Below are 461373 nucleotides of genomic sequence, written 5' to 3'. Positions count from 1 at the left end.
CCCTGCGCGAATGATCCCGAAGCAGCGGACCTGACCGGCGGCATGTTCGAACGCGCAGCGATCGCCCTGCTGCAGCATTTCCCGGTGTATCGCACCCACGGGTTGCGCTCGGCAGCCGACCAGCAGTGGCTGGACCGCGCCGCCACGGCAGCCGCTGCGCAGCTGGGTGAAGGTGATCGCGCGGCGCTGCGGCATGTCTGCACGTGGCTGGGCGAGCACCCGGCCCTGCGCACCCGGTTCGAACAGCTGACCGCGCCGCTCAACGCCAAGGCGGTCGAGGACACCACCTTCTATCGGTACGCGCGGCTGCTGTCGCGCAACGAAGTAGGCAGTGACCCGGACCGGATCCACCTGCCGCTGGAGCAGTTCCTGGGATGCGCAGGGCAACGCGCGCAGCACTGGCCGCAGGCCCTGCTTGCCGTGGCCACCCACGACCACAAGCGCGGCCCGGATGCGCGCTGTCGGCTGGCGGTGCTGAGCTGGAACGTGGCGTACTGGGCAGGCCAGCAGCGCCACTGGAATGCGCTGGCGGTCGCGGCCGGGCATCCGTGCCCGCTGCCGGGTGGCGAAACCAGCATGCTGTGGCAGACCTTGGTCGGCAGCTGGCCACTGCAGGCGGAGGCGGTGGATGCTGCGTTCATCGCGCGCGTCGGTGGCTGGTTGCAGAAGGCCCTGCGTGAAGGCAAGCGGGTGAGCAGCTGGAGTGACCCCGACCCGGTCCTGGAGCAGGCGGCGGCCGACTGGTTGGCGTGGTTTGGCGGCAGCCCGGAGGCGGCGGTGCTGCGTTCGGCCGTGGAGGCGTTCGTGCATGGCATTGCGCCACATGCGGCGCGCCTGGGACTGGTCCAGCTGGCCCTGCAGCTGTGTTGCCCGGGGGTGCCGGACATCTACCAGGGTAACGAGGGCTGGGATACCAGCATGGTCGATCCGGACAACCGCGGCGCGGTGGACTACGCGCAACGGCGTGCATGGCTGGCCGCTGCACCGGACTGGCAGCAGGCACTGCGGGCTTGGTCCGATGGCGCGCCCAAGGCGCTGCTGCTGGCTACCCTGCTGCGCTGCCGCGCCGCCATGCCGGACCTGTTCGGTGCCGCCCCGTTGACGGCGCTGGCCGCGCACGGTGCGGTATGGGCGCTGGGGCGGCTGGCCGGCACGCACGGCATGGTACTGGTGGTCGATGCCGCCGCGTCGGTGGACGTGGAGCTTGCCGGCCCCGGCCTGTTGCGGCAGGGCGCCGGCCACGCCGGCCGCGTCACGTTGCCAGTGGGACACTGGCGCAGCCTGCTGGATGCACGGCGGTGTGAAGGAGGGCAGGACGTCGATGCGTCCTCGCTGCTCGATGGGGCCCCCGTGGCGATCTGGGTTCTGGATAACGGAGATGAGGATGGATGCTGAACAACGCCGGGCGCGCACCGCTGCGCTGGCCCACCAGATATGGGAAGCCGAAGGTCGTCCCGATGGGCAGCAGCAACGGCACTGGCAGATGGCCGAACGGCTGGTGCTGGCCGACATAGCAGCCGCCCATGAAAGGGACCCGGAGGCAGGCAGTGGCCCTTCGTAAATGGACGCAGACGTCGCGTGTCCGCGAAGGGCTGCCGTATCCGCTGGGTGCCAGTTGGGACGGACTGGGGGTCAATTTCGCGCTGTACTCCCGGCATGCCACCCGCGTCGAGCTGTGCCTGTTCGACGAACGCGGGCGCGAAAAAGAACGCATCGCGCTGCCCGAATACACCGACGAAATATGGCATGGCTACCTGCCTGATGCGCGTCCGGGCCAGCGTTATGGGTACCGCGTGCATGGCCCCTACGCGCCGGATGCGGGGCATCGCTTCAACCCCAATAAGCTGCTGCTTGACCCCTATGCCAAGCAGATCGTGGGCGAACTCAAGTGGGCGCCCCACCTGTTCGGCTACACCATCGGCCATCGCGACCGCGACCTGAGTTTCGACAAGCGTGACAGCGCCGCCTACATGCCGCGCTGCGCGGTGATCGACCCCGCGTTCAGCTGGGGCAGTGAACGGGCGCCGGCCACCCCGTGGGACCGCACCGTGATCTACGAAGCGCACGTGCGCGGGCTCACCATGCGCCATCCGTCCGTATCCAAGGACGAGCGCGGCACGTTCTCCGCGCTGCGCCACGATGCGCTGGTGGGCCATCTCAAGCACCTGGGCGTGACCGCGATCGAGCTGCTGCCCGTGCATGCCTTCGTCGATGAGCAGCACCTGCTGCAGCAGGGCCTGCGCAACTACTGGGGCTACAACTCGATCGGCTTCTTCGCCCCGCACCCGCGCTATCTGTCGCTGGGCACGGTGGCCGAGTTCAAGCAGATGGTCGCGCGCATGCACCATGCCGGGCTGGAAGTGCTGCTGGATGTTGCCTACAACCACACCGCCGAAGGCAATGAGCTGGGCCCGACGCTGTCGTTCAAGGGCATCGACAACACCAGTTATTACCGGCTGGGCGATGACCGTCGTTACTACATCAACGATACCGGGACCGGCAACACCTTCGACCTGACCAACGCCGGTGCGCTGCGCATGGTGATGGATTCACTGCGGTACTGGGTGACGGAAATGCGCGTGGATGGTTTCCGCTTCGACCTGGCCACCATCCTGGGCAGGGAAAGGCATGGCTTTGATCCGTCCTGCAGTTTCCTGGACGCAGTGCGCCAGGATCCGGTGCTGAGCCAGGTCAAGCTGATCGCCGAGCCGTGGGACATCGGTCCGGGCGGCTACCAGTTGGGGGCCTTCGCGCCGGGCTGGGCGGAATGGAACGATCGATTCCGTGACACCAGCCGTGCGCTGTGGCGCGGTGATGGCGGGCAGCTGCCGGGCTTCGCCGCGCGCTTCACCGGTTCAGCGGACCTGTTCGACCACCACGGCCGACGTCCATCGGCCAGCATCAACTTCGTTACCGCCCACGATGGGTTCAGCCTGCACGATCTGGTCAGTTACGAGCACCGGCACAACCTTGCCAACGGGGAAGAGGGGCGCGACGGACACGGCAACAACCTGTCCAGCAACCACGGCGTGGAAGGACCGACCGAACAGCCGGCGATCCTGGCGTTGCGGGCGCAGCAGATGCGCAACCTGCTCGCGACGCTGCTGCTGTCACAGGGCACCCCGATGCTGCTGGCCGGCGATGAGTTCGGCCATACCCAACAGGGCAACAACAACGTCTACTGCCAGGACAACGAGCTGGCGTGGATCGACTGGGAGCGCGCCGAACAACCGCTGGCGCAGGCCCAGCTGGCCTTCGTCCGCCGCCTGCTGCTGCTGCGTCGCCGCTATGGACTGCTGCGCCGCAACCGCTTCCTGCGCGATGCAGGACAACGCAGCGGCGATATCCACTGGTTCACCCCGGAAGGACACCGGATGCAGGAGGTGCACTGGCATGACGGTGAGCGACGGGCGCTGACCATCGTGCTCGATGGCCGCAGTCCGGACAGTGGCCTGCAGGAGCCGGGCCGGCATGTCAGCCTGGCGCTGTTGATCAACACCGGCACCACGCCGCAGGCCTACCGCGTGGAACTGGACGGCATGGAGTTCCGCAAGGTCCTGCTGCAGACCCCGGAAGCGCCGTTGCAGCAGGACCCCGACGGTCAGTGGCAGCTGCCCGCCCACAGCCTGTGCCTGCTGGCGGCAAGCAGCAGCTGACGGGGCTGCGCGGGGCAGGGCAGCCGCTGCCGGTGCCTCAGCCCTGCCCGGGCCGGCGGATGCGCGCCAGGCGGGCAACCAGCTCGGCGTGCAACTGCGGATACTGGTCATCGCTGAAGGCGGCGGCCATCGGCGAACCGGCCAGCTGCCGCGCTTCGTCGGCGCGTGCGGCATCGAGCGCATCGCTGCGCGCGGCCAGGTCGGCCAGCACGATCACCTCGCCGGGTTGCACTTCGACGTAGCCGCCGGACACATGCAGGTACAGCGGCCCGCCGCCCGGTTCCGGGAACAGGTGGATGAAGCCTTCCACCAGCGGCGCCAGCAGCGGCAGGTGGCCGGCCATGATGCCGAACCGGCCGTCCGCACCGGGCAGGCTGGCTTCGCGCACCCGTCCTTCCCAGCACAGGCCGGCCAGGCTGACCACGCGAAGGGGAAAGCCTTCGCGGGTGGCGGAAATGATCGGGGGAACGTCGGCCGGGTTCATGTAGCGGGCCTGGTGGTGGGGCCTCCAGCTTCCTACGTTGCCGCGGCTGCCGCTGTGACGTAGCGCAATTGCCATGTCAAAGGCCTACAAACCTTCCCGTCACGTTGCGTTGCGGTGCACTACGCTCATCATCTGGCTGTATTCATGGCCGCCGCGACGAGGCGGGGCTACCTCTGGAGGCGATGTGTGACGGTAACGAACGTGGACAATGGCGGGCTGGCGGGCAAGCGGGTGCTGGTCGCCGAAGACGAATACAACATCGCCATGTTCCTGGTGGAATATCTGCAGATGAAGGACGTCGACGTGGTCGGTCCTGCCGGCAACCTGAAGGCGCTCGATGCATTGGTGGACGCGCATGCCATCGACGGTGCGCTGCTGGACATCAACCTGGGCGGTGAGCTGGTGTATCCGCTGGCGGACCGCCTGCTTGAACGGAACATTCCCTTCGTACTGACCTCCGGCTACGACGACAACGTTCCGGAGCGTTTCGCCGATGCACCGCGCTGTGGCAAGCCGTACCGGCTGGAGGCGCTGACCCAGGCGCTGGAGCAGGCATTACAGGCGCGCGGCGTGCCTGGCAGCGGCTGAGGTGACCATGGCCAGTCGATTGGACCCGCGCAGCGCATCGCAGGGCCGCCTGGCCGGCGCTGCCGGTGCACTGGCGGCCTGCGCGCGCTCCGGCATGGCCGAACGCATCCGCGGTCACGACTGGTCGGCCTCCTCGCTGGGGGGCATGGGCAGCTGGCCCCCGCACCTGCGTGCCAGCGTGGACCTGATGGCCGCCCATGGCTTCCCGATGATCCTGCTGTGGGGTCCGGAGCTGCTGCAGATCTACAACGACGGCTATGCCGAAGTGATGGCCGACAAACATCCGGCCGGGCTGGGCCAGCCAACGGCCGAGTGCTGGCCCGAAGTCTGGCACATCAACGAACCGCTCTACGCCAAGGTATGGCAGGGCCAGACACTTACCTTTTCGGACAAATGCTATCCCCTGCAGCGGCACGGTCGCCTGCAGGACGTCTGGTTCACCATCACCTACAGTCCGGTGCGTGACTGCGATGGTGCGATCGAAGGCGTACTGGTCACCATGTTCGATACCAGCGCCGAGCACGTCGCGCGGGTGGCGCGCGAGCGCACGGAGCGGGAGTTGCGCCGCACCAATGCCTCGCTGCAGGCCAACGAGGAACGTTTCCGCCAGTTCGCCGCCGCCTCTTCCGATGCGTTGTGGATCCGCAACGCCGATACCCTGGAAACCGAACTGCTGAGCAGCGCATTCGACGGGGTGTACGGGCTGTCGCCGGGGCAGGCGTCCGGCGCGCTTTGCTGCTGGGCCGCCCGGGTGGTTCCCGATGATCGCCAGGCGGCCATCGACAGCGTGGCAAGCGTGCGCGACGGCACCCCGCGCGTGCACGAATTCCGCGTGCAGCGCGAGGACGACAGCCAGTTCCGCTGGGTGCGCGACACCGTGTTCCCGCTGTTCGACGAGGACGGACGGGTAAGCCGCATCGCGGGCATCGCGCGCGATGTCACCGACGAACGGCGCTGGGCCGAGCACCAGTCCGTGCTGGTGGCCGAGCTGCAGCACCGGGTGCGCAACATCATGGCCACCATCGGCTCGATCACGCTGCGCACGCGCGAATCGGCGACCAGCGTGGAGGACTATGCACAACGCTTGTCCGGCCGGGTGATGTCACTGGCGCGCACGCAGACGCTGCTGACCCGTGCCGGCAATGTCGGAATCGATCTGCGCGGCCTGTTGAACGACGAACTGTCCTCCACTGCTTACGGTGAAGGCCGGTTCCTGTTGCACGGACCCGCGGTCATGGTGCCCCCGAAGGCGGCCGAGGTGATGTCGCTGGCGATCCATGAGCTGGCCACCAACGCGCTGCGGCATGGCGCCCTGCGCGACCCGGACGGCAGGCTGGACGTGACGTGGGAGCTGCGCGAGGACGCACAGATGCAGCGCTGGGTGGACCTGCGCTGGGTCGAAACCCACGCCACCCGTGCTGGCTGGCAACCGCCGGCGCGCCGCGGGTTTGGGACGTCGCTGGTCGAAGACCGCATTCCCTACGAACTTGAAGGCGAGGGCCACCTGCAGGTCGCCGCCGATGGCACCGAGGCCTGCATCTCCTTTCCGCTGCGGCACCGTGACAGCATCCTGCAGACCGATGCCCCGCAGGGCACGGCGATCGGTGGCGGCTCTGTCGATCTGGGCGACGCCGGGCTGCTTGCCGGCCATCGGGTGCTGGTGGTGGAAGATGATTTCTACCTGGCCCATGACACCGCGACCGCGCTGCGCAGCGCCGGTGCGCTGGTGCAGGGACCGTGTTCGACCGTGCAGGCTGCGCTGCAACAGCTGGACGGCGGTGCGGTGGATGCGGCGATCATCGACATCAACCTCGGCAACGGGGCGCGGACCGGGATCATCGTCGCGCTGCAGCGCGCCGGGCTGCCGTTCGTGGTGGTCACCGGCTACGACGAAGGCGCGGTGCCGGTCGATGGCGGCCGGTTCGTGCGGCTGCAGAAGCCGGCCACGCCGGCCGGTATTGCGCGCGCGCTCGCCCAGCTGGTGCAGGCCGGCACGGGCTGACTGCCGCCGGGATTGTGTTTGCGCGAAACCTGAAAGCCATTCGACCTGTGCTTTGTTTCAATTGCCCTGCGCCGCCGATACGGGGCGCGCCCGGATCCAGTCGTTGGCAACGGGTTATGGCTGTACGAAGCAAGGAGGAGGCGTTGCGGACGCGGGTTCGAGTCCCGCCAGCTCCACCACCTGGGTATTGGGGGGCCAATGGCCAGGTGAAGGGGCTGTACTGGTTTCGACGTGGCGAGCAATCGGCGTGGACAGCCCGGGAGGCGACCGACGTTATCGGCGCAAAAACCATAATCGCCAATCAAGACGATTATCATCAGGCCCTCAAAGCGGCCTGATCCACGCAAGCGCACGTGGTCATCGAACGCGCGACACCCCGCCGGCGACGGCGGGGTGTTTTCGTTGAGGCGGCAGGCTCAGGCCGGGCGCGCAGTGTCAACGCTGTCGGCAGCCTGCAACGAGGGCACGCTGGCATCGACCGTCACCGGGGTCGTGCCGCGCAGCAGGGCGCGGGCTTCCTGGTCACTGGCCACTGCCGGCGGCGAACCCCGCAGCGGCAGGCCGGCGGTCTCGCGTACGAACAGCATCGTGACCAAGCCGATCACCGCTGCGCCCATCAGGTAATAGGCCGGCACCATCGGGTCGCCGCTGCGTTCCACCAGCCACGCGGTCACCAGCGGGGTGGTGCCGCCGAACAGCGAGACCGATACATTGAAGGTGATCGACAGCGCGCTGTAGCGCACCGGCGTGTAGAACAGCGCAGGCAGCGTGGAAGGCATGGAACTGGTGAAGCAGACCAGCGCGATGCCCAGCAGCATCAGCCCCAGGAAGATCAGCCCGTCCTCGCCGCTGCGCACCAGCAGCAGGCAGGGGATGGCCAACAGCAGCAGCGCGATGCAGGCGCCGATGATCATCGGGCGGCGGCCGAGTCGATCACTGAACAGCCCGCCGACGATGTTGAGCGGCATCATCACCAGCATCACGATGATGATCAACAGCAGGCCCTTGCTTTCGGCATAGCCCAGGGTGACGGTGAGATAGCTGGGCATGTAGGTCAGCAGCATGTAGTCGGTGACGTTGAACACCAGCACCAGGCCCATGCAGATGAGCAGCTGGCGCCCGTGCACGCGCAGCAGTTCGCCCAGCCCCGGCCGCTCATGGTCGCGCTTGGCTGCTTCTTCGGCATACGCGCGGAACGCCGGCGTTTCCTCCAGCCGCATGCGCATGTACAGGCCGAGCAGGCCCAGCGGACCTGCCACCAGGAACGGAATCCGCCAGCCCCAGTCGAGCATCTGCGCGCTACTCAGCAGCAGGTGCAGGGTGGTGACCGTGGCCGCACCGGCGATGTAACCGCCGAGCGTACCGAACTCCAGCCAGCTGCCCATCAGGCCGCGGTTGCGATCGGTGGCGTACTCGGCGATGAACGTCGCCGCGCCGCCGTACTCGCCGCCGGTGGAAAATCCCTGCACCAGTCGCGCCAGCAGCAACAGCACCGGCGCCCAGATGCCGATGCGCTCATAGGAGGGAATCAGGCCGATGGAGAAGGTGCCCAGCGCCATCAGGATCATGGTGAATGCCAGCACTTTCTGCCGGCCGTAACGGTCACCCAGCGGGCCGAACACCAGTCCCCCGAGGGGGCGCACCAGGAAGGCGACGGTGAAGGTGGCGAAGGTGGCGATCAGCTGCGCGGTGGGATTGCTGGCGGGGAAGAACACCTGGCCCAGGGTCACCGCAAGGTAGCCGTAGACACCGAAGTCGAACCATTCCATGGCATTGCCCAGCGCAGCGGCGCCCACCGCGCGGCGCAGCATGGGTTTGTCGACGACGGTGATTTCTTCGACGTCCATCTGACGGCGGCGTTTGAACCAGCCGAAATGGGGGTGTGCAGAGGAGGGATCCTGCATCGTTTTTCTCCTGTGGAAAAGCAACAGCAACAGCAGCGGCGGGCCGGCGACCAGGGGCCGCAGCAGACAAGGGGTGAACGGACGGACTGGCTGGAATCAACACAGCGCAGCACCCGCAGGTGCACGGCAACGCGCACCGCGTGGAACGGCAGGCCCGGGGGCTGCAATCAACGAGGGGGTCTTCAAGCATACGGCCGGTCAGCGGGCCACGCTTTGCGGAGTGGGGCGGTGCAGCGTGCCGTGCTGGGCCGGGGCGCGCGCTGATGCTAGCCTGCACTGCCCTGCAACGCAGCTGCGCCCATGGATTACCGGCTTTTCCTGTTTGATCTGGATGACACCCTGCTGGATTTCCGCACCTCCGAACGTCTCTCGTTCGCGCGTACGCTGTCCAGCCTCGGTATCGAACAGCCCGTGGAGCCGCTGTATGCCACCTACCAGCAGTGCAACCGCGCGCTGTGGGAGGCGCTGGAGCAGGGAAGGGTGGACAAGGATTTCCTCAAGGTCGAGCGCTTCCGCCGGCTGTTCGCCGCGCACGCCATCGACGCCGATCCAGTACGCGCCGGCCAGGTGTACCTGGAATGGTTGCCGCAGACGGTGGTACTGGTGGACGGCGCACGCGCCGCCTGCGAGGTGCTGGCCGCGCACGGCGAGATCGGCATCATCACCAACGGCATCGAACAGGTCCAGTCCCGGCGCATCGCGGTATCCGGGCTCGGCGACCTGATCCGCTTCGTCGCCACGTCCGAGGCTTGCGGCCATGCCAAGCCCGATGTGCGTTTCTTCGCTTACGCCACCGCCATGGCCAGCGCCTTCGAACCGCACCGCACGATCATCATCGGCGATCGGCTGGAAGCGGACATCCTGGGTGCCAACCGTTACGGAATAGACAGCTGCTGGTTCAATCCCGGTGGTTCACCCCGGCACGGCGAGGCGATCCCGACCTGTGAAATCAGCAGGCTGGATGCGTTGCCCGCCGTGCTCGGCCTGGCCTAGGCGGCGATTTCCGGCGCGTGCGCGATCAATTGTTGTAAAAGGTGCACGGCATGCACACGCCGGTGTTGCAGGATGCTTACATCGCTGCCTCTACGGTGGTGACTCACGCCGTAGGCAACCCCGCAGAGGAACCACCATGACCGAGCACACCCCCATTCCCGAAGGCACCCTGATCGTCGTCGCCGACGGCGGCTCGGCCCGCGTGTTCACCAACGTCGGCAGCAAGACCGAGCTGAAGCTCAAGCAGCAGGATGAACTGGTCCTGCGCGATGTCAGCGAAGCCGGCGTGTCCGGGCAGGGGCCTTCCGGTGCGGTGCCCAAGGACATGAGCATTTCCCAGCTCAACGAAGCGACCTTCGCCAAGCAACTGGCCGAGCAGTTGAACGATGATGCGCTGAACAACCGCTACGCCCACCTGGTGCTGGTGGCCGATCCGCAGACGCTCGGCCGGATCCGCCCGCAGCTGCACAAGGAAGTCCAGTCGCGGCTGGTGCGTGACCTGGCCAAGGATTTCACCAACGCACCGCTGGAAGACATCCAGCGCGCGTTGGCCTGAGCCATGGCACCCCCTGCAGGAACGCCGCAACCGGAGCCGCTGCGATCGGCTGTCGATGCCAGCGAAGGCTGGCTGCTGCTTGAATTCGGTGCGACGTGGTGCGGTCACTGCCAGGCCGCCAAGCCAGCGGTGCAGGCGTTCGTGCAGGGCCATGCGCTGGACCACCTGTGGGTGGAGGACGGCAAAGGGCGCCCGCTGGGGCGCTCGTTTGCGGTGAAATTGTGGCCGACGTTGATCCTGCTGCGTGACGGGCAGGAGCTGGCGCGGGTGGTGCGTCCGTTGCGGGAGCAGGACCTTGCGCCGCTGCAGAATTCGATGACCGTCTAGCAACAACGCAATGCAGCATGAACCGCGCGCGCGCCGATGCTAGGATCGGGTTCCCTGAATCGATCTAAATGCCGCCATGCCAAACCGAGCGAAGCGTCGATGGATACTCCTGGCTGCCGCCATGCTGCTGGGCCCGACGGCGGCAGCGGCCGGTGCCGCCAGCGTAGGCGAGCGCGCATTCTCCGCCGTTGATCCTTTCATCGGCACGGCAGGCGAGGGGCATACCTATCCCGGCGCGACGGTCCCGTTCGGCATGGTGCAGCTGAGCCCGGATACGCGCATCCAACCGCGTGAAAAGGCCTATGACTGGGCCGCCGGTTACCGCCACGACGACACCAGCATCGTGGGTTTCTCGCATACCCATTTCTCCGGCTCTGGCCATTCCGACCTCGGCGACGTGCTGTTGATGCCTTACACCGGCGAGCCCGGGCTCGAACGCGGCGATCCGGACAAACCGCGTAGTGGGTATGCCTCGCGCTTCAGTCACAAGGACGAGCGCGCCGAACCGGGCTACTACGCCGTGAGCCTGGACGACTACCGCGTGCGGGCCGAGCTGACCGCGAGCGAGCGGGTCGGCGTGCACCGCTATCGTTTCCCGGCCGGGGAGCAGGCCAAGGTGCTGCTCGACCTGCGCACCAGCCTTTACGACTATCCGGGCAAGATCCTGTGGTCGCGCCTGCGCGTGCATGCCGACGGCACGGTGACCGGGTTCCGCGAGACGCGTGGCTGGGCGCCGGGGCGCCAGTTGTATTTCGCGATGCGTTTCTCGCGCCCGGTCACCGGCCATGCGCTGCACAACACCGAAGCCGACATCGCCTACAAGGGCTTCCCGCCACCAGGGCACGGCTCGCCGCTGCAGCGCGCGCAGGTGGAGGGCCGCCAGCTGGTGGCGACCTTTGATTTCGGCAAGCTCGACGGCCCGCTGGTGGCCAAGGTAGCCATCTCTTCGGTCAGCGAGGCAGGTGCCATCGCCAACCTGGAGGCCGAGGTGCCGGCCTTCGACTTCGACCGCGTGCGTGCCGATGCGAAGAAGAAGTGGATGGACGCGCTTGCGGTGGTGGACATCCAGGCGCCGTTGGCTGACCGTCGCAGCGCCTACACCGCGCTGTACCACTCGCTGCTCGGTCCGACCCTGTCGATGGACGTGGACGGGCAGTACCGTGGTCCGGACAACGCGGTGCACCGTGCCGAAGGCTTCCGCCACCATTCCACGTTCTCGCTGTGGGATACCTACCGCGCACTGCATCCGCTGCTGACCCTGGTGCAGCCGGAGCAGCGCAACAGTGATTTCATCAATTCGCTGATCGCCCACCAGGCGCACAGCCCCTACGGCATGCTGCCGGTGTGGTCGTTCCACGGCCAGGAAACCTGGTGCATGATCGGTTACCACGCCGTGCCGGTGATCGCCGATGCCTACCTGAAGGGCATCCGCGGCTTCGATGCCGACAAGGCGCTGGAGGCGATGGTCGCCACCGCCAATTACGGCCCCTACGATGGCATCGCGCAGTACCGCGAGCTGGGCTGGGTGCCGATCGACGAGGAAGGCGAGGCCGCCAGCAAGACGCTGGAATATGCCTTCGACGACTGGACCATCGCGCGCATGGCGCAGGCGATGGGACGTACGGAGGTCGCCGCCGAGTTCGGCAAGCGCGCAGGCAACTGGCGCAATGCATTCGACAAGGAAACCGGCTTCATGCGCGCGCGCAAGCGTGACGGCAGTTTCCGCACCCCGTTCGATCCGTCGGCCAGCGGCTATGGCACCGACTACACCGAAGGCAACGCCTGGCAGTATTCCTGGTACGTGCCGCAGGACGTGCAGGGCCTGGCCGATGCGCACGGTGGCAGCGATGCCCTGCTGCAGCGGCTGGACCAGGTGTTCGAGGCCAAGGTCGACCCGGCCGTGTTCGAACACATGGAAGACATCACCGGGCTGATCGGCTGGTATGCGCACGGCAACGAACCCAGCCACCACGTGGCCTACCTGTACGCCCACGCCGGCCAGCCGTGGCGCACCCAGGCGCGGCTGAAGCAGATCATGGACACCCAGTACGCCGATCGCCCCGATGGCCTGGCCGGCAATGATGACCTCGGCCAGATGTCGGCCTGGTATCTGTTCACCGCGCTGGGCTTCTATCCGGTGGCACCGGGCAGTGGGGAGTACATCATCGGGCGGCCGTTCCTGCCCAAGGCAACGTTGAACCTGCCCAATGGCAAGGTCTTCACCATCGTCACCGAGGGCTTGAGCGCCGGCCACGGCTACATCGCGTCGGCCACGCTCAACGGCAAGCCGCTGCAGCGTGCCTTCCTGCGCCATGACGAGATCGTCGCCGGTGGCGAGCTGCGATTCGTGATGCAGGCCAAGCCGAACACCGCATGGCCCGGGGAAGACGCCGAGAGGCCGTACTCGATGTCCGGCGCGCAGCAGCAGTAACCGGCGCCGACACCGGCGCACCTGCCCATGGCGGCGAGCCCTGCTTGCCGCCATGATCAGTGGACCCGGAACCCGCAGGTGGCACGATGCCGATGGTCTTATCGCTGATGATGTTGGGCGTCACGCTCACGCACGCACCGGGTGCGGCCGTCGCCGCAGCGTCGAAATTCCCATCCGATGCCGAGGCGCGGACCGCGATACGCGCCGAGCTGCGGCGCATTCCCGGCGGTGACATCGAACACGATTTCCGTCCCGTGCAGGTCCACGTAGCGGACCTCGATGGCGACGGTATCGCCGAGATCATCCACGTTTACAGTTCCACCTATACCGGCGGAACGTTTGAACAATCCAACGAGCTGGTGGTGATGACCGCGCTCTCCGAAGGTGATCGCCGCGGTCAGATGGCGCATCCGGGTGCGAACGCCATCGATGACAGCGACATGGCAGCGATACGCGCAGCCGGCTATGCCACCGATGCCGAGGAACACGTGCCGGGCCGGCTGGACGCGCTGCAGGTGGTTGGTGGAACGATCATCGTGCGCTTCACCGCTGCGGCGGGCTCCACGTTCTGCTTCGAAGAAGACCGGGCGCGTGCGAAGCTGGAGGACTGCCCGACGCCTGGGCCGCATGTGTGGCGGTTCGCTTGGCGCCCGGGGCAGTTGCAACGCGTCCGCTGAGCTGTTGAGCGCTGCGCTGGGCTGGTAGCGCCGACCCATGGTCGGCGGATCCTTCCGGGGTGGGGAGGGTGGGAGACACACGGGGTCAGAGTCCTTTCGCTGCGCGAAAGGAGTCTGACCCCTGCCTGACCCCTGCCTCGTCCCTGCCATTGTGCAGCCGCACTGCCCGGGCCGCCCCGCACAGCATCCAGGGCGTCCAGCGGTCCAGGAATCAGGGATCCAGCAGTCCCAGCGAACGCGCATGCGCCAGGTCGTGTGGGGTGTCGATGTCCAGTTCCAGCCCGTCTGCCGGCAACAGCAGCAGCGCATCGTCGGCGAGCGCGCGCAGCCGCGCGCGGAAGCCGGCATTCGACGCGGATTGCGGCAGCTGCGTGAACCAGTGACCGGGTACCACCGCAGGCACGCCGGCGAGCCCCTGCAGCCGGGTGGCCGCGCAACCGGAGCGTGACCGGCGTGCGCCATCCAGCAGCCGCTGCAGATGCGCAGCTGACAGCGCCGGCTGGTCCGACATGAGCACCAGCACCTGCGCATGGTCGGCTACCTGCCGTGCAGCAACCTGCAAACTGCCGGCGAGGCCATCGGCCGCGTTCTCGTTGATGACGGTGACGTGCGGCAGGTCCTGCAACTCTGCTTGATACGCGGTCGGGTCGCTGCCCAGTACCACGACGAGCACCGCAGGGCGGGTCTCCAGCGCGATGCGCGTCGCACGGTGCAGCAGGGTTTCGCCGTCGCGGCGCAGCAGCTGCTTGGGCTGGCCCAGCCGGGTGCTGCTGCCGGCGGCGAGCAGCACCACGGCATGCCCGCCGCGCCCGCTCATGCAGACGCCATCACACCGTGGCGCCACGACTGCAGCTGCGCGGCAATGCTCAACGCGATCGCGTCGGGGCCGCGCCCACCGAGTTCCAGCCCGACCGGCGAATGCAGGCGTGGCTGCAACGCGAGCCGGGCCGTGTCGGGCAGCAACGAGAACAGGTCATCACGGCGCCGGGTCGGGCCCAGCAGGCCGATGAACGGCACGGGGCAGGGGGCCAGCGCCTCCAGCGCCTGCAGGTCGAGTTCGAAATTGTGATGCATCACGAGCACGACATCGGGCACGACGGAGGCGTCGGCCAGCGCGGCCGGGGCCGCCAGTGCCTCTACGTCCACGTGGCTGCGCTCGCGCAACGCAGCGCGCGGGTCAACAACCCGCACCTGCCAGCCGAGGCCCCGCAGCATGGGCCACAGCGCGGTTACTTCCGGTCCCGCACCGAGCAGCAGGACGCGCGGTGGCGGCATCCAGCGCAGCGACCACAGACCCTGCGGCGCCGCAAATGCACAGGGGTCGGAGGGCAGCAGGTGATCCACCACCTGACCGGCGCAGGCCATGCGCACGCCGCCGCCGACATCCACGTCCAGCTGCAGCGGACCGTGGCCGCGCAGCCAGGCCTGGAGCACCTCCGCGCACCCGGTCAGCGCGGACAGCGGCAACAGCAGCAGGCGCTGGCAGCCGCGGCAGCCGACCGCGTTGCCGGAAAACAGCGTGGAATCATCGCGGGTATCGATCTCCATCCAACCGATGCGGCCAGCATCGGCGCAGTCCCGCGCCACGCGTTCGATCTCCGGCTCAAGGCAGCCGCCACTGAGCCAACCGACCTGGGTGTGTTCGCCGAACAGCACCATGGTGCCGGCCCGCGCATAGGTCGAGCCTTCCGTCTCCAGCACCACCGCCAGCGTGACCGGCTGGCCAGCGCCACACGCGGCGGCCGCCGCCTCCACGACCCGGGTCATCCCGGCGTCGTGCACGTCCACCACGGGGATCGCAGGCAACCGGGTCATGCGATGTCCGGCAGCCCACCGAGCAGCTTGTCCAGCGTGATCGGATAGCTGCGCACGCGCACGCCGGTCGCGTTGTAGATCGCGTTGGCCACCGCGGCACTGACACCGCACAGGCCCAGCTCACCCACGCCCTTGGCCTTCATGGGCGAAGAGATTGCATCGGCTTCATCCAGGAACACGACCTCCTGGTGCGGCACATCGGCATGCACGGGAACTTCGTATCCGGCCAGGTCATGGTTGACGAAGAAGCCCAGGCGGGTATCGACGGCCAGCTCTTCGGACAGTGCCGCGCCGATGCCCATCGTCATCGCGCCGATCACCTGGCTGCGCGCGGTCTTGGGATTGAGGATGCGGCCTGCGGCACAGACGGCGAGCATGCGGCGGATGCGGCTTTCGCCGGTGGCCACGTCCACGCCGACTTCCACGAAGTGTGCAGCGAAGGTGGACTGCTGGTACTTCTCTTCCAGCGTGGCGAACTCGATGCTGTCTTCGGCCACCAGTTCGCCATCGGCGGCGGCCTTGCCCAGCGCCGCCGAGCGGTTGCCATCGCGGACCTTGCCATCGGCGAAGGTGGCGGTGCCGGCGTCGTAGCCGAGCTTGCCGGCAATGGCTGCGCGCAGCTTGGTGCAGGCCGCGAACACGCCGGCGGTGGCGCTGTTGGCGCCCCACTGGCCGCCCGAGCCGGCCGAGGCCGGGAAGCTGGAATCCCCCAGCTTCACCGTGACCTGGTCCAGCGTCACGCCGAGCATTTCCGCGGCGGTCTGGCCCAGGATGGTGTAGCTGCCGGTGCCGATGTCGGTCATGTCGGTTTCGACGGTGACATGGCCCTTGCCATCCAGCCGCACGCGGGCACCGGACTTCATCACCAGGTTGTTGCGGAAGCCGGCTGCCACGCCCATGCCGACCAGCCAGCGGCCATCACGACGCTGCGCCGGCAGGGCCGAGCGCTTGTCCCAGCCGAAGCGCTGCGCACCGTCCTGCAGGCACTGCACCAACTGCCGTTGCGAGAACGGCCGTTCGGGGTTGGAGGGATCCACCTGGGTGTCGTTGCGGATGCGGAACTCGACCGGGTCCAGCTTGAGCTTCTCGGCCATCTCGTCCATGGCGATTTCCAGCGCCATCAGGCCCGGTGCCTCGCCCGGTGCGCGCATGGCATTGCCTTCCGGCAGGTCCACGGTGTGCAGGCGCAGGCCGGCCAGACGGTTGGCGCCGGCATACAGCAGCTTGGTCTGCTGCACGGCTTCTTCCGGCGAACCGCCGCTCAGGTTGCCCGACCACGATTCGTGGCCGATCGCGGTGAGCGTACCTTCGGCCGTGGCACCCAGCCGGATGCGCTGCACGGTGGCAGGCCGATGGGTGGTGTTGTTGGCGATCAACGGGCGTTGCAGCGCCAGCTTGACCGGTCGCTTGGCCGCCCGCGCGCCAAGCGCCGCCAGCACCACGTCCGAACGGATGAACAACTTGCCGCCGAAGCCTCCGCCGATGTACGGCGACACCAGGCGCACCTTGTCCTCCGGCAGGCCGAGCGTGGTCGCCAGGTCCTTCTTCCCCCACGCGATCATCTGGTTGGAGGTCCACACGGTCAGCTGGTCGCCGTCCCAGGCGGCCAGCGAGGCGTGCGGTTCCATCATCGCGTGCGACTGGTCCGGGGTGTGGTACGTGGCGTCCAGCGTGACCGGTGCATCCCCGTAGGCCTTTTCAAAGTTGCCCACGCGCGCATCCGGGTCGGTGTCCTGCAACGGGTTGCCGGCCTTCTTCGCAGCGTCCAGGTCAAACACCCCTTTGGTCGGGGCATAGCGGATCCGCACCAAGTCTGCGGCGGCGCGTGCCTGCTCGAAGGTTTCGGCCACCACCAGTGCCAGGGCCTGGTGGTAGTGGTCCACCTTCGGGCCTCCCAGCAACGGGGCGGTGTTGCGGTCTCCCTTGTGCAGGGTGCCGGCGTTGTCGGCGGTGACGATGGCCAGCACGCCGGGCGAGGCACGTGCGGCGTCAAGCTCCATCGCGGTGACCCGGCCCTTGGCGATGCCGGCGCCGACCACGTAGCCATACGCTGGCGATGCAGCCACGTCGTGCCACTCATACGCGTACCGGGCGTGTCCGGTGGTCTTCTGCGGGCCGTCGATGCGGTCCAGCGGTTTGCCGACCACCTTCATCTGGTCGATGGGATTGGTGCCTGCGGGGGTATCGAATTTCATGGATCAGCTCCTCGCCTGCATCAGGACCGAGGCCAGCGTGCGTTCGGCAAGCTGTACCTTGAACTGGTTTTCTGGACTGGGCGTGGCGCCCTGCAGCAGGTTTCCCACCACTGCGCGCGCGCCCTGCGGCAGCAGTGCGTCGGCCGCATCGCTGCGCCACGGCTTGTAGGCTACCCCGCCCAGCGCCACGCGGCCGCTGCCATCGGCCTGCAGCACGGCGGCGACCGACACCAGCGCGAACGCGTAGGACGCACGGTCGCGGACCTTGCGGTAGATATGCGTGCCGCCCAGTGGCGCAGGCAGGGTGACGGCGGCGATCAACTCGCCCTTGTCCAGCACGCTGTCGATGTGCGGCGTCTTGCCGGGCGCGCGGTAGAAATCGTCCAGCGCGATGCGGCGCGTGCTGCCATCGGCGCGCACGGTCTCCACCGTTGCATCCAGCAGCATCATCGCCACGGCCATGTCGCTGGGGTGGGTGGCGATGCACGCTGGGCTGGTGCCGATCACCGCCAGTTGCCGACTGACGCCGCCGATGGCCGCGCAGCCACTGCCGGGCAGCCGCTTGTTGCAGGGCTGGGCGGTGTCATAGAAATACGGGCAGCGGGTGCGCTGCAGCAGGTTGCCGGCGGTGGTGGCCTTGTTGCGCAGCTGTCCGGACGCGCCGGCCACCAGCGCACGGGTCAGCAGGGCGTAGTCGCGGCGGATACGGCTGTCGGCGGCCAGGTCGGTGTTGCGCACCAGCGCGCCGATGCGCACGCCACCGTCGTCGGTAGCCTCGATGGTATCCAGCTTGAGCCCGTTGACGTCGATCAGGTGGCTGGGGATCTCGATCTCCAGCTTCATCAGGTCCAGCAGGTTGGTGCCACCGGCGATGAAGCGGGCACCCTGGGTGCGTGCGGCCGCCGCGGCGGCTTCGGCCGGGGTGCGTGCGCGTTCGTAGGTGAAGGCTCTCATGCGCGCTGCCCCCCGACGTCTTCGATGGCTTCGATGATGTTGGAGTAGGCACCGCAACGGCACAGGTTGCCGCTCATGCGCTCGCGTATTTCCTCGGCGCTTGCCTCGCTGCGCGCGCCCAGGTCGGCGGTGACGTGGCTGGGAATGCCCTCCTTGATTTCCTTCAGTACCGCAACGGCCGAGCAGATCTGCCCCGGCGTGCAGTAGCCGCACTGGTAACCGTCGTGCTTGACGAAGGCGGCCTGCATCGGGTGCAGGTCATCGGGGGATCCCAGGCCTTCGATGGTGGTGATCTCGGCGCCCTCGTGCATCACCGCCAGGCTCAGGCAGGCATTGATGCGGCGGCCGTCGACGATCACCGTGCAGGCGCCGCACTGGCCGTGGTCACAGCCTTTCTTGGTGCCGGTCAGGTGCAGGTGCTCGCGCAGGGCGTCGAGCAGGGTCACGCGGGTATCCAGCTTCAGGGCGCGCGCCTTGCCGTTGACCTTGAAGGCGACGTCGGCGGTGACCGGGGCGCGCGCGGGAGATCCGATGCCGGGCACGTCAGCCATGGCGGCAGGTGCGACCAGCACCGATGCCGAGCCCGCGCCGAGCTTCAGCAGGGTGCGCCGGCTGAGCGCGAATTCGGGAGGGGTATTCATGCAAGGCAGTTCCTCTGTGGCTGATGCAGGCGTGGCTGAGGGGACTGCGGCGCTGCGTGGGGGACACCGCGCCGGCGTGTGCAGCATGGCCTGCAGCCGGTAATCATGAAGTGAACCGGTCATCGGCGTGACCGTCGGGCTCGTGGATCGGGCAGCCGTTGAAGCCGCTGCGTAAGGTGCGCGAGGCCTGCATCACCACGCGGCGGGCACGATTGATGCTGCCCAGCGGCCGATGCGCGGCGAGCGTGTGCCAGGGCGCGAACGCGAGCTTGTCTTCAGCCTGCGGTGACGCCGAAGGATCCCATGCCGCCTGCTGGCCAACGATGAGGTGCGCCACCGTCTGCCACGGACTCAGCTCCTCGGGCCAGGCCACCGACGCGTCTTCCAGCGGCATCTGCTCGAGGTCGCGGCACAGCTGCACGCGCAGGGCCCATACCGCCGGTTCCTGCAGGGCAGCGAAGAAGGCGACGACCGCCTCGCGCTGGGTGTCATCAGTTGACTCCAGGACTTGCCCATGCAGCGCCTGCAGTGCGGGGGAGACGGGGGCCAGCGAGAACTTCGCCATGAAAGGACCGTACAGGTACGGGACCTGGCTGAAGTAGGTTTCACCCAGTGGGTGCCGCTGCGGCTCGCCGCCCATTCCCTTCAGCGTGCTGCTCTCGCCACCGACGCTTTCCAGCGCGGCCTCTGCGGTGCGCAGGGTCGCGGAGATCACCTTCTTGGTGCGCGGCATGCGTTCGGTCGTCGCCGCGAGCAGCTTGGACGAGCGCAGGAAGCCGGCCACGCCGGGTGTGCTGAAGGCCGGTCCGTTGACCATCAGGAAATCCTGGGTGTGCTGCTCTTCGTCCCCGGGCAGGCGCTGGCCTTCGACATCGAGCACCTTCAGCGCGATCGCGCGCGGGGTGGATACGCTGTCCGGAAGCTGCTCGGCCGGCGGTGATGACAGCCGCACCAGTGCGTCGTGGCGTCCCGGCCTGGCGAACAGCCCGTGGGCCAGCTCGGACGGCAGGCCTTCGAAGATCTGCAGTTCGGCCTTCAGCAGGCCCTGGCCCTTGGCATGTACGGCGCGGTGCGCATGGCCTTCGGCCTCGGCGACGGTCTGCGACATGCGGGTGAACACATCGGTCAACGCTGCGATGTGGGCGGCTTCGTCGGCCTCGGGTTGTTCGTAGGCGGAATCGAAGCGGAGAGGGGGAAGCGTCGCGGTCATGGGGCGTCCTGCATCTGCTGTGGAAGGGCTGTCGATGGATGGCGTTCCAGCCTCCAGCGTGCTCCACGCGTGGTGCAGGTCGCGTGCCGGTACGCCCACCCCGGCTTCACATGCGCGCCGCTGCGGCCCGGTCAGGGCGTCGGTGACAGCGCGGGGCGCGCTGCCCAGGCGCGCAGCAGCGGCAGGGGATCGTAGGCACCGTCCGCACCGTAGATGCCCCAGTGGAGGTGCGGCGGGGTGCCCTTGGCATTGCCGGTATCGCCGACGTAGCCCAGCAGCGTGCCTGCATCGACCACCTCGCCGCGCTCCAGTCCTTCGCGCCAGTCGTCCAGGTGGGCGTAGTAATAGCGCTCCATTGCCGGCCCCTGGATCCACACCTGGCGCCCACCCAGTCCACTCTCGCGGACGTCCGTCACGATGCCGCGGGTGGCGCTGCGCACGGCGGTGCCGCGTGCGGCGAAGATGTCCACGCCGGCGTGCGTGCGGTCGGCGCCGCGCGGGGCACCGAAGGTGTCGGCGACCTGGCGTGCGCGGACGCCGTCGACCGGGACCGGCAGCGCGGTGGGTGCGGGCAGTCGCGATATTTCCCACATCGCGCGGGGTACGGCGGCCCAGCGGCTGTTCCAGAATGCACCGCCGGCGACGATCAGCACGGCGATCCACAGCACGCGCAGCAGCCAGCGGCGGAGTTGTCGGGCCCGCGAGGGCCTTGCAGGTGCAGCAGCGGGATCAGGCAAAGGGCGCAGCCGGTCTGGGCAGGGGGCCCCAGCATGGCAGCGCCGGTATCAACGGCGCGTCGCCATCGGCAGCGAACTCAGCCCTGCAGCCACTGCGTGCAGCCGGTGGACGCCGCGCGCGACGGCGCGGCACCGGCCGCGGTTGGACAGTGCTGCTGCATGCGCTCGCGCAGCCGGGCCAGGGTTGGCGCGCCGGCATGTTCGCTGCTCCACGCCTGCAACTGGCTGCCGAGGCGTTCGAAGCGTTGCCGGAAACGCTGGTGGTAGCCGGCCGGCTGCTGGTCCAGTTCGGCGATGACCCGGGTTGTCGCCGCCTCGATGGCGGCCGTGTCATCCGGCGCCAGCCGCAGCAGGCCCTCTACGTACAGCACGCCCCACTGCACCCGCGTGGCAGGACCCTGCGCGCCCTCGTACGCTTTGCGCAGCCAGTCCACGGCGGCGGTCCGGTCACCGCGCGCTTCGGCCAGCTCGGCCAGTTCGGGCATGTAGTAGTAGGGCGTCTGGCTGCGCTTGAGCTCGGCCAGCAACAGCGCTTCTGCAGCGGCGTCGTCGCCGGCCTGGCGCAGCGCATGGGCGGCGGTACCCAGGGTGGCCTGGCGCTCGTGCGCGCTGGTTGCTGCGGCATCGGCCGCCTGCACCCGTTCGCGCACGCGGGCGGTCAAGCCGGCGGGCAGTTCGCCTTGCGGTTGCTGCAGGCGGGCCAGGGCGATTTCGGTGATGGCGCGCGACAGGGCATCGTCCGGCCGATTGCCGCGTGCGGCATCGGCGCGCTGCAGGGCCGCCAGCAGTTGCCGGCCCAGCGCATCGGTGGACGCCGGCCCGGTGCTGGCCTGCTTGACCAGCGCTGCGCCCCGGTAGCCAAGCAGATCGCGGTTGCGGCGCACTTCGTCCGGCTGCGCTAGCGCCACCTGCAGCAGTTCACGCACCCGGGTAGCCGGTGCCTGGGCGTCGTCGGTGCTGGCCAGTGCCAGCAGGGCAAAACGCCGCTGCAGCGCTGGCTGCGGCGCAGCAGCAGCCAGTTCGCCGAGCAGGCTGGCGCTGTCCTGCCTGCCGCTCAGGCGGCTGGCGTCGACCTTCCAACCGTAGTCACCCAGGACCTGCCAGTCTTCAGCGCTCAGCTTTCCGGGTTCGGTCAGCGCCAGCTTCAAGGTGTCGGCCACCGCGCTGCGTCGACCGGCCGCAACGGTGAGCACGCGGGTCAGTTCGGCGCTGTCATTGCCGCCGGCCACGCGGGTCAGTTCGTTCTGCTGGGGATCGAGCACGATCAGGGTCGGGTAGCCGCGCACGCCGAAGCGTTCGCCCCAGGCCTGGGCGCCTTCCTCGTCACCGTCCAGGTAGACCGGCACATAGCGCTCGGTGAGCGCGATGAAGGCAGGATCCTTGAACAGGCCCGCCTTGAGCTGGTTGCACGGCGGACACCAGGCCGCGCCCCAGTACAGCAGCACCGGCTTGCCACTTTCCTTGGCTTCGGCAAAGGCATCGTCGACATCGCCATGGCGCCACGCGATCTGCGCAGGTTCGGCCTGGGCTGCTCCCTGGGCAGCAGGCGCGTCGGTGGTAGGCGGAGAGGGCGTGCAGGCAGCCAGCAGGCCGACGATGCAGGCGACGTGGACAGCAGGGATCAGGCGCATCGAAGGAATCCGCAGTGGGGGAGGAGGGGCACGCGACGGCATTGCGCATTCTAGGAATCACGCTGGCGGCATGCGCGGCGTCGCTGATGCCCGCTGCTCATGTGCACACATCCGGCAGCGATATGCGGTGTACGGCAGGCGCGTGCGGCGGGCGTACGTAGCGGCTGGGCGTGCATCGCACGGTGACGATTGTCACGAAAGCACCGATCGCCTTCATCGCCAGCGGCCAGTTGCAGATAACCACTGCGTATTTCCCGGTTCGGCGTCGGGCAGGGTTAATGAATGGGCACCACCTTTTCCTCCCCCGACGTGTGTTCCCTTCGATGACTCCTGCTCGTACTTCACTGCGCCGGCATGGCCTGGCGCTGGCGATCGTTCTCGCCACCACTTCCCCTCTGTTGCACGCACAGTCCACTACCGGCGCGATCAGCGGCCAAGCGCCCGCGTCCAGCGCGCGCATCATCGTGCGCAGCGATACCGGCCTGGCCCGCGAAGTGGCCGTCGATGCGCGCGGCCGCTACAGCGCTTCGCAGCTTCCGCTGGGCCGCTACACGGTGGAGGCGCGCGATGCCGATGGCAACGTGCTGCAGACCCGCCAGGACATCGCGCTGACCGTGGGCGCGAGCACCGACGTCTCCTTCGCCGCGGTGACGAGCCTGTCCGGCGTGCAGGTGAGCGCAGATCGCGCCGCCGCCTCGATCGATGTCAGCAGCGTGGATTCGCGTACCGTGGTCACCGCCGAACAACTGCAGCGGCTGCCGCTGGGACGCTCGGCCGAAGCCATCGCGCAGCTGGCGCCTGGGGTGGCGGCCAACAGTGGCAACGGGACCTATGCCGGACCGACCGGCGCCCAGCTGGTCAGCTTCGGCGGCTCTTCCGCGGCGGAGAACGCGTATTACATCAATGGCTTCAACACCACCGATCCGCTGCGCGGGCTGGGTGGCCTGACCTTGCCCTACGGCAGCATCGACCAGCAGGAAATCTATACCGGCGGTTACAGCGCCAAGTATGGCCGCAGCGATGGCGGGGTGATCAACGCCGTCGGCAAGCGCGGTACCAACCAATGGCGTTTTGGTGGCCAGCTGACCTGGGAACCGGCCGCCACGCGCGCAGACAAGGACGATGTCTACTACCCCGCCGACGGCGCGCTGTACGCTCCGGAAAGCCAGGACCGCCAGTGGGTCACTACCAGGAGCCTGTATGCCGGCGGGCCGCTGCTGGAAGACCGGCTGTTCTTCTTCGGCTCCTATGAGCTGGAGCAGCGCGAAGGAACCGACGTCAAGAACGTGGAGTCGACCAGTTCCTACTCGCGCTACGAATATGACCGTCCGCGCTGGTACGCCAAGCTGGACTGGAACATCACTGACAACCACCTGCTGGAGCTGACCGGCGCGTCCACCCGCAATGTGTTCCGCGGCGACAGCTTCGCCTACGACTACGACACGCTGGGCCGTGGCGCACGGCGTGGCGCCGAAGACACCACCAAGACCGGCGGCAGCCTGTGGACGGCCAAGTACACCGGCTACCTGACCGACAACCTCACCGTCAGCGCGCAGTACGGCAAGCTGCGTTCGGACGACTACGTCGGCAACCCGGCCTACGATGGCAGCCTGGTGTACCTGTCCACGCCGAACCTGCAGAATCCTGCGCTCAACGTCGGCAGCCCGATCACCAACGCGCAGACCACGTCGTTGCTGGTGGATCCGGACCGCGGCAACCGCAGCGACAACCTGCGCCTGGACGCGAACTACGTCTGGGGCGACCACAGCATCACCGTGGGCATCGACAACCAGAACGCACGGGCGCTGAACCGCGGCTCGGTCGGCTCGGCTGACGGGTATTACTGGATCTACGGCCAGTCCAACCCGGACCTGCCGATCAATACCGGCCTGGGCGTGCCGGCCACCGGCGGCTTCGTCAATGGCCAGGACGGCTATTACGTGCGCCGTTATGACTACAGCGCACTGGCCTCGGTGCGCTCGGCGCAGCGGGCGCAGTACATCGAAGACAACTGGCAGGTCACCGACAACCTGCTGCTCAACCTCGGCCTGCGCCTGGACCAGTTCACCAACTTCAACCGCGATGGCGATGCGTACATCAAGCAGACCAGCGGCCAGTGGGCGCCACGACTGGGCTTCAGCTGGGACGTGGACGGTGATGGCCGTTTCAAGGTGTACGGCAACGTGGGGCGTTACTACCTGGCGTTGCCGTTGAACCCGGCTTTCAACGCAGCCGGGGCCACCCTGGCCACGTCGACCTATTACACCTATGGCGGCATCGATGCCAATGGCTACCCCACCGGGCTGACGCCGTTCTCCGGGGCGGTATCGGCCAACAACAACTACGGCCTGCTCCCGGACCCCATGACGGTGGCGACCTCCGGTATCGAACCGTCCTACCAGGACGAGTTCATCCTCGGCTTCAACAAAGCGTGGGGGCAGGACTGGGTGTACGGCGCGAAAGCGACCTACCGGGTGCTGCGCAGTGGCGTGGATGACTACTGCGACATCGACGCGGTGCTGTCCAAGGCCGGTGAACTGGGTTACGACGTGACCCGCGACAGCAATCCGGTCAGCTGCTGGTTGATCAACCCCGGCCGCGCCAACACTTTCAACCTGGTCGACACCGCCGGCAATTACGTGAGCGTGCCGCTGAGCAATGCAGAGATGGGCTTCCCGCGCTTCAAGCGCGATTACTACGCGGTGAACCTGTCACTGGAGCACCCGTTCGACGGCCGCTGGTACGCACGTGCCGACTACAACTGGTCGCGCAGTTACGGCACCACCGAAGGGCAGCTGCTGTCCGGCATCGGCCAGACCGCGGTCTCCACCACCCAGGCCTGGGACTATGCGCAGCTGATGGAGCACACCAACGGGCCGCAGAGCAACGATGCCACGCACCAGTTCAAGCTGCATGGCTACTACCAGATCACCCCGCAGTGGCTGGTATCGGCCAACCTGAGCGTGATCTCCGGGACGCCGTTCAGTGCGTTGGGTTCCTATGGCCCGGACTTCAGCGATCCCTCCGGCTATGGCACCGCCTACCACTTCTACAATGGCCAGCCGGCGCCTCCGGGCAGCCAGGGCCGGTTGCCGTGGCGTCGCCAGCTGGACCTGGGCGTGTCCTACCGGCCGGCGTTGGCCGAGGGGCGGTTGGGGTTCAACCTGGACGTGTTCAACGTGTTCGACAGCCAGGCGGCGCTGTGGCGCTCGCCGTACTCGGAGCTGGATCCGGGCCAGCCGGACCCGCTGTACGGCGCGGCCACCGTGCGCCAGGCACCGCGTTCGCTGCGCGTCAGCGTGAGTTACGACTACTGATCGGGGCAGGGTGCCTGCCGAGGGTGGGCACCCTGTGCGCAGCAACGGTCAGCTGCTGCGCTCTTCGTCCAGGTTGCCGCGCACCGCGCGCGCCAGGTCGATGCGGGTGAAGGGCTTGGGCAGGATCGCGATATGCCGCCCCAGATGGTTGTTGGCCTGGTGGTCGCGCGGATAGCCGGAGGTGAACAGGATGCGCAGCGCCGGCTTGCGCTGGCGGGACTGGCGGGCCAGCTCCCAGCCGGTCATGCCGGGCATCACGATGTCCGAGAACAGCAGGTCCACGTCGACGTCCGGGCGGTCCAGCAGGCGGATCGCCGACGGTCCGTCATGCGCTTCCAGTACGCGATAGCCCAGCTGGCGCAGCGCTTCCACGGTGTAGGCGCGTACGTCGTCGTTGTCCTCGGCGACCAGGATGGTTTCATCCTGCGCCTCGTATTCGGCATACCCGTTCTGCTCGGCAAGCCGCGGACCCGGCAGCGGCAGGTCCGAGCGCGGGAACAGCATGGTGATCACCGTGCCGGTACCCGGCGTGGACTCCACCTGCACGTGGCCACCGGACTGCTTGACGAAGCCATACACCATCGACAGGCCGAGGCCGGTGCCGCGGCCGACTTCCTTGGTGGTGAAGAACGGCTCGAACACCCGCGCCATCGTTTCCGCGCTCATGCCCTGGCCAGTGTCACGCACCCGCAGCACCGCGTACTGGCCCGGCGGCACGTCCGGGTTCTGTTCGGCAAAGCCTTCGTCCAGCACGCCGGTGCCGGTCTCCAGCAGGAGCGTGCCGCCATCGGGCATCGCATCGCGTGCGTTCACCGCCAGGTTGAGGATGGACGCTTCCAGCTGGCCGGGATCCACCTCCACGCACCAGACATCCGGGGCGACGGCGATCTCCAGATGCACCAGTTCGCCGAGCGCGCGCTGCAGCAGTTCCTGCATGCCCAGCACCTGCTCATTGAGGTTGACGGCCTGGTTCAACAGCGGCTGGCGGCGGGCGAAGGCAAGCAGGCGCTGGGTCAGGCTCGCCGCGCGCATGACGCCCTTCAGGGCGTTGTCGAGCGGACGCGCAATGGCCTGGGCACCGTCGCCAAGGCGGTCGGTCAACAGCTTGGCATGTTCCACGTTGCCGGCGATGACGGTCAGGATGTTGTTGAAATCGTGTGCGATGCCGCCGGTCAGCTGGCCGACGGCCTCGATCTTCTGGCTCTGCCGAAGCGCCTCTTCGGCGAGCCGGCGCGCGGTGGTTTCCACCGCTTCGCAGACCACCGCGGTCACGGTGTGCTGGTGGTCGAGCAGCGGCCGGAATGAAAAATCGAACGAACGCGTGCCGGTAGGCAGCTGCAGTTCCAGTTCGTGGCGCGACTCGCTGCCTTCGGCGGCGGACTGCACCGCGCTGCGCACCGTCTGCGCCGCATCCGGACTGGCCGAAAACCACGCTGACTCACAGAACAGCGCGTCGCTGACGTCGGCTTTCTCGCTCAGGATCGCCGCCAGCGAAGCGCGGTTGGCGTCCAGCACGCGGCCGTCGGGACTGATCAGCACCTGCAGCTGGAAACTGGATTCGAACACCGCCTGCAGCCGGCTCTCGCTCTGGCGCAGGTCGGCGGTCCGCTGCTCGACCTGTTGCTCGAGGAAATCGTTGGCATCGCGCAGCAGCAGTTCGGCCTGCTTGAGGTCGCTGATGTCGCGCGCCAGCGTGTAATAGCCGGCCACTTCGCCTTCTGCGGTGATCTCGGGCACGCCGTCCAGCAGCACGTGGCGCGGGCTGCCGTCGGCGCGCTGCAGCTCCAGTTCGAAGCTCACGCGTTGGCCCTGCAGTACCTGCTGCAGGTGGGGCAGGGCGGCATCGAACAGGCCGGCGCCGACCACGTCGCTGACCTGCAGGCCGATCAGTTCCGCCGGTGGACGACCATGCCAGGCCTCGTAGGCATTGTTGGCGAAGCGGTAGCGGTGGTCCGGGCCCAGGTGCGCGATCAGCGCGGGCATGGAGTCGGTGATCAGCTGCAGGCGGTCGCGGCTCTGCTTCAGTTCCACTTCGGCGGTGCGCAGCTTGGCGCGCGCTTCCGCTTCGCGGATCGCCCGCAGGATGGCGTCCGGCAGGCGCTGCAGGCGCTGCTTGACAACGTAATCGCGCGCGCCGCGGGTCAGCGCCTGCACCGCCAGCTCTTCGGTCAGCGTGCCGGAGACGAAGATGAAGGGCAGCTGCGGCACCTGTTCGCTGGCCAAGGTCAGCGCGGTGTCGCCGTCGAAGCCGGGCAGCACGTGGTCGGCGAGGATCACGTCATGGCGTTCGGCGTCGAGCTCTGCGATGAAGGCGTCGCGGGTCCATACGCGATGGACCTGGAAGTGCATGCGGGCGCGCGTCAGCTGCGCCTCGATCAGTTCCGCGTCGAGCGCACTATCCTCAAGCATGAGGATGCGGATCGGCGCATCCCTGGCAGTTTCAGTCATTCGTGCGGCCTTGGCCTGAGGGCCGGATCGGGTGCGGCGGCGGATTGTTGGTGATGCCCCAGAACATGCCCAGCCCCTGGATGGCGTCGAAGAACTCCTTGAAGTCCACCGGCTTGACCACGAAGGCGTTGACGCCCAGCTCATAGCTGCGCACCAGGTCCTGCTCCTCGCGCGAGGAGGTCAGCATCACGATCGGGGTGCGGCTGAGATGGCGGTCGCCGCGCACTTCGGCCAGCACTTCCAGTCCGTTCAACTTGGGCAGTTTCAGGTCCAGCAGCACCACCACCGGGCCGCCGTGGTTGAGGTCCTTGTAGGCGCCTTCGCTGCGCAGGTACTGCAGCGCTTCGACACCGTCGCGCACGTGGGTGACCTGGTTGAGCAGCTGGCAGCGTGCCAGCGCATCGAGGGTCAACTCGGCGTCCTTCGGGTTGTCTTCTACGAGCAGGATGGGTCGCAGGTCCCTCATGCAGTGCCTCTCTGGGAATACGGAATGGTGAAATAGAGCGTGGCGCCCTTGCCGAGTTCGCCCTCGGCCCAGGTACGGCCGCCGTGGCGGCTGACGATGCGGTGCACGTTGGCCAGGCCGATGCCGGTGCCCTCGAACTCGTCGGCATGGTGCAGGCGCTGGAACACGCCGAACAGCTTGTCGACATAGCGCATGTCGAAGCCGCAGCCGTTGTCCTTGACGAAGAAGATGTGCTCGTTGTCGCCGCGCTCGGCGCCGACCTCGATGGTCGGTTCGGCACTGTCACGGGTGAACTTGATCGCATTGCCCAACAGGTTCTGCCATACCAGGCGCAGCATGCTGGAGTCGGCTTCCACGCGGGGCAGGGGGGCGATGTTCCAGTGGATGGTCCGTCCTTCGGCTTCCATCACCAGGTTCTGGCGCACGTCCTCCACCAGCGCGCCCACGTCCACGTTCACCAGGCCCATGCTGGAGCGGCCCATCTGCGAGAAGCTCAGCAGGTCATCGACCAGCGTGCCGGCCGACTTGGCCGATTCGACGATCGTGGCCAGGAAGCGTTTTTCGGTATCGGTCAGCTTGTCCGCCGCCGAACTGCCAAGCAGCTCGGAATAGCCGACGATATGCCGGAACGGCGCGCGCAGGTCATGGCTGACCGAATAGGAAAACGCCTCCAGTTCCTTGTTGCTGCGCAGCAACTGCTCGTTGAGTTCGGCCATTTCCTCGGCCTTGCGCAGCACGATGTCGACGATGGCCGTGCGCAGCTCCAGCGCGGCGTCGCGGTCCACGTCCTGCCACGGCGTGGACTGCTGGCGTACGGTTTCCTTCCAGGCTTCGAAGGACAGCCGCGGCGACAGCGTGCCATCGACCACCGCCTTGCGCGGTTCGCCCCCCCAGCGCACGGTACGCATCACTTCCGGACGGAACCACAGCACGAAGCTGTCGTGCAGCTGGGAAATGGAGATGGCCATCAGGCCGCTGGCGACGTCGGCGAACGCGCCGGCCTCGGCCCACGACGCGGGCAGCGCGTCGGTCTGGAAGACGTCCTCGCCGGCGTGTTCCCGGGTAAGCCAGTCCACCAGCGCATTGACCTGGGTCTGTCCCGGCGTCTCGCCCAGCAGCACGCACTGGCCACGGTGGATGATCGCCGCACCCGCCGCGCCGGTGAGGTCCAACAGGCTCTTCTCATCGCGGCCAAGCGCGGCCATGAAGTCTTCGTCGCCGGCCATCCGGCCGAGCAGGCGGACTTGGATGGCGCGGCGCGAGATGCGCTCTTCCACCGCCATCGCGCGTTCTTTCAGCGCGATCTGCAGCGACAGGATCTGGCCGATGAACTCGCACGCGGTGCGCACGTGGTAGGGCACGCGCCGCGGCTGCTGGTTGTGGCAGGACACCAGGCCCCACAGCCGGCCTTCGCTGACCAGCGACACCGACATCGAGGCGCCCGTGCCCATGTTGCGCATGTACTGCAGGTGCACCGGGGACACGCTGCGCAGCACCGCCAGGCTGAGATCGGTGGGCGCTGCGTCGGCATGGGCGGCGCTGCGCAGCAGCGGCACGGCCTGGTAGTCACTGTCGGCGATCAGCCGCACGCGGTTGCGGCGGTACAGCTCGCGCGCCTGGGCGGGGATGTCCGATTCGGGGAAGCGCAGGTCCATGTAGGACGGCAACCGGTCGTTGCGGTCTTCGGCCACGACCGCGCCGTTCCAGTCCTTGTCGAACTGGTAGATCATCGTGCGATCAAAATTGGCCAGCGCACGTACGTGGCGGGCGCCGATCTCGCACAGCGTGGCAATGTCGGACACGGTTTCGATCTCGCCCATGAAGCGGCGGATCTGCGGATACAGGTCTTCCAGCGAGCCGGGCTCGCCTTCCACCGGTTCTTCCAGCTCGACCAGGAAATGGGTGTCGCTGCGGTGGGCCAGCACATGGTGGCGGCCGAAGCGGCCCAGCTGCACCGAGCCCAGGAAGACGCTGGAGCCCGGTGCCAGCAGGTCCAGGTGGCGCCGGTAGGGCGCCACGGCGCCGCCCAGCACGCCATCCAGGTGCTGGTCCAGCGGGTCACCGAAGTACTCCAGCACCTGGGCCTGGGTGATCGCGCGTTCCTGCACCTGCATCGTCAGCGGGTCCACGACCAGCAGCACGCCGTAAGGCTGGATGGCCCCCGGCGTGTGGATCGGCTCGCGCGCGCAGCTCGACAGGTCCAGACCCGCGTCGGTGGCATCGTTCATGGGAACTCCTGGGTAACAAACCCGCCCACGGCGGCGAAGGCAGCGCGGGCGCCGTCCTCGACCTGCCGCTCGTCCGTTTCAGGCAGGACGATGGCGTTCAAGGCGGTGGTGAAGCTGCGCCAGTGGGCGGCGATGCCCCCGGCAGGAGGAGCGAGGTGGCTGGCGCCGAAGGCCTGGTCAAGCCCCAGTGGCGCGGCTAGTTTGTAGATCACCGCACCACCCAGCGCCGAGCCCTCGGCCACGTACAGCCAACCCAGTGCGGCAGGCACCGGCAGCGCAGCGGGCAGGGTCGGGACGGTGGTCGGCAAGGGCGTGCGCAGGTCGGTCAGGTCGCGGGTGATGCCGGGCAACCGGCGCCGCGTTTCCAGTCCGGGCAACAACGGCTGCAGCGCGGCGTGGGCGTAAAGCGTGTCGATCTGCTGGTGCAGGCGATGCTGCACGCGCAGGAACGCGGCGAAGCGCTCGCGGCTGTCGAAGATCCGTTGGGCCATGATGCGCTGGTCCAGCCGCTCGTGCGTTTCATGGGTGGCGCGTTTCAGGCGCTCGGCACGGGTAGGCGGCAGGGCCGGGTCAAGTACTGGCATCGACGACGACGGGCAGGACGCACGATAGGGGAGACGCTGCAGGTTATCAGATGGGCCGATCGCGTCGTGTCAACGTAATTTCATGCGGAATGCCCCAATCTGTCCGCCAACGGCCCGCTGCGCTCGCCGACCATGGGTCGGCGCCACCGGCCTACATCAGGCCCAGCGTCAGCAGCGCCAGCACGGCGTAGCGTCCGGCCTTGGCGATCACCACCAGCGGCAGGAACACCCGAAGCGGTTCGCGCATCACGCCGGCCGCCAGGGTGATCGGATCACCGATCACCGGCGCCCACGACAGCAGCAGCGACCAGCGGCCGTAGCGCCGGTACCATGCCTGCGCCTGTTCCAGCCTGGCCCCGGATACCGGAAACCAGCGCCGCCCTTGGAAGCGCTGCACCTGCATGCCAAGCCACCAGTTGACCAGTGATCCCAGCACGTTTCCGGCAGTGGCCACGGCTACCAGCAGAACCGGTGGCCCACCCTCCAGCAGCAGCGCCACCAGCACCGCTTCGGACTGCGCAGGGATCAGCGTGGCCGCGACAAGGGCAGCCAGGAACAAGCCAAGAAGAGAAAGCATGCGCCATTCTACGGTCGCGCATCACCGGCGAGCTTGAGCAGATCGGCCAGCAGTACCTGGTAGGCCGCATCCGCGGCCGGGCCATCGTCCTGGCGCAGCACCCAGGAGGGATGCACGGTCACCAGCGCGCGGGTGCCGTCGTGCAGCGTGTGCCACTGGCCGCGCCCCTCGCTGAAACGGAACGAGGCGCCCAGCAGGGCCGACGCGGCGGTCGCCCCGAGGCAGACCACGGTATCCGGACGCACCTGCTCGATCTCCCCTGCCAGCCAGGACCGGCACGCCTGCACGTGCTCGCGGTCAGGGCGCTGGTGCACGCGCACCTTGCCGCGGCGCTGGAAGCGGAAATGCTTGACCGCGTTGGTCAGGTACAACGTGCTGCGGTCGATGCCCGCCTCGCCCAGCGCGCGGTCCAGCAGTTTCCCGGCCGGGCCCACGAACGGTCGGCCGCTGAGGTCTTCGCGATCCCCAGGCTGCTCACCGATCAGCATCACCCGCGCGTCGGCTGGACCCTCGCCGAACACGGTCTGGGTGGCAGGCTCCCACAGCGCGCAACGCCGGCAGGCAGCGGCACGATGCCGTTGCAATGCCAGCGAGTCGGGCAGGGTGTCGGCGGCGCGCGCAGCGGCAGCCGAAGGCAGCAGCGGCGCCTCCGGGATCCGGCGCTGCGGCGCCACGGCTTCACGCGCATGCATTTCCTCCACGCGGGTACCGGCATCGCGGACCAGCCGGGGCAGCAGCGCGGCCTCCGGCAGGTATTTCCAGTATTTGACCGGCATCTCTTGGCGCATCATCCGTTCATTCAGACGCGCCGGATTGAAGATGCTGGCGTAGTAGGTGCGCCACAGCTCCTCGCGGGAGTCATCGGCGGGGGCGTCGCTGCGCTGCGCACCGGGGCCGGCGCTCAGGCTGCTGCCATCCCAGTACGCGCTGCGCGAGGGCGTCAGGATCGCCCAGCGCATGCCGGCGAAGCGACGCGCGAAGAACGGCGCGACGCGGTCCACGATGTGGTGGTCCGGTTCGAACCAGGCAATGAAGGCATCGTCCTCGCCGGGCACCTCGCGGAACCGCACGAAGGCCTTCATCTTGTGCGAATCGCGGCGTACCGCCTGGGCCAGCGCATGGGCGCGCTGCACATCGGCATCGGCGGGGTTGGACAATACCTCGCGCTGGCCATGGGCGATCCGCCACAGCAGCCGGTAGAGCAGGGGCAGGCGCTGCGGATCGCGATGGCACAGCACGCTGGCCGCCAGCTCCAGGAAGGCCTTGGACACGCGCGGGCCGGCAGCGCCACCGGCATCGCCGGACATCGGCGCGCCGGCAAGCGCCGGTGCATCCAGCAGCGAGGCATCGGTGCCCTCCAGCCAGTCGATCTGCTCGGGTGCCACGCCGGCAGCCAGCCCGAGGCGCGCGGCCGCTCGCCAGGCATCCAGTGACCACGGCGGATCGATCCGTGCCGACCAGCGCCGCATCTCAGCTGGCAAGGCTTTCGCCGAACAACGAGCCCTGGCGGGGCGGCGGCGCCAGGCTGGCGCGCAGGCTGGCTGGATCGTCCAGGCGGCGATGCGGATGGTGGTCCAGCAGCTGCACGAAGGGCAGCAGCTTGCGCATCGGCGCCCGCAGCCGCGCGACATCGGCTACCCGCAGGCGGCCGTGGCGGCGCGCCATGAGCACGCGCTTGACGTTGCGCACGCCCAGCCCCGGCACCCGCAGCAGCAGCTCCTTCGGTGCCAGATTGAGGTCGACCGGGAACTGCTCGGGATGGCGCAGCGCCCAGGCCATCTTCGGGTCGATGTCCAGGTCCAGCATGCCGTCCTGGGTGGTGTCGGTGATCTCTTCGATGCCGTAACCATAGAAACGCAGCAGCCAGTCGGCCTGGTACAGGCGATGCTCGCGCTGCAGCGGCGGCGGTTGCAGCGGCAGCGCCTTGCTGGCATCGGGGATCGGGCTGAAGGCGGAATAGTAGACCCGGCGCATGTGGTAATTGCCGTACAGCTGGTCGGAGGTGGTCAGGATGTCGCGGTCGCTGGCCCCGTCGGCACCGACGATCATCTGCGTGCTCTGGCCGGCCGGCGCGAAGCGCGGCGCACGCTTCTGCGCGCTGCGGTCGGGCGCGGCCACCCGTGCCGGCCGTGCGCGCTCCTCCCTGGATTCCTCGATCCGCCAACGCAGCTCACCCATCGCGCCGCGGATGGTGGGCATGGTCTTCTCCGGCGCGAACGCGGCCAGCCCGGCTTCGGTCGGCAGCTCGACGTTGATCGACAGGCGGTCGGCGTACCTGCCCGCCGCCGCCAGCAGCTCCGGCGAGGCTTCGGGAATGGTCTTGAGATGGATGTAGCCGGCGTAGCGGTGTTCTTCGCGCAGCTGGCGTGCGACTTCCACCATGTGTTCCATGGTGTAGTCGGCGCTGCGGATGATGCCGCTGGAAAGGAACAGGCCCTCGATATAGTTGCGCTTGTAGAAGTCCAGCGTCAGGGCCACCACTTCGGCCACGCGGAAGCGCGCGCGCGGCACGTTGCTCGATACCCGGTTCACGCAGTAGGCGCAGTCGTAGATGCAGAAGTTGGTCAGCAGGATCTTCAGCAGGGACACGCAGCGCCCATCGGGCGTGTAGCTGTGGCAGATGCCTGCACCCTCGGTGCTGCCGATGCCGCCGGACTTTTTCGAATCGCGCTTGCCGGCCCCGCTGGAGGCGCACGAGGCATCGTACTTTGCCGCGTCGGCGAGGATTTCGAGTTTGCGCAGGGTTTCCATGGGACCACGCTAGGGAGGGCGCGTCTCAGGCTGTGAGACGGACAGCAACGGCAATCTGAAGACTTCAGCCGACCTGCCATGACGGGTTCGGCTCTGTTAGCAGGAATACTAACAGGTGCTGGCTGTCATCTGTGTGTATGCGTGCGCCGGCACGCTGAGCGGCCCCGCAGATGTCAGGTCATTCCACGTGGCATTCTTCCGCAGCCCCCGATCCGCCCTGCTGTTGTTGCTGGCCCTGGCCTTGGGCCCGGCCGCTGCCGCCGCAGCACCTGCGGGGGTGCGGCTCAACGATGTGCTCGCTGTCGGTACCCACAACAGTTACAAGCTGCCCATGCCGGACGCCCGCCTGCAGGCGCTTGCCGGACGCGATCCGGACATGGCGCAGGCGCTGGACTATGCCCACCGTCCCTTGGCCGAGCAGCTGCAGCACGGGGCGCGGCAGCTGGAGCTGGACGTCAATTTCGATCCGCAGGGCGGCCATTACGCAGCGGGATCGGCCGACCCGGACCTGCAACGGCCGGGCTTCAAGGTGCTGCACATGCCCGGGCTGGACAACGCGAGCAGCTGCGTACGCCTGCAGCAGTGCCTGCAGCAGCTGCGCGCCTGGTCCGATGCACATCCCTGGCACGTGCCGATCCTGCTGCTGGTCAACGCCAAGGATGACCAGAACGCACGGCTGGGTGGCCTCGATGCACTGCGCTTCGATGCGGCGGCGTTCGACGCGCTGGATGCGGAAATCCGCGCGGTGCTCGGGCCCGGAAAACTGATCGTGCCCGATGACGTGCAGGGCGGCTACCCGACCCTGCGCGAGGCCGTGCTGGCGGGAAACTGGCCGACGCTGGAACACGCACGCGGTCGCTTCCTGTTCGCCCTGGACGAAGGTCCGGCGAAGGTGGCGCTGTATCGGGGCGATCGCCCTTCACTGCAGGGCAGGGTGCTGTTCGTCAACATCGATGCCGACTCACCGGCCGCCGCCTACATGACCCTCAACGACCCGATCGGCCAGGCGGAGCAGATCCGCCGCGCGGTGCAGCAGGGTTTCATCGTGCGCACGCGCGCCGATGCGGAAACCCGCGAAGCGCGCACCGGGGATACCCGGCGGCGCGAGGCGGCGCTGGCCAGCGGGGCCCAGTATGTATCGACGGATTATCTCTGGCCCGATGCGCGCTTCGGCACGGAATACCAAGTGCCGCTGCCGCGCGGGGCGGCAGCGACCTGCAATCCGCTGCGCACACGCCACTGCGCGGTGCCGGATCTTGAAGCCATGCCCTGAAACGCAATCGGCTCAGGGCACCATCGCGGCCGAGTTCACCAGGCCCACGGCAATCGCCACGCCGGCCGAGAACCAGCCGGCGCTTTCGTTGCCGGCGTCGATCTGGTCAGGGCCGCGTCGGGTGATGATGGCGCGCGAGATGCCAAAGGCCAGCACCTGCATCACCGCAGCGATGGCCGCCCAGATCGCGGCATCCACCAGCGAGACCGAGTTGCTGATCACCGAATTGATCGGCAGCGCCAGGCCGATCAGGGCACCGGCCATGCCGATGCCCGCGGCCTTGTTGCCCTGCCGGATCAAGGTGATTTCCTTGTGCGGGGTAATCAGCGCCACCAGGGTGATGGCCAGCAGCAGGATCAGCAGGCCGATGCCCATGAAGGCGGCGAAGGCGAGGAACGACTGGCCGGTGATGACGTAGTGCATGCAGGTCCTTTGGAGGTCGTGAGGCAGATAGCCCCCAACCTACCGCATCACCGCACCGATTGCCTGAAGCCTGCGTCGCGGACGCGACGACTCAGGCCGCCTGGTACGGCGGATAGTCCACGTAGCCCTCGGCACCGCCGCCGTAGAAGGTGCTGCGATCCGGCGGCGTCAATTCCCAACGGTTGCGCAGTCGGGCCACCAGGTCCGGGTTGCTGATGAAACTGGCACCGAAGGCGGCCAGATCGATCACCCCCTCGGCGATCAGCGCCTCGGCACTGTCGCGGTCCAGTCCGCCGGCCAGGATCAGTGCCGTGGCGGGCAGCGCCTGCTTGATCTGCCGCAGCAGCGCGTCGAAACCGGATTCACCACCGGCGTCCACCGTGGTGCCACCGACCTTGAAACCGGACTGGTTCATCACGTGCACATAGGCCAGCCTGCGGCGTCCGATGTGTTCGGCCAGCGCGGTGTAGGTCTCGTCGATGCGGTCATGCAGTGGCATGTCGAACAGCTGGCCGTACGGCGAGATGCGGATGCCGGTGCGCGCGGCGCCGACGCGGGCCACCACCGCATCGATGACCTGCAGGGTGAAGCGCAGGCGGTCGTCCAGCGCGGTGGCGGCGTACTGGTCGCTTCGGTCGTTGACCAGCGGGTTCATGAACTGCTCGAACAGGTAGCCGTTGGCGGCGTGGATCTCGACGCCGTCGAAACCGGCTTCGATGGCATTGGCGGCCGCCTGCGCGAAGGTGTCGACGATCCGCGGAATCTCATCGGTCGCGAGCTGGCGCGGCGCCGGCGGTTCGACCAGCGCCGGATTGCCCGCCGCGTCGCGCCCAAACGCCTGCGCGCCGACCGGCTGGCGCGAACTGGCACTGACCGGCAGCTGCCCGTCCTGCTGGATGGTCGGGTGGGATACGCGGCCTACATGCCACAACTGCGCGAACATGCGCCCGCCCACGGCGTGCACCGAGTCGGTCACCAGCCGCCAGCCGGCGATCTGCTCGGCGCTGAAGATGCCCGGGTTGAACAGGTAACCCTGGCCTTCGCGCGAAATCGGGGTGCCTTCGCTGACGATCAGGCCGGCCGTCGCGCGCTGCGTGTAGTACAGCGCGGTGCGCTCATCGGCAATGTCATGCGGCGCGCGTGCACGGGTCAGCGGGGCCATCACCACGCGGTTCTGCAGGGTCAGGCCGGAAAGGGGGAACGGCTGGAACAGGGAGCTGGACATGGGGAGCCGATGGGGAAGGGGAGAATGGCGGTCATCGTAGACAGGCGCCAAGGGAGCTACAATCCGCCATAACCGCAATTCATTATTGCGATAATCGCAATCGAGGCATGCGTGCAACTCAACGCCCTGCGTTACTTCCTGATGGTGGCCAGCAGCGGCAGCTTCCTGGCCACGGCGCGTCACTACCAGGTGCCGGCGTCATCGGTGTCGCGTCATGTGGCGGCGCTGGAAAAGGACCTGGGGCGCCAGCTCCTGTATCGCAGTACGCGCGCGGTCAGCCTTACCGAAGAAGGCGAACGTTTCCTGGCCCAGGCGCGCGAGGCGATCGAACTGCTGGACCAGGCGGCGGAGGAGATCGGCGGCAGCAGCGGCGAGATCCGCGGGCTGGTACGCATCAATGCACCGGAGGCGTTCGGCCGCCTGCACGTGGCCGACGCGGTGCACGCGCTGCAGGACCTGCACCCCGGGTTGAGCGTGGAGCTGACCCTCACCGATGCGTTCATCGACCCGGTGCAGGAGGCCGCCGACATCATCATCCGGATCGGCGTGCCGGTGGATTCGGGCTTGATCGGCCATGCGGTCCCCGGCAACACGCAGCGCCTGCTGGCCAGCCCCGGCTACCTGCAGCAGCATGGCGTCCCGTCCGCCCCGGCCGACCTGCTGCAGCACCGCTGCCTGGTCTACAAAGGCCAGATGGGCGCACAGCGCTGGTACTTCCAACGCGCCGGTGAGGGGCGCGTGGAGACGATCAACGTCAGTGGCCCGCTGCGCAGCAACAACGCCGAAGTGCTGCTGGCAGCGGCGCTGAAGGGCAGGGGCATCGTGCTGTTTCCCACCTGGCTGCTGGACCCCGGCAGCCTGCAACGCCGTGAACTGGTTGCGCTGCTGCCGCAGTGGTCCGCCTCGGCGATGGCCGAACAGGCGCAGATCCAGCTGCTGTCACCGCAGAGCCGGCTGCGTTCGCGCAAGATCCGCGAAGTCACCGCTTTCCTGCAGCAATGGCTGGGGTCGCGGCCGTATGTCGACCCGGTGCCTTGGCAACGATGAGACGTGAGGAGCGCCGTAGAAAGGCGATGACGCAGCCTGCACGCCCGACAGCAGAGTCTTGCCTGTCCCAGGCCGCACTCCCGCCGCCTGCCCAGCGAGCAGCCCATGCGCGATACCGTACACGCCCGTTATGCCACCCCCTCGCGCGTTCGTGAGGGCCGTCCGTTCCCCCAGGGCGCCACCTTTGATGGCAAGGGCACCAATTTCGCGCTGTTCAGCGCCCACGCCACCCGCGTCGATCTCTGCCTGTTCGATGAAGCCGGCAACGAGCAGCGGATCGAACTGCCCGAGTACACCAACGAGGTCTGGCACGGCTACCTGCCGGATGTGAAGCCGGGACAGCGCTACGGCTACCGGGTGCATGGCCCGTACGCACCCGCCGAGGGCCATCGCTTCAACCACCACAAGCTGCTGCTGGACCCGTATGCGCGCGAAATCGAGGGCGATCTCACCTGGAGCGACGAGCTGTACGGCTACACCATCGGCCATCCCGACGCGGACCTCAGCTTCGACGAGCGCGACAGCGCCCCGTTCATGCCCAAGGCCGTGGTGGTGCACGACGACTACGACTGGGAAGACGACCAGCATCTGTTGATCGCCTGGAACAGGACGCTGGTGTACGAAACGCACGTGCGCGGCTACACCATGCGCCATCCGGAGGTGGCCGAAGCCGTGCGCGGCACCTGCGCCGGGCTCGCCCATGATGCCGTGCTGGACTACATCAAAGGGCTGGGCGTCACCGCGGTGGAACTGCTGCCGGTGCAGGCCTACCTGGATGACAGCCACCTGCTGGAAAAAGGACTGCGCAACTACTGGGGCTACAACACGCTGGCGTTCTTCGCGCTCAAGAGCCGCTACCTGGCCAGCGGCCACCGCGACGAGTTCCGTGACATGGTCAAGGCCATGCATCGCAAGGGGCTGGAAGTGGTGCTGGACGTGGTCTACAACCACACCGCCGAGGGCAACCAGCTGGGCCCGACGCTGTCCTTCAAGGGCATCGACAATGCCACCTACTACCGGCTCGCCGACGACAAGCGCTACTACATCAACGATACCGGCACCGGCAACACCTTCAACCTCAGCAACATGCAGGCGATGCGCTTCGTCACCGATTCGCTGCGTTACTGGGCGCAGGAGATGCATGTCGATGGCTTCCGCTTCGACCTGGCGACGATCCTGGGGCGCGAACCGAGCGGTTTCGACCAGCGCGGCAGTTTCCTCGATGCCTGCGGGCAGGATCCGCTGCTGTCACAGGTGAAGCTGATCGCCGAGCCCTGGGATTGTGGCCCGGGTGGCTACCAGGTGGGCCGCTTCCCGCCCGGCTGGGCCGAATGGAACGACAAGTTCCGTGACAACGCGCGCAGCTTCTGGAAGGGCGATGAAGGCACGCTGGCCGAGTTCGCCACCCGCTTCACCGGCTCGGCCGACCTGTTCGATCGCCGCGGCCGCCGCCCGTGGTCGTCGGTGAACTTCATCACCGCCCATGATGGCTTCACCCTGCATGACCTGGTCAGCTACAACGAAAAGCACAACAGTGCCAACGGCGAGGACAACCAGGACGGGTCCAACCATGATGGGTCGTGCAACTACGGCGCCGAAGGCGAGACCGACGATGCGGAAATCAAGGCGCTGCGCGAGCGGCAGATGAAGAACCTGCTGGCCACGCTGCTGCTGGCCCAGGGCACGCCGATGCTGCTGGCCGGCGATGAGCGGGCACAGACCCAGGGTGGCAACAACAATACCTACTGCCAGGACAACGAAACGGCCTGGATCGACTGGCAGCGCGACCCCAGCGAAGGCCGGCTGGCCGACTTCGTGCGCGAGCTCACCGCATTGCGCCGCCGCTATCCCATCCTGACCCGTGGCCGCTTCCTCAACGGCCAGTACAACGAGGAGGCCGGGGTCAAGGACCTGTCCTGGCTCAATCCCAGCGGCGCGGAAATGGCGGACGCCGACTGGCACGACGGTGGCGCACGTGCGGTGGGCCTGGTACTGGAAGGCAAGGCCCAGCAGTCCGGTGTGCGCGAGCACGCCACCGATGCCACTCTGCTGATCCTCATCAATGCGTGGCACGAAGGGGTGAGCTTCAACCTGCCCGATGACGAGGACATGCCGCTGCACTGGAAGCTGATGCTGTCCACCGATGAAGCGCTGGACCGCGAATCGGTGCCGAAGGGGGCGAGTGATTTCCTCGCGCCACCGCGCAGCGTGACCGTGTTCGAACGGCGCACCTGAAGGTGTGGGAGTGAAGAGGGGAGGGCGGCGCTGGCCGCCCTTTCCGCAACCGCGTGTCAGACGATCTGCGCGGTGGGTTTGTGGGTGGCCAGCCAGATCGCCTGCCACAGGCCGGACAGGCCGATCAGGGCGTAGATCGCGCGTGGCCACATGCTGTCCGCACCGCAGGCCAGCCCGATCAGATCGACCTGGAATTGCCCCTGCAGTCCCAGGCAGATGGCACCAAACAGCACCATGATCAACGTCGCGATGTTGAACGCTCGCACTGCCTTGCCCCTGGTTTCTTTCGTGGATGGCGACAGGGTGGCGCCTGCGGCGTGCGAGCACCGTGATCCCGTGCTTCACGCCTCGTCAACCGCAGCGTCCACCTGGGCTCCACGCGCGGCTGCCTATGATCAGTGCACCCCCGTCCCGGCAGACCTCCCGCATGATCCCCACTTCCTATTGGCGCAAGAGCTGGGGCAGCTTCGTGCGGCCCAACACCGGGTCGTTCGACATTCGTGATGTGTCCTGCCTGCAGGAACCGACGTCGCTGCGCATCGTGCACCTGTATCGCATCGACGCCTGCTGCCTGGGATGCAACCACGTGTTCTCCGCGCGCGACGGCCACGGCATGGCCACGGTCACCGGCGCCCGCGTGCTGACCTGTCCGGGCTGTTCCGCCAGCCAGGCGGTGTCAAACAGCGAACTGGCCGGTTTCTTCACCGCCGGCACGGCCACGGCCACCGCGCCGGTCACGCCGCAGGCACCCGGGCAGGTAGCGGCTGCTGCATGAGCCTGGCCGCATCGCCTTGCTCGTAGGCCTGCACGCTGGCGGGCAGCTCGGCATGCAGGAAGTCCACGAACAAGGCGATCCGCCGCGAGTACATCGACTTGACCAGGTGGGTCTCCGAGAACATCCGCGGTTCGCCCACGGCGACGCTTTTTCCAAGCCTTGACCCTGGTTCCGGTAGTCGCCGCGCTGCCCGCCTGCAAGGAAGCGCCGAAGGGAGCGGCGGCCGGCGCATCGCCGGCGCAGGACAGCACGCCCTACCAACCGGCTTTCTTCAACGCAGCGGAGTGGGCGTTCGTGGTGGCCGCGTGTGATCGCCTGATCCCTGCCGATGACATCGGCCCCGGGGCAGTGGAGTCGGGGGTGCCGGAATTCCTCGACCGCCACATGCAGACCCCATACGCCAGCGGTGCGATCTGGTACATGCAGGGTCCGTTCCTGGAGGCGCCGTCCGAATTCGGCTACCAGGGTCGGCTGGCGCTGAGGGACATCCTCAAGGTCGGCATTGCGGCGATGGACGCGCATTGCCGCAGGGCGTTCGACGGCAAGGGCTTCGCCGCACTGACGGTGGAGCAGCAGGAGCAGCTGCTCACCCAGGCCCAGGATGGCAAGCTCGGGCTGGAGGAAATCGGCGACAAGGTGTTCTTCAGCAACCTGCTCAACGAGGTCAAGAACGGCTACTTCGCCGACCCCAAGTACGGCGGCAACAAGGACATGGGCGCGTGGAAGATGATCGGCTACCCGGGCATGCGCGCCGACTATATCGACTGGATCAGCGTGCGTGACAAGCCCTATCCGCTGGGACCGGTCGATCTGTCCGGACGGAGGGGCTGAGCATGGCGATCAGCAAACCGAAAGTGGATGTCCTGATCGTGGGCATGGGCTGGACCGGGGCGATCATGGCCAAGGAGCTCACCGATGCCGGACTGCACGTAGTGGCGCTGGAGCGCGGCGGCGACCGCGATACGCAGCCTGATTTTGCTTATCCCAACGTGGTGGACGAGCTGGAAGGGTCGGTGCACCGGCGATACCTGCAGAGCCTGGCCCAGGATACGTTGACCATCCGCCACAAGGCCGCCGATACCGCCGTGCCCTACCGGCAGATGGGCTCGTTCAAGCCCGGTACCGGCGTCGGCGGGGCCGGCAGCCATTGGTCCGGCTGCCATTTCCGCGCGCTGCCGGAAGACTTCCGCCTGCGCAGCAACATGGAACAGCGCTACGGCCGCGGCTTCATTCCCGATGACATGACCATCCAGGATTTCCCGGTCAGCTACGAGGACCTGGAGCCGCACTTCGACCACTTCGAATATGTCTGCGGCACGTCCGGCACGGCGGGCATCATCAATGGCGTGCTGCAGCCGGGCGGCAATCCGTTCGAAGGCTCGCGCAGCCGCGAGTTCGCGCTGCCGCCCAACCCGGACTACCTGGGCGCGGAAATGTTCTACAAGGCGGCCGAGGGCATGGGCTGGCATCCGTATCCCATTCCCGCATCCAACACCTCGCGCGCCTACACCAACCCGTATGGCTGCCAGATGGGCCCGTGCAACGCCTGCGGGTTCTGCAGTGACTACGGCTGCCTGAACTATTCCAAGGCCAGTCCCAACGCCTGCATCCTGCCGGTGCTGCGGCAGCGCGACACCTTCGAACTGCGCACCCATGCGCAGGTGCTGAAGGTCAACCTGGACAGCACCGGCAAGAAGGCCACCGGCGTGACCTACCTGGATGCGACCGGCCGCGAGATCGAACAGCCGGCCGACCTGGTGCTGCTGTGCGCGTTCTCCTATATCAACGTCCACCTGATGCTGGTGTCCGGCATCGGCACGCCGTATGACCCGCAGACCGGGCTGGGCACCGTCGGCAAGAATTACTCCTACCAGAACCTCAACCGGGTGGTGCTGTTCTTCGACAAGAGCGTGCAGGCCAATGGCTTCATCGGCATCGGCGGTGCCGGCGCCACCATGGACGACCTCAACGGCAACCAGCTGGACAACGGCAAGGCCGGGTTCGTTGGCGGCGGCCTGGTCTGGGCGCGGCAACCGGGCGCGGGCCCGGTGCGCGGCATCAACGTACCGCCCGGCACGCCCTCCTGGGGCAGCAAGTGGAAGCAGGCCGCGGTGGATTCGTTCCGCCATTCGTTCTATTACGAAGTGCAGGGCGCCTGCATGTCCTACCGCCAGCATTACCTCAGCCTGGATCCCACCTACCGCGATGCGTTCGGGCGTCCACTGCTGCGCATGACCTTCGATTGGCACGACAACGAGATCAAGGCCTCACAGTTCCTGGTCGACAAAGCGCTGGAGATGAGCCGGATCCTCAATCCGATCGCGGTGTCCGGTGATGCGAAGAAGGACGGCAGCCACTACGACATCACCAAATACCAGAGCACCCACACCTGCGGCGGCGCGATCATGGGCCATACACCGGCAGACTCCGCGTTGAACCGCTACCTGCAGTCCTGGGACGTGCCGAACGTGTTCGCCATCGGGGCCAACGCGTTTCCGCAGAACAACGGCTACAACCCGACCGGCATGGTCGGCGCGCTGGCCTACTGGGCGGCCAAGGCGATCCGCGACAAGTACTTGGCCGATCCCGGCCCGCTGGTCCAGGCATGAGGGCGCGGGCATGAAGAAGATCCTGCTGATCCTGCTGGCGCTCGCCCTGTTGGTGCTGTTGGCGGTGCTCGTCTACGCCAGGCTGCCCACCGAGACCCGTCCGGTCACCGCGTCGGCGGGCATGGAGCGTGCCGCGATGATCGAACGCGGGCGCTACGTGGCCACCGCCAGCGACTGCGTGGCCTGCCATTCGACCCCAGGCGGTGCCGAGTTCGCCGGTGGCCTGCCGATCGCTTCGCCGATCGGCACCATCTACAGCACCAACATCACGCCCGACCGGAAAACCGGCATCGGCGAGTACAGCCTGGATGACTTCGACCGCGCGGTACGCCATGGCATCACCCCGCACGGCGACACCCTGTATCCGGCGATGCCGTATCCCTCCTACGTACGCCTGACCGATGCGGACATCGAGGCGATGTACACCTATTTCATGCACGGCGTGGCACCTGCGCAGGCGGAAAATCGCCCAGCCGGCATCCGCTGGCCGTTGTCGATGCGGTGGCCGCTGGCGATCTGGCGCAAGCAGTTCGGCCCGGATCCTGCGCAGGCAGGAAAAATGCAGGGCAGTTACCCCGACGAGGAAATCGCCCGCGGCGCGTATCTGGTGCAGGGCCCTGGCCACTGCGGCAGTTGCCACACCCCGCGCGCGCTCACCCTGCAGGAGAAGGCGATGGACGAGTCCGGCGCCGAGTACCTCGCCGGCGGCCAGGTGATCGATGGCTGGCTGGCGGTCAACCTGCGTGGCAACAAGGCCGATGGACTCGGCAACTGGAGCCGGCAGGACATCATCGACGTGCTGAAGACCGGGCGCAGCGAGCGCCATGCGGTCGTCGGCAGGCCGATGGCCGACGTGGTCCAGCACAGCACCCAGCACCTGACCGATGCCGACCTCGGCGCGATCGCGGCGTACCTCAAGAGCCTGCCTGCCACCCAGCAGGACCCGTCTTCCTTTGTGGCCAATCCGCAGACCGCCAGCGAACTGCGAGCGGGGGTCAACAACAGCCGTGGCGCCGAACTCTACGTGGACAACTGCGCGGCCTGCCATCGCAGTGATGCCGAGGGCTATCCGCGGGTGTTCCCCAGCCTGGCCGGAAACTCGACGATCCTGGCCAAGGATCCGACCACGCTGGTGCGGCTGGTGCTGGAAGGAAGCGAGATGCCGAGCACCGTGCATGCGCCCTCCAACCTGGGCATGCCCGGCTTCGCCGAGCGCCTGAGCGATGCCGACGTGGCCGAACTGGGCACGTTCCTGCGCGGCAGTTTCGGCAACAAGGCGCCTGCCGTGACGGCAACGCAGGTCGCCAAGGTGCGGCGGGATATCGAGAAGATGCGCACCGAGCACGACGAGGCGGCGCACGATCCGACCGAGGTGGAGTAAGCGGAACTTCGAGCATCACCGACACGTGTTGTGAAGACGGCCGGGCTCGGCCGTCACACTTTCGATCCAATACGGGAGCGACACTGAAGCCACGAAAACGTGTCACGGATGTCATGACCATCACAAATTCTACCCCCTCGGCGGCACCGCGAATCCTGGTCGTCGAAGACGAAATCGAACTATCCACGCTGCTACAGACTATTCTCAACGGCGAAGGCTATGGCGTCGAACAGGCGTATTCGCTGTCCGATGCACTGCATTCCATCGACGATGAAGTCTTCGATGCGGCAGTGCTTGATGTCGAGCTGCGCGACGGCGTCGTGTTCTCCGTCGCCGATGCGCTGAAGGCGCGCGGCATCCCGTTCTTCTTCCTGTCGGCCGTGTACAAGGGCGTGGTCCCGGTGGCCCACCGCGACGTGCCTTTCCTGAGCAAGCCGTACGAGATCGAGGAGCTGAAAAGTTACCTGACCGAAACGCTCGGCCAGCGGAATATCAGCCGGCGCAGCGGGCATCACAATCCCTAGCAGGGGCTGATGGCAGCATCTGGGTCACCTTCCACCGTACCCAGGAGCACCTCTCAATGGCATCCAGCCCCTCCCTTCATCGAGCGTGGGTGATCCACCCCGTTCATGCTGCCGTGCTCGGCGGCGTGCTGCCGCTGTTCCTGGCGACGCTGCTGGCGGACTACGCCTACTGGAGCAGCCATGAAATCCAGTGGAGCAATTTCGCTGCCTGGCTGCTGGTCGGCGCGATGGTGATGACCACGCTGGCCCTGCTGGCCGGCGTCATCGGCCTGGCCCGTCATCGTCACGGCCTGGCCTATGTGGTGGTCCTGGCGGTCACCTGGGTGCTCGGTTTCTTCAATTCGCTGCACCATGCGCGCGATGCATGGGCGGTCATGCCCGGTGGGCTGGTGATGACGGTGATCGGCACGCTGCTGGCACTGGTCGCCACCTGGATCGGCCTTTCCACCCTGCGCGTGGGAGGTGTCCGATGAGCCGCCAGATGATCAAGGTTCTCTCGGTTTCGGTGCTGGCCACCGCGCTCGCCGCCTGCGGTGGCAAGGCGCCGCAGATGGACCAGTACGGCGCCACGCCGGACATGCCCGCGCCCAAGCGCGACCTCATGCCGGACATGACCATCGCCAAACCGACTGCCTGGGGCGATACCGTGCCCACGGTTCCGGCCGGCTACCGTATTTCCGCCATTGCGACCGAACTGGGGATTCCGCGCCAGACCCTGGTGCTGCCCAACGGTGACATCCTGGTGGCCGAAGGCCGCGGCGGCAATGCGCCCAAGCTCAAGCCGAAGGATGTCATCGCCGGCAAGATCAAGGCCAAGGGCAACACCGCCGTGAAAAGTGGCAACCGCCTGACCCTGCTGCGCGATGCCGACGGCGATGGTGTGTATGAGATGAAGACCGTGTTCGCCGACAAGCTCAACGCACCGTATGGGCTGGCGATGATCGGCAACGTGATCTATGTCGCCAACCAGGACGCGCTGGTGCGTTTCGACTATGTCGATGGGCAGACCCAGGCAAGCGCAGCACCGACCACGGTCACCGAACTGCCTTCGGCGATCAACCATCATTGGACCAAGTCGCTGGCCGCAAGCGCCGACGGCCGCTACCTGTACGTGGGCATCGGCTCCAACAGCAACATCACCGAACGTGGCATGGCCGCCGAGGTGGATCGCGCGGTGGTCTGGCAGATCGACGCGCAGACCGGTGCCCACAAGACCTATGCGACGGGCCTGCGCAACCCCACCGCGCTGGCGATCCAGCCGGGTACCGGCACGGTCTGGGCGGTGGTCAACGAACGCGATGAGATCGGTCCCAACCTGGTACCGGATTACCTGACGTCGGTGAAGGAAGGCGCGTTCTACGGCTGGCCTTACAGCTACTGGGGCAAGAACGTGGACGATCGCGTGATGCCGCAGGATCCGGCGAAGGTGGCCAGTGCCATCGCCCCGGATTACGCACTGGGCTCGCACGTGGCCGCGCTGGGCGTTTCGTTCTCCGGGCCGACCATGGGCGCGAAGTTCGCCGATGGCGTGTTCGTCGGCGAGCACGGCAGCTGGAACCGCAACCCGCCGGTGGGCTACAAGGTGGTCTTCGTGCCATTCCGTGACGGCCGCCCGGCCGGTGAGCCGATCGACTTCGTGTCCGGCTTCCGCGGCGAAGATGGGCTGACCCGTGGTCGCCCGGTCGGTGTCACCGTCGATCCGCGCGGTGCGTTGATCGTGGCCGATGACCTGGCCAACACGATCTGGCGCGTCACCCCGGACACGGCCACGGCACCCGCGCCGGCCGAGACGCCGGTGCAACCGCCCGCACCGACCACCCCCTGACCGATCCTTCGGCAGCGCCGAGACACGCTCGGCGCCTGCTGGTGGTCAGCCAAGCGCTGCGCGCACGCGCATGGCCAGCTCGTCCACGGTGAACGGCTTGCCGATCATCTGCACACTGGGGTCCAGCATGCCGTCCTGCACCAGCGCGTTGCGGCTGTAGCCGGTGGCGAACAGCACCTTCAGCTCCGGCCGGCGTCGCAGCGCTTCGTCGGCCAGTTCGCGTCCGTTGACTTCCGGCATCACCACGTCGGTGAACAACAGCGCCACGGCGGGGTGGGCATCAAGCAGCTTCAGCGCCGCCGCCGCCCCATCGGCGGCAAGCACCGGATAGCCGAGCTCGGTCAGGGCATCGATGGAAAACTGGCGCACGCCGGGCTCGTCTTCCACCACCAGCACCAACTCCTGTCCACCCACCACCCCCAACGCATCGTCCGACGTCGTTTCAGGCAGCGGTTCGACAACCGCCATCAGCCGCGGAAGATAGAGCTTGACCGTCGTACCCCGGCCGATCCCGGACTCGATGCGCACATGTCCGGCGGACTGCTTGACGAAGCCGTACACCTGCGAAAGCCCCAGTCCGGTTCCCTGGCCGACTTTCTTGGTGGTGAAGAACGGTTCGAAGGCCTTGGCCATCACCTCCGGCGACATGCCGCTGCCATTGTCGGCCACCGCGATCAGCACGTAGTCGCCTGCCGGAACGCTGCCGGCGCTGGCATCCTCCTGCGCACAGTTGGCCGTCTCCACCGTGAGCCGGCCGCCGCCGGGCATCGCATCACGTGCGTTGACCGCAAGGTTGAGGATCACGTTTTCCAGCTGGTTCGCATCGGCGAAGGTGGACCACAGGTCAGCGGCCAGCACGGTTTCCAGGCGTACGCTGCTGCCCAGCGAATGCACCAGCAGGTCCGACATGCCGGCCACCAGCCGGTTGGCATCCACCGGTACCGGCTGCAGGGGCTGCTGGCGCGAGAACGACAGCAGCCGCTGGGTGAGCTGCGCGGCGCGGCGGGCGCCGTCCATCGCCATGTCGATGTAGCGCTTGGCGCGTGGATCCTGGTCGCCGAGGCGGGCTGCCAGCAGGTCCAGCGGACCGATCACCGTGGCCAGCATGTTGTTGAAGTCATGCGCGATGCCACCGGTCAGCTGGCCCACGGCCTCCATCTTCTGGCTCTGGCGCAGCGCCTCTTCTGCCCGCGTACGTTCCAGGACCTCCTCCAGCACGCGGGCTTCGAGGTGTTCGTTCAGTTCCTTCAGGCGCGCGTCGGCCAGCCGGCGCGCGGTGACCTCGATGGCCACGCCCAGCACGCGCACGCAGCGGTCGCCTTCGAACAGGCCCCGGCCCTTGGCCGCCACCCAGCGCACCACGCCATCTTCCTTGCCCACGGTGCGGTACTCCACGTCGTAGAGCGCGCGCAGGGCAGGGTCGGCAGCGGCCGCGAACGCAGCGCTGGTTTCGGCGCGGTCATCCGGATGCAGTCCGCCGTAGAAATCCTGCAGGGATACGTCCACGTGGGCCGAAATGCCGAACATCGCCTTGGTGCGTGGCGGCCAGATCAGCACGTCGTGCACCAGGTCCACGTCCCAGAAGCCCATGTCACCGGCTTCGGTGGCGAAACGCAGGCGCTCCTCGCTTTCAGCCAACGCGGCCTCGGCGGCCTTGCGCGAGGTCAGGTCCAGCATCGCGCCGATCATGCGATGCGGCTCGCCCGAGGCGCCGCGCAGCACGGTGCCGCGGTCCAGCACCACCGCATAGCTGCCATCGGCGCGGCGGAAGCGGTACTCGCCGGTCCACGACGAGGTCTCACTGGCGATCACCGCATGGATATGGGCGTCCACGCGCTGGCGATCGTCCGGATGGATATGGTCCAGCCACCACTGCGCGGTGGTTTCGGTCAGTGCGTGGCCGAACAGGGCACACAGCGCTTCGTTCCAGACGACGTGGCCATCGGACATCCGCCAGTCCCAGATCGCATCGTTGGTGGCCCGTGCGGCCAGCCGGTAGCGCTCTTCGATCTCCTGGTGTTCAGCGGCCGCCGCCTTGCGGTCGGTGATGTCCAACGAGGTTCCGACCAGGCCGACGACGCTGCCGTCGGCATCGCGCAGCGGAGCCTTGGTCGACAGCCAGACGGCGCGCCGCCCGTCAGGGAAGCTCACTTCTTCTTCCAGTTGTTCGCTGCGGCCATTGGCCATCACCCGTTCGTCGGCGGCCATCACCGCCGCAGCCTGCACCGGGTCGCTGAGCAGCTCGGCATCGGTGCGACCGATGTAGCGCTCCGGTGGCAGCCCGATCAGTTCGGTCGTGCCGCGATTGCCGATCAGCAGGCGGCCCTGGCGGTCCTTCGCGTAGACCACGCCGGGCGCTGCTTCGACGAAGGAGCGCAACAGGACCTGCGCCTGGTCGCGCTCGGACTCCAGCCGCCGGCGTTCGTCGATGTCGATCAGCACGCCGGGAAAACCGACGGCGCGGCCGTCGGCATCCAGGTCGACCCGGCCCACCGCTTCTATCCAGCGGTACTGGCCATCATTGCCGCGCGTGCGGTACTGATGGGAGTAGCGGCCGCCACGCCGCAGGGCGGCGGCGATCGCCTGCTCCAGCCCTGCGCGATCCTCGGGGTGGACGGTGGACACCACCTGGTCCAGGCGCAGCTCGCCCTGTACGGCGGCCGGCTCCAGGCCGAAGGCATGCGCCAGCGCATCATCGACGGTCAATCTGTCGTGTGTCACATCCCAGAACCAGGTGCCGACGATCGCCCCGGCAGCGAGCGCCAGCTTGACCCGCTCGGCGTCGCGCTCGGCGTGGGGGGCAGGGGGAGGGGGAAGGTTCAAGGAGTTCTCACGGCAAAGGCACGGGAATGACGCATTCAGGACGCCTAGATTATCGTTGCCGGGCAGTGCTGGGAATGTTGCGTGCTGCAGGCGGGGGGCAGGCCGATGCCAGCGCCGCCGGGTGTTGTGGCACAGTTGCAGGCATTGCACGTCCAAGGTGTCCGGGAGACAAGGAATGAACAGGAAAGTGGTGATGTTGGTGCTCTGCCTGATCGCAGGTTCGGCGATGGCAGGCGGCAGTGCACGGTTCGGCAACAAGCTGGTGAGTACCGGCGACGCTGCAGGCAAGGTGACCCAGGTGGCGGGCAGGCCGGATCGGGTGATCCAGCTGGAAACCGACTTCAGCGGCAACATCGGAGAGCGCTGGGAGTACTACAAGGCGCAGAAGACCATCCACATCATCTTCCGGGATGGCAAGGTGACCGAGGTCAACGAGCTCTACAACTGAGGGTGCCCTCCGGATGCCCGCTTCCGTGTGCGGAAGCCGGCCACGTTCATGCGGTTTCCGCAGGCCGCCATGCTGCACCAGCGGCGCCGACGTGAAGGGGTCGGATCCACCAACAGCAGGTCCTTCAGCGGGTGCTCGCCCCTCGGCCTGAATCGATCTAAACTCGGTCCATCCGCTACGGGAGGGCAGGGTATGGCAAAGATGAAGGCAGTAGTGGCCGCCATGATGGCAGCCGCGGTATCGCTCGGCGCAGCCGCCGCACCGGCAGCTCCACAGGAGCCTGCGGTGCCGATGTCCGGTAATCCCATCCTGCCGGGATGGTATGCGGACCCGGAAGCGGCGGTGTTCGGCAGCACGTACTGGATCTATCCGACCACCTCCGCGCCGTATGCGGAACAGACCCATTTCGATGCCTTTTCTTCACCTGACCTGGTGCATTGGACCCGGCATCCGGACGTACTGACCAAGGCCAGCATTCCGTGGGCGAAGGAGGCGCTGTGGGCGCCTGCGGTGGTGGAAAAGGGCGGTCGCTATTACTTCTTCTTTTCCGCCAATGACATCAAGACGGACGAGGAAACCGGCGGCATCGGCGTGGCCGTGGCCGACCGGCCTGAAGGTCCTTACCGCGACCTGCTGGGCAAGCCACTGATCGGGACGTTCCATAATGGTGCCCAGCCGATCGACCAGTTCGTGTTCGAGGACGACGACGGTGCCTGGTACATGATCTACGGGGGCTGGAAGCACGCCAACATCGTGCGGCTGAAGGATGATTTCACCGGCGTGCAGCCGCATGAGGACGGCACGCTGTACAAGGAAATCACCCCGGCACCGGAATATGTGGAAGGCTCGCTGATGTTCAAGCGCGGCGGCCGCTATTACTACATGTGGTCCGAAGGGGGCTGGGGCGAGCCGGAGTATTCGGTGGCCTATGCCATCGCCGACACGCCCACGGGCCCGTTCAAGCGCATCGGCAAGATCCTGCAGCAGGACCCCAGCATCGCCACCAGTGCCGGCCACCACTCGGTCATCCACGCGCCCGGCTCGGACAACTGGTACATCGTCTACCACCGTCGTCCGCTGGGGGAGACCAGCCGCCATCACCGCGCCACCGCGATCGACCGCATGCAGTTCGATGAAAACGGCCTGATCCTTCCGGTGAAGATGACCTTGGAAGGTGTGGCGGCGGAGCGCGTGCAGGACTGACAAACGCGCTGCGGGTCCGATCGAAGGAAGCCTGAGGGCCGGGCGGCGCCGCTATACTCCGCCTTCATCCTCAAGGAAGCGCGATGGCCGTCCTGCTGCTTGCGATCGTGGTCATCGAAGGGATGCTGCTGCTGTCATGGTGGCAGCCTTACTGGGTGTGGGGCGTGCCGATGTTCCGCCGTCGCATTGCCGCGCCGTATCCGGCATTGAAGGCGTTTCCCTTCCACCGCCTGGAGCGCGAAGTGGCCGCGGAGAAATGGCCGGATATGGTGTTCCGTCCGCTGGACAAGCGAAGCCATGCGTTCCGCGAAAGCTTCGGCCTGCATTTCGGCTGGCGCTACCCGCCGCTGATGCGCGGCCAGATCGTGGTCGATCTGCGGCGCAGGCAGGTCCAGGTCATCGGGCGCGGCAGCTGGCTGTTGATGGTCGCCGTGGTTACCGCCATTCCCGCGCTGAAGGTCGCACCCGGCGGCGTACTGGTGGTCGCCGTGGTGCTGGTTGCCAGCTATCTGGTCCAGCGCCACCGTTTCCTGGCCGTCGTCGCGGCGATACGCCGGGTGCTGGACCAGCCGGCGGCTGCCTAGCGCCCGCCCGTCAGCAACAGCCGGGCCTGGGTTCCCCAGCCGCCGATCAGCACATCGGGCCTGCCGTCGCCGTCCAGGTCGCCCTGGCCCATGCTCCAGCTGCGGCCCACGGTGATGCCCGGCACCACCGCAAGCGTGACATCGCTGAAGTGGCCGCTGCCATCGTTCTGCCAGGCGCGCAGCTGCAACGGTACGAACCCCGGCACTTGGATCGCGCCGACCAGCAGGTCCGGGTGGCCATCGTGATTGAAGTCGACCACGGTCCCGGCCCAGCTGGAAAACGTGTGGGCGGGAAGGCGCTCGGCGGTCTCGTCGCGGAAGCGTCCCTTGCCATCGTTGACCAGCAGGCGCGTCTGCGGATCCTTGTCCCAGGCGGCGTTGTTGCTGGTGATGTTGAAGAACAGGATGTCCGGGCGGCCATCGCCGGTGACGTCGGCCACGTGCACTTCGCGGGTCTCCATCGGGACCTTCAGCTCCAGCCGGTGCGACTGGTCGCTGAAGCGTCCGCGGCCATCGTTGATGAGCAGCCGGTTGGGATGTGCCGGGCTGGCCAGCACGGCGTCCAGGTCGCCGTCACCATCGATGTCGGCCAACGCCACGCCCTCGGTCTGCGCATCGCCTCGTGGCAGGTGGGTCGCGCTGGCATCGATGAAGTAGCCGGGTCGCCTGGCGTCGCCCAGGAAAAGAAGACTGCGCGACGCCTGCACAGGCGCATCGGCGCCGTGGCCGGTTTCGCCGGTGCTGCCGATGAAGATGTCAGGCAGCCCATCGCCATCCACATCGCCCACCGCCAGTCCATTGCCCTGGCTGCCGGCGGGCAGCCGCTCGCTGGCGTCGGTGAAGCCGCCCTCGCCATCGCCGAGGAACAACTGGTGCACCTCGTCGGATTCACTGATGAACACCATGTCGGCGTGGCCATCGCCGTTGAAATCCGCAGTGCGCACATGCTCGTTGTCACGCATCGTGCGGCCGAACGCATCCGGGACGTAGCGCAGCTTCCCGCTGCCATCGTTGAGGTAGAGCCGGTTGACGCCGTGTTCCACCGATACCACCACGTCGCGGTGCCCATCGCCGTTGACGTCCACGAATACCGAATCGGTCGAATGCAGGCTGGGCGCGGTCGGGACATGGGTTGCCGTGGCATCGACGAACACCGGGGAGGGGGCTTCCTTGATCAGTTCGAACGCGTCCGTGGCCGGATCACGCGGTTCTGCGCGCTGGGCGGTGGCAGCGTGCGGGGCGGTCAGCAGGACCAGGCTGGTGGCCAGCAGGGGAATCGAAAACGGTGTCGGCATGGGGCGCTCTTGCTGCAGGAACCAGCCTTGAACCTAACCGCAAAGCGGTCGCTTCTGCAAAATCGCCTCTGCATGCCACTATCATGCCCGCACGCGGCCTTGGCCAACGGAACGTATTTCAATGTCTGACATGCATCTGGTACTGCAGGAACTGTTCAAGGTCGGCCGGCTGGAGCGCCGCGAGATCACGCTGGTCGCTGCCCCGAGAACCTTCCCCATCTGGGACCGCGTGGAAAAGCTGCTGAAGATCAAGGGCCCGGAAGCCAGGACACTGACGCGCCACATGCTGTTTGACCTGTATCGGCTGTTTCCACAGCTGAAAGGTGAGATCGAGCTGACGCGTTACATCTACACCTTGGGCACCTTCAAGCCGGCCCGCGTGCCTGCCGATGGTTACCTGCTGGCGCGGCGCTCGGAGGTCGATGGGAGTGACATCGCCATGTTCCATGCCCCGGCCGAACAGGTGCAGCAGGCGTGGGCGGATGCCTTCGCGCCCGATGCGCCCGGCGCCTACGTGTCGCGGTTCATCGCCCCGGCACTGCGGGACCGGCTGCTGACGGCCTACGGCGTGCCCGACGATGGTGGCAGTGCGTGTTTCCATGAGCTGCATCCTTACGTGCTGGCCCACCGCGACCACTACCTGAAGACCTATGGCGTGGACATCGGGACCGCGCAGGAAGCGGACGACGTGAATGCGTGACGCGTCACGTTGATGCGTCTGGCGGCCGGCGGGCGATCTCTATCTCCTGGCCATCCCAGGCCACGCGCCGCGCCTTGTTCGGGTCATTTTCAACCCGGTCCGCACGATCCAGGATCAGCGTGGGGCGCTCCGGCAGGACATACGTCGGCCAGCTGCCGCCGGGGTCACCATTGCGCACGAAGGCGATCCAGTACGCCCGCATGCGCTCGGCCAGTGCGCGCCGCTGACCGCTGAGCGGGCCGCCTCGCAGGGCGGTGAATACCACCCCGTTCAACGGCCATAGATAGGTCAGGTCCACCGCGTGCGCCGCGCCGAGCAACACGCCGCCCAGGTCAAACCGGTACACCCAGGCGCGGTGGCCGCGGGCAACGTGGCGCTCGGCGAAATGGCGCGTCGGCATCTGGAAGTTGGCATCCGTCGCCAGGTTTCTGTTTCCGGTCCGGGTGTCCGGGTACGTGGCGGCGATGCGTCCGGCAGCGGTCCTGCCCAGCAGCCAGCCGACCTGTGCCAGCAGATCGCCGCGTTCGCGCAGCAGCATGCTGCGCGCGCCGGGGAGCTCGAAGAAACGGATCTCTTCGCGCATCGCGCCGGCCAACAGGGGAATGGGCGGCGTGTCGGCGAGCCGCGCGGCGTCGAACGAAGCGGGCAGCAGCTCGCCATCGTAGATCGGCGCAGCCGGAATCATGCCGGGGAACGACGCGGCGACCTGCGCCTGCGCATCGAGAAAACGCGCCACCGGCGCCGCTTCCAGCGCCGCGCGGCTGCCTGCATCGTCGCCCAGGATTTCCCGGTAGCGGATCGCCTGGCGCGCGGCGATGTCACGGTCGTGCAGCAGGTTGAGTGATCCGCTCTGCAGGATCGCGGCACGGAACAGCGGCTCCACCCCGCGCGCCACCAGCAGCAGCGAAACAGAGGTCGCGCCGGCGGATTCGCCGGCCACGGTCACCTTGTCCGGGTCGCCGCCGAACAGCGCGATGTGGGCGCGCACCCAGCGCAGGGCGGCGATCTGATCGTGGAGGCCACGGTTGTTTGGAATGCCCAGCGCGGAAAAGTCGCTGAAGCCGATCGCACCCAGGCGGTAGTTGAAGGTCACCACCACGATGTCGCCGCTCGCTGCCAGTTCATTGCCAACGTAGAGCGATCCCGCGCCTGTCTGGAACCCACCGCCGTGGATCCAGACCAGTACCGGCCGCCGTGCCTCATCCGCGGCGGGGGACCAGACATTCAGGAAGAACGGGTCGTCGGATTCGCTGCGCGCTCCGCCGGCTCCCTTCGCCTGTGCGGCCGTTGCCCCGAAGTCCGCACAGTCCACTGGATCGGCCGGCAACGCTTCCACCGCAGGCAGGCCGAAGCGGCTGGCGCGTGCGTAACGGATGCCGTGCCATGCCACCACGCCGCTGCCGAGATGGCCTTGGAACGGTCCCGCCTGCAGCGCGGCGTCCGCGCCGTCGGCCGTCAACGAAGCAGCGCCCGCGGCAGCCGGGTCGGTAGCGCGGCGTACCGGTGTGGAGCAGGCGAGCAAGGGGGCAGCGGCGAGCGTCATTGCCCCGGCGCGAAGGAAGCGGCGACGTGTCGGCTGGAAGGGGTAGGGCACGCGGCAGGCTCGGCAGGGCTGTGTCCGTTACCGTAGGGCCGCTTGCGCCACGGCCACGTGAGTGCGGCCGTCGCAGGACTAGCCGCTGGTACGCGGGCTGCCGATGGCGGACGACCCAGGCGACATCTTCGTCACCCGCTGCCGATGGTCGTGCACGTTGTCGCCGCTGATCCGTCTCTGCTCGGTACCGGTCACCGTGTGCACCTTCCTGTCATTGCCAGTGACCGGCGCAGCGACCACGGCGGTCTCGCGCTCGAATGCGTGGGATTTGTCGGTATTGCGGTAATACCGGTAGAGCGTCCAGTACAACGCGGTTGCACTGGCCGGACCCAGCGCAAGCAGCGCCACGATGCCACCGCCATCACTGCTCATATCGACATTCCCAGGAACCAGAGGACCGCGCCTTCAACTACCGTACCCACGCCCAGCGCCGCCAGCAGCAGCTTCCACTGCTGCACCGGTACGCTGCCCATGGTTTCACCCGTGCGGCCATTCACCGCGATGTAGTGCAGCATGCCCTTGCCCCGCTGGCGGTAGGAGTACAGCCACACCGGGACATACATCGACACCCAGCGCGAGCCATGCACGTCGACCTTCTCCATGTCCCAGCGCACGCCGCGGTCATAGCGCTGCACTGAAGGCTCCATCCGTGATCGCGCGATCGACAGCAGCTGGTCTTCCAGGCGCGGTCGCAGCTGCTCGATGTCCACGTCGCGCTTTTCCGACGAGTACCCCACCAGGTAGGACGCATTCCACTTCAACGCATTCTTGGTGTCGAAGGGCAGGATGGTATTGATGACGTTGTTGGTGTTGGCCTTGACATCCAGCCGGCCACGCCGCGCCGACGATTCCAGTGGCAGGTCGTCGACGGTGAAATCGAGCTGCCGCTCCACGTGGTAGACGTCTGCGTCGTAGTAGGTCTTCTTGTTCTTCTCGGTGCCGCGCGTGTAGCGACGCGTCTCGATCTCGCCGCGGCCCACGACGCTGGCGCTGGCGTTGCTGTCCACCACCATGTAAGGCAGGTACACGCCGATGACATTCTCCGGCGTGAACTCTGTCTTGAACGCCTTCAGCGCGAAGAAGCGCCGCTTGTCGACGAACTGGCGGATGCGCGCTACCGCATCGGTCTTGCTGACCTTGAACGGCAGCACGGCATCAGGCACGGCGCCGTTGGCCACCTGTTCGTTGACTCCGAATACGTGACGACACCAGTGGCAGCGTGCGGTCATCGTGCTCTCGGTGTTGATCGTCACTTCCGCGCCGCAGCCCGTGCACTTGAAGCTCATCAGGCTGGCGGCATCGGCGTCGATGGCGCGCGCGCCGGAGGCGATCACATCGCCGCGCAGGTCCGCGATGCCCACGCCCAGGCCGAATGCTTCCTCGATCCGGTCGCCGTGCCATTCGTTGCGACAGTACTGGCACACCAGCACATCGGTACCCAGCGCATGGCGGATATCACTGGACCCGCACTTGGGGCAGCGATTCAGTCCGTCCTTCAGCTCGGCCGCGGACGTATCCAGGGCCACCGGGTCCGGCGCCAGCAGTTCGTCGCGGATCGGTGGGGGCAGGGTGGCCGGATCCACGGCAAGGCGGCCGGGCAGCGGCGGCATGTCCTGCGGCGATCCGGGGCCGGCCGGGGGAGCCGCCCCGGGCAAGGGCGGCGGCTTTCTGGGCGTGGTCATCGTTGTGGCGCCTGGCGTCTTACAGTCCCAGCGCCTTGGCTTTCAGCTTGTCGTAGTCATCCTGGGTGATGAGGCCGAGATCCAGCAGCTCCTTGGCTTTCTTCAGCTGGGTCACCGTGTCATCGGCGGCAGGCGCAACCGGTTGCTGCAGGCTGCCGGCACCGAACATCCCCGATGCCATGCCAACGCCCACCAGCCCGGCGGCCCCGCCACTTTCGCCGGCCGACTGGATACCCTGCGCCACGCTGGCCTGCAGGTTGGAATTGCCGCGTGCACCCGCCAGCGCATCGGCGCGCTGCACGGTCTTGAGCAGTTCACGGGTGTTGGCGTCGTACTCGATGGAAACGATCGCGGTCTTGACAATGGCCAGGCCACGATCGGATTTCCACTGGTACCCCTGTTCAACCGCGCTGGACAAGCTCTGCGCGAAGCCCAGCGAATCCTGCTGCAGCTTGGTGATGCGGTTGCCCTTGCCGGGGTCGTTGGTATACAGGCTGAAGGCTGGCGCCAGCGAGCCGACCACCTCGTTGAACAACTGGCTGGCCGCCGCGTTGTCCAGGTCGGTGAAGTCGAAGACCTGGCCCGGCTGCAGGTAGCTGGCGGGGACGAAATTCTTCACGAACAGGATCGGGTCGATGATCTTCAGGGTGTACGAACCCCGGGTCACCGCGCCGACCTGGGTGCCGAGGAAGCCGTCATCCCAGTAGATTTCCGATTGCGTACCGAAGCGGTTGTCCGGCAGTTCCTTCAACGAAACGAAGAAGGCTGCCTGCTGGGAGCCCGGCTGGCCACCGAACTTGAAGCGTTCCCAGCTCTGCCGGATCAGCGAACTTACCAGGCCGTCACCGGCGAAGATCGACTGCGAATGGGTGTCGTCCGATTCCCAGATATAGCCGCCCGGCTCAGCGACGAAGGCGGTGACCGCGCCATCCTGCATCAGCAGCAGGCCATAGCCCTCAGGCACCACGATCTTCGAGCCGTTGCTGATGATGTTGGTCGAGGCGCTGGTGTTGGAACCTCGCCCCGCATTGGTGCCACGCGGCACCGCGGCAAACAGCGCTGCCGTGGACGGCAGTCCGTTCGGGACGGTATGGAAATCCTTCCACTGGTCGGCCAGAACACCGCCAACCGCACCTGCCACCGCCTGTCGAAGACCCATGACAATTCCCTGTTGTTCGTGGACAGGCACCACGCCCGTCGTGCTCGTTCGACTATATCAGCCGGTGCACCCGCGCGACACGCGCTGGAATCAGGGGAGGTTGCACTGCATCTTGCCATCCACGTAATACGGCTTGGGCACGTTCGGGTTCTCGCTGGTCTTCTCGAACACCACCTCGAAGGAGTCCAGGTCCGGCGTCCCCTTGCGGTCGGTACAGGCGGCCTGGAGCTTCTGCTTCACCGCGGTGATTCCGCCCTCGCGGTTGGCACCGTCGGCGCTGTTGGTGAGGTTGGCGACTTCGGCGAAGGCCGCCGGGCTGGCGCCGAACAGGCAGGCGGCGATCAGGGACACGTGCAGCTTCTTCATGGACTCTCCTTGTTGGGTGGGCGGTCGATGCCCGGCCAGCAGGATAGGGCGCGCGGGTTAAGGTCCCGTGGACTGCCGGCTCCCATGGGGATCTCGGCTAGACTGCCGGGCAGTCGTGCTGCGGAGTACGCAATGCCTTCCACGGTGATCGGGGCTGCCGCCCGCCAACTGGTGCAGGAAGAGTGCCTGGCGATCGCCAACGCATTGGCGACGCGGTCGGATATCCACGTGGGCGTGCACAGCGCCCGCAAGGCGATCCGGCGCCTGCGCGCGGTGCTGGCGCTGTTCGCAACCGACGAACAGCCCCTGCAACGCACCGACCGTGCGCTGCAGCGCCTGGGTCGTGGTCTTTCGGCGCTGCGCGATGCGCATGTGCTGGTGGAGACCGCGCAATCGTTGCAGGCCGACGCGCCATCCCCCGGCTGGGCCAGCGTCATCACGCAGCTGAGTGCCCGCCGTGACCGCCTGCTGCAGCGCGCCCGTGCGCAGGATCCGGGATTCCAGAAGAAGCGGCGCGCGGTCCAGCGTGTCGGCCTGGAGCTGGATGCGCAGCGCTGGGAGCGGGTGCGCAAGGGGGATCTTCGGCGTGCCTTGGCCCGCAGCCAGCGCAGAGCGAAAAAAGCCGCCGCGCGTGCCCGCGACAGCGACGACCTGGAGGCACTTCATGACTGGCGGCGCAGGGTGCGGCGGCTGCGCATGCAGCTGGAGGTGATGGCCCGGCTGGACGGCGGACTGGTGAAGGATCATGCAGACAGTGATGGCGGCAAGCATGCCAAGGGGCTGCGCCGGCTGAGCGATGCGCTGGGCCGGGAGCAGGACCTGCGCCTGCTGCGCAACCAGATCCGCGCGATGCCCGGGCTGCAGGACAAAGCGCAGCTGATGGCGCTCACGCGGTGACGTTGGAAACGTGACGACCAACGGTCGTCACTACCGGAGGGTGGGTAGCGCCGAGCCATGCTCGGCGAGCGCAGCGGAAGCGGGGAAAGCAGACGGCCAGCGGCCGTCACTACCGATGTGCGCCTTACCAATCGGTGGGCGCGTAATCCTTGAGGAACTGGCCCCACACGTGCTCGCCGGTGTTGAACCCATGGATGATCGGATCGACGATGCGCGCAGCGCCATCCACGATGTCCAGCGGCGGATGGAAGCGCTCTTCCTGCACCTTCCTGGCCGCGATATCCGCCGGATCTTCGTCGGTCACCCAGCCGGTATCCACGCTGTTCATGTGGATGCCGTCGTTCTGGTAATCCGCCGCCGAGGTACGCGTCATCATGTTCAATGCGGCCTTGGCCATGTTGGTATGCGGATGACGGGTGGTCTTGAAGTTGCGGTAGAACTGGCCTTCCATCGCCGACACGTTGACGATGTGCTTGTCGCGCTCCGGCGTGGCCAGCATCAGCGGCTTCAGGCGCGCGTTGATGATGAACGGCGCGATCGCATTCACCAGCTGGGTTTCCAGCAGCTCCACCGACGGTACTTCGGCCATCAGCAGGCGCCAGGAATTGCGACCCCGCAGATCGACCTGCTGCAGATCCTGGTCCAGCCGGCCTTCCGGGAACAGATGCTGCTGGCCCACCAGCTCGTCTTCCAGCAGGGCCACCTGGGACAGCTCGGCGGCACGGGTCAGGCCATCGGCGCCGTTCAGGCCGCGGTCCTGCACCGCTGGCAGGGCGATCGCCGAGGCATCGCTCAGCAGCTCCGCGCTGCGCAGGCCCTCGTACTGACCTACCAGGCTGCGCACCGTTTCGGGCAGCTCGTGCAATGCAGCCGTCTCGCCGGCCATCATGTGCGCGTAGAACTGCGGCGGGCGGCGCACCGTCTGGCAGGCGTTGTTGATGATGAAATCCAGCCGCTTGCGGGTCGCCAGCAACTCGCTGCAGAAGGCTTCAACGCTCGGGGTGTGGCGAAGGTCCAGCCCATAGACCTGCAGGCGATGGCCCCACACCGCGAAATCCGGTTCTTCGGCATAACGGGCAGCCGAGTCGCGCGGGAAGCGCGTGGTGACGATCAGCTCGGCGCCGGCGCGCAGCAGCTTCAGGCCGGCCTGGTAGCCGATCTTGACCCGCCCGCCGGTGAGCAGCGCGACGCGGCCGCGCAGGTCGGCGGTCTCGGTCCGCTTGTGGAAGTTCAGCTCGGCGCAGGCCGGGCACATCTGGTCGTAGAAATGATGTAGCTGGGTGAACTTCTGCTTGCACACGTAGCAGTGGCGCAGTTCCGGCGAATGCACGGGCTCGGCAGCCGCCTCCGCGCCCTCGCCGTTGCGTGCATCGTGCAGTCCGGGGGCATGCGGCGGGAAGTAATTCGGGGTACTGAAGACGGGCTTGCGGCGCAGGGTCCGGATACCGGTCTGTTCCAGCAGGGCTTCGGCCTTGCGCACCTTCTCCTGGTGGCGGACCTTGGCCTGCTGCTTGAGCATCGCCCGGCGTGCCTTGGGTTCGGGGTGGTACACCTTGGCAACCACCTGGTGCAGGCGAACGCGGTCGGCTTCGGGCAGCGCATCCAGCACGCTGCGGTCGGCTTCGATGGCCTCCAGCAGGTCCAGCGCGGCGCGCAGGCGGTCGGTCAGGGGCTGTTCGTCGGCCACGGGCGCGGCGGGTGGGGCGGTGGTAGTCACATCGAATCCGGAAGGAACGGCACTAGGCCAGGAATGGACAGCAGAGCGGTGACCGGCTCGATGCGGGTCCATGCTGTTGCGGGCCCGGCAGGGCCCGGACGGGGGCCATTGTCCCTGATCGGTGGGGGCGGATGCCAGCGGGGCGGCTTCACCGCGGCTACCTGGGTGCGGGCGCGACTCAGCCCGCGGGTTGGGTGGCACCCTTGTGGACGTTCTTGTCCGGCTCCTGGGGGGCGTCCGGATTGCCATTGCGGGCAAGCCAAATGCACGACGGGCCCACGATGGCCAGGAGGCCGACGATCACGATCAGCAGCATCTTCGTATTCTTTTTCATTCAAACCCCTCGCGTGCGGACATTCAACCGAGCATAGGCACATCGGCGTCGTTCGCATGTGTTTCCCGCGGCCGGTGCGGACGTCGCCTCGACGCCCGCCCGGTTGCTGGCGCTTACTTCGGCATCAGTACCGTATCAACGACATGGACGACGCCGTTGGACTGCATGACATCGGCCGTGCTGACCGACGCCTTGCCGCCCTTGGCGTCGACGATCCACAACTTGCCCTCGTGCAGCTTGAAGGTGAGCGGTTCGCCCTGGACCGTCTTCAGCGTGGCGGTGCCGCCCTGCTGGGTGGCCGCTGCGGTCAACTGGGCAGCGGTGTGCACGCCCGGCACCACGTGGTAGGTCAGGATCCTGGTCAGGGCCGCCTTGTTTTCCGGCTTGACCAGGGTGTCCACGGTGCCGGCTGGCAGCTTGTTGAAGGCGGCGTTGGTGGGCGCGAACACGGTGAACGGCCCGGCACCGTTGAGGGTATCGACCAGTCCGGCGGCCTTGACCGCGGCGACCAGCGTGGTGTGGTCCTTGGACGCACTGGCGTTTTCCACGATGGTCTTGGCCGGATACATCAACGCACCGCCGACCGTCGGCGGATCGGCGGCGAAGGTGGGGGCCGCGAAGGCACCAAGAACGACGAGGCTGGTGGCGAAAGCGATCTTCTTGAAAGTAGCTTGCACGTTGCTTCTCCTGTTCGTCCCCGGAATGGGGGTACTGAAGGTACGCAGCCGACAGCGGGCTGGATGCAGCCGGCTGGTTTTTCTTTCGAGGATGAGGAAGACGTGAACATCGCACCCCAGATGCACTCTTCGAAGTGCCGCAGTCCAGGGCACTGGGCGAGAATAGGCGCCGTTTCGCGTGATGCAGGGTGTTGTGCGTTTTATGTGCAGGTTGTTCGTGATGTTCGTTGTATTTGTCATTCCCCCGTGGGCGCTCGCCGCCCCCATCGAAATCGCGGGCCGTGCCACGGTGGTCGACGGTGACACCCTTGCGGTCAACCAGAAGCGGGTAAGGCTATGGGGAATCGATGCGCCCGAGAGCGCGCAGCAGTGCGCGGACCCGCAAGGCAGGTCATGGCCCTGTGAGCGCCGGGCCGCCAATGCGCTGGATGGGCACCTGCAGGGCAGGACGGTGCGCTGCGTGCAGCGCGATGTGGATCGCTATGGCAGGTCGGTCGCCGAGTGCTTCGTCCAGGGCGAATCGGTGAACGCCTGGATGGTTCGATCCGGCTGGGCCGTGGCTTACCGGGAATACGCCACGGCTTACGTCGGTGCAGAACAACAGGCCAAGGCAGGCAAGCGCAACCTGTGGCAGGGGGCGTTCCAGATGCCGGCCGACTACCGCCGCGCACAGCGTGCAGTGCACGCCGGCGCGACCGGGACCGCGCGCGCGCCGACCAGCGGTTGCCGCATCAAAGGCAATATCTCCAGTGCGGGCGCGAAGATCTTCCACATGCCTGGGCAGCGCGATTACGCGCAGACGCGGATCCAGCCGGAAAGTGGTGAGCGCTATTTCTGTTCCGCGGACGAAGCGCGTGCGGCAGGATGGCGCGCGGCGAAGCGGTAGCGTGCGCCGCAGGCGTGCACCGCAATCGTGCTGCGCCGCAGCGATCAGAATGGCATTACGGGCGCCGCGGCCACGTGCTGCAAGGGTTTGCGCGCGGCACGGGGCAACAGGTTTGACAGCGCTGTCAATCAGGACATAGAAACGTCCAGCGTCGCCGGCAGCTGCAGCCTGTGCCTGCGCTACCTGTTCTGATCCGAATGGAGTCCACTGATCATGAAACCCTTCAAGCCCCTGCTGCTGTGTGTTGCCTTGGCACTGGCCTGCGGCACTGCAGCCCATGCGGCCACGCCGGCCGGCCAGATCCACCCATCGCAATGGCCGCAGCCGACCTGGCCGCTGGCCACCGACCCGGCCATCGAGCGTCGCATCGACGCGCTGATGGCCACGATGAGCGTGGAGGAAAAAGTCGGCCAGATCGTGCAGGGCGACATCGGCAGCATCACCCCGGAAGAGGTGAAGAAGTATCGCCTCGGCTCGGTGCTGGCCGGCGGCGGATCCGATCCGGGTGGGCGTTACAACGCCAGGCCGGCGGAGTGGTTGGCCCTGGCCGATGCCTACTGGGAAGCGTCGATGGATACCAGCGGGGGTGGTCATGCGATCCCGATCATCTGGGGCATCGACGCGATGCACGGGCAGAGCAATGTGGTGGGTGCCACCTTGTTCCCGCACAACATCGGACTGGGCGCGACGCGCAACCCGGAACTGCTGCGCGAGATCGCCCGCATCACCGCGGCCGAAACCCGCACCACCGGCATGGAGTGGACCTTCGCACCGACCGTTGCCGTGCCCCAGGACGATCGCTGGGGTCGGGCGTATGAAGGCTATTCCGAGGATCCGGCGCTGGTTGCCAGCTATGCCGGTGTGTTCGTGGAAGGCTTGCAGGGCAAGGCCGGCGCTGCCGACTTCCTGGACGACCACCACGTGATGACCACGGTCAAGCATTTCCTGGGTGACGGCGGCACCACCAATGGCAAGGACCAGGGCGATACAACGGTCACCGAAGCGCAGCTGCGCGACATCCACGCCGCAGGCTATGTGCCCGCCATCGCCGCCGGCGCACAGTCGGTGATGGCCTCGTTCAACAGCTTCCATGGCGAGAAGATGCACGGCCATAAGCCGCTGATGACCGATGTGCTGAAAGGCCGGATGAACTTCGGTGGCTTCGTGGTCGGCGACTGGAACGGCCATGGCCAGGTCAAGGGCTGCACCAACACCGACTGCGCGCAGACCTATATCGCCGGCATGGACATGGCGATGGCCCCGGACACCTGGAAGGGCCTGTATGAAAGCACCGTCAAGCACGTCAAGGACGGTACCTTGCCGATGGCGCGGCTGGACGATGCGGTGCGCCGGATCCTGCTGGCCAAGATGCGCATGGGGTTGTTCGAAAAGCCCAAGCCGTCCGCGCGTGCGCTCGGTGGCAGGTTCGAACTGCTGGGATCGCCGGAGCACCGGGCCGTAGCGCGGCAGGCCGTGCGTGAATCGCTGGTGCTGCTGAAGAACCAGGATGGCCTGTTGCCGCTGTCACCGAAGCAGCGCGTGCTGGTTGCAGGCGATGGTGCCGACAACATGACCAAGCAGACCGGCGGCTGGACGCTGACCTGGCAGGGTGACGGCACCAAGCGCGACGACTTTCCCAACGCCGACACCCTGTGGGATGGCCTGAAATCGCAGGTGCAGGCAGCCGGCGGCAAGGCCGAACTGGCCGTGGACGGTGCGTACACCAGCAAGCCGGACGTGGCGATCGTGGTGTTTGGCGAAGACCCCTACGCCGAGTTCCAGGGGGATCTGCCGGACCTGATGTTCAAGGGCGGCCGCTCGGGTGATCTGGAACTGATCCGCAAGCTGAAAGCCGACGGCATTCCGGTCGTGGCGGTGTTCATCAGCGGGCGTCCGCTGTGGTTGAACCGCGAGATCAATGCCGCCGACGCCTTCGTCGCCGCCTGGTTGCCGGGATCCGAAGGCGCGGGCGTGGCCGATCTGCTGCTGCGCGGTGCCAACGGCAGGCCGCAGCACGATTTCAGCGGCAAGCTCAGTTTTTCCTGGCCGCGCCGTGCCGACCAGTACGCCAACAACGTGGGCCAGCCGGGCTACGACCCGCAGTTCGCATTCGGTTACGGTCTTACCTATGCGGACAAGGGCAACCTGCCGCCGCTTTCCGAAGAGCCGGGCATCGACCCGACCAGGTCGCGCACCAGCACATGGTTCGACCGCGGCGTGGCCGCGACCGGCCTGACCCTGCGCCTGACCGGGGCTGACGGTGAGGCAATGGACATCGTGCACCCCAGCGCGACCACGCCCGACGGGTCGCTTGCGATGACGGCGATCAACACGGACGTGCAGGAAGGCGGGCGCCAGTTCACGTTCAGCGGCAAGGGACTGGTTGAGCTGAGGTCCAACGCGCCACTGGATCTTGATCGCGAGACCAACGGCGACGTTTTCGTGATTTCCACGTTGCGGGTGGATGCGCTGCCCGCCGGTGCGCCGGTCAGCTACCTGGCAACGAGCGGAAAAACCACGCGTGGGGAGGTTTCGATCGCGCAGGCACTGGCGTCAGCCAAGCTCGGCGAGTGGACGCGCGTGGGCGTTCCGCTGCGCTGCCTGCGCAGTGCCGGGGTGGATATGAAGAATGTCGAGATTCCGATGGCGCTGCATGCAGGCCAGGGCGTGCGCCTGTCGCTGGCGAGGGTCGCCATCGGAACCGACTACGACGAGAAAGTGACCTGCGGCGGGTGATGCGCACGCCCTGGTATCCGCCGACCATGGGTCGGCGCTACCTTGAACGCGTACGGACCTGTGAACGCGCACGGATCCGGTGCATCGCTCACGCGTTGCTGCGCTCGGCGCATCGGGCAATCAGCGCGGCACTGCCCACGGCGATCGCATCCTCCACCGCGCCGGTGGGCGTCTGACCGTAACGTGCGATCGCACGCATGCGCAGGTTGAAGGTCAGGTAAGCCATGCCGACGGCGGTGCCGGCGCCCAGCAGCGCGCCGATTCCACGCTGGCGGTGCGGGGCAAGCGCGGCGCCGGCGATCATGCCGGTCGCTACGCGGGCCACCATGCCGGCCGGGACGATGCGGTCCGGGGCCGTTTTCATCTTGTCGCCAAGCAGTTCGCCGCCCGCCAACGCCAACATGCCGGCCGACGCCAGCGGATTGGACAGCAGGCGCGGCGCCCCGTTGTCAGCAGGCAGGGTGCCGGTGCGCGCTGCGTTGGTCACCGCGGCAAGCGGGGTCATGGCGCGCATGCCGGCAACGGCGCCCATCAATATCGAGTGGATCAGGGCCATACAGGGTCCTCAGGGCTTCGGGGGCTTTTCGTAATCGTCGGGCGTGGCCGTGTGCTCGGACTCCGGCATGTCCTTGTCTTTCCACCGCGCATCATCATTGCGGTGCTTGTCGGGGGTGTCCGGCTTGTCCTGGTCGGCGACATCGGCGCCGGGATTGATCGGTTGCTTGCTCATGGTCAGCTCCGTGCAGCGTGTGCCTGCCGCGATGGCAGGGATCCCCGCGCTACTGGAACATGCGCGAGGGCAGGTGAGCGCGGTGTCCCCGGCGGCTGCACACGCCCCGCACACGCCGGTCACTCCGCGGGGACGGACGCACAGGTATCAGTAGGACCCGGTTTCAAGAAGGATGTCCCGATGCATGCAGCGACCGCACACGGCAGGAATGCTGTCTGCACGGGGCTCCCACACCCAAGCACCTCGGCTGACTGACATGGACCGACTCTCCGACCACGCCGCCCCCGCGCTGGAGGCGGCCGCACGTGAGGTGATGGCAGGCCAACCCTGCCTGCCGCTGCCGGGGCGTGGACACACCCTGGCGCGCTGGCGCGAACTGGCCGCCATTGCCGCGCGCGACCTGTGCCTTGCCAAGGTGCTGGAAGCACACTACGACGCCCAGGCGATCCTCTCCGACCTGCACGCAGCGCCACTGGATCGACAGTCGCTCGCGGCGGTATGGGCCGCTGAAGGGCCGCAGGCCACCTTGGTGTTCGACCCCGCGACCGGCACGGTGAGTGGCGATAAACCCTGGTGCTCCGGCGCAGGGCTGGTTGACATCGCACTGGTGACGGCGCGCGGCCCGGAGGGGCCGCAACTGCTGCGCATCCATGCCGATGCGGCCGGTATCCGGCTTCGCCCGCAGACCTGGCACGCAACCGGCATGGGCGGCATCCCGAGCGGCTGCGTGCAGTTCAGCGACGTCCCTGCCGAGCCAGTGGGCAAGCCCGGCGCGTACCTGTCACGGCCGGGTTTCTGGCATGGCGGGGCCGGCATCGCCGCATGCTGGTATGGCGCAGCCGCGGCACTTGCGGCGCCGCTGCAACGCTCGCCGCGCGTGGCGGGCGACGCACAGACCGCCTCGTTGCTGGGCCAGGTCGACATGCAGCTGCAGTCGGCGGCTGCCCTGATGCGCGAACTGGCGGCGTGGATCGACGCGATGCCGACCGCGCCGCACCAGGCCGACGTCCTGCGCGTGCGCAGCGTGGTGGAGCGGACCTGCACGAACGTCCTGGACGCGGTTGCGCGGGCGCTCGGCCCCGGGCCGATGTGCCTGGACGATGACCACGCACGTCGTTGGAGCGACCTCACCGTTTTCATCCGGCAGAGCCATGCCGACCGGGACTGGGCTGAACTCGGCCGCGCCGTACAGGCACAGGAGCGGCCATGGACGCTGTGACCCCGCAGCGGATCGAAGGGCAGGGCACGCTGGAAGCGGACTGGGCTGGCAGCACGTGGCTGGCTTCGCTGCCCATCACGTCGGCGCAGGACCTGCTCGAGGGCACGCGCCGGCTGCTGGTGGTGTCTCCCCACCCGGATGACGAAGTGCTGGCCTGCGCCGGGTTGATGCAGGCGGCGCTGGCGCTCGGCGTTGCCGTGCATGTGGTGTCGGTGACCGACGGTGAGGCCTGCTACCCGGACCAGGCCCTGTGGCCGCCCGCCCGGCTGCGTGATGCACGTCGCCACGAGCTGGCGCAGGCCGTGCGCGTGCTGGGCCTTGATGCTACCCATGTCACCCCGCTGGGGCTTCCCGATGGCGGGGTCAGCACCCACGAAGCAGAGCTGACCGCGCACCTGACGGCACAGCTGATGCCGGCTGACCTGGTCGTCGCGCCGTGGATCGGCGACGCGCACCCGGATCACGAGGCCACCGGTCGTGCCGCGCTTGCTGCCGCCCACGCGCGCGGCGCACGGGCGCTGCAGTACCCCGTATGGGCCTGGCACTGGCTGGATCCCGATGCATCCGCCGCCCCTTGGCCTACCGCCATGCGCATCCCGATGGACGCCGCCATGCGTTCGCGCAAGCGCGAGGCCATGCAGGCGTTCGCCACCCAGACCGGCGACGTCGAGGGGCTGGATTGCCAGCCGATCCTGCCGGCGCACGTCACCGCGCGCTTCCATCGCGCTTTCGAGGTGCTGATCGGATGAACACCGCCGCCTATTTCGACGCGCTGTATCAGCAGGCCGACCCGTTCCATTACCGCAGCCGCTGGTACGAGGCGCGCAAGCGGGCCCTTACCCTGGCCTGCCTGACGCGTCCGCGCTACACCAATGCCTGGGAACTCGGCTGCTCCAATGGGGTGCTCACGGCGGAACTGGCCGCACGGTGCGATGCGCTGCTGGCAACGGACATCAACCAGCAGGCGCTTACCGAGGCCGCCGGATCCGTCAGTGACTGCCCCCATGTCACCCTGCAGCGTGCCCATCACCCTGGCCAGTGGCCGCCGGGACGCTTCGACCTGATCGTGGTCAGCGAGGTCGGCTACTACCTGGATGCGGGTGAGCTGCAGCAGATGGCGCTGCAGCTCGACGACAGTCTTGCCGAAGACGGGCTGCTGCTGGCCTGCCACTGGCGGCATCCATTTGATGAGGCGCGCAGCACTACCGAGACCGTCCATCGTCTGCTCCGCGGCGCTCTGCTCGACGTATTCAACTATCAGGACGAAGATCTCCTGCTGCAGGCGTGGAGCCGACAGCAGACCAGTGTGGCGACATGGGAGGGGCTGCGATGATCGCAGTGATCGTACCGGCACATGATGAGGCGGCCTCCATTGGCCGCTGCCTGGCGGCGATTTCCCTGGCCGCCACCCACCCCGGCCTGCGCGGTGAAGCGGTCCAGGTCGTCGTGGCGCTGGACAACTGCAGCGATGCCACAGGGTCAGTCTGCAGCCTGCAGGGTGCTTCCACGGTGACCCTCAACGCACGCTGCGTCGGCATCGCGCGTGCGGCGGCAGCGGATCATGCATTGGCCTTGGGTGCGCGCTGGATCGCCAGCACCGACGCCGATACCGTCGTGCCTGCCGACTGGCTCTCCCGCCAGGTGGAGTGCGGGGCGGATGCGTTCTGCGGCGTGGTCGAGGTCGTGGACTGGCTGGACTATCCGCAGGCCGTACGCGATGCCTTCACCCGCAAGCCAGTGACCGATGGGCATCGGCATATCCATGGCGCCAACATGGGTATCAGCGCGTCGGCGTACCTGGCGGCAGGCGGCTTCAGCGCCGTGGTCACCGGCGAGGATGTCGCCCTGGTGCATGCGCTTGAGCAGACACACGCCTCGATTGCCTGGCTGGCGCAGCCCGCTGTTGCCACCAGCGCACGACGGACCGCGCGGGCACCGCACGGTTTCAGCGGGTTCCTGCGCGCACTCGAACGCGAGGTACTGGACGTGGCACCGGCGCTGTCGCCGGTACCGGTACTGCAGCGGTGACCTTCCAGCCGGTGGATCTGCTGGGCTGGGCGGCCACGGTGGTGCTGATCCTTACGCTCGGGCGCCAGATCCACAAGCAGCACCAGGCGGACTCGGTCGAAGCGGTGTCCACCTGGTTGTTCATCGGCCAGATGACCGCCTCCGTGCTTTTCATTGCCTACAGCGCAATGGTCGGTTCGACCGTTTTCGTGGTGACCAACACGCTGATCCTGATCACCGCCATCACCGGGCAGGTCCTGGCCGTACGTCGACGGCGACGTCAGGCCGGCACGTGATCCTTCGCGCCTTCCACACGCCGAGCGCAGGATTCGTTCGCGTGCGCTCACGTACCGTAGGGTCCAGCCCTTACACGGAACATCAACCATGACCCAACGTGCCCCCCGCATCCACACCGAGGCCGCCGCCATCGACCGCCTCAAGGCGCTGCAATCCGAGCTGGATGCGGAGATGATCGCCGAACTGCACATGCAGGACGGAAGCGTACTGGTCGGCACGGTGGTCGAACGTCCTGCCATCCAGCAGTTCCTCGACAGCGATGGCAACGAGGGCAGCAATGGCCTGCTGCGCCTGGATTCCGGTGAGGCCCCCGTACAGCTGCTGTGGCTGGACCAGGTGCAGCGCGTGGTGCGGATCGGCTCCCGCTGACCCCACCTGCCGCACGGTCCGGGGGCTAGGCGGGTGGCAGCCCCGGGTCGATCCCGGTCAGCTGCACCGAGATTTCCCACAAACGGCTAGCAGCCACCGGATCCAGGGCCGATTCCCCCCGCCTGGCCGGGCCTGATACGCCTCGCGCTTGTGCCAGTCCGGTGGGGCCATAGTAGCCGCCGGGCTCAATGTCGCCGGTCGCTGCCTGCAGCGTCGGCCACGCGCCCTGAACGGCGGTGTTGAGGAACCTCCCCACCAGCGGGCCGGCCCACTGCGCGATGCCCACATGGCGGCCCAGGCGGGTATACGCCACACCAGGGTGACACCCCACCGCCACGATGTGCGAGTTCGCGGCACGCAGGCGCCGGTCCAGTTCAAACAGATGCAGGGCGTTGGCCAGTTTGCTGCTGCGGTAGCGCGCAGCCCGCCGATAGCCGGCCTCGGCATTGAGGTCATCCCATTCCATCCTGCCTTTGAAATGGGCGATGCTCGAGGTGATCACGACGCGCGCGCCCTGCGTTTCGGCGAGTTTCGGCAGCAGCAGGGACGTCAGCGCAAACGGTCCGAGGTGGTTGACCCCGAACTGCAGTTCGAACCCCTGCCGCGTACGCGTGAGCGGCGGAATCATCACCCCGGCGTTGTTGATGAGCCCATCGATCCGCGCTTCTTGCTGCGCCACCGCGACCGCGGCGCGTACCGAATCCAGGTCAGCCAGATCCAGCGGCATCCAGGCCAGATCCGCCTTGGGTGCGCTGTGGCGGAGGTCGACAGCGGCGGCCTCGAACGTTGCGGCATTCCGACACCCGAGCAGCACGCGGGCGCCACGAAGCGCCAGCACGCGCGAGGTTTCCAGCCCTATGCCGGCATTGGCACCGGTCACGATGAAGGTCTTGCCCGACTGATCGCGCACGTGCGCTGCGGTGAATCCAGCGGAAGCTGGCATGGTGTGCTCACAGGCTGAAAGAGATCAGCACGACGCTACCCCACGGGAAGGCGTTGCGGCCAGTGGTCTGATCTTTCGCGCGACGAAGCGTTCCATCACGCGTTGACGGTTTTCCGTCAGCGTGTCGTTTTTATGAAAGCGCCATGGCTATCATCCTCCCGCTGACGCACTGCGGCATTTGGTCGCAGCAGCGCCGCATCAGCGGGCGTGGACCCACGGCGGATGAGCATTCCTCTGCCCAGGCCCACCACCCATCTCACCCGGAATCCCTGTGGCATGGCCGATGGCCGCGCCCGGCGAAGGGTGCTGTCTGCAATCCAGAGGTCCTCATGCAAAGCGTGTCATCCAAACTTGCCCAAGGCGCCGGCATTCTGTTCGCGCTGCTGGGCGTGCTGCTCGCCGCCGGCGGCGTGTGGCTCATCAGCCTGGGCGGATCGTGGTTCTACCTGCTGGCCGGCGCCGTGCTCGCCGCCACCGGCGTCGCCCTGGTCCGCCTGCGTGCCAGTGCGCTGTGGATGGCGCTCGGCCTGCTGCTGTTCGCCGCTGTGTGGGCGCTGTGGGAAGTCGGGCTGGACTTCTGGCAGCTGGTGCCGCGCCTGATCGCCTTCCTGGTGGTCGCCATGGTGACCGCCGCCTTCGCGCCGCGCCTGCATCGCCGCGACCTGTCGCCTGCACTGCGCTGCCGTCCCGCTGGTGTGCTGGCCGGTGTACTGGCGCTGGGCCTGGTCGGCTTCTTCGCCGGCATGTTCGTGCCGCATCCCACGGTGGAAGCCGATGGCTCGCGTGCCGAGGTCACCAATGCCGCTGCAGGGCAGGGCGCCGGCAACGACTGGCCGGCTTACGGACGCACCAGCAGTGGCGATCGTTACGCCCAGTTCGACCAGATCAATACCACCAACGTGAAGGATCTGCAGGTCGCCTGGACCTACCGCACCGGCGATCTGGCCATCGATGGCGCCGAGTACCAGGTCACGCCGTTGAAGATCGACGACACCGTGTACCTGTGCACCCCGCTCAGCAAGGTCGTGGCGGTCGATGCCACCACCGGCAAGGAAAAGTGGCGCTTCGATCCGAAGGCCGTGGTCAGCGAAAGCACCCAGGGATGGAAGCGCTGCCGTGGCGTGGGGTATGCCGACCTGGATGCGCTGGACACCGCCACCGCGGCCAGTGCCGCCACCGCGCCCGCTCAGGCGGTCGCCGCCAACACCCCCGCTGCACCGGCGATCTGCCGCAAGCGCATCATCGAAACCACCATCGACGCGCGCCTGCTGGCGCTGGATGCGGAAACCGGCAAGCTGTGCGAAGACTTCGGTGACAAGGGCTACGTGGACCTGGGCATCGGCATCGCGCCGGCGCCGAAGGACAGCGACGCCGGCACCTACAACGTCACCTCCGCGCCGCTGGTGGCCGATGGCGTGGTGATGGTCGGCGGCCGCTTGAACGACAACCTCACCGTCGGCGAACCGGGCGGCGTGGTGCGTGGCTATGACGTGGTAACCGGCAAGATCCTGTGGGCATGGGATGCCAAGCGTGGCGCCACCGACAGCACCCCGCTGCCGGAAGGCCAGCTGTACCCGCTGGAAACCCCGAACTTCTGGGGCACTGCCGCCTATGATCCGAAGCTGGGCCTGGCCTACTTCCCGCTGGGCAACCAGACCCCGGATTTCTGGACCGGCAACCGCCACGACTACTCCGATGAGTACACCGATGCAGTGGTCGCGGTGGAGCTGAAGACCGGCAAGGAGCGCTGGCACTTCCGCACCGCCAACATCGACCAGTTCGACTATGACGTGTCCTCGCAGCCGATCCTGTACGACATGCCCGGCAAGAATGGCGAAACCACGCCGGTGCTGGTGCAGCTGACCAAGCGCGGCCAGGTGTTCGTGCTGGACCGCCGTACCGGCCAGCCGGTGGTGCCGGTGGAGTACCGCAAGGTCTCCACCGATGCGATGCCGGGCATGAAGGTGGCCCCGACCCAGCCGCATTCGGCGATCGCCGTCGGCGTGGAGCCGTTCAAGGAATCGGACATGTGGGGCGCGTCGATCTTCGACCAGCTGTACTGCCGCATCCAGTTCAAGCAGATGCGCTGGGAAGGTGAGTTCACCCCGCTGTCGGACAAGCAGCGCACGCTGATCTACCCGGGTTACTACGGTGGCTTCAACTGGGGCGGCGGCGCGGTCGACGCCGGCACCGGCACGCTGATCGTCAACGACATCCGCATGGCGCAGTGGGGCCGCTTCATCAAGCAGGAAGAAGCCAAGCGCATCGGCTACAAGCCGTCCACCGAAGGCGAGTATTCCACCCAGACCGGCACGCCGTGGGGCGTGGAGCGCTCGATGTTCGTCTCGCCGCTGGGCGTGCCGTGCTTCAAGCCGCCGTTCGGCACGATGACCGCCATCGACCTGTCCACCGGCAAGACCCGCTGGCAGGTGCCGATGGGCACCATCAAGGACGCCCCGGTGCATGGCATCGCCCCGGGCGTGGACATCCCGCTGGGCATGCCGACGATGGGTGGCCCGCTGGTGACCAAGGGCGGCCTGACGTTCTTCCACGGCAGCCTGGACTACTATGTGCGCGCCCTGGACAACGACACCGGCAAGGTCCTGTGGCAGGGTCGCCTGCCGGTGGGCGGGCAGGGCGCTCCGATGTCCTACGTGGGCAAGGATGGTCGCCAGTACGTGGTGGTGGTGGCTGGCGGTGCAACGCGCACCGGCACCAACGACAACCGCGGCGATTATGTGATTGCCTACGCCCTGCCCAAGGCCGGCAAGTAAGCCAGCCCCCTTCATTGAGTGCGCTATCGATGACTCCCGCTGCCCCCAGCCGCTCCGCCCGTACGCCCCGCCTCGCGCAGGTGGCCGAGCTGGCCGGTGTCAGCGAGAGCACCGTCGACCGCGTGCTCAATGAGCGGGGCAGCGTGTCCGATTCGATGCGGCTGCGGGTGATCGCTGCAGCACGCCAGCTGGAACTGCGCCGGGTCCTGCCCAGCGTGCACCACGGCGTGCTGCACATCGACGTGGTGATGAGCAACGTCAACACTCCGCATTACCAGCGGCTGGAAGCCGCCTTGATGTCACAGGTGCAGATGCTCGGCACCCGCGTCAGCCTGCACCGGATGTTCTGGGACGAGAAGGACGAGGCGGCGTTGATCCGCTTCCTGGAGCACCCGCCGCATCCGCGCGCGGGCCTGCTGGCCTTCGTGCGCGACGTGCCCTCCATCCGCCTGGCCCTGCGCCATGTGCAGGCGCAGGGCATTCCGGTGGTGACCGTGACCAGCGATGTGACCCAGATCGCCCCGCATCCGTATGCCGGCATCGACAACTTCAAGGCCGGCCGCGCCGCAGGTTACCTGGTCGGGCGCTTCACGCACCGGCCCGGCAGCGTGCTGCTGTACGTGGCATCCACGGATTTCGGTGATCATCGCGAACGCGTAGCCGGCTTCCGCAAGGTCATCCACGAACGCTTCGCGCACCTGGACGTGCGCGAGCCGGTGGCCCACCACGACCAGCCGGACATGGCGCATGCGTCGCTGGATGAACTGCTGCGCCAGCGCGATGACGTGGTCGCGATCTATGACACCGGATCGGCTGCGGCAGGCATCGCCAAGGCGCTGCGCAAGCGCGCCCCGACGCCGATGCCGGTATGGATCACCCACGAAGCAACGCGCGAGCATGCCGAATTGATGGCACGCGGGAAGATCGCCGCGGTGATCGACCAGGACCCCGAAGCGCAGGCCATCCAGGCCCTGCAGTACATCCTGCACCAGCGCGGCGAGCTCGATTCGCCGCCGCCTGCAGGGCCCACCCGGTTCCGCATCATCACCCCCGAAGATGTCGACCCCGGCGAACTGCTTGCCTGACATGCGGTAACGCCACCCCACGCAACGACTGCATGGCGTGATGCCATGCCGGAGACCTCCCCCATGAATCGTCCTACCCCCTGCCGGCACTGGCTGCCGCTGGCTGGCCTGTTGCTGTCATCCAGCGTTTCGGCCGCACCGCACCTGTTGCCCGATGCCGACGGACGCCGCGCTGCGCTTGCAGCACGCGGCGTTGAACTCACCGCCAGCTATACCTCCGAAGATGCGACGAACCTTTCCGGCGGAAGCCGGCGCACCGGCACCCACGTCGGCCAGCTGGCGCTGGGTGCAACGCTGGACCTTGAACGCCTGGCCGGCTGGTCCGGCCTGCAGGCGCAGGTGTCGGTGACGCGTCGCGATGGCGCCAACCTCAACCAACGCGCCGCACTGGGTCAGCTGCTGCAGAGCCAGGAAGCCTACGGCCGCGGCCGCATCTGGCGGCTGGGCAGCCTGTGGCTGGGCAAGCAGTGGAACGAGGGCCGGGTGGGGCTCAAGCTGGGTCGCATGGCCGTTGGCGATGATTTCAACACGCTGGACTGCACCGCGATGAGCCTGGCGTTCTGCGGCAGCCAGCCGGCGATGATCGTCGGCGATTATTGGTTCAATGGGCCGCTCAGCCAGTGGGGCGCAGTGCTGGACGTCGCACCCACCGAACAGACATATCTGCGCGTCGGCGCCTACCAAGTCAATCCACGCTACGCCGATGAGAGCGGAGGCGGCCTGCGGCTGGCCCCCTCCGGCACCGTCGGCACGCTCACCCCCGTGGAATTCGGCTGGCAGGGCAGGGTGCGTGGATTGCAGGGGCACTACGCAGTGGGCGGTTGGTACAGCAGCGCGCCCCGGGCCGACGCCTGGCAGGATCCGACAGGTGGCGCATGGGCCAGCAGCGGTCTGGATGCGGCCCTGCGCAGCGGCGCCTATGGGGGCTGGATCAGCCTGCGCCAGCAGCTCAGCGCGGGCGATGGCAGCAGCGCGCAGTCGGGCCTGCGTGGCCAGCTGGACCTGGTCCGTACCGATCGCCGCACCGGCAACATCGACGCCACCGTCCACGCCATCGCAACCTATACCGGCGTCGGTGCCCGCGCGTCGGACCAGATCGGGCTCGGCGTGGCCGCTACCGAAGTCAACCCGCGTCACGCACGGCAGGCCAACGGGGCACAGGACAGGGCGAAGACCGAGTACACCGCCGAAGCGTTCTATGTCTGGCAGGCGTGGCCGGGCGTCAGCGTGCAGCCGGTCGTGCAGTACGTGGTGCATCCGGGCGGATTGTCCGAAAACCACGATGCGATGGTGCTGGGAGTGAAAACCAACCTCGCGTTCTGAGGACGGTGCGGCGCTCAGCCCGCGTGGGCGTCCCAGACCACCATCAGTTGTTGGATGGCCGCATCCATGGCCTTGAAGGACTTGCCATCGCGGGCCAGCGTGGTCAGGCCCAGCAGGAAGCTGTCGAACACGAACGCCAGTGCGGCCGGGTCGGTCCGTGGCCGGAGATCGCCATTGGCGATGGCGCGATCCACGCAGGCCCGGATGCCGGCGCGCGTGTGCGCACGCGAGCGGGTAAGCGGCGCGGTCAGCGCGGTGAGTTCCGGCGAGGGGGCGCTCATCACCCCGAGTGCCACCATGCAGCCCTTGGGGTGGCCGCGCTCGCACTGCATCCGCGCCGATCCGCGCAGGGCGAGTTCCAGCGCCTGGCGGGGCGCCAGAGAGGTGTCCCACAAGCAGTGGGTCACCTGCGCGAAGGTGGCCAGGTAGCGCTCCATGCACTCCTTGAACAGCGCTTCCTTCGAGCCGAACGCGGCGTAGAAGCTGGGCGCGGTGATACCACCGCCGATCGCCGCCTTGAGCTGGGCCAGTGACGTGGATTCGTAGCCCTGTTCCCAGAACAGGTGAAGCGCCTGGTCGACCGCCGTGTCACGGTCGAAGCTGCGTGGTCTGCCGATCTGTGCCATGGCCTGCTCCGGTAGTGTGAGATAAATACTATTTGATACAGAACGTGTTGACAACGCGAATGGCTGCGAATTATATATACCGACCGGTACATATGTGGCGCGCCGTCATTGGCCGCCTTTTTCATGGCTTGTATCTGTACCGAACGGTACGTATCGATGACTGGCCGGCCCTCGAACAAGGAACGCGTGTGACTTCTGCAACCTCTTCACCCCTCGTCGCGGCCCACGCGCCGCTGCCCATCGCAGCATTGCTGGCGCTGGCGATGACCGGCTTCATCTGCATCGTGACCGAGACCTTGCCGGCCGGCCTGTTGCCGCTGATGTCCGCCGGCCTCGACATCACCCCGGCGATGGCAGGGCAGACCGTCACCGCCTATGCGCTGGGATCGGTGCTGGCAGCGATTCCGCTGACCATCGCCACACAGAAGTGGCGGCGGCGCAACGTGCTGTTGCTGACCATCGTCGGTTTCCTGGTGTTCAATTCCATCACCGCGCTGTCCACCGACTACAGCCTGACCCTTGCGGCACGCTTCTTTGCCGGCGCAGCGGCAGGCCTGGCCTGGAGTCTGCTGGCAGGCTACGCCAGGCGCATGGTGCAACCCGAACAGCAGGGAAGGGCGATGGCGATCGCCATGGTGGGAACGCCGATAGCGCTCTCGCTGGGTGTACCACTGGGCACCTGGATGGGCGGCCTGCTGGGCTGGCGCACCGCATTCGGCGCCATGTCCGCGTTGACCGTCCTGCTGATCATCTGGGTGCTGGCCAAGGTGCCCGATTACCCCGGCCAGTCGGCAGCCCAGCGGGTGTCGCTGCGCAAGGTGCTCAGCACCCCGGGCGTGCGTCCGGTACTGGCCACCGTGATGGCCTGGATGCTGGCCCACAACATCCTGTACACCTATGTGGCACCGTTCGCGGCCCACGCCGGGCTCGGCAAGCGGGTGGACGTGCTGCTGCTGGTGTTCGGTGCCGCCGCGCTTGCGGGTATCGGCATGACCGGCAAGCTGGTGGAGCGCCACCTGCGCAGTACCGTTCTGGCATCACTGGCGACCTTCTTCGCGATCTCCGTGGTGCTGGCGCTTGCGCAGGGCCTGCAGCCGGTGGTGTATGCCTGCGTGGCGGTCTGGGGTCTGACCTTCGGCGGCGCGGCGACCCTGCTGCAGACCGCCTTGGCCGACAGCGCGGGGGAGGGCGCCGATGTCGCGCTGTCACTCAATGTCGTGGCCTGGAACAGCGTCATCGCCGGCGGCGGCGTCGTGGGTGGCGTGCTGCTGGACCAATGGGGCGCACAGACCTTCCCCGTCGCCATGGCCGTGCTGCTGGCGATTGGATTCTTCGTCGCATGGCGCGCGCGCGTGCATGGGTTTGCCGCCGGCCAGCGTGCGGCCGTTGCCGGCCACTAGTTGTTGATGCCTGACGCGCTGGCAGCCGCATGTGCGGGGCCCCTCGCATCGGCGCGGCCGTCATTCGCCAGCGCGTGCTGCCAGAACGTCCCAGATCCGCCCCTGCCGTTGCGCGGCGGTGGTGATGTTGATCATTGCCTGTTGCCCCAGCCGATCCTGCAGCTGCTGCAGGTACAGGCTTCGCGGGCTCACCACGTGGCCCACCGATTGCATGCGGCCGGCCGGCTCTTCAGGCGGGAACTTTCCGGGTTGGAGGTGGCCGACCTGTCCCACGCTCCAGTTCATCGCGAACGGCGGCGCCTGCACCACCAGGATATCGTGCTCGGCATTCCAGAACATCTGCTGGGCCCCGGCCCAGCCGTGTCCGGAACCGCTGTACCGACGGTTCTGCGCACGCAGCATGTAGCCCTTGGTGTTGTCGTACAGCACCCCGGTCGACCAGCGATGATGCGGGCCGCTGTCATTGCTGTCGTCCACCGCCAGGCAGTCCAGGTAGACGTTGGGACCGGGTACCCGCGCACCGGTGACGAAGGTATGCCGTCCGCCGTGGTTGTAGCAGCGCTGGGTCAGGTTGAAGGCGGAATTTCCTTCGTACAGGAAAACGTAGCGACGCGCGCCCTGGGTCTGTCCATAGCGTGGATCGAGGTAGGCGATATCCTGGAAGGTGTTGAAAAGTGCGCCGTTACGGGTCACGAATCCATGCGAAACGTAGCGCACGGTGACATCGCGGATCCACGAATCACGCACTGCACCGAAGCGGATGGCGGTGAAGGGGCCGGTGTCGGCAGTACCATTGACCGTTCCCGTTTCCCGGTTGCCTTCCAGTCGCAGGTCCTCGATGCCGACCTCGGCTATGCGCTCGGGACGGGTGCGGTAGACGCTGCCGCCACCGAAGCGCGACTCGATGGCATCCATGATCGGCGCATCAAGGCTCAGCGTGCCCCGGTCCACCGCGGTGACCACGCGCTCGTTGTACACGGTGTAGTCAGTGGCAACCCAGCCATAGCGCGCGGTATCAATACCATCGGGCCCCAGCCAGCGTGCATTCGGCTGCCTGACAAGGGCTACCGGATCACCGACCCGATAGCCCGCCGTGGATGCCACTTCGACCCGCATCGCACCGACCGGCACATGATCCGCACGGATCCGGGTCCGGCGCGGGTCCCGGTCGGCAGCGGGCATGCGTGATTCGGCGTCACCGACCTCGATGATCCTGCCCTGGCGTTCGGTCACCGTTGAATGGATCACCGTACCGTCTGCGCCGCGGCCTTCACCGCGCAGCACCACCCCACCGGAACGCAGGGTCAGTGTCCGGCTCACCGTGTAGTGGCCGCGTCGCAGCAGGACGGCGCCGCGCAGGCCCCGGCTGTCCGCAGGTCGTGCAGCGACCGCATCGATGGCCGCCTGGATGCGCGGGTAATCGTCCCCGCCAGCGTCCGGCGCGACGATCGCCAGCACCGGAATGCTGGAACGGGCCGGCAGACTGACACCACCTCCCCGGTATCCCGCGCGTGAGAAGTCCGGAACGATGTTGCGAGGACGCGTTGCCCCGCGCTCGGCATAGAGACCGTAGCGCAGGCGCTGGCTGTCGCCGCTGAGCGCAACCAGTGGCGCGTCTGGCGACGCATCAACGGGATGGGTCAATGGCCCCGGCGCAGCGCTTGCATCAGCTGCACTTGCTTTGTCCGGGCCAGCAACGTGCGGGGTAACGTCAGCCGCCAGGGCATCGGCGCCGCAGCACACCGAGGCGCAGGCGAGAAGGAGTCCGAGGATGCGCATCACGGTGGGTGACAGGTCCTGTGTCGACCCGGAATCCTAGCATTGGACCAGCAGCCTCACGCTGCCGCCGCCCCGTATGATGGCTCCAGGTTTCGCCCCAGGATCGACACACCATGTCTGTTGCCATGCACGAACTTACTGCGCACGCATCGCGCCCCACTGCATTCCGCGTGGCCGCTTGGCTGCTGATGCTGCTAGGCATGTGGCTGGCGCTGCGGCTGGGGCTGGTGGTGACGCTGTTGTCGGGGCTGCTGGTGTTTCACCTGACCCATCTGCTCGCCGGACTGGTGGAAGGCAAGCTGCCTCCCGGTCGTGCCAGGGCATTTTCGGTGATCGTGCTCGCGGTGCTGATCATCGGCGCATTGAGCCTGGCCGGTGTCGGCCTGGCGGCCGTCTTCCGCAACCAGACCGGGGGACCGGACGCGCTGCTGGCACACCTGATGGACATCCTCAACAGCTCGCGCCACCAGGTTCCGGCAGTGCTGCGTGCCTATATCCCGGAGGACCTGGAAGCGCTCCGCACCGCGCTGAACGAATGGGCTGCCGAGCACCAGCGCCAGCTGGGCGTGGCGGGCACCTCGGTGGTTCAGGTCGGCGTGCGGGTACTGATCGGCATGGTGCTGGGCGCGATGGTCGCGCTTTACGATGAAATGCCGTTGCCGCGCATGGGCCCGCTTGCCCAGGAGCTGGTTGGCCGCATCAGCCGGCTGGCCACCTCGTTCCGCCAGGTGGTGTTCGCCCAGGTCAAGATCTCACTGCTGAACACCCTGTTCACCGGCATCTTCCTGCTGGTGGTGCTGCCCGTGATGGGGGTCCAGCTGCCGTTGGCCAAGACCCTGGTGCTGATCACCTTCGTGGCCGGGCTGCTGCCGGTGGTGGGCAATGTCATCTCCAACACGATCATCACCATCGTGGCGCTTTCCGTGTCGTTCTACGTTGCCATGGGCGCACTGCTGTACCTGATCGTCATCCACAAACTGGAGTACTTCCTCAACGCGCGCATCGTCGGTGGGGAGATCCGTGCGCGGGCCTGGGAACTGCTGCTGGCGATGCTGCTGATGGAAGCCGCCTTCGGCCTTGCCGGCCTGGTCGCCGCGCCGGTGTTCTATGCCTACATCAAGCGTGAGCTGCTGGACCAGGGTTGGATCTGATCCAACGGTTGCGTTCCGGCGCTGTGGTGCCTGACACGGGCCGCGCTTCGCGCTCGCCGAGCGTGGCTCGGCGCTACCGGCGTGCACCCGCGTGGAACTGCTCTGGTAGCGCCGAGCCGTGCTCGGCGGCTTTTCGTTCCGGCGCTGTGGTGCCTGACACGGGCCGCGCTTCGCGCTCGCCGAGCGTGGCTCGGCGCTACCGGCGTGCACCCGCGTGGACCTGCCCTGGTAGCGCCGAGCCGTGCTTGGCGTCTTTTCGTTCCGGCGCTGCGGTGCCTGACACGGGCCGCGCTTCGCGCTCGCCGAGCGTGGCTCGGCGCTACCGGCCTGCACTCGCGTGGACCCGCCCTGGTAGCGCCGAGCCGTGCTCGGCGGCTCTCCGCTCCGGCGCTGCGATGCCTGACACAGGCCGCGCTTCGCGCTCGCCGAGCGTGGCTCGGCGCTACCGGGTTGCGCCCGCGCCGACCTGCGTTGGTGGCGCGCGGGTCCTCATGTGGCGCCGGCCCTGCGCTTGGTCAGTGAAGCCTGCACGTTGCCCGCTGCGCGCCGGCCGGCCAGGAAGGCGTGGTCCGAATTGTAGTACTCCCATTCGCTGTAGCGCCCGGCCAGCTCGATGTCATGGGTGAGCAGCCAACTGCGGATGGTGTCCACGTTCGCGGCACGCGCATGGTCGTAGAGGACATACGCGTAGGGCATATCCACGATGGACGCCGTCAGGATCGGATCGTCGGCGCGCAGCATGCCGACCTCGACACACTCGCGGATGCAGCGCGCTACCAGGGCATCACCGTCCAGCGGAAGCGGCTTGGTCGGCGAGTAGGTGATCTCGCAGGTCAGCCCGAAGCCACCGGGCGGATTATTGTGCGGACTCGCATTCCCCTGCACGAAGATGCGATGGAAGATGGTGTCCTCCGGATAGTAGATCCAGTGCTTGTCGGTCAGGTCTGCGCGGCCAACGCCGAGGTTTACGCAGCGCACCGATACGTGGCGCAGGCCGCCCGCTGCCAGCCGCACCCGCTCCGGCGCTTCGTCACCCATCAGCGTGATGAACTCGGGCAAGGGGAGGGTGCTCACCAGGTGCTGCCAGCGCATGCGCTGGCCGTCGGCAAAGCTGACCTCACGGCGGCGCACGGACACCGCGCTGACCCGCCTGCCCAGGGAAAGTTTTCCTTCCAGCAGCGGAAGAAAGCCATCCATCAGCGCCTGGAAGCCACCCTTCAGGGGATACCCGAAGCGGGCGTTGGGGCCGACCGGGGCGGCCACCGGCTCCAACGCACCCTCGATCATCTCCTGCAGGTCCGGCAAGGGCACCCGTCCGCCCAGCCAGGACGTTTCCATCTCATGCAGCGGGACCGTCCACAACTTTGTGTTGTAAGGCACGGCGAAGTGCTTGGCCACACCGGCGCCCCAGACCTGGTAGATGAACTCTTCGAAGTTTGCCGGCGGCCCGGAGCGCGCGATGGACGCGACCTTGACCATGCTGGCCGCATCTTTCGGATCGCCCTCGGTAATGTCTGCCATGACCGTGCCATCGGCGCAGCAATCAGCAGGCGCTGCATGTTTCGGGGCCGACTCGGCGCGCGCCGCGGCGTTGGCGGCTGGCGGGCCCGCGGGTGTTGCGGTCGCCGTGATCGGGCCGAACCGGGCTTCGATAGCGCCGACCAGGCATTCCTTCAGCACTGCGGGAGGCAGGCCGTACAACGCCCCCTGGAACGGATAACGGGTGTGCACGCCCTTGCTGTAGACCCATGCCTCCCGGTTCTGCCAATGCAGGTTGTCGCCGAGCAGGGTCTGGTAAAGCCGCAGCACCGTGGCATCGTTGGAGAACATGATGTGGCCGGCATGGTCGAAGCGGAAACCCTGATCCTCCAGCGAGCGGCACCAGCCACCCACGGTCTGTTCCTTTTCGACCAGCACACTGCCCGCGCCGTAGTGGTAAGCAGCAGACAGCCCGGTGGGGCCAGCGCCCAGGATCAGGCATGCCACCGGCGCCTCTTCGATGCGAACCACCTGGCCGCCGGCAAGATAAAGCGCGGCGCGGGGGCTCAGCCCCGCTTTTACCGTATCGAAGATGCACTCGGCCATGGCGTCGGCGGTCTGGTCCCACGACGTCGCGGAGGTCAGCCGATCCTGGTCGACGATCCGGTTGCGGCGCGTGGTTTCCCGTTCACCCAGCGCCGCGTCGCAGGCGGCGATGAAGTCTTCGCTGCTCACCGCGACCTGCACGCCGTCCGCGTAAAGCCGGATCACATCGCGCACCGCGGTACTGACCACGGGCTTGCGCGCCGCCATGTACTCCAGCGTCTTGGTGGGGCTGATGTAGGCGGTGGATGCGTTCAACGCGAACGGCAGCAGGCAGACATCCCAGCCGGCGATGAGCGCTGGCAGCTCGTCATAGCCGCGCTGCCCCAGGTAGTGCAGGTTCGCGGCGCGCGGCAGGCTCTGCGGGTCGATCTTCACCACCGGCCCCACCAGGTCGATCTCCCAGCCCGGGTGCGCCGTGGCCAGGGCGTCCAGCAGCGGCAGGTCGAGCCGCTCATCCAGCACGCCGAAGAAGCCCAGGCGGGGTGCGGCGGCCCTGGCGGCGGGGTCACGCTCGCGGCGGGCCTGGGCGAAGTGCGCCACATCCACGCTGCTCGGGAAGCAGACCACGTTAAGGTTGTGCGGGTGCTTGGCGTCGTACAGGGAAGGCCCGCCGGTGAATACAACGCCGGCGATGTCCAGCAAGGTACGTTCCCTGTCCATCAGGCGCTCGGGGGCATCCTTGAACGCCCCCAGCTGATCCATGCAGTCATAGATGATGGCGACCGGCTGCAGTGACTGGAGCAGAGGAAGCGCCATGGGCGTATACAGCCAGACGGCCATCTCCGGCTCACCGTGCTCGGCCAGCCACGCGTGCAGCAGCGCATCCAATACCGGGAACTGCGCATCGGCGAAACCCGGATCAGCCACCGGGCTATGCGGCCGCAGCACCGTCACGCCGATGCACGGCTGCAGCACTTCAAGCCAGGCCTCGCGGTCGGGGTCATGCACCGGCTCTTCGAAGAACACGATGGGCCAGCGCTGGCCGAGGCGCGACAGCACGTGCTGCGGGCGCTGGTACACGAAATCCCAGCGAAGGTGCGAGAAGACCAGGAGCTGCTGCATGCCATTTCTTCCAGGTTGGAGGGGGATGTGGTGCGCAAGGGACGTACGGGCCTGGAGGTAGGCGCGTGCGTAATCGCGGACGAGCGAGAGCGGCTTCAATGCAAGGTTCGGTTGAACATCCCAAAGCCCGCTTTGATGCCAGTGGAGCGGAGATTCCCAATCCGGGCGATCCACCACCGGATAGAGACAGATGCCTTCAAGGCTTGCGCCTGCATCGGCGGCGTAACGCACCTGCTGGGCGATGTCACGCAGCCAGGCGGCCCGACCACTACCCACGTGGCTGGTCTCACTCAGCGTGATGGGCACCCCATACCGTTGCTGCAGCTTGACCAGCAGGCGGGAAAACGGGACGCGCAGTGGATCAGCGCGGTGCCAGTCCAAGGGACGCTGGCTACCGGCTTCCCATTGATTGCCGTGGTAGTAGTTCACCCCGATCAGATCAACGTAGGCTGGCGCGCCACCCAGCGATGGCTGGACGCGGCCCATCAGCGCGTCCAGCACTTCGAACTGTCCCGCGTGCAGGCGTTCGGCCTGCTGCCGCAAGGCGGGGCTCGCCAGCGGCGCCACGACATGGATCAACGGCTCGACCCACAGCATCCGCGCAGCTGGATCCACCCGCCTGAAGGCGCTGCAGCCGGCCAGTGCAGCGCGGATCAGCAGCGACTTGAGCCGGCCTGCCTCTTCGGGACGGTCGCCTGCATGCGGATGCATGAGCCCGGTATGGGTCGCCGCCCACGACAGGAACGAGATTTCGTTGATCGGGTTGATCAGCCGAGGCGAGGGACTGCCGTAGTCCGCGAGCGCGGTCGCCGTGGCCTGGCAGAAGGCCGCGAAGCGCTCCACGAATGCCGTCTCGTTGCCGTCCAGGAGGTCCAGACCAGCGGGAACCCCGTAGTGCATCAGCGTCCAGCGTATCTGCAACCCAGCGCGCTCCGCTGCCTGCATGCGCGCATGCAGGCTTTGGAAATTGAAACCATCGCCTTGCTCGCACGTGCGCCAGCCCAGGCTTTCACGTACCGCACTGAAGCCCATCCGCCTGAGGCGGCGGTAATCCGTGTCCAGCCTGGCCAGATGGCCACTATCGACGGCCATCGACAAGGCCGTGCCGCTGCCGTTGACGTGGTCGGCGCCTTCGAAGCCACCGATCCACTTCATCGCTCAGCCCAGCATCGGGCGTGGCGGACCGTCTTCCACGGTGGGCGCAGTGCCGAGCTCTGCGCCCGTCAGCGGATCGGCAAGCGGGTCGGATGCGGTACGGGTGGCCATGGCGTCCAGCGCCTCTTCCTGCGACGCGGTCAGGCCATCGACCGTCGCCTCACCGTCGCCGCCATCGAGCGCGTACTGCTCCTCGCGCGCGGAGACGACCGTCCACGCTTCACCGCTGTTCCAGGGGCCTTCCACGTCGCCATCGCCCTGCGACATGTCCATGTAGAGGTCGGTGTACTCCGGATCACCCGGCAGCTTGCCCGGCGGGAAGTTCGGCGAGATGGCATACAGCGCTTTCTCGAAGGACTGCTGGTGCGCGATCTCGCGCGTCATCAGGAAGCGCAGCGCGTCCTTGATGCCCGGATCGTCGGTGACGTTGATCAGCCGCTCGTAGACCAGCTTGGCGCGTGATTCGGCGGCGATGTTGGAGCGCAGGTCGGCGGTTGGATCGCCGATGGAGTCGACGTAGGCGGCCGTCCACGGGACCCCGCTGGAGTTGACCAGGGCGGGGCCACCCCCATACAGGATCGACTGCGTGTGGCTGGTGCTGTTCTGGGTCATGCCGCGCATCTCGATCGCTTCGATCATGCCTTCGGACAGCTCTCCCTTGGTGCCCTTGTTGAGCATCGCGATGATCGAGCCGATGATCTCCAGGTGGCTCAGCTCTTCGGTCGCCACGTCCAGCAGCAGGTCCTTGCGACCGGCATCCTCTTCGCCCAGCGCCTGGGTGAAGTAGCGCATCGCGGCAGCAAGTTCACCCTGCGGGCCACCGAACTGCTCAAGCAGCAACGAGGCCAGGATGGGGTCGGGTTGCTCGACGTGCACGGTGTACATGAGGCGCTTGTTATGCATGAACATGGAGCGGTACTCCTGATTGGCAGCCACGGGTCGTGCTGCGTAGGTGGGCGAGCCGCGTCTGCGGCAACACCTGCCGGCCCGGTAGTGGGCATCATTCGGCGAACTGATGGGCGCGACGCTACGCTGGCGGGTGTTAGCCAGCGCACGCGATGAAGTGAGGGTGAGGCGAGGTAGCCCTATACAGGTGCCCCGTGGCCGCGCTTCGCGCTCGCCGAGCGTGGCTCGGCGCTACCGGACTGCGCCGGCGTCGGCCGGGGTTCCGTTCTGGCAGTGCGATGTCTGATACAGGCCGCGCTTCGCGCTCGCCGAGCCGTGCTCGGCGGCCTTCCGTTCCGGCGGTGTGATGTCTGATACAGGCCGCGCTTCGCGCTCGCCGAGCGTGGCTCGGCGCTACCGGCCTGCACTCGCGTCGGCCCGCCCTGGTAGCGCCGAGCCGTGCTCGGCGGCCTTCCGTTCCGGCGGTGTGATGTCTGATACAGGCCGCGCTTCGCGCTCGCCGAGCATGGCTCGGCGCTGCCGGACTGCACTCGCGTCGGCTCGCCCTGGTAGCGCCGAGCCGTGCTCGGCGGCCTTCCGTTCCGGCGGTGTGATGTCTGATACAGGCCGCGCTTCGCGCTCGCCGAGCGTGGCTCGGCGCTACCTCGTCAGGCGGTCAGCCAGACCCGGATCAGCGACACCAGCTTGTCCACGTCCAGCGGCTTGGCGACGTAATCGTTCGCGCCGGCCTGGATGCACTGCTGCTGGTCATCGGGCATGGCCTTGGCGGTCAGCGCGATGATCGGCAAGGTGTCGAAGCGCCGGTCCTGCCGGATTTCACGGGTGGCGGTCAGGCCATCCTTGACCGGCATCATGATGTCCATCAGCACCAGTTCAATCGGCGCGGGCCCGCTGACCGCGGCGGTCAACGCATCAATGGCGTCCTGGCCATTGCGCGCGATGGTCACCTTGCAGCCGTGTGGCTCAAGCACGTTCATCAGCGCGTAGATGTTGCGCACATCATCCTCCACGACCAGCACGCGACGCCCTTCCAGCGCGGTGTCCCGGTGCTGGGCGGTGCGGATCATGCCCTGCTTGGATTCCGGCAGCTCGCTCACCACCTTGTGCAGGAACAGGGTCACTTCATCGAGCAGGCGTTCCGGGGAGCGCGCACCCTTGATGATGATGGAACTGGAATAGCGGCGCAGCCGCACCTCTTCGGTCGCTGACAACACCCGCCCGGTATAGACGATGATCGGGGGCAGGGCATCCGCGCTCTGCGCGCTCAGCATCTCCAGCAGCTCGAATCCCGAGGCATCGGACAGCGTCAGGTCCAGCACCATGCAGTCGAAGCTGTGTTCGGCAAGCGCCTGGAGGCACTCCGCCGCAGAACGCGCGCCGATCGTTTCCACGTCGGCCAGGGCCAGCAGCTCGCGCACGGCGTCCAGTTGCACGGCGTCATCTTCAACCACCAGCACCAGGCGCGGACGCAGCGAAAGCCGGCGCTCCAACGAGAGCAGCACCTCTGCAAGGGCCTCGCGGGTTGCAGGCTTGCCCAAGAAGCCGACCGCGCCCAGCGCCAGTGCTTTGCGCGAATGATCCATCGCCGAAACCACATGGATGGGGATGTGCCGCGTGTGCATGTCGCGCTTCAGTACATCCAGCACCGACAGGCCCGACTGGTCGGGCAGGCCGACATCCAGCACGATGGCGTGTGGCAGCTCTGCACGCGCAGCGGCCAAGGCCTCGCCCGCGCTCTGTGCGATCCGGTAGCGGAAGCCCATTTCGGATGCCAGGTCGCCGATGATCTGTCCGAACGCGGTGTCGTCCTCAACGATCAGGATCAGGCCGCGTCCGTTGCCGCCTGCGATGGCTGCCGGGCGCACGTCCGGCACGGCGATGGCGGTGGGTGCCGCGAAGCCGGTCGCAGCCGGTTCCAGCGGGGCCATCGCCACGGGAACCGCAGGGCGCCCGGGGGTCGCGAGCCGGGTCGCGACCACCAGCCGGAATCGACTGCCCTTGCCGGGTTCGCTGTCCACGGTGATGTCGCCGCCGAGCAGGCGGGCCAGCTCCTGGGAAATGGAAAGCCCCAGCCCGGTTCCGCCGTAGCGGCGGCTGATCGATCCGTCGGCCTGCTGGAATGCCTCGAAGATGCGCACCTGCTGTTCCGGCGCGATGCCGATGCCGGTGTCGGTCACGGTGAACACGACCTCGCCTTCGTCACCGGCCGAAGCGGAGACGGTCACGCCGCCCTGTTCAGTGAACTTCAACGCGTTCGACAGCAGGTTCTTGAGGATCTGTTCGATGCGCTGGCGATCGGATTCGATCACCGGCGGGCAGTCGGCCATCATCAGCACGTCCAACGACAGACCCTTCTCGCTGGCCACAGGGCCGAGCAGGGCGGAGATGCCCGACAGCAGCTTCTCCACGCCAAAGCGCTCGGCATGCACCTCGATATGCCCGGCCTCGATCTTGGAAAGATCCAGGATTTCGTTGATGAGGTTGAGCAGGTCGGTGCCGGAGGAGTGGATCGTCCGCGCGAACCTCACCTGTTCGGCACTCAGGTTGCCGTCGCGGTTATCGCCCAGCAGCTTGGACAGGATGAGGGCGGAATTGAGCGGCGTGCGCAGCTCGTGCGACATGTTGGCCAGGAACTCGGACTTGTACTGGCTGGCGCGCTGCACTTTGTGCGCTTCGGCCAGGATGGCGGCGTTGGCGCGTGCCAGCTTGTCGCGCTCTTCTTCGAGTTGCTGTGACTGGTCGAACAGCTGGCTGTTGGTCTGTTCCAGTTCGGCCTGCTGCTCCTCCAGTTCGTGCTGGGAACCGCGCAGCGCCCGGCTCTGTTCCTCCAGCTCTTCGTTGGAAACCTTCAGCTCCTCGCTCTGCACCTGCAGGGCTTCGGTCTGCCGCTGGGTCTTGGCCAGCAGTTCGGACAACCTGGCCCGGTAGGCGGCCGAGCGCAGCGCCACCGCCATGTCCGCGGAGGCAAGCTCGAGCAGTTCGACGACCTCGTCCGGCACCGCGCCGAAGAAGCCCAGCTCGATGATCCCGCTGACCTCGCCCTCGTGGATGCTGGGGGCGATCACCAGGTGTCGGGGCAGGGCCTGGCCGAGACCGGAGGCCACCGTGAAGTAGCCCGGCGGGACATCCGAGATGACCAGCACGCGCTTCTCATCCACCGCCCGTCCAAGCAGACTGCCGCTGGCACGCAGCGTGTGGGTACCGTCCGCTTCGGCGGCTGCACCCACCGCCCCGATCTGCCGGAATCCGCTGGCGGCAGGCTCGAACAGCATGCCGGCCTGCGCGCCGGTAAAGCGGGTCAGGAAGCCCAGGCTGGCGCGGGCCAGCGCGCCGCTGTCGAGGTCGCCGCCGGTGGCGGTGGCCAGCTCCAGCCGGCCCCGCTGCAGCCAGGCATCGCGTTCGCGCGCCCGGGTGTGGCGGCGTAGCAGGATCGCGATGAAGATCGTCAGCACGATACCCAGCACCGCACTGGCGGCGCCGGAGCTCAGCGCCGCGCTGTAGGCCGATTCCATCTCCTCAAGGCGCCCGGCGCGCTTGTCCAGCTCGATCGCGCCCATGGTCGCCAGCCGGGCCCGGATGTCATCCATGGCCGCCTTGCCGCGATTGGAGGCGACCACGGCCAAGGTGGGCTCCAGTCCCTGGGTGCGGCGCACTTCGATGGTTTCATGCAGCTCGTCCAGCTTGTCCTGGACCCTGCGCGCCAGCAGCTTCAGCCGGTCACGCTGCGCCGGGTCATCGGCCAGGGCCTCTTTCACCGTGTCCAGCCGCGTGCTGGCAACACCGAGGGCGGCCCGATACGGTTCAAGGTAATTGTCGTCGCCGGTCAGCAGATACCCGCGCTGGCCGGTCTCGGCGTCCTGCACGGCCGAAAGCACGTCGGCCAGCGCGGTCATGGTCTCCTGCGAGCGAAGTACCAGGGCGCTGCCCTCGCGGATGGTGTGGATGTTCTTGCCGGCCAGGAACCCGCTGCCGAGGAAGAACAGCATGACCGCCAGCAGCGGTCCCAGCGTGCGGAAGGCGGTTCCGGCCTGGGTGGCTGCGCGGGAATGGGACGTGGAGGTCATGGCGTGGCACGAGGGGTGGATGCAACCGTTCAGATTAGCATGCCGGCGGGCCACGCAAGCAGTTGGGGAATCCATGCCTCGGACGGGGCGGGGGCGGGGCGGGGCGGGGCGGCGATAGAATGCAGGTCACCCCCAACAAGGATGTTGAAGCCATGGTGCGTGCGTCACTTGTCTCTCTTGCCCTGATCCTGCTGCACCCGACAGCCCATGCGGAAACCACATGGCGGGGCACCAGTGACGTATCGAAGGTGAGCGGCTCGGGCGATGTACTGGCGCCTGGGGGTTCACGACTGACCCTGTCATCGGATCAGGAAGGCAAGGAAGCGTTCTTCGGTTCGATCGCCTCGCTGGACGCCGCACCGTACCGCGGCCAGGACGTGGTCCTTTCGGGAATCCTTGAAGTGGAAGAGGGCGCTGGCACTGCCGCGCTCTGGATACGTGCCGATGAAGCCCGCCAGCCCGTTGCCTTCGACAGCACCCGACACACACCCGTGAACCTGCAGCATCGCGCGCAGTCGCGTGAGGTGCGGCTGTACGTCCCTCGCACCGCGACCCACCTGAGGTTGGGCGTCACCATGACCGGTGTCGGGCGCATCAAAGCGGAGTCGCTGAGGCTGCAGGCCGAGGTTCCAGCCCGTAGCGATGTGTCGGCCTACGACGTGCTGGATGCTGCCATCTCACAGATTGAGACCAAGGCCCTCAACCGGTCCCGGGTGGACTGGAAAGCCGAGCGCGCCCGGTTGCTCACTGCCGATCTCAAGGACCTCCCCGCGCAGGAGGCGCACCCGCGAATCCGCATCGCGCTCTCCAGCCTGGCCGACCGGCACAGCGGGCACCTGACCCGGAGCAGGATGGAAACGCTTCGGACAAGCGCCAATGCCAGCCAGCCTGTGCAGGCAAGCGTGTCCGACAACGTGGGCTATCTGCAGATGCCGGGCCTGAGCGGCACCGATCCCGAAGCCACCCGCCAGTTTTCTGCCAGCGTCTGTCGCAGGCTTGAAGACATGGCCAGCAAGGGATTGCACGGCGTGATCGTGGACCTGCGCGTGAACAGCGGCGGAAACATGTGGCCGATGGTCAGTGGCTTGCTGCCATTGCTGGGAGAAGGAAACATCGGCGCGTTTCGTGATGCGGACGGGAAGGTCAGCCCGTGGACGGCCAGGGCGGTGGGCGGCTGCACGGCGGACATGGCCACGACGCCGGTGGCCGTCCTGATCAGCCGCAGCACTGCAAGTTCGGGGGAGGCCGTCGCCACGGCGTTCAGGGGCCGACCTGGGACCCGGTTCTTCGGGCAGCCTACGGCCGGTCTCGCCACGGGAAACGGGCGGGTCCCGCTGCCCGATGGCAGCGCATTGATGCTGACGCAGAGCAACTTCCTCGACCGTACCGGCCAGCTCGTGCCGGACCGGCTGACGCCGGACGTCCTGGTGGAGAAGGGCCAGGATCCCCTCGCGCTCGCCCGTTCGTGGCTGGTTCCAGCCCCGGAGTGAGTTGACCGCGCTAGACCGACCGCAGGTCCGTGTGGGCAGGCGCCAACCCGGCGTTGGAAAGCGCCTGGCGGTTGCTGCACTGTCCGCACTGCATGACCAGCCCACCGGAAAGGTGATGAACGGCACCGTCATTGACCGTGGTCACGTGCCCGCATCGCCGGCAGCGGGCGGTAATGGAATCCACGACTTCCTCGTCCATCTCTGGTATCCGGACCATATCGAAGGACAGGATCTGGAACGCACCTGTGTTTGTCATGATTGATCCTGATGACGCATCGTTTCGTGACTGTGTGAGCTCGGACGTTAGGCTTGCCCGCGTTCAGTGGCGGACGCTGCCACGTGAGGGGCGCGCAAAATACCCGCCAGCGACGACTTCGCACGCAGCACATGCCACGTGCACCCGGAATAGACGAGCCGAAGCGCAGGGTTGTTGGCAGACGCCCTAGCCGGACCTGCCATGAGCGATTTCCCTGCACCCCACGCGGCCACGCCGCCGTCCCCCCCTACCACGCGAGCCGCCCCCCTGTATCCGCTGCGCCTGACCATCAATGGCGAGCCGCACACGCTGGAAGTCGAATCCACGGTCAGCCTGCTGGACCTGCTGCGTGACCGCCTGCAGCTGACCGGCACCAAGAAAGGGTGCGATCACGGCCAGTGCGGCGCCTGTACGGTCCTGGTGGAGGGGCGCCGCATCAACAGTTGCCTGACCCTGGCGGTGATGCAGGAAGGTGCGGAGATCACAACGGTCGAAGGCTTGGCGAACGGGGATGCGCTGCATCCGCTGCAACAGGCGTTCATCGCCAAGGACGCCCTGCAGTGTGGCTACTGCACGCCCGGCCAGCTGTGTTCGGCGCAGGGGCTGATCAATGAAGGCCAGGCCTGCACCCGTGACCAGGTGCGCGAACTGATGAGTGGCAACATCTGCCGTTGCGGGGCCTACCCGCAGATCACCGACGCGGTGATGGCGGTGCTGGAAGAATCCCGGGGCCCCGCTGCCACACCCGAAGCATCCCCCGCGCACTGGACGCCCGGCACGGTGCCGGCATGATTCCCGCCACCTACGAACGCGCCGCGTCGCTGCAGCACGCCCTGCAGCAGGTTGCCAGTGCCTCCGTGCGCCCCATCCAGCCGATCGCCGGCGGCACCAACCTGCTCGACCTGATGAAGCTGCAGCTGATGCAGCCCAGCGGACTGCTGGACATCAACGCGCTGCCGCTGGACACCATCACCGGCACCGAAGAGGGCGGCCTGCAGCTCGGCGCCACTGCCCGCAATGCCGATACGGCGTACCACCCGCTGGTGGAACGCGAGTATCCGCTGCTCTCGGCGGCGATCCTTGCGGCGGCATCGCCACAGATCCGCAACATGGCCAGCAACGGCGGCAATCTGCTGCAGCGCACGCGCTGCACCTACTTCTACGACCGTGCCACGCCCTGCAACAAGCGCGAGCCGGGCACTGGCTGTTCGGCCGTGGGCGGGCTGACCAAGTACCACGCGATCCTTGGCGCCAGCGAACACTGCATCGCCACGCACCCCTCCGATATGTGCGTCGCCCTCGCAGCGCTGGACGCCACGGTACATGTAGCCAGCCTGCGCGGCACCCGCGCGATCCCGTTCGGTGCGTTCCACCGCCTGCCGGGTGACCAGCCCGAGCAGGACAGCACGCTGTCGGCGGACGAGCTGATCACCCACCTGACCCTGCCACCGGCCGGACGGTTTGCCGCGCATAGCGCCTACCTGAAGATCCGCGAGCGCCTGTCCTATGCGTTCGCGCTGGTGTCGGTGGCCGCCGCGCTGGAGATCGGGCCTGACGGACGCATCGTCGATGCGCGCCTGGCCTTGGGCAGCGTGGCGCACAAGCCGTGGCGGAGCACCGAGGCCGAACAGTTGCTGATCGGCAGCCTGCCGGATGCTGCGGCCTTCGATTCCGCGGCCGAGCGGCTGCTGGAGGGCGCGCAGTCGCAGGGTCAGAACGCCTTCAAGATCCCGCTTGCACGCCGCGCCGTGGTGCGCGCCCTGCAGGCTGCCACCGAGGGCACCATCGACAATCGTGGCGGACGCCGCGGCCAACCGGAGCATGCCGCATGAGCGCCTACCCCAAGCAACCGCAGGTTCCCGTGGCCGAGCCGGGAACCGGCCACGTCCCGACCGGCACCGGAACGCCACGCATCGATGGCCGGGCCAAGGTGACCGGCCAGGCGCGCTATGCCGCAGAGTGGCCCGCGACGGACCTGGTGTACGGCGTGGTGGTCAACAGCAGCATCGCCAAGGGGCGCATCCTTGGATTTGACCTGGACGCTGCGCTGGCGGTGCCGGGCGTTTTAAAGGTGCTGACCCATCTCAATCGTCCGCACATGCGCGGTGCCGGCATCTTCTACAAGGACATGACGGCCCCCGCAGGGTCGCCGTTCCGGCCGTTGTACGACGCGCAGGTCCGCTACAGCGGCCAGCCGGTGGCGCTGGTCCTGGCCGAGACCTTCGAAGCAGCCCGTCATGCGGCGGGACTGGTGGAGGTGCGCTATGAGACCGAGGCGCATGAAACCAACCTGGTCGCCTCCGTCGAACGGGCACGCGCGCCGCGCAAGATGAAAGCGGGATTTTCCGCACCGCCCAAAGACAAAGGCGAGCCGGACCAGGCCTTCGCACAGGCATCGCACCGTGTCTCCGCCGATTTCTACAGCGGCGTAGAACACCACAACCCGATGGAGCTGTTCGCCAGTACGGTGATCCGCGGCGATGATGGCCACCTGACCATCCACGACAAGACCCAGGGCTCGCAGAACAGCCGCTGGTACGTCTCGCATGTGTTCGGCTTGCCCAAGCGCAAGGTGACGGTACGCAATGCCTACGTAGGCGGCGCTTTCGGTGCCGGGCTTCGCCCGCAGTACCAGCTCCCGCTGGCCGTGATGGGCGCGCTGGCGCTGGAGCGCTCGGTGCGGGTGGTGCTGACCCGCCAGCAGATGTTCACCTTCGGCCACCGTCCGGAGACCGTGCAGCGGGTGAAGCTCGCCGCCGATGCCGATGGCACCCTGCGCTCCATCTGGCACGAGGCGGTGGCCGAGACGTCGCGGATCGAGGATTACGTGGAGGTCGTGGTCAACTGGAGCGGCCAACTGTATGCGTGTGACAACGTGCACGTGGGATACAAGGTGGTCGACCTGGACCAGTACACGCCGATCGACATGCGCGCCCCGGGCGCGTCGCACGGCATGCATGCGCTGGAAGTGGCGATGGACGAGCTGGCCAACGAGGTCGGCATCGACCCGCTGGCCTTGCGGTTGAAGAACTACGCCGAGACCAACCCTGCCGATGGCAAGCCGTTTTCCACCAAGGCCCTGCGCGAGTGCTACCGCCGCGGCGCAGAGCGCTTTGGCTGGGCCGAGCGCGCGCCCCTGCCGCGGGCCCGCCGCGAAGGCAACGAATGGGTTGGTTGGGGCATGGCCACCGGCCAGTGGGATGCGATGCAGATGTTCGCGCGCGCCCACGCCGAGCTGCACGCCGATGGCCGGCTGGTGGTCAGCAGCGCCGCCACCGACATCGGCACCGGCACCTATACGGTGATGAGCATGATCGCCGCCGAGGCCTTGGGCCTGCCGCTGGAACAGGTCACCTTCCAGCTGGGCGATTCCACGCTGCCGGTGGCCCCGATCGAGGGCGGCTCATCGCATGTCAGCACGGTGGGCTCGGCCGTGGACGGGGCCTGCGCCAAGCTGCGCCGGCAGCTGCTCGCGCTCGCGGCCGGCACGCAATATTCGGCGTTCAACCGTGCTGGGCTGGATGATGTTGTATTTGCCAACGGCACTCTGGCCCTGCGCGATGATCCGGCAAGCGCCATCGCGTTGACCACGCTGCTGGCCGACGCCGGCAAGGCCAGCATCGAAGCCAAGTACCTGCTGCTGCCCAATGTGTTGAAGCAACGCCGCTATACCCGCGCCACGCACAGCGCCGTCTTCGTGGAGGTGCGGGTGGACGAGGAACTCGGCACGGTGCGGGTGATGCGCGTGGTCAGCGCCATTGCTGCCGGCCGCATCCTCAATCCCACCACCGCCCGCAGCCAGATCATCGGCGGGGTGGTGTGGGGCATCGGTGCGGCACTGCACGAGCACACCGAATCCGACCACCGCTTCGGCCGCTTCATGAACCACGATCTGGCGCAGTACCACGTTTCGGTGAACGCCGACATCCATGACGTGGACGTGCTGTTCGTGGAAGAAGACGACCGGGTGGTCAGCAGCCTCGGCGCCAAAGGAGTGGGGGAGATCGGCCTGGTAGGCGTGTCAGCCGCTATCTGCAATGCGATCCATCACGCCACCGGCAAGCGCATCCGCAGTACGCCGATCACCCCGGACAAGGTGATGGCGTAGGCCTCGCTGGCGGAGCTGCAGGGGTAGCGCGCCGGAAGCGCGCTACTCCTTGGCCCCCTGCGTGTAGCTCACCTTGCCATCCTGCTCGATGAACCGAAGCTCCGGATGGCCCTGGTAGGTCGTCAACATGGCGACTGATCCGTTCTGGTGGATGACAAACAGTGACGCACCGGCCTCCTCATTGGCCACCACTTTGAAGACTTCGCTGCCGTCGCCCGCACCATCCAGCGTCAGCACCGCCTCATCGCCGGTGTCGGCCGTGAGGTAGCCACCGCGCTCATTGCCGTCTGGACCATTCAGCAGGATGCCGGCTGCAGGCGCGATGCGTTCTTCGCGCTTGCCGAGGACCATCGGCCCGTTCACCGGCGCGCCGATCTCCACGCGGGACACACCCGATGCATCCCTGACGATCAGGCCACGCGCTTCCAGGATGCGCGATGGATCATTCGCCTGACGCGCTTCATGCAGGGCGAAGAGCGAGATGGCCACCGCCGTCAGCGAGATGGCGATGTTGAGCAGGAGTCCTTTCATGTCTTTCTCCATGAATGTAAAGCGTGTTCGCTCAATGATCCACGATAGGCGATGCTTCAAGCAAACCGGACCGTTCCTCAGGCCCAGGGCATTGACTACGCTTGCGTCTGGTCCAATAGTCACCTCGGCCAGAACGCAATGGAGGGCGCATGACCGCAGGTGCAAGCCGGTTCCCGCTCCAGCGCTTGGGTTTGGCGGCAGCGCTGTATGTGCTGGCATCAAGCGCCGTCGCCAAGCCGCCCGCCGAAGCGGGAGAAGGTCAGCGGACAGAGCTACTTCCAAGCAGCAGATCGACTGGTATGGCTATGGCTTCATTTCATCCGGCCCGGAGGAGTTCCCGCATTGGGGCCATGGCGGCGGCGCCGCCGGCACCAGCGCGGCGCTTTCTGTCTACCCGAGCAATAATATGAGCATGGCCTGCCTGAGCAACCGCGACCCGCCCGTCTGCGACCGACTGCTCATCAATCTGCATTGGCATCTGTCTCCGCCCACTGATGAGGACCGCGGCAGTGCGCAGATCTCCGATTGAGTGGATGCTTCTGATCGCCGGACTACTCGGCGCGATCGGTTTTGCGGGTTCGGACTTCCAGCCCAGCACGGAACTCCAGTTCGCCGCTGGCATCATCGCTGTGCTGACAGCCTTCTGGGCCGTGTGGGCGCAGCCCAGACCCGAAGTGGTTTACTCGCCCCTTCAAGGCAGGCGCAGGCAAGTGCGTTCGCTGTATTCCCCTTCATGGGTGGTATTCCCAGCGGCGCTGGTGGCCGGGTGGATGTTCACCGCCCATGGGGCGGGCATGATGCTGGCGTCCGTCGTCGGGGTCGATCACACCCGGAACGGGACCGTGACGTACAGCGCAAGGCATGAGCCTTCTGCTCGCTCGCGCCGGCCTCCCTGCACGGTCCTCTCCGTTGTCGTGGAGACAGAGCGCGGCCCGGTGCACGTCGGGCATTGCGACGCGTCTCTGGGGGGCCGCATCCTACCCACCGGCATGGATATCACGTACCGCACACGCGAGTCGGCGCTTGGGTTGTTCGTGGATCGCGAGCCCACGCTGCCGCAGCTGGATGCGGCTCTGGAGATGGCTGATCGAGCAGAGCAGCAAGCAGCCCGCGCCGCCGGACGACGCTAGCTTTTGCGAACCGGAACGAGCTGCCCTGAGATCGCGCTCTACAGCGAACAGCGCAGCCCAAGGCCTTCATTCGAAGGCGCGTCCCAGGCCGAATGCCCACCTGATCCAGAAATGGTGCCACCTATGAGCGGGATGCAGAACCTGGTTGCTGTCGTGTCTTTGCTCATCGTCCTCTGCGTCTTCGCCGGAGTGGCAGGTGCATTCCGGATGCGCCAACGCTGGCCTCGCCTGCGGTGGCCGTTTGTGGTCGTCCTGATGCTGGCCTTGGTCCTGACCGTCGCGTCTTTGGTGGCATCGTCCGCCTACCCAGGGTCGTCCGGGCAGTATCGCCCGGGTTCCCTCGCGTGGGCCGTACGAGAACGCTTCATCTACCCGAGCGGCGTGCTGATTCTTGCCACGCCGGTCCTTATCGCCCTGGCAGCCAGTTGTGTTGTTCCTGGTGGCGCCCGCCGCGCCGCCGTTATTGCTGGCGCCGCGGGCGTTTTGTCCATTCCGGTTGCACTTCATGTTCTTCTGTTCATTGGCTGCAGCTATGCCGGGGCCTGCCTTTGAGCGCGCATTGGACCAAGTACGCCTTGTCCATTCGCGGATCGGAAACCTGCGCCGGCTTGTTGGACGAGCCCGGCAGCCCTAGGATTGAGCCGCATCAAGGGGAGAGCCCGGCATACCGGACTCTGCGGATAACTCGTATGACCGGACCCACGGTTCCGGCTGTCAGGTAGCCAATCCTCATGTTCTTCACACTCGGGCAATTCGCGATCATTGCAGGCCTTGGACTCGCATACATTGCGTTCGTTTTCGCGTTTTCCCGCTCCAGGCAGCGATTGCTTCGGCATGCTCCGACGCTTCTTGGGTGCGTCACGTTCTCAGTGGCCGCGCTCTTCGCTGCAAAGAATCTGCTGATGCTTTTAGGCACAACCAAAGAGGTCAAGGTGCTTCTAGGCCGGAACCAGACATGGGAGTTCATCGTCAATCCAAGCGATGACCCGTTCTTCTATTTCCTCGGGTTGCTGCTTCAGTTTGGAACAACCTGTTTATGCCTTGTCCTGGCATACAGTGTCTGGTCCAACCGTCCAGTGGATGAGGCCTGACAGATAACTCAAACTGGCTTCGCCAAGCGTCTTGACTCAAGCGTTGCCGTCCGCTTTTGGCCGTCAGCGGCCGCTGCCCGCGAAGGCGGCCAATTCCTCCGCCTCACCCTCGGGAAAGGATTCCTTGAGCAGGTCGAGCAACGCCGACACCCTTGAGCTGAGCAGCCGTCGCGACGGGTACAGCGCCCATATCTCGATCGGCGGGGCCTTCGCATGTCCCCACGACACCAGTGCGCCATTCCTGAGGTCGTCGGCAACCAGCGAGAAGGGCAGCATCGCCGCGCCGGTGCATGCACGTACGGCATCGCGCACCATGGTCAATGCGCCCAGGCGCAGCACCGGATCCACTGCGATACGCATCTCGCCACGCGGCGTCACCAGGTCCCAGCCGGTGGCATCGCTGGACGGGCGCAACACCGCGGGCGCCGTCTCGCCCATCGCGGGCAGGGGCAGGTCCGGGTGCGCGACCACCACCAGGCGGTCCCGGATCAGCACCCGGCCCACCAGCCGCTCATCCGGGTCCGGATTGACTCTTATCACCAGGTCATAGCCTTCTTCCACCATATCCACGGCGCGGTCTTCAGTGGTGACATCGAGCCGCACCTGGGGGTAGCGCTTCACGAATTCGGCTGCAATCCTGCCCAGCGCCATCTGCGAGAACAGCATCGGTGCGCTCACGCGCAGCCGGCCACGGGGCGTGTCGCCGCCTGAAGCAATGGACGCGGCCGCTTCTTCCAGTTCGGTAAGCAGCGTTTCCGTGCGCTTGAACAGCGCTCGACCTTCCTCGGTGAGCTTCAGCGTGTGCGAACCCCGCTCGAACAGCCGCACGCCCAGGCTCGCCTCCAGCTCACCCACGCGCCGCGACAGGGTTGCCTTCGGGCGGTCCGCCGCGCGCGCAGCACGGCCAAACCCGCCGTGTCGCGCCACCAGATTGAAATCGGCCAGGGCCAGCAGGTCCATGTGTTCCACCAGCGAGACAGGTGGTCCAAGTATAGGGGCTATCGGGCCGCACGCGGATCACCAATCATGAGGCCTCACCCACCACCCGGAGTACCCCATGACCATCCTTGTTACCGGCGCCACTGGCACCATCGGCCGCCAGGTCGTCCAGCACCTCACCCAGCGCGGAGCGGCCATCCGCGCACTGGTCCGCAGCCCCGCGACCGCCAACCTGCCCGCATCCGTGGAGCTGGTGCAGGGCGACATGCTGGATGTGGATGCCCTCCGCCAGGCGCTGGAGGGGGTCTCCACACTGTTCCTGCTCAACGCCGTGGTCGCCGACGAATTCACCCAGGCGCTCATCACCCTCAACGTCGCCCGCGAGGCAGGGGTGAAGCGCGTGGTATACCTGTCGGTGATCCACAGCGACCGCTACGTCAACGTGCCGCACTTCGCCGGCAAGTTCGGCGTGGAGCGCATGATCGAGCAGATGGGCTTCAGCGCCACGATCCTGCGCCCGGCCTATTTCATCGATAACGACCTCACCATCAAGGACGTGGTGCAGGGCTACGGGGTGTACCCCATGCCGATCGGCAGCAAGGGGCTGGCGATGATCGACACCCGCGACATCGCCGAGATTGCCGCCATTGAACTGCTCAACCGCGAACAGGCGCCGGACAACAGCGCGCTGACCCGACTCAACCTGGTGGGCCCGGAAACGCTCACCGGAGAACAGGTGGCCGCCATCTGGAGCGATGTGCTGAACCGTCCGATCGCCTACGGCGACGACGACACGGCCGCCTTCGAGCAGAACCTGCGCCAGTTCATGCCGGCGTGGATGGCCTACGACATGCGGCAGATGGCCGAGCGTTTCATCAGCGACGGCATGATGCCTGGCGCGGGTGACGTGGATCGGTTGGTGCAGTTGCTGGGTCGGCCGTTGCGTACGTATGCCGCGTTTGCGGCAGAGCATGCGTCAGCGGGCTGAGGGCCGAGCCCTGGCAGCGGTTGAACCGCTGCCTCTCAGACCGTTCAGCCTTCGCGATCTGGAACATTCGCATGGCAGGCAGATGCTGCTTCGAAGCCTGGCCGGGCGCTGGGCTTGTGGCTGCTCCTACTCATTCCAGCCTCAGCCACCCGACCAGCGCCGTGAATGCGGGCGAGGGCTGCCGCCGGTTTGGGTAGTAAAGGTGGTAGCCGGGGAAGGGTAGGCACCACTTGTCGAGCACGGCAACCAGTCTGCCCTCCGCGATATGCTCGGCGACCATCGGCTCGGGCGCATAGGCCAAACCCAGGCCGTCGATGGCCGCATTGATGACGTGGGTCATGCTGTTGAAGACCAACGGTCCATCGCCGCGCACGGTGAACTCCTTGCCCTTCTCCTCGAACTCCCACGCGTAAATTGCACCGTTTGGGCGATGCCGGATGTGTACGCAACGGTGTTGCGTAATGTCGGCGGGCTTCTTGGGCTTCGGATGCTTCTCGAAGTAACCGGGCGATCCCACCACGACCAAGCGCCAATCGGGGCCAACCCTGACCGCGATCATGTCCTTGCTGAGCGCCTCGCCCAGCCGGATGCCGGCGTCGAAGCGCTGCTCCACCACGTTGGTAAAACCGTAATCCACGTAAAACTCAAGCGTGATGTCCGGGTACTCGGCCATGAATCCGGCGAGCCGTGGTCGGATGATGGTCTCCATCGAATCATCCGTGCAGGAGATCCGTAGCGTTCCCGCAGGCCGGTCACGCAGGTCTCCGAGCGCTTCGACGCTGGCACCGATAGCCGCGAAGTGCGGCGCGATGGAGCGCATAAGGCGCTCGCCCGCCTCAGTGGGAGAAACGTTGCGCGTGGTCCGGGCCAGCAGGCGAATGCCCAGACGCTCTTCCAGCAGCCGCATCGAATGGCTCAGCGCAGAGGGCGTTACCCCAAGGCGAACGGCGGCTTTGGTGAAGCTCTGCTCTTGGGCCACCACAAGAAAGGCTTGCAGATCATTGGTCTTCACGGCGCTCATGGACCAATTGTGAGCTCAACTCAACAATGCATCAACTTTCAGCCGGCTTATCGCGTTGGCGGGCGGAACCTATCGTGGCGACCTCAGTCCCCCAACCGAGGCCGCCCTCGCATGAAACCCACCACGTTGCTGCTGGCGCTGCTTGCCAGTTGCGTACTACCGCTTCCCGCCATGGCTGCGGATGCGCCTCGGACAGCCCGTCCCACCGGGTCGGACAATTTCTACCGCAGCCCTACGGTCGCGAGTAAGCGCGTCAGCTTCCGCAACCAGTACCAGATGGAGGTAGTGGGCACGCTGTACCAACCCGAGGGCCTGCCTCGCGGCAGCCGCGCCCCCGCCGTGGTGGTTGGCCACCCGATGGGCGCGGTGAAGGAGCAGAGCTCGCAGCTCTACGCGCAGAAGCTTGCCGAGCAGGGCTTTGTTACGCTGGCGATCGATCTGTCTTTCTGGGGAGAGAGCGGCGGCGCCCCGCGGCATCTGGTGGCGCCGGAAATCTATTCAGACGACATCAGTGCCGCCGTAGATTTCCTGAGCACGCAGGCCCATGTGGACCCGGATCGGATTGGCGGCCTGGGTATCTGTGGCAGCGGCAGCTTTGTGATCAGCGCTGCCAAGATCGACCCGCGTATCAAGGCCATCGCCACGGTGAGCATGTACGACATGGGCGCGGCGGCACGGCAGGGGCTGAACAACGGGCAGTCGCTGGACCAGCGCAGGGCGGTGATCCAGTCCGCAACCAACCAGCGCCTGGCAGAGTTCAAGGGCGGGGCGGCGGTGTACGTGCCAGGCACGGTCAACAAACTCGATGCTGACACCCCTGCCATCCAACGCGAGTTCTTCGACTTCTACCGTACTCCGCGCGGCGCCTACACGCCCAAGGGCGATACGGCAGAGCTGACGACCCAGCCGCTCTTCAGCAGCCTGGTCAAATTCATGAACTTCTATCCCTTCAATGACATCGGGACCATCTCACCCCGGCCGATGCTGTTCGTCTCCGGTGACGCCGCACATTCACGCGAGTTCAGCGAAGACGCATACCAAAGGGCGGTCCAGCCGAAGGAGCTCTACTGGGTAAAGGGTGCGGGTCACGTGGACCTGTATGACCGTGCCAACCTGATTCCCTTCGAGAAACTGACGACGTTCTTCCAGCGCGGCCTGACCGGGAAATGAGCCACACACACGCGAATGCAGATCGCGCCAACTGGGGCGGCGTGCTGGCGATGACGCTGTGCGTCTTCGCGTTGATCGCCTCGGAATTCATGCCGGTCAGCCTGCTGACTCCGTTGGCGGCAGATCTGGGCGTGACCGAAGGGCTTGCCGGGTACGGCATCGCCATTTCGGGAGCCGTTGCGGTGCTGACCAGCCTGTCGATCTCCCGGTTGGGGGGCAACATAAACCGACGAACGTTGCTGCTGATCCTCACCGCATTGATGGCAGTGTCGGGTGTGCTGGTAGCTTTGGCTCCGAACTATCCGGTCTACATGATGGGGCGTGCACTGATTGGTGTGGTGATCGGTGGGTTCTGGTCACTGTCTGCCGCAACGGCAATGCGGCTGGTTCCGGCTGCGAAGGTCCCGCGCGCCTTGGCGATATTCAACAGCGGCAATGCGCTTGCAACGGTAGTTGCGGCGCCACTGGGCAGCTACCTGGGCGACATGATCGGATGGCGGGGCGCTTTCCTGTGCCTTCTGCCGGTGGCTGCCATTGCTCTCGCATGGCAGTGGGTTTGTCTGCCCTCCATGCCCGCGGAAAGCGGGCAGTCACAAAGCGGGCTGGTCGCGCTGTTCCGGCGGCGTGTGGTGGCACTTGGCATGCTTGCCTGCGGTGCCTTCTTCATGGGGCAATTTGCCCTGTTCACCTACGTGCGGCCGTTCCTGGAGCGCGTGACCAGTGCAGGAACGTCTGCTGTACCCCTGGTCCTGCTGGCCATCGGCGTAAGTGGCTTCGTGGGCACGCTCGTCATTGGCGTGTTCATCAGGCGTGGGCTTTACCGAACGCTGGTGGCCATTCCAGTCTTGATGGCGCTCATTGCGGTGGCCCTGGTTCCACTGGGGCCCCAGCTTTGGCCGACCGCCGCACTGCTCTCGGCTTGGGGCCTGCTGGCAACGGCCGCACCGGTGGGCTGGTGGAGCTGGCTGGCCCGCACTTTCACTGACAACGCAGAGGCCGGCGGCGGGCTGATGGTGGCGGTGGTGCAGTGCTCCATCGCACTTGGCTCGACCGTGGGCGGACTGCTGTTTGACAGTCTCGGCTTTGCCAGTACGTTCCTGGCCAGTGCTGGCCTGTTGCTGTGCGCCGCGCTGCTCGCTTATGCCACGGCGTCCGACCGCGCGACCACGTCGCGGGCGGTGGTCGCCGTGGAGGCCCGGGGCTGACAGATTGCTATCGCAGACTAAGGAGAAGCTATGAACGTCTACTCAGACGGGGGTTTTACCATCGAACTGGACTCGCGCCAGCAAGCCATCATTCCGATCAGCGCCTCCGCAGCTGCCGGCAACATGGATAGCCTTCGGGAGGCGCTGAATCAAGGCTTGGACGCGGGGCTGAGTCTGGCCGAAGCGCGAGAAATCCTCGTCCAGGTCTACGCCTATGCGGGCTTTCCGCGCAGCCTGAACGCGTTGACCGAACTGATGAAGGTGGCGGAGGCGCGCAGGAAGACCGGCATCCAGGATGAAGCCGGCCGCGAGCCTGCCAGGCCGATCCCCAAGGGCGATGCGTTGCTCGCTGCAGGCACCGCGAACCAGACCAGGCTGGCTGGCGGCCCGGTCTCAGGGCCATTATTCGATTTCGCACCGCAGGCAAACGATTATCTGCGTACGCACCTGTTTGGCGACATCTTCGAGCGCGACAACCTGGATTGGCAGAGCCGTGAGTTGGCCACGGTCAGCATGCTGGCAGCGATGTCCGGGGTGGAGCCTCAATTGCAGTCCCACATAGGCATGAGCATGAACATTGGGCTGCGCCCAGAGCATCTGTACCAGCTGGCTGATGTGCTCGAAGTGCACGTCGGCGTGGAGGCTGCGGAACGTGTTCGGGTCGGCATTCACCGTCAGCTGGAAGTGGGGAAAAAATGATGCGCACGCGAAATAGTTCTTTATTGTCATGCGCACCTGGGTGGATGAAGTGAACAAGATCATCATCGCCACGTTGTTCAGTATGTTGGCGTGCTCCTTCAGTGTTGGAGCGGGGGAGACACAGATGACACGACTTTCAAAGATCACGGTTGACGTGGACCATCTGCCCGCCTATCGAGATGCGTTGGCGGAAGAAGTTCGCGCCTCAATGGCGCTTGAGCCGGGCGTGCTGTCGTTGTATGCGGTTTTTGACAAGGAGGATCCGACTCGGCTGACGATCCTTGAAATCTATGCGAGTCGTGAGGCCTACGAGCAGCATGTGAAGAGTCCGCACTTCCTCAAGTACAAGAACGGGACGCTGCACATGGTCAAGTCCCTGGAGCTGGTTGATGTTGAACCTCTCCTGCCGGAGCTGAAGATCAAGTAGCAGTGAGCCTGGCTGGACGGACATGTGATATCCCAAGGACTCTCTTGCGTTTACGGAATTCCGCCGACGGTGCGTCGGCCCGTCAGCTCTGCATTCACAGATGTGCTGACAGTATTCGGAGCCCGCTTCTGGCCGGAAGCGGAAGCGGGCGTGTGCATGCAATCCGAGGCAGATATTGCTCAACCCGGCCGGGCGCTACGCGCACGGTAACTGTGCCGCCGAGTTGATGTGCACGCGCCAGTTGACAAAGTAGAACGATCGTTCTACCTTGGAGCCATGGGTAAGACAACGACCGACACCCGACTGAAGATCATGGACACGGCGGAGGCTCTGATTTACCAGAACGGAATACATGCCACCGGCATGGATCTGCTGGTGAAGACCTCAGGTGTTGCGCGCAAGAGCATTTACCGACACTTTGAAAACAAGGACCAGGTTGCCGCAGCCGCGTTGAGCGCGCGGGACGTGCGCTGGCTCAATTGGTTCAGGCAGGAATGCGACAAGGCCGGCAGCCCGGAAGCGCGCATCCTGGGCATGTTCACGGTGCTCAAAGGTTGGTTCAACTCCGAGGGCTATCGCGGCTGTGCCTTCATCAACACGGCAGGCGAGGTCGGCGATTCCCATGACCCGATCCGCAGGATCGCCAAGCACCACAAGCAGAAACTGCTCGATTACACGCTGGAACTCACCGGGCAACTGAACATCGCGCAGCCGGCAGTGCTGGCGCAGCAGCTGCTGGTTCTGATGGAAGGCGCCATCACCGTATCGCGCGTGATGGGTGACTACGACGCCGCAGACACCGCAAGGGATGTTGCGCAGTTGTTGTTGAAGCACGCCACGCGCTGACGCCGCAGTAACCGAAATCCCGCCGCAGTACCCCGTTCATCCATCTCCATTGGAGGCCCCACCGTGTCCGCAGAAGCACCCCGTCCCCCCTTTCCCCCGTTCACTCTCGAATCGGCGATCCAGAAAGTTCGCTTGGCAGAAGATGGCTGGAATTCCCGCGATGCCGACAAGGTGGCGCTTGCCTATTCGCTCGACACCCAGTGGCGAAACCGCGCCGAGTTCACCAACGGCCGCGAGGAAGCCCGGCAGTTCCTTGCCCGAAAGTGGAAGAAAGAGCTTGAGTATCGCCTGATCAAGGAGTTGTGGGCATTCACCGGAAACCGCATCGCCGTGCGCTACGCCTATGAATGGCGCGACGACCCTGGAAACTGGTTCCGCTCTTACGGAAACGAGAACTGGGAATTCGGTGCGGATGGTCTGATGGAGCGCCGCTTCTCGTGCATCAACGACATGCCCATCAAGGATAGCGAACGTAAGTTCCACTGGCCACTGGGGCGCCGCCCGGATGATCACCCGGGGCTGTCCGACCTGGGCATGTAAGTTGCGGAGCCAACGTGGGGAATGCCTGCGGGCGCTGGGCGCCCAGCCGCCAGACAAACAGGTTCCCCGCGCGTTGCTGCGCGTGTTCATCGGATCGGACGACCTGTTCCCCAGGCTGAGCTTGCCACTGCGTGCGCCGATGACTCGCCAGGAATTTGCGTCCTCTGCTGTGGAGGTGACACTGGACGCCAGCCGTGCCCGTAGCGAACTGGGCTATCGGCCGGTTGTCACGCTGGATGCCGGGATCGCGATGCTGAAGCGCCAATTGGCCGAACAAGGCTGATGTTCACCGAGCGGTAGGCGGGAGAGCCTCGCGCGGTGCGTGGCCGAACAGCCGGCTGAACTCGCGGCTGAACTGGGAAGGACTCTCGTAGCCCACGGCGAACGCGGTGGCGGAGATGCTGGTGTCGCCCCGCTGCAGCAGGCGGCGTGCCTCGATCAAGCGCAGCTGCTTCTGGTACTGCAGCGGTGACAGACCCGTTGCCGCACGGAAATGCCGATAGAACAATGCGCTGCCCATGCCTGCACGGCTGGCCAGCGCCGCTGCATCAAGTGGTTGCCTGAAGCTGCGTTGCAGGTGCCCAATGGCGCTGACCATGCGGCGTGCCAAGGGGGAGGGCTGGGCCATCGCCAGCAGCGCCGGCCGTGCCTCACCCTGCAACAGGCGAAACAGCAGCTCGTGCTGCAGGCCGGGCCACAGCAGCCGCTGGGCGTCTGGCGTATCGAGGGCCAGTGCCAGTAGACGCTGCAGACAGTTCAGTACCGACCAATCCAGTGCAACCACACTGAACGGCGCAGGATGGGGAGCCTCGTCTGCAGCCTCAGGGGGAATGCTTTTGTAGGCGAGGTGGCCTGGAAATGTCCGCTTCTGGCCGGAAGCGGACACACTGCGGGCAGGCCACTTCCAAGGCTGATGTCCAGCCCCTACTGCGGGCCTGGCGGGCCCGGATTCCTGCTGCCCTGGTTACGCTGATAGCCCTTCAGAATGCCAAAAAGGTCTTCCATGCGATGGAAGACAACGTGCGCCCCTGCTCTAAGGAGGCTTTCTGACGTACTTCCGTAGACGCCGACCGCGCTGTAGCCGAACACGACTGCACCCGCCGCGGCGCCGGCCATCGTTCCGGTCTCGGTGTCCTCTATGACAGCGCAGCGACCGGGCGACGCCCCCAACGCCGCCGCTGCCGCGAAGTACACATCGGGGTAGGGCTTGTTGCGAGGCACGTTCTGCCCGCTGAAGATGTTGTTGGCGAATGACTCTGCAAGTCCAACCTTTTGCAGTTGCAGATTCACCTTCTGCAGGTCTGCCCCGGAGGCACAGGCAACCTGACCGCCCGTGGCGGCAGAGATGGACGCCACGGCGACCTTGGCGCCGTGGACTTCCACCAGATCACGCTCCAGTAAGGCGTTACGTCGGCGACGGAACTCATCCAGCCAGAGCGTGGTGAAGGGTCTTCCCGTGTGGGCCTCAATCACGGCCCCTTGACCAGCGATCGCCTTCCCGATGAAACGCTGGGCCGCCTGCTCTGGCGTCAGGAGCCAGCCTTGCTCGCTCAGCATCTCTGACAACACGCGGGCGGTCACAGGCTCGGAATCAACCAATACGCCATCGCAGTCGAACAGCACGGCATCGAAGGGAAACGCTGACATCAATCAGTTCCTGCACTTACGGAATGCAACCTCACGGTTACGCGAAAACCGGGATCAGGGACGAGTAGCCTCGGCCACGGCAAGGCTGTTCTCAAGCATCAGGAAGTTGGAGATCTCGCCCCCTGCGATGGTCAGCACGATCACAAAAGGCGACTCGATCACCTTTCCCGTGGCGGTGATGAGCGTAACCAGCTCACCCACGATGACGGCCCGGTCATCGCTGGCCAGGACATCATGCACATCCAGTCGGATGCGCTCCATCAACGTACTCGACTCACGCACGAAGTTCTCCACCGCGCCTCGTCCGGATTTTCGACCAATCCAAGGGAGGGCGCCGCTGTCGCCCGGAATGTGCCATTCCAGGTTCGCGCTGAACAGTGACGCGATCTCCTCGGGCGCTGCCCCGGAACCCAGCTTCTCCAGGAAACGGTGCGCAATTTTCAGATTGTCCTGCATGGTCATTTCGTCTATCTCAGTGGGCTGGAAGGGCGAACCGCGGGGCGTCCTACATTGCCGTGTCAGATCTGGGTCAGGCCGCCGTCAACCGTCAGCTCTACGCCGGTGATGTAGGACGCATCCGGCGACGCCAGGAACGACATTGCCTTCGCAATCTCATCCGGGCTGCCCGCACGGCCTAATGGGGCCTTCTGCTCTATGTCGGCAAGGTAGGCGTTGATGTCCTCGTCGCTCATGCCGAGCTCGGATTTGTAGGCCGGGGTAACCACAACGCCGGGCGCAACCAGATTCACTCGAATGTCCCGCCCCTTCAGCTCGGAGGCCCACGTCCTCACGAAGGAGCGCAGCGCGGCCTTCGACGCCGCATATACACCGAACGCGGGGACGCCCTGATTAGCCGCAATAGAACCCGTAACGACGATGGCACTGCCAGCGGTCATGAGCGGTAGTGCCTTCTGCACCGTAAACAGCGTGCCTTTGACATTAATGCCAAAGTACTTGTCGAACCCTGCCTCGGTGATTGAGTCGATAGGGGTGAACTCGCCTCCGCCTGCGTTGGCAATAAGAAGGTCCAACCGACCGTATGCTGTCCGGATGGCATCCATGATGGCGTCCAGGTCAGCGGCGATGGAGATGTCACCGCGCACTGCAAGCGCGCCATGCCCGATATCGGCTGCGGCGCGGTCCAGCTCGTGCTGGCGCCGCCCGCTGATGACCACCAGCGCGCCCTCGAGCGCAAGGCGCTTGGCGGCGGCCAGGCCGATGCCCGAACTGCCACCGGTGACCAAAGCGACCTTACCTGTGTGTTTCCCGGTGTGGACGTTGACCAAATCGTGAATGTGCATGACGTTGTCTTCTTGAACGGCTGCTGCCGCGATGGCGCAAGTCTATTAGGTTGCATTTGCCTGATAAACGCAGAAATCATTGATTCTTTATTTCCACCAGTAAATAATCACTCGTTACCGGGAGCCCCTGATGGACCACATGCAGGCAATACGCGCCTTCGCTCGCGTCGTGGAGACGGGCGGCTTCAATCGCGCGGCTGAATCACTCCAGATGCCTAATGCCACGTTGAGCAAGTCGATCAGCGCGCTGGAGAGGCATCTTGGGGTCAAGCTGCTCGAGCGCAGCACTCGCCGCGTCAGCGTCACCAACGACGGGGCTGCATACTACGAACGCATCCGGCACCTGTTGACGGAGCTGGATGACGTGGAGGCCAACCTGGGGCGCGCCCAGGGCAGCCCCAAGGGCCGGTTGCGCGTGGATACTGGCGGCTCGACTGCCAGTGGTGTGTTGATCCCGGCATTGCCCGAGTTCCGCGCCCTGTATCCGGACATACAGCTGCACCTGGGCGTTACCGATCGGACGTCGGATGTCATCGGCGAAAACATAGACTGTGCCATCCGCAGCACATCAGACGACGGTGCATTGATCTCCCGGAGGATCGGGAGTCTTGAATGGACGACCTGCGCTAGTCCGGCGTACATCTCACGCTACGGCGTGCCTGCTCACCCTGAAGAGTTGCTTCAGTCCCGGTTTCCAGTAGTCGGGTACTTTTCCGCGCACAGTGGCAAGGCACCTCCGCTCCATTTTCTCAGCGACGGGATGCCGATGGAGATCGCGCCCAACTGTGCGGTGATGGTCAATGAAAGCAACGCCCACCTGTCAACGGGATTAGCCGGTCTCGGGCTCATTTATACGCTGGATTTCATGGTGCGACCGGCAATCGATCGGGGCGAGCTGGTCGCTGTCCTCCAGGAATGGCGGCCTGCTCCGCTGGACGTCTTCATCGCCTATGCACCGAGCCGGCAGCTCAGCACCAAGGTTCGCGTCTTTGTAGAGTGGGTGAGCGAGATCTACGCCCGGCTCGAACGAACAAACCCAGCAGCCAGGCACTGACGCACGCGAGCGCCAGCCGTCGGCCAAGGGAACGAGAGAGCCGCAATAAGGTCGTCGGAGGTCTGCCTTTGGCCGGAAGCGGACATCAGTAGCCGGCACCACGGTCGGCGCAGGCGAGTCGCCTGCTGCGCACCATGGAGGAACGCCGGCCCTTCGTTGCCTGATCAATGTTCAGTGAGCAGGAGAGTTCCCTGTAAGCCTGCGCCTGGTCACCAGGCTGCTTCGCTTCAGCGTCGATGGCTTCAACCGCATCGGAGCCGGCTGCAACCGAGCGGGCGGTTCCTAAAGGCCGGCCAGCTGCACCAGCGCAGCGGCAGGGCGCAGCGCTGCGCTCTGCCGTTGATACCCCTAGCGGGATTTCGCCTCCACCCGGAGCTGCACACCAAGCGCGCGCGTCACCTGCAGCACCGACTCCAAGTGCAGCGGGCGCGTGCCATTCAATTGCCTTCGCATGAAGTCGGTGCCCACGCCGCAGGCCTTGGCGACATCATCCAGCCCATCCAGTTCCGCTACCAGCAGCAAGGCCCGCGAGAACGTGGGCTCATCGCAGCCGTCCTTGCGCAGGCGCGCATCCAGGAACTCCGCACGCTGTGCGGCGCGAGCTTCTGGGCTGTTGACCGCCGTTCCAGTGAAGGCGTCTTCGCTCATGGCTCGCCCCACATTTCTGCCATCGACGATTTGACCATCTCACGCCCGCAGACGATCAGGCCTTCCACCATCTGCCCGGTGATCTGGGCTTCCGGGTGCCCTTCGGGCTTGGCCACGTGTACCGCGTGCAGGATCTCCAGGACCGATCCCAGCGCCTGCAGGGTTCGGATCGGTACGCCGACCTTACCGTGACGCTTTAGTTCGGCATGGCTGTCCGGGCCGAGCAGCGGCGCATCGCTGCCGACGTCGGGTACCAGCCGCAGGTTGACGGTGTGCTCACTGCGCGCGCGCAACTGTTCGGTCTCTTCGAGCCGATGCTCAAGCCGTTCGATGAAGTAGGGCGGGAACTCGCTGATCCGGTCGCCGATCAGGGCGTACAGGCGCTTGGCGCTGAGGGGGTAGTTGGTTTCCATCGGTCGTCCTTCGCATGGCTTGGGGCCACCTGCGCAGACGCGCAAGGTGGCGGGCGATGCGGGTTGGCATACCGGTGGTTACAAAGCAAAAATCCGGCGGATTGGGATCCCCACACATCGCCCGCCATGGAACCTACGGGCAATGCTGTGCATTCTCCGCCGTGCCCAAATGGGCAAAACAGAGCCAATCGCTTTGTTACCAAACGGGATGCCAATCCCGGCTGTTGCTCTTCGGCTTCAGCACGTCCAGCTTGCGATGGGGTGGGGGATGCGTCCATGAGGATAGTTGCGAAGTTGGCGGTTGCGACGGGGCGGTAGCCATGAGAGATCGCCCCGTCAGACATGGCGTCACGCTACTATCAAACGACAGAGAGCCCGCGCACGTAGCCAGCTCGTGCCGCCGACAGACAGACCGAGGAACCCCGCAATGGATGTGCAGGTAAGTGAGTGCAATGGCGCCGACGCCGTCACGAAGCCCGTCACAGGTGAGCTGACCTTTTCCTGGTTGTTCGAGCAGGTGCAGGGCTACGCAGCCCAGAGCATCTATCCGAAGCCCTCGCGCCTGGAAAAAGGCGGCACCTGGGTGGGCGTGGTGGCCACCGGACTGGGGCTGCTTACTGCCGCTTTGCCGGGCAGCCTGTTTCCCGCAGGCTCTCAGATACTGATTCTCATGGCGTGTCTGCTGATCGAGGTCACCGGCTTCCTGCTGTCCTTCGTGCTGATGCTCAAGAGAGAAGGTCGGCAGTACCTCAAACCTCGGCTGACCCATGCGGCCGAGATGGATGGTGATTTCGCGTACTGGGCGTATCTGGTCGATCAGCTCAGGACATTCCCGCGCCATGACCGCGAGCAGCGGCTTCGCTTTGCAAACAGCCTGCGTCACTCAATGACCGACCGGATGGGCCTGGTGTACGGCGGGCTGCAGAAGCTTGGCTTCTTCCCCGTGCTGGTCGCTCTCTACCTACAGCTTCGTGGCTGGCAATGGGGAGACTGGGCCGGTGCCTTCGACGTCAATCCGGCGGCTGCCATTCTGATCTTCGTGATGGTGCTGCTGTATGCCCTTGGCTGGGTTCTCGTAGGCATTCGTACCAGGCTCGAGACCTATGTGAATCTGCTCGAGGCGTCGCTGGCCGATCAGCCACCGAGTCACTGATCCTCAGCCACCGCACCGGCGTGTAACACCGACACAGCGTTCCACGCCCAGCCTTTCATTTCCGGACTCGCCGTAATACCCCCGGGCGTATAGTGGTCGCATCCTCACCGCAAGGATCGACGCTATGCAGAAGGGCTCGGATCTACTGGTCAAGGCGCTGGAAAACGAAGGCGTAGATCGCATTTTCGGCGTGCCGGGCGAAGAGAATCTCGACTTCCTGGAGTCACTCCGGAACTCGAAGATTGAACTCGTCCTGACCCGCCATGAGCAGGCAGCCGCCTTCATGGCCGCCACCCACGGCCGGCTCACCGGCAGGCCCGGCGTATGCCTGGCTACGTTGGGACCGGGCGCACTAAACTTCTCCACCGGCGCGGCGTATGCCCACCTGGGCGCGTGGCCAATGATCCTCGTCACCGGCCAGAAGGCGGTGATGAGTGCCAAGCAGGCGCGCTTCCAGATCGTGGATATCGTGGCGTCGATGAAACCGCTCACGAAAATGACGCGCCAGATTGTCAGCCCGGCCTCGATACCCGCCATGGTGCGTGATGCCTTCCGTGTGGCAATGGAAGAGCGGCCCGGCCCGGTCCATCTGGAGCTGCCGGAAGATATCGCCGGCGAGGAAGTCGAGGATGTTCCGGTCATCCCCATCCATGCACTGGAGCGGCCCATTGCAGCGCCCGCCGCGCTGGATCGGGCAGAAGCGGCCATCCTGGCGGCCAAGCGCCCGCTGGTGATGATCGGCGCGGCCGGAAGCCGGCCATGGCTGACCGAGGCGCTGTCCGCATTCGTGGCGCGCACGCGGCTGCCATTCTTCAACACCCAGATGGGCAAAGGCGCCGTCACCGGTGGCTCCAACCTCTATATGGGCACGGCGGCGCTGTCCGAAGGGGATTATGTCCACGAAGCGGTGGCGCGCGCCGACCTGATCATCGCCATCGGCCATGACACGATCGAAAAGCCGCCGTTCCTGATGAAGAGCAGCGGCGGGCCGAAGGTCATCCATATCAGTTTCCAGTCGGCCACGGTCGAACAGGTCTACCACCCGGATATCGAAGTGCTGGGCGACATCGGCGCTTCGGTGGATGCCCTGGCCGAGCGGCTGGAAGGCCGCCTGCCTGCCGACGAAGGCATGACCGAACTGCGGCAGAAGATCCTTGCCCGGCTCAATGATCGTGCCGACGAAGACCGTTTCCCGATCACCCCGCAACGGATCGTGCACGACGTGCGCCAGGCCGTGCCGGACGATGGCATCGTCTGCCTCGACAACGGCATGTACAAGATATGGTTTGCCCGCAACTACCGCACGCATGTGGCCAACACGCTGCTGCTGGACAATGCGCTGGCCACCATGGGCGCCGGGCTGCCGTCGGCGATGATGGCCGCGATGCTGTACCCGCAGCGGCGGGTCCTGGCGGTGTGCGGCGATGGCGGGTTCATGATGAACTCGCAGGAGCTGGAAACCGCGGTGCGGCTGGGACTGAACCTGGTCGTGGTGATCCTCAACGACAGTGCCTACGGCATGATCCGCTGGAAGCAGGCCGTGGACGGTTTCGAGGATTTCGGCATGCGCTTCGGCAATCCCGATTTCGTCAAGTACGCTGAGGCCTACGGCGCGAAGGGTAGCCGGGTGAGCGCCGTGGAGGAGCTGGTGCCGATGATCGAGGCCGCCTTCGCCGGCGGTGGCGTCCACGTGCTGGACGTGCCCATCGACTATTCCGAAAACACCCGCGTGCTGGTCGATGAACTGCGCAACCGCACGCCGGATGTGGGCTGCGCCTGAGCCTGCCCTGACCCTATAAAAGGAGCCCAACATGCTGACCGTCGTACAGGCCTTCGACCGCGCGCCCATCACGGAAATCGGATTCGACACCGCCACAGCGCTGGAACAGAAGCTAAGCGCCGCCGAGCGGGTGTTCAAGGACCGCGACGGCTGGCTGCCGCCGCACGAGCGCATCGCGATCCTGCGCAGGCTGGCCGCCTTGATGGATGCCAAGCGTGAGCACCTTGCGCTGCAGATCGCACGCGAGGGCGGCAAGCCATTGCCGGATGCCATCATCGAGACCACCCGTGCCATCGACGGCGTCCACAACGCCGCCGATGAACTACGCAACTTTGGCGGCCGCGAGATCCCGATGGGCCTTTCAGCGGCGGCGGTAGGGCGCTGGGCGTTCACCACCCGCGAGCCCATCGGCATCGTGGCGGCGATCTCCGCGTTCAACCACCCGCTCAACCTGATCGTGCACCAGGTCGCTCCGGCCATCGCCGTCGGTTGCCCGGTCATCATCAAACCGGCGTCGGCAACGCCGCTGTCGTGCCTGGATTTCGTGGCGATGGTGCATGAAGCCGGGCTGCCCGAGCCGTGGTGCCAGAGCTTCATGCCCGAAGGCAACGACCTGGCCGAGGCGCTGGCCACCGACAAGCGCGTTGCCTTCCTGAGCTTCATCGGATCGGCGAGGGTAGGGTGGTCGCTGCACAGCAAGCTGGCACACGGCGCCCGTTCGGCACTGGAACACGGCGGGGTTGCGCCGGCCATCGTCGACCGCAACGCGGACCTGTCCAGGATCATCGAACCCATCGTCAAGGGTGGCTATTACCATGCCGGCCAGGTATGCGTTTCCACCCAGCGCATCTTCGTCCAGAACGATATTGCCGATGACTTCACCGAGGCGCTGGTTGCCCGTGTGGAACGACTGCGCACCGGCGACCCGACCCTGAAAGATACCGACGTGGGTCCACTGATCCAGCCCCGCGAGGCGGACCGCGTAGCCGAATGGATAGACGAAGCGGTGAAAGGCGGAGCTAAGCTCGCCACGGGCGGCAAGCGGCTATCGGAGACGACGCTGCAGCCGACCGTGCTGCTGGATCCGGCCAGCGACGCACGGGTGACCACGCAGGAAGTCTTCGGGCCGGTGGTGGCGGTGTATCGCTACGCCGATCTGGACGAAGCAATCAGCCGGGCCAACTCGCTGCCCACCGCCTTCCAGGCCAGTATTTTTACCCAGGACATCGATATCGCGCTGCGTGGGGCGAACCGGCTGGATGCTTCGGCGGTGATGATCAACGACGCCACTGCATTCCGTACGGACTGGATGCCGTTTGCCGGCAGGCGCGAGTCCGGGTATGGCACCGGCGGCATTCCGTACACCATGCGCGACATGTCGCAGGAGAAAATGATCCTGATGCACAGAAGCTGAGCGGGCAGGGCCACAACGAGCGGGCGGCTTGGACTGCTTGCTCTGAAAGCGCGTTGCCGCGTGGCGGCCATCGCGCCGGCTGCCTTAGGGAACGCCCCTGTTATTTTTGCCTCTTTTCTGCCAGATCGGTCGTGAGATAAATCAACAGACCCCAACTCAAGGCAGCCGTAGATGTCTGGAACTCCCGACTTTGACAAGTTCCTTGCTGGCCAGAAGACCGATCGAACTAAGCACGGAAATTTGACCGAGCGCAAGACGCAGTGGCTGCTGAAGATCGACGCACTCTATGGTCAGGTCACAGACATCCTGCGTCCGTACATCGACAATGGAAGCATGGATGTAAAAAGGTCCATGGCAGAGGTCAGGGAAGATCTTCTGGGCGTTTATCCAGCGCCGAGTCTCACCATCGACCTCGGCGGCAGCAGCGTTAGTTTCATGCCGGTTGGGACTTTATTGCTGGGCTCACCCGGTCGCGTGGATCTTGTAGGGGTTCGTGGCAGCGTTCGATTCGTACTCGTACTCCCTGAGTTTGATCGGCCGATATTTACCGTGGAGACGGCCTTCGGCGACCGCCCTCGCGAGAAGAAACAGGGGCCGCTGGATCTGACTCCATATATATGGAAAATTTCGACTCTGCCGCCGAGAATTCGCTATACGGCCATAGAAACGAGCAGCTTGCAGTCAGCGATCATGGAGGCCGCCAATGGCCGCGCTCCTCATCGCTAATCAGGACGTTCCCACCTATGGGCAAGTCATTAGTCATCATGCCATGGCGCGAGAAGCCATCGGACTGTTTTTTTCAAATTTGAACCAAGAGTACGCGGACCTTCCAATCGCCGAGGTCGAGAGCCGAAGGATACGGGCTGTCAAGACACAGGAGCTCCGCGACATGATGGCGCCCCTGGCCTTTCTGGAGGCGTGCTTCAAACTCGATTACGCGAGCAGAAAGCGGTTGAAACTAAAGGACCGCCTTTCCAAGACGTTGATCAAGCTCTTCAATCAGAAGAAAAACAAAGCCCGATTAATGGAAGATATAATCAAGAGTTGGCAACAAGAAGGCTTTTTGTCCCACCAAGAGTACGACCGGATCAACAGCGCGTTCAAACTTCGGCACTGGATCGCCCACGGGCAATATTGGTCGCCCGATAGGATCAGAGCACACGACTTTATTGAGGTCGCTGAGTTCATAGAAGGCTTGATCAATTCGCGCGCCTTTGAGAGCGGTGGAATCGATTTGGTGGGAGATTGACCAGAGGTGTGCAGCAGCAGGCGCAGCATTGTCCCCGTGCGACGACGCAGGCGGCAATTCACACAGCATTAGTGCACGTGCCTCAGGAGAAAATGATCCTGATGCACAGAAGCTGAGCGGGCAGGGCACGCCTTCACGCTGCCTCGACCTCCCCCGGCATCAACTGAACGTCGGTCATGGCTCTGGCGAAAACGCCGCTATAGTCCGAACACCCCAGACGACGGAGACAGTGAAATGTTCCTTACCAAACAGCATCTGACGACCGCACGTACGCTCGGTGTCGCACTCATCGCCGGCGTCAGCCTCAGCGCCTGCGCTACCTACAAAGACGATTTCGCACGCATCGATTCGCGCCTCGACCAGCTCGACGTCAAGGTGCAGGGCGCAGCCCAGAGCGCCGAATCGGCGAACCAGTCCGCGACCCAAGCCAACCAGCGCCTTGACCAGATCGAAGGCCGCGTGCAGCAGCTCGAACAGGCGCCCCGCCGCAAGCCGCGCGGTTGATCGCCTTGCTCACCTCACGGTGAATGGTTGAACCAGGGACCGGTGGCCCTCGCAGGCCACCGGCTTCCTTAGGGCATTAGAAGATGACTCGAAAGAACAGTCCCATCCGCAACAACGCCTCTTCCCGATTCCGCCCCCTGTGTGGCGCGCTGGTCATCGCCCTGGCCTTCGCCAGCGTCGGCACGGTGAGTGCGAAGAACTCCGCAGCCCAGTCGGTAACCGCGGTTGATGAGCTTCCGGCAGGGCAGACGGTGTCCGATACCGTGATCGAACTGGCAGGCTGGGTTGTTGCTTCCAAGGACAGCCAAGGCTACCCGTTCGCGGTCATGGACAAGGCTGCTGCACAGGTGCTGGTGTTCGACGGCGAAGGCAAGCTCCGCGGCGCAGCCCCGGCACTGTTCGGCTCTGCGAAAGGTGATCACACCGCCCCCGGCGTTGCAGGCCTGGCGCTTCGCGAGATTCCAGGCCGGGACCGCACTACGCCCGCCGGTCGCTTCATAGGCGGCTACGGTCCGTCGATCGATGCCGGACGCGTGCTGTGGGTGGATTATGATTCCGGCGTTGCGTTGCATCCCATCGCCACGGGCGTGCCGGCGGAAAAGCGTGCTGAGCGGCTTGCTTCGGCTTCGCCGGATGACAACCGGGTCACGCATGGCTGCATCAACATCTCGCCTACGTTCTATGAGCAGATTGTCCGTACTACGTTCGAACGTGGCGGAGTGTTCTACGTGCTCCCGGACAAGGCCTCGATAGCGGAGACGTTCCCTGAGTTCGCGGAAAGTCGCGGTGCTGCGAAAGACGAAGGCGCGAAGAGCGAGCGCTCTGCACGCAAGTAAGGGGCAGGGCGGTCGGCAAGCCTTCAGCCTCAGCCTGCTGCTGCCCTCAAACGGTCGCACGTTTCCTTTGCGCGCTGCATGCCCATGCCTTCCGGCGAGGCCGGATCGGGGTCACCAAGGGTGAACACTTCCATGCGGGCATCATGTGCAGCACGCACCTTGGGTGCGGCCAGAACTGCGGCCGACAGTTGCGGCAGTGCAACCTCGTCGCGCTGGGCAAGGAAGGCCTTGAGCTCGGCGGCAGTGTAGGACTGGATGAGCACCTGATCGAATGCCGCTTGACCGGCCGGGTCCTGGATGCCGTCCGCCAGGCGCTTTACACCCGCTGACAGAAAGCCGGCCATGGCGGTCTGGATTGCCTGCCTGCAGGCAGGGGGATCTTCCGGCGACGAAATACCTTCACCGCTGCCAAAGGCGCGCAGGAAGTCCTGGCCTTCGTCGAGGACCTGCCGTGTCACGATTTGTGTGTTGACCTCATGGGCGAGTTGAAGCGGCGTGGCGGCAAACAAGGGCACGCTGATCACGGCCAGCATCGCCGCGCCGGTCCAGCGCACCATATGGCCCCAACGCGCTGCGACGAACGGCCTCGCAGCAGCAATCTGATCTACTTCTTTCATGTGCACCAAGCGTCTCGCGATGAGGCGCGCAAGGATAGCGCATCAGCTGAAGGGCCACTGAGACCAAGCCCGGGCTCAGCCGCTGCGCGACAGCTCGCGCGCGAGGAACGGTGCCGTCCTGCTTGCCTTGCCGCGAGCCACCTGCTGCGGCGTTCCCTTCGCCACGATGGTGCCGCCCGCCGCACCTGCGCCAGGCCCCACGTCAATCACCCAGTCGGCCTGCGCGACTGCGCGCATGTCATGCTCGATCATCACCACCGTGTTGCCCGCATCAACCAACCGCTGCAGCTGAAGCATCAGCCTGTCCGCGTCCGATGCATGCAGGCCGGTAGTGGGCTCATCGAGCACATAGAGCGTGCGACCGCGCTGGCCGCGCTGCAGCTCGGTTGCCAGCTTGATGCGTTGCGCCTCACCGCCTGAAAGCTCCGTCGCCGGCTGGCCCAGCCGCAGATAGCCCAAGCCGATATCCCGAAGCACCTGCAGCGGGCGGGCAATCGCATCCTCCTCGCCGAAGAACGCGTGCGCCTGATCGACCGTCAACTGCAGGACTTCGGCAATGTTGCGGCCATTCCACAGCACCTTCAGCGTAGCCTCGTTGTAGCGCGCGCCGTGGCATGCAGGGCAGGGCGCATAGACGCTCGGCATGAACAGCAGCTCGACGCTGACGAACCCTTCGCCCTCGCAGGTCGGGCATCTGCCCTTGGCCACGTTGAACGAGAAGCGGCCCGCATCGAAGCGGCGTCGGCGTGCGTCAGGGGTGCTGGCGAACAGCTTGCGCACATGGTCGAACAGCCCGGTGTAGGTGGCCAAGTTGGACCGCGGCGTGCGACCGATGGGCTTCTGGTCCACCTGGACGACCCGCTGGATGGCAACCACATCGCCGGCCAGCCGGCCGCGCGTTGCTTCGATTACGGTTGGACCATCGGTGGGCGCGACATCGGCGCCATCGTCCGGCGGCTCGTGGCCCAGATGCAGCAGTACCAGCTCCGGCAGTGCCTGGGCCATCAGGCTGGACTTGCCCGACCCTGAAATGCCGGTTACGGCCGTCAGCAATCCCAGCGGCAGCTGCGCATCCACGCCCTGCAGGTTGTGGCGGTGGACACCCTTCAGTTCCAACCAGCTTTCGGCGTTGCGCGTGCGGCTCGCAGGCGCAGGCACCTGGTCGAAAAGATACTGGGCGGTGCGCGAATCCTGCACCTGGCGCAGGCCATCGGGCTTGCCACTGTAGAGGACGCGCCCGCCGTGCTCGCCCGCCTGCGGGCCGACGTCCACCAGCCACTGCGCGCGGCGCATCAGCTCCAGATCGTGTTCGACGACGAAAACCGAGTTTCCCCCGTCGCGCAGCTGGCCAAGCGCATCGTACAGCGCCTCGCTGTCGGCAGGGTGCAGGCCAGCCGATGGCTCATCCAGTACGTACAGCACGCCGAAAAGCAGCGAGCTCAGCTGGGTACCCAATCGCAGGCGCTGCAGTTCGCCGGCCGAAAGCGTGGGTGTCGCGCGATCCAGGGACAGGTACCCCACGCCGAGCGAACGCAGCTGCGACACACGCGCCATGATGCCGCCAGCGAGCCGCTGGGCCGCCATGCGCTTTTCCTCCGACAGGGCCGAGGTCAGGCGTACGTCCGGGGCGGCGGCGTGGGCGGCGCGCCCGCTTGCCACCCGCTGGGCGCGGTCGCGGCGTGTCGCGCTGCTGCTGCGTGAGCCCCGGCTGTGTGCGCTGAAATCACCTTGCGCCACAGGCTCCAGCAGCTCCGCCAGTTGATCCAATGGCAGCCGCATGAACTCGCCGATGTCCACGCCAGCGAAAGTGACCGACAGCGCTTCCGGTTTCAGGCGCTTGCCCTGACAGGCAGGGCACAGCTTGCCTTCCATGTAGCGGGAAACCCGCTTGCGCATCAGCGCACTCTGGGTCGTGGCAAAGGTGTGCAGTACATAGCGGCGGGCGCCGGTGAAGGTCCCCATGTAGCTGGGTTCAAGCTTGCGCTTCAGCGCGGCGCGGGTTTCGGCCGGAGTGAAGCCTGCATAGACCGGCACGCTCGGCGCGTCCTCGGTGAACAGGATCCACTCCCTGTCCTTCTTCGGCAGCTTCTTCCACGGCACGTCGATGTCGTAGCCCAGCGTGACCAGGATGTCGCGCAGGTTCTGGCCGTGCCATGCCGGCGGCCAGGAGGCGATGGCACGTTCGCGGATGGTCAGCGACGGGTCCGGAACCATCAGCGCTTCGGTTACCTCGTAGACATGCCCAAGGCCATGGCAGGTGCTGCAGGCGCCCTGCGGGGTATTGGGTGAGAAGTCCTCGGCGTAGAGCATGGGCTGGCCGGGCGGGTAGGCCCCTGCACGCGAGTACATCATCCGCACCAGGCTGGACAGCGTGGTCACACTGCCTACCGATGAACGTGCATTGCTGGCCCCGCGTTGCTGCTGCAGCGCTACCGCCGGCGGCAGCCCGTCGATGGCATCCACATCGGGCACGCCCGCCTGGTCGATCAGGCGCCGTGCGTAGGGCGCTACGGACTCGAAGTAGCGCCGCTGGGCCTCAGCGAAGACAGTGCCGAAGGCCAGTGATGACTTTCCCGAACCCGATACCCCCGAGAACACGACCAGTGCATTGCGCGGAATGGAGACATCGACATTCTTGAGGTTATGCTCGCGCGCGCCGCGGACTTCGATGCAACCGCTGGCTACGGCAGCGGAGGATGACGGATCGATCGGCGGGTGGGGCATGGCGGCGGTCCTGCGGGCAGTGAGCGGCACGCCTGACGGCGCGCCCGATGGCTCATTCTCGCTGCTGTGGGGTGAACGTATTGAGGGCTTGCCGGCAATCGCTACGCCGGGCCGCGGCAACGCGGGAACTGGCTGCAACCGTGGAACTGCTCGCCGGTTCGGCGATTGGTCCTTTGGACCAGCGGGCTTCCGCACTTTCTACAGGCAGCTGCCTTGGGGATGGGGCAACGTGCGGGCTCAAGCTGCGGTTCGACACGATTCGCAGCTGGCTTCTGCACTGCCCGGATCATGCCGAGCAACGCCTCGCCACTAATCAGCTCGATGGGCTTTCCCGCGGCGAAGGCTTCGGCATCACGGGTGAACGTGCCGATGCAAACAATCTTGACCGCATCAGCGCAGTGGTGCGCCAGCAGCCCTGCCATCTCGCGAACCACGCTTACCCCAATCTGCCGTGACCGCCACTGCTTGCATTGGACGAGGACCTTCTGACCTTGCTTGCGCAGGATCAGATCGATACCCCCATCCGGGCCGCCCAATCCGGTTTCTTCCACCGTATAGCCGTGGCGTCGGAATGCTTCACCCACCAACTGCTCGAATTGCGCCCAACTGCCGGCGGCAAGGCTATCCAGCGAATCCCTGGTATCCAGCAGGCGTCGGCGGCGACGGGAGCCCAGGCAGGAGGCCAACGCAGCCGCCCAGCACAACCCCAGAAGCAACCATGCCAACGGCGCCAAGATGTTCGCCAGTTGTGCGCCGAGCCCGACTGCCAGTGGACCGTTCTGCCTGGTCAGCCACCAGGGGACGACCTGTTGGATCGCAATGAAGCCGACGACGCCTGCGACGATGCCTACTGGCCAAGGCAGCTCGGCCAGTACCTCGAACCCGCTCTTATTCCCTCTACGCGCCATGCAGGAGCCTCCGTGCCAAGCGTCACGATAGCGGCTGGAAAGACGGTTGTCAGGAGGAGGCGGGCGAGACTTTCGTGTTGGCTTCTGCAGTCTTTGTAGGAGCACGCTGCACTGCCGGCACGATGCCAAGCGCAGGCAGCAGCAGGCAATCAATGGCTTGAGTCAGGAACTGCAGCTCGAACGGCTTGCGCTGGATCAGGGCGCGATACGCCGCCATCGACGGTACCAGCTGCGAGGCGACATCGATATTGGCGTCGGCACGGACTTCACCGCGGGCAAGCGCACGTTGCATGAGCCGCAGATTGGCATTCACCCACGGATCGACGATAGCGGCGTTTCCCGCTTCTGCTAGTTCGGGGTGCTGGGAAAGCACAGAGGCCAATCCGGCCATCACCCGCATCTTCTGCTCACCCTCGCGCGCACTGGCAGGCTTGAACAGGCCCAGCAGATCACCACGCAACGTTCCGGTATCGGGCAGGGCATCGAGGTCCACCTGGGTGCGCTTGAGGTGTGCGACGGCATCGATGACCAGGTGCGCTTTGGACTTCCAGCGGCGGTAGGCAGCCGCCTTCCCGGCCTTGGCCCGCAGCGCCACCATGTCCATGGTCATCCGCTCGTAGCCCACCTCGGCAATGACCGCGATCGCAGCTTCCAGGATCGCGGTATCCACTGCCGGGTCACGCCTGCGCCCGCGCGGGAGGGCTTCTACGACCGGGCCAATTTGAACCGGGGTGCCGGCTGATGGCGCGCCTTTCTTGTTCATCACCTTGCCTCCCGAAGTCGGGTAACGATACCGGCACATTACGGAACTTGCACGTTCCGTATGTCTGTGGCCTGATGAGGGCATTCGAGACAGCGCCGAGCGTCGGCCTGCGCCCCCGCCAGGCAGGCCGGGCACCCGATCAGGCAAGGGCATAGGACTTCAGAATGTTCCACATCATTTTTTCGCTGCCAGCGCTGTATGTCATCGCCCGGTTCCTGTGGCCTTTGCCGCTGGCGTTGCCGATAAAGCTTGCGCTTGCGTTGTTCATCCTCATCGGCTCGCAATACCACCTGGTCTGCCGGCTGTCCTCGGGCAGTGTCTTCTCGCCCGAGATGCCGCGCAGCCTTGTCATTGCGTTCAATTGGGTCTTCATCTCGATCCTGATGCTGTTCTTCATGCAGCTGCTGATCGATCTGGTGCGAATCGGTGTGAGGCTCGCAGCGGGAATCACCTTCGTGGTGCCGGTCGCGGTGTCCTGCAGCCTGGGGCTGGTGATTCTGGCAATCGCGGCGCTGGGGGTGCGGAACGCGATTGCCGTGCCCGCCATTCGGAACGTCGAGATCGTGGTCAGGGACCTGCCGGAAGAGTTTTCCGGCTATCGCATCCTGCAGCTCACCGACCTGCATATCAGCCGCCTGTTTGACCAACACTGGACGCAGGCGGTGGTCAGCGATGCCAATGCGATCGGCGCCGACCTGATCGTGGTCACCGGTGATCTCATCGATGGGTCGCTGACGGATCGCAAGCGCGACGTCAGTCCAATGCAGCAACTGCACGCCCCCGACGGGATCTATTTCATCACCGGCAACCATGAGTTCTTCTTCGAACACGCAAGCTGGCTCAGCGAGGTCCAGACGCTGGGCATGACGGCGCTGGAGAACCGGCATTTCGTGCTGCGGCGAGGGGAGGGCGCGCTTGTCCTGGCCGGCGTCACCGACCTGTCAGCGCAGGAAACCGGGTTCCCCGGGCCCGATGTAGGCAAGGCCCTGGAAGGCGCACCCGCCGGTGCGCCGGTCGTGTTGCTCGATCATCAGCCCAAGCTGGCGCGCGATGCGGCGGGCTTGGGCGTAGCGGTGCAGCTTTCCGGACATACGCATGGGGGCTTGGCACCTGGCGTGGATCGTCTGTTCGCACTCGCCAACGGAGGCTATGTTTCCGGGCATTACGACGTCGGCGGTATGCAGCTCTACGTCAACAACGGAACAGCGCTTTGGCCCGGGTTCGCCTTTCGGCTGGGACGGCCGCCGGAGCTCACGTGCATCACGCTGAAGAGAGCCCCTCGGACGATCTAGGCCAACAGAATCGCCAGCTTCGCAGGCGCTTACGCAGACGCTACGAGCATGGCACGCAAGCGAGACCTCTGCCTGTCCAGCATCTCGATCTGCTTGTCTAGAATCGCCAGCCTCTTGCGCTGTGTTTCGCTGGTCTCTGGGCACGCCAGGGCCCCTTCGATCAACAGCATGCATTCCGGGAAGCTACGGATCTCCTCCAAACTGAAGCCTGCCGCAATAAGGCGCTGTATCTGCTTCACCTGGTTGACCGCCACCGTTTGAAACGCGCGATAGCCATTTCCTGATCGGGAAGATGCCAACATCCCATGCTGATCGTAGTGGCGGATCGAACGCACGCTGACGCCGCTAGCCTCGGCCAGCTCACCAATCTTCATCAGGTCATTGCTGGGTTGCGTGGACATCGAGAAATCCTGGAAACGTCCACTTGACTCTAACACTAGTGTCAGCGTTTAGCCTCTGCATTCCGCTCTATGAGGTTCGTTGACCATGGTCTTTTCCCCAGTCTCAGCCATTCGATACGCCTGGCTCTATTGCATCGTTCTGTTGCTGGCACCACTGCTTGCGCACGGCACAAACCGGGCTTACACGGTTGAGTCACTGGACGGAGTCAAAATCGCCGTTCAGGAAGCGGGGAATCCCCAGGGGCAGGCCATCATCTTCGTCCACGGGTTTGCTGGGTAGTCACCTCAGCTGGGAAAAACAGCTCAACAGTCCTGAGTTGCAGCGCTATCGGTTGATTACCTTTGATCTGCGCGGACACGGCCTGTCCGACAAGCCAGTGGAGCTGGACGCTTACCGCGAGGGCCGTCACTGGGCAGATGACCTCGCGGCTGTCATCAAGGAGTCCGGAGCACATGAGCCGGTGCTGGTAGGGTGGTCTCTTGGGGCAGCTGTCACCACCAATTACCTGGCAGCGTTTGGCGACGGACAGATTGCAGGCGCGGTGTATGTAGGCGGGGTCATCGAGCTCAAGCCGGAACAACTCGTCGCTCAACCCGCCGCTTACAGCGGCATGGCGTCATCGGACCTGCGATCGCATCTTGAAGGCGAGAAGGAATTCGTCGCGCTGTGTTTCAACACGGCGCCTGACGACGCAACGTTCCAGCGCACGGTCGCCGCTGCGGCGATGGCATCAAGTGAGATGCAGAGCGCCGTCCACGGCATGTCAATCGATGCTGCCAAAGGACTTGGTTCGATGCATAAGCCACTCCTGCTCATCTACGGTGGGCAGGATGCGCTTGTTCAGCCAAGCGCCTCCGCAGCGCGGGCCAAGGCACTTTATCCCCGAACCGCAGTTGAACTGTATGAAACGTCAGGCCATTCGCCCTTCTTCGAGGAGTCCACACGCTTCAACCGGGATCTCTCTGCATTTGTGGATGCAGCGACCGGGCACTAAGCGAGGTCGCTACCGACCCGGATGCGCTCGGACCCAACACGGCAATGGGGACTGCAGGCTCACGCAGGTTCAATGCTTGCCTTGGTCGTATCGCGTGCACGCGGCTTCAAGCTCACCGCCGTTCTTCAAGGCCCAGCTGCACAGCGCTTCAAAGGGCTGCTTCAGGGAGTGACCAAGAGGGGTGATCGCATACTCAACGCCAATTGGGGCGGTTGGCAGTACGGTCCGCGTTACCAGGCCATTCCGCTCGAGGCGCTTAAGGATGATCTGAATAGATCACCCGCACCGCTGGATTCATGAGCTGAGCGACGTTCGCGCCTTGCCTGAGCAGCGAATTTTGTTGAAAACGGGGTTTTGAAGGTGCCGTTGGGCACCTCCAGGCGGATTTATCCCTGGGCCGGCAGAAATTGCCGACGGGTCATCCACAGATTGGACAATGCAAACAGCGTCAGCACCTGTGCGCTGTTCTTGGCCAGACCCCGATAGCGCACCTTGGTGTAGCCAAACTGGCGCTTGATGACCCGGAAGGGGTGCTCCACCTTCGCTCGCATGCTGGCTTTGCAGCTCTCCCAGCGCTCGTACTGCCGACGCTCGCGCGCGTTCTTGATCGCCTTCACCTTGCCTCGTTTCCTGGCGATGAAGAACGTCGGCTTGGAGTCCTGAAGCTCTGGCCGACAATCCGCTCCGGTATAGCCACTATCTCCCAGCACGCAGTCCTCCTTGCCGTGCAGAAGTTCGTGCGTGACCGTGACATCGCCCACATTCGCAGCGGTGCATGCCACATGGTGTACAAGGCCGGAAAACTCATCCACGCCGATGTGCGCCTTCATGCCGAAGTACCACTGATTGCCCTTCCTGGTCTGGTGCATCTGCGGATCACGCGCCTTGTCAGCGTTCTTGGTGGAGCTCGGTGCATGAATGATCGTGGCATCCACGATCGTGCCCGCACGCAGACTCAGGCCTTGGCGCTGCAGGTGTGCGTTGACCGCCTCCAGCATCTTGCCGCCCAGCCCGTGGGTCTCCAGCAACCGACGGAAGTTGAGGATCGTGGTCTCATCGGGGATGCGGTCCAGGCTGTTGATGCCAGCAAATCGGCGCATCACCGCTGTGTCGTACAGTGCTTCCTCCATCGACGGGTCGCTCAGCGCGTACCACTGCTGCAGGAAGTGGATGCGCAGCATGGTCGTCAGCGCGTAGGGCTGACGGCCGCGGCGGCCTGTCAGCGGGTAGTGCGGCTCGATCAGCGCCAGCAGTCGCTTCCAGGGGACCACCTGATCCATCTCGTTGAGGAACAGCTCGCGGCGTGTCTTCTTGCGCTGGCCCAGGCCTTCGGCATCACCGAATGTCAGTTGCATGGGGGGGCCTTCAACGTGTGTCTGATGGACCTCAAGCTTGCCAGCCAGCGGCCGGCACTACCATCGGATTTGGTGCAGATTTGTTCAGATCTTCCTTAAGCGCATCTGCGAGAGACTTGTGGGTGATTCCGTCCAATCGGCGCTTGATCTCGTTGAAGCGGGACGGTTTTGGGCAGATCACGGTAAGAATCATGATCGTCCATTTGTCCGCGATCTTCTCCAGCATCGGTCGAACCTGCGCCATGTCGGAGAGGACTTTCGCAGAGCTTTCAGCCGAACAGGTATGAGCACGTATATCTAGGTTAGTCATGGTGCGTTCTTGATACTTGATTTACAGCGTATATCTTAGCAGCACTCTTGGTTTTTACAGGTGCTCACGAATGAAGAAGATGGAAGGGAAAGTTGCCCTGGTCGTCGGCGGTGCAAGGGGCATTGGCTTGGCAGTGGCTGCTCGGATCGCTGCGGAGGGCGCAACGGTGTTCATGACCGGGCGAGACCGCAAGCAGGTGGAGGAGGGCGTCGCAGCAATAGGCCCAGGTGGCCGTGGCATCTTCGCCGATGCAAGCGTCCGTGAAGACATCGATCGGATAATGAGTGAGATTGGCAGCCAGTTCACTCGCCTCGACGCCCTCGTACTGAATGCAGGCCTGAGTGAGCCGGCATCGCTTGCCGAAGTGACCGAAGAACACTTTGACCGACACTTTTCGGTGAACGTGCGCGCCCAGATCTTTGGCCTGCAGAAAGCCCTCGGCCTGCTTCAAGAGGGCGCAGCGGTGGTGCTGATGGGCTCGGTAGCGAGCTCACTCGGCATCCCGAACTACGGAACGTACGCCGCAACGAAAGCGGCCCTTCGCTCGTATGCCCGCACATGGGCGGCAGAATTGGCCCCCCGTGGCATCCGCATCAACGTGGTGGCGCCAGGGCCTACAGATACGGAGATGATGGCGCGAGTCCCTGATGAGGTGCGCAGATCAATCATCGCCCCCATTCTTCTCGGCCGAATGGCCAGGCCCGACGAAGTCGCCTCTGCGACGTTGTTCCTTCTCAGCGACGAGTCGAGCTTCATAACAGGTGTGGAATTGTGCGTGGATGGAGGCATGGGCCAGATATAGGGACTAAACGGGTTAGCCAGCACCGTGCGAAGCCACCTTATCCAGCGTGGGATGCAGCGCCTTGGCGCGGTGTGCCCGGTCCCAAGCCGCTCGGTCGGTATGGCTCGCCCGGTAGTGGTCGATGCCTCCGTTGCGCCCGATCTCCCGGCTGATCCTGGAGGGAGCGCGGCTCAGCATCGATGCGACTCAGCGCCATTTCGTCGGCGATCCGGATGTTTCATCGGCGGCTGCTGTGGCTTGGTCGCAAACGCGTTGCCACGCCCCCCGCGCGGATGGCAACTTGCAGCGGCGATCACGTCGACCTGGAGCCCCGCATGGCCCCCGTTACCCTGTATTCGCCCGATCCGGCCCGCGGCTGGCTGCCCTGGGCCTGGCTGACGCCGATCATGATGATCCTGTTCAACGCGGTACCGGTGATCGCGCTGGACGGGTGGATGCAGTCGCAGCATTGGTCGACGCCGAGCGGCGATCCGATCGGCCTCGCTGGCTTGCATGCGCTGCTATGGATCGGCTTCGCGCCGACGCTGGTGGCCGTGCTCGCCTGGGTACGCTTCGTCGAACAGCGCTCGCTGGCGAGTATCGGGCTGACCGGTCCGGCGCCCCTGAAAACCTTCCTGCGCGGACTGGCCGTTGGATTCGGCACGATCGCGCTGGTCGTAGTCGCGATCTGGATGGCTGGCGGCATGCAGGCGGCGGGCGTGGGGGAGGCCTGGCGGTCGCCCGTCAGTCTGCTGCATATCGGTCTGCTGCTATTGAGTTTCATGTTCCAGGCGAGCGTGGAGGAAGTCATCTTCCGCGGCTGGATGCTGTCGGCGGTGGCGCGCAAGACCAATGTCGCGGTGGCAGTGCTGCTGGTTTCGCTCGTTTTCTGCTTCCTGCATTTCAGTCCGCACCAGCCGCCCCGGGTCATGCTCAGCACGTTCCTGTTCTCGCTGTTCGCCTGCGCCTGGGCGCTGCGGACCGGCAATATCTGGGGCGTGATGGGCTGGCACACGGGGTGGAACTGGTTGCTCGCGACCGGCTTCGAACTGCCCGTCACCGGCATGGATGCGCACTTGCCGGCGCTGCTGGTGGCGCTGCGCCCGCAAGGCCTCGACACCCTGACCGGTGGCGCGCAAGGACCGGAAGGCAGTTATCTGTGCAGCGTCTTCCTCGTCATCGCGATCGCGTGGATCCAGTGGCGAAAGACGCGCGATGCTCAGAACTTCTCGCCGACCCGCGGGTAACGCCACTGCCCGGGCCGCTCGCCCCGTCCGGCGCGGCGCCCCCGAAACGAAGGTTGCTGCGAAGCTGCAGACGGATGCGGATTGCCCATATGTCCAGGAGCTTGAGCGGCGCCTTCTGGCCGATCAGTCACCTGGCAATTGATACTGTTCGCAATGATGGATCGGGTGCTCCAGGTCGACAGACCTGAAAGCACGCATGGCGCTGGGATCAATGACACGTAGTGGATCCGCGCCCAGCCATCGCACCATCTGCATGAACTGCCCGTGGCAGAACACAACGACCATTCTGGAGCCAAGGCCCCTCACCAGTTGCAGCGCACCCTTCGTGCGTTCGACAAACTCTCTGAAGGTCTCTGCTTCAGGTCCATCACGGAAATCCGGGGCACTTGCCTTCCAATACTCAGCTACCCAGGACCGACGTTCCGCAGCGGTGGTGCCGGCGCACTTGGCAGGACACAGGTAAGTGAACTCCTGCACCGGCGCCGTCATGACCTTCAAGTTGAACTTGGACGCCAGAGGCTGGGCAGTCTGCATTGCACGTAGATAGGGAGAGCTCAGAATCCGGCTCGGCCGGCGTGGCCACGCCCTTGCGAACGCGGCTGCTTGTTGGATACCTGCTTCGGTCAGGGCAATGCTGTCAGGGCTTTCTGTTGACTGGCCTGCATTGGCAGCGCTTTGTGCGTGTCGTACGAAGATGATCATCGTTTATGTGCTGTGTCAGCACGGTTGGTCAGGTACGTCCCGCCAGCCACCCTCTATGCGCTTCAGCCGATGTCCTGAGATGCAACGTTCGCCAGGCCTCAAGGGCAGGGGGGCATACTGTTCCGCTGGTGCACTGAGCCTCACACTGCGCGGCATTACAGCTTCGAGATCACGCGCTTCCGCCATTTCCTGTCTGTCAAATGTCGGCTCATGCCGTTCGCGTTCCATACGACCCCCTCTGCGTGTCCCGGCTCGCATTGTAGGAGGTGTAGGGGCGTCGGCCCTACGGTCAACGCTTCACCCGTGCTGTGGTGGCTAGGGCCGGTTGCGTATGCACCCAAATGTTGCGTCAACAACCTTAGCGCAATGTCATAACATTACATGGTAGGCTTCCATCCCTTCCCTCAGGGCGAGCCCACGTGTCCGTCAACGCTCCCATCATCGACATCAACGGACTGTCCGTTTCCTTCCCCTCGAAGACCGTGCTCTCTGGGCTTGCGCTCCAGGTACACGCGGGCAGCATCTACGCGTTGCTGGGCGGCAACGGTGCGGGCAAGTCGACGACGCTGTCGGTGCTTCTGGGGTTTACCCGGCCCACATCCGGCACCGTGCACGTTGCCGGCATCACCCCGTGGGAAGCGCCGGAGCGTGCACGTTCGCAGCTGGCGTACCTGCCGGAAAACGTTGCGCTCTATGAACACCTGAGCGCGGTGGAAAACGCGGACTACCTGCTTTCCCTGAGCGGGTTGCGGCAACCGTCCGAGGCCATCTGCGAGGCACTGCGCGCCGCCGGCCTGCAGGAAGCGGCGTGGAATCAACGCCTGGCCGGGTTCTCCAAGGGCATGCGGCAGAAGGTTGCCATTGCCATCGCCTTGATGCGCAAGGTACCCGTACTGTTGCTGGACGAGCCCACCTCCGGGCTGGACCCGGGCGCGAGTGCCGATTTCCACGCGCTGCTGGAGCCGGTGCGCGCGCGCGGCACCGCCGTGCTGATGGTGACCCACGACCTGCTGGGCGCTGCGGAAGTGGCTGACCGGATCGGGGTGCTCGATCACGGCCGCATCGTCCATGAGGTGGAACGCCAGGACTTCGACCTCAATGCATTGCACGCCCACTTCACTGGCCGGGAGCGCCAGGCATGAGGGGGGCGTTGTCGGTGATGAAGAACGAGCTGCGCGGGCTGGTGCGGCAACGCACGGCGCTGGCGGGCATCGTGTTGATGACGCTGCTGACGATCACTGCGACGGTGGTCTCGCTCCACCACATGCAGGCCGCCGCAGAGCACCGGGCCCGCCAACAGGCCGCCGCACAGGACGCTTTCGATGCCCAGCCCGATCGCCACCCGCATCGCGTAGTGCACTACGGGCATTTCGTCTACCGGCTGCCGGCCGCGCTGGCAGCGTTCGATCCCGGGGTGGATCCGTTCACCGGCAGCAGCATGTTTCTGGAGGGCCACCGGCAGAACACCGCCAACTTCGGCGACGTGATGCAGAACTCCATCCTGACCCGATTCGGCCAGCTCACGCCAGCTTTCGCGCTGCAGATCCTGGCGCCGCTGATGCTGGTGTTCCTCGGGCATGCCACGCTCGCCCAAGAGCGGCAGAGCGGCACCTTGAGGCAGCTCATGCTGCAGGGGGCCAGCGGCCGCAGCATCCTGGGTGGGAAGCTCGCCGCGCTGCTCGTGATTTCTGCGCTGTTCCTGCTACCGGCCTTCTTGGGCCTGGCAGCGCTCGCATGGGGCAGCCCCGGAACCCTGCCTGTGGCGCTCACCGTCATGCTGGGTTACACCCTCTACCTTGCCGCCTGGTGCGTGCTGATCACCGTCGTGTCGTCGATGATGAGCCAGCGCCGGGACGCGCTGCTGGCCCTGATCGGCGGCTGGGCGGTGATGGCGCTGCTGGTGCCGCGTATTGCGCCGGATCTGGCCTACGCGGCGTTTCCGCTGCCGGACCGCCTGCACAACGAGGTGAGCCTCGCGCGTGATCTGCGCGCACTGGGTGATAGCCACGATGCCAACGACCCGTACTTCGCGGCCTTCCGGCAGCGCGTGCTGGACCAGTATGGCGTCACCCGTATCGAGGATCTGCCGGTGAACTACAAGGGCCTGCTGGCCGTGGAGGGCGAGCGGCTGAGCTCATCGCTGTTCAACCGCTATGCGGCCGACGCCGCCGCGATCCAACACCGGCAGAACCGCTTGGTGGCCGGCTTTGCGGTACTCAGCCCGGTGCTGGCGATCCGGCAGCTGTCCATGGCGGCGGCAGCAACCGACCTGCGCGCACACCTGGGCTTCCTGGACCAGGCCGAGCAGCACCGTTACCAGCTCGTCCAGCAGCTCAACCAGATGCAGGCCGATGAAGTGTCGTACGCCGATGACACCGCCAAGGATGCAGGCGCCGACCAGCGCAAGCGGGTGGACAGCTCCCAATGGGAGAAAATTCCACACTTTGAATTCCGTTCGCAGGGCACCTCCACCGTGCTTGCATCGCTGCTGGCGCCGCTGCTGGTGCTGGCGGGCTGGTTGACTGCGGCGCTGCTGCTGCTCGGCGTCATGTCGCGCCGCCTGGGAGTGATTCGATGAAGCCGTGGTACTACGATCTGAAGCTGCTGCTGCGCTCCAAGGTAGCGGCAGGCTCAATGGTCCTGCTGCTGGTGCTGACCACCGCAAGTCTGCTTTCCGGTGTGCAGCGCATCGACAGCCAGCGCGAGGCGATTGCACGCATCGGCGCGCTGCATGCGGAGGACACGGCGGCCGTCGTGTCAGCCCATGGTGATTCGGTTGACGCAGGCACTGCCGCGTACTATAGCTTCCAGCCGACTTGGAACCCACCGTCGCCGCTGGCGTTTGCGGCGGTGGGCATGCGCGATGTGGCACCCATCATGCTGCGCGTGCGTGCGTTGGGGCTGGAAGCCCAGATCCACGATGGCGATACCTTCAATCCGGAACTGGCGCTGGCGGGCCGCTTTGATTTCTCGTTTCTGCTGACCTTCCTGCTGCCGTTGTTCGTCATTGCACTGCTGCATGATCTGCGCTCCTCCGAGACAGAATCCGGCCGGGAACGCATGCTGCGCAGCCTGCCATTCCGGACCCGCTGGCTCTACCTGCGGCGCTCGATAATGCGCGGGCTGGCGCTGTGGTTGTGCGTGGGCGTTCCTTTTGTGGTCGTGGCCATCAGCCAAGGCGTGCCGGCGGGCCAGATCCTGGCGGTGCTGGCACTGGCTGCCGCCTGCCTGCTGTTCTGGGTGGTGCTGTGCCTGTTGATCTCCCGTCGCGCCTGGAATTCCGGGGTCAATGCGGCGGCGCTCGCCTCATGCTGGGTGGTGCTTGCCTTGGTCGCCCCGGCACTGGCCAATGTGGGGATCGAGCGGGCGATTCCGGTAGAGCAGGGGGCCACCATCGCGCGGGCGCAGCGCGAGGCGGTGAACGGCGCCTGGGATATTCCCCGCGACCGGACCATGCAGCAGTTCTATGCCAGCCATCCGCAATGGCGTGATTCGGCGCCGCTTGGCGATGCGTTCCACTACAAGTGGTACCTGGCCTTCCATCAGAACGGCGATGACCAGGTTGCGCCCTTGGTGGCCGCGTACCGAGATGGCATCGAACGCCGCAACGCCGCCGCCGCGGCAGTGGGTTGGGTACTGCCTTCGGTAGGCCTGCAGGTCGCGCTGACCCGCATGGCAGGGACGGACATGCAGGCCCATCTGGCATACCAGGACCGCATTCGTCGCTATCACGAAAGGCTGCGGCAGTTCTTCTACGGTTACCTGTTCACTGACAAGCCGTTCGTGAAGAGCGACTATGATCGGGTACCCCCGTTCGAACCTGGGGAGTGAAGCCACTCCGGGCGTTTGGCGGCTGCTCGCAGGGATTGGCCACTTGCTTGAGGCGGTGCGCAGTGGACAGCAGGGCAACTCGATGGCGCACGGTGCCCATGGTCCACGCACCGACCTTGTGGCACCACAATTCTAGTCCCCAGATCGAGAGAATTTGCAGGAACTTTAACCGCGTAAGCCCCAGATCTAACGCAGACTTAGGGCTGGATGGCTGCACTCTGCGATCCAGAGGGATGCATTTGGACGCGGCGCTCCCAGGCGATCAAAGGGCGGAACTTTGTTCAACCAGACAACTAGCACCCAGAAATTTCTGCGATGGATTGCGGCGGCCCAAGAATGTCTACCTCGTGAACCATAACCTCCGCCTCAACGGCGCAGAATTGTCTGCCCCCGAACACTTGTAAGTAGATCCGGAGGGAAGCAAGAGCCGATCCAAAGGTTGATCCAATGCCACCCAGAGCCCACAAACGCAGCCCTACGACGCCTACATGATTGCGCATAATGTATATTATGTTCGTGGCTCGCATGGCTGTCTCATCGGATGAGACAGACTCCGCCGCCCCGTTGCACCGCAGGCAGTATGCGTGATCGCAAGCTGACCGGCCCCTGGGCCGGTTTTGCCTTTAAGGATGGCCGGCTGGTCACCCCTAAAGGCCGCATCTGATGGACTTCAGGCTTGCCGGCCAGCGGCCGGCACTACCATCGGGCGCCGCCCTACTCAAACGACTCTTCGCTGACCACGCGGGCATTGAACGACTGCAATGGCCGGGCGTTGTGCGGATAGACGCTGCGCAACGCATCAAGCTGCTGCTGGGAGATTGTCTGCGGCGTGAGTTCGATGTTCCAGAGCACGCCCTCGGTGCACGGCGGCGTGGTCAGCGAGCCAACGTAGCGCAAGCCGGTCGGGTTATGCGGCAGCAGCGAAGCCAGCTGCATCGGCTGCTGCAGCTCCACCTTCATACCCGGCGATGCCAGCTCAACCGGCAAGCGTTCGAACAGTTCGGCCAGCGCTACGTTCGGTGCCCCCACGTCGAAGAACACTGCCACAACTGCGGTCTTCCCGTCATCGCGGGCGTGCACCATGTGCAGCTCCATTGCGTGCGGCTTTCCATCAACGAAGTGCTCGCTGGGCGTGTGCACGTGGAACTGCATGAGTGCGTAGTGCTCGCCATCGATGTCTACCCCGCCCTGCTGCTTCTGCAAGGGCGATGCCTGCAGGGTGTGGCCGTTGTTGAACACGGAAAAATATTGTTCAGAATAATTGGCATGAAGGGCATGCGGCTGGCCATGCGAGGCACTCCCCGGGCGCAGGTCGATCGGCGATTGCAGGGTTCCCGCGCAGGCCGGCGCCAGCTCGGCCCAGTCGCCAGGCGTGACGATCTTTTCGTAGCCCCAGTGTGGCGCATGCTCGTCCGCGCTGGCGTGCATCGATAGACTGGCGGCAGCCAATAGGCTTCCGGTAATAACGCGGAACAGGACGGTACACATCGGGATGTATTAACCTTTGCTGGAGGATAAGGTGCGCTACCGGTGGGCGAGCATGCGAGGGTGGGCAGAACCCGACCGCATTGGCTGGCTCTCTCGGCCGTCATCGCCTAGGGGGCGCGTGGCCAGATGGTGGGCTGTTGCGTCACCTCGCTCCATAGGACGCGACTTAGTTCATCCAGTACCCGTACCGATGCCGGACGACGGAGCGCCGGAACCCGCACCCCGTCAGCGCACAAGTCCCAGCACACTGACGCCGATGTGAGCCGTTTTTGCCCACCACCGGCACCGCTGCGGAAGTCAGTCCTCGGGAGGCTCAAAGCCAGCCGGTGAGCGCGTGCGTGCCGGACTACAGCTGCGGCCGTTCGTCCTCGCTCCCCCGCGCCGAAGCGCAATAGGGAGTACCCGTTCATTGCGGCGGCTCCGTCGCTGCAGTTGCGGCCGCTGGAAGCGGACTGTGGCAAGACCTCGGGACAGGTGGCGGATCGAACCGCTCGCACTGCTGACCTCCCCACCCCGCCCATCGGACCGATCTGATTTGGCGCCATGGGGCTCGCCACTCAAGGCGCGGCTGAGGGCAGATTCAGGCGCGGCACGCAGGTCGACGCATTTAGGCCGGGTCCGATGGGATGGGGGGTGACGGACATCGAAGATGACTCCACTCCGGAGAACCCTTCTGGAAGCAAGGCCCCCTCTCTCACCCCTGCGCAGGCCGAACCCGCGCACTTTTGGGAACTTCCCTGATGAATACTATTTACAAGTTGATCTTCAACGTATCGACCGGCACCTGGGCGGTAGCCTCGGAGCTGACCGCCTCGCGCGGCAAGAAGAGCCGTACCCGCCTGGCTTCGGCCATGGCCGTTGCCATGGCTCTGCCGGCCGGCGCCGCGATGGCTGCCGATTCTCCGGCGTCGCTGCAGTGTGCGATCAACGAGAGCATTTCGGCCGATGGCCTGCGTTGTGAAGCGAACACCCTGATGGCGCCGATGTCGGGTGGTGTTGGGGTCATGGCGATCAATGACACTTACATGGCACATGGCGTCCGCTATACTCCCGGCTCGTCGGTTGAAGGTCCTGCCAGCGCAGGCTCGGGCTCCGTATCAATTGGGCGCGCTGCGTCGGCCGGGGTGACGGCTGTGGTATTTGGTGAGAATGCAACTGCACTTAGCAATGCTGCGGCTATGGGCTACCAAGCATCAGCAGCAGATGGGGGTACTGCGTACGGGATGCGGTCCCGTGCGCAAGGCACGAATTCAGTCGCATTGGGACGTTCAGCGTCTGTTGTTGAAACTGCCACGGACAGTGTAGCTATAGGTTACAGCTCGGTAGCTGATGCAGCGGGCACGGTTTCGGTCGGCAACGCCACCACCCAGCGCCGCATCGTCAACATGGCCGCCGGTACCGCCGGTACCGATGCCGTCAACCTCAACCAGCTGGCCCCTGTCGTGGCCGGACTGGGCGGTGGTGCCAGCATCAACCCGACCACCGGCGCCGTCACCGGCCCGAGCTACAACATCGGCGGCGCAGCGCGCACCAACCTGGGCGATGCACTGACCAACCTCGATGGCCGTACCACTGCCAACAACGCCGCCATCGGTGACCTGGCCGACCAGCTGGCCGGCAGTGGCCTGGTGGACGACGAGGGCAACGCCATTGCCGCGGTGACCTATGGCCGCAATGCCGATGGCAGCACCAACTACAGCCGTGTCACCTTCGGTGATGCCAGCGGCAGCGCGCCGGTACAGCTGAAGAACGTGGCCGCCGGTACCGACGGCACCGACGCGGTCAACCTGGACCAGATGAACACCGCCATTGCCAGCGTCGCCCCGGCAGAGAATCCCTACTTCGCGGGCAATGGCCCGACCGCCAACCCGGCGCGTGCCACCAGCCTGAATTCGGTGGCCCTGGGCGCCGGTTCGCTGGCCAACGGTGCCAACACCGTTTCGGTGGGCAATTCGGATACCGGCCTGCGTCGCCGCATTACCAATGTCGGCGACGGCACCGCGCGTACCGACGCCGCCACCGTGGGCCAGCTCAATGATCTGGTGGGCGGCGCGACCCTGAGCACCCAGCAGGCGCTGGACGACGTCAACACCAAGATCTCCTCGCTGAGCAGCGTTGGAACAATGGCGGCGGTGGATGATGCCTACGTGAAGGTCGATGCACCGGCGGGCTCGGAATCGGCCGTTGTGGGTGCCGACACCTACGGTGTGGCCATCGGCGTGGGCGCCACCGCGACCGGCAGCCTGTCGGCCGCCTTCGGTGCCGCTTCGGAAGCCACTGGCACGCAGGCGCTGGCACTGGGCGCTGACGCCAAGGCGACCGCCGATGGCACGCTGGCCATGGGTTCCTCGCAGGCCTCGGCGGTCAATGCAGTTGCACTGGGCAACGGCACCGTGGCCTCTGGTAACAATGCAGTGGCCTCGGGCTTCAATGCCAATGCCACCGGCACCAATGCCGTTGCCTTCGGCAACACATCGCAGGCACGCTCGGAAAATGCCGTTGCCATCGGCTCGACCGCCAGCGTCGCGGCGGCTGCGACCAATGCTGTGGCGCTGGGCCGTGGCGCCAGCGTTGCTGCAGCGGGCGTGGGCTCGGTCGCCCTGGGCGCCGGTTCGGTCGCCGATCGCGGCAATGCCGTTTCGGTGGGCAGCGCCACGCAGGGTCGCCAGATCATCAACGTGGCAGCGGGTACTGCAGACAACGATGCGGTGAACCTGAGCCAGCTGCGCACCTATGTGGCCGACAACGGCGGCAACCCGCTGGCGGTGGCCTACGCAGATGACGACAAGGATACCGTCAACCTGGCCGGTGCCGACGGCACCACCATCCGCAACGTGGCCGCTGGCGCCGTCAACGCGACCAGCACCGACGCCATCAATGGCGCCCAGCTGCATGCCAATGCGACTTCGGTGGCGGCTGGCCTGGGCGGCGGCTCGACCGTGGCTGCCGACGGCACTGTTACCGCTCCGTCGTACAACGTCGGCGGCGCGGCGCACACCAACGTGGGCGATGCACTGACCAACCTGGATGGCCGTACCAATGCCAACAACACCGCCATCGGTGACCTGGCCGACCAGCTGGCCGGCAGTGGCCTGGTGGACGACGACGGCGATACCCTCGCCGCCGTGACCTACGACAAGAATGGCGACGGCACCCCGAACCGTGCCTCGGTGACCTTGGGCGAAGCCGGCACCGCCGTGCGTGTGAGCAACGTGGCCGCTGGTGCGGTCAACGCGACCAGCACCGACGCCATCAATGGCGCCCAGCTGCACGCCAATGCGACTTCGGTGGCGGCTGGCCTGGGCGGCGGCTCGACCGTGGCTGCCGACGGCACTGTTACCGCTCCGTCGTACAACGTCGGCGGCGCAGCGCACACCAACGTGGGCGATGCGCTGACCAACCTGGATGGCCGTACCAATGCCAACAACACCGCCATCGGTGACCTGGCCGACCAGCTGGCCGGCAGTGGCCTGGTGGACGACGACGGCGATACCCTCGCCGCCGTGACCTACGACAAGAATGGCGACGGCACCCCGAACCGTGCCTCGGTGACCTTGGGCGAAGCCGGCACCGCCGTGCGTGTGAGCAACGTGGCCGCTGGTGCGGTCAACGCGACCAGCACCGACGCCATCAATGGCGCCCAGCTGCATGCCAATGCGACTTCGGTGGCGGCTGGCCTGGGCGGCGGCTCGACCGTGGCTGCCGACGGCACTGTTACCGCTCCGTCGTACAACGTCGGCGGCGCGGCGCACACCAACGTGGGCGATGCACTGACCAACCTGGATGGCCGTACCAATGCCAACAACACCGCCATCGGTGACCTGGCCGACCAGCTGGCCGGCAGTGGCCTGGTGGACGACGACGGCGATACCCTCGCCGCCGTGACCTACGACAAGAATGCCGACGGCACCCCGAACCGTGCCTCGGTGACCTTGGGCGAAGCCGGCACCGCCGTGCGTGTGAGCAACGTGGCCGCCGGTGCCGTCAACGCGACCAGCACCGACGCCATCAATGGCGCCCAGCTGCACGCCAATGCGACTTCGGTGGCGGCTGGCCTGGGCGGTGGCTCGACCGTGGCTGCCGACGGCACTGTTACCGCTCCGTCGTACAACGTCGGCGGCGCAGCGCACACCAACGTGGGCGATGCACTGACCAACCTGGATGGCCGTACCAATGCCAACAACACCGCCATCGGTGACCTGGCCGACCAGCTGGCCGGCAGTGGCCTGGTGGACGACGACGGCGATACCCTCGCCGCCGTGACCTACGACAAGAATGCCGACGGCACTCCGAACTTCGGCTCGGTGACCCTGGGCAATGGCGGCGGTGCGGTTCGCCTGCGGAACGTGGCGAACGGCGTGGATGCCACCGACGCGGTGAACGTGAGCCAGCTGACTGCGGCCACCGCCAACCCGTTCTTCGCCGGTCGCGGTGCGGGCACGGCGGCCACGGCCACCGGCCTGGGTTCTGTGGCGCTGGGCATCAACTCGGTAGCCAACCAGGCGAACACGGTTTCGCTGGGTAATGCGACCCTGGTTCGCCGCATCACCAACATGGCTGACGGCCAGGCGCGTACCGACGGTGCCACCGTCGGCCAGGTCAACGATCTGGTCAGCGGCGTGGAGAGCAGCACTGCCGGCGCCCTGGCGGATGTCAACAACCGTATCTCGGCCCTGAGCAGCGCCGGCACCATGGCGGCGGTGGACGACACCTACGTCAAGGTTGACGCCCCGGCCGGCTCGGACGCGGCGGAAGTGGCTGCCAACAGCTACGGCGTGGCCGTGGGCGTGGGTTCCAAGGCTACGGGCAGCATGTCCGCCGCCATCGGTGCCTCTTCCGAAGCCAGCGGCACCCAAGCCCTGGCGCTGGGTGCGGACTCCAAGGCGACCGCCGATGGCGCGCTGGCCATGGGTGTTGCACAGGCCTCGGGCACCAATGCGGTCGCCCTCGGCAATGGCACGGTGGCTGCGGGCAGCAACGCGGTGGCCAGCGGCTTCAACGCCAACGCTACCGGCACCAACGCAGTGGCCTTGGGCAACACCTCGCAGGCCCTGTCCGACAACGCCATTGCCATCGGTGCAACGGCGAATGTCGCTGCAGCGGCAACCAACTCGGTCGCGTTCGGCCGTGGCGCATCCGTCACCGCTGCTGGTGTGAACTCGGTGGCCCTGGGTGCCGGTTCGCTGGCAGACCGTACCAACGTCGTCTCGGTGGGTACCAGCACGCAGCAGCGCCAGATCATCAACGTTGCCCAAGGCACCGCCGATACCGACGCGGTGAACTATGGCCAGCTGCGCAGCTATGTGGCTGACAACGGTGGTGGCGGTGGCGCCAACCCGCTGGCCGTGGCGTACGCCGATGCCGGCAAGGGTGCCCTGAACCTGGAAGGCGCCGACGGCACCACCATCAGCAACGTGAAGGCCGGTGATGTCAGTGCCACCAGCACCGACGCCATCAACGGCTCGCAGCTGCACGGCACTGCTGAATCGGTGGCAGCCGCCATTGGCGGTGGTTCGGTGGTCAACGCCGACGGTACCGTGTCGGCACCGACCTTCACCATCGGTGGTGACAGCTATTCCAGCATCGGCGACACCTTCAACGCGGTGGATACCTCGCTGACCGATCTGGATGGCCGCGTGACCGGCAACTCCACCAGCATCACCAACATCAACCAGCAGCTGCAGGACCTGAACGCGGGCAGTGCCGGCATCGTCACCTTCGACGAACCTAACGGCACCGTGAACGTGGCCTCCGCGCTGGGTGGCAACACGGTGAACCTGGCTGGCACCGACGGTGCCCGCAAGCTGGTGGGCGTGGCCGACGGCGAAGTGGCGGCGGGCAGCAATGACGCCGTCAACGGCTCGCAGCTGCACGGCACTGCTGAATCGGTGGCAGCCGCCATTGGCGGTGGTTCGGTGGTCAACGCCGACGGTACCGTGTCGGCACCGACCTTCACCATCGGTGGTGACAGCTACTCCAGCATCGGCGACACCTTCAACGCGGTGGATACCTCGCTGACCGATCTGGATGGCCGCGTGACCGGCAACTCCACCAGCATCACCAACATCAACCAGCAGCTGCAGGACCTGAACGCGGGCAGTGCCGGCATCGTCACCTTCGACGAACCGACCAGCACCGTGAACGTGGCCTCCGCGCTGGGTGGCAACACGGTGAACCTGGCTGGCACCGACGGTGCCCGCAAGCTGGTGGGCGTGGCCGACGGCGAAGTGGCGGCGGGCAGCAATGACGCCGTCAACGGCTCGCAGCTGTCGGAAACCAACGACCGCGTGGCTTCGACGGAATCCTCCATCGTCAACATTGATGGCCGCCTGACCACCACCGAAGGCAATGTGACCAACCTGAGCACCGTGGTGAACAACCTGTCCAACGGTACGGCTGGTCTGGTCACCATCGACCCGACCACCAGCAACGTGCAGGTGGCTGCCGCGCAGGGTGGCACCGTGGTCGACGTGACCGGTACCGACGGCGCACGTCGCCTCAGCGGTGTGGCCAACGGTACCGACGACCATGACGTGGTGACCATCGCCCAGCTGCGTGCAGCCGGTGCGATCGATCCGGTCAGCGGCCAGACGCTGAGCGTGCTGACCTATGACGGTGTGGACCTGGCCCGCGCTACCCTGGGCGGTACCCACGGTACCGTGATCGGCAACCTGGCCAACGGCCTGATCGGCGCTGGCAGCATGGAAGCGGTCAACGGTGGCCAGCTGTTCCAGATGAACGCGAACTGGGAAGCGAAGTGGACCGCGCTCGACGGCCGTGTCGGCGTCATCGAGGCCGGCAACGGCGGTGGCAACGGCGGCGGCAGCGGCGGCGGTGGCAGCGGCATTGTGGCCCCGGGTGCCGGCGAAGGCTCGGTGGAGATCGGCGGCGGCAAGGCCGACGGTGATCGCTCGGTGGCCATCGGTGATGGTTCCTCGGCCACGGGCAGCGATTCGGTTGCCATTGGCAGCGGTTCGGTGGCGGCTGGCGACAGGGAAGTGTCGGTGGGCGCGCCGGGTGCGGAGCGTCGCATCACCAACGTGGCCGCCGGTGTTGAGCGCACCGATGCGGTGAACCTGGGTCAGATGAACGACCGCTTCGAACAGGAACGTGAATGGAGCAACAGCCGCTTCCAGGCCGTGGACAAGCGCATTGATCGCATGGGTGCAATCAGCGCGGCCTACGCCGGCATGGCGATCAATACCGCGGGCCTGAGCGGTGACAACCGCTTGGGTGCCGGTATCGGTTCGCAGAACGGCCGCAGCGCACTGGCGGTGGGCTACCAGCGCATCCTGGGCGAGAAGAAGAACGTTTCGGTCTCGCTGGGTGGTGCGTTCAGTGGCAGCGACCAGAGCGTGTCTGCAGGTGCCGGCTTCAGCTGGTAACCAGGCGAAGGGAGTTGCGGGCGGCTGAGCCGCCCGCAGTAACTAGGCCCGCAACCGCAAGGTTGCGGGCTTTTTTTTGCTCAACGGAAGGTCTGAACAAAGACATCGTTTCCTCGCTGCTGCCCTACCCGGCCAGCGTAAACACCGAGCCCGAGTCGACCCGGATGTTGGCCCCGTTGATGAAGCTGGCGCGCTCGGAGCACAGCAACAGCACGGCGGCGGCAACCTCTTCCGGCCGGCCGCGGCGCTTGAGCACCATGCCGGGACGCTCTTCGTCCAGGAAGCTGCGCACGGCCTCGTCGAAGGACACGCCCTTTTCCTTGGCGCGCTTGTGCATCATCGCGTCGGTCATCGGCGTATGGATGAAGGCCGGTGACACGGTATTGATCATCACGTTGTCCTTGCCGTACTGCTTGGACAGTCCCTTGGCCAGGCTCAGCACGCCCGCCTTGGAGGCGCAGTACGGCAGTTCGTCGGTATAGGGCTGGACGGCATCTTCGGAGGCGAACAGCACGATCCGCCCCCAGCCCTTTGCGCGCATCGCGGGAATGGCCTGGCGGCACATTCGCACGGCGCCCATCAGGTTGATGTCCAGCGTGCGCAGCCAGCCCGCATCGTCCACATCAAGAAAATCGCCGGTGGCACCGGTGACGCCGGCCGCGTTGACGTAGATGTCCGGGTCGCCCAGCCTGCTGCGCACCGTGGCCCAGATCCGCTCGACATCGTTGGCATCGGTGACATCACCGGCAACGGCCATCACCTCACCCAGCGGCGCCAGCTCCTGCAGGGCCTCATCAAGCGTGCCTTCAGCCACGTCGGTGATCGCAACGCGCACGCCCGCCTGCAGCAGTTCGCGTGCGCTTTGTTTGCCCATGCCTGAATCAGCGCCGCTGACCAGCGCAATGCGCCCTTCTATTCCGAGATCCATGATGTGTCCTTGTTGGGGGAGGAAGTGGTGCCCCGTGGCGGCCGCGACTGCAGGAAGCGCTCGGCCGTGCGCAGGCCCAGCGCCATCTGGGTCAGCGCCGGATTGGCGGCCAGCGCGCTGGGGAAGATGGAGTTGTCGCAGATGTAGAGATTGGGGATGTCGAAGCTGCGCCCGTCGGCGTCCACCACGGCCGTGCCCGCCGAATCGCCCATGCGGCAGGTACCCAAGGTGTGTGCCGAGCGCGCGGCGGCGAAGATGCCGGTCGCACCTGCCGCTTCCCAGATGCGGCTCAACTGGGCCTGCGCGTGCGCGTCCAGCGCCTTCTCGTTGGGTCCATAACTGAAGTCGACCCGTGCACGGCGCATGCCGAATGCATCCTGTTCATCGCTGAGGGTCAACCGGTTCCCATCCTGCGGCAGGCACTCGCCGTTGATGCCGATACCGGCCAGGTGCCGGTAGGAGGACAGGGCATCCACCAGCGGCTGGCCCCACAGTCCTGCGCCGCGGGCAAAGGTGTTGGCCAGTGTCGCCGGCTGCACGCCCAGGCTCTGCACCAGGTAGCCGCCAACGAAAGAGGCGTCCTGCGGGCGAACGAAATCCTCCGTGATGAGCGAGGACGGGTAGCCGCGGTTCATGCACATGTCCGCGTCGAACGACCCCCACACCTGGGTGGCCACGTGGGCCATGAAGTTGCGCCCGACCTGGCCGCTGCTGTTGGCCAGCCCCAGGTTGAGCAGCAGGCGCGGTGTCTCCACGCCGCCTGCGCACAGGAAAGCGGCCGAGCACTTGACCCGGTGCAGGCGATGCTCGCGCTGGTAGACCACCGCGCTGATGCGGCCAAGGGTGTCGCGCTCGAGGTCCACGACCCGGCTTTCATCGCGCACGGTGGCGCCGTGTGCCCTCGCCCACGGCAACCAGGAGGTATCCGTGCTGGCCTTGGCGCCATTGCTGCAGCCCTGATGGCACGCACCACAATTGTTGCAGGGGTGGCGCAGGCCCCAGTGCGCCTGCTGCCGGGCCTGGCTGACCAGCGCGGCCGGTGCATCGGTGGCGCGCACGCCCAGCGCGTTGCAACCGCGCTGCATGGCCTGCGCCGAGGCATTGCGCGGCACGGGCGGGTAGCCGTACTGGCGGGCCGTGTCCCATGGGTAGTGCGCCGGGCCGGATACGCCGATGAACGCCTCGACCCGTTGTATGTAAGCCAGCAACTCTGCTGCTGCGATGGGCCAATCTGCACCCTGCCCTGTCAGCGAGCGCAGGCGCAGGTCGCGCGGGTCCGGCCGTGGACAGAACGCGCCCCAGTGCAGCGTGGACCCGCCCACACCCTGGCCGGAATTGTTGGCGCCGAAGGCGGTAGGGGTCTGGCCGCCACTGAGGCGCTCCTCCATCCAGTAGATGTCGGTGGCCAGTTCATCGGCAAGGTGATCATCCGGGCTGAAGGTGCGGCCCGCTTCCAGCACCAGCACCGACACCCCTGCCTCCGCCAGGCGGGCTGCTAGGGGCGCGCCACCGGCGCCGCTGCCGATGATGACCGCATCGACCGCGCGGACCTGCTCAGCACCGCTCAGCATCGGAGTTGCCACGCATCGATCGTGCCCGCTTCGGTGTGCGCGTAGCCTTGACTGTGCGCACCCTTGCCGCCGACGGCAAAACCGTCGTAGCCGATGCTGGCCCAGGTGGAGGGAAGGCTCATCCATGTCCTGGCAAACAGCGCCCGCGCATCTTCGAACCACTGGGCCCACTGCACCGGATTCAAGGTGCCGCCCGGCGGCGCAATGGCACTCTGCCGTTGCACCTGGTCAAGCAGGGCGTGCTGCGCGGCAGCGTCCAGCGTGGTGAATCCATTGGCGGCGGCATCCAGTTGATCCAGCGCCTGTGCCCATGCGTCCGCATCGGCGGGCAGGTCGGCAAAACGCCAGCCATCGCTTTCCTGGTCCGCCAGCGCGTGGCCGACGCGCAGCGCCAGGTCGTCGGCATCGGCGCCGGGCACAAGACGCGCCGCCAGGGCAGTGAGCACGGCCAGATGGCGAGCGGGCAGCGCCGATTCCTGCAGCGGCAGCGGCGTGGCATGGCGGGCCAGCAAGCGGGCTCGCATGCGCGGGGCGACGCGCTCGGCGTCCAACAGTTGGACGAACGCTGCTGGCAACGCGGACGCAGCCAGCGGCAGTCCCCACGCCGCGATGCGCTGGGCAAGCCAGTCGGGCTGCTCGAGCGGAATCAGATGCGCGGCGCCTGGCACGACGTCGACCGACGCGTGCAGATAGTGCGGTGCGTTCAGTGCGCGTTGCCCCGCCTCGCCGAGGTCGCCGTCCTCGGCGCCGGCGACTATCAGCGCCGGCACGCTCAGATGTGCGGCCTGGTGCTGGCGATGCTCGCGGCTGCCGCGCTCCAGCCAGGCACGCCAAGCGATGGGATCGGTTCGCAGCACATCCACGATGGCCACTTCGCGGGCAGCCCCGGCAAGCGGACGGTGCGTGTTGGCGTCGATGAATTCTTCAGCATGGGCTCGGGTAGGCGCGCCCGTCGCGAACCAGTCCAGCATCTTCGCGCGTCGCGCCTCCTGCATGGGTTCCGGGCACGGTGGCGATGCCGCCACCAGCACCACGCCGCTAAGCCCTGCCAGCCCCTGCACGCCGTCGCGACTGCGGGCGGCAAGCAGCGTGGCGATCTTGCCGCCCATGCTGTGGCCGATGGCGAACCAGCAGGTAGGTGCACGCGCGGTCACTTCCTGCTGGAACCAGTCCACCAGGGCATCGATATCCGTCGCGTTGCCGGTGGCAGTGCCGCCAAAGCCAGGAATATCCAGCGCGACACACTCGAATTGCTCGCCCAGGGTGCGCTGCACGGCACTCCATTCACGATGACTGGCGCCGAGGCTGTGCAGGAGGAAAAGAACGGGACGTTGCATGAAAACCTCGTCGTGTAGCGAGGCGAGCATGGTCGCCGGCGTGTCCACGCCGCGTGCAAACAGGTGTCAACGCAGCGCAGTGATCACATGGCGTTGAGCCCTGCCTCACCCTGCCTGCGCGTGCAGCTGTCTAGCTTCATTGCACCCCACGTCTGGACATCCACCATGTGCTTCCCCCGTGCTGTTTCGGCAGCCATGCACGCTTGCCGGAAGGTGCGTTGATGTCGACGCTGCCCGAGGCCACTCATCCCGCTGGCACCGCATACCGCGAAGCGCCGATTGCCATTGACCGCAGGCAGGACGGCGCGCTGCCGATCGAACAGTACTCGGCGCTGGGCGAAGGGCGCTCGGTTGCATTGACCGGCTGCGACGGTTCCATCGACTGGTGGTGTGCGCCGAACATGGACAGCCCGCCGTTGTTTGATCGCCTGCTGGATGCCACCAACGGTGGCTACTTCAGTATTGCGCCCACCGAGCCCTGCACCGTCGAACGGCGCTACCGAGCGGAGAGCAACGTGCTGGAAACCGTGTTCACCACGGCATCAGGCCGTGCGTCGCTGACCGAATCGCTGAACAGCGGCAACGCCGGGCGACTGCCGTGGTGCGAGCTGGCGCGGCGCATCGAGGGCCTGGAGGGCGACGTGCGTTTTGCCGTGCGGATGTGCCCCGGCACGCGTGCGCAATCGGCCAGCCCCTACTGCTCCTCCATCGGCGAACACGTGGTCTTCCATGTACAGCGGCTGCTGGGCGTGATGATCCATCATCCGGCGCTGCAGCTGCAGTGGACCGACGAAGGCGCAAGCGGTGAATGCACTGTTCGCGCCGATGAGCGCGTGACCGTGGCGCTGGTGGTAGGCGAGGATGAGCCGCTGGTGGCACCGTCAGTGGAGGAAGTGGATGACCGCATTGACCTGACCGACCGTGAATGGAAAGCGTGGGCCCGCAACGTGTCCTACGATGGGTGGGACCGCGCCACGTTCGTTCGCAGCACACTGGCGCTCAAGCTGCTGCTGTACTCGCCCTCCGGTGCCATTGCCGCAGCTGCTACCACCTCGCTGCCCGAGCGCATCGGCGGCTACAAGAATTTCGATTATCGCTATGCGTGGGTGCGCGACGCCGGATACACCATCCAGGCGTTCCTCGCCGCAGGCCTGGAAGCAGAATCCAAGGCGGCCTTTACCTGGCTGCTGCGCCAGCTGCGCCGTCATGGCCCGAAGGTGGTCTTTACCCTGGATGGCGAGAAGGTGGATCCGGTGCAGGAACTGCCGATGCATGGCTACCGCAATTCGCAGCCGGTGGTGAAGGGAAATCTTGCCGGCGACCAGCACCAGCACGGTATCTACGGTGACATCTTCGAGACCGCATTCTGCTTCGTGGCCGCGGGCAACATCCTGGATGGCGCCAGCGCAGAGCTGCTTTCCCGGATCGCGGACCTGTGCGCTGACCACTGGCGCGCGAAAGATTCCGGTATCTGGGAGCTGCCGGAGCTGGAGCATTACACGATGTCCAAGATCAGCTGCTGGCAGGCGCTGGCGCGGGCGGTCGAGTTGGCCGACCAGGGCCAGCTGCCGACCACCTGCCGTGACCGCTGGCAGCGCGAACGTGACCGCATCAGTGAATGGATCGAAACCAACTGCTGGTCCGACTCCCTGCAGGCCTACGAAATGTATCCCGGCAGCGGCAGGCTGGACGCAGCGCTGGCGTTGGCCGTGCGCTTCCGCTTCGACGGCAGGGACCGCCTGCTGGCCACCCTGCGTGCCATCGACCACGAGCTGGGCCAGTCGGGCTTCCATTACCGCTACTCGGGCATGGCCGAGGAGGAAGGCTGCTTCATCGCCTGCTCCTACTGGATGGCCGAGGCCTACGCACGACTGGGCTTCGTCGCGGACGCGCGCGAGCGCGTGGACGCGTTGAACGGCGCCCTCGGCCGCTGCCAGGGCGTGCTCAGCGAAATGGTAGACCCCGCCACGCGCCACTACCTCGGCAATACCCCGCAAGGTTTGAGCCATCTGGCCCAGGTGATGGCCATGGCCACCATTGCAGACGCCTTGGGCTGCCCATGAGCCGCCTACTCTCCCCCCGCTCCACAACAAGGATCGACAATGAATGATCGCCTGAAAATGCAGGACCCGCGCAGCCAGTACCCGCAGCCGCCCTTCCCCGCCCAGCCGCAGCCGGTGCCGGGCAAGGCCGCGGCGATGGACCCGGTGCCGGACCACGGTGAAACGAGCTACCAGGGCTCGGGCAAGCTGAGCGGACGCCGCGCACTGATCACCGGCGCCGACAGCGGCATCGGCCGGGCAGCCGCCATTGCCTACGCCCGCGAGGGTGCTGATGTGGCCCTGTCCTACCTGCCGTCCGAAGCGTCCGATGCAGAGGAAGTCTTTGCCCTGATCGAAGCCGAGGGCCGCAAGGCGCTGGCACTGCCGGGTGACATCACCGATCCGGAATGGTGCAGGACGATGGTGGAGCGCACGGTGGAAGCACTCGGCGGCCTGGACATCCTGGTGGTCAATGCGGCCCGCCAGCAGTACCGCGACAGCATCGCCGAGCTGAGCGCGGAGGACTTCGACAGGACGATGAAGACCAACCTCTACGCCATGCACTGGATCTGCCAGGCGGCCGTTCCGCACCTGCCGCCGGGTGCGGCGGTCATCACTACCGCCTCGGTGCAGGCCTATGACCCCTCCGCCATCCTGCTCGACTACGCCACCACCAAGGCCGGCATCGTGGCCTATACCAAGGCGCTGTCGGCGCAGCTTGTGGAGAAAGGCATTCGTGCCAACGTGGTGGCGCCCGGCCCGTTCTGGACGGCGTTGCAGCCGTCCGGCGGCCAGCCGAACGATGCGGTGACGAAGTTCGGCACGCAGGTACCGATGAAGCGCCCGGGGCAGCCGGTGGAAATCGCGCCGGTCTACGTGCTGCTGGCCAGCCAGGAAGGCAGCTACCTGACCGGTGAAGTCTTCGGCGTGACCGGTGGTGCGGGCATCGCCTGACCGACGGCATTGGCGCAGGTGGATGCCTGCGCCAAACGTTCCGGAGCCCGCGCTCGGTGCGCGCGCTCCGGGCGTGAGCGCTTATTCCGCCCGCGCCCGCAGCATCGCCATCAGCCGCTGCGCGATGCCGGCACGCACGTCCTCGTCGATCCTGCCGTTGTACATGCCCTCGTATACCCATAGTCCATCGGCCGCCAGCCGTGCGATGAAGTTGTCCCAGACCGCCGGATCGGTTTCGCCCGAACGCGGTGGCGGCGGTGCCCAGCGCGCCATGGCTTCGCTCCAGGGGGCGACATCGCTGTCGGGCTGTACCGATTCCAGCATGAAGATCAGCTCGGCGCGGGTCGCGCTGTGAGCCGATACGCGCATGTAGGCCGCATGTCGTTCGACGGCGCTGGCCTGCCCCGCAGGCACGTCGAGCAGTTGCTGCATGGACGCTTCCCATGCCTGCACCAGGTGTTCGTCGATGCCGCGCAGCAAGGCCTCGCGCGAGGGAAAGTGGTACAGCAACCCGCCGCGCGTCAGGCCTGATTCGCTGGACACCGATTCGAAGGTCACCGCACGCACGCCATCGCGGTTGATGACCCGCACCGCGGCGTCGAGGATCTTCGTTTTATTGCTGGTTCTCATGCGTTCAATGTACGGCAATCGGTGCGCCGACGCGGCCACCGCGCACGCCGCGCAGCAGCAACGCAGTGATCAGCGCGCCGATCGCCAGGGCCGCCGCAACCACTCCCAGCACCAGCTGGTAACCGCGGTCGTAGGCGGCATGTACGTCACCCAGCCAGCCAGGCGCGCCATTGCCGGCCAGCTGCAGTGCCTGGCCGATGCCTTCGCGCGCGACGGCCGGCAACGCGGCGTCAGCCGGCAGGAAGGCGCTGTACAGCGCAGCCGCCAGGCTGCCGAGGATCGCCACGGCCAGCAGGCCACCAAACTCGTAGGCCACCTCTTCCACCGACGAGGCCATGCCGGCGCGGTCGGCGGGCGCATTGCCGATGATGGCGGTGGACGCTACGGAGATGGTCGCGCCCATCCCCACGCCGGTCAGCGCCATGCCGGCGATGACCCAACCCAGCCCATGCGGGAAACCCAGCGCAACGACCGTCACGCCCACCGCACCACACGCCAGCCCGCCGCTGATCAGCGGACGCAGTCCAACCCGATGCAGGAAGCTGCCGCCCAGCAGCGCACTGGGCAGGCTGCCCATCGCCGCGACGGACACCAGCAGGCCCGCCTGCAGTGGACTGAAGCCGGCCACCAGCTGGAAGCGCTGGGTGGTCACCAGTTGCAGGCCCGCCAGCGCGAACAAGGTGAACACCGCCGCCAGCGTACCGGACAGGAAGGCCGGGTTACGGAAGATGGCGAAGTCCAGCAAGGGATACGGCAGCACGCGCTGGCGGCGTACGAAAGCGGCAGCGGCGATCAGCGCCACGGTGGTGGCAATGGCGGCCGTGGCCCACGCAGGCGGTGCGGCAATCACGGATTTGATGCCCAGCACCAGGCCTGACAGCGCCCCCAGCGCCAGCAACGAAGACAGCAGGTCCCAGCGCCGGCTGGAATCCGGCACGCCTTTCGGCGCCAGCACGAGCGTGGCGATGAACGCAAGCACGACCACCGGCACGTTGACCAGGAACACCGAGCCCCACCAGAAGCGCGCCAGCAACAGTCCGCCGATGATCGGGCCGAGCGCGGCACCGATGATGGCCACCGAACCCCAGATGGCGATGGCGATGTTGCGTTCGCGTTCTTCGTGGAAGGTCAGCCCGATCAGCGCCAGCGTCGCCGGCATCATCGCAGCGGCGCCCACGGCCAGCGCCGCGCGCGCGGCGATCAACTGGCCTGCGGACTGCGCGAAGGCCGCTGCCAGCGAGGCCGCGCCGAAGGCAAGCAGGCCGATCAGGAACATGCGGCGGTGGCCAATCCGATCGCCCAGGGTGCCGGCCCCGAGCAGCAGTCCGGCCATCACCAGCGGATAGGCATTGATGATCCACAGCTGCTGGCTGTCGCTGGCGGCCAGTTCACTGGCCAGCGTCGGCAGCGCGGTGTACAGCACCGAATTGTCCAGGGTGACCAGCAGCAGGCCGGCGGCCACGGTGAACAGCAGGCTCCAGCGGCGCGCGGGCGACAGCGCGGACGTGGCGGGGGCGGAAGCGGTCAGCGACATGGGTGATCAACAGGATTGCGTCGGGATGTGAACACTATACCGGATGTCCTGTACATTTATGACACATCTGGCACGTGGCCGTTCACGTGCCGGAAGGCGAGCCGGCTCAGGCATCCGCCGTGGCAAGCGTGTAAAATCTCGTCTTTTGGCCTCCTGACAATGGCGAAACCGTCACCTCGGCCGCCCGTTGCAGGGCCGCCCCTGATCCGCGCACTGCAGCGGCTTGGCCCTCACTCCGGCCCGGCCGAAAGCCCTGCCCTGCCTGCGGTGTTGGGCAGCTGGGTGGACTGGAACCGCGCCGTTGCCCTCGCACGGGCACTGGATGGCAGCCTTCCCGAGCAGCCGGAACAGCCGGCTGACATCGACGTGGACCGCCTTGTCGAAGAGTGCGCGCGTGCACGCAGCACCCACGCCGAGGCGATCCACGCGCTGGTGGCCGAACTGCAGCAGCCGATGTCACCGGTCGAATTCGAACGCCGGCACGCCGCGCTGCAGCGGGCCCAGTTGACCAGCACCGGTCGCCTGCGTGGACGCCTGCGTGACACGCTGGCGAGAACGGACGACCACGGCGCACGCCTGGCCGAGATCGATGCGGTGATGGAGCAGGTGCTGGCACCGCGCGAGTACCGGCTGCTGAACCGCCTGCCCCCGCACCTCGCCGCCTGCCTGCCAACCGCGATCAGTGCCGACTCCCCTGCCGTGGACGCCGACGCGGCATCGCCTGCCGTCATGCCCGACCCCCTTCCCGAGCCGTCCTGGCCGCCCGCGCTGCGCGATACCGTGCGCGACCTGCTGCTGGCCGAACTCGACCTCCGTTTCCATCCGATCGACGCGCTGTCTGCCGCCGTCCATCCGCACCGAGCACCGCCCCATGCTGCGTAATGCCCTGCACCTGATCGTTTTCCTCCTCGGACTGGCCGCTGCGGTCTGGATAGGCGTCGGTTACATCGGCCACAACACGCTCGGCGCCGCCGTCGCCCTGCTCATTGCCGCGTGCTACTGCGTTGGCGGCTGGGAGCTGCTGCAGTTCCGCCGCGCGACCGACGCGCTGCGTGGCGCCACTGGCAACGCCAGTGAGAGGGAAGACCTGGACGACTGGCTGAAGCGCGTGCCATCCGCCCTGCGCGGCGCGGTGCGGCTGCGCGTGGAAGGCAACCGCAGCGCCCTGCCCGGCCCCGCGCTGACCCCGTACCTGGTCGGCCTGCTGGTGCTGCTGGGCATGCTCGGCACCCTGCTGGGCATGATGGCGACGCTGCGCGGCACCGGCATGGCGCTGCAGAGCGCCACCGACCTGCAGGCCATCCGCGGCTCGCTGGCATCGCCGGTGGAAGGCTTGGCGGTAGCGTTCGGCACCTCCATCGCCGGTGTCGCCGCATCGGCGATGCTCGGCCTGCTCTCGGCACTGCTGCGCCGTGAGCGCCTGGCCGCGGTGCAGTTGCTCGACCAGCACATCCGCACCGACCTGTCGGTGCATGGCCACGCCTGGCAGCGTGCGGAAGGCCTGCGCCTGATGCAGGGCCAAGCGGCCGTGCTGCCCACCCTGGTGCAGCAACTGCAGCAGATGGTGGACGGCGTGCAGCAGGCAGCGGCAGCCAGCCACGCACAACTGGAGGCACGCCAGGAGGCGTTCATCGCGCGCCACGATGCGGCGCAGGAGCTTCTGGCTGCACGCCTGGAACAGTCCCTGCAGCGCGGCGTACAGGCCGGCACTGAAGCCATCGGCACGACGCTGCAGCCGCTGTTGCGCGATGCCCTGGGGAACCTTGAAGCAACCGCCGCGCGTACCCAGTCCAGCGTGACCGATGCGGTCCAGCGCCAGCTGGATGCGCTGCAGGCATCGACGCAGACGGTATCCAGCGACCTGCGCGCCCAATTCGAAGGTGCGCTCAGCGCGCAGCAGGCCGCCAACGCTGCGCTGGTCACGGCCCTTGGCAGCGCGCTGTCCGGCGTCATCGCCAGCCAGCAGGACGGCACTGATCGCCTGCTGGGCGAGATCGACGGCCGCCTGCGCAGCCAGGTCGAACAGCTTGGTGCCCACTGGGCCACGCTGGCCGAACAGCAGCAGGCCGCAGGCAACGCAGCCACGGAACGCGATGCGCTCGCACGTGCGGCGGCGCTGGAGGCGCAGCAAGCCGATGCGCGTGCGCTGCTGGCCCAGCTGCAGGACACCCACCAGGCGCTGCTGGAGCGGACCGAACAAGGCGACCAGGCGCGCCTGCAGCAGTGGTCGCAGGCGTTCACCGTGCTGGCCGAACAGGCGGGTGCGCAGTGGGTCACGCACAGCGAACGGGCCACGGCACAGCAGCAGCACATCAGCGAAACGCTGCAGCAGACCGCCAGCAGCATCGGCGAAGAAGCGCGCAGGCAGTCCACCGCCACCCTCGCTGAAATCACACGCCTGCTGGATGCCGCCAGCGAAGCGCCGCGCGCCGCCGCTGAAGTGGTCGCCGAGCTGCGCCAACGGCTGTCCGAAAGCCTGGTGCGCGATACCGCCCTGCTGGACGAACGCGCCCAGTTGCTGGGTACCGTCGGCAGCCTGATGGAGTCGATCCAGGCCACGTCCAGTGCGCAGCGCGTTGCGGTGGACCAGCTGATCGAAAACGCCGCCGGGCTGATGCAGCGCACCGGCGAGCGTTTTGCCGAACAGGTCGACGCCCAGGCGGGCACCCTGCAGCAACTGGTGGGCAGCGTTGCCGACGCCGCTACCGGCAGCCGCGAACTGGCCGCCGGACTGGAAGGCGCCGTGACCGCCTTTACCGCGACCAGCAGCGGCCTGTCGACCCATCTGGAACACCTGTCCGGCGCCCTCGACGCTTCGCTGGCGCGCAGCGATGAGCAGCTGGCCTACTACGTGGCGCAGGCGCGTGAAGTGGTCGACCTGAGCCTGCTGTCGCAGAAGCAGATCACCGAAGAGCTGCGCCAGCTCGGCAAGGGCCGCGCGCCGGCAGGGACCGCATGAGCGACCACGACGAACTGGATGGCGACAGCGGCACGCCCATCTGGGCGGCGTTCGGCGACCTGATGTCGGTGCTGCTGGGCGCTTTCGTGCTGATCCTGGTCGGCGTGGTCGCCATGCAGCTGGAACTGAGCGGGCGGCTGGATGCGGAAACCAGGCAGCGCCAGGCCGCCGAGCAGACCCTGGAGCAGGCCCTGGCCGGACCTTTGGCCGGCGGACGGGTCACGCTGGTGGACGGCCGGATCGGCATCAGCGGCAATGTCCTGTTCGCCCTGAACTCCGACCAGTTGCAGCCGGAAGGACGCGAGGTGCTGCGCAGCCTGGCCGGCCCGTTGAAGGGCTGGCTGGCGCAACGCCAGGACATCCTGATGGTCAGCGGCTTCACCGACGACCAGCCGGTGCACGCGCACAACCGGCAGTTCGCCGACAACTGGGAGCTGTCCGCGCAGCGATCGCTGACCGTCACCCGCACCTTGATCGCCGAGGGCCTGCCCTCGTCTTCGGTGTTTGCCGCCGCCTTTGGTGCCGAGCAACCGGTGAGCTCCAACGCCGATGAAGCCGGGCGCGCGCGCAACCGACGCGTGGAAATCGCGCCGATGCCGCGTCCGGGCACGAAGGATGCCGATGATGCGCGATGACCGCGCCATCACCGGGCTGGCGGAGCTGGTGCGGCAGCTGGAGGCGGGCTCGGCCTCGCTGCCGCATTATCCACAGCTGCCGGAACTGCAACCGATGCGCGATGCCTGGCAGCAGCTGCACGCCGACAGCCGCCTGCGTATCGCCCTGCAGCAGACACCGGCCGAAGGTGGACCGTTGAATTCGGCCGTGCTGGTGCATCGCATGCTCGATGCGATGCAGGCACTCTCGCCCGACTATCTGCGGCATTTCGTTGCCTACGCCGACACGCTGGCGTGGCTGGAACAGCAGCCCCAGCCGGCAACGACAGTCCCGAAGCGCGCACCGCGCAAGCGTACGCCGAAAGCCCGGTAGCGCCGGGCCGGGATCGGCGGAAATCCTGCGTCGCCATAGCGCCAGGACGCCGCCCGTGGCGATGCCGGTCGTCCTGACCGGCACCCCTGCGGACCTTTCAGGCGTCGCGCTGCGCCTGCTTGCGGGTCAGGTCGCCGAAACGCGACAGCGACATCAGGTGCTGGTGCACCAGGCCCAGCCAGCCGTTGCGGTGCCATGCCAGCACCACGTCATCGGGCAGCTTCTGGAACTTCTCCACGTCCACCACGTTGAAGCCCTGCAGGGTGAGTTCGCGGCCGTTCGGCAGGCGCACGTTGGCGTTGCGCATCACCAGCAGGTCCTGCTCGATCAGCGCCTTGGAGAACGCCTGGGTGTGGTTGTGGTCGGCGGTGAAGCGGCCGCAGAATTCCATTGCCTGCTGCAGCAGCTCGCTCGGCTTGCCGTCGACGAACAGCGCCTCGCCTTCGGTGCCGCCCTTGACGATGCGCTCGGTGCCTTCGTCGAAGCCGAGCACGTAGTTCTGGCTGCCGTCGGTATCGATGAAGATGAAGGGATGGCGGCGCACGTAGGCCGGCACGTAGGTGTCCGGCTCCCACTGGCCGTCAGTGACGAACAGGTTGTCCTCGGTCACGCCGAGGGCGGCCATCGGCACTGCGTCCGGACCGGCGAACAGGATCGGGAAATGGTGCAGCGCCAGCGAGAATTCGTTGACGATCAACGGAATCGCGTTGGTCTTGGCAGCGAAGCCCAGCTTGCCCGGCAGGATGCGCAGGTCGCCGTGGATATCCGACTGCAGCGGCACCGGGCGGCTGTAGAACAAAGGGGAGCCTGCTGCAGGCGCGGTGTCGTTGCCGTTGGTCATCAGAAAGCCATCTCTACTGAACGCGCCAGCCATCCCGGGCGCGAATGCGGGTGGAACATCAAGCCCGCATTATCAACAAGCCACGTTGCAATCACCACCCCGCCGCTGCGGCCTTACTTGAGCTGCAACGGATAGCGCTGCCACAGCACGTGCACCAGGAAGCCGGTCAGCTCGGGATCCTTGCCGCGGATGGCGGCACGGATCTTGTCCAGCAGCACCATGTCCGAGCATTTGCGCACATCGGAATGGTTGGCCTGGCCTGCGCGGCGCGCACGATAGCGGGCAGCACGCTGCGCATCGCTCATCGCATACCCGAATTTCGGCGGCCTGCCCCGCTTGCGCGGCAGAGCCAGTTCGAAGGTCCCGGGGTCTTTGTCGTCGCGCATGGGAATGGGGAGGGAAAACGGCCGCGCACTTTATCGTGAGGCATCACTTTAATCCAGTCTTTTTTGACGGAAACTGCTGCTTTTCCGGCTCGCGCGCCATGAGCGGCCGCACCCGGCAAACGGCACTTCGCGCCTTGCAACCGCTCTGATTGCGAATGGGTCGCAATTGCGTTTCACCAGGGCCGACAGTAGACTGTGATCCACCTCTCTCATAGCGCTGTCGGCCGCCTCCGGATCTTGCATCCACGGCGTGCAGGCACGCCCGCGCACGCCCATGACACGACCCATCGCCTCACGACGTTCCCCCTTCCGTTTCCGCCCGTTGGCCATTGCCTGCGCGCTCGTCTGCGGCGCACCTGCAGTCCACGCGCAGCAGTCCGCCACTGAGCTGGACGCGGTGCGGGTCAACGCCTACCGCGCGGCCAACAGCGTCAGCAGCGCGACCAAGACCAGCACCTCGGTAGCCGAAACGCCCCAGTCGGTGTCGGTGATCGAACGCGCCGAACTGGATGCGCGCGGCGTGCAGTCACTCAACGATGCGATGCGTTACGTGGCCGGCGTAAGCCTGGAAAGTTCGGGCATCGACAACCGCGTGGATGACTTCCGCATCCGTGGCTTCGATGCAGGCAGCTGGGCCAACAACGTGACCCTGGATGGCATGCGCGCGCCGCAGGGCAGCCAGTGGAACCGCAGCATGTTCGACAGCTGGAACCTGGAACGCGTGGAGGTGCTGAAGGGTCCCTCGGCGGTGATGTACGGACAGGTGGCACCGGGCGGCATGGTCAACCAGGTCAGCAAGACCCCGCAGCCGGGTCAGTTGCAGCAGCTGCGACTCGGCCTGGATGCGCATGGCCAGTACAGCGCGGCGTTCGATGTGGGCACCGGCAGCGACGACGACGCGCACCTGGTGCGTCTGGTCGGCCTGTACCGCGATGGCGCAACCCAGATCAAGCACACCGAGCAGGAACACTGGTTCCTCGCCCCCAGCTACACCTGGCAGATGGCCGAGCGCACCCGCCTCACCCTGCTCGGCATGTACCAGGAAGACGATGGCGGATCGACCTACCAGTTCCTGCCGATGGACGGCACGCTGCGCGCCACGCCGTACGGTCACATGAAGAACACCACCTTCATCGGCGAGCCGTCCTGGAACACGTTCAATCGCACGCTGTGGACCGCGGGCTGGATGTTCGAGCACGCCTTCAACGACCACCTGACCTTCAGCCAGAGCGCGCGCCGCACGCATGTGGATTCTCTGTACCGCGGCGTGGTCACCAACGGCGCGCTCAATGCCGATGGCCGCACGCAGGCACGCCGCGCCACCTACGGCAACGGTGATTCGGATGGCGATACCTTCGACACCCGCCTGCAGGCACGTTTCAGCACCGGCGGCGTGGACCATGTCGCGCTGCTGGGGTGGGATTGGCAGCGTGCCGACTGGGAAGGCGTGCGCGGTGCGATGAGCAGTCCGCGGCCGATCGACATCTTCAACCCGGTGTACAGCGGTTACCTGCCGCAGGTCACCAGCCTGAGCCCCACCGAAGGCAGCAACCGGCAGAGCGGCATCTACCTGCAGGACCAGCTGGCGCTGGGGCAGTGGCGCCTTACCGTGGGTGGACGCTACGACTGGACCAAGGATGATGCCTCCAGCGCGACCCGCAACCCGGTCACCGGCGCGACGGTGACCCAGCCGCGCAGCGTGATCAAGAACGAAGCCTTCACCGGCCGCGCCGGCGTGCTGTACGTGTTCGACAACGGGCTTACCCCGTACATCAGTTATGCCGAATCATTCCAGCCCTCCTCCACCAGCCCGCTGAACAACTTCGATGGCAGCGCGTTCGATCCGGTCACCGGCACCCAGTGGGAGGCGGGCCTCAAGTACCAGCCGGCCCGCATCGACGGCCTGGTGACCCTGTCGGCGTTCGAGCTGCGCCAGCAGAACCTGCTCACCCAGGATCCCGACCTGACCCACAACACCTGCGGCGCCACTGCCAATGCACGCTGTTCCATCCAGGACGGCGAAGGCCGCGTGCGCGGCGTGGAACTGGAAGGACGGGTGACCCCGTTCGAGGGTTTCAGCCTGATCGGCGCAGCAACCTGGATGGATTCGGAGATGACCCGTTCGGACCAGTACCAGGGCAAGCAGCTGATCATGGTGCCCGACTACACCGCTTCGTTCTGGGCCGATTACACCTTCGCCGGCGGCGCACTGGAAGGACTGAGCCTGGCGGCGGGTGCGCGCTACAACGGCCGCAGCTACGGCGACAGCGCGAACCTGTACCGGATCCCGGGTTACACCCTGTTCGATGCGGCGATCCGCTACGACGTCGGCCGGGTTGGCAACAGCGACCTTCAGTTGGCGCTGAACCTGAGCAACCTGGCTGCTCGCCGATATGTGTCGACCTGCACGACGGTGTCGTCGTGCTATTACGGCAGCGGCCGCACGGTGATGGCAACCGCACGGCTGGGTTGGTGACAACGGCCCACGCCCGGTAGTGACGGCCGCTGGCCGTCATGTTCCTGCCGCGGTGGGTGACGACCGTTGGTCGTCACGCTCCTGCCTTCCGCTGCGCTCGCCGACCATGGGTCGGCGCTACCGTCGTTTCGTTGCTGCGGCGGGCTCAAAAAAAAGGGGCGGCCGAAGCCGCCCCTTACCCGTCTACTCATTGCGCCGGCGCGTAGCCGTGCAACTGCATGGTGCTGCTTGCCCGGCCCTGGCTCATCGAACGCAGCGCCGTACTGTAGCCCTGCAACTGCGCCAGTGGTGCAAACCCGCTGACCTGCGAACGGCCTTCGCGTTCGTCGATCGCCTGCACCCGTCCATGGCGCCGCTGCAGGTCACCCACCACGTCACCGACATGGGCTGCGGGCGACAGCACCTGCAGCGACATCACCGGCTCCAGCAACTGGGTGCCCACCTGGGCCAGCGCTGCCTTCACCGCCTCCATCCCGGCGCGATGGAACGCCTGCTCGGACGAATCCTTCGCGTGCGTCTGCCCATCCACCAGCACCACATCCAGCCCGACCACCGGATGACCCTGCGGGCCGTCCTGCAGCGCGGCGCGCACGCCCTGCTCCACCGCGCGGATGAAGCTGCGCGGCACCACGCCGCCAACGATGCGGTCGCTGAATTCCACCGCATCATCATCGCGTGGACGCACGTCCAGCACCACGTGCGCGAACTGACCCTGTCCACCACTCTGCTTGACCACCCGGCCGACCACGCCGGGTGCTTCGCTGCGGGGTTTTTCCAGGTACGCCACGCGTGGCTGGCCGACCTGTACCTCGACCTTCCACTCGCTGCGCAGGCGCTCGACCATCACTTCCAGGTGCAGCTCGCCCATGCCCCACACCAGCGTTTCGCCGGTCTCTGCATCCGCCTCGACGCGGAACGACGGGTCTTCCTGGACCAGGCTTGCCAGCCCCTGGCTGATGCGGATCAGGTCACCGGCGCGGCCAGCCTGCAGCCGCCACGCCAGCACCGCCGGCTGCGACTGGATGGCTTCCAGCAGCAACGGCTGCTGCAGCGAGGACAGCGTTTCCCCGCTGATCGCATCCTTCCAGCCCATCACCGCGACGATGTCGCCGGCCTCGGCCTGTTCGATGTCATGCACCTGATCGGCCTGCACCCGCACCAGCCGTCCAACCCGACGCGCGTCGTGCCGCGAACTGGCGATGCGATCGCCCACCCGCAGCGTTCCCGAGTACACCCGCACGAAGGCCAGCGCACCCTGCTGCATGTGGGTGACCTTGAACAGCAGCGCGGCCAGCGGACCTTCTGCATCGGGCGGCAACTGCACCGCGTCCTCGCCGGAGGCCGCCGTCACCGCCGGCCGGTCCAGTGGCGACGGCAGGTAATCGACGATGGCATCCAACAACGATTCCACGCCCTTGCCCTTGAACGCAGCGCCGGCCAGCACCGGCACGCCGGCACCGCTGACCGTGATGCGTCGCACCGCCGTGCGCAGCGCTTCGGCGTCCACCGGCGAACCCGCCAGCCAGGCATCGGCCAGCGCGTCGTCCAGCTCGGCCGCGGCCTGCACCAGCGCATCACGCTGCGGCTGCCACTGCAGCGCCTCCGCGACGGTCCAGGCCCGTCGTTGCAGCGAACCGGTGGCATCCCAGTGCAGCACCTGCCGGTCCACCAGATCGACCCAGCCATCGAACGCGGCTTCGCTGCCCAGCGGCAGGCCCAACGCGAGCGGGCGCGCCTGCAGGCGATCGGCAAGCTGGGCCACGACGCGCTCGAACGAGGCGCCGATGCGGTCCATCTTGTTGACGAAGGCGAGCAGCGGCACGCCATGCCTGCGCGCCTGGTGCCAGACGGTCTCTGATTGCGGCTGCACCCCGTCGACCGCGGAAAACACCGCGACCGCACCATCCAGCACGCGCAGCGAGCGCTCCACTTCGATCGCGAAATCGATGTGTCCGGGGGTGTCGATGAGCGTCAGCCGGTGCGCCGCGAGGTCGCGCGGCGCCCACTGCGCCTGCACGGCCGCCGCACCGATGGTGATGCCGCGTTCGCGCTCGATCGCCGAAAAGTCGGTGGTCGCCGCGCCGTCGTGCACTTCACCGACGCGATGGATCTGGCCGGTTTTCCACAGCAGCCGTTCGGTCAGCGTGGTCTTGCCCGCATCGATATGGGCAATGATGCCGAGATTGCGACGCAGCGAAAGGGTTTGGGTGTTCATGGACTACTCCTGCAATGCCAACATCGGGAAACCGCGCGTCCCGGTTGGCTGCAGGGCGCGCGGTCAGGTCTGGGTGTCGTCGAGCGGGTGCATGGCACGTTCTCCTTCGCTTTTCAGATGAATCGGGTAAATCGGAAATAAAAAAAAGCGCCCGGTTGGGCGCTCTGCTGGGGGTCCAAGGCAACCGCGATGCGGTCAGCCGCCTTGTCTTCCGCCGGGCAGACGCACCCGTTCCGCGCAGGCGCGGAGCAGGATCTGAAACGTCAGCAGCGGAAAAGCGTTCATCGGACTCACCACGGATTGGAGGCGCTAGTGTGCGCCTGCTGCGGGCAGATACAAGAGGTCTTTGCCATCAAAAATGGAACACTGAAGGGGGTCAGAGTCAGGGGTCAGAGTCCTTTTCGCGGAAAAGGACTCTGACCCCTGACTCTGACCCCGTACTCTGACCCCTTCTTCAGGTCACCACCACCAGTGGCACCGGGCGGCGCGGGTGCTGCAGCACCAGCACATCCTGCTGGTAGACGCGGCGCAGCGTGTCTTCGGTGAGTACCTCGCGCGGGGTGCCATCGGCGGCCACCCGCCCGCGTTCCAGCAGCACGATGCGGTCGGCATGACCGGCGGCCAGGTTGAGATCATGCAGCACCACGATCACGCACGCGCCCGCATCGGCCAGCGTGCGCACGCTGCGCAGCGTGCGTTCCTGGTGGCGCAGGTCCAGCGCCGCGGTCGGTTCATCCAGGAACAGCAGCGGCGTGTCCTGCGCCAGTACGCGCGCGAAGGTGGTGCGTGCCGATTCGCCCCCGGACAGCTGCTGCACTTCGCGCTGGCGCAGGGCCTGGAGTTCGGCCGCGTCCAGCGCCGCTTCGACGCGACGCGCATCCTCGGCCGGCGCTGGCGGATGCGGCAGGCGTCCCATCGCCACCACTTCTTCCACGCTGAAGGCGAAGCGCACTGCATGCTCCTGCGGCATCACCGCGCGCTGGCGCGCCAATGCCCCGGCACGCAGCGCCGACAGCGGCTTGCCGGCCAGCAGTACCTCACCACTGTCCGGTCGCAGGTCGCCGCAGGCCACGCCCAGCAGCGTGGACTTACCCGCCCCGTTCGGGCCGACCAGCGCCGTCACCGTGCCCGCTGTGAAGGCCAGCTCGACATCGGCCAGGATCGGCCGCTGCTGCCGCACCACGCCGACCTGCCGCAACGACAGCAGTGCACTGTTCATGTGGCCCCCCTGCTGCGGCGCTGCATCACCAGCCACAGGAAGAACGGCGCGCCAAGCGCTGCCGAAAACAGCCCCAGCGGAATCTCCGACGGCGGATCCAGCGTGCGCGCGGAGGTGTCCGCCACCACGATCAACAGCGCGCCCAGCAGTCCGGACAGCGGCAACAGCCAGCGATGGCCCGGCCCGACCAGCAGCCGCGCCACGTGCGGCACCACCAGCCCGACAAAGCCGATCGACCCGGCGAACGCCACCGCCGCGCCCACCAGCAGCGCGCTGAAGGCCACCAGCCGCCGACGCGTACGCGTGACATCCAGCCCGAGGTGCTGCGCCTGGCGCTCGCCCAGCGCCAGCATGTCCAGCGGCGTCGCCAGGCGCAGCAGGCAGAACGTGCCCACCGCGAACAGCGGGGTGACCGCGGCGACATCGCGCCAATCGGCGCTGGCCAGCGAGCCCAGTTGCCAGAACACCAGCGACTGCAACTGCGCTTCGGTGGCGATATAGGTGAAGAAGCCGATCAGCGCCGAACAGAAGGCCGCCATTGCGATGCCGACCAGCAACAGGGTGGCGTTGCCAACGCCGCGCCCGGGACGTGCCAGCAGGTAGGTGATGCTGATCGCCGCCGCACCGCCGGCGAAGGCCGCCAGCGGGATCACCCAGCCGCCCAGTGCCGCCGCGCCCAGCACGATCGCCGCGACCGCACCCAGCGCTGCGCCCTGGCTTACCCCGACGATGCCGGGGTCGGCCAGCGGATTGCCGAACAGCCCCTGCAGGCTGGCACCGGCCATGGCCAGCGATGCGCCCACGATGGCACCCAGCAGCACGCGCGGGATGCGCAGCTGCCAGACCACCGCGACGTCGCGCGCGCTGGCCTGCGCGGCATCCAGCACGCCCAGCTTGACCCCGATGGCCTGCAGCACCGACAGCGGTGGCAGCCGCAGCGGCCCCACCGCGAACGACGCCAGCACCGCCAGCAGCAACGCGCCAAGCACCAACAGCAGCATCAGCTGGCCGCGGCGTCGGCGCCGGTCACCCGGCATCCCGTGCGGCACTGCACTCATGCCGGCGGCAGCGCCGCCAACGCGCGCGCCAGCGCCAATGCACCGGCACCGGAACCCACGCTGGTGTACTTCAGTTGCAGGTCCGGCATCACCCAGACCCGGCCGGCCTGGCCGGCAGGGGTCTGCTTCAGCGTCGGATAGGCCTTCCACAGGCCCTCGGCACCGCCGAACAGCTGCAGGTCATGCGCGGTGACCAGGATCACCTCGGGGGCCGCTGCCACCACGCCTTCATTGCTGAGCGCGGAGAAATTGGCGACGCCCGCTTCGGTGCCGATGTTGAGCCCGCCCGCCAGCGCGATCAGCTTGCCCGACGCGCTGTCGGCGCCGGCCACGGTCGGGTTGCCGCCCGCGCCGGTGGCCGACACATGGATCACCCGCGGCTTGCGCGTGGTTGCCGCAGCGATCGCGGCGGCCTCGTCCAACTGCTTCTGCACGGCGTCGGCCAGCGCCGCGCCTGCCTCGGCACGGCCGATCGCCGTGGCGACCTTGCGCACCTTGTCCGGTGCCGGCTGCAGGTCATCGATGATCACAGCGTCCTGGCCCACCGCGCGCAGTTTCTCGGCCAGGTCACTGTGGCGACGCAGGCTGTTGCCCAGGAACAGCGAGCCGCCCAGGCTGAGCACGCCTTCCACGCCGGTGGTGCGGTTGAACAGGAACTGATGCGGCGCGGCGCGTCCGGCGTCGGTGGTGGCGTTGGTGGGTGCAGCGAACACCTGGCTGCCCTGCCCCAGTGCCTCGATCACCGCGATGATGTCATCGCCACCGGCGACGATCCGGCTGGCATCGTCGACCTGCACGTCCACGCCATCATCGGAATGCACGGTGGCCGGCAAGGTGGCCGCGCCCGCCGCCACCGACGGGACGGTCTCGCCGCCGACGACCTGCCAGCCTGCCGGCAGCGCGCTCTGCCCGGCCGCAGCACGCGGCGCGGGCGATGTAGCCGCGTCCCGGGCCGGCGCGGCAGGTTCGCCACTTCCGGAACACGCGGCAAGCGCGGTCAGTGCGAACGCCAATGGCAGCGTCCGGGCAGGCAGGATCCGATTCGAATTCATGGGAAAGCTCCTCCTGGACGGGGCGGCGTCAGCCGCCCCGCATCCAAGTCAACGTATCAAGGCTGGCGCAGTGCGATGCGGGTGATGCGGTCGCCTTCCGGGTCTTCGGCACCCTTGGACTTGTTCACCGCGAACACGTTGCCCTTGCCATCGGCGCGCACATGGTTGGGGAAGGTGCCGCCGGCGAGATTGCCGACCACCTTGCCATCGGGATCGAGCACGGTCACCGTGCCGGCACCGCGGTTGCTGACATAGGCCAGCCCGGCGACCGGGTCGAAGGCCACGTTCAACGCACCGGCACCGACCGGCACGTCATGCAGCACGGTGCCGGCGGCCACGTCGACGATCAGCACGTTGTCGCTGCCCTGCGAGGCGACGAACAGGCGACCACGCGTTGCGTCGTAGGCCACGCCGGAGGCACTGCTGGCGTTGCCCAGCGCGATGACCTTGTCGACCTTGCCGCTGGCCACGTCGATCACCGCCGCTTCCGGCGTGCCGATGCTCACGGTGAACAGCTTGCCGGCCTGCTCGTCCAGCACCAGGCTCATCGGCACGAACTTTCCGTCATCCACGCCGGAGGCCAGGGTGATCGCCTCCAGCGGCTCGAGGGTCCGGGCATCGAACACCGACAGATGGTCCTCGCCGGTTGCTGACGCGAAGACTTTGCCGTGCACGCTGTCGACCACCACGTCGCGCGCGTGCGGCACGCTGCCGACATCGAACTGGCGCACCAGCGACAGGTCCGACTGGCGGTACACCGCCACGGTGTCCTGGCGCGTGTTGGTCACCCAGACGTTGCCGTTGGCATCGTCCACGCCCACCCCGTAAACGGCGAACACGCTGTCCCCCTTGCCGCCGGGCACCTTGGCCGGGGTGATCGACTTGACCACCTGCAGCGTGGCCGGGTCCACCTTCAGCAGCTGCGACTGGGTGACCGGCGGGCGGCCCACCGCCGAGGTCACGAACACCGCGTCGCTGGCCGCGCTGTAGGCACTCTGGTACAGCCCCTGCACCAGCTTGTTGGAGCTGCTGCTGAAGCGGTCCTGGCCGCTGAGCGCCAGCTGCGGAGACACGCGCAGGGTGGTTACCGCCGCCGCTGCCGGGCTGCTGGCGCGCGCCACCAGGGGATGCTGGCCGGGCACCGCATCGGCCGGAATGGCCAGTTCGGTCTTGAACTGGCCGTTGCCATCCACGGTCAGCGGCGCGGCGGTCAGCACGGTGTCGCCGCGCAGCAGTTCGACCTTCTGGCCGGGCACGAAATCGCTGCCGATGATCTCGGCCTTGCCACCGGCGACCGGGTTTTCGCTGCGTGCGCTCAGCTTGCCCTTGAAGCCGTTGGCCGGTGCGTCGAACACCGGTTGTGCATGGATGGCAACGGCGATCAGGATGCCGGCGGCGAGGCTGCCGAGCCGAAGCGGGGTACGGAAGGTCATGACATGCTCCTTGCATGGGATGCGCTGCAACAGCGCAGGGTGTCATTGCCTGGGCACATGCGTACGCGACGCGGGCGGCCTGGGTACGGGAACGCGTGGCGATGGCCGCGCGCGGGATTCACGGCGCGGCGGCCTCGCCGCTGCGGTCGCTGATGCCGTACAGCGCCGACAGGGTCGCCTTGAACGACGCCGGCAACATCGGCCCGTGGCCGAGCCCGGGGAACTCGCGGTACTGCACCTGCAGGCCGGGCAGCGCGCCCAGGCGATCGCTCAGTGCATGCGCGGCATCCGGTGCGGCACCGCCGATGCGCCGCAGGTGCGCGACCACGCGCGGGTTGGCCATGTCACGCACACCGCGGTTGCCGCTGCGCTCATCGCCACCGAGCATCACCCACAGCTGGGCCGGCTGGCCGGCGCGGTTTTCGATGAATTGTTTTTCCAGGTCGCCCAGCGGCGCGCCCTGGCTCCACCACAGCGACGGACTGGCCGCCACGTACTGCTGGAAAGCGGCCGGACGGGTGTACAGGCTGCTGAGCACGAACAGCCCGCCCAGCGAATGGCCCCACAGCGCCTGGCGCCGGGTGTCCACGTTGGCGCGACGCGCCACTTCCGGTTTGATCTGCTGCTCGATCACCTCCTGGAAGGCGAACGCGCCGCCGCCGACCACCTGCCGGGTGCCACTTTCATCATCGGCACGGTCGATCCAGGCGGTGTAGTCGCGTGTGCGTTGCGCCGAATCGATGCGACGCTCGTTGTCATAGCCGATCAGTACCAGCACCGGCGGCGCCGGGCTCGCGGCCAGTTCGTCCAGCATCGGCCGGTCCAGCACCATCGCCGCGGCGTTGCCATCCAGCGCGTACAGCACCGGCGAAGCGGCGTTGGAGGCCTTGCCGGGAACCAGCAGATTGACGCGCCACTGGCGCTGGCCGTCGGGGCTGCCGACCACGAAACGTTCAACCCGGTAACTGCCGGCGGGCTGATCCAGCACCGTCTGGCCCATCATCTGGTCCGGGTTGCGCTGCTGCGCATGGCTGCAGAAGGAGGCGCCGGCCAGCGCCAACAGCGCGGCAAGGCCGAAGAGACGGTGATGCATGGGGGGCATGGCTCACAGCGGGATCGCTGGCCAGTCTACCAAACGCGAATGGTTCTCGCTTTCGATGCGCGTGTCGAAGTGTGTCGTCCCTGCCCAGGCACCCCTGCCGTCACGTGTCAGCGCGCCGCCTCGGCCAGCCGCGCACCCAGCCATACCAGTAGCAGGCCGCCGACCAGGCTGACGCCCAGGTACAGCGGCACCATGCCGCCGCGATCGCTGCGCGCGAATACCAGGGTCTCCAGCATCAGCGAAGAAAAGGTGGTCAGCCCGCCCAGCAGCCCGACCACCAGGAACGCGCGCAACAGGGTTACGTTGCCGCCCCGCTGCTGCAGCCACACCAGCAGGTAACCTGCCGCGAAAGCGCCGATGAAGTTGGCGCTCAGCGTTCCCCACGGGAAGCCCTGGCCGAAGCGCTGCAGCATGGCGTCGCCGATGACGAAGCGCAGTGCCGAGCCCAGTGCGCCGCCGGCCATCACCAGCCCGAGCTGCTGCCACCAGCTGCCGCCCATCACTCGCCCGCCCCATCCCGCTTGGCCGCGCGCGCCTGTTCGCGCTGGGCACGCAGGCGGTCCAGTTTTTCCTTCAGCTTGATCTCCAGCCCGCGCGCCACCGGCTGGTAATAGACCTGTTCGCCCATCGCGTCCGGGAAGCCGGTCTGGTCCAGCGCGATGCCGCCTTCCATGTCATGGTCGTACTGGTAGTCCGCGCCGTAGCCGAGGTTCTTCATCAGCTTGGTCGGCGCATTGCGCAGGTGCAGCGGCACCTCCAGCGTACCGGAGGCGCGCACCTCGGCCTTGGCCTGGTTGTAGGCGGCATAGCCCGCATTGGATTTAGCCGTGCTTGCCAGGTACAGCACCAGCTGGGCGAAGGCGAGCTCGCCTTCCGGGCTGCCCAGCCGCTCGTAGATGTCCCAGGCCTCCAGCGCCATCGACTGCGCGCGTGGATCGGCCAGGCCGATGTCCTCGATCGCCATGCGGGTCAGCCGGCGGGCCAGGTAGGACGGATCGCAGCCGCCATCGAGCATCCGCGTCAGCCAGTACAGCGCCGCATCGGGATTGGAACTGCGCACGGATTTATGCAGCGCGGAAATCTGGTCGTAGAACTGCTCGCCACCCTTGTCGAAGCGGCGGGTGCGGTCGGCCAGCACCTGGGTGAGCGTCTGCGGGGTGATCCGGCCGCCTTCGTCGACGGCCAGTTCGGCGGCGATTTCCAGCAGGGTAAGCGCGCGACGGACATCACCATCGGCGGCGCTGGCGATCTGCAGCAGCAGCGCGTCGTCCACCTGCACGCCCTCCGCGCCCAGCCCGCGTTCGCTGTCGGCCAACGCGCGCTGCAATGCTTCGACGATGTCCTGCGGCGATACCCCTTCCAGCACGTGCACGCGGCAGCGCGACAACAGGGCGGAGTTCAGTTCGAAGGACGGGTTTTCGGTGGTGGCACCGACGAACACGATGGTCCCGCGTTCGATGTGCGGCAGGAAGGCATCCTGCTGGGTCTTGTTGAAGCGGTGCACCTCGTCGACGAACAGCACCGTGCGCCGGCCTTCGGCAAAGCGCTGCGCCGCTTCGGCCAGCACCTGGCGTACTTCCGGCAGGCCGGACAACACGGCCGAGATCGCGCGGAACTCCGCGTCGGCATATTCGGCCAGCAGCAATGCCAGGGTGGTCTTGCCACAGCCCGGCGGACCCCACAGGATCATCGAATGCACGCGCCCGGATTCGACCGCGCGGCGCAACGCGCTCTCCGCGGCGAGCAGGCGTTTCTGCCCGACCATTTCGTCGAGGGTACGCGGCCGCATGCGCTCGGCAAGCGGCCGCAGGTGATCCCGATCCACGCTCAGCAGATCAGGGCCGGGGAATGAAGAAGTACGTTGTCTGGCCACGCGGCATTGTACCGCGCGGCCACGCGGTCATTCGCCGATGACGTCGGTACCGGCCGGCGGGGTGAAGCGGAACGTGCCGGCGGCGAAGGACGGATTGCGCTTCCAGCCGCTGAAGGCGATCACCGTGCGCTGGCCCACCGCATCGGTGATTTCCATCTTCGCCAGGCCGCTGGCGTTGAAGCCCAGCGCGGCGTACTGGAAGCTGGCTTCGGTCTCGCGCTTGGGGGTCAGCGACAGCCACTGCAGGCCATCGCGCGGCGCGGCTTCTTCGCTCAGGTCGTACTGCTGTTCCAGCAGGGCCGGATTGATCAGCGCGGTCAGCGGGCTGTTCTGTTCTTCCTTGCCCTGCGCACGCACGGTGGCCTGCTCCAGGTCCGGTTCATACATCCAGACCTTGCTGCCATCGGCCACGATCTGCTGCACGTGGGGGCGCTGGTACTCCCAGCGGAACAGGCGCGGCGCCGACAGCGCAACACGGCCACTGGTGGTTTCCTTGACCTTGCCACGGGTATCGAACACCTGCTGGCTGAACTGCCCATCCAGGCCCTTCAGGCCGGCGGTGAAGGTCTTCAGGTCATCACGCGCGCCGGCCCAAGCACTGGTCGAAACCAGGCACGCGGCGGCGAGCACGGAAGTAGCGAGGGTGCGGCGGAAGCTGGCGTGCATGCGGGTATCCAGGAAGAAACGCGGAAGGATGGAATGAAGTGTGCCCAAAGCATCCTGAATGGGCGATCCACTGCAGCGGGCGCAGGGTTCAGCCGCCGCTTTCCGCAGGGACCCGACCGTACACGATCTGCCCGCGGAAGCCGCGCCGCACCTGCTGGAACAGTTCGCGGAAGGCGGCATAGTCGCCGGGCTGGCACAGCGCATCATCGCCGCGCACCGCGTTCTGGCGCAGCCGATGGCGGGCGATGACCTGCTGGCCGTCGCGCTCCCAGCGCACTGAATACTGGCCGGCCGCGTTGCTGAACTGCTGGTCGTGCGGCACCGCGATCAGCGGCACGCCCTGTGGCAGGGCCACCCGGTAGGTTTCCTGGCGCAGGCTGGCATCGCACTGGAACGGGGTGGCATTGTCCGGCGCCGAGGTCGCCGCGTAGGCGTCACGGAACGATTCCGCACCGGGCGGATCGGGCAGCTGCATGCCGCCGACCAGGTTGAAATCCACGTAATCGGACGCGCTGAAATCAAAGGTGTAATTGAAGGGCTGCTGCAGCCCCTGCGGGTCGCCCTGCAGTTTCAGGCTGCCCTGGCCGTCGAAGCCGGATGCCGCCACCATCGAGGCCTCGGCGCGGGCGCGGTTCTGCGCATTCAACCGCGCAAACGATGCGCGCATGCCGATTTCCGCGCTGTCGCCGGGCTGCAAGCGGGTGCTGCCTTCCAGGTTGCCGGCGGCATCGAACACGAAATCGGCTTCGAAGCCCATGCCATTGCGCTGGTCGTCGTTGGCCGGCGTCCGTGCCAGCGTCGCCGGGCCGGTCAGCAGCACCGGTGCGCCGAGGTCGCCGTCGGGCAGCTGGCCAGGTCGCGCCCAGGCGCTGGTGGAATCCAGGTACAGATCGAATTCCGGCACGTAGGTGATGGCGTGGTTGAAGCGCCCCAGCGTCGGCACGGCCGGCAGGGTCGGTCCGCCGCCGGCGCCGATCAGCACCGCCGTGCTGTCGATGCCCTTGGCCGCCAGCAGCGCCTCCAGGATCACCACGTGGTCCTTGCAGTCGCCGTAGTGGTTGTCCAGCACGCTCTGCGCCGGGTTCGGTTCCAGCCCGCCGTTGCCGAGGTAAACCGCCACGTAGCGGATGTTGCGCGCCACCCAGCGGTACAGGGCATCCACCTGCCCGCGGCGGTCGGCGATGCCGTCGGTGACTTCGTCGGCCAATGCCTTCAGCTGCGGGGTCACCGTGGCGGCCTGCCCGGCCTTGAGCTGGTACGCGCGCGCCATCTGCGGCCACTCCGCGTAGGTGCTGGCCATGATGGTCGGGCTGAACTCCCACGGCGCGGCGGTCCAGTTCTGCGCCGGCAGCGGCGTGCCGCGGCGGTACGTCCAGCTCCAGTGGGCGCGCCCTGCACGCACGGTGGGCGCATCACTGCCCTGCACGCCCCTGCTCAGCACCTTCATCGACAGGCTGGCCGGCGCGCTCAGGGTGACCTGCGCGTCGTCGTACTGGTTGAACACGCTGAACGTTTCCCACAGCCCGAAATACCCCGGGAAGTACGGCTGCCGCTGGGTGCGGCGGGTGGCGTAGACCACGCGCGTGCCCGGCGCCAGGTTGGGAAACACGATCACCCGCACTTTGCGGTCGGCGTACATCGCCGCCGAGGCACTGGAGTAACTTTCCTGGGTGTAGATGCGGTCGGCCGGTACGTCACGGCGCTGCCCATCGGCGGTGAGCGTATAGGCCTCCAGCACCTCCAGCGTTTCCATTTTTTCGCTGTAGCTCAGCCGCACCTGGCTGAACTGGTCCACCGCGCTGCGGGTCTTGAGCAGGATGTCGTAGTGCTCGGCCTGGGTATTGCCGGCGTCGGCGTCAACCACGTAATCGGCGCGGTAGCGGGCGAAACTGAAGTTGTTGCTGGCCTCGGCCGGCGCCGCGCCCTGCATCGGGGGCGCGGCGGGCGTGGCGGGCACCTCAACCGCCAGGGCGGACCCGAAGGGCAGCAGCAGGGCGGCCAGCAATCCGTTGCGCAGGGGTGCCATGAGGAGGGTTCCGGTTGGTCTGTGGGAGGGCGGCGGAGCGGGATCAAAAGCGTGACGACCAACGGTCGTCACCCACCAGGTCGGGTCGCCACCCACCAGGCCGGGTCATCACCCACCGAGGCGGGTCGTCACCCACGCGGTCAGGGGCGTGCGGCATTACTTCGGCGGTGGCGGGGCCAGCACGGTGCGGTCGCCGTTGTGCTCGGGCGAGCTGACCACGCCGGCCGCTTCCATCGCCTCGATCAGGCGCGCAGCCCGGTTGTAGCCGATCTTCAGCCTGCGCTGCACGCCGGAAATCGACGCGCGGCGGGTTTCAGTCACCACCCGCAGCGCTTCGTCATACAGCGGATCGGATTCATCGGCCGACGATGCGGTTTCCGGCAGGCCGCCGGCACCGACCACCACGCCGTCGCCCATGGTCTGCACTTCGTCCAGCACGCCTTCGATATAGTCGGCCGGCCCCATCGCCTTGAGGTGTTCCACCACGCGGTGGACCTCTTCGTCGGACACGAACGCGCCGTGTACGCGGTCCGGCATCGCCGTGCCCGGCGGCAGGTACAGCATGTCGCCGTGGCCGAGCAGGGTTTCCGCGCCGGACTGGTCCAGGATGGTGCGCGAATCGATCTTCGAGCTGACCTGGAAGGCGATGCGGGTCGGGATGTTGGCCTTGATCAGGCCGGTGATCACGTCCACCGACGGTCGCTGGGTCGCCAAGATCAGGTGGATGCCGGCCGCACGGGCCTTCTGTGCCAGGCGCGCGATCAGCTCTTCGACCTTCTTGCCGACGATCATCATCATGTCGGCGAATTCGTCGATGAAGATGACCACGAACGGCAGCGTTTCCAGCGGGCGCGGGGCCTCGCCCAGTTCCGGGTTCGGCTTGAACAGCGGATCCATCAACGGCTGCCCGGCGTCCTGCGCGTCCTTGACTTTCTTGTTGAAGCCGGCCAGGTTGCGCACGCCCACCGCGCTCATCAGCTTGTAGCGGCGCTCCATCTCGGCCACGCACCAGCGCAGGCCGTTGGCGGCCTCCTTCATGTCGGTGACCACCGGCGCCAGCAGGTGCGGAATGCCCTGGTAGACGCTCAGCTCGAGCATCTTCGGGTCGATCATCAGCATCCGCAGGTCTTTCGGGCTGGCCTTGTACAGCAGGCTGAGCACCATCGCGTTGACCGCCACCGACTTGCCCGAACCGGTGGTACCGGCCACCAGCAGGTGCGGCATGCGGGCCAGGTCGGCCACGGTCGGGCGGCCGGCGATGTCCTTGCCCAGGGCAAGGGTCAGCGGGCTGGTGGCCTTGTCGTATTCCTTCGAACGCAGCAGCTCGGAGAGATAGATCATCTCGCGGGTGACGTTCGGGATTTCCAGGCCGATCACCGACTTGCCGGGGATCACATCGACCACGCGCACCGACTTGACCGACAGCCCGCGGGCGATGTCCTTGTCCAGCGTACTGATCTGGCTGACCTTGATGCCCGGCGCCGGCTCGATTTCGAAACGGGTGATCACCGGACCCGGATAGGCGCCGACCACCACCGCATCGATGCGGAAATCCTTCAGCTTGAACTCGATCTGGCGCGACAGGGTTTCCAGCGTCTCTTCGTCATAGCCCTTGGGCTGCGGCTTGGGATCGTCCAGCAGCGCCAGCGGCGGCAGGTCCGAGCCGTCACCATTGACGCCCTGGAACATCGGGATCTGGTTGTCGCGCTTGGCCCGGTCACTCTTCTCGATCACCGGTTCCGGACGCGGCTCGATCTTCACCGGCTCGCGCTTTGCGCGCACCTCGGCATCGACCTTGCGCACTTCCTGGCGCTCTTCGCGCATCACGCGCGTCTGCTTCCACTCGGTGGCCTGCTCTTTCTTCTTTTCCAGCAGCGGCGCCAGCGCCATCACGCCCTTGCCGATCCTTTCCATGACCATCAGCCACGACAGCCCGGTGGCCAGGGTGATCGAGGCCAGCAGCAGTACCAGCACGAACAGATTGGCGCCCAGCGCCCCGAAGCCGACGCTCAGCGAGGAGCCCACCAGCTTGCCCAGGATGCCACCGGCCGAGGCCACGTCGGCACTGAACAGGCGCAGGTGCAGGAAGCCGGTGCCGGCAATCAGGAAGCCGACCAGACCGACCAGCCGCAGCGCCGGGTCAAGGTCGTTCTCGCCCTTGGCCTCGCGCTTGAGGCCGAACATCGCAAACCAGGCCAGCGCGCCGAGGATCACCGGCAGCAGGAAGGCCATGTAGCCGAACAGCTGCAGCAGCACGTCGGCGATCCATGCGCCGGCGCGGCCGCCCATGTTGTTGACCGGCGCCACGATGCTGCCGGTGTGCGACCAGCCCGGGTCGGTCGCCGAATAGGTGAACAGGCTGGCCACCAGGTACAGCAGCGCCGGGGCCACGGCGATCAGACCCAGATCGCGCCACAAACGCTGCCGCGTGGGGTTTTCAGACGGAGACGGATCGCGGCGACGGGCTTTGCCTTCGCTCGATCGGCTGCGTTCGGGGACCTGCTTCGCCACCTTGGACACTACCTTTGGAATACGCTGTTAGTGGTTGATAATAAACGAAGCGCGTCGGTTTTCCGTCACCGCTGGCTGACCGCGGTACGCCATGGCCCGGCAGGCACCGTCGAAGACGGCCTGACCGGCCAGGCGCATCGCCGCGTTCCAGGCGTGCGGGTTGAAACCCCCTGCCCCTGCCATCACTCTATGGTCTGCCCCCAGCGCGCGCAAACCGTCGCCGCGCCTTGATCCCCTTACCTTTCGCGAGTCTACATGAGCACCACGCTGCCCTCCCGCCATCAGAAGCTTGTCATCCTCGGTTCCGGCCCGGCCGGCTGGACTGCCGCCGTCTACGCGGCCCGCGCCAACCTCAAGCCGGTGGTGATCACCGGGCTGCAGCAGGGCGGCCAGCTGATGACCACCACCGAGGTCGACAACTGGCCGGGCGACGCCCATGGCCTGATGGGCCCGGACCTGATGGCGCGCATGCAGGCCCACGCCGAGCGCTTCGAAACCGAAGTGATCTTCGACCACATCCACACCGCCGACCTGTCCCAGCGCCCGTTCAAGCTGATCGGCGACAGCGCCGAATACACCTGTGATGCGCTGATCATCTCCACCGGCGCGACCGCCAAGTACCTGGGCATTCCGTCCGAAGAGACCTTCAAGGGCCGCGGCGTGTCCGCCTGCGCCACCTGCGACGGCTTCTTCTACCGTGACCAGGACGTGGTGGTGGTCGGCGGCGGCAACACCGCCGTGGAAGAAGCGCTGTACCTGTCCAACATCGCCCGCAAGGTCTACCTGGTCCACCGCCGTGACACGCTGAAGGCGGAAAAGATCATGCAGGACAAGCTGTTCGCCAAGGTCGCCGCCGGCAAGATTGAAACCGTCTGGCACCACCAGGTGGACGAAGTGCTGGGCAACGACGCCGGCGTGACCGGCGTGCGGGTGAAGTCGGTGCAGGACGGCAGCACGCGCGAGATTGAAGCCCATGGCTTCTTCGTGGCGATCGGTCACCATCCGAACACCACCCTGTTCGACGGCCAGCTGGCGATGAACCACGGCTACCTGGAAATCCGTTCCGGCCTGGGCGGCAATGCCACCCAGACCTCAGTGGAAGGCGTGTTCGCCGCGGGCGACGTGGCTGACCAGCACTACCGCCAGGCGATCACCTCGGCCGGTTTCGGCTGCATGGCCGCGCTGGATGCCGAGCGCTACCTGGACGCGCAGGGCAAGGCGAGCTGAAGCACGCCGCCGCGTGAGCGTGAACAGGCCCGCCTTTGCGCCGGCCTTTTTACTGGGAGCAGCTGCGGGAGGAGTTCCTCAGCGACTGAATCGACACGCCTGGGCCGGACCAGTGCATTCGTAGTAGACGATGCCAAACGGCCCCTCCGTGCGCTCCCACGCCGGTAGATTCTTCAGCGCCACCAGGTCGTTGCCGTCGTCATGTTTCAGGAGGATTTCGCCCCGTTGCAGGTGGTAGCTGCAACCGCGCAGGAAACCGATGGTTTCGTCATCTGCGTGCGGGCGGACGATTCCCGATGCAAACCCGGTGACGGTACCGCCGACACCGCCCTGTGCAATGCCCAGCCATCGCGGGCTGCCCGGATCATCGACCAGGTAGAGACCGTGGGGCAATTCGCGGATGCTTCCCGGCAACGGGCAGTGCTCCTCCTGCGCCGCCGCAGTTCCTGCAACCCCCGTCGACAGGCACAGCAGCAGCACACCATGCGCGTATTTCATGACACGCTCCTTCATTGCGGATGGACAGTCACGAGAGTGCACCCGCGGTGCCACCGCTCGCTTGCACATACCCTGCACGAGGCCTTGCCACACGTCAGTGCGCCATTGCACATGCACGGACGTTGCGTCGTTGCGGATGTTCAACCGGTGTCGCTTCATGCCCACCTCGACAGGGCGTGCACTGATCCCCTCCCCTGTCCTCTTCGCGCGCCACGCTCTGGCCGCACCTTGTCGGCGACCTGCGGCCCAGTCCCGTCATTGCCTGCGATGCACCGCACGAGGACGCTTCATCACCCGGCTTTTGCGTTTCACGGGAGCCTGCGGGCCGTGGCCACCCGTCCATCGTCAGCGTGCGCTGCAGATGACGCGAGCATCCCCGAACCGCGTACGCACTGCACGATGTGCCGGACCGACGGAGATTTCACCCCATCGTCGTCGACCATCCGGGTGTCCCAGTAGATCGGCGCGCTCCCTGCATTTTCGCATCGCAGGGTGATCTGGGCTGGCTTGCTGTCCGGGTCAGGCAGCGTCACCGCACCATCGGTGCACTTCCAGCCGGGAGGGCACGCAGCGTTGCTTGTCTCGATGCGTCGGCCTGAATGAAGTTCGCATATTTGGGTCTGGCACGAATATCTTCCTTGAGCTCTCGATCGTCACTGCTATCGCCTGGAGGGCTGTGCCATATGTCCGTTTCTTCGGGATACAGGGCCTTCAAGTTGTAGCGAGCGGACATATGGTCCCAAGGCAGATGTGATTCAGCGTGATCGGGCGGGTCGTGGCGTCGGGCGAGCCTGACTGTCATTGAACTTCGGCTGGCAAGGTATCCATTGAGGGCCTCAGCGTACGGCGGGGTGACAAGGTCTTCCAGGATTCCGTTCATCAACTCGCGCTGAAAAACCCACGCCTTGCTGCCGTGGTTGAAGTAGAGGCCGTGGCTTGCGGACACGACTGCCAGTCCACCACTGCGTCGCTGAAGCCGGGAAAGACCGGGACCCCACTTGGCCGGCACGTAGGGAAAGTAGTGGTTATACGGCTTGCCTTGGTAAAGGGCCCGAAACTGGGTCTCACGAGGCATCCCGGAGTTCCTTGCATAGTGAAGCAGGGTGCTGCCGAGTTCCTGTTCGAGCCGCTCGTTGCTTAGGTCCTCATCGGTCAATGCTCCGGGGCCGAAATCCGCGTACACGATGCCAGCCTCCAGGTCGGCCCAACTGCGCACCGTGATGTTGACACCGCCTTCCTCGGGGTGAGCGCGGACAAAGTTATCAACATAGTCCTGGGCCTCCTTCTGAAGCATTTCGTCCAGCTTCGCATCGCGCGCCGAAGACGCTCCCGCCCACGCGCTGGAACTGCCCAGCGCACACGCCAGGCTGAACACCACTCCCCACGCCAAGTTCATTCTTCCTGCACTCATCCCACCGCTCCTTCCTGCCAGCCAGAACGGCCAGCGCCCTTCATCCAAGCTGCCAGCGAACGTGGGCCTCAGAGGTGCGCAACATCACGGCATTCGGCGAATCGATGGCGATGGACCAATGGAGCTCACGGAACGGATAACGGTTGCTCTATCCTGTCCCCATGCCGCAGATCCGCTTCCTCGAAGACCTCCAGACGCTCACTGCGTCCCAATGGGACGCCCTCCACGACGGCCGCAATCCGTTCGTCAGCCACGCCTTCCTGTCCGGCCTGGAGCAGTACGGCTGCCTGCGCGAGGACTGGGGCTGGCGTCCGCAGCACCTCACCCTGTGGGAAGGCGAAACACTGGCAGGCGCCATCCCCGGCTACCTGAAGGAGAACTCGCACGGCGAGTTCGTGTTCGACCATGCGTGGGCCAATGCCTATGCCCGTCACGGCCGCGACTACTACCCCAAGTGGCTGGGCGCGGTGCCCTACTCACCGGTCACCGGACCTCGCCTGCTGACCCGTGACCCTGTCATGCGTGCGGCCCTGCTGGCCGCGCTGGTCCAGGCCCTGCCCGGGCTCGGCGTTTCCTCCGCGCACATCAACTTCCATCGCGGACACGAGGATGGCGACTTCAGCGAGGCCTGGCTGCTGCGCGAAGACATCCAGTTCCAGTGGCAGAACCCGGGTCAGTGGCAGACGTTCGAGGACTTCCTCGGCGCGATGAACCACAAGCACCGCAAGAACATCCGCCAGGAGCGCAGCAAGGTCGCGCGGCAGGGCATCAGCCTGCGCACCGTGCATGGCGACCAGGCCACTCGTGCGGACCTGCAGGCGATGTACCGGTTCTACCTGCAGACGTTCCTGGAATACGGCAACGCCCCGGCCCTGACCGAGCCGTTCCTGCGCCATCTGGCCACCTCACTGGGGCGCGGGCTGGTGCTGTTCCTGGCCGAGCAGGACGGCGAGCCGATCGCCGGCGCGCTGTGCCTGCGCGGCGGCGACACCCTGTATGGCCGTTACTGGGGCGGTGCCACCCTGCCCGGCCTGCACTTCGAAGCCTGCTATTACCAGGGCATCGACTACTGCCTGCGCGAAGGCCTTTCACGGTTCGAACCCGGCGCGCAGGGTGAGCACAAACTGGCGCGCGGTTTCCTGCCGACGCTGGTACGCAGCCGGCATTGGATGGCCGACGCTGACTTCAGCGATGCCCTGAAGGAATGGTGCCTGCATGAGCGCGCCGATGTCGGGCGGTACCGCGAGGAACTGCTGCAGCACACGCCCTTCCGGCTGGCCGATCCGGCCGCCCCGTAACGCCCTGCCATCACGCCGCGGAACCCACGCACGCCGCCATCAGGCGGGCAAGCTGCCGGGACACGCATTCCAACGCATCGAGGCGTCGGCCCTGCGCTGCGATCGCCACGGCACGATCCCGGTAGCCCGGGCAGGACAGTACGCTCGTCACCGCCCGCTGGATATCACCCGTGGCGGGGGTCGAGGTGCCCAGGTTGATGCCGCAGCCTGCCATCACCGTCCGGGTGCCGACTTCGGACTTGTCCTCACCTTCCTCGGCAACGACCAGCGGCACCCCTGCAGCGAGTGCGTACTGCACCGTCCCATAGCCCCCATTGGTCACCACGACCGCAGCGGCGGGCAGCCAGTGGGCGAAGGGAATGAAGGGCCTTACCCTGGCATTGCGTGGCACCCGCAGTGCACCGTACTCCCTGCCCCCGGTGGTAGCGAGCACGCGCACCGGAAGATGCTCCAGCGCCCGCAGCGTGGGGCCGATCAACTGCTCCAGATCCTTGTTCGCCAGCGTGCCCTGGGACACGATAACCAGCGGCCGGCCATCGTCACTGTCCCACAACGCCTGGACCTCATCGGGTCCGCTGGTCGGGAAGGGCAGCGGCCCTGCCAGCGTGACGTGCCCGGGAAGGTCGATGCGCTGGTACTCGAAGCCCGGCGCCGAGAGCTGCACGCAGGCATCGGGATCGAGGATCATGTGATCGGTGAACAATCGATCCAGTGGCGCAGCGCCAGAGCGCAGCATCGCGGCATTGAACGCGGCATGGATGCGCTGCAGGCTCGCCGATTCCGTTTCGGTGCGCAGGTCCAGCGCGCGGAGTGCAGGCGGCAGGACGGCAGGCGGAATGCGCGGCCCGAAGAACATCGAATCGTTGGTGGAAAGCGCCAATGGCGTGACGCCGACCATGATCATGGCGGGCCGGCTGTGTTTGCGCAGCAGGGGCAGGATGCCGGTGAACAGCGAGTCGTAGACAACGGCCTGAATGCTGTGGATGTCGATGAGCGCCAGGAGCTGCGCACTTGTCACTGGAATCGAAGCCGCGAAAACATGCTCCAGGGCGAATGCCATCTGCTCATCCCCGACGGGTAATGCGTTGTACTCGGTCGTTTCAGGGCAATCCCCCGGTGCACCTTCAACCGTGACCGACGGGTCGCGATAGTGGAAGTCAGCAGCCTCGTCCAGGGCGATGAAACGGCAGCCGTCGCGCTCGACGTCGTCGCGGAACAGCGCGCCGGTCAGGAACGTCACCGCGTGTCCACTGGCCTGCAGATGCCTGGCGACGATCCGCATCGGCCCCACGTGCCCCGGCGTCGGGACTGCGCATACCAGGATGCTGGCCATTTCATTGGCCTCCAGCCGCTTCGGGCCTGCCCGGCGGCGCAGAAGGAGGGACCAGCCCGTCCGCGATGGGCAGGTTGAGCGCCATCGGTTCGGCGTGGACCTGCACCCGCCAGAGCGTGCGTCGGCTACCCGGCGTGAACCGGTCCCGGCCATGCAGGACGGCGAAATTGTCCGCGATCATCAGGTCACCGTCCTCCCACGCGTGCGCAAGGCAGCAGTCGTCTGCCAACAGATGCGAGGCCAGGTCGTCCTCGAAAGCCGTCACTTCCGACGATGCAATCCCGTGCCAGATCCGCACAGGCTCATTCAACAGCGGGGCGGACGCGGTATAGGGACCATCCAAGCGGATCACGTCTTCGCCAGGACGCAAAGCGGCTCAAGGCCTCCTTGTCGGCGAGCTTGCTGCCCACCCCACGCAGGATGACGACAGCGTGCTGGCGCACCAAGGCGCGCAACGTATCGATACCGGAGTCCATCAGCGCCTGCGCCCGGTCCGCCGCGAGCGCGATGCCGAACGGGGATAGCGGCGCTTCGCCGGTGTGCTTCTGGCTGTGCATCGGTGTGTTTCTCGTGGGAACCCGTGGAGGGTCAGCCTGCGATGAAGGCGTCCCGCAGAAACAGGGGCTGGCGCGCCACATCAGCCGTACCACTCGCCCGCGCGAAAAACGCAGGCGGAACCTATTGATCAGCGCCCGCCTGCGTCCGCTCGACACCCCTCGCGCGTGCACCTATCTTTGGACCATCATTGAATCCTGCGGGCCGGAGCATGCCTCACCACAACGACGCCGGACGATGAACCGGCACCTGCCCTGGCGGCTGGCGAGCGACCCCGCCGCCGCCTTCCCCCCCGCCGAGACCGCACTGCGCCAACCCGACGGCCTGCTGGCCATCGGCGGCGATCTTTGCCCCCAGCGGTTGCTGAACGCTTATGCGGAAGGCGCGTTCCCATGGTTCAGCCAGGGTGAGCCGATCCTGTGGTGGTCACCCGATCCGCGCACGGTGTTCGCCACCGATGTCGTGCATCTGTCGCGCAGGTTCCGCAGGCAACTGCGAGCCCTGGAATGGGACGTGACGGCCGACACCGCCTTCGGCCAGGTCATCCGCGCCTGCGCCTCGGTGCCGCGGCCCGGGCAGGACGGCACGTGGATCGGCACGGACATGATCCACGCCTACACGGAGCTGCATCGACTGGGGCACGCACACTCGGTCGAAGTATGGGAAGGGCCGGAGCTCGTTGGCGGCATCTATGGGGTGGCGCTGGGCAGCATGTTCTTCGGCGAAAGCATGTTCAGCGCCCGCAGCGGGGGCTCCAAGGCGGCCTTGGCGGTGCTGGCCAAGCTGCTCCACGACTGGGGCGCGCCGCTGATGGATGCACAGGTGCAGAACCCCCACCTGATGCGGATGGGGGCAACACAATGGCCGCGCGACCGTTTCCTTGCGCACGTGCGGCAGGCCATCCAGCGGCCGATGCTGCCCGGCAACTGGTCGGCGGCAGTGGCGCGGCTTCCGGTGCGGCATTACCTCCCCGACTGAGGGCGGACTCAGGCCGCGGCACGATCCTGGAGCACGCGGCGACGTCGGTGCGGCCACACTCTGTAGTGGCTGGGACGTCCCTCCACGTGGACCAGCCTTGCGCCCTGGTTCTCAGCCTGGTGCCGTTTCATCAGCACGGTGCGATCGCCGAGATCCACCGCCACGGCATGCCAGGGCGTCAGCCAGGCATCAACGGTGGCAGCATGTGGATGCCCAGCTTGTCGCTGCCATGCGACTGAGGATGGATGGACAGGCGGAGCGAGCGCGGGAAGCGCTGCTGCAGAAAGTCGCCCCAGGCCAAGCTGAGCTGTACGACCTGGTAGGCCCGCGCCTTGGCCTCGCGCTGGATCTGCGTTGCACTTCGACGGTCATCCGGACGCCAGTCGTCTTCGGCCATGAACCGGATGATGCCGCATAGCTGCCGCAGCCCGCCGTCCGTCCGTCCGCAGCAGCTCACTGCGGATGTCAGCCAAGGGGTGGCCGTGCCGCATCATCAAGGCAGCGCGGCGTTGTTCCGGCGTGGGCGCAGCCGTCCCATGCAGATGCTCCCCGTCAAGCAGGCAGAAGGCATCCAGATGCCGCAGCCCACGGCGGGCGATCATGTCCTTGATACCGGCCTGGTACGGGTCGATGACCGGGTCGCTGACGCCGATGGTGGGCCCGAATACATGCCCATCCGAACAGATCGTCAGGCGGGCGCCAGCAGGGTGGATCGCGGCAATGCGGGAGCACAGCCGCTCCAGTGCATCCAGCCACAACGCTTCGGCCAGGTCAGGCAGCGTTCCCAGCACCTTTCGACGGGAGGGTGATTTGGCGGGGAAGGCCGGGAGGACCATGTGCACGGCCTCCCCCGCCTGGACGAAGTCGCGTAGTCGCGCCATGAGCGGATCGGACAAGGTGGGGGTGAGGGTGAGAGTGCCTGTCCGGTCGCAGCGCTGGTGAAGAGCCAACCTCTGCGCAATATCATGGACACGCGTTTCGGCTGCGTCTCGAGGATGTCTCATTGCTCGGTTTCCCTTGCAGCGGCGTCGCGCCGGGTAGCCTCGATGAAAGGCACGTTAGCAACGAGGTGCAGGGCTCGGAATAGTTCAACCCGGCAAATCCTGACCCTGCAGACAGACAGTGGCGGGCGGCTCCGGGGAAGGGGCATATCCCGCAACAGGGTGACGGTTAACGCAAACTTTGCAAAAACGGGCGCATGTGCGTAAAATGCAGCGGCTTAGGCCCCCGTGGCCGCTCTCTGAACCGCACAGGATTACATGTCGAAAGACGACTCCATCGAGTTCGAAGGCACCGTCAGCGAGACGCTGCCGAACACGACGTTCCGCGTCCGCCTGGAAAATGGTCATGAAATCATTGCCCATATCTCCGGCCGCATGCGCAAGAACTACATCCGCATTCTGACCGGTGACCGGGTCAAGGTTGAAATGACCCCGTACGACCTGACCAAGGGCCGTATCACCTACCGCATGAAGTAAGCGGTCCGACGCTTCCGCGTCGACGAGAAAGGCCAGCCATCGAGCTGGCCTTTTGGCGTTGCTGAAGGTGTGATCCAACAGCGTCATGAGGGGTCAGGGTCCTTTCGCGCAGCGAAAGGACCCTGACCCCGTCCCCTTATACCGTGGCCGGCAACAGACGCTCCGGTTCCGGGAAGGTTTCCACCACCAGTTCGTTGTCGCGCACGTCGATGCTGACCCTGCCGCCGTTGACCAGCTTGCCGAACAGCAGCTCGTCGGCCAGCGGACGCTTGACCTTGTCCTGGATGACACGGGCCATCGGCCGTGCGCCCATCAGCGGATCGAAACCGTGCTGGGCCAGCCAGTCGCGCGCGGTCGGCGTGGCCGACAGGCTGACGTGCTTTTCCTGCAGCAGCATTTCCAGCTCGATCAGGAACTTGTCGACCACGCGCAGGATGTGCTCGAAGCCCAACGCCTGGAACTGCACCACCGCATCCAGCCGGTTGCGGAACTCCGGGGTGAAGCTGCGGCGGATGGTTTCCATCGCGTCGGTCGCGTGATCCTGCTTGGTGAAGCCGATCGAACGCCGTGACGCCTGCGCGGCACCGGCATTGGTGGTCATCACCAGCACCACGTTCTTGAAGTTGGCTTCGCGTCCGTTGGTATCGGTCAGCACGCCGCGGTCCATGACCTGAAGCAGGATGTTGAAGATATCCGGGTGCGCCTTTTCGATCTCGTCCAGCAGCAGCACGCAGTGCGGCGTCTTGACGATCTTTTCGGTCAACAGGCCACCCTGGTCGAAGCCCACGTAGCCCGGAGGCGCACCGATCAGGCGACTGATCGAATGCCCTTCCATGTACTCGGACATGTCGAAGCGGACCAGCTCGATCCCCAGCTGCAGGGCCAGCTGCTTGGTGACCTCGGTCTTGCCGACACCGGTCGGGCCGGCGAACAGGAAGTTGCCGATCGGCTTTTCCGGGTTGGCCAGGCCGGAGCGGGCCAGCTTGATCGCCGAAGACAGCGTTTCGATGGCCGGATCCTGGCCGAAGATCACCATCTTCAGGTTGCGCTCCAGGTGCTTGAGCACGTCCTTGTCGGTGGCGCTGACCTGCTTGGCCGGGATGCGCGCCATCTTGGCCACGATCGCCTCGATCTCCTCGATGTCGATCAGCTCCTTGCGCTGCCCTTCCGGCATCAGGCGCTGCCGCGCGCCGGCCTCGTCAATGACGTCGATCGCCTTGTCCGGCAACAGGCGGTCGCCGATATGCTTGACCGACAGGTCCACGGCGGCCTGCAGCGCATCATCGGCATAGGTCACGCCGTGGTGCTCTTCGTACTTCGGCTTCAGTCCCTGCAGGATCTCGTAGGTTTCGCCCACGGTCGGCTCGACGATGTCGATCTTCTGGAAGCGCCGCGCCAGCGCACGATCCTTTTCGAAGATGCCGCGGTATTCCTGGAAGGTGGTGGAGCCGATGCAGCGCAGGTCGCCGGAGGCCAGCGCCGGCTTGATCAGGTTGGAGGCATCCATGGTGCCACCGGACGCCGAACCGGCGCCGATGATGGTGTGGATCTCATCGATGAACAGCACCGCATTGGGCACCTTCTTCAGCGAGGTCAGCACGCCCTTCAGGCGCTTTTCGAAGTCGCCGCGGTACTTGGTGCCGGCCACCAGCGCGCCCAGGTCCAGCGAGTAGATGACCGCATCGGCGAGCACCTCCGGCACCGAACCTTCCACGATCCGGCGCGCCAGGCCTTCGGCGATGGCGGTCTTGCCCACGCCGGCTTCGCCGACGTACAGCGGGTTGTTCTTGCGACGGCGGCACAGCACCTGGATGGTGCGCTCGATTTCGTCGGCACGGCCCACCAGCGGGTCGATACGGCCGTTGCGGGCCTGCTCGTTGAGGTTGCTGGCGAACTCGGCCAGCGCATCGCCCTTGCCTTCGCCCTCCCCGCCTTCAGCGCGGCCCTCGGGATCGGCCGGCGAAGACGACTCGCCCTCCTCGCCCAGCTTGGCGATGCCATGGGACAGGTAATTGACCACGTCCAGCCGGGTGACGTCCTGCTGGTTGAGATAGTAGACAGCGTGCGAATCCTTCTCGCCGAAGATCGCCACCAGCACGTTGGCGCCGGTGACTTCCTTCTTGCCGGAGGACTGCACGTGGTAGACCGCGCGCTGCAACACGCGCTGGAAGCCCAGGGTGGGCTGGGTGTCGCGCCCGTCGTCTTCGGCAAGCCGCGAAACCGACGCTTCGATGGCCTGCTCCAGCTCCTGGCGCAGGCGTTCGGCGTCGGCACCGCACGCCTTCAGGACGGCCTGGGCCGAGGGGTTGTCCAGCAGCGCCAGCAACAGGTGTTCGACGGTCATGAATTCATGCCGCGCTTCCCGTGCCCGCTTGTAGCACTGGCCAATGGTGTGTTCGAGGTCTTTGCTGAACATGCTCTACTCCGGCGGCAGTTGAAGACGATATGCGGCCTGACCACACGTTTTCCATCACCCTAGCGGAACTGCCCGTTCATACGGCGTTAGCATGCCGTCGCGCGCCTGGCGAAGGTGATTCCACCATAACCTAAACCGGATCCCCGCCGGGCGCCGCCTTTCAGCCAACGCACACGCACGATGAGGCGATGGGCGGCCAGCCGCGCCGCAAACCAAGGCAGGACAGGCGCATCACCGACGCCAGCTGCGTCGTCGCCGCGACGTCCGATCGTGCCGTAGATGGAACGCACCGGACTACCACGCAGCGGTCATGACCGCCCGATCAGGCCTTTTCCATCGTGCACAGCAGCGGATGCTGGTTCATCCGGGCATATTCGTTGACCTGCGCCACTTTGGTTTCGGCCACTTCGCGGGTGAACACACCGCAGATGCCGCGGCCCCGGGTATGCACGTGGAGCATCACCTGCGTGGCCCGGTCCAGGTCCAGGTTGAAGAACTGCTGCAGCACATCGACCACGAAATCCATCGGGGTGTAGTCATCGTTCAACAGCATCACCTGGTAGAACGGCGGGGGGGCGACCTCCGGGCGGGCCGGTTCAAGCAGCACGCCGTGGTCGGAATGGGATTCGTGGGAAGTCTCGCGAGGCATCCGCTTATTATAGTGGCTGGCTTGGCCGGATTGGACGGCAAGGCGACGCGCCTTCACAATCTGCGGGACTCCCTGCACCACCTTCACAGGATTCTCATGGAAAGGACGCTTCGCTCCGCCCTGCTGCTGGCTGTCGCCGCCATGGCGGCCCCCTCCTTCGCCGCCGAGCCGGACAAGGCCATCGGACGCCATCTCGACAAGCTGGGCTACCCCTACGAGATCGACGAGGACGGCGACTATCGCATGGTGTTCGACATGGAAGGCGACCGCACCCAGCTGGTCTATGTGCGTTCGGTGGTGGAAGAATTCGGCAGCCAGCACGTGCGTGAGATCTGGTCGCCCGGCTACCAGGCCAGCACCGACCAGTTCCCGGTGGCCGTGGCCAACCGCCTGCTCGAAGATGCGCAGGATGCGAAAATGGGCGGCTGGGTGAAGCAGGACAAGATCGCGATGTTCGTGGTGAAGGTGGATGCCGATGCGTCTGCGGAAGCACTGGACGATGCCATCGAAGCGGCCACCCGGACCGCCGATGCGATGGAACTGGAACTGACCAAGCAGGACGAATACTGAAGTGAATGCTGCTGCGCCGCGCTGGGCACCCCGCGTCACCGTCGCCACCGTGGTGGTCGACGCCGGCCGGCTGTTGCTGGTCGAAGAACGCATCGATGGCGTGCTGGTGCTCAACCAGCCCGCTGGCCACCTGGAGCCGGGTGAGTCGCTGGCCGAAGCAGCACTGCGCGAGACCCTGGAAGAAACCGGCTGGGAGGTCGAACTGACCGCGTTCATCGGCACCTACCAGTGGACCGCCCCGGACGGCACCCCGTTCCTGCGCTTCAGCTATGCCGCGCGCCCGCTGCGGCACGATCCCCAGCGCCCGCTGGATACCGGGATCGAGCGCGCGCTGTGGCTGCAGCCCGGCGAACTGCTGGCTGCACGGCAGCGGCTGCGCAGCCCGCTGGTCTGGCAGGTGGTGGCCGACTTCCTCGCCGGCCAGCGCCATCCGCTCGCCCTGGTCAAGGAGGTCGCAGCATGAGCGCGCCGCGGATCATGGTCGGGGTGTCCGGCGGTGTGGACTCTTCGGTTGCTGCCTGGCGGCTGGTCCAGCAGGGCGAGCCGGTGGCCGGACTGTTCATGCAGAACTGGGCCGATGATGGCAGCGGCGAATGCCGCGCCGAGGACGATCGCCGCGATGCGGTGGCGGTGTGCGGACTGCTTGGCATCCCGTTCCACTTCCGCGATTTTTCCAGCGAATACTGGAACGGCGTGTTCGAACACTTCCTGGCCGAGTATGCGGCCGGGCGCACCCCCAATCCGGACGTGCTGTGCAACCGCGAAGTGAAGTTCAAGCACTTCCTGGACGCCGCCCGCGAGCTGGGCGCCGAGCGCATCGCCACCGGCCATTACGCGCGGATCGCCCGCGAGGGCAACCAGTGGCTGCTGTTGCGTGGCGCCGACCGCAGCAAGGACCAGAGCTATTTCCTGCACCAGCTGGGCCAGGCCCAGCTGTCGGCAACCCTGTTCCCGATCGGCGACCTGAACAAGGGCGACCTGCGCCGGATGGCGCGTGACGCCAACCTGCCCACGCACGCCAAGAAGGACTCCACCGGGATCTGCTTCATCGGCGAACGCGATTTCCGCGAGTTCCTCGGCCAGTACCTGCCCGCGCGCCAGGGGCGCATCGTCGATCCGGACGGCGCGGAGATCGCCGAGCACCCCGGGGTGTTCTACTTCACCCTGGGCCAGCGCGAGGGCCTGAACATCGGCGGCGTGCGGGGCCGTCCGGCGGCGCCGTGGTACGTGGTGGGCAAGGACGTGGCCAGCAATACGCTGTACGTGGACCAGGACCGTGAAAGCCCCTGGTTGATGTCCAACGAGCTGGTCAGTGAAAGCGCGCACTGGATCGCCGGTGCGCCGCCCGCCGCCCGCTTCGAGTGCACCGCGCAGACCCGCTACCGCCAGCCCGATGAGGCCTGTACGGTGCAGGTGCGCGATGATGGCAGCCTGCACGTCCACTTCCCCACTCCCCAGCGGGCGGTCACTCCCGGCCAGTCGCTGGTGCTGTACCAGGGCGATGTCTGCCTCGGTGGTGCGGTGATCGCCGCCACCGACGCGCCGCTCGAACAGCGGCTGCGCCCTACTCCTTCTCCTTTCGAGGTATCTGCTGCATGAGTTTCACTGTCGACGACCGCGTACTGGCCCTGGCCGGCATAGCCCAGGCCCTGCAACAGGTCCGCCGCATCGCCGATACCGGCCACTCCGATGCCGGTGCGGTCCGCACCGCCATGGACAGCGTGTTCCGCATCGACGCCGCATCACCGCAGGACGTCTATGGCGACCGCGAGTCGCTCAAGCCAGGCCTGCGCCTGCTGCACAACTACTTCCGCAACCAGGGCCAGGACCCCATCCTGCCCAAGCTGGCGCTGGCGGTGCTGCAGCTGGAGCGCCGCTTCGTGCGCGAGCCGGACACCATCGCCAAGGTCACCGCCGGCATCGAGCGCGCCAGCCGCCAGGGCCGCGAGCTGGGCGACAGCGGGCATCCGGACGTGCTGGCCACGCTGGGCGGCGTGTATGCCGACACCATCAGCCACCTGAAGCCGCGGGTCATGGTGCAGGGCAACCCGCATTACCTGGGCCAGGCCGGGGTGGTGGCCGAAATCCGCGCGCTGCTGCTGGCGGCGGTACGCTCGGCGGTGCTGTGGCGCCAGTTGGGCGGCAGCTACTGGGACTTCCTGCTGGCACGCAAGGCCATGGTGGAAGCGGTGGACCGCGCGCTGCGCTGAGTGGCTTGGCGCGCGCAGCGGCGAACCAGGCGCGCGCATGCAACATCGGCGTTAAAGAGAAACCGGGTACGGCCGATACTGCATTTGTGACTCTCCCGGGAACGTCCATGTACTCTCGCACCATCATCCGTCTGGCCGCACCGTTGGTGCTGACCCTGCTTCTGCCCCTCGCCTTTGCTCTGGAGTGGCCTGCGGCCCTGCGCTGGGCGATCCTTACCACGATGACGCTGAGCTGGCTCGGCCACGCCTGGTGGAGCACCCGTGCTCCGGCCGGGCGTTCGCCGGAACAGGCCCGCATCCTGCGCGAGCAGGACCAGCTGCTGACCGAACTGCGCAACTTCGTCAGCAATGAAATCGACGGCTCGCGCAGCGAAGTCGAGCGCGCCCGCGACCTGATCCGCCAGGCCGTATCCGGCCTGGGTGGCAGCTTCGAGGCGATGAACCGCAAGTCGCGCCAGCAGAGCCAGGCACTGGCCCGCATCGTCGACCGCACCGGTGAAGATGGGTCGGCCGGGCTGGACGTGGCCCGCTTCGCCCAGCACGCCAGCCACCAGATGGAACAGCTGGTGGAAGCGCTGGAACAGGTCAGCGGCCAGAGCAGCAACACCGTGCAGCACATCGACCAGATGGCACAGCACCTGGATGGCATCTTCGCGCTGCTGGAAGACGTCAAGTCGATCGCCGACCAGACCAACCTGCTGGCACTGAACGCGGCCATCGAAGCGGCGCGTGCCGGTGAAGCCGGTCGCGGCTTTGCCGTGGTGGCCGACGAGGTGCGCAACCTGTCCGAGCGTTCGACCACCTTCAACGAGCAGATCCGCAAGCTCGCCCACAGCTCCAAGGACGCCATCGCCAAGGTCCGCGAAACGGTCACCCACATGGCTTCGCGTGACATGGACCGCTCCCGCGAGGCACGCATGGAAGCCGCTTCGATGGTCGACAACGTGGCGCAGATCAATGCCTCGCTGGGCGATGGCATGCGCGAAGTGTCCGAATGCGCCCGCTCGATCGACGGCAGCGTGGCCGAAGCCGTGCGCGCCCTGCAGTTCGAAGACATTGCCACCCAGGCGCTCGGCGGGGTGCACGTCCACCTGGACCGCCTGACCTCGATCAACCGCGAAGCGCTGGCGCTGCAGGAACTGCTGCATCGCCATGACGGTGCGGCCGACGAGGAGATGGTCACCGCGCTGGCGCGCACCGGCAATCGCCTGCGTGACCTGCGCAGCGAATGGGAGCGCCCGCCGCACAAGCCGGTCACCCAGCAGAGCATGGGTGCCGGAACGGTGGAACTGTTCTGATCCCGCGTGGTGCTTGATCCATCAGGTCAACCGCAGAGCCCCGGCAGTGCCGGGGCTTTGTCGTGCCCGGGCCCGGGCACGGAGCTTTCCCGGGCTCCAGCTGCGGCGCCAGCGGCCAGGACCGTGCGCCAGCAGCTGCAGCAGCTGGAAGCGATGGCACAGGGAGAGCTGGCGCAGCTGGAGCAGATGGCGGCCAGGCAGGCCGCTGCGCGTCACAGTGCCGAACAGGCCAGCCTGGGCTGGGACCTGGGACTGGATGCGAGGGACCTGTGGCCTGCCGCCGGTGCGCCCGCTACGGCAGCACCGCCGCGCTGACACGCGCTGGATGCTGCCTGGGGCGGCAGCGTTTGATCCGCTTGCGGCGACCGCGCGCCGCCACGCACGCAACGGCGGCGTTCAGCCCACCAGGGCCGCTGCGGTATCGCGCATCGATGCGCCGGTGGCCGCATTGCGCAGCCACTGTGCCAGCTCGCGCGGTACCAGCGGCCGCGAATACAGGTAGCCCTGGATTTCGTCGCAGCCCTGGCGGCGCAGCAGGTCTTCCTCCTGTGCGGTCTCGACCCCTTCGGCCACCACTTTCATGCCCAGGGCATGGCCCAGGTGGACGATGGCCTGGGTCACTTCGGCGGTGCCGGCATCTTCGAGCATGCCCTGCACGAAACTGCGGTCGATCTTCAGCCGTCCCACCGGGAACCGGTTGAGGTAGTGCAGGTTGGAGAAACCGGTACCGAAATCGTCCACGGCCAGCGGCACGTTGTGCCGTTCGAACACGTCGAAGCAGTGGCGCAGGATGTCGGTGTCACGGATAAGCGCCGATTCGGTGAGCTCCAGCTCCATCCGGGTCGGCGACAGGCCATGCGCATGGCAGACCTCGATGACCCGCTCGGCGAAGCCACGCTCGCGCAGCTGCACCGCCGATACGTTCACCGCGATGCGGTCGAACACCAGGCCGGCGCGATCCCACGCCGAGGCCTGCCGGCAGGCTTCGTTGAGCACCCAGTCGCCGATGCGCACGATCTCGCCGCACTTCTCCGCGATCGGGATGAATTCAACCGGGCTGCAGTAGCCCAGGCCGGGCCGGTGCCAGCGCAGCAGCGCCTCGATCGCCGGCGGCTGGCCGGGTTCGGCGTGCATCAGCGGCTGGTAGACCAGGCTGAACTCTTCGCGCTCGATGGCGCCGTGCAGCGCATGTTCGATATCCAGCCTGCGCTGGATGCGGCTGAGCGCATCCTGGCTGTAATACTGGTAGGTATTGCGGCCCGCTTCCTTCGCCGCGTGCATGGCCGCATCGGCAGCGCGCAGCAGCGAGTCGAAATCTTCGCGGCCGTCTTCCAGCATCGCGATGCCGACGCTGGCGCCGACCTTCAGCAGGTCCTGTCCGCGATGCAGTGGTTCGGCCAGCGAGGCGATCAGCTTGCGCGCCACGTGCCCGGCATCCTCGGCTTCGGCCAGGTCGCGCAGCACCACGATGAACTCGTCACCGTTGAAGCGCCCGAACAGGTCGCTGTTTCGCAGGTTCTGGTGCAGGCGGGTGGCTGCGGCCTTGAGCAGGGTATCGCCGGTGGCATGGCCGAAGCTGTCGTTGATGGTCTTGAAGCCGTCCAGGTCGATGAACAGCATCGCCAGCGGCGTGCCGCGATCGCGCGCCTCGTCGATCGCATCGGCGGTCTGCTCGCGCAGCAGCATGCGGTTGGGCAGCCCGGTCAGCAGGTCGTAGTGGGCCAGCAGCTCGATGCGTTCGTTTGCCTCGCGTTCGCGGGTGATGTCACGGAACAGCACCACGAAGCGCGGCGGCAGGCCGTCACGGCGGTCCAGTTCGATCAACACCTGCACCCATACGCGCATGCCGGATTGGCGGTAGAAGCACAGGTCCAGCTGTTCGGGCAGGCCGCCGGCGGCGATGCGCTCAAGCGCGGATTCGAAGGCGCTGCGCGAATCGTCGGTGTACAGCGCGAGCGCCTGGTCCAGGCTGATCGATTCCTTGCGCAGGCCATGGATGCGATAGCACTCTTCGGTCCATTGCATCTGCCGGGTATCGACTTCGATCTCGCAGCCGCCGATGCGTCCCAATGCGGAGACACGATTCAACAACTCGGTGCGCCAGCGGATCAGGGCGTCGGTCTGGTGTTGTTCGCTGATGTTCTGCACCTGGCCGAGCAGGCGCTGGATCTGTCCATCGGCGGCCTGCAACGGCTGCATCCACAGGCGCAGCTGCAGCGCGGGGAGCTGCCCCAGCCGGCGCAGCTCCAGGTCCAGGCTTGCCGCCCGCCCGTCACGCCACAGCCGCCGCCACGCCATCCCCAGCGCACCGCGCGAACGCGGGTGCAGGCGGCGCAGCCAGGCACGTGGGCTGGATGCCGCGGCGCCCTCGGCGCCTTCGGTTCCCAGCAGCGCATGCAGTTCCGGCGACCACCAGAAACGGCGGTCTGCCGGCTCCCACGACCAGCTGCCCATGCTGGCGATCTGCTGTGCCTGGCGCAGGTGCAGCTGCTGGTCGTGCAGGTGGGCTTCCAGCTGCTTCTGGTGCTCGATATCGGTGTGGGTGCCGACCATGCGCAACGGCTGGCCGTCGGCGGTGCGCGCCACGACCCGGCCGCGATCGAGCACCCAGCGCCAGCCCTGGTCGGGCTGGCGGTAGCGGAATTCGGCGCTGTACTGATCGACTTCGCCGCGCAGGTGGCGCTGCACCGCCGCATGGACGCCGGCGCGGTCGTCGGGATGGATCCGCTCCAGCAGCGCACCGGCGCGCTCCTGGGCGTCGATCCTGCCATCGACCGTTGGCGATCGCAGCACACGGTCGCTGGCCAGGTCCCAGTCCCACAGCCCGTGCCCGGCACTTTCCAGCGCCAGCTCCCAGCGTTCGCCGGCGGGGCTGCCGTCGGGGTGCGGGATGCTCAGGGTGAAGGCCAGCAGGTGGCCGCCGTCGTCATGCACGGCGCGCATCCAGCCGTCGTGGCGACCGCGCGGGCCGCCGGGCAGGCTGCACGGCACGATGCCCCCGTCGGCGGCCAGCAGGCGGATGTCTTCCAGCATGGGCTGGTAGGCAGCCGCTGCCGCTGGCAGGCCGTGTTCGCGCGCGGCAGGGTTGGCGGCCAGCGGCGCACCATTGCGGTCGAGGATCACCAGCGCGGAGGCGAGCGGGTGCTGCAACAGGCTGGCAATGATCCCTTGGTCCACGCAACTTGCTCCGATGACGCCCCCGACAGCCGGGAACGAAATCGTTAGCGGCGGGCTGGCGGGATAATTGAGGGTCGGCTCGCCGCATGGGCGTCATCGCGGCGAGTTAAGATGCCATTCGCTGCTGCCCTCCTTCCGCGACCCGGCCCCGTCCCGCCATGCCCCTGCATCCTGTTGGCGACACCCCGATGACGGTCTGTCCAACCCACCTGGCCACCACGCTGCGGCGGGAACGGCGGCGCGTGGTGCTGGTCTACCTGCTGCTGGCCGTTGCCTGGATCGTCAGCAGCGACGCGGCGGTGGGCGCCTTGCTCGGCGATGCGCGGATGGCGGGCTGGCTGCAGACTGTCAAGGGCGTGTTCTTCGTCTTCGCCAGTGCGGCCATGCTGTACCTGCTGCTGCGTCCACTCGGTGCGCACGTGCTGCAGGCCAATGCGCGGCTGGCGGCCAGCGAACTGCGCCATCGCCAGGCCTTCGTCGGCAACCCCGGCCCGATCCTGATCTACGACCTGCAGTCGGTACGCATCCTGGACGCCAATCCCGCCGCCTGCACGCTGTTCGGCTGGAGCCGGGAGGAGCTGCTGCAGGAGTCGATCAGCCTGCTGTGGCCGGCCGACGACCGCACCGGGCTGGAATCCACGCTGGAACAGCTGCGCGAGCATCCCGAAAAGACCTGCGTGCTGCGTTCGCCGCTGAAGCTCCGTGATGGCCGCCTGCGGCAGATGGAACTGCGCAGCAATGCGATCGACGTGGACGGACGCGCGGCGCGGCTGCTGATCGTCATCGACCGCACCGCCGAAGACGAGGCGCTGGCGCGCCGCGACCAGGCGCTGGAGCGGCTTGAAGAGGCGCATGAACTGGCCCGCATCGGCGCCTGGCAGCTCGACCCCGCCAGCGGGCTGGCCAGCTTCTCGCGCCAGGTCTACCAGCTGCTGGGCCGGCGTCCGCCGCAGGCGCGCACCTGGCACCGCTTTGATGAACTGCTGGTACCGGCCGATGCGGCCACCACGGCGATGACCGAGCAGCTGCTGGCCGGGATGAGCAGCGGCGATGCGGTCCACGTGGACGTGCTGCTGCCCCTGATCGGCATGGATGGGCGGCCGTTGATGACCCACCTGCGCGCCGAAAGCGGGGTGGATGAACTGGGCCGCCCGCGGGTGATGGGCACGCTGCAGGATGTCACCGAACGCGAGCAGTCGCGCCGCCTGCTGCGCGAGCGCGAGGAACAGTTCCGCGAACTGGTGCGGGTGCTGCCCGATGGCGTGGTGATCCTGTCCGAAGAACACGTGCTGTATGCCAACGCGTTCGCCGTGCGGCTGTTCGGCTATGAAGGCCACACCCTGCTGGGCGAGCCGCTGCAGGCGCTGGTCGGTGAAGCAGGGCTGGCCGGCGTCCGCGCACAGCTGCGCGATCCTGCGCCGCAGACAAGTGCCGGCCAGATCGCGATCATCGGCATGCAGCGCGCCGATGGCAGCCGTTTCCAGGCCGGGCTGGCAGTGGGCGAAGTGCGCTACGGCGGCCGCGACTGCCGGCTGATGATCGTGCGCGACCTCAGTGATGCCGAGCGCACCCGCGCGGCGCTGGAGAACAGCAACCGCGAGCTGCAGGCGATGGCCGGGCGGCTGTTTTCACTGCAGGAAGACGAACGCCGCGCCATTTCCCGCGACCTGCACGATGACATCGGCCAGGCGATCACCGCCATCAAGCTTTCGGCGTGGGCCGCACTGGATGAAGAAGACGGCGCCCGTCGCCGCGAAGACCTGCAGCAGATCGTCCAGCTGGCCGATGGCACGGTGGCCAAGCTGCGCGACCTTTCCACCCTGCTGCGTCCGCCCCAGCTGGATGCGCTGGGCCTGGAGGCAGCGCTGCGCTGGCAGGCCGGCGTGCTGTTCCGCTCTTCCCAGGCCGAACTGCTGTCACGCATCGACACCCTGCCCCAGCGTCCGGACAACGCCATCGAACAGGCATGCTTCCGGATCGCACAGGAAAGCCTGACCAATGCCCTGCGCCACGCCAAGGCCAGCCAGGTGCTGCTGCACCTGCGCGACATCGACCAGGACCGCCTGCACCTGCAGGTGCGCGATGATGGCGAAGGCTTCGATCCGCATGGGCCGCGCGGCCTGGGCCTGATCGTGATGCGCGAGCGTGCGCAGAGCGTGGGCGGCCAGCTGCGCATCGAATCGGCTCCCGGTGAAGGTACCCTGATCGAACTGCATCTCCCCTACCGTGTCGGCACGATGCCGGACGAACCGCTGGAATCACGCCTTTGATGTGGAATACCTCCCTGCCCCCGGTCAGTATCGAGGACACCCCGGACCGACTCGGCGCCGGCAACCCCGAGCTGCAGGCGATGGTCGCCGAAGCGGCCGCGGGCGGTACCCCGATGATGCTGATGCACGTGGACATCGACCACTTCGCATCGGTCAACGAGAACATGAGCGCCGAAGTGGGCGACCAGGCGCTGGTGCTGGTGGCCCAGCGCCTGAAATCGTGGCTGCGCGGCCGTGGCACGCTGTGGCGCCATGGCAGCGATGAGTTCCTGGTGGCCGTGCCGCGCACCAGCGAGGTCGCCCTGCCGGAAGACTTCGCCGAAGAGCTGCGGCAGCAGCTGGAGCTGCCGCTTTCGGTGCTGCCCTACACCTTGTTCATGACCGGGAAGCTGGGCGTCAGCCTGTGCCCGGAACACGCCAGCACCGCTTCACGACTGCTCGACCACGCCGAGGACGCGCTGTACCAGGCGGCCCGCGAAGGCGGCAATGCGGTGCGCATCCACGCCGTGGATACCGTGCCCAGCGCGCACAGCGAGAGCATCATCGCCCGGCAGATCATCGATGCCATTCCCAATGGCGAGCTCAAGCTGCGCTACCAGCCGCTGGTGAGCTCGCGCGATGGCCACGTGGTCGGCATGGAAGCATTGCTGCGGTGGCAGTCGCCGACGCTGGGCATGCTGGTGCCGGAGCGCTTCATGCGGACCGCCGAGCGGCTGGGCATCATCGTGCAGATCGGCACGTGGGTGCTGGAAGGCGCGTTGAAGCAGGCACGGCTGTGGCGTGACCAGGGCTTCGATGACTTCACCATCGCCGTCAACGTCTCCACCCTGCAGCTGCTGCGCCCGAATTTCTTCACCGAAGTGATGGGGCTGATCCAGGCCGCCGGGATTCCGGCGCCGATGCTGACCCTGGAAATCAACGAAAGCGCGTTGACCAACAACGTCAATTTCGTCCACGAAACGCTGGTCAACCTGCGCAACGAAGGCATCAGCCTGAGCCTGGACAATTTCGGTACCGGCGACTCGAGCCTGAGTGCACTGGTGCGCTACCCCGTGGACAAGCTGAAGATCGACCGCAGCTTCATCAAGAGCGCCCCGGCCGGCAACCGCGAGGCCGCCATCGCCCGCGCGATCATTGCCATGGGCCACCAGCTGGGCATGACCGTAATCGCCAACGGCGTGGAATCGCAGGCGCAGCTCGGCTTCCTGCGACGCAACGACTGCGATGTGTTCCAGGGCTACCTGTTCGGCGAACCGATGTCCGCCGATGCGGCCGGCATGACCCTGCGCCGCCGCTACCTGCGCCCGGAAGCGTTCGCCGAAACCCGCCCGGACCGCACCCTGCTGCTGCTGGACGACGAAGAGAACGTGCTGCGCTCGCTGGTGCGCCTGTTCCGCCGCGACGGTTACCGGATCCTGGCGGCCGGCAATGTACGCGATGCCTTCGACCTGCTGGCGATCAACGATGTGCAGGTGATCCTGTCCGACCAGCGCATGAGCGACATGAGCGGCACCGAGTTCTTGGGCCGGGTGAAGATGCTCTACCCGGACACGATCCGGCTGGTGCTGTCCGGCTACACCGACCTCAACACGGTCACCGATGCGATCAACCGAGGGGCGATCTACCGCTTCCTGACCAAGCCGTGGAATGACGACGAGCTGCGCAAGCACATCCACCAGGCGTTCCGCACCTACGAGGAGCAGCGGCGCAGCAACGGTGGTCCGGTTGCGGCTGAGCCGGTGGAGTCGGTGGATGATCGGTCGGTGTTGCGCTGAGGGGTGGTCGAATGGGTTGGCCCCCCTCGCGGGTGGCTCTCGTTTGAAGCCGCAGCTGGGGCGGGCCGGGTGGTGGGGCTGGTCGGGGGACGGCAAGAGCCGCATCCTGCGGGCCTCGTTTCGCGCCATCCATGGCGCTCAACGCCCCCGCCCAGCCCCACCGCCCGGCCCCCTGACAGGTTCCGGTTGCCCACCCGCGTATTGAAAATAAAAGAACAAAGGCAGGGGTCAGAGTCCTTTCGCTACGCGAAAGGACTCTGACCCCATCTTTCTCCCACTCTTCCAACCCACCGCATTTCCCACGGCCACCGTGAACCTGTCGAAGGTGGGGCGGGGTGGCTGTGCAGGACCGTCTTTTCGCATGGATGCGAAAAGCGAGCCTCCATGGACGGATTCACGGCGTGTCCTGCACAGCCACCCCGCCCCGCCAACAAGCAGCCCTGCAAGGTTTTTGACGTTGCCGTTGCTCCGGCTTGAGCAGGTGCCGGGCGCAGCCCGGCAACACACCCACTACCGCGGCTGCTTGATCGGCAGCACGATCCGGAACGTGGACCCCACCCCCGGCGTGCTGTCCAGGTCGATCCGGCCGTTGTGCTTGTTGATGATGCTGTAGGAGATCGACAGGCCCAGGCCCGTGCCGCTGCCCACCGGCTTGGTGGTGAAGAACGGATCGAAGATGCGCTGGCGCAGGTCCGGCGAAATGCCGCCGCCACTGTCCTGGAATTCCACCCAGACGTGCTCGCCGTCCACCCCGGTGCGCACCGTGATGACACCCCGTTCGGCAATCGCATGCCCGGCGTTGAGCAGCAGGTTCATGTAGACCTGGTTGAGCTCGGAAGGCAGGCATTCCACCAACGGCAGCTGGCCGAACTCGCGGTGCAGTTCCACCTTGTACTTGAGCTCGTTCCAGATGATGTTGATGGTCGACTCCAGTCCGGAGTGCAGGTCCACCAGCTTCCACGACTCGTCACGACCGGAATAGGAGAAGTCCTTCAGGTCGCGCACGATGCGGGTCACCCGCTCGATGCCCTCGCGCGATTCAGCCATCAGCTGCGGAAGATCCCGGCTGATGAAGTCGATGTCCAGCCGATCGCGGATGTCGTCGATTTCCGGGATCAGGGTCTTCGGATCCGGCGCACGCAACGCCCGCTCATACGCCTCGATCACCGTGAACAGGCTGCGCAGGTATTCCTGCAGGCTGCCCAGGTTGGAGTGCACGTAGCCAATGGGATTGTTGATCTCATGCGCCACGCCCGCGGCCAGCTGGCCGATCGACGCCATCTTCTCCGACTGCAGCAGTTTTTCCTGCGCGCCGTTCAGGCGCAGATAGGCCTGGCGCAGTTCCGCGTGCCGCTGCTGCAGTTCGCGTTCGTAGTCTTCCTGGCCTTCGACCCGGCGGAACAGCCCGAGGTAATAGCCCGCACCTTGGTCGCGGTGGTGGTACAGCTGGGCGGTGACGACCGCTTCGCCCATCACCAGGCTGCCACTCCACTGCCCCTCACGCCGCGCAACGGCCATCGCATCGGGCGGCAGCAGTGCCCGCAGCCGTTGTGCCGGGCCGGTACCACTGGCCGGGCCGGTGCCCAGCAATGCGTCCACGGCCGGATTGGCCAGGATCACCGAATCGTCGTCGGTGAACAGCAGCAGGCCTTCGCGCACCGGGGCAAGCAGCGCCTGCAGCAGGGCGGGCGAAGGGAAGGACGCGGTCGGGTTCGGAGAGGCGGCAGGCACGGGCACTCGGCATGGCGGAGATGATCCCCACTATACGATGCCTGCGTGTCGCTGGCCGGCTTCAGGCGACGGCGAGCGGACGCCCGGCGGTCATCTGCTGGGACTGTCCCTTGCTGTCATAGGCAGGGGCATCTTCGCTGCGGCCGAGCTGGCGCAACGCCCAGTTGACCTCGCGGCGCCGCCGCGACAGCAGCACGCCGTTGGCGCGGTTGCGCTCGGCCAGTTCCTGCAGTTCGCTGGACTGACCCACGGGCAGGGCCTTGTCCAGTGCGCGCAGGGCATCCAGCTTGGCCCCGGTGGCACGGATCAGGGCATACACATCGTGCGCGACCAAGGCCTGGCGCTCGGCATCCAGGGCTTCGCTCAACCGCTGCATGGGCTCGCTCATGGGCGTACTCATCCCTGCAGCTGCTGGTCCAGATCAAGCATGCGCGAAGCAATCGCCTCTGGATTGATCCGGTAGCTGCCGTTCTGCAGCGACTCACGCACCGCTGCAACGCGCTCGGCATCGATCGCCGGAGCGGCCGAAAGGCTGCGTTCCAGGGCCTGCAGGTTGGTGGCTTCACCGGTCAGCTTGAGGCTGTCGGCTGCTTCCACCGGACGTGCAGGCGTATCGGCACTGATGCCGGGCCGACTGGCCGGACCCACCGCGCGCAGGGTCTGCGCCGCCTGCAGGGTACCGTCGATTTTTTGGCTCATTGGAGCTCCAAGGGTTGCCGTACTGTAACGATAACGGCCATCGGACCGTGATCTTTAGGGGGTTTGCCGATTTTTTTCAGCGCGTCACTAAAACGTCGCCGTTGGCGGCCACGGTACCCTGCACTACCTTGCGCGAGGTCAGGTTCTCGACCGACAGGCGCTCGTTCTCGCCCGCATCGCCCAGTGCCTTGCCCGCCACGCGCACCTCCACCGACCCGTGCCGGGACACCAGGGCGACACTGTCGCCACGGCGCACCAGCCGCTGCGCCACCAGGTCCGAGGCCGACAGCAGGCTGCCCGCCTGCAGCGTCCTGCGTGCCACCCGGCCAACGGCAGCGGCGGGATCGGACAGCACCGCGCCGGCAATCCGCGCCGCGTCACGCTGGGCAGGGGTGATATCGGCAGCAGCGAGTATTTCTCCAGCGGCAATGCCGCGCGCCAGCACCAGCACGGTCTGCTCGCGGCGCACCTTCACCGGCACGAACAGCCGCCAACCGCCGGCATCGGGGCAGCTGACTTCCACCGTGGTGTTGGCGGTGGGCTGCGCGGCCAGGCCCTGCGCGCAGGCCGGCAGGCGCAGCGCGTCGGCGACCACGGCCTCGCCCTGCTCGCTGGCGGCCAGCGTGGACAGTGCAGCCGCGCGGATGCTGTCCACCGGCTGCCACGACGGCGCGGCCCAGGCGGGCGCGGCCATTGCCAGGATCAGCCAGCACATCGTCTTGAAGGATGGCATGCCACCTCCGGTCATGGGATCACCCGGCCTGCTGCAAGCGGCGTGCCAGTGGCAGCGCAACCGGGCCCGCTCAAGTCCAACGCCGGCGCGCCGATACAGCCTCCATGTCACATGACCTGCTCAACCGCATCGACCAACGCACCCGGCTGGCCGGACACAACCGGCTGGCCCTCCTGTTGTTCCGCCTGGGCGGACGCCAGCTTTTTGGCGTCAACGTGTTCAAGGTGCAGGAAGTGCTGCGGCGCCCTGCCCTGTTCCAGGTGCCGGGCCTGCCCAGCCAGTTCTCCGGCGTGGCCGATGTGCGCGGCCGCTCGGTGCCGGTGCTGGACCTTGGCGTGGCCATCGGCCATCCCGAACGGGGCAGCAACGGCGACGGCCCGGGCTACCTGGTGGTGACCGAATTCAACCGGTCCATCCAGGGTTTCCTGGTCAGCGGGGTGGAGCGCATCGTCAATATCGCGGTGCAGGACATCCATCCGCCGCCCGAACTCGGCGCCGAATCGAGCTACCTGACCGCGGTGACCCGCTTCCAGGGCGAGCTGATCCAGGTGATCGACGTGGAAAGCGTGCTGGCCGACATCGCCCAGACCCGCAGTGAAGCCGTGCTGGACCCGACGATGGCCCTGCCCGCCGACGCCCCGCCGATGCAGGTGCTGGTGGTGGACGACTCGCGCGTGGCGCGCCAGCAGATCCGCAGCGTGCTGGACCAGCTCGGCGTGGGCGCGACCCTGCTGTCCGACGGCAAGCAGGCGCTGGACCACCTGCTGCAGATCCATGCCGCCGGTGAAGACCCCGCCCAGCGCTACGCGATGGTGATCTCCGACATTGAAATGCCGGCAATGGACGGTTACACCCTGACCACCGAGATCCGCCGCCACCCGGGCCTGTCCGGGCTGTTCGTGCTGCTGCATACCTCCCTGTCCGGCGTGTTCAACAACGCGATGGTGGAACGGGTGGGCGCCAACGCCTTCGTCGCCAAATATTCCCCGCACGAACTGGCCGACTTCGTCCTGGACCGCCTGCGCCGCGTCGCCGAAGCCGCCTGACCTGCCAGCGAGGCAAGCCCCTTGGCAAGGGGCTGCGCCGGTAGGCGCCGGGATCGGGTGATGGTGAGCCAGGGGCCCGCGATACGCGCAGCGGATCGTGGGTGCTTGAGCGCGAATGCGCGAAACTGGCACGCGCCTTGCAGCCTCCCCGGCACAGTTCCGTGGGAGCGTGCCATGTCCAACCTGATTTCCGACTACCTGGGTGTCCATGCCCAGGCCATGCCGTTGCGCGAGCAGCGCATGAAGCTGATCGCCAGCAACCTCGGCAATGCCGATACCCCCGGCTACAAGGCCCAGGACCTGGACTTCGACGCCGCCCTGCGCAGCGCCCAGGGGCAGTCCGGCAACGGCCTGATGGCCACCACCAATGAACAGCACCTGGCGATCGGCGGCGGCCTGAACCCCTTCCAGATTTCCCGTGAAGGGATCCAGCCCAACCTCGACGGCAACACCGTGGATCCGGACACCGAGCGCGCCGCCTACGGCCGTGCCGCGCTGGAATACCGCGCCTCGCTGAGCTTCGTCGAATCCAAGGTGCGCTCCATGCTCACCGCCATCACGGGGCAATAAGCCATGAGCAACCTGCCGATCTTCGACATCGCCGGCTCCGCCTTGCAGGCGCAGTCGGTACGCATGAGCACCATCGCCTCCAACCTGTCCAACGCCGATTCGGTGGCCGGTTCGGCCGAGGCGGTCTACAAGCCGCTGGAACCGATCTTCCAGGCCGTCACCAGCCGCACCGACCCCAACATCACCACGGTGCAGGTCAAGGAAATCAGCCAGAGCAATGCTGCGCCGATCAAGCGCTACGAGCCCGGCCATCCGCTGGCCGACGGCGATGGCTACATCTACCAGGCCGACGTCGACCCGGTCGCGCAGATGGTCAACCTGATCTCCACCTCGCGCAATTACCAGGCCGGCGTGGAAATGCTGAGCACCGCCAAGGAACTGGCCCTCGCCACGCTGACGATGGGCCGCTGACGCGAGCCCGCAAGGATCTCCCCATGAGCACTGCCATCACCACCCAGTCCAGCCAGGACGTGTACGCGGCCCTCGGCCTGAACTCGCCCAACAGCACCGCCAGCAAGAAGAAAGACACCCTGGAGCAGGCCGATTTCCTGCGCCTGATGACCGAACAGCTGCAGCACCAGGATCCGCTGAAGCCGATGGACAACACCCAGATGGTCGCGCAGATGGCGCAGATGTCGACCGTGCAGGGCATCACCGACCTCAACACCACGGTGAAGGGTTTCCAGACCTCGATGGCCAGCGACCAGGTGCTGCGTGGCGCCGCGCTGGTCGGCCACGACGTCCTGGTGCCGTCGGAAAAGATGGTGCTGGAGGCCGAAGGCAGCGTCGGCGGCGTGGTCGCCGCACCGAGCGCCGGCATGATCAACGTGGACATCACCGATGCCAACGGCCTGAAGGTCGCCCAGGTCACCGTGGAAGCCACTGCCGCCGGAGAAACCAGCTTCGCGTGGGACGGCAAGGACAGCAGCGGCAACCGCCTGCCGCCCGGCAGCTATTCGCTGGTGGCCAACCACACCGACACCGCCGGTGCGCAGACCAAGCTGGGCACCTACGTGGAAGCCCCGGTGGAAAGCGTGACCGTCGGGTCCGATGGCCTGTACCTGAATCTCAAGGGATTGGGCGCCGCCCCGATCGACTACGTGCTCCGCATCAGCTGAGCCCCCAGACCGCTTAAACGAGGAGTCCACCATGGCTTTCAATGTCTCGCTGTCCGGCATCAACGCCGCCAACACCGACCTCAGCGTCACCGCCAACAACGTCGCCAACGTCAACACCACTGGCTTCAAGCAGTCGCGCGCCGAGTTCGCCGATCTGTTTTCGGCCACCAGCTATGGCCTGTCACGCAATGCGGTGGGCTCGGGCGCACGCGTGTCCAACGTGGCCCAGCAGTTCAGCCAGGGCAACAACAGCCAGACCGGGCGCAGCCTGGACCTGGCCGTGTCCGGCGAAGGCTTCTTCACCATGAGCATGAACGGCCAGCGCACCTATTCGCGCGCCGGCAACTTCCAGACCGATGCGCAGGGCTTCGTGGTCAATCCGGCCGGCGCGCGCCTGCAGGTGTTCACCCCGAATGCCGACGGCACCACCTTCGATTCCGGTCGGCTGACCGACCTGCAGCTGCTGACCACCGACAGCCCGCCCAAGCAGACCGGCAACGTGCAGCTGGCCTTCACCCTGCCGGCCAACAGCACCCAGCCGACCGTGACCCCGTTCGATCCGACCGACTCCAACAGCTACAGCCAGTCCAGCGGCGGGGTCACCGTGTATGACTCGCTCGGCGTCAGCCACACCCAGACCTCGTATTTCGTCAAGGGCACCGCCGCCAACGAATGGCAGGTCTACAACTATGTCGACGGCCAGGCCGCCGGTGCACCGACCACCCTGCAGTTCAATGAAAGTGGCGCGCTGGTGACCCCGGCCAACGGCAGGATCACCCTGGATGGCTTCACCCCGGGCACCGGTGCCGGCCAGCTCAACCTGACCCTGGACGTGGCCGGCTCCACCCAGTACGGCGAGAAGTTCGCGCTGCGCAACTTCCAGCAGGACGGCTATGCGTCGGGCAAGCTCAACGAGATCAGCGTCTCCGAGCAGGGCGTGGTGTTCGCGCGCTATTCCAATGGCGATGACAAGGCGCTCGGCCAGGTCGCACTGACCAACTTCAACAACGCCCAGGGCCTGCAGTCGACCGGTGACAACATGTGGGTGGAAACCTTTGCATCGGGCTCGCCGCGCACCTCCGCGCCGGACTCTTCGGACCTGGGCAAGATCCAGGCCGGTGCACTGGAATCCTCGACCGTGGACCTCACCGAGCAGCTGGTGAACATGATCGTGGCCCAGCGCAACTTCCAGGCCAATTCGCAGATGCTCAGCACCCAGGACCAGGTCACCCAGACCATCATCAATATCCGTTGATGATGGCCGGCTGACCCCAGCACGGAGCTTCCCCGATGGACAAGGCCCTCTACGTCGCGATGACCGGTGCCCGCGCCTCCCTGCAGGCACAGGGCACGGTGTCGCACAACATCGCCAACACCGATACGCCCGGCTTCAAGGAAGCGCTGGCCAACACCGAAGCCTTCGCGATCCGCGGCGAAGGTTTCGCCTCGCGCGTGGATGCGATCCATGTCGATGCCGGCTTCAACCGCCGCGTCGGTGCGCAGCACATCACCGGCAATCCGCTGGACCTGTCCCTGCAGGCCGGCAGCTGGCTGACCGTGCAGGCACCGGGCGGTGGCGAGGCCTACACCCGCGGTGCGGCGCTGTCGCTGACACCGAACGGCCAGCTGGTCACCGCCGGTGGCCATGCGGTGCTGGATGAAAACGAAAACCCGATCGCCATTCCGCCGCACCAGGCGATGGAGATCGGCAACGACGGCACCATCTCGATCATCCCGCTGGGCGAGGGCCCGCAGACCATGGCGGTGATCGGCCGGATCAAGGTGGTGGCCGCCGAGGATGCACGACTGGAACGTGGGCTTGACGGCCTGTTCCGCAACACCGATCCCCAGCAGCCGTTCGTGCAGACCCAGGGCAAGGCACTGGAAAGCGGCCAGCTGGAAGGCAGCAATGTCGATGCCGCCGGTGCGCTGGTGCAGATGATCCAGCTACAGCGCCAGTACGAAATGCAGGTCAAGGTGATCAAGCACGGTGACGAAAACGCACGCAGCGCCAATAGTCTGCTGCGGCTGAACGGCTGAGTCCACGCCGACGACGGAATACCGGCGCGCCGCAATGGCACGCCGCTTGCATAACCCCTGGTGAAGCACCTGCGAGCGTTCGCAGGTACCTGCCCCGCCCCGCTGGGCCGGACATCACGCAGAGGAACCGACCATGAACCAGGCACTGTGGATCGCCAAGACCGGACTGGACGCGCAGCAGACGCGCATGTCGGTGGTGTCCAACAACCTCGCCAACACCAACACGACCGGCTTCAAGCAGGACCGTGCCAGTTTCGAGGACCTGCTGTACCAGCAGGTGCGCCAGCCCGGTGGTGCCAGTTCGGCGCAGACCCAGCTGCCGACCGGCCTGCAGCTGGGTACCGGCGTGCGCGTGGTGGCAACCGCGAAGAACTTCGAACAGGGCAGCCAGCAGCAGACCGGGCGCGCCCTGGACGTGATGGTCAACGGGCGCGGCTTCTTCGAAGTGTCCATGCCCGACGGCAGCTCGGCCTACACCCGCGACGGCTCGTTCAAGGTCAACCAGGACGGTGAGCTGGTCACCAACAGCGGCTACCCGGTGCAGCCCGGCATCCAGATCCCGGAAGGCGCGCAGACCCTGACCATCGGCAGCGACGGCACGGTCAGCGTGAAGATGGCCGATGACGCGGCGACGGTGGAAATCGGCGCGCTGACCTTGACCGACTTCATCAATCCGGCCGGCCTGCAGTCGCGCGGCGAGAACCTGTACCTGGAGACCACCGCATCCGGCCCGGCACAGAACGGCAATCCCGGCCTCAACGGCCTGGGCAACGTGGTTCAGGGTGCACTGGAAGGCAGCAACGTCAACGTGGTCGAAGAGCTTGTTTCGATGATCGAAACCCAGCGCGCCTACGAAATGAACGCCAAGGCCATCTCCACCACCGACTCGATGCTCGGTTACCTCAACAACAACGTCTGATCGGACCGCCATCATGCTGCCAGCCGCTTCCCTCGCCCGCCTGACCTTCGCTGCCGCCGCCATCGCGCTGCTGGGCGGCTGCGTGATTGCCGGCGACGTGCGCCCCTACCCGGCCCTGGCGCCGGTGCAGCCGGTGATGCCGCCGCAGGCCCAGGCAACGGCCGGGGCGATCTACGCCGCCGGTCCGTCGCTGCAGCTGTATTCGGACCGCCGCGCACGCGATGTCGGCGACCTGCTGACGATCACCCTGCTGGAAAACACCCAGGCACAGATGAGCGCGAACACCGCAACCAGCAAGGAATCGGAGCTGGCCATCGGCACGCCGACGGTCTTCGGCGCACCGGTCACGCTGGGCGGCAAGGACATCCTGTCGGCCACCGCGAATGGCTCGCGTGACTTCACCGGCCGGGGCAACAGCGCACAGAGCAACCGCCTGCAGGGCAACGTGACGGTCACGGTGATGCAGCGCCTGCCCAACGGCAACCTGGTGGTGCAGGGCCAGAAGAACCTGCGGCTCAACCAGGGCGATGAACTGGTGCAGGTGCAGGGCATCGTGCGCGCGGCCGACATCGCACCGGACAACACCATTCCCTCCAGCCGCGTGGCCGATGCCCGCATCGTCTACGGCGGACGGGGCGCAGTGGCGCAGTCCAATGCCATGGGCTGGCTGAGCCGCTTCTTCAATTCCGGCCTGGCGCCGTTCTGAGCATGCCTGCCATGAACCTCCTCTCCCTTCCCGCCCGCCTGTTGGTCGCTGCCCTGGCCGTTGCCAGCGCCGCGCTGCCGGCGCATGCCGAACGCATCAAGGACCTGGCCCAGGTGGGCGGCGTGCGTGGCAACGCGCTGGTCGGCTACGGCCTGGTGGTCGGCCTGGATGGCAGCGGCGACCGCACCAGCCAGGCACCGTTCACCGTGCAGAGCCTGAAGAACCTGCTCGGCGAACTGGGCGTCAATGTTCCGGCGAACGTCAATCCGCAGCTGAAGAACGTCGCGGCCGTGGCGATCCATGCCGAGCTGCCGCCGTTCGCCAAGCCGGGCCAGCCGATCGACATCACCGTCTCCTCGATAGGCAATGCGGTGTCGCTGCGCGGTGGTTCGCTGCTGATGGCCCCGCTGAAGGGTGCCGACGGCCAGGTCTACGCGATCGCCCAGGGCAACCTGATCGTCGGTGGTTTCGGCGCACAGGGCCGTGATGGCTCGCGGGTGTCGGTCAACGTGCCCAGCGTCGGCCGCATCCCCAACGGCGCCACCGTGGAGCGCGCGCTGCCGGATGTGTTCGGCGCAGCCGGCGAGATCACCCTGAACCTGCACAAGAATGACTTCACCACCGTCTCGCGGATGGTCGCCGCCCTCAACAACGCCTTCGGCGAGGGAAGCGCCCGTGCCGTCGACGGGGTCACCGTCGCGGTCAACGCGCCGAGCGATCCGGGCGCACGCATCGGCCTGCTGGCCCGCATCGAAAGCCTGGAACTCACCCCGGGCGCGGCATCGGCCAAGGTCGTGGTCAATTCGCGCACCGGCACCGTGGTGATCGGCCAGCAGGTCCGCGTGGGCGCCGCGGCGATCTCGCATGGCTCGCTGACGGTCACCATCCAGGAAGGCACCAACGTGAGCCAGCCCAATGCGCTGGCCGGCGGCCAGACCGTGGTGACCCCGCAGTCCACCATCACCGCCACCAACGATGGCAGCCGCATGTTCAAATTCAACGGCGGCACCTCGCTGGATGAAATCGTGCATGCGGTCAATGCCGTGGGCGCCGCCCCGGGTGACCTGATCGCCATCCTGGAAGCGCTCAAGCAGGCCGGCGCGCTGAGCGCCGAGCTCGAGGTGATCTGACATGCGCATCCAGCCATCCTTCGAACTCAATCCTTCACAGCGCAACGATCCGGCCCAGGTCGACAAGGTCGCGCGCCAGCTTGAAGGGCAGTTCGCGCAGATGCTGGTCAAGAGCATGCGCGATGCCAGTTTCGGTGACTCGCTGTTCCCCGGCGAAAACACCATGTTCCGCGAGATGTACGACCAGAAGATCGCCGAGTCGATGACCCGCGGCAAGGGCCTGGGGCTGTCGGCGGTGATCAGCCGCCAGCTTTCCGGCGCTGCGGCGGAAGGCCCGGCACTGGACGGGCGCATCAACGCCACCGAAGCCAGCCGTGCCTACCAGCTCAATGCCCCGGCCGCGGAGGCGCCGGCGATGCCGCTGGACGACGCCGACCAGGCCGTGCGCATGCTGCAGCAGATGGCCGCAGGCACCTCCCCGCGCCTGCTGCAGCCGATGGAGCAGACGCTGGACCTGATCGCCGGGCGCGACAGCAGCAGCATGCACCAGGCACTGGGCAGCAGCGATCCGTATGCCGCGCAGACCCTGGCCGCGCCCGCTCCGATGGTGGCCGAAGACCAGTGGGCGGCGACGGCGACCAACCGCGGCACCGGCCCCTCGGCGATCGATACCCTGGCCAGCAGTTCGGCCGTTGCGCGCCTGGGTTCGCACACCCCGGAAGGCTTCGTCGCCGGCATCTGGGCGCACGCGCAGACCGCGGCCAAGGAGCTGGGCGTGGATGCCCGCGCGCTGGTCGCGCAGGCTGCGCTGGAAACCGGCTGGGGCAAGCGCCAGATCACCCATGGCGATGGCCGAACCTCGCACAACCTGTTCGGCATCAAGGCCACCGGCTGGAGCGGCGACCGCGCCACCGTGGGCACCCACGAATATGTCAACGGCGCGCGCCGCAACGAAACCGCCAGCTTCCGCAGCTACAGCTCGCCGGCTGAAAGCTTCGCCGACTACGTGCGCCTGCTGAAGAGCAACCCGCGCTACCAGAGGGCCCTGGAAGCCGGCACCGACGTGCGCGGCTTCGCGCGCGGCCTGCAACAGGCCGGTTATGCGACCGACCCGTCGTATGCCAACAAGATCGCCAGCATCGCTGGCGGCCCGACCATCGAACGCGCGGTAGCCGCCATCGGCGACGCCGGCGCGGAGTTGGGTCGCACCTTCGCCAGCACTGCCCAGGCAGCGCTGGGCATCGCCCGTCGCTGAGGACCCCCATGACCAGCGTGCTTTCTACCGGTACCAGTGCCCTGCTCGCCTTCCAGCGTGCACTGGCCACCACCAGCCACAACGTGGCCAACATCAATACCGTTGGCTACAGCCGGCAGCGCGTGGACTTCGCCACCGCCGATCCGCAGCAGATGGGCTATGGGACCGTTGGCAACGGCACCCGCATCGCCGACATCCGCCGGGTCGCCGACCAGCTGGCGATCTCGCGCCTGCTCGACGGCAGTGGCGAACTGGCCCGGCTGAAGCAGCTGTCGACCATGGCCGACCGCGTTGATTCGCTGTTCTCCGATGCCTCCACCAACGTCGCCGGGGTGTGGTCCAACTTCTTCGATTCGGTCAGCGGACTGTCGTCCAACGCTTCGGCGACCGCCGACCGCCAGAACGTGCTGGACAGCGCCAACACGCTGGCCAACCGCTTCCGCCAGCTCAACACCAGCCTGGACAGCCTCAACAGCGAGGTCAACAACGGCATCAGCGCGGCCGCCACCGAGATCAATCGGCTGGCTGCGGAAGTGGCGCAGATCAACGCCGCCATCGGCAGCAATGCCGCCAACGCCGCACCGGACCTGCTGGACCGCCGTGACCAGCTGATTTCCAGCCTGATGGGCTACACCGGCGGCAACGCGGTGATCCAGGACGGCGGCTTCATGAACGTCTACACCGCCGGTGGCCAGGCGCTGGTGGTCGGCAGCACCGCCAGCAGGATCACCACGGTCACCGACGCCTACCAGCCCGAACGCCTGCAGTTGGCGCTGGAAACCCAGGGCACCAAGGTGGTGCTGGATCCGAAGGCACTGGGTGGGCAGGTGGGCGGGCTGATGGAGTTCCGCGAAACCGTGCTGACCCCGGCCCAGGCCGAACTGGGCAAGCTGGCGGTGGGTCTTGCGACCACCTTCAACGACACCCATCGCAACGGCGTGGACCTGTACGGGCAGATGGGCACCGACCTGTTCAACATCGGCAGCCCGCGCATCACCAACAACACCGCCAACACCGGCAGTGCGACCATCCAGGCCAGCTTCGGCGACCTGTCCAAGCTGGATGCGCAGAACATCGTGCTGCGTTTCGACGGCACCCAGTGGCAGGCCAACCGCGCCGATACCGGTGCGGCCATCCCACTGACCGGCAGCGGCAGCGCCGCCGATCCGCTGGTGATCAACGGCGTGCAGATGGTGGTCGGTGGCACCCCGGCGGCCAACGACCGCTTCCTGCTGCAGCCGACCGCCAACGTGGCCGGCAGCATGAGCGTGGCGATCACCGACCCGTCGCGGCTGGCCGCGGCGGCGCCGATCAAGGGCGCGGCGGCCACCGCCAACACCGGTACCGGCAAGCTGACCGACGTCAAGGTGGCCGACGCCGGCAATGCAGCGCTGCGCAATCCGGCCGCGATCGTGTTCACCAGCGCAGCCCAGTACACCATCGACGGTGCCGGCCCGTTCGCCTATACCGCCGGCCAGACGATCACCGCCAACGGCTGGAGCTTCGTGCTCGATGGCGCGCCCAAGCCGGGTGACACCTTCAACATCACCCCGGTAGGTGCTGGTTCGTCGGACAACAGCAACGCGCTGGCGCTGGCCAAGGTGGAAGACGCCAAGACCTTCAACAGCGGCACCGTCACCCTCAACGGCGCACTGGGCGGGCTGACCACGCAGGTCGGCGCGGCCGCACGTTCGGCGCAGTACTCGCTGGATGCACAGCAGGTGATCACCGACCAGGCACAGGCGGCGCGGGATTCGGTATCCGGGGTCAACCTGGACGAAGAAGCGGCGGACATGCTCCGCCTGCAGCAGGCCTACCAGGCCGCCTCGCAGCTGATTTCCACCGCCGACACCATGTTCCAGACCATCCTCGGAGCCGTCTCGCGATGAATGACCGTATTTCCACCGGGATGATGTTCAGCCAGTCGGTTTCGCTGATGCTGGGCAAACAATCCAAGATCAACCACCTGGAACAGCAGATCGCCACCGGCAGCAAGATCGTGTCGGCCAAGGATGATCCGGTCGCTGCCGGCACCGCGGTCGGGCTGGACCGCGTGGTGGCCGGGCTGGAGCAGCTCGGCAAGAACGCGAACAACGCGCAGAACCGCCTGGGCCTGCAGGAAAACGCCTTGGCCCAGGCCAATGAACTGATGACCCGCGCGGTGGAGCTGAGCATCCAGGCCAACACGCCGGTGCCGGGCAATACCGACCTCAAAGCGATCGTCAGTGAGCTGAAGACCATCCAGGACAGCCTGTTGTCGCTGGCCAACAGCAAGGACGGCAGTGGCCGTTACCTGTGCGGCGGCAGCAACGATTCGGACGCGCCGTTCCTCAAGGCCGGCGGCACGGTCAGTTATGTCGGTGACCAGACCCAGCGCCAGGTGGAAGTAGCGCCGGGCCAACTGGTCAACGACGCCCTGCCCGGCAGCGAGATCTTCATGCGCATCCGCACCGGCGACGGCGTGGTCGACGGCAGCGCGGCGGTCGGCAACACCGGCAGCGGCCTGCTGACCTCGGTCAGCCGCGATGGCAGCGCGGACTGGGATGGCGGCGCGCTCAACGTGCGCTTCACCGCCGCCGGCGCAGGCGCCTATGAGGTGCTGGACGACACCGGCGCGGTGGTGGCCACCGGCACCCACGCCAAGGGCGAAGACATCGTGGTCGGCGGCGTCCGCCTGCGCATCGAAGGGGCACCGGCCGCCGGTGACAGCTTCGACGTGGTGGCCTCCAGCTCACGCGACATCTTCGCCACGATGGACAAACTGATCGGCGCACTGGAATCGGACCCGCAGACCGCGGCCGACCGCACCGGCATGCAGAACCTGCTGCAGTCGAGCATGCGTGACATCACGCGTGCCTCGGAAAACATGATCGATGCGCGGGCCAAGGGCGGTGCGCAGCTGGCCGCCATCGACGACGCCGCCAGCGCACGCGACGCCACCGCCGTAACCGTAAAGACCACTCTTTCCACCCTGCGCGACCTGGACTACGCCGATGCCATCGGCCAGTACAAGCTCGAAAACGCGGCCCTGCAGGCCGCGCAGACGATCTTCAGCCAGATGCAGGCGATGTCCTTGTTCAACAGTATCCGCTGACCTTCATCCGGGCGCCCGAAGCGCGCCTCTACCAACAGACCCGAGCAACCCACGGAGACGCCCCATGGCACAGATCATCAACACCAACACGATGTCGCTGAACGCCCAGCGCAACCTTTCCACCAGCGGCAACTCGCTGGCCACCTCGATCCAGCGCCTGTCATCGGGCCTGCGCATCAACAGTGCGAAGGACGACGCGGCGGGCCTGGCGATCTCCGAACGCTTCACCACCCAGATCCGCGGCATCAACCAGGCCGCGCGCAATGCCAACGACGGCATTTCGCTGGCGCAGACCGCCGAAGGCGCGCTGGGCGAGATCGGCAACAACCTGCAGCGCATCCGCGAGCTCGCCGTGCAGGCGCGCAACGCCACCAACTCCGATTCCGACCGCCAGGCGCTGAACGCCGAAGTGCAGCTGCTGAAGGCTGAAATCCAGCGCGTGGCCGAGCAGACCAACTTCAACGGCACCAACCTGCTGGACGGCAGCTTCACCAACCAGGCCTTCCAGATCGGCGCCGACCAGGGCCAGACGATCAACATCTCGCAGATCGCCAATGCCAACATCAAGGAACTGGGCAACTGGAACCAGGTTGATACCTCGGCACTGTTCACCGCGGTGGCCCCGATTGGCGCCGGCGCTGGCGCCGCAGTCCCGGGCACCGCCGATCTCGATCTGTCCGGCATTGCCGATCCGACCCTGGGCTTCACGTTCGAGGTCGGCGGCGCCCAGGTCAGCGTTCCGGTCGGTGCCGGACGTGATGCAGCCGGTCTTGCAACGGCGGTGGCGGCTGCCATCAACGGGGCAGTGCCGGGTCTGGCCGCAGCAGACGGCGATGACAACGTGACCTTGACCAACACCGGCAACGCCGCTGTGCTGATCGATACGTTCTCCAACGGCGTAACCGCGCAGACCGTCGGTCCGCAGACCGGCGGCGGCACGGCCTCGTTCAGTGCAGGCAGCTTCACCCTGACCGGCGCCAAGGGCACGGCTACCATCAACTTCGCAGCAGCCGGTGGTGCAGGCCAGCGTGCCAGCGATCTGGTCAAGTCGATCAACGACCAGAGCTACAACACGGGCGTGACCGCTTCGCTGGACAGCAATGGCCGCCTGCTGCTGGCATCGCAGGACGGCGATTTCACCCTCGCCGGCGGCGCGACCCTGACCGAACAGACGGGCCTGACCGCAGGTACCACGGCGGGCGCCGCCATCGGCAGTGCATGGGCCGCCGGCGGGCCGAAGTCTGGTTTTGCCGACCTGGACATCACGTCCACGCTGGGCGCGGACAACGCACTGAACGCGATGGATGCGGCGCTGACCTCGATCAACTCCTCGCGCGCGGATCTGGGCGCGGTGCAGAACCGCTTCAGCTCGACCATCGCCAACCTGACCACATCGTCGGAGAACATGTCGGCCGCGCGCAGCCGTATCCGTGATACCGACTATGCAACGGAAACCGCCGAACTGACCCGCACGCAGATCCTGCAGCAGGCCGGCACGGCGATGCTGGCCCAGGCCAACCAGGCGCCGCAGAACGTGCTCAGCCTGCTGCAGTCGTAATACCGCCCGGCGCTGCCAGCGCAGCACCCAAAGGCCCCGCCAGGCAACTGGCGGGGCCTTTTTTCCATTCCAGAGTCGACCCCAGCGAAAAAATAATTGACTTGTGGCTAAAGGCTGGGCAGGCAGTGCCGTTATTGATTTCAGCAGCGGCAGCACACCCCTTCGGGGCGCCCATCCACTGCCCCCGTTACCGGCCAGGCTGATCTGCCGGACCCACTGCCAAAAAGGAAAACCGCACCATGGCACAAGTCATCAACACCAACACCATGTCGCTCAACGCACAGCGCAACCTGGGCACCAGCGGCAACAGCCTCGCCACCTCGATCCAGCGCCTGTCCTCCGGCCTGCGCATCAACAGCGCAAAGGACGACGCGGCCGGTCTGGCCATCTCCGAGCGCTTCACCACCCAGGTGCGCGGCATGAACCAGGCCTCGCGCAATGCCAACGACGGCATTTCGCTGGCACAGACCGCCGAAGGCGCCCTGGGCGAGATCGGCAACAACCTGCAGCGCATCCGCGAGCTGGCCGTGCAGTCCCGCAACGCCACCAACTCCGATTCGGACCGCCAGGCGCTGAACTCCGAAGTGCAGCTGCTGAAGGCTGAAATCCAGCGCGTGGCCGAGCAGACCAACTTCAACGGCACCAAGCTGCTGGACGGCAGCTTCCAGAGCCAGTCCTTCCAGATCGGCGCCAACCAGGGCCAGACCATCGACATCGCCCAGATCGCCAATGCGAACATCGCATCGCTGGGCAACTGGAACAAGGTCGACACCGCCGCCAAGATGACCGGCGCGGCTCCGGCCGGCGCAGCAGGCGCAGGCGGCGGTGCCGCTACCCCGGGTACCGCGACGCTGGACCTGTCCTCGATCGCTGACCCCACCTTGGGCTTCACGTTCGATGTGGGCGGCACCGAAGTGACGATCGACGTCGATGCAGCCGGCACCCGTGATGCAGCAGGTCTGGCAACCGAAGTGGCGGCCAAGATCAATGCAGAGGTTGCAGGCCTTGCAACGGCCAATGCAGGCAACGTCAGCCTCAGCAACACTGGCGCTGCCGACGTGGTGATCGATAACTTCTCCAACACCGTGGCCGACGTCACCGTAACGGCCCAGACCGCTGGCGGCGGCGCCGCCGGTCCCAACACCTTCTCCTCGGGCAGCTTCACCCTGACCGGTTCGAAGGGTTCGGCCACCATCAACTTCGGCGAAGCCGGCAGCTCGGCACAGCGCGCTGACGAGCTGGTCAAGTCGATCAACGCCCAGAGCTACAACACCGGCGTTTCCGCTTCGCTGGATTCGGGCAAGCTGGTCCTGACCGGCGCCGATGGCAACGTCACCGTGGCTGCCGGTGGTGGCTCCGATGCCGCCGGCCTGCTGGCCCAGACCGGCCTGACCGCCGGCTCCACCGCCGCCAGCGCCGTGGGCACTGCCTGGGCCGCCGGCGCTGCCGACACCGGCTTTGACGACCTGGACATCTCCGACGTTGCCGGTGCCGACAACGCACTGAAGGCGATGGACGCTGCACTGGACTCGATCAACTCCGCCCGCGCCGACCTCGGCGCCGTGCAGAACCGCTTCACCTCGGTGGTGGCCAACCTGAGCACCTCCTCGGAGAACATGTCCGCTGCACGCAGCCGCATCCGCGATACCGACTACGCTTCGGAAACCGCAGAACTGACCCGCAACCAGATCCTGCAGCAGGCCGGTACGGCGATGCTGGCCCAGGCCAACCAGTCCAGCCAGAACGTGCTGAGCCTGCTGCGCTGATCCAGCGGCCAGGCAACAGGTAAGACCGGAAAGGGGGCGAAAGCCCCCTTTCCGTTTGTGTGAGTGTGAGAGCGTGACGACCAACGGTCGTCACTCACCGTGCGCGGCGGTGACGGATTGACGGCCAGCGGCCGTCACTACCGCCGCGGTGGCATGGAGCTTGCATCAAGGGGGCAGCGCAACCGCGCTCAAGCTTGCCCGACCACGGCCGATAGCAGATGCATGGCATCGGCGCGTGCCGTCCTCGTAAAAGGATCTCTCCATGTCCCTCGGCACCATTGGTTCCGGCCTCGACATTCCTACCCTGGTCTCCCAGCTGGTTGCCAGCGAGCGTGCGCCGCGCCAGAACCAGATCAATACAGCGGGAACCGCCGCCACGGCGAAAGTATCCGCGCTGGGCAGCATCAAGAATGGCATGACCAGTCTGCAGACTGCGCTGGCCGCGCTGGTGAAAGGCGCCGCCGCGCCAGGCATCAAGCCCAGTACGCCCACCGAATCGAACTTCACCGCCACCCTGGATACCGCTGCGACGGCCGGCAAAGCCGCGGCCGGCACGCACGAGGTGGAGGTCAAAGCACTGGCGCAGAGCCAGAAGCTCAGCTCCAAGGCCTATGAAAAGGACGCCGTCATCGGCGATGGCACGCTCAGCATCGGCCATGGTGACAAGACGATCAATGTCACCATTCCGGTTGGCGCCAAGCTGTCGGAGGTCGCTGCGGCGATCAACTCCGCCGCCGGCGGCAAGGGCGTCACCGCGGCCATCGTGACCGCCGATGATGGCCAGCACCTCGTGCTGAGCGCGGTGGATTCGGGCACCAAGGGCGCGCTGACGATCAGCACCAGCGGCGGTAACGGCGGCCTGTCCGAGCTGGTCCACGACCCGGCCGGCACCTCGAAACTGACCGAAATGGTCGCAGCGCAGGACGCGGTGGTGGTGGTGGATGGCTTCACCCGCACCTCCAGTTCGAACACCATCACCGACCTGGTGCCTGGCATCAGCCTGACGCTGACCAAGGCCAAGGAGGGTGAGAAGCAGACCCTGACCCTGACCCCGGACAACACGGCGCTGAAGGCAAACCTGACCGCCTTCGTCAGCGCCTACAACGCCATCCAGGGCACGCTGAAGTCCTCCAGCGCCTACAACGCGGAGACCGGCACGGCCTCCACGCTGACCGGCGATGCGATGGTGCGCGGGCTGCAGCAGCAGCTGCGCAGTTCGCTCAGCGCCAACGTCAATGACCTCAAGGCGATGGGCATGACCATCGCCGCAGACGGCACCCTGAGCCTGGACGCGGGCAAGCTCGATACCGCGATCGGCAAGGACCCGGAAGCGGTGAAGGCGCTGTTCGGCGCAGAAGGCAGCATCGGCAAGTCGATGACCGCCCTGCTGAAGAGCAACCTGGACACCACCACGGGCACGCTCGTGCAGCGCACCAACTCGATCAACAAGGAAATCAAGGCGCTTGAAAAGCAGCTGGATGACCTGGATGCGCGGATGGAAAAGGTCAGCGATCGCTACACCAAGCAGTTCACCGCCATGGAAAAGATGGTCGCCCAGATGCAGAGCGCGAGCGGCTCGCTCAGCTCGCAACTGCTCAGCAACAGCTGATCGCCTCAAGTTCGTCGGCCTCCGGGCCGATATCAAATGAAACATCTGGTGCCATCGCGCGTCGCCCGTCTCCGGGACCGCACGCACCATGGGACCCCAGGAGAAATACATGTACGGCACAAACCGGCAGTTCGCCGAGCAGTACCGCAAGGTCGGCGTCAGCACTTCGGTGGTCGACGCCGATCCGCACAAGCTGGTGGCACTGCTGCTGGCCGGTGCCTGCGAGCGCATCCGCACCGCGGAAGCCGCGCTGCAGCGCAGTGACCAGGCACGCAAGGGCAAGGCGATCGGCGAAGCCTGTTCCATCGTCGGTCATCTTGACGGGTCACTGGACCACGAGGCCGGCGGTGAGATCGCGGCCAACCTTTCGGCGCTGTACGAGTTCGTGATCGTACGTCTGACCGAGGGCAACCTGCACAATGACCCGGCTGCGCTGAAGGATGCCCTGAACCTGATGATGGAAATCGATTCGGCCTGGAACGCCATCCCCGGCGAGCAGCGCCAGATCCGCGGCGCAGGCGCACCATGAGCGCCCTGGTGCTGCAGCCACTGCACGCCTCGCTGGAGACATTGGAAGCACACCTGCCCAGCGGCGACCATGAAGGCAGCGAACGCCTGATGGCCGAGCACCTGCAGGCCGTCGCCGCACTTTCACTGAGCATCGAACGCCCCACCGACGAGGCAATCCGTGCCCTGCTCGCCCACCAGCAGCGGGTGATGGGCCGCATGGTGCAGCTGCGCGATGAAGCCGCTGCCCACATCAACCACGGCAAGCGCTCCCTTCGCGCCGCGCATGCCTACCTGAAGGCAGAATCGCTGGCATGAATACGCCCGCCGCGCCGCAGATCCACCACCCCGCAGAAAGCGAGCTGTTCGACGAAACGCTGAGCTGCGACGTGGACCTGCCCGCGGACTTCCTGCGCGGCAGCGGCGGCGTGCGCGCCACCGTGGCCGAACAGCTGCTGCGCAGCATCGGCCTGGTGGAAGACGGACGCGGCGAGGACAAGGACGACCGCGGCGAAGCCAGCCCCGGCCAGCAGCGCATCGAAGCCAAGCTGGACCTGGTGCTGCTGCTGGTCGGCCGGCTGGTGCGCCAGCAGGCCGATGCCCTGCCCCTGCGTCCGTTGCGCTGGTCGCGGCGCGGCATCCGCCTGCAGCTGGGGCCCCGCAGTGGTGCCGTTGCGGGCAGCGCCGGCACGGTGCGCCTGCAGCCCAGCGACTGGCTCCCCGACCACATCGACCTGCCCGTGCAGGTGCTGGCCGAAGCGGCCAATGGGGCGGGCGGCCATTACCTGTGGCTGCGTTTCGAGGAGCTCGGCGACGGGCTGGAAATGGCCCTGGAACGCCATCTGTTCCGCCTGCACCGCCGACAGATCGCCGACGCCCGACGTCACCGCTGAGGCGCAATACGGGATGGCCGTCGCTGTACGCGCCTGTCGCTATTGGCTGCCCGGTCGCGGTCCGCTATGGTGATCGCTTCCCTGCCTGTAGTTGCTCACCTTGCGCGTTCTGATCGTCGACGACCACACCCTTGTCCGCGCTGGCCTCGGGCGGCTGCTGCAGGGATTCGCCGACGTCCAGCTGGTGGCCGAAGCCAGCAATGCTGAACAGGCACTCCAGCAGACGCTCGACCATGCCCCCGACGTGGTGCTGATGGACCTGTCGCTGCCCGGCCGCACCGGCCTGGAAGCGCTCAGCGATATCCGCCTGCGGGCCCCGGGTTCGCGCGTGGTGATGATGACCATGCACGATGACGTCGCCCACGTGCGCGACGCCCTGGATCGCGGCGCGGTCGGTTTCGTGGTCAAGGATGCCGCGCCTGGCGAACTGGAGCTGGCCCTGCGCGCAGCGCATGCCGGGCAGGTGTTCCTGAGCCCGCAGATTTCGGCAAAGATGCTCGCCCCGATGCTGGGACGGGAGAAGCCGGTGGGCGTGGCGGCGCTGTCCCCGCGCCAGCGCGAAATCCTGCGGCGCATCGGCAGCGGACAGAGCAACAAGGAAATGGCGGCCGACCTCGGGATCAGCGTCAAGACCGTGGAAACCCATCGTGCCCGGATGATGGAATCGCTGGGCTGCCGTCGCGCCAACGACCTGGTGCTGCTGGCCGCGCGTCACCAGAGCGATCTGGAATAGCGGACGACGACGCTTTTCCGACGCCGCGGCCGCCGCGCGTCGGGATTGCTGCGATGGCGGGCCCGACCGTCACCGTGGATCAGTCACTTGCATCCGCCTCCGCGACGGAAATCCGTTGTGCTGTAGGGGTTTTCCTGACAATGGGTAAGGGTGGGCCCTAGCGCGCTCAGGAACCCCCCGATTTCCCCTACCCCAGCCAACAAGCAAGATGTGTTCCATAACGCGTCGGGGATGGCGCAGGGGAATGCAGATGAAAGCCGCACTCAATGTCCAGCTGGGCCATAACCTCCACCTGACGCCGCAGTTGCTGCAGTCGATCCGACTGCTGCAGCTCGATGGCCTGCAGCTGGAACAGGAAATCCAGCGCGCCCTGGACAGCAACCCGCTGCTTGAAATCGAAGAAGTCCGCGACAGCGTGGCCGAAGCCGGTAGCGCCGAGGACGCGGCCACCGATGCGGCCGCCTTTGACGAGCTGCCCGAGAGCGGCATGTGGGACATCCCCGGCGCCAGCTGGCAGGACGGTGACGAGGATCGCATGGCGCGCATCGCCGCCGGGCAGTCCAGCGATCCGCACCTGCGCATCCTGCAGGGCCTGGCGCTGGAACTGGACGAGCGCGCACTGGGCATCGCCGCCTTCTGGCTGGAACACTGCGACGACGCCGGCTACCTGCAGTCCCCGCTGGCGCAGCTGCAGTTGCTGGGCAGCGCCCGGCTGGACGTGCCGGCCGAAGAACTGGAAGCCATCCGCCAGCGCCTGCTGCAGGGCGACCCCGCCGGGATGGCTGCACAGAACCTGGGTGAATGCCTGCAGGCCCAGTTGGACGCCCTGCCCGGCGCCGTGGCCGCGCGCCACCTGGCACGGCGCATCCTGGGTGGATCGCTGGAGCTGCTGGCCAGCCACGATTACCCCGCCCTGGCCGCCGCCCATGGCAGTGAAGAAGCCGACGTGCACGAAGCGGTCCGGCTGATCCTGTCCCTGCAGCCGCGGCCCGGCGACAGCCTGCTGCCCGAGCGCAACGCGGTGGTGGTGCCCGATGTCAGCGCCTGGCACGCCGACGGCCAGTGGCGCGTGGCGCTGAACAGCCGCAGCAGCCGCCGGGTGGGCATCAACCGGGACTACGAACAGGCGCTGGCCGACTGCCCCGACGCCAGCCCGGCCATGCGCGAAATGCTGGCCGAGGCGCGCTGGCTGACCCGCGGCCTGTCGATGCGCCACGACACCCTGCTGCGCACCGCGCGGGTGATCGTCGAACGCCAGGCCGCCTTCCTGACCCGCGGCGACGAGGCCATGGCCCCGCTGACCCTGAAGGAAGTGGCCGATACCATCGGCATGCACGAATCCACCGTTTCGCGCATCACCACCGGGAAGTACCTGCAGACCCCGCGTGGTACCTTCGAACTCAAGCACTTCTTCGCCGTGCGGCTGGAAGGGGCCAGCGTCTCCGGGGCGGCCGTGAAAGCCATGGTGCGCCGGCTGATCGAGTCCGAACCGGCGGGGCGGCCGCTGGCCGACGAGGCCATCGCCGGCCTGCTGGCACGGCAAGGGGTGAACATTGCGCGCCGGACCGTTGCAAAATACCGGGAACAACTGGATATCGCCCCGGCGCGCGAGCGCCGCCGGCAGGTGGTCCGGCAACCGCTGATGGCCCGGGTGGGCTGAGGACATACTGGAATGGACAAGCTCACCGTGCTGCTGGTCGACGACCACGAGGGTTTCATCAACGCCGCCATGCGCCACTTCCGCAAGGTCGACTGGCTGGCCGTGGTCGGCAGCGCCGGCAACGGACTGGAAGCCATCGAGCGTTCGGAAAGCCTGCGCCCGCAGGTGGTGCTGATGGACCTGGCGATGCCGGAAATGGGCGGCCTGCAGGCCACCCGCCTGATCAAGTCGCAGGACGATGCCCCGTACATCGTGATCGCCAGCCACTTCGACGATGCCGAACACCGCGAGCACGCGTTGCGCGCCGGCGCCGACAATTTCGTCAGCAAGCTGTCCTATATCCAGGAAGTCATGCCGATCCTGGAAGGGCTGAAGGGAAACTGAAATGAGCGAGTCACGGATCCTGCTGCTGGACAATGACGCCGTCCGCGCCGAGCACACCGTCGCCCTGCTGGAATTCATGGATTTCAACCCGCGCTGGGTGGCCGACGCGGCGGATTTTTCCACCGGCCGCTATCGCCAGAACGACTGGATGGCGGTGATCGTCGGTGCGCTGGACGACAACGAAGCCAGCAATGCGTTGTTCCAGTGGCTCGGCCAGAGCAGCCTGCCACCGCCGGTGCTGCTGATCGACGGTGATGCACAGGCGTTCGCGCGCCAGCACGGCATGCATGAAGCCAATATCTGGTCGCTGGAGGCGCCCCTGCGCCACGCCCAGATGGAAGCACTGCTGCGCCGCGCCAGCCTGAAGCGGCTGGATGCCGAGCACCAGGCCGGCGCCGTGCAGGAACAGGGCCCCACCGGCAGCGGGCCGGCCGTGATCGCACTGCGGCAGATGATCGAACAGGTTTCCGCGTTCGACACCACCGTGCTGGTGCTTGGCGAATCGGGCACCGGCAAGGAAGTGGTCTCGCGCGCGATCCACCAGCGCTCACCGCGCCGCGATGGACCGTTCGTGGCGATCAACTGCGGCGCGATCCCCCCCGACCTGCTGGAAAGCGAGTTGTTCGGTCACGAAAAAGGCGCGTTCACCGGCGCCCTGAGCACGCGCAAGGGCCGTTTCGAAATGGCCGAGGGCGGCACCCTGCTGCTGGACGAAATCGGCGACATGAGCCTGCCGATGCAGGTCAAGCTGCTGCGCGTGCTGCAGGAACGCAGCTTCGAGCGCGTCGGTGGCAACGAGACGATCCGCTGCAACGTGCGCGTCATCGCCGCGACCCATCGCGACCTGGAAAGCCGGATTGCCGACGGCAAGTTCCGCGAGGACCTGTTCTATCGGCTCAACGTGTTCCCGATCGACGTACCTGCGCTGCGCGAGCGCATCGAAGACCTGCCGATGCTGGCCGAGAACATCGCCGCCCAGCTTGCACGCACCGGCCGTGGCGAAGTCCGCTTCGCCGCCGAGGCGCTGCAGGCGCTGGCCACCTACGCCTGGCCGGGCAACGTGCGCGAACTGACCAACCTGGTCGAGCGCCTGGCCGTGCTGCATCCCGGTGGCACCGTGCGCGTGCAGGACCTGCCGGTGCGCTATCGCGCCGACCTGCCGGTGCCTGCGGTAGCGGTCGCCAGCGTGGTGGACGCCCCCGCGGCCGGCGAAGAGCGGCTGGACCTGCGCAGCTTCTCCTTCCATGCGCCGGGCCAGGGCCATGCGCCGCCGCCTACTCCTCCGGCCGGCCTGCCGGATGATGGACTGGACCTGCGCAACCACATGGCGACCATCGAACTGGCGCTGATCCACGAGGCGCTGGAACGCACCCAGGGCGTGGTCGCGCATGCGGCCCAGCTGCTCGGCCTGCGTCGCACGACGCTGGTGGAAAAGCTGCGCAAGTACGGTATCGAACGCGACCAGCCGGAACTGACCGGCTGACCGGCACGCCGGGTAACGCCGGCAGGCTGGGTAGCGCCCAGCCACGCTCGGCGAGCGCAGCGGCGAAGGCAACCGCGTGACGACCAACGGTCGTCACCCACCGGATAGAGTGGCGTCCCCTACCGAGGGCAGCGGCATGACGGCCAGCGGCCGTCACTACCAACATCCTCGGCCCCCCATGGGTAGCGCCGAGCCACGCTCGGCGAGCGCAGCGGCGGAGGCAACCGCGTGACGACCAACGGTCGTCACCCACCGACGGCAACGGCATGACGGCCAGCGGCCGTCACTACCAACATCCTCGGCCCCCCATGGGTAGCGCCGAGCCACGCTCGGCGAGCGCAGCGGCGAAGGCAACCGCGTGACGACCAACGGTCGTCACCCACCGGATAGGGTGGTCGTCACCCACCGGATAGGGTGGCCGTCACCCACCGACGGCAACGACATGACGGCCAGCGGCCGTCACTACCGATAATTGCCTACCCGCGGTTTGGGGCTTTTCTTGAAGCCACGCCTCCGCTGGTGGCGCACGCTGGAAACTCCGTCCTGCCGGAGCACCTTCATGCGCACTCCTGTCTGCCTTCTCCTGCTGGCCACCGCCCTGCTCCCCGCCGCGCACGCCGCCCCCTACACGGCCGAACCCGGCTGCAGGTTGCCCGAGCATATCGATGGCCGTCGCTTCACAAACCTCAGCGACCCCACCTGGCGCCCGGACAATCCGAACGCCGGACGCATGGTCCGCGTGGATTTCTCGGGCAACCGCTACCTGCTCAGCGTGCTCGGCACGCGCCTGCGCTTCCACGGCAGCTACACGTATCGGCGCATGGCCGACAACATCGCGGTCATCGACATGCATGAGGCGTTCGAAGCCGGCGACAGCCACTACCAGCTGCTGCTGAGCTGCCGCACCGACCTGCAGGGGCGCTTCGTGTTCACCCAGTTCGACGGCCCGATCGAACCGCGGCGCCGCCAGAACGGTGGCACCTGGACCCTGCAGCCGCGCTGACGCGGCAGCGAGGCGGAAACCCGGCGCCGGGTTTCCGTCATCGCCCGCCCGCATGGCAGCTGAACCACTCAGCGATTCCGGCACGGCACTTGCATGAGCACCGGGGGCAAGCCTCCTTGTTCCCGCTCCATGGAATCGCGCCACATGACCCACTCCGTCACCTCGATCCTTTCGCAGATCCGCAGCTTCCAGACCCAGGCCTCGCAGCCTCTGGCCAGCCCGCTGGGGGAGATGCCGCGCACCAATGCGATCCCGACCGGAGCCCCGGGCAGCATCGGCGCGCCCGCGCCTGCCAGTTTCAGCGACACCCTGCGCGGCGCCCTGTCCGGGGTGAACGAGGCACAGGCCAAGTCCGGCGCGCTGGCCCGCGACTTCGAACTGGGCGTGCCGGGTGCAGACCTGGCCAAGGTCATGGTCGCTTCGCAGCAGTCCCAGATCGCCTTCCGCGCCACCGTGGAAGTCCGCAACCGTCTCGTCCAGGCTTACCAGGACGTGATGAACATGCCGCTGTAAGGATCACCTGCGATGGCCTTGACCCTTTCCAAGGAAGCACTGAACGGCGAAAAGGCCGGGCAGTGGTTTGATCGCCTGCAGAGCCTGCAGATCGCCCGCCGCCTGGGCCTGATGGCGATGATCGCCGTGGCCGTCGCCGCCGGCCTGGCCGTGTTCTTCTGGTCGCAGAAGCCAGGCATGGTGCCGCTGTACACCGGCCTGGACCAGAAGGCGACCGCCGAAGCGACCGACCTGCTGCGCGCCGCGCAGATCCCGTTCGAACTGGACGCGGCAACCGGTGGCATCACCGTGCCGGAGAAGAACCTGCACGATGCCCGCCTGAAGCTGGCCAGTTCCGGCCTGACCGACAGCGGTCGGCTGGGCTTTGAGCTGATGGAGCGCGATCCCGGCTTCGGCGTGAGCCAGTTCGTGGAGAGCGCGCGCTACCAGCATTCGCTGGAGACCGAACTGTCGCGCACCATCAACACGCTGCGCCCGGTGCGTGATTCCCGCGTCCACCTGGCCATTCCCAAGCCCAGCGCGTTCACCCGCCAGCGCGACGTAGCCAGCGCCTCGGTGGTGCTGGAACTGCGCGGCGGCCAGCAGCTGGAACGCGGCCAGGTCGATGCGATCGTGCACATGGTCGCCGCCAGCATCCCCGACCTGACCCCCGAACGCGTCACCGTGGTCGACCAGAGCGGCCGCATGCTCAGCGTGTCCGATCCGAACAGCGAAGCGGCGCTCAATGCCGCCCAGTTCGAACAGGTGCGGCGCCAGGAAACCTCGTTCAACCAGCGCATCCGCGAGCTGCTGGAGCCGATGACCGGCCCCGGCCGGGTCAAGCCGGAAGTGACCGTGGCGATGGACTTCTCCACCACTGAAGAGGCGCGCGAGCTGTACAACGGCGAGCCGGCCAAGGTCCGCAGCGAACAGACCAGCGAGAATTCCACCAGCACCACCGGCCCGCAGGGTGTGCCGGGTGCGGCCAGCAATGCCCCGCCCGGCCAGCCGGCGCCGGCGGCCACGGCGGCCGCACCGACGGAAACCTCGCGCAATGCCACGCGCAACTACGAACTGGACCGCACCCTGCAGCACACCCGGCAACCGGGTGGCCGCATCGAGCGCGTTTCGGTAGCGGTGCTGCTGGACAACGTGCCGCGCCCCGGCGCCAACGGCAAGATGACCGAACAGGCCCTGTCGGCGGCCGAGCTGACCCGCATCGAGGGCCTGGTCAAGCAGGCGGTCGGCTTCAACGCCGAGCGCGGCGACACCGTGTCGGTGATGAATGCCCCGTTCGTGCGCGAAGTGACCCCGGTGGAAGGCCCGAACTGGTGGGAACTGCCGTGGGTGCAGGACGGCCTGCGCCTGCTGCTGGGCGCCATCGTGGTGCTGGCGCTGCTGTTCGGCGTGCTGCGTCCGGCGCTGCGCGCGATCAGCGGCAATGGCCCGAAGCCGGCGCAGCTCGGCCAGGATCCGCTGACCGCCGATGTGCAGCTGGTGGACGATGACATGGACCTGCCGGCCCTGGAGCGCGACCGCGCCAGCCTGGGGGGCGTACCGCTGGCGCTGCCGGTGGACTCTTACGAAGAACGACTGCGGATGGCACGCGAATCAGTGAAGACCGACTCCAAGCGCGTGGCCCAGGTGGTCAAGGGCTGGGTGGCCCATGAGTGAGGCCCAGCTCAACGGCGTGCAGCGCGCCGCGATCCTGCTGCTGTCGCTTGGCGAACAGGAAGCCGCCGACGTGCTGCGCCACATGGAACCCAAGGAGGTGCAGAAGATCGGCATCGCCATGGCGACCATGAGCAACGTCACCCGCGAGCAGGTCGAAGGGGTGATGGACAGCTTCAACAACGAACTGATGTCCAAGACCTCGCTGGGCGTCGGATCGGACGACTACATCCGCAACATGCTGGTGCAGGCGCTGGGCAGCGAGAAGGCCAACAGCCTGATCGACCGCATCCTGCTCGGCCGCAACACCACCGGACTGGACGCGCTGAAGTGGATGGATCCGCGCGCAGTGGCCGACCTGGTGCGCAACGAGCACCCGCAGATCATCGCCATCGTGATGGCCCACCTGGAAACCGACCAGGCCGCCGATGCCCTGAAGTTGCTGCCCGAACGCACCCGCGTGGACGTGCTGCTGCGCATCGCGACCCTGGACGGCATTCCGCCGAACGCGCTGAACGAGCTGAACGAAATCATGGAACGCCAGTTCGCCGGCAACCAGAACCTGAAGTCGTCCAACATCGGTGGCGTACAGGTGGCGGCCAGCATCCTCAACTTCATGGACAGCGGCCAGGACCAGGTGATCCTGGGCGAGATCGCCCGCGTGGATGCTTCGCTGAGCGGCCGGATCCAGGAAATGATGTTCGTGTTCGACGACCTGGTGGACCTGGACGATCGCGAAATGCAGCTGGTACTGCGCGAGGTAAGCGGCGAACGACTGGGCCTGGCCCTGCGTGGCGCCGACATCCGGGTGCGCGACAAGATCACCCGCAACATGTCCCAGCGCGCCGCCGAAATCCTGCTGGAAGACATGGAAGCACGCGGTCCGGTGCGCCTGTCCGACGTGGAAGGCGCGCAGCGCGAGATCCTGGCCATCGTCAAGCGCATGGCCGATGAGGGCACGGTCACCCTGGGCGGCAGCGCGGAGGCGATGCTGTGAACACCACCGCCATCCGCTGGAATGCGCCCGACCTGCTGGCCGCCACGCAGTTGCTGCTCGACGAGCAGGCCCTGCACGACGAGCCGGAGATCGAACCCGAACCGATCCTGCAGCCGCCCACGCTGGAAGAGATCCAGGCCATCCAGGACGCCGCCGAGAAAGAAGGGTTCGCCCACGGCCATGCCGAAGGCTATGCCCAGGGACAGGCGGAAGTGCGCCGCGTGGTCGCGCAGATGGAAGGCATCCTGGACAACTTCAGCCGGCCGCTGGTGCGGCTGGAAAACGAGGCCGTCGCGGCCCTGGGCGAACTGGCCGTGCGCATTGCCGGCACCCTGGTCGGCCGCGCTTACCAGACCGATCCGGAACTGCTGGCGCAGCTGGTCGCCGAAGGCGTGGATGCGGTCGGCACCAGCAGCCGCGATGTCGAAGTGCGCCTGCACCCGGATGACATCGCGGCATTGTCGCCGCTGCTCACCCTGTCGCCGCAGCAGCGCGCCTGGTCCCCGATGCCGCGCTGAGCCGCGGCGACCTGCGCGTGCATGCCGAAAGCGTGCGCATCGACGGCACCCTGGAAGCCCGCCTGCGCGGCGCGCTGGACAAGGTCATGCGCCAGGTCGGGAGCGCGTCATGAGCACGCTCGACCTGCCGCTGCCGCCGGAATGGACCGGCGCCCGCAACCTGCGCCTGGGCGCGCGCCTGGACGCCCTGAATTTCGACACCCTGCACGGACGCGGGCTGATCCGCGAAGGCGTGCTGCGCCGCGCCGTCGGCCTGACCCTCGAAGCGGTCGGCTGCGAGGCCCCGCTCGGCGCCAGCTGCAAGGTGGAAGTGGATGGCGGCTGGGTCGATTCTGAAGTGGTCGGCTTCGCCGGCGAACGTACCTACCTGATGCCCAGCGCGGAACTGCACGGCCTGCTGCCCAACGCCCGCGTGGTGCCCTCGCTGCGGCGTGGCGGCGGCGTGGACGTGGGTGAAGGCCTGCTCGGCCGCGTCATCGACAGCGACGGGGTGCCGCTGGACGGCAAGGGCCCGATCCGTGCCGAAGGCTCGGTCGGCATGGCCGGCGTTTCGATGAATCCGCTTTCGCGCGAACCCATCACCCAGCCGCTGGACGTGGGCGTGCGCGCGATCAACGCCCTGCTACCGATCGGACGCGGCCAGCGCGTGGGCCTGTTCGCCGGCTCCGGCGTCGGCAAGTCCACCCTGCTTGGCATGATGACCCGCTTCACCTCGGCCGACGTGATCGTGGTCGGGCTGATCGGCGAGCGTGGCCGCGAAGTCCGCGACTTCGTCGAATCCACGCTGGGCGAAGAAGGCCTGCGCCGCGCCGTGGTGGTGGCCGCGCCGGCCGACCGCCCGCCGCTGGCGCGCCTGCACGGCGCTTACCGCGCAACGGCCATTGCCGAGTGGTACCGCGACCAGGGCCTGAACGTGCTGCTGCTGATGGATTCGCTGACCCGTTTCGCGCAGGCGCAGCGTGAGATCGGCCTGTCGGTCGGCGAACCGCCCACCACCCGCGGCTACCCGCCATCGGTGTTCGCCAAGCTGCCCGCGCTGGTGGAGCGCGCCGGCAACGGCGCCAAGGGCCGTGGCTCGATCACCGCCTTCTACACCGTGCTGACCGAAGGCGATGATCCGCAGGATCCGATCGCCGACGCGGCGCGCGCCATCCTGGACGGCCACATCCTGCTGTCGCGCCGGGTAGCCGACAGCGGCCTGTATCCGGCCATCGACGTGGAAGCGTCGGTCAGCCGCGTGGTCACCGAGATCGCCGACGAGCCGTGGCGCCTGCGCATCCGCAAGCTGAAGCGGCTGGTATCGGCGTATTCGTCCAACCGCGACCTGATCGCCATCGGCGCCTACCAGCGTGGCAACGACGCGGCCACCGACGAGGCGCTGGAGCGCTGGCCCGAGATCGTCGAATTCCTCGGCCAGGACGTGGCCAAGGCCGCCGACCTGCCCCACAGCCAGGCCGCGTTGAAGCGCCTGGTGGAACCGGAGAATCCCGCATGATGCAGTCCAAGCGAATCGACCCGCTGCTCAAGCGCGCGCAGGAAAAGGAAGACACCGTCGCCCGCGACCTGGCCGAGCGCCAGCGCACGCTCGACACCCATCTGTCGCGGCTGGACGAACTGCGCCGCTATGCCGAGGAGTACGCCAACGCACAGATGGCCGCCACCAGCCCGGCGCAGCTGCTGAACCGGCGTGCCTTCCTGGACCGGCTGGACAGCGCGGTCAGCCAGCAGAGCCAGACCGTGGACAGCAACCGCGAAAAGGTGGAAGCCGAGCGCGCACGCCTGCTGCTGGCCAGCCGTGACAAGCAGGTGCTCGAACAGCTTGCCGCCAGTTATCGCGCACAGGAACAGCAGGTGGTGGAAAAGCGCACCCAGCGCGAAATGGATGACCTTGGCGCGCGCCGGGTCCGCCTGCTGCAGGCGGGCGATGGTGACTCCGGCGGCCAATCATGATGGCCGCATCCCTCAGCGGTGCAGTCACCCCGGGTGCCGGCAATGGCGCACCCGCGCGCGCGTCGGCCGCTGGCAGCGATGCGCCCGGAAACGGATTCGAGCGCCTGCTGAAGGGCGGCGACGGCGGGTCCTCCGCCACCCCGGCGGCGCAGGCGACCGACACCGCGCCCGCGCGGAAGGATGCGCAGGCGCCCGGCGCTGACCCGGACGCGGAAGCGACTGCGGCCGACGCCGCCAGCGGGACCCCGGCTGCCAGTCCGGCCACCGCGGCGGACCAGCCGGATACCGAGACGACCGACGAGGTGGCCGCCGCGTGGCCGCCGCCGGGACTGGCCGGCCTGCTGCTGTCCGTCGCCCCCGCAGCGCCGGACGCAGCACCCGCGGCGGCCACCCCGGTGGCAAACGGCGCCCCCGCATCGGCCCCCGTCACGGCCCTGCCTGCCCTGGCGAACGCCGCCGCAGGCGCCGCCCCGGGCGGCATCGCATTGGCCGCGGCCGCCACCGCAGTCGATGCGTTGCCCGCCGACGTCGAAGCAGCGCTCGCCGCGCTTGGCGCCGAACCCGGCGACAGCAACGACGAGGCCGCCCCGGCGCCGCTGCTGCACGCCCCCGGTGCGTTGCAGGCCACCCGTTCGGCGGCCGACATCACCCTGGCGCGCGCGGTCGACCCGACCCCCACCCCGATACTCGGGCAGGAAGGCTTTGACGAAGCCATCAGCGCACGCGTCGGCTGGCTGGCCGAACAGAAGATCGGCCACGCCCACATCCGCATCAGCCCGGACGACATGGGCACGATCGACGTGCGCCTGCAGATGGACGGCGACAAGGTCCACGCCAGCTTCAGCAGCCCGCACGTGGATGTCCGCCACGCACTGGAAAGCACCCTGCCGCGGCTGCGTGAACTGCTCGGCGAGCAGGGTTTCCAGCTCGCCCATGCCGATGTCGGCCAGCAACAGCAGGGCGAATCCGGCCAGACACCACGTGGCAGCAGCTTCCCGGCCAACGGCGATGGCGATCCCGGCGCAGCCGAAGTGACGCTCTCGAGCGCCCAGCTGATCCGCCAGCGGGGGCTGCTGGACGTCCACGCGTGACGGTTTGCCGCCGCCAATAAACCGTCGGAGGTGGCCGCGAACGGCTGAGCCCCTCGTGGTTGGTCGCCAAAAGCCTTTCCTGGTTTGGGCCGGGCGGTGGGACTGGTCGGGGGACGGCAAAAACTGCATCCATGCGGGCCTCGTTTCGTGCCATCCATGGCACGGGACCACGCCACCGCATTCGCGCTGTCGCTCCCACGCTTTGCTCCGCAAACCGCGGGCCCCGTCTCACCAGCACCCACACCCCGCCGCTTCGCGGCCGCCCCTGACTCAGGGGCTCCCTAGCCCCATCAGCCCTTGGGACGGGGTCAGAGTCCTTTCGCGCAGCGAAAGGACTCTGACCCCTGCCTTTATTTTTCTTTTCAACGTGGCGGGACGCGCGCGCGGGCTGTCAGGGCCGGGCGGGAGGGGTTGGTGGGGGCGTTGAGCGCCATGGATGGCGCGAAACGAGGCCCGCAGGAGCGGCTCTTGCCGTCCCCCACCAACCCCTCCCGCCCGGCCAAACCCAGCAAACCAGCTCCAACCGACCCGCCACGAGGGGCCCAGCCGCTCGCCGCCACGCGCGCGGCACGCCACTTGCATGTGCCCGGAGGCAACCTCCAGGAGCTCCACACGTGGCCGCAGCCGCAGACAAAACCAAGAAATCCGCCGACAAGGACAAGGCCGCCCCCTCGCGCCGTCCCGTGCTCGTCATCGCCCTGATCGCGGTCGTCGCCGCCGCAGCCGCCGGCGGCGCCGTGTGGTACTTCACCCAGGCCCCGCATGCCGCCGATGGCAGCCCCGCCACCTCGGCCAAACCGAAGGCCCCGCCGGCACCGGCCCAGTACTTCGGCCTGGAACCGCCGTTCGTGGTCAACCTCAACGGCCCGGTCGACGGCCCGCGCTACCTGCAGGTGGAAGTGCAGCTGATGACCCGCGACAGCTCCGCACTGGAAGCGATCAAGACCCATTCCCCCGCCCTGCGCGCCCGCCTGCTGATGCTGTTCTCGCAGGTCACCCCCGACCAGATCGCCGACCGCGCCGGCAAGGAAAAGCTGCAGGCCGCCTCGCTGGCCGAAGTCCAGAAGGTGCTGCTGGCCGAGACCGGCAAGAAGTGCGCCGACGACCTGCTGTTCACCAGTTTCGTGACCCAGTAAGGGCGCCTGATGAACGACTTGCTGTCACAGGATGAAATCGACGCCCTGCTGCATGGCGTGGACAGCGGCGCGGTGGAAACCGACGACGACGGCGCGGTTCCGGGCGAAGCCCGCAACTACGACTTCGCCAGCCAGGACCGCATCATCCGCGGTCGCATGCCGACCCTGGAAATGGTCCACGAGCGCTTCGCGCGCCTGTGGCGGATCGGCCTGTTCAACCTGATCCGGCGCTCGGCCGAGCTGTCGGTGCGCGGCATCGAACTGGTCAAGTTCAACGACTACATGCACACGCTGTACGTGCCGACCAACCTCAACCTGATCCGCTTCAAGCCGCTGCGCGGCACCGGGCTGATCGTGTTCGAACCCACCCTGGTATTCGCCATCGTCGACAACTTCTTCGGCGGCGACGGGCGCTACCCGACCCGCATCGAAGGCCGCGAGTTCACCGCCACCGAAATGCGCGTGATCCACCTGCTGCTGAAGCAGACCTTCGCCGACCTGCGCGAAGCGTGGGCGCCGGTGATGGACGTGGAATTCGAGTACATCAACTCGGAAATCAACCCGCATTTCGCCAACATCGTCACCCCGCGCGAGTACGTGGTGGTGTGCCGGCTGCACGTGGAGCTCGATGGCGGCGGCGGCGACATCCACGTCACCCTGCCCTATTCGATGCTCGAGCCGATCCGCGAACTGCTCGATGCCGGCATCCAGAGTGACCGCAACGACCGTGACGAAAGCTGGGGCCAGACCCTGCGCGAACAGCTCAACGTGGCCGAAGTCACCCTGTCCAGCGTGCTGGCCACCAAGCGCATGAGCCTGCGCGAGCTGACCCGCATGAAGGTCGGCGACATCCTGCCGATCGAGCTGCCGCAGCACGTGCCGATCTGCGTGGAGGACATCCCGGTGTTCACCGGCAGCTTCGGCGTGGCCAACGGCATGAACGCTGTGAAGATCACCGCTACCCATCCGCCGGGCACGCGTCCACGCGTCCCGGTCATCCAGGAAGAACCGAAATGAATGAAACCGAGCGCCAAGAAGCCATCGCCGCCCAGTTCGAAGCCCTGCAGGCCGAAGAGGCGACCGGTGCCGACCTCAACCTGGACGTGATCCTGGACGTGCCGGTGACCCTGTCGCTGGAAGTCGGCCGCGCCCGCCTGCCGATCCGCAACCTGCTGCAGCTCAACCAGGGTTCGGTGGTGGAACTGGAACGCGGCGCGGGCGAATCGCTGGACGTGTTCGTCAACGGCACGCTGATCGCGCATGGCGAAGTGGTGGTGATCAACGACCGCTTCGGCGTGCGTTTGACCGACGTGGTCAGCCCGAGCGAACGGATCCGGAGACTGCGTTGAGCCTGTCCCTGCTCATTGCCACCAGCCAGGCGGCCAGCAAGGCCGCCGCGCCGCTGGTCGGCCAGCATGCACCGTCCACCCCGGGCCTGTTCGGCGCGGTGCTGGCGCTGCTGCTGGTGCTGGCGCTGGTGGTCGGCCTGGGCTGGTTGCTCAAGCGCATGCCCGGCAGCAGCTTCCGCCAGGCCGAAGGGTTGAAGCTGGTCGCCAGCATCGCCGTCGGCGCCAAGGAGCGCGTGGTGGTGCTGGAGGTCAACGGCGAGCAGATCCTGCTCGGCGTCACCGCCGGTGGCATCAGCAAGCTGCAGACCCTGGCCGAACCGCTGCCACCGCCGACGCCGATGCGCGTGCCGGACCTGAAGAACCTGCCCAATTTCGCCCAGCTGCTGCAGCAGCGGCTGCGCAAGGATTCCTGAGATGCGCCTGATGTCGAAGTCGCCCGCCATGCCGACGCTGGCCACTGCCCGCTGGCTGCCCTGGCTGACCCTGCTGTTGATGCTGCTGCCGGCCCTGGCGTTCGCCGCGCCGGGCGCACCGGGCACCCCGTTGCCGGACGTCAACGTCGGCCGCATCGGTGGGCAACCGGTCAGCCTGCCGCTGCAGACCCTGCTGCTGATGACCGCGATCACCCTGATCCCGTCGATGCTGCTGGTGCTGACCGCCTTCACCCGCATCATCGTGGTGCTGGCCCTGCTGCGGCAGGCGCTGGGTACCGGCCAGACCCCGTCCAACCAGGTGTTGCTGGGGCTGGCACTGTTCCTGACCGCGATGATCATGCTGCCGACCTGGGACAAGGCCTGGAGCGCCGGCATGGCGCCCTACCTGGATGGCCAGATCGATTTCCAGACCGCCTGGACGCTGACCACCCAGCCACTGCGCGGCTTCATGCTGGCGCAGATCCGCGAAACCGACCTGATGACCTTCGCCGGCATCGCCGGGCATGGCACCTACGCCAGCCCGGATGCGGTGCCGTTCCCGGTGCTGGTTGCCTCCTTCGTCACCAGTGAGCTGAAGACCGCCTTCGAGATCGGCTTCCTGATCTTCATCCCGTTCGTGATCATCGACCTGGTGGTGGCCAGCGTGCTGATGTCGATGGGCATGATGATGCTGTCGCCGATGCTGGTGTCGGCACCGTTCAAGATCCTGCTGTTCGTGCTGGTGGATGGCTGGGTACTCACGGTCGGCACGCTGGCCGCCAGCTTCAATCCCGCCTGATGCGCGAGCCCTCGAGCACGCTCGGGGCGACCAGAAACGTTACCTGACGGAACCCCGATGTCTCCCGAACTTGCCTTGACCGAACTGCGTGGCGGACTGATCGCCACCTTGTGGGTGGCCGGCCCGCTGCTGTTGACCGTGCTGGTGGTCGGCGTGGTGGTGGGCGTGGTGCAGGCCGCCACCCAGCTCAACGAACCCACCATCGCCTTCGTGGCCAAGGCGGCCGCGCTGACCGCCGTGCTGTTCGCGCTGGGCAGCCTGCTGCTGGGGCACATGGTGGAGTTCACCATCCTGCTGTTCCAGCGCATTCCGCACCTGATCGGCTAGGCCGGCGGCGATGGATCCGGCTACCCAGATGGCAGCGGACGGCCTGCAGGCGTTCGGGATGATCGGCGACACGCTGTGGACCCTGCTGCGGCTGGGCGCGATGATCATGGCGATGCCGTTGATCGGCACCCGCGCGGTGCCGTCACGGATCAAGCTGCTGCTGTCGGCCACGCTGGCCATCGCGCTGGCGCCGATCCTGCCGCCGGTCCCCAGCTGGGTCGGCTTCGATGCGGCCACCGTGCTGACCATCTTCCGCGAACTGGTCATCGGCATCACCATCGGCTTCATGCTCAGGCTGGTGTTCGAAGCCGGGGCCCTGGCGGGCGAGCTCATCGCCCAAGGCACCGGCCTGTCTTTCGCGCAGATGGCCGACCCGATGCGCGGCGGCAGTTCAGGGGTCATCGGGCAGTGGTTCTACCTGATGTTCGGCCTGCTGTTCTTCACCGCCAATGGCCACCTGGCACTGATCTCGCTGCTGGTGGACAGCTACCGCGCCCTGCCGATCGGCACCACCCTGCCCGACCCGGCCGCGCTGGTCGGCGTCGCGCCGACATTCCTGCTGACCGTGCTGCGCGGTGGCGTGGGGCTGGCCCTGCCGCTGATCGTGGCGATGCTGGCAGTGAACCTGGCCTTCGGTGCACTGGCCCGTGCCGCGCCCGCGCTCAATCCGATCCAGCTGGGCCTGCCGGTTTCCCTGTTGCTCGGCCTGGCGCTGCTTGCGGTACTGGCTGGCGAAATGGGCCCCCCGGCGCAACGCCTGTTCGACGCCGCGTTCGAGGCCGCAGGCGCGGTGGTGCGCTGAGGCGGAAACGAGACGCAGCGCGTGACGTATCGGAACACACCCCGCGCAGACGGAGATCATTCCGACACCGGATGCGTTGGACGGCACATGTGCGACCACGTCAGGACACGCTAGATTCTGCAGCAGGAGCTTCAAGTCGGGATGCCAAGGGTGGGACACGGGCGCGCACGCTGCATGGGACGCCGTCCGCGCAACCTCCAGGCACCCCATCGTCCGGACAGGCGTGAGAATGCGGAGGTCGGCAATGCTGACGGGTAGCTATGATGGGTTTCTGGTCGCCGCCTCGTTCCTGGTCGCGGCGCTGGCATCGTTCACTGCGTTGATGATGGCCGCGCGCGCCGCGCGCGCGGTCGGCAATGCAGCCGCCTGGACGTGGCGTATCGGTGGCGGTTCTGCGATGGGGCTGGGTATCTGGTCCATGCACTTCATCGGCATGCTGGCGTTTTCCCTGCCGATCCCGCTGGGTTACGAACTGCTGCTGACGCTGGCCTCGCTTGCGGTCGCGGTGGGCTCTTCGGTGTTTGCCCTCTGGCTGGTCTCGCTGCCGACCCTGCCGCACGCCCGCCTTGTCGGCGGAGCGCTGCTGATGGGCAGCGGCATCGCCTCGATGCATTACATCGGCATGGCGGCGCTGAACATGCAGCCTGACATCGACTGGCACCACGGCTTCGTCACACTCTCGCTGCTGATCGCATTCGCCGCCTGCTGGTGCGCCCTGTTCATCGCCTTCCGGCTGCGCAGCCACTCCGGGCGTACCGTGCTGGGGCTGGGCGCGGCCTGCCTGCTGGGCGCGGGCATCTGCGGCGTGCACTACGCCGGCATGGCGGCGGCGCGCTTTCCTGCAGGCAGCGTCTGCGGCGCGCTCGGCGCCGACGACCTGCCCGCCAGTTCATTGGCCGTCCTGGTGGGCGCGGTCACCGTGCTGATCCTCGGCCTGGCACTGGGATTGGCCTGGATGGAACAGCGCCTGGAGACCCACCGCCTGCGCATGCGCAACGATGACCTCAGCAACAGCCTGGACGATGCCCAGGCCGAGCTCACGCGGGCAGCGCTGCACGATCCGCTGACCCACCTGCCCAACCGTCGGTTGCTGCAGAAGCGCATCGAACAGGAGCTGCTGCTGGCCGGGCAGACCGCGCGCCGCTTCGCGCTGATGTTCGTCGACCTGGACGGCTTCAAACAGGTCAACGACGTCTACGGACACCACACCGGCGATGCCCTGCTGGTGGCGGTCAGCGAACGCTTCCGCGCGCTGCTGGGCCCGGACGACCTGCTGGCCCGGCTGGGCGGGGACGAATTCGTGCTGGTGGCACGCGTTGACGATGTGGCCGGCATCACCGCGCTGGCCCAGCGCATGCAGGCAGCCACCGGCTTCATCCTGGTGGAGGGCCATCCGCTGGATGTTACGGCAAGCATCGGCATCGCCCTGTGCCCGGACCATGCGAGCTCCGAACGGCAGCTGATGGCCTGCGCCGACGCCGCCATGTACCAGGCCAAGGCGGCCGGCCGCAACCGGCATGTGATCTATGAAGAAGGCATGGGCGGCGGCGGCGGCCACCAGCTCGCCCTGCTTGCCGAACTGCGCGAGGCGAGCCGTCTTGGACAATGGGTGCTGCATTACCAGCCCAAGCTGGATATGGCCCGGCAGCGGGTCAGCGGCGCCGAAGCGCTGGTGCGCTGGAACCACCCGCAACGCGGGCTGGTGCCGCCTGACCAGTTCATCCCGTTGGCCGAGCGTTCCGGCCTGATCGGCGAACTGGGGCGCTGGGCGCTGGACGAGGCCTGCCGCCAGCTGCAGGCGTGGCACCGGCAGGGACACACGGACTGGTCGATGTCGGTCAACCTGTCCGCGCTGCAGTTCAATGCGCCCCGGCTGGAACATGATGTGACCCATGCCCTGGCCCGGCACGGCCTGCCTGCCCATCAGCTGGTCCTTGAAATCACCGAAAGCGCTCTGATGCAGGACACGGCCGCCACCGCCGCGCTGCTCAAGGCCCTGTCGACGCTGGGCGTCGGCATTTCCATCGATGACTTCGGCACCGGCTATTCCAGCCTGGTCTACCTGAAGCGCCTGCCGGCGACCGAGCTGAAGATCGACCATGCCTTCATCCGCGACCTGCCCGGCTCCCGCGAGGACAGGCTGATCATCGCCTCCATCGTGGCGCTTGGCCATGCGATGGGCATGCACATCGTCGCCGAGGGCGTGGAAACGCCCGCCCAGCGCGACTGCCTGCGGGAGCTGGGGGTGGATTACCTGCAGGGTTACCTGCTGGGTCGGCCGGTGGATGCAGCGCGTTTCGAGCAGCTGCATGCCTGGCCAGCGGCCAGGATCGCCGGCTGAGCCCGACCGGCCGAGTGCACGCTGCGCGGGGCGCGGGGCGCGGGGCGCGGGGCGCGGCACGGATCTTGCACGCAGGCGGTGATCCTCTGAGACCTGCGCGCGATGTCCGAGAACGAAGACGGCGGCGAAAAGACCGAACAACCAACAGAAAAACGCCTGCGCGAAGCCCGCGAACAAGGCAACACGCCGCGCTCGCGCGAGCTGGCGACCGCTGCGGTGTTCGGCGGCGGCGTGCTGGCGGTGATGGCCACCGGCGGCAGCCTGGCCGCGGGCGCCGTCGACTGGATGAAGCAGGCACTGAAGCCGGACCTGGCCCTGCGCCAGCACCCCATGGAGCTGTTCGGCCATGTCGGCGACCTGTTCCTGCGACTGCTGCTGGTGACCGCGCCCCTGCTGATCGTCTGCCTGCTGGCCAGCTTCCTGGCGCCGGTGGTGATGGGCGGCCTGCGCTGGTCGGCCAAGGCGATGATGCCGGACTTCACCCGGATGAACCCGGCCTCCGGCCTGAAGCGCCTGTACGGTCCGGAGGCCATCGCCGAGTTCACCAAGTCGCTGCTGCGCGTGGCCTTCGTCGGCGTCGGCGCCGGCATCGTGATGTGGGGCGGCATGGACCTGCTGCGCGGCCTGCTGCACCTGCCCCTGGAAAGCGCGATCGTGCGCGGCCTGGGCTTCACCCTGAAGCTGCTGCTGGGCACGGCGGTGGCGATGCTGCTGCTGGCCGCCATCGATACGCCGTACCAGCGCTGGAACTGGATGCGCAAGCTGAAGATGACCCGCGAAGAGCTGCGCCGGGAAATGAAGGAGAGCGAAGGCAGCCCGGAAGTAAAGGGGCGCATCCGCCAGATGCAGCACCAGATGGCCAACCGCCGGATGATGGAAGCGGTGCCGACCGCCGACGTGGTGCTGGTCAACCCGACCCACTACGCGGTGGCGCTGAAGTACGAAGGCGGCAAGATGGGCGCGCCCACCGTGGTGGCCCTGGGCGTTGATGAAACCGCCCTGCACATCCGCAAGATCGCTGAAGGCAACAAGGTCGCCATCGTCTCCGCGCCGCCGTTGGCACGCGCCTTGTATAGGGAAGGGGAACTCGGAAAGGAAATCCCCGTGAGACTGTATTCGGCCGTTGCCCAGGTGCTGTCCTATGTCTACCAGCTGCGCAGCTGGCGCGGCGGCCCGATGCCGGCCCAGCCCTACGTGGACGTGGCCGAACACCCGCCTGGCGCGCCGGCTGATGGAGCCCGTCGATGAGCGCGCAGGCCGGAGGGCTCAACACCCGCAGCCTGCTGGCGATGATCCGCCAGGGTCTTGGCGCGCCGCTGATCGTCATGGCCCTGCTGGCGATGGTGGTGGTCCCGCTGGCCGCGCCGGTGCTGGATGCCCTGTTCACCTTCAACATCGCCATTTCGATGATGGTGCTGCTGGCGGTGGTCTACGTGAAGCGGCCGCTGGATTTCACCATCTTCCCGATCGTGCTGCTGGTCACCACGATGCTGCGGCTGGCGCTGAACGTGGCCTCCACCCGGGTGATCCTGCTCAACGGCCAGAACGGCCACGAAGCAGCCGGCAAGGTGATCGCCGCGTTCGGTGAGTTCGTCATCGGCGGCAACTACGCGGTGGGCATCGTGGTGTTCGCGATCCTGACCATCATCAACTTCGTGGTGATCACCAAAGGTGCCGGGCGCGTTTCAGAAGTGACCGCCCGCTTCATCCTGGACGCCATGCCCGGCAAGCAGATGGCCATCGACGCCGACCTGAATGCCGGATTGTTGACGCGCGAAGAGGCCAAGCTGCGCCGCGAGGAAGTCCGCGAGGAAGCAGACTTCTACGGTGCGATGGACGGTGCCAGCAAGTTCATCCGCGGCGATGCGATCGCCGGCATCCTGATCCTCTTCATCAACATGATCGGCGGCCTGGCCGTCGGCATGCTCCAGCACAACATGGCCTTCGGCGATGCCGCGGCGACCTACACCCTGCTGTCCATCGGTGACGGCCTGGTGGCGCAGCTGCCGGCGCTGCTGGTGTCCAGCGCGGTGGCCATGCTGGTCACCCGCGCCTCGCGTTCGCAGGACATGAGCCAGGCGATGATGGGCCAGGTGTTCGGCCAGTACCGTGCGCTGGCGATCACCGCCGGCATCATCGGCGTGGTCGGCCTGGTGCCGGGCATGCCCAACGTCGCCTTCCTGACGCTGGCGGCGGTACTCGGCTTCCTGGCCTGGAAGATCTGGAAGAAGAGCCAGCTGGTGCAGGCGCAGGCCACCGACGCGCCAGCGGCCCCGGCGATGGATGCGCTGGGCCGCCCCGCAGCGCCCGCACCGACCGCCGAACTGACCTGGGACGAGCTGCGCCCGGTCGATCCGCTGGGGCTGGAAGTCGGCTACCGGCTGATCCCGCTGGTGGACGCAGCGCAGGGCGGCGAACTGATGGCGCGCATCAAGGGCGTGCGCCGCAAGCTGACCCAGGACATCGGCTTCCTGATTCCCTCGGTGCATATCCGCGACAACCTGGAACTGCCCGCCACCGCTTACCGGCTGCTGATCCACGGCGTGCCGGTGGCCACCGCCGAAATCCATCCGGACCGCGAGCTTGCGCTCGATCCAGGCAGCGCGCTGGGCCAGCTGGACGGCATCGCCGGCAAGGATCCCGCCTTCGGGCTGGATGCCACCTGGATCCAGCCGCACCAGCGCGCCCACGCCGAGACCATGGGCTACACCGTGGTCGACCCGGCTACCGTGGTCGCCACCCATCTGTCGCACCTGATCCGCGAACACGCCCCGGAACTGCTCGGCCATGAAGAGGTGCAGCAGCTGCTGGCCAACCTGGCCAAGAGCGCGCCGAAGCTGGTCGAAGACCTGACCCCGAAGGCGCTGCCGCTGTCGGTGGTGGTGCGCGTGCTGCAGAACCTGCTGGTCGAACGCATCCCGGTGCGCCAGCTGCGCAAGATCGCCGAGGCGCTGGTGGAGACCGCACCGTCCAGCCAGGACCCGGCCACGTTGACCGCGGCGGTACGCAACACGCTGGGCCGTTTCATCGTGCAGGAGATCGCCGGCATGTCCGCCGAGCTGCCGGTGTTCACCCTCAACCCGCAATTGGAACGCGTCTTGCAGGAGTCCACGCAGGGCAACGGCGCTGCGCTGGAACCCGGACTCGCCGAACGGCTGCACCAGAGCCTTGCCGACTGTGTCAGCAAGCAGGAAGCCCGCAACGAGCCCGCCGTGGTGCTGGTACCCGGCCCGGTCCGTGCCGCACTGGCGCGACTGGTCCGCCACAGCGTTCCTTCGCTGTCGGTGCTGGCCTACAGCGAAGTCCCGGAGGACAAGCGCTTGAAGCTGGTAGGCACCATCAGCTGATGCGCGCTCCCACCCGGTGGCGGAAAGCCGACAGCAGCGCCATTGCAACGTCTTGATCCACCCATTACCGAAGGGGACCCCGCACCGTGCTGACCACCGACCACCCGCGATCCCCTGCCCCTGAAACGAATCCGTCCCGGTACCCCAGCATGAAAATCAAACGATTCGTCGCCGCCGACATGCGCTCGGCCATGAACCTGGTACGCAAGGAACACGGCCCCGATGCGGTGATCCTGTCCAACCGGCGGATCGAGGAAGGCGTGGAAATCGTGGCGGCCGCGCACTATGACGAAAGCGTGGTGCAGCGCGCCCTGGAAACCGCACGCAAGGACAGCGCCCCGGCCGCGGCCCCGGCGCCGCGTCCGCGCACTGCCGCCGATGCGATGATCGCGGCGATGACCCGCCGCCGCACGCCGGAACAGGACGTCGAACCGGTGGCCGCGACCACTTCGGCAGTCGCCGCGCTGGCACGTGCGGCCGTCGGTGCCACCGGCCGCACGCTCAACAGCGCCGACGAAGGCGTGCCGCGTCGTGGCAGCGAAGGCTTCGCCGCCACCCTGGCGCGGGCCGCCGGTGGCCTCGCCCGGTTCCCGTCGCCGCCCGCCGTCAACGAACCGGCGCTGCCGGAGCAGATCTTCGCTCCCTTCGTGCAGCCGCCGGCCGATGCGCCGCGGATGGCCGCCAGCCGCCCGGCGCCGGCGCTGCCGCGCGCCTGGGTGGAAGACGAAACCTTCGAAGTGGCACCGCCGGCCGTGGCCGTAGAACCGCGCGTTCCCGCACCGGTCCTGCGCGCGCCGGCGGTGCTGCCGCCGCCGCTGCCGATGGCGTTTGCCGCACAGGTGCCGGAGCTGGACGAGGTCACTTCCGTGGCGGACATCTCCGCTGCCGCCAGCGCCGAGCCGTGCCCGGCCGAATCGGCACGTCCACGGCCCGCTTCGCTCGCCGACCATGGGTCGGCGCTGCCCCTGGCCACCAGCGCCGAGCCGTGCACGGCGGAATCCGCACCGGCTCCCGCGATCCAGCTGGCCGAGATCGTGCCGCCGCCGGCGCCGGTGGTTGCGCCCCCTACCCTCACCGTCATCGCCCGCGACGATGAAGAGATGCGCCACCTGCGCAATGAAGTGGCCGGCATGCGCCAGGTCATCGAACGCGAGATGCACCGCTTCACCGACGAGCGCCTGCGCGGCAACCCGGTGCGTGCCACCGCGCTGGACCTGATGGACGAATACGGCTTCGACGCCGGCATCGCCCGCGACGTGGTGCTGCAGATTCCGCTGGACACCGAAGCCCACCGTGGCCGCGGCCTGATGCTTGGCCTGCTGTCGCGCAAGCTGCCGATCTCGCCGGTCGACCCGCTGGAAGCCGGCGGCGTGATCGCGCTGGTCGGCCCCACCGGTGCCGGCAAGACCACCACCATCGCCAAGCTGGCGTCGCGCTTCGCCGAAGCCCACGCCCCGCGCGACGTCGCCCTGGTCACCACCGATACCGCGCGCATCGGTGCCCGCGAGCAGCTGTACGGCTTCGGCCGCCAGCTAGGCATCGCCGTGCACGAAGCCAACAGCGGGACCGACCTGGACCAGCTGCTGGAGCGCCTGAAGGATTACAAGCTGGTGCTGATCGACACCGCCGGCGTCGGCCCGCGCGACCGCACCCTGGCCTCGCAGCTGCAGTGGCTGCGTGCCGCACGCCAGGTCAGCACCCTGCTGGTGCTGCCGGCCAACACCAGTTTCGGCGACATGGACGAAGTGGTGCGCCGCTTCAGTGCCGCCAACCTGCAGGGCGTGGTGCTGAGCAAGCTGGACGAAACCGGCCGCTTCGGCACCGCCTTGTCGGTGGCCGTCGACCACCGCCTGCCGATCACCTGGGTGACCGACGGCCAGGACGTTCCCGAAGACCTGCACCGGGCCAGTGCAGCCAATCTCGTACTTCGCCTTGAAGATTTGCGCCGCGCGGCCGATATGCCCTGCAACCCGGAGTTGAACCATGCCGTCGCGTGAGTACGCCAAGCTGACCACCGCCTTCCCGTTGTCGGCCACCCGCAGCCAGCCGCTGGGCCCGGTCCGCACCATCGCCGTCACCGGCGGCAAGGGCGGCGTGGGCAAGACGAACGTTTCGGCCAACATGGCCGTGGCGCTCGCTGGCATGGGCAAACGCACGCTGCTGCTGGACGCCGATCTCGGCCTGGCCAACATCGACGTGATCCTGGGGCTGAAGCCGGAGTTCACCCTGGCCGACCTGATCGCCGGCCGCTGCACGCTGGAAGAAGTCATCATCGAAGGCCCGAACGGGGTGCTGGTGGTGCCTGCCGCGTCCGGTCGCCGGCACATGGCCGAACTGGCCCCGGCCGAACATGTCGGCCTGGTCAATGTGTTCTCCGAACTGGAGCGCGACCTGGATGTCATGGTGGTCGATACCGCCGCCGGCATCACCGATGGCGTCCTCACCTTCTGCCAGGCCGCCCAGGACACCGTGGTGGTGGTGTGTGACGAGCCGGCGTCGATCACCGATGCCTACGCCCTGATCAAGGTGCTGTCGCGCGAACGCGGCGTGGACCGGATCCAGGTGGTGGCCAACATGGTGCGCGACCCGAACGAAGGCCGCGTGCTGTATGAAAAGCTGAGCCGGGTCTGCGAAAAGTTCCTCGCCGACGTGTCGCTGAACTACCTCGGCTGCGTGCCGCAGGATGACTGGCTGCGCCTTTCCGTGCAGCGCCAGCAGCCGGTGGTGAAGGCCTACCCGTCCAGCCCATCGGCCCTGGCGATCAACGAAATCGCCCGCCGCACCGCCCGCTGGCAGGCCCCGACCGAGCCACGCGGCGGCGTCGAGTTCTTCCTCGAACGCATCCTCAAGCAGCGCGGGGTGGTCGCATGAAAGGCGCAGCGCAGTACCGCGAAGTACAGCGCACCGCGGCAACCGAATGCATCAACCAGCATTCGGACCTGGTGCGCCGCATCGCCCATCACCTGGCCGCCCGGCTGCCCGCCAGCGTGGAGGTCGACGACCTGATCCAGGCCGGCATGATGGGGCTGATCGAGGCCTCGCGCAGCTACGACGCCGACCAGGGCGCTTCGTTCGAAACCTACGCCTCGATCCGCATCCGGGGCTCGATGATCGACGAGATCCGCCGTGGCGACTGGGTGCCGCGCTCGGTGCATCGCCGTGCCCGCGACGCCGCCGCGACCATCCGCCGGCTGGAACAGGCCAGCGGCCGCGCCGCATCGGCCACCGAAGTCGCCGCGGCGATGGACATCCCGCTGCCGGATTACCTGCGGCTGATGGAAGATGCCTCGCGCGGCCAGGTGCTGAGCCTGGAATCACGGATCGAAGACCAGGGCGAGCTGGACACCATCGCCCAGGGCGGCCCGACCCCGCAGCAGGTGCTCGAACGCAGCCAGTTCGGCAGCGAACTGGGCAAGGCCATCGGCCACCTGCCCGAGCGCGAGCAGCTGGTGCTGTCGCTGTATTACGAACAGGAACTCAACCTTAAAGAGATCGGCGCAGTGCTCGGCGTGAGCGAGTCGCGGGTCTGCCAGATCCATGGCCAGGCGGTATTGCGCCTGCGTGGCCGCCTGAAAACCTTCGAGGCCGTTGACGCGGGCCTGGAAGCGTAAGTACCCAAGAGGAATCAAGCTTTGAACAAGAACATGCGCATCCTGATCGTCGACGACTTTTCGACCATGCGTCGCATCGTCAAGAACCTGCTCGGCGACCTCGGCTTCACCAACACCGCCGAAGCCGAAGATGGGCATGCCGCGCTGGCCATGCTGCAGAGCCAGCCCTTCGATTTCGTGGTCACCGACTGGAACATGCCGGTGATGACCGGCATCGAGCTGCTGAAGGCGATCCGCGCCGATGCACGCCTGAAGACCCTGCCGGTGCTGATGGTCACCGCCGAAGCCAAGCGCGAGCAGATCATCGAAGCGGCCCAGGCCGGGGTGAACGGCTACATCATCAAGCCGTTCACCGCACTGACCCTGCAGGAGAAGCTCGGCAAGATCTTCGAGCGCCTGGCGGCGAGCGCCTGATGGCCGTTGTCATGGACGCACCGATGGACAAGGCTTGGCTGGTACAGCGGCTGCAGGAAGCGCTTGCCGCGCTGGAAGCCGGCGACGAGGGCGGCTGGCGCGTGCAGATCGACGCCCTGGCCGCGGCACGCACCCAGCCGATGATGGCCGGCCTGTCACGGCTGGCGCGCGAGCTCGGCCAGGCACTGGGCGAGCTGCCCACCGTCAGCACCGATGCCGGCGAGCTGGACGATGCCTGCGCGCGCCTGGACCACGTGGTGACGATGACCGAACAGGCCACCCACCGCACCCTGGACCTGACCGAGGAATGCCGCGCCCTGACCGCCCGCCTCGATGATGAGGCCCTGCCGTTGCTGGAGCAGCAGCAGGCGCTCGAGCGCATCCGCCACAACCTGACCGAGATCGCCCTGACCCAGAGCTACCAGGACCTGACCGGGCAGATCATCCGCCGCGTGGTCGGCATCGTGCGCCGCGTGCACGAAGGCTTCGGTGCGCTGGGCCTGCCGCCGGAACTGCAGGCGCAGCGCCAGCAGGGCCGCCACGAGCCGGCGCTGGCCGGGCCCGCGGTACACGGCGTGGACCGCCATGCGGTGTCCCAGCACGACGCCGACGACCTGCTGTCCGACCTGGGGCTCTGACGATGAGTGGAATCGCCGACGACATCGCTGCCGACTTCATCATCGAGGCGCAGGAAATCCTTGATCGTCTCGGCGAGCAGCTGGTCACCCTGGAACAGGACCCGCAGGACAGCGCGCAGCTCAATGCGGTGTTCCGTGGTTACCACACGCTGAAAGGCGGCGCCGGCTTCCTCGGCATCACCGCCATGGTCGAACTGTGCCACGCCGCCGAAGAGACCCTCGGGCTGGTGCGTGCCGGCCAGGCCACGCTGCAGCCGCATCACTTCGATGCCGGCCAGCAGTCGCTGGACTACCTGCAGGCGATGCTCGATTCGGTGTCGGCCGGCGAAGAACCCGGACATGCCCCGCCGGACCTGATCGCCCAGTTCGATGTCGGCGCGGCCCCGGCCAGCACCGCCGCGGCGTCGAGCGATCCATCGCTGATCAGCGATGACGAATTCGAAGCCCTGCTTGACCAGCTGCATGGCGGCGGCGCCCCCACCGCGGTGGCTGCCAAGGCCGCCGATGCGATGATCAGCGAGGACGAATTCGAAGCGTTGCTCGACCAGCTGCATGGCGGCGCCGTACCCGGCGCCCAGGCCGTTGCCCCGGTGGCCGCTGCGCCTGCGCCGGTACCGGCCAAGCCCGCCCCGACCGCCGCGCGTGCACCTGCGGCCACGGCGGCCGCCGCGCCCAAGCCCGCCAAGCCGCTGGCCGAAGCCGAACAGACCGTGCGCGTGGATACCAAGCGCCTGGACGCCATCGTCAACCTGATCGGCGAACTGGTGCTCTCGCGCAACCGGCTCAAGACCCTGCGTGCGCGCCTGCGCGATGAAGAGCTCGACCGCGCCGTTTCCACCCTGGACATCGCCACCGCGCGGCTGCAGTCGGCGGTGATGCGGACCCGCATGCAGCCGGTCGGCAAGGTGTTCTCGCGCTTCCCCAAGGTCGCCCGCGACGTGGCCCGCTCGCTGAGCAAGGAAGTCGAGCTGGAACTGGTCGGCGCGGAAACCGAGCTGGACCGCAACCTGGTCGAAGCACTGGCCGACCCGCTGGTGCACCTGGTCCGCAATGCCATCGACCACGGCGTGGAAATGCCCGACCTGCGTGAAGCACAGGGCAAGCCGCGCAGTGGCCACGTCCGCCTTTCGGCACAGCAGGAAGGCGACTATGTAAGCATCGAAGTGCAGGACGATGGCGCCGGCATCGATCCGGAACGGCTGCGCGCCAAGGCCCGCGAAAAAGGCCTGATCGATCCGGAAGCCGCCGCCCGCCTGAGCAGCGAGGAATGCCTGCACCTGGTGTTCCTGCCCGGTTTCTCCACCAAGGCCCAGGTCACCGACATCTCCGGTCGCGGGGTCGGCATGGACGTAGTGCAGTCGCGCATCCGCGAACTCAGCGGACAGATCCAGATCCAGTCCGAACTGGGCCGCGGCAGCCGCTTCATGATCCGCGTCCCGCTCACCCTGGCGATCCTGCCCACCCTGCTGGTACAGGCCGGCGAGGACGTCTACGCGCTGCCGCTGGCGCGCGTGCTGGAAGTGCTGCACGCGCCGGCCACCTCGCTCGGCTGGTTCGATGGCCGCGCGGTGCTCGACCGTCGCTCGCATACGCTTGCGCTGGTGGACCTGCGCCAGTGGCTGGAGGTGGAGCCGATGCAGTCCAACCTGCTGACCATCGTGGTGCTGCAGGCCGGTGAAGCGCGCTTTGGACTGGTCGTGGACCAGGTGCGCGGCCGCGAAGAGGTGGTCATCAAGCCCCTGCCCAAGGCACTGCGCGGACTGCGCGGTTACGCCGGCGCCACCCTGATCGGCGACGGCCGGATGGCGCTGATCCTCGATGTCGACGGGCTTCGCAGCCCGCACGACTGAATTTAAACTGTGACGTCGGTCGGCCCGCTGCCGGCCGCCAGCTCAAGTCACACCGCACCGGGCCGATAACCGATCCATGGACAGACTCAGCCTCATAGGACTCTTCCTCGCCTTGGCGTCACTGGTAGGGGGCAGCATCCTCAAGGGCGCTGGCCTGGCGTCGCTGTGGTCGCCGGCCGCGTTCGTGATCGTGATCGTGGGTACCCTTGCTTCGATCCTGCTGCACACCGCACCGGCGGTGTTCAAGCATGCCTTCACCATCGTGCGCTGGGTGATCCGCCCGCCCCAGAGCGATCGCCGCCAGCTGATCACCCAGATCGTGGAATGGAGCAACATCGCCCGTCGCCAGGGCCTGCTGGGCCTGGAAGCACAGGTGGAAGCGCAGTCCGACCCGTTCCTGCGCAAGGGCCTGCAGCTGCTGATCGACGGCGTGGAGCCGGAAACCATCCGGCATATGCTGGAGATCGAACTGAGCAGCCAGGAACACAAGGACCTGGCCGCCTCCAAGGTGTTCGAGGCGATGGGCATCTATGCGCCTACCCTGGGCATCATCGGCGCGGTGCTGGGCCTGATCGCGGTGATGAAGAACCTGGCCGATCCGAGCAAGCTCGGCCATGGCATCGCCGCAGCCTTCACCGCCACCATCTACGGCATCGCCTCGGCCAACCTGCTGTTCCTGCCGGTATCGGCCAAGCTCAAGAGCGTGATCGCGCACAACACCCGGGACCGCGAGATGGCCATCGAAGGCCTGATCTCGATCGCGCTGGGCGAGAACCCGCGCAACATCGAATCCAACCTGAGCGGGTTCCTGCACTGACATGGCCCGCCGCAAGCACCACGAAGAGCATGCCAACCATGAGGCCTGGGCGATTCCGTACGCCGACCTGATGACGCTGCTGCTTGCCTTCTTCGTGGTGATGTATGCGATCTCGTCGGTCAACGAAGGCAAGTACCGCGTCGTCGCCGCCGCGCTCAGCACCGCCTTCGGTTCGGCCCCGCGCACCCTCAATCCGGTGCAGGTCGGCAGCAACCAGGTCAAGGGCGGCGGCTGGGATGCGCCGTCGGTGATCAACGCCGGCAGCCGCGTGGGGCCCTCCGCGCCGGCCCCGGCCAACGATCCGTCGCTGCTCCCAGCAATGGCATCGCAGATGCGCTCACCGGTCTCTTTCCGTGACCAGGACCAGCTCAAGCAGGCCGAGCGCCAGCTCAACGCGATCGCCGACCGGCTGACCGCCACGCTGGCGCCGCTGATCGACCGCGGCATGATCACCGTGCGCCGCACCGAGCTGTGGATCGAAGTGGAGATCAACAGCGACATCCTGTTCCCGACCGGCGCCTCGGTGCTGGACGTGCAGGCGCGCGACACCCTGTCCACCCTCGCCGGCGTGCTGCGCGATGTACCCAACAGCGTGCGCGTGGAAGGCCATACCGACAACGTGCCGATCGCCACCGCGCAGTTTCCTTCCAACTGGGAACTGTCGGCCGCGCGTGCCGCCAGCGTGGTCCATCTGTTCGCCGACCAGGGCCTGCAGCCGGCGCGCCTGGCGATGGTCGGCTACGGCGAATTCCGCCCGCGCGAGGACAACGCCAGCGCCGTCGGCCGCAACCGCAACCGGCGCGTGATGGTGATCATCCTGGCCGATACCACGCATGGCGTGGACCCGATCAGCGAGCGGCTCAACGCCTCCACCGGCAGCGCTGCGCCCGCGCCGATCACCCCGATTTCCTTACCCCCCACCCCGCAGGCACCGCGTGCGCCTGCAGCGGCCGGCAGCCCGATCGGCGCCGCCGTTACCCCCGCCATGAAGGAGTAGACCGATGCGCATCTGGGCAATCGCCAACCAGAAGGGCGGCGTCGGCAAGACGACCACCACCCTGGCGCTGGGCCGGCAACTGGCCGCGTCGGGTCACCGTGTGCTGCTGATCGATCTCGACCCGCATGCATCACTGACCCGCTCGTTCGGGATCCCGCTGGATCCGCCGCCGGCAGGCGTGCTGGAACTGTTCGCCGCACCGCCGGCCGAACTGGCCACGCTGTGCCATGCCAGCCGCATCCCGGGTCTGGACCACGTCTGCGCGCAGTCGGCGCTGGCCACGCTGGAACGGCGCAGCGCCAACCAGCCCGGGCTGGGACTGTCGCTGCAGAATGCGCTGGCACGCCACGCCGGGCGTCACGATTACATCCTGCTCGACTGCGCGCCCACGCTCGGCCTGTTGATGATCAACGCGCTGGCCGCGGCCGATCGCCTGATCATCCCCACCCAGGCCGAACCGCTGGCCCTGCACGGGCTGGATGGCATGGTCCGCACCGGTGAGATGGTTGAACGTTCGCGTCGCCGCCCGCTGCCGATGTCGATCCTGCCGACCCTGTTCGACCGCCGCACCCGCGCCGGCAACGAAAGCCTGCGGCAGATGCAGGACAGCCATGGCACGCGTGTCTGGGAAGACGCGATCCCGGTGGATACGCGGATGAGCAACGCCGCCACGCTGATGGCGCCGGTGGAGGGGGACGATTATCCGGGCCGCGGCCTGGCCGCTTACCGCCGTGCACTGGACTGGATCCTGGCCGACGATGCGCGTGCACTGGAGCAGGCAGCATGAACAACGAAACCGTGCTGGACGATTACCTGGAACAGCTGCTGGGCGAGGCCACCGCCGCGGTCGCCGAACCGCAGGCCACCACGGCCGTGGCTGCCGCTCCCGACGCCGCAGCCGAGCCCACCGCCGAACGCGAACCGAGCTGGGACGACCTGCCGGACGAGGTGGTCTACGAGACCGGGCCGGCCAGCAGCGAAGACCCCGCGCTGATGGACGGAGCCAGCCTGCAGGCTGCCTTCGACGCCGCCGCCGAAACGCCGTTGCCTGCCGTGCAGACGGCGCCCGAACCAGAACCAGAACCAGAACCCACCTGGGACGACCTGCCGGACGAAGTGATCTATGAGACCGGTGAAGCGATCAGCGCAGTGCTGACCAACGCGGACAGTCCTTCGCTGGAAGCGGCCTTCGCCGCCGCCGCCGATCCCATCGCCGCGCTCGTCGCACCGCCGCCAGCCATGCCCCCCACGGTGCCGGCCCTGCCGCCACGTACCGTGGCGCGCGCGGTTCCGGCACTGGCGCAAGCCAACACCAACCCGCCCAGCACCTGGCAGGAACTGCAGGAACAGGCCCGGCAGAGCGGCTACGCGTCATCGCCGCAACGACGCGCCACCGAGCGCAGCTCGCGCTGGCTGCGGCTGCGCTGCGGCAGCCAGGCCTATGCACTGGAACTGTTGAAAGTGCAGGAAGTGGTGCTGCCGGTGCCGCTGCTGCCCCTGCGCGGCACCGCCCCGGCGATGCTCGGCATCATGAACCTGCGTGGCCAGGTGGTGCCGGTGATGGACCTGGGCATCCATCTCGGCGGCGCCCCCGCCGGCGAAGACGCCCTGACCCGCATCGTGGTGCTGGAAGAAAACGGCGAGATCATGGGCCTGCGCGTGACCGCAGTGGAGGACGTCACCAACCTCAGCGACTCGCAGATAGAGCCCCCCGACACCGCCCGCATCTGCCGCATCAGCAACGACATCTTCCGCGGCGTAGCCCGCCTCCACCAGCAACCGATGATCCTCCTCGACGCAACCCAGCTGCTGAACTGACAGGCAGCCCAGGCTGGAGGCAAGCGCTGCGCCCTTGCCCTTGCCTTGCCCCTCCCCCACCCCGCGGCCCAAGCGCAGACCGTCAGTGAGGGGGCGGGCAGGGTCAGGCAGGACTGTGTGAGGCAGGAGCCGAACACAAGCCTACTTGGGTGAAAGCGCATGGCTCGCGAGGCACTGCCTCGCATGCGCTTGAACGCACAGCCGCCAGCGGCTGGGCCGGGCCGCGGAGCGGGACTTGCGGCGTGTCCTGCCTGACCCTGCCCGCCCCCGCGCCCCGCGCCCCACGCTCCCGCTTCTGCGCCTGGCCGCGAAAACAACAACCCACCCCTAAAGCTTCCCCGGATATTGCCGCTATGAAGTCTGGAACCGTTTGTCCGGAGCAACAATGAGCACTGTGGACCTGGGTGAAGATCTCGGCATCGAGAGCAGCACCGAGCTGAAGAACCGCCTGGCCCCGTTGCTGGCCGCGGCCGACCCGCTGACCCTCGACGCCAGCCGGGTGGGCCGTATCCACACCGCCGCCATGCAGGTCCTGTGCGCATTCGTGCAGGGCCGGCGCGGTGCCGGACTGCACACGGAATTCAGCGGCAGCACCGCAACCTTCACCGACGCCGCGCGATTGCTCGGCGTCACCCAGGCCCTCGGCCTGGCTGTATCCCATGACAACCTGAAATCTGTGGAGAACGCGGCATGAGCGCACGTATCTTGGTGGTGGACGACTCGGCGTCGATGCGCCAGATGGTTTCCTTCGCCCTCACCTCGGCCGGTTTTTCCGTCGAAGAAGCCGAGGACGGCGCCGTCGCGCTGGGCCGGGCCAAGGGCCAACGCTTCAACGCGGTGGTCACCGACGTCAACATGCCCAACATGGACGGCATCTCGCTGATCCGCGAACTGCGCCAGCTGGCCGAATACAAGTTCACCCCGATGCTGATGCTGACCACCGAATCGGCCGCGGACAAGAAGTCCGAAGGCAAGGCCGCCGGTGCCACCGGCTGGCTGGTCAAGCCGTTCAACCCCGAACAGCTGATCGCCACCGTGCAGAAGGTCCTGGGCTGATCGCCCACGCCATCCCGTCCCCCGCGCCCGCCCTTGGAACACACCTGACATGAGCATGGACCTGCAACGTTTCCACGCCACCTTCTTCGAGGAAAGCCGCGAAGGGCTGGACGCCATGGAAGCCGGACTGCTGACCCTGGAATCCGGCCAGCACGATGCAGAGATCATCAACTCGGTGTTCCGTGCAGCGCATTCGATCAAGGGCGGCGCCGGCACCTTCGGCTTCGATGCGATCGCCGCGCTGACCCATGTACTGGAAACGTTGCTCGACGAGCTGCGCGCCGGCAAGCGCGCGCTGGAAGCCAATGCCGTGGATGCGATGCTGGCCTCGGTGGACGTGCTGCGCGCCCTGCTGCGCGAAGCCGAACACGGCGTGCAGGCCGACCCGGCCGCGGTCGCGGCGATGAAGGCGCGGCTGGAATCGATCCTGTCCGGGCAGGCCCCGGCAGCAGCCAGCGCGGCGGCCCCGGTCGTCGCCGAAGCAGAGCCGGAAGCCTGGCAGATCGGCTTCACCCCGGCGCCGTCGATGTTCATGAGCGGCAATGATCCGTTGCGCATCATCCGCGAACTGGAACACCTTGGCCCGCTGCAGGTGCAGGCACGCCTCGAGCGCCTGCCCGGCTTCGAGCAGCTGGATCCGTTCGAGGCCCACCTCGCGTGGGATCTGGGACTGATCGGCAAGATCAAGCGCAGCCAGATCGAAGATACCTTCGCCTGGGTGGTCGACGACTGCGAGCTGGACATCCGTCCGGTCGCACCGCCCAGCCTGGCCACCAGCGCACCGGCTGTCGAAGTCGAGCTCGCCCCGGCGGCTGCTGCAGCGCCTGCCACCGCTGCGCCGGCCATGGCCGCCGCGACCCCGGCGCAGGAAGCCGAATCCTCCATCCGCGTCAGCGTGGACAAGGTCGATGCGCTGATCAACCTGGTCGGCGAACTGGTCATCACCCAGGCGATGCTGAAGCAGGTGTCCAACCATATCGATCCGGCCCATGCCGAGCGACTGTTCGCCGGCCTGGACCTGCTGGAACGCAACACGCGTGACCTGCAGGAAGCGGTGATCGGCGTGCGCATGCTGCCGGTGGATGCGGTGTTCCGCCGCTTCCCGCGCCTGGTCCGCGACCTGTCCACCCGCCTCGGCAAGCAGGTACGGCTGAAGACCATCGGCGAAGGTACTGAACTGGACAAGGGGCTGATCGAGAAGATCGCCGATCCGCTGGTCCACCTGGTGCGCAACTCCATCGACCACGGCCTGGAAATGCCGGAGTTCCGCCGCAACGCGGGCAAGGACGAAACCGGCACCATCACCTTGGCCGCATCCCACCAGGGCGGTCACATCGTCATCGAAGTGAGCGACGACGGCCACGGCCTGAACCGCGACCGGATCCTGGCCAAGGCTGCCGAACGCGGCCTGGCCGTGCCGGAAAACCCGACCGATGCGCAGGTCTGGGACCTGATCTTCCAGCCGGGCTTCTCCACCGCCGATGCCGTGACCGACCTGTCCGGCCGCGGCGTGGGCATGGACGTGGTCCGCCGCAACATCCAGGCACTGGGCGGCGAAGTGCAGATCGAAAGCCGCGCCGGCATGGGCACGCGCACGCTGATCCGCCTGCCGCTCACGCTTGCGATCCTGGACGGCATGACCGTATCGGTGGCCGGCGAAACCCTGATCCTGCCCCTCGCTTACGTGCTGGAAGCCCTGCAGCCGCAGGCCAGCGACATCCGCACCATGGCCGGCGAAGGGCGCGTGCTGCGGGTGCGCGGCGAATACCTGCCGATCCTTTCGCTGAGCGAGTACTATGGCTACGGCCAGCGCCACAGCGACGAATCGCTGGTGGTGGTGGTGGAAGGCGATGGCCAGAAGATCGCGCTGGAAGTGGACGAACTGGTCGGCCAGCAGCAGGTCGTGGTGAAGAACATCGAGAACAACTACCGTCGCATCGGCGGGGTATCCGGCGCCACCATCCTTGGCGATGGCCGGGTCGCGCTGATCGTCGACATCGGCGGGCTGGTGCGCTCGCTGCGGGTCCCGCAGGCCGCCTGATCCACGAACAACGGTAACGCCGGGCCACGCTCGGCGGACTGCTGGAAAATTCTCCGCCGAGCACGGCTCGGCGCTACAGATCCGCGCCGCCTCGCCGCTATCTGTAAAGACGGCGTGATGACCCCCACGCCGCCGTGTCCCGCTTCCTTTCCAACATCGCCCAGCGGCGTGGCCGCTGCGCCCTGCCCTGCCCTGGAGCACCCGCATGAAGTGGTTCGCCGATCTCGCCATCGCCCGCAAGCTGGCGGTGGGATTCACCTTGACCACCTTGATGACCCTCGTGCTGGGCGGCTTCGCCCTGCTGCGCCTGTCCGAGGCCAACCAGCAGCTGCGTGGCATGGCCAGCAATGCCATCCCCTCGGTACAGCACCTTGGTGAAGTCCGCTCCCAGCTGGGTGAGTTCCGCACCTATGAAATGGCCCAGCTGACCATGCTGGACCAGCCGGAAAAAGTAGCCGACTACAACAAGCGCATGGACGCCACCGCCAAGGTGGTGCATGAGGAACTGGAGGCCTACGCCGCGCTGCCTGCTGACCCGAAAGAGCGCGAGCTGTATGAGAAGGTCAAGGCCGACGTGGCCGCCTACTTCGCTGCCAACGTCCAGCTGCGCGCTGCCGGCGCCAGCGGCGATGCGGTGCTGGCCCAGCAGGTGTCCGACGAGCAGTCGCGTCCGCTGCGCCGCAAGCTGTTCGATGACCTGAAGGCGCTCAGCGCCTACAGCGGCACGCTGATGGACCAGGGCATCGCCGATGCCAATGCCACCCACCACACCAGCCTGATCGCCATCATCGCCGCGATGCTGCTGCTGTCGCTGGTGGCGGCCACGCTGGCGGTGATCATCTCGCGCGCGATCACCGTACCGCTGGGCAAGGCCGTGCAGGCCATCCAGGCGGTGGCACGCGGCGACCTCAGCGTCACCACCCAGGCCAGCAGTGCCGATGAAGCCGGCCGCATGCTGGCCGCCACCGCGGCGATGACCGCCACCCTGCGCCGCTTCTCCGGGCAGACCCAGCAGATGGTGGACATGCACGCCGGCCCGGACATCAGCCACCGCATCCCGGAAGACTTTCCCGGCGTGTATGGCGAGCTGGCGCACGGCATCAACACGGTCATCTTCGAACACCTCGACGCACTGCGCGATGCGGTGGACGTGCTGAACCAGTACGCCATCGGCAACCTGGAACCCGATGCGCGGCGCCTGCCGGCCAGCCGCGCCTTCCTGCACGAATCGATGGACGCGGCCAAGGGCAGCCTGCTGGCGATCAACACGCAGATCCAGCAACTGGCGTCGGCCGCGGCGGTGGGTGATTTCAGCCAGCGCGGTGATGCCGAACGCTTCCAGCATGACTTCAAGGTCATGATTGAACAGCTCAACACCATGATGCACGTGGCCGACGGCAACCTGTCCCAGCTGTCGCAGCTGCTGCGCTCCATCGCGGCCGGCGACCTGACCGCACGCATGGACGGTGAGTTCCACGGCGTGTTCGCCTTGATGCGCGACGATGCCAACACCACCGTTGGCCAGCTGACCGGCATCGTGTCCAGCATCCAGGTGTCGGCACAGAGCATCCGTGGCGCCGCCAGCGAGATCGCCGCCGGCAACAATGATCTCTCGCGCCGTACCGAACAGCAGGCAGCCAATCTGGAAGAGACCGCGGCCTCAATGGAGGAACTGACCTCCACCGTGCGCCAGAACGCCGAGCACGCCCGCCAGGCCAACCAGCTGGCGATCGGCGCAGCCGGTGTCGCCAGCCAGGGCGGCGCGGTGGTCAGCGAGGTGGTCACCACCATGTCGGCGATCGAAGCGTCGTCCAAGAAGATCGCCGAGATCATCTCGGTCATCGACGGCATCGCCTTCCAGACCAACATCCTGGCGCTGAATGCTGCCGTGGAAGCAGCACGCGCCGGCGACCAGGGACGTGGCTTCGCAGTGGTTGCCAGCGAAGTGCGCACCCTGGCGCAGCGTTCGGCGGCAGCGGCCAAGGAGATCAAGGGCCTGATCGACGAATCGGTCGGCAAGGTCGCCGATGGCTCCGCACTGGTGCACCAGGCCGGCGCCACCATGGGCGAGATCGTCGCCTCGGTGCAGCGCGTGACCGACATCATGGCCGAGATTTCCGCCGCGTCGCAGGAACAGTCGGCGGGCATCGAACAGGTCAACCAGACCGTGGTGCAGATGGACGAGACCACCCAGCAGAATGCTGCGCTGGTGGAGGAAGCCACCGCGGCGGCACGTTCGATGGAAGAACAGGCCATGCAGCTGACCGATGCGGTGGCCCAGTTCCGGCTGGCCGAAAGCGCGCCGGCCAAGGGCGCTGCGCCCGGCGCACGTCCCGGCGTGGCCGCACCGGCGAAGTCGCCCGCAGCCCCCCCGCGCCCGGCCACCCGCCGCGCGATGGTGCGGCAGCCGGTCATCGCCGGCGACGGCGACTGGCAGGAGTTCTAAGCGCCACGGCAGTTGACGAGCTGGCGGGGCGAGGCGGCTGGGTCCGCGTCATCGGGATGGGGTCAGAGTCCTTTCGCTACGCGAAAGGACTCTGACCCCTGCCTTTGCCCCTGCCTTTGTCTTTCATCTTTCATCCCGCAGACCGGCAGCCCACGGAACCTGTCAGGGGGCCGGGCGGGGCCTTGAGCGGCAGGAGCCGCGAAGAGCTACATGGACGTACTTGCGCGTGCCCCGCACAGCCTCCCCGCCCGGCCCAGCCCGCAGCCACGCAGCAACGCAGCCCCGCACCCAAGCAGCCCGTTTTCGGGACAATCCGTGAGCGCCGTCACACTCCCATCACGCACAGGTCAAGTTCGTCCCTTCACGGCCGTTACTGGACTCACCACACCGCCCGGTCTGCCGATGGACGCTTCCGCTGACGTCGCCGTGCCCCGACAGCGCTTCCCCCGCGCGCTGGTCGGCCTGCTGTTGCTCGGCCTTTGGATGGGCTGGGCAGCACCGGCGCTGTGGTACCAACACGCCGATTCTCCCATTCCCCTGTGCGTCGCCCCCACCGACCGCCGTTGAATCACCAAGCCGCTGTTCATGCCAGAAGGAGCATTGCGCATGTCCACCACGCCACGTACCGCTGATTCGTTCGCAGGTCACGAAAAACTTCCCTTCCTGCAGGTCCTGACCGCAGAAGCCGATCGCCTGTTCCTCGGTGTCAGCGCCCTGCTGGCGCTGGTGTCGATGGGGCTGGCGCTGCGCGCCGGTGCCTGGACCCCGTTCCTTGCCATCAGCCTGCCCACCCTGCTGGTGGTCGCCGCGCAGGTACGCCTGCTGCCGGGCACGCGCTTGTCGCGCTGCACCGTCGCGCTCGCCTGGATGGTGCAGGCCGCCACCTTGATCCACCAGACCAGCGGCCTGCTGGAAACCCACTTCACCGTGATCGTGCTGATCGCCCTGCTGCTGTACTACCGCGACTGGCTGCCGCTGGTGGTGGCTGCCGCCGCCATCGCCGTGCACCACGTGCTGTTCTTCTACCTGCAACACCGCGGCCTGCCCTACCCGGTGTTCAGTGCCGGCAGCGGCATCGGCATCCTCGCCCTGCATGCCAGCTACGTCGTGGTGGAAACCGCGCTGCTGTCGGTCATGGCGATCCAGATGCGCCGCCAGCTGCTGCTGCTCGGCCACGACCCGCGGCAACTGGCCGCACTGGCGCGCGGCGTGGCCGCCGACCAGCCGTTGCCCGCCGGCATCCAGGCCGAACAGTTCCCGGCCGAATCGCTGGCGCGCACCCTGGTGCAGACCAGTACCCAGCTGTTGCAGCGGCGCGAGCGCGAACAGGCCGCGCTGGCCGACACCCTGCGCATCCGCACCGCATTGGACGATGTCACCACCAACGTGATGATCGCCGACCGCGAGCGCAACATCGTGTTCGTCAACCGTCCGCTGCAGCAGATGCTGTCCGCGGCCGAATCGGACCTGCGCCGGGACCTGCCGCAGTTCGACGCCAGCCACCTGATCGGCCAGAACATCGACATCTTCCACCGCAACCCGGCCCACCAGGCCAAGCTGCTGGATACGCTGTCCACCACCTACCGCGCACAGATCCGCGTCGGTGGCCGGCTGCTGCGCCTGATCGTCAACCCCATCGTCAGCGACCAGGGCGAGCGCCAGGGCTTCGTGGTGGAATGGGCTGATCGCACGCTTGAAGCCCAGGTCGAAGCCGAGCTTGAACGCATCGTGCAGGCGGCCGCCAACGGTGACTTCAGCGGCCGCGTGGCCTGCGAAGGCAAGGAGGGCTTCTTCCTGCAGCTGGCCCAGCAGCTCAACGGCCTGATGGATGCCAACGCCACCAGCATCGAACAGATTTCCGCACTGCTGTCGGCGCTGTCGCAGGGCGATCTAACTGCACGCATGGAAGGCGATTTCCACGGTGTGTTCGGCCGCATCCGCGACGATGCCAACGCCACCATCGCCCAGCTGACCAGCATCGTCGGCAGCATCCAGGACGCGTCCACCCATATCAACGGCACCGCTGCCGGCCTGGCCCAGGGCAACGGGCATCTTGCCAGCCGGACTGAACAGCAGGCGGCGAGCCTGGAAGAAACCGCTGCCACGATGGAAGAGCTGACCGCCACCGTGCGGCAGAACGCCGAACACGCGCGCACCGCCAACCGCGTGGCCAGCGGCGCGGCCGACGTGGCGGCCTCCGGCGGCGAGGTGGTGGGCAACGTGGTCACCACCATGAGCGACATCGAACACGCCTCGCGTCGCATCGCTGAAATCATTTCGGTGATCGACGGCATTTCCTTCCAGACCAACATCCTGGCCTTGAACGCGGCCGTGGAAGCCGCCCGAGCCGGTGAACAGGGCCGTGGCTTCGCGGTGGTCGCCTCCGAAGTGCGCGTACTGGCACAGCGCTCGGCCGAAGCGGCCAAACAGATCAAGGGCCTTATCGAAGACTCGGTGGACAAGGTGGCGCACGGTTCAACGCTGGTGCAGCGCGCCGGCTCGACCATGCGCGACATCGTGCAGTCGGTGCAGCAGGTCAACCAGATCATGGCCGAGATCGCCGCGGCATCGCAGGAACAGAGTGCCGGCATCGAACAGGTCAGCCAGAGCATCACCCAGATGGACGCCAACACCCGCCAGAACGCCGCCCTGGTCGAAGCATCGACTGCGGCCACCCATGCCATGGGATCGCAGGCAGCGGGGCTTGCCGAGGCCGTGGCGCGCTTCCGGCTGCACGACGATGGCAGCGAAACCGCCGTGATGCGGCGGCTGCGCGAGCTGGCGGGCTAACCTCGGCCGGTAGTGACGGCCGCTGGCCGTCACCGCCTGGTTGCGCGCACGGCGCGGCGCCACCGACGCAGCCATCGACGGCGCCCTCAGCGGGGCGCTGTAATGGGGTTCAGGAAAACAGGATCTTGCCGATATGCTGGAAGACCACCGTGTCCTACGTCACGGTTTTTCCCGCACTCGAACGCAGAACCGATGTCCGCAGGCAGCCACGATGCAGCACAGGATCACCCCACCGCGCACGACGACAGCGCCGATGAACGCTTCCTGGTGCGAAATCCGCTGCAGATCCGCCAGCTGCTCAGGCAGCTGATCGACCAGCGGTCACTGATCAACGCCCACATCGGCGGTCGCGACCAGAGCTTCCCCACCGCGGTGCTGGAACTGGACGAGGACCTGGACCAGCTGCTGCTCGATGGCAGCCCGCAGGAGGCGTCCAACCGTGCCGCCGAAGCGGCCGGACACCTGTTGTGCTTTGCCCAGCTCGACCGGGTGCTGGTGCGCTTCCGCGTGGACCATATCGAGCGCCTGGACAACGGCCGCCACGTCGCGTTCCGGACCACCCTGCCGGACGAGATGGTGCACCTGCAGCGCCGCGAGATGTACCGCCTGGAGACCCCGATCACCGATTCCCCGCAGCTGGTGCTGCCGGCCGCCGACGGTCGCCCGGAACGGCTGGCGATGCGCGTGGTGGACATCAGCGGCGGCGGACTGGCGGTCACCCTGCCTGCGGAGTACGCCGTGTTCGGACTGCAGAAACGCTACGACGCCGAACTGAGCCTGCCCGATGGGCCGGACCTGCAGGTCAGCCTGATCGCCTGCAACGAGCGCCTGCAGAAGCTGCCCAACGGCAGCGAAGTGACGCGCGTGGGACTGCGCTTCGACCGCCTGCCGCGCGGCGGCGACAGCGCCATCCAGCGCTACATCTTCCGCATCGACCGCCAGCGCAGCGCCCGCAAGAACGGCGAGCTGTAACCGGCAGGACAGCGGGATCCTAAAGTCCCGCCCGGATCCGCCGATATCGAGCCTGAGACCGGCAATCACGGCACCCAGGACACCCTCGATGAACGACAAGAACCAGGCCCACGCCGATACCGGCGGCGAGTTCCTCAGCTTCACCCTCGGCGATGAGCACTACGGCGTGGACATCCTCAAGGTGCAGGAGATCCGGGGCTATGACGCGGTCACCCGCGTGCCCGACGCGCCCGATTACATCAAGGGCGTGATCAACCTGCGCGGCACCATCGTGCCGGTCATCGACCTGCGCCTGAAGCTGCGCCTGGAGAACGCGCGCTACGACGCCTTCACCGTGATGATCGTGCTGAACGTGGAAGACCGCGTGGTCGGCATCGTGGTGGACAGCGTGTCCGACGTGATCCCGCTGGCCGCCGAGCAGATCCGCCCGACGCCGGAGTTCGGCGCCGCGGTCGATACCCGCTTCATTTCCGGCATCGGCACCCAGGACGACCGGATGCTGATCCTGCTGGACATCGAAACCCTGCTCGACAGCGCCGACATGGGCCAGACGGCAGTGGCCGAAGAAGCCGCTGCCTGAGTGCAGCGGATCGAAACAAAATCCTTCAGTTCCATCTGCAACGGCCGATAGGGGATTCAAGGACCGCCCGCGACGGAACGCACCAGGCCGGCCACCCGATCCCCATCCCCATTACTGGAGTACCTGTAGATGAAGTCCCTGTTCGCCATTGCATCGGCCACCCTGCTGGCTGCCACCGCCCTGACCGCCTCCGCCCAGTCGGCCATGATTCCGCCGGAGATGGCACCGCGCCAGGTCGGCAAGGAAGGCATGGTCTGCGGCAAGGTCGAAAAGGCCCGCTTCGCCGAAGGCTCGGAAGGTTCGCCGACCTTCCTGTACATGGGCGGCGCCTTCCCGCGCCACACCTTCTCGGCCCGCATCGCCGGCGCCAACCGCGGCAAGTTCAGCTTCCCGCTGGAATCGCTGGAAGGCAAGACCGTGTGCGTGATCGGCAAGATCGAGCGTGACGCCTCGCGTGCCGAAATCGAAGTCAGCTCGCCGGCTGGCCTGAAGCTGGCCGACATCAAGTAAGACCGGTTTGTCCTGTCACGCCGGCACGGCCGGCGTGGCTGCTGCACCCGGGCCATGGTGGCCCGGACGCGTCCGCCTTTGGAGAGTGCAACGCCCATGCCCTGGATCAACAACCTCAAACTGATGCCCAAGCTGCTGCTCACCTTCGGTGTGCTGCTGCTGGTGATGCTGCTTCAGGGCATCGTGGCCTACCGTGGCCTGCACTCGCTCAATGACGTGACCACCGACCTGGCCGGCAAGCGGATGGAAAGCATCCGCATGGCAGGCGAAATGCGCGGCATGCTGGGTGAATACCGCAACTCCGCCTACCAGCAGCTGATCCGCGCCAGCGATGACGTCAAGGCCGAAGCACACACCCGCGCCGAAGAGCTGCGCAAGCAGCTGGATGCCTCGATCAAAGCCTACCCGGCAACGGTCGACAACCCGCAGCAGAAGGCCCTGTTCGATACCTTCGTCAAGGACTGGAACGGCGCACTCGCCTCCTACGATTCGGTCAGCGAAATGCTGGAACTGCAGCTGCCCGACGATGCCATCGATACGTTCGTCGGTGAGACGCGCACCAAGCACCGCGCTTCGGCCGCTGCACTGGAAACGCTGATCGCCGAAGACAACCGCCTGGCCCGCGCTGCGCGCGAGCAGGCAGAATCCACCTATGCCACCTCCGCCACGCTGATCATCATCGCCCTGCTCGGTGGCGCCGCGCTCGGCTTCGTGCTGGTGTGGCTGTTCGCCCGTGCCCTGGTCGGCAGCGTGCGCGGCGCGGTGAGCGTGGCCAACGAAGTGGCCAGCGGCAAGCTCGACGGCCACATCGACACCTCGCGTTCGGATGAAGTGGGCGACCTGATGCAGGCCATGCAGCGCATGCAGCGCGACCTGCGCGAACGCATCGAACGCGACCAGGCCATCGCCAGCGAGAACCTGCGCATCCGCACCGCGCTGGATTACAGCTCCACCGGCGTGTTCCTCAGCGATGCCAACCAGCAGATCGTCTACGCCAACCGTGCGCTGGCGCAGTCGCTGGTCGAGCATGCCGCCGAAGTGCGCAAGGACCTGCCGGACTTCGACGTCGAAGCGCCGCTGGTCGGCCGCCCGGTCGCCGAACTGGAAGTGGGCGGCAAGGCCGATGCGGCCGTGCTGTCCGAACTGGAGCGCAACGGCGTGGCCCGCCGCGAAGTGCAGTACGGCCAGGCACAGTTCGCCCAGGTCATCTCCACCATCCGCAACGAAGAAGGCGAAACGGTCGGCCACGTGACCGAATGGCGCGACCGCACCCCGGAAGCCGCCGTTGAAGCCGAAGTGGCCCGGGTCATCGCCCGCGCCGCCGCCGGCGACCTCACCGACCGCGTGGACAGCGAAGGCAAGGACGGCTTCTTCCTGCAGCTGGCCAACCAGATCAACGGCCTGCTGGATGCCAACGCATCGAGCATCGACCAGATCTCCCAGCTGCTCAACGCGCTGTCGCGCGGTGACCTGACCGCGCGCATGCACGGCGATTACCAGGGTGTCTTCGCGCAGATGCGTGACGACGCCAATGCGACCGCCGAACAGCTGAGCAGCATCGTCACCCGCATCAAGCATTCCAGCCGCGCCATCAACTCGGCCGCCGGTGAAATCGCCAGCGGCAACAGTGACCTGTCGCGCCGTACCGAACAGCAGGCGGCGAACCTGGAAGAAACCGCGGCATCGATGGAGGAACTGACCTCCACCGTGCGCCAGAACGCCGAACATGCCCGCCAGGCCAACCAGCTGGCGATCGGCGCAGCCGGTGTCGCCAGCCAGGGCGGCGCGGTGGTCAGCGAGGTGGTCACCACCATGTCGGCGATCGAAGCGTCGTCCAAGAAGATCGCCGAGATCATCTCGGTCATCGACGGCATCGCCTTCCAGACCAACATCCTGGCGCTGAATGCTGCCGTGGAAGCAGCACGCGCCGGCGACCAGGGACGTGGCTTCGCAGTGGTTGCCAGCGAAGTGCGCACGCTGGCACAGCGTTCGGCCGCAGCCGCCAAGGAGATCAAGGGCCTGATCGACGACTCGGTCGGCAAGGTCGCAGATGGTTCGGCACTGGTGCACAAGGCCGGCGCGACCATGGGCGAAATCGTCGCCTCGGTGCAGCGCGTGACCGACATCATGGCCGAGATCTCCGCTGCCTCGCAGGAACAGTCGGCCGGCATCGAGCAGGTCAACCAGACCGTGGTGCAGATGGACGAAACCACCCAGCAGAACGCTGCACTGGTGGAAGAAGCGACCGCCGCCGCGCGCGCCATGGAAGAGCAGGCCGGCCACCTCAGCGAGGCGGTTTCGGTGTTCACCCTAGACGAGGCCGAGCTGCAGCACGACACCCCGGCACCGGCACGTGCGCGTACTGCTGCACCGATTGCCACCCCGTCGGTCCCGCGCCGCCCGGCCAGCCGCCAGCCGGCAACCGAGCTGGCCGATGGTGACTGGCAGGAGTTCTGATCCGTCTGCGTCTTCGGATACGGCCGGGCCTGGTGCCCGGCCTTTTTTTTGCGCGGTGGGTGACGACCGTTGGTCGTCACGCTGTCGCCCCCGCCGCCGCGCGCGCCGAGCATGGCTCGGCGCTACCGCCATCCCGGTAGTGACGGCCGCTGGCCGTCTTCTGCGGCGGTGGGTGACGACCGTTGGTCGTCACGCTGTCTCCCCCGCCGCCGCCCTCTCCAAGCACGACGTGGCGTTACCGCCTGCATCTTCGGCGCTCAATTGTCCGCCGTCGCGGCCGATAACACGGATGACGCGGCAGATCCGCGCCCCCTTCCCTGTTCTGGTCCCGCTCCATGACGCTCAAGCAACGCTGGCATCGCTACTTCGACAACCTCCCGGTTCGCCGCAAGCTCAACCTGCTCACCGTGCTGATCGCCATCGGCGTCATCGCACTGTCCATCGTCGCTGCGCGCATGCAGTACCTGGACCTGACCGAGACCCGCAAGGAATCGCTGGCGGTGCAGGTGGAACTGGCCGAAGGCGTACTCAGCCATTACCAGAAGCTGGCCGCCAGCGGCGAGCTGACCGAAGAGGCCGCCAAGGCCGCCGCCCTGCAGGCCATCGATGCCATGCGGGCGCAGGACAACGCCTATTACTACAACGTGCTGGACACGAACTATGTGCTGCTGATGCACCCGTTCAAGCCCGAGCGCGTGGGCAGCGTGCAGAAGGACTACACCTCCGTCGACGGCGTGCCGCTGTATTACCTGCAGGTCGGCATGGCGCGCATCGGCGGCGGCTACACCTACTACCAGACCAACAAGCCCGGCGCAGACAAGCCGATCGACAAGGTCACCTACGCGCACATGTTCGCGCCCTGGCAGTGGGTGGTCACCAGTGGTGTCTACATGGACGACGTGCAGGCCCAGGCGTGGACCTTCACCCTGATCATGGCGCTGACCGGCGGCATCGTCGTGCTGGTCGTGCTGGCCCTGAGCTGGGTGATCGGCAGCCGCATCGCCACCCCGCTGCGCAAGGCCACGCTGGTGGCCGAAGGCATCGCCGCCGGCAAGCTGGACAACGCCATCGGCGAACAGCCGCATGACGAACCCGGCCGCCTGCTGCACAGCATGGGCCGCATGCAGGACCAGCTGCACGCGGTGATCGGCGGCCAGCGCGAGATGGCGCGCCGCCACGAAGCCGGCGAGCTGGCCTACCGCATCGACGCCAGCGGCGTGCCCGGCGAATACGGGCAGATGGTGCGTGACACCAACACGCTGGTCGGCAGCCACGTGCAGACCCTGCATGACGTGCTGGCGGTGGTGCAGCAGTACGCCATCGGCGACCTGCGCGCCGATATCGCCCGCTACCCCGGCAACAAGGCCGCCATCACCACCACCGTGGATGCGGTGAAGGCCAACCTGGGCCGCATCAACGCGGAGATCAAGCGCCTGGCGGCCTCGGCTGCGGCCGGCGACTTCAGCCAGCGCGGCGATGCGGCGTCGTTCGAACACGATTTCCGCGCGATGGTGGAAAACCTCAACGCGATGATGGCCGTCAGCGATGACAACCTCGGCAAGTTGTCCGCGCTGCTGTCGGCCATCGCCGAAGGCAACCTGACCGCGCGCATGCACGGCGAGTTCCAGGGCGTGTTCGCGCGCATGCGTGACGATGCCAATGCCACGGTCATCCAGCTGACCCGGATCGTAGGCCAGATCCAGGGCGCGACCAGCAGCATCACCCTGGCGGCAGGTGAAATTGCCAGCGGCAACAATGACCTGTCGCGCCGTACCGAACAGCAGGCGGCTAACCTGGAAGAAACCGCCGCCTCGATGGAGGAACTGACCTCCACCGTGCGCCAGAACGCCGAGCACGCGCGCCAGGCCAACCAGCTGGCGATCGGTGCGGCCGGCGTGGCCTCGCAGGGCGGCGAGGTGGTCGGCCAGGTGGTCACCACCATGACCTCCATCGAAGCTTCGTCGAAGAAGATCGCCGACATCATCTCGGTGATCGACGGCATCGCGTTCCAGACCAACATCCTGGCGCTGAACGCCGCGGTGGAAGCCGCGCGCGCGGGCGAACAGGGCCGCGGTTTCGCCGTGGTCGCCAGCGAAGTACGCACCCTCGCGCAGCGTTCGGCGGCGGCCGCCAAGGAGATCAAGGGACTGATCGACGCGTCGGTGGAGACGGTCGCCGATGGCTCGGCGCTGGTGCACCAGGCCGGGGCCACCATGGGCGAGATCGTCGCCTCGGTACAGCGCGTGACCGACATCATGGCCGAGATCTCGGCCGCGTCGCAGGAGCAGTCCGCCGGCATCGAACAAGTCAACCAGACCGTGGTGCAGATGGACGAAACCACCCAGCAGAACGCCGCACTGGTGGAAGAAGCCACCGCCGCGGCGCGTGCGATGGAAGAACAGGCAACCCAGCTTGCCGATGCCGTGGCGATCTTCCGCCTGGACAACCAGGTGGACGCCGCCGTACGTGCGGTCGCCGCCCGCGTCGAGCGTCCGGTGATCGTGGCGGCGAGCCCCGCGCGCACCCCGGCACGTGCAGCGGCGCGTCCAGCCCCCACCCCGCGCGTGCTGCAGACGCCGGACGACGGCAACTGGCAGGAATTCTGATCCGCAACGGCGCGGGCACCTCCCCGCGCCTTCGTACCCGCACTGGACACCCCCCGTGACCCTGCCTGCCTCTCCGATCATCCGCACCGACAACCGCGAGTTCGACTTCGCCGACCGCGACTTCCGCCGCGTCTGCGAACTCATCCACCAACGCGCCGGCATCGCCCTGGCACCGGCCAAGCGGGACATGGTGTACGGACGGCTGTCGCGGCGCCTGCGTGCGCTGGGCATGCGCAGTTTCCAGCAGTACCTGGACCACCTGGAAAACGGCGGCGATGACGAGTGGCAGGCCTTCACCAACGCGCTGACCACCAACCTCACCGCGTTCTTCCGCGAGCCGCACCACTTCGACAAACTGCGCGAGGAGCTCAAGGCACGCGCCGCCACCGCCACCAGCGCCAACCCGCTGCTGTTGTGGTCGTGCGCGGCGTCCACCGGTGAAGAGCCCTACTCCATCGCGATCACCGCCTGCGAAGCCTTCGGCACGCTGAAGCCGCCGGTGCGCATCGTCGCCACCGACGTGGATACCCAGGTGCTGGCCACCGCCGCACGCGGGGTCTACGCGATCGACCGCGTGGCGGGATTGGACCCGGACATGAAACGCCGCTACTTCCAGCGCGGCACCGGACCCAACGACGGCCAGTGCCGGGTGGTGCCCGCACTGCGCGAACTGATCGACTATCGCCCGCTCAACCTGCTCGCACCGCGCTTCGACATCGGCGGCCCGTTCACTGCCCTGTTCTGCCGCAACGTGATGATCTATTTCGACAAGCCGACCCAGCGCGACATCCTCGGCCGGCTGGTCCGCCACCTGGCCGACGACGGCATGCTCTACACCGGGCACTCCGAGAACTACCTGCATGCCGCCGACCTGATCCAGCCATGCGGCCGGACCCTGTACCGTCGCGCACCGGGAGCACCGACGTGAGTGCCGCCCTGCGCGAAGACGATGTCATGCGCTACTACGACAGCCGCTTCAAGGTCACCGCCGCCAAGCTGCTGCCCACCCAGTACCTGGTGGTGGACGATGACACCGCGCTGACCACCATCCTCGGTTCCTGCGTGGCAGCCTGCCTGCGCGACCCGGTGCTGCGCATCGGCGGCATGAACCACTTCCTGCTGCCGGAAGGCAATGTCGGCGACGGCGCGCCCGCGCGCTACGGCAGCTACGCGATGGAACTGCTGATCAACGACCTGCTCAAGCGCGGCGCCAACCGCAAGCGCCTGGAAGCCAAGGTGTTCGGCGGCGCCAACGTGCTGAAGGGCTTCACCAGCAACCCGGTGGGTACGCGCAACGCCGAATTCGTGCGCCAGTACCTGCAGGCCGAGCACATCCCCATCGTCGCCGAGGATCTATGCGGGATTCATCCGCGCAAGATCTGGTTCTTCGCCGACAGCGGCCGCGTGGTGGTCAACCGCCTGCCGCATGCACACGAAGCCGAAGTGGCCGCGACCGAATCGGCCGTGCGTGCCCGCCTGTCCAAAGCCCCGGTCACCGGCGGCGTGGAGCTGTTCGAATGAGCCTGGAACAACCCTGTCGCGTACTGATCGTGGACGATTCGGCCGTGGTCCGGCAGATCCTCAGCGAGATCCTGGCCAGCGATCCCGGCATCGAAGTGGTCGGCACCGCCGCCGACCCGCTGCTGGCCCGCGAGAAGATCAAGCGGCTGGCACCGGACGTGATCACGCTGGACGTGGAAATGCCGCGGATGGATGGCCTGGCCTTCCTGGAGAACCTGATGCGCCTGCATCCGCTGCCGGTGGTGATGATTTCATCGCTGACCGAGCGCGGCGCCGACACCACGCTGCAGGCGCTGGCACTGGGCGCGGTGGATTTCGTGTCGAAGCCCAAACTGGATGTGACGCGCGGCCTGCAGGGCTATGCCGATGAAATCATCGAGAAGGTGAAGACCGCCGCGCGCTCGCGCGTGCGTGCACTGGTGCGCGCGCCGGTGGCAGCCAAGGTCACGCTGGCATCGCCGGCCGCACCGATCACACCGCGGCCCTCGCAGTTCCGCACCACCGACCGCCTGATCGCAATCGGCGCTTCGGCCGGAGGTACCGAAGCGCTGCGCGTGGTCCTGGAAGGGCTGCCCGCCGATGCGCCCGCCGTGGTGATGACCCAGCACCTGCCGGCGACCTTCAGCACGGCATTCGCCGAGCGCCTGGACCGTCATTCGGCGATGGCCGTGCGCGAAGCCAGCGATGGCGAAGCGGTGCTGCCGGGCCACGCCTACCTGCCACCGGGTGGCAAGCACCTGCGGGTGATCCGCGATGGTGCGCGCTGGCGCTGCCGGATCGACGACGGCCCGCCGGTGAACCGGCACAAGCCGGCGGTGGACGTGCTGTTCCAGTCGGTGGCGCAGAGTGCCGGCGCCAATGCGATCGGGGTGATCCTGACCGGCATGGGCGATGACGGTGCGCGCGGGCTGCTGCAGCTGCGCCAGGCAGGCGCCCCGACGCTGGTGCAGGACGAGGCCACGTCGGTGGTATGGGGCATGCCCGGTGCCGCGTTCAAGCTCGGCGCGGCCGAAGAACAGCTGCCGCTGGAGAAGATCGCCGAGCGCCTGCTGGCACTGTCGCGCGCATGATCTGGTAGTGACAGCCGCTGGCCGTCAACGTGGGCCAGCGTCGTCCCGTTGGTGGGCAAAGACCATTGGGTGGATGACGACCGTTGGTGGGTGACGACCGTTGGTCGTCACGCTCCTGCCTTCCGCTGCGCTCGCCGAGCACGGCTCGGCGCTACCGGCTGGCCGAGCGGTAGTGACGGCCGCTGGCCGTCAACGCCGCCGCAGGGGCGGCGGCTGTTTGCTGAGGCGCGATGATGCATTCCGCCGAGCACGGCTCGGCGCTACCGGGTCTCCACGCGCAGTTGCATTGCAAACGCCTGCAGCACGCGCACCAGGGTGGACAACGGCAGGTCGCGCGCGTTGCGGAACTGCCGGCGGAAGGTGGCGTTGCTCATGCCACAGCTACGCGCGACGCCGCTGATCCCGCGCTGCTCGACCAGCAGCAACAGCGCCGCCACCAGGCAATCGGCATCCACCGGCGTGGCACGCAATCGTGCGTTGAGCGCATCCATGACGACCGCATCGGTGCACGGCGGAGCTGCGGATTCGATATCCATCGGTAGACCTCCCATTGCTTGAAAGCCGCCCGCGCTTGAGCGCAAGGCGGCGGGCGATGCGGGTTGCCGTACCGGATTACGCTATCAAAACCGGCGGATCCAAGGATCCCCACGCATCACCCGCCATAGGATTGGCAGGGCAATGCATTGTCCACCACGCCAGAGGGCGCAACAGAGCTGTTTGATAGCGTTTTCCAGGACGGCAATCCCGGCTGGTGCGATTTCGCCCCAGCACGTCCAGCGTGGACAGTCGACGACGCACCGTACATGGGCCAAGTTGTAATTGAAGTGCGCAATGCACGTCAGCCTCGCGCGAGCCAGCATAAAGCGTGACGACCCATGGCCATCACCCACCCGGCCCAGTTGCCGCTCCCAAGCCCACCCCAGACAGAAAAACCCCCCTGGCTCACACCAGAGGGGTTCCGGATCTCACGAGCTGCCGACCAAGGTCGGCACTACGAGAACAGAGAGATCAGGCGGCGACCGGCTTGCCGGCTTCCTGATACTCCTCGATCTGATCGAAGTTCATGTAACGGTAGATCTCCGCACCGCTGGCTTCCAGCACGCCCACGTCCGCCATGTACTCTTCCTTGGTCGGGATACGGCCCAGGCGCGAGCAGATCGCCGCCAGCTCCGCCGAACCCAGGTACACGTTCGAGTTGCGGCCCAGGCGGTTCGGGAAGTTGCGGGTCGAGGTCGAGAACACCGTCGCGCCCTCGCGCACCTGCGCCTGGTTGCCCATGCACAGCGAACAGCCCGGCATTTCCATGCGTGCACCGGCGCTGCCGAAGGTGCCGTAGTGGCCCTCGCGGGTCAGCTCGGAGGCATCCATCTTGGTCGGCGGAGCGACCCACAGCTTGGTCGGAATGTCACGCTTGCCTTCCAGCAGCTTGGCCGCCGCACGGAAGTGACCGATGTTGGTCATGCACGAACCGATGAACACTTCATCGATCTTGGCACCGGCCACCTCGGACAGCATCTTGACGTCATCCGGATCGTTCGGGCACGCCACGATCGGCTCGTGGATGTCGGCCAGGTCGATCTCGATCACCGCCGCGTACTCGGCATCGGCATCCGGTGCCAGCAGCTGCGGATCGGCCAGCCATTCCTTCATCTTGTCGATGCGACGCTGCAGCGAACGCGGATCCTGGTACCCCTCGGCAATCATCCACTGCAGCAGGGTGATGTTGCTGGTCAGGTATTCAATGATCGGCGCCTTGTCCAGGTGCACCGAGCAACCGGCAGCGGAACGCTCGGCCGAGGCATCGGACAGCTCGAATGCCTGTTCCACCTTCAGGTCCGGCAGGCCTTCGATTTCCAGGATGCGACCGGAGAAAATGTTCTTCTTGCCGGCCTTGGCCACGGTCAGCAGGCCGGCCTTGATCGCGTACAGCGGGATCGCGTTGACCAGGTCGCGCAGGGTCACGCCGGGCTGCATCTTGCCCTTGAAGCGCACCAGCACCGATTCCGGCATGTCCAGCGGCATCACGCCGGTGGCAGCAGCGAAGGCCACCAGGCCCGAACCGGCCGGGAACGAAATACCCACCGGGAAACGGGTGTGCGAGTCACCGCCGGTGCCGACCGTGTCCGGCAGCAGCATGCGGTTGAGCCAGCTGTGGATCACGCCGTCGCCCGGGCGCAGCGAGATGCCGCCACGGGTGGAGATGAACTCCGGCAGGGTGTGATGGGTCTTGACGTCGACCGGCTTCGGGTAGGCCGCGGTGTGGCAGAACGACTGCATCACCAGGTCGGCCGAGAAGCCCAGGCAGGCCAGGTCCTTCAGTTCGTCACGGGTCATCGGACCGGTGGTGTCCTGCGAACCGACCGAGGTCATCTTCGGTTCGCAGTAGGTCCCCGGGCGCATGCCCTGGCCTTCCGGCAGGCCACAGGCACGGCCGACCATCTTCTGCGCCAGCGAGAAGCCCTTGCCGGTGTCGGCCGGCTGCACCGGCAGGCGGAACAGGTCGGTGACCGGCATGCCCAACGCTTCGCGCGCCTTGGCGGTCAGGCCACGGCCGACGATCAGCGGGATGCGGCCACCGGCGCGCACTTCGTCGAACAGCACGTCCGACTTGACCTGGAATTCGGCGATCACTTCGCCGTTCTTCAGCGCCTTGCCGTCGTACGGACGCAGCTCGATGACATCACCGTGCTCCATCTGGGTGACGTCCAGCTCGATCGGCAGCGCGCCGGCATCTTCCATGGTGTTGTAGAAGATCGGGGCGATCTTCGAACCCAGGCAGACACCACCGAAACGCTTGTTCGGGATGAACGGAATATCTTCGCCGGTGAACCACAGCACGCTGTTGGTGGCCGACTTGCGCGATGAACCGGTACCGACCACGTCGCCCACGTAGGCCACCAGGTGGCCCTTGTCCTTCAGCGACAGGATTTCCTGGATCGGGCCGCGCTTGCCATCTTCTTCCGGCACGAACGCCGCGTCGGGACGCTTGTTCTTCAGCATCGCCAGGGCGTGCAGCGGGATGTCCGGGCGGGTGGTGGCATCCGGCGCCGGCGACAGGTCGTCGGTGTTGGTTTCGCCCGGCACCTTGAACACGGTCAGGGTCATGCTCTGGGCCACTTCCGGACGGCTGGTGAACCATTCGGCGTCGGCCCAGCTCTGCAGCACGGACTGGGCGTTGGCGTTGCCGGCCTTGGCCTTTTCCTGCACATCATGGAAGGCATCGAACACCAGCAGGGTGTTCTTCAGCGCGGCCGCGGCGATGCTGCCAACGGTGGCGTCATCCAGCAGCTGGACCAGCGGGGCGACGTTGTAACCGCCGAGCATGGTGCCCAGCAGTTCGGTGGCGCGCTCGCGGCTGATCAGCGGGTTCTGCTCGCTGCCGAAGGCGATGGCGGCCAGGTAGGACGCCTTGACCTTGGCGGCGTCATCGACGCCGGCCGGCACGCGGTGGGTCAGCAGGTCGAGCAGGAACTCGGCTTCGCCGGCGGGCGGGTTCTTCAGCAGTTCAATGACATCGGCCGTCTGCTGCGCGGTCAGCGGCAGGGGCGGGATGCCAAGCGCAGCGCGCTCGGCGACGTGGTGGCGGTAGGCTTCCAACATGACAACTCCCGGGTAATGCGGTGAATAAAACGGTTGGATGAAGCAATGAAAACAGGGCTACGTCGGGGTCACTTCGCGGTTCAGGCCTGCGGCACGATCAGCTTCAGGCCTTTGAAGTAATCCCGGTAAAACGTGTCGTTCCAGGTGATCAGGCCATCGCACTGCAGCAGCGCGTGGGCACCGACCATGAAGCCGTCCAGGCTGCGGCGCTGGTTGCCGCGCTGGCGGTGGCGGCGTTGCATCTCACCGGCGCGCAGGGCCGATTTGGCTTCCAGTGCGTTGAAATGCACGCCCATTTCTTCCAGCGCCTCCAGGACCTCGGCCCCGCCGCGCAGCGCAGCGCAGACTTCGGCCAGGGTCGCCCCGCAGACCACCACGCGGCCGCCGACCAGGCTCTGCCGCAGGCAGGCCTCCACGGCATCGGCCTGCGGGCCGTTGCTGAGCAGTTCGATCAGGACCGGGGAATCAACGGCGATCATGGCCGGCTTACTGCTCGTCACGGACGGCCTTCACAGCCGCATCGGTGGAGTCGAAGCCATCCAGTGCGAACTTGCCGCGGGCGCGCGAGATGGCGTCGTCCACGCTCTTGCGCAGGATGATCCGGCCACCTTCCAGTTCCACGGTCAGCTGGGTGCCCTTGGTCAGGCCCAGTGCATCGCGGACCGCCTTGGGCAAGGTGATCTGGCCGCGTTCAGCTACGGTGGCTTCCATGGGTAGGCCCTCTTCGGTATGTACGAATTATACATACTTTTCAAAAAGGGGACGGAGGGAATTAAGGCGTTGTCAGCCCGGCGGGGGTCGAAAACGACTTAATTCCCCCCGTCCCCTTTTTGGAAAGTGCTGACATGGGCGCTACATCTGAATGTGTAAGATTTCCAGCTGAGCAAGCAGGCGCGCCCGGTGCGCGGCCGTTGCAAGCCATCAGCAAAGGAGCCATCCGCAATGAGTGATTCGTTCTCCACGCGCAGCCAGCTGGACGTAGCCGGCAAGCGCTACGATTACTTCAGCCTGCCCAAGCTGGGCCAGCGCTTCGATATTTCCCACCTGCCCTATTCGATGAAGATCCTGCTGGAGAACCTGCTCCGGCATGAGGATGGCGGGGTCACCGTGGGCAAGGACCACATCGAAGCAATAGCGACCTGGGACCCGAAGGCCGAACCGGAAATCGAGATCGCCTTCATGCCCGCGCGCGTGGTGCTGCAGGACTTCACCGGCGTGCCCTGCGTGGTCGACTTGGCGGCGATGCGCGATGCGGTGGTCAAGCTCGGCGGCAGTCCGGAGCAGATCAACCCGCAGATCCCCTCCGAGCTGGTCATCGACCATTCGGTGCAGGTGGACGTGTTCGGCAAGCCCGAAGCGCTGGATCTCAACGGCAAGATCGAATTCCAGCGCAACCAGGAACGCTACGGCTTCCTGCGCTGGGGCCAGAAGGCGTTCGACAACTTCAAGGTGGTGCCGCCCAATACCGGCATCGTCCACCAGGTGAACCTGGAAAACCTGGCCCGCGTGGTGATGGCCGTCGACAAGGACGGTACCCAGGTCGCCTACCCGGATACGGTGTTCGGCACCGACAGCCACACCACCATGATCAACGGTATCGGCGTGCTGGGCTGGGGCGTGGGCGGCATCGAGGCCGAAGCGGCGATGCTCGGCCAGCCCTCGTCGATGCTGATCCCGCAGGTCGTCGGCTTCAAGCTGACCGGCCAGATGCCCGAAGGGGCCACCGCCACCGACCTGGTGCTGACCGTCACCCAGATGCTGCGCAAGCACGGCGTGGTCGGCAAGTTCGTCGAATTCTTCGGCGAAGGCCTGCAGCACCTGCCGCTGGCCGACCGCGCGACGATCGGCAACATGGCGCCTGAGTATGGCGCGACCTGCGGCATCTTCCCGATCGATCACGAATCGCTGAACTACCTGCGCCTGTCCGGTCGCCCGGAAGAGCAGATCGCGCTGGTGGAAGCCTATGCCAAGGCGCAGGGCCTGTGGCACGACGCCGATACCGCGCACGCCCAGTACAGCGCCACGCTGGAACTGGACATGGGCACGGTCAAGCCGTCGCTGGCCGGCCCCAAGCGCCCGCAGGACCGCGTGCTGCTGGAAGACGTGCAGGCCAACTACCGCGAAGCGCTGGTCGGGCTGACCACCAACCGCGACAAGAAGGACGTGGACGTCTCCACCTTCGTCAACGAAGGCGGCGGCACGGCGGTCGGCAACGAACAGCTGGCCAAGGGCCAGGCCGACGTGGAACTGGACGGCAAGGCGTTCCGGCTGAAGGATGGCGCGGTGGTGATCGCGGCCATTACCTCCTGTACCAACACCTCCAATCCGGCGGTGATGATCGGCGCCGGCCTGCTGGCCCGCAATGCCGCCGCGCGCGGCCTCAACCGCCAGCCGTGGGTGAAGACTTCGCTCGGCCCGGGTTCGCGCGTGGTCACCGATTACCTGTCCAAGGCCGGCGTGCTGGCCGAACTGGAGAAGCTCGGCTTCTACGTGGTGGGCTACGGCTGCACCACCTGCATCGGCAACTCCGGCCCGCTGCCGGCTGAAGTCAGCGCCGGCATCGCGCTGGGTGACCTGGTGGTGACCTCGGTGTTGTCGGGCAACCGCAACTTCGAAGGCCGGGTGCACCCGGAAGTGAAGATGAACTACCTGGCCAGCCCGCCGCTGGTGGTGGCCTATGCGATCGCCGGCACCACCGACATCGACCTGACCACCGAACCGCTGGGCACCGGTAGCGATGGCCAGCCGGTGTACCTGCGTGACATCTGGCCGAGCAACAAGGAAATCGGCGATGTCATCGCCGCGACCCTGGGGCCGGAGATGTTCAAGCAGAACTACGCCGACGTGTTCAAGGGCGACTCGCGCTGGAACACCATCGCCTCGCCCGATGGCGACCTGTACGAATGGGACGACGGCTCCACCTACATCAAGAATCCGCCCTACTTCGATGGCATGACGATGCAGGTCGGCAGCATCGACGATGTGCACGGGGCACGGGTGATGGGCCTGTTCGGTGATTCGATCACCACCGACCATATCTCCCCGGCCGGCAACATCAAGAAGGAATCGCCTGCGGGCCGCTTCCTGCAGGAGCGCGGCGTGCAGCCGGCGGACTTCAACAGCTACGGCAGCCGTCGTGGCAATGATGACGTGATGGTCCGCGGCACCTTCGCCAACATCCGCATCAAGAACCTGATGTTCGGCGGCGAAGAAGGCGGCAACACGCTGTATTACCCGGCCAGCGGTGGCGAGCCGGAGAAGCTGGCGATCTACGACGCGGCGATCAAGTACAAGGCCGACGGCGTGCCGCTGGTGGTGCTGGCTGGCAAGGAATACGGCACCGGTTCGTCGCGCGACTGGGCCGCCAAGGGCACCCTGCTGCTGGGGGTCAAGGCGGTCATCGCCGAAAGCTTCGAGCGCATCCATCGCTCCAACCTGGTCGGCATGGGCGTGCTGCCGCTGCAGTTCCGCAACGGCGAGAACGCACAGTCGCTGGGCCTGGACGGATCCGAAGTGTTCGACATCACCGGGCTGAAGGATGGCGCGAGCAAGCGCGCGACGGTGGCGGCGAAGAAGGCCGATGGCACGGTTGTCACGTTCGAGGCGTCGGTGATGCTGCTGACGCCGAAGGAAGTGGAGTACTTCCGCCACGGTGGGTTGCTGCAGTACGTGCTGCGGCAGTTGGCGGGACGCTGAGGGCTGGGGGCCTGCTCGAACGGGCTGACCCCCTCGCGGCTGATGGGCTGGTTTCCGGGGTTGGCGCCGGGTGGGTGGAGGCTGCGGGGGACGGCAAATGCCGCTCCTGCGGGCCTCGTTTCGCGCCATCCATGGCGCTCAACGCCCCCGCAGCCTCCGCCCACCCGTCGCCCTGACGGTTTCCGGTGGTCATCAGCCGCGTATAAAAAAGGAGAAAGGCGGTGACGGACGATGCCCGTCACCGCCTTTGCTTTTGCTCCCGCCCCACCCTCCGCTGGCGCAGCGATACCGGCCGGGAGGGCGGTTGAGGCCCTTGCGCAGGACACTTGGAGCCCCGGATGGGCGGAAAGCAGGCCCCATGGATGGCTTTACGACGTGTCCTGCGCAAGGGCCTCAACCGCCCTCCCTCACAACAAAGAGGCGCCAGCCGGAAAAATGATTAATTCCCATTTTAGACAATTCATATAAATTGGACGAAACAGGAGTAATCTCGGTCCCAGGCACCCTGTGGAGTCCCCCATGCTGCACGCCCCGATCACCTTCGAACCGATCACCGAGCTCACCCGCACCACCGCGTCCTCGGTGAAGGAACACTGGCGCAAGGTCATGCAGGAAGTCCGTGAACAGCGCATGGTCGTGGTCACCAACCACAACGAACCGCAGGCGGTGATCATCTCCGCCGACCAGTACCGCGCCCTGCAGGCCAAGGTCGAAGCGCTGGAACAATCGCTGGATGAACTGCGCAACCAGACCCCCGCCCTGACCGAGCTGCGCAGAGGCTTCGATGAACGCCTGGCCGTGCTGCAGCAGGCCGAGGCCGGCCCACGCGCCCGCGATCTGCTGCGTCGCCCTGCCCGCCTTGGCGGCAAGGTCAAGGCCGGTTCCGGCTACTGATGGCGCGTCCGTTCCTGTACGTGCTCGCCGGGGTCAACGGCGCCGGCAAGAGCTCCATCGGCGGCCACCTGCTGCGTGAGGCGGGATTGGACTGGTTCAATCCGGACACCTACGCCCGCGCACTGGTGCGCCAGTTGGGCGTTGGCCAGGCCGAGGCCAACGGACAGGCCTGGCAGGAAGGCGTCAGTCGCCTGCAGGCCGCCCTGGCAGACGGCAGCAACCACGCCTTCGAAACCACCCTGGGCGGCAATTCCATCACCGCGATGCTGCACGAGGCCACGCGCAGCCATGACGTGCTGATGTGGTTCTGCGGCCTGTCCAGCCCGGAGCAGCACATCGCACGGGTGAAGGCGCGGGTGCAGGCCGGTGGCCACCCGATCAACGAAGCCGACATCCGTCGCCGCTGGCCGTTGGCGCAGCAGAACCTGATCGGCCTGATGCCGGTGCTGGCCGCCCTGCAGGTCTATGACAACAGCGCCGAGGCCGCGCCCGGCGAAGCGGTGCCCGACCCGCGCCTTGTGCTGCAGATGGAAGACGGACAACTGCAATGGCCGTCGGCCGATGACCTGCAGCAACTACGCCAGACCCCGGACTGGTCCGTGCCGCTGGTGGAAGCCGCGTTGCGATCGGCCTCCTGAAAAAGGGATCAGAGTCAGGGGTCAGAGTCAGGGGTCAGAGTCCCGACTCTGACCCCTGACTCTGACCCCTGACTCTGACCCCATCGGGGCAGGACCCCGCCGGTTGCCGGTTTCAGTGCCGGTGCGGTGCGTCCGGGTCGGTGCGCAGGGCGCGCAGCAGGCCCACCATGTAGAACGCCAGGGTGAACGAGAACGGCAGGCCGCACAGCACCACCGCGGTCTGCATCGCGCCGAAGTTGCCGGCCAGCAGCAGGCCGATGCTGACCACGGTGATCACCACCGCCCAGAACACCCGCAGCCAGATCGGCGCGTCATGGCCATCTTCGACGCCACCGTCCACGCGCCGCGTGCACAGGTTGGCGATCATCAGCGTGCCCGAGTCCACCGGCGTGAGGAACAGCACGAAGCCGATCAGCACCGCCGCACCGGCCACGTACGGGGCCCACGGCAGGTATTCCAGCAGCTTGAACAGGGTCATCGCCGCGTCGGCCTTGGCGACCTCGCCCAGCACCGCCTGGCCATGGTTGAGCACCAGGTCGATGGCGGTGTTGCCGAAGATCGACAGCCACGCCAGGGTGAAGCCCAGCGGGATCAGCAGCACGCCCAGGATCACCTCGCGGATGGTGCGCCCGCGCGAAATGCGCGCCACGAACAGCCCCACGAACGGCGCCCAGGCGATCCACCAGGCCCAGTAGAACAGCGTCCAGCTGCCCAGCCAATCGCGGCCGTCCGGCTGGTTGAGGTAGATGTCGAAACTCTTGCGCACGAACGAGGCCAGGTAATCGCCGGTGTTCTGCACCAGCCCATCGAGCAGGTGCAGGGTCGGCCCGGTCACCAGCACGAACAACAGCAGCAGGCACAGCAGGCGCACATTGAGGTTGGACAACCAGGCGATGCCCTTTTCCACCCCGGCCACCACGCCGATGGTGGCCACCACCATCATCACCAGCACGATCACCACCAGCGTCTGCGGCGTGTCCGGCATCTTGAACAGGTAGGTGAGGCCCGACTGCACCACCAGTGCGCCGATGCCCAGGTTGGTCACCATCGACACCAGCGTCGCGAGGATGCCGAACCCGTCAACCATGTCGCCGATCCGGCCATGGATGCGTTCACCAAAGATCGGATACAAGGCCGAACGCAGCGCCAAAGGCAGGTTCCTGCGGTACGCGAAGTAGCCTAAAGCGACACCCACCAGCGCGTACAGCGCCCAGCCGTGCAGGCCCCAGTGCAGGAAGGTCAGCACCATCGCCTCGCGACTGGCCGCGACCGTGCCGCCCTGCTGTCCCGGCGGGGTCAGGAAATGGTCCAGCGGCTCATAGGCGCCGTAATACAACAGCGCGATGCCGATGCCGGCCGAGAACAGCATCGACACCCAGGGCACGTAGGCGAAGGCCGGGGACTCTTCGTTGTGCCCCAGCCGGATGCTGCCGTAGCGGGAGAACGCCAGCCACAGCACGAAGCCCAGGCAGGCCACGATCAGCAGCATGTACCACCAGCCGAACGCAGCGGACACCTGCGCCTGCGCGACCCGCAACCAGTGCTCGCTGGCCTGCGGGTTGAGCACGGTGAGCAGGCCCAGCACGCCGATGGACAGGGCCGAGCTGAAGAAGACGAAACCGTTCAGTCGCAGCGGCGACGGCGCGGAGGAAGCCTTGGAAGACATTGCGTTGTCTCATCGATCCTGGGGGCGCAGGGTCCGGCCGGATCGAAGGGACCGGGACCAGGGCGTGGGGGACGCGAGCGCATCCTACGCCTTTATTGATTGAACGTTCAATCAATCAAAAGTATAGTGGTCCGCATCACCGGACCTCCCGGTCGCAGTGCATGGAGAGACAATGCCCAAGAAAGGCATCGAACCGGTCCGCCGCGAGCAGCTGATCCGGGCCACCTTCCAGACCATCGACGAGATCGGCCTGGCCGATGCGACGGTGGCCACCATCGCGCGCAAGGCCGGACTGTCCACGGGCATCGTGGCGCACTATTTCGGCGACAAGGACGGCCTGCTCAACGCCGCCATGCGCCAGATCCTGCGTGAACTGAAAACCGCGGTGGCCCGCTTCCGCGACACCTGCGCCGACGATCCGCGCGCGCAGCTGCGGGCCATCGTCGACGGCAACTTCGACGACAGCCAGACCAACGGAACCGCGATGCGCGTGTGGCTGACCTTCTGGGCGGCGAGCATGCACCAGCCGGAACTGGCCCGCCTGCAGCGCGCCAACGACCAGCGCCTGTACTCCAACCTTTGCCACCAGTTCAAACGCGTCCTGCCAGCCGAACAGGCCAGCCTGGCCGCGCGCGGGCTGGCCGCCATGGTCGATGGCCTGTGGCTGCGCGGCAGCCTGGTCGGCGGTGACTTCAACGCCGACAACGCGCGCCGCATCGCCTACGCGTACATCGACTTCCAGTTACAGGCAAACGCGCTATAAGCGCTTGAACGCCCGCCTCCCTTCCCCCTTCCCCTTCCAGGAGTTCCCATGTCCACCCTGCCCCTGCAGCAGCTCTACATCCACGGCAAGCTGGTCGACGCCACCAGCGGCAAGACCTTCCAGAGCATCAACCCGGCCACCGGCGAGGTGATCGCCGAAGTGCAGATCGCCAACCAGGCCGACGTCGAACGCGCCGTGGCCAGCGCCGCGGAAGGCCAGAAGGTGTGGGCGGCGATGACCGCGATGGAGCGTTCGCGCATCCTGCGCCGCGCCGTGGACCTCCTGCGCGAACGCAACGATGCGCTGGCGCAGCTGGAAACCCTGGACACCGGCAAGGCGCTCAGCGAGACCACCACAGTGGACATCGTCACCGGTGCGGACGTGCTGGAGTACTACGCCGGGCTGGCCACTGCCATCGAAGGCAACCAGGTGCCGCTGCGCGAGTCCAGCTTCTTCTACACCCGCCGTGAACCGCTGGGCGTGGTCGCCGGTATCGGCGCGTGGAACTACCCGGTGCAGATCGCGCTGTGGAAGTCCGCCCCGGCGCTGGCGGCCGGCAATGCGATGGTGTTCAAGCCGTCCGAAGTGACCCCGCTGACCGTGATCGAACTGGCGAAGATCTACACCGAAGCCGGCGTGCCCGATGGTGTGTTCAACGTGGTGCAGGGCCCGGGCCGTGAAGTGGGCCAATGGCTGACCGAACATCCGGTGATCGAGAAGATCTCCTTCACCGGCGGCGTGGAAACCGGCAAGAAGGTGATGGCATCGGCCGCCTCGTCCTCGCTGAAGGAAGTCACCATGGAACTGGGCGGCAAGTCGCCGCTGGTGATCTGTGACGACGCCCAGCTGGAACGCGCCGCCGACATCGCGGTGATGGCCAACTTCTTCAGCTCCGGCCAGGTGTGCACCAACGGCACCCGCGTGTTCGTGCCGCGCCCGATGCTGGCCGCCTTCGAAGCGGCCGTCGTGGAGCGCGTAAAGCGCATCCGCATCGGCAATCCGCAGGATGCGCAGACCAACTTCGGCCCGATGACCAGCTTCGCCCACATGGACAACGTGCTGCGCCTGATCGAGACCGGCAAGCGCGAAGGCGCCCGCCTGCTGACCGGCGGCGGGCGTGCCACCGACGGTGCGCTGGCCAAGGGCGCCTACGTGCTGCCGACCGTGTTCTCCGACTGCCGCGATGACATGACCATCGTGCGCGAGGAGATCTTCGGACCGGTGATGAGCATCCTCGCCTACGACGACGAGGAAGAAGTCATCGCCCGCGCCAACGACACCCACTTCGGCCTCGCCGCCGGCGTGGTCAGCAATGACATCGCCCGTGCGCACCGCATCATCCACCGCCTGGAAGCCGGCATCTGCTGGATCAACACCTGGGGTGAATCGCCGGCGGAAATGCCGGTCGGCGGTTACAAGCAGTCCGGCGTGGGGCGCGAGAACGGTATTTCCACCCTCGCCCACTACACCCGCATCAAATCGGTGCAGGTCGAACTGGGCGACTACGCCAGCATTTTCTGATCCGAGCGCACCGGCCTTGCGGCCGTCGTTCCGGCCGGGCGTGTTCCTCCCCCCACGCCCGGCCACCCTACACACCGCCAGCTGGCGCGACCGCGCCGCCCGGCCTGCAGGAGCAAAGACCATGAGCACCCTCAACGAATACGACTACATCATCATCGGCGCCGGTTCGGCCGGCAACGTGCTGGCGACCCGCCTCACCGAAGATGCCGACGTCAGCGTGCTGCTGCTGGAGGCCGGCGGACCGGATTACCGCCTGGACTTCCGCACCCAGATGCCGGCCGCGCTGGCCTTCCCGCTGCAGGGCAAGCGCTACAACTGGGCGTACAAGACCGATCCCGAGCCGCATATGAACAACCGGCGGATGGACTGCGGGCGCGGCAAGGGGCTGGGCGGTTCCTCGCTGATCAACGGCATGTGCTACATCCGCGGCAACGCGATGGACTATGACAACTGGGCCAGCATGCCGGGCCTGGAAGACTGGACCTACGCCGACTGCCTGCCCTACTTCCGCAAGGCCGAAACCCGCGACATCGGGGGCAACGACTACCACGGCAGCGACGGCCCGCTGCAGGTCACCACGCCCAAGAACGGCAACAACGAACTGTTCGCGGCGATGATCGAAGCCGGCGTGCAGGCCGGCTACCCGCGCACCGACGACCTCAACGGCTACCAGCAGGAAGGCTTCGGCCCGATGGACCGCACCGTGACCCCGCGCGGGCGCCGCTCCAGCACCGCGCGTGGTTACCTGGACCAGGCCCGCGAGCGGCCGAACCTGACCATCGTCACCCATGCGCTGACCGACCGCATCCTGTTCGCCGGCAAGCGTGCGGTGGGCGTGGCGTGGCTGCGCAACGATGAACCGCAGAAGGCGCGTGCGCGTCGCGAAGTGCTGCTGTGCGGCGGCGCGATCGCCTCCCCGCAGGTGCTGCAGCGTTCCGGCGTGGGCCCGGCCGACCTGCTGCGCGGGCTCGGCATCGAGGTGGTGCACGACCTGCCCGGCGTCGGCGCCAACCTGCAGGACCACCTGGAGATGTACCTGCAGTACGAATGCAGGAAGCCGGTCTCGCTGGCACCGGCGCTGAAGCTGTACAACCAGCCGGCGATCGGCGCGGAGTGGCTGTTCAACGGCACCGGCATCGGCGCCAGCAACCAGTTCGAAGGCGGCGGTTTCATCCGCAGCAACGAAGAATTCGAGTGGCCGAACCTGCAGTACCACTTCCTGCCGGTGGCGATCAATTACAACGGCTCCAACCCGATCAAGGAACACAGCTTCCAGATGCACGTGGGGTCGATGCGCTCGCCCAGCCGTGGCCGCATCCATGTGCGTTCGACCGATCCCCGCGTGCACCCGAGCATCCTGTTCAACTACATGTCGCACGAACAGGACTGGCGAGAGTTCCGCGATGGCATCCGCATCACCCGCGAGATCTTCGGCCAGCCGGCGCTGTCGCCATACACCGGCCGCGAGATTTCCCCGGGCAGCCAGCTGCGTACCGATGCGGAGATTGACGCGTTCGTCCGCGAACATGCCGAAACCGCCTACCATCCTTCGTGCTCGAACAAGATGGGCAGTGCCGCCGATCCGATGGCGGTGGTCGACGGCCACGGCCGCGTGCACGGGATGGAAGGCCTGCGCATCATCGATGCGTCGATCATGCCGCAGGTGGTGACCGGCAACCTCAACGCGCCGACCATCATGATGGCCGAGAAGCTGGCCGACGTGCTGCGCGGGCGCGCTCCGCTGCCGCGCAGCACCGCCCCGTACTTCCAGGCCAACGGCGCCCCGGCCCGCAGGAAATAAGGTAGTGACGGCCGCTGGCCGTCATTCCCTGGCCGCCATTCCCGGCCGCCATCCTCTCGGCCGCGACCGTTGATATCACACGCATGACGGCCAGCGGCCGTCACTACCGTGCAGGACGCAGGCCCGCCATCGGCGGGCCTCTTCGCGTTTTCCATCCCGGACGGTATGCTGCCAAGGCTGGATCTGACCGATACTGGCTACAGAACCAACTCAAACATCACAGTTTCCTGGAGGGGGAAATATGAGCCTGGAACGTCCCTGGTTGCAGAGTTACCCGCAAGGCGTGCCCGCCGAGATCGACATCAACGAGTTCCACTCGGTCTCCTCCGTCTTCGACGCCTCGGTGGCCAAGTACCGGGATCGCCCCGCCTACTCCAGCTTCGGCAAGGTGCTCACCTATGGCGAGACCGATGCGCTGGTCGAACAGTTCGCAGCGTATCTGCTGGGCGAGCTGCAGCTGAAGAAGGGCGACCGCGTCGCCCTGATGATGCCCAACTGCCTGCAGTACCCGATCGCCACCTTCGGCGTGCTGCGCGCCGGCCTGACCGTGGTCAACGTCAACCCGCTGTACACCGCGCGCGAGCTGAAGCACCAGCTGGTCGATGCCGGGGTCACCGCGCTGGTGGTGGTCGACAACTTCGGCGACACCGTGCAGGCGGTCATCGCCGATACGCAGGTCAAGCACGTCATCACCACCGGGCTCGGCGACCTGCTCGGCGCCAAGGGCGTGGTCGTGAACTTCGTGCTGAAGTACATCAAGAAGATGGTCCCCAACTACACCCTGAAGGGCGCCGTGCGCTTCACCCAGGCGTTGAAGCTGGGCCGCCGCCACGACCTGCCGAAGGTGGAGATCGACCACGACGACATCGCCTTCCTGCAGTACACCGGCGGCACCACCGGGGTGGCCAAGGGCGCGATGCTGACCAACCGCAACCTGGTCGCCAACATGCAGCAGGCCTCGGCCTGGATCGGCGCGTCGGGCATCGAACCGGGCAAGGAGTGGATCATCACCGCGCTGCCGCTGTACCACATCTTCGCATTGACCGCGAACGGCCTGGTCTTCATGAAGTTCGGCGGCTGCAACCACCTGATCACCAATCCGCGCGACATGAAGGGCTTCGTCAAGGAGCTCAAGGGCGTGCGCTTCACCGCCATCACCGGCGTCAACACGCTGTTCAACGGCCTGCTCAACACGCCCGGTTTCGATGAAGTGGATTTCTCCACGTTGAAGGTCACCCTGGGCGGCGGCATGGCGGTACAGCGCTCGGTCGCCGAGCGGTGGAAGAAGACCACCGGCGTCACCCTGGTAGAGGCGTACGGCCTGACCGAAACCTCGCCGGCGGCCTGCATCAACCCACTGACCCTGGCCGAGTACAACGGCTCGATCGGCCTGCCGATTCCGTCCACCGATGCCTGCATCAAGGACGACAACGGCAAGGTACTGGGCCTGGATGAAGTCGGCGAGCTGTGCATCAAGGGCCCGCAGGTCATGAAGGGCTACTGGCAGCGCCCGGAAGATACCGCCGCGGCGATCGATGCCGATGGCTGGCTGCACACCGGCGACATGGCGAAGATGGATGCCCAGGGGTTCTGCTACATCGTCGACCGCAAGAAGGACATGATCCTGGTGTCCGGCTTCAACGTGTACCCGAACGAAGTGGAAGACGTGATCGCGATGATGCCCGGCGTGCTGGAGGTGGCGGCAGTCGGCGTGCCGGATGAGAAGTCCGGCGAGATCGTGAAGGTGGTGATCGTCAAGAAGGACCCGAACCTCACCGCCGAGCAGGTGAAGGAACACGCGCGGGCCAACCTGACCGGTTACAAGCACCCCAAGATCGTCGAGTTCCGCAAGGAACTGCCGAAGACCAACGTGGGCAAGATCCTGCGTCGCGAGCTGCGCGACGCGCCGCCGGCCTGAGGCAGGTCCACGGCCGACGCCGGTAGCGCCAAGCCATGCTCGGCGGGCGCAGCGGCGGATGCGGGGATGACGGCCAGCGGCCGTCACTACCGCCGGGCAGCCCGGTTGACATCACGATGAGCGAAAAGTGAAAAGCCCGGGGCGAAAACGTCCCGGGCTTTTGCAATTGGGGCGACTGGCCAGGTGTAGCATCCCCGCGAGTGGACCCGTTCGGCCCGCCGACCACCGATTTTCCAGCGGGCCCGCCATGCCGAGGAACCTGCCATGAGCACCATTGAAAAGCTGCCCGTCAACCGCCCCTACACCACCATCCGCACCGAGGACAGCGCCGATGGCGCCGCCCATTGGCTGTTCATGCACGCCGATGCCTCCACCGGCATCCGCCCGTGCTGCCGCAAGGACATGCTCGACGAAATGTGGAGCTACATGAGCGCCGTCACGCGGGGGCCTGCCAGCCGCCACGACGGTCGCCTGCGCCACTTCGTGCTGGCCTCCGACGCCACCGCCTACAACCTGGGCGGCGACCTGGACCTGTTCACCCGGCTGATCCGCGAAGGCAACCGCGACCGCCTGCTGGCCTACGCACAGCGCTGCGTGGAGGGCGTGCACCACCTGCATACCGGGTTTGGCGGGGACGTGCGTTCGATCGCGCTGATCCAGGGCGATGCGCTGGGCGGAGGCCTGGAAATGGCCCTGGCCTGCCACACCATCGTCGCCGAAGAAGGGGCGGGCATGGGCCTTCCCGAAGTGCTGTTCGGGCTGTTCCCGGGCATGGGCGCCTACTCGTTCCTGTGCCGCCGCGTGGCGCCGCAGCTGGCCGAAAAGATCATCCTGGATGGACGCATCTACAGCGCCGAGGAAATGCATGCGATGGGCGTGGTCGACGTGCTGGTCCGGAAGGGCGAAGGGCGCCAGGCGGTGGAGGACCTGATCCGCCAGCACCAGCGCATCCCGCAGTCCTACCTGGCGATGAACGCCGCGCGCAACCTGGCCCAGGCGGTCAGCTATGACGAACTGCTGGAAATCACCAAGGTCTGGGTGGATTCGGCATTGGCGCTGGGGGATCGCTCGCTGCGCACGATGGACCGCCTGATCAAGGCACAGACCCGTCGTGCCGGCCTTGACGCGGCCTGAGCAGCACCCTCCCCCACCGATCGACCCGAGCGTGCCGGCTGACCGCCGGCACCATCCTGAACGGGCAGCGCCCTGCCCGGCCCCTCCACGCCCACTTCAGCGCGGGTCCGCCTCGTCCACGCCGGGCTGGTTGCGGTGGATGGCGCGTGCATCCAGCGCCAGCCGGCCTTCCTTCAAGGCGCCCGCCAGCACCGACAGGCGCTGGCGCCATTCTGCCTTGAGCTGCCAGTCGGCCATCCGCATCAGCTCACCGGCACGGTTGGCCGCACGCACCAGCCCCAGGTTGCTGGCCACGCCCTTGATCGCGTGGGCCTGATCGCGGAACTGCACCCAGTTCATCGCCTCGCCTTCGGCGTGGATCTTGCGCATGCAGCTTTCCGCATCGCCCAGGCACTGGCGGATGAACTCTTTCTCGAAGCCCTCGCCCATGCCAAGTGAGGCCAGTTCATCCAGCACGCCCGAATCCAGCACGCCGTCGGTGCCGCCGGTCAGCGTGCGCACGATCGGCGCGGAGGGTTTGAGATCGCGGTTGGAGGCGATTTCGGCAAGCGTATCGAGCAGCCGCACCGCGACCACCGGCTTGGCCAGGAAGGTATGCGCACCGGCCTGCTGGCAGCGCTGGATGGCGTCCGGGGTGACATCGGCGCTGAGCACCAGCACCGGCGTGCGCGGCGCGCCACCGGCCTGCATCACCCGCAGCTCCTTCAGCATGTCCAGCCCGCTCATGCCGGGCATGTGCAGGTCGACGATGGCGGCATCGAAATCGCTTTCGGCCATGGCGTCCAGCACCGCTTCGCCACCGTTGACGCACAGCACGCGGTGACCGGCCTTCTGCAGCAGGCGCTGCAGCACCATGCGGTTGGCCTCGTGGTCATCGGCCACCAGGATGCTCATGCTGCGCACCCGCGCGCGATGCCGCAGGAACGGATCGGCGAAGGCGATGACATTGCCGTTGCTGCTGTCCAGCGGGTTGCCGACCAGCGCCGGAGTCATGCCCACGCGCTCCGGCAACGGCGGGGCGAACGGCACTTCGAACCAGAACCGGCTGCCCTGCGGCAGGTTCTCCTGGTAGCCGATCTCACCGCCCATCGCTTCCACCAGGCCCTTGGCGATGGTGGTGCCCAGGCCGGTGCCTTCGTGTCGCCGCGCCATGCTGACATCGGCCTGTTCAAACGCTTCGAACAGCCGCGGACGCATCGGGACGGCCACGCCGATACCGGTGTCGATGATTTCAAAGCGCAGGCGGACGCCACCATCGGCGGCGGCGCTGACCACGTCGATGCGGATCTCCACCTTGCCGTGGTCGGTGAACTTCACCGCATTGCCGGCCAGGTTGAGCAGCACCTGGCGCAGGTGGCCGGTATCGCCGCGCAGCCGGGGCGGCACGGTTTCATCCACCCGCACGCGGTAGTCCAGCCGCTTGGCCTTGGCCTGCGGCAGCAGGATCAGGCCGATGGCCTGCACCACGTCACCCAGTGCGAAGTCCTCGGCGACCACGCGCAGCTTGCCGGCCTCGATCGCCGAAATGTCCAGCACTTCCTCCACCAGCGCCAGCAGGCTGCGCGAGGAGGCCTGGATGGTGTTGAGGCACTCGCGCTGCTCTTCATCCAGCTCGGTGGTGGCCAGTACTTCGGTCATGCCCGCCAACCCGTTCAAGGGGGTGCGGAATTCGTGGCTCATGTTGGCCAGGAAACGGCTCTTGGCCTCGCTGGCGCGGCGCGCTTCGGCCATCGCTTCGGTGAGCTGGCGCAGCAGCGTGGAAAAGTACAGCGGCACCGCGGCCAGGCCCAGCCACAGCCCGAATGCCAGCCGCGCGTTGTCGACCCAGTAGTCGGTATACAGCGCGGTGCAGCCGAAGCTGATCATCGCCATCGCAACGGCCAGGTACAGGTAGTTGTTGCCGAAGCGCATGCCGTTGCCCACCGTGACCCACATCACCACGATGTAGACCCACGACAGCGGCTCGCCCATCTGGATCATGCCGGCGGCAATCAGGCCATAGTCGGCCAGCATGCCCAGGATGCGCCGCGGATCGGAGCGCTGCGGGCGCCACAGCAGCCAGCCGAAGGCCAGCAGGGACAGCCCCAACCCGCCCAGCACGATCGCCAGCACGCCCACGTACTGGTCATGCGGCAGGTCGTTGCGCACCCCCGGCATCAGCACATAGGCCAGGATCAGGCTGATCAGCACGATGCGTACGATCTGCTGCCCGTGCTCGGAATCCTGGCGCTGGGCCAGGCGCTGGCGCAGCCGGGGCAGCAGCGCGCGCATGGTCACAATCCGGGTCGCGCCGAGGCGGTGGAGTGCTCGGCGCAGATCTGCTCCAACTGCTCGCGGCCGCGCAGCAGCGCATCGACCACGCGCGGATCGAACAGCCGGCCACGCTGTGCGTACAGGTAGGCCAGGGTCGCATCGAAGGTCCACGCTTCCTTGTACGGACGCGGCGAAATCAGCGCATCGAAGACGTCGGCCACCGCCACGATGCGGGCCTCCAGCGGGATCGCATCGCCGACCAGCCCATCCGGGTAACCGCTGCCGTCGTAGCGCTCGTGGTGGCGCAACGCGATCAGTGCACCGATCTGGATGAAGCGGTTCTGGCTGCCGCTCAACAGCTCGTGGCCGATGCGCGGGTGGCGACGCATGATCACCAGTTCTTCGTCGGTCAGCTTGCCCGGCTTCAGCAGTACGGCATCGGGAATGGCGATCTTGCCCATGTCATGCAGCGGCGCCGCCATCTCGATCAGCTTGACCTCCTCTTCCGGAAGCCCCAGCTGCTCGGCGATCAGCCCGGCCACGCGTGACATGCGTTCCAGGTACGCGCTGGTGCCGGCATCACGGTATTCGATGGCACGTGCGAGCCGTGACAGGGTTTCGCGTTCGCGTTCTTCCACTTCATGCATGCTGGCAAGCAGCCGCTGCTCCAGCGACAACGCCCGCTGCTTCACGTTTTCCGATTGCTGGCGCAGCTGCAGCAGGTTGTAGCAGCGCGCGCGCAGTTCACGCGGGCGGATCGGCTTGACCAGGAAATCGATCACCCCCGCTTCCAGTGCCGCCTGCCGGATCGGCTCGTCGCCGACCACGGTGATCAGGATGACCGGGATGTCGCGGTGCTTGGGCAGGCGGCGGAAACGCCGGGCGAACTCCAGCCCGTCCATCTCCGGCATGCGGTAATCCAGCAGCAGCAGGTCCACCGGCTGCGATTCGCACCAGTTGAGCGCGGCCAGCGGGTCGCCGAAGTCGTGCACGCTCAGTTCCGGCGCGATGTCTTCGATGACATGGCGCAGCATCGTCCGTGCGGACGTCTGGTCGTCGACGATCACAATATTCAACGCTGCTTCTGCCTGCTTGTTCGACCACCCCGGGATCAGGGTTGGCGAGGATAACCTGCCATTCTGTACGCCCGCACCCTGCATCTGTCCGATACCTGCCATGCGCTCCCCGGATCTTGATCGCCGTCACATTGTGATGGCGTAAAGGACGAGACCCATCGCCTCCCCCCCGGCAATCGGGTCATTCCGGCCACTCATCGGCCTCGCCGATACCATACTCCAGCGCCCGCCCCGGGGGTAGCGGCGGGCCGCCGGCAGTGGCCGCCCGCGCCGCTCCGGATCAGGCTTCCGGACGCATGTACGGGAACAGCAGCACGTCACGGATCGAGCTGCTGCCGGTCAGCAGCATCACCAGGCGGTCGATGCCGATCCCCAGCCCGCCGGTCGGCGCCATGCCGTACTCCAGCGCGCGGATGTAGTCGGCATCGAAATGCATCGCCTCGTCATCGCCCCCGTCCTTGGCTTCGACCTGGGCCTGGAAACGGGCCGCCTGGTCTTCCGGATCATTCAGCTCGGAGAAGCCGTTGGCCAGTTCCTTGCCGTTGATGAACAGCTCGAAGCGGTCGGTGTAACCGGGGGCATCGTCGTTGGCACGTGCCAGAGGCGACACTTCCACCGGGTGATCGGTGATGAAGGTCGGCTGGATCAGGGTGTGCTCGACGGTGGCTTCGAAGATCTCCAGCAGCAGCTTGCCCCAGCCGTAGGACGGCTTGATGCGGATCTTCAGGCGCTCGCAATGGGCAGCCAGCGCATCGCGGTCGGTGCACTCGGCCAGGCTGATCTCCGGGTTGTGGTGGCGCACGGCTTCATCCATGCGCCAGCGACGGAAGGCCGGGGCCAGGTCGATGCGGGCGCCGTCCCACTCCACTTCGGTAGTGCCCAGCACCTGGCGGGCGACATCGCGGATCACCCCTTCGGTCAGGTCCATCACTTCGGTGTACGTGGCATAGGCCTCGTACAGCTCCATCATGGTGAATTCGGGATTGTGGCGGGTGCTGACGCCTTCGTTGCGGAAGTTGCGGTTGATCTCGTAGACGCGCTCCAGGCCGCCCACGACCAGGCGCTTCAGGTACAGCTCGGGCGCCACGCGAAGGTACAAATCCAGGTCCAGCGCGTTGTGGTGGGTGGTGAACGGCTTGGCCGTGGCGCCGCCGGGGATGTAATGCATCATCGGCGTTTCGACTTCGAGGAAGTCGCGGTTGTCCAGCCAGGCGCGCATGGCGCGGATGATCCTGGAGCGCTTGATGAACACCTCGCGCGATTCCGGCGTCACGATCAGGTCGACATAACGCTGGCGATAGCGCTGCTCCACGTCGGCCAGGCCATGCCACTTGTCCGGCAGCGGACGCAGCGACTTGGTCAGCAGGCGGATGCTCTCGGCCTTCACCGACAGTTCGCCGGTGCGGGTACGGGTCAGCCCGCCTTCCATGGCGATGATGTCACCCACGTCCCAGCCCTTGAAGGCGGTGTAGGCATCGCCCAGCACGTTGCCCTGCAGGAACACCTGGATGCGGCCGGATTCGTCCTGGATCTGCGCGAAGCTGGCCTTGCCCATGACCCGCTTGGCCATCAGCCGGCCGGCCATCTTCACCCGGCGCTCGTTGGCCTCCAGGGCTTCGGCCGTCCAGCGTTCGGCGTCGGCGAAGTCTGCCTGCAGGCTGCCGGCGAAGTCTTCGCGGCGGAAATCGTTCGGGTAGGCGATGCCCTGGGCCCGCAGCGCGGTCAGTTTGGCGCGACGCTCGGCGATCAGGCTGTTTTCATCGACGGGGGGCTGCGGCGCGGCGGTCTGCTCGTTCATGGGCTTGGTCGGTCGTTGTCTGTGGGGGTGGGTCTTCAGGGAATCGCGCCCGCCGAGGATACGACGGACCGTGGGTGGCTGCGGCTGCAGCCACCAGGCGGGTCACCGTGCAGGCGACCCGCAGGCTCAGGCGTCGCTGCGTTTGGCGCCCGCTTCCAGGCCGGATTTCAGGCTGGCCTCGATGAACTCATCCAGGTCGCCGTCCAGCACTTTCTGCGTATCGGTACGCTCGATGCCGGTGCGCAGGTCCTTGATACGGCTCTGGTCGAGCACGTAGTTGCGGATCTGGCTGCCCCAGCCGATATCGGACTTGGTGGCTTCCAGCGCGTCACGTTCGGTGTTGCGCTTCTGCACTTCCAGCTCGTACAGCTTGGCGGCCAGCATCTTCATCGCGGTGTCGCGGTTCTGGTGCTGGCTGCGGCCGGTCTGGCAGGCAACCACGGTGTTGGTCGGGATGTGGGTGATGCGCACCGCCGACTCGGTCTTGTTGACGTGCTGACCACCGGCACCGGAGGAACGGTACACGTCGGTGCGCAGGTCGGCCGGGTTGATGTCGATCTCAATGTTGTCATCGACTTCCGGAGACACGAACACCGAGGTGAAGCTGGTGTGGCGGCGGTTGTCCGAATCGAACGGCGATTTGCGCACCAGACGGTGCACGCCGATCTCGGTCTTCAGCCAGCCGTAGGCGAACTCACCTTCCACGCGGAACGTGGCCGATTTGATGCCGGCCACATCGCCGCCGGACACTTCCATCAGTTCGGTCTTCCAGCCGCGCGCTTCGCACCAGCGAAGGTACATGCGCAGCATCATTTCGGCCCAGTCCTGGGCCTCGGTGCCGCCGGCGCCGGCCTGGATGTCGACGAAGGCGTTGCAGCTGTCCATCTCGCCGGAGAACATGCGCTGGAATTCCAGCTGTTCCACGTGCTTGAGGTACTTGTCCAGGTCGGCAACCACCGCATCGGCGGTCTCCTGGTCCTGTTCGCTCTCGGCCAGTTCCAGCAGGTCGGTGGATTCCACCAGGCCATCGAGGATGCTGGCGATGCCGCCCACGGTCTTTTCCAGCAGCGAGCGTTCACGCCCCAGGTTCTGGGCGTACTCCGGCTTGTTCCAGATATCCGGGTTTTCCAGCTCCCGGGTTACTTCTTCCAGGCGTTCTTTCTTGACGTCGTAGTCAAAGATACCCCCTGAGCGAGACCACGCGATCGGTGAGATCGGTGATTCGCTGGCGGACAGGATTCAGCTCGAGCATGTCGGCGGTTTCGTGTTCGAAATATGACCTGCAATGATACCAGCACAGCCGCCGCTGCTGCCTACCCCGCCCGCCCCGGGGCCTGCCCCGCCCTACCCGCCGCCCAGCGCCTGGCGCAGCAGCGGCAGCTGGCGCCGGCTGCAGGGCACCGTTGCCCCGTCGGCCATGTGCAGCAGGGCCTCGCCGCCCACGCCAGCAGCGCAGGGCATCGCGCTACTTCACCTCGAACTCCCCGACCAGCACGGTTTCAGCTTGTTCCTTCAGGCGCAGGGTGACCGTCTGGTCGCGCTGCTGGCGCGTGCCCCAGTGGGTGCTCAGGCGCAGGCTCAAGGTGGTCGCGCCGGTGACCAGCTGCTCGCGGCTGCCGAAGAAATTGGCCTCCACCTTGTAGGTGCCCGGCTTGGCATCCCGCAACGAGAACTGTTCCGGCCCATAGCCGCCGGTGAAGTCCTGGGACATCTGCCCACCCTGGTAGGTCAGCCGGTTGCCGTAGTACGCGCGCTCACCGTTGGGGTCGGTCACCCACAGGTCCATGTCGCTGTTGTCGCTGTCCCAGCCAAGCACCACGCGCAGGTCCAGCGGCATCGGCCGGCGCAGGCGCGGGTCGATCGCGCTGGCATCCAGGCCTTGGCGTGCCATGAGGGTGGTGGCTTCATCCAGTGCGATCAGCGAGATGCCATCGAAGCGGCTGTCCCACGGCCGCAGCACCACTTCGTACAGCGCCTTCAGTGCCTGCGGGTACTGGCCGCTGGCTTCCAGCGCCAGGCCGAGGTCGCGGAAGCTCTGCGGCTCCTCCTCGCCCATCGCCAGCACGTCACGGAACACCGGCACCGCCAGTGCAGGCGCATCGGCCTGCATCAAGCGATACCCGAGCACGCGCAGTACGTGGCGGTTTTCGATCTGCATTTCGGCCAGGTTGGACAGCACCCGCAGCGCCAACGCACGCTGGCCCTTGGCCAGCAGCAGGTCGGCCACGTCCAGGTAGAACGCGCTGCTGTCCGCATGCTGCGCGCGCTCGGACAGGTACAGCGGATACAGCGCGTCGGCCGGAGCCGCGCGCAGGCGCTTGGCATACGGTGCATCGGCGGCCCATGGCGCGAGCGCGATGGTGATCTCGCCGCCGTTGGCAGCGCCTGGCGCGGACGTAGCGCGCTCGGCGCGCGGGCCCGGGGCCTGGCGCGCCAGCATGGCCTGCGGCGCTGCGGGTGCGGGCGCGGGCGCGAGTGCGAGTGAAGGCGACGGCGGCGGCGCTGCGACGCTGTCGTTCGGTCGGGCCTCGAAGGCCTCCCCCGCCGCTACCGGCGCTGCCATCGCGACCGCGGCCGGGCTGGCCGTTTCCTGCTTCGCCTGCGGCGGGGTGCCTTTGGGCCAGCGGGTTTCCCACCAGCGCTGACGATCAGCGACCTGCCGTGCGATGTCATCGAGCCGCTGGCTGCGCTCACGTGCCACGTCGACGGCGGCCAGCGCGTGCCGACGGTCGTACTCGGCGCGCAGCGGCAACGGCGGACGGATGCCATGCTGCAGATAGTCTTCGATCGATTCGAGCACCAGCAGCGAAGTGTCCGCACTGACCAGCCCGAACGCCTGCGACAGCGTGCGTTGCGCGGCGGCATGGGCCGCCGGATCACCCGCCCAGTCGGCCAGCTGGCCGTTCGCCCAGGCATGTGCCACCAGGCCGCCAGGCTGCAGCCGCGCTTCGCCGGCGCCCACCCGCTGGGTATCGATGCGCCCATCCGGCAGGCGCACGCGCAGCTGCACGCTGCCGTCCGGCCTGTCGATCCTTCCCAGCACCCGCAACCAGCCCTGCGCTGCCGCACGGGCATCGGCGACCACCGCGCTGATCCCATCGCCTTCCAGCGACAGCACCGCTGCGCCCTGCTGCAGCAACCGTGCTGCCGCCGAAGCCACATCCGCCGGCGTGGACAGCACCAGCAGCTCGCCCTGGTGGGCAGCGGTCCAGGCACGCAGGCGCGCCGTGTCGGTGCGCGCGCCGGCACCACTCAAGGCATACAGGCGCTGGCCTGCAGCGAGTGCCGGCTGGCTGCGCTTGCCATAGTTGGACAGCCCATCACTGACCAGCAGGTATTCCTGCACCGCCGGCTGTGGTGTCCACGCACCCAGCGCACTGGCCCCGTCCAGCGGCAGCGCCTGCAGGTAAGCACGCAGTGCGGACCAGTCGCCAGCGCGCAGGCGGAAATCGCGCGCGGGCTCGGACTGGTCGCGCAACACCGTCAGTTGGACCTGGCCATCGCCGACGGCCTTGAAATAGCGGTCAAGCACGGCAAACTCGGCCTCACGGTCGCGCCGGGACGCCGATCCGGACGCATCCCAGAGCAGCCCGATGCGGGTGGGCAGCGCCCGTGGCACGGCCTGCAGCGGCACCGGGATCTGCGCCATCAGGTAGCGCTGGCCCTCGTGCAGGCCGGCCACCACGTCGCGTTGGCGCACCTGCGGCAGCCACCACTGCGCCTGCGCCGGCAGCGCCGCACCGCGGCCCTGCCACTGCAGCTGATAGCGGCCATCGCGCAGCTGGAACTGCCCTGCCAGTGCAGTCGAGGCACGCGGTGCGCCGACGCCACTGGCATCCAATTGCACGCTTGCCTGCTGCGCGCCACGCGCGAACTGCAGCGGCAGCGTCCAGCGCAGGCCCTGCGTGTCCACCGGCAGGGTCTGGCGGAGGGTCAACACCACGCGGCGGCTGCCGTGCGCGGGGATCGGATAGATGCGCAGGCGGAACTGGTTCCCAGCGGTCTGTTCCAGCAGACCCGGGTCGACCCGACGCCGTTCAATGGCCTCGAACACCTGCCGGCCCTGGGCCTTGGGCACCGGCACGGCGTCGCGCAGCTGGCCATCGATATCCAGTGCAAAGCCCGCCACCTGCTGGCCATCAGCCAACGGGAACTCCAACTGCCCCTCCAGCATGCGGCCGTTGGGGTTGTGGAACTCCATTTCGATGCGGGTTTCGGCCAGGCCGGCGGCCACCGTGCCGCGCAGGCTGGCGTGGCGCAGCTGCACCGGCACTTCCGCGTCCTTCACCCGCAACACCGGCGCGCTGACGGCAGGCGCGGGTGGCGTCGAACGCTGTGCCTCCACCTTGTAGGCCGCGATACCCAGCGCCGCAACGCCGAGCATGACCAGACCGCGAGACAGACCTTGCATGTGACGCTCCTGCGTGGGTGACAGTCCATTGAACGCATGATGGCGCCCATCGGGGTTTGCCGTGTTGCCATCTTGGCCTGCGCCTTCGCATCGGCCACCATGCACGGGCCTCTTCCATACACCGGGATCTCCGTGCGCCTGCCCTCGTTGCTCCTTCTGCTGTTCGCCCCACTGCCCGCCTTGTGTGCTTCGCCAACCGAGCTGGTGGGCATCGACTTCAGTCACCACGACTGGACGCTGGCCTGCGACAACACCCGGACCTGCCGCGCGGCGGGCTACCAGAACGACGAAGGCGTGGACCCGCTGCCGGTATCGGTGCTGCTGACGCGCCACGGTGGCCCCGACCAGCCGATCACCGCCAGCCTGATGCTTGGCCAGTACGAGGAAAGCGTGCTGCCCGCCACGCTGCAGATGCAGGTCGACGGGCGTGACCAGGGTCGCGTGGATTATGCGACCGGCGCGGGCACGGCGACGTTGAGCCCGGCCCAGGTGGCCGCCTTGCTGGCCTCGGTGAGCGGTGCCGGCGCAGGCCGCGTCGTCTTCACCGGTGACGACCAGCGGCAGTGGACGCTGTCAGCGCGTGGCGCATCGGCGGTGCTGCTGAAAATGGATGAATTCCAGGGCCGGCTGGGCACCCCCGGGGCGGTGATGCGCAAGGGCAAGCGCGCGGAGTCGTCGGTGCCCGCGGCATTGCCGATGCCGGTCGTGGTGCTGGCGAAATTGGCCGCAGCGCGCCTATCCGACGCCGCACTGGCGACCTCCGATGCGCTGCGCGCCGCCCTGGTAGCCGCCACGCCGCCCGATGACTGCGCGGCCCTGCAGCCCGACCAGGCCGTGTCGATGGATGAGCCTGTCGTGCCGTTGAAGGTCCAGCGCCTGAGCGCGGACAAGCTGCTGGTATCTGCCCTGTGCTGGCGTGGCGCCTACAACGAAGGCAGCGGCTACTGGGTGGTCAACGAGACGGCACCCTACCAGCCGCAGCTGATCACCCACTTCGGTAATGATGACGACGGCCGCAGCATCAGTGGATCGCACAAGGGGCGAGGCCTGGGCGACTGCTGGTCGATGAACAGCTGGGGCTGGGACGGGCGCCGCTTCGTGGCTACCTCGGCTACCACCACGGGCCTGTGCCGGCTGGTCGCCGCAGGCGGCGCGTGGGACCTGCCGACGCGGGTTGCCACGGTAAAGGAGTGAGGCGGCACCGGGTGCGGGGCCGCGAACGTTGAGGGATTCCGCCGGGCCATGCTCGGCGGGAGCGGTCAGGCCGCGCTGCAGTGCTCGACGATCAACTGGATCGCCGTGCCGCCGCGGTAATCGTCGCAGGCCAGCCGATACGCCAGGTGCACGTTGCGTGCCGGCGCGTTGCCGGTCCAGCCCCCGAACTGGATGGCGTTGATCAACCCGGCCATCCCGGGACGGCGCAGTTCCAGCTTGAGGTGCCGCTCCTTCAACACCCGCCAGTTGGTCACCTCGAAATGTCCATCGAACAGCGGCTCCGGGAAGCCCTGTCCCCACGGGCCGGCAAGCCGCAGCGCATCGGCGTGGCGATGGTCCAGCTCGTCGCTGCCGAGCTCGCCATCGCTGAGGATCTGCTGCTGCAGCATCACCGGGTCCAGCAACTGATGCACGGCTGCGGCGAAGGCGGCTTCGAACGCCGTCAGGTGGGCGTGCGGCAGGCTCATGCCGGCGGCCATCGCATGGCCACCGAAGCGCTCGATCAGGCCCGGCTGCTGCGCATCGACCAGCGCCAGCGCATCGCGGATGTGCAGGCCGGGAATCGAACGCGCGGACCCTCGCAACGCATCGGCGCCCGGTTCAGCCGGCGCGAAGGCGACCACCGGTCGGTGCAGGCGGTCTTTCATCTTCGAGGCCACCAGGCCGACCACACCCGGATGCCACTCGGCATCGAACAGCACCGCCGCGATCGGGCGCTGTCCGTCGTCATCCAGCACCACCCTGGCCACCGCCTTCTCGGCGTCGTCGGTCATGGTCTGCTGCACGGCGCGGCGCTCGGCGTTGATCTGCTCCAGCGTCTGCGCGATGTCGCGCGCCTGCGCCGGGTCCTCGGTCAGCAGCAGCGCGATGCCCAGCGCCATGTCCTCCAGCCGGCCGGCCGCGTTCAAGCGCGGGCCCAGCGCAAAGCCGATATCGGTGGCGGTCAGCCGCGCCGCATTGCGGCCACTGGCTTCGATCAGAGCATTCAACCCGACGCAGCCCTGCCCGGCGCGCAGGCGCCGCAGCCCGGCACTGACCAGCGCGCGGTTGTTGGCATCCAGCGCCACCAGGTCGGCGACCGTGCCCACCGCGACCAGATCCAGCAGCGTGGCCAGGTCCGGTCCCTTGCCGTCGGCGAACACCGCGGCCTCGCGCAGGTGCCGGCGCAAGGCCAGCAGTACATAGAAGATCACGCCGACGCCGGCCAATGATTTACTGGGAAAGGCATCGTCGTGCAGGTTCGGATCAACGATGACATCGGCCGGCGGAAGCTGCGGTCCAGGCAGATGGTGGTCGGTGACCAGCACCTGCCAGCCCTTGGCCTTGGCTGCCGCCACGCCGGCATGGCACGCGATGCCGTGGTCAACGGTGACCAGCAGGTCCGGCTGCAGCAGCGCCAGTTCCTCCACCAGCGCCGGCGACAGCCCGTAGCCGTGCACCATGCGATTGGGCACCGCATGGGCGACGTGGCGCGCGCCGAGCATGCGCAGTCCGCGCACGCCGACCGCACAGGCGGTGGCGCCATCGCAGTCAAAGTCACCCACCACCACGATGCACTTGTCAGCGGCGATGGCCGCCGCCAGCAGACGCACCGCGCCATCGATGCCGGTCAACAGCTCAGGTGCATGCAGGTTGCCCAGCCTGGGCAGCGCCAGTTCGGGCGTGTGCGCCCCGCGCGCGGTGTACAGACGGGCCAGCAGCGGTAGTGTGCCGTCAGCCCAAGGGGCTACGTCGACACGGTCGCGGCGGCAGATGACGGGGTTGGAATCGGCGGCAGGGGACATCGGCTACGCCGGTTGCAGGAAGACGTTGCATGATACCGCGCGGGTCAATCGTGCAACTGCCGCGGTTTCTTCCAGATCTGCCAGCGCTGCGAACGCTGGAAGGCGAACTGCACGCCGTCCTCGAAATCCAGCACCAGCCGCTGCAGCTCGCCGCGGCGCAACGCCAGCAGCAGCGGCGCGATCGCCTGGCTGGCCAGCTGCTCCAGCGAACGCAGCGGACGCAGGTCGACCAGCGCATCCACCGACTGTTCGCCATCCACCTGTACGCCTGCCGCGGTGGCCAACGCGCGCAACAGCGCATCGCGGCTGCGCACCTGTGCATGTGGCGTGGCCACGCTCTGCGGCAGCCGCCCTGCACCCCAGAACCACAGCGAATTGATCGGGCTCAGCCCCTGCGCGATGCGCTGGGCGTTCCACGGGTGCGAATGCAGTACCACCTGGGTTTCGGTCAACAGCGCGCGCCAGCGCCGACCTTCGACGCCGCTGGGCAGATGGCTGAAAAGATCATCGCCGAGCACGTCATCCGGACTCGCAAACACCGGCAACGGCATGTCATCCGGGACGCGCAGGTACCAGCGCGAGGCGACCGGCGCATCCAGATGCAGGCCATGTTCGGCGAACACCGGCTGCAGGTCCGGCAGCAGCGCGACCGCATCCTCGTGAGAGGGGCGCAGCGTGTCGCCGTGCCCCATCATCCGCGCACCGTGCATGTCCGGCACCATGTGCGCCGGATCCGCGCGCAGCCAGACGTGGCCGGCCGCATCGCCGGCATCCAGCTGGCGGGTCAGTGCCGCGGCAGGCATCGCGGCGGCATCGGCGGCATCAAGCGTGGTCGACGCCCCCTGCACGCGGAAGTGGCGCTGCAGCTGCGCGCCCTCCCCCGCTGCGTGCTCGCTGCGCTCGGCACGACCGAGCGCACGTGCCACCTCATCGGGCAACGCGGCCACCGCGAATCGACTGCGTGCAGCCAGCAGCAGCGTTGCCGTAGCCATCGATCAGCCCGCGTAGCTGACGCTGACGATCTCGTACTCGCGCTGGCCGGCCGGGGCATCGATGGTGATGCTGTCGCCTTCCAGCTTGCCGATCATCGCGCGGGCCACCGGCGAGGAAATGGCGATCAGGCCGAGCTTGATGTCCGCTTCCAGGTCACCGACGATCTGGTACTTCTTCTCTTCGTCGGTTTCCACGTCGGCCAGCGTCACCGACGCGCCGAACACCACCTTGGAGCCGGCATTGAGCTTGGACACGTCGATGATCTCGGCATGCGACAGCTCGCCTTCCAGCTGCTTGATGCGGCCTTCGATGAAGCCCTGCTCTTCGCGCGCGGCGTGGTACTCGGCATTTTCCTTCAGGTCACCGTGCTCGCGCGCTTCGGCGATCGCGGCGATCACCTTCGGGCGCTTGACCGACTTCAGCTGGTCCAGCTCTTCGCGCAGACGCTGCGCGCCCTTCATCGTGATGGGAGCTCTCATGCGTTCAGTTCCTTGTGCAGTTCCTGCAGCGACCAGACCGGGCCGGTACCGCGGAATTCCAGCGAATGCACCAGTGCCTTGGCACCGGCGATGGTGGTCGAATAGGTCACGCGGTGCTGCAGCGCTTCGCGACGGATGGAGAACGAATCGTTGATCGCCGCACGGCCTTCGGTCGTGTTGACGATGTAGACGATCTCACCGTTCTTGATGCGGTCCACGATGTGCGGACGGCCCTCGACCACCTTGTTGACGATCTCGCATTCCATGCCGTGCTGCTGCAGCCACGCGGCGGTGCCACGGGTGGCGACCAGGCTGTAGCCCTTGGCCAGCAGCGCCTCGGCGACCGGCAGCACGCGCTGCTTGTCCGGGTCACGCACCGACACGAAGGCCTTGCCGACCGGCGGCGCCTTGATGCCACCGGCTTCCTGCGCACGCGCGAAGGCGGCGCTGAAGCTGCGGCCCACGCCCATCACCTCACCGGTGGAGCGCATCTCCGGCCCGAGGATCGGATCGACGCCCTGGAACTTGGCGAACGGGAAGATCGCCTCCTTCACCGAGTAGTAGTCCGGCACGATTTCCTTGGTGGCGCCCTGCTCGGCCAGCGTCTTGCCGGCCATGCAGCGTGCGGCGATCTTGGCCAGCGGCATGCCGGTGGCCTTGGACACGAACGGCACGGTGCGCGAGGCACGCGGGTTCACTTCCAGCAGGTAGACGATGTCTTCACCGTTCTCACCGGCCTGGATGGCGAACTGGGTGTTCATCAGGCCGACCACGTTCAGGGCCTTGGCCAGCTCCACCACCTGGCGGCGCAGCTCGGCCTGGGTTTCGGCAGACAGCGAATACGGCGGCAGCGAGCAGGACGAATCGCCCGAATGCACGCCGGCTTCTTCGATGTGCTCCATCACGCCGCCGATCAGCACGTTGCCCTGGCTGTCGGCAATGATGTCCACGTCCACTTCGACGGCATTGTCGAGGAAGCGGTCCAGCAGCACCGGCGAATCGTTGGAGACCTTGACCGCATCACGCACGTAGCGTGCGAGGTCGGACTCACCGTAGACGATTTCCATCGCACGGCCGCCCAGCACGTAGCTCGGGCGCACCACCAGCGGGTAGCCGATCTCGCGCGCCAGCAGCAGCGCTTCCTGGTCGTTGCGGGCGATGCGGTTCGGCGGCTGCTTCAGGCCCAGGTTGTCCACCAGCTGCTGGAAGCGCTCGCGGTCTTCGGCCAGGTCGATGGAATCCGGGCTGGTGCCGATCACCGGCACGCCGTTGGCTTCCAGCGCCCGTGCCAGCTTCAGCGGGGTCTGGCCGCCGTACTGCACGATCACGCCCTTCGGCTGTTCCAGCTCGACGATCTCCAGCACGTCTTCCAGCGTCAGCGGCTCGAAGTACAGGCGGTCGGAGGTGTCGTAGTCGGTGGAGACGGTTTCCGGGTTGCAGTTGACCATGATGGTTTCATAGCCATCCTCGCGCAGCGCCAGTGCCGCGTGCACGCAGCAGTAGTCGAACTCGATGCCCTGGCCGATGCGGTTCGGGCCACCACCGAGGATCATGATCTTGTCGCGGTTGCTCGGCGCGGCTTCGCACTCGTCCTCGTAGGTCGAATACAGGTAGGCGGTACCGGTGGCGAACTCACCGGCGCAGGAGTCCACGCGCTTGTACACCGGACGCACCTTGTGGGCGCGACGCAGCGCACGCACGGCCGCTTCGTTGGTGCCGGTCAGCTGGGCCAGGCGGGCATCGGAGAAACCGGCGCGCTTGAGCTTGCGCAGGCGCGCGGCGTCGAGCGAATCAATGCCACCGGCGGCGACCTCGCCTTCGGCAGTGATGATCTCTTCGATCTGGTCCAGGAACCACGGATCGATGAAGGACAGCGCATGGATCTCTTCCACGCTCATGCCGGCGCGGAAGCCGTCGGCCACGTAGAACAGGCGCTCCGGGCCGGGGGCCTTCAGCTCGCGGCGCAGGGTCTGCATGTCGTCTTCGTTGCCCAGGTCCAGCTCGGTCGGGTCGAAGCCCACCTTGCCGGTTTCCAGGCCACGCAGCGCCTTCTGCATCGATTCCTGGAAGGTGCGGCCCATCGCCATCACCTCGCCCACCGACTTCATCTGGGTGGTCAGGCGGGCATCGGCGGCCGGGAACTTCTCGAAGGCGAAGCGCGGGATCTTGGTGACGACGTAGTCGATCGACGGCTCGAACGAGGCCGGGGTCAGGCCGCCGGTGATCTCGTTCTTCAGCTCGTCCAGGGTGTAGCCCACGGCCAGCTTGGCGGCGACCTTGGCGATCGGGAAGCCGGTGGCCTTGGACGCCAGTGCCGAAGAGCGCGACACGCGCGGGTTCATCTCGATCACCACCACGCGGCCGGTGTGCGGATTGATGCCGAACTGCACGTTCGAGCCACCGGTATCCACGCCGATCTTGCGCAGCACGGCGATGGAGGCATCGCGCAGGCGCTGGTATTCCTTGTCGGTCAGGGTCTGTGCCGGGGCCACGGTGATCGAGTCGCCGGTGTGCACGCCCATCGGGTCCAGGTTCTCGATGGAGCACACGATGATGCAGTTGTCCGCGGTATCGCGGACCACTTCCATCTCGAACTCCTTCCAGCCCAGCACCGATTCTTCCACCAGCACTTCGGTGGTCGGCGACAGTTCCAGGCCGCGGGTGACGATGTCGATCAGCTCTTCGCGGTTGTAGGCGATGCCGCCGCCGCTGCCGCCCAGGGTGAAGCTCGGACGGATGATGGTCGGGTAGCCGACGCGGGTCTGGATCTCCAGCGCTTCTTCCAGCGTATGGGCGACTGCGGCCGACGGGCATTCCAGGCCGATCTCGCCCATCGCCACGCGGAACAGCTCGCGGTCTTCGGCCATGCGGATCGCTTCGCGCTTGGCGCCGATCAGCTCGACGTTGTACTTCTCCAGCACGCCGTTGTCGGCCAGGTCCAGCGCGCAGTTCAGCGCGGTCTGGCCGCCCATGGTCGGCAGCAGTGCATCGGGCTTTTCCTTGGCGATGATCTTCTCGACCGTCTGCCAGTTGATCGGCTCGATGTAGACGGCGTCGGCCATCTCCGGGTCGGTCATGATGGTGGCCGGATTGCTGTTGACCAGCACCACGCGGTACCCCTCGTCGCGCAGTGCCTTGCAGGCCTGCGCGCCAGAGTAGTCGAACTCACAGGCCTGGCCGATGACGATCGGGCCAGCACCGATGATGAGGATGGTTTTCAGGTCAGTGCGCTTTGCCATTTTCTTCTCTAGGTCGGTACAGCGTGACAAGGGGGAGTGATCGCACGCTGACGATCAGGAAATCTGTTCCGGGTCGAAGTCGATGCGGCATTCGCGCTTGAGCGCGGCGGACATCGTCTCGCCAATGTTTTCCGGCATCCCGCCGTCGGCACCCAGGCCGTCGATGAAGCGCTGGAAGGCGGGGGTGCCCATGAAACGGGCGATCTCCACCTTGTTCGCTTCGCTCACTTCCGGGCCTTCGCTGGCCATGCCCTGCTGGGCGGCCGCGCTGGCCTGGAAGGTGCGGCCCATGTCCACACCGGCCGGCGTGGCCATGAACTGCTTCCATTCACCCACCAGCAGCGCGCCGTCGTCGCCCAGGTTGCCGGCGATCTGCTGCTGGAGGTGGGCGTCGAGCAGCTTCCCGATCTGGGTGGACGCGCAATCGCGGCCGCCCTGGTCCAGTGCCTTCAGCGTCGGGGAGACACTGAACAGCACTTCGGCGCTGTTCTTGCCCAGGCCCTGCATGCCCAGCTGGTGCATGATCACCGCCACCTCGGCCGGCGTGGCCGGCTGGGCGCTTGCGGTGCCGGCCAACAGCAGGCCGGCCAGCAGTGCGGTGAGGCGCATCAGGCCTTGGCCTCGGCCATCAGGGTCACGAAACGATCGAACAGCGGGCCGACGTCGGTCGGTCCCGGCGACGCTTCGGGGTGGCCCTGGAAGGAGAATGCCGGCACGTCGGTGCGCGCGATGCCCTGGTTGGTGCCGTCGAACAGCGAACGATGGGTCACCCGCAGGGTCGTCGGCAGGGTCGCCTCGTCCACCGCGAAACCGTGGTTCTGCGAGGTGATCATCACCCGACCGCTGTCCAGGTCCTGCACCGGATGGTTGGCGCCGTGGTGGCCGTGGCCCATCTTCAGGGTCTTCGCACCGGAGGCCAGCGCCAGCAGCTGGTGGCCCAGGCAGATGCCGAAGGTCGGCACGCGGGCGTCCAGCACGGTCTTGATCGCGCTGATCGCGTAGTCGCACGGCTCCGGGTCACCCGGCCCGTTGGACAGGAACACACCGTCCGGCTTCAGCGCCAGCACGTCGGCTGCCGGGGTCTGCGCAGGAACGACGGTCACATCGCAGCCGCGCTCGGCCAGCATGCGCAGGATGTTGGTCTTCACGCCGTAGTCGTAGGCCACGACCTTGTACTGCGACGGCACGCTGACGAATGCGTTGGCGTCCAGGTCGAGCTGGCCTTCGTTCCACTGGTAAGTGGTTTCGGTCGACACGACCTTGGCCAGGTCCATGCCCTTCAGGCCGGGGAAGCTGCGCGCAGCCTCCAGCGCCTTCTCCACGCTGATCCCCTCGCCTGCCATCAGGGCACCGTTCTGGGCGCCCTTCTCGCGCAGGATGCGCGTCAGCTTGCGGGTATCGATGCCGGAGATGGCGACCACGCCACGCTGCAGCAGCCAGTCCTGCAGCGAAACCTGGCTGCGCCAGCTGCTCGGGCGGCGCGGCACGTCGCGCACGATCAGGCCGGCCGACCACACCTTGGACGCTTCGTTGTCCTGGTCGGTCATGCCGGTGTTGCCGATATGCGGGTAGGTCAGCGTGACCATCTGCCGGGCGTAGGACGGATCAGTCAGCACTTCCTGGTAACCGGTCATGGCGGTGTTGAACACCACTTCACCGACGGACAGGCCGGGCGCGCCTACGGATTCGCCCTCGAATACGGTGCCGTCTTCGAGGACGAGGATTGCGGCTTGGGTCACGGAAATCTCACTTTGGCTACCGATGGGGTACCGAAGGTCACGCCTGCGCTCACGGTAAAAACCGGTTGCAAAAAAGCGCGGACGTACGGTTCAGGACCGGTCCGGCTGTCGTGTTTCGGCGAGTGCAAATTGTAGACGCATGCGGGGTCCGGCGCCAGCACCACGTTGCAGGTAGCGCGCCACGGGATCCTGAACGTAGCGCCGGCCCATGGTCGGCGAGCGCAGCGGTAGCGGCCCGCCAAGCCCCGGACGGTAGCGCCGGCCCATGGTCGGCGAGCGCAGCGGGCCCTTCACGGGATGCCGCCGCCCACTCCGTTGAGCCGTTCAGCCGTGCAGCAGGTCCCGCACCCGGTAGCTCCCCGGGGCGCGTTGACCCAGCTGTCGCGCGGCAAACAACGCGCCACGGGCAAAGATGTCGCGGTTGGTCGCCCGGTGCACCAGCTCGATCCGCTCACCCAGGCCGGTGAACTGAACAAGATGTTCACCGACGATGTCCCCGGCGCGCAGGCTGGCGTACTGCGGGGTGGCCCCGCCGCGGCCGGCCGCCGCGCCCAGTGTCAGTGCAGTGCCCGACGGCGCATCCAGCTTGCGGGTGTGGTGCGATTCGACGATGTCGCAGTCCCAGCCGGCCAACGCCTGCGCGGCGCGCTCGACCAGTTCATCCAGCACCGCCACGCCCAGGCTGAAATTGGATGCCCACACCAGTGGAATCGCCTTGGCCGCCGCATCCAGCGCCTCGCGCTGCGCCTGGCTGATGCCGGTGGTCCCCGAGACCAGCCCCGCGCCGCGTTCCACGCACAGTGCCAGGATCGCATCGAAGCCTTCGGGCAGGCTGAAATCGATGGCCACGTCGAACGGCGGAGCGCCGTGCAGTTCCTTGGCAGCGAAGTGCGGGATGCCGTCCACCACACGCTGCGCGGGCGCGCGGCCGGTGTAGGCCCCCACCACCTTCAGCGTATCGGTATGTTCGGCGGCCAGCCGCAGCAAGGCCTGGCCCATGCGCCCGGAGGCACCGTGGATGAGCAATCGCAGGGGAGTCTGGTTCATCCGGGAAGGCTAGCGGCTGGCCGCGCATTTGCACAGGGGGCGTCGCGCACCAGGCCGCGACGCGGTCTCACGCCGCCGCTTGCTAGCCTGCTGGTTTTCCAAGCGGCGATGCCCTCCTCCATGAAGATCGAACAACAGCTGGTGCTGGTGACCGGCGCCGGACGCGGCCTGGGCCAGCACATCGCCCGCGCCTTTGCCTCGCAGGGCGCCAAGGTGATCATCAATTACCACCGCAGCAGCGAGGCAGCGCGCGCCCTGGCCCAGGAGCTCGGCGAACACGCCCTGGCGGTGCACGCCGATGTCACCGACCGGCACCAGGTGGACACCCTGCTGACCCTGGCGCAGGCGCACTTCGGCCAGCCGGTCAGCACCGTGGTCAACAATGCGCTGGCCACCTTCAGTTTCAATGGCGATGCCCGCGAGAAAGCCGACAGCATCGGCTGGGCCAGCTTCCAGTCCCAGTTCGACGGCAGCGTGCGCGGCGCGCTGAACACCGTGCAGGCCGCCCTGCCCGGCATGCGCGCGCAGCACTTCGGCCGCATCATCAACATCGGCAGCAACCTGTTCCAGAACCCGGTGGTGCCCTATCACGACTACACCGCCGCCAAGGCGGCGCTGCTGTCGTTGACCCGCACGCTGGCCGGCGACCTGGGGCCGGAGGGAATCACCGTCAACATGCTGTCCGGTGGCCTGCTGCGCAGCACCGATGCCAGTGCCGCCACCCCGGAAGCGCTGTTTGATTACATCGCCGAGGCCACGCCGCTGCGCAGCGTGACGACCCCGGCCGAGTTCGCCGATGCGGCGCTGTTCTTCGCTTCCCCGTGGTCGCGCGCGGTCACCGGGCAGAACCTGGTGGTGGATGGCGGACTGGTGCGCGATTGATGCCTGCGACGGTGGTCCGCTGGACGCGGTAGTGACGGCCGCTGGCCGTCCTGCCCTTGCCGCTACGCTCGCCGAGCATGGCTGGGCGCTACCGAGGCAGAGCGCCAGCCACTCAGTGCGCCTTCGGCGGCGTCGGCCCACAGCTGTCACACCCACCGCAGGCCCCGGCGCCGCCACTTGCCGGCGGCGCGATGCGCCGGCCCAGCGACTGCCGCCAGCCCGGCTGGCCGGAGCGCAGCAGGCTCAGCGCCAACGCACCGCGAGCCTTGCGCACCGTGCCCGGGAACTGCTTCTTCAGCACCACCCACGCACTGGCCAGCACGGCCAGCGCGACGATCAGGTACTGCAGCAGCAGGCCGGCCTCCATCAACCGCCTCCCAGCGCCACGGTCACCTGGTAGGTGACCAGGGCTGCAATGTAGGCGGCGGCGAACAGGTACACGGTGGCAAAGCCCATCTGCTTCCACGAATTGGTTTCACGCTTGATCGTGGCCAGCGTGGAGATGCACATCGGCGCGTAGATGAACCACACCAGCAGTGACAGGCCGGTGGCCAGCGACCAGCCGTCACTGACGATCGGGGTCAGCGCGGAGATCGCCGCGTCATCGTCCGGCGCCGACAGCGCGTAGATGGTCGCCAGCGAGGACACCGCCACTTCGCGTGCGCCCATGCCCGGGATCAGCGCAATGCAGATCTGCCAGTTGAAGCCCAGCGGGGCGAAGATCGCGGTCATCGCATGGCCGAGCTGGCCGGCGTAGCTGTAATCGATGGCCGGCATCGTCGCATCGGCCGGTGCACCGGGGAAGGACAGCAGGAACCACAGCAGGATGGTCAGCGCCAGGATGATGCCGCCCACGCGCTTGAGGAAGATCATGCCGCGTTCGTACAGGCCCACGGCCAGGTCGCGCGGGTGCGGGATGCGGTACGACGGAAGCTCCAGCATCAGCGGATGTTCGCTCTTGTCGCGGCGCCACTTCTTCATCACCCAGGACATCAGCAGCGCGCTGAAGATGCCGGCCACGTACAGGCCGAACAGCACCAGCCCCTGCTGGTTGAAGATGCCGACCTTGCCATCGGGAATGAACGCGCCGATCAGCAGCGCGTACACCGGCAGCCTTGCCGAGCAGGTCATCAGCGGGGCCACCAGGATGGTCGCAAGGCGGTCACGCGGGTCCTGGATGCTGCGGGTCGCCATGATGCCTGGCACCGCGCAGGCGAAGCTGGACAGCAGCGGGATGAACGAACGCCCGGACAGCCCGGCCGAGGCCATCATGCGGTCCAGCAGGAACGCCGCGCGCGGCAGGTAGCCGGATTCTTCCAGCGCCAGGATGAAGGCGAACAGGATCAGGATCTGCGGCAGGAACACCACCACCCCGCCGAGGCCGGCGATGATGCCATCGGTGATCAGGCTGGCCAGCGGGCCTTCCGGCAGCACCGCACCGGCCTGCTCGCCGAGCCAGCCGAACAGGGCCTCGATCCCGTCCATCATCGGCGTGGCCCAGGCAAACACCGCCTGGAAGATCAGGAACATCACCACCACCAGGGTGGCCAGGCCGAACACCGGATGCAGCAGCCAGCGGTCCAGCGTGTCATCGATCTTCGCGGTGCGGGTAGGCATGCTGACGGCGGCATCGAGGATCCCGCGCACCTGCGCGTGGTAATCGACGGCCTGCCCATCCACCGCCGCCACCGGTGCGCCGAGGTGCGGCACCATCGCGTCCAGCCGCGCCACCAGCGCCTGCGCGCCATGCTTGCGCACCGCCACGGTCTCCACCACCGGCACGCCGAGTGCACGCTCCAGCGCCGGCACGTCGATCCTGATGCCGCGTCGTTCGGCCGCATCGACCATGTTCAGTGCCACCACCATCGGCTTGCCGAGCTGGCGCAGTTCCAGCGCGAAGCGCAGGTGCAGGCGCAGGTTGGTCGCATCGATCACGCACAGCAGCACGTCCGGTGCTGCCTCACCCGGGTAGAAGCCGCGGCACAGGTCGCGCGTGATCGCCTCGTCCAGGCTGGCCGGCTGCAGGCTGTAGGCACCGGGCAGGTCGAGGATGGCGAACTCGCGGCCGGATGGCGCGCGCATGCGGCCTTCCTTGCGTTCCACGGTGACGCCGGTGTAATTGGCGACCTTCTGCCGGCTGCCGGTCAGCTGGTTGAACAGCGCGGTCTTGCCGCTGTTTGGATTGCCGACCAACGCCACGCGCAGCGGCAGGCTCGCAGCGTTGCTCATGCCGACGCCCCCTGTTCAGCAGTGATCTGGATGCGCGCGGCCTCACTGCGGCGCAGCGCAAACCGGGTGAAACCAACCTGCACGAGCAGCGGTTCGCCGCCAATCGGGCCGCGCGCGACCAATCGCACGGACTCGCCCTTGACGAAGCCGAGCTCCCTCAGGCGACGGGAAATCGCGTCATTGGCGTGCGTGTCATGGACGGTTTCGACCACGGCGTTGGCTTGCAAAGGCAGATCGGACAGCGTCACTCGCGCACTTTCCAGTGATAAGAATGGTTATCAATTCTAACATCGCCGCGCCGCGTCATGGCCCATGACCTTTGGGCCGCTATGATCTGTACAGGTATCGAGTAACTGCGGATTTTATGACGGATTCCCTGCTGGTCGAGCGCTCCGGCGCCCTGCTCACCCTGCGCCTGCACCGCCCGGCGCTGCACAATGCCTTTGACGACGGCCTGATCGCCGAACTCACCCATGCGCTGGACCAGGCCGGACGCGACCCGTCGGTGCGCGCGGTGGTGCTCGCCGGTGAGGGCGCCTCGTTCTCCGCCGGCGCGGACCTGCAGTGGATGCGCGGCATGGCCGCCGCCAGCGAATCCGAAAACCGCCAGGATGCGCTGGCCTTGGCCCGCCTGATGCGCACGCTGGACGAACTGCCGAAACCAACGCTGGCGCGGGTACACGGGGCGGCGTTCGGTGGCGGCGTGGGCCTGGTGGCCTGCTGCGACATCGCCATCGCCGCCGACAGTGCGCGCTTCGGCCTGACCGAAAGCCGGCTGGGCCTGCTGCCCGCGGTTATTTCCCCGTATGTCATCGCCGCCATCGGACCGCGCCAGGCACGGCGCTGGTTTGCCACCGGCGAGCAGTTCGACGCCGCTACGGCGCTGCGCATCGGCCTGGTGCACGCGGTGGTGGCAGGCGACCAGCTGGATGCCGCGGTTGAACAGCAGCTGGCGCTGCTGATGGCCGCCGGACCGGTGGCTGCAGCCAGTGCCAAGGCGCTGGTGCGGCAGGTGGTGGCCAGCCACGATGCCGATGCACGGGACCAGGCCAACGCCGAACTGATCGCCCGCCTGCGGGTATCGGCGGAGGGTCAGGAAGGCCTGGGCGCGTTCCTCGGCAAGCGCCGCCCGGGCTGGATCGACGCCGGCTGATCCCACGCGTCTTCACGCCACAGCCGCCTGGCGGCGTCGATGCTGCGCGCACCGGCCCGCCCCCGGTAAAGCGCTTCATGCAGCGGGCTGGCCGGTTGCTCCGACGGCCTGCGTATATCTCTCTCGTGGCCGTCATTGCGCGCGCCACTTCATCTACAGGATGTTCCGTGATCGTTGCCTCCCGCCCTGCCAGCCCTGCCTGTCCCGCCGCCCGCCCGTCATCGCGGAGGCGCCGGAATGTCTGATTTCGTCCGTATCGTCGAAGTGGGCCCGCGTGACGGCCTGCAGAACGAAAAGCAGCCGGTCAGCACGGCCGACAAGATCGCGCTGATCGACCGGCTGTCCGCCACCGGCCTGCGCAGCATCGAAGCCACCAGCTTCGTCAGCCCGCGCTGGGTCCCGCAACTGGCCGATGCCGCCGATGTCTATGCCGGCATCCACCGCCGTCCCGGCGTGGCCTACCCGGTGCTGGTCCCCAATGAGCAGGGGTATGCGCGCGCGCTGGCAGCCGGGGTGCAGGAAGTCGCAGTGTTCACCGCTGCCTCGGAAACCTTCAACCGCACCAACACCAATGCCGGCATCGATGAGTCCCTGGCCCGGTTCGAGCCGATCCTGCGCCGGGCCGCCGACGATGGCGTGCGCGTGCGCGGCTATGTGTCCACCGTGCTCGGCTGCCCCTACCAGGGCGAGGTTCCCGTGAGCGAGGTGGTCCGCGTGGCCCGCGCCCTGCATGGCATGGGCTGTTACGAAATATCGCTGGGCGACACCATCGGCGTAGGCACGCCGCGCAAGGCCCGGGCGATGCTGGAGGCGGTCGCCGCCGACGTCCCGATGCAGGCTTTGGCGGTGCATTTCCATGACACCTACGGCCAGGCCGTGGCCAACATCGCCAGCTGCGTGGAGGCCGGGGTGCGCGTGGTCGACAGCGCGGTCTCCGGCGCCGGCGGCTGCCCCTACGCGAAGGGTGCCAGCGGCAACGTGGCCAGCGAAGATGCGGTCTACCTGCTGCATGGCATGGGGCTGCAGACCGGCGTGGAACTTGAGCTGCTGGCCGAGATCGGCCGCTGGCTGTCGGCGCTGCTTGGCCGGCCCACCGGCAGCCGCGTCGGCAAGGCGATGGCAGCGACATGAGCCGCCGCGGCCCCTGCGACGAGCTGGCCGCTGGCGGACACCCCGCCACGCAGAGCGACGCACGGGCTGCACTGGACCACGCGCTGTCCCAGCCACACCGGGCCGAACAGCACGCGCTGCTGCAGCAGGCCCGGCAGGCGCTGGATGAGGCGATGCAGCAGCGCCAGGACGCCGAGCAGCGCTACGCCGCCCTGTTCGACGCCGTGCCCGACCCGGTCAGCATCCTCAGTTCGGCCGGGGTGGTGATGGACCTCAACCGCGCCGGCGTACGCGCCTACGGCCGCCCCCGCGAAGCGATCATCGGCCAGCCGATCGAACTGTTGAACCCGGACCTGCCGAGCGACCACCTGGAGCCGGTCTGGGCAGCGCTGCAGCGCGGGGACACCTACGTCATCGAAGTCACCAACATGCGTGGTGACGGCAGCCGCTTTCCGGTGGAGGTGCACTCGGCCGGCTTCGAACTGCAGGGCGAGCCGTGCATCGTGGCGGTGGCGCGTGACCTGAGCGGGCGGTGGCAGGCCGAGTCACGCTACCGCCTGCTGATGGAATCCATCGACAAGGGCGTGATCCTGTTCGACCGCGAACTGCGCGTGGTATCGGCCAATCCGGCCGCGCACCGCATCCTGGGCACGGCCGGAACCGGCTCCAGCCTGCAGACCCTGCTCGATCCGCGCGACTGGATCATGGTGGACGAACACGGCCACCTGCTGGGCCACGACCAATGGCCGGCCAACCGCTGCTTCCAGGTCGGCCGGGTCATCCGCAGCACCATCGTCGGCCTGTACCACCGTCCGCGCGGGCGCATGCTTTGGCTGTCGATCACCAACGTGCCGGTGTTCGGCAACGGGCGCGACCATGCCGACCATGTGTTCGCGATGTTCAGCGACATCACCGAACTGAAGCGCAACAACGCGCTGTTCGACCGCGCGCAGTCGTTGGCCCACATCGGCGGTTGGGAGTGGGACCGCGGCCTGGCCCGCCTGTACCTGACCGATGAAGCACGCCGGATCCTGGGCCAGGAGCTGCCACTGGATGACATGCCCGACCTGATGGAGTGCCTGCGCAGCGATGATCGGCTTGCCCTGCAGCAGGCACTGGCGGCCAGCGTCGACGCGCGCAGCAGCTTCGCACTGGAACTGCGCGGCCAACGCGCCGATGGCCACTCGTTCTGGGTGCGCATGATCGGCGAGGCATCGGAAGGCGACGTGGACGCCGCGCGCATCGCCGGCACCGTGCAGGACATCACCGAGCGCAAGCAGGCCGAGGAAACCCTGCGCATCCAGGCGCGTACCGACCCGCTCACCGGCATCATGAACCGCGATGCGGTACTCAGCGACCTGGGGGTGCGGCTGTCCAACCCGACCCACTGCAGGGCGGCGGTGCTGTACATCGACCTGGACCGTTTCAAGACCGTCAATGACCTGCTGGGACACAGCGCCGGCGACGAACTGCTGATCGAGGCGACCCGCCGGATCGGCCGTGCGATCGGCACCGAAGGGCTGCTGGCGCGCTTTGGTGGCGATGAGTTCCTGGTCGTCTGTGATACCCGCGACCAGTCCGACCAGCCCGAACTGCTGGCCCAGCGCATCACCGCCGCCTTCGAGCCCCCGTTCGTGTTCGGCAATGACGAGTTCGTGGTGACGGCCAGCATCGGCATCGCCTGCGCGCCGCGCGATGGCGTGCGCCCGCAGCAGCTGATCCAGAATGCCGATACCGCGATGTATGACTGCAAGCGCCGCAGCCGCAACGGCTGGCAGGTGTTCTCACCGGAACTGGCACAGGCCCAGCACGACCGCCTGCAGATCGAAAGCCGCTTGCATCGCGCCCTGGAAGCCGACGAATTCCGCCTGGTCTACCAGCCGCAGGTGAACCTGCGCACCGGCGAGGTGATCGCCGCCGAAGCGCTGATCCGCTGGCAGAACGAGCAGCTGGGCGAGATGCGCCCGGACCTGTTCATCGCCCACGCCGAAAGCACCGGCGACATCGTGCGGATCGGCCAGTGGGCACTGCGCGAGGCCTGCCGCCAGGTCCGGCAATGGCAGGACGAAGGCCTCGGGCTGGTGCGGGTCGCGGTCAACGTGTCCTACCGCCAGTTCACCGGCGACGACCTGGCGCTGAAGGTGCGCCAGGCGCTGGATGAGTTCCATCTGCCCGGCACCACGCTGGAACTGGAGTTCACCGAGCGCGTGCTGATCGAGGATGCGCCGGACACCCTGCGCACCTTCGCCCGGCTGCGCGAGATGGGCGTGATGCTGGCCATCGATGATTTCGGCGAAGGCTACAGCGCGTTGAACTACCTGCGCCGGCTGCCGATCCACGGCCTCAAGCTCAGCCAGCTGTTCGTGGAAGGCGTACCGGGTGACCGCTCGGACATGGCCGTGTGCGAGGCGATCTGCGGGATTGCCCGCAGCTTGGGGTTGGGGGTGGTCGCCGAAGGCATCGAATCGGAGGCCCAGCGCCGCTACCTGATGGGGTTGGGGGTCAATGTCGGCCAGGGTTTCCTGTGCGCCCCTGGACTGACGCCGGAAGAATTCGTCAGGAAGTTGAAGTAGTTTTTTTGCGGTGTTGGAGTGGAGCCTGGTTTCTGGGGTGGGTCGGGCGGGTGGGCTGCAGGGGACACGCCGCAAGTACGTCCCTGTAGGCTCGCGTTCGGCTCCTGCCTCACGACGGTCCCCCGCAGCCCACCCGCCCGACCCCGGACAGTTTCCGTGCGCCGCCACCGCAAGGGGGAAAGAAGATAAAGCAGAAGCGGTAGCGCCGACCCATGGTCGGCGGAAACCATCAGACCCCGTTCCCCCAGATCCCATTCCCCACCATCCGCCGACCCTGGGTCGGCGCTACCCAGGCCACCGTGAATCCGTCGAAGGTGGGGCGGGGTGGGTTGGCGGGGGCGTTGAGTGCCATGGATGGCACGAAACGAGGCCCGCAGGATGCGGTTGTTGCCGTCCCCCGCCAACCCACCCCGCCCCGCCACCCAGCAGCCCTACGGCTTTTGACGTTGACGTTGACGTTGACGTTGCCGTAGCTCCAGAAAGCAGGCGCCGGGCTGCAAGCCCGGCATCCATCCCCCCCCCCAAGCAACGCACTGCACAACGGCCCAGCACGCGCCATCCGTTAGAATCGCGGGCTCTTGAACCAGCAGGACCGTGCAATGCAGTTTGTCCAACGTACGTGCCGTCATCACCGGTGGTGTCTCCGGCCTCGGCCTTGCCGTGGCCGAACATCTCGTCGCCCAGGGCGGCAAGGTCGCGCTGTTCGACCTCAATGATGAGAAAGGCGCCGCCGCCGTCGCCGCGCTGGGACAGGCGAACGCCTCCTACCAGCAGGTCAACGTCAGTGATGAAGCCGCCGTGGCCGAAGCCATCGAACAGGCCCACGCCTTCCTCGGCGGCCTCAACGTGGCAGTGAACTGCGCCGGCATCCTCGGCGCCGGCCGCGTGCTGGGCAAGGAAGGCCCGATGCCGCTGTCCGGCTTCCAGAGCACGGTGATGGTCAACCTGGTCGGCAGCTTCAACGTCGCCAAGGCCGCGGCCAACCGCATCCAGCACAACGACGCCGGTACGGACGGCGAGCGTGGCGTGATCATCAACACCGCCAGCATCGCCGCCTACGAAGGGCAGATCGGACAGGCCGCCTATGCCGCCTCCAAGGGCGGCGTGGTCTCGATGACGCTGCCGATGGCGCGCGAACTCTCGCGCTTCGGCATCCGTGTCAACACCATCGCACCCGGCGTGTTCTGGACGCCGATGGTCGATGGCATGCCGCCGGCCGTGCAGGAGTCACTGGCCGCCTCCATCCCGTTCCCGTCGCGGCTGGGCAAGCCGGAAGACTTCGCCAGCCTGGTCGCTTACATTCTGGGCAACACCTACCTCAACGGCGAGACCATCCGCCTGGACGGCGCCACCCGGCTCGCTCCGAAGTGATTCCCCCGGGCGCCGGGACGGCGCCCTCCCCCAACCGACCTACACCACCATGAAAGCCAGCGATATCAAGAAGGGCAACGTCGTCGAATACAACAACGGCGTGTACCAGATCCGCGACATCGAGCGCAGCTCGCCGCAGGGCCGCGGCGGCAACGTCCGCTTCCGTTTCATCATGTACAGCGTGCCGGGCGGCAACAAGCTCGACGCCAGTTTCGATTCCGATGACAACCTGCCGGAAGTGGAACTGCTGCGCCGCCTGTCCACCTATTCGTACAAGGATGGCGAGGCGTTCGTGTTCATGGACGACGAGGATTACACCCCCTACACCCTGGATGCGGATGTGATCGGCGATGACGCCGGCTACATCACCGACGGCCTGGCCGGCATCTACGTGCAGGTGATCGACGACCAGCCGGTCGCCATCCAGCTGCCCACCAGCGTCGTGCTGGAAGTGGTGGAAACCCCGCCGGAAATGAAGGGCGGCACCGCCACCAAGCGTCCCAAGCCGGCCAAGTTGAGCACCGGCCTGGAAATCATGGTGCCCGAGTACATCGCCAACGGCGAACGCGTGCTGGTCAACACCACCACCGGCGAGTTCGGCGGTCGCGCCGACTGAGTGGGGCGAGTGGGAAGCGGCGGTAGCGCCGAGCCATGCTCGGCGGGATCCATCAGACCCCATCGGCAAGGAGCCGCCGAGCATGGCTCGGCGCTACCCTGCGCTCAGCTCACTGCGCCGCGCTGAAGCTCCCGCAGCCGTGCAGCTGGCGCGTGCCCACGGTCAGCATCGCCTTCGCATCGGCCATCTCCCCACTGCCGTCATGCTGGCACGGCACGCGCTGCACACTCAGCTTGATCGGGGTGCCATCGGCGGCCGCACCGGCCCAGCCATCCGGCCCGTGCGTGGGGGCCGCCACCTCGTAATGCGTCTGGCCGTAATCCACCTCGACCCGCAGCGCAGCGTCGCCGCCCGCGCCGACCTCGGCCATCCAGACCGGCTCGGTGCCCACTGCGCGGAAGGCATCATTTGCGGTCGGCGCCGCAACAGCAGGCTCCGCCTCGGTGATCGGCGCGGCAGCCGGCCCAGCGGCGGTGCCCTCGCCCTCGGCTTTCGGATCCGCCGCAGGCTGGCAGGCGACGGCAAGTGCAACCACCAGCACGGTGGGCAACAGGAAAAGAGATGGACGCATGTGCGCTCCTCGACTTCATTCAACAGCACACGACGCTACCATCTGCACCGTCAACGCCACGGGAACCGCTGCGCGCCGTGTTCAGCTTCCTGCCGCAGCGGGTGCCGCCGCCTGCGCACGCAGATGCGCACCGAGTGCCTGCAGGTTCGCATCCAGCACATCCAGTTCTTCGCGCTGCGCCGTTGGCAAGCCCGCGCGCATCTGCAATCGCAGCTGCTTCCAGGCCTGCGGTGCCTGCGTCGATGCCGCCAGCAGGCGGGGCTGCAGCGTGGTTAGTTCATCGGCCTGCGGCAGGCCATATCCCGGCCCACCCAGCAGTGCGCCGGGCTGCAGCCATTGCCCTGCCTGTTCCAGCAGCGCCTGCAACTGGCGTGCACCATCGCTGTCACGCTGCGCCAGCACGGCGCGCTTGAGTGTGTCGCGCGCGCGCAGCTCGGCACGCCCAAAGGCGGCCTGTTCAAGCAGCAACAGGCCGGCGGTGGCACGCAGGCCGCCGCGTTGCAGCCACGGCGCGCGCGTTGTGGCATCCAGCTTCAGCCACGCCTGCGCATCGCCAACCGGCAGCCGCAACTCGTCGCGTGCGGCGGCGAACAGCAGGTCGTAGTGCGCGTCGCTGGATTCGAAATAGTAGCCATCGCGTATCGCCGCGGCGCGGTCCTCCAGCACGCTTTCATCCAGCCTGCCCAGCCGCGCCAGCCTGCGCCGCAGCCCACGCGGGCTGATGCGCTCGATGCCGGCCTCCTGCAGCGCAGGCACGCCCGCCTGCAGCAGCTTGGCGGTCTCCACCGCGCAGTTGTTGCCGACAAAGTAGTAACGACCATCGTAACTCCAGTGCACCTGCGCGGTGCGCTCGAGCAGGCTGGCGATCTCCCGCGCGGAAAGGCGCAACGGCAGCGAGGCAAGACCGCGCAGTTCCACCTTGGTGTATTCGTCCACCACCTGCTGCAGCGGCAGCACGAACAACCGCGACGGGTAGCCACCAGTCAGCCCGCGCCAGCTGGACAGTTCGACATCGCCCACGAACGCGCGGAACGACAACACCCGGTGCTGGTCCAGGTCCAGCCGGCAGGCCGGTCCGGGCACCCTGCCCTCGCGGCAGATCACCAGCCGCAGCATGCTGTGGCCCCAGCGGCTCATCGGTACGTCACCGCTCTCGGCGAACAGGTAATCCACCGCGTAGACGCGTGCCGGATCCAGTCGCATCAGTTCAACCAGGCCTTCCTCCGCACCGGCCTGCAGCAGCGGCACGCCGGCATCGCAGTCCGCCTGCCGTGGGGTCGCGCCCAGGGTCGCGGAAAGCCAGCTCGCCAGCGCTGGACGGCGGCAGGCGAAGTCCGCATCCAGCAGCCAGTGCTCCGCATTGACCGCCAGGTATTCGGCGGCGCTGTGGCGCTCGTAATCGTCGGGGCTGCGGTCAGTGAAACGATTCGGGCTGCGCCCGAGCTTCCACGGGCGGCGCTGCCATCCGGCCAGTTCGCGGAAGCGCGCCTGGCCTGACCAGCCACCGGCCTGCCCGCGATCGGCCACGTGCACCAGTTCATGGACCAGCGCGGCCTGCAGTGCGCGGCCGGCCGCGTCCTCATCGTCATCAAGCAGAGCGCGCTGCAGCTGGATGTCGCCGGAAAACGCGCGGCCGGCAACATGCGCCGGCAGCGTGTCCACCCAGCGCACCGGCACCTGCGGCGGCAACGCCGCGCGCAGCGCATCAGGCAGGCGCTGGACCACGGCATCCACGGCGCGCTGGGCTCGGACGCGTTCGCCGGCGTCCAGTCCGTGCAGGTCAGGCACCAGCTCGAACGCCTGCGTGGCCGGCGCCAGGCACAGCAGCCACCACGCCAACCACGCGTGGCGGCACATCGGCATCAGCGCGCCAGCAAGGCCTGCGCGAGCGCCAGGTCGCTGCTTTCGCGTGCGGCTGCATCCTGTTCGCGCAGGTGCACCAGAGCCGCCTGCAGGCGGGCGCCACGGATCTGGCCCTCGCTGGCAACGAAGGCCGCCGCATCATCGCGCGCGGCCAGGATCACCTTGTCATCGCCGGAGCTGCTGCCGGAGGAATTGGACGAAGCGCCCGACGCCGAACCTGCCGAGGTACCGGCAAAGCTGGATGCACCTGCGGCCAGTGGCAGCACCAGCAGGGCCAGGGCGAAAGGAACCAGCAGCGAAGGCAGTCGGGTCATCGTCGGTTTACTCGTGAAGGGGTCGTGCAGAGCGTACCCGACCCGTCAGCGGAACGGCAGCTCAGAGATCGAAGACCTTGCCGGGATTCAGCCGCGCTTGCGGATCGAACGCGCGCTTGACCGCCTTCATCAAGGCGATTTCGGCGGGCCCGCGGGTGCTGTCCAAGTAGGCCTTCTTGACCAGGCCGATGCCATGTTCGGCGGAAATGCTGCCATCGAAGCGTGCCAGCACCTGCGCCAGCAGCTTGGTCACCTGCTCGCACTGCTGCAGGAACTCCGCATCACCGGTGTCATCGGGCTTGAGCACGTTGATGTGCAGGTTGCCATCGCCGATGTGGCCGAACCACACCACCTCGAACTGCGGGTACGCCTGGGTGATCAGCGCCTGGGTTTCGGCGAGGAACGCGGGCATCGCCGAGATCCGCACCGACACGTCGTTCTTGTACGGCTTGTAGCGTGCGACCGCCTCGGTGATGCCCTCGCGCAGGCGCCACAGCTGCGCGGCCTGGGCGTCACTGGCACTGATCACGCCGTCGCTGACCCAGCCATTGCCCATGCAGTCTTCGAAGGCCGCCATCGCCGCAGCTTCCTGCGCCTCGTCACCGGCGGCGAACTCGGTCACCACGTAATACGGATGCACCTCGTCGAACGGCGCCTGCGCACCATGGGCCAGCACGTGCGTTAGCGCCTGCGCAGTGAAGAATTCGAAGGCCTGCAGCTGCAGCCGCGCACGGAACGCGGCGAACACCTGCATAAGCACCTCGAAGCTGGGCACGGCAAGCAGCATCACGTTGCTGGCCGGTGGCGGATCGGTCAGCTTCACCGTGGCTTCCACGATCACCCCCAGCGTGCCCTCCGAGCCGATCAGCAGCTGGCGGAAGTCGTAGCCGCTGGAATTCTTGATCAGGCCCTTGTTGAGCTCGAGCAGCTCACCGTCAGCGGTGACGACTTTCAGCCCGGCGATCCATTCGCGGGTATTGCCGTAGCGGATCACCCGGATCCCCCCGGCATTGGTGGCGATGTTGCCGCCGATCGAACAGGACCCGCGTGCGGCGAAGTCCACCGGGTAGATCAGCCCGTGCTCCAGCGCCGCGTTGTGCAGCGCCTCCAGCGGCATGCCGGCCTGCACGACCAGGGTCCGGTCCACCGCGTCGTAGCCCAGCACCTTGTTCATGCGCTCAAGGCTCAGCACCAGTTCGCCGTTGGACGCCACCGCGCCGCCTGACAGGCCGGTGCGTCCGCCCGACGGCACCACCGCCACGCCTTCGGCGGCACTCCAGCGCATCACCGCCTGCACTTCATCCACGCTGGCCGGCAGCGCGATCGCCAGCGGCGCCGGGGTCCAGCGCCGGGTCCAGTCGCGCCCGTAATGCTCCAGATCGGCCGCATCGGTCTTCAGGCGCAGGTCGGGTACGGCCTGCTGGAGGGCGGCAACGCGGGGATCGGTCATGGCAGTCCAGGCAAATGCAGGCGGAACGGGAAAGCGTGCCAGTGCGGCCCGCCAGCGTCCAGCCCCCTGCGCGCGGCGGCGATGGCTACGTTTGCAACCAATTCCGCAGTGCACCATGGGCGGCCGCATCTGGCATAGTGATCAGCCCTTGTCCCACTGGCCGTGCCGTCCCATGTCGCCGAAGAAGACCTCCTACCCCAAGCAGGATATCCGCGTGCTGTTGCTGGAGGGGGTCAGCCAGACCGCCGTGGACGTGTTCACCGCGGCCGGCTACAGCCAGATCGAACTGCATTCCAAGGCGCTGCCCGAAGACGAGCTGAAGGCGCGCATCGCCGACGCCCACATCGTTGGCATCCGCTCGCGCAGCCAGCTGTCGGCCGACGTGCTGGCCGAGGCCAAGCGCGTGATCGCGGTGGGCTGCTTCTGCATCGGCACCAACCAGGTCGATCTGGACGCGGCTGAACTGGCCGGCATCCCGGTGTTCAACGCGCCCTACTCCAACACGCGCAGCGTGGCCGAGCTGGTGATCGCCGAAGCGATCATGCTGACCCGTGGCATTCCGCAGAAGAACGCCGAATGCCACCGCGGCGGCTGGTCCAAGTCGGCTGCCGGCAGCCACGAAGTGCGCGGCAAGACGCTGGGCATCATCGGCTACGGCCACATCGGCACCCAGGTGGGCGTGCTGGCTGAATCGCTGGGCCTGCAGGTGATCTTCCACGACGTGGAGGCCAAGCTGGCGCTGGGCAACGCGCGCGCCGCGGTCAGCCTGGACGACCTGCTGGAGCGCTCGGACATCATCACCCTGCACGTGCCGGAAACACCGGCCACGCAGTGGATGATCGGCGCGACCGAACTGGCGAAGATGCGCCGCGGCGCGCATGTGATCAACGCCGCGCGCGGCACCATCGTCGACATCGCGGCCCTGGATGCGGCACTGGGCTCGGGCCACATCGGCGGCGCGGCGCTGGATGTGTTCCCGGTGGAACCCAAGGGCAACGGCGATGTCTTCGAATCGCCACTGACCGCGCACGACAACGTGATCCTGACCCCGCACGTGGGCGGCAGCACGCTGGAAGCACAGGACAACATCGGCATCGAAGTGGCGGCCAAGCTGGTCCGCTACAGCGACAACGGCAGCACCCTGACTGCGGTCAACTTCCCCGAAGTCACCCTGCCCGAGCACGACGGCAGCCTGCGCCTGCTGCACATCCACCGCAACGTGCCGGGCGTGCTGTCCAAGGTCAACGAGATCTTCTCGCGCCACAACGTCAACATCGACGGCCAGTTCCTTCGCACCGACGCGAAGGTGGGCTACGTGGTGATCGACATCACCGCCAGCGTGGAGCAGGCTGCCGCCGTTCGCGATGAACTGGCCGCGATCCCCGGCACCCTGCGCACCCGCGTGCTGTACAGCTGAGGGCCGTCAGGCCCGGTACCGGTAGTGACGGCCGCTGGCCGTCAACCAACATGTGACGGCCAGCGGCCGTCAGCGTCGGGATGACGGCCAGCGGCCGTCACTACCCAGCCAGCGCCGGGCCATGCGCTGCAGCGATGCGTCCGCCTGCGGATCGGCGGCCAGCTGGGCGATGTCGCGCCAGGCCAGGGCGAGCGATTCTTCGCTGATCGCAAAGGCTTCCGACGCCCCTGCCCGGATCACGAAACGGACGTCGTAGTGCCAGTGCCCGGGCACCTCATGACGCTCGGGGATCCAGTGTTTGTCCAGGTCGAAGATCGCCGGATCGTCCAGCGACAGTCCGGAGAGCCCGGATTCCTCCTCGGCTTCGTTCAACGCCACGCGGGCCAGGTCGCGATCGCCATCGGCATGGCCACCGAGCTGCAGCCAGCGATCCAGCTTGCGGTGGTGGGTCAGCAGAATCCGCTGCCCGTCTGCGCTGACCAGCCATGCACTGCCGGTGAAATGGCCTTCCAGCCGTTCGCGCAGGAAGGGATTCAGGGGATCATCAAGAAGTGTGCTGAATTCGTCAGCCAAGGCGCCCTGCACAGGCACTTCGAGGGCATGTCGGCGAAGCAGTTCACGCAACGGATCGTCAAGCAGGGCAAGGGTTGCGACAGTTTCCAGCATATCCGGCACGCGTTCAGCGAAGGTATCGGCCATTATCGCCAGAAAATGTTGCACGTGCGGCTTGTACATCACCTTCAGCTTTGGCTAAGGTACAGCGAGCCATTCGCATGGCCTTCACCGATCACACGCGCTGGCGACAATGTATCGCCGGCCACCCAACGACCACTTAGGGAAGTACCGCATGCTGAAAGCTCTGTTGAGGGTCAAGCCGGTTGAGCCAGCCGGACACGTTGACGCTGGCGAACCCATCGAAGGCAGCCTGGACGGCGAAGCCACCCTGAAACGGACGCTCACGGCGAAACACCTGATCCTGCTCGGCATCGGTGCGGTGATCGGTGCGGGCATCTTCGTCATGACCGGCCAGGCCGCGGCGTTCCACGCGGGCCCGGCCGTGACCCTGTCCTTCGTCGCCGCCGGCCTTGCCTGCGCACTGGCTGGCCTGTGCTACGCAGAGTTCGCCGCGATGATGCCGGTGTCCGGCAGTGCCTATTCGTACTCCTATGCCACGCTGGGTGAAGGCATGGCGTGGTTCATCGGCTGGTGCCTGGTGCTGGAGTATCTGTTTGCCTCCGCGTCGGTGGCGGTCGGCTGGTCGGCCTACCTGATAAGTTTCATCACCACCACGTTGCACCTGCCGTTCCCGGATGCGCTGAGCGCGGCCCCGGTGGCGTGGGAAAGCGGCCAGTTCATCGCATCGGGCAAACTGTTCAACCTGCCCGCAGTGCTGATCGTGGCTGCGGTGACCGGCCTGCTGTACGTGGGCGTTTCACAGTCGACCTTCGTCAACGGCATCATCGTGGCAATCAAGGTGACCGTGATCTGCCTGTTCATCGCGATCGGCGCGACTTATGTCAATCCGGCCAACTGGCACCCCTTCATTCCGGAGAACACCGGCACCTTCGGCGAGTTCGGCTGGAGCGGCGTGCTACGCGCGGGCTCCATCGTGTTCTTCGCCTTCATCGGCTTCGACGCGGTATCTACCGCCGCCGGTGAAACCAAGGACCCGCAACGCAACATGCCGATCGGCCTGCTCGGGTCGCTGGCGATCTGCACGGTCATCTACGTGATTGTCTGCCTGGTCCTGACCGGCCTGCTGCCTTACCAGCAGCTCGGTACGTCCAAGCCGGTCGCCACCGCGCTGGAAGCCTATCCGCAGCTGGCCTGGCTGAAGACCTTCGTTGAGATCGGTGCCATCGCCGGCCTGTCCTCGGTGGTGCTGGTGATGATGATGGGCCAGACCCGCATCGCCTACACGATTTCCCGCGATGGCCTGCTGCCGAAGATGTTCGGCAAGGTGCACGCGCGCTTCCGCACTCCTTACGTTGCCACCGTGGTGGTGGGCGTCATCGCCGCGTTGTTGGCCGGCCTGATGCCACTGAGCGTGCTCGGCGAACTGGTCTCGATGGGCACCCTGCTGGCCTTCGCCACGGTCTGCGTGGGCGTGCTGGTACTGCGCTACACACGCCCGGAACTGGTGCGTCCGTTCCGCGTGCCGATGGTCTGGCTGATCTGCCCGCTGGGCGCGCTGGCCTGCCTGACGCTGTTCGCGATGGCCTTCCGCGAACACTGGCACCTGTTCGTCGGCTGGACCGTGCTGGGCCTGCTGATCTACTTCGGCTACGGCATGCGCAACAGCAAACTCGCCAAGTCCTCCTGATGCATCACGGGCCGGCTGCACAGCCGGCCCGTCTTCTTTCACGCTCCAACCCCGCAGCCACCCTGTGCCTGCACGCACCGACAAGAACACACACCCATGCTCAAGCAACTGTGGGCCACCAAGCACCCGCACGCCGCCCACGAAGACGCCAACGGCCTCAGCCTCACCCGTACGCTGGGGCCCTGGGGCCTGACCGCACTGGGCATCGGCGCGGTGATCGGCGGCGGCATCTTCGTCATCACCGGCCAGGCCGCCGCCAACCATGCCGGCCCGGCGATCATGCTGTCCTTTGTACTTGCCGCCATCTGCTGCGGTTTCTGCGCGCTGGCCTACGCCGAATTCGCCGCGATGGTGCCGGTGTCCGGCAGTGCCTACAGCTACACCTACGCCACTTTCGGTGAGCTGGCGGCGTGGTTCATCGGCTGGATGCTGGTGCTGGAATACGGCGTCTCCGCTTCGGCGGTGGCGGTCAGCTGGACCGGCTACTTCCTCAGCCTGCTCAGTCATTTCGACATCCACCTGCCCGCCGCGCTGGTCAGCGCGCCACTGGACGGCCAGCTGCGCCCCACCGGCGCGATCGCCAACGTGCCCGCTGCGATCCTGGTACTGCTGCTGACCTGGCTGTGCTACGTCGGCATCCGCAAGTCGTCGGCGATGAACATGGCGATGGTGATCCTGAAAACCGGCCTGATCGTGCTGGTCATCGCGGTGGGCTGGAAGTACGTGGACCCGGCCAACTGGCAGCCGTTCATCCCCGAAAACACCGGCCCGGGCCAGTTCGGCATGGAAGGCGTGCTGCGCGGTGCGGCGATGGTGTTCTTCGCCTACATCGGCTTCGAGGCCGTATCCGTGGCAGCGCAGGAATCACACCGTCCGCAGCGCGACATGCCGATCGGCATGATGCTCTCGCTGGTGATCTGCACCCTGCTCTACATCGCCATGGCCGCGGTCATGACCGGCCTGGTGCCGTACACGCTGCTGGGCACCGACGAACCGGTGGTGACCGCCGTGGCCGCGCACCCGTCGCTGGGGTGGCTGCGCGTGGTGGTGGAAATCGGCGCGCTGGTCGGCCTGTCCTCGGTGGTGCTGGTGATGATCATCGGGCAGCCGCGCATCTTCATGATCATGGGCCGTGATGGCCTGCTGCCGCCGCTGTTCACCAAGATCCATCCGAAGTACCGCACGCCGCACATCAACACGGTGATCACCGGCATCGGCATCGCCCTGCTGGCCGCGCTGTTCCCGTTGGACGTGCTCGGCGAACTGACCTCGATGGGCACGCTGATCGCCTTCGCCGCGGTGTGTGCCGGCGTGCTGGTCCTGCGGCGTACCCAGCCGGACCTGCCGCGGCCGTTCCGCATCCGCGGTGCCTGGCTGGTCTGCAGCCTGGGCGTGCTGAGCTGCATGGCGCTGCTGTCGGCCATGACGTTCCACAACTGGATGCTGATGGGCGTGTGGACGGTGGTCGGTTTCGCGATCTACTTCGGCTACGGCTTCCGCCACAGCCGCCTGCGCCGGTAACAGCCGGCGGGTAGCGGCTGGCGCCGACGGCAGCGGCAGCAGCCGCCGCCAACGTCGCGTGCGACGGCCCGGAGGGTGCCGGTCAGGACGGCCGGCATCGCCCTGCCCGGCGAGCGCAGCGGCGGGTCGTGACGACCCACGGTCGTCACCCAGCACACGTTGACGGCCAGCGGCCGTCACTACCAACGCAGGCCGTCCCCGCCGTCACGTCCACCGGCGGGACCGGATAGAATGGGGCACATGAACGCGCCCACTTTTCCGTATGACAGCCAGCGCCTGAGCGAACTGGCGCAGCTGCTGATCGACAACATCCGCGAGCTGGCCCAGGCCGGCTGGACGCCCGCGACCAGCAGCAACTTCTCGCACCGGCTGGACGACCAGCATGCGGCGATCACCGTGTCCGGCCGTGACAAGGGCCGGCTGATCGAAGATGACATCATGGTCGTCGATTTCGACGGCAAGGCCGTCGGCCGCCCGCTGCGCCCGTCCGCCGAAACCCTGCTGCATACCCAGCTGTATCGTCGCTTCCCCGAAGTCGGCTGCGTGCTGCACACCCATTCCCCGGTGCAGACCATCGCCTCGCGCCTGTACGCACCGCAGGGCCACATCCGGCTGGAAGGCTACGAGCTGCTGAAGGCCTTTGCCGGCAACAGCACGCATGAGATGGCCATCGACGTGCCGGTGTTCGCCAACACCCAGGACATGGACGTGCTGGCCGCCCAGGTCGACGCGCTGCTGGATACCCAGTGCCTGTGGGGCTACCTGATCGACGGCCACGGCCTGTACGCCTGGGGCCGCGACATGGCCGAAGCACGCCGCCACCTGGAAGCGTTCGAGTTCCTGTTCCACTGCGAACTGGAACTGCGCCGCCTGCGCAGCTGAATCGGTGGGGTCATATTCCGGATCGGCATCTGACCCCGCCGCGCCACGCTGCTACCCTACCCGTCCCCCCGACGTTCAAGCTGCCGCCATGAGCCGACTGCGCATCTACAACGACACCGCCCCCGACGCCCCGCTGCTGGACTCCCAGGACGGCGCGCTGATCGCTGCCGAACTGCAGAAGATCGGCGTCACCTTCGAGCGCTGGCAGGCGAGCCAGCCGGTCGCGCCGGGCGCCAGCCAGGAAGAAGTGTTTGCCGCCTACCGCACCGACATCGATCGCCTGGTCGCCGAACGCGGGTTCAAGAGCGTTGACGTAGCGTCCATCGCACCGGACAACCCCAATCGCGCCGAGCTGCGGAAGAAGTTCCTCGACGAACACTTCCACAAGGAAGACGAGGTGCGGTTCTTCGTCGCAGGCTCCGGCCTGTTCACCCTGCACGTGGACGACAAGGTCTATGAGATCGAGTGCGTCAAGGACGACCTGATCGCCGTGCCGGACAGCGTCAACCACTGGTTCGACATGGGCGATGCACCGAGCTTCGTGGCGATCCGGTTCTTCACTGAAGCCGATGGCTGGGTCGGTCATTTCACCGGCACCGACATCGCGCAGAAGTTCCCCCGTTACGTCCCTACCCAGGCCTGAAGATCCATGCAGCCGCGCGTCATCCTCACCGACATCGAAGGCACCACCAGCAGCATCTCGTTCGTAAAGAACGTGCTGTTCCCGTACGCGCGCCAGGCGCTGCCCGGCTTCATCGCCGCCCATGGCGAACAACCGCAGGTGCGGCGCTGGCTGGATGCGGTGGCCACCGAAATCGGCGGCGCCTGCCAGGACAGCGTGGTGGCCGAAACGCTGCAGGGCTGGATCGACCAGGACCGCAAGCACACCGCGTTGAAAGCACTGCAGGGGATGATCTGGGAGACCGGCTACCGCAACGGCGACTACAAGGCGCACTTCTATCCGGAAGTGGCTGCCGTGCTGAAGGGCTGGCACGCCGCCGGGCTGGCGCTGTATGTGTATTCGTCCGGCTCGGTGCCGGCGCAGAAGCAGTTCTTCGGCTTCAGCGAGGCCGGCGACCTGACCGCGCTGGTGTCCGGCTGGTTCGACACCGAAATCGGCGGCAAGCGCGAGGCCGACAGCTACCGCCGCATCGTGGCGGCCATCGGCGTGCCGGCTGCTGAGATCGTGTTCCTGTCCGACGTGGTGGAAGAGCTCGACGCCGCCCGCGAGGCAGGCCTGCAGACCCGCCTGCTGGACCGCCTGGACGATTACCCGCTGCCGCGCAGCGGCGATGCCACGCACGGCCACGACCGGGTAGAGAACTTCCAGCAGATCACGCTCTGAGCCAACCGCGCGGGCCATGCCCGGGTAGCGCCGAAGGCAGCGGCAGCTGGCCGAAGCATGACGGCCAGCGGCCGTCACTACCGCGTCCCAGCCAGCACGTCGCCCAGGGTCTGCACGCGCATGGCCGCGCGCAGCGTTTCGGCATCCGTGCCGGAGCGCACGCGCAGCACCCGCCGCTCGCCGGGCAACAGGTCCAGCAGGTTGTCTTCCAGCACCACCTCGTTTGCCCCGAAATCGATCCACGCTGCACGCACCAGCCCCTGCGCCTGCAGCACCACGTCGCGTGCGTCGCCCTCGCCCTGCAGGCTTGCCTGCAGCTGCCCGGATTGCAGGGCCTGCGCGCGGGCTTCGACGAAGCCAACCACCTGCCGCGACAGCTCCCGATCGCCCTGCAGCATGTCGACCACGGCAATGGTGCGCGCCGGATCCGCCGCGCCCAGCAGGCGGGCATCGCTGAAATGCCCGACCTCGGTCGCTGAGCCCGGCGCCAGCACCAGCGCTTGTTCCTGCGTACCCAGCAGGCGCCCCTGCAGGTCCATGACCCGGAGCCGCCAACGCACGGACTGCGCCTGCGGGGTGTCGTTGAGCAGGCTGACGCGGGTCACGCCCTCCTCGCGCAGCGCCGCCACGGCGAGATCGGCGAAGAAGCGACGCGCCTGGAAATGCAGTCCCTTCCAGTTGCCGTCGTGATCCATGCCCGACCAGGACGCGCCCGGCCAGACATCGTTGAGCTGCCAGTACAGCGACCCCATGGTGTACGGACGCGACGCCCGGTGGTGCAGCGCGGCCAGCTGGATCCCTTCGGCCTGCATCACCTGGGACAGGTACAGGAAGCCGGGAAAATCCGCTGGCTCGCCATAGCCCAGGCGGATGTAATGCAGCAGCCGTTCGTTGCCCAGCCCGGCCATGAATTTCTGGTGCGCCTGGATCACCGGGCTGTCGATGCGCTGCTCGGCACGCGTGGCGAAACGGTCGACCATCGCCTGGGACGGCCAGGACTGCAGCCCATACTCGGACATGAAGCGCGGCGTCTCTTTCAGGTACGCGCCAACCGGCAGCGCCGGGTTGCCCCATACCTGCCAGTAGTGCTTGTCACCGCGGGTGGAGTCGTTGGCCTTGGCATCCAGATCATTGCTGGGCGAGCTGGACCAGTACGGAACCCCCAGGCCGTGTTCGGCCACCACCGCGCGCAGGTCATGCCCGAACAGGTCCACGTAGCCCTGCCACACCCGGGCAGCGAACGCAGGATCGGCCTTTGCCAGATCGCGACCGTGGCCCCAATCCTTCCACGCGGTTTCTTCTTCGTTGTTGCCACACCACAGCACGATGCTGGGGTGGTGGCGCAGCCGGCGCAGGTTGTCGCGGGCCTCGGCGACCACGTTCTTGCGGAACGCCGGATCGAACCCGGGCTGCATGCCGCCGCCGAACATGAAGTCCTGCCAGACCATCAGGCCCAGTTCGTCGGCCAGCTCGAAGTACGCCTCGTCTTCGTAGTACCCGCCGCCCCAGTTGCGCAGCATGTTCATGTTGGCATCGCGCGCGGCGGTCAGGATGGTGCGCAGGCGCGCGGTATCCACGCGTGCGGGGAACGCATCGAAGGGGATCACGTTGGCGCCCTTGGCAAACACCTGGCGACCATTGATGACGAACGCGAAGCCCTGGCCCCCTTGCGCATCCTTGTCGCGCCGCAGCTCCACGCTGCGCAGGCCGATCCGTCGGCCGGCCTGCAGTGCCGGCTCATCGCCCGTGCCCAGCGCGACCTTCACGCGGTAACGGTCCTGCGCGCCCTGCCCGGCCGGCCACCAGCGACGCGGCTGCGGCACCTGCAACGGCACCTGCAGCGTCTGCGTTCCGGCCTGCAGCACCACATCACGGACCACCTGCAGCACCGGTTTGCCGTCCGGATCGCGCAGCTCCAGCCGCAGTGGCACGGTCGCATCGGCGCCGGCATGTTCGACTTCGACCAATGCGGTCAAGGCAGCGAGGTTCGCATCCAGCGCCTCGGTACGCACGGCCAGGTCGGTCACCCGTTGCGCGCCCCAGGTCTCCAGCCGCACGGGCCTCCACACGCCCGCGGTGACATAGCGCGGGCCCCAGTCCCAACCGAAATGGTAGGCAGGCTTGCGTACGAAGTTGCCGACCATCGCATCGCGCGGCTCATCGCCGTAAGGCGAGGGATAATTGCCCGCGATCTTGTGCGGCATCGCCTGCACGGCCGGCAGCAGCTGGGTGATCGGCGAACGGAAGACGATGCGCAGTACATTGCCCTGCGGCTGCAGGCGGCCGTCTACGCGCGCGGTCCAGGTCCGGTGCGCGTTGTCGGCGCGCAGCAGCGGCTGACCGTTGAGCTCCACCTCGGCGAAGGTATCCAGTCCCTCGAACACCAGCTCGGCATGCGGACGCGCCAGTGTCTCGGCATCCACGTCGAAGCCCGCGCGGTACTCCCAATCCGCCAGGCCGATCCATTGCAGCTGCGCTTCAGGCGCACCGACGTACGGATCGCGGATCACGCCCGCGGCCAGCAGATCGGTATGTACGCTGCCCGGCACCTGCGCCGCGCCCCAGCCCGCCGCTTCCGGATGCGCCGCGACCTGCGCACCACCCGGCAACAGACGGAATTCCCAGCGCGCCTGCAGCACACCGGCCTGCGCCAGCATCGGCACCAGGCACGCCAGCACTACCGCACCGAACCGCACCCACGCATCACTGATCCGCATCCGAACACCCCGTCGCAACAATGAGCCCGAAGCGCACGGCAGACCAATCCGCTTTACCGGCCGCACGCGCAGGGAATTTTCCGGAGGCGGCGTACAGGCGCCGCCCTTGTACTCAACCGCCCCGCAGCACGTTCAACACCTCGTAACACGCGCCCATGGTGTGGTAATCCACCTTGCCGGCCGGGCTCTTCTCGTCGCTGTACTTGCGGTTGTCCGCATCCAGGATGCGGAACCACGCGCCGTACTGATGGTCGACGAAGTGTTCCCACGCATACGCCCACAGGCGCTCGTACCAGTCCCAGTACACCGCATCCCCGGTGCGCTGCGCCAACACCGCCGCGGTCGCCAGCGATTCGGCCTGCACCCAGAAATACTTGTCGTCGTCGCAGACGCTGCCATCGGGCGCGAAACCGTAATACAGCCCACCGCGCTGGGCATCCCAGCTGCGTTCCACCGCCACGTCGAACAGATGGCGCGCCATCGGCACCAGCCACTCCGCCTGCACGTGGCGGTCCAGGATCAACAGCAGCTTGGCCCATTCGGTCTGGTGGCCCGGCTGGAACCCCCACGGACGGAACAGGTGCTTGGGATCGTCCAGGTTGTACTTCCAGTCGATGTTCCACTCGCTGTCGTAGTGCTCCCACACCAGGCCGTCTGCCTTGGCCGCCTGGCGACGGGTCATGATGTCGGCCAGCTGCAGCGCGCGATCCAGGTAGCGCTGCTCGCCACTGCTTTCGAACGCAGCCAGCATCGCCTCGCACATGTGCATGTTGGCGTTCTGCCCGCGGTAGCCGCTGAAGTTCCACTGCGCATCGGCTTCATCACGGTACAGACCGTGCGCCGGCTCGTAGAAGCGCGTTTCCAGCAGCTGCCAGGTCTCATCCATCCAGCCGCGTGCGTCCTCGATGCCGGCCTTCAGCGCGCAACTGTACGCCAGCAGCACGAAGGCAACGCCGTAGCAGTGGTTGGTATCGTCTTCCACCACGCCATCGCGCAGTGTCCAGGCATAACCGCCGGTGGCCGGGTTGCGATGCACGTCGCGCAGGTAGCGCACGCCATGCTGCACGCCATCCAGGTACGCCGCATCGCCGAATTCGCGGTAGGCCATGGCGTAGTCGAAGACGAAACGCGTGCTGCTCACCAAGTGGCGATGGGTCGCGTCATAGACGCTGCCGTCGTCACGGAAGTAATGGAAGAAGCCACCCTGCGGATCGATGCAGCGCGGATGGTAGAACGCCATCGTGTGGGCGATGTGGCCGCGCAGGAAGTCCTGCGAGCGGAAGTCCGGGCTCTGGGTCATCAGTGCGATTCCTCGGTTTGCAGCAGTTCGTTGACTTCATCGCGCGTGGGCATGGCCGCGAAGGCGCCCTTGCGGGTCACCGCAAGCGCACCCACGGCGGCGCCGAAGCGCAGCACCTCGTGCATGGCCGGTTCGTCGTTGCAGAACGCCGGCAGGCTCGCGGCGTCCACGCCGCGCTCGACCAGCGCGGTCAGCAGCCCGCCGACGAAGGCATCGCCTGCAGCCGTGCTGTCCACCGTCGTCACCCGGAAACTGGTGGCCTGGCCCTGCGCGCTGCGCGTGTACCAGCGCAGTGCGGCGGCGCCATCGGTGACCACCACCCAGCGCGCCTGCGCGGCAAACAGCCGCTGCAGGACCTGGTCGGCACCACCCTTGCCCAGCGGCGCGGCCAGGAAATCGAGCTCTTCGCGGGACAGCTTGACCACGTCGGCCAGCGCCAGTGCCTGCCACAGCGTCGGCAGTGGATCGGCATCGGCCGGCCACAGCGCCGGGCGCAGGTTGAGGTCCAGGCTGACCAGTGCACCAGCGGCGCGCGCACGCTGCATGCCCTCTAACGTGGCCTGGGCGATGGCCGCTTCGGTCAGGCTGTTGGAACACACGTGGAAGCAGCGGGCCTGCGCGAAGCAGGCCGCGTGGAAGTGCTCGGCGCGGAACAGCAGGTCCGCCGCCGGTGGCCGGTAGAAGCTGAAACTGCGCTCGCCATGTGGATCCAGCGCCACGAACGCCAGCGCCGTCTTGGCCGCTTCGGTACGTGCGATGTAGTCGATGCCCACGCCGTGCTGCTGCAGGCTGTCGGCCAGGAAATCACCAAACATGTCCCGGCCCAGCATGCCCACGAACTGGGTATCCACGCCCAGCCGCGCAGCGGCGACAGCGACGTTGGCGGGCGCCCCTCCGGCGTATTGCAGGAAGGCGCGCGGCTCGGACGGAGAGGCCGGCGGCTGCGCTAGTAGATCGATCAAAATCTCGCCGAAGCAGACAATGGTGCCCATCTGGATCAGCCTCCGCGCGGTGCGATGGCCGGCAGGCGGGCGCCGACCAGGCCGAAGAAGATGACGTAGCCGTAGCACAGCAGCGGCAGGATGAAGCTCGGCTGCAGACCGATGTGGTCGGCCAGCACGCCCTGCAGGTACGGCACCAGCGCGCCACCGACGATGGCCATGATCAGCAGGCTGGAGGCCTTGTTGGTGAGCGGGCCCAGGCGCTCGATACCGAGCGCGAAGATGGTCGGGAACATGATGGAGTTGAACAGGCCGATGGCCACCACCGAATACAGCGCGACCTGGCCCGAACTGGCCATCGTGGTGCCCAGCAGCAGCACGTTGATGCCAGCGAACAGGGCCAGCATGTGGCGCGGCGAATAGCGGGTCAGCAGCGCCGAACCGGCGAACCGGCCGATCATCGCCATCGTCCAGTACGCGGACACGTAATGCGTGGCCTGCTGTTCGGTGAAGCCGCCGATGGTCGGCATCGACAGGTAGTTGACCAGGAAGCTGCCGATGGACACTTCGGCGCCCACGTAGAAGAAGATGCCCAGCACCGCGAACAGCAGGTGGCGATGGCGCAGGGCCGCGCCGTAGCTCTGCTGCGGACCGTCATCCACCTTCTCGGCACTTTCGCTCAGGGTGGGCAGGCGGAACAGGTAGACGAACAGGGCCAGCAGCACCAGTGCGATCGCCAGGCCGATGTACGGGCCCTGCACCGACTGCGCTTCGGCGGCGCGGTAGGCTGCCTGTTCGGCCACCGACAGCGCATTGATCTCATCGGCGCTCTTGACCGTGTTGCCAAGGATCAGCAGTCCGCCGAAGATCGGCGCGATCGCCGTACCCAGCGAGTTCAGTGCCTGGGCGAGGGTCAACCGGCTGGAACTGGTTTCCACCGGACCCAGCAGCGCCACGTACGGGTTGGCGGCGACCTGCAGCACGGTGATGCCGGTGGCCAGCACGAACAGCGCACCCAGGAAAGCGCTGTACTCACGCAGCTCGGCGGCGGGCCAGAAGCCCAGCGCGCCCACGCCGGCGATCAACAGGCCGGCCACGATGCCTTTCTTGTAACCCAAGTGGGCCACCAGCCGACCGGCAGGCAGGGACATCAGGAAGTACGCGCCGAAGAAGGTGAACTGCACGAGCATGGCGCGCGCGTAATTCAGTTCGAACACCGCCTTCAGGTGGGGAATGAGGATGTCATTGAGGCAGGTCAGGAAGCCCCACATGAAGAAGATGGTGGTGGCCACGCCCAGCGCCATGCGGGTGTTGACCGGTGGTGCGCCTTGCCCGGGCGTGGTGTTCAAACGGGGCGTTGATGAAATCGGCATGCGGGTTCGCGCCTCGGTGCGCGTAGGTTGAATGTGGAAGGGTTCAGAGCGGGCGTGCCGCGCTGCTTTCGCGGATGCGCAGCTGCACGGGGGCGACGGTGCGCTTGGGGGGCGCATCGGGGGACTGTACGCGCTGCAGCAGCAGCTCGGCGGCTTGTCGGCCACGCGCGCGCGGATCGACGGTCAGGGTGGTCAGCGGCGGCACCGCCACCGAGGCTTCGGGGATGTCATCGAACCCGGTCACGGCGAAATCGCCGCCCGGGCGGATGCCGCGCGAGGTCAGGCCCAGCATCAGGCCCAGCGCCACGGTGTCGTTGTAGCAGACCGCAGCACTCGGCCGCAGGCCATCGACGAACAGCTCGTCGACCCGCCGCGCCGCTTCAAGCCGGTTCGGCGCCGATTCGATCAGCCATTGCGGGGTCACCGGCAGGCCGGCGTCGGCCAGCGCCTGCTGGTAGCCGGCACGGCGCTGTTCGCACGAACTGGAATCGGCATGGCCACCAAAGAAAGCGATCTCGCGGTGGCCCCGCTCGATCAGGTGCCGGGTGGCCAGATAGGCGCCCTGCTGGTTGTCCAGTGCAAGGAAATCCCAGTCCGCGCCAACCAGCGCGCGGTTGAACAGCAGCACGTTCGCGGTGGGGCCCAGCGCCTGGCGCACCTGCGCCGTATCGCTGCCCTCGGCCGGTGACAGGATCAGGCCGGCCGGGGTGTGTTCCATCAGCGTGCCCAGCACCGCCTGCTGCCGCTGCGGCGATTCACCGGTGCTGCCGAGCAGGGTCACGTAGCCCTGCTCGCCCAGCGCCTCGTCCACGCCGGCGGCGAATTCCGCGAAGAACGGGTTGGACAGATCGTTGATCACCAGGGCCACGCTGGACGAAGTCCGACGCCGCAGGTTGGCCGCCGCCCGGTTGTAGACGTAGCGCTGCCGGCGCAGCTCGGCTTCCACCTTGGCACGCGTATCCACGTTCACCAGCGGGCTGCCACGCAGCACCAGCGACACGGTCGCCCGTGACACGCCGATGGCTTGGGCGATGTCGGTCACCGTGACGGCACGCTCGCCGCCTTTGCGCGGGGGCCTTGTGCTGCTGGAGTCATTCATCCTGGAATCGACCCTGGGATCGGATAGGTACCTGAATCATAGCGGGCGCGGCGCACCCTGCCACGGGCGAGCGCAGCGAAGGGCGCGCAACGCTTCATTCCAGCATGCTGCCCGGGGCGGCGCAGTACGACACCGGCAGGTCGCTGGTGGCCGTGCCCCAGCCCTGCTGCGGCGCCTGCGTGCCCAGCGTCCAGTGGATGTCGGCGCCGGCCTGCAGGGTTTCCCAGTCCAGCCATACCGCCGACTGCGCCTTGCCATCCACTTCCACGCCCTGCACGTACTGCAGGCTGCGCCCGTCCGCGCCGGGGGCACGCAGGGTCAGCTGGCGGCCATTGCCGAGTGCAACATCCACCTTGGCGAAGCGCGGGGCGTGCAGCAGGAACTCGCCGCTGCCCGGCACCGCCGGATACAGGCCCAGCGCACTGAACAGGTACCACGCCGACATCGTGCCCAGGTCGTCGTTGCCGGTGACCCCGTTCGGTGCGTTGGTGAACAACTGCTGCGCGGCACGCACCACGGTGGCGGTCTTCCACGGCTGGCCGATCAGCGTGTACATCCACGGCGCATGCAGGTCCGGTTCGTTGTTGGGGTTGTAGCGGTACTGGTTGTAGTAGCTGTACGGGCCCACCACCCATTCCTTGCGCGCGGCATTCAGGGGATCGGCCAGCAGCGCATCCATCGCGAAGAAGGCATCCAGGCGCTTGCCGGCCTGCTCGCGACCATGCATCGCCTCCACCAGGCCCGGCACGTCCTGCTGCGCCAACCACTGGTACTGCCAGGCGGTGCCTTCATGGAACCCATGGTGCGAGCGCGGGCTGTAGTGTCCATCGGACGGCGTATACCACTGCTCGCCTTCGGTGCGCGGACGCGGGAAGCCGGTGAAGCCGGTCTCGTCATCGCGGACCGACACGTCCCACACGTTGCGCCAGTTGCGCCCACGCTGACGCAGGGTCGCCGCATCGGCGGCATGGCCCAGGCCATCGGCCATCCGGGCCAGCGCGCAGTCGGCCAGCGCGTATTCCAGCGTCGCCGAACCGCCATGGTGCGGATCGACATCCATGCCCTTCGACGGGAACGCGCGGTCATACACCACGTAGCCCTTGTCCAGATAGGACGGATTGCCCGAACGGCCGGCCGCGCGGGAGTTCAGCGGCGGCACGTCGAAGGCATTGCGGCGCAGTGCCGACCACGCTTCCTGCTCGCGCCCCTGCAGTGCGCCGAAGCGCCACAGGTCGGCCATGAAGGGCGTCACCGGATCGCCGGTCATGATGTTGGTTTCGAAGTTCGCATAGCCCCAGCGTGGCAGCCAGCCGCCCTGGGCATCGATGGCCAGCAACGTCCGGCCGATATCACGCGCCACCTGCGGCCGCGTCAGTGCCAGCCACTGGTTCTGCGCGCGATAGGTATCCCACAGCGAGAAATACTCGTAGTAGGTCCAGCCGTCGGCGCGATGGATCGCATCATCGTAGCCGCGGTAGCGTCCGTCGGCATCGCTGCCGGTCATGGGTTGCAGCAGCGCGTGGTACAGCGCGGTGTACAGCACCGTGCGGTCGTCCTTGCTGCCACCATCCAGCTTCACCGTCGACAGTTCTTCGCGCCAGGCGTCCTGCGCCAACCGGCGCATCCGGTCGAAGCCGAGCAGCTTGCCGCCCTGCATGCCATCGCTGCGCAGGTTGGTACGGGCGCCTTCGGCGTCCACGTGCGAGATCGCACTGACCGCGGTGACCGCACGCCCCTGCGCCATGTCAAAGCTGAGCCAGGCCCCGTTCGGCTTGGCCTCGCCTTCCATGCTGTGGCGCGCGCCTGCCAGCCCCCGTTCTTCGCCCCAGACCCCGTGGGCCTTGAACGGGCGGTCGAACTCGATCCGGAACCACGTCGTGTACTGGTGGCCGCCACAGAAGCTCTTGGTGACCAGCTTGCCTTCCACCACCCGGTCGCCGACCACGTCGATGACACTGCCGATCACCGAATGGCGCTCGTTGGCCTGGCCGACATTCACCAGTACGTGGCCTTCTTTCTGCCCGGCCGCGAAGGTATAGCGTTCGGCTGCGGCGCGGGTACGCGCGGTGGCTTCGGCGTCGATGCCGCCGTAGCTGGTCAGGCGGACGCGGTAATAGCCGGCCTGGCCGACTTCACCGGCATGCTCGTAGGTGGACGCATAGGCTTTGTGATCGAAGGCCTTGGGATTGGACGTATCGAAATCGCCGCCTGCGCCGATGGTGCCGGTGACCGGCAGCACCGAAACCTGTCCGCCCTGTTCCCAGCATCCGGCGCCGGACAGGAACGAATGGCCGAAGCCACGGATTTTTTCATCGTCGTAGCGCCAGCCGGCGTAATGGCTGCCGATCGGGCTGACCTGGATCAGGCCGAACGGGGCCGAGGCGCCCGGGAAGGTGTTGCCATCATCCTTGCTGCCGATGAAGGTGTTTACTTCGCGCTCCAGCGCAGCCGGCGCGGCCTGCAGGACGGGCGCGGCGGACAGCGCGATCACGCACGCCAGCGAGGCGATGGGCGTGAAGGCATGCAGGCGGAAACAACGTCGGAAGGTCACGTTCAAGGGCTCCTTGGCGGGCGTTGGCAGGTCAGGATCCGAGCCGGCATTCCCACGTCGCGGGATGCCGACACGATGCCTGTCCGGTCGATTTAGATCGATTGAAGTAAACATGAACGTTCGCTGCCGCGCATCCTGCAGCGCAGCATGGAAGCCCGGCCGACCGGGCCGTGCCGGACTGCAAACGTTTTCATATTGCGCAGCAGCATGCCAGTTGAGTCAGGCCGTGTTAAAAAATGCGCGCCAATCGTTTAGATCGATCCAACTTCAAACGGTCACGATTGCCGGGTTCGGAATCCGACAGCAACGCCATCAGGTGCCCTGTCTCTCCTGCCCCACGCTTGCGGTCTCGCGTCAAAACATAAGATCGATTCAAGTATTTCGTATCAGCCAACGGTTCGATCCAGGAGAGGGAGAGAATGAATTACATGTCACACAAGCACGGTTCCCACGCCCTGTCGGCCGCCATCGCATTCGCCTTGGCGGCCACTGCGGCGCCGGCGTTTGCCCAGGACGCAGCACCGGCCACCCCCACCGCCTCGCCCAGCGCCACCACGCTGGACAGCGTCAATGTCACCGGCTACCGCTACGCCATCGAAAAGAGCCTGCAGCAGAAGCGTGACGCCAATGCCGTGGTCGAAGTCATCACCGCAGAAGACGTCGGCAAGTTCCCCGACAAGAACGTCGCCGATGCCCTGCAGCGCGTGCCCGGCGTGGTCATCACCCGTGATGGCGGCGAAGGCAAGAATGTCAGCGTGCGCGGCCTGGATGCCGACCTGACCCTGACCCAGTTGAACGGCAACTACATCGCCACCTCGGAAACCAACAACGAGGCCTCGCGTTCGTTCAACTACACCCTGCTGCCGTCGAACATGCTGGAGAGCGCGGAGCTGTTCAAGTCGCCCGAAGCGCGCATCGACGAAGGCGGCATCGGCGGCACGGTGATCCTGCATACCCGCCGTCCGCTGGAGATGGAAGCCAATTCCGGTTTCGTCAACATCGAAGGCGTCACCTCCGATACCAGCGACAGCGTGGACCCGAACCTGTCGGCGATGTACGCCTGGCACAGCAAGGACGAGCGCTTCGGCGTGCTGATCGGAGCGACCAAGCAGAAGCGCACCAACCGCAGCATGGAAGTCACTGTCGATGACTACCAGTGGTACGGCGCCGGCACCCAGGCCAAGGATGCCTACGGCAATACGCTGCCGCAGGATGGCATCCACTACTGGTGGGGCGAGTCCGGCTTCAACAACCAGACCGGTGGCAACTACAGCGAGTTCTTCATGCCGACGTCGGTCAACTTCGGCGTGCGCGAGGAAGAGCGCGAGCGCACCGGCGGCCAGTTCACCTTCCAGTTCAAGCCGGTCGACAACCTGACCGTCACCGCCAACTACTTCCGCTTCGAGCTGTCCGGCGATTACACGCTGAACCAGGCCAAGATCCCGGAGTGGAACATCGCCCGCTACAACGGCGACGGCAACTGGGCCGGCGGACGCCTGCTCAATGGCATGGACTTCGATTCCAGCGGCAGCATCGTCACCGGCGCGCAGTTTGAGAAGCTGCCGGGCAAGGCGTACTACTGCAGCGAAGCACAGGCCGCCGCCGCCGGCATGGCGCCGGGTGGCTGGGGTCCGGATGACTGCACCATCCCCACCCCGCAACTGAGTGGTGCCTACAGCCGCGAAAAGGCGCTGTCGCAGACCGGCGACCTGACCGTGGACTGGGAAATCAGCCCGCTGTCCAAGGTGACCTTCAAGGGTGGCCGCACCTGGTCCGAAGGCGGCCCGTCGATCAACTTCCGCATGTCGGCCAAGCCGCGCCGCCAGGTCGATGGCGTGTGGCAGTCCGGCAACAGCTACAGCGCGTATGACCTGACCGGCACCCCGTCGGCCACGTTCTCGCCGGACCTGCAGGACCAGTTGATGGCCGGCATCGCCGAGATCGACACCGGCTCGACCGATTCGTCGTGGCGCGAAACCAGCATCGAACAGAACTACTTCCAGGCCGACTTCACCCGCCTGTTCGAAAGCGGCTTCATCGATTCGTTCCAGTTCGGCGTGAAGTACCGCGACGGCAAGGTGCATCGCAACACCGGCAACACCTACTGGGCCTGCCAGGGCGCTGATCCGAACGACTACGAGGCCCGTTACCAGGCCGGCAACTGTGCCGACCCGGAAAAGAGCGTCGCACAACCGGGCTTCTTCCTGTCCAACCCGATCGATGACATCGCCGGCGGCTTCAATGCCAACGTGATGCCGGGCATCAACTACCCGGCTTACCTGGCCTACCTCAACGAACGCTACGGCGGCATGCAGAAGCGGATCGAGCCGGACTTCGTCTACGACGTCAACGAGAAGATCTACTCGACCTACTTCCAGGCCAACTTCCGCACCGAACGCGTCCGCGGCAACCTGGGCGTGCGCCTGGTGCAGACCAGGCAGATGGCTTCGTCGAGTGATTCGGTCGAACGCTTCATGGATTACTTCGTCGACGGTGCCGATGGCAATCCGCTGGCCTGCCCGACCGGCACGCCGCCAGCCGGCACGGTCTGCGAGTCCGGTTTCGTGCGCCGCGACGTACGCGAGAAGACCTATGAACAGTCCAGCCTGAGCAAGACCTACACCGACGTCCTGCCCAGCTTCAACATCGCCTGGGACATCACTGAAAACCTGGTGCTGCGCGGTGCGGCGTCCAAGGTTATCGCACGCCCGGGTTACACCAGCATCGCCTACCCGGGCGGCCTGGAGTACATCAGCGAGGAATACAGCAACGACCGTCGCGTCGCCGGTGGCACCACCACCCCGGGCTGGTACGGTTCGGGCAGCAACAAGCAGCTGGAACCGTTCGAGGCCCTGCAGTACGACCTGGGCCTGGAGTACTACTTCAAGCCGGGCGCCGTGGCCGGCGTGGCCCTGTTCCGCAAGGACGTGGACAACTTCACCGTGCCGGTGGTGACCGACCAGCAGATGGACGTGGGCGGTGAGATGGTCACGGTGCAGAACTATTCCACCGAAGCCAACGGCCGCGATGGCGTGTCGCAGGGTGTGGAGCTGTATGGCCAGTACACCTTCGACATGGGCTTCGGCGTGCAGGCCAACTACACCTACAACGACACCAACCTGGCCTCGATCGTGCTGGATGGGGAAAACATCGGTGCCTCGCCGCTGGTCGGCAGTGCGAAGAACCAGGCCAACGTGACCCTGTTCTACGAGAACGACAAGTTCCTCGCGCGCGCTTCCTACAACCGTCGTGGCGAAGTGGTCGGCGGGCTCAACAACGGCATGACCGTGTTCACCGAGCCCTACGACCAGCTGGACCTCAATGCGGCCTACAACCTGACCGAGGCGCTGACCCTGACCGCTTCGGTGCTCAATGCCACCAAGTCCGAACAGCGCACGCACCTGGGTGGCGACACCAAGGCCCGCCTGATCTCCAACATCTACAGCGGCCGCCAGTTGTACTTCGGCCTGAACTACAAGTTCTGATCTGAAAAACCCCGCCTCGCGGCGGGGTCGGTTCTCTCCGCGGCAGCCGCGCCTTGATGGGTGGCTGCCGTTTTTTTTTCCGCTGTCCGCTGCGCTCGCCGGGCATGGGCCGGCGCTACCGGCCGGCGCCCCGGTAGCGCCGCGCCATGCGCGGCGGAATGCCTCAGGGCTGGGCCGCCTGCAACGCGTAGCGCGTGCTGGCGGTATGGACCGAACCATCCGGCTGGGTCGCGCGCACGTCCACCTTGTGCTCGCCCACGGCCAGGTCGGTGGCCAGCGCGCCGCGCCACAGGTGCGGCGACGGAGTGGCTTCCGGCGAACGGTCATACCCCCGCAGCGCCGGGGCCAGGTCGTCGGCCACGTTTTCCGCCAGCAGCCGCGGATCGCCTTGGCGTACCTGCTTCATCGGTCGCCACGCGCCGCCGTCGATGCGGAACTCCACGCGCGTGGCATCCTCGCCCATGTACACGTTGGCGAACACGCCCCACGCCGGATAGGCGCCCTGGCGCAGCACCTTCGGTGCATGCAGTCCGATCTGCTCGCTGTCCGCTGCACCGGCCACGCGGTACTGCAGGCGGTAGGTCCCGTTGCCGGCCACGTCCAGCAGCGCATAGCCCTTGGGCGTGCCATCACTCATGGTGCTGTCCGGCACGCCATGGCGATCCTTGACCCCGGACCAGAACGCACCGCAGTTGGCGCCGACGTTGTACTCGTGCAGCGGCTTGTCGCCCTGCCAGCCTTCGGCCGCGCCATGGTAGTAGTGTTGCTGGGTATGGCTGTGGCCGCTCAGCACCAGCACGTTGCTGAAGGGCTTGAGCATCTCGAACAGGCGCTGGCGGTCGGCATGGCGGAAGGTTTCGCGGCCCGGTGCGGCATCGAACAGCGGGATATGCATCCCGAGCACCAGCAGGCGGTCATGCGGCAGGCCCTTCAGGTACTGCGCCAGGAAAGCGAACTGGTCCTCGCGCAGGCCGCCGACATACGTCGGCCGCGCGGCCGGGTCGTACACAACGTCATCCATGAACAGGAAGCTGGCCCCGCCCTCTTCCACCGCGTAGGTGTCCGGTCCGTACACCGCACGCCAGCTGTCCAACGCGTGCGCGTCGCTGCCGGCATCGAAATCCAGGTCGTGGTTGCCCGGCACGTGGAACCACGGAATGCCGAGCTGGGTGGTCACCCTGTTGATGTCCGGATACAGCGACAGATCGTCATTGACGATGTCGCCCAGCGTGGTGCCCAGGCGCGCCCTGGTCTTTCCCACCAGGGGGCTGACGATGGACTGCTCGTAGTAACCGATGTCGCCCCGCGTGGCCGTCTGCGGATCAGTGAACACCAGCATCTGGAAGCCGCGACGGTTGTCGTGCTTTTCCGGCGCCAGCGCGAAATCGTAGGCCGTGGCCGACGTGGTGGTCGGCGCGATCCCGCGGTACTTCAACGACGGGGAACCCTGCGGTGCGTAGTGGCGCCAGAATGCGGGCAATCCATCGGCGCCGGCCGGAATGCGGTAGCCGTCGGGCTTGACGATGAACACCGTATCCCCGGACTGGACCGGCAGGCGATAGCTGCCGTCGGCACTGGTGCGCACGATGCTGCGGCCGTTGGACACCTGCACCCCGCCCATGCCGGGATCGGTGGGCCCGCGACCGGGCTTGCCGTCACGTTCCTGGTAGACCCGTCCGCTGACGGTGACCGCGTCGGCCCATGCGGGGGCGCTGGTGAGAAGCAGGCACAACAGCCCTGCGGCATGCAGTTTCATGATCGGGGGCCCCGTGGCAAAGACGGGATAGTGTAATGGCCGATGATGACCATCTGGCCAGCGCCGGGCCGCACACGTGCCGGCCAGCAGGCCGGCACGTGTGATGCATCAGAAGCGTGCGCTGAAGCCGAGCGTGAACGAACGGCCGTAGCGGTAATAGCCCTGCGACAGCAGCGGGTTGCCGTTGATGCTGTAGGTCTGCGCTTCGTCCAGCAGGTTCTGGCCCTGCAGGCTGACGCTGAACATGTCGTTGATCTCGTAGGAGATGCTGGCGGTGAGCCAGGTGATCTCATCGGCCTGTTCGTTGTAGCCGGCACCGAGCACGTTGGTGGCGGTCACGAAACCATCGCTGTAGTCGGCGGTGGTGCTGATCGACCACGGGCCCTTTTCATACATCAGGCCCAGCGAATAGACCGACGGGGCGATGCCTTCCAGCGGACGTTCTTCGCCCTCCACGAAGCTCTTGGACCAGTTGCGGGTGTACTGGGCGCGGAAGCCCAGCCCGTTCTCCCAGAAGTGCTGCAGGCCGGCTTCCAGGCCGTGCACCTTGGCGTAGTCGCCGTTGATCGGGCGCATCACGTTGAACAGGTAACCCGGCACGCCGATGTCCTGTCCCGGCTCCCAGCTGGTGGTGATCTGGTTGGAGATGCGCTTGTAGAACACCGCCATGTTGGCGATCGACTGGTCGGCGAAGTACCACTCCAGCGATACGTCGCCCTGCTTGGCGGTATACGGCTTGAGGTCGACGTTGCCACCGTAGATCTGGGTGAACTCGCCCCAGGACACGCTGGCGGTGGTGTTGGTCGGGGCCAGCTTGTCCACCGGCGGGCGCGCCATGGTCTTGGCCGCGCCCAGCCGCAGCAGCAGCTCATCGGTGAAGCGCCAGGTGAAGTTGCCCGAGGGCAGGATGTAGCGGTAGCTGCCGTCCTGCTGCACCGGGGTCGGATCGGCATAGCGTGCGGTGTAGTTGAAGGCGCCGTTCTCGGTGATGCTGATGATCTTGGCATCCCAAGCTTCGGCGCGCGTCTGGGTACTGACCACGCGCACGCCCACGTCCGCGCTCCAGCGATCGCCGGACAGGTCGGCCTGCACGTAGAACGCGTTGGTCTTCTCCTCCACCCGGTAGCTTTCCAGCGGATTCCACTGCGGGGCGGCGTTGGCGAAATCGTAGACCGTGCCATCCGGGCGCGGGTTGCCGTTGTAGGCCTCCAGGCTGCGCAGGTAATTCGGCACGTCAAAGCCCAGGAAGCTGCGCGGGAAACGGGAGCCGACCTTGTTCATGAAGTTCGGCAGCGACAGGGTGCGATCGAGCACGCCACCGCCGAGGTCGGCGACGTTGATCGCGTTGTCCACCGAGTAGTAGTCCGCACCGCCGTTGAGGGTGTTGTTGACCAGGTCGCGGCGCTTGCTGCGTTCGGTGCGGGTCATGCCGAAGTTCAGGCTGTCGATGCCCCACTCGCCCACGTACAGCTTGCCTGCGACGGTGCCGCCGGTGATTTCATCCTTGATGTTGTCGCCGCGCAGTTCCATGTAGTGCGTGTTGAAGTCGCTGTCGTTGAACTGGCCATTGGCCAGGCCGGCAGACAGATCGCGACCGTCGTCGAAGGTGGTGGTCACGTTCGGCACCGCGTCGCGGGCCAGGTCGATGCGGGTCACGTTGGGCTGGTTCATGCGCAGCACCACGTAGGTGTCCTGGCCGCCGGACTTGCGCTCGGAGGTGGAGCGGTACACATCGCCGGTCATGGTCAGGCTGTCATTGACCTTCCAGCTGCCGTTGATGCCGAACAGGTCGGTGTCCACCACGCGGTGTTCGGTCTGGTTGAGCAGCTCCGGGTTCATCCGCTGCTCCGGATCCGGGTTGTCCATGGTGAAGCCGGTGACGATGCCGTTCTGCACGTTGATGTCCGACCAGCGGCCCGGCGCGAACAGCGGATAGAACGACTGCTGGTAGGACACCTGCGGCGAATCCAACCGGGTCTTCAGGCCGTCCACCACGATCCGCACGTCATCGTTGGGCCGCCATTCGAACTTGCCGGAAAACGCCTTGCGCTTCTTGTCTTCCTGCACCGTACCGACCCGGAACTGGCCCGGAGCGATCAGCCCGTATTCTTCAGGGTCCAGTTCGCCGTTGCCGTTGGGATCGATGTTGCCGCCCCAGGCATTGCCGCCCCAACTGGCGTCGTTCGGGTCCGGGTTGCGGGTCCAGCCGCCATCGTTGCCGGCGATATCGGTACGGTCCTTGCGCTCGGCGTACACCGCGCCGATCAGCAGGCCCATGGTGTCATCGGCGAAGGTGTTGCTGTAGGTCGCGGAGAACTTGCGGCCGTTCAACTCGGACATCTGGTTGTGGTCGCCCTCGGCACGCACGATGGCGTGCTGGCCCTTGTTGTCGAACGGGCTGGCCGAACGCAGGTTGATCAGGCCGCCGATCGCGCCTTCGGTCAACGCGGCCTGGGCCCCCTTGACCACGTCGGCACCGCTGATCACATCGGAAGGCAGCACGTCGTAGGCGAAATCGCGACCGGCGCCATCGGTGGCGAGGATGCGGTTGTTGAACGTGGTCAGGGTGTACTCCGGGCCCAGCCCGCGCACGCTGACTTTCTGGCCTTCGCCGCCGGCGGTGCGGGTGATCGACACGCCGGTGATGTGACTGAGTGAATCGGCCACGTTGTCATCCGGGAACCGGCCCAGCTCCAGCGCGCTGATCGAGTCCTGCACGGTGGACGCATCGCGCTTGAGCTCGGTGGAGCGCGCCAGTGCCGCGCGCACGCCGCTGACCTGGACGGTCTGCAGGTCGATCGGGTCGTCGTCGGCCGCAGCGGCAGCCTGCCCGACCGCGGTGCTGGCGGGGGCGGTTGCGGTGGCCTGCTGCGACCACGCGGTGGCGGGCAGCAGCAGGGCAAGGGCGATTCCATGGTAAAGACAGTGGCGGTGCGGACGGACGGCGTTCACGGGCTCTCTCTCCTGAGGCATGAAGCATAGGACGGCGGGCTGTGGGGGCCTGGCTGGTGAAGCAACGAAACCGAGCGTATATGAGGTTTCGTTTTGCATCAATAGCGAAATGTAACGAAAACCGCCATACTCTGGAACGTTTGAAAGGAGCTTTGCGCATGGTCGCCACCCGGGACACCAGCCACCGCCGTCAACAGATCAGTGAACTGGTCCGCCAGCACGGCAGCGTGCAGGTGTCTTCGCTCGCCCAGCAGTTCGGGGTGAGCCTGCAGACCGTGCGCAAGGACCTGCGCTATCTCTCCGAGCGCGGGGTCATGGCGCGCGCCTACGGCGGCGGCATCGACAGTGGTGCGGTAGGTCCGGCCCCAGCGGCAGAACCCCATTACGAAGCCAAGCGCACTGCCTACCTGGATGAAAAGCGCCGCATCGGCGTGCGGGCGGCGGCGATGGTGCAGCCGGGCGACACGATCGCCATCGACTCGGGCACCACCTCGATGCAGCTGGCCGAGGCCCTTCCGGACATCGACCTGACGGTGGTTACCAACGATTTCGGCGTGCTGACCGTGCTCAGCCCGAAGACCCGGATCAACCTGGTGATGCTGGGCGGCGAGCTGCGCCGCAAGAACATGGCTTTCTACGGCGGGCTGACGGTGGAGGCGCTGGATGCGCTGCACGTGGACCTGCTGTTCCTGGGCGTGGATGGCTTCGATCTGGAGCGCGGCATCACCACGCACTACGAACCCGAAGCGATGCTCAACCGAAAGATGGTGGAAGCCGCGCGTGCGGTGGTGGCGATCACCGACAGCTCCAAGTTCGGCAAGGTCTGCCTGCACCGGATCATCCCGGTGTCCGGCCTGGACGCGCTGATCACCGACACCGGCGCGCCCGCTGAAGTGGCCGACGCCTGCCGTGCCCTGGGCGTGGACCTGCAGCTGGCCTGACGCCCCCGGGTAGTGACGGCCGCTGGCCGTCTGCCTGCGCTCCTGGTGGATGCCCGGTTCCGGTAGTGACGGCCGCTGGCCGTCTGCCTGCGCTCCGGGTGGGTGACGACCGTTGGTCGTCACGCTTCCGCCTGCCGCTGCGCTCGCCGAGCACGGCTCGGCGCTACCCGCTCCGTTCCGGTAGTGACGGCCGCTGGCCGTCTGCTTGCGCTCCTGGTGGGTGACGACCGTTGCAGGCTGTGTAACAAGTCCGGGCCCGGTCGAGCTACGCGAGATCTGGACCTCCGGCAGACATGCAACTATGCAGATCTCGCGTAGCAGGGCGAAAAATGGCGACAATTTCGCCATCGGCCGACAAGGTCGGACTTGTTACACAGCCTGCGTTGGTCGTCACGCTTCTGCCTGCCGCTGCGCTCGCCGAGCACGGCTCGGCGCTACCCCGCCTCGTTCCGGTAGTGACGGCCGCTGGCCGTCTGCCTGCGCTCCTGGTGGGTGACGACCGTTGGTCGTCACGCTTCTGCCCGCCGCTGCGCTCGCCGAGCACGGCTCGGCGCTACCCCGCCACGTTCCGGTAGTGACGGCCGCTGGCCGTCTGCCTGCGCTCCAGGTGGGTGACGACCGTTGGTCGTCACGCTTCTGCCCGCCGCTGCGCTCGCCGAGCACGGCTCGGCGCTACCCCGCCTCGTTCCGGTAGTGCCGGCCGCTGGCCGTCTGCCTGCGCTCCTGGGGGGTGACAACCGTTGGTCGTCACGCTTCCCGGGGCTAGCGGAATTTCCGCACCACGGCCTACAGCTTGAACTCGCGCGCCGCGTTGCCGTAATAGACCTTGTCGATCACCTCGCGCGGCAGCGACAAGCCTGCCACGTCAGCCTCCAGCACCTCGATCCGCTGGCTCTCCCCGGTCGCCAGATAGCGCCAGTCCGACTGCCATACCGCGTGCGTTTCCGCCTTGAACTGCGCCGGATCCGCGCCGGGCGACTGGGTCAGGTCGGTCCCGTACAGCAGCCGGTCCTGGTAGCGGATGAAGAAATCACGCACCTTCCTGCGATCGGCATTGGACTGGTACTGCACCTGGCTCATGCGCGCAGCCAGGTCCACCGTGGCCTGCGGAAAACGATCCAGGAACGCAGCCAGCACGTCCACGTCGTACTCCAGGCTGGCCATGTGCGCACCCACCACGCGCAGCTGCGGATGGGCGGCGACGAAACGGTCGCGCACCGCCATCAGCTGGGCATGCGAGGGCTGCTCGGGGTGCAGGTACATGTGGTACTGCGGATGCTTTGCGAAGTACTCGCGATCGTTGTTGGTGGTCATCTTGTCCAGCGGCAGCCAGCAGTTGTACGGCTCGCCCTGGTGCGCGATCAGCGGCACCCCCAGCGCGCGCACGTGTTCGGCCACCGCGGACAGGCCCGGATCATCCAGCATGATCGCCCTGCCCTGCGCATCCTTTTCCACCATCCCAATGTTCTTCCACACCTTCACCGCACGCGCGCCGTCTGCCACGTCACGATCCAGCGCCGCGGTGACCTGGCCGGGCCAGCCTTCGCTGCCATAGCCCTTCATCGAGAACGTGGTGGCCCAGTAGAAGTGCCCGGGATCCTGCTGCGCCTGGGCCAGCGCGATCGCGTGCTGGTCCTGCAGGCTGGGGAAATCGGGGTAATCCACGTTGATCGAGAGCAGCCCAAAGTTGTCCGCGCGCGCCTGCTGCAGCAGCGCGGTGTCGCGGTCGTTGGCATGCACATGCGCGTCGAATTTACGCACCTTGGCGAAGTCCGCCATGGCATAGGAGGGCTCAGCCGGCGCTGCCGCCGTTGTCGCATCCGGCTGTTCCAGAGGCGTCTTTTCCGGCGTGCAGGCTGTCAGGATGACCACTCCCATCACAGCACTTCCGGCCCAGCTACGCAGGTTCCACCGCATGACGCCCTCGCTGTTGTATAACGAAACTTAAATGGAACCATATCGCAACAAAACGCTTGCATCAATCCAGAGCGCGTGCGCAGAATGCTAGCCATCTCCACCGGGTTGACGCTTATGCCACCGATCGGACGCCGTACCGCCCTGAAGCTGATTGCCGGAAGCGTGGCAGGCAGCATGGCCTGGAGTGCAGCACCTTGGGTGCGCGCGGCCACTGCTGCACCCGCACCCGATGGCCGCGCAGGCGATGCCGTGCTCTCCATCGCCTTCGACAAGCGCATGCATACGCGCGTATGGCGCCACGGCAAGCCGCTCACCGGTTGGCAGCCCAGCGAAGCCCTGCTGCTTGCCAGCGGTGATGTCACCGACTTTGCGCTGGTCGAGCAGACCGCGCATGTGCTGGATGACCCCCGCCATGGGGCCGGCCGGCAGGTGGTGTTCACCGGTCGCTCACGCGCGGCGGGCGTGGAAAAACAGGTCGCCATCAGCAGCTTTGACGCCCAGCCCGGACTGGCCCTGCTGCAGGTGCGTTACCGCAACCTCGGCGATGTGCCGCTCGAAGTGACCGGCTGGCGCAGCAGCGCGTACCAACTGGAGGACGCGCCCGGTGGCTTCTGGAGCTTTTCCGGCGCCACCCACACGGATCGCCGCGACTGGGTGCAGCCACTGGCGCCGGACTTCGACCAGCGCAACACGTTGGCGATGGATTCATCCGATTATGGTGGTGGCACGCCGGTCGCCAATATCTGGCGTCGTGACGGCGGCCTGGCGGTAGGCCATGTCGAGCCAGTGCCGCGTCCGCTGGACATGCCGGTCAAGCGCACTGCAGAAGGCGCGGCCATCGCCATTGAATCGGCCACGGCGCAGACTCTCGCGCCGGGACAGGAACTGGTCACCGAACGCACCCTGCTGGCCGTGCATGAAGGCGATTTCTACGCGCCGCTGCAGCAGTACCAGGTGTTCATGCGCGGCGAAGGCATCGAAGGCCCGCGCCCGCCGGATTCGGCGTTCGCTCCCATCTGGTGCGCGTGGGGCTATGAACGTGATTTCCGCGTCGAGCAGATCTACGCCACCCTGCCCAAGGCCAAGGAACTGGGGTTTGAATGGGCCGTGCTGGACGATGGCTGGCAGACCAACGAAGGCGACTGGAAGATCGACCTGCGCAAATTCCCGCGCGGCGATGCGGACATGCGCGCGTTCACCGCCGAAGTCCGCCGGCACGGCATGCGCCCCCGCCTGTGGCTGGCACCGCTCGCAGCCGACCCCGGCAGCGACGTGCTGCACGACCACGTGGACATGCTGCTGCTGGACAAGGAAGGCGCCTTCCAGACCGTGACCTGGTGGAACGCGCTGACCCAGTGTCCGGCCTACCAGCCGACCATCGATTTCTACGTCGACCTGGTCAGGAAGGCGATCGGCGACTGGGGATTTGAGGGCATCAAACTTGATGGCCAACACCTCAATGCGGTGGCGCCCTGCCACAACCCGGCGCACAAGCACGCCAGCCCGGACGACTCGGTCACCGGCCTGGCCACGTTCTGGAATGCGATCTACCGCGCCGCCCATGACGCCAATCCCGAGGCGGTGGTGGAGCTGTGCCCGTGCGGCACCGCCTTCGCCTTCCACAACCTGCCGGCCACCGACCAGTTCCCGTCCTCGGACCCGCTGTCATCGTGGCAGGTACGCAGCAAGGGCAAGTCGATCAAGGCGCTGATCGGCGAGCGCAGCAGCTACGCCGGCGACCACGTGGAGCTGTCCGACAACCGCGATGACTTCGCCTCGAGCGTGGGCATCGGCGCGGTGATTTCCAGCAAGTTCACCTGGCCCAAGGATACCGATCGTCCTTCGGTACCGCTGCCTCCTGGCGGCTTCGTGCTGACCGACGAACGCGAAGCCCTGTGGCGCCGCTGGGTAGGCCTGTACAACACGCACATGCTGCCCAAGGGCGAGTATCTCGGAACCCTCTATGACATCGGCTTCGACAAGCCCGAAGCCCATGCCATCCGCAAGGACGGCGCGCAGTACTACACCTTCTATGCCCCGCGCTGGGACGGCAAGGTGGAGCTGCGCGGCCTGCCCGCTGGCCGCTGGCAGGTCCGCGACCTGTTCAACGAAACCGATCTGGGCGTGGTGAATGGCGGCGCAGTCACCAGCCTGCCCGCCCGCTTCGAACGCTTCCTGTTCCTGCAGGCCACCCGCGCCGGGAGCGCGGCATGAGCGCCGACGCGGTGTCCGTGCCGGTGGCACCGCGGCGGCGCCCATGGCTCGGCTATGCGCTGGCTACCGTCGCGTTGTGGGGCCTTTGGGGCGCGCTGTCACCACTGTCGGCCGCGCATGGCTTTCCGGACACGCTGGTGTACTGCGTGTGGGCGCTGACCATGCTGCCGCCGGCGCTGTACATCCTGTGGCGCGGCGGCTGGCAGCTGGAGCGTTCGCCACGTGCGATCGGCTATGGGCTGATCATCGGCCTGCTCGGCGCGGGCGGACAGATGCTGCTGTTCCACACCCTGACCATCGGCCCGGCCTACTTCGTGTTCCCGGTGATCTCACTGTCGCCGGTGGTCACCATCGCCCTGTCCTTCCTGCTGCTGCGCGAACGCACCGGCTGGCAGGGCACGCTGGGCATCGTACTGGCACTGGTCGCGCTGCCGCTGCTGGACTTCTCCTTCGGCAGCGGTGACGCCGGCCTGGGCTGGTTCCTGCAGTCGCTGCTGATCATGCTGGCCTGGGGCCTGCAGGCCTACTTCATGAAGCTGGCCAACGACAGCGTGCGGGCCGAAAGCATCTTCGCCTACATGACCGTCGGGGCCTTGCTGCTGGCGCCGGTCGCGCTGGCGATGACCGACTTCAGCCAGCCGATCAACTGGGGACTGGATGGCCCGTGGATGACCGCCGGCATCCAGATCCTCAACGCGGTCGGCGCACTGACCCTGGTGTATGCGTTCCGCCACGGCAAGGCGATGGTGGTGGCACCGCTGAGCAATGCCGGCGCGCCGCTGGTCACTGCCGTACTTTCGCTGCTGTTCGCCAGCGTGGTGCCCGGTCCGCTGAAGACCGTCGGCCTGGTGCTGGCGCTGGTCGCCTCGCTGCTGCTGGTGCTCGAACCCGAGCGCGAACCCACGCACCGCCCCCTTTCCTGAAGGACTCCCCATGCACGCACTGCTCGACCTGGTCGCGCGGCATCGGCAGGGCCACGCCATCGGCGTGACCTCGATCTGCTCGGCCCATCCCCTCGTCATCGAAGCCAGCCTGCGCCACGCGCAGCGCAGCGGGCAGGCACTGCTGCTGTTCGAAGCGACCTGCAACCAGGTCAACCAGGACGGTGGTTACACCGGGATGCGCCCGGCCGACTTCGTGCGCTTCGTGCACGGCATCGCCGCGCGGGTGGGTTTCGATACCGGGCGGATCCTGCTTGGCGGCGACCACCTGGGCCCGAATCCGTGGACGTCACTGGATGCCGCCGCGGCGATGGACAAGGCCGAGGTGATGGTCGGCGCGTACGTGGCAGCCGGCTTCCGCAAGATCCACCTCGACTGTTCAATGGCCTGCAAGGGCGATCCGGAACCGTTGCCCGAAGCGGAGATCGTCCGCCGCGCCGTGCGCCTGTGCCGCGCCGCCGAAGCCGCATGGGCCAGCGCAGGCGGGGAGGCACCGGTGTATGTGATCGGCACCGAGGTGCCGGTTCCGGGCGGTGCGACCGAAGCCATCGAAGGCCTCGCCCTGACCACCCCGGCAGCGGCGCTGACCACCATCGAGGCGCACCGCGTGGCCTTCGCCGAAGCCGGCCTGGACGCTGCCTGGCAGCGCGTGCTGGCCTCGGTGGTGCAGCCGGGCGTGGAGTTCGACCACCACGATGTCATCGACTATGACAGTGACAAGGCGCAGCCGCTCAGCCAAGCGGTCACCGGCGTGCCGCAGTTGGTGTTCGAAGCGCATTCGACCGACTACCAGACGCGCGACGCGCTGGCGGCGCTGGTGCGCGACCACTTCGCCATCCTCAAGGTCGGCCCTGGCCTGACCTTCGCCCTGCGCGAAGCGTTGTGGGCCCTGGATGCGATCGAAGCGGAGTGGATCGACAACGACCGCCGCGCGCGCCTGCGCGAGGTGACCCTGCACCGCATGCAGGAGTCGCCGGGCTATTGGCAACGCTATTACCACGGCACCGGGCGGGCGCTGAGCACCGACCTGCAGTACAGCCTGAGCGACCGCATCCGCTACTACTGGCCGGACCCTGCCATCGAAGCCGCGCGCGCCCGGTTGTTCGACAACCTGCGCGCCGATCCACCGCCGCTGCCGCTCGTCAGCCAATACCTACCCCATGCCCTGCACGCAGTGCGCAATGGGACTGCCACGTTCGACCCGCAGTCCCTGGCCATGGCCCACATCAGCGCTGTCCTCGATGACTATCACCATGCATGCCAAGACCATGACCTCTCCTGACGTCCTCGGATTCCCCGAACCCCTGCTGGAGGCGAAGGGCGCGCTGTGGACGGCGCGCGAGATCGCCCAGCAGCCGGCCATGCTGCAGGCGACCCATGCGCTGGTGGCGTCGCTGGCCGAGCAGCTGCGCGCGTTCGTCGCGCCGCTGGTGGATGATCCCGGTGCACGGGTGATCCTGACCGGCGCCGGCACGTCGGCCTATATCGGCCAATGCCTGGCACCGCTGTTGGACCGCCAGCTCGCCGCCCGTGTGGACGCGGTCCCCACCACCGACATCGTGTGTGCGCCGCAGCTTTACCTGGATCCGGGCCAGCCGCTGCTGCTGGTGTCCTTCGGACGCTCCGGCAACAGCCCGGAAAGCCTGGCCGCGGTCGAACTGGCCGAAGCGCTGGTGGGCGACATCCGCCACCTGGTGGTGACCTGCAACCCGGCCGGTGCGCTGGCACGGATCCCGGTCGCGCAGGCGATGACCCTGCTGCTGCCCGAGCAGACCCACGACACCAGCTTTGCGATGACCTCCAGCTTCAGCTGCATGATGTACGCAACGCTCGCCGCACTGTCGCCTGCAGCGGCACTGGACGCCCGCATCGTGCCGATCGCGCGTGCGACCGAAGCGGTGATCGACGGTGCTCTGCCCCTGCTGCGCACCCTGGCCACGGCGCGGAACGACCGGGTGGTGTACCTCGGCAGCGGGCTGCTGCAGGGACTGGCGCGCGAAGCGTCGCTGAAGCTGGGCGAGCTGACCAATGGCGCGGTGGTGACCTGCTTCGATTCGCCGCTGGGCTTCCGCCACGGGCCGAAGACCTTCGTCACCGACGACACGCTGGTGATCGTGTTCGTCTCCAACGATCCGTATACCCGCCGCTACGACCACGACCTGATCGACGAACTGCGCCGCGATGGCTGTGCGGCGCGGGTGATCGAAATCAGCGCCCAGCCACGCGCCGGCGCGCTGGATGACACCCTGGCCGTGCCCGGACTGGAACGCGCCGAAGACGTGGACCTGTTGTGGCCGTACGTGGCCGCCGCACAGATCTACGCATTGCTGCATTCACTGGAGCGCGGGGTGACCCCGGACAATCCGAACCCGGCCGGCATCGTCAACCGCGTGGTACAGGGCGTGCAGCTGTACGCGCTGGACGCATGACCGCCGCGCTCTACCTGGGCGTGGACGGCGGTGGCACCAAGACCCGGTTCGCGCTGATCGATGCCCAGGCCGGACTGCTTGCCGAAGCGCAGCTGGGCACCACCTACCATCCCCAGGTCGGACTGGACGGGGTGCGCGAGATTCTGCGTGCAGGCATCGACACGGTGCTGGCGCAGGTGCAGGCGAGCGCGAGCGACATCCGCCAGGCCTTCTTCGGCCTGCCTGCGTACGGCGAAGACAGCCGCGCCACCGCCCTGCTGCAGGCGATTCCCGGGCAGGTACTCGGGCACGCGCGCTATGCCTGCGACAACGACATGGTGTGCGGCTGGGCCGGTTCGCTGGCCTGCGCCGATGGCATCAACATCATCGCCGGTACCGGTTCGATGGGCTACGGCCGACGCGGTGATGCGTCGGCGCGTGCGGGTGGCTGGGGCGAGGCGTTTTCCGATGAAGGGTCGGCGTACTGGATTGCCGTGCAGGGCTTGAACGCGTTCTCGCGGATGAGCGATGGACGGCTGCCGCGCGGTCCGCTGCACGCGATCCTGCGCGAACACTTCACGCTGGGCGAGCACGATCTGGACATCTGCGCGCATGTGTATGGCGAAGGCCATGGCTCGCGCGGCGAACTGGCCCAGCTGTCGCCGCTGGTATCGCAGGCCGCGCTGGCAGGCGATACGGTGGCGGCGTCGATCTTCGAGCGTGCGGGGCAGGAACTGGCGGCCATCGGCGAGGCCTTGCGGGTCACGCTGGGCTTCCAGCCCGGCGAGCCGGTGCCGCTGTCATGGTCCGGCGGGGCCTTCAGCGCAGGCGACGCGTTGATGCGTCCGTTCGCCGCCGCGCTGCACGCGGCGAGCCCGGACTTCGTGCTGCGCGCGCCCCTGCATGCGCCGCATTACGGCGCCGCGTTGTACGCGCGCCTGCTGGCGCGCTGACGCCGCAGACGGACACTGGTAGCGCCGGGCCATGCCCGGCGAGCGCAGCGGAAGGCAACAGCGTGACGACCAACGGTCGTCACCCACCAACGGTTGGGCGTCACCTACCAACGGTCGGGCGTCACCCGCCAACGGCAGGAGCTGACGGCCAGCGGCCGTCACTACCCAGCGCTGTGCGATCCCATTCCCACTGCGTTGACACGACCCCACGTTATGGTCGAACGGCTTGCGAGCGCCCTGAACGCCTTCCCCCACAGGAGACACCAGTGAACTCACGTCGTCAGTTTCTCTCCCTCGCCGCGGCCAGCGCCGCGATGATGGCCGCTTCCCCGCTGTTTGCCCAATCGCCCGCACCGGGCAGCGTGCTGCCGACCCGCGGCACGCCGCGCACCGGCAAAAAACCGGCTACCGAGGCACCGCCCAAGGGCAGCCGCTACCGTCCGCCGACCCGGCTGGGACTGGGCGGCGCACCGCTCGGCGGCAGCCTGGCACCGACCACCCGCGAAGCGGCCGATGCCACCATGGCCGCAGCGTGGGCGGCAGGCGTGCGGCTGTTCGACACCTCACCCTGGTACGGGCTGGGCCTCAGCGAGCGTCGGATGGGCCATGAACTGCATATCCATCCGGCCGATGCCTACACGCTGAGCACCAAGGTGGGCCGCCTGCTGACCGGTACCGCCGGTCCGCTGCAGAAAACCAATTGGCACGACCCCGCGCCGTTCCGCTATCGCTACGACTATTCCGCCGACGGGGCGCGGCGCTCGGTCGAAGACAGCCTGAACCGGCTGGGTGTCTCGCAGCTGGACATCGTCTACATCCACGACCTGTCCCCGGAAAACGAAAAAGATCTCGGCATGCCATGGGAGCAGCGCTTTGCCGAAGCCCTGCGTGGCGCCATGCCCGAACTGACCAGGATGCGTGAAGAAGGCCTGATCAAGGGCTGGGGATTTGGCGTGAACCGGCCGCAGCCGGCGCTGCGTGCAGTGGCCGAAGCCGATCCGGACATCATGCTGCTGGCCTGCCAGTACTCGCTGCTGGATCACGAAACCACCCTGCACGACACCTTCCCCAAACTGGCGGAAAAAGGCGTGTCGGTGATGGTTGGCTCGCCGCTGCTGGCCGGTTACCTCACCGGCCGCGAGCGCTATCTGTATGGCAGTCCGATCCCGGAATGGGCGCCGGCCAAACGGGCGAAGATCGCCGAAGTCTGCCAGCGCCACGGCATCGATATCCGCACCGCCGCACTGCAGTTCGCCGATGCCCCGGACGTGGTGTCGTCGATCATCCCCGGCGCGCGTACACCAGAGCAGGTACGCGCCAACGTGGAGTCGATGGCCATCGCGATACCGGCCGACTTCTGGGCCGAACTGAAGCAGCTCAAGCTGATCGCGGCGGACGCCCCGGTACCGGCCTGAGCGGCGCTTCGTTCAGTGCGGGCTGGCCGTCGGCCGGATGACGATCTCGCTGGTGTCCACCTCGGCCGGCTGCGCGATGGCGAACGCAATCGCACGCGCCACCGCCTCCGCTGGAATGGCGGTGGCGCGGAAGCTGCGCATCGCTTCGCGCCCCTGCGTATCGGAAATGCTCTCGGCCAGTTCGGAGGTCGTGACGCCCGGGCTGATGGTGGTCACGCGGATCGATGGACTCTCTTGGCGCAGGCCCTCGGAGATCGCCCATACCGCGTACTTGGTGGCGCAGTAGACCGCCGCGGTAGGTGACACTGCATGCGCGCCGATCGAGGCGAGGTTGATCACCTGACCGTGGCCCTGCGCCTGCATCTGCGGCAGCACCGCGGCGATACCGTGCAGCACGCCGCGGATATTGACGTCGATCATCCGGTCCCACTCGTCTACTTTCAACGCGGCCAGCGGCGACAGCGGCATCACGCCCGCATTGTTGATGATCACATCGACCCGTCCGTACGCGGCCACGGTGCGGTCGATGAGGTCCTGGACCTGGTCGCGCGCGCTGACATCCAGCGCGTGCGCGACGGCAGCGCCGCCGTCGGCCTGGATGTCGGCAACCAGCTGCTGCAGGCGGTCGACGCGGCGTGCGCCCAGCACCACGGTGGCGCCACTACGCGCGAGCAGGCGTGCGGTGGCTGCGCCGATGCCACTGCTGGCACCGGTGATGACGATGATCTTGTCCTGGATGAGGGTCATGGCAGGCTCCTGGAAGCGGTCTGTTCGAAGGAGCTGCCAGCCTACGAAGGTGCCGCTGTCCGCGGTATTACCCGCCCGCTGGACAGAATGGTTACCATCCCTGACCAATGGACACCGACCTCAACCTGCTGCGTCTGTTCCTGGCCGTGGCCGAAGGCCACAACTTCCGCGTGGCGGCTGATCGCCTGGGGGTGACCCGCTCTGCGGTAAGCCAGGGCATCCGACGCCTGGAAGACAGCCTGGGCATCGCGCTGGTGCAGCGCTCCACCCGCAGCGTGCGCTTGACCGAAGCCGGCGAACAGCTGCACCGCCAGATTGCCGGCCCGCTGCGCGTGGTCAGCGCGGCCATCGAAGACACCGCCAGCGACGGCCAGCCGCACGGCCTGCTGCGGGTCGCGGTGACCTCCATCGCCGAGCGCTTCTTGTCCGGCCCGTTGATCGCCGCCTTCCTGCATCAGTACCCGGGCATCACCCTGGATGTCACCGTCACCGATGACGAGTCGGACATCGTGGCGGCCGGCTTCGATGCCGGCGTGCGGCTGGGACAGGTGATAGAACAGGACATGGTGGCGATTCCGCTGACCGGACCGCAGCGCGAAGTGGTGGTGGCCACGCCGGCCTACCTGGCCGAGCACGGCATTCCGGCCCATCCGCGTGAGCTTGCAGCGCACCGCTGCATCGGCTGGCGCCCCTCGCCGGAGGTGGCACCGTATCGCTGGGAATTCGTTGAAGACGGACGCGGGTTCGACGTGACCGTGGCACCGCAGCTGACCACCAATGACATGCTGCTGATGGTGCGCTCCGCGTTGGCCGGCGGCGGCATCACCTTCGGCATGCAGGAAACCTTCGCCCCCTACCTGGAACGGGGCGAACTGGTCACGATGCTGGACGCCTTCCTGCCGCCCTTCCCGGGCTTTTTCCTGTACTTCCCCAACCGGCACAACCAGCCGGCCAAACTGCGCGCACTGATCGAGCACGTGCGCGCGCACGCGCCATGATCAGCGGAAGAACTGGCTCGGGCTGAGCCCGAAGCGCTTCTTGAACATGCTGGAAAACGCGCTGGGGCTGTCATAACCGAGTGCCAGCGCCACGTCGATGACCTTGCGCCCCTGTGCTAGTTGTTCCAGTGCATGCAGCAGGCGGGTCTGCTGCCGCCACTGGCCGAACGTCATGCCGAGTTCGCGCGCGCACAGGCGCTGGAGGGTCTTGACGTCCACCTGCAGGCCGGGTGGCCCAGTCGTGCAGGGTCGAGCCATCGTGTGGACGCCGCTGCCATTGCCGCGCGATCCGTCGCAGTCGCGGATCGCTCGGGTCAGGCAGGTGCAGCGGCAACACCGGCAGTGCCTGCAGTTCATCCAGGATGAGGTGCATCAGCCGGCCATCGCGCGATCGGGGATCGTAAGGCTGTGGCACTTCGACCGCTGCATGGATCAGCGCGGCCAGCAACGGCGTTATGGACACGGTGGACGCCTCGGCGGGCGCGGTTGGCATCGACTGCGGCGCGATGTACAGGCTGCGCATGCGCACTGTGCCCAGGCAGTCCACGCGGTGGCCCATGCCGGCCGGCATCCAGATGGCGCGCGTGCTCGGCACCACCCAGCGCCCGCTGCCGGCGTGCACCACCAGCACGCCGCTTTCGGCGTAGACCAGCTGGTGCCGGTCGGGATGGTGATGCAATGGAATGACGGTATCGGTCGGGTAGTCGCGCGCGCGGCAGTACACCGTCGTGGCGGGGCTTGCCGGCAGCGGTCGACCCTGGCCTGCGGGGCCAGGCATGTCCTTTTCTCGATGATGCGTGACCATATCGCGCGGGATGGACTCTGCGGGCGACTTTACCATGCGCCTCTCTTCGGCCACCGCTGTGCGAATCCCCATGTCCAGCACCACTCCTGACCTGTCTCCCACTGCAGGCGCAGCGCGCCGTCCGCTGGTCGGCGGCGTGCTCGCCGCAATCACCGGCTCACACCTGGTCAATGACATGATGCAGTCGCTGATCCTGGCGCTGTATCCGATCCTGAAGGGCCAGTTCCAGCTCAGCTTCACCCAGATCGGCCTGATCACGCTGACCTACCAGCTCACCGCTTCGCTGTTCCAGCCGCTGATCGGCCTGCGCACCGATCGCCGCCCCGCCCCTTACTCGCTGCCCTTCGGCATGGGCTCCACGCTGTGCGGCCTGTTGCTGCTCGCCTATGCCCCCACTTTCAGCCTGGTACTGGTGGCGGCAATGCTGGTGGGCATCGGTTCGGCGATCTTCCATCCCGAATCCTCGCGCATCGCGCGGCTGGCCTCGGGGGGGCGGCATGGCCTCTCGCAGTCGGTGTTCCAGGTCGGCGGCAACACCGGTACCGCGATCGGCCCGCTGCTGGCTGCAGCGGTGATCGTACCCAACGGCCGCACCAGCGTGGCCTGGTTTGCCGGCGCGGCGCTGATCGGCATCGCCCTGCTGACCTATGTCAGCCGCTGGTACCGGGCACACCTGGCCGACGTGACGGTCTCGAGGGCGTCACCTGCGCCGGTGCGCGCGGCAACAGCCTCGGCGGACAGCGTGGCACTGCCCGGGAAAGTGGGTTGGATCATCGCGGTGCTGCTTATCCTGATCTTCAGCAAGTACTTCTACATTGCCGGGCTGAGCAGCTACTACACCTTCTTCCTGATCCAGAAATTCGGCGTGTCCGTGCAGAGCGCGCAGATGCACCTGTTTGCTTTCCTGCTCGCCTCCGCGGCGGGCACGTTGATCGGCGGCCCGGTCGGCGACCGCATCGGCCGCAAGCCGGTGATCTGGGCGTCGATCCTGGGCGTGGCGCCGTTTGCGCTGGCCCTGCCCTACGTGGACCTGGCGTGGACCGGGGTGCTCGCGGTGATCATCGGCTTCGTGCTGTCCTCGGCGTTCTCGGCCATCCTGGTGTACGCGCAGGAACTGATGCCGCACCGCATCGGCACGGTGTCCGGACTGTTCTTCGGCTTCGCCTTCGGCATGGGCGGACTGGGTGCGGCGGTACTGGGGGTGTTGGCCGACCATAGCAGCATCGTGCAGGTCTACCAGCTGGTTTCCTTCCTGCCGCTGCTGGGCATCGTGGCAGCGCTGCTACCGAACCGGCGGTAGCGCCGCCCCAGGGTCGGCGAGCGCAGCGGGCCGTGCGCGGAGGGATTCCGCCGAGCGTGGCTCGGCGCTACCAGGTTCATCCCTGCGCATCGGGGTCACGGTAGCGCCGACCCAGGGTCGGCGAGCGCAGCGGGCCGTGCGCGGAGGGATTCCGCCGAGCGTGGCTCGGCGCTACCAGGTTCATCCCTGCGCATCGGGGTCACGGTAGCGCCGACCCAGGGTCGGCGAGCGCAGCGGGCCGTGCGCGGAGGGATTCCGCCGAGCGTGGCTCGGCGCTACCCGATTCATCCCTGCGCATCGGGGTCATGGTAGCGCCGACCCAGGGTCGGCGAGCGTAGCGGGCCGTGCGCGGACGGATTCCGCCGAGCGTGGCTCGGCGCTACCCGATTCATCCCTGCGCATCGGGGTCACGGTAGCGCCGACCCAGGGTCGGCGAGCGCGGCGGGCCGTGCGCGGTGGGATTCCGCCGAGCGTGGCCCGGCGCTACCCGATTCATCCCTGCGCATCGGGGGTCACGGTAGCGCCGACCCATGGTCGGCGAGCGCAGCGGGCCGTGCGCGGAGGGATTCCGCCGAGCGTGGCTCGGCGCTACCAGGTTCATCCCTGCGCATCGGGATCACGGTAGCGGGCCGCGTAGGCTCACCCCTGCGGTACGCGGACCATCTTCGTCAGCAGATGCTCCACCACGCCCGCCGGGTCTGCCGTGCGACCGACATGCGTGCTCGACATCTGCACCACCGAACTGCGCTTGGCGGTGAGGAAATGGAAGCGCGCACGCGCCGGCAACTGTGCGATGGGGCCGGCGCCGGCGTCCCCGCGGCAGATCGCCACGATGGCATCCAGCCATGGCCGCAATGCGTCCAGGTCCAGGCTGGGGGCAAACGCGTGCAGGCGCGCTGGATCGATTTCGATCGCCGCTTCCAGGTGCCTGGCGCCCGGGCAGGAAACGATGACCCCGACGTTGATGAACTCTTCGCGCTCGACCCGGGGAACGACCCGGATCACCGCGTAGTCATACGTATGCAGCGTGGGCACGGACGGCCTCCTGGACGAAGGCCGCGCGCACGCGCAGGCGATGGATGAAGTAGTCGACATAGGCCTGACGGTAGGCGGCCGGCGTTTCAAACGCAGGCTCGCCGACCAGCCAGGCGTCCGGCACCAGGCCGACGATGCGTTCGATTTCGTGATCCGGCAGGCGCGCTGCCTGTTCGGCATCGACCTCGGCGATCCGGCTGGCGAACGGCAGCAGCACGTGGTCGCGTATCAGCACGAACGGCTTCTCGCAGGCCTGCCCGGCGGTAGCCCAGTCGTGATGGAAGTACATCGCCGCACCGTGGTCGATCAGGTACAGCCTGCGGTGCCAGACCATCAGGTTCGGGTTGCGCGCGGTACGGTCCACGTTGCTGGTCAGCGCATCGAACCAGACGATGCGCGAGGCCAGCTCCGCATCCACCGGCATCGCGGCCGGGTCGTAGTTGATCGCGCCGGGCAGGTAATCACTGCCCAGGTTGAGGCCTTCGCTGGCGCGGATGAGTTCCTGGATTTCCGGATCAGGCTCGGTACGCGCGAACTCGGCATCCAGTTCGACGAACACGATATCCGGCAGCGGCAGCTGCAGCGTGCGCGCCATTTCCCCGGCGATCAGCTCGGCGATCAAGGCCTTCGGCCCCTGCCCCGCGCCCCGGAACTTGAGCACGACCATGCCGTCATCGTCGGTTTCGACGATGGCCGGCAACGACCCTCCTTCGCGGAGCGGAGTGACATAGCGCAGAGCGTGCACGGTACGCACAGGAATTCCTTCAACAGCGGATCGCAAGATTACCGCGTCGCGCAGCGCGCTGCGCATGCACGGCCGTCCTGCCCGGGCCCGGCGCTGTCCGCGTCGAGCAAGCTCGACACTATCGCTCGCTCTTGTCGGGCAATGCGTACGCCAGCAGGTAATCGCCCTTCGGGGTCTGCAGGCGATGGTCGCCGCCGGCCATGACCACCAGGTAGTGCCGACCCTGGTGCGCATAGACCATCGGAGTGGCCTGTCCGCCGGCCGGCAGTTCCGCGCGCCACAGCTCCCTGCCGGTTTCCAGATCGATCGCGCGCAGCAGGTCGTCGGTGGTGGCAGCAATGAACACCAGTCCGCTGGCGGTGATGACGGCCCCGCCTTGGTTGGGCACACCGATTTCAACCGGCAGGTCGGCCCGCAACCCGAAGGGCGCGAGGCCGCGCGCGCGCCCAAACGGACGATCCCACAGGGTCGCGCCGGTGCGCAGATCGATTGCGCGGATACCGCCGTACGGGGGTTGCCTGCAGGGAAGGCGGGTCAGTGGCAGGCGCCAGCCGTCGGCCGGGTTGATCGGATGCAGCGAGGCCAACAGCCCCTCGCCACCGGCAGCGTAATCGGGCATGTCGTTGTAGTTGGCCACGATCACCCCGCGCCGGGGGTCGAACGCCACCCCACCCCAGTCCCAACCGCCGTTGTGGCCTGGATACTGGATGGACGCATGGCCACTGCCCGGCGGCGTGGACGCGCCATCCTGCTGGGCCAGGCGGAACTGGATCCGGCACGCCAGCTGGTCGATGGGCGTGATGCCCCACATGTCGCGCTCGGTGAGTGCCGCCCGACGCAGCGAATGCAACCTCGCGCGCAGGGCGCCGCCCGCTTCCGCAGCAACCAGCGGCGCGCCGCTGCGGCGGTCCAGCACATACAGATCGCCCTGCCGCGTGGGCAGCAGGATCGCCGGGACCTTGCCAGCCGGCGTGGGGTAATCCACCAGCGTGGGCTGCGCACGGAGGTCGTCGTCTGCCCCGTCGTTGCGCACGGTTTGAAAACTCCAGGCCGGCTTGCCGGTGGTCACGTCGATGGCCACCAATGCGTTGGCGTGACGTTGCCGGGCGGCGGCGTGCAGCCCGCTCCCCTGGCCCGGGGCCGCGCCGCCCAGCGGCACGTAGACCAGTCCCAGCGCATCGTCCGCGGTCGGGGTGGTCAGCAGGGTCGGCGTGCCACGCGTGTACGCCTGTCCCAATGGCGGCGCACCCGCGCGATCCGGCTGCTGCATGTCCCAGGCCCAGCGCAGCTTGCCGGTGATGACATCGAAGCCCTGGATCACCCCGGACGCTGCCTCCTGCCGTTGCGCGCTCCGCACCTGGTGCCCGGTCACGATGACGCCGCGCACGATCGCCGGGGGCGCGCCGATCGACACGTCGCCGGCCGCGACCGCCCCCATGCCGACCGTGATGTCGACCTGGCCGTTGTTGCCGAAGCCACGGCACGCCGCGCCGCTCGTTGCATCCACCGCGATCAACCGTCCATCCAGGGTGCCTTCGATGATGCGTGCCGCACACGCAGCGCGCGCTGTCCGCGCCGGCAGCGGCAGGCCCGGCAGTGCCGAGGGCAAGGCAAGGTCGGCCGCTACATCGGCCAGCAGCGGATCCAGCGACGGCTCGTCCGGGGTCTCGTAATAAGCCACACCGCGACAGGCCGCGGTGTGCGTGATGGCGGCCTCCCTGACCTTCGGATCGAAGCGCCAGCGTGCAGTGCCGGTCGCTGCATCCAGGGCGATCAACTGGTTCCGCGCACTACACAGGTAAACGCTGTCACCGATCTTCAACGGCGTGGTCTGCGCGCCCCAGCGCCGCCGCGGCAGGTCGCCGGTGCGGAACACCCAGGCCGGCTGCAGCGTTGCGACATTGTCTGCGGTGATTCCCCGCGACGGACTGAAGCGCGTGCCTGCATTGCTGCGCCCCCATGCCGGCCAGTCACCGTCGGCGGGGCGATCGGCGGCCTGCCGCGGCGCCTCTTCGGTCGGTACCAGGCCGGCGGCGACCAGCGGCTGCGGGAAACCCGGCCGCGCGCGGGTCACCCCGTGCGGAACGAAGGCGAGGCTGAAAGCCGCAACGAAAAGCAGTGCCAGTGCCGCCGCGGTACTGCGTGCAATGCGCTTTGGCACGGGGCGCTGCAGGGTCGATGAAAGCAACGCGACCAGTACCGCCAGCGCGGTCACCAGCCCCAGCCGCGGCACCCAGCGCCAGTAGCTGCCGCCGGACTCCCACCAGGTCCACGCCACGGTGCCGATGAACACCAGCGCGAACAGCTGCGCGCCGCTGCGGCGGTTGCGCCACAGCAGTGCACCACTGGCCAGCAGGCCCACACCGGCAAGCACGTAATACCAGGAACCGCCGAGCTGCAGCAGCCAGCCGCCGCCTGCTGCCAGCACCGCGCCGAGCACGATCAGCAGCAGGGCCAGCACGCTGACCAGCGGATGCCGCGCAGGCGCTGGCGCTGGTGCGACTTCGGAATCGGAAGATGCGGACATCGACGGCTCCCAGGCTGACGCGCGTGCCCCCCAGCCGCCTTATCCCATCGTTGACGTGAACGTCATGCGATCTTTGCGCCCGCCTAACGAAAAACGCCGGCACGGGGCCGGCGTCTTCCGTTGATCATACAGAGCGCGATCAGTCCTGCGACGGCGTGTCGTCCGTTGCGGCAGGGGCAGCAGCGGCCGGCTCGATCGCCGCGGCGTCGACCACCACGTCCTGCTCCTCATCGGCTTCGATGAAGGCATCCATCCGCTCCACCGCCTGCAGCTTCTCTTCCTTGGACAGGCGGATCAGGGTGACGCCCTGGGTGTTGCGGCCGACCCGGCTGATTTCCGATCCACGGGTGCGCACCAGGGTGCCACCGTCGGAGATCAGCAGCACTTCGTCGGCCGGCCCCATCAGCACCGCAGCGACCAGTTTGCCGTTGCGCTCGGTGGTCTGGATGCCGATCACGCCCTGCGTGCCACGTCCCTTGCGCGGATACTCCGGCAGCGGGGTGCGCTTGCCGTAGCCGTTCTCGGTCGCGGTCAGGATGAACTTCATGCCCGCCTCGTCACCGACGTCGGCCACGGCATCGCCGTTCTCCACGCTGGTGTCGTCAACGCTCGCATCATCCTCGTTCTCGTCCTCGATCCCGCCGGCGCTTTCGGCGACGATCAGGCTGACCACTTCTTCGCCCTTGGCCATCTTGATGCCGCGCACGCCCGTGGCGGTACGGCCCATCGAACGGACCTTGTCTTCGCCGAAGCGCACGGTCTTGCCGTTGGAGGCGAACAGCAGGATGTCCTGCGCACCGTCGGTCAGGCCGACGCCCACCAGGGCATCGCCATCGTCCAGGTTGATGGCGATCTTGCCTCGCGCCAGGCGGAAGGCGAACTCACCCAGCGGGGTCTTCTTGACCGTGCCGTTGCGGGTGGCGAAGAACACGAACTGCCCTTCTGCATACTCGCGCACCGGCAGCACCGCCTGCACCCGCTCGCCCGGTTCCAGCGGAATCCAGTTGATGATCGGGCGCCCGCGCGCATTGGAACCGGCTTCGGGCAACTGGTGCACCGGCAGCCAGAACACCTTGCCGGCACTGGTGAAGGTCAGCAGCGTGTCATGCGTGTTGACCAGCCACAGCTGCTCGATGAAATCCTCTTCCTTGGTCGATGCCGCACTGCGGCCACGACCGCCACGACGCTGCGCGCGGTACGCGCTGACCGGCTGGCGCTTGGCATAGCCGGAATGCGAAAGGGTGACCACCACGTCTTCCGGGGCAATCAGGTCGAGGATGTCCAGGTCTTCTTCGCTGTGGCGGATTTCGGTGCGACGTGCGTCGCCGAATTCCTCACGGACGTTGATCAGCTCCTCGCGGATCACTTCGAGCAGGCGGTCCGGGTTTTCCAGGATATGGATCAGCCCGGCGATGACTTCCAGCAGCTGCCTGTATTCGTCGGTCAGCCTGTCCTGCTCCAGCCCGGTGAGGCGGTGCAGGCGCATTTCCAGGATCTGCGTGGCCTGCACTTCGGTCAGCTGGTAGCCGCCTTCGACCAGGCCCACGCCCTTGGGCAGGTCTTCCGGACGCGACGCTTCGGCGCCGGCGGCACCGAGCAGCGAACCGACCAGGCCCGGATCCCACACGCGCGTCAGCATGCGCTCGCGGGCTTCGTTCGGGTTGGCCGAGCTCTTGATCAGCTCGATCATCTCATCGATGTTGGCCAGCGCGACGGTCAGGCCTTCCAGCACGTGGGCACGGGCGCGCGCCTTGCGCAGCTCGAACACGGTGCGGCGGGTGACCACTTCGCGACGGTGGCGGACGAAGGCCTCCAGCATCTGCTTGAGGTTCAACAACTGCGGGCGGCCATCGACCAGCGCCACCATGTTGATGCCGAACACCGACTCCATCTGGGTCTGCTGGTAGAGGTTGTTGAGCACAACTTCCGCCGACTCGCCGCGCTTGATTTCGATGTAGATGCGCATGCCGTCCTTGTCGGACTCATCGCGCAGTTCGCTGATGCCCTCGAGCTTCTTTTCCTTGACCAGCTCGGCGATCTTCTCGATCAGGCGCGCCTTGTTCACCTGGTACGGAATTTCGGTGACGATGATCGACTCGCGGCCGTTGTCGGCCACTTCAACGTCCGCCTTGGCACGGATGCGCACGCGGCCACGGCCGGTACGGTAACCGGCGATGATGCCGGCGGTGCCGTTGATGATGCCCGCAGTGGGGAAATCAGGGCCCGGGATGTACTCCATCAGGCCATCGACATCGATCTGCGGATTGTCGATCAGCGCGATGCAGGCGTTGATCGATTCGGTCAGGTTGTGCGGGCGGGATGTTGGTCGCCATGCCCACCGCGATACCGGCCGAACCGTTGACCAGCAGGTTCGGGAACCGGGTCGGCATGACCGTCGGCTCGCTTTCCTTCTCGTCATAGTTCAGCTGGAAATCGACGGTTTCCTTGTCGATGTCGGCCATCAACTCATGCGCGAGGCGCGACATGCGCGCTTCGGTGTAACGCATGGCCGCAGCGGAGTCGCCATCGACGGAACCGAAGTTACCCTGGCCATCGACCAGCATGTAGCGCAGCGCGAAGGGCTGCGCCAGACGGACCAGGGTGTCATACACCGACTGATCGCCATGCGGGTGGTACTTGCCGATGACGTCGCCGACGATACGCGCCGACTTGAAATAAGGCTTGTTGGCATGTGCATTGAGCTCGCTCATCGCGAACAGCACACGGCGATGCACAGGCTTGAGGCCGTCGCGCGCATCAGGCAACGCGCGTCCCACGATCACGCTCATCGCGTAATCGAGGTAACTCTTGCGCATCTCGTCTTCCAGGTTGACCTGGATGATTTCCTTGGCGGATTCTGCCATTCGGGTTCCGTTGTCTGGTAGCGGTCCAGTCCGTCGCGCCACTCCCCTTTCAGGGCGGCAGCGGCGGAATCTCGATTAACTGACCGAGTCTACCACAACAGGGGAATTTTCTCCCCTGTTCAGCGGGTTTTTACCGGAAGAAATCAGCAACTTAGGGGCCCGTTACCGGCCTGTTGGCCGATTGCCCCGGCTGGCTGGCAGATCCGCTTCGCCGCCCGCTGCAGGATCAGCCGAAGGCGGCCCGCATGTTGGCCACGGTCGGCGCCAGGATCACCCCGCGCTCGGTCACGATGGCGTCGATCAGCTCGCCGGGGGTGACGTCGAACACCGGGTTCCAGGCGGCGATGCCGTCGGCCACGGTGCGGCTGCCGCCGACCCCGTACAACTCGCCGGGATCACGCTGTTCGATCTCGATCTCGCTGCCATCGGCGGTGTCCATGTCCACGGTCGAGGACGGCGCCACCACCATGAACTTCACCCCATGGTGGCGTGCGGCGATGGCCAGCTGGTAGGTGCCGATCTTGTTGGCGGTGTCCCCGTTGGCGCAGATCCGGTCGGCGCCGACGATCACCCACTGCACCGCACCGGTCTTCATCAGATGCGAGGCGGCCGAATCGGCGATCAGCGTGGCATCGATGCCGTCCTGCTGCAGCTCCCACACGGTCAGGCGCGCGCCCTGCAGCCACGGCCGGGTCTCCCCGGCGAACACCTTGGCGATGCGCTGCTGGGCCATCCCGGCGCGGATGACACCCAGTGCGGTGCCGAAGCCAGCGGTGGCCAGCGACCCGGTGTTGCAGTGAGTCAGCACGCCGCTGCCAGCGTCGATCAGGCCGGCACCCAGGGCGCCCATGTGGCGATTGGCCGCCAGGTCTTCGGTGGCGATGGCTTCGGCTTCACGTTCCAGCACCGCGTGCCAGTCCGCGCCCGCCGCTGCCAGCACCCGGCGCATGCGCGCCAGCGCCCAGGCCAGGTTCACCGCCGTCGGCCGCGAGGCATTCAGGCGCTGCAGCGCCGGTTCCAGCTTCTGCAGCGCGTGCGGACCGTCTTCGGCCTGCACGTCGCGGGCGGCCAGCACCACGCCCCAGGCGGCGGCGATGCCGATGGCCGGTGCGCCGCGCACGGTCAGCGCGTGGATGGCGCTGGCCACCTCGTCACTGGTGGTGCAGGCCACGTGCTCCACCACGAAGGGCAGCTTGCGCTGGTCCAGCAGTTGCAGGGCATCGCCGGTCCACAGGATCGGGCGGATGTGGTCGTAGCGGGCGTAGTCGATTTCGGTGGGCGTGTTCATGCGCCCATTGTAATGCGCGCTCAGTGCACCGAGAACTCGGCGCGGCAACCGTCGTCCACCCAGATCCCACGCTTGTCCCAGCCCCAGCTGCGCCCCGCTTCGCAGGCACGCCCGGACAGCTGCTTGAGCAGGTTGACGCCGGTGGTGATGGAGGCCCCGCAGAAGCGTCGGCGTCGGTCCTTGGATTCACAGGTGAGCCGGCGCGGCGCATCGACGAAGCCACTGCCGTCCACGGCGCCGATCTCGAAATCACCTTCGCAGCCGCGGGTGGTCCAGATCTCGTTGCGGCGGTAACCCCAGCTGTGGCCTTCGCGACAGGGCATGCGCGAGTTCTGCCGCAGCAAGCGCACCGGCGCACCTTCCAGGCGTACCGGACAGCTCTGCGGGCGGCCGTTGGACTCGCAACGCACCACGCGCCGGACCACCTTGGCCGGGGCACCCGGTGCTGCAGCGGCAGCGCCACCGCGTGCGCGGAATTCGCCACGGCAGCCCAGGGTGACCCACACCCCGGAACGGTCGGTACCCCACTCGCTGCCCCGCACGCAGGCGTTTTCAGACAGCTGGCGCACCAGCTCCACGCCGCCTTCGACGTCCATGCTGCAGTGCACCCATCCGAGATCGCGCGACTGGCAACGCACTACCTCGCCGGCATAGCCGCCCTGCCCCTGCGCAGCAGCCGATGGCAGCAGCGCGGTCCAGAGCAGCAGTGCGCCCAGCGAGGCCCCCGTGCTTGCCAACAACTTGTTCAACGACTCGTCCGCCCTGTCATCGTGATTCGCTTGCCACCATGCGGCAACCGGCGTGATAAGAGCATCATCGCCAACGGCCCGCAAGCGTCGGTTACGACCTTCAGGCACGACTGAAATCAAAGGCGAGCACATCGGCGATCCGCGCCGTACGCCCCATGGCCATCAGCAGCCGGTCCACGCCCACCGCGACGCCGGCACAGGCCGGCATCGCCGGCAGCGCCGCCAGCAGCGCCTCGTCCAGCGGCGGCAGCACGTCACCGCGTGCCTGCCGGCGCCGGTGGTCGGCTTCAAAGCGCGCGCGCTGCTCCTGCGCATCGCCCAGCTCGTGGTAGCCATTGGCCAGCTCGACCGGCCCCAGGTACAGCTCGAAACGCTCCGCGCGCGGCGGTGTATCGTCGCGGATCCGCGCCAGCGCCGCCTGCGAGGCCGGCCAGTCATGCACCACGGTCATCACCGTGTCATCGAAGTGCGGCTGGATGCAGTGGGTCATCAGCAGGTCCAGCCAGTCGTCCCGGCCCAGGCCCGCCGCATCGATCTGGATGCCGGCCAGTGGCAGCCGCAGTTCGGCGATGCTCGCCTCGAACGGATCCACGCCGACACGCTGCAGGTACAGCGTGCGGTAGTCGATCACCTGCAGGGTCGCCACCCGTCCCACCAGCGCCAGGGCCTGCTGCACCAAGGCGGCCGTTTCGTCGATCAGCCGGTGGTGGTCCCAGCCCACCCGGTACCACTCCAGCATGGTGAACTCCGGGTTGTGGCGCCCGCCGGCTTCGCCATTGCGGAACACCCGGCCAAGTTCGTAACAGTCGCCCACGCCGGCAGCCAGCAATCGCTTGAGCGGGAATTCCGGTGAGGTTCGCAGCCAGCGACGGCGCGCACCGGCATCACGATGGCCGCTGAAATCGGTATGGAAACTGTCGATGTTCGGCTCGGTATTGCCTGCCGCCGACAGGATCGGGGTCTCCACTTCCAGCACCTCGCGCTGGGCGAAGAAGCGCCGCACCATCGCGTTGAGCGCGGCGCGCTGGCGCAATGCCTGCAGCAGCACGCTCACAGCAGGCCGTCGCGCGGATGGTCCAGCGGCAGGGTCATCAGGTCGCGGGTGTCGTCGATGTAGCCGGTGGCGGTGTACAGCCGGCGCGCCAGTTCGTTGTGCCGGTTCACTTCAAGCCGCAGGCGCTCAACGCCGCGTGCGCGTGCACGCTGTTCGACGATCGCCAGCGCCTGCCGGCCGCGGCCACGCCCGCGCACGCCCGGCGCCAGATACAGTTCGTCCAGCAGCGCGAAATGCCCGCCCTGCTCCAGGCTGAAGCCCATCGCGATCACCACGTAACCGCCGACCGCGCCGTTTTCATCCAGCAGCATCAGCACCTCGCCATTGCGCGGATCGACCAGCAGCGCATCGACGCCGCGGCGCACGCGCGCCTCGTCGAACGCGATCTGGTCTTCGATGTAGAACTCACGCATCAGGGCGATCAACAGCGCTTCATCGGCGCGGGTGGCCATGCGGAAATCCAGCGGGGCGGTCTGCATGCAACTCTCCTTCAAGGGTACGGCCGGGCAGGCGCCCGGCTTTGATACGTTTCATTCGTGGGCGGCGAGGAAGGCCAGCAGCTGGTCTTCGTCCCACACCGGTACGCCCAGCGACTGGGCCTTGTCCAGTTTGGAACCGGCTTCGGTGCCGGCGACCACGAAACTGGTCTTCTTCGACACGCTGCCGGCAACCTTCGCGCCCAGCGCTTCCAGACGCTCCTTGGCCGCATCGCGGGTCAGCGCGGACAGCGTGCCGGTCAGCACGGCGGTCTGGCCGTCCAACGGCCCGCCAGCCTGATCGACCTGCTGCGGCGCACGCCGCAGGATCTCCTTCATCTTCGCCTCCGCCTGCAGCAGCAGCTCGCCATGGCCTTCGGTATCCAGCCACGCCGCCAGGCCGCGCGCGGTGTCGTCAGGCAGGCCGGCATTGACGAACTGGCCATGCTCGGCGTCCAGTATCGACGGCGCACTGCTCAACGCGGCGGCAAGCTTTTCCGCACGCAGGCGGGTGATGCCGGGGATCTCCGCTTCCACCAGCAGCTGCGCAAGATCCAGTCCTTCGCGCAGCTTGGCGCTGGGCGGATGCTCATCGGTGATGCGCACCTGTCCGACCTGCAGCAGGTCATCGATGGCCTGCTGGTTGCCCAGCTGTTCGAAGAAATGGCCCAGCGATCGCGCCACTTCACCGCCGATGTCCGGCACCCGCTTGAACAGCGGCCACGGCAGGCGGCGGACCAGTTCCAGTTCGCCGAACCACTGCGCCAGCGCCTTGGCCGTGCTTTCGCCGACATGCTCGATGCCGAGCGCGAACAGCAGGCGCTCCAGCGTCGCGTCGCGGCTGGCCTCGATGGCGGCCACCAGGTTGTCGGCCCAACGCGTGGCGATCTTCTTCGTGTTCCAGCTGAAGGTGATCGGCTGGGCCAGTGCCTGCGCACGCCATCCCGCATCGCCTGCATCCAGCTTCAGCACGGCAGCGAGCACCGCACCGCTTCCATCAGGCGGCAGGTGCGGACTGAAACTGGCGGCCAGCGCCGAAGGGTCCTCGGCATCCAGCACCAGCTTCAACTGCAGCAGGGTGTCACGGCTCAGCCGATACAGATCGGCCACGCCGCGCACGATGCCCGCATCCACCAAGGTCTCGATGTACTTCCCGCCCAGCCCGTCGATGTCCATCGCACGGCGCGAAGCGAAATGGCTGATCGCCTCCTTGCGCTGTGCCGGGCAGCTCAGCTCGCCCGAACAGCGCCACGCGATCGCCCCCTCTTCCTGCACGATCTCCGCGCCGCATACCGGACAGTGGGTCGGCATCTTCCAGGGCGTGGTGCCGGCAGGACGGCGGTCGACGATCACGCTGACCACTTCCGGGATCACATCGCCAGCGCGCCGCACGATCACGCTGTCGCCCACGCGCACGTCCAGCCGCGCGATCTGGTCGGCATTGTGCAGCGTGGCATTGGAGACGATCACCCCGGCCACCGCCACCGGCGCCAGGCGCGCCACCGGCGTGGCCGCCCCGGTGCGCCCGATCTGGATCTCGATGGCCTCCACCGTGGTGCTCTGTTCCTGCGCGGGGAACTTGTGCGCGATCGCCCAGCGCGGTGCCCGTGCGACGAAGCCCATCGCCTGCTGCCCTTCGCGGTCATCCAGCTTGTAGACCACGCCATCGATATCGAACGCCAGCCCGTCACGGCGCTCGCCGATGTCACGGTAATAGGCGAGCAGGCCCTGCGTACCGGTGACCACCGCGCACAGCTCGCTTACCGGGAAGCCCCAGCCGCGCAGCTGCTGCAGCGTGCGGGAATGGGTATCGGGCAGCTCGCCGCCCTCCACCTGGCCGGTGCCATAGGCGAAGAAGCTGAGCCGGCGCTGCGCGCTGATCTTCGGGTCCAGCTGGCGCAGCGACCCGGCGGCCGCGTTGCGCGGATTGGCCAGCACCTTGCCGCCCTGCTGCCGCGCGCGTTCGTTGAACGCTTCGAAGTCGGCGCGTGCCATGTAGACCTCACCGCGCACTTCCAGCACACCCGGCCAGCCGGCGCCCTGCAACTGGTGCGGGATATCCCCGATCTGCCGCAGGTTGGCGGTCACATCTTCGCCCTTGCTGCCATCGCCACGCGTGGCGCCCTGCACGAATCGGCCGCCTTCGTAGCGCAGGCTGATCGCCAGGCCATCCAGCTTCGGCTCGGCGGAGAATGCCACGTCCGGCCGTCGCAGCCGCTCGCTGATGCGACGCACGAAGTCGGCCACTTCCTCGTCACTGAACGCGTTTCCCAGCGACAACATCGGCACCGCATGGGTGACTTCGGTGAACCGCGACGACGGACGCGCACCGACCTTCGTGGTGGGCGAGTCGACGGTCGACAGCTCCGGATGGGCCTGCTCCAGCGCCTCCAGCTCGCGCATCAGCGCGTCGTAGTCGGCATCGGGGATCAGCAGTTCATCGCGCTCGTTGTAGGCCGCGTTGGCGCTGGCAAGCTGCCGGCGGAGGGCGTCGATGCGCTGGGCGGGAGTAACGTTCATGCCGATCCGGTAATTCCTGTACAGGCCGCGATTCTACCGTCCACGGCGCGTGCTGGCCGCGCCGGGATCCGCTTGCAGCACGCAGCGCCCGGCGCTAGCGTGCGATGACCTCCCCTGCCGGATGACCTGCGTGCCCCTGCCCACTTCCCGACGGCGCTTCCTGCAGCTGGCCGGCACCGGCCTGGCGCTGGCCGGCAACCCGCTTGCCGCCGTCGCCGGCACGCCCCGGCCGCTCGCCGCATCGCCGGCCCGAAGCGATCCCGCGCCGATCCTGCTCAATTTCAACGAATGCCCGTATGGACCGTCACCCGCGGCGCAGCAGGCAGCCCGCGACAGCGTGGCCGCCAGCGGCCGCTATCAGTTCGCCCTCGCCGGCGAACTGCGCGATGCCTTCCCTCACGGCGAGCAGCTGGATCCGAAGCAGGTGCGCCTGTTCCCCGGCTCCAGTGAACCGCTCAACCGGGCGGCGCTGCTGTGGACCGGCCCGGAGGCCGCGCTGGTGACCGCCGATCCGACCTTTGAAACCCTGGGCGAGATGGCCGCCGCGCGTGGCGCGCTCGTGCAGCGCATCGCCCTGCGCGCGGATGGCGCGCATGACGTGCGGGCGATGGTCGACGCCGCCAGGCAGCAGCCAACCGGCCTGATCTACATCTGCAATCCGAACAACCCCACCGGCTCGATCACCCCGCGCGCGGACCTGGACTGGCTGCTGGCCAACAAGCCGGCGGCCACCCGCGTGCTGCTGGACGAGGCCTATCTGCAGTACAGCGAACAGGCTTCATTGGCCGGCGAAGCCGGCAAGCGCGATGACCTGATCGTACTGCGTACGTTTTTCAAGCTGTATGGCATGGCCGGGCTGCGACTGGGCGTGGCGATCGCCGCACCGGCGCGGCTGGCGGAACTGGCGACGCTGGGCGACAACCCGTTGCCGGTGCCCGCGCTGGCAGCCGGACTGGCCAGCCTGCGCGACCCCCTGCTGGTGCCGCAGCGCCGACTGCAGAATGCGCAGGTACGGCAGGCGACGATCGCCTGGCTGGGAAAACGTGGCTTTGCCTGCATCCCGTCCGAAGCCAACTGCTTCATGGTCGACGTCGGCCGCAATGGCGCCGAGTGGGTTGCCGCGATGAAAGCACAGGGCGTGGTGATCGGCCGTAGCTGGCCGATCTGGCCACAGCGGGTGCGGATCACCGTGGGTAGCGAAGCGGAGATGGAACGCTTCCGCGACGCCTTCGCCATCGTGGCCGGGCAATAAACGCCGGCCAAGCTGCGGTATCGGCGCCGCCGTCATCCGGCGGCGCCGCGTGGTCTACCAGCGTGGCGTCTTGGTCAGCGGTGGCGCCTGGTGCTGGCGATCATAGGCGCGCAGGTCGTCGCGGATATGCGCGATGCGCTGGCGCCCGAGCGCGTTGCGGCTGTCATCCAGCACCACCGCATCCAGCAGTTCGGCCATGCGCTGCACGGTCGGCAGCATCTTTTCCCAGGCGTCGAGCGCGGTCAGCGGCGCCGGCAGGGTCAGGAAGAAGGCGATTGCCGGGGTTTCCATCTCGCGGATGGTGCCCATGTCGAAGCTGCCCGGCTTCATGATGCTGGCCATCGAAAAGATCGGGCCACGTTCGGGGTAGCCTTCGACAAGCCGGTGGAAGACGTTCATGTGGCCGAACACCAGCCCGGTCTTTTCCGCCGCCACCACGATGTCTTCGCCACGCAGCTGCTCGCCGGCACGGGCGGCCACGAACAGTGAAACGATCTTGTCGAAATCCTGGCTGGCGCGCTTGCCGAGGTCACTGTTGGCGTTCGCTTCCGCCTCTGCCAACCCGGGTTCAGCGGGCTCGCCGTCAACGGCGGGGTTGCGCGGTTCCTCGCCGGGCGCATCGACGCCACCGCCGAGTACGGGCTCGCGACGCTGGGCGCCGTCAGCGCCGGCATCGCCTTCGACGCGGCGTCCCTGGCTCTTCTTCCTGGGCCGGCCGAACAACAGGATCGCAGCGATCAGCAGCAGGCCGGCGGTAAGGATGCCGATGCGCAGCAGTGCGGTGTCGGACATTCGGTTGGGTCTCCGGCTAAATACGTTCAGACAAGAATGGCACGATGCAGGTCGTCTTGCACCGGGGGTGGCGCGAATAATGCACCAATCCCCCGTGCACGCGGTGTATCAGGCCGCCCCGGCCAGCCGCGCCGCCTCTTCCAGGTCGACGCTGACCAAGCGACTCACGCCGGGTTCGCGCATGGTGACGCCGGACAGCTGGTGCGCCGCCTCCATCGTCGCCTTGTTGTGGCTGACGAACAGGAACTGCACCTTCTCGCTCATCTCCTTGACCATGTTGGCCAGGCGGCCGACATTGGCTTCGTCCAGCGGCGCGTCCACCTCGTCGAGCAGGCAGAACGGGGCCGGGTTGAGCTGGAAGATCGCGAACACCAGCGCCACCGCGGTCATCGCCTTCTCACCGCCGGACAGCAGGGAAATGCTGGAAACGCGCTTGCCCGGCGGCCGCGCCATGATGGTCACGCCGGTATCCAGCAGATCCTCGCCGGTCAGCTCCAGGTAGGCATGGCCACCGCCGAACAGCCGCGGATACAGCGCCTGCACGCCGGCGTTGACCCGATCGAAGGTGTCCTTGAAGCGGCCGCGGGTTTCGCGGTCGATCTTGCGGATCGCATCTTCCAGCGTCTCCAGCGCGGTATTCAGGTCCAGGTTCTGCGCATCCAGGTACTCCGAACGCTGCGATGCCTCGCCGTATTCCTGGATGGCGGCCAGGTTGACCGGTTCCAGCCGGCGCATGCGGGTATCGATCTGCTGCACGGTCTGCTCCCAGTCGCCCAGGCGGGCGTCTTCGGGCAGGGTCTGGATGACCTCCTGCAGCACGAAACCGGCCTTTTCCACCGCCGCCTGCAGCTGCTCGGCGTTCAGCACCAGCGCCTGCTGGTCCAGCCGGCGCTGCGAAATGCGCTCGCGCTGCGCCAGCGCCTGTTCGTCACGCTTGTGCCGGGTCTGCTCCAGTTCGCGCAGTTCCACGTCGATGCCATCCAGCAGCGAACGCGCCTGCGAGAGCATGCCATCGGCGCGGACCCGCTCTTCCAGCGCATGCTGGTGTTCGGCCTGCAGCGATTCCACCGGGGTATCGCCCTCGTCCAGCTGCGCGTGCAGCTCGCCGAGGCGCGAATCCAGCTGGCCGCGCTGGTTGCTCATGCGTTCCAGCGCCTGGCTCAGCGAGGCCACCTGGGCACGCTGCGATTCCAGCGTCAGCGCCAGCGAATGGGCGGCTTCGCGCACGCTGCGGGCCGCATCGCGGGCGCGATCGCGGGCCTCGGTCAGCTGCCGGCGCTCGTTCTCCAGCGCCTGCCGGGTCGACTCCAGGTCGCCCATGCTGCTGACCGCATCCTCCAGCCGGCCGCGCGCCTCGCGCACCTGCTCGCGGTTGAGCTCCAGGGTTTCCATCAGCTGCACCAGCTCGCCTTCGATGCGGTCGATGCGGCTGCGCGCCGATTCCAGCTTGCCCTGCTGTCCCTGCAGCTGGCCAGCCAGCTCGGACACGCCGCGGTGTGCCTGGTACACGGCACGTTGCACATCTTCGCGCTGCTGTTCGGCGGCAAGCAGCTGGTCACGTAAGCCACCCAGCAACTGCTCCAGTTCGGCCTCGCGCTGCTGCAGCTGTTCGATCTGTTCGCGCAGCGTGTTGATCTCCCGCTCGCGCAGCAGCGCGCCCTGCCTGGCCGCACCCGAGCGCGATACCCGCACCCAGCCGGCGCCCAGGCGCTCACCCTCGCGGGTGATCACCGAATCGCCTTCACCCAGCGACGCCTGCAGCGCACGCGCCTGCTCCAGGTCTTCGGCCGCGTGCAGGCGGGCCAGCAGACGGCGGATCGCCACCGGCCCCTGCACCTTGGCGGCAAGCGATGTCGAGGCCACCTGCAACGGCGCTTCCTCGTCGGCCACCAGCGCGATGCGGCCATCACCCAGTTCACCCAGCGCATCCACCAGCTGTTCCGGCGCCTGCACCAGCACGCCTTCGATCAACTGACCCAGCGCACTTTCAACGGCGTTTTCCCAGCCCGCTTCAACCTTCAGCCGCTCGCCCACCCGGCTTGCCGAATCCAGCCCGCGCGCCTTCAGCCAGGCCACTGCCGCACCCTGCTCCTGGCCGAGTGCGGCCTGCTGCAGGGTTTCCAGCGACGACAACCGGCCGCGCACGCCGTTGGCCTGTTTGCGCAGCTCGGCCAGTTCGTTCTGCGCGGCGCGCTGGCGCTCCTGCACGGCGGTGACCTCCTGCTTGCGCAGTTCCACCTGTTCGCCCAGCTCATCCAGTGCGGTCTTCTGCGTGTCGTGCTGGATGTGCAGCTGCTCGAAGGCCGCTTCCAGCGCATCCACGTCCAGGCCGGCGCGCTCGGACTGCAGCGTTTCACGACGACGCTCGGCCTCCAGCACCTGCCGGTCCAGGTAGTCCACGCGGGTCCGTTCGACATCGCCGGAACGCGACGCCTCCGAACTCTGGCTGCTGTGCTGCTCCCAGCGCGCCTGCCAGTCACCCAGCCGGGCCTCGGCTTCGCGCAGGCTGTCCTGCTTGATCTCGTTTTCTTCCTGCAGTTGTTCCAGCTGCGGGGTGGCCGCGTCCACCGCTTCGCGCAGCACCATCAACCTGGCTTCGTCGCCGCTGATGTGCTGGCCCAGCTCGGCCAGCGCCTGCTGGGTTTCATCGCGCGCCTTGTGCAGGCGCTGCGACAGTTCGCGCTGGTGCTGTATCTGCTGTTCCAGCCGGGCCAGCATGCTGCCCACCTGGTAGACCTCGGCCTGCGCGGCATTGAGCGCCTCGGCCGATTCCTCGCGACGCACGCGCGCGGTTTCGATGCGGGATTCAGCGTCGCGCTGTTCGGCGATCAGCTGCTGCAGGCGGGTCTCTTCCTGTGACAGGCCCTCGCGCAGTTTGCCCAGCCGGCCATCCAGGCCACGGAACTCCAGCGCTTTCCATTCGGCATCCTTGACCCGGCGCTCTTCCTGCAGGGTCTGGTACTGCTCGGCCTGGCGCGCCTGTCGCTTGAGGTGTTCCAGCTGCTTGCCGATCTCATCGCGCAGGTCACCGAGCCGGTCCAGGTTCTCGCGGGTGTGGCGGATGCGGGTCTCGGTTTCCTTGCGCCTTTCCTTGTACTTGGAGATGCCGGCGGCCTCTTCCAGGTAGACACGAAGGTCTTCCGGACGCGCTTCGATGATCTGGCTGATCATCCCCTGTTCGATGATCGAGTAGCTGCGCGGGCCCAGCCCGGTACCCAGGAACAGGTCGGTGATGTCGCGGCGACGGCACTTGGTGCCATTGAGGTAATAGTTGCTGCTGCCATCGCGGCTGACGGTACGCTTGACCGATATCTCGTTGAAACGAGGCGTACTCACCGGAAATGGTGTGGTCGCTGTTGTCGAAGATCAGCTCGACGGTGGCCTGCGATACCGGCTTGCGCGCGGCAGAACCGGAGAAGATCACATCGGTCAGCGAGTCACCGCGCAGGCGGCTGGCCGAACTTTCGCCCATCACCCAGCGCACGGCATCGATGATGTTGGACTTTCCACAGCCGTTCGGTCCGACCACGCCGGTCATGTTGGTCGGCAGGTGCAGCGTGGTGGGATCGACGAAGGACTTGAAGCCGGACAGCTTGATCGTGGAAAGACGCATAGGGTTTCCGGGCCGGGGCCGTTATGAGGCCTGCATTTACCCGCCAACCCCTTGATCCGGCTGGGATCAGGGTCGTCGGCCGGGCGTAATGCACCGAGTATACCGATGTGGCCGTGTTCTACGCAGGGACCGGCCCGCCCCAAAACAAAACGGGCGCCCCTGCGGGCGCCCGTTCTGGCGATTCCATGCCTTGCGGCGCGGGATCAGGCCTTTTCGGCTTCAACCACGACCTTGACGGTGGTCTCAACGTCGGCGTGCAGGTGCACCAGGACGTCGTACTCGCCAATGTTGCGGAAGGCGCCTTCGCCCAGGATGACTTCGCTCTTGTTGACCGGCAGGCCAGCAGCGGTGAAGGCTTCGGCGATTTCGCGCGCGCCAACCGAACCGTACAGCTTGCCTTCGGTGGAAGCATTGGCCGCGATGGTCACGGACTTGCCTTCCAGCTTGGCCTTGCGGGCTTCGGCGTCGGAGTGGATCGACTCGGCCTTGGCTTCGTATTCGGCGCGCTTGGCTTCGAACTCAGCCTTGTTGCTCTCGGTGGCCGGCACGGCCTTGCCCTGCGGCACGAGGAAGTTGCGGCCGTAGCCCGGCTTCACGTCGACCAGGTCGCCGAGGTTGCCGAGGTTGGTGACTTTCTGCAGAAGGATCAGCTGCATGGTGTTACTCCAGAATGTATTCGTTAGCGAGGCCGGGCCCCGCAGCGGATGGCTGTCCGAATATCAGTGCGGGAGGGCGGCGCGAAGCCGCCCGCCAGCATCAGATGTCGTGGTTGTCGGTGTACGGGATCAGGGCCAGGAAACGGGCGCGCTTGACGGCCGTTGCCAGCTGGCGCTGGTACTTCGACTTGGTGCCGGTGACGCGGCTCGGCACGATCTTGCCGTTCTCGGTCAGGTACTGGCGCAGGGTGTTGAGATCCTTGTAGTCGATCTCTTTCACGCCTTCGGCGGTGAACTTGCAGAACTTGCGGCGACGGAAGAACTTGGACATGTCAGTGCTCCTTAAGCGGCCGAAGCGGCGTCGTCGCCGGCATCGTTGTCAGCGGCGGGGGTGGTTTCACCTTCTTCGTCGTCACGACGACGACGCTCGCCACGCTCGGGCTTGTCACCCTTCTCGTCCTTGCTCTTCATGATCAGCGACTGCTCGGTATCCGGGCCATCGCGCTTGACGACCAGGTTGCGCAGCACGGCGTCGTTGAAGCGGAAGCTTTCCACCAGCTCGCTCAGCACGGCCTGGTCAACTTCGATGTTGAGCATGACGTAGTGGGCCTTCACCAGATTCTGGATCGGGTAAGCCAGCTGACGACGGCCCCAGTCTTCCAGACGGTGGATGGTGCCGTTGCCGTTCTCGACGAGCGACTTGTAGCGCTCGATCATGGCCGGGACCTGCTCGCTCTGATCCGGGTGGACCAGGAACACGATTTCGTAATGACGACTCATGTTTATATACCTTTCGGATGTGGCCGTTTCGGCCGGACAGCCCCCCGCGGTGATGACGGCGGTGGGGCAAGGGTTCCTACGCTGGGCGCAGGAAGCCGCCAATTATGCCTGCTGGCCCTGACCGAGGCAAGTTGAGCCGATGCGAGGCCGGGCGGGGGGACGGCAGGAGCCGCATCCTGCGGGCCTCGTTTCGCGCCATCCATGGCGCTCAACGCCCCCGCCCAGCCCCACCGCCCGACCCCTGACAGATCCCGGTCCGGTAGCGCCAAGCCCTGCTCGGCGGGCGTCATGCGTGCCGGGGGAACACTTGGGCGGGAAGAAATACAGCGTTCAGCCGGCAGGACGCAGAACGGGCGACTGTGCTGCGCTGCAGCAGTACAATCTGCAATCGATTACATGTCCCGGATTTTCCTGTGAACCCGTCCCCTCCCCCGGTCGCCACGTCCGCGCTGGCCGCCGTGCTGTCGCCCCGCCAGCGCACTTTCATCCTGCTGGCCCTGTCGCTGGGCGGATTCGCCATCGGCACCAGCGAGTTCGCCAGCATGGGCCTGATGTTGGACATCAGCCGCGGGCTGTCGATCACCGAGGCACAGGTCGGCCATCTGATCAGCGCCTATGCCATCGGCGTGGTGGTGGGCGCGCCGGTGCTGGCCTTCGCCGGCGCCGGCATCAGCCGCCGCAGCCTGCTGCTGGGCCTGATGGGTTTCTACGCCATCGGCAACCTGGCCAGCGCGCTGGCCCCGAACTACCACACCATGCTGCTGGCGCGCTTCGTCGCCGGCCTGCCGCACGGCGCCTACTTCGGCGTGGCGATGCTGGTGGCGGCATCGATCAGCCCGCCCGCACAGCGCGGCGCAGCGGTGTCCAAGGTGCTGCTGGGCCTGTCGATCGCGATCCTGGTCGGCAACCCGCTCACTACCTGGCTGGGCCAGCAGTTCACCTGGCGCACCGCCTTCGCGCTGGTCAGCCTGTTGGCGCTGGCGACGGTGGTGATGGTGTCGCGGCACCTGGCGCCGGACCCGAATGAGGTCCGCACCAGCCCGATGCGGGAGCTCCGCGCGTTCAACACCACGCAGGTCTGGCTGGCGCTGGCGATCGGTTCGATCGGTTTTGCCGGCATGTTCTGCGTGTTCACCTACCTGGCACCCACGCTGGTCAACGTCACCGGCATCAACGAACGCTGGATGCCTGCGGCGGTCGGCCTGTTCGGCGTGGGCGCGATCATCGGCAACATGCTGGGCGGCTGGCTGGTGGATCGCCTGCAGTTCCGCGCCGCCGGCGTGCTGCTGGCGTGGTCGGTGGTGGTCCTGCTGCTGTTCCCGCTGGCTGCGCACTCGCCCTGGGCGATGGTGCCGGCGATCATCGCCGTGGGCACCATGGGGGCGCTGGCCGTGGCCCTGCAGACCCGCCTGATGGACGCTGCCGGCGAGGCCCAGACGCTGGCCGCCGCGTCGAACCATGCGGCCTTCAATACCGCCAACGCGCTGGGCCCGTGGCTGGGTGGCATGGCCATCGGCGGCGGGTTCGGTTACGCGTCCACCGGCTACGTGGGGGCCGCCACGGCAGCGGTCGGCCTGCTGATGTGGGGCGTTTCGGTGGTGATCGAGCGCCGGCGCGGTTCCGGGTCGCTGGCAGTGGGTGCGTCGAACGGGTGAAACCCCCTCGCGGCGGGCTGCTTTCGGACTGCATCTGAGGGTTGGCCGAGCCGGGAGGCTGTGCGGGGCACGCACAAGTACGTCCATGTGGCTCTTCGCGGCTCCTGCCGCTCAAGGCCCCGCACAGCCTCCCGGCCCGGCCCCTGACGGGTTCCGGTGGCGGCCCGCCGCGTGATAAAGAATAAAGAAAAGCGGTAGCGCCGAAGGTTCCACGGCCGCCATGGACCTGTCGAAGGCGGGGCGGGATGGCTGGGCAGGACCGTCTTTTCGCATGGATGCGAAAAGCGACCCTACATGGACGTACTTGCGGCGTGTCCTGCACAGCCATCCCGCCCCGCCAACACCCAGCCCAGCAGGCTGTTGCCTTTGCTTGTGCCGTTGCCATTGCTGTTGCGCCATGGCGAGCCGACCGCAGGCCGGAAACCGAGGCCTCAGCGGTGGGACTCGTCCGTGGTGAAGCTCTCACCGCAGCCGCATTCGGCCGCTGCATTCGGGTTCCTGAAGGTGAAGGTCTCGCTCAGGCCGTGCTTGCCGAAGTCGATCACCGTGCCATCCACCAGCGGCAGGCTCTGCGCGTCCACGTAGATGCGCACCCCCTGCTGGTCGAACACACTGTCGCCCTCGCGCTCGTCACGCGCCAGATCGGTCACGTGGCCCCAGCCCGAGCAACCGGTGCGGGTCACGCCGAAGCGCAGCCCCAAGGCCCCGGGGGTCTGGGCGACGAAGCGCTGGACGCGCTCAAAGGCTACTGGGGTCAGGCTGACGGCCATGATGGAGCTCCACGAAGGTACGAGACGAGTATAAAGGCCACCGGGGCAGTAGAAATGCCTCGCAAGCGGAACGCTGCAACCGGTAAACTTCGAATTCACAGATCGAGTCGATCAGCAGAGGATTCAAGTCATGACGGTGGTCAGCGTTGAACATGCGCTTGCCGGGAAGATCCCGGAAGGCGGCGAAGTCACGGTACGCGGCTGGGTGCGCACGGTGCGTGGCTCGGCGAATCTTGCCTTCATCAACGTCACCGACGGCTCCTGCTTCGCCCCGATCCAGGTGGTGGCAGCTGAATCGCTGGCCAACTTCGATGAGGTCAAGCGCCTGACCAGCGGCTGTTCGCTGATCGCCAAGGGCACCCTGGTGAAGTCGCAGGGCAAGGGCCAGTCCTTCGAAATCCAGGCCATCGACGTGGAAGTGGTCGGCTGGGTCGAAGACCCGCTGACCTACCCCATCCAGCCAAAGCCGATGTCGCCGGAGTTCCTGCGCGAAGTGGCGCACCTGCGCCCGCGCACCAACCTGTTCGGCGCGGTCACCCGCATCCGCAACTGCCTGTCCCAGGCCGTGCACCGGTTCTTCCACCAGAACGGGTTCAACTGGATCAGCACGCCGATCATCACCACCTCCGACGCCGAAGGCGCCGGCCAGATGTTCCGTGTCTCCACCCTGGACATGGTCAACCTGCCACGCACCGAGCGTGGCGAGGTCGACTTCAGCCGCGATTTCTTCGGCAAGGAGACCTTCCTGACCGTGTCCGGCCAGCTGAACGTGGAGGCCTACTGCCTGGCGCTGAGCAAGGTCTACACCTTCGGCCCGACCTTCCGTGCCGAAAACAGCAACACCACCCGCCACCTGGCCGAGTTCTGGATGATCGAGCCGGAAATCGCCTTCGCCGACCTGGCTGAAGACGCGCGGCTGGCCGAAGAATTCCTGAAGTACCTGTTCCGCGCGGTGCTGGACGAACGCGGCGACGATCTGGCCTTCCTGGCCGAACGCGTGGACAAGAACGCGATCAGCAAGCTGGAGAACTTCATCAATGCGCCGTTCGAGCAGATCGACTACACCGAAGCGGTGAAGCTGCTGCAGAACTCCGGCCGGAAGTTCGATTTCCCGGTGGAATGGGGCCTGGACCTGCAGACCGAGCACGAGCGCTGGCTGACCGAAGAACACATCGGCCGCCCGGTGGTGGTGACCAACTACCCCGAGCACATCAAGGCGTTCTACATGCGCCTGAACGACGACGGCAAGACCGTTGCCGCGATGGACGTGCTGGCGCCGGGCATCGGCGAGATCATCGGCGGCAGCCAGCGCGAAGAGCGCCTGGACGTGCTGGATGCACGCATGGCGCAGTTCGGCCTGGACCGCGAGCATTACGGCTGGTACCGCGACTTCCGCCGCTACGGTTCGGTGCCGCACGCCGGCTTCGGCCTCGGCTTCGAGCGCCTGGTGGTGTACGTCTGCGGGCTGTCCAACATCCGCGATGCGATCGCCTACCCGCGCGCGCCGGGCAACGCCGACTTCTGATCCCCCTGCACCCACGGAGGTACCGCAACCATGACCCTGTTCTTCGCGCTGTGTTTCTTTGGCGTGGCGATCGCCGGGTTCAGTGCCTTCGTGATCTTCTGGCCGCTGACCCTGGTGCACCTGCGCGACCGCCATCCGGCGCTGTCGCAGCGCTTCGGCAGCGGTGCCTTCCTCAAGCCCGAAGCACTGGCCTGGCTGTTGCGGCGTGACTACCGCGCGCAGCCGGACCGTTCGCTTTCCGGGCTGGCGACACCGGCCTGGGTATCGCTGCTGACCCTGCTGGCCGGACTGGGCATGGCCGCCCTGCTCTGGCTGGCGTCGATCTGGTAATCATCAAATGAATGACGACTCCCTTCCGCAGGACAGCTGGTGGCTGGCCAGCCTGGGCAACACGCTGATCTGGGCGCGCCTGCGCATCCGCCCGGCCGGCACCGCCGAAGTGCTGGACAGTGACGGCAACACGTTGAGCTACGACGGTGAAGACACCGCGCGCGCGCAGCTGTTCGATGCCGAGTTCGTGGAATACGACGGGCTGGACGAAGAAGACGCGCTGGTGCGTGGGTTTTCGCTGCATGAAGTGCAGCCGCCCAGGGCCAGCACCGATGAAGGCCTGCGTGGCTTGATGGTGCAGTCGCTGGGCCGCACGGTCTGAGCGCATGTTCACCCCGCGCGCCTTCGCCGAAACCGACCTGCAGTGGCTGGACGCGCTGTTTGCCCGCGATGCGTTCATCACCCTGCTCACCACCGGTGACGATGGCCTGCCCGAACTGACCCGGCTGCCGGTGCTGTACCGCCGCCAGGGACAGGCGATCGAGCTGCGCGGGCACTGGGCCAGGGCCAATCCGCAATCGCGCCGCGACGGTCTGGCCAAGGTGCTGGTCGACGGTCCGCACGGGTATGTGTCGGCCTCGTGGTATCCGGACAAGGAGGCCATTCGGCTTCCGCTTCGTGGTGGACACCGTGCAGCTGAAGATGAAGCTCAGCCAGAACCACCCGGTGGCCAACCAGCAGGCGGTGATCGCCGAACTGGAACAGCTGCCCTCGCCTGCATCACACGAGCTGGCGCACTGGATGCGCCGCTTCCTGGACGCGCCCGGTACGGCGCGCGACTGCCCCCCCTCCCTTCCCGCGACGACGCGGCCCGACGCCGCGCCTTGCCCCCACACACCGTCAGGGACCTTGCATGAAAGACGTCTTCAAACTGCTGCAGAACAACCGCGACTGGGCCGACCGGATCCAGCAGGAAGATCCTGAGTTCTTCCACAGGCTGTCGACCCAGCAGCATCCGGAATACCTGTGGATCGGCTGTTCCGATTCACGCGTACCCGCCAACCAGATCATCGGCATGGCACCGGGCGAAGTCTTCGTGCATCGCAACGTGGCCAACGTGGTCGCCCACACCGACCTGAACTGCCTGAGCGTCATCCAGTACGCGGTGGACCAGCTGAAGGTGAAGCACATCCTGATCGTGGGCCATTACGGCTGCGGCGGCGTGCACGCCAGCCTCAACAACGTACGCGTCGGCCTGGCCGACAACTGGCTGCGGCATGTCGGCGACGTGGCCCAGAAGCACGCCGCCATCCTCGATGCGATCGACGACCCGGAGCTGCGCCACGCGCGGCTGTGCGAACTGAACGTCATCGAGCAGGTGGCCAACGCCTGCCAGTCGACCATCGTGCGTGATGCGTGGGCGCGTGGCCAGAAGCTGACCGTCCACGGCTGGGTATACAGCCTGCGCGATGGCCGCGTGCGCGAGATGGGTATCGACGTCGACAGCCCGGAAGCCCTGCAGCCGGGTTATGAAAAAGCGCTGTCCTTCGTCCCGCGCAAAGGCAAGCGCGACTGACCGTCAACCGGAGCATCCGCATGCTTGCTTCACCGATCAACCTGATGGGCTGGGTCGAAGAACACCGGCACCTGTTGAAGCCGCCGGTCGGCAACAAGATGATCGAGGACGGCGACTTCATCGTGATGGTGGTCGGCGGCCCGAATTCGCGCACCGATTTCCACATCGACGAAGGCCCGGAGTGGTTCTACCAGCTGGAAGGCGAGATGGTGCTGAAGGTGCAGGAAGACGGCCAGGTCCGGGACATCCCGATCCGCGCCGGCGAGATCTTCCTGCTGCCGGGCAACGTGCCGCACTCACCGCGCCGCCCCGCGGGCGGCATCGGGCTGGTGGTGGAACGCAAGCGGCTGCCGCACGAACGCGACGGCGTGGTGTGGCACTGCGAGCGCTGCAACCACAAGCTGCATGAAGAGTGGTTCACCCTGCAGAACATCGAAACCGACCTGCCGAAGGTGTTCGCCCGCTACCAGGGCGACCTGCAGCTGCGCACCTGCAGCGCGTGCGGGCACGTGGATCCGCTGCCGGGCGCCTGAATCGGGCGCCTGCCCGGACAGAAGAACGCCGGGCCGGACTCGGCGCTACCGGAACCGGATGACGCTGCGCGCGGTACACTTCGGACACGTCAAATCGTGTCGCTGCAATCATGTCCGAGCTCCTCAGCCGTTCCCATGCCCTGGCCCTGGATGCCGCCGATCCACTGCGCGGTTTCCGTGATGAATTCCTGATCCCCCGCCACGACGGCGGCGAGCAGACCTACTTCGTCGGCAACTCGCTCGGCCTGCAGCCGCGTGGTGCGCAGGCCGCGGTGCAGGAAGTCATGGGTCAATGGGCCACGCTGGCGGTGGAAGGCCACTTCACCGGCCCGACGCAGTGGCTGGGCTACCACCGCCTGGTGAGCGGGCAGCTGGCGCAGGTAGTCGGTGCATTGCCCAGCGAAGTGGTGGCGATGAACACGCTCAGCGTCAACCTGCACCTGATGATGGTGAGCTTCTACCGGCCCACCGCGCAGCGCCCGGTGATCCTGATGGAAGCCGGCGCCTTCCCCACCGATCGCCACGCGGTGGAGGCGCAGATCCGCTTCCACGGGTTCGATCCCGCCGATTGCCTGGTCGAAGTGCAGCCGGACGAGCCCGACGGCACGATTTCGCTGCAGGCCATCGAGCAGGCGATAGGAAGCCACGGCGCGCGCCTTGCGCTGGTGCTGTGGCCAGGCGTGCAGTACCGCACCGGCCAGGCCTTCGACCTGCAGGCGATCACCACGCTGGCACGCGCACAGGGCGCGAACATCGGCTTCGACCTGGCTCATTCGGTCGGCAACCTGCCGTTGCAACTGCACGAGGTGGCGCCGGACTTCGCGGTGTGGTGCCACTACAAGTACCTCAACAGTGGCCCGGGTGCCGTCGCCGGCGCGTTCGTGCATGAACGCCACCATCGCGACACCACCCTGCCCCGGTTCGCCGGCTGGTGGGGCCATGAAGAAGCCACCCGCTTCCAGATGGCGCCGCAGTTCGTGCCGTCCGTGGGTGCCGAAGGCTGGCAGCTGAGCAATCCGCCGATCCTCGGCCTGGCACCGCTGCGTGCATCGCTGGATCTGTTCCAGCGCGCGGGCATGGATGCGTTGCGTGGGAAATCACTGGCCTTGACCGGGCTGCTCGATGCCCTGGTGCAGGCGCGCCTGCCGCATGTGCTGGAACGCATCACCCCGTCCGACAGCGAGCGCCGCGGCTGCCAGCTGTCGCTGCGGGTGATCGGCGGTCGTGAGCGTGGCCGGGCCCTGTTCGAACACCTGCGCGCAGTGGGGGTGCTGGGCGACTGGCGCGAACCGGACGTGATCCGGATCTCGCCGACCCCGCTGTACAACCGCTACCAGGACCTGCATCGCTTCGTCGATGAAGTCGATGCCTGGGCCGGGCGCTGACACCGTGCCGGACGCCTCTTCGACTGCGCACGCCCAGCGTTCGCTGACCATCGTCGGCGCGGGACTGGCCGGCTCGCTGCTGGCCATCCTGCTGTCGCGGCAGGGCTGGAACATCACCGTGTACGAACGTCGTGGCGACCCGCGCGTCAGCGGCTATGAAAGCGGTCGCTCGATCAACCTGGCACTGGCCGAACGCGGCCGCAACGCACTGCGCCAGGCTGGCGCGCACGTGGAAGCGGCGGTGATGGAACGTGCGGTCATGATGCGCGGGCGCATGGTCCACCTGCGCGATGGCACCGCCCCTGCGCTGCAGCGCTACGGCCGCGACGACAGCGAAGTGATCTGGTCGATCCATCGCCGCGAGCTCAACGTAACCCTGCTGCAACTGGCCGAACAGGCCGGCGCCGTCGTGCACTTCCACCGGCGCCTGCACACCGTGGACTTCGATGCGCAGCACGCGCGCTTCATCGATGACCGCGACGACACCCCGCATGACATCCGCTTCGCCAGCCTGGTCGGCGCGGACGGCGCCGGATCGGCCCTGCGCGCGGCGATGAACCGCCGCCAGCCGCTCGGCGAGCGCATCGAGTTCCTCGACCATTCGTACAAGGAGCTGGAGATTCCACCCGGCGCCGGCGGTGCCTTCAGCATCGATCCCAACGCCCTGCACATCTGGCCGCGGGGCCGCTTCATGTGCATCGCGCTGCCCAATCACGAAGGCACCTTCACCGTTACCCTGTTCCTGCCCAACAAGGGCGATCCGGGTTTCAATACGATCACTACCGGGGAGCAGGCAGAGGCGCTTTTCGCCCGCGAATTCCCCGATGCCCTGCCGCTGATCCCGGACCTGCGCGCCGACTGGGATGCGCATCCGCCGGGGCTGCTCGGCACGCTGTACCTGGAGCGTTGGCATACCGATGGCAAGGCCGTGCTGATCGGCGATGCGGCGCACGCGATGGTGCCCTTCCATGGCCAGGGCATGAACTGCGCCTTCGAGGACTGCGTTGCGCTGGCCCGCCACCTGGATGCAGCCAGCGACCTGCGCGGGGCCTATTCGGCGTTCGAAATCGAGCGCTCGCCCAATGCCTGGGCGATCCAGCAGATGGCGCTGGAGAACTACACGGAAATGCGCGACCAGGTGGCCGATCCGGCGTTCCTGCTGCAGCGTGAACTGGAGCTGGCCCTGCAGCAGCGGTGGCCCACGCGCTTCGTGCCACACTACACCATGGTTACTTTCCTGCACACGCCCTACGCCGTTGCGCTGGAGCGCACGCGGATACAACGCCGCATCCTGCGCAACGCCACCCAGGGCCTCGATTCCCTGCAGCAGCTCGACTGGAACGCGCTGCAAGCCGAAGTCCACGCCAAGCTGCCCATCCTGGAGGGCGCGCACTGATGGCCGACAGCTTCCTGTTCTACGACCTGGAAACCTTCGGCCAGGATCCGCGCCGCACCCGCATCGCCCAGTTCGCCGCCATCCGCACCGACGCGCAGCTCAACGAGATCGACACGCCGGTCAGCTTCTACGTGCGCCCGGCCGACGACCTGCTGCCTTCGCCCTACGCTACGATGGTCACCGGCATCACCCCGCAGCACGCACTGGCTGAAGGGATCAGCGAGGCCGAGGCGCTGGCGCGGATCAACGACCTGATGAGCCGCCCCGGCACCTGCGCACTGGGCTACAACACGCTGCGCTTCGATGACGAGTTCATCCGCCACGGGCTGTTCCGCAACTTCTTCGATCCGTATGAGCGCGAATGGCGCAACGGCAATTCGCGCTGGGACCTGCTGGACATGCTGCGGCTGATGCATGCGCTGCGTCCGGAGGGCATCACCTGGCCCAAGCGCGAAGATGGCGCCACCTCGTTCAAGCTTGAGCACCTGGCCGACGCCAACGGCGTGCGCGATGGCGATGCGCACGAGGCGCTTTCGGACGTGCGCGCGACCATCGGCATGGCCCGGTTGTTCCGCAGCGCACAGCCGCGCCTGTGGGAGTACGCCCTGCGCCTGCGCGACAAGCGCTTCGTCACCAGCCTGCTGGATGTCACCGCGCTGCAGCCGCTGCTGCACATCTCGATGCGCTATCCGGCCAGCCGCCTGTGCGCTGCGCCGGTGCTGCCGTTGACCGTGCATCCGCACATCGCCAACCGCTACATCGTGTTCGACCTGGACGGTGACGTCGATGCGCTGCTGCAGCTGCCGGCGGAAACCATCGCCGAGCGCCTGTACCTGCGTGCCAGCGAACTGCCCGAGGGCGTGCAGCGCATCCCGCTGAAGGAAGTACACGCAAACAAGGTGCCTGCGCTGGTGGCGTGGAACCACCTGCGCCCGGATGACCACCAGCGTCTTGGCCTGGACGTTGCCGCCGTGCAGGCCAAGGTGGAACAGTTGCGCCCGCATGCGGCGCAGCTGGCCGAAAAGGCACGGCAGGTGTACGCCCGGCCGCGCGAAGGCGGCCCCTCCGACGTGGATGCCTCGATCTACGATGGCTTCCTCGGTGCCGGCGACAAGCCGCTGCTGGCGCGCGTGCGCACGACCCCACCCGAGGCGCTGGGCGCACTGGAAGGGGAGTTCAACGATCCCCGCCTGCCCGAGCTGCTGCTGCGCTACCGCGCGCGCAACCACCCCGGCAGCCTGGATGCCGCCGCGCGCGAGCGCTGGCAGGCCTACCGCCAGCGTCGCCTGCGCGGCGACGAAAAGCTTGGTGAAGTGAACCTGGCCGAGTACAACGAACAGATCGACACCCTTGCCGCCGAGCCGTCCGACGACCGGCGCCGCCCGGCGTTGCTGCAGGCGCTGCGCGACTGGGGCAAGCAGCTGGAGGACAGCCTGTGACCGCTTATTTTTCCGATGCCAGCTTCAAGTTCCTGAAAGCGCTGGCGCTGCACAATGACAAGGCGTGGTTTGCCGAGCACAAGCAGCAGTACGAAGATCATGTCAGGCAGCCGTTCCTGCGCCTGCTTGGCGACCTGCAGCCTGCCCTGGCCGAGGTCAGCCCGAAGTTCCGTGCCGATACGCGCACGGTCGGCGGCTCACTGTTCCGCATCTACCGCGATGCGCGTTTTTCCAACGACAAGTCGCCGTACAAGAACTGGCAGGGCGCACGGTTGTTCCATGAGCGTCGCCGCGAAGTCGCCGCCCCTTCGTTCTACGTGCACCTGCAGCCCGGCGCGAGCTTCGTCGGCGCCGGTCTGTGGCATCCCGAGCCGGACACCCAGCGCCGCATCCGCCATTTCATCCTCGACAATCCCGGCAGCTGGAAACAGGCCGCGCATGCGCCGGCGCTGCGCCGCCGGTTCGAGCTGGAGCAGACCGAAAAACTGGTCCGCCCGCCGCGCGGCTTCCCCGCTGACTTCGAGTTCATCGATGACCTCAAGCACCGCAACTGGGTGATGTGGCGGCAGCTGGACGATGCCACGATGACCGGCCCACGCCTGTTGTCCACGCTGGGCAAGGACCTGGTCGCGCTGGGGCCGTTCGTGGATTACCTGTGCGCGGCGCTGGACCTGGAGTTCTGACCGCGATGACCACACCGCTGCCACGACAGCGCCGCACGCTGGGGCGCAGTGGCCTGGAGGTGTCGCCGATCGGCCTGGGCTGCTCCGGCTTCTGGGGTCATCGCCGCTTCCCCGAAGCCGACGCGGCACGGGTGGTGGCACACGCACTGGAGCGCGGGGTCAACCTGCTCGACACCGGCCACAACTATTCTGCTTTCAACGCCGAACCCCGGCTCGGACGCATCCTCAAGCCGCTGCTGCCGCGTTTCCCGCGTGACTCGCTGGTCATCTCCAGCAAAGGCGGCACGTTGACCGGACAGGCAGGCATCAGCGGCGCCGAGCAACGGGATTTTTCACCCGCCGCGATCACCGCCAGCTGCGAGGCGTCGCTGCGCAACCTGGGGCTGGACTACCTGGACGTGTACCAGTTGCACGGCATCGGGGGCCCTGAAATCACCGATGAGCTGCTGCATGCGCTGCAGCAGCTGCGCCAGCGCGGACTGGTGCGCAGTATCGGCATCAACACGCATTCGGCCAGCACCTTGGACTGGATGCTGGCCCACCCGCTGGCGTTCGATGTCGTGCTGCTCGACTACAACGCACTGCAGCAGGACCGGGCGGCTCCTATCAGTGCGCTGCACGCCGCCGGCATCGGTGTGCTGGCCGGCACTGTCCTCGCCCAGGGCCACCTGTTGCCGGCACGGCCGCGGCTGCCACGGCTGGCAGATGCCTGGTATCTGGCCCGTGCCTGGCTGAAGCCGAGCAGCCGCCGCCTGATGCGCAGCGCCAGCGCGATGCGTGCAGCCATCGCGGGGATCACCTCGCAGCATCCGGCGCAGAGCGCCTTCGCCTATGTGCTGCAGCATCCGGGCGTGGCCGCGGGCATCCTTGGCACGACCCGCGTTGACCGCCTCGAACAGGTGCTGCAGACCGTGCCGGAGCGGCTGGACACGGCCGACCGCGAACGCCTGGTGAGCGCGTTCGGTGATGGCAGTGGATCACCCAGTCACTGAGACTTAACCCACCGTGGCGCGCGATGCGGCACGCTGTGGGCCGGTCCATCAACACGCTGCTGCCATGAAGAAGTTCGTTGCTGTCCTGCTGGTCCTGCTGCTTGCTCTTGCCGGCTGGTGGTTCAGCGGCCCCTATCTCACCGTGCATGGGCTGGCCCAGGCCATCGAGCAGCGCGACACCAGCCGGCTGGACCGCTACGTCGACTTCCCGCGCGTGCGCCTCAGCCTGCGCGCACAGGTCAGCGACTACATGGTGCGCCAGGCCGGGCCGGACGTGGCCGGCAGTCCGTTCGGTGCGCTGCTGTACGGCCTGGGTGACCAGCTGGGCGGCGCGGCGGTGGATACGATGATCACCCCGCTGGGGATCGGCGCACTGCTGCAGGGTCACGCGCTGTACAAGCGCGGCCGCAACGAACTGCAGGGCGATGGCGCGTTGGCACCGACCCAACCGGCGCAACCGTTGAAGCAGGCGAAGGGGCGTTTCGAGCGTCTGGATCGTTTCGTGGTCGACGTTGATCGTGGCCCGGGGCAGCCGCCGTTGCAGGTGGTGCTGGAACCGCAGGGACTGCGCTGGCAGGTCGTCGACCTGCGCAACGCGGTGCCGCAGTAGACCGGTAGCGCCGACCCATGGTCGGCGGCTGAGGCAGGCCGCGCTGCGCGCTCGCCGAGCATGGCTCGGCGCTACCGGCTACCGGCTGCCGACCGGCCTCAGGTTTCGTTCGCGACGCCGTGCGGCACGTGCCCGGCCGCGACGTGTTCGCGGGCGCTGTCGATGTTGTGCTGCGAATCATCGAAGAAGATGTCCGCGCCGAAGGCCTGCAGGAATGGTCCCTTGTGGCGGCCACCGAGGAACAACGCTTCGTCCAGTCGCACGCCCCACTCGCGCAGGGTGCGGATCACCCGCTCATGCGCCGGCGCCGAACGCGCGGTGACCAGCGCGGTGCGGATCGGTGCGTCCTCGCCCGAGGGAAACACTTCCTGCAACGTATGCAGGGCCGACAGGAAGCCGCGGAACGGTCCCCCGCTCAAGGCTTCGCGCGCGCGCTCGCGCTCGTGGCGGCCAAAGGCCTCGACCCCCTGCTCGCGCGAAATGCGCTCGCTTTCATCGCCGAAGATCACCGCATCGCCATCGAAGGCGATCCGCAGCTGGCCGGCCGGGCGGCGGGTGTCGACCTGGTCGGCAGCCGCTGCGGCGGTCTCGCCCGGCGGCTTGGGCAGGATGGTCGCCGCGGCGATGCCGTGGCGCAGCGCGCTGCGCACCGATTCGGGATTGGCCGACAGGAACAGGTCCGTGCCGAACGGCTTCACGTAGGGCCAGGTCGGCTCGCCGGCGGTGAACGTGGCGCGGATGATGCCCAGCCCGTAGTGCTGGATGGAATTGAAGATGCGCAGACCGGTATCGGCGGAATTGCGCGACAGCAGGATCACCTCCACGCGCGGGTTCTCCGGGCCGGCGCCCTGGTTCAGCGCCAGCAGCTTGCGCACCACGGGGAACGCCACGCCAGGGCCCAGCACATCGTCTTCGTGCTCACGCTGGTACTTGGCGTAGGCATCCACGCCATCGCTCTCGAACAGCGCGTGGCTCTCTTCCAGGTCGAACAGGGCGCGCGAGGTCACCGCGACGGTCAGCAATCGGGGAGTGTTGTCGCCCATCGGGGGTTCCTTGCAGCAACCGGCGGTTGCCGGCGGCCTATTGTCGCTCAGAACACGAACTGTTCGGACAGGATCCGATCTTCAAGGTTGTGCTCCGGGTCGAACAGCAGGGTCACCTGGCGGTCGCGGCATTCGCGGATGGTCACTTCCACCACGTCGCGGGTCTCGTGCGAATCGGCGGTGACACTGACCGGGCGCTTGTACGGATCGAGCACGCGGAAGCGCACCTCGGTGTCGGCCTTGAGGATCGCCCCGCGCCAGCGGCGGGGCCGATATGGGGCCAATGGGGTCAGCGCGATGGTGGCCGAGCCCAACGGCAGCACCGGGCCATGCGCGGAATAGTTGTAGGCGGTGCTGCCCGCCGGGGTGGCCACCAGCACGCCATCACCGATCAGTTCAGCCACCCGCTCCTGGCCATTTAGGTCCACGCCGATGTGCGCGGCCTGCCGGGTCTGGCGCAGCAGCGAGACATCGTTGTAGGCCAGCGACCCGGTCGAGGTGCCCGATTCGGTCAGCGCGGTCATCTGCAGCGGCCGCAGGTGGGCCGGTTCGGCCAGTGCGATGCGCGCGGCCACGTCGTCCGCGTCACGGTACTGGTTCATCAGGAAGCCCACCGTGCCCAGTTTCATGCCGAACACCGGCCGGCCGAGATGGCCGTAGCGGTGCAGGGTCTGCAGCATGAAGCCATCGCCGCCCAGCGGACACAGCACGTCCGCCGCATCGGGCGCATGCTCGCCGTGGCGCGCGACCATCGCGGCAAGGGCAAGCCGTGCCGGTTCGGTGTTGCTGGCCAGGAAGGCAATGCGGGGGGAATCGCTCATGCAGGGTGTCCGGTGGTGCGCGGGTACCGGTAGAGCATAACCGGACGTGGCGCGGAAACCGCGCCACGTTGTCGGCCTGAATGCATCAGGCCCGGAGCCCCCCTGAGTCAGGGGGGCGCGCCAAAGGCGCGGGGGTGTGGAAGCTGGTGAGACGGGGCCCACGCTCTGCAAGGCAGAGCGTGGGGCGTAAGCGCGATTGCGCTGAAGCTTACCCGTGCGAGGCCAGCTGGCCCAGGCGCTGGACCGCGACCGAGACGGTCGGGTAGTCCAGGGTCTTCTGCTCGGCCAGTTCGCCCAGCATCGCCAGCGTGAAGCGCAGGCTGTTGTCGTCACGACCCACCCATGCGGCGACCTTGGCTTCAGCCGTGCCGCCCTTGGTGGCCAGCACCTGGCCCGCCAGGTTGCGGTGGTGGGCTGCCAGTTCGTCACGCAGCACGCCACGTGCCACCGCATGCCAACGGCCGTTGACCTCCAGCGCGTCGACCTGCTCGAACAACCACGGCAGGCTGAGCGCCTCGCCCAGGCGGAAGTGGATCTTGGACACGTCCACCGGCTTGAGCTTGCGGGTGCGTGCCAGTTCGATGATGTCGAACGCCGGGGCCAGGAAGTGCAGCTCGGACAGCTGCTGCGCCAGGCCGGCCGGCAGGCCCTTTTCCACCCACTGCTGCACCAGCGCTTCGTAGGTCGGGCGCTGCGAATCGGGCAGCACGCCGGAGGCCACGCGGATGTCGTTGAACGGGCCCTGGTAGCGGTTGACCGCCTCGGTGATGCCCGGCATCGGGCCGGGGCGGAACAGCAGCCAGCGCACGAACGCACGCTGCAGTTTCCAGATCACTTCCAGCGCATCGACCTGCACCGATTCGGGCACCTGCCCGTCCAGTGCGTCGATCTGCGCCCACAGCGCGCGCGCATCCAGCGTTTCGCGGCTGATGGTGTACGCCTTGGCGACCTCGGCGATGGAACGGCCGGTGTCTTCCTGCATGCGCATCAGGAAGGTGGCACCCATCCGGTTGATGGTCTGGTTGGTCACTGCCGTGGCGATGATCTCGCGCTTCAGGCGATGGCGTTCCATGGCATCGGCGTACTTCTTCTGCAGCGGCTGCGGGAAGTAGCGCTGCAGCTCCTTGGACAGGTACGGGTCTTCCGGGATGTCCGATTCCAGCAGCTGCTGGAAGGCCACCAGCTTGGAGTAGGACAGCAGCACCGACAGCTCCGGACGGGTCAGGCCCTGGCCGCGCGCCTTGCGCTGGGACAGCTCGGCGTCGGACGGCAGGAACTCGATCTGCCGGTCCAACAGGCCCTGCTGCTCCAAGGTACGGATGAAGTGCTGCTTGGAGCCGAGGCGCTTGACCGCCATCCGCTCCATCAGGCTCAGCGCCTGGTTCTGGCGGTAGTTGTCGTTGAGTACCAGCGCGGCCACTTCGTCGGTCATCGAGGCCAGCAGCTTGTTGCGCTGCTCGACGGTGAGCTTCTTGGCGCGCACCACGTCGTTGAGCAGGATCTTGATGTTCACCTCGTGGTCGGAGGTGTCCACGCCGGCGGAGTTGTCGATGAAGTCGGTGTTGAGCAGCACGCCGGCCTGGGCCGCTTCGATGCGCCCCAGCTGGGTCATGCCCAGGTTGCCGCCCTCGCCCACCACCTTGCAGCGCAGCTCGGTGCCGTTGACGCGCAGCGCGTTGTTGGCGCGGTCGCCGACATCGCTGTGCTGCTCGCTGGTGGCCTTGACGTAGGTACCGATGCCGCCGTTCCACAGCAGGTCCACCGGCGCCTTCAGGATCGCGCTCATCAGGTCGTTCGGCGACAGCGCCTTGACCGAATCTTCCAGCCCGAGCGCCTCACGCACCTGCGGAGTGATCTCGATGGACTTCAGTGAACGCGGGAAGATGCCACCGCCCTTGCTGATCAGCTTGGCATCGTAGTCGGCCCAGCTGGAACGCGGCACGGTGAACATGCGCTCGCGTTCGACAAACGAGCTGGCTGCATCCGGGTTCGGGTCCAGGAAGATGTGGCGGTGGTCGAAGGCGGCCACCAGGCGGATGTGGCGCGACAACAGCATGCCGTTGCCGAACACGTCGCCGGACATGTCGCCCACGCCTGCGGCAGTGAAGTCCTGGCTCTGGCTGTCATGGCCCAGCGCACGGAAGTGGCGCTTGACCGACTCCCACGCACCGCGTGCGGTGATGCCCATGCCCTTGTGGTCGTAGCCCACCGAACCGCCGGAGGCGAATGCATCGCCCATCCAGAAGCCGTGCGCCACGGCCAGGCCGTTGGCGATGTCGGAGAAGGTCGCGGTGCCCTTGTCGGCGGCCACCACCAGGTACGGGTCGTCCATGTCATGGCGGACCACGTCGATGGGCGGCACGATCTTGTTGTTGACGATGTTGTCGGTGATGTCCAGCAGGCCCTGGATGAACAGCTTGTAGCAGGCCACGCCATTGGCGAAAACCGCATCGCGGTCACCGCTGGCCGGCGGGGTCTTGGCGAAGAAGCCACCCTTCGCGCCGACCGGGACGATCACCGTGTTCTTGACCATCTGTGCCTTCACCAGGCCCAGCACCTCGGTACGGAAGTCTTCGCGACGGTCCGACCAGCGCAGGCCACCACGCGCCACCGCGCCGAAGCGCAGGTGCACGCCTTCAACGCGCGGACCGTAGACGAAGATCTCGCGATACGGACGCGGCTTGGGCAGGTCCGGCACCAGCGCCGCATCGAACTTGAAGCTGATCACGTGGCCCGGCCGGCCGTTGGCATCGGTCTGGTAATAGCTGGTGCGCAGGGTGGCGTCGATCACGCCCATGAAGCTGCGCAGGATGCGGTCCTCGTCCAGGCTGGAGACGCGGTCCATCAGCTTCAACAGCGCATCACGCGCGGCCTGCATCTGGCCATCGCGGTCCCCCTTGCGCGCATCGACCACGGTCTTGAGCACCTTCAGGGTGGCCTCGTCACCGGCGGCCAGCACGTCCAGGTGCGCCTTCAGCGTGGCCTGGCCGTGCGCGATGTCGTCCTTGCTCTCGTTGCCGGTCGCCGGGTCGAAGCGTGCTTCGAACAGTTCCACCAGCAGGCGCGCCAGCAGCGGATAGCGGGTGAAGGTGCCTTCCACGTAGGCCTGCGAGAACGGCACGCCGGTCTGCAGCAGGTACTTGCAATAACCTCGCAGCATCGCGACCTGGCGCCAGTGCAGGCCTGCAGCCAGCACCAGGCGGTTGAAGCCATCGTTCTCGGCATCGCCGTGCCACACGCGGGCAAAGGTCTCGCCGAAGGCTTCATCGACACTGGCCGCGTCGATGGCACCGGCCACCGATTCGACCTCGAAGTCCTGCACGTACACCGGGGCATCGTCCACCGACAGGCGATACGGACGCTCGGAGATCACGCGCAGGCCCATGTTTTCCATCATCGGCAGCGCATCGGACAGCGGGATGTCATCCAGCTGGCGATACAGCTTCAGGCGCAGGCCATCGCCGTTCTCGCGCGGCACCGTCTGCAGGCTCAGGCGCAGGTCGTCCGGCCCGGTCAGCGCGTCGAGCTGGCTGACGTCGCTGGCCGCCACGGCGGTGCTGTTGTCTTCGATGTAGCCGGCCGGCAATGCCTTGCCGATACGCGAGGCGATGCGCAGGCCTTCGGTCTCGCCATGGCGCGACACCAGGGTTTCACGCAGGTCGTCCTGCCAGTTGCGCAGCAGGTGGGCCAGGTTCTGTTCCAGCGCGCTGGTGTCCACGTCGACCACCGGGCCGGCCTTCGGACGCACGATCAGGTGCACCTGGGCCAGCGGCGATTCGCCCAGCACCACCGAGCTGTCCACGTGCTCGCCGTGCAGGGCGTCGCGCAGCATCGCTTCGATGCGCAGGCGCACATCGGTGTTGAAGCGTTCGCGCGGCAGGAAGGCCAGCGCGGAAATGAAGCGGGAATACTTGTCGCGGCGCAGGAACAGCCGGCTGCGGACGCGCTCCTGCAGGCCCAGCACACCCATCGCAGTGCGGAACAGTTCGTCCTCGCTGGACTGGAACAGTTCTTCGCGCGGCAGGGTTTCCAGGATGTGGCGCAGTGCCTTGCCGCTGTGGCTGGACAGCGACAGGCCCGAACGCTGCATCACGTGTTCGTAGCGCTGGCGCACCAGCGGGATTTCCCACGGGCGGCGGTTGTAGGCGCTGGAGGTGAACAGGCCGAGGAAGCGCTGCTCGCCGATGATCCGACCCTTCGCATCGAATTCCAGCACGCCGATGTAATCCATGTACCCGGCGCGGTGCACGCGCGAACGCGCGTTGGTCTTGGTCAGGATCAGCGCATCCTTCAGGCCCGTGGTGGTGTTCAGGCCCTGCGCGGCGAGGGTCTTGACCGGGCGCGCGGCGGAGGTGTCGCGGCCCTTCATCAGGCCCAGGCCGGTATCGTTCAGCGGGGCCAGCACGTCTTCCTTGCCGTCCTTCTGCACGCGGTATTCGCGGTAACCGAAGAAGGTGAAGTGGTTGTCGGCGGCCCAGCGCAGGAACTCCTGCGCCTCCCGGCGCGAGGCGTCATCGACCGGCAACTGGCGGCTGCCCAGGTCGTCGGCCACGGCCAGCGCCTTGTCACGCATCGGTTGCCAGTCGCGCACGATCGAACGCACTTCTTCCAGCGCCTTGACGATGCCCTGCTCGACGTCGGCCATCGCCTCCGGGCTCTGGCGGTCGATCTCCAGCAGCATTACCGATTCGATCTCGCCCTCGCCGACCTTGGACAGCTTGCCGGCCTTGTCACGGCTGAAGCGGATCACCGGGTGGCCCAGCACGTGCACGCCGATGCCCTGCTCGGCCAGCGCCATGGTCACCGTGTCCACCAGGAACGGCATGTCGTCGTTGACGATCTGCAGCACGGTATGCGGCGATTCCCAGCCGTTGGCCTTGGCAGTGGGGTTGAACACGCGCACGTTGGCCTTGCCGGTCTTGCGGCTGCGCGCGAACTCCAGCGTGTCAGCGGCCAGGGCGGCCCATTCTTCCACGCTGTGGTGCGGGAACTCGTCCGCTTCCATGCGCTTGTAGAAGTCGGCGGCGAACGCTACTGCCTCGGCCTGCCCGGCCGCGGGGTATCGCTTGCGCAAGGCCGTGTACACCGGTTCCAGCGAGAAACCAGTTGCCGGGACAAGCTGGGTTTCCGCCGTGGCGGGCTTGGTTTTCACGGTTTTGACTGCAGACTTTTGCGATTTCATGGCAGAGCGAGTCGTGTTGCCCAGTTGGGAAAATGAAATTGTAGCCCTGTTGCAGGAAAAGGCCTTGCTGCAGGACGGAATATGCAGATACGGGTTGGGTGCCGTTTACATGGGCGCCAGCGCCGCGCGCACCGTCCGCGCGCGTACGGGTGTCGCGGTTGACATGGCATGCCGACAGGATCGGCAAAGCCTGTGACAGAAAGGGCCGCAGCAGGTCGCAAAACGTTTCCACAATTCTGAACTGGACGGTATAGTCCACTCCGTGAACCCTGCTCCCCTCCCCGCTGCCGACATGGACGCGCGCGATCTTCGTGTGTTCGACGCGGTGCGCGAGCTGCTCGCCCGGCATGGCATGCAGATGAGCATGGAAGCCGTGGCCCAGCACGCCGGTTGTTCCAAGCAGACCCTGTATTCGCGCTACGGCAGCAAGCAGGAACTGATGCGCCGGGTGGTGCAGCGGCATGTCTGCCGGGCCACCGCCGGGCTGCGCGGCCTGCGCGAAGATGATCTGCGCGGCAGCCTGATGCAGTTCGCCACCGACTACCTGGAGCACTTCAACCAGCCACACGTCGCCCAGGCCTGCCGGATGATTTCCGCCGATGCGGCGCAGTTTCCCGATGAGGCCCGCAGCCTGTGGCGCGACGGCACCGGCGCACTGACCCTTCATCTTGCTGAATGGATCGAATCCGCCATCGCCCGGGGGCAGCTCCGGCATGACGACCCGCACTTCATGGCTGAACTGCTAATCAGCATGATCGGTGGCCAGGATTTCGATCGGCAACGCTTCCACATGCCCCATCGCGACGACGCCGGGACGCGTCGGCGCTGGGCTGGATTTTCCGTCGACAGCTTCCTGCGCGCGTTCGCGCCGGCCGCTTCGCCCCAACCGCATTCAAACCAACTCCGGAGTTTCTCCTGATGATCGCCCCACTTCGCACCCTCGCACTGACGTGCGCTGTTGCCATTGCCCTGGCTGGCTGCAAGAAAGAAGAACAGCAGGCACCGCCGCCGCCGGAAGTGGGCGTGATCGATGCCAAGCCGCAGACGCTGCCGCTGCAGCGCGAGCTGGTCGGCCGGCTGTCGCCGTTCCGCAGCGCCGATGTCCGCGCCCGCGTGCCGGGCGTGCTGCTCAAGCGCGTCTACCAGGAAGGCAGTGAGGTCAAGCAGGGCCAGACCCTGTTCCTGATCGACCCGGCGCCGCTGCGCGCCGACCTCAATGCCTCCGAAGCCCAGCTCGCCTCGGCCCGCGCCACCTATGCCAATGCCAAGGTGGCAGCGGATCGCGCCCGCTCACTGGCCCCGCAGAAGTATGTTTCCAAGGCCGACCTGGACAATGCCGAATCGGCCGAGCGCACCGCGCTGGCAGCGGTCAAGCAGTCCGAAGCCGCCGTGAGCAGCTCGCGCATCAGCCTGGGTTACGCCGAAGTCACCGCGCCGATCAGCGGCGTGGCCGGCAAGCAGCAGGTCACCGAAGGCGCGCTGGTGGGCCAGGGTGACGTCACCCTGCTGACCACCGTGGACCAGCTGGATCCGCTGTACGTCAACTTCTCGCTGAGCGTGGACGAGCTGTCGCAGCTGCGTGCGGCGCAGGCCAAGGGCGCGCTGGCGCTGAGCGGCGATGGCAAGGCCACCGTGCAGGTCAAGCTGTCCGATGGCACCAACTACAACCAGAACGGCACGCTGGACTTCTCCTCCACCACGGTCGACCCGGCCACCGGTGCGGTATCGCTGCGCGCGGTGCTGCCGAACCCGGACCGGATCCTGCTGCCGGGCGCCTTCGTCAGCTTCCAGGCGACCCTGGGCGAGCGCAACAACGCCTACCTGGTGCCGCAGCAGGCGCTGCTGCGTGATGCCACCGGCGGCTACCTGATGGTGGTCGGTGCTGACGGCAAGGCGCTGCGCCGCAACGTCAAGACCGAAGGCGCGCAGGGTAGCAACTGGCTGGTCACCGCCGGCCTGGAGCCGGGTGACAAGGTGGTGGTTGCCGGCGTGCAGAAGGTCAAGGAAGGCGCACCGGCCACGGCCAAGCCGTGGAGCCCGGAGCAGGCCGCTGCTGGCCAGGGCGCCCCCGCCGCCGGCCAGAAGCCGGCCGCCCAGGGCGATGCCGCAGCCGATGCCGCCGCGCCCGACGCCGCCGCGCAGGCCCCGGCCGCTGCCGACCAGGCAGCGCCGGCCTCCGATTCGACCAAGCAGTAACGGGAAAACTCCGTCATGCCTAAATTTTTCATCGAACACCCGGTCTTTGCCTGGGTGGTAGCGATCCTGATCTCGCTCAGCGGCGTGATCGCGATCCTCAACCTGGGTGTGGAGTCCTACCCCAGCATCGCCCCGCCACAGGTCACCGTGTCGGCCACCTACCCGGGCGCAAGCGCGGACACCACGGAAAAGTCGGTCACCCAGGTGATCGAGCAGCAGCTGACCGGTATCGATCACCTGCTGTATTTCAGCTCCTCGTCCTCGTCCAACGGCCGCGCCACGGTCACCCTGACCTTCGAAACCGGCACCGATGCGGACATCGCCCAGGTGCAGGTACAGAACAAGGTCTCGCTGGCGACCCCGCGCCTGCCCAGTGAAGTCACCCAGCAGGGCGTGGTGGTGGCCAAGGCCAACGCCGGCTTCCTGATGGTGGTGGCGCTGCGCTCGGATTCGGGCAGCATCAGCCGCGATGCGTTGAACGACATCGTCGCCTCGCGCGTGCTGGACCAGGTCTCGCGTATTCCCGGCGTCGGCAGCACCCAGCAGTTCGGTGGCGAGTACGCCATGAACATCTGGCTCAACCCCGAGCGCATGCAGGGCTACGGCCTCTCCGCCAGCCAGGTGCTGGCGGCGGTGCGCGAGCAGAACGTGCAGTTCGCCGCCGGTTCGCTGGGTTCGGACCCGGCCCCGGTCGGCCAGCACTTCACCGCCACGGTATCGGCCGAAGGCCGCTTCAGCACTCCGGAAGAGTTCGAGAACATCATCCTGCGCGCCAACCCGGATGGTTCGCGCGTGCTGCTGAAGGACATCGCCCGCATCGGCTTCGGCGCCGGCAACTACGGCTTTGATACCCAGTACAACGGCAAGCCGACCGGTGCCTTCGCGATCCAGCTGCTGCCCGGCGCCAATGCGCTGAACGTGGCCGAAGCCGTGCGCGCGAAGATGGACGAGCTGCAGCCGAGCTTCCCGGCCGGTGTCAGCTGGTTCTCTCCCTATGACAGCACCACCTTCGTCAAGATCTCCATCGAAGAGGTCATCAAGACGCTGATCGAAGCCATCATCCTGGTCTTCCTGGTGATGCTGATCTTCCTGCAGAACTTCCGTGCCACCCTGATCCCGACGTTGGTGATCCCGGTCGCGCTGCTGGGTACGTTCCTGGGCATGTGGATGATCGGCTTCACGATCAACCAGCTGACCCTGTTCGCGCTGGTGCTGGCGATCGGCATCGTGGTCGATGACGCGATCGTGGTGATCGAGAACGTCGAGCGCATCATGACCGACGAAGGGATGGCGCCGAAACAGGCCACCCAGAAGGCAATGACCCAGATCACCGGCGCGGTGGTGGCCATTACCGTGGTGCTGGCGGCGGTGTTCATCCCGTCCGCGCTGCAGGGCGGTGCGGCCGGCGAGATCTACAAGCAGTTCGCGCTGACCATCGCCATTTCGATGGCATTCTCGGCGTTCCTGGCGCTGGGCTTCACCCCGGCACTGTGCGCGACCTTCCTCAAGCCGACGCACAACGACAAGCCGAACATCGTCTACCGCACCTTCAACAAGTACTACGACAAGATCAGCGGCACCTACGTGGGCCACATCACCTCGGCGGTGAAGCATGCCCCGCGCTGGATGATCCTGTTCGTGGTGCTCGGTGCGCTGTGCGCGTTCCTGTTCACGCGCATGCCGGGCAGCTTCCTGCCCGAAGAAGACCAGGGCTACGCACTGGCCATCGTGCAGCTGCCGCCGGGTTCGACCAAGACCCAGACCAACGAAGTGTTCGCGCAGATGCGTGGCATCCTGGAAAAGCAGGAGGGCTTCGAAGGCCTGCTGCAGATCGCAGGTTTCAGCTTCGTGGGTTCCGGCGAAAATGTGGGCATGGGCTTCATCCGGCTCAAGCCCTGGGCCGACCGTGAGGTGACCGTACCCGAGCTGATCGGCAACATGAACGGCGCGTTCTATGGCATCAAGGAAGCGCAGATCTTCGTGGTCAACCTGCCAACCGTGCAGGGCCTTGGCCAGTTCGGCGGCTTCGACATGTGGCTGCAGGACCGTACCGGTGCCGGCTTCGAACAGCTCACCAACGCCCGCAACACCCTGCTGGGTGCAGCGGCGCAGAAGAGTGACCTGCTGACCGGCGTGCGCCCCAACGGACTGGAAAATGCCCCGCAGCTGGCCCTGCACGTGGACCGCGTGCAGGCGCAGGCGATGGGCATGTCGGTGTCGGACGTGTACAGCACCATCCAGCTGATGCTGGCCCCGGTGTACGTCAACGACTTCTTCAGCGAAGGCCGCATCAAGCGCGTGACCATGCAGGCCGATGCGCCGTACCGCACCGGCGAAGCATCGCTGAAGAGCTTCTACAGCCCGTCCACGCTGGATACCAATGCCGACGGCACCAACACGATGATCCCGCTGAGCACCGTGGTGCGCTCGGAATGGGTGTCGGCGCCGCCGTCGCTGAGCCGCTACAACGGCTATTCGGCGGTGAACATCGTCGGCTCGCAGGCACCGGGACGCAGCTCCGGCGAAGCGATGACCGCGATGGAAGACATCGTGCGCGACGAACTGCCGGCTGGCTTCGGCTACGACTGGTCCGGCATGTCCTACCAGGAAATCCTGGCGGGCAACGCAGCCACGCTGCTGCTGGTGCTGTCCATCGTGGTGGTGTTCCTGTGCCTTGCCGCGCTGTATGAAAGCTGGTCGATCCCGGTCGCCGTGCTGCTGGTGGTGCCGCTGGGCGTGCTGGGTGCGCTGGTGTTCTCGATGGCCCGCGGCCTGCCCAACGATCTGTTCTTCAAGATCGGCCTGATCACGGTGATTGGCCTTGCGGCGAAGAACGCGATCCTGATCGTGGAGTTCGCGGTGGAACAGCGTGCGGCCGGCAAGACCCTGCGCGATGCCACCATCGAAGCGGCGCGCCTGCGCTTCCGCCCGATCCTGATGACCTCCTTCGCCTTCATCATGGGCGTCATCCCGATGGCCATCTCCACCGGTGCCGGCGCCAATTCCCGCCACGCCATCGGTACCGGCGTGATCGGCGGCATGGTGTTCGCCACCTTCCTCGGCCTGCTGATGATCCCGGTGTTCTTCATCGTGGTCCGCCGCATGCTGGGCGACAAGCTGGACGAACCCTCCAAGGAGTTCGTGGAGCGCCAGCACGAAGCCGGTGGCGCCCACCGCCCCGACCGCTGAGCGAGGTAGTGACGGCCGCTGGCCGTCACGCTCCCGATAAAAAAGGCCCCGGAGCGATCCGGGGCCTTTTTTTCATTTTTGCCCTGCTTTCAGCGCGCCGCGGCAACCGCCGCACACACCACCACGATGGCCAACGAGGGCCACTGCATCGGCAGGAAGAAGAAGTGATGCCGCGCCAGTTCGCCCTCCGGACGTGGTCGGCGATTGAGCACGAAACCCAGCACCGTGTTGATGGCCGCACCGATGCCACAGCCCAGCAGGAACTGCGGCAGCGTGATGTTGCCCTTGGCGACGGACGGATCGGGGTACAGCCAGAGCAACAACAGCACTGTGATGATCGGTGTCAGCAGGGTGAAAAAACCAGCACCACGGTAGATGACCATGCCCGTACCTGTTTTGAGAGGACGGGCATTCTAGGCGATCGTGCGGGCGGAGCGGGTCGCGCACCCGCCCACACGTTTACGCCGAAGCGTCAGCGCAGCCCGGTTTCGTTGCGGGCGATCACCAGGCGCTGGATCTCCGAGGTGCCTTCGTAGATCTCGGTGATCTTGGCGTCACGGAAGTAGCGCTCCAACGGCATTTCCTTCGAATACCCCATGCCGCCATGGATCTGCACGGCCTGGTGGGTGATCCACATCGCCGCTTCGGACGCGGTGAGCTTGGCGATCGCCGCCTCATTGCTGAAGCGCTTGCCCTCGCCCTTCACCCACGCCGCGCGCAGGGTCAGCAGCAGGGCGGCATCCAGCTTGCACTTCATGTCGGCTATCTTGGCCTGGGTCATCTGGAAGGTGCCGATGGCCGCGCCGAACGCCTTGCGCTCCTTCACGTACTCAAGCGTGGCCTCATACGCCGCGCGGGCAATGCCGATGGCCTGCGAGGCGATGCCGATGCGGCCGGCGTCGAGCACGCCCATCGCGATCTTGAAGCCTTCCCCTTCCTGGCCCAGCAGGTCTTCAGCCTGCGCCACGTAATCGTTGAACTCGATCTCGCAGGTCGCCGATGCGCGGATGCCGAGCTTGGGCTCGGTCTTGCCGCGACCAAAACCGGCGTTGTCGGTGTCGATCAGGAACGCGCTGATGCCGCGCGCGCCCTTGTCCGCATCGGTCATCGCGAACAGCACGATGTACTTGGCCACCGGGCCGGACGTGATCCAGCTCTTCTTGCCATTGATCACGTAGCTGCCATCTGCCTGCTTCACCGCGCGGCAGCGCATGGCCGTGGCATCCGAGCCCGACTGCGGCTCGGTCAGCGCGAAGGCGCCGATGGCGGTCCCTTCGGCGATGGCGCGCACGTACTTCTGCTTCTGGGCCTCGTTGCCGTGGGTCAGGATGCCGTTGCAGAACAGCGAATTGTTGACCGACATGATGGTGGAATGGGCGGCGTCACCGGCGGCGACTTCCACCATCGCCAGCACGTAGGCGATCGGGTCCATGCCCGCGCCGCCGTACTCGGCCGGCACTTCGATGCCCATCAGCCCGTTCTCGCCGAGCAGCTGGATGTTGGCCAGCGGGAACTCGCCGGTGCGGTCATGGTGCTCGGCGCTGGGCGCGATCTTTTCCTGCGCGATGCGGCGCGCAACGTCCTGCAGCATCAACTGCTCTTCGGTAAAGCTGAATTCCACAACGACCCCTCCCGGGTAATGAATCCCCAATTGTACTGGGGGGCAGCGGGTCCCGGCTGACTGGGGCACTGAACCCGTGCCCGGCGGATTGCCTGCGACCACACACCGCTGCGCTCGCCGACCATGGGTCGGCGCTACCGACCGGCCGCCCGGGTAGCGCCGAGCCGTGCTCGGCGGATTGCCGGCGCCCACGTACCGCTGCGCTCGCCGACCATGGGTCGGCGCTACCGTTCGGCCGCCCGGTAGCGCCGAGCCGTGCCCGGCGGATTGCCTGCGACCACACACCGCTGCGCTCGCCGACCATGGGTCGGCGCTACCGTTCGGCCGCCCGGTAGCGCCGAGCCGTGCTCGGCGGATTGCCGGCGCCCACGTACCGCTGCGCTCGCCGACCATGGGTCGGCGCTACCGTTCGGCCGCCCGGGTAGCGCCGAGCCGTGCTCGGCGGATTGCCTGTGCCCACATACCGCTGCGCTCGCCGACCATGGGTCGGCGCTACCGTTCGGCCGCCCGTGGTAGCGCCGAGCCGTGCTCGGCGGACTGCCTGTGCCCACGCGCCGCTGCGCTCGCCGACCATGGGTCGGCGCTACCGTTCGGCCGCCCGGGTAGCGCCGAGCCGTGCTCGGCGGATTGCCTGTGCCCACGCGCCGCTGCGCTCGCCGACCATGGGTCGGCGCTACCGTTCGGCCGCCCGTGGTAGCGCCGAGCCGTGCTCGGCGGACTGCCTGTGCCCACGCGCCGCTGCGCTCGCCGACCATGGGTCGGCGCTACCGTATCGTGTGCGTCAGGGGTCCGAAGGCCAGCGGCACCAGGCAAAGGGATAGACACCCAATTGATCGACAAGCCCCGCTCTTACGGGGTTGGCTGCGATGTAGCGCGCCTGCTTGAGCAGCGATTCGTCTGACCTCAGCGCGTGCTCGAAGTAGCTGGGCTGCCATAGCCGTAAGGCGGATCCCGCCGCTTGACCGATCAGCCGGCTGCTCCGTGATTTGAACCGTTGCATGCAGGCGCCCAGCGTGCCTTGGCGCAGTTGGAGCAGCCAGTGCACGTGATCAGGCATGACGACCCAGGCGAAGGAATGGCTGATGCGGGCGCGTTCGATGTCGCGAAGGCAGTCAATCACGATACGGGCACGGTCGGCAGTCTCGAATACCGGGAGGCGTCCGCGGGTCACGGTGGTCAGGACATAGATGCCGCCCGGGCGGGAGAAGCGGCCGCGCTGGTGATGGCGACTGGACATGCAGCCAGAGTCTGGCGATCGGGCCGGGACAAGGATCGGCAGAACCGCCGTTGACCTGTGGGAAAGCCGCGCTGGTAGCGCCGAGCCTTGCCCGGCCGACTGCCTGCGCCTTCGCCCACGTACCGCTGCGCTCGCCGACCATGGGTCGGCGCTACCGTGCCGTCATGCGGTTGCTTGACCGTTCACGCTGCGGAGGCCAGAATATCTCTCTATCGCGATAGGTGGATATTTATGGATCTCGAGGATTGGTCGACCCGGCTGAAAGTGTTCGCCGACGCCACCCGGGTGCGCCTGTTGGCGCTGCTGGAGCAGGAAGAACTGACCGTGGCCGAGCTGTCGGCGATCACCCGGCTGGCCCAGCCGCGGGTATCGACGCATCTGGCCCGCCTGAAAGAAGCCGGGCTGGTGCGCGACCGCCGCGCGGGCGTGTCCGCGTATTACCGCTTCGACGACGCCCAGCTGGACCCGGCACAGCGCGCATTGTGGCATGCCTTGAGCACCGGCAGCGACGACCCGCTGCTGCGCCAGGATGCCGAACGCGTGGCCTCGGTGCTGGCCAGCCGTGCCGCCGACCAGAACTGGGCCGACAGCGTGGCCGGTGACATGGAACGCCATTACTCCCCGGGCCGCACCTGGGAAGCCTTGGCGCGCACCGCCCTGCCCCTGCTGGAAACCGGCGACGTGCTGGATATCGCCTCCGGCGATGGCGTGCTCGCCGAACTGGTGGCCCCGCATGCCAGCCGCTATGTCTGCATCGACACCAGCGCGCGCGTGGTTGCCGCCGCCAGCGAACGCCTGCGCCGCCTGCCCAATGTGGAAGTGCGCGAAGGCGACATGCATGCCCTCCCCTTCAAGGATCGCAGCTTCGACCTGGTCGTGCTGATGCATGCACTCACCTACGCCGCCAAGCCGGCCCAGGCAGTCACCGAAGCGGCGCGCGTGCTGCGCCCGGGCGGCCGCCTGCTGCTGTGCAGCCTGGCCCGCCATGAGCACAAGGCCGCGGTGGATGCCTACGGCCACGTCAACCTCGGCTTCAGTGACAAGGAGCTGCGCAAGTTCGTCGACAAGGCGGGGCTGCAGGTGTCGAGCCTGGAAACGGTGACGCGCGAAAAGCGCCCGCCACATTTCGAAGTCATTTCGCTGATCGCCAACAAACCCTGAGGTCGCCGTGCCCGCCCTGCCCTGGTTGCATCCCGAACGTGCCACTGCCCTGCTGAGCGCCCTGCGCGAACGCATCCTGATCATCGACGGTGCGATGGGCACGATGATTCAGCGCCATGGGTTGCAGGAAGACGATTACCGCGGCGAGCGCTTCATCGGCGGCGTGGATACCCGGGCCGCCGGCCACGTGCATGGCGCCGGCTGCGACCACGGTCCGGTGCAGGAGCAGGACCTGAAAGGCAACAATGACCTGCTGCTGCTGACCCGGCCGGAGATCATCGCCGGCATCCATACCGAATACCTGCAGGCCGGCGCGGACCTGGTGGAGACCAATACCTTCAACGCCACCTCGGTCAGCCAGGCCGACTACCACCTCGAGCACCTGGTGTACGAACTGAACAAGGCCGGCGCCGCCGTCGCGCGTGCCTGCTGCGATGCGATGGAAGCGACCACGCCGGACAAGCCGCGCTTCGTCATCGGGGTGCTCGGGCCGACCAGCCGTACCGCCTCGATCAGCCCGGACGTCAACGATCCCGGCTTCCGCAACACCAGCTTCGACGAACTGCGCGGCACCTACCGCGAGGCGATCGATGGCCTGATCGATGGAGGCGCCGATACGCTGATGGTGGAAACCATCTTCGACACCCTCAACGCCAAGGCGGCCCTGTTCGCGGTGGAAGAAGCCTTCGATGCGCGCGGCGCGCGCCTGCCGGTAATGATCTCCGGCACCATCACCGATGCCTCCGGACGCACCCTGTCCGGGCAGACCGCCGAAGCCTTCCATGCCTCGCTGGCGCACGCCCGACCGCTGTCGATCGGGCTCAACTGCGCGCTCGGCGCCGATGCGATGCGCCCGCACGTGGAGACGCTGTCCCGGGTGGCGGGCTGTTATGTCAGCGCCCATCCCAACGCCGGCCTGCCCAATGCGTTCGGCGAGTACGACGAAACCCCCGAGGAAATGGCCGCCACCCTGCACGGCTTCGCCACCGACGGCCTGCTGAACCTGGTCGGCGGCTGCTGCGGCAGCACCCCGGCGCATATCCGCGCCATCGCAGAGGCCGTCGCCGGACTGCCGCCGCGTGCGCTGCCCGATGCCCGGGAGCAGGCGGCATGAGCACCGCCCCGCACACCCGCCTGTCCGGACTGGAACCGCTGGTCATCACCCCAGACCTGCTGTTCATCAACATCGGCGAGCGCACCAACGTCACCGGCAGCGCGCAGTTCCGCAAACTGGTCAAGGAAGAACGCTACGAGGAAGCGGTCGACGTGGCGCGCCAGCAGGTGGCCAGCGGCGCGCAGATCCTCGACGTCAACATGGACGAAGGCCTGATCGATTCGGAAGCGGCGATGACGCGCTACCTCAACCTGATCATGTCCGAGCCGGATATCGCGCGCATCCCGGTGATGGTCGATTCCTCCAAGTGGAGCGTGATCGAAGCCGGGCTGAAATGCCTGCAGGGCAAGAGCGTGGTCAATTCGATCTCGCTGAAGGAAGGCGAAGACCTGTTCCGCGAGCATGCGCGCAAGGTGCTGCGCTACGGCGCCGCCGCGGTGGTGATGGCCTTCGACGAAGCCGGCCAGGCCGACACCTGCGCACGCAAGGTCGAGATCTGCACGCGGGCGTACCGCATCCTGGTGGACGAGATCGGCTTCCCGCCGCAGGACATCATCTTCGATCCGAACATCTTCGCCGTGGCCACCGGCATCGAAGAGCACGACAACTACGCGGTGGACTTCATCGAGGCCACCCGCATCATCAAGCGCACGCTGCCGCATTGCCATGTGTCCGGCGGCGTGTCCAACGTGTCCTTCTCCTTCCGCGGCAACGAGACGGTGCGCCAGGCGATCCACTCGGTGTTCCTCTACCACGCCATCGCCGCGGGCATGGACATGGGCATCGTAAATGCCGGCGCGATGCCGATCTACGACGACCTGGACGCGGAGCTGCGCGAACGCGTGGAGGACGTGATCCTCAACCGCCGGGCCGATGGCACCGAGCGCCTGCTGGAGATCGCCGAACGCTACAAAGGCAGCAAGGGCGCGGCGCGGGTCGAAGACCTGGCATGGCGTGAAAAGCCGGTCACCGACCGCCTGGCCCACGCGCTGGTGCACGGCCTGGATGCCTGGGTCGAACAGGACACCGAAGAAGCGCGGCAAGCCTCCACGCGCCCGCTGGATGTCATCGAAGGTCCGCTGATGAACGGCATGAACGTGGTCGGCGACCTGTTCGGTGCCGGCAAGATGTTCCTGCCACAGGTGGTCAAGTCGGCGCGGGTGATGAAGAAGGCGGTGGCCTACCTGCTGCCCTACATCGAAGCGGAAAAACTGCGCAGCGGCGACACGGCGCGCAGCAACGGCAAGATCATCATGGCTACGGTCAAGGGCGATGTGCACGACATCGGCAAGAACATCGTCGGCGTGGTGCTGGCCTGCAACAACTTCGAGGTGATCGACCTGGGCGTCATGGTCCCGGCGCAGAAGATCCTGGACGCCGCACGCGCCGAGAACGCCGACATCATCGGGCTGTCCGGCCTGATCACCCCATCGCTGGAAGAGATGAGCCACGTGGCCCGCGAGATGCAGCGCCAGGGCTTCGAGCTGCCGCTGATGATCGGCGGCGCCACCACCTCGCGCGCGCATACCGCGTTGAAGATCGACCCGCATTACAAGGCGCCCACGGTGTGGGTGAAAGACGCATCGCGCGCCGTAGGTGTGGCCCAGTCCCTGATCTCGCATGACCTGCGCGCCGCGTTCGTGGCGGCCAACGAAGCCGATTACGCCGACATCCGCCTGCGCCACCGCAACCGCGGCGATGCCAAGCGGCTGGTCAGCCTGGCCCATGCACGCGGCCAGCGTTTCGACGGCGGCTGGGCAGACTACGTGCCACCGGCGCCGAACCAGCCCGGGCTGCATGTGTTCGATGACTATCCATTGGCCGAGCTGGTGGACTACATCGACTGGACGCCGTTCTTCCAGGCCTGGGAGCTTGCCGGCAAGTACCCGGCGATCCTTACCGACGAGATCGTCGGCAGCCAGGCCAGCGAGCTGTATCGCGATGCCCGGCAGATGCTCGACCGCATCGTCAAAGAGCGGTGGCTGCAGGCACGCGCGGTGTTCGGCCTGTGGCCCGCCAACAGCGTGGGCGATGACGTGCACGTACAGCACCCTGACGGTGAGGCCACGCTGCACTTCCTGCGCCAGCAGGTCGACAAACCGGCCGAGCGTCCAGACTTCTGCCTGGCCGACTTCATCGCCCCCGCCGACAGTGGCCGCCAGGACTGGATCGGCGCGTTCGCGGTGACCGCCGGTATCGGCATCGATGCGCACGTCGCGCGTTTCGAAGCCGCCCATGATGACTACAACGCGATCCTGCTCAAGGCACTTGCCGACCGCTTCGCCGAAGCCCTGGCCGAGCGCCTGCACCAGCGCGTGCGCAAGGAGTTCTGGGGCCATGCCAACGACGAGACCCTCGACAACGATGCGCTGATCGCCGAGAAATACAGCGGCATCCGGCCTGCTCCCGGCTACCCGGCCTGCCCGGAGCACAGCGAGAAGGACACCTTGTTCCGGTTGCTGGACGCGCAGGGCAACGCCGGCATGCAGTTGACCGAAAGCTTCGCCATGCTGCCCACCGCGGCGGTGTCGGGCTACTACTTCAGCCATCCGCAGAGCCAGTATTTCGTGGTCGGGCGGGTCAGCCGCGAGCAGGTCACCGACTACGCCAAGCGCAAGGGCGTGGACCGCGTGCAGGCAGAGCGCTGGCTGGCCTCCAACCTGGATTACGATCCGGAGTAACAGCCGGACCGCTGCGCTCGCCGACCCTGGGTCGGCGCTACCGATATCGTGGCGAATGGTAGCGCCGAGCCGTGCTCGGCGGATGCCCTCCGCAAGCGGCCGCTGCGCTCGCCGACCGTGGGTCGGCGCTACCGATATCGCGGCACGCGGGTTAGGCTCGGGGTAACCCCAACCTGGAACCGCCGATGCGACCCAACCGCCTGTGGGCCCTGCTGCTCACCGCCACTGCCCTGCCCGCCGCCGCCGCGCCGGTGCTGCTGGAAAACGCCCGCGTGTTCGATGGAACCCGCGATCTCGGCATCACCCCGGTACTGATCAACGGCACGCGCATCGTGCATGTCGGCAGCCCGCTGCCCGCCGATGCCAGCGCTGCACGCCGCATCGATTACCGCGGCAAGACCCTGCTTCCCGGGCTGGTCAGCGACCACGCGCACGTCGGCAACACCGAGGGCCTGCAGCACGGTGACCGCTTCTACACCCGCGACAACGTGGTGCGCGACCTGCGCCAGTTCCAGCGCTATGGCGTCACCACGGTCACCGCGCTGGGCATGAACGGCCATGACTTCTTCACCATCCGCAAAGAGGTCAATGCAGACCCGCGGCTGGGCGCGCAGCTGTACGGTGCCGGCGGCGGCATCGGTGCGGTGGACGGCGCACCGCCCGCAGCGGCGATGGGGCTGCAACGCGACGCCGTGGCCCGTCCGCGCAACGCCGAGGAAGCACGCGCTGCGGTAGCCAGCCAGCAGGCCGATGGCGTGGACCTGATCAAACTGTGGGTGGACAACCTGGGCGGCAAGGTACCGATGATGCCGCCGGAGATCTTCCGCGCCGCGATCAGCGAAGCGCACGCGCGCGGGCTGAAGGTGGCTGCCCACATCCATGACCTGGACCAGGCCAAGGCGCTGGTCGATGCGAAGGTGGACATCATCGCCCATGGCATCCGCGACCGTGCGGTCGACCCGATGCTGGTGCGGAAGATGCGCGAACAGGGCACCGGCTATATCGCCACGCTGAACATCGACGAAGCCAATTACTGGTATGCGGAAAATCCGCAGGCGCTGCAGACCCCGTTCCTGCGCGCCGCGTTGCCGGTGGCAGTACGCGAGCGTTGGCAGCAGCCCGAGTGGCAGAGCGAACAGCTGGCGGGTGCCAACATCCCCGGCGCGCGCAAAGCCGTTGCGATGAACCTTGAAAACCTGCGCCGCCTGCATGCCGGCGGCGTGAAGCTGGGCTTCGGCACCGATGCCGGCGCGATGCCGCAGCGGGTGATCGGCTTTGCCGAGCACCGCGAACTGAAGCTGCTGACAGAGGCCGGCTTGACCCCGGCGCGTGCGCTGCAGGTCGCCACCGCCGATGCGGCCGACCTGATGGGGCTGGCCGATCGCGGGCGGATCGCCGCCGGCAAGCGCGCCGACCTGCTGGTACTGGATGCCGACCCGCTGGCCGACGTCCAGAACAGCCGAAGCATCCACGCGGTGTGGCAGGCAGGCCAGGAAGTCGGCGGCCCGATCACCGAATAAGCCAACGGCACCCAATGCCACGGTAGCGCCGAGCCATGCTCGGCGCGCAAAACGGACAGAACGCTAGCGCCGCTTACCAGACCAGGTCGTCGGGCACCTGGTACTGCGGATCGGCGTACGGATCCTCCTCGGCCGGTGCGTTCGGGTCCACCTTCAGCGCCACGGCCTGGGCGAAGATCGCCTCGGCCTGGGCCAGCATCTCCGCGGTCACCAGCATGTAGCGGCCGGCCACCTGCACCACGCCCAGCTCGCCGGCATTGAGTGCCTTCAGCTGGTCGGCGGTGACGTAGATCCGCTTGATCTTGCCGCCGTACGGGAAGTGCCGCGCGATGTCGGCCTCTTCCACGTTCAACGAAGCATCCTTCAGCAGCAGTTCCAGCTTCGCCTTCGCCTCGCGGCGCACGCGTGCGTCTTCCTGCTTCTGGCGCTCGGCCTCGATGCGCTCTTCCTTTTCGCGCTGCGCACGGATGGCATAGGCCTTGGCCAGGTCCATCTCTTCCTGCGAGCGTGGCTTGCGTGCACCCTGCGGGCGCATCCCCGGACGGTTGCCGGGGTTACCGGGATTGCCCGGGCGGGACGACGCAGGACGGTTATCGCCCGGCTTGCCCTGGTGGGGGCGGGCACCGGCCTGCCCCGGCTTGCCGCCACCCGGTCGCCCATCACGGCGCGCCTCCGGCTTGCGGTCCGGCTTTCGGTCGTTACTGCGTTCAGGCTTCGGCGCGGGCTTGAAGCCCAGGCCCATCAGCTGGTCGCGGAGGGTATCGCTCATAAGGACAGATCAGTAGTGCGGCGGTGGCGGCTCATCCACCGGATCAGAGGAATACAGCGCGTTGCGGACCTTGCCCAGGTCCTCCAGCAATACCCGCATCAGGCCCTCGTTGCGTGAGCCCTCGATGCGTGCATCGGCCAGCGCTTCGCTCAGCTCGGCCAACGCCTGCTCCTGGAAGGAGACACGCATTTCCAGCTCGACCAGGCGCGCTTCCAGCGCCTGCTCGCGTTCGCTCGATGAAATTTCAGACATGCGTTGATCGTCCCCGGCCAATGACATGGATCGCCAGTCCCGCCGGTATCCCGGCGGGTATGGCAGGGCGCGTGCGTGCCTTACGGCTGCACGGAAATGAGTTCGACGTCGAAGGTCAGCGTGGCGTTCGGGCCGATCGGGCCACCCTGGGTGCCGTTCTCGCCATAGGCCAGTTCGCCCGGAATCCAGAAGCGGTACTTCGAGCCCACCGGCATCAGCGACACGCCTTCGGTCCAGCCCTTGATCACCTGGTCCAGGCCGAACTCAACCGGCTGGCCGCGCTGGTAGCTGCTGTCGAAGACGGTGCCGTCCAGCAGCTTGCCTTCGTAGTTCACCTTGACCTTGCTGCTCGGCAGCGGACGCTCGCCACTGCCCGGGCGGATGACCTGGTACTGCAGGCCCGACGCGGTGGTGACCACGCCCGGCACGGTCTTGTTCTTGGCCAGGAACGCATTGCCTTCCTGACGGTTGGTCTGGCCCAGCTGCGCGGCCTTGGCCTGCATTTCAGCCTGCTTGGTGGCCATGAAGGACTGCAGGATCGCCGCGCCCTCTTCCTGGCTCAGCTTCGGCTGGCCACCATCGAAGGCGGTCTTGACCGCGTCGAACAGGGCGTCCAGCTCGATGTCACCCTTCAGCTCGGCCAGCGACGGGCCCACCATGTAGCTGCCCAGCATCAGGCCTACCTGGCGGTTGTCGACCTTCGGCGGCGCCGAACCCGGCGCCTGGCCCGGAACCTGCTGGCCATTGGCGATCGCCATGGAGGTACGCAGGGCGGTGTCGGTCTTCTGCGCATCGGCCTGGGTGATCAGCGGCTGCTTGCCATCGAAGGTGGCCTGCACGGCTTCGCGCATGGCGGCCAGGTCGATGTGCGACTTGATCGCCTCGAGCGAACGGGCGACGTCGCCGCCGATGGCATAGCCGAGCTTCTGCTTGGAATTCAAATTACTGGTCTCCTTGGCTGCTGCCGGGGCGGCAGCAGGTTGCTGCGACAGCGCCACGCCGGTGGTGCCCATCGCCAGAATCAGAACCGACGCCGCAGCGCCACGCATTCCCATCTTCATGTGTTGCATTCCTGGAAGTGAAAAAACGCCGACGTCGGCGCGAAAACACGCATTGTCGCATGCGCGTCCGATATGTCGAGGCGCACGTGCGTCGTTCAATGGGCCGCAGGGGCCGCCAACGCACGTTCGATCGCCGCGACCAGTTCCTTGTCATCCGGCTTCACCCGGCTCGGGAACTGGGCGATGACCGCGCCGTCGCGTCCGATCAGGTACTTGTGGAAGTTCCAGCCCGGGGCCACGCCGGTGGCGGCGGTCAGGCCCTTGTACAGCGGGGTCGCCTGGTCGCCCACGACGTGGACCTTTTCGAACATCGGGAACTTGACCCCGTAGGTCAGGGTGCAGAACTCCTGGATGTCCTTCTCATCGCCCGGCTCCTGCCCCTTGAAGTCATTGGAGGGGAAGCCCAACACGCTCAGGCCGCGCGCGGAATACGACTTCTGCAGCGCCTCGAGGCCTTCGTACTGCGGGGTGAAGCCGCACTTGCTGGCGGTGTTGACCACCAGCAGCACGCGCCCGTGGTAGCGCTGGCCCAGATTGACCGCCTCCTTGCCCGCCAGCGGCCGGTAGGCCACGTCGAGCAGGCCGGCGGCCGAGGCCATCATCGGCAGGGCCAGGCTTGCGGCCACCAGCAGCGAACCCAGCACGCGGGGCAGGACCGGCACGCCGCGGCGCGGCAGGGAAACAGAACGCAGCATGGGAGATGTTCCTGGCAGGAGTGAAGGGCCGGACGCGGGGTCCGTATTTCGCCGCGAACTATACCACCGGGCCTTGGTGCGGCTTTTGTCGGAGATCGCGCAGCGCGCTGCGCCTACCTTCGGCCGGGGTGGGTCGAACGGGTGGAACCCCCTCGCGGGTGGCCGGAGTGCAACACCCCGGGTTGGCGCCGGGCGGTGGGGCTGTGCGGGGGACGGCAAAAGCCGCTCCTGCGGGCCTCGTTTCGCGCCATCCATGGCGCTCTACGCCCCCGCCCAGCCCCACCGCCCGGCACCCCTGACAGGTTCCGGTGGCCGCCACCCGCGTTGAAAAAAGAATAACGGCGGGGGTCAGAGTCCTTTCGCTACGCGAAAGGACTCTGACCCCATGTTCCCCCCTTTCCACTCCTGCCTTGTCCATGGCCCCCATGGACCCGTCGAAGGTGGGGCGGGGTGGCTGTGCAGGACCGTCTTTTCGCATGGATGCGAAAAGCGAGCCTCCATGGACGGATTCACGGCGTGTCCTGCACAGCCACCCCGCCCCGCCATCAAGCAGCCCTGCAGCTTCTGACGTTGACGTTGACGTTGCTTCGGCTTGAAAAAGCAGCCGCCGGGCGCAGCCCGGCCGACCCCTGCCATCAGTTGGTCACATAAAGCGCTTGCACTCTGAATCGGTGGTGTTATAGTTGACTACAACACCAGTCACCTGAGACAGGGGAGCCGATGAATACGTCAGTCCAACATCGCATGACCCGCATGGCCGCCAGCGCGGCGGGCCTGCTGCTCCTGTCCCTGTGGTTCGGTGTGGCGCATGGCGGCGCCGACGATACCCACGCCGCCTCCGCCCTCGACAGCCTGCAGGACGCAGGCGTGCCGGACGCTGGGAATGCACCGCCGGCACCCTCCCCCCCGCGGCGGCTGAACAGTTCGTTGTCCATGCCGTATTTTTCTTTCGCACAGTCGCTGAATTCCCGGAGCTGACCATGAGCGATATCCAGTGGAGCGATGGCGCTCCCATCTACCGTCAGCTGAAGGAGCGCGTGATCGCCATGATGCTTGACGGAATCATCAAGCCGGGCGACGCCCTGCCCTCGGTCCGCCAGGTGGCGGCCGATTACCAGCTCAACCCCATCACCGTGTCCCGTGCCTACCAGGAGCTGGCCGACGAAGGTCTGGTCGAAAAGCGCCGCGGCCTGGGCATGTTCATGACCGAAGAAGCGGCAACGCAGCTGCGCAGCAGCGAGCGCGATCGCTTCCTCAACGAAGAATGGCCGGCCGTGCTCGAGCGCATCCAGCGCCTGGGCCTGGACGTGAACGAACTGTTGACCCAGGGGAAACTCTCATGAACGCCGCAGCACACCAGGATGTGATCACCGCGCGGGGCCTGCGCAAGGCCTACAAGCGCACCCTCGCGCTGGACAACACCAGCTTCAGCATTCCCGCCGGCCGCATCGTCGGGTTGATCGGGCCCAACGGCGCCGGCAAGACCACCGCGCTCAAGGCGCTGCTGGGACTGACCTCGGTGGAAGGCGAGCTGAGCGTGCTCGGCAAGGATCCGCGCAGCCACCGCGATGAGCTGATGAATGACATCTGCTTCATCGCCGACGTGGCCGTGCTGCCGCGCTGGCTGAAGGTCCGCGAAGCGATCGATTTCGTTGCCGGAGTGCATCCGCGCTTCGACCGGGCCCGCTGCGAGCGTTTCCTCTCCACCACCAAGCTGCAGCCAAAACAGCGCGTGCGCGAACTGTCCAAGGGCATGATCGTGCAGCTGCACCTGGCGCTGGTGATGGCCATCGATGCCCGCGTGCTGGTGCTGGACGAGCCGACCCTGGGCCTGGACATCCTGTACCGCAAGGAGTTCTACCAGCGCCTGCTGGAAGACTACTTCGACGAGCAGAAGACGATCATCGTCACCACCCACCAGGTGGAGGAGATCGAACACATCCTGACCGACGTCATGTTCATCCGTGACGGCAAGGTCGTGCTCAGCGCCGAGATGGACGAGGTCGGCGAGCGCTACACCGAAGTGCTGGTCAACGCCGACCAGCTCGATACCGCCCGCGCGCTCAAGCCGATCGACGAACGCAGCCTGCCCTTCGGCAAATCCGTGCTGCTGTTCGACAACGTGCCGCGCAGCCAGCTGGCGACCCTCGGTGAAACCCGCAACCCCGGCCTGGCCGACCTGTTCGTCGCCATCATGAAGGGAACCTACGCATGAACGCCGTGAACCATCCGATCAGCAAGGCCGGCACCCTGCGCTGGCTGCTCAAGCGCGAATACTGGGAAAACCGCGGGGGCTTCCTGTATGCCCCGATCATCGCCGGCGTCGCCTCGCTGGTGATGAGCACCATCGGCATCATCATCGGCCTGTTCGTGCTGCGCCGCGCGGCCTCGCAGGGCGACCTGCACATCAACAACAGCAACATCCAGGTCAACGGCCTGGACCTTGACCTGCTGACCCGCCAGCTGGATCCCAAGGACCTGGTGGACCTCGGCAACGGCCTGGATGCCACCCTGGCGCTCAGTTCGGCGTGGCCGTTCGTGGTACTGGCCTTCGTTGTGTTCTTCTACTGCCTGGGCGCGCTGTATGACGACCGCCGTGACCGCAGCATCCTGTTCTGGAAGTCGTTGCCGCTGTCGGACACCCAGACCGTGCTGTCCAAGGTGATCAGCGCGATCGTGATCGCTCCGCTGATCGCCGTGGCCGCCTCGGTGCTGACCATGCTGTGCTTCCTGGGCGTCATTTCGATCGTCGCCCTGACCCATGGCGGCGACCCGATGTCGCTGATCTGGGGCCCGTCCAGCCCGCTGCTGCTGGCCGCTGGCCACCTGAGCTGGATTCCGGTGTTCGCCCTGTGGTCGCTGCCGACGGTCGGCTGGCTGCTGCTGTGCTCGTCCTGGGCCAAGAGCAAGCCGTTCCTGTGGGCGGTGATGCTGCCGCTGTTTGCCGGCATCGTGGTCAGCACCACCAAGGTGATGGGCCTGCTGGACATGACCAGCGGCTGGTTCTGGCAGCACATCGTCGGCCGACTGCTGCTGGGCACCGTACCCGGCGTCGAACTGGCCTACCGCTCCGGTGTTGCCCGGAACTCCGAATCCATCGTCCAGTTGCTGTCGCCGTCCAACCAGCTCGGTGCACTGGCCATGCCGGACCTCTGGATCGGCGCCGCGGTCGGCATCGTCTTCATCTTCCTCGCCATCCGCCTGCGCCGCCGCGCCGGCGAAATCTAAGCACAAGGAGCCACCCGCCATGCGTACCCTGCTTGCCTGCGCCACCCTGACGCTGCTGCCGCTGTCCGCCCTGGCCAACGACGCGCCCTGCAAGTTCACCGAAAACCGTGACCTGAAGCTCGACCTGGCCGGCGCAAAGACCGTCGTGCTGGAGGTCAACCAGCACGACCTGCACGTGGTCGCCGGCAGCGGCCCGGCGCAGCTGTCCGGGCGGGCCTGCGCGTCCAGTGCCGACTGGCTGCGCGACCTGACCCTGACCCAGCAGCGCAGCGGCGACAAGCTGGTGGTCAGCCTGCGCCGCGAGGGCAAGCAGGGCATCGTGATCGGCGACAACTACGCCTGGCTGGACATCCGCGGCAGCGTGCCGGCCGATGTGATGGTGCAGCTGAAGGTCGGCTCCGGTGACGCGCATGTCGAAGGCGCACGGTCGCTGAGCGTGGACGTGGGCTCCGGCGATGCCGATGTGCTGCGGACCCAGGGCAGCGTGCATGCCGCGGTCGGCTCCGGCGACCTGCTGATCGACGGTGCCGACAGCCTGAACCTGCTGTCGTTGGGCTCCGGCGATGCGAAGGTGTCCAACATCCGCCGCGACGTCAGCGTCGGCAGCATCGGCTCGGGCGACCTCGACGTGCGCGACGTCGGCGGCAACCTGGCGATCCGCACGATCGGTTCCGGTGACGCCGACGCCCGCCAGGTGCGCGGCAACGTGGAGATCGGCGTGGTCGGCTCCGGCGATGTCGAACTGCGCGACGTCGGCGGCAACCTGCTGGTCGGCAGCCACGGCTCGGGCGGGATCAAGGCCGATGGCGTGGGCGGCAACCTGACCGTGCAGCGCAGCGGCAGCGGCGATGTCCGCCACAGCGGCGTGCGCGGCACCGTCACCCTGCCCCGCGGCAAGTAACCGACAGACACACACGGAAGACTCGACCATGAAGATGCGTATCCTGCTGCCCACCCTGCTGCTGGCCCTGCCGCTGGCCGCCTGTACCGGTCACGACAACGACACGGCCAAGGCCCTGGACGACACCGGCAGCAGCATCGGCCGCTCGGTGCAGGAAGCCACCGACAAGGCCCGCAAGGAATTGGCCACCGGCAACTTCAAGCTGAACGTCGATGGCCTGCCCGTCGCGGAGATCACCCCGCAGGGCGGTCTGCTGATCGAAGGCAAGGACGTGGTGACCACGCCCGCCCAACGTACCCAGTTGCTCGAGTACCGGCACCAGGTCGAAGGGATTGCATCGGCCGGCATGGATATCGGCGTGGCCGGTGCGAACCTGGGCGTCAAGGCCGCCGGCGAAGCGCTGAAGGGCGTGTTCTCAGGCCAGACCGAAGGCATCGAACAGCGCATCAATGCCGAAGCGGACAAGCTGAAGGTCCAGGCCAAGGGCCTGTGCGACAAGCTGCCTGCGATGATGGCGACCCAGCAGGCGCTGGCCGCCTCGCTGCCTGCGTTTGCGCCGTATGCCACGATGAGCCAGAGCGACATCGACGGCTGCGACGAATGAGCGCACCCGGCCGCCGCCAGCGACCCGGCGGCGGCCGGCCGGCGCAACGGGGATTACAATGAGCGGCTCTCCCCCTCCCCCTGGACCGCCATGAAGAAGCTGTTCCTGCTGCTGGCCGCCCTGTCCTGCCTCGTGCTTGCCGGCTGTGACCAGGAGTACCGCAACCACCGCGTCGAACGCAGCAAGCCGAAGATCACCGTCAGCGACAGCATGGTCACCGTGCGTCGCGCACCCGCGCCCAACATCATCATCCTGGCCAACGGCCACATGAAGGTCGACGAGATCGAGATTCCGCTGCGGGCCGACCAGCAGCAGATGCTGCAGCAGATGTTCGGCCACCTGCAGGTGCTGCGCCAGAACACCCTGGTCGACGCCCCGGCCGACCCGGACAGGAAGCCGGTGAAGATCGTGCCGCCGGCCGGCAGCAACCCGATCCCGGAAGACTTGGTGCAGGTGATTCCGGAGTTCAAGGATTACACCGAAACCTTCGGCAACCTGCAGGCTGATCGTCGCTGAGGATCGCGGGTAGTGACGGCCGCTGGCCGTCACGGCCCTGCCGCTGCGCTCGCCGACCATGGGTCGGCGCTACCCGGCCATTGCCCGGTAGTGACGGCCGCTGGCCGTCATTCCTTTGCCGTGGGGCGGCGACCGTTGGTCGTCACGCGGTTCCTGCGAGGCGAGGGATCAGCCTCCCCCGCCACCGCCTGCATGGATGCCACCGGCGGTGAGCGCCTTCGGATCCAGCAGGCGACGCAGCTCTGCCTCTGCCAGCCCGCTGTCCTCCAGCGCGATCTCCAGCACCGGGCGCTGTTCCTTGTAGGCACGCTTGGCGATCGCCGCGGCCTTCTCATAGCCGATGATCGGGTTCAGCGCCGTGACCAGGATCGGATTGCGGTCCAGCGCTTCGCGCACCCGGTCCTCGCGCACCTTCAGCCCGTCGATCGCACTATCGGCCAGCAGCCGCGACACGTTGGCCAGCAGGGTGATGCTGTCCAGCAGGTTCACCGCGATCAGCGGCAGGGTGACGTTCAACTGGAAGTTGCCGGTCTGCCCGGCCACCGTGATCGCGGTGTGGTGGCCGATCACCTGCGCGCAGGCCATCACGGTCGCCTCCGGGATCACCGGATTGACCTTGCCCGGCATGATCGAGCTGCCCGGCTGCAGCGCCGGCAGCTCGATCTCGCCCAGCCCGGCCAGCGGACCGGCGTTCATCCAGCGCAGGTCGTTGGCGATCTTGATCAGCGCCACGGCAAGCGCATTGAGCTGGCCGGAGATCTCCACTGCATCGTCCTGCGCGGCCAACCCTTCGAACTTGTTGGCGGCGCTTTCGAACTTGACCCCGGTACCGGCCTTCAGCGCCTTGGCAACGCGTTCGCCGAAGCGCGGATCGGCGTTGATGCCGGTACCGATCGCCGTACCGCCCAGCGGCAGGCGACGCAGGCGCTTGAGGCTGTCGTCGAAGCGCTGCTGCGCCGACGACAGCTGCGCCGACCAGGCCGAAAATTCCTGCTCGAACGTCAGCGGCATCGCGTCCATCAGGTGCGTGCGCCCGGTCTTGACCACCTTGCGCAGGCTGCGGCCCTTGCGGTCGATGACCTTGCGCAGGTGCGCCAGCGCCGGCAGCAGGTCTTCCTGCGCGGCCAGCGCCGCCGACACCCGCAGGGCGGTCGGGATCACATCATTGGAGCTCTGGCCCTGGTTGACGTGGTCGTTGGGATGCACCGGCGTGCGCCCGGCCTTGCCGCCGCGGTTGGCCAGCGTGGCGATGACCTCGTTGGCGTTCATGTTCGAAGACGTGCCCGAACCGGTCTGGTAGACGTCGATCGGGAAGTGCGCATCCCAGTCACCGGCGGCCACTTCGGCGGCCGCGCCCTGCACCGCCCTGGCGATGTTCCTGGGCAGGTGGCCGAGCTCTGCATTGACCCCTGCCGCCGCACCCTTGACCAGGCCCAGGGCACGGATGAATCCACGCGGCATGCGCTGGCCGGACACCGGGAAATTGTCCACCGCGCGCTGGGTCTGCGCGCCCCACAGGGCATCGGCAGGTACCTGCAGTTCGCCCATGCTGTCATGTTCGGTCCGGAAACCGGGGGTGGAATTCGTGCTGGAACGCTTGCTCATCCGATCAACTCCGCATGCTTTCAGGGGGAAAGGGAATCTGCGGCTGGCATCGGGCAGGTTCCCCAGGCTGGCGTCTGCTTTCAGGATACAGGGTCGTGAAGGACGCTGGCCGTCACGCCACGGCAACCGCACGCGCGCCAGCCGTTGTTTTCGACAGTCGAGCAGGCGCGCCCCTACAATATGGCCCCCGCCGTCTCACAGCTGCCCGCCGACATGTCCGAATCCGCCCTGCTCGCCCTGTCCCCGCTCGATGGCCGTTACGCCGGCAAGGTCGATGCGCTGCGCCCGATTTTTTCCGAGTACGGACTGATCAAGGCCCGCATCACGGTGGAAGTGGAGTGGCTGCTGGCACTGGGCGCCGAGCCAGGCGTGATCGAGCTGCCGGCCTTCTCTGCTGCCGCCACGGCGCGCCTGCGTGCGCTGGCCAAGGACTTCAGCCCGGCCCAGGCCGCGCGGGTCAAGGACATCGAGCGCACCACCAACCATGACGTCAAGGCGGTGGAGTACTTCATCAAGGAACAGCTGAAGGACGATGCCGAACTGGCTCCGGCGCTGGAGTTCGTGCATTTCGCCTGCACCAGCGAAGACATCAACAACCTCAGCTACGGGCTGATGCTGGAGCAGGCCCGCCGCGAGGTGCTGCTGCCCACGCTGGATGGCATCGCCGCCTCGCTGCGCTCGCTGGCCCACGCACAGGCGGCCCAGCCGATGCTGTCGCGCACGCACGGCCAGACCGCCTCGCCGACTACCCTGGGCAAGGAACTGGCCAACGTGGTCGCCCGCCTGGAGCGCCAGCGCCGCCAGCTGGCGGCGGTGGAGCTGACCGGCAAGATCAACGGCGCGGTCGGCAACTACAACGCACACGTATCCAGCTACCCGGACGTGGACTGGCCCACCTTCGCCCAGCGCTTCGTCGAAGGCCTGGGGCTGGTGTTCAACCCGTACACCACGCAGATCGAACCGCATGACAACATCGCCGAGATCGGTGATGCGGCGCGCCGCGCCAACACCATCCTGATCGACCTCTCGCGCGACATCTGTGGGTTACATCTCGCTGGGCTACTTCAAGCAGCGGCTGAAGGAAGGCGAAGTCGGTTCCTCGACCATGCCGCACAAGGTCAACCCGATCGATTTCGAGAACGCCGAGGGCAACTTCGGCATCGCCAATGCACTGTTCGAGCACTTCAGCGCCAAGCTGCCGATCAGCCGCTGGCAGCGTGACCTGACCGATTCGACGGTGCTGCGCGCACTGGGCACGGCGTTCGGGCACACCCAGGTGGCACTGGATTCGCTGGCCAAGGGCATCGGCAAGCTGGAAGTGAACCCGCAGCGCCTGGATGCCGACCTGGATGCGGCCTGGGAAGTGCTGGCCGAGGCCGTGCAGACGGTGATGCGCCGCCATGGCCTGCCCAACCCGTACGAGCAGCTGAAGGCGCTGACGCGCGGCCAGGGCATCACGGCCGAGTCGATGCGCGCGTTCGTCGAGTCGCTGGAGCTGCCGGCCGATGCCAAGCAGCACCTGCGTGAGCTGACCCCGGGTGGCTACGTCGGCCTGGCAGCCGAGCTCGCCCGCGCGGTGTAAGCGGGTTTGCCGGGCTGCGCCCGGCGCCTGCTTTTTCAAGCAACGTCAACGTCAACAGCTGCAGGACGTTGATTGGGCGGGGCGCGGTGGGCTGGCGGGGGACGGCAAGGGCCGCTCCTGCGGGCCTCGTTTCGCGCCATCCATGGCGCTCAACGCCCCCGCCAACCCACCCCGCCCCACCTTCGACAGGTCCATGGTGGCCATGGAGCCTTCGGTAGCGCCGACCCATGGTCGGCGGAATGTTCGCGCCAACGGCCCGCTGCGCTCGCCGACCATGGGTCGGCGCTACCGCTTTTCTTTTTTCTTACGCGGCGGGCGGCCCCCGGAACCTGTCAGGGGGTCGGGCGGTGGGGCTGGGCGGGGGCGTTGAGCGCCATGGATGGCGCGAAACGAGGCCCGCATGGATGCGGTTTTTGCCGTCCCCCGACCAGCCCCACCGCCCGACCCCGATCACGCACTCCGCTTTTCGCAGCAGCCCACCGCGAGGGGGTCCCACCCGTTCGACACCACCCCATCCGAACGCGGACAATAGGCCATCAGCGGCCGCACAGGCCGCGCCCTGTTTCCGCTGCAAGGACCTCCCCCATGGCCGCACGCCCATCCGCTTCCACCGCCAGGACCTTCGCCATCGAAGTCCACGCCACCCCCGCCAAGCCGCTGGGCATGGCCCCGGCGACCTTCCTGCGCGACTACTGGCAGAAGCGCCCGCTGCTGATCCGCAACGCCTTCACCGGCTTCCAGAGCCCCGTGCAGCCCGAAGACCTGGCCGGCCTGGCCTGCGAAAACGGCGTGCTGGCGCGGCTGATCGAACATGACCGCAGCACCGACGGCTGGCGGGTGCGCACCGGCCCGTTCCAGGAGTCGGTGTTCCCCGCCCTGCCGGAAAAGGACTGGACCCTGCTGGTGCAGGACGTGGACAAATGGGACCCGGACGTCCGCGCACTGATCGCGCACTTCGATTTCCTGCCGCGCTGGCGGATGGACGATGTGATGATCAGCTTCGCCGCCACCGGCGGCTCGGTCGGTGCGCACGTGGACCAGTACGACGTGTTCCTGCTGCAGGGCCAGGGCCATCGCCGTTGGCAGATCGATGCCAGCGAATCGACCAGGGGCAAGCGCCCGCCACTGGACTTCCGTCCGGACATCGAACTCAAGCAGCTCACGAAATTCAAGCCCAGCCACGACTGGGTGCTGGCGCCGGGTGACATGCTGTACCTGCCGCCGAACGTGCCGCACAACGGCGTGGCCGAAGACCCCTGCCTGACCTTCTCCTTCGGCATGCGCGCACCGGCATCGGCCGAATTGATCAGTGATTACCTGGACACCCTGGTGGTGGATGCCGATGAGGGCATCCGCTACCAGGACCCCGACCTGAAGCTGCCGGAGGATCCGAACGAGATCGACGTGGCGGCGATGAACCGCGTGGTGGCCGCACTCAATGCCATCCGCATGAACGACCCGGACATGCTGGGCGACTGGTTCGGGCGCTTCATCACCACCTACCGCGCCGCCGGCGAAGTGATGCCGAGCGGACCGGCGCCGTCGCTGGACGAGGTCGATCACGCGCTGGCCAACGGCCTGCTGCTGGAGCGCCATCCCTGGGCCCGTCTGGCCTGGCGGCGTGCCAAGCGCGGCGCCAGCCTGTACTGCAGCGGGCTGGACCTGGCGGTGTCGGTCAAGGATGCGCAGCGCATCGCGGCCGCCGAGCGGCTGGACCGCTCCGCGTGGAACGGCCTGACCGCCAAGGGCCGGCAGGCCCTGCAGGAACTGATGGTGCTGGGCTTCTACCAGCTGACCGACCCGCACGCGGCCGACGACGAGCTGGATGACGAGCCCGCCGACGCCACGCCGATCGTGGTGGCGACCGACACCGTGGGCACCGTCGAGGTGGATGACTTTTCCGATGACGTGCGCGAAGTGAACGTGCACGAGGACGGCGTGGAGGTGGTGGTCAGCTTCGACGAGGATGACGAAGAGGACGAACCGGAGGACGGCGCCGGCCAGCGCCGCCACTGAACATGCCCGCCTTCCGTGTCCAGCGCGCCGACCACGCGGCGCATCACGCCGCGATCCACGGGGTTCGCCAGCAGGTGTTCGTGGTCGAGCAGGGGGTACCCGCCGACCTCGAGCGCGATGCGCTGGACCCGGTCTGCACCCACGTGCTGGCACGCGATGCCGACGGCGCGCCGATCGGTACCGGACGACTGCTGCCCGATGGCCGCATCGGGCGCATGGCGGTGCTGGCGGCATGGCGCAGCCAGGGCGTCGGCGAGGCCATGCTGGAGGAGCTGGTGCGTGCGGCTGCGATGGCCGGGCTGCCACAGGTGCACCTGCATGCCCAGCTGCCGGCCTGTGCGTTCTATGCACGGCAGGGTTTCATTCCCGAAGGCGGTCACTTCGAAGAGGCCGGCATCGCGCACCTGCAGATGCAGCGCACGCTCGGCGCCGCCGCCGCCATCGACGGGGTGCAGGCGGCCGTGGCGGTGACCACCGCGGTCATCCACCGCGCGCGCCGACGGTTGTGGGTCCACAGCCGCCAGCTGGATCCCGGCCTGTTGGATGCCGCTCCCGTGCAGGCGGCGCTGCGGCGCTTCGCCACCCGTGCCCACGACAAGCAGCTGCGTGTCATCGTGCACGATGCCGCCGCGATCCAGGCCGCCGGTGCGCCGCTGCTGGCCCTGCTGCAGCGCCTGCCCAGCGTGGTGCAGATCCGCGAGGTGAGCGATCCGGTTGACCGGGCGCTGGCCTCGGCCTGCATCGCCAACGATGCCGGCGACTACTACTTTCGTCTGATGGGCCATCGCCTTGAAGGCGAGGCCGGCATTGCACTGCCTTCACGCTCGCAGCCGCTGGAGCAGCAATTGCAGCGCGTCTGGGACCGTTCGCGGGATTGCAGCGAACTGCGCGCCCTCGGCATCTGAGCCCGACGGCGACGGGCAACCTGTCTGGCAGCGGCACCGCAGCCGCCAATCATGCCCGTGCAGCGCCCCTTCCCCGGCAGATGGGGGTACAATTTGGGTGTTTGAACGCGCCCGTGCATGGCTATTCATCCAGTCGACCGGGTACTTCCAGAGCCCTACCCCACAAGCGAATAATCACTCTCCATCGTGGACAATCTACTGAAGCAGTTTGCGCAGTCATCGCAGCTCGCCGGCGGCAACGCCTCCTATGTCGAGGATCTGTACGAGCAGTACCTCGTCTCCCCGGACAGTGTCGATCCCAAATGGAAGGCCTACTTCGACGGCTTCCAGGGCCGTGAAGCGGGTGACATTCCGCACTCGGGCGTCATCGCGCACATCGCCGACGCCGCCAAAGGCGCGCTGAAGAGTGGTACCGGCGAAGGGGCCGGCGACGAGCGCGAGCGCAACGTCGGCCGCCTGATCACCGCCTACCGTTCGCGGGGCCACCTCGGTGCGCGCCTGGATCCGCTCGGCCTGGCCGAGCCGACCAATCCGCCGAGACCTGGGCCTGCCCTTCCACAGCCTTTCCGATGTTGACCTGAACGCCGAGTTCAGCACCGGCGGCGTGGGTGGCCAGCCGCGCATGAAACTGCGCGACCTGCTGGCGCGCCTGAAGGCGACCTACACCGGTTCGATCGGCGCGGAGTTCATGCACATCTCCGAAGTCGAGCAGCGCCAGTGGATCTACAAGAAGCTCGAACTCGCCGGTGGCGATTACGCGCTCGATGCAGATACCAAGCGCCGCACGCTGGAACGCCTGACCGCGGCCGAAGGCCTGGAACGCTACCTGCACACCAAGTACGTGGGCCAGAAGCGCTTCTCGCTGGAAGGCGGCGATGCGCTGATCCCGATGATGGACACCATCATCCGTGACGCCGGCAAGGACGGCGTCAAGGACGTGGTGATCGGCATGGCCCACCGCGGCCGCCTGAACGTGCTGGTCAATACGCTGGGCAAGAACCCGCGCAAGCTGTTCGACGAGTTCGAAGGCAAGTTCGAGCACGACAACCACGCCTCCGCAGGCGATGTGAAGTACCACATGGGCTTCTCGGCCGACGTCAGCACCGACGGCGGCCCGGTGCACCTGGCGCTGGCCTTCAACCCCTCGCACCTGGAAATCGCAGATCCGGTGGTTGCCGGTTCGGTGCGTTCGCGCCAGGAGCGCCGCAGCGACACCGCGCGCAAGCAGGTGATGCCGATCCTGATCCACGGCGACGCGGCCTTCGCCGGCCAGGGCGTGGTGATGGAGCTGTTCCAGATGTCGCAGGCGCGCGGTTTCGCCGTCGGCGGCACGGTACACATCGTGGTCAACAACCAGGTGGGCTTCACCACGTCCAACCCGGAAGATTCGCGCTCCACGCTGTACTGCACCGACGTGGCCAAGATGATCGCCGCCCCGGTGTTCCACGTGAACGGCGATGACCCGGAGGCCGTGGTGTTCGCCGCCAAGCTGGCCTTCGAGTTCCGCCAGAAGTTCGCCAAGGATGTGGTCATCGACCTGATGTGCTACCGCCGTTGGGGCCACAACGAGGCCGACGAACCGGCGATCACCCAGCCGCTGATGTACCAGGTGATCCGCAAGCACAAGACCACCCGCGAAATGTACGCCGAGCAGCTTGAACAGGCCGGCGTGATCGAAGCCGGTGCCGGCAAGGCGCTGGTCGACGGCTATCGCGTGAAGCTGGACAGTGGCGAGTACACCACCGACCTGGCCACCGTGGAAAAGACCCCGCCGACCAGCCCGCTGTTCGTGGATTGGCCGAAGCTGCTGGACGGCAAGCTGTCGGACACGGTCAGCACCGCCGTGAACATGGACAAGCTGACCGCGCTGGCCAGGCAGATCACCACCATCCCGGACACCGTGCAGGTGCACTCGCGCGTGGCCAAGGTGTACGAAGACCGTCGCAAGATGGCCGCCGGCGAGATCCCGGGCGACTGGGGCTTTGCCGAGAACCTCGCCTACGCCACCCTGCTGGACGAAGGCCACCGCCTGCGCCTGGTCGGCCAGGACGTCGGCCGCGGTACCTTCACCCACCGCCACGCGATCCTGCACGACCAGAACACCGACCAGTACTACCTGCCGCTGCGCCAGCTGGTGGATTCGCCGGAGAAGGCCACCATCATCGATTCGCTGCTCAGCGAAGAAGCGGTGATGGCCTTCGAGTACGGCTTCTCCACCACCGACCCGGGCACCCTGTGCATCTGGGAAGGCCAGTTCGGCGACTTCGCCAACGGCGCCCAGGTGGTCATCGACCAGTTCATCGCCGCCGGTGAAGCCAAGTGGGGCCGCCTGACCGGGCTGACCCTGCTGCTGCCGCACGGCTACGAGGGCCAAGGTCCGGAACACAGCTCGGCGCGCCTTGAGCGCTTCCTGCAGCTGTGCGCGCTGGAAAACATGCTGGTGGTGGTCCCGTCCACCCCGGCGCAGGCATTCCACATGCTGCGTCGCCAGCAGCACCTGACCACCCGCAAGCCGCTGGTGGTGATGTCGCCGAAGTCGCTGCTGCGCCACAAGCTGGCCGTGTCGACGCTGGAAGAACTGGCCAATGGCGAGTTCCAGCACCTGATCGGCGATGCCAAGGCCGACCCGAAGAAGGTCAAGCGCGTGGTGCTGTGCTCGGGCAAGGTCTACTACGACCTGCTGGAAGACCAGACCAAGCGTGGCCAGGACGACGTGGCGATCATCCGCGTGGAGCAGCTCTACCCGTTCCCGCGCGCGCTGCTGGCTGCCGAACTGAAGCAGTACGGCAAGGCCACCGACGTGGTGTGGACGCAGGAAGAGCCGCAGAACCAGGGTGCTTGGTACCAGATCCGCCACCACCTGCAGTTCTGCGTGGCCGATGGCCAGAGCCTTCATTACGCGGGTCGCGCGCGCTCGGCATCGCCGGCCGCCGGCCACATGGCTGACCATGTCATCGAGCAGCAGAAGCTGGTCGCCGATGCCCTGGTCAACCCGTTCGACGACTCGGTCGCCGAATAACCCTCCCCTATTCCAGAAATACGAACCCAGGAAGCTCCCGCATGGCCACCGAAGTCAAAGTCCCGGTTTTGCCCGAATCCGTCTCCGACGGCACCATCGCCACCTGGCACAAGAAGGTCGGCGACGCCGTCAAGCGTGACGAGAATCTGGTTGACCTGGAGACCGACAAGGTCGTTCTGGAAGTCCCGTCGACCGTCGACGGCGTGCTGAAGGAAATCAAGTTCCAGGAAGGCGACACCGTCACCAGCGCCCAGGTGCTGGCGATCATCGAGGAAGGCGCGGTGGCCGAAGCCGCTGCGCCGGCCCCGGCCGCTGAAGAGAAGAAGGCCGAGGCCGCACCGGCCAAGGCGGCTGCCGCCCCGGCACCGGCGTCGAAGTCGGCAGCCGATTCGCTGCCCCCGGGCGCCCGTTTCTCGGCGATCACCGAAGGCGTGAACCCGGCCGACGTGGACGGCACCGGCCGTCGCGGCGCGGTGACCAAGGAAGACATCGTCAACTACGCCCGCAACGGCGGCGCCGGCAAGGCCGGTGGTGCGCGTCCGGAAGAACGCGTTCCGATGACCCGCATGCGCAAGCGCATCGCCGACCGCCTGATGGAATCCAAGAACAGCACCGCGATGCTGACCACCTTCAACGAGGTCAACCTCGCCAAGGTGTCGGCGGCGCGCAAGGAGCTGCAGGAAGAGTTCCAGAAGGCCCACGGCATCAAGCTCGGCTTCATGAGCTTCTTCGTGAAGGCCGCCGCCAACGCGCTGCAGCGCTTCCCGCTGGTCAATGCCTCGATCGACGGCAGCGACGTGATCTATCACGGCTACTCGGACATCTCCATCGCGGTGTCCACCGACAAGGGCCTGGTCACCCCGGTGCTGCGCAACGTCGAACGCCAGTCGTTCGCCGACATCGAAAAGGGCATCGCCGACTACGCCAAGAAGGCGCGCGACGGCAAGCTGAGCCTGGAAGACCTGCAGGGCGGCACCTTCACCGTGACCAACGGCGGCACCTTCGGTTCGCTGCTGTCCACCCCGATCATCAACCCGCCGCAGAGCGCCATCCTGGGCATGCACGCGATCAAGGAACGTCCGATCGCCGAGAACGGCCAGGTCGTGATCGCACCGATGATGTACCTGGCGCTGTCCTACGACCACCGCATCATCGACGGCAAGGATTCGGTGCAGTTCCTGGTGGACATCAAGAACCAGCTGGAAAACCCGGGCCGCATGCTGTTCGGCCTGTAAGACCCGCCGACCCCTCCCGCCCGCGGGAGGGGTCTGTCGATCCGGGGCACGGCCAACGGCCCTGCCCGCCTCCCGGCGCACTGCGCCACCGGCCCGCTTGCACGGGTCGAGGACTGCATCAAGGACTCTCAAATGGCTGAACAATTCGACGTCGTCGTCATCGGTGCCGGCCCGGCCGGTTACCACGCCGCCATCCGTGCCGCGCAGCTGGGCCTGAAGACGGCCTGCATCGACGCGGCGCTGGGCAAGGATGGCAAGCCCGCCCTCGGCGGCACCTGCCTGCGCGTGGGCTGCATCCCGTCCAAGGCGCTGCTGGATTCCTCGCGCCAGTACTGGAACATGGGCCATATCTTTGGCGACCATGGCATCAGCTTCAAGGACGCCAAGATCGACGTCGAAGCGATGGTTGGCCGCAAGGACAAGATCGTCAAGCAGTTCACCGGCGGCATCGCCATGCTGTTCAAGGCCAACAAGGTGGCTGCGTATTACGGCTTCGGCGAGCTGCAGAAGGACAACGTGGTCAAGGTCACCCAGCACGATGGTTCGATCGTCGAGCTGAAGGGCACCAACGTGATCATCGCCGCCGGGTCGGATTCGATCGAACTGCCGTTCGCAAAGTTCGACGGTGAGACCATCGTCGACAACGTCGGCGGCCTGGACTTCACCGAAGTTCCCAAGCGCCTGGCCGTGATCGGTGCCGGCGTCATCGGCCTGGAACTGGGCAGCGTGTGGAAGCGCCTCGGCGCCGAAGTCACCATCCTGGAAGCCCTGCCGGACTTCCTGGCCGCTGCCGATGCCGAAGTGGGCAAGGTCGCGCTGAAGGAGTTCAAGAAGCAGGGCCTGGACATCAAGCTGGGCGCCAAGGTGTCCAAGGCGGAAGTGTCCGGCAAGGGCAAGAAGGCCGAAGTCGCGCTGACCTACACCGATGCCGAAGGCGAGAAGTCGCTGGTCGTGGACAAGCTGCTGGTGGCCGTCGGCCGTCGCGCGGCGACCAAGGGCCTGCTGGCAGAAGGCACCGGCGTCAAGATCAACGAGCGTGGCCAGATCGAAGTGGACGCGCATTGCCACACCGGCGTCAACGGCGTGTGGGCGGTCGGTGACTGCGTGCGCGGCCCGATGCTGGCGCACAAGGGCTTCGAGGAAGGCATCGCGGTTGCCGAGCTGATCGCCGGCCTGCCGGGCCACGTCAACTTCGACACCATCCCGTGGGTCATCTACACCGAGCCGGAGCTGGCCTGGGTCGGCAAGACCGAGCAGCAGCTGAAGGCCGAGGGCATTCCGTACAAGGCCGGCAGCTTCCCGTTCGCCGCCAACGGCCGTGCGGTCGCGATGATCGAGCCGACCGGCTTCGTCAAGGTGCTGGCACACGCTGAAACCGATCGCATCCTGGGCATGCACCTGGTGGGCGCGAACGTGTCCGAACTGGTGCACGAAGGCGTGCTGACCATGGAGTTCAGCGGTTCGGCCGATGACCTGGCCCGTATCTGCCATGCGCATCCGTCGCTGTCCGAAGTGGTGCACGATGCGGCCATGGCGGTCAGCAAGCGTGCCATCCACAAGGCGAACTGATCCGCCCGTGGTAGTGACGGCCGCTGGCCGTCACGCTTCACATCAAGAAACCCCGCCAAGGCGGGGTTTTTTGTTGCGCCGTGCTCAGGCGGCCTGCGCCCGCCCTGCTCCCAGCAGCCTGGCCGGCAGCATCAGCACCGCGCCGAGGAAGGCGAACAACGCCGAGAAGGTCACCCCGACCAGCCGGAACGGCAGGCTCAGCAGCCACACCAACGGCCACGCCAGCAGGGCGAGGATCGCCAGCGGCCAGCACAGCACGAACAGCAGGCACCACACGCCCAGCGCGAACAGGGTCTTCATGACAGGTCTCCCTGGCGGCACCGTGCCGCCTTGGGGCCATCGTTGCCGGCGGCCGGCTGCCGCGCAACGGGAATGCGACGAAACCCGGGATGCGGCGACGAACAGCGCACTCATGGCGGCCAGCGGCCTTCGCCATGACGGCCAGCGGCCGTCACTACCTGTTGCAACCGCCGTTACTCGAACGAACCCACCGAGTCGTGCGACAGGTTGTCGAAGCGGGTGTATTCGCCGAAGAACTTCAGCTTGCACGAGCCGGTGGGACCACCACGGTGCTTGCCGATGATGATCTCGGCCAGGCCCTTGTCCGGCGAGTTTTCCTTGTTGTAATAATCGTCACGGTAGATGAAGACGATCATGTCCGCATCCTGCTCGATAGCGCCGGATTCGCGAAGATCGGCCATCACCGGGCGCTTGTCGGTACGCGTTTCCAGCGAGCGGTTGAGCTGGGACAGCGCGATCACCGGCACGTTGAGTTCCTTGGCCAGGCCCTTCAGGCCACGCGAGATCTCGGAGATTTCCGTCGCGCGGTTTTCGCTGTTGCCCGGCACGCTCATCAGCTGCAGGTAGTCGATCACGATCAGGCCCAGGTCGTGCTCGCGCTTCAGGCGGCGGCACTTGGAACGCAGGATCTCCGGCGACACGCCCGGCGTATCGTCGATGAAGATCTTGGTTTCCTTCAGCATGCGGATCGCGCCGGTGACCCGGCTCCAGTCCTCGTCTTCGAGCTGGCCGGTACGCAGGCGCTGTGCGTTGATGCGCCCATTGGAGGAGATCAGGCGCATCGCCAGCTGCGAGGCCGACATTTCCATCGAAAAAATCGCCACGCCCTTCTTCGATTTGATCGCCGCGTACTCGGCGATGTTCAGCGCCAGCGTGGTCTTGCCCATCGCCGGACGCGCCGCGAGGATGATCAGGTCGGTCGGCTGCAGGCCGGCGGTCATCGCATCGAAATCGTTGTAGCCGGTCGGCAGGCCGGTGATGTTGCCGCCGTTCTCGAAGCGGTTGCGCAGCTCTTCGAAGGCATCCTTCAGGGCGCCGGGCATGGCCACGAAATCGGTGCGTCCGCGCGCGCCCTGTTCGGCGATGGCGAACACCGACTTTTCCGCGCTGGCGAGCAGTTCGCTGCTCTCGCGACCTTCGGGCTGGAAGCCGTCGTTGACGATATCCGTGCCGACCTGGATCAGCTGGCGCAGCACCGCCTTGTCACGCACGATTTCCGCGTAGGCCACGATGTTCGCCGCCGACGGCGTGGTGCTGGCGAGTTCGATCAGGTAGGCGCCGTCACCGACCAGTTCCATCTTGCCCTGCGATTCGAACCATTCGCCCAGCGTCACCGCATCGAACGGACGATCGCGCTCGGACAGCTCGCGGATCGCGCGGTAGATCATCTGGTGGTCGCGGCGGTAGAAGTCGACTTCATTCAACTGGTCGTTGACGCGGTCGAATGCATCCGGGGCCAGCATCAGGCCGCCGAGCACCGCCTGTTCGGCTTCGACCGAATGCGGGGGCACGCGCAGGGAATCAATGCGCGATTCATCGCGGTCGAAGCGATCGGAGCGCTCCCTGCGGTCGGACTTGAAGCCGGAACGAGCAGCCATGCGGCGGAATTTCCTACAGAAGTGGCGAGATCAGTGTAGGCATGCGGGCAACCCTGCCGCCATGGACAAGCCTGTGGATAAGCCGTGGAGAAACGGGGGATATCCGCCAATGCCCGGCCAGCGTGGCGCGGAGGCGTCGCACTACCTGCGACAGGTGCCGTTGCGGCACCTGCAGGCCTCCATTATCGCAGATCGCAGGCGTCGTTCACCCCGCCCGATGTCGCCGGCGGTTCAGGCGCCCTTGCCGTGCACCGCCACCAGGGTCAGGAAGCGGTCGACGAAGCCCTGCAGGAACTCCTGCGTGCCGGCATTGCTGATGGTGCCTGCTTCGTCGATCAGTCCTTCCTTGAAGTGCAGGAAGGCCTCCGGCTGGCCCAGCACCGGCATGTCCAGGTAGGCCAGGATGTTGCGCAGGTGCTGTTGCGCCAGCGCCGTGCCGATCACCCCGATGGAGGCACCGATCACCGCTGCCGGCTTGCCCGCGAACGCGCTGTGGCCATACGGCCGCGAGCCGATGTCGATGGCGTTCTTCAACACGCCCGGCACCGAGCGGTTGTATTCCGGCGTCACGAACAACACCGCGTCGGCGCCGCGGATCTGCTGCTTCAGCCGCTTGCCCTGCGCGGGGTAATCCGCATCGAAATCCTGGTTGTAGAGCGGCAGGTCACCGATCTCCACGAAGTCAAAGCGCGCCCTGCCCGCCGCCAGCTTCTCCAGCGCGCGTGCCAGGCGGCGGTTGATCGACTCCTTGCGCAGGCTGCCAACGAGCACGGCAATGGTGTATTCGGCCACGGGATCACCTTCTGTTCGGGGGGCAGGCCAGACTAGACCGGCCCGCCTTCGTCGCCAGTGAAGAGCCGCAGCGCACCCGGCCGGTCAGGACGCCTGGTCGAAGCGCGCGCGGACCTTGGCAGTGACCTCGGGCATCGCAACGAAGCCGGGCTGGGAACGCACCCGCTGCAGCCACGCGACCACCGCCGGATACGGCTGCAGGGAAACCCCGCCGTCCCCTGCTACATCGGTGTAGGCGAACAGCGCGATATCGGCGATGCCATACGCCGCGCCACTGAACCAGCGCGCGTGGCCCAAGTGCTGCTCCATCACCGCCAATGCGGCAGCACTGCGCTCACGCAGCCGTGGCAGTTCGGCGCGACGCGGTGAATCGGCCGCGGTCCAGCCACAGATGAAGCGCGCCACCGCGACATAGGGCTCGTGGCTGTACTGTTCGAAGAACATCCAGCGCAGGGTCTGCGCGCGCTCCCAGCCGTCGCTGGAGAGGAACGGCGTGCCTTCGGCCAGCCAGAACAGGATCGCATTGGATTCGGGCAGCACGCGGCCGTCATCGCGCACCACGACGGGCACCTTCGCGTTCGGGTTCAGGGCCAGGAATTCCGGCGCGTGGGTCTGCCCGTGCGCACTGTCCACCTCCACCCAGCGATAGCGCGTGCCCAGCTGCTCCAGCAGCAGGCGCACCTTGTGGCAGTTGCCGGATACCGACATCCCGTGGACGGTCAGCCCGATCCGCTCATCGCTCATCATCATGCTCCGGTTGCCGCGCCGATCAGGGCGACGCTGGGGCAGTCTGGCAAGCACGCGCGCGCTTGCCAAGCGGGTCAGCGCGCGCGCCGTGCCAGCCACTGGGCGCGGCTCTGGCCCCACACTTCCACCGGCTTGCCCGCGTGCGGTGGCGGCAGTTCGTCGATGCGCAGCAGCGTGCTGCCGAGTTTGCCGGCGACGGCCTTGGAATTGACGTTGTCCGCAGCGATGGAGTGGATCACCTCCTCCCATCCCAGGCTGGCGAACACCCAGTCCATCGCCGCCGTGGCCGCTTCCGGCGCATAGCCCAGGCCCCAGCTCTGGCGCCGGATGCTCCAGCCCACTTCGGTACCGGGCCAGTCCAGCGGCTGCCACGGCCCCAGCCGGCCCACCCACTGCCCGCTGGATTTCTCGATGACGCTGAACATCGAAACGCCGAACAACTGCCAGGCACCGGCCAGCGCGCAGAAGCTGCGCCAGGCCACCGAGGGCGGCTGTACACCGCCGAGATGGGACATCACCGCCTCATCCGCGCTGAAGTCGAGATAGGGCTGCAGGTCGACGGCCTGCGGCGGCCGCAGGATCAGGCGCTCGGTTTCAAGACGGAGATCGAAGATGCTCATGCTGGCTTCCTGCAGGGGAAAACGAAAACAGGCCGGCTTGCGCCGACCTGTCTTTGAACCGCGATCACGCCCATCCGGTGTTACTGACGGGTGCTACCGACGTCAGCCGCAGCGGTCTGGGTGACCAGCTGTCCATCCACCACCGGCAGGCGATCACTGGCCGGCTTGTCGTTCATGCGGATGGTCTTCTCGGCACCGTCGTAGCGGTAGGTCACGTCGTACCCCTTGACCACATCGGTGTTGCCCATGGCGATCCGGTTGCCCGGCTTGCTGTCCATGCGCATCGTGCCGGTGGTGCCATCCTCGTTGCGGTAGGTGACGTTGTAACCGGTCACCTGGCTGGACTCGGAGGTGGTGGTTTCGGTGTGGCACTGGCGCTCGGTACGGTTGACCACGCGGCCGCCGACATGGCGCTTGTCCACGTTGTTGCCGATCATGCCGCCAGCCACTGCGCCTGCGGCGGTGGCGACCTTGCGACCATTGCCGCCGCCGACCTGGTTGCCCAGCAGGCCACCGATGACCGCACCGGCGACCGTGCCGCCGACGTTGCCGTCGCGCTCGGGAAGGCGTTCCTGCACCACCACGTCCTCGCACACCTCATGCGGGGTCTGGGTGCTGGAGGTCTGGCGCACCGCCTCGGTACCGATGACCGTGGCGTAGGCCTTTTCTTTCTGGGTGATCGGCGCGACCTTCAGCACGTCGGCATATTCCAGCCCGCGCCGTGCCTCCACATCCAGCGCATCGGTGCGCACGCCGTCCTCGGCCACGCTGCCATCGGGCAGCACGGTTCCATCGGCGGCGGTCACGTAACCAGGAGAGGTGTCACCGCTTTTCATGAAGGCGGCGGTCGCGATGCCACCGACCAGCAGCGCGCCTGCGGCGACCAGGACAGTAGTAGTAGTTGATTTCATGACCTGCTCCTTGCGGACCACCCGCAACGTTCACGATGTGGATTGCAGCACGCGCTGGCTGAACGGAATATCGACAGAACCTTTATGTCCGGCCTCCCATTCAGGAAACTGCAGACCTACGCCCATGATAGCGTTTGCATTGGTACCCCACGGAACTCGACGATGGCCAACCCCATGCTGCTGCCGCTGCTCAACTGGGCGCGCCGACTGCGCTTCCCCACCCTGTTCAAGCTCACCGCCGGCCTGTTCGCTATCACGCTGGTGGTGCCCGACCCGATTCCGTTCGTGGACGAACTGCTGCTCGGCATGGGCACCCTGCTGCTGGCCAGCTGGAAAACCCGGTCGCCGCCCAAGGCGCCGCCGCTGGAGCTGCGCTGACCGTGCTGGTGGACAGTCATTGCCACCTGGATGCAGCTGAGTTCGATCCGGACCGTGCGCAGGTGATCGAGCGCGCCCGCGCTGCCGGCGTGCGGGCGCAGGTAGTGCCGGCGGTGACCGCGGCAAGTTGGCCGAAGCTGCGCGAGGTCTGCCTGCAGGCCCCCGGGCTGCATCCCGCATACGGCCTGCATCCGGTGTTCCTGGCCGAGCATGCGCGGGGACACGTGGACGAACTGCGCCAGTGGATCGAACGCGAGCGCCCCTGCGCGATCGGCGAATGCGGCCTGGACTTCTTCATCGAAGACCTCGACCGCGACCTGCAGCAGTATTACTTCGTGGCCCAACTGGAGCTCGCGCGGGAATTCGACCTGCCGGTGATCGTGCATGCGCGGCGCGCGGTGGATGCGGTGATCGCCGCGGTGCGCCAGGTGGGCGGTCTGCGCGGGGTGGTCCACAGTTTTTCAGGCAGCCCCGAACAGGCTGCACAACTGCACAAGGCCGGTTTCCTGCTGGGACTCGGCGGGCCGGTCACCTACGACCGCGCGCAGCGCCTGCATCGCCTGGTGCAGTCCATGCCGCTGGAGCAGCTGCTGCTGGAAACCGATGCCCCCGACCAGCCGGATCAAGCAATCCGCGGCCAGCGCAACGAACCGGCACGGCTGCGCGACATCGCCACCCACATCGCCGGACGCCGGGGCATCAGCCTGCAGGTGCTTGCCGAGGCGACCACGGCCAACGCGCAGCGGTTGTTCGGGCTGCCCGCCGCGGCCGCCTGACCTGCATCGCGGCCGGCGGGAACCGCCGGCGTCATCCGGCCGCGTCGGCGACCTGCTTCTTCGGCGCGAGCAGCATCTCCAGCGCCTTGGCCACCGCGGCAAATGCAAACGCGCCGGTGATGTGGGTCGCCGCGCCGAGTCCGGCACCGCAGTCGAGCTTCAGCGCCGCGTCCGGGCCCAGTTCCGGGCGTATCCCGCAGACACTGCCGTCGGCCTGCGGATAGCGCACGTTTTCCAGGGAATAGATCGCCGGCACGCCGAAGTAACGCTTGGCATTCTTCGGGAAGTTGAACTCGCTGCGCAGCTTCTTGCGGATGAGCGCCAGCATCGCATCGTGTTCGGTGCGTGATACATCACGTACGCGCACCAGGGTGGGATCGGTGCGGCCTCCGGCGGCGCCGACGGTGAGCAGCGGCAGCTTGCGCCGGCGGCACCAGGCGATGGTTTCCACCTTGACCCGGAAACTGTCACAGGCATCGATGACCAGGTCGAAACCACGATCGAGCAGCTCGACCATGTTGGCCGGGGTCAGGAACGCTTCGACCGCATCCACGTCGATGGCCGGATTGATGGCGCGGCAGCGCTCGGCCATCGCCACCGACTTGGTGCGCCCGTAGTTGCCTTCCATCGCCGGCAGCTGGCGGTTGGTGTTGGACACGCAGATATCATCGGCATCGATCAGGGTCAGGTGGCCTACGGCCGAACGGGCCAGCGCCTCCACCACCCACGAGCCGACCCCGCCCATGCCGACCACGGCGACCCGCCGCGCCTGCAGGGTCTCCAGCGATCCGCGCCCGTACAGCCGTTCAACGCCGGCGAAGCGTTCTTTGATCTGATCATTCATCGCGCCATTTTAACGGGTGTCGGGCCGTTCCCGTGCAGGGCCCGTGCCGCGCGTGCGCTGGGCGTGGTTCATCCGCCAGCCATGAAATGGGGGAATGGTTGGCGCGCCGTTCACGTTCAAAGAAGGAGGATCCCTCCCAAGCGCACCAGACGCCTACCATCCTTTCTGGCCAGGAGAACCACCCATGAAAATCCAGCTCATTGCCGCGAGTGTTGTCGCCACCCTTGCCCTGGCCGGTTGTGCCACCTCGCCCGGTTACGGCGGCGGCGGTTACGGCAGCACCAACAGCGGCTACGGCAACAGTGGTGGCAACTACAACACCAACCGCTGCGCAGACTGCGGCATCGTCACCCGCATCAATACCGTGGCCTCCGGCCGTGCGGCACCGTCGGCGACCGGTGCGGTGCTCGGCGGCATCGTCGGCGCCGTGGCCGGCCATGAAATCTCCGACCACACCGGCGGCAGCCGTGGCAACAAGAACATCGCCGCGGCTGCAGGCGCGGTTGGCGGCGCACTGGCCGGCAACCAGATCCAGAAGAACGTCACCAGCGATACCTACGATATCGCCGTGCGCATGGATGATGGCCGCACCATCGTGGTCAACCAGCGTGACCTGGGCGGGATCCGCGAAAACACCTACGTGCGTGTCGTGAACGGCCGCGTGGTGCTGCGCTGATCCTGGCAGCGTTGCTGCTGCCAGCCGTTGCAGCGACATGAACCAGAAGGGCCCGCTCGCGCGGGCCCTTCTGCTGAAACAAATGCGGCGCTTTCAATCAGAGCGGCTTGACCTTGTCGGCCTGCAGGCCCTTCTGGCCGGTGACGACCTCGAACTCGACGGCCTGGCCTTCCTTCAGCGACTTGAAGCCCTGCGATTCGATGGCGCGGAAATGCACGAACACATCCTCGCCACTCTCACGGCTGATGAAACCAAAGCCTTTCGCATCGTTGAACCACTTGACGGTGCCCTTCTCAGCCATCTTTGCTACTCCCTTACTGTCTTGTAATTGGTTACGCCCTGACAGGCGGCTGACGAGCAAGGAGGAAGCGAGGTGCAACGATGTAGCGGATCGCTGGGATCTACCATCATCAGGCCACGATCCACGGTGACCTTGCCAAGCTCAGCGGGGTCACGTTAACCCGGCATAAATGAAAATGCAACGGGTAGATTGATCAATGTGTCAACCCCTTTTAGACCTCCATACGGTAAAGCATGGACCTCTCATTCATCTTGTATCTGGTAGCGGCTCTCTGCATCGCGCTGGGCATCGCCGGCATCGTGCTGCCAGCGCTTCCCGGCATTCCATTGGTCTTCCTCGGCCTGCTGCTGGCCGCGTGGGCTGACGGCTTCGTCCATGTTGGCTGGCCCGTGTTGACGGTACTGGCCGTCTTGACCGTGCTGTCCTTCGTGGTGGACGTGCTGGCGACGGTGGTCGGGGCGCAGCGCGTGGGGGCCAGCCGCAAGGCCTTGTGGGGCACCTTCATCGGCAGCATCGCCGGGCTGTTTTTCATGCCGGTCGGGCTGTTCCTCGGCCCGCTGCTGGGTGCGCTGGTCGGCGAGTATTGGCACAGCCGCGAACTCGGCCGTTCCACCAGGGTGGGACTGGCTACGTGGCTCGGCGTCCTGCTGGGGATGGCGCTGAAGGTCGCGCTGCTGGTGGCAATGCTGGGGCTGTTCGCGTTTGCCTGGCTGCTCTGAACTCACTGCGGTTTCACGCCGCTTCACAGGGGGCACTGGCATAACCGCTTCGACCACTGGCGGCCAACGCCGACGCAGGCCACACTGCTCCTCACTCTCTCTCCTATTCAGCCTCGTGCAAGGGCCCGCAGCAATGACCCTCACCTCCCCGATTCCCCGCCTGGCCCCGTTGGTGCTGGCCCTGTCCAGCGCTCCGCTGGCCGCGCAGGAATTCACTGCTTCGCCTGCAACCTCGCCCAGCGCCTGCGCCGCCATCACCACCGACGCGGCGCGGCTTGCCTGCTATGACCAGCTGTTCGGTCCCACCCAGGCCACCACCGCGCAGGCCGACGCCGCGGCCGAAGCCGCTGCGGTGGCGCGCAAGGAAGAACGCCGCGAAGTCCGGGTCAGCGCAGGCGAGGAGAAACTGCGCTCGCGCGTGGGCGACCTGTTCCGCCCGGCCCCGCACGATGCGGCGCTGGCCAATGCCGGCCGCGGCTCGCTGCTGGACAGCCGCTGGGAGCTGGCCGAAGACTCCAAGCTGGGGCCGTTCCAGCTGCGCGCCTACAAGCCGGTGTACTTGCTGCCGGCGTTTTGGACCAGCGACAAGAATCTCGCTCCGCAGTCGCCGAACCCGGCCAACACGGTGACCACCCCGCAGTTGCTGGACAGCAACGAGCTGAAGTTCCAGCTCAGCTTCAAGACCAAGATCGTGGAGAACCTGTTCGGCGACAACGGTGACATCTGGGCCGGCTATACCCAGAGCTCGCGCTGGCAGGCCTACAACGCCGACAACTCGCGCCCGTTCCGCGAAACCAACTACGAACCGGAGGTCATGGCCGTGTTCCGCAATGGCTACTCCATCGGTGGCTGGCGCGGCCGCATGAGTGCCATCGGCATCAACCACCAGTCCAATGGCCGGGCCGATCCGTTCTCGCGCAGCTGGAACCGGGTGATCGTCAGTGTCGGCCTGGACCGCGAGAACTGGGCATTGACCCTGCGCCCGTGGTACCGCCTGCCGGAGTCGCGCAGCGATGACAACAACCCGGACATCCAGGATTACATGGGCCGCGGCGATGCGACCCTGGTGTGGAACCGCAACGGCCATGAAGTCGCGCTGATGGGGCGGCATTCGCTGCGCGGTGGTGACCGCTCGCACGGCGCATTGCAGATCGACTATGGGTTCCCGATCAGCAACCTGCTGCGCGGCCACGTCCAGGTGTTCGATGGCTACGGCGAGAGCATGATCGACTACAACCACAAGGCCACCTACATCGGCGTGGGCGTGTCGTTGCTGGAGTGGTTCTGATGTCCGTGACGCTCTGGCACAACACCGCCTGCAGCAAGTCACGCAATACGCTCAAGCTGATCCGCGATGCCGGACTGGATCCGGTCATCGTGGATTACCTGGCCGATCCGCCCGACGCGCAGGCGCTGCGCAAGGTGCTGGCCGATGCCGGCCTGCGCGCTGCGGAGCTGGTGCGCAGCAACGAGTCGGTGTTTGCCGAACTGGGGCTGGCCGGCGCCGATGAGGCGCGGCTGGTAGACGCGATGGTCGCCCATCCGCGCCTCATCAACCGGCCGATCGTGATCACCGACAAAGGCACGCGCCTGTGCCGGCCACCCGAGCGGGTGCTTGACATTCTGTAACGCGCGGCGGTGACGACCCCACGGTCGTCACCCAGCCCGTGGGCCGTATCAGGCCACCACCACCGGAATCTTGCCGATCCGGGCCTGCCATTCGCGCGGGCCGGTCTGGTGAACCGACTCGCCGGTGGAATCCACCGCCACCGTCACCGGCATGTCCTGCACGGTGAACTCGTAGATGGCCTCCATGCCCAGATCGGCGAAGCCGACCACCCTGGCCGCCTTGATCGCCTTGGACACCAGGTAGGCCGAACCACCGACGGCCATCAGGTAGGCCGACTTGTTGTCACGGATCGCTTCGATCGCCGCCGGTCCGCGTTCGGCCTTGCCGACCATGCCCAGCAGGCCGGTCTGTTCCAGCACCTGGCGGGTGAACTTGTCCATGCGGGTGGCGGTGGTCGGACCGGCCGGCCCCACCACTTCCCCGCGCACCGGGTCGACCGGGCCCACGTAGTAGATGAAGCGGCCCTTGAGGTCGACCGGCAGCGGCTCGCCCTTGTCCAGCATTTCCACGATGCGCTTGTGCGCGGCATCGCGGCCGGTCAGCAGCTTGCCGTTGAGCAGCAGGGTCTGGCCCGGCTTCCAGCTGGCCACATCGGCCGGAGTGATCGTATCCAGGTCCACCCGGGTGCCCTTGGACGCGTCATAGGTGATCTGCGGCCAGTCTTCCAGCGACGGCGGATCCAGCATCACCGGGCCGCTGCCATCCAGGGTGAAGTGCGCGTGGCGGGTTGCCGCGCAGTTCGGGATCATCGCCACCGGCAGGTTCGCCGCATGGGTGGGGAAGTCCTTGACCTTGATGTCCAGCACGGTGGTCAGGCCGCCCAGGCCCTGCGCGCCGATGCCCAGCGCGTTGACCTTGTCGAACAGTTCCAGGCGCAGTTCTTCGGCGCGGTTGGACGCACCCCGGGCCTTCAATTCGTTGATGTCGATCGGCTCCATCAGCGATTCCTTGGCCAGCAGCATCGCTTTTTCAGCGGTGCCACCAATGCCGATGCCGAGCATGCCCGGCGGGCACCAGCCGGCGCCCATGGTCGGCACGGTCTTCAGCACCCAGTCGACGATGGAATCGGAAGGATTGAGCATGGCGAACTTGCTCTTGGCTTCCGAACCGCCGCCCTTGGCCGCGACGATCACCTCGACGTGGTCACCCGGCACCACCTTGACGTTGACCACGCCAGGGGTGTTGTCCCTGGTATTGATGCGCTTGCCGGCCGGATCGGCCAGCACCGAAGCGCGCAGCTTGTTGTCCGGATGGTTGTAGGCGCGGCGCACGCCTTCGTTGGCCATGTCCTCCACGCCCATGGTGGCATCGTCCCAGCGCACGTTCATGCCGATTTCCAGGAACACGGTGACGATGCCGGTGTCCTGGCAGATCGGCCGGTGGCCTTCGGCGCACATCCGCGAATTGATCAGGATCTGCGCCATCGCCTCCTTGGCCGCCGGTGATTCCTCGCGCTCGTAGGCTGCGGCAAGGCTCTTGATATAGTCCACCGGGTGGTAGTACGAGATGTACTGCAGCGCGTCGGCGATGGACTGGATGAGGTCTTCCTGCTTGATCGATGTCACGGCTTGCTCGCTTGCTCGGGGCTGGCGGGGGTTGATCCAGCCATTTTACCCCGCGCGCTGGTCGCTGCAGTATCGGGGCCGGGACGCCGCGGACGAAAGCGTGTTCCACTGGTGGCGCCTGTCACAGCAGCCCGCAGCGGGGCGTCCTGGACCCATGAGCGCAGAATCGCATTTCCATGACCACCGCCCTCGCCTGCTGGCGCTGGCCTACCGCCTGCTGGGCAGCCGCGCCGATGCCGAAGACATCGTGCAGGAGGCCTGGCTGCGCTGGGCCGGCGCTGTCCATGCCGACATCGCTGATCCGCTGGCATGGCTGGTGACCGCCACCACGCGCCTGGGGCTGGACCGCCTGCGTGCGGTCAAACGCCAACGCACTGATTACGTCGGCCCGTGGTTGCCCGAACCGCTGCATATCGGGCTGGACCTTCCCGCCCCGGCGGACCCGGCGCAGGTGCATGCACTGGCCGAGGACGTGTCACTGGCGTTTCTCGCACTGCTTGAACAGCTTGCGCCGGACGAACGTGCCGCCTTCCTGTTGAAGGAAGTCTTTGACCACGACTATCCGCAGGTGGCTTCGCTGCTGGGCCACAGTGAAGCCAACTGCCGGCAGATGGTGCACCGGGCCCGCAAGCGCCTGCAGGCGGGCCGCCCTCGGTTCAGCGCTGATGCGGTACAGCACCGGCAGCTGCTCGCCCGCTTCATGGACGCCTCCCAACGCGGCGACAGCGAGGCGATCCAGGCCTTGCTGCACGCCAACGCGCGCCACATTTCCGATGGCGGAGGGGTGGTCACCGCCGGCATCCGTCCACTGCTCGGCGCAGAACGGATAGGGCGGCTGTACTGGGCGATCGCCCGACGCGGCGGCACGCTGCCGGCACGCCTCGGCACGGTCAACGGGGAGCCGGCGATCCTGCGTTTCGATGGCGCGCGGCTGCAATCGGTCACCACGATCGTGGTCGAGCAGGAGCGCATCGTTGCGCTGTACAGCGTGCTCAATCCAGAGAAGCTCGGGGCGGCTGTAACAGGCCCCGACGCTGGCGCGTCCTTGTAGTGCAAGGCTGCCCATCCGGGCCGCCATCGGAGCCTGACCATGAATACCGCTGCCCCCCGTGTTGCCTACACCCGACTCGCCGCTGACGCCTTCAAGGGGCTGCTTGCGGTAAGCACGACCGTCCATGCAAGCTCGCTGGACCACGAACTGCAGGAGCTGGTCTATCTGCGCGTTTCGCAGATCAACGGCTGCGCCTACTGCCTGGACATGCATTCGACCGCGCTGCGCAAGTCCGGCATCGAACCACGCAAGCTGGATACCGTGGCGGCTTGGCGCGAGAGCCGGTTTTTCGACGCCCGCGAGCGCGCCGCGCTGGGCTGGGCAGAGGCGTTGACGCGGTTGCCGGACGGTGCGCCGTCCGATGCCGCCTACGCTGCGCTGGCGCCGCACTTTGATGATAAAGGCATCAGTGACCTGAGCATGGCAGTGGCGGTGATCAATGCCTGGAACCGGCTCGGGGCCGGGCTGCTGCCGCCGCTGCCCTGAACCTGCAACACGGACCGGTCGCGACGGCCACTGGCCGTCATGCCGATGCCCCGGCACCACTGCCTTGTCACGCCGTTGCGGCGCACACTGGGCACATGCCCGAAACTTCCCCATCCGCCCGCCCCAGCCTGCGCCAGCGCTTCTCGGCGATGCGCAACCTGCCACCGTTCCTGCGCCAGGTATGGCAGACCAGCCCGTGGCTGGCCAGCGCCAGCCTGGGGCTGCGCATCATCCGCGCCCTGTTGCCGGTGGCGATGCTGTATGTCGGCAAGCTGATCATCGATTCGGCCGTGCTGCTCAGCCAGCACGACGCCGGTTTTCCGCCGTTCGGTGAAGCGCTGTCCAGCGGCCTGCTCACCCCGTTGCTGACCCTGCTGGCGCTGGAATTCGGGCTGGCCATTGCCTCGGACCTGTTGGGGCGCATTGTCAGCTACGCCGATTCGCTGCTGTCGGAACTGTTCACCAATGTCACCAGCGTGCGCCTGATGGAGCACGCCGCCTCCTTGGACCTGGAGGATTTCGAGGATCCCGAACTGCAGGACAAGCTGGACCGTGCGCGGCGCCAGACCATGGGCCGGATGAACCTGATGAGCCAGCTGTTCGGCCAGGTCCAGGATGCGATCACCGTGGCCAGCCTTGCCGTGGGCCTGCTGGTCTACGCGCCGTGGTTGATCGTGCTGCTGGCGCTGGCGCTGGTGCCGGCCTTCATCGGCGAATCGCACTTCAACGCCGCCGGCTACAGTCTCAACTTCCAATGGACCCCCGAGCGTCGCCAGCTGGATTACCTGCGCCAGGTCGGGGCCAGCGTGGAAACCGCCAAGGAGGTCAAGATATTCAACCTCCACCGGTTCCTGATCGACCGCTACAGACTGCTGGCCGACCGCTTCTTTCACGCCAACCGAGCGCTGGCGCGCAAGCGCGCGTTCTGGGGTACGTTGCTGGCCGCGCTGGGCACGCTGGGTTACTACACCGCTTATGCGTATATCGCGTGGCGCACCGTGCGCGGTGATTTCAGCATCGGTGACCTGACCTTCCTGGCCGGCAGTTTCCTGCGCCTGCGGCAGTTGCTTGAAGGCCTGCTGATCGGTTTTTCGCAGGTGGCCAGCCAGGCGCTGTACCTGGACGACCTGTTCTCGTTCTTCCAGATCACCCCGGAAATCCACACCCGCCCCGATGCCATACCGGTGCCGCGGCCGATCCGCCAGGGCTTCGTGTTCGACAACGTCGGCTTTCGCTATCCGGATGCGGACACCTGGGCCGTGCGCCATCTCGACTTCCAGCTGCATGCCGGCGAGGTGCTGGCGCTGGTCGGCGAAAACGGCGCCGGCAAGACCACCCTGGTCAAGCTGCTGGCGCGGCTGTACGACCCGGACGAGGGCCGCATCCTGCTCGATGGGCGTGACCTGCGCGACTACGACCTGGACGACCTGCGCGCCAACATCGGGGTGATCTTCCAGGACTTCGTGCGTTACAACCTCACCGCCGGGGAGAACATCGGCGTCGGCCAGGTCGATGCGCTGGACGACACGCAGCGCATCCGCGACGCCGCACGCCGCGGCATGGCCGAAGAGGTGATCCAGGCCCTGCCCGGCGGCTACGAGCAGGTGATCGGGCGCCGCTTCAAGCAGGGCGTGGACCTGTCCGGCGGCCAGTGGCAGAAGATCGCCATCGCGCGCGCGTACATGCGCCAGGCCCAGGTGATGATCCTGGACGAGCCGACCGCCGCGCTCGACGCACGCGCCGAGTACGAGGTGTTCCAGCGCTTCCGCGAGCTGTCCGAACAACGCACCGCGGTGCTGATCTCGCACCGGTTTTCTTCGGTGCGCATGGCCGACCGCATCCTGGTGCTGGCCGATGGCCGGATCGAGGCCAGCGGCAGCCATGCCCAATTGATGGCCGAAGGCGGCCGCTATGCCGAGCTGTTCGAGCTGCAGGCGGCCGGTTATCGCTGAACGGCGGTCACGAACGCCTCTCATTCCGCTCAATGAGAACCTGTCTCATTTGAGGTAGAATGTCCCGGACGATTTCCTGGATACGCTACCCCCATGTCTGCTGCTTTCGGCGCCGAGACGGTGCTTGAGGTCCGCCACTGGACCGATGCCTACTTCAGTTTCACCCTGACCCGTGACAGCGGGTTCCGCTTCGAGAACGGCCAGTTCGTGATGATCGGCCTGGAAACCGAGGCGCGGCCGTTGCTGCGCGCGTATTCCATCGCCAGCGCGAACTGGGAAGAGAACCTGGAGTTCTTCAGCATCAAGGTGCAGGACGGCCCGCTGACCTCGCGCCTGCAGCACATCAAGCCGGGCGACAAGGTACTGGTGGGCAAGAAGCCGACCGGCACCCTGCTGATCAGCGACCTGCACCCGGGCAAGAACCTGTACCTGCTGGGCACCGGCACCGGCATGGCGCCGTGGCTGTCGGTGATCAAGGACCCGGAAACCTACGAGCGCTTCGACAAGGTGATCCTCACCCATGGCGTGCGTTACGAAAAGGACCTGGCCTACCGCGACTACTTCGAACGCGAACTGCGCGAGCACGAATTCCTGGGCGAGATGATCGGCGACAAGCTGCTGTATTACCCGGCCGTCACCCGCGAACCGTTCGCCAACCAGGGCCGCCTGACCTCGCTGCTGGAAAGCGGGCAGATGCAGCGCACCCTGGGCCTGCCGGAGCTGGACCCGGCCAACGACCGCGCGATGATCTGCGGCAGCCCGCAGATGCTGGCCGACCTGCGCACGGTGCTGGACGCCAAGGGCTTCCAGGTGTCCCCGCGCATCGGCAGTCCCGGCCATTACGTCTTCGAACGCGCCTTCGTCGAAAAATAAGCGTTTCCGCCCCCTCAATCGAGGCGGCGGCGGAGCTGGTCGGGGGTGGTGGTGGGGGCGAAGCGGGACTGCACCTGGCCCTGGCGGTCGAGCAGGAACTTGGTGAAGTTCCACTTGATGCGCGCGCTGCCCAGCAGGCCGCGTTTCTGCGTGGACAACCACTGCCACAACGGGTCGGCCCGGGGCCCGTTGACCTCGATCCGGGCAGACAGCGGGAAGGTCACCGGGTAATCCAGCGAACAGAACGTGCGGATCTGCGCGGCATCGCCGGGCTCCTGCGCGCCGAACTGGTTGCACGGAAAGCCGATCACCACCAACCCGCGTTCACGATGGTCCTGCCAGAGCCGCTCCAGGCCGGTGTACTGCGGGGTGAAACCGCAGCGGCTGGCCACGTTGACCAGCAGCAGCTGCTTGCCACGGTAGCGCGACAGCGCAACGCGCTCGCCTTCCAGCGTGGTGTATTCGAAGTCAAAGGCGCTGGTCATCGGCCGGCCGCTGCAGGGAACAAGCCAGCAGCCTGAACGCCCATGCCTTTCGACACAAGCCCACCCGTCCGGGGCCGGGTTACCCTCGGGGACTTGTCTTAGTGGAGTACCTTGCCTTGACCACCCGCCTTGCCCTTGCCGTGGCCATGACCCTCGGCCTTGCCCTGCCCGCCTATTCCGCCGGCGCCGCCACCCCGGCTGCCAGCACCGCCGCGCAGCAGGCCAACCCGTTCTTCGCCGACAGCCCGCTGCCGCTGCACTACCCGCAGTTCGACAAGATCACCGACAGCGATTTCGCCCCGGCCTTCGACGCCGGCATGGCGCAGCAGCTGAAGGAAGTGGAGGCCATCGCCAACAACAAGGCCAAGCCGACCTTCGAAAACACCCTGATCGCGCTGGAGAAGAGCGGCGAGACGCTGGACCGCGCCACCACCGTGTTCTTCGCGCTGGTCGGTGCCGATACCAATGACACCCGCAAGAAGCTGCAGGCCGACTATTCGGCGCGCTTTGCCGCCCATGGCGATGCGATCGCACTGAACGGCAAGCTGTTCGCCCGCATCCAGGCCCTGTATGACGACCGCGCCAAGCTGGGCCTGGACGCCGAAGGCGTGCGCCTGGTCGAGAAGTACTACGAGAACTACGTCCGCGCCGGCGCCAAGCTGTCCGAGGCGGACAAGACCAAGCTCAAGGAAATGAACGCCGAGCTGGCCAACCTGGGCACCAAGTTCAGCCAGAACGTGCAGTCCGAGGTGAACGCCTCCGCGCTCACCGTGGACGACGTCAAGGAGCTGGACGGCCTGTCGCAAGAGCAGATCTCCGCCGCCGCCGAAGCGGCCAAGGCGCGTGGCCTGGACGGCAAGTACGTGATCACCCTGCTCAACACCACCGGCCAGCCGCCGCTGACCAACCTGGCCAACCGTGCGCTGCGCCAGAAGATCCATGAAGCGTCCACCACCCGTGGCAGCCGCGGCGGTGAGTTCGACAACACCGCGCTGGTGGCGCGCATCATGCAGCTGCGCGCCGACAAGGCCAAGCTGATGGGCTTCCCCAACTTCGCCGCCTACAACCTGACCAACCAGACCGCCAAGACCCCCGAAGCGGTCAACGCGATGCTCGGCCAGCTGGCTCCGGCCGCGGTGGCCAACGCCAAGCGCGAAGCCGCCGACCTGCAGGCGATGATCGACCAGGAACAGAAGGCCGCCGGCAAGCCGACCTTCAAGCTGGAAGCGTGGGACTGGGCGTTCTACAGCGAGAAGGTGCGCCAGGCCAAGTACAACTTCGACGAGTCCCAGCTCAAGCCGTACTTCGAAATGAAGACGGTGCTGGAAGACGGCGTGTTCCATGCCGCCGAACTCGAATTCGGCCTGACCTTCAAGCAGCGCACCGACCTGCCGGTCTACCACGACGACGTCACCGTGTACGACGTGTTCGATGCCGACGGCAGCCAGCTGGCGATCTTCATCTTCGACCCGTATGCACGCGCGTCCAAGCGCGGCGGTGCGTGGATGAACTCCTACGTTTCGCAGTCCGAACTGTCCGGCTTCAAGCCGGTGGTGGCCAACCACCTCAACATCCCCAAGCCGCCGGCCGGCAAGCCGACCCTGCTGACCTGGGATGAAGTGACCACCACCTTCCACGAGTTCGGCCACGCGCTGCATGGCATGTTCTCCAACGTGAAGTACCCGTATTTCTCCGGCACCTCGGTGCCGCGCGACTTCGTCGAGTTCCCCTCGCAGGTCAATGAAATGTGGGCCGACAACCCGGTCATCCTGAAGAACTACGCCAAGCACTACCAGAACGGTTCGGCAATGCCGCAGGCGCTGCTGGACAAGGTGGTCGCCGCCGCCAAGTTCAACCAGGGCTTTGCCACCACCGAATACCTGGGCGCGGCGATGCTCGACCAGCGCTGGCACCAGATCAGCGCCGGCCAGGTTCCGGCCGCCGCCGACGTGATGAAGTTCGAAGCCGATGCACTGGCCAAGGACGGCATCTTCTACGCGCCGGTGCCCCCGCGTTACAAGACCCCGTACTTCAGCCACATCATGGGCGGCTACTCGGCCGGTTACTACGCCTACATCTGGTCGGAAGTGCTCGACGCCAACACCCAGAAGTGGTTCAACGAGAACGGCGGCCTGAGCCGCAAGAACGGCGACCACTTCCGCAAAACCCTGTTGTCGCGTGGCGGCAGCGTCGATGCGATGCAGCTGTTCCGCGATTTCGCCGGCCACGAGCCGCAGATCGAGCCGCTGCTGGAGAAGCGTGGCCTGACCGGTGCAGGCAACTAAGCAGCATCGGTAACAGCGTGGCCTGGAAGGTCGCCCGGGAAACCGGGCGGCCTTTTTTCATGGCGCGCCTCAGCGCGGTGCCACGTACCCGCCGGGCACCCCTTCCGGGGACAGCACCAGTTGCCACAACTGGGCATGCCGGCAGCGGAACGCGGCCATCGAACCGGCCAGGTAGAAGCGCCACATGCGCTTGAAGCGTTCGTCGTATCGCTGCGGATCCAGCTGCGGCCAGGCCGCTTCCACGTTGCGCCGCCAGGCCTGCAGGGTCAGGTCGTAGTCGGTGCCGAAGCCATGCCAGTCTTCGAGCACGAAGCGGCCCTCGAACGCGCGCGTGACCTGCACCGCCGAGGGCAGCATCGAGTTGGGGAAAATGTAGCGGGCGATCCACGGATCGGTACGGTGGCCGCTGACATTGCGCCCGATGGTATGCAGCAGCAACAGCCCGTCCGCTGCCAGGCAACGCCGCGCCACGTCGAAGAAGTGCCGGTAATTGCGCTCGCCCACGTGCTCGAACATGCCGATGGAGAACACCGCGTCGAAGCGCTCATCCAGCGCGCGGTAATCCTGCAGCCGGATCTCCACCGGCAGGCCCGCGCAGCGCTCGCGTGCATAGGCGGCCTGCTCTTCGGAGATGGTGACCCCGACGCCGCTGACCCCGTAGCGCTCGCACGCCAACTTCAGCGCCTCGCCCCAGCCGCAGCCGATGTCCAGCACGCGCTGGCCGGGCCGCAGCGCAAGCTTGCGGCACACCAGGTCCAGCTTGGCCTCCTGCGCGGCGTCCAGGTCCGCGGCCTGCCGCCAGTAGCCGCAGCTGTACACCAGCCGCCGCCCCAGCATCGCCGCGTACAGGTCGTTGCCGAGGTCGTAGTGACGGCGCCCGACCTCGAAACTGCGCTGGCCGGACTGCGCGTTGACCAGACGCGCGCGGACCGCATCGGCCAGTTCCCGCCAGCCGTGCACGCGCTCGTCCAGGTGCGCCTGCAGCAGGTGCAGCAGGAACACATCCAGCTGGTTGGCGTCCCACCAGCCGTCCATGTAACTCTCGCCCAGCGCCAGCGACCCACCTGCCAGGACCCGCGCATGGAAGCGCGGGTCGTGGACCTGGATATCCTGCGGCCGGACACCGCCAACGGTGACGCCGGCTTCGTGCAGCAACGCGGTGAGCCGGACCTGCAGCGCCGCGTCCATCGAGCGCCTCCGCGATCAGCCGTGGGCGAACAGCCCGGCATACTCCGGCGCCACGTGCGGCACCAGCACCGACGCCGGTACGTCGGCGGTCTGGGTGCCTTCGGAGTAAGGGCCGACCTGGTAGGGCGGGAACACGAAACGCAGCCCGGTGACCTTGCCGGCGGCGTCGGTCATCGGCTCGAACTGGCGGAAGTTGTCCGGCCTGGCGCCGGTGCCTTCGTTGATCATCCGCGAGGCGCTGCGCAGCGATTCCTGCAGCTCGCCCGGCTCCATGTCCTCGCTGCTCAGGCGGGTCGCCACGCGCTCGCGCAGCTGGTCGGCCACGTAGTCGCTGATCGTTTTCCAGCCCTTGGCGTCGGGCACCAGGTGATCGGCGGTCAGCATCTGCTGCGGTCCGGGCAGCCAGACGAAACGTGCGACCAGCGGCTCGCCATGGGCGCCGCCGGTGTAGCGGCTGCCTTCGGCGCGCACCACCACCAGCTCCGGCGTCTCCAGCTGCTTCTCGAAAGCCAGCGACAACTCGTACGGCATCGTCGGCTTGTCGTTGCCCAGCCCATCAATGGCCTGCTGCAGTTCGCCGCGCGCGATGGCAGCGTAGTCCTGCAGCGCCTTGGCCAGCCCCTGGTACTGGTCCAGCCCGGCCGCGTAACTGATACCGACCACCGCCTGCGGAGTGGTCTCGATCACGTCGGCCAGCGCCACCGCCGCATCGGCCGGCGCCTCGGCCACCGGTGCCGGCAGCGGGCCGGCGGTGTCGGCAACGGCGGGCTGGTTACCCGCATCATCGCCGTCCCGGCGTCCACAACCGGCCAGCAGCACGGCCGCGATGGCCACGCCCAGCACGGCGGCGGCGGGCAGTTTACGGCGCAACGACTTCATCGATTTCCCCTGGACTTGCAGCGACATGTATCGGTTTCCTTGCTGGAACGAACCCTGTGGGCCGATCAGGCCAACAGGTCATGAAATTCTTCGTGGCGCTCAAAGAACGCCTCCGCGTAAGCGCACGCGGGCACCACTTTGTATTTGTTGTCGCGGGCCCAGCGCAGCGCCACGCGGGTCAGTTCCCCGGCGATGCCGCGCCCGCCGATGGCGTCGGGCACCTCGGTGTGGGTGATCACCATGCGGCGGCGCTTGAGCTGGTACTCCAGCAGCGCCAGATGACCTTGCACCCGTGCAGTGAAGCGGTGCGCAGCCAGGTCATGGGTGACCTCGTAAGCCAATCCGGGGGGCGTGACCGAAGCCATGGGACCGATCTCCTGGGGCAGCACCACCGATGGTGCGCAGCCTGCCGCCATGATCGTGTGAAGCCTGAACAGGGGCAAGCGCTCCCTGCCCCGGAGGCATGGGGCGCTAAAGGAGGACCGGCAGCGGCCGATACTGCTGTCGACGGGGCGCACTGGAAGGCCCCGCCGGGTCCGCCCATCCCGTTCCCAGGAGGTT

389 protein-coding genes and 10 pseudogenes (1 of these 399 cut by a window edge) are annotated in these 461373 nt (G+C 66.9%); 231 read left to right on the top strand and 168 right to left on the bottom strand.

Annotated elements, in window-relative coordinates; all coding sequences use genetic code 11:
* The 3 genes in view from treY to glgX (QE373_RS09165) are tightly spaced (each overlapping or abutting the next) and all read left to right on the top strand, a layout consistent with a single transcriptional unit that may run on beyond the window.
* A protein-coding gene (gene treY / locus QE373_RS09175) for a malto-oligosyltrehalose synthase (RefSeq protein WP_309685701.1) crosses the window boundary here: on the top strand, nt 1-1395 show its 3' portion. It extends 1143 nt beyond the left edge of the window; the window shows 1395 of its 2538 coding nt (coding positions 1144-2538); the start codon falls outside the window, past its left edge; the stop codon is at nt 1393-1395.
* Entirely contained in the window at nt 1385-1561 is a 177-nt protein-coding gene (locus tag QE373_RS09170) for a DUF2934 domain-containing protein (protein WP_309685700.1), read from the top strand. The genes treY and QE373_RS09170 overlap by 11 nt, the downstream gene beginning before the upstream one ends.
* On the top strand, nt 1548-3656 hold the full coding sequence (gene glgX / locus QE373_RS09165; RefSeq protein WP_309685698.1) for a glycogen debranching protein GlgX: 2109 nt from the start codon (nt 1548-1550) through the stop codon (nt 3654-3656). Before QE373_RS09170 ends, glgX (QE373_RS09165) begins: the two co-directional genes overlap by 14 nt.
* Nucleotides 3657-3693: 37 nt before the next feature.
* On the opposite strand, the gene atpC is transcribed toward glgX (QE373_RS09165), so the two are convergent.
* Nucleotides 3694-4140, bottom strand: a complete 447-nt coding sequence (atpC, locus tag QE373_RS09160) for an ATP synthase F1 subunit epsilon (RefSeq protein WP_309685696.1) — start codon at nt 4138-4140, stop codon at nt 3694-3696.
* A 186-nt stretch (nt 4141-4326) separates the two neighbouring features.
* On the opposite strand from atpC, the gene QE373_RS09155 reads away from it, so the two are divergent.
* Both QE373_RS09155 and QE373_RS09150 read left to right on the top strand, forming a co-directional pair.
* On the top strand, nt 4327-4728 hold the full coding sequence (locus tag QE373_RS09155; RefSeq protein ID WP_161809858.1) for a response regulator: 402 nt from the start codon (nt 4327-4329) through the stop codon (nt 4726-4728).
* Between the two features lie 7 nt (nt 4729-4735).
* Nucleotides 4736-6730, top strand: a complete 1995-nt coding sequence (locus tag QE373_RS09150) for an HWE histidine kinase domain-containing protein (protein WP_309685693.1) — start codon at nt 4736-4738, stop codon at nt 6728-6730.
* Nucleotides 6731-7146: 416 nt separating this feature from the next.
* Here QE373_RS09150 and proP read toward each other — a convergent pair whose 3' ends face one another.
* Nucleotides 7147-8634 carry a glycine betaine/L-proline transporter ProP gene (gene proP, locus QE373_RS09145; protein WP_309685690.1) on the bottom strand — a complete coding sequence of 496 codons (1488 nt, stop codon included), beginning with the start codon at nt 8632-8634 and terminating at the stop codon, nt 7147-7149.
* A 300-nt stretch (nt 8635-8934) separates the two neighbouring features.
* Here proP and QE373_RS09140 point away from each other — a divergent pair, with 300 nt between their 5' ends.
* The 5 genes from QE373_RS09140 (at nt 8935) to QE373_RS09120 (ending at nt 13618) form a co-directional block, all read left to right on the top strand.
* Nucleotides 8935-9627, top strand: coding sequence for a YjjG family noncanonical pyrimidine nucleotidase (locus tag QE373_RS09140; protein WP_309685688.1), 693 nt, complete (start codon nt 8935-8937; stop codon nt 9625-9627).
* A 136-nt stretch (nt 9628-9763) separates the two neighbouring features.
* Nucleotides 9764-10183 carry a host attachment family protein gene (locus QE373_RS09135; protein WP_057507665.1) on the top strand — a complete coding sequence of 140 codons (420 nt, stop codon included), beginning with the start codon at nt 9764-9766 and terminating at the stop codon, nt 10181-10183.
* Nucleotides 10184-10186: 3 nt separating this feature from the next.
* Nucleotides 10187-10510, top strand: coding sequence for a thioredoxin family protein (locus tag QE373_RS09130; protein ID WP_309685685.1), 324 nt, complete (start codon nt 10187-10189; stop codon nt 10508-10510).
* Between the two features lie 121 nt (nt 10511-10631).
* Nucleotides 10632-12941 (top strand): GH92 family glycosyl hydrolase, encoded by a 2310-nt coding sequence (locus tag QE373_RS09125; protein WP_309685684.1) that lies wholly within the window; start codon nt 10632-10634, stop codon nt 12939-12941.
* A gap of 86 nt (nt 12942-13027) precedes the next feature.
* Entirely contained in the window at nt 13028-13618 is a 591-nt protein-coding gene (locus tag QE373_RS09120; RefSeq protein ID WP_309685681.1) for a hypothetical protein, read from the top strand.
* Between the two features lie 211 nt (nt 13619-13829).
* Here the strand turns inward: QE373_RS09120 and QE373_RS09115 are convergent, their stop codons facing one another.
* From QE373_RS09115 to QE373_RS09080, 8 genes are all read right to left on the bottom strand, one after another.
* Complete coding sequence (locus QE373_RS09115; protein ID WP_309685679.1) at nt 13830-14435, bottom strand: nucleotidyltransferase family protein; 606 nt, start codon at nt 14433-14435, stop codon at nt 13830-13832.
* Complete coding sequence (locus QE373_RS09110; protein WP_309685677.1) at nt 14432-15433, bottom strand: XdhC family protein; 1002 nt, start codon at nt 15431-15433, stop codon at nt 14432-14434. The genes QE373_RS09115 and QE373_RS09110 overlap by 4 nt, the downstream gene beginning before the upstream one ends.
* Nucleotides 15430-17628: an aldehyde oxidoreductase molybdenum-binding subunit PaoC gene (gene paoC, locus QE373_RS09105; protein ID WP_309685676.1), complete on the bottom strand. Its 2199-nt coding sequence runs from the start codon at nt 17626-17628 to the stop codon at nt 15430-15432. Before paoC ends, QE373_RS09110 begins: the two co-directional genes overlap by 4 nt.
* Before the next feature lie 3 nt (nt 17629-17631).
* Complete coding sequence (locus QE373_RS09100; protein ID WP_309685674.1) at nt 17632-18582, bottom strand: xanthine dehydrogenase family protein subunit M; 951 nt, start codon at nt 18580-18582, stop codon at nt 17632-17634.
* Nucleotides 18579-19223: an aldehyde dehydrogenase iron-sulfur subunit PaoA gene (gene paoA, locus QE373_RS09095; protein ID WP_309685672.1), complete on the bottom strand. Its 645-nt coding sequence runs from the start codon at nt 19221-19223 to the stop codon at nt 18579-18581. The genes QE373_RS09100 and paoA overlap by 4 nt, the downstream gene beginning before the upstream one ends.
* A 103-nt stretch (nt 19224-19326) precedes the next feature.
* A complete protein-coding gene (locus QE373_RS09090) occupies nt 19327-20433 on the bottom strand; it encodes a catalase family protein (RefSeq protein ID WP_309685670.1) in 1107 nt (368 codons plus the stop codon).
* Nucleotides 20434-20564: 131 nt separating this feature from the next.
* Nucleotides 20565-21179: a M23 family metallopeptidase gene (locus QE373_RS09085; protein WP_309689677.1), complete on the bottom strand. Its 615-nt coding sequence runs from the start codon at nt 21177-21179 to the stop codon at nt 20565-20567.
* A 68-nt stretch (nt 21180-21247) separates the two neighbouring features.
* Nucleotides 21248-22801: a thioredoxin family protein gene (locus QE373_RS09080; RefSeq protein WP_309685669.1), complete on the bottom strand. Its 1554-nt coding sequence runs from the start codon at nt 22799-22801 to the stop codon at nt 21248-21250.
* Nucleotides 22802-23124: 323 nt separating this feature from the next.
* On the opposite strand from QE373_RS09080, the gene QE373_RS09075 reads away from it, so the two are divergent.
* The gene (locus QE373_RS09075; protein WP_309685667.1) at nt 23125-26118 is read left to right on the top strand and encodes a TonB-dependent receptor; all 2994 of its coding nucleotides are present in this window, start codon (nt 23125-23127) and stop codon (nt 26116-26118) included.
* A gap of 48 nt (nt 26119-26166) precedes the next feature.
* On the opposite strand, the gene QE373_RS09070 is transcribed toward QE373_RS09075, so the two are convergent.
* From QE373_RS09070 to QE373_RS09040, 7 genes are all read right to left on the bottom strand, one after another.
* Entirely contained in the window at nt 26167-28527 is a 2361-nt protein-coding gene (locus QE373_RS09070; RefSeq protein WP_309685665.1) for a PAS domain-containing protein, read from the bottom strand.
* Between the two features lie 31 nt (nt 28528-28558).
* A complete protein-coding gene (locus tag QE373_RS09065) occupies nt 28559-29032 on the bottom strand; it encodes a response regulator (protein WP_057507654.1) in 474 nt (157 codons plus the stop codon).
* The gene (locus tag QE373_RS09060) at nt 29029-31260 is read right to left on the bottom strand and encodes an ATP-binding protein (protein ID WP_309685663.1); all 2232 of its coding nucleotides are present in this window, start codon (nt 31258-31260) and stop codon (nt 29029-29031) included. Before QE373_RS09060 ends, QE373_RS09065 begins: the two co-directional genes overlap by 4 nt.
* Nucleotides 31257-31844 (bottom strand): biliverdin-producing heme oxygenase, encoded by a 588-nt coding sequence (locus tag QE373_RS09055; protein WP_309685661.1) that lies wholly within the window; start codon nt 31842-31844, stop codon nt 31257-31259. Before QE373_RS09055 ends, QE373_RS09060 begins: the two co-directional genes overlap by 4 nt.
* Nucleotides 31845-31995: 151 nt before the next feature.
* The gene (locus QE373_RS09050; RefSeq protein WP_309685658.1) at nt 31996-32421 is read right to left on the bottom strand and encodes a YqaA family protein; all 426 of its coding nucleotides are present in this window, start codon (nt 32419-32421) and stop codon (nt 31996-31998) included.
* A gap of 8 nt (nt 32422-32429) precedes the next feature.
* Nucleotides 32430-33890, bottom strand: a complete 1461-nt coding sequence (locus QE373_RS09045) for a UdgX family uracil-DNA binding protein (RefSeq protein WP_309685656.1) — start codon at nt 33888-33890, stop codon at nt 32430-32432.
* Nucleotide 33891: 1 nt separating this feature from the next.
* Nucleotides 33892-35172, bottom strand: a complete 1281-nt coding sequence (locus QE373_RS09040; RefSeq protein ID WP_057507649.1) for a putative DNA modification/repair radical SAM protein — start codon at nt 35170-35172, stop codon at nt 33892-33894.
* A gap of 187 nt (nt 35173-35359) precedes the next feature.
* Between QE373_RS09040 and QE373_RS09035 the strand changes: the two genes are divergently transcribed.
* Nucleotides 35360-36445 (top strand): phosphatidylinositol-specific phospholipase C1-like protein, encoded by a 1086-nt coding sequence (locus tag QE373_RS09035; RefSeq protein ID WP_309685654.1) that lies wholly within the window; start codon nt 35360-35362, stop codon nt 36443-36445.
* Between the two features lie 12 nt (nt 36446-36457).
* Here QE373_RS09035 and QE373_RS09030 read toward each other — a convergent pair whose 3' ends face one another.
* On the bottom strand, nt 36458-36868 hold the full coding sequence (locus QE373_RS09030) for a DUF350 domain-containing protein (RefSeq protein WP_057507648.1): 411 nt from the start codon (nt 36866-36868) through the stop codon (nt 36458-36460).
* A 91-nt stretch (nt 36869-36959) separates the two neighbouring features.
* Nucleotides 36960-38093: an alkene reductase gene (locus tag QE373_RS09025; protein ID WP_309685651.1), complete on the bottom strand. Its 1134-nt coding sequence runs from the start codon at nt 38091-38093 to the stop codon at nt 36960-36962.
* A 111-nt stretch (nt 38094-38204) separates the two neighbouring features.
* Between QE373_RS09025 and QE373_RS09020 the strand changes: the two genes are divergently transcribed.
* Complete coding sequence (locus QE373_RS09020; protein ID WP_309685649.1) at nt 38205-39140, top strand: LysR family transcriptional regulator; 936 nt, start codon at nt 38205-38207, stop codon at nt 39138-39140.
* 105 nt (nt 39141-39245) lie between these two features.
* Nucleotides 39246-41375, top strand: a complete 2130-nt coding sequence (gene glgX, locus QE373_RS09015; protein ID WP_309685647.1) for a glycogen debranching protein GlgX — start codon at nt 39246-39248, stop codon at nt 41373-41375.
* A 56-nt stretch (nt 41376-41431) separates the two neighbouring features.
* Here the strand turns inward: glgX (QE373_RS09015) and QE373_RS09010 are convergent, their stop codons facing one another.
* A complete protein-coding gene (locus QE373_RS09010; protein WP_211260367.1) occupies nt 41432-41641 on the bottom strand; it encodes a DUF378 domain-containing protein in 210 nt (69 codons plus the stop codon).
* Nucleotides 41642-41802: 161 nt separating this feature from the next.
* Here QE373_RS09010 and QE373_RS09005 point away from each other — a divergent pair, with 161 nt between their 5' ends.
* The gene (locus QE373_RS09005; RefSeq protein ID WP_057507644.1) at nt 41803-42150 is read left to right on the top strand and encodes a hypothetical protein; all 348 of its coding nucleotides are present in this window, start codon (nt 41803-41805) and stop codon (nt 42148-42150) included.
* On the opposite strand, the gene QE373_RS09000 is transcribed toward QE373_RS09005, so the two are convergent.
* Nucleotides 42110-42289: a hypothetical protein gene (locus tag QE373_RS09000; protein ID WP_309685643.1), complete on the bottom strand. Its 180-nt coding sequence runs from the start codon at nt 42287-42289 to the stop codon at nt 42110-42112. The genes QE373_RS09005 and QE373_RS09000 overlap by 41 nt on opposite strands.
* A 20-nt stretch (nt 42290-42309) precedes the next feature.
* Between QE373_RS09000 and QE373_RS08995 the strand changes: the two genes are divergently transcribed.
* The 6 genes from QE373_RS08995 (at nt 42310) to QE373_RS08970 (ending at nt 48489) form a co-directional block, all read left to right on the top strand.
* On the top strand, nt 42310-42981 hold the full coding sequence (locus QE373_RS08995; RefSeq protein WP_309685641.1) for a gluconate 2-dehydrogenase subunit 3 family protein: 672 nt from the start codon (nt 42310-42312) through the stop codon (nt 42979-42981).
* Nucleotides 42982-42983: 2 nt separating this feature from the next.
* On the top strand, nt 42984-44759 hold the full coding sequence (locus QE373_RS08990) for a GMC family oxidoreductase (RefSeq protein WP_309685639.1): 1776 nt from the start codon (nt 42984-42986) through the stop codon (nt 44757-44759).
* A 10-nt stretch (nt 44760-44769) separates the two neighbouring features.
* Nucleotides 44770-46140: a cytochrome c gene (locus tag QE373_RS08985; RefSeq protein WP_309685637.1), complete on the top strand. Its 1371-nt coding sequence runs from the start codon at nt 44770-44772 to the stop codon at nt 46138-46140.
* A gap of 113 nt (nt 46141-46253) precedes the next feature.
* Entirely contained in the window at nt 46254-46664 is a 411-nt protein-coding gene (locus QE373_RS08980) for a response regulator (protein WP_309685635.1), read from the top strand.
* A 56-nt stretch (nt 46665-46720) separates the two neighbouring features.
* On the top strand, nt 46721-47137 hold the full coding sequence (locus QE373_RS08975) for a DUF2231 domain-containing protein (RefSeq protein ID WP_309685633.1): 417 nt from the start codon (nt 46721-46723) through the stop codon (nt 47135-47137).
* Entirely contained in the window at nt 47134-48489 is a 1356-nt protein-coding gene (locus QE373_RS08970; RefSeq protein WP_309685631.1) for a sorbosone dehydrogenase family protein, read from the top strand. Before QE373_RS08975 ends, QE373_RS08970 begins: the two co-directional genes overlap by 4 nt.
* Before the next feature lie 45 nt (nt 48490-48534).
* On the opposite strand, the gene QE373_RS08965 is transcribed toward QE373_RS08970, so the two are convergent.
* Complete coding sequence (locus QE373_RS08965; RefSeq protein WP_309685629.1) at nt 48535-51312, bottom strand: PAS domain-containing protein; 2778 nt, start codon at nt 51310-51312, stop codon at nt 48535-48537.
* A 175-nt stretch (nt 51313-51487) separates the two neighbouring features.
* Between QE373_RS08965 and QE373_RS08960 the strand changes: the two genes are divergently transcribed.
* The 3 genes from QE373_RS08960 (at nt 51488) to QE373_RS08950 (ending at nt 53547) form a co-directional block, all read left to right on the top strand.
* On the top strand, nt 51488-51760 hold the full coding sequence (locus QE373_RS08960) for a hypothetical protein (protein WP_309685628.1): 273 nt from the start codon (nt 51488-51490) through the stop codon (nt 51758-51760).
* A 192-nt stretch (nt 51761-51952) separates the two neighbouring features.
* Complete coding sequence (locus QE373_RS08955; protein WP_309685625.1) at nt 51953-52963, top strand: glycoside hydrolase family 43 protein; 1011 nt, start codon at nt 51953-51955, stop codon at nt 52961-52963.
* An 83-nt stretch (nt 52964-53046) separates the two neighbouring features.
* Complete coding sequence (locus QE373_RS08950) at nt 53047-53547, top strand: hypothetical protein (RefSeq protein ID WP_309685622.1); 501 nt, start codon at nt 53047-53049, stop codon at nt 53545-53547.
* Here the strand turns inward: QE373_RS08950 and QE373_RS08945 are convergent.
* Complete coding sequence (locus tag QE373_RS08945; protein WP_309685620.1) at nt 53544-54842, bottom strand: VCBS repeat-containing protein; 1299 nt, start codon at nt 54840-54842, stop codon at nt 53544-53546. The two genes, QE373_RS08950 and QE373_RS08945, sit on opposite strands and share 4 nt — an antisense overlap.
* Nucleotides 54843-54963: 121 nt before the next feature.
* Here QE373_RS08945 and QE373_RS08940 point away from each other — a divergent pair, with 121 nt between their 5' ends.
* Nucleotides 54964-55542, top strand: coding sequence for a hypothetical protein (locus QE373_RS08940; protein ID WP_309685618.1), 579 nt, complete (start codon nt 54964-54966; stop codon nt 55540-55542).
* A gap of 4 nt (nt 55543-55546) precedes the next feature.
* Here the strand turns inward: QE373_RS08940 and QE373_RS08935 are convergent, their stop codons facing one another.
* The 5 genes from QE373_RS08935 to QE373_RS08915 all read right to left on the bottom strand — a co-directional run bounded on the left by QE373_RS08935 (nt 55547) and on the right by QE373_RS08915 (nt 60343).
* Nucleotides 55547-57085 (bottom strand): carboxylesterase family protein, encoded by a 1539-nt coding sequence (locus QE373_RS08935; protein ID WP_309685617.1) that lies wholly within the window; start codon nt 57083-57085, stop codon nt 55547-55549.
* A 129-nt stretch (nt 57086-57214) separates the two neighbouring features.
* Nucleotides 57215-57508: a hypothetical protein gene (locus tag QE373_RS08930; protein ID WP_309685614.1), complete on the bottom strand. Its 294-nt coding sequence runs from the start codon at nt 57506-57508 to the stop codon at nt 57215-57217.
* Complete coding sequence (locus QE373_RS08925) at nt 57505-58818, bottom strand: TFIIB-type zinc ribbon-containing protein (protein ID WP_309685612.1); 1314 nt, start codon at nt 58816-58818, stop codon at nt 57505-57507. The genes QE373_RS08930 and QE373_RS08925 overlap by 4 nt, the downstream gene beginning before the upstream one ends.
* A gap of 19 nt (nt 58819-58837) precedes the next feature.
* Entirely contained in the window at nt 58838-59977 is a 1140-nt protein-coding gene (locus QE373_RS08920; protein ID WP_123699148.1) for an SPFH domain-containing protein, read from the bottom strand.
* Nucleotides 59978-60067: 90 nt separating this feature from the next.
* Complete coding sequence (locus tag QE373_RS08915; protein WP_309685609.1) at nt 60068-60343, bottom strand: hypothetical protein; 276 nt, start codon at nt 60341-60343, stop codon at nt 60068-60070.
* A gap of 132 nt (nt 60344-60475) precedes the next feature.
* Here QE373_RS08915 and QE373_RS08910 point away from each other — a divergent pair, with 132 nt between their 5' ends.
* Complete coding sequence (locus tag QE373_RS08910) at nt 60476-61240, top strand: CHAD domain-containing protein (RefSeq protein WP_309685607.1); 765 nt, start codon at nt 60476-60478, stop codon at nt 61238-61240.
* Nucleotides 61241-61364: 124 nt separating this feature from the next.
* Here the strand turns inward: QE373_RS08910 and QE373_RS08905 are convergent, their stop codons facing one another.
* The 3 genes from QE373_RS08905 to QE373_RS08895 all read right to left on the bottom strand — a co-directional run bounded on the left by QE373_RS08905 (nt 61365) and on the right by QE373_RS08895 (nt 63968).
* Entirely contained in the window at nt 61365-62957 is a 1593-nt protein-coding gene (locus QE373_RS08905) for an SDR family oxidoreductase (RefSeq protein ID WP_309685605.1), read from the bottom strand.
* A gap of 178 nt (nt 62958-63135) precedes the next feature.
* Nucleotides 63136-63273, bottom strand: a complete 138-nt coding sequence (locus QE373_RS08900; protein WP_309685604.1) for a hypothetical protein — start codon at nt 63271-63273, stop codon at nt 63136-63138.
* 131 nt (nt 63274-63404) lie between these two features.
* Complete coding sequence (locus QE373_RS08895; protein WP_309685602.1) at nt 63405-63968, bottom strand: fasciclin domain-containing protein; 564 nt, start codon at nt 63966-63968, stop codon at nt 63405-63407.
* A gap of 220 nt (nt 63969-64188) precedes the next feature.
* Here QE373_RS08895 and QE373_RS08890 point away from each other — a divergent pair, with 220 nt between their 5' ends.
* Nucleotides 64189-64854, top strand: coding sequence for a thermonuclease family protein (locus tag QE373_RS08890; RefSeq protein ID WP_309689674.1), 666 nt, complete (start codon nt 64189-64191; stop codon nt 64852-64854).
* Between the two features lie 213 nt (nt 64855-65067).
* Nucleotides 65068-67590, top strand: coding sequence for a glycoside hydrolase family 3 N-terminal domain-containing protein (locus QE373_RS08885; RefSeq protein ID WP_309685601.1), 2523 nt, complete (start codon nt 65068-65070; stop codon nt 67588-67590).
* Nucleotides 67591-67678: 88 nt separating this feature from the next.
* Here the strand turns inward: QE373_RS08885 and QE373_RS08880 are convergent, their stop codons facing one another.
* Together QE373_RS08880 and QE373_RS08875 are read right to left on the bottom strand one after the other, a co-directional pair.
* On the bottom strand, nt 67679-68146 hold the full coding sequence (locus QE373_RS08880; RefSeq protein WP_057507619.1) for a DUF4126 family protein: 468 nt from the start codon (nt 68144-68146) through the stop codon (nt 67679-67681).
* 9 nt (nt 68147-68155) lie between these two features.
* Nucleotides 68156-68320: a hypothetical protein gene (locus QE373_RS08875; protein ID WP_309685598.1), complete on the bottom strand. Its 165-nt coding sequence runs from the start codon at nt 68318-68320 to the stop codon at nt 68156-68158.
* Nucleotides 68321-68576: 256 nt separating this feature from the next.
* Here QE373_RS08875 and QE373_RS08870 point away from each other — a divergent pair, with 256 nt between their 5' ends.
* From QE373_RS08870 to QE373_RS08845, 6 genes are all read left to right on the top strand, one after another.
* Complete coding sequence (locus tag QE373_RS08870; protein WP_123699152.1) at nt 68577-69539, top strand: acyl-CoA/acyl-ACP dehydrogenase; 963 nt, start codon at nt 68577-68579, stop codon at nt 69537-69539.
* On the top strand, nt 69527-70288 hold the full coding sequence (locus tag QE373_RS08865) for a PIG-L family deacetylase (RefSeq protein ID WP_309685596.1): 762 nt from the start codon (nt 69527-69529) through the stop codon (nt 70286-70288). Before QE373_RS08870 ends, QE373_RS08865 begins: the two co-directional genes overlap by 13 nt.
* Nucleotides 70285-70872 (top strand): SAM-dependent methyltransferase, encoded by a 588-nt coding sequence (locus QE373_RS08860; RefSeq protein ID WP_309685594.1) that lies wholly within the window; start codon nt 70285-70287, stop codon nt 70870-70872. The genes QE373_RS08865 and QE373_RS08860 overlap by 4 nt, the downstream gene beginning before the upstream one ends.
* Nucleotides 70869-71567 carry a glycosyltransferase gene (locus QE373_RS08855; RefSeq protein ID WP_309685592.1) on the top strand — a complete coding sequence of 233 codons (699 nt, stop codon included), beginning with the start codon at nt 70869-70871 and terminating at the stop codon, nt 71565-71567. The genes QE373_RS08860 and QE373_RS08855 overlap by 4 nt, the downstream gene beginning before the upstream one ends.
* 11 nt (nt 71568-71578) lie before the next feature.
* A complete protein-coding gene (locus QE373_RS08850; protein WP_309685590.1) occupies nt 71579-71842 on the top strand; it encodes a hypothetical protein in 264 nt (87 codons plus the stop codon).
* Between the two features lie 88 nt (nt 71843-71930).
* Nucleotides 71931-72212: a DUF3247 family protein gene (locus QE373_RS08845; RefSeq protein ID WP_057507614.1), complete on the top strand. Its 282-nt coding sequence runs from the start codon at nt 71931-71933 to the stop codon at nt 72210-72212.
* A 25-nt stretch (nt 72213-72237) separates the two neighbouring features.
* On the opposite strand, the gene QE373_RS08840 is transcribed toward QE373_RS08845, so the two are convergent.
* Nucleotides 72238-73155, bottom strand: a complete 918-nt coding sequence (locus tag QE373_RS08840) for an oxidoreductase (RefSeq protein WP_309685587.1) — start codon at nt 73153-73155, stop codon at nt 72238-72240.
* A 338-nt stretch (nt 73156-73493) separates the two neighbouring features.
* Between QE373_RS08840 and QE373_RS08835 the strand changes: the two genes are divergently transcribed.
* From QE373_RS08835 to QE373_RS08825, 3 genes are all read left to right on the top strand, one after another.
* Entirely contained in the window at nt 73494-75929 is a 2436-nt protein-coding gene (locus QE373_RS08835) for a membrane-bound PQQ-dependent dehydrogenase, glucose/quinate/shikimate family (protein ID WP_309685585.1), read from the top strand.
* Nucleotides 75930-75958: 29 nt separating this feature from the next.
* Nucleotides 75959-77014 carry a LacI family DNA-binding transcriptional regulator gene (locus QE373_RS08830; protein ID WP_309685583.1) on the top strand — a complete coding sequence of 352 codons (1056 nt, stop codon included), beginning with the start codon at nt 75959-75961 and terminating at the stop codon, nt 77012-77014.
* A 63-nt stretch (nt 77015-77077) separates the two neighbouring features.
* Nucleotides 77078-78337 (top strand): carbohydrate porin, encoded by a 1260-nt coding sequence (locus tag QE373_RS08825; protein ID WP_309685581.1) that lies wholly within the window; start codon nt 77078-77080, stop codon nt 78335-78337.
* 14 nt (nt 78338-78351) lie between these two features.
* Here QE373_RS08825 and QE373_RS08820 read toward each other — a convergent pair whose 3' ends face one another.
* Entirely contained in the window at nt 78352-78963 is a 612-nt protein-coding gene (locus tag QE373_RS08820) for a TetR/AcrR family transcriptional regulator (protein ID WP_309685579.1), read from the bottom strand.
* Nucleotides 78964-79151: 188 nt separating this feature from the next.
* Here QE373_RS08820 and QE373_RS08815 point away from each other — a divergent pair, with 188 nt between their 5' ends.
* Nucleotides 79152-80363 (top strand): MFS transporter, encoded by a 1212-nt coding sequence (locus tag QE373_RS08815; protein WP_309685577.1) that lies wholly within the window; start codon nt 79152-79154, stop codon nt 80361-80363.
* A gap of 60 nt (nt 80364-80423) precedes the next feature.
* On the opposite strand, the gene QE373_RS08810 is transcribed toward QE373_RS08815, so the two are convergent.
* Complete coding sequence (locus QE373_RS08810) at nt 80424-82007, bottom strand: hypothetical protein (RefSeq protein ID WP_309685574.1); 1584 nt, start codon at nt 82005-82007, stop codon at nt 80424-80426.
* Between the two features lie 260 nt (nt 82008-82267).
* Between QE373_RS08810 and QE373_RS08805 the strand changes: the two genes are divergently transcribed.
* Complete coding sequence (locus QE373_RS08805; protein ID WP_309685572.1) at nt 82268-83293, top strand: AI-2E family transporter; 1026 nt, start codon at nt 82268-82270, stop codon at nt 83291-83293.
* A 489-nt stretch (nt 83294-83782) separates the two neighbouring features.
* On the opposite strand, the gene QE373_RS08800 is transcribed toward QE373_RS08805, so the two are convergent.
* From QE373_RS08800 to QE373_RS08790, 3 genes are all read right to left on the bottom strand, one after another.
* On the bottom strand, nt 83783-87595 hold the full coding sequence (locus QE373_RS08800) for an NAD(P)-binding protein (RefSeq protein WP_309685570.1): 3813 nt from the start codon (nt 87593-87595) through the stop codon (nt 83783-83785).
* A 3-nt stretch (nt 87596-87598) separates the two neighbouring features.
* Complete coding sequence (locus QE373_RS08795) at nt 87599-88504, bottom strand: manganese catalase family protein (protein ID WP_309685568.1); 906 nt, start codon at nt 88502-88504, stop codon at nt 87599-87601.
* A 644-nt stretch (nt 88505-89148) separates the two neighbouring features.
* The gene (locus tag QE373_RS08790) at nt 89149-92565 is read right to left on the bottom strand and encodes a response regulator (protein ID WP_309685567.1); all 3417 of its coding nucleotides are present in this window, start codon (nt 92563-92565) and stop codon (nt 89149-89151) included.
* Between the two features lie 119 nt (nt 92566-92684).
* Here QE373_RS08790 and QE373_RS08785 point away from each other — a divergent pair, with 119 nt between their 5' ends.
* From QE373_RS08785 to QE373_RS08765, 5 genes are all read left to right on the top strand, one after another.
* Entirely contained in the window at nt 92685-94055 is a 1371-nt protein-coding gene (locus QE373_RS08785; RefSeq protein WP_309685565.1) for a S41 family peptidase, read from the top strand.
* A gap of 115 nt (nt 94056-94170) precedes the next feature.
* Nucleotides 94171-94317 carry a hypothetical protein gene (locus QE373_RS08780; RefSeq protein WP_161809842.1) on the top strand — a complete coding sequence of 49 codons (147 nt, stop codon included), beginning with the start codon at nt 94171-94173 and terminating at the stop codon, nt 94315-94317.
* 195 nt (nt 94318-94512) lie between these two features.
* Complete coding sequence (locus QE373_RS08775; protein WP_309685562.1) at nt 94513-95103, top strand: 2Fe-2S iron-sulfur cluster-binding protein; 591 nt, start codon at nt 94513-94515, stop codon at nt 95101-95103.
* Nucleotides 95076-96143, top strand: coding sequence for a xanthine dehydrogenase family protein subunit M (locus QE373_RS08770; RefSeq protein WP_309689672.1), 1068 nt, complete (start codon nt 95076-95078; stop codon nt 96141-96143). Before QE373_RS08775 ends, QE373_RS08770 begins: the two co-directional genes overlap by 28 nt.
* Nucleotides 96140-98419 (top strand): xanthine dehydrogenase family protein molybdopterin-binding subunit, encoded by a 2280-nt coding sequence (locus tag QE373_RS08765; RefSeq protein ID WP_309685560.1) that lies wholly within the window; start codon nt 96140-96142, stop codon nt 98417-98419. The genes QE373_RS08770 and QE373_RS08765 overlap by 4 nt, the downstream gene beginning before the upstream one ends.
* 42 nt (nt 98420-98461) lie before the next feature.
* On the opposite strand, the gene QE373_RS08760 is transcribed toward QE373_RS08765, so the two are convergent.
* Nucleotides 98462-98950: a hypothetical protein gene (locus tag QE373_RS08760; RefSeq protein ID WP_309685558.1), complete on the bottom strand. Its 489-nt coding sequence runs from the start codon at nt 98948-98950 to the stop codon at nt 98462-98464.
* Nucleotides 98951-99483: 533 nt separating this feature from the next.
* Here QE373_RS08760 and QE373_RS08755 point away from each other — a divergent pair.
* The 3 genes from QE373_RS08755 (at nt 99484) to QE373_RS08745 (ending at nt 101171) form a co-directional block, all read left to right on the top strand.
* Nucleotides 99484-100080, top strand: a complete 597-nt coding sequence (locus QE373_RS08755) for a hypothetical protein (protein ID WP_309685556.1) — start codon at nt 99484-99486, stop codon at nt 100078-100080.
* 123 nt (nt 100081-100203) lie between these two features.
* On the top strand, nt 100204-100632 hold the full coding sequence (locus QE373_RS08750; protein WP_309685555.1) for a hypothetical protein: 429 nt from the start codon (nt 100204-100206) through the stop codon (nt 100630-100632).
* A 179-nt stretch (nt 100633-100811) separates the two neighbouring features.
* The gene (locus QE373_RS08745; protein ID WP_309685553.1) at nt 100812-101171 is read left to right on the top strand and encodes a hypothetical protein; all 360 of its coding nucleotides are present in this window, start codon (nt 100812-100814) and stop codon (nt 101169-101171) included.
* 63 nt (nt 101172-101234) lie between these two features.
* Here QE373_RS08745 and QE373_RS08740 read toward each other — a convergent pair whose 3' ends face one another.
* Nucleotides 101235-102131, bottom strand: a complete 897-nt coding sequence (locus QE373_RS08740) for a LysR family transcriptional regulator (RefSeq protein WP_309685551.1) — start codon at nt 102129-102131, stop codon at nt 101235-101237.
* Between the two features lie 97 nt (nt 102132-102228).
* On the opposite strand from QE373_RS08740, the gene QE373_RS08735 reads away from it, so the two are divergent.
* Nucleotides 102229-103098 (top strand): NmrA/HSCARG family protein, encoded by an 870-nt coding sequence (locus tag QE373_RS08735; protein ID WP_309685549.1) that lies wholly within the window; start codon nt 102229-102231, stop codon nt 103096-103098.
* 130 nt (nt 103099-103228) lie between these two features.
* Here QE373_RS08735 and QE373_RS08730 read toward each other — a convergent pair whose 3' ends face one another.
* On the bottom strand, nt 103229-104119 hold the full coding sequence (locus tag QE373_RS08730; protein ID WP_309685547.1) for a LysR family transcriptional regulator: 891 nt from the start codon (nt 104117-104119) through the stop codon (nt 103229-103231).
* 111 nt (nt 104120-104230) lie between these two features.
* Between QE373_RS08730 and QE373_RS08725 the strand changes: the two genes are divergently transcribed.
* From QE373_RS08725 to QE373_RS08695, 7 genes are all read left to right on the top strand, one after another.
* Complete coding sequence (locus tag QE373_RS08725) at nt 104231-105289, top strand: alpha/beta hydrolase (RefSeq protein ID WP_309685545.1); 1059 nt, start codon at nt 104231-104233, stop codon at nt 105287-105289.
* Nucleotides 105286-106494: an MFS transporter gene (locus QE373_RS08720; RefSeq protein WP_309685543.1), complete on the top strand. Its 1209-nt coding sequence runs from the start codon at nt 105286-105288 to the stop codon at nt 106492-106494. The genes QE373_RS08725 and QE373_RS08720 overlap by 4 nt, the downstream gene beginning before the upstream one ends.
* 30 nt (nt 106495-106524) lie before the next feature.
* Nucleotides 106525-107193 carry a carboxymuconolactone decarboxylase family protein gene (locus tag QE373_RS08715; protein ID WP_309685541.1) on the top strand — a complete coding sequence of 223 codons (669 nt, stop codon included), beginning with the start codon at nt 106525-106527 and terminating at the stop codon, nt 107191-107193.
* 49 nt (nt 107194-107242) lie between these two features.
* Nucleotides 107243-107620: an antibiotic biosynthesis monooxygenase family protein gene (locus QE373_RS08710; protein ID WP_309685538.1), complete on the top strand. Its 378-nt coding sequence runs from the start codon at nt 107243-107245 to the stop codon at nt 107618-107620.
* A gap of 276 nt (nt 107621-107896) precedes the next feature.
* Nucleotides 107897-108466, top strand: a complete 570-nt coding sequence (locus QE373_RS08705; RefSeq protein WP_309685535.1) for a TetR family transcriptional regulator — start codon at nt 107897-107899, stop codon at nt 108464-108466.
* A gap of 63 nt (nt 108467-108529) precedes the next feature.
* On the top strand, nt 108530-109006 hold the full coding sequence (locus QE373_RS08700; RefSeq protein ID WP_309685533.1) for a nuclear transport factor 2 family protein: 477 nt from the start codon (nt 108530-108532) through the stop codon (nt 109004-109006).
* A 73-nt stretch (nt 109007-109079) separates the two neighbouring features.
* Nucleotides 109080-109289 (top strand): hypothetical protein, encoded by a 210-nt coding sequence (locus QE373_RS08695; protein WP_309685531.1) that lies wholly within the window; start codon nt 109080-109082, stop codon nt 109287-109289.
* A gap of 3 nt (nt 109290-109292) precedes the next feature.
* Here the strand turns inward: QE373_RS08695 and QE373_RS08690 are convergent, their stop codons facing one another.
* Genes QE373_RS08690 through QE373_RS08675 form a run of 4 tightly spaced genes read right to left on the bottom strand, consistent with a single transcriptional unit; the run spans nt 109293 to nt 111954 of the window.
* Nucleotides 109293-109892, bottom strand: coding sequence for a helix-turn-helix domain-containing protein (locus QE373_RS08690; protein WP_309685529.1), 600 nt, complete (start codon nt 109890-109892; stop codon nt 109293-109295).
* 38 nt (nt 109893-109930) lie between these two features.
* Entirely contained in the window at nt 109931-110653 is a 723-nt protein-coding gene (locus tag QE373_RS08685) for an HAD family phosphatase (protein ID WP_309685527.1), read from the bottom strand.
* A 54-nt stretch (nt 110654-110707) separates the two neighbouring features.
* Nucleotides 110708-111115 (bottom strand): nuclear transport factor 2 family protein, encoded by a 408-nt coding sequence (locus tag QE373_RS08680; protein WP_309685525.1) that lies wholly within the window; start codon nt 111113-111115, stop codon nt 110708-110710.
* A 56-nt stretch (nt 111116-111171) separates the two neighbouring features.
* A complete protein-coding gene (locus QE373_RS08675; protein WP_309685524.1) occupies nt 111172-111954 on the bottom strand; it encodes a glucose 1-dehydrogenase in 783 nt (260 codons plus the stop codon).
* Nucleotides 111955-112084: 130 nt separating this feature from the next.
* Between QE373_RS08675 and QE373_RS08670 the strand changes: the two genes are divergently transcribed.
* Entirely contained in the window at nt 112085-113008 is a 924-nt protein-coding gene (locus tag QE373_RS08670; RefSeq protein WP_309685522.1) for a LysR family transcriptional regulator, read from the top strand.
* Between the two features lie 348 nt (nt 113009-113356).
* Here QE373_RS08670 and QE373_RS08665 read toward each other — a convergent pair whose 3' ends face one another.
* The gene (locus QE373_RS08665) at nt 113357-113656 is read right to left on the bottom strand and encodes a hypothetical protein (protein WP_309685520.1); all 300 of its coding nucleotides are present in this window, start codon (nt 113654-113656) and stop codon (nt 113357-113359) included.
* A complete protein-coding gene (locus QE373_RS08660) occupies nt 113653-114069 on the bottom strand; it encodes a hypothetical protein (RefSeq protein ID WP_057507189.1) in 417 nt (138 codons plus the stop codon). Before QE373_RS08660 ends, QE373_RS08665 begins: the two co-directional genes overlap by 4 nt.
* Before the next feature lie 427 nt (nt 114070-114496).
* Here QE373_RS08660 and QE373_RS08655 point away from each other — a divergent pair, with 427 nt between their 5' ends.
* The 7 genes from QE373_RS08655 to QE373_RS08625 all read left to right on the top strand — a co-directional run bounded on the left by QE373_RS08655 (nt 114497) and on the right by QE373_RS08625 (nt 121005).
* Nucleotides 114497-115222, top strand: a complete 726-nt coding sequence (locus QE373_RS08655; protein ID WP_309685518.1) for a hypothetical protein — start codon at nt 114497-114499, stop codon at nt 115220-115222.
* 124 nt (nt 115223-115346) lie between these two features.
* Nucleotides 115347-117002 (top strand): acetolactate synthase large subunit, encoded by a 1656-nt coding sequence (locus tag QE373_RS08650; RefSeq protein ID WP_309685516.1) that lies wholly within the window; start codon nt 115347-115349, stop codon nt 117000-117002.
* 31 nt (nt 117003-117033) lie between these two features.
* Nucleotides 117034-118416 carry an aldehyde dehydrogenase family protein gene (locus QE373_RS08645; RefSeq protein ID WP_309685514.1) on the top strand — a complete coding sequence of 461 codons (1383 nt, stop codon included), beginning with the start codon at nt 117034-117036 and terminating at the stop codon, nt 118414-118416.
* A gap of 171 nt (nt 118417-118587) precedes the next feature.
* On the top strand, nt 118588-119142 hold the full coding sequence (locus tag QE373_RS08640; RefSeq protein ID WP_309685512.1) for a hypothetical protein: 555 nt from the start codon (nt 118588-118590) through the stop codon (nt 119140-119142).
* Nucleotides 119120-119665 carry a hypothetical protein gene (locus tag QE373_RS08635; RefSeq protein ID WP_309685510.1) on the top strand — a complete coding sequence of 182 codons (546 nt, stop codon included), beginning with the start codon at nt 119120-119122 and terminating at the stop codon, nt 119663-119665. Before QE373_RS08640 ends, QE373_RS08635 begins: the two co-directional genes overlap by 23 nt.
* 234 nt (nt 119666-119899) lie before the next feature.
* The gene (locus tag QE373_RS08630) at nt 119900-120169 is read left to right on the top strand and encodes a hypothetical protein (protein WP_057507193.1); all 270 of its coding nucleotides are present in this window, start codon (nt 119900-119902) and stop codon (nt 120167-120169) included.
* A gap of 155 nt (nt 120170-120324) precedes the next feature.
* Nucleotides 120325-121005: a L,D-transpeptidase gene (locus QE373_RS08625; RefSeq protein ID WP_309689668.1), complete on the top strand. Its 681-nt coding sequence runs from the start codon at nt 120325-120327 to the stop codon at nt 121003-121005.
* 29 nt (nt 121006-121034) lie between these two features.
* Here the strand turns inward: QE373_RS08625 and QE373_RS08620 are convergent, their stop codons facing one another.
* From QE373_RS08620 to QE373_RS08605, 4 genes are all read right to left on the bottom strand, one after another.
* Nucleotides 121035-121622 (bottom strand): hypothetical protein, encoded by a 588-nt coding sequence (locus QE373_RS08620; RefSeq protein WP_309685508.1) that lies wholly within the window; start codon nt 121620-121622, stop codon nt 121035-121037.
* A gap of 75 nt (nt 121623-121697) precedes the next feature.
* Entirely contained in the window at nt 121698-124346 is a 2649-nt protein-coding gene (locus QE373_RS08615; RefSeq protein WP_309685506.1) for an excinuclease ABC subunit UvrA, read from the bottom strand.
* A gap of 101 nt (nt 124347-124447) precedes the next feature.
* Complete coding sequence (locus QE373_RS08610; RefSeq protein ID WP_309685504.1) at nt 124448-125254, bottom strand: restriction endonuclease; 807 nt, start codon at nt 125252-125254, stop codon at nt 124448-124450.
* Nucleotides 125255-125303: 49 nt separating this feature from the next.
* The gene (locus tag QE373_RS08605) at nt 125304-126017 is read right to left on the bottom strand and encodes a TetR/AcrR family transcriptional regulator (RefSeq protein WP_309685502.1); all 714 of its coding nucleotides are present in this window, start codon (nt 126015-126017) and stop codon (nt 125304-125306) included.
* A gap of 164 nt (nt 126018-126181) precedes the next feature.
* On the opposite strand from QE373_RS08605, the gene QE373_RS08600 reads away from it, so the two are divergent.
* Nucleotides 126182-127309: a metallophosphoesterase gene (locus tag QE373_RS08600; RefSeq protein WP_309685500.1), complete on the top strand. Its 1128-nt coding sequence runs from the start codon at nt 126182-126184 to the stop codon at nt 127307-127309.
* Between the two features lie 29 nt (nt 127310-127338).
* Here the strand turns inward: QE373_RS08600 and QE373_RS08595 are convergent, their stop codons facing one another.
* Nucleotides 127339-127710 (bottom strand): MerR family transcriptional regulator, encoded by a 372-nt coding sequence (locus QE373_RS08595; RefSeq protein WP_309685497.1) that lies wholly within the window; start codon nt 127708-127710, stop codon nt 127339-127341.
* A 269-nt stretch (nt 127711-127979) separates the two neighbouring features.
* Here QE373_RS08595 and QE373_RS08590 point away from each other — a divergent pair, with 269 nt between their 5' ends.
* Nucleotides 127980-128705, top strand: coding sequence for an alpha/beta hydrolase (locus QE373_RS08590; protein WP_309685495.1), 726 nt, complete (start codon nt 127980-127982; stop codon nt 128703-128705).
* Nucleotides 128706-128774: 69 nt separating this feature from the next.
* Here QE373_RS08590 and QE373_RS08585 read toward each other — a convergent pair whose 3' ends face one another.
* The 3 genes from QE373_RS08585 to QE373_RS08575 form a co-directional block, all read right to left on the bottom strand.
* On the bottom strand, nt 128775-128969 hold the full coding sequence (locus QE373_RS08585; RefSeq protein ID WP_309689665.1) for a helix-turn-helix domain-containing protein: 195 nt from the start codon (nt 128967-128969) through the stop codon (nt 128775-128777).
* 122 nt (nt 128970-129091) lie between these two features.
* Nucleotides 129092-130060 (bottom strand): IS5 family transposase, encoded by a 969-nt coding sequence (locus QE373_RS08580; RefSeq protein ID WP_309685493.1) that lies wholly within the window; start codon nt 130058-130060, stop codon nt 129092-129094.
* 31 nt (nt 130061-130091) lie between these two features.
* Nucleotides 130092-130286 carry a winged helix-turn-helix transcriptional regulator gene (locus QE373_RS08575; RefSeq protein ID WP_309685491.1) on the bottom strand — a complete coding sequence of 65 codons (195 nt, stop codon included), beginning with the start codon at nt 130284-130286 and terminating at the stop codon, nt 130092-130094.
* A gap of 154 nt (nt 130287-130440) precedes the next feature.
* On the opposite strand from QE373_RS08575, the gene QE373_RS08570 reads away from it, so the two are divergent.
* Entirely contained in the window at nt 130441-131172 is a 732-nt protein-coding gene (locus QE373_RS08570; protein ID WP_309685489.1) for an SDR family oxidoreductase, read from the top strand.
* Nucleotides 131173-131232: 60 nt separating this feature from the next.
* On the opposite strand, the pseudogene QE373_RS08565 reads toward QE373_RS08570, so the two are convergent.
* Nucleotides 131233-131364: pseudogene (locus QE373_RS08565) on the bottom strand (IS30 family transposase); the annotation flags it as partial.
* Between the two features lie 122 nt (nt 131365-131486).
* Between QE373_RS08565 and QE373_RS08560 the strand changes: the two are divergent.
* A complete protein-coding gene (locus tag QE373_RS08560; protein WP_309685486.1) occupies nt 131487-132398 on the top strand; it encodes a type II CAAX endopeptidase family protein in 912 nt (303 codons plus the stop codon).
* 123 nt (nt 132399-132521) lie between these two features.
* Here QE373_RS08560 and QE373_RS08555 read toward each other — a convergent pair whose 3' ends face one another.
* The gene (locus QE373_RS08555; RefSeq protein ID WP_309685484.1) at nt 132522-133100 is read right to left on the bottom strand and encodes a histidine phosphatase family protein; all 579 of its coding nucleotides are present in this window, start codon (nt 133098-133100) and stop codon (nt 132522-132524) included.
* Between the two features lie 419 nt (nt 133101-133519).
* On the opposite strand from QE373_RS08555, the gene QE373_RS08550 reads away from it, so the two are divergent.
* Genes QE373_RS08550 through QE373_RS08540 form a run of 3 tightly spaced genes read left to right on the top strand, consistent with a single transcriptional unit; the run spans nt 133520 to nt 136931 of the window.
* Nucleotides 133520-134242: an ABC transporter ATP-binding protein gene (locus QE373_RS08550; RefSeq protein WP_309685481.1), complete on the top strand. Its 723-nt coding sequence runs from the start codon at nt 133520-133522 to the stop codon at nt 134240-134242.
* Nucleotides 134239-135678, top strand: coding sequence for a DUF3526 domain-containing protein (locus QE373_RS08545; protein WP_309685479.1), 1440 nt, complete (start codon nt 134239-134241; stop codon nt 135676-135678). The genes QE373_RS08550 and QE373_RS08545 overlap by 4 nt, the downstream gene beginning before the upstream one ends.
* Nucleotides 135675-136931, top strand: a complete 1257-nt coding sequence (locus QE373_RS08540; RefSeq protein WP_309685477.1) for a DUF3526 domain-containing protein — start codon at nt 135675-135677, stop codon at nt 136929-136931. Before QE373_RS08545 ends, QE373_RS08540 begins: the two co-directional genes overlap by 4 nt.
* A 714-nt stretch (nt 136932-137645) precedes the next feature.
* On the opposite strand, the gene QE373_RS08535 is transcribed toward QE373_RS08540, so the two are convergent.
* Nucleotides 137646-138419, bottom strand: a complete 774-nt coding sequence (locus tag QE373_RS08535; protein WP_309685476.1) for a carbonic anhydrase family protein — start codon at nt 138417-138419, stop codon at nt 137646-137648.
* Between the two features lie 751 nt (nt 138420-139170).
* The gene (locus tag QE373_RS08530; RefSeq protein ID WP_309685474.1) at nt 139171-139440 is read right to left on the bottom strand and encodes a hypothetical protein; all 270 of its coding nucleotides are present in this window, start codon (nt 139438-139440) and stop codon (nt 139171-139173) included.
* A 364-nt stretch (nt 139441-139804) separates the two neighbouring features.
* Between QE373_RS08530 and QE373_RS08525 the strand changes: the two genes are divergently transcribed.
* A complete protein-coding gene (locus QE373_RS08525; RefSeq protein ID WP_309685472.1) occupies nt 139805-145804 on the top strand; it encodes a YadA-like family protein in 6000 nt (1999 codons plus the stop codon).
* 124 nt (nt 145805-145928) lie between these two features.
* Here QE373_RS08525 and QE373_RS08520 read toward each other — a convergent pair whose 3' ends face one another.
* The 3 genes and pseudogenes from QE373_RS08520 to QE373_RS08510 form a co-directional block, all read right to left on the bottom strand.
* Nucleotides 145929-146732 carry an SDR family oxidoreductase gene (locus QE373_RS08520; protein ID WP_309685470.1) on the bottom strand — a complete coding sequence of 268 codons (804 nt, stop codon included), beginning with the start codon at nt 146730-146732 and terminating at the stop codon, nt 145929-145931.
* 50 nt (nt 146733-146782) lie between these two features.
* Nucleotides 146783-148303: pseudogene (locus QE373_RS08515) on the bottom strand (GMC family oxidoreductase); the annotation flags it as partial.
* On the bottom strand, nt 148297-149640 hold the full coding sequence (locus QE373_RS08510) for an alpha/beta fold hydrolase (protein ID WP_309689662.1): 1344 nt from the start codon (nt 149638-149640) through the stop codon (nt 148297-148299). The gene QE373_RS08510 and the pseudogene QE373_RS08515, both read right to left, overlap by 7 nt.
* A 221-nt stretch (nt 149641-149861) precedes the next feature.
* Here QE373_RS08510 and QE373_RS08505 point away from each other — a divergent pair, with 221 nt between their 5' ends.
* Nucleotides 149862-151703: a glycoside hydrolase family 15 protein gene (locus QE373_RS08505; protein WP_309685469.1), complete on the top strand. Its 1842-nt coding sequence runs from the start codon at nt 149862-149864 to the stop codon at nt 151701-151703.
* A 39-nt stretch (nt 151704-151742) separates the two neighbouring features.
* Nucleotides 151743-152636: an SDR family oxidoreductase gene (locus QE373_RS08500; RefSeq protein ID WP_309685467.1), complete on the top strand. Its 894-nt coding sequence runs from the start codon at nt 151743-151745 to the stop codon at nt 152634-152636.
* An 81-nt stretch (nt 152637-152717) separates the two neighbouring features.
* Here QE373_RS08500 and QE373_RS08495 read toward each other — a convergent pair whose 3' ends face one another.
* A complete protein-coding gene (locus tag QE373_RS08495; RefSeq protein ID WP_309685465.1) occupies nt 152718-153266 on the bottom strand; it encodes a TetR/AcrR family transcriptional regulator in 549 nt (182 codons plus the stop codon).
* 4 nt (nt 153267-153270) lie between these two features.
* Nucleotides 153271-154800 carry an MFS transporter gene (locus QE373_RS08490; RefSeq protein WP_309685463.1) on the bottom strand — a complete coding sequence of 510 codons (1530 nt, stop codon included), beginning with the start codon at nt 154798-154800 and terminating at the stop codon, nt 153271-153273.
* A 159-nt stretch (nt 154801-154959) separates the two neighbouring features.
* Between QE373_RS08490 and QE373_RS08485 the strand changes: the two genes are divergently transcribed.
* From QE373_RS08485 to QE373_RS08470, 4 genes are read left to right on the top strand one after another with little or no spacing between them, the layout of a single operon-like run.
* On the top strand, nt 154960-155682 hold the full coding sequence (locus QE373_RS08485) for a DUF3348 family protein (RefSeq protein WP_309685461.1): 723 nt from the start codon (nt 154960-154962) through the stop codon (nt 155680-155682).
* Entirely contained in the window at nt 155672-157759 is a 2088-nt protein-coding gene (locus QE373_RS08480) for a hypothetical protein (protein WP_309685460.1), read from the top strand. The genes QE373_RS08485 and QE373_RS08480 overlap by 11 nt, the downstream gene beginning before the upstream one ends.
* Nucleotides 157756-158394, top strand: coding sequence for an OmpA family protein (locus tag QE373_RS08475; protein WP_309685458.1), 639 nt, complete (start codon nt 157756-157758; stop codon nt 158392-158394). The genes QE373_RS08480 and QE373_RS08475 overlap by 4 nt, the downstream gene beginning before the upstream one ends.
* The gene (locus QE373_RS08470; RefSeq protein WP_309685456.1) at nt 158384-158746 is read left to right on the top strand and encodes a DUF2894 domain-containing protein; all 363 of its coding nucleotides are present in this window, start codon (nt 158384-158386) and stop codon (nt 158744-158746) included. The genes QE373_RS08475 and QE373_RS08470 overlap by 11 nt, the downstream gene beginning before the upstream one ends.
* Before the next feature lie 97 nt (nt 158747-158843).
* Here the strand turns inward: QE373_RS08470 and QE373_RS08465 are convergent, their stop codons facing one another.
* Nucleotides 158844-159587, bottom strand: coding sequence for a SapC family protein (locus tag QE373_RS08465; RefSeq protein WP_057507244.1), 744 nt, complete (start codon nt 159585-159587; stop codon nt 158844-158846).
* 113 nt (nt 159588-159700) lie between these two features.
* Nucleotides 159701-159973: a hypothetical protein gene (locus QE373_RS08460; protein WP_309685453.1), complete on the bottom strand. Its 273-nt coding sequence runs from the start codon at nt 159971-159973 to the stop codon at nt 159701-159703.
* Nucleotides 159974-160247: 274 nt separating this feature from the next.
* On the opposite strand from QE373_RS08460, the gene QE373_RS08455 reads away from it, so the two are divergent.
* Nucleotides 160248-162449, top strand: coding sequence for a TonB-dependent siderophore receptor (locus QE373_RS08455; RefSeq protein WP_309685451.1), 2202 nt, complete (start codon nt 160248-160250; stop codon nt 162447-162449).
* Between the two features lie 187 nt (nt 162450-162636).
* On the opposite strand, the gene fusA is transcribed toward QE373_RS08455, so the two are convergent.
* The 11 genes from fusA to QE373_RS08400 all read right to left on the bottom strand — a co-directional run bounded on the left by fusA (nt 162637) and on the right by QE373_RS08400 (nt 177604).
* The gene (fusA, locus tag QE373_RS08450) at nt 162637-164664 is read right to left on the bottom strand and encodes an elongation factor G (protein WP_309685449.1); all 2028 of its coding nucleotides are present in this window, start codon (nt 164662-164664) and stop codon (nt 162637-162639) included.
* A gap of 454 nt (nt 164665-165118) precedes the next feature.
* Entirely contained in the window at nt 165119-165883 is a 765-nt protein-coding gene (locus tag QE373_RS08445) for a heme ABC transporter ATP-binding protein (protein WP_309685447.1), read from the bottom strand.
* Nucleotides 165880-166884, bottom strand: a complete 1005-nt coding sequence (locus tag QE373_RS08440) for an iron ABC transporter permease (protein WP_309689659.1) — start codon at nt 166882-166884, stop codon at nt 165880-165882. Before QE373_RS08440 ends, QE373_RS08445 begins: the two co-directional genes overlap by 4 nt.
* 53 nt (nt 166885-166937) lie before the next feature.
* Nucleotides 166938-167993 (bottom strand): ABC transporter substrate-binding protein, encoded by a 1056-nt coding sequence (locus QE373_RS08435; RefSeq protein ID WP_309685445.1) that lies wholly within the window; start codon nt 167991-167993, stop codon nt 166938-166940.
* A gap of 56 nt (nt 167994-168049) precedes the next feature.
* Nucleotides 168050-169426: an ATP-binding protein gene (locus QE373_RS08430; RefSeq protein WP_309685443.1), complete on the bottom strand. Its 1377-nt coding sequence runs from the start codon at nt 169424-169426 to the stop codon at nt 168050-168052.
* 118 nt (nt 169427-169544) lie between these two features.
* Nucleotides 169545-170519: an alpha/beta hydrolase-fold protein gene (locus tag QE373_RS08425; RefSeq protein ID WP_309685440.1), complete on the bottom strand. Its 975-nt coding sequence runs from the start codon at nt 170517-170519 to the stop codon at nt 169545-169547.
* A 116-nt stretch (nt 170520-170635) separates the two neighbouring features.
* Nucleotides 170636-171028 (bottom strand): fluoride efflux transporter CrcB, encoded by a 393-nt coding sequence (gene crcB / locus QE373_RS08420; RefSeq protein ID WP_057507251.1) that lies wholly within the window; start codon nt 171026-171028, stop codon nt 170636-170638.
* Nucleotides 171028-172317 (bottom strand): replication-associated recombination protein A, encoded by a 1290-nt coding sequence (locus QE373_RS08415; protein WP_245625262.1) that lies wholly within the window; start codon nt 172315-172317, stop codon nt 171028-171030. The genes crcB and QE373_RS08415 overlap by 1 nt, the downstream gene beginning before the upstream one ends.
* Nucleotides 172318-172428: 111 nt before the next feature.
* The gene (gene lolA / locus QE373_RS08410; protein WP_309685437.1) at nt 172429-173067 is read right to left on the bottom strand and encodes an outer membrane lipoprotein chaperone LolA; all 639 of its coding nucleotides are present in this window, start codon (nt 173065-173067) and stop codon (nt 172429-172431) included.
* Between the two features lie 88 nt (nt 173068-173155).
* The gene (locus tag QE373_RS08405; protein WP_309685435.1) at nt 173156-175093 is read right to left on the bottom strand and encodes a DUF3857 domain-containing protein; all 1938 of its coding nucleotides are present in this window, start codon (nt 175091-175093) and stop codon (nt 173156-173158) included.
* A gap of 156 nt (nt 175094-175249) precedes the next feature.
* A complete protein-coding gene (locus QE373_RS08400; protein WP_309685434.1) occupies nt 175250-177604 on the bottom strand; it encodes a DNA translocase FtsK 4TM domain-containing protein in 2355 nt (784 codons plus the stop codon).
* Between the two features lie 255 nt (nt 177605-177859).
* Here QE373_RS08400 and trxB point away from each other — a divergent pair, with 255 nt between their 5' ends.
* Nucleotides 177860-178831 (top strand): thioredoxin-disulfide reductase, encoded by a 972-nt coding sequence (gene trxB / locus QE373_RS08395; protein ID WP_309685432.1) that lies wholly within the window; start codon nt 177860-177862, stop codon nt 178829-178831.
* A gap of 78 nt (nt 178832-178909) precedes the next feature.
* Here trxB and QE373_RS08390 read toward each other — a convergent pair whose 3' ends face one another.
* The gene (locus tag QE373_RS08390; RefSeq protein ID WP_309685431.1) at nt 178910-179329 is read right to left on the bottom strand and encodes a DUF3757 domain-containing protein; all 420 of its coding nucleotides are present in this window, start codon (nt 179327-179329) and stop codon (nt 178910-178912) included.
* Between the two features lie 529 nt (nt 179330-179858).
* Nucleotides 179859-180740: a hypothetical protein gene (locus QE373_RS08385; protein ID WP_309685429.1), complete on the bottom strand. Its 882-nt coding sequence runs from the start codon at nt 180738-180740 to the stop codon at nt 179859-179861.
* Nucleotides 180741-180901: 161 nt separating this feature from the next.
* On the opposite strand from QE373_RS08385, the gene QE373_RS08380 reads away from it, so the two are divergent.
* Entirely contained in the window at nt 180902-182038 is a 1137-nt protein-coding gene (locus QE373_RS08380; protein WP_309685428.1) for a GNAT family N-acetyltransferase, read from the top strand.
* A 10-nt stretch (nt 182039-182048) separates the two neighbouring features.
* On the opposite strand, the gene QE373_RS08375 is transcribed toward QE373_RS08380, so the two are convergent.
* The 3 genes from QE373_RS08375 to QE373_RS08365 are packed head-to-tail and all read right to left on the bottom strand — an operon-like array spanning nt 182049 to nt 183928.
* Nucleotides 182049-183371 (bottom strand): nucleotide disphospho-sugar-binding domain-containing protein, encoded by a 1323-nt coding sequence (locus QE373_RS08375; protein WP_309685426.1) that lies wholly within the window; start codon nt 183369-183371, stop codon nt 182049-182051.
* Nucleotide 183372: 1 nt separating this feature from the next.
* The gene (locus tag QE373_RS08370; RefSeq protein WP_309685424.1) at nt 183373-183669 is read right to left on the bottom strand and encodes a TauD/TfdA family dioxygenase; all 297 of its coding nucleotides are present in this window, start codon (nt 183667-183669) and stop codon (nt 183373-183375) included.
* A gap of 4 nt (nt 183670-183673) precedes the next feature.
* Nucleotides 183674-183928: a hypothetical protein gene (locus QE373_RS08365; protein ID WP_309685421.1), complete on the bottom strand. Its 255-nt coding sequence runs from the start codon at nt 183926-183928 to the stop codon at nt 183674-183676.
* A 235-nt stretch (nt 183929-184163) separates the two neighbouring features.
* Between QE373_RS08365 and aat the strand changes: the two genes are divergently transcribed.
* A complete protein-coding gene (gene aat, locus QE373_RS08360; protein ID WP_309689656.1) occupies nt 184164-184904 on the top strand; it encodes a leucyl/phenylalanyl-tRNA--protein transferase in 741 nt (246 codons plus the stop codon).
* A gap of 178 nt (nt 184905-185082) precedes the next feature.
* Here aat and QE373_RS08355 read toward each other — a convergent pair whose 3' ends face one another.
* Both QE373_RS08355 and QE373_RS08350 read right to left on the bottom strand, forming a co-directional pair.
* Nucleotides 185083-185301, bottom strand: coding sequence for an L-tyrosine/L-tryptophan isonitrile synthase family protein (locus QE373_RS08355; protein ID WP_309685419.1), 219 nt, complete (start codon nt 185299-185301; stop codon nt 185083-185085).
* A complete protein-coding gene (locus QE373_RS08350; RefSeq protein WP_309685416.1) occupies nt 185273-185800 on the bottom strand; it encodes an L-tyrosine/L-tryptophan isonitrile synthase family protein in 528 nt (175 codons plus the stop codon). The genes QE373_RS08355 and QE373_RS08350 overlap by 29 nt, the downstream gene beginning before the upstream one ends.
* A 363-nt stretch (nt 185801-186163) precedes the next feature.
* On the opposite strand from QE373_RS08350, the gene infA reads away from it, so the two are divergent.
* Nucleotides 186164-186382: a translation initiation factor IF-1 gene (gene infA / locus QE373_RS08345; RefSeq protein ID WP_005409596.1), complete on the top strand. Its 219-nt coding sequence runs from the start codon at nt 186164-186166 to the stop codon at nt 186380-186382.
* A gap of 136 nt (nt 186383-186518) precedes the next feature.
* On the opposite strand, the gene clpA is transcribed toward infA, so the two are convergent.
* Both clpA and clpS read right to left on the bottom strand, forming a co-directional pair.
* On the bottom strand, nt 186519-188798 hold the full coding sequence (clpA, locus tag QE373_RS08340; RefSeq protein ID WP_057507262.1) for an ATP-dependent Clp protease ATP-binding subunit ClpA: 2280 nt from the start codon (nt 188796-188798) through the stop codon (nt 186519-186521).
* Between the two features lie 322 nt (nt 188799-189120).
* Complete coding sequence (gene clpS / locus QE373_RS08335; protein WP_057507263.1) at nt 189121-189447, bottom strand: ATP-dependent Clp protease adapter ClpS; 327 nt, start codon at nt 189445-189447, stop codon at nt 189121-189123.
* A 96-nt stretch (nt 189448-189543) separates the two neighbouring features.
* On the opposite strand from clpS, the gene QE373_RS08330 reads away from it, so the two are divergent.
* From QE373_RS08330 to QE373_RS08305, 6 genes are all read left to right on the top strand, one after another.
* Nucleotides 189544-190017: a hypothetical protein gene (locus QE373_RS08330; RefSeq protein ID WP_309685413.1), complete on the top strand. Its 474-nt coding sequence runs from the start codon at nt 189544-189546 to the stop codon at nt 190015-190017.
* 1 nt (nt 190018) lies between these two features.
* Nucleotides 190019-190480, top strand: coding sequence for an NUDIX hydrolase (locus tag QE373_RS08325; protein WP_309685411.1), 462 nt, complete (start codon nt 190019-190021; stop codon nt 190478-190480).
* Nucleotides 190477-191616 carry a tRNA 2-thiouridine(34) synthase MnmA gene (gene mnmA / locus QE373_RS08320; protein WP_309685409.1) on the top strand — a complete coding sequence of 380 codons (1140 nt, stop codon included), beginning with the start codon at nt 190477-190479 and terminating at the stop codon, nt 191614-191616. Before QE373_RS08325 ends, mnmA begins: the two co-directional genes overlap by 4 nt.
* On the top strand, nt 191613-192227 hold the full coding sequence (hflD, locus tag QE373_RS08315; protein ID WP_057507267.1) for a high frequency lysogenization protein HflD: 615 nt from the start codon (nt 191613-191615) through the stop codon (nt 192225-192227). Before mnmA ends, hflD begins: the two co-directional genes overlap by 4 nt.
* Nucleotides 192228-192334: 107 nt before the next feature.
* Entirely contained in the window at nt 192335-193525 is a 1191-nt protein-coding gene (locus QE373_RS08310; protein ID WP_057507268.1) for a methyl-accepting chemotaxis protein, read from the top strand.
* A 123-nt stretch (nt 193526-193648) separates the two neighbouring features.
* Complete coding sequence (locus QE373_RS08305; protein WP_309685406.1) at nt 193649-193840, top strand: hypothetical protein; 192 nt, start codon at nt 193649-193651, stop codon at nt 193838-193840.
* Between the two features lie 81 nt (nt 193841-193921).
* Here the strand turns inward: QE373_RS08305 and QE373_RS08300 are convergent, their stop codons facing one another.
* Nucleotides 193922-196702, bottom strand: coding sequence for an EAL domain-containing protein (locus tag QE373_RS08300; protein WP_309685404.1), 2781 nt, complete (start codon nt 196700-196702; stop codon nt 193922-193924).
* A gap of 158 nt (nt 196703-196860) precedes the next feature.
* On the opposite strand from QE373_RS08300, the gene QE373_RS08295 reads away from it, so the two are divergent.
* Nucleotides 196861-198972 carry a PAS domain S-box protein gene (locus QE373_RS08295; RefSeq protein ID WP_309685401.1) on the top strand — a complete coding sequence of 704 codons (2112 nt, stop codon included), beginning with the start codon at nt 196861-196863 and terminating at the stop codon, nt 198970-198972.
* The gene (locus QE373_RS08290) at nt 198972-200747 is read left to right on the top strand and encodes an EAL domain-containing protein (protein WP_309685399.1); all 1776 of its coding nucleotides are present in this window, start codon (nt 198972-198974) and stop codon (nt 200745-200747) included. Before QE373_RS08295 ends, QE373_RS08290 begins: the two co-directional genes overlap by 1 nt.
* Before the next feature lie 510 nt (nt 200748-201257).
* Here the strand turns inward: QE373_RS08290 and QE373_RS08285 are convergent.
* The 4 genes from QE373_RS08285 to flgA all read right to left on the bottom strand — a co-directional run bounded on the left by QE373_RS08285 (nt 201258) and on the right by flgA (nt 203910).
* On the bottom strand, nt 201258-202430 hold the full coding sequence (locus tag QE373_RS08285) for an ATP-binding protein (RefSeq protein ID WP_309689652.1): 1173 nt from the start codon (nt 202428-202430) through the stop codon (nt 201258-201260).
* Nucleotides 202431-202539: 109 nt separating this feature from the next.
* The gene (locus QE373_RS08280) at nt 202540-202878 is read right to left on the bottom strand and encodes a flagellar protein FlgN (RefSeq protein WP_309685397.1); all 339 of its coding nucleotides are present in this window, start codon (nt 202876-202878) and stop codon (nt 202540-202542) included.
* Entirely contained in the window at nt 202875-203177 is a 303-nt protein-coding gene (gene flgM, locus QE373_RS08275) for a flagellar biosynthesis anti-sigma factor FlgM (protein WP_123698797.1), read from the bottom strand. The genes QE373_RS08280 and flgM overlap by 4 nt, the downstream gene beginning before the upstream one ends.
* Before the next feature lie 76 nt (nt 203178-203253).
* Nucleotides 203254-203910 carry a flagellar basal body P-ring formation chaperone FlgA gene (gene flgA, locus QE373_RS08270; RefSeq protein ID WP_309685395.1) on the bottom strand — a complete coding sequence of 219 codons (657 nt, stop codon included), beginning with the start codon at nt 203908-203910 and terminating at the stop codon, nt 203254-203256.
* Nucleotides 203911-204014: 104 nt separating this feature from the next.
* On the opposite strand from flgA, the gene QE373_RS08265 reads away from it, so the two are divergent.
* From QE373_RS08265 to QE373_RS07950, 64 genes and pseudogenes are all read left to right on the top strand, one after another.
* On the top strand, nt 204015-204956 hold the full coding sequence (locus tag QE373_RS08265; protein WP_309685393.1) for a chemotaxis protein: 942 nt from the start codon (nt 204015-204017) through the stop codon (nt 204954-204956).
* 174 nt (nt 204957-205130) lie between these two features.
* A complete protein-coding gene (flgB, locus tag QE373_RS08260) occupies nt 205131-205526 on the top strand; it encodes a flagellar basal body rod protein FlgB (RefSeq protein WP_042615442.1) in 396 nt (131 codons plus the stop codon).
* Between the two features lie 3 nt (nt 205527-205529).
* A complete protein-coding gene (gene flgC / locus QE373_RS08255; RefSeq protein WP_042615441.1) occupies nt 205530-205937 on the top strand; it encodes a flagellar basal body rod protein FlgC in 408 nt (135 codons plus the stop codon).
* 23 nt (nt 205938-205960) lie between these two features.
* Entirely contained in the window at nt 205961-206644 is a 684-nt protein-coding gene (locus tag QE373_RS08250) for a flagellar hook capping FlgD N-terminal domain-containing protein (protein WP_309685386.1), read from the top strand.
* 31 nt (nt 206645-206675) lie between these two features.
* Nucleotides 206676-207899 (top strand): flagellar hook protein FlgE, encoded by a 1224-nt coding sequence (gene flgE / locus QE373_RS08245; RefSeq protein WP_123698794.1) that lies wholly within the window; start codon nt 206676-206678, stop codon nt 207897-207899.
* Nucleotides 207900-207934: 35 nt separating this feature from the next.
* Nucleotides 207935-208684 carry a flagellar basal body rod protein FlgF gene (locus QE373_RS08240; RefSeq protein ID WP_057507708.1) on the top strand — a complete coding sequence of 250 codons (750 nt, stop codon included), beginning with the start codon at nt 207935-207937 and terminating at the stop codon, nt 208682-208684.
* Nucleotides 208685-208817: 133 nt separating this feature from the next.
* Nucleotides 208818-209603 (top strand): flagellar basal-body rod protein FlgG, encoded by a 786-nt coding sequence (gene flgG / locus QE373_RS08235; RefSeq protein ID WP_057507707.1) that lies wholly within the window; start codon nt 208818-208820, stop codon nt 209601-209603.
* A gap of 13 nt (nt 209604-209616) precedes the next feature.
* Nucleotides 209617-210309 carry a flagellar basal body L-ring protein FlgH gene (gene flgH, locus QE373_RS08230; protein ID WP_309685382.1) on the top strand — a complete coding sequence of 231 codons (693 nt, stop codon included), beginning with the start codon at nt 209617-209619 and terminating at the stop codon, nt 210307-210309.
* A gap of 11 nt (nt 210310-210320) precedes the next feature.
* Nucleotides 210321-211439, top strand: coding sequence for a flagellar basal body P-ring protein FlgI (locus QE373_RS08225; protein ID WP_309685380.1), 1119 nt, complete (start codon nt 210321-210323; stop codon nt 211437-211439).
* A 1-nt stretch (nt 211440) separates the two neighbouring features.
* Nucleotides 211441-212634 carry a flagellar assembly peptidoglycan hydrolase FlgJ gene (flgJ, locus tag QE373_RS08220; RefSeq protein WP_309685379.1) on the top strand — a complete coding sequence of 398 codons (1194 nt, stop codon included), beginning with the start codon at nt 211441-211443 and terminating at the stop codon, nt 212632-212634.
* 8 nt (nt 212635-212642) lie between these two features.
* Entirely contained in the window at nt 212643-214523 is a 1881-nt protein-coding gene (gene flgK, locus QE373_RS08215) for a flagellar hook-associated protein FlgK (protein WP_309685377.1), read from the top strand.
* Nucleotides 214520-215728 carry a flagellar hook-associated protein FlgL gene (flgL, locus tag QE373_RS08210; RefSeq protein WP_309685375.1) on the top strand — a complete coding sequence of 403 codons (1209 nt, stop codon included), beginning with the start codon at nt 214520-214522 and terminating at the stop codon, nt 215726-215728. Before flgK ends, flgL begins: the two co-directional genes overlap by 4 nt.
* Before the next feature lie 64 nt (nt 215729-215792).
* On the top strand, nt 215793-217286 hold the full coding sequence (locus QE373_RS08205; protein ID WP_309685373.1) for a flagellin: 1494 nt from the start codon (nt 215793-215795) through the stop codon (nt 217284-217286).
* A gap of 239 nt (nt 217287-217525) precedes the next feature.
* Complete coding sequence (locus QE373_RS08200) at nt 217526-219052, top strand: flagellin (RefSeq protein WP_309685370.1); 1527 nt, start codon at nt 217526-217528, stop codon at nt 219050-219052.
* Nucleotides 219053-219314: 262 nt separating this feature from the next.
* On the top strand, nt 219315-220661 hold the full coding sequence (gene fliD / locus QE373_RS08195; protein WP_309685368.1) for a flagellar filament capping protein FliD: 1347 nt from the start codon (nt 219315-219317) through the stop codon (nt 220659-220661).
* A 109-nt stretch (nt 220662-220770) separates the two neighbouring features.
* Nucleotides 220771-221190, top strand: coding sequence for a flagellar export chaperone FliS (gene fliS, locus QE373_RS08190; RefSeq protein ID WP_309685367.1), 420 nt, complete (start codon nt 220771-220773; stop codon nt 221188-221190).
* Nucleotides 221187-221486: a hypothetical protein gene (locus tag QE373_RS08185; RefSeq protein ID WP_057507698.1), complete on the top strand. Its 300-nt coding sequence runs from the start codon at nt 221187-221189 to the stop codon at nt 221484-221486. Before fliS ends, QE373_RS08185 begins: the two co-directional genes overlap by 4 nt.
* Nucleotides 221483-222061, top strand: coding sequence for a PilZ domain-containing protein (locus QE373_RS08180; RefSeq protein ID WP_309685364.1), 579 nt, complete (start codon nt 221483-221485; stop codon nt 222059-222061). Before QE373_RS08185 ends, QE373_RS08180 begins: the two co-directional genes overlap by 4 nt.
* Before the next feature lie 100 nt (nt 222062-222161).
* On the top strand, nt 222162-222794 hold the full coding sequence (locus tag QE373_RS08175; protein ID WP_309685362.1) for a response regulator transcription factor: 633 nt from the start codon (nt 222162-222164) through the stop codon (nt 222792-222794).
* A gap of 250 nt (nt 222795-223044) precedes the next feature.
* Complete coding sequence (rpoN, locus tag QE373_RS08170; RefSeq protein WP_309685361.1) at nt 223045-224454, top strand: RNA polymerase factor sigma-54; 1410 nt, start codon at nt 223045-223047, stop codon at nt 224452-224454.
* Between the two features lie 12 nt (nt 224455-224466).
* Nucleotides 224467-224838 (top strand): response regulator transcription factor, encoded by a 372-nt coding sequence (locus tag QE373_RS08165; RefSeq protein ID WP_057507695.1) that lies wholly within the window; start codon nt 224467-224469, stop codon nt 224836-224838.
* Nucleotide 224839: 1 nt separating this feature from the next.
* A complete protein-coding gene (locus QE373_RS08160) occupies nt 224840-226321 on the top strand; it encodes a sigma-54 dependent transcriptional regulator (RefSeq protein ID WP_309685358.1) in 1482 nt (493 codons plus the stop codon).
* A gap of 559 nt (nt 226322-226880) precedes the next feature.
* On the top strand, nt 226881-227324 hold the full coding sequence (locus tag QE373_RS08155; RefSeq protein WP_309685356.1) for a hypothetical protein: 444 nt from the start codon (nt 226881-226883) through the stop codon (nt 227322-227324).
* A 144-nt stretch (nt 227325-227468) separates the two neighbouring features.
* Nucleotides 227469-227837: a flagellar hook-basal body complex protein FliE gene (gene fliE, locus QE373_RS08150; protein WP_057507709.1), complete on the top strand. Its 369-nt coding sequence runs from the start codon at nt 227469-227471 to the stop codon at nt 227835-227837.
* A 12-nt stretch (nt 227838-227849) separates the two neighbouring features.
* Nucleotides 227850-229490, top strand: coding sequence for a flagellar basal-body MS-ring/collar protein FliF (gene fliF, locus QE373_RS08145; protein WP_057507693.1), 1641 nt, complete (start codon nt 227850-227852; stop codon nt 229488-229490).
* Nucleotides 229483-230484 carry a flagellar motor switch protein FliG gene (fliG, locus tag QE373_RS08140; protein ID WP_309685351.1) on the top strand — a complete coding sequence of 334 codons (1002 nt, stop codon included), beginning with the start codon at nt 229483-229485 and terminating at the stop codon, nt 230482-230484. The genes fliF and fliG overlap by 8 nt, the downstream gene beginning before the upstream one ends.
* A 50-nt stretch (nt 230485-230534) precedes the next feature.
* Nucleotides 230535-231115: pseudogene (locus tag QE373_RS08135) on the top strand (FliH/SctL family protein).
* Entirely contained in the window at nt 231112-232497 is a 1386-nt protein-coding gene (locus QE373_RS08130) for a FliI/YscN family ATPase (RefSeq protein WP_057507691.1), read from the top strand. The pseudogene QE373_RS08135 and the gene QE373_RS08130 overlap by 4 nt, the downstream one beginning before the upstream one ends.
* On the top strand, nt 232494-232952 hold the full coding sequence (fliJ, locus tag QE373_RS08125) for a flagellar export protein FliJ (RefSeq protein ID WP_309685348.1): 459 nt from the start codon (nt 232494-232496) through the stop codon (nt 232950-232952). Before QE373_RS08130 ends, fliJ begins: the two co-directional genes overlap by 4 nt.
* The gene (locus QE373_RS08120) at nt 232952-234043 is read left to right on the top strand and encodes a flagellar hook-length control protein FliK (protein WP_309685346.1); all 1092 of its coding nucleotides are present in this window, start codon (nt 232952-232954) and stop codon (nt 234041-234043) included. The genes fliJ and QE373_RS08120 overlap by 1 nt, the downstream gene beginning before the upstream one ends.
* A gap of 614 nt (nt 234044-234657) precedes the next feature.
* A complete protein-coding gene (locus QE373_RS08115) occupies nt 234658-235179 on the top strand; it encodes a flagellar basal body-associated FliL family protein (protein ID WP_309685344.1) in 522 nt (173 codons plus the stop codon).
* Between the two features lie 9 nt (nt 235180-235188).
* Nucleotides 235189-236196, top strand: coding sequence for a flagellar motor switch protein FliM (fliM, locus tag QE373_RS08110; RefSeq protein ID WP_309685342.1), 1008 nt, complete (start codon nt 235189-235191; stop codon nt 236194-236196).
* Nucleotides 236193-236528, top strand: a complete 336-nt coding sequence (gene fliN, locus QE373_RS08105) for a flagellar motor switch protein FliN (RefSeq protein WP_042615526.1) — start codon at nt 236193-236195, stop codon at nt 236526-236528. Before fliM ends, fliN begins: the two co-directional genes overlap by 4 nt.
* Before the next feature lie 2 nt (nt 236529-236530).
* Nucleotides 236531-236941: a flagellar biosynthetic protein FliO gene (gene fliO, locus QE373_RS08100; RefSeq protein WP_309689648.1), complete on the top strand. Its 411-nt coding sequence runs from the start codon at nt 236531-236533 to the stop codon at nt 236939-236941.
* Nucleotides 236942-236969: 28 nt separating this feature from the next.
* A complete protein-coding gene (fliP, locus tag QE373_RS08095; protein ID WP_057508270.1) occupies nt 236970-237740 on the top strand; it encodes a flagellar type III secretion system pore protein FliP in 771 nt (256 codons plus the stop codon).
* Between the two features lie 57 nt (nt 237741-237797).
* Nucleotides 237798-238067 carry a flagellar biosynthetic protein FliQ gene (locus QE373_RS08090; protein WP_042615527.1) on the top strand — a complete coding sequence of 90 codons (270 nt, stop codon included), beginning with the start codon at nt 237798-237800 and terminating at the stop codon, nt 238065-238067.
* Between the two features lie 10 nt (nt 238068-238077).
* Nucleotides 238078-238869, top strand: coding sequence for a flagellar biosynthetic protein FliR (gene fliR, locus QE373_RS08085; protein ID WP_309685337.1), 792 nt, complete (start codon nt 238078-238080; stop codon nt 238867-238869).
* Nucleotides 238870-239113: 244 nt separating this feature from the next.
* A complete protein-coding gene (locus tag QE373_RS08080) occupies nt 239114-241210 on the top strand; it encodes an EAL domain-containing protein (protein WP_309685335.1) in 2097 nt (698 codons plus the stop codon).
* Between the two features lie 102 nt (nt 241211-241312).
* The gene (flhB, locus tag QE373_RS08075; RefSeq protein ID WP_309685333.1) at nt 241313-242458 is read left to right on the top strand and encodes a flagellar biosynthesis protein FlhB; all 1146 of its coding nucleotides are present in this window, start codon (nt 241313-241315) and stop codon (nt 242456-242458) included.
* The gene (gene flhA / locus QE373_RS08070) at nt 242455-244557 is read left to right on the top strand and encodes a flagellar biosynthesis protein FlhA (RefSeq protein ID WP_057508262.1); all 2103 of its coding nucleotides are present in this window, start codon (nt 242455-242457) and stop codon (nt 244555-244557) included. Before flhB ends, flhA begins: the two co-directional genes overlap by 4 nt.
* 149 nt (nt 244558-244706) lie before the next feature.
* The gene (flhF, locus tag QE373_RS08065) at nt 244707-246554 is read left to right on the top strand and encodes a flagellar biosynthesis protein FlhF (RefSeq protein ID WP_309685330.1); all 1848 of its coding nucleotides are present in this window, start codon (nt 244707-244709) and stop codon (nt 246552-246554) included.
* Entirely contained in the window at nt 246541-247428 is an 888-nt protein-coding gene (locus QE373_RS08060; protein ID WP_057508264.1) for a MinD/ParA family protein, read from the top strand. The genes flhF and QE373_RS08060 overlap by 14 nt, the downstream gene beginning before the upstream one ends.
* Nucleotides 247425-248168 carry an RNA polymerase sigma factor FliA gene (locus QE373_RS08055; protein ID WP_042613866.1) on the top strand — a complete coding sequence of 248 codons (744 nt, stop codon included), beginning with the start codon at nt 247425-247427 and terminating at the stop codon, nt 248166-248168. The genes QE373_RS08060 and QE373_RS08055 overlap by 4 nt, the downstream gene beginning before the upstream one ends.
* Nucleotides 248169-248189: 21 nt before the next feature.
* Nucleotides 248190-248582 carry a chemotaxis response regulator CheY gene (cheY, locus tag QE373_RS08050; RefSeq protein WP_057508265.1) on the top strand — a complete coding sequence of 131 codons (393 nt, stop codon included), beginning with the start codon at nt 248190-248192 and terminating at the stop codon, nt 248580-248582.
* Nucleotides 248582-249220, top strand: a complete 639-nt coding sequence (locus QE373_RS08045; protein WP_185000272.1) for a protein phosphatase CheZ — start codon at nt 248582-248584, stop codon at nt 249218-249220. Before cheY ends, QE373_RS08045 begins: the two co-directional genes overlap by 1 nt.
* A gap of 2 nt (nt 249221-249222) precedes the next feature.
* A complete protein-coding gene (locus QE373_RS08040) occupies nt 249223-251070 on the top strand; it encodes a chemotaxis protein CheA (RefSeq protein ID WP_309685324.1) in 1848 nt (615 codons plus the stop codon).
* Between the two features lie 76 nt (nt 251071-251146).
* The gene (locus tag QE373_RS08035; protein ID WP_309685322.1) at nt 251147-251887 is read left to right on the top strand and encodes a flagellar motor protein; all 741 of its coding nucleotides are present in this window, start codon (nt 251147-251149) and stop codon (nt 251885-251887) included.
* A gap of 1 nt (nt 251888) precedes the next feature.
* A complete protein-coding gene (gene motD, locus QE373_RS08030; RefSeq protein ID WP_309685319.1) occupies nt 251889-252884 on the top strand; it encodes a flagellar motor protein MotD in 996 nt (331 codons plus the stop codon).
* 4 nt (nt 252885-252888) lie between these two features.
* The gene (locus QE373_RS08025) at nt 252889-253671 is read left to right on the top strand and encodes a ParA family protein (protein ID WP_123698776.1); all 783 of its coding nucleotides are present in this window, start codon (nt 252889-252891) and stop codon (nt 253669-253671) included.
* A complete protein-coding gene (locus tag QE373_RS08020) occupies nt 253668-254702 on the top strand; it encodes a chemotaxis protein CheW (protein WP_309685315.1) in 1035 nt (344 codons plus the stop codon). The genes QE373_RS08025 and QE373_RS08020 overlap by 4 nt, the downstream gene beginning before the upstream one ends.
* Before the next feature lie 385 nt (nt 254703-255087).
* Nucleotides 255088-255396: an STAS domain-containing protein gene (locus QE373_RS08015; protein ID WP_057687396.1), complete on the top strand. Its 309-nt coding sequence runs from the start codon at nt 255088-255090 to the stop codon at nt 255394-255396.
* Entirely contained in the window at nt 255393-255758 is a 366-nt protein-coding gene (locus QE373_RS08010; RefSeq protein WP_042613857.1) for a response regulator, read from the top strand. The genes QE373_RS08015 and QE373_RS08010 overlap by 4 nt, the downstream gene beginning before the upstream one ends.
* Nucleotides 255759-255807: 49 nt before the next feature.
* On the top strand, nt 255808-257799 hold the full coding sequence (locus QE373_RS08005; RefSeq protein ID WP_309685312.1) for a chemotaxis protein CheA: 1992 nt from the start codon (nt 255808-255810) through the stop codon (nt 257797-257799).
* A 205-nt stretch (nt 257800-258004) separates the two neighbouring features.
* Nucleotides 258005-260245 carry a methyl-accepting chemotaxis protein gene (locus tag QE373_RS08000; RefSeq protein WP_309685310.1) on the top strand — a complete coding sequence of 747 codons (2241 nt, stop codon included), beginning with the start codon at nt 258005-258007 and terminating at the stop codon, nt 260243-260245.
* 402 nt (nt 260246-260647) lie between these two features.
* Nucleotides 260648-260812 (top strand): hypothetical protein, encoded by a 165-nt coding sequence (locus tag QE373_RS07995; protein WP_161809860.1) that lies wholly within the window; start codon nt 260648-260650, stop codon nt 260810-260812.
* A 39-nt stretch (nt 260813-260851) separates the two neighbouring features.
* Nucleotides 260852-263035, top strand: coding sequence for a methyl-accepting chemotaxis protein (locus tag QE373_RS07990; protein WP_309685307.1), 2184 nt, complete (start codon nt 260852-260854; stop codon nt 263033-263035).
* Between the two features lie 192 nt (nt 263036-263227).
* A complete protein-coding gene (locus QE373_RS07985; RefSeq protein WP_057508006.1) occupies nt 263228-264007 on the top strand; it encodes a flagellar brake protein in 780 nt (259 codons plus the stop codon).
* Nucleotides 264008-264095: 88 nt separating this feature from the next.
* Nucleotides 264096-264587, top strand: a complete 492-nt coding sequence (locus QE373_RS07980; RefSeq protein ID WP_309685304.1) for a chemotaxis protein CheW — start codon at nt 264096-264098, stop codon at nt 264585-264587.
* A gap of 129 nt (nt 264588-264716) precedes the next feature.
* Nucleotides 264717-265097: a hypothetical protein gene (locus QE373_RS07975; protein ID WP_309685302.1), complete on the top strand. Its 381-nt coding sequence runs from the start codon at nt 264717-264719 to the stop codon at nt 265095-265097.
* Between the two features lie 96 nt (nt 265098-265193).
* Nucleotides 265194-267554: a methyl-accepting chemotaxis protein gene (locus QE373_RS07970; RefSeq protein ID WP_309685300.1), complete on the top strand. Its 2361-nt coding sequence runs from the start codon at nt 265194-265196 to the stop codon at nt 267552-267554.
* A gap of 335 nt (nt 267555-267889) precedes the next feature.
* On the top strand, nt 267890-270160 hold the full coding sequence (locus QE373_RS07965; protein ID WP_309685298.1) for a methyl-accepting chemotaxis protein: 2271 nt from the start codon (nt 267890-267892) through the stop codon (nt 270158-270160).
* Nucleotides 270161-270215: 55 nt separating this feature from the next.
* Nucleotides 270216-271088: a CheR family methyltransferase gene (locus QE373_RS07960; RefSeq protein ID WP_123698770.1), complete on the top strand. Its 873-nt coding sequence runs from the start codon at nt 270216-270218 to the stop codon at nt 271086-271088.
* Nucleotides 271085-271681, top strand: a complete 597-nt coding sequence (cheD, locus tag QE373_RS07955; protein ID WP_042611992.1) for a chemoreceptor glutamine deamidase CheD — start codon at nt 271085-271087, stop codon at nt 271679-271681. The genes QE373_RS07960 and cheD overlap by 4 nt, the downstream gene beginning before the upstream one ends.
* Nucleotides 271678-272751, top strand: a complete 1074-nt coding sequence (locus QE373_RS07950; RefSeq protein ID WP_309685294.1) for a chemotaxis response regulator protein-glutamate methylesterase — start codon at nt 271678-271680, stop codon at nt 272749-272751. The genes cheD and QE373_RS07950 overlap by 4 nt, the downstream gene beginning before the upstream one ends.
* 260 nt (nt 272752-273011) lie before the next feature.
* Here the strand turns inward: QE373_RS07950 and QE373_RS07945 are convergent, their stop codons facing one another.
* From QE373_RS07945 to QE373_RS07930, 4 genes are all read right to left on the bottom strand, one after another.
* The gene (locus QE373_RS07945; protein ID WP_309685292.1) at nt 273012-273287 is read right to left on the bottom strand and encodes a hypothetical protein; all 276 of its coding nucleotides are present in this window, start codon (nt 273285-273287) and stop codon (nt 273012-273014) included.
* Between the two features lie 472 nt (nt 273288-273759).
* Nucleotides 273760-276351, bottom strand: coding sequence for a bifunctional aconitate hydratase 2/2-methylisocitrate dehydratase (acnB, locus tag QE373_RS07940; RefSeq protein ID WP_057687520.1), 2592 nt, complete (start codon nt 276349-276351; stop codon nt 273760-273762).
* 80 nt (nt 276352-276431) lie between these two features.
* Nucleotides 276432-276830, bottom strand: coding sequence for a type II toxin-antitoxin system VapC family toxin (locus QE373_RS07935; protein ID WP_309685290.1), 399 nt, complete (start codon nt 276828-276830; stop codon nt 276432-276434).
* A 7-nt stretch (nt 276831-276837) separates the two neighbouring features.
* On the bottom strand, nt 276838-277062 hold the full coding sequence (locus QE373_RS07930; RefSeq protein WP_057687522.1) for an AbrB/MazE/SpoVT family DNA-binding domain-containing protein: 225 nt from the start codon (nt 277060-277062) through the stop codon (nt 276838-276840).
* A 231-nt stretch (nt 277063-277293) separates the two neighbouring features.
* Here QE373_RS07930 and acnA point away from each other — a divergent pair, with 231 nt between their 5' ends.
* From acnA to QE373_RS07915, 3 genes are all read left to right on the top strand, one after another.
* On the top strand, nt 277294-280047 hold the full coding sequence (gene acnA, locus QE373_RS07925) for an aconitate hydratase AcnA (protein ID WP_309685287.1): 2754 nt from the start codon (nt 277294-277296) through the stop codon (nt 280045-280047).
* A 519-nt stretch (nt 280048-280566) separates the two neighbouring features.
* The gene (locus QE373_RS07920) at nt 280567-280941 is read left to right on the top strand and encodes a type II toxin-antitoxin system Phd/YefM family antitoxin (protein ID WP_309685285.1); all 375 of its coding nucleotides are present in this window, start codon (nt 280567-280569) and stop codon (nt 280939-280941) included.
* Nucleotides 280941-281579, top strand: a complete 639-nt coding sequence (locus QE373_RS07915; protein ID WP_309685283.1) for a hypothetical protein — start codon at nt 280941-280943, stop codon at nt 281577-281579. The genes QE373_RS07920 and QE373_RS07915 overlap by 1 nt, the downstream gene beginning before the upstream one ends.
* A 112-nt stretch (nt 281580-281691) precedes the next feature.
* On the opposite strand, the gene QE373_RS07910 is transcribed toward QE373_RS07915, so the two are convergent.
* Nucleotides 281692-283245 carry a BCCT family transporter gene (locus tag QE373_RS07910; protein WP_309685281.1) on the bottom strand — a complete coding sequence of 518 codons (1554 nt, stop codon included), beginning with the start codon at nt 283243-283245 and terminating at the stop codon, nt 281692-281694.
* Between the two features lie 172 nt (nt 283246-283417).
* Here QE373_RS07910 and betI point away from each other — a divergent pair, with 172 nt between their 5' ends.
* The 5 genes from betI to QE373_RS07885 all read left to right on the top strand — a co-directional run bounded on the left by betI (nt 283418) and on the right by QE373_RS07885 (nt 290382).
* Nucleotides 283418-284008 (top strand): transcriptional regulator BetI, encoded by a 591-nt coding sequence (gene betI / locus QE373_RS07905; RefSeq protein ID WP_309685279.1) that lies wholly within the window; start codon nt 283418-283420, stop codon nt 284006-284008.
* 48 nt (nt 284009-284056) lie between these two features.
* Nucleotides 284057-285529 carry a betaine-aldehyde dehydrogenase gene (gene betB, locus QE373_RS07900; RefSeq protein ID WP_309685277.1) on the top strand — a complete coding sequence of 491 codons (1473 nt, stop codon included), beginning with the start codon at nt 284057-284059 and terminating at the stop codon, nt 285527-285529.
* A 121-nt stretch (nt 285530-285650) separates the two neighbouring features.
* Complete coding sequence (betA, locus tag QE373_RS07895; protein ID WP_309685275.1) at nt 285651-287330, top strand: choline dehydrogenase; 1680 nt, start codon at nt 285651-285653, stop codon at nt 287328-287330.
* A 241-nt stretch (nt 287331-287571) separates the two neighbouring features.
* The gene (locus QE373_RS07890; protein ID WP_309685273.1) at nt 287572-289248 is read left to right on the top strand and encodes a long-chain fatty acid--CoA ligase; all 1677 of its coding nucleotides are present in this window, start codon (nt 287572-287574) and stop codon (nt 289246-289248) included.
* Between the two features lie 264 nt (nt 289249-289512).
* The gene (locus QE373_RS07885; RefSeq protein ID WP_057687527.1) at nt 289513-290382 is read left to right on the top strand and encodes a crotonase/enoyl-CoA hydratase family protein; all 870 of its coding nucleotides are present in this window, start codon (nt 289513-289515) and stop codon (nt 290380-290382) included.
* Nucleotides 290383-290478: 96 nt separating this feature from the next.
* Here QE373_RS07885 and QE373_RS07880 read toward each other — a convergent pair whose 3' ends face one another.
* The 6 genes and pseudogenes from QE373_RS07880 to QE373_RS07855 form a co-directional block, all read right to left on the bottom strand.
* A complete protein-coding gene (locus QE373_RS07880; protein WP_309685271.1) occupies nt 290479-292653 on the bottom strand; it encodes an ATP-binding protein in 2175 nt (724 codons plus the stop codon).
* A 2-nt stretch (nt 292654-292655) separates the two neighbouring features.
* Nucleotides 292656-293795 (bottom strand): two-component system response regulator, encoded by a 1140-nt coding sequence (locus QE373_RS07875; protein WP_309689645.1) that lies wholly within the window; start codon nt 293793-293795, stop codon nt 292656-292658.
* A gap of 196 nt (nt 293796-293991) precedes the next feature.
* A complete protein-coding gene (gene lysS / locus QE373_RS07870; protein ID WP_309685269.1) occupies nt 293992-295509 on the bottom strand; it encodes a lysine--tRNA ligase in 1518 nt (505 codons plus the stop codon).
* A 126-nt stretch (nt 295510-295635) separates the two neighbouring features.
* Nucleotides 295636-296761, bottom strand: a protein-coding gene (gene prfB / locus QE373_RS07865) for a peptide chain release factor 2 (protein ID WP_101099674.1) whose coding sequence is annotated in 2 segments (ribosomal slippage) — nt 295636-296685 and nt 296687-296761 — 1125 coding nt in all. Because the reading frame shifts where the segments join, the coding sequence is not laid out codon by codon here.
* Between the two features lie 92 nt (nt 296762-296853).
* Nucleotides 296854-296949 (bottom strand): annotated as a pseudogene (locus QE373_RS07860) (LytTR family transcriptional regulator); the annotation flags it as partial.
* Between the two features lie 25 nt (nt 296950-296974).
* Nucleotides 296975-299920: a VIT domain-containing protein gene (locus tag QE373_RS07855; protein ID WP_309685266.1), complete on the bottom strand. Its 2946-nt coding sequence runs from the start codon at nt 299918-299920 to the stop codon at nt 296975-296977.
* Between the two features lie 99 nt (nt 299921-300019).
* On the opposite strand from QE373_RS07855, the gene QE373_RS07850 reads away from it, so the two are divergent.
* Nucleotides 300020-301114, top strand: a complete 1095-nt coding sequence (locus QE373_RS07850; RefSeq protein ID WP_309685264.1) for a DUF1176 domain-containing protein — start codon at nt 300020-300022, stop codon at nt 301112-301114.
* Nucleotides 301115-301179: 65 nt separating this feature from the next.
* Here QE373_RS07850 and recJ read toward each other — a convergent pair whose 3' ends face one another.
* From recJ to dapB, 7 genes are all read right to left on the bottom strand, one after another.
* Nucleotides 301180-302919 (bottom strand): single-stranded-DNA-specific exonuclease RecJ, encoded by a 1740-nt coding sequence (gene recJ, locus QE373_RS07845; protein ID WP_309685262.1) that lies wholly within the window; start codon nt 302917-302919, stop codon nt 301180-301182.
* Between the two features lie 44 nt (nt 302920-302963).
* A complete protein-coding gene (locus QE373_RS07840; protein WP_309685261.1) occupies nt 302964-303911 on the bottom strand; it encodes a phosphoglycerate mutase in 948 nt (315 codons plus the stop codon).
* A gap of 3 nt (nt 303912-303914) precedes the next feature.
* The gene (gene greA / locus QE373_RS07835) at nt 303915-304379 is read right to left on the bottom strand and encodes a transcription elongation factor GreA (RefSeq protein WP_185000279.1); all 465 of its coding nucleotides are present in this window, start codon (nt 304377-304379) and stop codon (nt 303915-303917) included.
* An 8-nt stretch (nt 304380-304387) separates the two neighbouring features.
* Entirely contained in the window at nt 304388-307630 is a 3243-nt protein-coding gene (carB, locus tag QE373_RS07830) for a carbamoyl-phosphate synthase large subunit (RefSeq protein WP_309685258.1), read from the bottom strand.
* Between the two features lie 54 nt (nt 307631-307684).
* A complete protein-coding gene (locus QE373_RS07825) occupies nt 307685-308239 on the bottom strand; it encodes a hypothetical protein (protein ID WP_309685256.1) in 555 nt (184 codons plus the stop codon).
* On the bottom strand, nt 308239-309369 hold the full coding sequence (gene carA / locus QE373_RS07820; RefSeq protein ID WP_057509127.1) for a glutamine-hydrolyzing carbamoyl-phosphate synthase small subunit: 1131 nt from the start codon (nt 309367-309369) through the stop codon (nt 308239-308241). Before carA ends, QE373_RS07825 begins: the two co-directional genes overlap by 1 nt.
* A gap of 324 nt (nt 309370-309693) precedes the next feature.
* Complete coding sequence (dapB, locus tag QE373_RS07815) at nt 309694-310416, bottom strand: 4-hydroxy-tetrahydrodipicolinate reductase (RefSeq protein WP_309685253.1); 723 nt, start codon at nt 310414-310416, stop codon at nt 309694-309696.
* A 120-nt stretch (nt 310417-310536) separates the two neighbouring features.
* Between dapB and QE373_RS07810 the strand changes: the two genes are divergently transcribed.
* On the top strand, nt 310537-311298 hold the full coding sequence (locus tag QE373_RS07810; protein WP_309685251.1) for a 3-oxoacyl-ACP reductase: 762 nt from the start codon (nt 310537-310539) through the stop codon (nt 311296-311298).
* A gap of 112 nt (nt 311299-311410) precedes the next feature.
* On the opposite strand, the gene QE373_RS07805 is transcribed toward QE373_RS07810, so the two are convergent.
* Genes QE373_RS07805 through QE373_RS07795 form a run of 3 tightly spaced genes read right to left on the bottom strand, consistent with a single transcriptional unit; the run spans nt 311411 to nt 313775 of the window.
* Complete coding sequence (locus QE373_RS07805) at nt 311411-311665, bottom strand: DUF6587 family protein (RefSeq protein WP_057509130.1); 255 nt, start codon at nt 311663-311665, stop codon at nt 311411-311413.
* A complete protein-coding gene (locus QE373_RS07800; RefSeq protein ID WP_309685248.1) occupies nt 311665-313527 on the bottom strand; it encodes a ferrous iron transporter B in 1863 nt (620 codons plus the stop codon). The genes QE373_RS07805 and QE373_RS07800 overlap by 1 nt, the downstream gene beginning before the upstream one ends.
* A complete protein-coding gene (locus QE373_RS07795; protein ID WP_057509132.1) occupies nt 313524-313775 on the bottom strand; it encodes a FeoA family protein in 252 nt (83 codons plus the stop codon). Before QE373_RS07795 ends, QE373_RS07800 begins: the two co-directional genes overlap by 4 nt.
* Nucleotides 313776-313891: 116 nt before the next feature.
* On the opposite strand from QE373_RS07795, the gene QE373_RS07790 reads away from it, so the two are divergent.
* The 5 genes from QE373_RS07790 to yeiP all read left to right on the top strand — a co-directional run bounded on the left by QE373_RS07790 (nt 313892) and on the right by yeiP (nt 320350).
* Nucleotides 313892-314680, top strand: coding sequence for an enoyl-CoA hydratase-related protein (locus tag QE373_RS07790; protein ID WP_309685245.1), 789 nt, complete (start codon nt 313892-313894; stop codon nt 314678-314680).
* A gap of 237 nt (nt 314681-314917) precedes the next feature.
* On the top strand, nt 314918-315811 hold the full coding sequence (locus QE373_RS07785) for a hydroxymethylglutaryl-CoA lyase (RefSeq protein WP_309685243.1): 894 nt from the start codon (nt 314918-314920) through the stop codon (nt 315809-315811).
* The gene (locus tag QE373_RS07780; RefSeq protein WP_309685241.1) at nt 315808-318363 is read left to right on the top strand and encodes an EAL domain-containing protein; all 2556 of its coding nucleotides are present in this window, start codon (nt 315808-315810) and stop codon (nt 318361-318363) included. The genes QE373_RS07785 and QE373_RS07780 overlap by 4 nt, the downstream gene beginning before the upstream one ends.
* Before the next feature lie 606 nt (nt 318364-318969).
* Nucleotides 318970-319734, top strand: coding sequence for an SDR family oxidoreductase (locus QE373_RS07775; protein ID WP_309685239.1), 765 nt, complete (start codon nt 318970-318972; stop codon nt 319732-319734).
* 49 nt (nt 319735-319783) lie between these two features.
* On the top strand, nt 319784-320350 hold the full coding sequence (yeiP, locus tag QE373_RS07770; RefSeq protein ID WP_057508927.1) for an elongation factor P-like protein YeiP: 567 nt from the start codon (nt 319784-319786) through the stop codon (nt 320348-320350).
* A gap of 109 nt (nt 320351-320459) precedes the next feature.
* On the opposite strand, the gene QE373_RS07765 is transcribed toward yeiP, so the two are convergent.
* The 4 genes from QE373_RS07765 to QE373_RS07750 form a co-directional block, all read right to left on the bottom strand.
* Complete coding sequence (locus QE373_RS07765) at nt 320460-320921, bottom strand: hypothetical protein (protein WP_309685233.1); 462 nt, start codon at nt 320919-320921, stop codon at nt 320460-320462.
* Between the two features lie 81 nt (nt 320922-321002).
* Complete coding sequence (locus QE373_RS07760) at nt 321003-322784, bottom strand: DUF4105 domain-containing protein (RefSeq protein WP_309685231.1); 1782 nt, start codon at nt 322782-322784, stop codon at nt 321003-321005.
* On the bottom strand, nt 322784-323098 hold the full coding sequence (locus QE373_RS07755; protein WP_123698759.1) for a DUF2388 domain-containing protein: 315 nt from the start codon (nt 323096-323098) through the stop codon (nt 322784-322786). The genes QE373_RS07760 and QE373_RS07755 overlap by 1 nt, the downstream gene beginning before the upstream one ends.
* Nucleotides 323099-323159: 61 nt before the next feature.
* Nucleotides 323160-324548, bottom strand: coding sequence for an FAD-binding oxidoreductase (locus QE373_RS07750; RefSeq protein ID WP_309685228.1), 1389 nt, complete (start codon nt 324546-324548; stop codon nt 323160-323162).
* A gap of 172 nt (nt 324549-324720) precedes the next feature.
* Here QE373_RS07750 and serA point away from each other — a divergent pair, with 172 nt between their 5' ends.
* A complete protein-coding gene (gene serA, locus QE373_RS07745) occupies nt 324721-325965 on the top strand; it encodes a phosphoglycerate dehydrogenase (protein WP_309685226.1) in 1245 nt (414 codons plus the stop codon).
* 69 nt (nt 325966-326034) lie between these two features.
* Here serA and QE373_RS07740 read toward each other — a convergent pair whose 3' ends face one another.
* Nucleotides 326035-326631 carry an NUDIX hydrolase gene (locus tag QE373_RS07740; protein WP_309689642.1) on the bottom strand — a complete coding sequence of 199 codons (597 nt, stop codon included), beginning with the start codon at nt 326629-326631 and terminating at the stop codon, nt 326035-326037.
* 181 nt (nt 326632-326812) lie between these two features.
* On the opposite strand from QE373_RS07740, the gene QE373_RS07735 reads away from it, so the two are divergent.
* From QE373_RS07735 to mtnC, 5 genes are all read left to right on the top strand, one after another.
* Complete coding sequence (locus QE373_RS07735) at nt 326813-328288, top strand: amino acid permease (RefSeq protein ID WP_123698757.1); 1476 nt, start codon at nt 326813-326815, stop codon at nt 328286-328288.
* A 96-nt stretch (nt 328289-328384) separates the two neighbouring features.
* Nucleotides 328385-329809: an amino acid permease gene (locus QE373_RS07730; RefSeq protein WP_057508921.1), complete on the top strand. Its 1425-nt coding sequence runs from the start codon at nt 328385-328387 to the stop codon at nt 329807-329809.
* Between the two features lie 240 nt (nt 329810-330049).
* The gene (locus tag QE373_RS07725; RefSeq protein WP_057508920.1) at nt 330050-330691 is read left to right on the top strand and encodes a methylthioribulose 1-phosphate dehydratase; all 642 of its coding nucleotides are present in this window, start codon (nt 330050-330052) and stop codon (nt 330689-330691) included.
* 88 nt (nt 330692-330779) lie between these two features.
* A complete protein-coding gene (locus QE373_RS07720; protein WP_309685220.1) occupies nt 330780-331334 on the top strand; it encodes an acireductone dioxygenase in 555 nt (184 codons plus the stop codon).
* A 6-nt stretch (nt 331335-331340) separates the two neighbouring features.
* Complete coding sequence (gene mtnC / locus QE373_RS07715) at nt 331341-332036, top strand: acireductone synthase (RefSeq protein ID WP_057508918.1); 696 nt, start codon at nt 331341-331343, stop codon at nt 332034-332036.
* A 77-nt stretch (nt 332037-332113) separates the two neighbouring features.
* Here the strand turns inward: mtnC and QE373_RS07710 are convergent, their stop codons facing one another.
* The 4 genes from QE373_RS07710 to QE373_RS07695 form a co-directional block, all read right to left on the bottom strand.
* On the bottom strand, nt 332114-334753 hold the full coding sequence (locus QE373_RS07710) for a glycoside hydrolase family 2 protein (RefSeq protein WP_309685217.1): 2640 nt from the start codon (nt 334751-334753) through the stop codon (nt 332114-332116).
* 112 nt (nt 334754-334865) lie between these two features.
* Nucleotides 334866-336053, bottom strand: a complete 1188-nt coding sequence (locus QE373_RS07705; RefSeq protein WP_309685215.1) for an AGE family epimerase/isomerase — start codon at nt 336051-336053, stop codon at nt 334866-334868.
* A complete protein-coding gene (locus QE373_RS07700) occupies nt 336053-337045 on the bottom strand; it encodes a carbohydrate kinase (RefSeq protein ID WP_309685213.1) in 993 nt (330 codons plus the stop codon). The genes QE373_RS07705 and QE373_RS07700 overlap by 1 nt, the downstream gene beginning before the upstream one ends.
* Nucleotides 337046-337050: 5 nt before the next feature.
* Nucleotides 337051-338298, bottom strand: coding sequence for a sugar MFS transporter (locus QE373_RS07695; RefSeq protein ID WP_309689640.1), 1248 nt, complete (start codon nt 338296-338298; stop codon nt 337051-337053).
* Between QE373_RS07695 and QE373_RS07690 the strand changes: the two genes are divergently transcribed.
* Nucleotides 338264-338398, top strand: coding sequence for a hypothetical protein (locus QE373_RS07690; protein ID WP_309689921.1), 135 nt, complete (start codon nt 338264-338266; stop codon nt 338396-338398). The two genes, QE373_RS07695 and QE373_RS07690, sit on opposite strands and share 35 nt — an antisense overlap.
* A 12-nt stretch (nt 338399-338410) precedes the next feature.
* Here QE373_RS07690 and QE373_RS07685 read toward each other — a convergent pair whose 3' ends face one another.
* A complete protein-coding gene (locus QE373_RS07685; RefSeq protein WP_309685211.1) occupies nt 338411-339466 on the bottom strand; it encodes a LacI family DNA-binding transcriptional regulator in 1056 nt (351 codons plus the stop codon).
* 94 nt (nt 339467-339560) lie between these two features.
* Nucleotides 339561-341957 (bottom strand): GH92 family glycosyl hydrolase, encoded by a 2397-nt coding sequence (locus QE373_RS07680; RefSeq protein WP_309689637.1) that lies wholly within the window; start codon nt 341955-341957, stop codon nt 339561-339563.
* Nucleotides 341958-342436: 479 nt separating this feature from the next.
* On the opposite strand from QE373_RS07680, the gene QE373_RS07675 reads away from it, so the two are divergent.
* Nucleotides 342437-345502 carry a TonB-dependent receptor gene (locus QE373_RS07675; protein WP_309685209.1) on the top strand — a complete coding sequence of 1022 codons (3066 nt, stop codon included), beginning with the start codon at nt 342437-342439 and terminating at the stop codon, nt 345500-345502.
* 163 nt (nt 345503-345665) lie between these two features.
* Here the strand turns inward: QE373_RS07675 and QE373_RS07670 are convergent, their stop codons facing one another.
* Nucleotides 345666-347258: a calcineurin-like phosphoesterase family protein gene (locus QE373_RS07670; protein WP_309685208.1), complete on the bottom strand. Its 1593-nt coding sequence runs from the start codon at nt 347256-347258 to the stop codon at nt 345666-345668.
* 108 nt (nt 347259-347366) lie between these two features.
* Nucleotides 347367-350210 (bottom strand): TonB-dependent receptor, encoded by a 2844-nt coding sequence (locus QE373_RS07665; RefSeq protein ID WP_057508910.1) that lies wholly within the window; start codon nt 350208-350210, stop codon nt 347367-347369.
* Between the two features lie 158 nt (nt 350211-350368).
* Between QE373_RS07665 and QE373_RS07660 the strand changes: the two genes are divergently transcribed.
* On the top strand, nt 350369-351151 hold the full coding sequence (locus QE373_RS07660; protein WP_057508909.1) for a DeoR/GlpR family DNA-binding transcription regulator: 783 nt from the start codon (nt 350369-350371) through the stop codon (nt 351149-351151).
* A gap of 786 nt (nt 351152-351937) precedes the next feature.
* Here QE373_RS07660 and QE373_RS07655 read toward each other — a convergent pair.
* Nucleotides 351938-353029: an amidohydrolase family protein gene (locus QE373_RS07655; RefSeq protein ID WP_309685206.1), complete on the bottom strand. Its 1092-nt coding sequence runs from the start codon at nt 353027-353029 to the stop codon at nt 351938-351940.
* A gap of 153 nt (nt 353030-353182) precedes the next feature.
* On the opposite strand from QE373_RS07655, the gene QE373_RS07650 reads away from it, so the two are divergent.
* From QE373_RS07650 to QE373_RS07625, 6 genes are all read left to right on the top strand, one after another.
* The gene (locus QE373_RS07650) at nt 353183-355282 is read left to right on the top strand and encodes an alpha-galactosidase (protein ID WP_309685204.1); all 2100 of its coding nucleotides are present in this window, start codon (nt 353183-353185) and stop codon (nt 355280-355282) included.
* Nucleotides 355279-356205 (top strand): DMT family transporter, encoded by a 927-nt coding sequence (locus QE373_RS07645; RefSeq protein WP_309685201.1) that lies wholly within the window; start codon nt 355279-355281, stop codon nt 356203-356205. The genes QE373_RS07650 and QE373_RS07645 overlap by 4 nt, the downstream gene beginning before the upstream one ends.
* A gap of 10 nt (nt 356206-356215) precedes the next feature.
* Nucleotides 356216-357505: a D-tagatose-bisphosphate aldolase, class II, non-catalytic subunit gene (locus tag QE373_RS07640; RefSeq protein WP_309685198.1), complete on the top strand. Its 1290-nt coding sequence runs from the start codon at nt 356216-356218 to the stop codon at nt 357503-357505.
* Complete coding sequence (locus QE373_RS07635; RefSeq protein WP_309685196.1) at nt 357492-358652, top strand: SIS domain-containing protein; 1161 nt, start codon at nt 357492-357494, stop codon at nt 358650-358652. Before QE373_RS07640 ends, QE373_RS07635 begins: the two co-directional genes overlap by 14 nt.
* Nucleotides 358649-359584, top strand: coding sequence for a BadF/BadG/BcrA/BcrD ATPase family protein (locus tag QE373_RS07630; RefSeq protein ID WP_309685194.1), 936 nt, complete (start codon nt 358649-358651; stop codon nt 359582-359584). Before QE373_RS07635 ends, QE373_RS07630 begins: the two co-directional genes overlap by 4 nt.
* 266 nt (nt 359585-359850) lie before the next feature.
* A complete protein-coding gene (locus QE373_RS07625) occupies nt 359851-360999 on the top strand; it encodes an aldo/keto reductase (protein ID WP_309685192.1) in 1149 nt (382 codons plus the stop codon).
* A gap of 12 nt (nt 361000-361011) precedes the next feature.
* On the opposite strand, the gene QE373_RS07620 is transcribed toward QE373_RS07625, so the two are convergent.
* Nucleotides 361012-361746, bottom strand: a complete 735-nt coding sequence (locus QE373_RS07620; protein WP_309685190.1) for an SDR family oxidoreductase — start codon at nt 361744-361746, stop codon at nt 361012-361014.
* A gap of 107 nt (nt 361747-361853) precedes the next feature.
* On the opposite strand from QE373_RS07620, the gene QE373_RS07615 reads away from it, so the two are divergent.
* Nucleotides 361854-362744 (top strand): LysR family transcriptional regulator, encoded by an 891-nt coding sequence (locus tag QE373_RS07615; RefSeq protein WP_309685188.1) that lies wholly within the window; start codon nt 361854-361856, stop codon nt 362742-362744.
* Here QE373_RS07615 and QE373_RS07610 read toward each other — a convergent pair.
* Nucleotides 362745-363585, bottom strand: a pseudogene (locus QE373_RS07610) (helix-turn-helix transcriptional regulator).
* Nucleotides 363586-363619: 34 nt separating this feature from the next.
* Here QE373_RS07610 and QE373_RS07605 point away from each other — a divergent pair.
* Nucleotides 363620-364849: an MFS transporter gene (locus QE373_RS07605; RefSeq protein ID WP_309685183.1), complete on the top strand. Its 1230-nt coding sequence runs from the start codon at nt 363620-363622 to the stop codon at nt 364847-364849.
* Between the two features lie 639 nt (nt 364850-365488).
* Here QE373_RS07605 and QE373_RS07600 read toward each other — a convergent pair.
* From QE373_RS07600 to ligA, 9 genes and pseudogenes are all read right to left on the bottom strand, one after another.
* Nucleotides 365489-365884 (bottom strand): DUF3037 domain-containing protein, encoded by a 396-nt coding sequence (locus QE373_RS07600; protein ID WP_057508592.1) that lies wholly within the window; start codon nt 365882-365884, stop codon nt 365489-365491.
* Entirely contained in the window at nt 365862-366638 is a 777-nt protein-coding gene (locus tag QE373_RS07595; RefSeq protein WP_309685181.1) for a HipA family kinase, read from the bottom strand. Before QE373_RS07595 ends, QE373_RS07600 begins: the two co-directional genes overlap by 23 nt.
* Before the next feature lie 109 nt (nt 366639-366747).
* Complete coding sequence (locus QE373_RS07590) at nt 366748-369156, bottom strand: PQQ-binding-like beta-propeller repeat protein (RefSeq protein ID WP_309685179.1); 2409 nt, start codon at nt 369154-369156, stop codon at nt 366748-366750.
* A 139-nt stretch (nt 369157-369295) separates the two neighbouring features.
* A pseudogene (gene gyrA, locus QE373_RS07585) lies at nt 369296-372020 on the bottom strand (DNA gyrase subunit A).
* A gap of 226 nt (nt 372021-372246) precedes the next feature.
* Nucleotides 372247-373308, bottom strand: coding sequence for an S-methyl-5-thioribose-1-phosphate isomerase (gene mtnA / locus QE373_RS07580; protein WP_309685176.1), 1062 nt, complete (start codon nt 373306-373308; stop codon nt 372247-372249).
* A 20-nt stretch (nt 373309-373328) separates the two neighbouring features.
* A complete protein-coding gene (locus QE373_RS07575) occupies nt 373329-373997 on the bottom strand; it encodes a DUF3011 domain-containing protein (protein ID WP_309689634.1) in 669 nt (222 codons plus the stop codon).
* Between the two features lie 160 nt (nt 373998-374157).
* Nucleotides 374158-375111, bottom strand: coding sequence for an EF-P lysine aminoacylase EpmA (gene epmA / locus QE373_RS07570; protein ID WP_309685174.1), 954 nt, complete (start codon nt 375109-375111; stop codon nt 374158-374160).
* Nucleotides 375108-375590: a GNAT family N-acetyltransferase gene (locus QE373_RS07565; protein ID WP_309685172.1), complete on the bottom strand. Its 483-nt coding sequence runs from the start codon at nt 375588-375590 to the stop codon at nt 375108-375110. Before QE373_RS07565 ends, epmA begins: the two co-directional genes overlap by 4 nt.
* 51 nt (nt 375591-375641) lie before the next feature.
* On the bottom strand, nt 375642-378107 hold the full coding sequence (ligA, locus tag QE373_RS07560) for an NAD-dependent DNA ligase LigA (RefSeq protein WP_309685170.1): 2466 nt from the start codon (nt 378105-378107) through the stop codon (nt 375642-375644).
* 130 nt (nt 378108-378237) lie between these two features.
* Here ligA and QE373_RS07555 point away from each other — a divergent pair, with 130 nt between their 5' ends.
* The gene (locus QE373_RS07555; RefSeq protein WP_309685168.1) at nt 378238-379359 is read left to right on the top strand and encodes a pyridoxal phosphate-dependent aminotransferase; all 1122 of its coding nucleotides are present in this window, start codon (nt 378238-378240) and stop codon (nt 379357-379359) included.
* Between the two features lie 54 nt (nt 379360-379413).
* Here QE373_RS07555 and zipA read toward each other — a convergent pair whose 3' ends face one another.
* The 5 genes and pseudogenes from zipA to rpsF all read right to left on the bottom strand — a co-directional run bounded on the left by zipA (nt 379414) and on the right by rpsF (nt 385200).
* A complete protein-coding gene (gene zipA, locus QE373_RS07550; RefSeq protein WP_123698736.1) occupies nt 379414-380151 on the bottom strand; it encodes a cell division protein ZipA in 738 nt (245 codons plus the stop codon).
* A 108-nt stretch (nt 380152-380259) separates the two neighbouring features.
* Nucleotides 380260-383764 (bottom strand): annotated as a pseudogene (gene smc, locus QE373_RS07545) (chromosome segregation protein SMC).
* A 203-nt stretch (nt 383765-383967) separates the two neighbouring features.
* Nucleotides 383968-384420, bottom strand: coding sequence for a 50S ribosomal protein L9 (rplI, locus tag QE373_RS07540; RefSeq protein ID WP_057508602.1), 453 nt, complete (start codon nt 384418-384420; stop codon nt 383968-383970).
* A gap of 100 nt (nt 384421-384520) precedes the next feature.
* On the bottom strand, nt 384521-384751 hold the full coding sequence (gene rpsR, locus QE373_RS07535) for a 30S ribosomal protein S18 (RefSeq protein WP_005926280.1): 231 nt from the start codon (nt 384749-384751) through the stop codon (nt 384521-384523).
* 11 nt (nt 384752-384762) lie between these two features.
* A complete protein-coding gene (gene rpsF / locus QE373_RS07530; RefSeq protein ID WP_057508603.1) occupies nt 384763-385200 on the bottom strand; it encodes a 30S ribosomal protein S6 in 438 nt (145 codons plus the stop codon).
* A gap of 449 nt (nt 385201-385649) precedes the next feature.
* On the opposite strand from rpsF, the gene QE373_RS07525 reads away from it, so the two are divergent.
* Nucleotides 385650-386855 (top strand): MFS transporter, encoded by a 1206-nt coding sequence (locus tag QE373_RS07525; RefSeq protein ID WP_309689631.1) that lies wholly within the window; start codon nt 385650-385652, stop codon nt 386853-386855.
* Nucleotides 386856-387286: 431 nt separating this feature from the next.
* Here QE373_RS07525 and QE373_RS07520 read toward each other — a convergent pair whose 3' ends face one another.
* The gene (locus tag QE373_RS07520) at nt 387287-387625 is read right to left on the bottom strand and encodes an iron-sulfur cluster assembly accessory protein (RefSeq protein WP_309685160.1); all 339 of its coding nucleotides are present in this window, start codon (nt 387623-387625) and stop codon (nt 387287-387289) included.
* 130 nt (nt 387626-387755) lie between these two features.
* On the opposite strand from QE373_RS07520, the gene asnS reads away from it, so the two are divergent.
* The 12 genes and pseudogenes from asnS to QE373_RS07460 all read left to right on the top strand — a co-directional run bounded on the left by asnS (nt 387756) and on the right by QE373_RS07460 (nt 398034).
* On the top strand, nt 387756-389150 hold the full coding sequence (gene asnS / locus QE373_RS07515) for an asparagine--tRNA ligase (RefSeq protein WP_309685158.1): 1395 nt from the start codon (nt 387756-387758) through the stop codon (nt 389148-389150).
* Nucleotides 389151-389180: 30 nt separating this feature from the next.
* Nucleotides 389181-389480 carry a hypothetical protein gene (locus QE373_RS07510; RefSeq protein ID WP_042614896.1) on the top strand — a complete coding sequence of 100 codons (300 nt, stop codon included), beginning with the start codon at nt 389181-389183 and terminating at the stop codon, nt 389478-389480.
* A gap of 7 nt (nt 389481-389487) precedes the next feature.
* Nucleotides 389488-389802, top strand: a complete 315-nt coding sequence (locus tag QE373_RS07505) for a hypothetical protein (protein WP_057507927.1) — start codon at nt 389488-389490, stop codon at nt 389800-389802.
* A gap of 4 nt (nt 389803-389806) precedes the next feature.
* Nucleotides 389807-390242 (top strand): annotated as a pseudogene (locus QE373_RS07500) (FMN-binding negative transcriptional regulator); the annotation flags it as partial.
* A gap of 91 nt (nt 390243-390333) precedes the next feature.
* The gene (can, locus tag QE373_RS07495) at nt 390334-390996 is read left to right on the top strand and encodes a carbonate dehydratase (protein ID WP_057507929.1); all 663 of its coding nucleotides are present in this window, start codon (nt 390334-390336) and stop codon (nt 390994-390996) included.
* Nucleotides 390997-391016: 20 nt separating this feature from the next.
* A complete protein-coding gene (locus QE373_RS07490; protein ID WP_057507930.1) occupies nt 391017-391529 on the top strand; it encodes a 3-hydroxyanthranilate 3,4-dioxygenase in 513 nt (170 codons plus the stop codon).
* Between the two features lie 110 nt (nt 391530-391639).
* A complete protein-coding gene (gene kynU, locus QE373_RS07485; RefSeq protein ID WP_309685151.1) occupies nt 391640-392914 on the top strand; it encodes a kynureninase in 1275 nt (424 codons plus the stop codon).
* Nucleotides 392895-394310, top strand: coding sequence for an NAD(P)/FAD-dependent oxidoreductase (locus QE373_RS07480; RefSeq protein ID WP_309689629.1), 1416 nt, complete (start codon nt 392895-392897; stop codon nt 394308-394310). Before kynU ends, QE373_RS07480 begins: the two co-directional genes overlap by 20 nt.
* Entirely contained in the window at nt 394310-395749 is a 1440-nt protein-coding gene (gene sbcB / locus QE373_RS07475) for an exodeoxyribonuclease I (protein WP_309685150.1), read from the top strand. Before QE373_RS07480 ends, sbcB begins: the two co-directional genes overlap by 1 nt.
* Nucleotides 395746-396432: a DUF2461 domain-containing protein gene (locus QE373_RS07470; protein WP_309685146.1), complete on the top strand. Its 687-nt coding sequence runs from the start codon at nt 395746-395748 to the stop codon at nt 396430-396432. Before sbcB ends, QE373_RS07470 begins: the two co-directional genes overlap by 4 nt.
* 5 nt (nt 396433-396437) lie before the next feature.
* A complete protein-coding gene (locus QE373_RS07465; RefSeq protein ID WP_309685144.1) occupies nt 396438-397424 on the top strand; it encodes an aldo/keto reductase in 987 nt (328 codons plus the stop codon).
* A 64-nt stretch (nt 397425-397488) separates the two neighbouring features.
* Nucleotides 397489-398034, top strand: a complete 546-nt coding sequence (locus QE373_RS07460; RefSeq protein ID WP_123698723.1) for a DUF2939 domain-containing protein — start codon at nt 397489-397491, stop codon at nt 398032-398034.
* Nucleotides 398035-398132: 98 nt separating this feature from the next.
* Here QE373_RS07460 and QE373_RS07455 read toward each other — a convergent pair whose 3' ends face one another.
* The 3 genes from QE373_RS07455 to QE373_RS07445 all read right to left on the bottom strand — a co-directional run bounded on the left by QE373_RS07455 (nt 398133) and on the right by QE373_RS07445 (nt 405080).
* On the bottom strand, nt 398133-399077 hold the full coding sequence (locus QE373_RS07455; protein ID WP_057507937.1) for a 5'-nucleotidase: 945 nt from the start codon (nt 399075-399077) through the stop codon (nt 398133-398135).
* A 47-nt stretch (nt 399078-399124) separates the two neighbouring features.
* Entirely contained in the window at nt 399125-399898 is a 774-nt protein-coding gene (locus tag QE373_RS07450; protein ID WP_057507938.1) for an NAD kinase, read from the bottom strand.
* A 208-nt stretch (nt 399899-400106) separates the two neighbouring features.
* Nucleotides 400107-405080, bottom strand: a complete 4974-nt coding sequence (locus QE373_RS07445) for an NAD-glutamate dehydrogenase domain-containing protein (protein WP_345784377.1) — start codon at nt 405078-405080, stop codon at nt 400107-400109.
* 262 nt (nt 405081-405342) lie between these two features.
* Here QE373_RS07445 and QE373_RS07435 point away from each other — a divergent pair, with 262 nt between their 5' ends.
* From QE373_RS07435 to QE373_RS07425, 3 genes are read left to right on the top strand one after another with little or no spacing between them, the layout of a single operon-like run.
* Nucleotides 405343-405999, top strand: coding sequence for a TetR/AcrR family transcriptional regulator (locus QE373_RS07435; protein WP_083491965.1), 657 nt, complete (start codon nt 405343-405345; stop codon nt 405997-405999).
* Nucleotides 405999-407276 (top strand): efflux RND transporter periplasmic adaptor subunit, encoded by a 1278-nt coding sequence (locus QE373_RS07430; RefSeq protein ID WP_309685136.1) that lies wholly within the window; start codon nt 405999-406001, stop codon nt 407274-407276. Before QE373_RS07435 ends, QE373_RS07430 begins: the two co-directional genes overlap by 1 nt.
* 15 nt (nt 407277-407291) lie before the next feature.
* Nucleotides 407292-410465 carry a multidrug efflux RND transporter permease subunit gene (locus tag QE373_RS07425; RefSeq protein ID WP_057507942.1) on the top strand — a complete coding sequence of 1058 codons (3174 nt, stop codon included), beginning with the start codon at nt 407292-407294 and terminating at the stop codon, nt 410463-410465.
* Nucleotides 410466-410554: 89 nt separating this feature from the next.
* Here QE373_RS07425 and QE373_RS07420 read toward each other — a convergent pair whose 3' ends face one another.
* The 3 genes from QE373_RS07420 to QE373_RS07410 all read right to left on the bottom strand — a co-directional run bounded on the left by QE373_RS07420 (nt 410555) and on the right by QE373_RS07410 (nt 413323).
* Nucleotides 410555-410848: a hypothetical protein gene (locus QE373_RS07420; protein WP_309685133.1), complete on the bottom strand. Its 294-nt coding sequence runs from the start codon at nt 410846-410848 to the stop codon at nt 410555-410557.
* 89 nt (nt 410849-410937) lie between these two features.
* The gene (locus tag QE373_RS07415; protein WP_309685131.1) at nt 410938-412086 is read right to left on the bottom strand and encodes an acyl-CoA dehydrogenase family protein; all 1149 of its coding nucleotides are present in this window, start codon (nt 412084-412086) and stop codon (nt 410938-410940) included.
* 781 nt (nt 412087-412867) lie between these two features.
* Nucleotides 412868-413323 (bottom strand): transposase, encoded by a 456-nt coding sequence (locus QE373_RS07410; RefSeq protein WP_309685129.1) that lies wholly within the window; start codon nt 413321-413323, stop codon nt 412868-412870.
* A 231-nt stretch (nt 413324-413554) separates the two neighbouring features.
* Between QE373_RS07410 and QE373_RS07405 the strand changes: the two genes are divergently transcribed.
* The 4 genes from QE373_RS07405 (at nt 413555) to QE373_RS07390 (ending at nt 419799) form a co-directional block, all read left to right on the top strand.
* The gene (locus QE373_RS07405; RefSeq protein ID WP_057507946.1) at nt 413555-414484 is read left to right on the top strand and encodes a metalloregulator ArsR/SmtB family transcription factor; all 930 of its coding nucleotides are present in this window, start codon (nt 413555-413557) and stop codon (nt 414482-414484) included.
* Nucleotides 414485-414491: 7 nt separating this feature from the next.
* The gene (locus QE373_RS07400; protein ID WP_309685128.1) at nt 414492-415598 is read left to right on the top strand and encodes a homocysteine S-methyltransferase family protein; all 1107 of its coding nucleotides are present in this window, start codon (nt 414492-414494) and stop codon (nt 415596-415598) included.
* Entirely contained in the window at nt 415595-418279 is a 2685-nt protein-coding gene (gene metH / locus QE373_RS07395) for a methionine synthase (protein WP_309685126.1), read from the top strand. The genes QE373_RS07400 and metH overlap by 4 nt, the downstream gene beginning before the upstream one ends.
* A 185-nt stretch (nt 418280-418464) precedes the next feature.
* Nucleotides 418465-419799, top strand: coding sequence for an amidohydrolase family protein (locus QE373_RS07390; RefSeq protein WP_309685125.1), 1335 nt, complete (start codon nt 418465-418467; stop codon nt 419797-419799).
* Between the two features lie 73 nt (nt 419800-419872).
* On the opposite strand, the gene QE373_RS07385 is transcribed toward QE373_RS07390, so the two are convergent.
* From QE373_RS07385 to QE373_RS07370, 4 genes are all read right to left on the bottom strand, one after another.
* Nucleotides 419873-420568 (bottom strand): DUF2058 family protein, encoded by a 696-nt coding sequence (locus QE373_RS07385; protein WP_309685122.1) that lies wholly within the window; start codon nt 420566-420568, stop codon nt 419873-419875.
* A gap of 9 nt (nt 420569-420577) precedes the next feature.
* Nucleotides 420578-420820 (bottom strand): SlyX family protein, encoded by a 243-nt coding sequence (locus QE373_RS07380; protein WP_309685121.1) that lies wholly within the window; start codon nt 420818-420820, stop codon nt 420578-420580.
* An 80-nt stretch (nt 420821-420900) separates the two neighbouring features.
* Nucleotides 420901-421881, bottom strand: coding sequence for an FKBP-type peptidyl-prolyl cis-trans isomerase (locus QE373_RS07375; RefSeq protein WP_057507952.1), 981 nt, complete (start codon nt 421879-421881; stop codon nt 420901-420903).
* A 95-nt stretch (nt 421882-421976) separates the two neighbouring features.
* The gene (locus tag QE373_RS07370; RefSeq protein ID WP_309689623.1) at nt 421977-422483 is read right to left on the bottom strand and encodes a glutathione peroxidase; all 507 of its coding nucleotides are present in this window, start codon (nt 422481-422483) and stop codon (nt 421977-421979) included.
* Nucleotides 422484-423320: 837 nt separating this feature from the next.
* Between QE373_RS07370 and QE373_RS07365 the strand changes: the two genes are divergently transcribed.
* The 7 genes from QE373_RS07365 to QE373_RS07335 all read left to right on the top strand — a co-directional run bounded on the left by QE373_RS07365 (nt 423321) and on the right by QE373_RS07335 (nt 427825).
* A complete protein-coding gene (locus QE373_RS07365; RefSeq protein ID WP_309685116.1) occupies nt 423321-423554 on the top strand; it encodes a hypothetical protein in 234 nt (77 codons plus the stop codon).
* Between the two features lie 2 nt (nt 423555-423556).
* Nucleotides 423557-423919: a GntR family transcriptional regulator gene (locus QE373_RS07360; RefSeq protein ID WP_057687616.1), complete on the top strand. Its 363-nt coding sequence runs from the start codon at nt 423557-423559 to the stop codon at nt 423917-423919.
* A complete protein-coding gene (locus tag QE373_RS07355; RefSeq protein ID WP_042615509.1) occupies nt 423916-424791 on the top strand; it encodes an ABC transporter ATP-binding protein in 876 nt (291 codons plus the stop codon). The genes QE373_RS07360 and QE373_RS07355 overlap by 4 nt, the downstream gene beginning before the upstream one ends.
* Nucleotides 424788-425804, top strand: a complete 1017-nt coding sequence (locus QE373_RS07350; RefSeq protein ID WP_309685111.1) for an ABC-2 transporter permease — start codon at nt 424788-424790, stop codon at nt 425802-425804. The genes QE373_RS07355 and QE373_RS07350 overlap by 4 nt, the downstream gene beginning before the upstream one ends.
* A gap of 19 nt (nt 425805-425823) precedes the next feature.
* On the top strand, nt 425824-426705 hold the full coding sequence (locus QE373_RS07345; protein ID WP_309685108.1) for a hypothetical protein: 882 nt from the start codon (nt 425824-425826) through the stop codon (nt 426703-426705).
* Between the two features lie 28 nt (nt 426706-426733).
* On the top strand, nt 426734-427309 hold the full coding sequence (locus QE373_RS07340; protein WP_309685106.1) for a hypothetical protein: 576 nt from the start codon (nt 426734-426736) through the stop codon (nt 427307-427309).
* Between the two features lie 90 nt (nt 427310-427399).
* Complete coding sequence (locus QE373_RS07335) at nt 427400-427825, top strand: hypothetical protein (protein ID WP_309685103.1); 426 nt, start codon at nt 427400-427402, stop codon at nt 427823-427825.
* 168 nt (nt 427826-427993) lie between these two features.
* On the opposite strand, the gene QE373_RS07330 is transcribed toward QE373_RS07335, so the two are convergent.
* Entirely contained in the window at nt 427994-429430 is a 1437-nt protein-coding gene (locus tag QE373_RS07330) for a class II fumarate hydratase (RefSeq protein WP_309685102.1), read from the bottom strand.
* A 213-nt stretch (nt 429431-429643) separates the two neighbouring features.
* Here QE373_RS07330 and purB point away from each other — a divergent pair.
* From purB to lpdA, 6 genes and pseudogenes are all read left to right on the top strand, one after another.
* A pseudogene (gene purB, locus QE373_RS07325) lies at nt 429644-431012 on the top strand (adenylosuccinate lyase).
* Nucleotides 431013-431597: 585 nt separating this feature from the next.
* Complete coding sequence (locus QE373_RS07320; RefSeq protein WP_309685099.1) at nt 431598-433028, top strand: cupin domain-containing protein; 1431 nt, start codon at nt 431598-431600, stop codon at nt 433026-433028.
* Between the two features lie 2 nt (nt 433029-433030).
* A complete protein-coding gene (locus tag QE373_RS07315) occupies nt 433031-433933 on the top strand; it encodes a GNAT family N-acetyltransferase (RefSeq protein WP_309685098.1) in 903 nt (300 codons plus the stop codon).
* Nucleotides 433934-434119: 186 nt separating this feature from the next.
* Nucleotides 434120-436952, top strand: a pseudogene (locus QE373_RS07310) (2-oxoglutarate dehydrogenase E1 component).
* A 41-nt stretch (nt 436953-436993) separates the two neighbouring features.
* A complete protein-coding gene (sucB, locus tag QE373_RS07305; protein WP_309685095.1) occupies nt 436994-438187 on the top strand; it encodes a dihydrolipoyllysine-residue succinyltransferase in 1194 nt (397 codons plus the stop codon).
* Between the two features lie 132 nt (nt 438188-438319).
* The gene (lpdA, locus tag QE373_RS07300) at nt 438320-439756 is read left to right on the top strand and encodes a dihydrolipoyl dehydrogenase (RefSeq protein WP_309685093.1); all 1437 of its coding nucleotides are present in this window, start codon (nt 438320-438322) and stop codon (nt 439754-439756) included.
* 84 nt (nt 439757-439840) lie between these two features.
* On the opposite strand, the gene QE373_RS07295 is transcribed toward lpdA, so the two are convergent.
* The 6 genes from QE373_RS07295 to QE373_RS07270 all read right to left on the bottom strand — a co-directional run bounded on the left by QE373_RS07295 (nt 439841) and on the right by QE373_RS07270 (nt 444724).
* Entirely contained in the window at nt 439841-440056 is a 216-nt protein-coding gene (locus tag QE373_RS07295) for a hypothetical protein (protein WP_057509362.1), read from the bottom strand.
* A gap of 173 nt (nt 440057-440229) precedes the next feature.
* On the bottom strand, nt 440230-441654 hold the full coding sequence (locus QE373_RS07290; protein WP_057509363.1) for a replicative DNA helicase: 1425 nt from the start codon (nt 441652-441654) through the stop codon (nt 440230-440232).
* Between the two features lie 231 nt (nt 441655-441885).
* On the bottom strand, nt 441886-442446 hold the full coding sequence (locus QE373_RS07285; RefSeq protein WP_057509364.1) for an NADPH-dependent FMN reductase: 561 nt from the start codon (nt 442444-442446) through the stop codon (nt 441886-441888).
* 84 nt (nt 442447-442530) lie between these two features.
* On the bottom strand, nt 442531-443190 hold the full coding sequence (locus QE373_RS07280) for a glutathione S-transferase family protein (RefSeq protein ID WP_309685088.1): 660 nt from the start codon (nt 443188-443190) through the stop codon (nt 442531-442533).
* Nucleotides 443191-443267: 77 nt separating this feature from the next.
* Nucleotides 443268-443813: a GNAT family N-acetyltransferase gene (locus QE373_RS07275; protein ID WP_309685086.1), complete on the bottom strand. Its 546-nt coding sequence runs from the start codon at nt 443811-443813 to the stop codon at nt 443268-443270.
* 80 nt (nt 443814-443893) lie between these two features.
* Entirely contained in the window at nt 443894-444724 is an 831-nt protein-coding gene (locus tag QE373_RS07270) for a glycine zipper 2TM domain-containing protein (RefSeq protein ID WP_057509367.1), read from the bottom strand.
* A 162-nt stretch (nt 444725-444886) separates the two neighbouring features.
* Here QE373_RS07270 and QE373_RS07265 point away from each other — a divergent pair, with 162 nt between their 5' ends.
* Together QE373_RS07265 and QE373_RS07260 are read left to right on the top strand one after the other, a co-directional pair.
* Entirely contained in the window at nt 444887-445102 is a 216-nt protein-coding gene (locus tag QE373_RS07265; protein ID WP_057509368.1) for a DUF6116 family protein, read from the top strand.
* Nucleotides 445099-445878, top strand: coding sequence for a TatD family hydrolase (locus tag QE373_RS07260; protein WP_309689619.1), 780 nt, complete (start codon nt 445099-445101; stop codon nt 445876-445878). The genes QE373_RS07265 and QE373_RS07260 overlap by 4 nt, the downstream gene beginning before the upstream one ends.
* Before the next feature lie 31 nt (nt 445879-445909).
* On the opposite strand, the gene QE373_RS07255 is transcribed toward QE373_RS07260, so the two are convergent.
* Nucleotides 445910-446722 (bottom strand): tRNA threonylcarbamoyladenosine dehydratase, encoded by an 813-nt coding sequence (locus QE373_RS07255; protein WP_309685083.1) that lies wholly within the window; start codon nt 446720-446722, stop codon nt 445910-445912.
* 184 nt (nt 446723-446906) lie between these two features.
* On the opposite strand from QE373_RS07255, the gene QE373_RS07250 reads away from it, so the two are divergent.
* Complete coding sequence (locus QE373_RS07250) at nt 446907-447398, top strand: glycine zipper 2TM domain-containing protein (RefSeq protein WP_309685081.1); 492 nt, start codon at nt 446907-446909, stop codon at nt 447396-447398.
* Nucleotides 447399-447495: 97 nt separating this feature from the next.
* Here the strand turns inward: QE373_RS07250 and QE373_RS07245 are convergent, their stop codons facing one another.
* Nucleotides 447496-447699, bottom strand: coding sequence for a cold-shock protein (locus tag QE373_RS07245; RefSeq protein ID WP_019185917.1), 204 nt, complete (start codon nt 447697-447699; stop codon nt 447496-447498).
* A gap of 233 nt (nt 447700-447932) precedes the next feature.
* On the opposite strand from QE373_RS07245, the gene QE373_RS07240 reads away from it, so the two are divergent.
* The 3 genes from QE373_RS07240 to arsC all read left to right on the top strand — a co-directional run bounded on the left by QE373_RS07240 (nt 447933) and on the right by arsC (nt 450047).
* Nucleotides 447933-448418 (top strand): DUF456 domain-containing protein, encoded by a 486-nt coding sequence (locus tag QE373_RS07240; protein WP_309685076.1) that lies wholly within the window; start codon nt 447933-447935, stop codon nt 448416-448418.
* A 133-nt stretch (nt 448419-448551) separates the two neighbouring features.
* Nucleotides 448552-449706: a phospholipase A gene (locus QE373_RS07235; RefSeq protein WP_309685074.1), complete on the top strand. Its 1155-nt coding sequence runs from the start codon at nt 448552-448554 to the stop codon at nt 449704-449706.
* Entirely contained in the window at nt 449706-450047 is a 342-nt protein-coding gene (gene arsC / locus QE373_RS07230; protein WP_309685072.1) for an arsenate reductase (glutaredoxin), read from the top strand. The genes QE373_RS07235 and arsC overlap by 1 nt, the downstream gene beginning before the upstream one ends.
* 48 nt (nt 450048-450095) lie before the next feature.
* On the opposite strand, the gene QE373_RS07225 is transcribed toward arsC, so the two are convergent.
* Entirely contained in the window at nt 450096-451613 is a 1518-nt protein-coding gene (locus tag QE373_RS07225) for a fumarate hydratase (RefSeq protein WP_309685070.1), read from the bottom strand.
* A gap of 154 nt (nt 451614-451767) precedes the next feature.
* On the opposite strand from QE373_RS07225, the gene sigJ reads away from it, so the two are divergent.
* From sigJ to QE373_RS07205, 4 genes are all read left to right on the top strand, one after another.
* Nucleotides 451768-452664, top strand: a complete 897-nt coding sequence (sigJ, locus tag QE373_RS07220; protein ID WP_309685068.1) for an RNA polymerase sigma factor SigJ — start codon at nt 451768-451770, stop codon at nt 452662-452664.
* Nucleotides 452665-452703: 39 nt separating this feature from the next.
* The gene (locus QE373_RS07215; protein WP_309685066.1) at nt 452704-453150 is read left to right on the top strand and encodes a carboxymuconolactone decarboxylase family protein; all 447 of its coding nucleotides are present in this window, start codon (nt 452704-452706) and stop codon (nt 453148-453150) included.
* Nucleotides 453151-453245: 95 nt separating this feature from the next.
* Nucleotides 453246-455102 carry an ABC transporter ATP-binding protein gene (locus tag QE373_RS07210; RefSeq protein ID WP_309685064.1) on the top strand — a complete coding sequence of 619 codons (1857 nt, stop codon included), beginning with the start codon at nt 453246-453248 and terminating at the stop codon, nt 455100-455102.
* A gap of 93 nt (nt 455103-455195) precedes the next feature.
* On the top strand, nt 455196-455975 hold the full coding sequence (locus tag QE373_RS07205; protein WP_057687169.1) for a ferredoxin--NADP reductase: 780 nt from the start codon (nt 455196-455198) through the stop codon (nt 455973-455975).
* Nucleotides 455976-455989: 14 nt separating this feature from the next.
* Here QE373_RS07205 and QE373_RS07200 read toward each other — a convergent pair whose 3' ends face one another.
* Nucleotides 455990-456460 carry a glutathione peroxidase gene (locus QE373_RS07200; RefSeq protein WP_309685062.1) on the bottom strand — a complete coding sequence of 157 codons (471 nt, stop codon included), beginning with the start codon at nt 456458-456460 and terminating at the stop codon, nt 455990-455992.
* A gap of 116 nt (nt 456461-456576) precedes the next feature.
* On the opposite strand from QE373_RS07200, the gene QE373_RS07195 reads away from it, so the two are divergent.
* Nucleotides 456577-458745, top strand: coding sequence for a M3 family metallopeptidase (locus QE373_RS07195; protein ID WP_309685059.1), 2169 nt, complete (start codon nt 456577-456579; stop codon nt 458743-458745).
* Between the two features lie 69 nt (nt 458746-458814).
* Here QE373_RS07195 and cfa read toward each other — a convergent pair whose 3' ends face one another.
* From cfa to QE373_RS07180, 3 genes are read right to left on the bottom strand one after another with little or no spacing between them, the layout of a single operon-like run.
* Entirely contained in the window at nt 458815-459933 is a 1119-nt protein-coding gene (gene cfa, locus QE373_RS07190; protein ID WP_309685057.1) for a cyclopropane fatty acyl phospholipid synthase, read from the bottom strand.
* A gap of 15 nt (nt 459934-459948) precedes the next feature.
* A complete protein-coding gene (locus QE373_RS07185; RefSeq protein ID WP_309685055.1) occupies nt 459949-460839 on the bottom strand; it encodes a DUF3298 domain-containing protein in 891 nt (296 codons plus the stop codon).
* 38 nt (nt 460840-460877) lie between these two features.
* A complete protein-coding gene (locus QE373_RS07180; RefSeq protein WP_057687186.1) occupies nt 460878-461177 on the bottom strand; it encodes a GNAT family N-acetyltransferase in 300 nt (99 codons plus the stop codon).
* Between the last annotated feature and the right edge of the window lie 196 nt (nt 461178-461373).

It is taken from the genome of Stenotrophomonas sp. SORGH_AS_0321 (assembly GCF_031453215.1).
Taxonomy (GTDB): Bacteria; Pseudomonadota; Gammaproteobacteria; order Xanthomonadales; family Xanthomonadaceae; genus Stenotrophomonas; species Stenotrophomonas chelatiphaga.
This window is presented reverse-complemented; position numbering and strand designations above follow the sequence as displayed.

Coding starts and splice junctions, on each gene's coding strand:
- QE373_RS09170 (WP_309685700.1), top strand. CDS start 1,385: ATGGATGCTGAACAACGCCGGGCGCGCACCGCTGCGCTGGCCCACCAG.
- atpC (WP_309685696.1), bottom strand. CDS start 4,140: ATGAACCCGGCCGACGTTCCCCCGATCATTTCCGCCACCCGCGAAGGC.
- QE373_RS09150 (WP_309685693.1), top strand. CDS start 4,736: ATGGCCAGTCGATTGGACCCGCGCAGCGCATCGCAGGGCCGCCTGGCC.
- proP (WP_309685690.1), bottom strand. CDS start 8,634: ATGCAGGATCCCTCCTCTGCACACCCCCATTTCGGCTGGTTCAAACGC.
- QE373_RS09140 (WP_309685688.1), top strand. CDS start 8,935: ATGGATTACCGGCTTTTCCTGTTTGATCTGGATGACACCCTGCTGGAT.
- QE373_RS09135 (WP_057507665.1), top strand. CDS start 9,764: ATGACCGAGCACACCCCCATTCCCGAAGGCACCCTGATCGTCGTCGCC.
- QE373_RS09130 (WP_309685685.1), top strand. CDS start 10,187: ATGGCACCCCCTGCAGGAACGCCGCAACCGGAGCCGCTGCGATCGGCT.
- QE373_RS09125 (WP_309685684.1), top strand. CDS start 10,632: ATGCTGCTGGGCCCGACGGCGGCAGCGGCCGGTGCCGCCAGCGTAGGC.
- QE373_RS09120 (WP_309685681.1), top strand. CDS start 13,028: ATGCCGATGGTCTTATCGCTGATGATGTTGGGCGTCACGCTCACGCAC.
- QE373_RS09115 (WP_309685679.1), bottom strand. CDS start 14,435: ATGAGCGGGCGCGGCGGGCATGCCGTGGTGCTGCTCGCCGCCGGCAGC.
- QE373_RS09110 (WP_309685677.1), bottom strand. CDS start 15,433: ATGACCCGGTTGCCTGCGATCCCCGTGGTGGACGTGCACGACGCCGGG.
- paoC (WP_309685676.1), bottom strand. CDS start 17,628: ATGAAATTCGATACCCCCGCAGGCACCAATCCCATCGACCAGATGAAG.
- QE373_RS09100 (WP_309685674.1), bottom strand. CDS start 18,582: ATGAGAGCCTTCACCTACGAACGCGCACGCACCCCGGCCGAAGCCGCC.
- paoA (WP_309685672.1), bottom strand. CDS start 19,223: ATGAATACCCCTCCCGAATTCGCGCTCAGCCGGCGCACCCTGCTGAAG.
- QE373_RS09090 (WP_309685670.1), bottom strand. CDS start 20,433: ATGACCGCGACGCTTCCCCCTCTCCGCTTCGATTCCGCCTACGAACAA.
- QE373_RS09080 (WP_309685669.1), bottom strand. CDS start 22,801: ATGCGCCTGATCCCTGCTGTCCACGTCGCCTGCATCGTCGGCCTGCTG.
- QE373_RS09075 (WP_309685667.1), top strand. CDS start 23,125: ATGACTCCTGCTCGTACTTCACTGCGCCGGCATGGCCTGGCGCTGGCG.
- QE373_RS09070 (WP_309685665.1), bottom strand. CDS start 28,527: ATGCTTGAGGATAGTGCGCTCGACGCGGAACTGATCGAGGCGCAGCTG.
- QE373_RS09065 (WP_057507654.1), bottom strand. CDS start 29,032: ATGAGGGACCTGCGACCCATCCTGCTCGTAGAAGACAACCCGAAGGAC.
- QE373_RS09060 (WP_309685663.1), bottom strand. CDS start 31,260: ATGAACGATGCCACCGACGCGGGTCTGGACCTGTCGAGCTGCGCGCGC.
- QE373_RS09055 (WP_309685661.1), bottom strand. CDS start 31,844: ATGCCAGTACTTGACCCGGCCCTGCCGCCTACCCGTGCCGAGCGCCTG.
- QE373_RS09050 (WP_309685658.1), bottom strand. CDS start 32,421: ATGCTTTCTCTTCTTGGCTTGTTCCTGGCTGCCCTTGTCGCGGCCACG.
- QE373_RS09045 (WP_309685656.1), bottom strand. CDS start 33,890: ATGCGGCGCTGGTCGGCACGGATCGATCCGCCGTGGTCACTGGATGCC.
- QE373_RS09040 (WP_057507649.1), bottom strand. CDS start 35,172: ATGGAAACCCTGCGCAAACTCGAAATCCTCGCCGACGCGGCAAAGTAC.
- QE373_RS09030 (WP_057507648.1), bottom strand. CDS start 36,868: ATGCACTACGTCATCACCGGCCAGTCGTTCCTCGCCTTCGCCGCCTTC.
- QE373_RS09025 (WP_309685651.1), bottom strand. CDS start 38,093: ATGTCCAGCTCCCTGTTCCAGCCGTTCCCCCTTTCCGGCCTGACCCTG.
- glgX (WP_309685647.1), top strand. CDS start 39,246: ATGCGCGATACCGTACACGCCCGTTATGCCACCCCCTCGCGCGTTCGT.
- QE373_RS09005 (WP_057507644.1), top strand. CDS start 41,803: ATGATCCCCACTTCCTATTGGCGCAAGAGCTGGGGCAGCTTCGTGCGG.
- QE373_RS08990 (WP_309685639.1), top strand. CDS start 42,984: ATGGCGATCAGCAAACCGAAAGTGGATGTCCTGATCGTGGGCATGGGC.
- QE373_RS08985 (WP_309685637.1), top strand. CDS start 44,770: ATGAAGAAGATCCTGCTGATCCTGCTGGCGCTCGCCCTGTTGGTGCTG.
- QE373_RS08980 (WP_309685635.1), top strand. CDS start 46,254: ATGACCATCACAAATTCTACCCCCTCGGCGGCACCGCGAATCCTGGTC.
- QE373_RS08975 (WP_309685633.1), top strand. CDS start 46,721: ATGGCATCCAGCCCCTCCCTTCATCGAGCGTGGGTGATCCACCCCGTT.
- QE373_RS08970 (WP_309685631.1), top strand. CDS start 47,134: ATGAGCCGCCAGATGATCAAGGTTCTCTCGGTTTCGGTGCTGGCCACC.
- QE373_RS08960 (WP_309685628.1), top strand. CDS start 51,488: ATGAACAGGAAAGTGGTGATGTTGGTGCTCTGCCTGATCGCAGGTTCG.
- QE373_RS08955 (WP_309685625.1), top strand. CDS start 51,953: ATGGCAAAGATGAAGGCAGTAGTGGCCGCCATGATGGCAGCCGCGGTA.
- QE373_RS08950 (WP_309685622.1), top strand. CDS start 53,047: ATGGCCGTCCTGCTGCTTGCGATCGTGGTCATCGAAGGGATGCTGCTG.
- QE373_RS08945 (WP_309685620.1), bottom strand. CDS start 54,842: ATGCCGACACCGTTTTCGATTCCCCTGCTGGCCACCAGCCTGGTCCTG.
- QE373_RS08940 (WP_309685618.1), top strand. CDS start 54,964: ATGTCTGACATGCATCTGGTACTGCAGGAACTGTTCAAGGTCGGCCGG.
- QE373_RS08935 (WP_309685617.1), bottom strand. CDS start 57,085: ATGACGCTCGCCGCTGCCCCCTTGCTCGCCTGCTCCACACCGGTACGC.
- QE373_RS08930 (WP_309685614.1), bottom strand. CDS start 57,508: ATGAGCAGTGATGGCGGTGGCATCGTGGCGCTGCTTGCGCTGGGTCCG.
- QE373_RS08925 (WP_309685612.1), bottom strand. CDS start 58,818: ATGACCACGCCCAGAAAGCCGCCGCCCTTGCCCGGGGCGGCTCCCCCG.
- QE373_RS08920 (WP_123699148.1), bottom strand. CDS start 59,977: ATGGGTCTTCGACAGGCGGTGGCAGGTGCGGTTGGCGGTGTTCTGGCC.
- QE373_RS08915 (WP_309685609.1), bottom strand. CDS start 60,343: ATGAAGAAGCTGCACGTGTCCCTGATCGCCGCCTGCCTGTTCGGCGCC.
- QE373_RS08910 (WP_309685607.1), top strand. CDS start 60,476: ATGCCTTCCACGGTGATCGGGGCTGCCGCCCGCCAACTGGTGCAGGAA.
- QE373_RS08900 (WP_309685604.1), bottom strand. CDS start 63,273: ATGCTGCTGATCGTGATCGTCGGCCTCCTGGCCATCGTGGGCCCGTCG.
- QE373_RS08890 (WP_309689674.1), top strand. CDS start 64,189: ATGTTCGTTGTATTTGTCATTCCCCCGTGGGCGCTCGCCGCCCCCATC.
- QE373_RS08885 (WP_309685601.1), top strand. CDS start 65,068: ATGAAACCCTTCAAGCCCCTGCTGCTGTGTGTTGCCTTGGCACTGGCC.
- QE373_RS08880 (WP_057507619.1), bottom strand. CDS start 68,146: ATGGCCCTGATCCACTCGATATTGATGGGCGCCGTTGCCGGCATGCGC.
- QE373_RS08875 (WP_309685598.1), bottom strand. CDS start 68,320: ATGAGCAAGCAACCGATCAATCCCGGCGCCGATGTCGCCGACCAGGAC.
- QE373_RS08870 (WP_123699152.1), top strand. CDS start 68,577: ATGGACCGACTCTCCGACCACGCCGCCCCCGCGCTGGAGGCGGCCGCA.
- QE373_RS08865 (WP_309685596.1), top strand. CDS start 69,527: ATGGACGCTGTGACCCCGCAGCGGATCGAAGGGCAGGGCACGCTGGAA.
- QE373_RS08860 (WP_309685594.1), top strand. CDS start 70,285: ATGAACACCGCCGCCTATTTCGACGCGCTGTATCAGCAGGCCGACCCG.
- QE373_RS08855 (WP_309685592.1), top strand. CDS start 70,869: ATGATCGCAGTGATCGTACCGGCACATGATGAGGCGGCCTCCATTGGC.
- QE373_RS08845 (WP_057507614.1), top strand. CDS start 71,931: ATGACCCAACGTGCCCCCCGCATCCACACCGAGGCCGCCGCCATCGAC.
- QE373_RS08840 (WP_309685587.1), bottom strand. CDS start 73,155: ATGCCAGCTTCCGCTGGATTCACCGCAGCGCACGTGCGCGATCAGTCG.
- QE373_RS08830 (WP_309685583.1), top strand. CDS start 75,959: ATGACTCCCGCTGCCCCCAGCCGCTCCGCCCGTACGCCCCGCCTCGCG.
- QE373_RS08825 (WP_309685581.1), top strand. CDS start 77,078: ATGAATCGTCCTACCCCCTGCCGGCACTGGCTGCCGCTGGCTGGCCTG.
- QE373_RS08820 (WP_309685579.1), bottom strand. CDS start 78,963: ATGGCACAGATCGGCAGACCACGCAGCTTCGACCGTGACACGGCGGTC.
- QE373_RS08805 (WP_309685572.1), top strand. CDS start 82,268: ATGCACGAACTTACTGCGCACGCATCGCGCCCCACTGCATTCCGCGTG.
- QE373_RS08800 (WP_309685570.1), bottom strand. CDS start 87,595: ATGAAGTGGATCGGTGGCTTCGAAGGCGCCGACCACGTCAACGGCAGC.
- QE373_RS08795 (WP_309685568.1), bottom strand. CDS start 88,504: ATGTTCATGCATAACAAGCGCCTCATGTACACCGTGCACGTCGAGCAA.
- QE373_RS08790 (WP_309685567.1), bottom strand. CDS start 92,565: ATGACCTCCACGTCCCATTCCCGCGCAGCCACCCAGGCCGGAACCGCC.
- QE373_RS08785 (WP_309685565.1), top strand. CDS start 92,685: ATGCAGGTCACCCCCAACAAGGATGTTGAAGCCATGGTGCGTGCGTCA.
- QE373_RS08780 (WP_161809842.1), top strand. CDS start 94,171: ATGAACGGCACCGTCATTGACCGTGGTCACGTGCCCGCATCGCCGGCA.
- QE373_RS08775 (WP_309685562.1), top strand. CDS start 94,513: ATGAGCGATTTCCCTGCACCCCACGCGGCCACGCCGCCGTCCCCCCCT.
- QE373_RS08765 (WP_309685560.1), top strand. CDS start 96,140: ATGAGCGCCTACCCCAAGCAACCGCAGGTTCCCGTGGCCGAGCCGGGA.
- QE373_RS08760 (WP_309685558.1), bottom strand. CDS start 98,950: ATGAAAGGACTCCTGCTCAACATCGCCATCTCGCTGACGGCGGTGGCC.
- QE373_RS08755 (WP_309685556.1), top strand. CDS start 99,484: ATGCTTCTGATCGCCGGACTACTCGGCGCGATCGGTTTTGCGGGTTCG.
- QE373_RS08750 (WP_309685555.1), top strand. CDS start 100,204: ATGAGCGGGATGCAGAACCTGGTTGCTGTCGTGTCTTTGCTCATCGTC.
- QE373_RS08745 (WP_309685553.1), top strand. CDS start 100,812: ATGTTCTTCACACTCGGGCAATTCGCGATCATTGCAGGCCTTGGACTC.
- QE373_RS08740 (WP_309685551.1), bottom strand. CDS start 102,131: ATGGACCTGCTGGCCCTGGCCGATTTCAATCTGGTGGCGCGACACGGC.
- QE373_RS08735 (WP_309685549.1), top strand. CDS start 102,229: ATGACCATCCTTGTTACCGGCGCCACTGGCACCATCGGCCGCCAGGTC.
- QE373_RS08730 (WP_309685547.1), bottom strand. CDS start 104,119: ATGAGCGCCGTGAAGACCAATGATCTGCAAGCCTTTCTTGTGGTGGCC.
- QE373_RS08725 (WP_309685545.1), top strand. CDS start 104,231: ATGAAACCCACCACGTTGCTGCTGGCGCTGCTTGCCAGTTGCGTACTA.
- QE373_RS08720 (WP_309685543.1), top strand. CDS start 105,286: ATGAGCCACACACACGCGAATGCAGATCGCGCCAACTGGGGCGGCGTG.
- QE373_RS08715 (WP_309685541.1), top strand. CDS start 106,525: ATGAACGTCTACTCAGACGGGGGTTTTACCATCGAACTGGACTCGCGC.
- QE373_RS08705 (WP_309685535.1), top strand. CDS start 107,897: ATGGGTAAGACAACGACCGACACCCGACTGAAGATCATGGACACGGCG.
- QE373_RS08685 (WP_309685527.1), bottom strand. CDS start 110,653: ATGTCAGCGTTTCCCTTCGATGCCGTGCTGTTCGACTGCGATGGCGTA.
- QE373_RS08680 (WP_309685525.1), bottom strand. CDS start 111,115: ATGACCATGCAGGACAATCTGAAAATTGCGCACCGTTTCCTGGAGAAG.
- QE373_RS08675 (WP_309685524.1), bottom strand. CDS start 111,954: ATGCACATTCACGATTTGGTCAACGTCCACACCGGGAAACACACAGGT.
- QE373_RS08670 (WP_309685522.1), top strand. CDS start 112,085: ATGGACCACATGCAGGCAATACGCGCCTTCGCTCGCGTCGTGGAGACG.
- QE373_RS08665 (WP_309685520.1), bottom strand. CDS start 113,656: ATGAGCGAAGACGCCTTCACTGGAACGGCGGTCAACAGCCCAGAAGCT.
- QE373_RS08660 (WP_057507189.1), bottom strand. CDS start 114,069: ATGGAAACCAACTACCCCCTCAGCGCCAAGCGCCTGTACGCCCTGATC.
- QE373_RS08655 (WP_309685518.1), top strand. CDS start 114,497: ATGGATGTGCAGGTAAGTGAGTGCAATGGCGCCGACGCCGTCACGAAG.
- QE373_RS08650 (WP_309685516.1), top strand. CDS start 115,347: ATGCAGAAGGGCTCGGATCTACTGGTCAAGGCGCTGGAAAACGAAGGC.
- QE373_RS08645 (WP_309685514.1), top strand. CDS start 117,034: ATGCTGACCGTCGTACAGGCCTTCGACCGCGCGCCCATCACGGAAATC.
- QE373_RS08640 (WP_309685512.1), top strand. CDS start 118,588: ATGTCTGGAACTCCCGACTTTGACAAGTTCCTTGCTGGCCAGAAGACC.
- QE373_RS08635 (WP_309685510.1), top strand. CDS start 119,120: ATGGCCGCGCTCCTCATCGCTAATCAGGACGTTCCCACCTATGGGCAA.
- QE373_RS08630 (WP_057507193.1), top strand. CDS start 119,900: ATGTTCCTTACCAAACAGCATCTGACGACCGCACGTACGCTCGGTGTC.
- QE373_RS08620 (WP_309685508.1), bottom strand. CDS start 121,622: ATGAAAGAAGTAGATCAGATTGCTGCTGCGAGGCCGTTCGTCGCAGCG.
- QE373_RS08615 (WP_309685506.1), bottom strand. CDS start 124,346: ATGCCCCACCCGCCGATCGATCCGTCATCCTCCGCTGCCGTAGCCAGC.
- QE373_RS08610 (WP_309685504.1), bottom strand. CDS start 125,254: ATGGCGCGTAGAGGGAATAAGAGCGGGTTCGAGGTACTGGCCGAGCTG.
- QE373_RS08605 (WP_309685502.1), bottom strand. CDS start 126,017: ATGAACAAGAAAGGCGCGCCATCAGCCGGCACCCCGGTTCAAATTGGC.
- QE373_RS08600 (WP_309685500.1), top strand. CDS start 126,182: ATGTTCCACATCATTTTTTCGCTGCCAGCGCTGTATGTCATCGCCCGG.
- QE373_RS08595 (WP_309685497.1), bottom strand. CDS start 127,710: ATGTCCACGCAACCCAGCAATGACCTGATGAAGATTGGTGAGCTGGCC.
- QE373_RS08580 (WP_309685493.1), bottom strand. CDS start 130,060: ATGCAACTGACATTCGGTGATGCCGAAGGCCTGGGCCAGCGCAAGAAG.
- QE373_RS08575 (WP_309685491.1), bottom strand. CDS start 130,286: ATGCTGGAGAAGATCGCGGACAAATGGACGATCATGATTCTTACCGTG.
- QE373_RS08570 (WP_309685489.1), top strand. CDS start 130,441: ATGAAGAAGATGGAAGGGAAAGTTGCCCTGGTCGTCGGCGGTGCAAGG.
- QE373_RS08560 (WP_309685486.1), top strand. CDS start 131,487: ATGGCCCCCGTTACCCTGTATTCGCCCGATCCGGCCCGCGGCTGGCTG.
- QE373_RS08555 (WP_309685484.1), bottom strand. CDS start 133,100: ATGATCATCTTCGTACGACACGCACAAAGCGCTGCCAATGCAGGCCAG.
- QE373_RS08545 (WP_309685479.1), top strand. CDS start 134,239: ATGAGGGGGGCGTTGTCGGTGATGAAGAACGAGCTGCGCGGGCTGGTG.
- QE373_RS08540 (WP_309685477.1), top strand. CDS start 135,675: ATGAAGCCGTGGTACTACGATCTGAAGCTGCTGCTGCGCTCCAAGGTA.
- QE373_RS08535 (WP_309685476.1), bottom strand. CDS start 138,419: ATGTGTACCGTCCTGTTCCGCGTTATTACCGGAAGCCTATTGGCTGCC.
- QE373_RS08525 (WP_309685472.1), top strand. CDS start 139,805: ATGGCCGCCGGTACCGCCGGTACCGATGCCGTCAACCTCAACCAGCTG.
- QE373_RS08520 (WP_309685470.1), bottom strand. CDS start 146,732: ATGGATCTCGGAATAGAAGGGCGCATTGCGCTGGTCAGCGGCGCTGAT.
- QE373_RS08510 (WP_309689662.1), bottom strand. CDS start 149,640: ATGCAACGTCCCGTTCTTTTCCTCCTGCACAGCCTCGGCGCCAGTCAT.
- QE373_RS08505 (WP_309685469.1), top strand. CDS start 149,862: ATGTCGACGCTGCCCGAGGCCACTCATCCCGCTGGCACCGCATACCGC.
- QE373_RS08500 (WP_309685467.1), top strand. CDS start 151,743: ATGAATGATCGCCTGAAAATGCAGGACCCGCGCAGCCAGTACCCGCAG.
- QE373_RS08495 (WP_309685465.1), bottom strand. CDS start 153,266: ATGAGAACCAGCAATAAAACGAAGATCCTCGACGCCGCGGTGCGGGTC.
- QE373_RS08490 (WP_309685463.1), bottom strand. CDS start 154,800: ATGTCGCTGACCGCTTCCGCCCCCGCCACGTCCGCGCTGTCGCCCGCG.
- QE373_RS08485 (WP_309685461.1), top strand. CDS start 154,960: ATGGCGAAACCGTCACCTCGGCCGCCCGTTGCAGGGCCGCCCCTGATC.
- QE373_RS08480 (WP_309685460.1), top strand. CDS start 155,672: ATGCTGCGTAATGCCCTGCACCTGATCGTTTTCCTCCTCGGACTGGCC.
- QE373_RS08475 (WP_309685458.1), top strand. CDS start 157,756: ATGAGCGACCACGACGAACTGGATGGCGACAGCGGCACGCCCATCTGG.
- QE373_RS08470 (WP_309685456.1), top strand. CDS start 158,384: ATGCGCGATGACCGCGCCATCACCGGGCTGGCGGAGCTGGTGCGGCAG.
- QE373_RS08465 (WP_057507244.1), bottom strand. CDS start 159,587: ATGACCAACGGCAACGACACCGCGCCTGCAGCAGGCTCCCCTTTGTTC.
- QE373_RS08460 (WP_309685453.1), bottom strand. CDS start 159,973: ATGCGCGACGACAAAGACCCCGGGACCTTCGAACTGGCTCTGCCGCGC.
- QE373_RS08455 (WP_309685451.1), top strand. CDS start 160,248: ATGACACGACCCATCGCCTCACGACGTTCCCCCTTCCGTTTCCGCCCG.
- fusA (WP_309685449.1), bottom strand. CDS start 164,664: ATGAACACCCAAACCCTTTCGCTGCGTCGCAATCTCGGCATCATTGCC.
- QE373_RS08445 (WP_309685447.1), bottom strand. CDS start 165,883: ATGAACAGTGCACTGCTGTCGTTGCGGCAGGTCGGCGTGGTGCGGCAG.
- QE373_RS08440 (WP_309689659.1), bottom strand. CDS start 166,884: ATGCTGCTGTTGGTGCTTGGCGCGTTGCTGCTGGCGGTGCTGGCGTCG.
- QE373_RS08435 (WP_309685445.1), bottom strand. CDS start 167,993: ATGAATTCGAATCGGATCCTGCCTGCCCGGACGCTGCCATTGGCGTTC.
- QE373_RS08430 (WP_309685443.1), bottom strand. CDS start 169,426: ATGACCTTCCGTACCCCGCTTCGGCTCGGCAGCCTCGCCGCCGGCATC.
- QE373_RS08425 (WP_309685440.1), bottom strand. CDS start 170,519: ATGCATCACCGTCTCTTCGGCCTTGCCGCGCTGTTGGCGCTGGCCGGC.
- crcB (WP_057507251.1), bottom strand. CDS start 171,028: ATGGGCGGCAGCTGGTGGCAGCAGCTCGGGCTGGTGATGGCCGGCGGC.
- QE373_RS08415 (WP_245625262.1), bottom strand. CDS start 172,317: ATGCGGCCGCGTACCCTCGACGAAATGGTCGGGCAGAAACGCCTGCTC.
- lolA (WP_309685437.1), bottom strand. CDS start 173,067: ATGCACGCCAGCTTCCGCCGCACCCTCGCTACTTCCGTGCTCGCCGCC.
- QE373_RS08405 (WP_309685435.1), bottom strand. CDS start 175,093: ATGGCACCCCTGCGCAACGGATTGCTGGCCGCCCTGCTGCTGCCCTTC.
- trxB (WP_309685432.1), top strand. CDS start 177,860: ATGAGCACCACGCTGCCCTCCCGCCATCAGAAGCTTGTCATCCTCGGT.
- QE373_RS08390 (WP_309685431.1), bottom strand. CDS start 179,329: ATGAAATACGCGCATGGTGTGCTGCTGCTGTGCCTGTCGACGGGGGTT.
- QE373_RS08385 (WP_309685429.1), bottom strand. CDS start 180,740: ATGAGTGCAGGAAGAATGAACTTGGCGTGGGGAGTGGTGTTCAGCCTG.
- QE373_RS08380 (WP_309685428.1), top strand. CDS start 180,902: ATGCCGCAGATCCGCTTCCTCGAAGACCTCCAGACGCTCACTGCGTCC.
- QE373_RS08375 (WP_309685426.1), bottom strand. CDS start 183,371: ATGGCCAGCATCCTGGTATGCGCAGTCCCGACGCCGGGGCACGTGGGG.
- QE373_RS08365 (WP_309685421.1), bottom strand. CDS start 183,928: ATGCACAGCCAGAAGCACACCGGCGAAGCGCCGCTATCCCCGTTCGGC.
- aat (WP_309689656.1), top strand. CDS start 184,164: ATGAACCGGCACCTGCCCTGGCGGCTGGCGAGCGACCCCGCCGCCGCC.
- QE373_RS08355 (WP_309685419.1), bottom strand. CDS start 185,301: ATGGCCGAAGACGACTGGCGTCCGGATGACCGTCGAAGTGCAACGCAG.
- infA (WP_005409596.1), top strand. CDS start 186,164: ATGTCGAAAGACGACTCCATCGAGTTCGAAGGCACCGTCAGCGAGACG.
- clpA (WP_057507262.1), bottom strand. CDS start 188,798: ATGTTCAGCAAAGACCTCGAACACACCATTGGCCAGTGCTACAAGCGG.
- clpS (WP_057507263.1), bottom strand. CDS start 189,447: ATGCCTCGCGAGACTTCCCACGAATCCCATTCCGACCACGGCGTGCTG.
- QE373_RS08330 (WP_309685413.1), top strand. CDS start 189,544: ATGGAAAGGACGCTTCGCTCCGCCCTGCTGCTGGCTGTCGCCGCCATG.
- mnmA (WP_309685409.1), top strand. CDS start 190,477: ATGAGCGCGCCGCGGATCATGGTCGGGGTGTCCGGCGGTGTGGACTCT.
- hflD (WP_057507267.1), top strand. CDS start 191,613: ATGAGTTTCACTGTCGACGACCGCGTACTGGCCCTGGCCGGCATAGCC.
- QE373_RS08310 (WP_057507268.1), top strand. CDS start 192,335: ATGTACTCTCGCACCATCATCCGTCTGGCCGCACCGTTGGTGCTGACC.
- QE373_RS08295 (WP_309685401.1), top strand. CDS start 196,861: ATGCCCCTGCATCCTGTTGGCGACACCCCGATGACGGTCTGTCCAACC.
- QE373_RS08290 (WP_309685399.1), top strand. CDS start 198,972: ATGTGGAATACCTCCCTGCCCCCGGTCAGTATCGAGGACACCCCGGAC.
- QE373_RS08280 (WP_309685397.1), bottom strand. CDS start 202,878: ATGAGTACGCCCATGAGCGAGCCCATGCAGCGGTTGAGCGAAGCCCTG.
- flgM (WP_123698797.1), bottom strand. CDS start 203,177: ATGAGCCAAAAAATCGACGGTACCCTGCAGGCGGCGCAGACCCTGCGC.
- flgA (WP_309685395.1), bottom strand. CDS start 203,910: ATGCCATCCTTCAAGACGATGTGCTGGCTGATCCTGGCAATGGCCGCG.
- QE373_RS08265 (WP_309685393.1), top strand. CDS start 204,015: ATGTCACATGACCTGCTCAACCGCATCGACCAACGCACCCGGCTGGCC.
- flgB (WP_042615442.1), top strand. CDS start 205,131: ATGTCCAACCTGATTTCCGACTACCTGGGTGTCCATGCCCAGGCCATG.
- flgC (WP_042615441.1), top strand. CDS start 205,530: ATGAGCAACCTGCCGATCTTCGACATCGCCGGCTCCGCCTTGCAGGCG.
- QE373_RS08250 (WP_309685386.1), top strand. CDS start 205,961: ATGAGCACTGCCATCACCACCCAGTCCAGCCAGGACGTGTACGCGGCC.
- flgE (WP_123698794.1), top strand. CDS start 206,676: ATGGCTTTCAATGTCTCGCTGTCCGGCATCAACGCCGCCAACACCGAC.
- QE373_RS08240 (WP_057507708.1), top strand. CDS start 207,935: ATGGACAAGGCCCTCTACGTCGCGATGACCGGTGCCCGCGCCTCCCTG.
- flgG (WP_057507707.1), top strand. CDS start 208,818: ATGAACCAGGCACTGTGGATCGCCAAGACCGGACTGGACGCGCAGCAG.
- flgH (WP_309685382.1), top strand. CDS start 209,617: ATGCTGCCAGCCGCTTCCCTCGCCCGCCTGACCTTCGCTGCCGCCGCC.
- QE373_RS08225 (WP_309685380.1), top strand. CDS start 210,321: ATGAACCTCCTCTCCCTTCCCGCCCGCCTGTTGGTCGCTGCCCTGGCC.
- flgJ (WP_309685379.1), top strand. CDS start 211,441: ATGCGCATCCAGCCATCCTTCGAACTCAATCCTTCACAGCGCAACGAT.
- flgK (WP_309685377.1), top strand. CDS start 212,643: ATGACCAGCGTGCTTTCTACCGGTACCAGTGCCCTGCTCGCCTTCCAG.
- flgL (WP_309685375.1), top strand. CDS start 214,520: ATGAATGACCGTATTTCCACCGGGATGATGTTCAGCCAGTCGGTTTCG.
- QE373_RS08205 (WP_309685373.1), top strand. CDS start 215,793: ATGGCACAGATCATCAACACCAACACGATGTCGCTGAACGCCCAGCGC.
- QE373_RS08200 (WP_309685370.1), top strand. CDS start 217,526: ATGGCACAAGTCATCAACACCAACACCATGTCGCTCAACGCACAGCGC.
- fliD (WP_309685368.1), top strand. CDS start 219,315: ATGTCCCTCGGCACCATTGGTTCCGGCCTCGACATTCCTACCCTGGTC.
- fliS (WP_309685367.1), top strand. CDS start 220,771: ATGTACGGCACAAACCGGCAGTTCGCCGAGCAGTACCGCAAGGTCGGC.
- QE373_RS08185 (WP_057507698.1), top strand. CDS start 221,187: ATGAGCGCCCTGGTGCTGCAGCCACTGCACGCCTCGCTGGAGACATTG.
- QE373_RS08180 (WP_309685364.1), top strand. CDS start 221,483: ATGAATACGCCCGCCGCGCCGCAGATCCACCACCCCGCAGAAAGCGAG.
- rpoN (WP_309685361.1), top strand. CDS start 223,045: ATGAAAGCCGCACTCAATGTCCAGCTGGGCCATAACCTCCACCTGACG.
- QE373_RS08165 (WP_057507695.1), top strand. CDS start 224,467: ATGGACAAGCTCACCGTGCTGCTGGTCGACGACCACGAGGGTTTCATC.
- QE373_RS08160 (WP_309685358.1), top strand. CDS start 224,840: ATGAGCGAGTCACGGATCCTGCTGCTGGACAATGACGCCGTCCGCGCC.
- QE373_RS08155 (WP_309685356.1), top strand. CDS start 226,881: ATGCGCACTCCTGTCTGCCTTCTCCTGCTGGCCACCGCCCTGCTCCCC.
- fliE (WP_057507709.1), top strand. CDS start 227,469: ATGACCCACTCCGTCACCTCGATCCTTTCGCAGATCCGCAGCTTCCAG.
- fliF (WP_057507693.1), top strand. CDS start 227,850: ATGGCCTTGACCCTTTCCAAGGAAGCACTGAACGGCGAAAAGGCCGGG.
- fliG (WP_309685351.1), top strand. CDS start 229,483: ATGAGTGAGGCCCAGCTCAACGGCGTGCAGCGCGCCGCGATCCTGCTG.
- QE373_RS08130 (WP_057507691.1), top strand. CDS start 231,112: ATGAGCACGCTCGACCTGCCGCTGCCGCCGGAATGGACCGGCGCCCGC.
- fliJ (WP_309685348.1), top strand. CDS start 232,494: ATGATGCAGTCCAAGCGAATCGACCCGCTGCTCAAGCGCGCGCAGGAA.
- QE373_RS08120 (WP_309685346.1), top strand. CDS start 232,952: ATGGCCGCATCCCTCAGCGGTGCAGTCACCCCGGGTGCCGGCAATGGC.
- fliM (WP_309685342.1), top strand. CDS start 235,189: ATGAACGACTTGCTGTCACAGGATGAAATCGACGCCCTGCTGCATGGC.
- fliN (WP_042615526.1), top strand. CDS start 236,193: ATGAATGAAACCGAGCGCCAAGAAGCCATCGCCGCCCAGTTCGAAGCC.
- fliP (WP_057508270.1), top strand. CDS start 236,970: ATGCCGACGCTGGCCACTGCCCGCTGGCTGCCCTGGCTGACCCTGCTG.
- QE373_RS08090 (WP_042615527.1), top strand. CDS start 237,798: ATGTCTCCCGAACTTGCCTTGACCGAACTGCGTGGCGGACTGATCGCC.
- fliR (WP_309685337.1), top strand. CDS start 238,078: ATGGATCCGGCTACCCAGATGGCAGCGGACGGCCTGCAGGCGTTCGGG.
- QE373_RS08080 (WP_309685335.1), top strand. CDS start 239,114: ATGCTGACGGGTAGCTATGATGGGTTTCTGGTCGCCGCCTCGTTCCTG.
- flhB (WP_309685333.1), top strand. CDS start 241,313: ATGTCCGAGAACGAAGACGGCGGCGAAAAGACCGAACAACCAACAGAA.
- flhA (WP_057508262.1), top strand. CDS start 242,455: ATGAGCGCGCAGGCCGGAGGGCTCAACACCCGCAGCCTGCTGGCGATG.
- flhF (WP_309685330.1), top strand. CDS start 244,707: ATGAAAATCAAACGATTCGTCGCCGCCGACATGCGCTCGGCCATGAAC.
- QE373_RS08060 (WP_057508264.1), top strand. CDS start 246,541: ATGCCGTCGCGTGAGTACGCCAAGCTGACCACCGCCTTCCCGTTGTCG.
- QE373_RS08055 (WP_042613866.1), top strand. CDS start 247,425: ATGAAAGGCGCAGCGCAGTACCGCGAAGTACAGCGCACCGCGGCAACC.
- QE373_RS08045 (WP_185000272.1), top strand. CDS start 248,582: ATGGCCGTTGTCATGGACGCACCGATGGACAAGGCTTGGCTGGTACAG.
- QE373_RS08040 (WP_309685324.1), top strand. CDS start 249,223: ATGAGTGGAATCGCCGACGACATCGCTGCCGACTTCATCATCGAGGCG.
- QE373_RS08035 (WP_309685322.1), top strand. CDS start 251,147: ATGGACAGACTCAGCCTCATAGGACTCTTCCTCGCCTTGGCGTCACTG.
- motD (WP_309685319.1), top strand. CDS start 251,889: ATGGCCCGCCGCAAGCACCACGAAGAGCATGCCAACCATGAGGCCTGG.
- QE373_RS08025 (WP_123698776.1), top strand. CDS start 252,889: ATGCGCATCTGGGCAATCGCCAACCAGAAGGGCGGCGTCGGCAAGACG.
- QE373_RS08020 (WP_309685315.1), top strand. CDS start 253,668: ATGAACAACGAAACCGTGCTGGACGATTACCTGGAACAGCTGCTGGGC.
- QE373_RS08015 (WP_057687396.1), top strand. CDS start 255,088: ATGAGCACTGTGGACCTGGGTGAAGATCTCGGCATCGAGAGCAGCACC.
- QE373_RS08010 (WP_042613857.1), top strand. CDS start 255,393: ATGAGCGCACGTATCTTGGTGGTGGACGACTCGGCGTCGATGCGCCAG.
- QE373_RS08005 (WP_309685312.1), top strand. CDS start 255,808: ATGAGCATGGACCTGCAACGTTTCCACGCCACCTTCTTCGAGGAAAGC.
- QE373_RS08000 (WP_309685310.1), top strand. CDS start 258,005: ATGAAGTGGTTCGCCGATCTCGCCATCGCCCGCAAGCTGGCGGTGGGA.
- QE373_RS07995 (WP_161809860.1), top strand. CDS start 260,648: ATGGACGCTTCCGCTGACGTCGCCGTGCCCCGACAGCGCTTCCCCCGC.
- QE373_RS07990 (WP_309685307.1), top strand. CDS start 260,852: ATGTCCACCACGCCACGTACCGCTGATTCGTTCGCAGGTCACGAAAAA.
- QE373_RS07985 (WP_057508006.1), top strand. CDS start 263,228: ATGTCCGCAGGCAGCCACGATGCAGCACAGGATCACCCCACCGCGCAC.
- QE373_RS07980 (WP_309685304.1), top strand. CDS start 264,096: ATGAACGACAAGAACCAGGCCCACGCCGATACCGGCGGCGAGTTCCTC.
- QE373_RS07975 (WP_309685302.1), top strand. CDS start 264,717: ATGAAGTCCCTGTTCGCCATTGCATCGGCCACCCTGCTGGCTGCCACC.
- QE373_RS07970 (WP_309685300.1), top strand. CDS start 265,194: ATGCCCTGGATCAACAACCTCAAACTGATGCCCAAGCTGCTGCTCACC.
- QE373_RS07965 (WP_309685298.1), top strand. CDS start 267,890: ATGACGCTCAAGCAACGCTGGCATCGCTACTTCGACAACCTCCCGGTT.
- QE373_RS07950 (WP_309685294.1), top strand. CDS start 271,678: ATGAGCCTGGAACAACCCTGTCGCGTACTGATCGTGGACGATTCGGCC.
- QE373_RS07945 (WP_309685292.1), bottom strand. CDS start 273,287: ATGGATATCGAATCCGCAGCTCCGCCGTGCACCGATGCGGTCGTCATG.
- acnB (WP_057687520.1), bottom strand. CDS start 276,351: ATGTTGGAAGCCTACCGCCACCACGTCGCCGAGCGCGCTGCGCTTGGC.
- QE373_RS07935 (WP_309685290.1), bottom strand. CDS start 276,830: ATGATCGCCGTTGATTCCCCGGTCCTGATCGAACTGCTCAGCAACGGC.
- QE373_RS07930 (WP_057687522.1), bottom strand. CDS start 277,062: ATGGAAGCCACCGTAGCTGAACGCGGCCAGATCACCTTGCCCAAGGCG.
- acnA (WP_309685287.1), top strand. CDS start 277,294: ATGAGTGATTCGTTCTCCACGCGCAGCCAGCTGGACGTAGCCGGCAAG.
- QE373_RS07920 (WP_309685285.1), top strand. CDS start 280,567: ATGCTGCACGCCCCGATCACCTTCGAACCGATCACCGAGCTCACCCGC.
- QE373_RS07915 (WP_309685283.1), top strand. CDS start 280,941: ATGGCGCGTCCGTTCCTGTACGTGCTCGCCGGGGTCAACGGCGCCGGC.
- QE373_RS07910 (WP_309685281.1), bottom strand. CDS start 283,245: ATGTCTTCCAAGGCTTCCTCCGCGCCGTCGCCGCTGCGACTGAACGGT.
- betI (WP_309685279.1), top strand. CDS start 283,418: ATGCCCAAGAAAGGCATCGAACCGGTCCGCCGCGAGCAGCTGATCCGG.
- betB (WP_309685277.1), top strand. CDS start 284,057: ATGTCCACCCTGCCCCTGCAGCAGCTCTACATCCACGGCAAGCTGGTC.
- betA (WP_309685275.1), top strand. CDS start 285,651: ATGAGCACCCTCAACGAATACGACTACATCATCATCGGCGCCGGTTCG.
- QE373_RS07890 (WP_309685273.1), top strand. CDS start 287,572: ATGAGCCTGGAACGTCCCTGGTTGCAGAGTTACCCGCAAGGCGTGCCC.
- QE373_RS07885 (WP_057687527.1), top strand. CDS start 289,513: ATGAGCACCATTGAAAAGCTGCCCGTCAACCGCCCCTACACCACCATC.
- QE373_RS07880 (WP_309685271.1), bottom strand. CDS start 292,653: ATGCGCGCGCTGCTGCCCCGGCTGCGCCAGCGCCTGGCCCAGCGCCAG.
- QE373_RS07875 (WP_309689645.1), bottom strand. CDS start 293,795: ATGCAGGGTGCGGGCGTACAGAATGGCAGGTTATCCTCGCCAACCCTG.
- lysS (WP_309685269.1), bottom strand. CDS start 295,509: ATGAACGAGCAGACCGCCGCGCCGCAGCCCCCCGTCGATGAAAACAGC.
- QE373_RS07855 (WP_309685266.1), bottom strand. CDS start 299,920: ATGCAAGGTCTGTCTCGCGGTCTGGTCATGCTCGGCGTTGCGGCGCTG.
- QE373_RS07850 (WP_309685264.1), top strand. CDS start 300,020: ATGCACGGGCCTCTTCCATACACCGGGATCTCCGTGCGCCTGCCCTCG.
- recJ (WP_309685262.1), bottom strand. CDS start 302,919: ATGTCCCCTGCCGCCGATTCCAACCCCGTCATCTGCCGCCGCGACCGT.
- QE373_RS07840 (WP_309685261.1), bottom strand. CDS start 303,911: ATGGCTACGGCAACGCTGCTGCTGGCTGCACGCAGTCGATTCGCGGTG.
- carB (WP_309685258.1), bottom strand. CDS start 307,630: ATGGCAAAGCGCACTGACCTGAAAACCATCCTCATCATCGGTGCTGGC.
- QE373_RS07825 (WP_309685256.1), bottom strand. CDS start 308,239: ATGCGCCTCACCGCACTGCTGGCCGGCCTGCTGTTGGCCGGCACCGCA.
- dapB (WP_309685253.1), bottom strand. CDS start 310,416: ATGAACCAGACTCCCCTGCGATTGCTCATCCACGGTGCCTCCGGGCGC.
- QE373_RS07810 (WP_309685251.1), top strand. CDS start 310,537: ATGAAGATCGAACAACAGCTGGTGCTGGTGACCGGCGCCGGACGCGGC.
- QE373_RS07805 (WP_057509130.1), bottom strand. CDS start 311,665: ATGGAGGCCGGCCTGCTGCTGCAGTACCTGATCGTCGCGCTGGCCGTG.
- QE373_RS07800 (WP_309685248.1), bottom strand. CDS start 313,527: ATGAGCAACGCTGCGAGCCTGCCGCTGCGCGTGGCGTTGGTCGGCAAT.
- QE373_RS07790 (WP_309685245.1), top strand. CDS start 313,892: ATGACGGATTCCCTGCTGGTCGAGCGCTCCGGCGCCCTGCTCACCCTG.
- QE373_RS07785 (WP_309685243.1), top strand. CDS start 314,918: ATGTCTGATTTCGTCCGTATCGTCGAAGTGGGCCCGCGTGACGGCCTG.
- QE373_RS07780 (WP_309685241.1), top strand. CDS start 315,808: ATGAGCCGCCGCGGCCCCTGCGACGAGCTGGCCGCTGGCGGACACCCC.
- yeiP (WP_057508927.1), top strand. CDS start 319,784: ATGAAAGCCAGCGATATCAAGAAGGGCAACGTCGTCGAATACAACAAC.
- QE373_RS07765 (WP_309685233.1), bottom strand. CDS start 320,921: ATGCGTCCATCTCTTTTCCTGTTGCCCACCGTGCTGGTGGTTGCACTT.
- QE373_RS07760 (WP_309685231.1), bottom strand. CDS start 322,784: ATGCCGATGTGCCGCCACGCGTGGTTGGCGTGGTGGCTGCTGTGCCTG.
- QE373_RS07755 (WP_123698759.1), bottom strand. CDS start 323,098: ATGACCCGACTGCCTTCGCTGCTGGTTCCTTTCGCCCTGGCCCTGCTG.
- QE373_RS07750 (WP_309685228.1), bottom strand. CDS start 324,548: ATGACCGATCCCCGCGTTGCCGCCCTCCAGCAGGCCGTACCCGACCTG.
- serA (WP_309685226.1), top strand. CDS start 324,721: ATGTCGCCGAAGAAGACCTCCTACCCCAAGCAGGATATCCGCGTGCTG.
- QE373_RS07740 (WP_309689642.1), bottom strand. CDS start 326,631: ATGCTGGAAACTGTCGCAACCCTTGCCCTGCTTGACGATCCGTTGCGT.
- QE373_RS07735 (WP_123698757.1), top strand. CDS start 326,813: ATGCTGAAAGCTCTGTTGAGGGTCAAGCCGGTTGAGCCAGCCGGACAC.
- QE373_RS07730 (WP_057508921.1), top strand. CDS start 328,385: ATGCTCAAGCAACTGTGGGCCACCAAGCACCCGCACGCCGCCCACGAA.
- QE373_RS07725 (WP_057508920.1), top strand. CDS start 330,050: ATGAACGCGCCCACTTTTCCGTATGACAGCCAGCGCCTGAGCGAACTG.
- QE373_RS07720 (WP_309685220.1), top strand. CDS start 330,780: ATGAGCCGACTGCGCATCTACAACGACACCGCCCCCGACGCCCCGCTG.
- mtnC (WP_057508918.1), top strand. CDS start 331,341: ATGCAGCCGCGCGTCATCCTCACCGACATCGAAGGCACCACCAGCAGC.
- QE373_RS07710 (WP_309685217.1), bottom strand. CDS start 334,753: ATGCGGATCAGTGATGCGTGGGTGCGGTTCGGTGCGGTAGTGCTGGCG.
- QE373_RS07705 (WP_309685215.1), bottom strand. CDS start 336,053: ATGACCCAGAGCCCGGACTTCCGCTCGCAGGACTTCCTGCGCGGCCAC.
- QE373_RS07700 (WP_309685213.1), bottom strand. CDS start 337,045: ATGGGCACCATTGTCTGCTTCGGCGAGATTTTGATCGATCTACTAGCG.
- QE373_RS07690 (WP_309689921.1), top strand. CDS start 338,264: ATGAAGAAGATGGTGGTGGCCACGCCCAGCGCCATGCGGGTGTTGACC.
- QE373_RS07695 (WP_309689640.1), bottom strand. CDS start 338,298: ATGGCGCTGGGCGTGGCCACCACCATCTTCTTCATGTGGGGCTTCCTG.
- QE373_RS07685 (WP_309685211.1), bottom strand. CDS start 339,466: ATGAATGACTCCAGCAGCACAAGGCCCCCGCGCAAAGGCGGCGAGCGT.
- QE373_RS07675 (WP_309685209.1), top strand. CDS start 342,437: ATGAATTACATGTCACACAAGCACGGTTCCCACGCCCTGTCGGCCGCC.
- QE373_RS07670 (WP_309685208.1), bottom strand. CDS start 347,258: ATGAAACTGCATGCCGCAGGGCTGTTGTGCCTGCTTCTCACCAGCGCC.
- QE373_RS07660 (WP_057508909.1), top strand. CDS start 350,369: ATGGTCGCCACCCGGGACACCAGCCACCGCCGTCAACAGATCAGTGAA.
- QE373_RS07655 (WP_309685206.1), bottom strand. CDS start 353,029: ATGGGAGTGGTCATCCTGACAGCCTGCACGCCGGAAAAGACGCCTCTG.
- QE373_RS07650 (WP_309685204.1), top strand. CDS start 353,183: ATGCCACCGATCGGACGCCGTACCGCCCTGAAGCTGATTGCCGGAAGC.
- QE373_RS07645 (WP_309685201.1), top strand. CDS start 355,279: ATGAGCGCCGACGCGGTGTCCGTGCCGGTGGCACCGCGGCGGCGCCCA.
- QE373_RS07640 (WP_309685198.1), top strand. CDS start 356,216: ATGCACGCACTGCTCGACCTGGTCGCGCGGCATCGGCAGGGCCACGCC.
- QE373_RS07635 (WP_309685196.1), top strand. CDS start 357,492: ATGACCTCTCCTGACGTCCTCGGATTCCCCGAACCCCTGCTGGAGGCG.
- QE373_RS07630 (WP_309685194.1), top strand. CDS start 358,649: ATGACCGCCGCGCTCTACCTGGGCGTGGACGGCGGTGGCACCAAGACC.
- QE373_RS07620 (WP_309685190.1), bottom strand. CDS start 361,746: ATGACCCTCATCCAGGACAAGATCATCGTCATCACCGGTGCCAGCAGT.
- QE373_RS07615 (WP_309685188.1), top strand. CDS start 361,854: ATGGACACCGACCTCAACCTGCTGCGTCTGTTCCTGGCCGTGGCCGAA.
- QE373_RS07605 (WP_309685183.1), top strand. CDS start 363,620: ATGTCCAGCACCACTCCTGACCTGTCTCCCACTGCAGGCGCAGCGCGC.
- QE373_RS07590 (WP_309685179.1), bottom strand. CDS start 369,156: ATGTCCGCATCTTCCGATTCCGAAGTCGCACCAGCGCCAGCGCCTGCG.
- mtnA (WP_309685176.1), bottom strand. CDS start 373,308: ATGAACACGCCCACCGAAATCGACTACGCCCGCTACGACCACATCCGC.
- QE373_RS07565 (WP_309685172.1), bottom strand. CDS start 375,590: ATGCAGACCGCCCCGCTGGATTTCCGCATGGCCACCCGCGCCGATGAA.
- ligA (WP_309685170.1), bottom strand. CDS start 378,107: ATGAACGTTACTCCCGCCCAGCGCATCGACGCCCTCCGCCGGCAGCTT.
- zipA (WP_123698736.1), bottom strand. CDS start 380,151: ATGTCCGACACCGCACTGCTGCGCATCGGCATCCTTACCGCCGGCCTG.
- rplI (WP_057508602.1), bottom strand. CDS start 384,420: ATGCAGCTGATCCTTCTGCAGAAAGTCACCAACCTCGGCAACCTCGGC.
- rpsR (WP_005926280.1), bottom strand. CDS start 384,751: ATGTCCAAGTTCTTCCGTCGCCGCAAGTTCTGCAAGTTCACCGCCGAA.
- rpsF (WP_057508603.1), bottom strand. CDS start 385,200: ATGAGTCGTCATTACGAAATCGTGTTCCTGGTCCACCCGGATCAGAGC.
- QE373_RS07520 (WP_309685160.1), bottom strand. CDS start 387,625: ATGGCCGTCAGCCTGACCCCAGTAGCCTTTGAGCGCGTCCAGCGCTTC.
- asnS (WP_309685158.1), top strand. CDS start 387,756: ATGACGGTGGTCAGCGTTGAACATGCGCTTGCCGGGAAGATCCCGGAA.
- QE373_RS07510 (WP_042614896.1), top strand. CDS start 389,181: ATGACCCTGTTCTTCGCGCTGTGTTTCTTTGGCGTGGCGATCGCCGGG.
- QE373_RS07505 (WP_057507927.1), top strand. CDS start 389,488: ATGAATGACGACTCCCTTCCGCAGGACAGCTGGTGGCTGGCCAGCCTG.
- can (WP_057507929.1), top strand. CDS start 390,334: ATGAAAGACGTCTTCAAACTGCTGCAGAACAACCGCGACTGGGCCGAC.
- QE373_RS07490 (WP_057507930.1), top strand. CDS start 391,017: ATGCTTGCTTCACCGATCAACCTGATGGGCTGGGTCGAAGAACACCGG.
- kynU (WP_309685151.1), top strand. CDS start 391,640: ATGTCCGAGCTCCTCAGCCGTTCCCATGCCCTGGCCCTGGATGCCGCC.
- QE373_RS07480 (WP_309689629.1), top strand. CDS start 392,895: ATGCCTGGGCCGGGCGCTGACACCGTGCCGGACGCCTCTTCGACTGCG.
- sbcB (WP_309685150.1), top strand. CDS start 394,310: ATGGCCGACAGCTTCCTGTTCTACGACCTGGAAACCTTCGGCCAGGAT.
- QE373_RS07465 (WP_309685144.1), top strand. CDS start 396,438: ATGACCACACCGCTGCCACGACAGCGCCGCACGCTGGGGCGCAGTGGC.
- QE373_RS07460 (WP_123698723.1), top strand. CDS start 397,489: ATGAAGAAGTTCGTTGCTGTCCTGCTGGTCCTGCTGCTTGCTCTTGCC.
- QE373_RS07455 (WP_057507937.1), bottom strand. CDS start 399,077: ATGGGCGACAACACTCCCCGATTGCTGACCGTCGCGGTGACCTCGCGC.
- QE373_RS07450 (WP_057507938.1), bottom strand. CDS start 399,898: ATGAGCGATTCCCCCCGCATTGCCTTCCTGGCCAGCAACACCGAACCG.
- QE373_RS07445 (WP_345784377.1), bottom strand. CDS start 405,080: ATGAAATCGCAAAAGTCTGCAGTCAAAACCGTGAAAACCAAGCCCGCC.
- QE373_RS07430 (WP_309685136.1), top strand. CDS start 405,999: ATGATCGCCCCACTTCGCACCCTCGCACTGACGTGCGCTGTTGCCATT.
- QE373_RS07425 (WP_057507942.1), top strand. CDS start 407,292: ATGCCTAAATTTTTCATCGAACACCCGGTCTTTGCCTGGGTGGTAGCG.
- QE373_RS07420 (WP_309685133.1), bottom strand. CDS start 410,848: ATGGTCATCTACCGTGGTGCTGGTTTTTTCACCCTGCTGACACCGATC.
- QE373_RS07410 (WP_309685129.1), bottom strand. CDS start 413,323: ATGTCCAGTCGCCATCACCAGCGCGGCCGCTTCTCCCGCCCGGGCGGC.
- QE373_RS07405 (WP_057507946.1), top strand. CDS start 413,555: ATGGATCTCGAGGATTGGTCGACCCGGCTGAAAGTGTTCGCCGACGCC.
- metH (WP_309685126.1), top strand. CDS start 415,595: ATGAGCACCGCCCCGCACACCCGCCTGTCCGGACTGGAACCGCTGGTC.
- QE373_RS07390 (WP_309685125.1), top strand. CDS start 418,465: ATGCGACCCAACCGCCTGTGGGCCCTGCTGCTCACCGCCACTGCCCTG.
- QE373_RS07385 (WP_309685122.1), bottom strand. CDS start 420,568: ATGAGCGATACCCTCCGCGACCAGCTGATGGGCCTGGGCTTCAAGCCC.
- QE373_RS07380 (WP_309685121.1), bottom strand. CDS start 420,820: ATGTCTGAAATTTCATCGAGCGAACGCGAGCAGGCGCTGGAAGCGCGC.
- QE373_RS07375 (WP_057507952.1), bottom strand. CDS start 421,881: ATGAAGATGGGAATGCGTGGCGCTGCGGCGTCGGTTCTGATTCTGGCG.
- QE373_RS07370 (WP_309689623.1), bottom strand. CDS start 422,483: ATGATGGCCTCGGCCGCCGGCCTGCTCGACGTGGCCTACCGGCCGCTG.
- QE373_RS07365 (WP_309685116.1), top strand. CDS start 423,321: ATGACCCGCATGGCCGCCAGCGCGGCGGGCCTGCTGCTCCTGTCCCTG.
- QE373_RS07360 (WP_057687616.1), top strand. CDS start 423,557: ATGAGCGATATCCAGTGGAGCGATGGCGCTCCCATCTACCGTCAGCTG.
- QE373_RS07355 (WP_042615509.1), top strand. CDS start 423,916: ATGAACGCCGCAGCACACCAGGATGTGATCACCGCGCGGGGCCTGCGC.
- QE373_RS07350 (WP_309685111.1), top strand. CDS start 424,788: ATGAACGCCGTGAACCATCCGATCAGCAAGGCCGGCACCCTGCGCTGG.
- QE373_RS07345 (WP_309685108.1), top strand. CDS start 425,824: ATGCGTACCCTGCTTGCCTGCGCCACCCTGACGCTGCTGCCGCTGTCC.
- QE373_RS07340 (WP_309685106.1), top strand. CDS start 426,734: ATGAAGATGCGTATCCTGCTGCCCACCCTGCTGCTGGCCCTGCCGCTG.
- QE373_RS07335 (WP_309685103.1), top strand. CDS start 427,400: ATGAAGAAGCTGTTCCTGCTGCTGGCCGCCCTGTCCTGCCTCGTGCTT.
- QE373_RS07330 (WP_309685102.1), bottom strand. CDS start 429,430: ATGAGCAAGCGTTCCAGCACGAATTCCACCCCCGGTTTCCGGACCGAA.
- QE373_RS07320 (WP_309685099.1), top strand. CDS start 431,598: ATGGCCGCACGCCCATCCGCTTCCACCGCCAGGACCTTCGCCATCGAA.
- QE373_RS07315 (WP_309685098.1), top strand. CDS start 433,031: ATGCCCGCCTTCCGTGTCCAGCGCGCCGACCACGCGGCGCATCACGCC.
- sucB (WP_309685095.1), top strand. CDS start 436,994: ATGGCCACCGAAGTCAAAGTCCCGGTTTTGCCCGAATCCGTCTCCGAC.
- lpdA (WP_309685093.1), top strand. CDS start 438,320: ATGGCTGAACAATTCGACGTCGTCGTCATCGGTGCCGGCCCGGCCGGT.
- QE373_RS07295 (WP_057509362.1), bottom strand. CDS start 440,056: ATGAAGACCCTGTTCGCGCTGGGCGTGTGGTGCCTGCTGTTCGTGCTG.
- QE373_RS07290 (WP_057509363.1), bottom strand. CDS start 441,654: ATGGCTGCTCGTTCCGGCTTCAAGTCCGACCGCAGGGAGCGCTCCGAT.
- QE373_RS07280 (WP_309685088.1), bottom strand. CDS start 443,190: ATGAGCGATGAGCGGATCGGGCTGACCGTCCACGGGATGTCGGTATCC.
- QE373_RS07275 (WP_309685086.1), bottom strand. CDS start 443,813: ATGAGCATCTTCGATCTCCGTCTTGAAACCGAGCGCCTGATCCTGCGG.
- QE373_RS07270 (WP_057509367.1), bottom strand. CDS start 444,724: ATGAAATCAACTACTACTACTGTCCTGGTCGCCGCAGGCGCGCTGCTG.
- QE373_RS07265 (WP_057509368.1), top strand. CDS start 444,887: ATGGCCAACCCCATGCTGCTGCCGCTGCTCAACTGGGCGCGCCGACTG.
- QE373_RS07255 (WP_309685083.1), bottom strand. CDS start 446,722: ATGAATGATCAGATCAAAGAACGCTTCGCCGGCGTTGAACGGCTGTAC.
- QE373_RS07250 (WP_309685081.1), top strand. CDS start 446,907: ATGAAAATCCAGCTCATTGCCGCGAGTGTTGTCGCCACCCTTGCCCTG.
- QE373_RS07245 (WP_019185917.1), bottom strand. CDS start 447,699: ATGGCTGAGAAGGGCACCGTCAAGTGGTTCAACGATGCGAAAGGCTTT.
- QE373_RS07240 (WP_309685076.1), top strand. CDS start 447,933: ATGGACCTCTCATTCATCTTGTATCTGGTAGCGGCTCTCTGCATCGCG.
- QE373_RS07235 (WP_309685074.1), top strand. CDS start 448,552: ATGACCCTCACCTCCCCGATTCCCCGCCTGGCCCCGTTGGTGCTGGCC.
- arsC (WP_309685072.1), top strand. CDS start 449,706: ATGTCCGTGACGCTCTGGCACAACACCGCCTGCAGCAAGTCACGCAAT.
- sigJ (WP_309685068.1), top strand. CDS start 451,768: ATGAGCGCAGAATCGCATTTCCATGACCACCGCCCTCGCCTGCTGGCG.
- QE373_RS07215 (WP_309685066.1), top strand. CDS start 452,704: ATGAATACCGCTGCCCCCCGTGTTGCCTACACCCGACTCGCCGCTGAC.
- QE373_RS07210 (WP_309685064.1), top strand. CDS start 453,246: ATGCCCGAAACTTCCCCATCCGCCCGCCCCAGCCTGCGCCAGCGCTTC.
- QE373_RS07205 (WP_057687169.1), top strand. CDS start 455,196: ATGTCTGCTGCTTTCGGCGCCGAGACGGTGCTTGAGGTCCGCCACTGG.
- QE373_RS07200 (WP_309685062.1), bottom strand. CDS start 456,460: ATGACCAGCGCCTTTGACTTCGAATACACCACGCTGGAAGGCGAGCGC.
- cfa (WP_309685057.1), bottom strand. CDS start 459,933: ATGGACGCGGCGCTGCAGGTCCGGCTCACCGCGTTGCTGCACGAAGCC.
- QE373_RS07185 (WP_309685055.1), bottom strand. CDS start 460,839: ATGTCGCTGCAAGTCCAGGGGAAATCGATGAAGTCGTTGCGCCGTAAA.
- QE373_RS07180 (WP_057687186.1), bottom strand. CDS start 461,177: ATGGCTTCGGTCACGCCCCCCGGATTGGCTTACGAGGTCACCCATGAC.